422 protein-coding genes, 4 tRNA genes, 1 other RNA gene, 14 pseudogenes and 4 riboswitches (1 of these 445 only partly in view) are annotated in these 461,373 nt (G+C 63.5%); of the genes and pseudogenes, 290 read left to right on the forward strand and 151 right to left on the reverse strand.

The features are described from left to right. Positions 1–616: the 5' portion of a peptide-methionine (S)-S-oxide reductase MsrA gene (msrA, locus tag ACP8LP_RS02860; protein ID WP_016667128.1), read on the reverse strand. It extends 17 nt beyond the left edge of the window; 616 of the gene's 633 nt are visible here — the first part of the coding sequence; it begins with the start codon at positions 614–616; its stop codon lies beyond the left edge, outside the window. 147 nt (positions 617–763) lie between these two features. On the opposite strand from msrA, the gene ACP8LP_RS02865 reads away from it, so the two are divergent. From ACP8LP_RS02865 to ACP8LP_RS02890, 6 genes are all read left to right on the forward strand, one after another. Further along, entirely contained in the window at positions 764–2,383 is a 1,620-nt protein-coding gene (locus ACP8LP_RS02865) for a sodium-dependent transporter (RefSeq protein WP_063279724.1), read from the forward strand. After that, complete coding sequence (locus tag ACP8LP_RS02870) at positions 2,380–2,484, forward strand: methionine/alanine import family NSS transporter small subunit (RefSeq protein ID WP_016667130.1); 105 nt, start codon at positions 2,380–2,382, stop codon at positions 2,482–2,484. The genes ACP8LP_RS02865 and ACP8LP_RS02870 overlap by 4 nt, the downstream gene beginning before the upstream one ends. A gap of 322 nt (positions 2,485–2,806) precedes the next feature. After that, complete coding sequence (locus ACP8LP_RS02875) at positions 2,807–3,181, forward strand: hypothetical protein (protein ID WP_016667131.1); 375 nt, start codon at positions 2,807–2,809, stop codon at positions 3,179–3,181. Positions 3,182–3,524: 343 nt separating this feature from the next. After that, on the forward strand, positions 3,525–4,832 hold the full coding sequence (locus tag ACP8LP_RS02880; protein WP_004812041.1) for an ISL3 family transposase: 1,308 nt from the start codon (positions 3,525–3,527) through the stop codon (positions 4,830–4,832). A gap of 237 nt (positions 4,833–5,069) precedes the next feature. After that, the gene (locus ACP8LP_RS02885) at positions 5,070–6,164 is read left to right on the forward strand and encodes an FtsK/SpoIIIE domain-containing protein (RefSeq protein ID WP_479929186.1); all 1,095 of its coding nucleotides are present in this window, start codon (positions 5,070–5,072) and stop codon (positions 6,162–6,164) included. 245 nt (positions 6,165–6,409) lie between these two features. Then, entirely contained in the window at positions 6,410–7,291 is an 882-nt protein-coding gene (locus ACP8LP_RS02890; protein ID WP_252919578.1) for a P-loop NTPase family protein, read from the forward strand. On the opposite strand, the gene ACP8LP_RS02895 is transcribed toward ACP8LP_RS02890, so the two are convergent. Together ACP8LP_RS02895 and ACP8LP_RS02900 are read right to left on the reverse strand one after the other, a co-directional pair. After that, entirely contained in the window at positions 7,273–8,466 is a 1,194-nt protein-coding gene (locus tag ACP8LP_RS02895; RefSeq protein WP_083940463.1) for a tyrosine-type recombinase/integrase, read from the reverse strand. The genes ACP8LP_RS02890 and ACP8LP_RS02895 overlap by 19 nt on opposite strands. A gap of 139 nt (positions 8,467–8,605) precedes the next feature. Beyond that, the gene (locus ACP8LP_RS02900; RefSeq protein WP_063279723.1) at positions 8,606–9,289 is read right to left on the reverse strand and encodes a uracil-DNA glycosylase; all 684 of its coding nucleotides are present in this window, start codon (positions 9,287–9,289) and stop codon (positions 8,606–8,608) included. A 101-nt stretch (positions 9,290–9,390) separates the two neighbouring features. On the opposite strand from ACP8LP_RS02900, the gene ACP8LP_RS02905 reads away from it, so the two are divergent. Both ACP8LP_RS02905 and ACP8LP_RS02910 read left to right on the forward strand, forming a co-directional pair. After that, positions 9,391–10,623 (forward strand): AI-2E family transporter, encoded by a 1,233-nt coding sequence (locus ACP8LP_RS02905; RefSeq protein WP_171023520.1) that lies wholly within the window; start codon positions 9,391–9,393, stop codon positions 10,621–10,623. A gap of 27 nt (positions 10,624–10,650) precedes the next feature. Further along, positions 10,651–11,637: a hypothetical protein gene (locus ACP8LP_RS02910; protein WP_063279722.1), complete on the forward strand. Its 987-nt coding sequence runs from the start codon at positions 10,651–10,653 to the stop codon at positions 11,635–11,637. Between the two features lie 70 nt (positions 11,638–11,707). On the opposite strand, the gene greA is transcribed toward ACP8LP_RS02910, so the two are convergent. Then, positions 11,708–12,214 carry a transcription elongation factor GreA gene (gene greA / locus ACP8LP_RS02915; protein ID WP_063279721.1) on the reverse strand — a complete coding sequence of 169 codons (507 nt, stop codon included), beginning with the start codon at positions 12,212–12,214 and terminating at the stop codon, positions 11,708–11,710. Positions 12,215–12,234: 20 nt separating this feature from the next. Beyond that, entirely contained in the window at positions 12,235–12,672 is a 438-nt protein-coding gene (locus ACP8LP_RS02920) for a DUF4307 domain-containing protein (RefSeq protein WP_063279720.1), read from the reverse strand. 26 nt (positions 12,673–12,698) lie between these two features. Here ACP8LP_RS02920 and ACP8LP_RS02925 point away from each other — a divergent pair, with 26 nt between their 5' ends. Together ACP8LP_RS02925 and ACP8LP_RS02930 are read left to right on the forward strand one after the other, a co-directional pair. Beyond that, entirely contained in the window at positions 12,699–12,908 is a 210-nt protein-coding gene (locus ACP8LP_RS02925) for a hypothetical protein (protein WP_063279719.1), read from the forward strand. A 57-nt stretch (positions 12,909–12,965) separates the two neighbouring features. Further along, complete coding sequence (locus ACP8LP_RS02930) at positions 12,966–14,981, forward strand: thioredoxin domain-containing protein (RefSeq protein WP_484483267.1); 2,016 nt, start codon at positions 12,966–12,968, stop codon at positions 14,979–14,981. Between the two features lie 18 nt (positions 14,982–14,999). On the opposite strand, the gene uppS is transcribed toward ACP8LP_RS02930, so the two are convergent. After that, a complete protein-coding gene (gene uppS / locus ACP8LP_RS02935) occupies positions 15,000–15,821 on the reverse strand; it encodes a polyprenyl diphosphate synthase (RefSeq protein ID WP_016667142.1) in 822 nt (273 codons plus the stop codon). Positions 15,822–15,970: 149 nt separating this feature from the next. Here uppS and trhA point away from each other — a divergent pair, with 149 nt between their 5' ends. The 3 genes from trhA to ACP8LP_RS02950 all read left to right on the forward strand — a co-directional run bounded on the left by trhA (position 15,971) and on the right by ACP8LP_RS02950 (position 18,729). Further along, positions 15,971–16,639, forward strand: a complete 669-nt coding sequence (gene trhA / locus ACP8LP_RS02940) for a PAQR family membrane homeostasis protein TrhA (RefSeq protein ID WP_063279717.1) — start codon at positions 15,971–15,973, stop codon at positions 16,637–16,639. A 116-nt stretch (positions 16,640–16,755) separates the two neighbouring features. Continuing rightward, positions 16,756–18,135 carry an RNA 5'-3' helicase PhoH2 gene (gene phoH2 / locus ACP8LP_RS02945; protein WP_021108787.1) on the forward strand — a complete coding sequence of 460 codons (1,380 nt, stop codon included), beginning with the start codon at positions 16,756–16,758 and terminating at the stop codon, positions 18,133–18,135. A 78-nt stretch (positions 18,136–18,213) separates the two neighbouring features. Next, the gene (locus ACP8LP_RS02950; protein WP_065673712.1) at positions 18,214–18,729 is read left to right on the forward strand and encodes a DUF4245 domain-containing protein; all 516 of its coding nucleotides are present in this window, start codon (positions 18,214–18,216) and stop codon (positions 18,727–18,729) included. Between the two features lie 6 nt (positions 18,730–18,735). Here the strand turns inward: ACP8LP_RS02950 and ACP8LP_RS02955 are convergent, their stop codons facing one another. From ACP8LP_RS02955 to ACP8LP_RS02965, 3 genes are all read right to left on the reverse strand, one after another. Continuing rightward, positions 18,736–18,987 carry an exodeoxyribonuclease VII small subunit gene (locus ACP8LP_RS02955; protein ID WP_016667146.1) on the reverse strand — a complete coding sequence of 84 codons (252 nt, stop codon included), beginning with the start codon at positions 18,985–18,987 and terminating at the stop codon, positions 18,736–18,738. Continuing rightward, a complete protein-coding gene (gene xseA / locus ACP8LP_RS02960) occupies positions 18,984–20,231 on the reverse strand; it encodes an exodeoxyribonuclease VII large subunit (RefSeq protein ID WP_252908577.1) in 1,248 nt (415 codons plus the stop codon). Before xseA ends, ACP8LP_RS02955 begins: the two co-directional genes overlap by 4 nt. A gap of 236 nt (positions 20,232–20,467) precedes the next feature. Next, complete coding sequence (locus ACP8LP_RS02965) at positions 20,468–21,526, reverse strand: YncE family protein (protein ID WP_484483268.1); 1,059 nt, start codon at positions 21,524–21,526, stop codon at positions 20,468–20,470. A gap of 155 nt (positions 21,527–21,681) precedes the next feature. Between ACP8LP_RS02965 and ACP8LP_RS02970 the strand changes: the two genes are divergently transcribed. Continuing rightward, positions 21,682–22,653, forward strand: coding sequence for a 4-hydroxy-3-methylbut-2-enyl diphosphate reductase (locus ACP8LP_RS02970; RefSeq protein WP_065673705.1), 972 nt, complete (start codon positions 21,682–21,684; stop codon positions 22,651–22,653). Here the strand turns inward: ACP8LP_RS02970 and ACP8LP_RS02975 are convergent. Further along, positions 22,597–23,883: a DNA recombination protein RmuC gene (locus ACP8LP_RS02975; protein ID WP_484483269.1), complete on the reverse strand. Its 1,287-nt coding sequence runs from the start codon at positions 23,881–23,883 to the stop codon at positions 22,597–22,599. The genes ACP8LP_RS02970 and ACP8LP_RS02975 overlap by 57 nt on opposite strands. A gap of 78 nt (positions 23,884–23,961) precedes the next feature. On the opposite strand from ACP8LP_RS02975, the gene ACP8LP_RS02980 reads away from it, so the two are divergent. Both ACP8LP_RS02980 and ychF read left to right on the forward strand, forming a co-directional pair. Continuing rightward, a complete protein-coding gene (locus ACP8LP_RS02980) occupies positions 23,962–25,242 on the forward strand; it encodes a M18 family aminopeptidase (protein WP_484483270.1) in 1,281 nt (426 codons plus the stop codon). Between the two features lie 54 nt (positions 25,243–25,296). Then, complete coding sequence (ychF, locus tag ACP8LP_RS02985; protein WP_484483271.1) at positions 25,297–26,367, forward strand: redox-regulated ATPase YchF; 1,071 nt, start codon at positions 25,297–25,299, stop codon at positions 26,365–26,367. 400 nt (positions 26,368–26,767) lie between these two features. Here the strand turns inward: ychF and ACP8LP_RS02990 are convergent, their stop codons facing one another. Further along, positions 26,768–27,250: a hypothetical protein gene (locus ACP8LP_RS02990; RefSeq protein WP_484483272.1), complete on the reverse strand. Its 483-nt coding sequence runs from the start codon at positions 27,248–27,250 to the stop codon at positions 26,768–26,770. Between the two features lie 27 nt (positions 27,251–27,277). Next, a complete protein-coding gene (locus ACP8LP_RS02995) occupies positions 27,278–28,057 on the reverse strand; it encodes a hypothetical protein (protein WP_484483273.1) in 780 nt (259 codons plus the stop codon). Between the two features lie 250 nt (positions 28,058–28,307). Between ACP8LP_RS02995 and ACP8LP_RS03000 the strand changes: the two genes are divergently transcribed. The 4 genes from ACP8LP_RS03000 to ACP8LP_RS03015 all read left to right on the forward strand — a co-directional run bounded on the left by ACP8LP_RS03000 (position 28,308) and on the right by ACP8LP_RS03015 (position 31,024). Then, positions 28,308–29,252, forward strand: coding sequence for a class I SAM-dependent methyltransferase (locus ACP8LP_RS03000; RefSeq protein ID WP_316088122.1), 945 nt, complete (start codon positions 28,308–28,310; stop codon positions 29,250–29,252). Positions 29,253–29,282: 30 nt separating this feature from the next. Further along, a complete protein-coding gene (locus tag ACP8LP_RS03005) occupies positions 29,283–29,474 on the forward strand; it encodes a hypothetical protein (protein WP_042842861.1) in 192 nt (63 codons plus the stop codon). Beyond that, positions 29,474–30,382 carry a phosphotransferase enzyme family protein gene (locus ACP8LP_RS03010; RefSeq protein WP_002549314.1) on the forward strand — a complete coding sequence of 303 codons (909 nt, stop codon included), beginning with the start codon at positions 29,474–29,476 and terminating at the stop codon, positions 30,380–30,382. Before ACP8LP_RS03005 ends, ACP8LP_RS03010 begins: the two co-directional genes overlap by 1 nt. A 555-nt stretch (positions 30,383–30,937) precedes the next feature. Next, positions 30,938–31,024, forward strand: a complete 87-nt coding sequence (locus tag ACP8LP_RS03015; protein ID WP_368431041.1) for a HepT-like ribonuclease domain-containing protein — start codon at positions 30,938–30,940, stop codon at positions 31,022–31,024. Here ACP8LP_RS03015 and ACP8LP_RS03020 read toward each other — a convergent pair. Next, positions 31,013–32,290 carry an ATP-binding protein gene (locus ACP8LP_RS03020; protein ID WP_484483354.1) on the reverse strand — a complete coding sequence of 426 codons (1,278 nt, stop codon included), beginning with the start codon at positions 32,288–32,290 and terminating at the stop codon, positions 31,013–31,015. The genes ACP8LP_RS03015 and ACP8LP_RS03020 overlap by 12 nt on opposite strands. A gap of 194 nt (positions 32,291–32,484) precedes the next feature. Between ACP8LP_RS03020 and ACP8LP_RS03025 the strand changes: the two are divergent. Then, positions 32,485–32,610: pseudogene (locus ACP8LP_RS03025) on the forward strand (hypothetical protein); the annotation flags it as partial. 260 nt (positions 32,611–32,870) lie between these two features. On the opposite strand, the gene ACP8LP_RS03030 reads toward ACP8LP_RS03025, so the two are convergent. Continuing rightward, positions 32,871–33,494: an ASCH domain-containing protein gene (locus tag ACP8LP_RS03030; RefSeq protein ID WP_316088132.1), complete on the reverse strand. Its 624-nt coding sequence runs from the start codon at positions 33,492–33,494 to the stop codon at positions 32,871–32,873. Between the two features lie 303 nt (positions 33,495–33,797). Here ACP8LP_RS03030 and ACP8LP_RS03035 point away from each other — a divergent pair, with 303 nt between their 5' ends. Then, positions 33,798–35,072, forward strand: a complete 1,275-nt coding sequence (locus ACP8LP_RS03035; RefSeq protein WP_484483274.1) for an ATP-binding protein — start codon at positions 33,798–33,800, stop codon at positions 35,070–35,072. A 913-nt stretch (positions 35,073–35,985) separates the two neighbouring features. On the opposite strand, the gene ACP8LP_RS03040 is transcribed toward ACP8LP_RS03035, so the two are convergent. Then, a complete protein-coding gene (locus ACP8LP_RS03040; RefSeq protein ID WP_221268287.1) occupies positions 35,986–37,287 on the reverse strand; it encodes an ISL3 family transposase in 1,302 nt (433 codons plus the stop codon). A gap of 876 nt (positions 37,288–38,163) precedes the next feature. Here ACP8LP_RS03040 and ACP8LP_RS03045 point away from each other — a divergent pair. Together ACP8LP_RS03045 and ACP8LP_RS03050 are read left to right on the forward strand one after the other, a co-directional pair. Next, positions 38,164–38,679 (forward strand): hypothetical protein, encoded by a 516-nt coding sequence (locus tag ACP8LP_RS03045; protein WP_484483275.1) that lies wholly within the window; start codon positions 38,164–38,166, stop codon positions 38,677–38,679. Beyond that, the gene (locus tag ACP8LP_RS03050; RefSeq protein WP_484483276.1) at positions 38,648–38,944 is read left to right on the forward strand and encodes a hypothetical protein; all 297 of its coding nucleotides are present in this window, start codon (positions 38,648–38,650) and stop codon (positions 38,942–38,944) included. The genes ACP8LP_RS03045 and ACP8LP_RS03050 overlap by 32 nt, the downstream gene beginning before the upstream one ends. Positions 38,945–38,968: 24 nt before the next feature. Here the strand turns inward: ACP8LP_RS03050 and ACP8LP_RS03055 are convergent. Then, a pseudogene (locus ACP8LP_RS03055) lies at positions 38,969–39,229 on the reverse strand (integrase core domain-containing protein); the annotation flags it as partial. A gap of 56 nt (positions 39,230–39,285) precedes the next feature. On the opposite strand from ACP8LP_RS03055, the gene ACP8LP_RS03060 reads away from it, so the two are divergent. Beyond that, positions 39,286–39,483, forward strand: coding sequence for a CopG family transcriptional regulator (locus ACP8LP_RS03060; protein ID WP_270237516.1), 198 nt, complete (start codon positions 39,286–39,288; stop codon positions 39,481–39,483). Then, complete coding sequence (locus ACP8LP_RS03065; RefSeq protein ID WP_270237513.1) at positions 39,480–39,860, forward strand: type II toxin-antitoxin system death-on-curing family toxin; 381 nt, start codon at positions 39,480–39,482, stop codon at positions 39,858–39,860. The genes ACP8LP_RS03060 and ACP8LP_RS03065 overlap by 4 nt, the downstream gene beginning before the upstream one ends. Here the strand turns inward: ACP8LP_RS03065 and ACP8LP_RS03070 are convergent. Together ACP8LP_RS03070 and ACP8LP_RS03075 are read right to left on the reverse strand one after the other, a co-directional pair. Beyond that, positions 39,852–40,361 (reverse strand): class I SAM-dependent methyltransferase, encoded by a 510-nt coding sequence (locus tag ACP8LP_RS03070; protein WP_484483277.1) that lies wholly within the window; start codon positions 40,359–40,361, stop codon positions 39,852–39,854. The genes ACP8LP_RS03065 and ACP8LP_RS03070 overlap by 9 nt on opposite strands. A 120-nt stretch (positions 40,362–40,481) precedes the next feature. Continuing rightward, positions 40,482–40,688, reverse strand: coding sequence for a cold-shock protein (locus tag ACP8LP_RS03075; RefSeq protein ID WP_004811983.1), 207 nt, complete (start codon positions 40,686–40,688; stop codon positions 40,482–40,484). A gap of 230 nt (positions 40,689–40,918) precedes the next feature. Between ACP8LP_RS03075 and ACP8LP_RS03080 the strand changes: the two genes are divergently transcribed. Both ACP8LP_RS03080 and ACP8LP_RS03085 read left to right on the forward strand, forming a co-directional pair. Further along, positions 40,919–41,305: a class I SAM-dependent methyltransferase gene (locus ACP8LP_RS03080; RefSeq protein WP_484483278.1), complete on the forward strand. Its 387-nt coding sequence runs from the start codon at positions 40,919–40,921 to the stop codon at positions 41,303–41,305. A gap of 701 nt (positions 41,306–42,006) precedes the next feature. Then, the gene (locus tag ACP8LP_RS03085) at positions 42,007–42,501 is read left to right on the forward strand and encodes an HNH endonuclease (RefSeq protein WP_484483279.1); all 495 of its coding nucleotides are present in this window, start codon (positions 42,007–42,009) and stop codon (positions 42,499–42,501) included. Between the two features lie 723 nt (positions 42,502–43,224). Here ACP8LP_RS03085 and ACP8LP_RS03090 read toward each other — a convergent pair. From ACP8LP_RS03090 to ACP8LP_RS03105, 4 genes are all read right to left on the reverse strand, one after another. Next, a complete protein-coding gene (locus tag ACP8LP_RS03090) occupies positions 43,225–44,616 on the reverse strand; it encodes an ATP-binding protein (RefSeq protein WP_484483280.1) in 1,392 nt (463 codons plus the stop codon). A 324-nt stretch (positions 44,617–44,940) separates the two neighbouring features. Then, positions 44,941–45,099, reverse strand: a complete 159-nt coding sequence (locus tag ACP8LP_RS03095) for a DUF8821 family protein (protein WP_490292931.1) — start codon at positions 45,097–45,099, stop codon at positions 44,941–44,943. Positions 45,100–45,164: 65 nt separating this feature from the next. Next, positions 45,165–46,355 (reverse strand): MFS transporter, encoded by a 1,191-nt coding sequence (locus ACP8LP_RS03100; RefSeq protein WP_484483355.1) that lies wholly within the window; start codon positions 46,353–46,355, stop codon positions 45,165–45,167. Between the two features lie 414 nt (positions 46,356–46,769). Beyond that, a complete protein-coding gene (locus ACP8LP_RS03105) occupies positions 46,770–47,456 on the reverse strand; it encodes an HAD-IA family hydrolase (RefSeq protein WP_484483281.1) in 687 nt (228 codons plus the stop codon). Between the two features lie 26 nt (positions 47,457–47,482). Here ACP8LP_RS03105 and ACP8LP_RS03110 point away from each other — a divergent pair, with 26 nt between their 5' ends. The 6 genes from ACP8LP_RS03110 (at position 47,483) to ACP8LP_RS03135 (ending at position 53,105) form a co-directional block, all read left to right on the forward strand. Beyond that, positions 47,483–48,145 (forward strand): peptidyl-tRNA hydrolase, encoded by a 663-nt coding sequence (locus ACP8LP_RS03110; RefSeq protein ID WP_065674155.1) that lies wholly within the window; start codon positions 47,483–47,485, stop codon positions 48,143–48,145. A 23-nt stretch (positions 48,146–48,168) separates the two neighbouring features. Further along, positions 48,169–48,687, forward strand: coding sequence for a glycine cleavage system transcriptional repressor (locus ACP8LP_RS03115; protein ID WP_065674154.1), 519 nt, complete (start codon positions 48,169–48,171; stop codon positions 48,685–48,687). A 24-nt stretch (positions 48,688–48,711) separates the two neighbouring features. Continuing rightward, on the forward strand, positions 48,712–49,680 hold the full coding sequence (locus ACP8LP_RS03120; protein WP_279186738.1) for an aldo/keto reductase: 969 nt from the start codon (positions 48,712–48,714) through the stop codon (positions 49,678–49,680). Positions 49,681–49,731: 51 nt separating this feature from the next. Continuing rightward, positions 49,732–50,235, forward strand: a complete 504-nt coding sequence (tpx, locus tag ACP8LP_RS03125) for a thiol peroxidase (RefSeq protein ID WP_004811970.1) — start codon at positions 49,732–49,734, stop codon at positions 50,233–50,235. A 156-nt stretch (positions 50,236–50,391) separates the two neighbouring features. Next, positions 50,392–51,816: an amino acid permease gene (locus ACP8LP_RS03130; RefSeq protein ID WP_484483282.1), complete on the forward strand. Its 1,425-nt coding sequence runs from the start codon at positions 50,392–50,394 to the stop codon at positions 51,814–51,816. 53 nt (positions 51,817–51,869) lie between these two features. Further along, entirely contained in the window at positions 51,870–53,105 is a 1,236-nt protein-coding gene (locus ACP8LP_RS03135) for an alpha-amylase family protein (RefSeq protein WP_484483283.1), read from the forward strand. A gap of 3 nt (positions 53,106–53,108) precedes the next feature. Here the strand turns inward: ACP8LP_RS03135 and ACP8LP_RS03140 are convergent, their stop codons facing one another. Further along, a complete protein-coding gene (locus ACP8LP_RS03140; RefSeq protein WP_004811967.1) occupies positions 53,109–54,275 on the reverse strand; it encodes a nucleotide sugar dehydrogenase in 1,167 nt (388 codons plus the stop codon). Positions 54,276–54,341: 66 nt separating this feature from the next. Continuing rightward, complete coding sequence (locus ACP8LP_RS03145; RefSeq protein WP_279186759.1) at positions 54,342–55,622, reverse strand: tyrosine-protein kinase domain-containing protein; 1,281 nt, start codon at positions 55,620–55,622, stop codon at positions 54,342–54,344. On the opposite strand from ACP8LP_RS03145, the pseudogene ACP8LP_RS03150 reads away from it, so the two are divergent. Beyond that, a pseudogene (locus tag ACP8LP_RS03150) lies at positions 55,588–55,869 on the forward strand (transposase family protein); the annotation flags it as partial. The gene ACP8LP_RS03145 and the pseudogene ACP8LP_RS03150 sit on opposite strands and share 35 nt — an antisense overlap. 73 nt (positions 55,870–55,942) lie before the next feature. Next, positions 55,943–56,593, forward strand: a pseudogene (locus ACP8LP_RS03155) (ISAs1 family transposase). Positions 56,594–56,707: 114 nt separating this feature from the next. Here the strand turns inward: ACP8LP_RS03155 and ACP8LP_RS03160 are convergent. Beyond that, positions 56,708–57,190 (reverse strand): UDP-phosphate galactose phosphotransferase, encoded by a 483-nt coding sequence (locus ACP8LP_RS03160; RefSeq protein ID WP_279186732.1) that lies wholly within the window; start codon positions 57,188–57,190, stop codon positions 56,708–56,710. Positions 57,191–57,410: 220 nt separating this feature from the next. Between ACP8LP_RS03160 and ACP8LP_RS03165 the strand changes: the two genes are divergently transcribed. From ACP8LP_RS03165 to ACP8LP_RS03185, 5 genes are all read left to right on the forward strand, one after another. After that, the gene (locus tag ACP8LP_RS03165) at positions 57,411–58,373 is read left to right on the forward strand and encodes an alpha/beta fold hydrolase (RefSeq protein ID WP_015583103.1); all 963 of its coding nucleotides are present in this window, start codon (positions 57,411–57,413) and stop codon (positions 58,371–58,373) included. A gap of 70 nt (positions 58,374–58,443) precedes the next feature. Continuing rightward, positions 58,444–58,695, forward strand: a riboswitch (cobalamin riboswitch). A gap of 80 nt (positions 58,696–58,775) precedes the next feature. Then, positions 58,776–60,686 (forward strand): methylmalonyl-CoA mutase small subunit, encoded by a 1,911-nt coding sequence (mutA, locus tag ACP8LP_RS03170; protein ID WP_138237581.1) that lies wholly within the window; start codon positions 58,776–58,778, stop codon positions 60,684–60,686. Continuing rightward, complete coding sequence (gene scpA, locus ACP8LP_RS03175; RefSeq protein WP_015583100.1) at positions 60,683–62,872, forward strand: methylmalonyl-CoA mutase; 2,190 nt, start codon at positions 60,683–60,685, stop codon at positions 62,870–62,872. Before mutA ends, scpA begins: the two co-directional genes overlap by 4 nt. 148 nt (positions 62,873–63,020) lie before the next feature. Beyond that, positions 63,021–64,067 (forward strand): methylmalonyl Co-A mutase-associated GTPase MeaB, encoded by a 1,047-nt coding sequence (gene meaB / locus ACP8LP_RS03180; RefSeq protein WP_036976521.1) that lies wholly within the window; start codon positions 63,021–63,023, stop codon positions 64,065–64,067. Between the two features lie 213 nt (positions 64,068–64,280). Continuing rightward, the gene (locus ACP8LP_RS03185) at positions 64,281–65,762 is read left to right on the forward strand and encodes a S8 family peptidase (protein ID WP_016667188.1); all 1,482 of its coding nucleotides are present in this window, start codon (positions 64,281–64,283) and stop codon (positions 65,760–65,762) included. A gap of 74 nt (positions 65,763–65,836) precedes the next feature. Here the strand turns inward: ACP8LP_RS03185 and ACP8LP_RS03190 are convergent, their stop codons facing one another. The 4 genes from ACP8LP_RS03190 to ACP8LP_RS03205 form a co-directional block, all read right to left on the reverse strand. After that, positions 65,837–66,052 carry an RNA-binding S4 domain-containing protein gene (locus tag ACP8LP_RS03190; protein WP_016667189.1) on the reverse strand — a complete coding sequence of 72 codons (216 nt, stop codon included), beginning with the start codon at positions 66,050–66,052 and terminating at the stop codon, positions 65,837–65,839. A gap of 45 nt (positions 66,053–66,097) precedes the next feature. Further along, positions 66,098–66,859 (reverse strand): amino acid ABC transporter ATP-binding protein, encoded by a 762-nt coding sequence (locus ACP8LP_RS03195; RefSeq protein WP_036976522.1) that lies wholly within the window; start codon positions 66,857–66,859, stop codon positions 66,098–66,100. A gap of 35 nt (positions 66,860–66,894) precedes the next feature. Then, positions 66,895–67,617: an amino acid ABC transporter permease gene (locus tag ACP8LP_RS03200; protein WP_196768493.1), complete on the reverse strand. Its 723-nt coding sequence runs from the start codon at positions 67,615–67,617 to the stop codon at positions 66,895–66,897. Positions 67,618–67,865: 248 nt separating this feature from the next. Next, on the reverse strand, positions 67,866–68,792 hold the full coding sequence (locus tag ACP8LP_RS03205) for an ABC transporter substrate-binding protein (protein ID WP_202711893.1): 927 nt from the start codon (positions 68,790–68,792) through the stop codon (positions 67,866–67,868). Between the two features lie 719 nt (positions 68,793–69,511). On the opposite strand from ACP8LP_RS03205, the gene ACP8LP_RS03210 reads away from it, so the two are divergent. Both ACP8LP_RS03210 and ACP8LP_RS03215 read left to right on the forward strand, forming a co-directional pair. Further along, a complete protein-coding gene (locus ACP8LP_RS03210; protein ID WP_171023495.1) occupies positions 69,512–70,195 on the forward strand; it encodes an ABC transporter ATP-binding protein in 684 nt (227 codons plus the stop codon). Between the two features lie 68 nt (positions 70,196–70,263). Further along, complete coding sequence (locus ACP8LP_RS03215; RefSeq protein WP_036975814.1) at positions 70,264–72,366, forward strand: ABC transporter permease family protein; 2,103 nt, start codon at positions 70,264–70,266, stop codon at positions 72,364–72,366. Positions 72,367–72,578: 212 nt separating this feature from the next. Here ACP8LP_RS03215 and ACP8LP_RS03220 read toward each other — a convergent pair whose 3' ends face one another. The 5 genes from ACP8LP_RS03220 to ACP8LP_RS03240 all read right to left on the reverse strand — a co-directional run bounded on the left by ACP8LP_RS03220 (position 72,579) and on the right by ACP8LP_RS03240 (position 77,638). Continuing rightward, entirely contained in the window at positions 72,579–73,565 is a 987-nt protein-coding gene (locus tag ACP8LP_RS03220) for an esterase-like activity of phytase family protein (protein WP_016667194.1), read from the reverse strand. Positions 73,566–73,694: 129 nt separating this feature from the next. Next, the gene (locus ACP8LP_RS03225; RefSeq protein ID WP_063279564.1) at positions 73,695–74,549 is read right to left on the reverse strand and encodes a metal ABC transporter permease; all 855 of its coding nucleotides are present in this window, start codon (positions 74,547–74,549) and stop codon (positions 73,695–73,697) included. 1 nt (position 74,550) lies between these two features. Beyond that, positions 74,551–75,405, reverse strand: coding sequence for a metal ABC transporter ATP-binding protein (locus tag ACP8LP_RS03230; RefSeq protein ID WP_063279565.1), 855 nt, complete (start codon positions 75,403–75,405; stop codon positions 74,551–74,553). 5 nt (positions 75,406–75,410) lie between these two features. After that, positions 75,411–76,346 (reverse strand): metal ABC transporter solute-binding protein, Zn/Mn family, encoded by a 936-nt coding sequence (locus ACP8LP_RS03235; RefSeq protein ID WP_063279566.1) that lies wholly within the window; start codon positions 76,344–76,346, stop codon positions 75,411–75,413. A 242-nt stretch (positions 76,347–76,588) separates the two neighbouring features. After that, positions 76,589–77,638, reverse strand: coding sequence for an alcohol dehydrogenase catalytic domain-containing protein (locus ACP8LP_RS03240; RefSeq protein WP_484483284.1), 1,050 nt, complete (start codon positions 77,636–77,638; stop codon positions 76,589–76,591). A 128-nt stretch (positions 77,639–77,766) separates the two neighbouring features. Here ACP8LP_RS03240 and ACP8LP_RS03245 point away from each other — a divergent pair, with 128 nt between their 5' ends. Further along, the gene (locus tag ACP8LP_RS03245) at positions 77,767–79,461 is read left to right on the forward strand and encodes a dihydroxyacetone kinase family protein (protein ID WP_063279568.1); all 1,695 of its coding nucleotides are present in this window, start codon (positions 77,767–77,769) and stop codon (positions 79,459–79,461) included. A 30-nt stretch (positions 79,462–79,491) separates the two neighbouring features. Here the strand turns inward: ACP8LP_RS03245 and ACP8LP_RS03250 are convergent, their stop codons facing one another. Further along, the gene (locus tag ACP8LP_RS03250) at positions 79,492–79,995 is read right to left on the reverse strand and encodes a phosphoribosyltransferase (protein WP_063279569.1); all 504 of its coding nucleotides are present in this window, start codon (positions 79,993–79,995) and stop codon (positions 79,492–79,494) included. Positions 79,996–80,080: 85 nt separating this feature from the next. On the opposite strand from ACP8LP_RS03250, the gene ACP8LP_RS03255 reads away from it, so the two are divergent. Then, positions 80,081–80,539 carry a hypothetical protein gene (locus ACP8LP_RS03255; RefSeq protein WP_221268873.1) on the forward strand — a complete coding sequence of 153 codons (459 nt, stop codon included), beginning with the start codon at positions 80,081–80,083 and terminating at the stop codon, positions 80,537–80,539. A 13-nt stretch (positions 80,540–80,552) separates the two neighbouring features. Here the strand turns inward: ACP8LP_RS03255 and ACP8LP_RS03260 are convergent, their stop codons facing one another. Next, positions 80,553–81,050, reverse strand: a complete 498-nt coding sequence (locus ACP8LP_RS03260) for a GNAT family N-acetyltransferase (protein WP_016667202.1) — start codon at positions 81,048–81,050, stop codon at positions 80,553–80,555. Here ACP8LP_RS03260 and ACP8LP_RS03265 point away from each other — a divergent pair. The 5 genes from ACP8LP_RS03265 (at position 81,049) to dapC (ending at position 85,897) form a co-directional block, all read left to right on the forward strand. Next, positions 81,049–81,174, forward strand: coding sequence for a hypothetical protein (locus ACP8LP_RS03265; RefSeq protein WP_256998432.1), 126 nt, complete (start codon positions 81,049–81,051; stop codon positions 81,172–81,174). The genes ACP8LP_RS03260 and ACP8LP_RS03265 overlap by 2 nt on opposite strands. A gap of 178 nt (positions 81,175–81,352) precedes the next feature. Then, entirely contained in the window at positions 81,353–82,897 is a 1,545-nt protein-coding gene (locus tag ACP8LP_RS03270; RefSeq protein WP_063279575.1) for a Re/Si-specific NAD(P)(+) transhydrogenase subunit alpha, read from the forward strand. Between the two features lie 3 nt (positions 82,898–82,900). Further along, a complete protein-coding gene (locus tag ACP8LP_RS03275) occupies positions 82,901–84,322 on the forward strand; it encodes an NAD(P)(+) transhydrogenase (Re/Si-specific) subunit beta (RefSeq protein WP_063279571.1) in 1,422 nt (473 codons plus the stop codon). Positions 84,323–84,470: 148 nt separating this feature from the next. After that, positions 84,471–84,791: a ferredoxin gene (gene fdxA / locus ACP8LP_RS03280; protein ID WP_016667205.1), complete on the forward strand. Its 321-nt coding sequence runs from the start codon at positions 84,471–84,473 to the stop codon at positions 84,789–84,791. Further along, the gene (gene dapC, locus ACP8LP_RS03285) at positions 84,788–85,897 is read left to right on the forward strand and encodes a succinyldiaminopimelate transaminase (RefSeq protein WP_016667206.1); all 1,110 of its coding nucleotides are present in this window, start codon (positions 84,788–84,790) and stop codon (positions 85,895–85,897) included. The genes fdxA and dapC overlap by 4 nt, the downstream gene beginning before the upstream one ends. A 3-nt stretch (positions 85,898–85,900) precedes the next feature. On the opposite strand, the gene ACP8LP_RS03290 is transcribed toward dapC, so the two are convergent. Together ACP8LP_RS03290 and dapD are read right to left on the reverse strand one after the other, a co-directional pair. After that, positions 85,901–86,848: a hypothetical protein gene (locus tag ACP8LP_RS03290; protein WP_016667207.1), complete on the reverse strand. Its 948-nt coding sequence runs from the start codon at positions 86,846–86,848 to the stop codon at positions 85,901–85,903. Between the two features lies 1 nt (position 86,849). Next, positions 86,850–87,812, reverse strand: a complete 963-nt coding sequence (gene dapD / locus ACP8LP_RS03295; RefSeq protein ID WP_016667208.1) for a 2,3,4,5-tetrahydropyridine-2,6-dicarboxylate N-succinyltransferase — start codon at positions 87,810–87,812, stop codon at positions 86,850–86,852. 103 nt (positions 87,813–87,915) lie between these two features. Between dapD and ACP8LP_RS03300 the strand changes: the two genes are divergently transcribed. The 5 genes from ACP8LP_RS03300 to ACP8LP_RS03320 are packed head-to-tail and all read left to right on the forward strand — an operon-like array spanning position 87,916 to position 91,445. Beyond that, the gene (locus ACP8LP_RS03300) at positions 87,916–89,016 is read left to right on the forward strand and encodes an FtsX-like permease family protein (protein WP_334353399.1); all 1,101 of its coding nucleotides are present in this window, start codon (positions 87,916–87,918) and stop codon (positions 89,014–89,016) included. Continuing rightward, on the forward strand, positions 89,013–89,789 hold the full coding sequence (locus ACP8LP_RS03305) for an ABC transporter ATP-binding protein (protein ID WP_484483285.1): 777 nt from the start codon (positions 89,013–89,015) through the stop codon (positions 89,787–89,789). Before ACP8LP_RS03300 ends, ACP8LP_RS03305 begins: the two co-directional genes overlap by 4 nt. A gap of 45 nt (positions 89,790–89,834) precedes the next feature. After that, the gene (dapE, locus tag ACP8LP_RS03310) at positions 89,835–90,932 is read left to right on the forward strand and encodes a succinyl-diaminopimelate desuccinylase (RefSeq protein WP_016667212.1); all 1,098 of its coding nucleotides are present in this window, start codon (positions 89,835–89,837) and stop codon (positions 90,930–90,932) included. After that, a complete protein-coding gene (locus ACP8LP_RS03315; protein ID WP_021108724.1) occupies positions 90,932–91,237 on the forward strand; it encodes a DivIVA domain-containing protein in 306 nt (101 codons plus the stop codon). Before dapE ends, ACP8LP_RS03315 begins: the two co-directional genes overlap by 1 nt. Before the next feature lie 40 nt (positions 91,238–91,277). Further along, positions 91,278–91,445, forward strand: a complete 168-nt coding sequence (locus tag ACP8LP_RS03320; protein ID WP_021108723.1) for a DUF3117 domain-containing protein — start codon at positions 91,278–91,280, stop codon at positions 91,443–91,445. 69 nt (positions 91,446–91,514) lie between these two features. Here the strand turns inward: ACP8LP_RS03320 and glgA are convergent, their stop codons facing one another. Next, a complete protein-coding gene (gene glgA / locus ACP8LP_RS03325) occupies positions 91,515–92,702 on the reverse strand; it encodes a glycogen synthase (RefSeq protein ID WP_016667215.1) in 1,188 nt (395 codons plus the stop codon). 142 nt (positions 92,703–92,844) lie between these two features. Between glgA and glgC the strand changes: the two genes are divergently transcribed. Continuing rightward, positions 92,845–94,071: a glucose-1-phosphate adenylyltransferase gene (gene glgC, locus ACP8LP_RS03330; protein WP_016667216.1), complete on the forward strand. Its 1,227-nt coding sequence runs from the start codon at positions 92,845–92,847 to the stop codon at positions 94,069–94,071. Between the two features lie 76 nt (positions 94,072–94,147). Here the strand turns inward: glgC and ACP8LP_RS03335 are convergent, their stop codons facing one another. Then, the gene (locus ACP8LP_RS03335; protein WP_016667217.1) at positions 94,148–94,801 is read right to left on the reverse strand and encodes an O-methyltransferase; all 654 of its coding nucleotides are present in this window, start codon (positions 94,799–94,801) and stop codon (positions 94,148–94,150) included. 69 nt (positions 94,802–94,870) lie between these two features. Here ACP8LP_RS03335 and dapA point away from each other — a divergent pair, with 69 nt between their 5' ends. Next, on the forward strand, positions 94,871–95,752 hold the full coding sequence (dapA, locus tag ACP8LP_RS03340) for a 4-hydroxy-tetrahydrodipicolinate synthase (protein ID WP_016667218.1): 882 nt from the start codon (positions 94,871–94,873) through the stop codon (positions 95,750–95,752). Between the two features lie 50 nt (positions 95,753–95,802). Next, a complete protein-coding gene (locus ACP8LP_RS03345) occupies positions 95,803–96,216 on the forward strand; it encodes a sec-independent translocase (RefSeq protein ID WP_016667219.1) in 414 nt (137 codons plus the stop codon). Between the two features lie 77 nt (positions 96,217–96,293). On the opposite strand, the gene ACP8LP_RS03350 is transcribed toward ACP8LP_RS03345, so the two are convergent. The 3 genes from ACP8LP_RS03350 to ACP8LP_RS03360 all read right to left on the reverse strand — a co-directional run bounded on the left by ACP8LP_RS03350 (position 96,294) and on the right by ACP8LP_RS03360 (position 99,293). Further along, entirely contained in the window at positions 96,294–97,448 is a 1,155-nt protein-coding gene (locus ACP8LP_RS03350; protein WP_036975823.1) for an Mrp/NBP35 family ATP-binding protein, read from the reverse strand. 62 nt (positions 97,449–97,510) lie between these two features. After that, positions 97,511–98,035 (reverse strand): DUF1003 domain-containing protein, encoded by a 525-nt coding sequence (locus tag ACP8LP_RS03355; RefSeq protein WP_016667221.1) that lies wholly within the window; start codon positions 98,033–98,035, stop codon positions 97,511–97,513. Next, entirely contained in the window at positions 98,028–99,293 is a 1,266-nt protein-coding gene (locus tag ACP8LP_RS03360) for a magnesium transporter MgtE N-terminal domain-containing protein (RefSeq protein WP_083940468.1), read from the reverse strand. The genes ACP8LP_RS03355 and ACP8LP_RS03360 overlap by 8 nt, the downstream gene beginning before the upstream one ends. A 107-nt stretch (positions 99,294–99,400) precedes the next feature. Here ACP8LP_RS03360 and ACP8LP_RS03365 point away from each other — a divergent pair, with 107 nt between their 5' ends. Both ACP8LP_RS03365 and ACP8LP_RS03370 read left to right on the forward strand, forming a co-directional pair. Beyond that, positions 99,401–99,907 carry a YflT domain-containing protein gene (locus ACP8LP_RS03365; protein WP_171023497.1) on the forward strand — a complete coding sequence of 169 codons (507 nt, stop codon included), beginning with the start codon at positions 99,401–99,403 and terminating at the stop codon, positions 99,905–99,907. Positions 99,908–100,016: 109 nt separating this feature from the next. Then, complete coding sequence (locus ACP8LP_RS03370; RefSeq protein WP_016667224.1) at positions 100,017–100,889, forward strand: COX15/CtaA family protein; 873 nt, start codon at positions 100,017–100,019, stop codon at positions 100,887–100,889. A gap of 51 nt (positions 100,890–100,940) precedes the next feature. Here ACP8LP_RS03370 and ACP8LP_RS03375 read toward each other — a convergent pair whose 3' ends face one another. Together ACP8LP_RS03375 and ACP8LP_RS03380 are read right to left on the reverse strand one after the other, a co-directional pair. Continuing rightward, positions 100,941–102,437, reverse strand: a complete 1,497-nt coding sequence (locus tag ACP8LP_RS03375) for an aminopeptidase P family protein (protein ID WP_016667225.1) — start codon at positions 102,435–102,437, stop codon at positions 100,941–100,943. A gap of 5 nt (positions 102,438–102,442) precedes the next feature. Then, on the reverse strand, positions 102,443–102,649 hold the full coding sequence (locus ACP8LP_RS03380) for an ASCH domain-containing protein (protein ID WP_138237588.1): 207 nt from the start codon (positions 102,647–102,649) through the stop codon (positions 102,443–102,445). Between the two features lie 194 nt (positions 102,650–102,843). Between ACP8LP_RS03380 and ACP8LP_RS03385 the strand changes: the two genes are divergently transcribed. From ACP8LP_RS03385 to ACP8LP_RS03415, 7 genes are all read left to right on the forward strand, one after another. Beyond that, positions 102,844–103,581, forward strand: coding sequence for a zinc ribbon domain-containing protein (locus ACP8LP_RS03385; protein ID WP_016667227.1), 738 nt, complete (start codon positions 102,844–102,846; stop codon positions 103,579–103,581). A 60-nt stretch (positions 103,582–103,641) separates the two neighbouring features. Beyond that, positions 103,642–104,023, forward strand: an RNA gene (gene rnpB / locus ACP8LP_RS03390) — RNase P RNA component class A. A 16-nt stretch (positions 104,024–104,039) separates the two neighbouring features. Further along, positions 104,040–104,240, forward strand: a complete 201-nt coding sequence (locus ACP8LP_RS03395) for a hypothetical protein (protein ID WP_036975826.1) — start codon at positions 104,040–104,042, stop codon at positions 104,238–104,240. A gap of 34 nt (positions 104,241–104,274) precedes the next feature. Beyond that, positions 104,275–104,460, forward strand: a riboswitch (cobalamin riboswitch). A gap of 41 nt (positions 104,461–104,501) precedes the next feature. Continuing rightward, entirely contained in the window at positions 104,502–105,515 is a 1,014-nt protein-coding gene (locus ACP8LP_RS03400) for an ABC transporter substrate-binding protein (protein WP_368275966.1), read from the forward strand. Continuing rightward, positions 105,512–106,546 carry a FecCD family ABC transporter permease gene (locus tag ACP8LP_RS03405; protein ID WP_065674123.1) on the forward strand — a complete coding sequence of 345 codons (1,035 nt, stop codon included), beginning with the start codon at positions 105,512–105,514 and terminating at the stop codon, positions 106,544–106,546. Before ACP8LP_RS03400 ends, ACP8LP_RS03405 begins: the two co-directional genes overlap by 4 nt. Beyond that, the gene (locus ACP8LP_RS03410) at positions 106,543–107,337 is read left to right on the forward strand and encodes an ABC transporter ATP-binding protein (protein WP_016667231.1); all 795 of its coding nucleotides are present in this window, start codon (positions 106,543–106,545) and stop codon (positions 107,335–107,337) included. Before ACP8LP_RS03405 ends, ACP8LP_RS03410 begins: the two co-directional genes overlap by 4 nt. Then, positions 107,334–107,966: a (2Fe-2S) ferredoxin domain-containing protein gene (locus tag ACP8LP_RS03415; RefSeq protein ID WP_021105973.1), complete on the forward strand. Its 633-nt coding sequence runs from the start codon at positions 107,334–107,336 to the stop codon at positions 107,964–107,966. Before ACP8LP_RS03410 ends, ACP8LP_RS03415 begins: the two co-directional genes overlap by 4 nt. A gap of 22 nt (positions 107,967–107,988) precedes the next feature. Here ACP8LP_RS03415 and ACP8LP_RS03420 read toward each other — a convergent pair whose 3' ends face one another. Both ACP8LP_RS03420 and ACP8LP_RS03425 read right to left on the reverse strand, forming a co-directional pair. Continuing rightward, the gene (locus tag ACP8LP_RS03420) at positions 107,989–108,204 is read right to left on the reverse strand and encodes a CstA-like transporter-associated (seleno)protein (protein ID WP_021105974.1); all 216 of its coding nucleotides are present in this window, start codon (positions 108,202–108,204) and stop codon (positions 107,989–107,991) included. Continuing rightward, a pseudogene (locus ACP8LP_RS03425) lies at positions 108,201–109,370 on the reverse strand (carbon starvation CstA family protein); the annotation flags it as partial. The gene ACP8LP_RS03420 and the pseudogene ACP8LP_RS03425, both read right to left, overlap by 4 nt. Between ACP8LP_RS03425 and ACP8LP_RS03430 the strand changes: the two are divergent. Continuing rightward, on the forward strand, positions 109,297–109,677 hold the full coding sequence (locus tag ACP8LP_RS03430; protein WP_138237589.1) for a hypothetical protein: 381 nt from the start codon (positions 109,297–109,299) through the stop codon (positions 109,675–109,677). The pseudogene ACP8LP_RS03425 and the gene ACP8LP_RS03430 overlap by 74 nt on opposite strands. Positions 109,678–109,712: 35 nt before the next feature. Beyond that, positions 109,713–111,497, forward strand: coding sequence for a dipeptide ABC transporter ATP-binding protein (locus ACP8LP_RS03435; RefSeq protein WP_036975832.1), 1,785 nt, complete (start codon positions 109,713–109,715; stop codon positions 111,495–111,497). 6 nt (positions 111,498–111,503) lie between these two features. Here the strand turns inward: ACP8LP_RS03435 and map are convergent, their stop codons facing one another. The 3 genes from map to ACP8LP_RS03450 all read right to left on the reverse strand — a co-directional run bounded on the left by map (position 111,504) and on the right by ACP8LP_RS03450 (position 114,533). After that, positions 111,504–112,244 (reverse strand): type I methionyl aminopeptidase, encoded by a 741-nt coding sequence (map, locus tag ACP8LP_RS03440; protein WP_260320470.1) that lies wholly within the window; start codon positions 112,242–112,244, stop codon positions 111,504–111,506. A 190-nt stretch (positions 112,245–112,434) separates the two neighbouring features. Beyond that, positions 112,435–113,145, reverse strand: a complete 711-nt coding sequence (locus ACP8LP_RS03445; RefSeq protein ID WP_016667237.1) for an ABC transporter ATP-binding protein — start codon at positions 113,143–113,145, stop codon at positions 112,435–112,437. Further along, positions 113,145–114,533 (reverse strand): FtsX-like permease family protein, encoded by a 1,389-nt coding sequence (locus ACP8LP_RS03450; protein WP_138237591.1) that lies wholly within the window; start codon positions 114,531–114,533, stop codon positions 113,145–113,147. The genes ACP8LP_RS03445 and ACP8LP_RS03450 overlap by 1 nt, the downstream gene beginning before the upstream one ends. A gap of 83 nt (positions 114,534–114,616) precedes the next feature. Between ACP8LP_RS03450 and ACP8LP_RS03455 the strand changes: the two genes are divergently transcribed. Then, positions 114,617–114,811 (forward strand): hypothetical protein, encoded by a 195-nt coding sequence (locus ACP8LP_RS03455; protein ID WP_004811898.1) that lies wholly within the window; start codon positions 114,617–114,619, stop codon positions 114,809–114,811. Between the two features lie 4 nt (positions 114,812–114,815). On the opposite strand, the gene ACP8LP_RS03460 is transcribed toward ACP8LP_RS03455, so the two are convergent. Continuing rightward, positions 114,816–115,217, reverse strand: coding sequence for a hypothetical protein (locus tag ACP8LP_RS03460; protein WP_036910431.1), 402 nt, complete (start codon positions 115,215–115,217; stop codon positions 114,816–114,818). A gap of 396 nt (positions 115,218–115,613) precedes the next feature. Then, positions 115,614–115,685 (reverse strand): annotated as a pseudogene (locus ACP8LP_RS03465) (hypothetical protein); the annotation flags it as partial. Positions 115,686–115,789: 104 nt separating this feature from the next. On the opposite strand from ACP8LP_RS03465, the gene glnA (ACP8LP_RS03470) reads away from it, so the two are divergent. Next, positions 115,790–117,091 carry a type I glutamate--ammonia ligase gene (gene glnA / locus ACP8LP_RS03470; protein ID WP_036902328.1) on the forward strand — a complete coding sequence of 434 codons (1,302 nt, stop codon included), beginning with the start codon at positions 115,790–115,792 and terminating at the stop codon, positions 117,089–117,091. Between the two features lie 122 nt (positions 117,092–117,213). On the opposite strand, the gene ACP8LP_RS03475 is transcribed toward glnA (ACP8LP_RS03470), so the two are convergent. Beyond that, the gene (locus tag ACP8LP_RS03475; RefSeq protein ID WP_021108704.1) at positions 117,214–118,017 is read right to left on the reverse strand and encodes a sterol carrier family protein; all 804 of its coding nucleotides are present in this window, start codon (positions 118,015–118,017) and stop codon (positions 117,214–117,216) included. Positions 118,018–118,146: 129 nt separating this feature from the next. Between ACP8LP_RS03475 and ACP8LP_RS03480 the strand changes: the two genes are divergently transcribed. Beyond that, entirely contained in the window at positions 118,147–121,098 is a 2,952-nt protein-coding gene (locus tag ACP8LP_RS03480; protein WP_484483286.1) for a bifunctional [glutamine synthetase] adenylyltransferase/[glutamine synthetase]-adenylyl-L-tyrosine phosphorylase, read from the forward strand. Here the strand turns inward: ACP8LP_RS03480 and ACP8LP_RS03485 are convergent, their stop codons facing one another. Both ACP8LP_RS03485 and ACP8LP_RS03490 read right to left on the reverse strand, forming a co-directional pair. Continuing rightward, positions 121,099–122,325: a threonine/serine exporter family protein gene (locus tag ACP8LP_RS03485; protein WP_036976525.1), complete on the reverse strand. Its 1,227-nt coding sequence runs from the start codon at positions 122,323–122,325 to the stop codon at positions 121,099–121,101. A gap of 99 nt (positions 122,326–122,424) precedes the next feature. After that, positions 122,425–123,606 (reverse strand): Nif3-like dinuclear metal center hexameric protein, encoded by a 1,182-nt coding sequence (locus ACP8LP_RS03490; RefSeq protein ID WP_036975839.1) that lies wholly within the window; start codon positions 123,604–123,606, stop codon positions 122,425–122,427. Between the two features lie 22 nt (positions 123,607–123,628). Between ACP8LP_RS03490 and ACP8LP_RS03495 the strand changes: the two genes are divergently transcribed. The 3 genes from ACP8LP_RS03495 (at position 123,629) to ACP8LP_RS03505 (ending at position 126,019) form a co-directional block, all read left to right on the forward strand. After that, entirely contained in the window at positions 123,629–124,255 is a 627-nt protein-coding gene (locus tag ACP8LP_RS03495; protein ID WP_252932906.1) for a hypothetical protein, read from the forward strand. Between the two features lie 64 nt (positions 124,256–124,319). Next, entirely contained in the window at positions 124,320–125,369 is a 1,050-nt protein-coding gene (locus tag ACP8LP_RS03500) for a YdcF family protein (protein WP_252906123.1), read from the forward strand. Positions 125,370–125,611: 242 nt separating this feature from the next. Next, the gene (locus tag ACP8LP_RS03505) at positions 125,612–126,019 is read left to right on the forward strand and encodes a hypothetical protein (protein ID WP_016667246.1); all 408 of its coding nucleotides are present in this window, start codon (positions 125,612–125,614) and stop codon (positions 126,017–126,019) included. A gap of 114 nt (positions 126,020–126,133) precedes the next feature. On the opposite strand, the gene glnA (ACP8LP_RS03510) is transcribed toward ACP8LP_RS03505, so the two are convergent. Further along, complete coding sequence (gene glnA / locus ACP8LP_RS03510) at positions 126,134–127,555, reverse strand: type I glutamate--ammonia ligase (RefSeq protein ID WP_016667247.1); 1,422 nt, start codon at positions 127,553–127,555, stop codon at positions 126,134–126,136. A gap of 112 nt (positions 127,556–127,667) precedes the next feature. Here glnA (ACP8LP_RS03510) and ACP8LP_RS03515 point away from each other — a divergent pair, with 112 nt between their 5' ends. Genes ACP8LP_RS03515 through ACP8LP_RS03525 form a run of 3 tightly spaced genes read left to right on the forward strand, consistent with a single transcriptional unit; the run spans position 127,668 to position 129,840 of the window. After that, positions 127,668–128,090, forward strand: a complete 423-nt coding sequence (locus ACP8LP_RS03515; protein ID WP_016667248.1) for an RDD family protein — start codon at positions 127,668–127,670, stop codon at positions 128,088–128,090. Between the two features lie 5 nt (positions 128,091–128,095). Next, positions 128,096–129,208 carry a glycosyltransferase gene (locus ACP8LP_RS03520; RefSeq protein WP_036975842.1) on the forward strand — a complete coding sequence of 371 codons (1,113 nt, stop codon included), beginning with the start codon at positions 128,096–128,098 and terminating at the stop codon, positions 129,206–129,208. 23 nt (positions 129,209–129,231) lie between these two features. Beyond that, a complete protein-coding gene (locus tag ACP8LP_RS03525) occupies positions 129,232–129,840 on the forward strand; it encodes a DedA family protein (RefSeq protein WP_016667250.1) in 609 nt (202 codons plus the stop codon). 70 nt (positions 129,841–129,910) lie between these two features. Here ACP8LP_RS03525 and ACP8LP_RS03530 read toward each other — a convergent pair whose 3' ends face one another. Then, positions 129,911–131,299, reverse strand: coding sequence for a PTS transporter subunit EIIC (locus ACP8LP_RS03530; protein ID WP_016667251.1), 1,389 nt, complete (start codon positions 131,297–131,299; stop codon positions 129,911–129,913). A gap of 214 nt (positions 131,300–131,513) precedes the next feature. Between ACP8LP_RS03530 and ACP8LP_RS03535 the strand changes: the two genes are divergently transcribed. The 4 genes from ACP8LP_RS03535 (at position 131,514) to ACP8LP_RS03550 (ending at position 133,313) form a co-directional block, all read left to right on the forward strand. Next, a complete protein-coding gene (locus ACP8LP_RS03535) occupies positions 131,514–132,239 on the forward strand; it encodes a GntR family transcriptional regulator (protein WP_016667252.1) in 726 nt (241 codons plus the stop codon). Next, the gene (locus tag ACP8LP_RS03540; protein WP_016667253.1) at positions 132,236–132,484 is read left to right on the forward strand and encodes a PTS sugar transporter subunit IIB; all 249 of its coding nucleotides are present in this window, start codon (positions 132,236–132,238) and stop codon (positions 132,482–132,484) included. Before ACP8LP_RS03535 ends, ACP8LP_RS03540 begins: the two co-directional genes overlap by 4 nt. Before the next feature lie 146 nt (positions 132,485–132,630). Beyond that, positions 132,631–132,861, forward strand: coding sequence for a PTS sugar transporter subunit IIB (locus ACP8LP_RS03545; protein ID WP_004811882.1), 231 nt, complete (start codon positions 132,631–132,633; stop codon positions 132,859–132,861). Then, positions 132,861–133,313: a PTS sugar transporter subunit IIA gene (locus tag ACP8LP_RS03550; RefSeq protein WP_016667254.1), complete on the forward strand. Its 453-nt coding sequence runs from the start codon at positions 132,861–132,863 to the stop codon at positions 133,311–133,313. Before ACP8LP_RS03545 ends, ACP8LP_RS03550 begins: the two co-directional genes overlap by 1 nt. Here ACP8LP_RS03550 and ACP8LP_RS03555 read toward each other — a convergent pair. From ACP8LP_RS03555 to ACP8LP_RS03595, 9 genes are all read right to left on the reverse strand, one after another. Then, positions 133,292–134,416: a glycosyltransferase 87 family protein gene (locus ACP8LP_RS03555; protein ID WP_237726280.1), complete on the reverse strand. Its 1,125-nt coding sequence runs from the start codon at positions 134,414–134,416 to the stop codon at positions 133,292–133,294. The two genes, ACP8LP_RS03550 and ACP8LP_RS03555, sit on opposite strands and share 22 nt — an antisense overlap. 104 nt (positions 134,417–134,520) lie before the next feature. Then, on the reverse strand, positions 134,521–136,323 hold the full coding sequence (locus ACP8LP_RS03560) for an ABC-F family ATP-binding cassette domain-containing protein (RefSeq protein WP_016667256.1): 1,803 nt from the start codon (positions 136,321–136,323) through the stop codon (positions 134,521–134,523). Between the two features lie 7 nt (positions 136,324–136,330). Next, positions 136,331–137,101 carry a DUF4191 domain-containing protein gene (locus ACP8LP_RS03565; RefSeq protein WP_016667257.1) on the reverse strand — a complete coding sequence of 257 codons (771 nt, stop codon included), beginning with the start codon at positions 137,099–137,101 and terminating at the stop codon, positions 136,331–136,333. Between the two features lie 145 nt (positions 137,102–137,246). After that, entirely contained in the window at positions 137,247–138,239 is a 993-nt protein-coding gene (gene lipA / locus ACP8LP_RS03570; protein WP_036975847.1) for a lipoyl synthase, read from the reverse strand. A gap of 10 nt (positions 138,240–138,249) precedes the next feature. Next, positions 138,250–140,493 carry a heavy metal translocating P-type ATPase gene (locus ACP8LP_RS03575; protein WP_016667259.1) on the reverse strand — a complete coding sequence of 748 codons (2,244 nt, stop codon included), beginning with the start codon at positions 140,491–140,493 and terminating at the stop codon, positions 138,250–138,252. Continuing rightward, positions 140,490–142,424: a cytochrome c oxidase assembly protein gene (locus tag ACP8LP_RS03580; RefSeq protein ID WP_036975849.1), complete on the reverse strand. Its 1,935-nt coding sequence runs from the start codon at positions 142,422–142,424 to the stop codon at positions 140,490–140,492. Before ACP8LP_RS03580 ends, ACP8LP_RS03575 begins: the two co-directional genes overlap by 4 nt. Positions 142,425–142,473: 49 nt before the next feature. After that, on the reverse strand, positions 142,474–143,238 hold the full coding sequence (lipB, locus tag ACP8LP_RS03585; protein ID WP_171048596.1) for a lipoyl(octanoyl) transferase LipB: 765 nt from the start codon (positions 143,236–143,238) through the stop codon (positions 142,474–142,476). Between the two features lie 160 nt (positions 143,239–143,398). Further along, positions 143,399–145,138, reverse strand: coding sequence for a 2-oxoglutarate dehydrogenase, E2 component, dihydrolipoamide succinyltransferase (sucB, locus tag ACP8LP_RS03590; protein ID WP_202711725.1), 1,740 nt, complete (start codon positions 145,136–145,138; stop codon positions 143,399–143,401). 159 nt (positions 145,139–145,297) lie between these two features. After that, positions 145,298–146,824 (reverse strand): leucyl aminopeptidase, encoded by a 1,527-nt coding sequence (locus ACP8LP_RS03595; protein WP_036975852.1) that lies wholly within the window; start codon positions 146,822–146,824, stop codon positions 145,298–145,300. Here ACP8LP_RS03595 and ACP8LP_RS03600 point away from each other — a divergent pair. After that, positions 146,784–147,328 (forward strand): annotated as a pseudogene (locus ACP8LP_RS03600) (hypothetical protein). The gene ACP8LP_RS03595 and the pseudogene ACP8LP_RS03600 overlap by 41 nt on opposite strands. Here ACP8LP_RS03600 and ACP8LP_RS03605 read toward each other — a convergent pair. Together ACP8LP_RS03605 and ACP8LP_RS03610 are read right to left on the reverse strand one after the other, a co-directional pair. After that, positions 147,298–147,516 carry a hypothetical protein gene (locus ACP8LP_RS03605; protein ID WP_016667265.1) on the reverse strand — a complete coding sequence of 73 codons (219 nt, stop codon included), beginning with the start codon at positions 147,514–147,516 and terminating at the stop codon, positions 147,298–147,300. The pseudogene ACP8LP_RS03600 and the gene ACP8LP_RS03605 sit on opposite strands and share 31 nt — an antisense overlap. 79 nt (positions 147,517–147,595) lie before the next feature. Next, entirely contained in the window at positions 147,596–148,360 is a 765-nt protein-coding gene (locus ACP8LP_RS03610; RefSeq protein ID WP_016667266.1) for a DUF3043 domain-containing protein, read from the reverse strand. Between the two features lie 200 nt (positions 148,361–148,560). Here ACP8LP_RS03610 and ACP8LP_RS03615 point away from each other — a divergent pair, with 200 nt between their 5' ends. From ACP8LP_RS03615 to ACP8LP_RS03640, 6 genes are all read left to right on the forward strand, one after another. Further along, a complete protein-coding gene (locus ACP8LP_RS03615) occupies positions 148,561–149,364 on the forward strand; it encodes a PspA/IM30 family protein (protein ID WP_036975854.1) in 804 nt (267 codons plus the stop codon). After that, positions 149,361–149,651 carry a PspA-associated protein PspAA gene (gene pspAA, locus ACP8LP_RS03620; RefSeq protein WP_004811866.1) on the forward strand — a complete coding sequence of 97 codons (291 nt, stop codon included), beginning with the start codon at positions 149,361–149,363 and terminating at the stop codon, positions 149,649–149,651. Before ACP8LP_RS03615 ends, pspAA begins: the two co-directional genes overlap by 4 nt. A 172-nt stretch (positions 149,652–149,823) precedes the next feature. Further along, entirely contained in the window at positions 149,824–150,177 is a 354-nt protein-coding gene (gene erpA, locus ACP8LP_RS03625) for an iron-sulfur cluster insertion protein ErpA (RefSeq protein ID WP_004811865.1), read from the forward strand. Between the two features lie 180 nt (positions 150,178–150,357). Next, positions 150,358–151,266, forward strand: a complete 909-nt coding sequence (gene ctaC / locus ACP8LP_RS03630; protein ID WP_428991951.1) for an aa3-type cytochrome oxidase subunit II — start codon at positions 150,358–150,360, stop codon at positions 151,264–151,266. After that, positions 151,263–152,984, forward strand: a complete 1,722-nt coding sequence (gene ctaD, locus ACP8LP_RS03635) for an aa3-type cytochrome oxidase subunit I (protein ID WP_016667269.1) — start codon at positions 151,263–151,265, stop codon at positions 152,982–152,984. Before ctaC ends, ctaD begins: the two co-directional genes overlap by 4 nt. Further along, on the forward strand, positions 152,984–153,379 hold the full coding sequence (locus ACP8LP_RS03640; RefSeq protein ID WP_004811862.1) for a cytochrome c oxidase subunit 4: 396 nt from the start codon (positions 152,984–152,986) through the stop codon (positions 153,377–153,379). The genes ctaD and ACP8LP_RS03640 overlap by 1 nt, the downstream gene beginning before the upstream one ends. 97 nt (positions 153,380–153,476) lie before the next feature. Here ACP8LP_RS03640 and ACP8LP_RS03645 read toward each other — a convergent pair whose 3' ends face one another. After that, complete coding sequence (locus ACP8LP_RS03645; RefSeq protein WP_016667270.1) at positions 153,477–154,133, reverse strand: NAD(P)H-binding protein; 657 nt, start codon at positions 154,131–154,133, stop codon at positions 153,477–153,479. Between the two features lie 64 nt (positions 154,134–154,197). Beyond that, positions 154,198–155,682, reverse strand: a complete 1,485-nt coding sequence (locus ACP8LP_RS03650; protein ID WP_051128970.1) for a GuaB1 family IMP dehydrogenase-related protein — start codon at positions 155,680–155,682, stop codon at positions 154,198–154,200. Positions 155,683–155,722: 40 nt separating this feature from the next. On the opposite strand from ACP8LP_RS03650, the gene ACP8LP_RS03655 reads away from it, so the two are divergent. Then, the gene (locus tag ACP8LP_RS03655; RefSeq protein ID WP_016667272.1) at positions 155,723–156,040 is read left to right on the forward strand and encodes an MGMT family protein; all 318 of its coding nucleotides are present in this window, start codon (positions 155,723–155,725) and stop codon (positions 156,038–156,040) included. Positions 156,041–156,085: 45 nt separating this feature from the next. Here the strand turns inward: ACP8LP_RS03655 and qcrB are convergent, their stop codons facing one another. The 4 genes from qcrB to ctaE are packed head-to-tail and all read right to left on the reverse strand — an operon-like array spanning position 156,086 to position 160,343. Further along, positions 156,086–157,765, reverse strand: coding sequence for a cytochrome bc1 complex cytochrome b subunit (qcrB, locus tag ACP8LP_RS03660; RefSeq protein ID WP_016667273.1), 1,680 nt, complete (start codon positions 157,763–157,765; stop codon positions 156,086–156,088). Next, positions 157,765–158,847 (reverse strand): cytochrome bc1 complex Rieske iron-sulfur subunit, encoded by a 1,083-nt coding sequence (gene qcrA / locus ACP8LP_RS03665; protein WP_036975857.1) that lies wholly within the window; start codon positions 158,845–158,847, stop codon positions 157,765–157,767. Before qcrA ends, qcrB begins: the two co-directional genes overlap by 1 nt. Next, positions 158,814–159,617 (reverse strand): cytochrome bc1 complex diheme cytochrome c subunit, encoded by an 804-nt coding sequence (gene qcrC / locus ACP8LP_RS03670; protein WP_016667275.1) that lies wholly within the window; start codon positions 159,615–159,617, stop codon positions 158,814–158,816. The genes qcrA and qcrC overlap by 34 nt, the downstream gene beginning before the upstream one ends. Positions 159,618–159,647: 30 nt before the next feature. Beyond that, positions 159,648–160,343: an aa3-type cytochrome oxidase subunit III gene (gene ctaE, locus ACP8LP_RS03675; protein WP_428991950.1), complete on the reverse strand. Its 696-nt coding sequence runs from the start codon at positions 160,341–160,343 to the stop codon at positions 159,648–159,650. Positions 160,344–160,596: 253 nt separating this feature from the next. Between ctaE and ACP8LP_RS03680 the strand changes: the two genes are divergently transcribed. Both ACP8LP_RS03680 and trpD read left to right on the forward strand, forming a co-directional pair. After that, complete coding sequence (locus tag ACP8LP_RS03680; RefSeq protein WP_016667277.1) at positions 160,597–161,040, forward strand: response regulator transcription factor; 444 nt, start codon at positions 160,597–160,599, stop codon at positions 161,038–161,040. Between the two features lie 14 nt (positions 161,041–161,054). Continuing rightward, positions 161,055–162,107, forward strand: a complete 1,053-nt coding sequence (trpD, locus tag ACP8LP_RS03685; protein ID WP_016667278.1) for an anthranilate phosphoribosyltransferase — start codon at positions 161,055–161,057, stop codon at positions 162,105–162,107. Here trpD and ACP8LP_RS03690 read toward each other — a convergent pair. The 3 genes from ACP8LP_RS03690 to ACP8LP_RS03700 all read right to left on the reverse strand — a co-directional run bounded on the left by ACP8LP_RS03690 (position 162,094) and on the right by ACP8LP_RS03700 (position 164,699). Then, positions 162,094–162,804: an A24 family peptidase gene (locus tag ACP8LP_RS03690; RefSeq protein WP_334353493.1), complete on the reverse strand. Its 711-nt coding sequence runs from the start codon at positions 162,802–162,804 to the stop codon at positions 162,094–162,096. The two genes, trpD and ACP8LP_RS03690, sit on opposite strands and share 14 nt — an antisense overlap. Before the next feature lie 9 nt (positions 162,805–162,813). Then, entirely contained in the window at positions 162,814–163,293 is a 480-nt protein-coding gene (locus tag ACP8LP_RS03695) for a hypothetical protein (protein ID WP_016667280.1), read from the reverse strand. 263 nt (positions 163,294–163,556) lie between these two features. Continuing rightward, a complete protein-coding gene (locus tag ACP8LP_RS03700; RefSeq protein WP_016667281.1) occupies positions 163,557–164,699 on the reverse strand; it encodes a sunset domain-containing protein in 1,143 nt (380 codons plus the stop codon). A 183-nt stretch (positions 164,700–164,882) separates the two neighbouring features. Between ACP8LP_RS03700 and ACP8LP_RS03705 the strand changes: the two genes are divergently transcribed. Together ACP8LP_RS03705 and ACP8LP_RS03710 are read left to right on the forward strand one after the other, a co-directional pair. Next, positions 164,883–165,395 (forward strand): peptidylprolyl isomerase, encoded by a 513-nt coding sequence (locus tag ACP8LP_RS03705; RefSeq protein ID WP_016667282.1) that lies wholly within the window; start codon positions 164,883–164,885, stop codon positions 165,393–165,395. 198 nt (positions 165,396–165,593) lie between these two features. After that, entirely contained in the window at positions 165,594–166,172 is a 579-nt protein-coding gene (locus ACP8LP_RS03710) for a rhomboid family intramembrane serine protease (protein ID WP_036910428.1), read from the forward strand. Here the strand turns inward: ACP8LP_RS03710 and ACP8LP_RS03715 are convergent. Then, positions 166,092–167,852, reverse strand: a complete 1,761-nt coding sequence (locus tag ACP8LP_RS03715) for a DEDD exonuclease domain-containing protein (RefSeq protein ID WP_021108674.1) — start codon at positions 167,850–167,852, stop codon at positions 166,092–166,094. The genes ACP8LP_RS03710 and ACP8LP_RS03715 overlap by 81 nt on opposite strands. A 311-nt stretch (positions 167,853–168,163) precedes the next feature. Here ACP8LP_RS03715 and ACP8LP_RS03720 point away from each other — a divergent pair, with 311 nt between their 5' ends. Together ACP8LP_RS03720 and ACP8LP_RS03725 are read left to right on the forward strand one after the other, a co-directional pair. Next, the gene (locus ACP8LP_RS03720; RefSeq protein ID WP_016667285.1) at positions 168,164–169,273 is read left to right on the forward strand and encodes a C40 family peptidase; all 1,110 of its coding nucleotides are present in this window, start codon (positions 168,164–168,166) and stop codon (positions 169,271–169,273) included. Between the two features lie 6 nt (positions 169,274–169,279). Next, positions 169,280–170,350: an ROK family glucokinase gene (locus ACP8LP_RS03725; protein WP_036975861.1), complete on the forward strand. Its 1,071-nt coding sequence runs from the start codon at positions 169,280–169,282 to the stop codon at positions 170,348–170,350. Positions 170,351–170,354: 4 nt separating this feature from the next. On the opposite strand, the gene ACP8LP_RS03730 is transcribed toward ACP8LP_RS03725, so the two are convergent. Continuing rightward, positions 170,355–170,762 (reverse strand): hypothetical protein, encoded by a 408-nt coding sequence (locus tag ACP8LP_RS03730; RefSeq protein ID WP_016667287.1) that lies wholly within the window; start codon positions 170,760–170,762, stop codon positions 170,355–170,357. Positions 170,763–170,822: 60 nt separating this feature from the next. Here ACP8LP_RS03730 and ACP8LP_RS03735 point away from each other — a divergent pair, with 60 nt between their 5' ends. The 4 genes from ACP8LP_RS03735 to ACP8LP_RS03750 all read left to right on the forward strand — a co-directional run bounded on the left by ACP8LP_RS03735 (position 170,823) and on the right by ACP8LP_RS03750 (position 174,510). After that, positions 170,823–171,578 (forward strand): lysophospholipid acyltransferase family protein, encoded by a 756-nt coding sequence (locus ACP8LP_RS03735; protein WP_016667288.1) that lies wholly within the window; start codon positions 170,823–170,825, stop codon positions 171,576–171,578. 151 nt (positions 171,579–171,729) lie between these two features. After that, positions 171,730–172,302 (forward strand): 1-acyl-sn-glycerol-3-phosphate acyltransferase, encoded by a 573-nt coding sequence (locus tag ACP8LP_RS03740; RefSeq protein WP_171023513.1) that lies wholly within the window; start codon positions 171,730–171,732, stop codon positions 172,300–172,302. Between the two features lie 63 nt (positions 172,303–172,365). After that, entirely contained in the window at positions 172,366–173,784 is a 1,419-nt protein-coding gene (locus ACP8LP_RS03745; RefSeq protein WP_177166470.1) for a class II 3-deoxy-7-phosphoheptulonate synthase, read from the forward strand. 78 nt (positions 173,785–173,862) lie between these two features. Beyond that, a complete protein-coding gene (locus ACP8LP_RS03750) occupies positions 173,863–174,510 on the forward strand; it encodes an MBL fold metallo-hydrolase (RefSeq protein ID WP_016667291.1) in 648 nt (215 codons plus the stop codon). Positions 174,511–174,522: 12 nt separating this feature from the next. Here the strand turns inward: ACP8LP_RS03750 and ACP8LP_RS03755 are convergent, their stop codons facing one another. Together ACP8LP_RS03755 and ACP8LP_RS03760 are read right to left on the reverse strand one after the other, a co-directional pair. Beyond that, positions 174,523–175,482: a DMT family transporter gene (locus tag ACP8LP_RS03755; protein WP_261795789.1), complete on the reverse strand. Its 960-nt coding sequence runs from the start codon at positions 175,480–175,482 to the stop codon at positions 174,523–174,525. 49 nt (positions 175,483–175,531) lie between these two features. After that, positions 175,532–176,956, reverse strand: a complete 1,425-nt coding sequence (locus ACP8LP_RS03760) for a protein kinase domain-containing protein (RefSeq protein WP_484483287.1) — start codon at positions 176,954–176,956, stop codon at positions 175,532–175,534. A gap of 119 nt (positions 176,957–177,075) precedes the next feature. Between ACP8LP_RS03760 and ACP8LP_RS03765 the strand changes: the two genes are divergently transcribed. Together ACP8LP_RS03765 and ACP8LP_RS03770 are read left to right on the forward strand one after the other, a co-directional pair. Beyond that, a complete protein-coding gene (locus tag ACP8LP_RS03765) occupies positions 177,076–177,516 on the forward strand; it encodes a guanyl-specific ribonuclease (protein ID WP_016667294.1) in 441 nt (146 codons plus the stop codon). Next, positions 177,513–177,911 (forward strand): barstar family protein, encoded by a 399-nt coding sequence (locus ACP8LP_RS03770; protein ID WP_016667295.1) that lies wholly within the window; start codon positions 177,513–177,515, stop codon positions 177,909–177,911. Before ACP8LP_RS03765 ends, ACP8LP_RS03770 begins: the two co-directional genes overlap by 4 nt. A 10-nt stretch (positions 177,912–177,921) precedes the next feature. On the opposite strand, the gene ACP8LP_RS03775 is transcribed toward ACP8LP_RS03770, so the two are convergent. Beyond that, the gene (locus ACP8LP_RS03775) at positions 177,922–179,019 is read right to left on the reverse strand and encodes a polyprenyl synthetase family protein (RefSeq protein WP_016667296.1); all 1,098 of its coding nucleotides are present in this window, start codon (positions 179,017–179,019) and stop codon (positions 177,922–177,924) included. A 91-nt stretch (positions 179,020–179,110) separates the two neighbouring features. Between ACP8LP_RS03775 and metF the strand changes: the two genes are divergently transcribed. Beyond that, complete coding sequence (metF, locus tag ACP8LP_RS03780; protein ID WP_016667297.1) at positions 179,111–180,049, forward strand: methylenetetrahydrofolate reductase [NAD(P)H]; 939 nt, start codon at positions 179,111–179,113, stop codon at positions 180,047–180,049. Here the strand turns inward: metF and ACP8LP_RS03785 are convergent. Together ACP8LP_RS03785 and ACP8LP_RS03790 are read right to left on the reverse strand one after the other, a co-directional pair. After that, positions 179,946–182,171, reverse strand: a complete 2,226-nt coding sequence (locus ACP8LP_RS03785; protein WP_177166469.1) for a HelD family protein — start codon at positions 182,169–182,171, stop codon at positions 179,946–179,948. The two genes, metF and ACP8LP_RS03785, sit on opposite strands and share 104 nt — an antisense overlap. 83 nt (positions 182,172–182,254) lie before the next feature. Next, positions 182,255–183,421 (reverse strand): hypothetical protein, encoded by a 1,167-nt coding sequence (locus ACP8LP_RS03790; RefSeq protein ID WP_016667299.1) that lies wholly within the window; start codon positions 183,419–183,421, stop codon positions 182,255–182,257. A gap of 50 nt (positions 183,422–183,471) precedes the next feature. Here ACP8LP_RS03790 and ACP8LP_RS03795 point away from each other — a divergent pair, with 50 nt between their 5' ends. Both ACP8LP_RS03795 and ACP8LP_RS03800 read left to right on the forward strand, forming a co-directional pair. Beyond that, complete coding sequence (locus ACP8LP_RS03795; RefSeq protein WP_036975869.1) at positions 183,472–184,200, forward strand: alpha/beta fold hydrolase; 729 nt, start codon at positions 183,472–183,474, stop codon at positions 184,198–184,200. Positions 184,201–184,320: 120 nt separating this feature from the next. Beyond that, entirely contained in the window at positions 184,321–184,779 is a 459-nt protein-coding gene (locus tag ACP8LP_RS03800; RefSeq protein ID WP_484483288.1) for an Hsp20/alpha crystallin family protein, read from the forward strand. A gap of 73 nt (positions 184,780–184,852) precedes the next feature. Here the strand turns inward: ACP8LP_RS03800 and ACP8LP_RS03805 are convergent, their stop codons facing one another. Both ACP8LP_RS03805 and ACP8LP_RS03810 read right to left on the reverse strand, forming a co-directional pair. Next, entirely contained in the window at positions 184,853–186,223 is a 1,371-nt protein-coding gene (locus ACP8LP_RS03805; protein ID WP_016667301.1) for a GntT/GntP/DsdX family permease, read from the reverse strand. Positions 186,224–186,254: 31 nt separating this feature from the next. Beyond that, complete coding sequence (locus tag ACP8LP_RS03810; RefSeq protein ID WP_171023428.1) at positions 186,255–186,779, reverse strand: gluconokinase; 525 nt, start codon at positions 186,777–186,779, stop codon at positions 186,255–186,257. A gap of 157 nt (positions 186,780–186,936) precedes the next feature. Here ACP8LP_RS03810 and ACP8LP_RS03815 point away from each other — a divergent pair, with 157 nt between their 5' ends. Continuing rightward, a complete protein-coding gene (locus ACP8LP_RS03815; RefSeq protein WP_036910308.1) occupies positions 186,937–187,626 on the forward strand; it encodes a FadR/GntR family transcriptional regulator in 690 nt (229 codons plus the stop codon). A 218-nt stretch (positions 187,627–187,844) separates the two neighbouring features. Here ACP8LP_RS03815 and ACP8LP_RS03820 read toward each other — a convergent pair whose 3' ends face one another. Together ACP8LP_RS03820 and ACP8LP_RS03825 are read right to left on the reverse strand one after the other, a co-directional pair. Further along, positions 187,845–188,144 carry a hypothetical protein gene (locus ACP8LP_RS03820; RefSeq protein ID WP_016667304.1) on the reverse strand — a complete coding sequence of 100 codons (300 nt, stop codon included), beginning with the start codon at positions 188,142–188,144 and terminating at the stop codon, positions 187,845–187,847. Beyond that, positions 188,141–190,054 (reverse strand): recombinase family protein, encoded by a 1,914-nt coding sequence (locus ACP8LP_RS03825; RefSeq protein ID WP_334353389.1) that lies wholly within the window; start codon positions 190,052–190,054, stop codon positions 188,141–188,143. The genes ACP8LP_RS03820 and ACP8LP_RS03825 overlap by 4 nt, the downstream gene beginning before the upstream one ends. 278 nt (positions 190,055–190,332) lie before the next feature. Here ACP8LP_RS03825 and cmtR point away from each other — a divergent pair, with 278 nt between their 5' ends. The 3 genes and pseudogenes from cmtR to ACP8LP_RS03840 form a co-directional block, all read left to right on the forward strand. Next, positions 190,333–190,692, forward strand: coding sequence for a Cd(II)/Pb(II)-sensing metalloregulatory transcriptional regulator CmtR (gene cmtR, locus ACP8LP_RS03830; RefSeq protein WP_021108652.1), 360 nt, complete (start codon positions 190,333–190,335; stop codon positions 190,690–190,692). After that, positions 190,689–191,291, forward strand: a complete 603-nt coding sequence (locus tag ACP8LP_RS03835; protein ID WP_016667307.1) for a cadmium resistance transporter — start codon at positions 190,689–190,691, stop codon at positions 191,289–191,291. The genes cmtR and ACP8LP_RS03835 overlap by 4 nt, the downstream gene beginning before the upstream one ends. Before the next feature lie 151 nt (positions 191,292–191,442). Continuing rightward, a pseudogene (locus tag ACP8LP_RS03840) lies at positions 191,443–191,828 on the forward strand (FadR/GntR family transcriptional regulator); the annotation flags it as partial. Between the two features lie 110 nt (positions 191,829–191,938). Here ACP8LP_RS03840 and gcvP read toward each other — a convergent pair. Genes gcvP through gcvT form a run of 3 tightly spaced genes read right to left on the reverse strand, consistent with a single transcriptional unit; the run spans position 191,939 to position 196,460 of the window. Next, complete coding sequence (gene gcvP, locus ACP8LP_RS03845; protein WP_016667309.1) at positions 191,939–194,929, reverse strand: aminomethyl-transferring glycine dehydrogenase; 2,991 nt, start codon at positions 194,927–194,929, stop codon at positions 191,939–191,941. Further along, on the reverse strand, positions 194,929–195,300 hold the full coding sequence (gene gcvH, locus ACP8LP_RS03850) for a glycine cleavage system protein GcvH (protein WP_016667310.1): 372 nt from the start codon (positions 195,298–195,300) through the stop codon (positions 194,929–194,931). The genes gcvP and gcvH overlap by 1 nt, the downstream gene beginning before the upstream one ends. A gap of 44 nt (positions 195,301–195,344) precedes the next feature. Continuing rightward, the gene (gcvT, locus tag ACP8LP_RS03855) at positions 195,345–196,460 is read right to left on the reverse strand and encodes a glycine cleavage system aminomethyltransferase GcvT (RefSeq protein ID WP_484483289.1); all 1,116 of its coding nucleotides are present in this window, start codon (positions 196,458–196,460) and stop codon (positions 195,345–195,347) included. Between the two features lie 125 nt (positions 196,461–196,585). On the opposite strand from gcvT, the gene ACP8LP_RS03860 reads away from it, so the two are divergent. Continuing rightward, positions 196,586–197,017: a DUF3040 domain-containing protein gene (locus ACP8LP_RS03860; RefSeq protein WP_016667312.1), complete on the forward strand. Its 432-nt coding sequence runs from the start codon at positions 196,586–196,588 to the stop codon at positions 197,015–197,017. A 26-nt stretch (positions 197,018–197,043) separates the two neighbouring features. Here the strand turns inward: ACP8LP_RS03860 and ACP8LP_RS03865 are convergent. The 3 genes and pseudogenes from ACP8LP_RS03865 to ACP8LP_RS03875 all read right to left on the reverse strand — a co-directional run bounded on the left by ACP8LP_RS03865 (position 197,044) and on the right by ACP8LP_RS03875 (position 201,527). Continuing rightward, a pseudogene (locus ACP8LP_RS03865) lies at positions 197,044–199,264 on the reverse strand (transglutaminase TgpA family protein). After that, positions 199,261–200,487 carry a DUF58 domain-containing protein gene (locus ACP8LP_RS03870; protein WP_016667314.1) on the reverse strand — a complete coding sequence of 409 codons (1,227 nt, stop codon included), beginning with the start codon at positions 200,485–200,487 and terminating at the stop codon, positions 199,261–199,263. Before ACP8LP_RS03870 ends, ACP8LP_RS03865 begins: the two are co-directional and overlap by 4 nt. Then, entirely contained in the window at positions 200,484–201,527 is a 1,044-nt protein-coding gene (locus ACP8LP_RS03875) for an AAA family ATPase (protein ID WP_016667315.1), read from the reverse strand. Before ACP8LP_RS03875 ends, ACP8LP_RS03870 begins: the two co-directional genes overlap by 4 nt. A 279-nt stretch (positions 201,528–201,806) precedes the next feature. On the opposite strand from ACP8LP_RS03875, the gene mraZ reads away from it, so the two are divergent. The 24 genes from mraZ (at position 201,807) to ACP8LP_RS03995 (ending at position 225,626) form a co-directional block, all read left to right on the forward strand. Beyond that, positions 201,807–202,235 carry a division/cell wall cluster transcriptional repressor MraZ gene (gene mraZ, locus ACP8LP_RS03880; protein ID WP_015583001.1) on the forward strand — a complete coding sequence of 143 codons (429 nt, stop codon included), beginning with the start codon at positions 201,807–201,809 and terminating at the stop codon, positions 202,233–202,235. 142 nt (positions 202,236–202,377) lie between these two features. Then, complete coding sequence (gene rsmH / locus ACP8LP_RS03885; protein WP_036975872.1) at positions 202,378–203,391, forward strand: 16S rRNA (cytosine(1402)-N(4))-methyltransferase RsmH; 1,014 nt, start codon at positions 202,378–202,380, stop codon at positions 203,389–203,391. 107 nt (positions 203,392–203,498) lie between these two features. Beyond that, positions 203,499–203,852, forward strand: a complete 354-nt coding sequence (gene ftsL / locus ACP8LP_RS03890) for a cell division protein FtsL (RefSeq protein WP_036976532.1) — start codon at positions 203,499–203,501, stop codon at positions 203,850–203,852. A gap of 137 nt (positions 203,853–203,989) precedes the next feature. Then, positions 203,990–205,777, forward strand: a complete 1,788-nt coding sequence (locus ACP8LP_RS03895; protein ID WP_016667317.1) for a peptidoglycan D,D-transpeptidase FtsI family protein — start codon at positions 203,990–203,992, stop codon at positions 205,775–205,777. After that, the gene (locus tag ACP8LP_RS03900) at positions 205,774–207,363 is read left to right on the forward strand and encodes a UDP-N-acetylmuramoyl-L-alanyl-D-glutamate--2,6-diaminopimelate ligase (protein ID WP_016667318.1); all 1,590 of its coding nucleotides are present in this window, start codon (positions 205,774–205,776) and stop codon (positions 207,361–207,363) included. Before ACP8LP_RS03895 ends, ACP8LP_RS03900 begins: the two co-directional genes overlap by 4 nt. Beyond that, positions 207,360–208,817 carry a UDP-N-acetylmuramoyl-tripeptide--D-alanyl-D-alanine ligase gene (locus ACP8LP_RS03905; RefSeq protein ID WP_016667319.1) on the forward strand — a complete coding sequence of 486 codons (1,458 nt, stop codon included), beginning with the start codon at positions 207,360–207,362 and terminating at the stop codon, positions 208,815–208,817. Before ACP8LP_RS03900 ends, ACP8LP_RS03905 begins: the two co-directional genes overlap by 4 nt. Beyond that, positions 208,814–209,884 (forward strand): phospho-N-acetylmuramoyl-pentapeptide-transferase, encoded by a 1,071-nt coding sequence (gene mraY, locus ACP8LP_RS03910; RefSeq protein WP_016667320.1) that lies wholly within the window; start codon positions 208,814–208,816, stop codon positions 209,882–209,884. Before ACP8LP_RS03905 ends, mraY begins: the two co-directional genes overlap by 4 nt. Beyond that, entirely contained in the window at positions 209,866–211,362 is a 1,497-nt protein-coding gene (gene murD, locus ACP8LP_RS03915) for a UDP-N-acetylmuramoyl-L-alanine--D-glutamate ligase (protein WP_063279999.1), read from the forward strand. Before mraY ends, murD begins: the two co-directional genes overlap by 19 nt. A gap of 115 nt (positions 211,363–211,477) precedes the next feature. Continuing rightward, on the forward strand, positions 211,478–212,653 hold the full coding sequence (ftsW, locus tag ACP8LP_RS03920; protein WP_171048592.1) for a putative lipid II flippase FtsW: 1,176 nt from the start codon (positions 211,478–211,480) through the stop codon (positions 212,651–212,653). A 36-nt stretch (positions 212,654–212,689) separates the two neighbouring features. Beyond that, complete coding sequence (gene murG / locus ACP8LP_RS03925) at positions 212,690–213,793, forward strand: undecaprenyldiphospho-muramoylpentapeptide beta-N-acetylglucosaminyltransferase (protein WP_015582992.1); 1,104 nt, start codon at positions 212,690–212,692, stop codon at positions 213,791–213,793. A 31-nt stretch (positions 213,794–213,824) separates the two neighbouring features. Further along, positions 213,825–215,240, forward strand: a complete 1,416-nt coding sequence (gene murC, locus ACP8LP_RS03930; protein WP_063279997.1) for a UDP-N-acetylmuramate--L-alanine ligase — start codon at positions 213,825–213,827, stop codon at positions 215,238–215,240. After that, positions 215,240–215,953, forward strand: a complete 714-nt coding sequence (locus ACP8LP_RS03935) for a cell division protein FtsQ/DivIB (protein ID WP_063279996.1) — start codon at positions 215,240–215,242, stop codon at positions 215,951–215,953. The genes murC and ACP8LP_RS03935 overlap by 1 nt, the downstream gene beginning before the upstream one ends. Positions 215,954–216,074: 121 nt before the next feature. Beyond that, entirely contained in the window at positions 216,075–217,328 is a 1,254-nt protein-coding gene (gene ftsZ, locus ACP8LP_RS03940; protein WP_004811797.1) for a cell division protein FtsZ, read from the forward strand. A 1-nt stretch (position 217,329) separates the two neighbouring features. Continuing rightward, a complete protein-coding gene (locus ACP8LP_RS03945; RefSeq protein ID WP_016667324.1) occupies positions 217,330–218,115 on the forward strand; it encodes a purine nucleoside phosphorylase YfiH/LACC1 family protein in 786 nt (261 codons plus the stop codon). 127 nt (positions 218,116–218,242) lie between these two features. Beyond that, the gene (locus ACP8LP_RS03950; RefSeq protein WP_015582987.1) at positions 218,243–218,758 is read left to right on the forward strand and encodes a cell division protein SepF; all 516 of its coding nucleotides are present in this window, start codon (positions 218,243–218,245) and stop codon (positions 218,756–218,758) included. A gap of 11 nt (positions 218,759–218,769) precedes the next feature. Beyond that, on the forward strand, positions 218,770–219,060 hold the full coding sequence (locus ACP8LP_RS03955; RefSeq protein WP_016667325.1) for a YggT family protein: 291 nt from the start codon (positions 218,770–218,772) through the stop codon (positions 219,058–219,060). A gap of 151 nt (positions 219,061–219,211) precedes the next feature. Then, positions 219,212–220,303 (forward strand): DivIVA domain-containing protein, encoded by a 1,092-nt coding sequence (locus tag ACP8LP_RS03960; protein ID WP_016667326.1) that lies wholly within the window; start codon positions 219,212–219,214, stop codon positions 220,301–220,303. 158 nt (positions 220,304–220,461) lie between these two features. Next, positions 220,462–220,941, forward strand: coding sequence for a TraR/DksA family transcriptional regulator (locus ACP8LP_RS03965; protein WP_004811792.1), 480 nt, complete (start codon positions 220,462–220,464; stop codon positions 220,939–220,941). A gap of 59 nt (positions 220,942–221,000) precedes the next feature. Further along, on the forward strand, positions 221,001–221,507 hold the full coding sequence (locus tag ACP8LP_RS03970) for a signal peptidase II (protein WP_063279995.1): 507 nt from the start codon (positions 221,001–221,003) through the stop codon (positions 221,505–221,507). Beyond that, positions 221,504–222,424, forward strand: coding sequence for an RluA family pseudouridine synthase (locus ACP8LP_RS03975; protein ID WP_252908386.1), 921 nt, complete (start codon positions 221,504–221,506; stop codon positions 222,422–222,424). The genes ACP8LP_RS03970 and ACP8LP_RS03975 overlap by 4 nt, the downstream gene beginning before the upstream one ends. 175 nt (positions 222,425–222,599) lie before the next feature. Further along, positions 222,600–223,976, forward strand: coding sequence for a pyruvate kinase (pyk, locus tag ACP8LP_RS03980; RefSeq protein ID WP_036975879.1), 1,377 nt, complete (start codon positions 222,600–222,602; stop codon positions 223,974–223,976). Positions 223,977–224,111: 135 nt separating this feature from the next. After that, a riboswitch (Fluoride riboswitch) is annotated at positions 224,112–224,182 on the forward strand. Positions 224,183–224,275: 93 nt separating this feature from the next. After that, positions 224,276–224,836: a universal stress protein gene (locus ACP8LP_RS03985; protein WP_016667330.1), complete on the forward strand. Its 561-nt coding sequence runs from the start codon at positions 224,276–224,278 to the stop codon at positions 224,834–224,836. Further along, positions 224,827–225,258 carry a fluoride efflux transporter FluC gene (locus ACP8LP_RS03990; protein WP_016667331.1) on the forward strand — a complete coding sequence of 144 codons (432 nt, stop codon included), beginning with the start codon at positions 224,827–224,829 and terminating at the stop codon, positions 225,256–225,258. Before ACP8LP_RS03985 ends, ACP8LP_RS03990 begins: the two co-directional genes overlap by 10 nt. After that, positions 225,255–225,626 carry a fluoride efflux transporter FluC gene (locus tag ACP8LP_RS03995; protein WP_016667332.1) on the forward strand — a complete coding sequence of 124 codons (372 nt, stop codon included), beginning with the start codon at positions 225,255–225,257 and terminating at the stop codon, positions 225,624–225,626. The genes ACP8LP_RS03990 and ACP8LP_RS03995 overlap by 4 nt, the downstream gene beginning before the upstream one ends. Positions 225,627–225,634: 8 nt before the next feature. Here the strand turns inward: ACP8LP_RS03995 and ACP8LP_RS04000 are convergent. Next, positions 225,635–225,717, reverse strand: a tRNA-Leu gene (locus ACP8LP_RS04000). A gap of 175 nt (positions 225,718–225,892) precedes the next feature. Here ACP8LP_RS04000 and ACP8LP_RS04005 point away from each other — a divergent pair. Beyond that, a complete protein-coding gene (locus tag ACP8LP_RS04005; RefSeq protein WP_036975884.1) occupies positions 225,893–226,540 on the forward strand; it encodes an ANTAR domain-containing response regulator in 648 nt (215 codons plus the stop codon). 19 nt (positions 226,541–226,559) lie between these two features. On the opposite strand, the gene ACP8LP_RS04010 is transcribed toward ACP8LP_RS04005, so the two are convergent. Beyond that, entirely contained in the window at positions 226,560–226,973 is a 414-nt protein-coding gene (locus ACP8LP_RS04010) for a PaaI family thioesterase (protein ID WP_004811783.1), read from the reverse strand. Positions 226,974–227,044: 71 nt separating this feature from the next. On the opposite strand from ACP8LP_RS04010, the gene polA reads away from it, so the two are divergent. After that, positions 227,045–229,723, forward strand: coding sequence for a DNA polymerase I (gene polA, locus ACP8LP_RS04015; RefSeq protein ID WP_036975887.1), 2,679 nt, complete (start codon positions 227,045–227,047; stop codon positions 229,721–229,723). A 370-nt stretch (positions 229,724–230,093) separates the two neighbouring features. Here the strand turns inward: polA and ACP8LP_RS04020 are convergent, their stop codons facing one another. Further along, positions 230,094–230,855, reverse strand: coding sequence for a class F sortase (locus ACP8LP_RS04020; RefSeq protein WP_016667335.1), 762 nt, complete (start codon positions 230,853–230,855; stop codon positions 230,094–230,096). Positions 230,856–231,168: 313 nt separating this feature from the next. On the opposite strand from ACP8LP_RS04020, the gene rpsA reads away from it, so the two are divergent. Next, on the forward strand, positions 231,169–232,665 hold the full coding sequence (gene rpsA / locus ACP8LP_RS04025) for a 30S ribosomal protein S1 (RefSeq protein WP_004811777.1): 1,497 nt from the start codon (positions 231,169–231,171) through the stop codon (positions 232,663–232,665). 118 nt (positions 232,666–232,783) lie between these two features. On the opposite strand, the gene ACP8LP_RS04030 is transcribed toward rpsA, so the two are convergent. Continuing rightward, on the reverse strand, positions 232,784–232,957 hold the full coding sequence (locus ACP8LP_RS04030) for a hypothetical protein (RefSeq protein ID WP_016667336.1): 174 nt from the start codon (positions 232,955–232,957) through the stop codon (positions 232,784–232,786). A 374-nt stretch (positions 232,958–233,331) separates the two neighbouring features. Here ACP8LP_RS04030 and ACP8LP_RS04035 point away from each other — a divergent pair, with 374 nt between their 5' ends. From ACP8LP_RS04035 to ACP8LP_RS04090, 12 genes are all read left to right on the forward strand, one after another. Further along, the gene (locus ACP8LP_RS04035) at positions 233,332–234,744 is read left to right on the forward strand and encodes an HtaA domain-containing protein (protein WP_016667337.1); all 1,413 of its coding nucleotides are present in this window, start codon (positions 233,332–233,334) and stop codon (positions 234,742–234,744) included. 262 nt (positions 234,745–235,006) lie between these two features. Then, on the forward strand, positions 235,007–235,906 hold the full coding sequence (locus ACP8LP_RS04040) for a heme/hemin ABC transporter substrate-binding protein (protein ID WP_147612095.1): 900 nt from the start codon (positions 235,007–235,009) through the stop codon (positions 235,904–235,906). Next, entirely contained in the window at positions 235,903–236,949 is a 1,047-nt protein-coding gene (locus tag ACP8LP_RS04045) for a FecCD family ABC transporter permease (RefSeq protein WP_016667339.1), read from the forward strand. Before ACP8LP_RS04040 ends, ACP8LP_RS04045 begins: the two co-directional genes overlap by 4 nt. After that, entirely contained in the window at positions 236,949–237,755 is an 807-nt protein-coding gene (locus ACP8LP_RS04050) for a heme ABC transporter ATP-binding protein (protein WP_063279992.1), read from the forward strand. The genes ACP8LP_RS04045 and ACP8LP_RS04050 overlap by 1 nt, the downstream gene beginning before the upstream one ends. After that, complete coding sequence (locus tag ACP8LP_RS04055; RefSeq protein ID WP_484483356.1) at positions 237,755–239,440, forward strand: ABC transporter ATP-binding protein/permease; 1,686 nt, start codon at positions 237,755–237,757, stop codon at positions 239,438–239,440. Before ACP8LP_RS04050 ends, ACP8LP_RS04055 begins: the two co-directional genes overlap by 1 nt. Further along, the gene (locus ACP8LP_RS04060) at positions 239,437–241,110 is read left to right on the forward strand and encodes an amino acid ABC transporter ATP-binding/permease protein (RefSeq protein ID WP_252908388.1); all 1,674 of its coding nucleotides are present in this window, start codon (positions 239,437–239,439) and stop codon (positions 241,108–241,110) included. Before ACP8LP_RS04055 ends, ACP8LP_RS04060 begins: the two co-directional genes overlap by 4 nt. A gap of 38 nt (positions 241,111–241,148) precedes the next feature. Continuing rightward, positions 241,149–241,640: a hypothetical protein gene (locus ACP8LP_RS04065; RefSeq protein WP_016667343.1), complete on the forward strand. Its 492-nt coding sequence runs from the start codon at positions 241,149–241,151 to the stop codon at positions 241,638–241,640. Further along, a complete protein-coding gene (gene coaE / locus ACP8LP_RS04070; protein ID WP_016667344.1) occupies positions 241,640–242,266 on the forward strand; it encodes a dephospho-CoA kinase in 627 nt (208 codons plus the stop codon). Before ACP8LP_RS04065 ends, coaE begins: the two co-directional genes overlap by 1 nt. A 58-nt stretch (positions 242,267–242,324) precedes the next feature. Beyond that, positions 242,325–243,335, forward strand: a complete 1,011-nt coding sequence (locus tag ACP8LP_RS04075) for a YeiH family protein (RefSeq protein WP_036975893.1) — start codon at positions 242,325–242,327, stop codon at positions 243,333–243,335. 63 nt (positions 243,336–243,398) lie between these two features. Then, positions 243,399–245,504, forward strand: coding sequence for an excinuclease ABC subunit UvrB (uvrB, locus tag ACP8LP_RS04080; RefSeq protein ID WP_016667346.1), 2,106 nt, complete (start codon positions 243,399–243,401; stop codon positions 245,502–245,504). Between the two features lie 205 nt (positions 245,505–245,709). Then, positions 245,710–246,702 carry a TerC family protein gene (locus tag ACP8LP_RS04085; RefSeq protein ID WP_016667347.1) on the forward strand — a complete coding sequence of 331 codons (993 nt, stop codon included), beginning with the start codon at positions 245,710–245,712 and terminating at the stop codon, positions 246,700–246,702. Between the two features lie 228 nt (positions 246,703–246,930). Then, positions 246,931–247,296, forward strand: coding sequence for a hypothetical protein (locus ACP8LP_RS04090; protein ID WP_016667348.1), 366 nt, complete (start codon positions 246,931–246,933; stop codon positions 247,294–247,296). A gap of 11 nt (positions 247,297–247,307) precedes the next feature. On the opposite strand, the gene ACP8LP_RS04095 is transcribed toward ACP8LP_RS04090, so the two are convergent. Both ACP8LP_RS04095 and ACP8LP_RS04100 read right to left on the reverse strand, forming a co-directional pair. Beyond that, positions 247,308–247,964 (reverse strand): MBL fold metallo-hydrolase, encoded by a 657-nt coding sequence (locus ACP8LP_RS04095; RefSeq protein ID WP_063279990.1) that lies wholly within the window; start codon positions 247,962–247,964, stop codon positions 247,308–247,310. Between the two features lie 46 nt (positions 247,965–248,010). Then, a complete protein-coding gene (locus tag ACP8LP_RS04100) occupies positions 248,011–248,754 on the reverse strand; it encodes a maleylpyruvate isomerase family mycothiol-dependent enzyme (RefSeq protein WP_417033804.1) in 744 nt (247 codons plus the stop codon). Positions 248,755–248,908: 154 nt separating this feature from the next. Between ACP8LP_RS04100 and uvrA the strand changes: the two genes are divergently transcribed. Then, complete coding sequence (gene uvrA, locus ACP8LP_RS04105) at positions 248,909–251,854, forward strand: excinuclease ABC subunit UvrA (RefSeq protein ID WP_063280005.1); 2,946 nt, start codon at positions 248,909–248,911, stop codon at positions 251,852–251,854. 5 nt (positions 251,855–251,859) lie between these two features. On the opposite strand, the gene ACP8LP_RS04110 is transcribed toward uvrA, so the two are convergent. Continuing rightward, complete coding sequence (locus ACP8LP_RS04110; protein ID WP_016667352.1) at positions 251,860–252,267, reverse strand: Rieske (2Fe-2S) protein; 408 nt, start codon at positions 252,265–252,267, stop codon at positions 251,860–251,862. A gap of 16 nt (positions 252,268–252,283) precedes the next feature. After that, positions 252,284–253,030 carry a histidine phosphatase family protein gene (locus ACP8LP_RS04115; RefSeq protein WP_016667353.1) on the reverse strand — a complete coding sequence of 249 codons (747 nt, stop codon included), beginning with the start codon at positions 253,028–253,030 and terminating at the stop codon, positions 252,284–252,286. A 104-nt stretch (positions 253,031–253,134) separates the two neighbouring features. Here ACP8LP_RS04115 and uvrC point away from each other — a divergent pair, with 104 nt between their 5' ends. The 34 genes and pseudogenes from uvrC to ACP8LP_RS04285 all read left to right on the forward strand — a co-directional run bounded on the left by uvrC (position 253,135) and on the right by ACP8LP_RS04285 (position 288,397). Continuing rightward, positions 253,135–255,174 (forward strand): excinuclease ABC subunit UvrC, encoded by a 2,040-nt coding sequence (uvrC, locus tag ACP8LP_RS04120; RefSeq protein WP_484483290.1) that lies wholly within the window; start codon positions 253,135–253,137, stop codon positions 255,172–255,174. Continuing rightward, a complete protein-coding gene (gene rapZ, locus ACP8LP_RS04125; RefSeq protein ID WP_016667355.1) occupies positions 255,171–256,046 on the forward strand; it encodes an RNase adapter RapZ in 876 nt (291 codons plus the stop codon). The genes uvrC and rapZ overlap by 4 nt, the downstream gene beginning before the upstream one ends. Then, positions 256,043–257,011 carry a gluconeogenesis factor YvcK family protein gene (locus ACP8LP_RS04130; protein ID WP_036975897.1) on the forward strand — a complete coding sequence of 323 codons (969 nt, stop codon included), beginning with the start codon at positions 256,043–256,045 and terminating at the stop codon, positions 257,009–257,011. Before rapZ ends, ACP8LP_RS04130 begins: the two co-directional genes overlap by 4 nt. A gap of 57 nt (positions 257,012–257,068) precedes the next feature. Beyond that, entirely contained in the window at positions 257,069–258,058 is a 990-nt protein-coding gene (gene whiA, locus ACP8LP_RS04135; RefSeq protein WP_063279987.1) for a DNA-binding protein WhiA, read from the forward strand. A 222-nt stretch (positions 258,059–258,280) separates the two neighbouring features. Next, positions 258,281–259,288: a type I glyceraldehyde-3-phosphate dehydrogenase gene (gene gap / locus ACP8LP_RS04140; protein ID WP_016667358.1), complete on the forward strand. Its 1,008-nt coding sequence runs from the start codon at positions 258,281–258,283 to the stop codon at positions 259,286–259,288. A gap of 122 nt (positions 259,289–259,410) precedes the next feature. Further along, positions 259,411–260,619 (forward strand): phosphoglycerate kinase, encoded by a 1,209-nt coding sequence (locus ACP8LP_RS04145; protein ID WP_063279986.1) that lies wholly within the window; start codon positions 259,411–259,413, stop codon positions 260,617–260,619. Further along, positions 260,619–261,398 (forward strand): triose-phosphate isomerase, encoded by a 780-nt coding sequence (gene tpiA, locus ACP8LP_RS04150; protein WP_063279985.1) that lies wholly within the window; start codon positions 260,619–260,621, stop codon positions 261,396–261,398. Before ACP8LP_RS04145 ends, tpiA begins: the two co-directional genes overlap by 1 nt. A gap of 159 nt (positions 261,399–261,557) precedes the next feature. Next, positions 261,558–261,800, forward strand: coding sequence for a preprotein translocase subunit SecG (gene secG, locus ACP8LP_RS04155; RefSeq protein WP_016667361.1), 243 nt, complete (start codon positions 261,558–261,560; stop codon positions 261,798–261,800). A 116-nt stretch (positions 261,801–261,916) separates the two neighbouring features. Next, the gene (locus ACP8LP_RS04160; RefSeq protein ID WP_016667362.1) at positions 261,917–262,273 is read left to right on the forward strand and encodes an RNA polymerase-binding protein RbpA; all 357 of its coding nucleotides are present in this window, start codon (positions 261,917–261,919) and stop codon (positions 262,271–262,273) included. Next, entirely contained in the window at positions 262,270–263,727 is a 1,458-nt protein-coding gene (locus ACP8LP_RS04165) for a bifunctional folylpolyglutamate synthase/dihydrofolate synthase (protein WP_063279984.1), read from the forward strand. Before ACP8LP_RS04160 ends, ACP8LP_RS04165 begins: the two co-directional genes overlap by 4 nt. Next, a complete protein-coding gene (locus tag ACP8LP_RS04170; protein ID WP_063279983.1) occupies positions 263,724–264,110 on the forward strand; it encodes a DUF4233 domain-containing protein in 387 nt (128 codons plus the stop codon). The genes ACP8LP_RS04165 and ACP8LP_RS04170 overlap by 4 nt, the downstream gene beginning before the upstream one ends. A gap of 32 nt (positions 264,111–264,142) precedes the next feature. Next, positions 264,143–264,559, forward strand: coding sequence for a nucleoside-diphosphate kinase (gene ndk, locus ACP8LP_RS04175; RefSeq protein ID WP_004811748.1), 417 nt, complete (start codon positions 264,143–264,145; stop codon positions 264,557–264,559). Positions 264,560–264,602: 43 nt separating this feature from the next. Further along, on the forward strand, positions 264,603–266,555 hold the full coding sequence (locus ACP8LP_RS04180; RefSeq protein WP_484483291.1) for a TIGR03960 family B12-binding radical SAM protein: 1,953 nt from the start codon (positions 264,603–264,605) through the stop codon (positions 266,553–266,555). 2 nt (positions 266,556–266,557) lie between these two features. After that, positions 266,558–267,298 carry a TIGR03936 family radical SAM-associated protein gene (locus ACP8LP_RS04185; RefSeq protein ID WP_484483292.1) on the forward strand — a complete coding sequence of 247 codons (741 nt, stop codon included), beginning with the start codon at positions 266,558–266,560 and terminating at the stop codon, positions 267,296–267,298. A gap of 602 nt (positions 267,299–267,900) precedes the next feature. Then, a complete protein-coding gene (locus ACP8LP_RS04190) occupies positions 267,901–270,408 on the forward strand; it encodes an Rne/Rng family ribonuclease (RefSeq protein ID WP_334338638.1) in 2,508 nt (835 codons plus the stop codon). A 159-nt stretch (positions 270,409–270,567) separates the two neighbouring features. Next, positions 270,568–270,876 (forward strand): 50S ribosomal protein L21, encoded by a 309-nt coding sequence (gene rplU / locus ACP8LP_RS04195; protein ID WP_002515641.1) that lies wholly within the window; start codon positions 270,568–270,570, stop codon positions 270,874–270,876. 11 nt (positions 270,877–270,887) lie between these two features. After that, entirely contained in the window at positions 270,888–271,157 is a 270-nt protein-coding gene (gene rpmA / locus ACP8LP_RS04200) for a 50S ribosomal protein L27 (protein ID WP_004811744.1), read from the forward strand. Positions 271,158–271,356: 199 nt separating this feature from the next. After that, positions 271,357–272,043 carry a hypothetical protein gene (locus ACP8LP_RS04205; protein ID WP_063280004.1) on the forward strand — a complete coding sequence of 229 codons (687 nt, stop codon included), beginning with the start codon at positions 271,357–271,359 and terminating at the stop codon, positions 272,041–272,043. Between the two features lie 100 nt (positions 272,044–272,143). After that, on the forward strand, positions 272,144–272,755 hold the full coding sequence (locus ACP8LP_RS04210; RefSeq protein WP_063279979.1) for a TetR/AcrR family transcriptional regulator: 612 nt from the start codon (positions 272,144–272,146) through the stop codon (positions 272,753–272,755). Between the two features lie 74 nt (positions 272,756–272,829). Continuing rightward, a complete protein-coding gene (locus ACP8LP_RS04215; protein WP_063279978.1) occupies positions 272,830–274,620 on the forward strand; it encodes an MDR family MFS transporter in 1,791 nt (596 codons plus the stop codon). Positions 274,621–274,722: 102 nt separating this feature from the next. Then, positions 274,723–276,240, forward strand: a complete 1,518-nt coding sequence (gene obgE, locus ACP8LP_RS04220; protein WP_063279977.1) for a GTPase ObgE — start codon at positions 274,723–274,725, stop codon at positions 276,238–276,240. After that, positions 276,233–277,366 carry a glutamate 5-kinase gene (proB, locus tag ACP8LP_RS04225; protein ID WP_016667373.1) on the forward strand — a complete coding sequence of 378 codons (1,134 nt, stop codon included), beginning with the start codon at positions 276,233–276,235 and terminating at the stop codon, positions 277,364–277,366. The genes obgE and proB overlap by 8 nt, the downstream gene beginning before the upstream one ends. 52 nt (positions 277,367–277,418) lie before the next feature. After that, positions 277,419–278,666 (forward strand): glutamate-5-semialdehyde dehydrogenase, encoded by a 1,248-nt coding sequence (locus ACP8LP_RS04230; RefSeq protein ID WP_063279976.1) that lies wholly within the window; start codon positions 277,419–277,421, stop codon positions 278,664–278,666. Positions 278,667–278,725: 59 nt separating this feature from the next. Then, entirely contained in the window at positions 278,726–278,848 is a 123-nt protein-coding gene (locus ACP8LP_RS04235) for a hypothetical protein (RefSeq protein ID WP_004811737.1), read from the forward strand. Further along, entirely contained in the window at positions 278,848–279,513 is a 666-nt protein-coding gene (nadD, locus tag ACP8LP_RS04240; RefSeq protein WP_063279975.1) for a nicotinate-nucleotide adenylyltransferase, read from the forward strand. Before ACP8LP_RS04235 ends, nadD begins: the two co-directional genes overlap by 1 nt. After that, positions 279,510–279,896, forward strand: a complete 387-nt coding sequence (rsfS, locus tag ACP8LP_RS04245; protein ID WP_016667376.1) for a ribosome silencing factor — start codon at positions 279,510–279,512, stop codon at positions 279,894–279,896. The genes nadD and rsfS overlap by 4 nt, the downstream gene beginning before the upstream one ends. Beyond that, positions 279,893–280,525: a histidine phosphatase family protein gene (locus ACP8LP_RS04250; protein ID WP_016667377.1), complete on the forward strand. Its 633-nt coding sequence runs from the start codon at positions 279,893–279,895 to the stop codon at positions 280,523–280,525. Before rsfS ends, ACP8LP_RS04250 begins: the two co-directional genes overlap by 4 nt. A gap of 433 nt (positions 280,526–280,958) precedes the next feature. Further along, a pseudogene (locus ACP8LP_RS04255) lies at positions 280,959–281,192 on the forward strand (ATP-binding protein); the annotation flags it as partial. Positions 281,193–281,423: 231 nt separating this feature from the next. Further along, positions 281,424–282,131 carry a DUF6803 family protein gene (locus ACP8LP_RS04260; protein ID WP_063279974.1) on the forward strand — a complete coding sequence of 236 codons (708 nt, stop codon included), beginning with the start codon at positions 281,424–281,426 and terminating at the stop codon, positions 282,129–282,131. Positions 282,132–282,162: 31 nt separating this feature from the next. After that, a complete protein-coding gene (locus ACP8LP_RS04265; protein WP_016667380.1) occupies positions 282,163–282,858 on the forward strand; it encodes a response regulator transcription factor in 696 nt (231 codons plus the stop codon). Positions 282,859–282,941: 83 nt separating this feature from the next. Next, the gene (locus tag ACP8LP_RS04270) at positions 282,942–283,997 is read left to right on the forward strand and encodes a HAMP domain-containing sensor histidine kinase (RefSeq protein WP_063280003.1); all 1,056 of its coding nucleotides are present in this window, start codon (positions 282,942–282,944) and stop codon (positions 283,995–283,997) included. A 35-nt stretch (positions 283,998–284,032) separates the two neighbouring features. Beyond that, positions 284,033–285,511: a multicopper oxidase family protein gene (locus ACP8LP_RS04275; protein WP_484483293.1), complete on the forward strand. Its 1,479-nt coding sequence runs from the start codon at positions 284,033–284,035 to the stop codon at positions 285,509–285,511. 175 nt (positions 285,512–285,686) lie between these two features. Next, positions 285,687–285,992, forward strand: coding sequence for a hypothetical protein (locus ACP8LP_RS04280; protein WP_016667383.1), 306 nt, complete (start codon positions 285,687–285,689; stop codon positions 285,990–285,992). A 68-nt stretch (positions 285,993–286,060) separates the two neighbouring features. Beyond that, positions 286,061–288,397 carry a copper-transporting P-type ATPase gene (locus tag ACP8LP_RS04285; protein ID WP_016667384.1) on the forward strand — a complete coding sequence of 779 codons (2,337 nt, stop codon included), beginning with the start codon at positions 286,061–286,063 and terminating at the stop codon, positions 288,395–288,397. A gap of 492 nt (positions 288,398–288,889) precedes the next feature. Here the strand turns inward: ACP8LP_RS04285 and ACP8LP_RS04290 are convergent. The 5 genes and pseudogenes from ACP8LP_RS04290 to ACP8LP_RS04310 form a co-directional block, all read right to left on the reverse strand. Further along, a tRNA-Ala gene (locus ACP8LP_RS04290) sits at positions 288,890–288,962 on the reverse strand. A 69-nt stretch (positions 288,963–289,031) separates the two neighbouring features. After that, a tRNA-Ala gene (locus ACP8LP_RS04295) sits at positions 289,032–289,107 on the reverse strand. 219 nt (positions 289,108–289,326) lie between these two features. Further along, complete coding sequence (locus ACP8LP_RS04300; protein WP_252908307.1) at positions 289,327–290,535, reverse strand: N-acetylmuramoyl-L-alanine amidase; 1,209 nt, start codon at positions 290,533–290,535, stop codon at positions 289,327–289,329. 287 nt (positions 290,536–290,822) lie between these two features. After that, positions 290,823–291,823: pseudogene (locus ACP8LP_RS04305) on the reverse strand (nitronate monooxygenase). Positions 291,824–291,991: 168 nt separating this feature from the next. Then, positions 291,992–292,936, reverse strand: coding sequence for a sugar-binding transcriptional regulator (locus ACP8LP_RS04310; protein ID WP_036976543.1), 945 nt, complete (start codon positions 292,934–292,936; stop codon positions 291,992–291,994). Between the two features lie 180 nt (positions 292,937–293,116). On the opposite strand from ACP8LP_RS04310, the gene ACP8LP_RS04315 reads away from it, so the two are divergent. The 6 genes from ACP8LP_RS04315 (at position 293,117) to ACP8LP_RS04340 (ending at position 298,752) form a co-directional block, all read left to right on the forward strand. Next, positions 293,117–294,109, forward strand: coding sequence for a phosphotriesterase family protein (locus tag ACP8LP_RS04315; RefSeq protein ID WP_063280038.1), 993 nt, complete (start codon positions 293,117–293,119; stop codon positions 294,107–294,109). Between the two features lie 5 nt (positions 294,110–294,114). Continuing rightward, complete coding sequence (locus tag ACP8LP_RS04320) at positions 294,115–294,768, forward strand: 3-keto-L-gulonate-6-phosphate decarboxylase UlaD (RefSeq protein ID WP_036976545.1); 654 nt, start codon at positions 294,115–294,117, stop codon at positions 294,766–294,768. After that, complete coding sequence (locus tag ACP8LP_RS04325; protein WP_016667391.1) at positions 294,765–295,652, forward strand: L-ribulose-5-phosphate 3-epimerase; 888 nt, start codon at positions 294,765–294,767, stop codon at positions 295,650–295,652. The genes ACP8LP_RS04320 and ACP8LP_RS04325 overlap by 4 nt, the downstream gene beginning before the upstream one ends. A gap of 91 nt (positions 295,653–295,743) precedes the next feature. Further along, a complete protein-coding gene (locus tag ACP8LP_RS04330; RefSeq protein WP_484483294.1) occupies positions 295,744–296,412 on the forward strand; it encodes an L-ribulose-5-phosphate 4-epimerase in 669 nt (222 codons plus the stop codon). After that, positions 296,409–297,359 carry a sugar kinase gene (locus ACP8LP_RS04335; protein WP_016667393.1) on the forward strand — a complete coding sequence of 317 codons (951 nt, stop codon included), beginning with the start codon at positions 296,409–296,411 and terminating at the stop codon, positions 297,357–297,359. Before ACP8LP_RS04330 ends, ACP8LP_RS04335 begins: the two co-directional genes overlap by 4 nt. A 34-nt stretch (positions 297,360–297,393) precedes the next feature. Then, the gene (locus ACP8LP_RS04340; protein ID WP_063280037.1) at positions 297,394–298,752 is read left to right on the forward strand and encodes an MFS transporter; all 1,359 of its coding nucleotides are present in this window, start codon (positions 297,394–297,396) and stop codon (positions 298,750–298,752) included. A 4-nt stretch (positions 298,753–298,756) separates the two neighbouring features. On the opposite strand, the gene ACP8LP_RS04345 is transcribed toward ACP8LP_RS04340, so the two are convergent. After that, entirely contained in the window at positions 298,757–300,124 is a 1,368-nt protein-coding gene (locus ACP8LP_RS04345; RefSeq protein WP_279186682.1) for a serine hydrolase domain-containing protein, read from the reverse strand. Positions 300,125–300,234: 110 nt separating this feature from the next. Further along, a riboswitch (TPP riboswitch) is annotated at positions 300,235–300,343 on the forward strand. Here ACP8LP_RS04345 and thiM point away from each other — a divergent pair. The 4 genes from thiM (at position 300,312) to ACP8LP_RS04365 (ending at position 304,594) form a co-directional block, all read left to right on the forward strand. Then, the gene (gene thiM / locus ACP8LP_RS04350; protein WP_252908306.1) at positions 300,312–301,145 is read left to right on the forward strand and encodes a hydroxyethylthiazole kinase; all 834 of its coding nucleotides are present in this window, start codon (positions 300,312–300,314) and stop codon (positions 301,143–301,145) included. Its footprint overlaps the riboswitch before it by 32 nt. Continuing rightward, on the forward strand, positions 301,132–301,779 hold the full coding sequence (gene thiE / locus ACP8LP_RS04355; protein WP_016667397.1) for a thiamine phosphate synthase: 648 nt from the start codon (positions 301,132–301,134) through the stop codon (positions 301,777–301,779). The genes thiM and thiE overlap by 14 nt, the downstream gene beginning before the upstream one ends. A 98-nt stretch (positions 301,780–301,877) precedes the next feature. Continuing rightward, on the forward strand, positions 301,878–302,846 hold the full coding sequence (locus ACP8LP_RS04360) for an L-lactate dehydrogenase (protein WP_016667398.1): 969 nt from the start codon (positions 301,878–301,880) through the stop codon (positions 302,844–302,846). Positions 302,847–302,887: 41 nt separating this feature from the next. Then, positions 302,888–304,594, forward strand: coding sequence for an NAD-dependent malic enzyme (locus ACP8LP_RS04365; RefSeq protein ID WP_063280034.1), 1,707 nt, complete (start codon positions 302,888–302,890; stop codon positions 304,592–304,594). 109 nt (positions 304,595–304,703) lie between these two features. Here ACP8LP_RS04365 and ACP8LP_RS04370 read toward each other — a convergent pair whose 3' ends face one another. Next, positions 304,704–304,946 (reverse strand): hypothetical protein, encoded by a 243-nt coding sequence (locus ACP8LP_RS04370; RefSeq protein WP_036976547.1) that lies wholly within the window; start codon positions 304,944–304,946, stop codon positions 304,704–304,706. Between ACP8LP_RS04370 and ACP8LP_RS04375 the strand changes: the two are divergent. Further along, positions 304,939–305,229: pseudogene (locus tag ACP8LP_RS04375) on the forward strand (hypothetical protein); the annotation flags it as partial. The gene ACP8LP_RS04370 and the pseudogene ACP8LP_RS04375 overlap by 8 nt on opposite strands. A gap of 171 nt (positions 305,230–305,400) precedes the next feature. After that, positions 305,401–306,405: a DUF4192 domain-containing protein gene (locus tag ACP8LP_RS04380; protein WP_004811716.1), complete on the forward strand. Its 1,005-nt coding sequence runs from the start codon at positions 305,401–305,403 to the stop codon at positions 306,403–306,405. 19 nt (positions 306,406–306,424) lie between these two features. On the opposite strand, the gene ACP8LP_RS04385 is transcribed toward ACP8LP_RS04380, so the two are convergent. Further along, positions 306,425–307,252 carry a VIT1/CCC1 transporter family protein gene (locus ACP8LP_RS04385; RefSeq protein ID WP_004811715.1) on the reverse strand — a complete coding sequence of 276 codons (828 nt, stop codon included), beginning with the start codon at positions 307,250–307,252 and terminating at the stop codon, positions 306,425–306,427. Positions 307,253–307,394: 142 nt separating this feature from the next. Between ACP8LP_RS04385 and leuS the strand changes: the two genes are divergently transcribed. The 5 genes from leuS (at position 307,395) to holA (ending at position 316,098) form a co-directional block, all read left to right on the forward strand. Beyond that, positions 307,395–309,875 carry a leucine--tRNA ligase gene (gene leuS / locus ACP8LP_RS04390; RefSeq protein WP_004811714.1) on the forward strand — a complete coding sequence of 827 codons (2,481 nt, stop codon included), beginning with the start codon at positions 307,395–307,397 and terminating at the stop codon, positions 309,873–309,875. Between the two features lie 152 nt (positions 309,876–310,027). After that, complete coding sequence (locus tag ACP8LP_RS04395) at positions 310,028–310,882, forward strand: helix-hairpin-helix domain-containing protein (RefSeq protein WP_004811713.1); 855 nt, start codon at positions 310,028–310,030, stop codon at positions 310,880–310,882. Positions 310,883–310,922: 40 nt separating this feature from the next. Continuing rightward, entirely contained in the window at positions 310,923–313,205 is a 2,283-nt protein-coding gene (locus ACP8LP_RS04400; protein ID WP_036980163.1) for a ComEC/Rec2 family competence protein, read from the forward strand. 113 nt (positions 313,206–313,318) lie between these two features. Continuing rightward, the gene (locus tag ACP8LP_RS04405; protein WP_465249489.1) at positions 313,319–315,067 is read left to right on the forward strand and encodes a DEAD/DEAH box helicase; all 1,749 of its coding nucleotides are present in this window, start codon (positions 313,319–313,321) and stop codon (positions 315,065–315,067) included. 32 nt (positions 315,068–315,099) lie between these two features. Then, positions 315,100–316,098, forward strand: coding sequence for a DNA polymerase III subunit delta (gene holA / locus ACP8LP_RS04410; RefSeq protein WP_036975919.1), 999 nt, complete (start codon positions 315,100–315,102; stop codon positions 316,096–316,098). 186 nt (positions 316,099–316,284) lie between these two features. Here holA and rpsT read toward each other — a convergent pair whose 3' ends face one another. Both rpsT and ACP8LP_RS04420 read right to left on the reverse strand, forming a co-directional pair. Further along, positions 316,285–316,551, reverse strand: a complete 267-nt coding sequence (gene rpsT, locus ACP8LP_RS04415) for a 30S ribosomal protein S20 (protein WP_004811708.1) — start codon at positions 316,549–316,551, stop codon at positions 316,285–316,287. Positions 316,552–316,696: 145 nt separating this feature from the next. Continuing rightward, complete coding sequence (locus ACP8LP_RS04420; RefSeq protein ID WP_252908304.1) at positions 316,697–318,610, reverse strand: alpha-amylase family protein; 1,914 nt, start codon at positions 318,608–318,610, stop codon at positions 316,697–316,699. A gap of 175 nt (positions 318,611–318,785) precedes the next feature. Between ACP8LP_RS04420 and lepA the strand changes: the two genes are divergently transcribed. Genes lepA through menD form a run of 3 tightly spaced genes read left to right on the forward strand, consistent with a single transcriptional unit; the run spans position 318,786 to position 323,247 of the window. Next, positions 318,786–320,633 carry a translation elongation factor 4 gene (lepA, locus tag ACP8LP_RS04425; protein WP_004811705.1) on the forward strand — a complete coding sequence of 616 codons (1,848 nt, stop codon included), beginning with the start codon at positions 318,786–318,788 and terminating at the stop codon, positions 320,631–320,633. Continuing rightward, positions 320,630–321,640, forward strand: a complete 1,011-nt coding sequence (locus ACP8LP_RS04430; RefSeq protein ID WP_004811703.1) for an o-succinylbenzoate synthase — start codon at positions 320,630–320,632, stop codon at positions 321,638–321,640. Before lepA ends, ACP8LP_RS04430 begins: the two co-directional genes overlap by 4 nt. Then, positions 321,637–323,247: a 2-succinyl-5-enolpyruvyl-6-hydroxy-3-cyclohexene-1-carboxylic-acid synthase gene (gene menD / locus ACP8LP_RS04435; protein WP_484483295.1), complete on the forward strand. Its 1,611-nt coding sequence runs from the start codon at positions 321,637–321,639 to the stop codon at positions 323,245–323,247. The genes ACP8LP_RS04430 and menD overlap by 4 nt, the downstream gene beginning before the upstream one ends. Here menD and ACP8LP_RS04440 read toward each other — a convergent pair. Continuing rightward, positions 323,184–324,491, reverse strand: coding sequence for an ISL3 family transposase (locus ACP8LP_RS04440; protein WP_484483067.1), 1,308 nt, complete (start codon positions 324,489–324,491; stop codon positions 323,184–323,186). The genes menD and ACP8LP_RS04440 overlap by 64 nt on opposite strands. A 111-nt stretch (positions 324,492–324,602) precedes the next feature. Here ACP8LP_RS04440 and ACP8LP_RS04445 point away from each other — a divergent pair. From ACP8LP_RS04445 to gdhA, 8 genes and pseudogenes are all read left to right on the forward strand, one after another. Then, positions 324,603–327,320: pseudogene (locus ACP8LP_RS04445) on the forward strand (endo-beta-N-acetylglucosaminidase); the annotation flags it as partial. A gap of 325 nt (positions 327,321–327,645) precedes the next feature. Further along, complete coding sequence (gene rpsB / locus ACP8LP_RS04450; RefSeq protein ID WP_016665751.1) at positions 327,646–328,494, forward strand: 30S ribosomal protein S2; 849 nt, start codon at positions 327,646–327,648, stop codon at positions 328,492–328,494. A 35-nt stretch (positions 328,495–328,529) separates the two neighbouring features. After that, positions 328,530–329,342, forward strand: coding sequence for a translation elongation factor Ts (tsf, locus tag ACP8LP_RS04455; protein WP_063279299.1), 813 nt, complete (start codon positions 328,530–328,532; stop codon positions 329,340–329,342). Between the two features lie 232 nt (positions 329,343–329,574). Beyond that, entirely contained in the window at positions 329,575–330,291 is a 717-nt protein-coding gene (gene pyrH / locus ACP8LP_RS04460; RefSeq protein WP_036975349.1) for a UMP kinase, read from the forward strand. Positions 330,292–330,324: 33 nt separating this feature from the next. Further along, positions 330,325–330,879 carry a ribosome recycling factor gene (frr, locus tag ACP8LP_RS04465; protein WP_334353356.1) on the forward strand — a complete coding sequence of 185 codons (555 nt, stop codon included), beginning with the start codon at positions 330,325–330,327 and terminating at the stop codon, positions 330,877–330,879. An 11-nt stretch (positions 330,880–330,890) separates the two neighbouring features. Next, on the forward strand, positions 330,891–331,754 hold the full coding sequence (locus tag ACP8LP_RS04470; protein ID WP_063279302.1) for a phosphatidate cytidylyltransferase: 864 nt from the start codon (positions 330,891–330,893) through the stop codon (positions 331,752–331,754). Positions 331,755–331,815: 61 nt separating this feature from the next. Further along, positions 331,816–333,069 (forward strand): dual-specificity RNA methyltransferase RlmN, encoded by a 1,254-nt coding sequence (gene rlmN, locus ACP8LP_RS04475; RefSeq protein WP_051128978.1) that lies wholly within the window; start codon positions 331,816–331,818, stop codon positions 333,067–333,069. 86 nt (positions 333,070–333,155) lie between these two features. After that, a complete protein-coding gene (gdhA, locus tag ACP8LP_RS04480) occupies positions 333,156–334,493 on the forward strand; it encodes an NADP-specific glutamate dehydrogenase (RefSeq protein WP_016665745.1) in 1,338 nt (445 codons plus the stop codon). Between the two features lie 158 nt (positions 334,494–334,651). Here gdhA and ACP8LP_RS04485 read toward each other — a convergent pair whose 3' ends face one another. Beyond that, positions 334,652–336,022, reverse strand: a complete 1,371-nt coding sequence (locus tag ACP8LP_RS04485; RefSeq protein ID WP_334353354.1) for a serine hydrolase domain-containing protein — start codon at positions 336,020–336,022, stop codon at positions 334,652–334,654. A gap of 98 nt (positions 336,023–336,120) precedes the next feature. On the opposite strand from ACP8LP_RS04485, the gene dxr reads away from it, so the two are divergent. The 5 genes from dxr (at position 336,121) to ACP8LP_RS04510 (ending at position 343,526) form a co-directional block, all read left to right on the forward strand. Further along, the gene (gene dxr / locus ACP8LP_RS04490) at positions 336,121–337,344 is read left to right on the forward strand and encodes a 1-deoxy-D-xylulose-5-phosphate reductoisomerase (protein ID WP_117188555.1); all 1,224 of its coding nucleotides are present in this window, start codon (positions 336,121–336,123) and stop codon (positions 337,342–337,344) included. Continuing rightward, complete coding sequence (locus ACP8LP_RS04495; RefSeq protein WP_334353352.1) at positions 337,341–338,618, forward strand: M50 family metallopeptidase; 1,278 nt, start codon at positions 337,341–337,343, stop codon at positions 338,616–338,618. The genes dxr and ACP8LP_RS04495 overlap by 4 nt, the downstream gene beginning before the upstream one ends. Before the next feature lie 156 nt (positions 338,619–338,774). After that, positions 338,775–341,417: an ExeM/NucH family extracellular endonuclease gene (locus ACP8LP_RS04500; protein WP_484483296.1), complete on the forward strand. Its 2,643-nt coding sequence runs from the start codon at positions 338,775–338,777 to the stop codon at positions 341,415–341,417. An 86-nt stretch (positions 341,418–341,503) separates the two neighbouring features. Further along, the gene (ispG, locus tag ACP8LP_RS04505) at positions 341,504–342,685 is read left to right on the forward strand and encodes a flavodoxin-dependent (E)-4-hydroxy-3-methylbut-2-enyl-diphosphate synthase (protein WP_036975348.1); all 1,182 of its coding nucleotides are present in this window, start codon (positions 341,504–341,506) and stop codon (positions 342,683–342,685) included. Between the two features lies 1 nt (position 342,686). After that, the gene (locus ACP8LP_RS04510) at positions 342,687–343,526 is read left to right on the forward strand and encodes a GNAT family N-acetyltransferase (RefSeq protein WP_016665739.1); all 840 of its coding nucleotides are present in this window, start codon (positions 342,687–342,689) and stop codon (positions 343,524–343,526) included. A 535-nt stretch (positions 343,527–344,061) separates the two neighbouring features. Here ACP8LP_RS04510 and ACP8LP_RS04515 read toward each other — a convergent pair. The 5 genes from ACP8LP_RS04515 to ACP8LP_RS04535 are packed head-to-tail and all read right to left on the reverse strand — an operon-like array spanning position 344,062 to position 352,298. Continuing rightward, positions 344,062–344,919: an anchored repeat-type ABC transporter permease subunit gene (locus ACP8LP_RS04515; RefSeq protein ID WP_015582435.1), complete on the reverse strand. Its 858-nt coding sequence runs from the start codon at positions 344,917–344,919 to the stop codon at positions 344,062–344,064. Between the two features lie 13 nt (positions 344,920–344,932). Further along, positions 344,933–345,706: an anchored repeat-type ABC transporter ATP-binding subunit gene (locus ACP8LP_RS04520; RefSeq protein WP_484483297.1), complete on the reverse strand. Its 774-nt coding sequence runs from the start codon at positions 345,704–345,706 to the stop codon at positions 344,933–344,935. Continuing rightward, entirely contained in the window at positions 345,699–346,778 is a 1,080-nt protein-coding gene (locus tag ACP8LP_RS04525) for a choice-of-anchor M domain-containing protein (RefSeq protein WP_063279308.1), read from the reverse strand. The genes ACP8LP_RS04520 and ACP8LP_RS04525 overlap by 8 nt, the downstream gene beginning before the upstream one ends. Before the next feature lie 19 nt (positions 346,779–346,797). Next, positions 346,798–348,324: an anchored repeat ABC transporter, substrate-binding protein gene (locus ACP8LP_RS04530; protein ID WP_279186593.1), complete on the reverse strand. Its 1,527-nt coding sequence runs from the start codon at positions 348,322–348,324 to the stop codon at positions 346,798–346,800. Beyond that, a complete protein-coding gene (locus ACP8LP_RS04535; RefSeq protein ID WP_484483298.1) occupies positions 348,321–352,298 on the reverse strand; it encodes a TIGR03773 family transporter-associated surface protein in 3,978 nt (1,325 codons plus the stop codon). Before ACP8LP_RS04535 ends, ACP8LP_RS04530 begins: the two co-directional genes overlap by 4 nt. Positions 352,299–352,686: 388 nt before the next feature. Between ACP8LP_RS04535 and ACP8LP_RS04540 the strand changes: the two genes are divergently transcribed. The 3 genes from ACP8LP_RS04540 to ACP8LP_RS04550 all read left to right on the forward strand — a co-directional run bounded on the left by ACP8LP_RS04540 (position 352,687) and on the right by ACP8LP_RS04550 (position 357,201). Further along, on the forward strand, positions 352,687–354,432 hold the full coding sequence (locus ACP8LP_RS04540) for a proline--tRNA ligase (RefSeq protein ID WP_279186605.1): 1,746 nt from the start codon (positions 352,687–352,689) through the stop codon (positions 354,430–354,432). A gap of 162 nt (positions 354,433–354,594) precedes the next feature. Further along, entirely contained in the window at positions 354,595–356,346 is a 1,752-nt protein-coding gene (locus ACP8LP_RS04545; RefSeq protein ID WP_279186591.1) for a TIGR03767 family metallophosphoesterase, read from the forward strand. A gap of 87 nt (positions 356,347–356,433) precedes the next feature. Continuing rightward, the gene (locus tag ACP8LP_RS04550) at positions 356,434–357,201 is read left to right on the forward strand and encodes a sulfite exporter TauE/SafE family protein (RefSeq protein ID WP_016665732.1); all 768 of its coding nucleotides are present in this window, start codon (positions 356,434–356,436) and stop codon (positions 357,199–357,201) included. A gap of 31 nt (positions 357,202–357,232) precedes the next feature. Here the strand turns inward: ACP8LP_RS04550 and ACP8LP_RS04555 are convergent, their stop codons facing one another. After that, complete coding sequence (locus ACP8LP_RS04555; RefSeq protein WP_252932883.1) at positions 357,233–358,177, reverse strand: DUF4439 domain-containing protein; 945 nt, start codon at positions 358,175–358,177, stop codon at positions 357,233–357,235. A 144-nt stretch (positions 358,178–358,321) separates the two neighbouring features. Between ACP8LP_RS04555 and rimP the strand changes: the two genes are divergently transcribed. The 25 genes from rimP (at position 358,322) to ACP8LP_RS04680 (ending at position 392,034) form a co-directional block, all read left to right on the forward strand. Next, positions 358,322–358,858 carry a ribosome maturation factor RimP gene (gene rimP / locus ACP8LP_RS04560; RefSeq protein ID WP_065674222.1) on the forward strand — a complete coding sequence of 179 codons (537 nt, stop codon included), beginning with the start codon at positions 358,322–358,324 and terminating at the stop codon, positions 358,856–358,858. Between the two features lies 1 nt (position 358,859). Further along, on the forward strand, positions 358,860–359,831 hold the full coding sequence (gene nusA / locus ACP8LP_RS04565) for a transcription termination factor NusA (RefSeq protein WP_252932878.1): 972 nt from the start codon (positions 358,860–358,862) through the stop codon (positions 359,829–359,831). Positions 359,832–359,920: 89 nt separating this feature from the next. Beyond that, positions 359,921–360,157 carry a YlxR family protein gene (locus ACP8LP_RS04570; RefSeq protein WP_252932877.1) on the forward strand — a complete coding sequence of 79 codons (237 nt, stop codon included), beginning with the start codon at positions 359,921–359,923 and terminating at the stop codon, positions 360,155–360,157. 231 nt (positions 360,158–360,388) lie between these two features. Next, positions 360,389–363,289, forward strand: a complete 2,901-nt coding sequence (infB, locus tag ACP8LP_RS04575) for a translation initiation factor IF-2 (RefSeq protein WP_334338785.1) — start codon at positions 360,389–360,391, stop codon at positions 363,287–363,289. A gap of 684 nt (positions 363,290–363,973) precedes the next feature. Then, positions 363,974–364,756: an ABC transporter ATP-binding protein gene (locus ACP8LP_RS04580; RefSeq protein ID WP_417033874.1), complete on the forward strand. Its 783-nt coding sequence runs from the start codon at positions 363,974–363,976 to the stop codon at positions 364,754–364,756. Next, positions 364,753–365,925, forward strand: a complete 1,173-nt coding sequence (locus ACP8LP_RS04585) for a conjugal transfer protein TraL (RefSeq protein WP_334338788.1) — start codon at positions 364,753–364,755, stop codon at positions 365,923–365,925. The genes ACP8LP_RS04580 and ACP8LP_RS04585 overlap by 4 nt, the downstream gene beginning before the upstream one ends. Further along, on the forward strand, positions 365,922–366,533 hold the full coding sequence (locus tag ACP8LP_RS04590) for a hypothetical protein (protein WP_334338789.1): 612 nt from the start codon (positions 365,922–365,924) through the stop codon (positions 366,531–366,533). The genes ACP8LP_RS04585 and ACP8LP_RS04590 overlap by 4 nt, the downstream gene beginning before the upstream one ends. Before the next feature lie 80 nt (positions 366,534–366,613). Next, positions 366,614–367,051: a 30S ribosome-binding factor RbfA gene (gene rbfA / locus ACP8LP_RS04595; RefSeq protein ID WP_270236672.1), complete on the forward strand. Its 438-nt coding sequence runs from the start codon at positions 366,614–366,616 to the stop codon at positions 367,049–367,051. A 34-nt stretch (positions 367,052–367,085) separates the two neighbouring features. Beyond that, entirely contained in the window at positions 367,086–367,982 is an 897-nt protein-coding gene (gene truB / locus ACP8LP_RS04600) for a tRNA pseudouridine(55) synthase TruB (RefSeq protein ID WP_334338791.1), read from the forward strand. A 338-nt stretch (positions 367,983–368,320) separates the two neighbouring features. Then, the gene (locus ACP8LP_RS04605; protein WP_036975338.1) at positions 368,321–369,664 is read left to right on the forward strand and encodes a quaternary amine ABC transporter ATP-binding protein; all 1,344 of its coding nucleotides are present in this window, start codon (positions 368,321–368,323) and stop codon (positions 369,662–369,664) included. A 5-nt stretch (positions 369,665–369,669) separates the two neighbouring features. Then, a complete protein-coding gene (locus ACP8LP_RS04610; protein ID WP_334338793.1) occupies positions 369,670–370,536 on the forward strand; it encodes an ABC transporter permease in 867 nt (288 codons plus the stop codon). Positions 370,537–370,618: 82 nt separating this feature from the next. Beyond that, positions 370,619–371,626, forward strand: a complete 1,008-nt coding sequence (locus ACP8LP_RS04615; RefSeq protein WP_016665718.1) for a glycine betaine ABC transporter substrate-binding protein — start codon at positions 370,619–370,621, stop codon at positions 371,624–371,626. A gap of 73 nt (positions 371,627–371,699) precedes the next feature. Beyond that, the gene (locus ACP8LP_RS04620; RefSeq protein ID WP_371258438.1) at positions 371,700–372,668 is read left to right on the forward strand and encodes a bifunctional riboflavin kinase/FAD synthetase; all 969 of its coding nucleotides are present in this window, start codon (positions 371,700–371,702) and stop codon (positions 372,666–372,668) included. 494 nt (positions 372,669–373,162) lie between these two features. After that, complete coding sequence (gene rpsO / locus ACP8LP_RS04625; RefSeq protein WP_002514283.1) at positions 373,163–373,426, forward strand: 30S ribosomal protein S15; 264 nt, start codon at positions 373,163–373,165, stop codon at positions 373,424–373,426. Positions 373,427–373,753: 327 nt separating this feature from the next. Beyond that, positions 373,754–375,961, forward strand: coding sequence for a polyribonucleotide nucleotidyltransferase (locus tag ACP8LP_RS04630; protein WP_484483300.1), 2,208 nt, complete (start codon positions 373,754–373,756; stop codon positions 375,959–375,961). A gap of 179 nt (positions 375,962–376,140) precedes the next feature. Continuing rightward, the gene (dapB, locus tag ACP8LP_RS04635; protein WP_004808670.1) at positions 376,141–376,881 is read left to right on the forward strand and encodes a 4-hydroxy-tetrahydrodipicolinate reductase; all 741 of its coding nucleotides are present in this window, start codon (positions 376,141–376,143) and stop codon (positions 376,879–376,881) included. Between the two features lie 16 nt (positions 376,882–376,897). Beyond that, positions 376,898–377,713, forward strand: coding sequence for a DUF2993 domain-containing protein (locus tag ACP8LP_RS04640; protein WP_036975331.1), 816 nt, complete (start codon positions 376,898–376,900; stop codon positions 377,711–377,713). 107 nt (positions 377,714–377,820) lie between these two features. Beyond that, positions 377,821–379,560: a pyruvate dehydrogenase gene (locus ACP8LP_RS04645; protein ID WP_484483301.1), complete on the forward strand. Its 1,740-nt coding sequence runs from the start codon at positions 377,821–377,823 to the stop codon at positions 379,558–379,560. 120 nt (positions 379,561–379,680) lie between these two features. After that, positions 379,681–380,835, forward strand: coding sequence for a glycosyltransferase (locus tag ACP8LP_RS04650; protein WP_083940434.1), 1,155 nt, complete (start codon positions 379,681–379,683; stop codon positions 380,833–380,835). Continuing rightward, a complete protein-coding gene (locus tag ACP8LP_RS04655; RefSeq protein WP_016665712.1) occupies positions 380,832–381,482 on the forward strand; it encodes a lysophospholipid acyltransferase family protein in 651 nt (216 codons plus the stop codon). The genes ACP8LP_RS04650 and ACP8LP_RS04655 overlap by 4 nt, the downstream gene beginning before the upstream one ends. Positions 381,483–381,492: 10 nt before the next feature. Continuing rightward, positions 381,493–383,184, forward strand: coding sequence for a ribonuclease J (locus ACP8LP_RS04660; protein ID WP_334353346.1), 1,692 nt, complete (start codon positions 381,493–381,495; stop codon positions 383,182–383,184). A gap of 103 nt (positions 383,185–383,287) precedes the next feature. After that, positions 383,288–388,162, forward strand: a complete 4,875-nt coding sequence (locus tag ACP8LP_RS04665) for a DEAD/DEAH box helicase (protein WP_484483302.1) — start codon at positions 383,288–383,290, stop codon at positions 388,160–388,162. Positions 388,163–388,369: 207 nt separating this feature from the next. After that, on the forward strand, positions 388,370–389,287 hold the full coding sequence (locus tag ACP8LP_RS04670) for an Abi family protein (RefSeq protein ID WP_334353343.1): 918 nt from the start codon (positions 388,370–388,372) through the stop codon (positions 389,285–389,287). Positions 389,288–389,537: 250 nt separating this feature from the next. Further along, complete coding sequence (gene rpmB / locus ACP8LP_RS04675; RefSeq protein WP_016665706.1) at positions 389,538–389,723, forward strand: 50S ribosomal protein L28; 186 nt, start codon at positions 389,538–389,540, stop codon at positions 389,721–389,723. A gap of 91 nt (positions 389,724–389,814) precedes the next feature. After that, on the forward strand, positions 389,815–392,034 hold the full coding sequence (locus tag ACP8LP_RS04680) for an ATP-dependent DNA helicase RecG (RefSeq protein WP_484483357.1): 2,220 nt from the start codon (positions 389,815–389,817) through the stop codon (positions 392,032–392,034). Positions 392,035–392,097: 63 nt separating this feature from the next. Here the strand turns inward: ACP8LP_RS04680 and ACP8LP_RS04685 are convergent, their stop codons facing one another. Then, complete coding sequence (locus ACP8LP_RS04685; protein ID WP_004808626.1) at positions 392,098–392,520, reverse strand: pyridoxamine 5'-phosphate oxidase family protein; 423 nt, start codon at positions 392,518–392,520, stop codon at positions 392,098–392,100. A 167-nt stretch (positions 392,521–392,687) separates the two neighbouring features. Between ACP8LP_RS04685 and rsmD the strand changes: the two genes are divergently transcribed. Together rsmD and coaD are read left to right on the forward strand one after the other, a co-directional pair. After that, positions 392,688–393,281, forward strand: a complete 594-nt coding sequence (gene rsmD / locus ACP8LP_RS04690; RefSeq protein WP_081302736.1) for a 16S rRNA (guanine(966)-N(2))-methyltransferase RsmD — start codon at positions 392,688–392,690, stop codon at positions 393,279–393,281. After that, on the forward strand, positions 393,278–393,754 hold the full coding sequence (gene coaD / locus ACP8LP_RS04695; protein WP_016665703.1) for a pantetheine-phosphate adenylyltransferase: 477 nt from the start codon (positions 393,278–393,280) through the stop codon (positions 393,752–393,754). The genes rsmD and coaD overlap by 4 nt, the downstream gene beginning before the upstream one ends. A gap of 67 nt (positions 393,755–393,821) precedes the next feature. Here the strand turns inward: coaD and ACP8LP_RS04700 are convergent, their stop codons facing one another. The 3 genes from ACP8LP_RS04700 to ACP8LP_RS04710 all read right to left on the reverse strand — a co-directional run bounded on the left by ACP8LP_RS04700 (position 393,822) and on the right by ACP8LP_RS04710 (position 400,535). Further along, the gene (locus ACP8LP_RS04700; protein WP_016665702.1) at positions 393,822–395,048 is read right to left on the reverse strand and encodes a glycoside hydrolase 5 family protein; all 1,227 of its coding nucleotides are present in this window, start codon (positions 395,046–395,048) and stop codon (positions 393,822–393,824) included. Continuing rightward, complete coding sequence (locus ACP8LP_RS04705) at positions 395,045–398,128, reverse strand: alpha-mannosidase (protein WP_016665701.1); 3,084 nt, start codon at positions 398,126–398,128, stop codon at positions 395,045–395,047. Before ACP8LP_RS04705 ends, ACP8LP_RS04700 begins: the two co-directional genes overlap by 4 nt. Before the next feature lie 70 nt (positions 398,129–398,198). Then, a complete protein-coding gene (locus ACP8LP_RS04710; RefSeq protein ID WP_063279609.1) occupies positions 398,199–400,535 on the reverse strand; it encodes a TIM-barrel domain-containing protein in 2,337 nt (778 codons plus the stop codon). 209 nt (positions 400,536–400,744) lie between these two features. On the opposite strand from ACP8LP_RS04710, the gene ACP8LP_RS04715 reads away from it, so the two are divergent. Continuing rightward, positions 400,745–401,752: a LacI family DNA-binding transcriptional regulator gene (locus ACP8LP_RS04715; protein ID WP_016665699.1), complete on the forward strand. Its 1,008-nt coding sequence runs from the start codon at positions 400,745–400,747 to the stop codon at positions 401,750–401,752. 94 nt (positions 401,753–401,846) lie between these two features. Here the strand turns inward: ACP8LP_RS04715 and ACP8LP_RS04720 are convergent, their stop codons facing one another. From ACP8LP_RS04720 to ACP8LP_RS04730, 3 genes are all read right to left on the reverse strand, one after another. Then, positions 401,847–402,743, reverse strand: a complete 897-nt coding sequence (locus tag ACP8LP_RS04720) for a carbohydrate ABC transporter permease (RefSeq protein ID WP_063279608.1) — start codon at positions 402,741–402,743, stop codon at positions 401,847–401,849. Beyond that, positions 402,740–403,696, reverse strand: coding sequence for a carbohydrate ABC transporter permease (locus tag ACP8LP_RS04725; protein ID WP_016665697.1), 957 nt, complete (start codon positions 403,694–403,696; stop codon positions 402,740–402,742). The genes ACP8LP_RS04720 and ACP8LP_RS04725 overlap by 4 nt, the downstream gene beginning before the upstream one ends. An 82-nt stretch (positions 403,697–403,778) precedes the next feature. After that, positions 403,779–405,089, reverse strand: a complete 1,311-nt coding sequence (locus tag ACP8LP_RS04730) for an ABC transporter substrate-binding protein (RefSeq protein ID WP_063279607.1) — start codon at positions 405,087–405,089, stop codon at positions 403,779–403,781. A gap of 212 nt (positions 405,090–405,301) precedes the next feature. Here ACP8LP_RS04730 and ACP8LP_RS04735 point away from each other — a divergent pair, with 212 nt between their 5' ends. From ACP8LP_RS04735 to ACP8LP_RS04775, 9 genes are all read left to right on the forward strand, one after another. Further along, positions 405,302–405,862 carry a YceD family protein gene (locus ACP8LP_RS04735; protein WP_016665695.1) on the forward strand — a complete coding sequence of 187 codons (561 nt, stop codon included), beginning with the start codon at positions 405,302–405,304 and terminating at the stop codon, positions 405,860–405,862. 63 nt (positions 405,863–405,925) lie between these two features. Further along, complete coding sequence (gene rpmF / locus ACP8LP_RS04740; RefSeq protein ID WP_015582493.1) at positions 405,926–406,117, forward strand: 50S ribosomal protein L32; 192 nt, start codon at positions 405,926–405,928, stop codon at positions 406,115–406,117. Positions 406,118–406,127: 10 nt separating this feature from the next. Next, positions 406,128–406,865 (forward strand): ribonuclease III, encoded by a 738-nt coding sequence (gene rnc / locus ACP8LP_RS04745; RefSeq protein ID WP_171048532.1) that lies wholly within the window; start codon positions 406,128–406,130, stop codon positions 406,863–406,865. Beyond that, positions 406,858–407,700, forward strand: a complete 843-nt coding sequence (mutM, locus tag ACP8LP_RS04750) for a bifunctional DNA-formamidopyrimidine glycosylase/DNA-(apurinic or apyrimidinic site) lyase (RefSeq protein WP_016665693.1) — start codon at positions 406,858–406,860, stop codon at positions 407,698–407,700. The genes rnc and mutM overlap by 8 nt, the downstream gene beginning before the upstream one ends. A gap of 82 nt (positions 407,701–407,782) precedes the next feature. Further along, complete coding sequence (locus ACP8LP_RS04755; RefSeq protein ID WP_252906188.1) at positions 407,783–408,406, forward strand: hypothetical protein; 624 nt, start codon at positions 407,783–407,785, stop codon at positions 408,404–408,406. Continuing rightward, entirely contained in the window at positions 408,315–408,794 is a 480-nt protein-coding gene (locus ACP8LP_RS04760; protein WP_252906185.1) for an antirestriction protein ArdA, read from the forward strand. Before ACP8LP_RS04755 ends, ACP8LP_RS04760 begins: the two co-directional genes overlap by 92 nt. Before the next feature lie 15 nt (positions 408,795–408,809). Next, entirely contained in the window at positions 408,810–409,118 is a 309-nt protein-coding gene (locus tag ACP8LP_RS04765; RefSeq protein WP_016665690.1) for a hypothetical protein, read from the forward strand. Positions 409,119–409,362: 244 nt separating this feature from the next. Then, positions 409,363–410,589: an IS110 family RNA-guided transposase gene (locus ACP8LP_RS04770; RefSeq protein ID WP_484483171.1), complete on the forward strand. Its 1,227-nt coding sequence runs from the start codon at positions 409,363–409,365 to the stop codon at positions 410,587–410,589. A 31-nt stretch (positions 410,590–410,620) separates the two neighbouring features. Then, positions 410,621–410,878, forward strand: a complete 258-nt coding sequence (locus ACP8LP_RS04775; protein ID WP_016665688.1) for a hypothetical protein — start codon at positions 410,621–410,623, stop codon at positions 410,876–410,878. 96 nt (positions 410,879–410,974) lie between these two features. Here ACP8LP_RS04775 and ACP8LP_RS04780 read toward each other — a convergent pair whose 3' ends face one another. The 12 genes from ACP8LP_RS04780 to ACP8LP_RS04835 form a co-directional block, all read right to left on the reverse strand. Next, on the reverse strand, positions 410,975–413,077 hold the full coding sequence (locus tag ACP8LP_RS04780; protein WP_016665687.1) for a relaxase/mobilization nuclease domain-containing protein: 2,103 nt from the start codon (positions 413,075–413,077) through the stop codon (positions 410,975–410,977). Between the two features lie 11 nt (positions 413,078–413,088). Continuing rightward, positions 413,089–413,550: a type II toxin-antitoxin system TacA family antitoxin gene (locus ACP8LP_RS04785; protein ID WP_147612061.1), complete on the reverse strand. Its 462-nt coding sequence runs from the start codon at positions 413,548–413,550 to the stop codon at positions 413,089–413,091. A gap of 249 nt (positions 413,551–413,799) precedes the next feature. Next, positions 413,800–414,057, reverse strand: a complete 258-nt coding sequence (locus ACP8LP_RS04790; RefSeq protein WP_016665685.1) for a hypothetical protein — start codon at positions 414,055–414,057, stop codon at positions 413,800–413,802. A 211-nt stretch (positions 414,058–414,268) separates the two neighbouring features. After that, positions 414,269–414,766: a type II toxin-antitoxin system VapC family toxin gene (locus ACP8LP_RS04795; protein ID WP_016665684.1), complete on the reverse strand. Its 498-nt coding sequence runs from the start codon at positions 414,764–414,766 to the stop codon at positions 414,269–414,271. Continuing rightward, positions 414,753–415,496, reverse strand: a complete 744-nt coding sequence (locus tag ACP8LP_RS04800) for a hypothetical protein (protein ID WP_016665683.1) — start codon at positions 415,494–415,496, stop codon at positions 414,753–414,755. The genes ACP8LP_RS04795 and ACP8LP_RS04800 overlap by 14 nt, the downstream gene beginning before the upstream one ends. A 56-nt stretch (positions 415,497–415,552) precedes the next feature. After that, positions 415,553–416,731, reverse strand: coding sequence for an HNH endonuclease family protein (locus ACP8LP_RS04805; protein ID WP_016665682.1), 1,179 nt, complete (start codon positions 416,729–416,731; stop codon positions 415,553–415,555). Between the two features lie 2 nt (positions 416,732–416,733). After that, on the reverse strand, positions 416,734–417,939 hold the full coding sequence (locus ACP8LP_RS04810; protein WP_016665681.1) for an adenine-specific methyltransferase EcoRI family protein: 1,206 nt from the start codon (positions 417,937–417,939) through the stop codon (positions 416,734–416,736). Positions 417,940–417,973: 34 nt separating this feature from the next. Beyond that, complete coding sequence (locus ACP8LP_RS04815; RefSeq protein WP_016665680.1) at positions 417,974–418,588, reverse strand: recombinase family protein; 615 nt, start codon at positions 418,586–418,588, stop codon at positions 417,974–417,976. A gap of 252 nt (positions 418,589–418,840) precedes the next feature. Further along, positions 418,841–419,644 (reverse strand): DUF3800 domain-containing protein, encoded by an 804-nt coding sequence (locus ACP8LP_RS04820; protein WP_147612060.1) that lies wholly within the window; start codon positions 419,642–419,644, stop codon positions 418,841–418,843. A gap of 579 nt (positions 419,645–420,223) precedes the next feature. Next, complete coding sequence (locus ACP8LP_RS04825) at positions 420,224–421,825, reverse strand: DNA primase family protein (protein ID WP_016665678.1); 1,602 nt, start codon at positions 421,823–421,825, stop codon at positions 420,224–420,226. A 3-nt stretch (positions 421,826–421,828) separates the two neighbouring features. Continuing rightward, the gene (locus ACP8LP_RS04830) at positions 421,829–422,158 is read right to left on the reverse strand and encodes a hypothetical protein (RefSeq protein WP_016665677.1); all 330 of its coding nucleotides are present in this window, start codon (positions 422,156–422,158) and stop codon (positions 421,829–421,831) included. A 168-nt stretch (positions 422,159–422,326) separates the two neighbouring features. Next, positions 422,327–423,790, reverse strand: a complete 1,464-nt coding sequence (locus ACP8LP_RS04835; protein WP_016665676.1) for a recombinase family protein — start codon at positions 423,788–423,790, stop codon at positions 422,327–422,329. A 42-nt stretch (positions 423,791–423,832) separates the two neighbouring features. On the opposite strand from ACP8LP_RS04835, the pseudogene ACP8LP_RS04840 reads away from it, so the two are divergent. Next, positions 423,833–423,970, forward strand: a pseudogene (locus ACP8LP_RS04840) (zinc finger domain-containing protein); the annotation flags it as partial. A 27-nt stretch (positions 423,971–423,997) separates the two neighbouring features. Here the strand turns inward: ACP8LP_RS04840 and ACP8LP_RS04845 are convergent. Beyond that, positions 423,998–424,573 (reverse strand): phosphotransferase, encoded by a 576-nt coding sequence (locus ACP8LP_RS04845; RefSeq protein WP_016665675.1) that lies wholly within the window; start codon positions 424,571–424,573, stop codon positions 423,998–424,000. Between the two features lie 442 nt (positions 424,574–425,015). Here ACP8LP_RS04845 and ACP8LP_RS04850 point away from each other — a divergent pair, with 442 nt between their 5' ends. From ACP8LP_RS04850 to dprA, 21 genes are all read left to right on the forward strand, one after another. Further along, positions 425,016–425,129 carry a zinc finger domain-containing protein gene (locus tag ACP8LP_RS04850; RefSeq protein ID WP_147612099.1) on the forward strand — a complete coding sequence of 38 codons (114 nt, stop codon included), beginning with the start codon at positions 425,016–425,018 and terminating at the stop codon, positions 425,127–425,129. Between the two features lie 343 nt (positions 425,130–425,472). Beyond that, positions 425,473–426,105, forward strand: coding sequence for a GtrA family protein (locus ACP8LP_RS04855; protein ID WP_016665674.1), 633 nt, complete (start codon positions 425,473–425,475; stop codon positions 426,103–426,105). 63 nt (positions 426,106–426,168) lie between these two features. After that, positions 426,169–426,336: a hypothetical protein gene (locus ACP8LP_RS04860; protein ID WP_016665673.1), complete on the forward strand. Its 168-nt coding sequence runs from the start codon at positions 426,169–426,171 to the stop codon at positions 426,334–426,336. A 50-nt stretch (positions 426,337–426,386) separates the two neighbouring features. Continuing rightward, positions 426,387–427,574: a signal recognition particle-docking protein FtsY gene (ftsY, locus tag ACP8LP_RS04865; protein ID WP_016665672.1), complete on the forward strand. Its 1,188-nt coding sequence runs from the start codon at positions 426,387–426,389 to the stop codon at positions 427,572–427,574. Positions 427,575–427,620: 46 nt separating this feature from the next. Further along, on the forward strand, positions 427,621–428,763 hold the full coding sequence (locus ACP8LP_RS04870; RefSeq protein ID WP_279186526.1) for an alpha/beta hydrolase: 1,143 nt from the start codon (positions 427,621–427,623) through the stop codon (positions 428,761–428,763). Between the two features lie 75 nt (positions 428,764–428,838). After that, entirely contained in the window at positions 428,839–430,425 is a 1,587-nt protein-coding gene (gene ffh, locus ACP8LP_RS04875; RefSeq protein WP_334353516.1) for a signal recognition particle protein, read from the forward strand. Positions 430,426–430,500: 75 nt separating this feature from the next. Beyond that, the gene (locus ACP8LP_RS04880; protein ID WP_016665669.1) at positions 430,501–431,664 is read left to right on the forward strand and encodes an amidohydrolase family protein; all 1,164 of its coding nucleotides are present in this window, start codon (positions 430,501–430,503) and stop codon (positions 431,662–431,664) included. 204 nt (positions 431,665–431,868) lie between these two features. Further along, a complete protein-coding gene (gene rpsP / locus ACP8LP_RS04885) occupies positions 431,869–432,312 on the forward strand; it encodes a 30S ribosomal protein S16 (RefSeq protein WP_016665668.1) in 444 nt (147 codons plus the stop codon). A gap of 2 nt (positions 432,313–432,314) precedes the next feature. Further along, the gene (locus ACP8LP_RS04890; RefSeq protein ID WP_334353518.1) at positions 432,315–432,593 is read left to right on the forward strand and encodes an RNA-binding protein; all 279 of its coding nucleotides are present in this window, start codon (positions 432,315–432,317) and stop codon (positions 432,591–432,593) included. Positions 432,594–432,732: 139 nt separating this feature from the next. Further along, entirely contained in the window at positions 432,733–433,272 is a 540-nt protein-coding gene (rimM, locus tag ACP8LP_RS04895) for a ribosome maturation factor RimM (RefSeq protein ID WP_334353519.1), read from the forward strand. A 2-nt stretch (positions 433,273–433,274) separates the two neighbouring features. Beyond that, entirely contained in the window at positions 433,275–433,973 is a 699-nt protein-coding gene (trmD, locus tag ACP8LP_RS04900) for a tRNA (guanosine(37)-N1)-methyltransferase TrmD (protein ID WP_016665666.1), read from the forward strand. A gap of 202 nt (positions 433,974–434,175) precedes the next feature. Then, entirely contained in the window at positions 434,176–434,856 is a 681-nt protein-coding gene (locus ACP8LP_RS04905; protein WP_081302734.1) for a succinate dehydrogenase cytochrome b subunit, read from the forward strand. Next, complete coding sequence (locus tag ACP8LP_RS04910; protein WP_004808575.1) at positions 434,856–436,883, forward strand: fumarate reductase/succinate dehydrogenase flavoprotein subunit; 2,028 nt, start codon at positions 434,856–434,858, stop codon at positions 436,881–436,883. Before ACP8LP_RS04905 ends, ACP8LP_RS04910 begins: the two co-directional genes overlap by 1 nt. Further along, positions 436,880–437,653, forward strand: coding sequence for a succinate dehydrogenase/fumarate reductase iron-sulfur subunit (locus tag ACP8LP_RS04915; protein ID WP_004808573.1), 774 nt, complete (start codon positions 436,880–436,882; stop codon positions 437,651–437,653). The genes ACP8LP_RS04910 and ACP8LP_RS04915 overlap by 4 nt, the downstream gene beginning before the upstream one ends. A 244-nt stretch (positions 437,654–437,897) precedes the next feature. Next, entirely contained in the window at positions 437,898–438,251 is a 354-nt protein-coding gene (gene rplS / locus ACP8LP_RS04920) for a 50S ribosomal protein L19 (protein ID WP_004808571.1), read from the forward strand. 176 nt (positions 438,252–438,427) lie between these two features. Continuing rightward, complete coding sequence (lepB, locus tag ACP8LP_RS04925) at positions 438,428–439,249, forward strand: signal peptidase I (protein WP_334353521.1); 822 nt, start codon at positions 438,428–438,430, stop codon at positions 439,247–439,249. Between the two features lie 16 nt (positions 439,250–439,265). Then, a complete protein-coding gene (locus tag ACP8LP_RS04930; RefSeq protein ID WP_016665662.1) occupies positions 439,266–439,913 on the forward strand; it encodes a ribonuclease HII in 648 nt (215 codons plus the stop codon). Further along, positions 439,910–440,221 carry a DUF2469 domain-containing protein gene (locus ACP8LP_RS04935; RefSeq protein WP_004808565.1) on the forward strand — a complete coding sequence of 104 codons (312 nt, stop codon included), beginning with the start codon at positions 439,910–439,912 and terminating at the stop codon, positions 440,219–440,221. The genes ACP8LP_RS04930 and ACP8LP_RS04935 overlap by 4 nt, the downstream gene beginning before the upstream one ends. Positions 440,222–440,332: 111 nt before the next feature. After that, a complete protein-coding gene (locus tag ACP8LP_RS04940; protein WP_016665660.1) occupies positions 440,333–440,755 on the forward strand; it encodes a YraN family protein in 423 nt (140 codons plus the stop codon). Next, positions 440,752–442,275, forward strand: coding sequence for a YifB family Mg chelatase-like AAA ATPase (locus ACP8LP_RS04945; RefSeq protein ID WP_465249492.1), 1,524 nt, complete (start codon positions 440,752–440,754; stop codon positions 442,273–442,275). The genes ACP8LP_RS04940 and ACP8LP_RS04945 overlap by 4 nt, the downstream gene beginning before the upstream one ends. Then, positions 442,272–443,411, forward strand: coding sequence for a DNA-processing protein DprA (dprA, locus tag ACP8LP_RS04950; RefSeq protein WP_063279750.1), 1,140 nt, complete (start codon positions 442,272–442,274; stop codon positions 443,409–443,411). The genes ACP8LP_RS04945 and dprA overlap by 4 nt, the downstream gene beginning before the upstream one ends. On the opposite strand, the gene ACP8LP_RS04955 is transcribed toward dprA, so the two are convergent. From ACP8LP_RS04955 to ACP8LP_RS04965, 3 genes are all read right to left on the reverse strand, one after another. Further along, entirely contained in the window at positions 443,386–443,907 is a 522-nt protein-coding gene (locus ACP8LP_RS04955; protein WP_252908524.1) for a methylated-DNA--[protein]-cysteine S-methyltransferase, read from the reverse strand. The two genes, dprA and ACP8LP_RS04955, sit on opposite strands and share 26 nt — an antisense overlap. A gap of 49 nt (positions 443,908–443,956) precedes the next feature. After that, complete coding sequence (locus tag ACP8LP_RS04960) at positions 443,957–444,172, reverse strand: CsbD family protein (RefSeq protein WP_004808547.1); 216 nt, start codon at positions 444,170–444,172, stop codon at positions 443,957–443,959. A gap of 275 nt (positions 444,173–444,447) precedes the next feature. Further along, the gene (locus tag ACP8LP_RS04965) at positions 444,448–445,578 is read right to left on the reverse strand and encodes an alpha/beta fold hydrolase (RefSeq protein WP_016665656.1); all 1,131 of its coding nucleotides are present in this window, start codon (positions 445,576–445,578) and stop codon (positions 444,448–444,450) included. 473 nt (positions 445,579–446,051) lie between these two features. Between ACP8LP_RS04965 and ACP8LP_RS04970 the strand changes: the two genes are divergently transcribed. Both ACP8LP_RS04970 and ACP8LP_RS04975 read left to right on the forward strand, forming a co-directional pair. Then, on the forward strand, positions 446,052–446,408 hold the full coding sequence (locus tag ACP8LP_RS04970; RefSeq protein ID WP_334353522.1) for a hypothetical protein: 357 nt from the start codon (positions 446,052–446,054) through the stop codon (positions 446,406–446,408). A gap of 61 nt (positions 446,409–446,469) precedes the next feature. Then, positions 446,470–446,619: a hypothetical protein gene (locus tag ACP8LP_RS04975; protein WP_334353523.1), complete on the forward strand. Its 150-nt coding sequence runs from the start codon at positions 446,470–446,472 to the stop codon at positions 446,617–446,619. Positions 446,620–446,631: 12 nt separating this feature from the next. On the opposite strand, the gene ACP8LP_RS04980 is transcribed toward ACP8LP_RS04975, so the two are convergent. From ACP8LP_RS04980 to ACP8LP_RS05005, 6 genes are all read right to left on the reverse strand, one after another. Then, positions 446,632–447,657: a plasmid recombination protein gene (locus ACP8LP_RS04980; protein ID WP_334353524.1), complete on the reverse strand. Its 1,026-nt coding sequence runs from the start codon at positions 447,655–447,657 to the stop codon at positions 446,632–446,634. Further along, a complete protein-coding gene (locus ACP8LP_RS04985; protein ID WP_334353525.1) occupies positions 447,635–447,898 on the reverse strand; it encodes a hypothetical protein in 264 nt (87 codons plus the stop codon). The genes ACP8LP_RS04980 and ACP8LP_RS04985 overlap by 23 nt, the downstream gene beginning before the upstream one ends. 293 nt (positions 447,899–448,191) lie before the next feature. Continuing rightward, on the reverse strand, positions 448,192–449,706 hold the full coding sequence (locus ACP8LP_RS04990) for a Rep family protein (protein ID WP_334353526.1): 1,515 nt from the start codon (positions 449,704–449,706) through the stop codon (positions 448,192–448,194). A 265-nt stretch (positions 449,707–449,971) separates the two neighbouring features. Next, positions 449,972–450,172 carry a helix-turn-helix domain-containing protein gene (locus tag ACP8LP_RS04995; RefSeq protein WP_334353530.1) on the reverse strand — a complete coding sequence of 67 codons (201 nt, stop codon included), beginning with the start codon at positions 450,170–450,172 and terminating at the stop codon, positions 449,972–449,974. A 171-nt stretch (positions 450,173–450,343) separates the two neighbouring features. Continuing rightward, the gene (locus ACP8LP_RS05000) at positions 450,344–451,501 is read right to left on the reverse strand and encodes a tyrosine-type recombinase/integrase (protein ID WP_334353529.1); all 1,158 of its coding nucleotides are present in this window, start codon (positions 451,499–451,501) and stop codon (positions 450,344–450,346) included. Between the two features lie 167 nt (positions 451,502–451,668). Then, positions 451,669–451,754 (reverse strand) — tRNA-Leu (locus ACP8LP_RS05005). Positions 451,755–451,893: 139 nt separating this feature from the next. Here ACP8LP_RS05005 and ACP8LP_RS05010 point away from each other — a divergent pair. After that, on the forward strand, positions 451,894–453,258 hold the full coding sequence (locus tag ACP8LP_RS05010) for a M20/M25/M40 family metallo-hydrolase (protein ID WP_065674189.1): 1,365 nt from the start codon (positions 451,894–451,896) through the stop codon (positions 453,256–453,258). 2 nt (positions 453,259–453,260) lie between these two features. Beyond that, entirely contained in the window at positions 453,261–454,559 is a 1,299-nt protein-coding gene (locus ACP8LP_RS05015; protein ID WP_016665654.1) for a citrate synthase, read from the forward strand. A 24-nt stretch (positions 454,560–454,583) separates the two neighbouring features. On the opposite strand, the gene ACP8LP_RS05020 is transcribed toward ACP8LP_RS05015, so the two are convergent. After that, complete coding sequence (locus tag ACP8LP_RS05020; protein ID WP_016665653.1) at positions 454,584–455,555, reverse strand: aldo/keto reductase; 972 nt, start codon at positions 455,553–455,555, stop codon at positions 454,584–454,586. Between the two features lie 94 nt (positions 455,556–455,649). On the opposite strand from ACP8LP_RS05020, the gene ACP8LP_RS05025 reads away from it, so the two are divergent. The 6 genes from ACP8LP_RS05025 to hisG all read left to right on the forward strand — a co-directional run bounded on the left by ACP8LP_RS05025 (position 455,650) and on the right by hisG (position 459,750). Further along, positions 455,650–456,303 (forward strand): histidine phosphatase family protein, encoded by a 654-nt coding sequence (locus ACP8LP_RS05025; RefSeq protein WP_016665652.1) that lies wholly within the window; start codon positions 455,650–455,652, stop codon positions 456,301–456,303. Between the two features lie 53 nt (positions 456,304–456,356). Further along, the gene (locus ACP8LP_RS05030) at positions 456,357–456,938 is read left to right on the forward strand and encodes a DUF3090 domain-containing protein (protein WP_016665651.1); all 582 of its coding nucleotides are present in this window, start codon (positions 456,357–456,359) and stop codon (positions 456,936–456,938) included. Next, positions 456,896–457,735, forward strand: a complete 840-nt coding sequence (locus ACP8LP_RS05035; protein ID WP_016665650.1) for an SCO1664 family protein — start codon at positions 456,896–456,898, stop codon at positions 457,733–457,735. Before ACP8LP_RS05030 ends, ACP8LP_RS05035 begins: the two co-directional genes overlap by 43 nt. A gap of 72 nt (positions 457,736–457,807) precedes the next feature. Then, entirely contained in the window at positions 457,808–458,473 is a 666-nt protein-coding gene (pnuC, locus tag ACP8LP_RS05040) for a nicotinamide riboside transporter PnuC (protein WP_016665649.1), read from the forward strand. A gap of 84 nt (positions 458,474–458,557) precedes the next feature. Continuing rightward, the gene (locus tag ACP8LP_RS05045) at positions 458,558–458,824 is read left to right on the forward strand and encodes a phosphoribosyl-ATP diphosphatase (RefSeq protein ID WP_036976055.1); all 267 of its coding nucleotides are present in this window, start codon (positions 458,558–458,560) and stop codon (positions 458,822–458,824) included. A gap of 71 nt (positions 458,825–458,895) precedes the next feature. Further along, entirely contained in the window at positions 458,896–459,750 is an 855-nt protein-coding gene (gene hisG / locus ACP8LP_RS05050) for an ATP phosphoribosyltransferase (protein ID WP_016665647.1), read from the forward strand. A gap of 94 nt (positions 459,751–459,844) precedes the next feature. Here hisG and ACP8LP_RS05055 read toward each other — a convergent pair whose 3' ends face one another. Next, positions 459,845–460,444 (reverse strand): hypothetical protein, encoded by a 600-nt coding sequence (locus tag ACP8LP_RS05055; protein WP_016665646.1) that lies wholly within the window; start codon positions 460,442–460,444, stop codon positions 459,845–459,847. 97 nt (positions 460,445–460,541) lie between these two features. On the opposite strand from ACP8LP_RS05055, the gene ACP8LP_RS05060 reads away from it, so the two are divergent. After that, a complete protein-coding gene (locus tag ACP8LP_RS05060; RefSeq protein WP_051128939.1) occupies positions 460,542–461,018 on the forward strand; it encodes an SseB family protein in 477 nt (158 codons plus the stop codon). The last annotated feature ends 355 nt before the right edge of the window (positions 461,019–461,373 follow it).

Raw genomic sequence — 461,373 nt, forward strand, 5'->3', positions numbered from 1 at the left:
ACACCCCGGTTGCGTGGACAGGGCAGTAGCCGAAGGGATTGTCCTCGAGGTACTGCTGATGCTCGGCCTCAGCTAGGAAGAACTCCACGCCGTTGGCCATCGAGATCGTCGTCGTGATCTCCCCGTACCCGGCATCGAGCAGGTTGGCCTGGAAGGACCCCCTGAGGGTGGTGGCCGTCATGAACTGCTCGGTGGTGGTGCACCAGATCGCCGAGCGGTACTGGGTACCGACGTCGTTGCCCTGACGCATCCCCTGGGTTGGGTCGTGGTTCTCCATGAAGAGGGTGAGGATCTCCTCGGTGGAGATTCTGGTCGGGTCGTAGGTGACCCGGACGGTTTCGGCGTGCCCAGTGCGTCCGGTACACACCTCCCGGTAGGTGGGGTTGGGAGTGAAACCGCCCATGTAACCAACGGCGGTTTGCAGCACCCCGTCATAGTTCCAGAACAGCTTCTCGGCTCCCCAGAAACACCCCATGGCCAGGTAAATCGTCTCGGAGCCGGGGAAGGAGCGGTCGAGCCGGTCCCCAGTTACGCGGTGGAAGAACGGCATTTCCAATACTGGGGTTCGGCCTCCGGGCAACGCGTTGTCGGGTGAGACCATCTCGTTCTTGTTCATGCGTCCCTTTCCTCACGACGTCGACACGGGTGTAACGGACATCGGCTCGGATCAATTCCTGTCATCTCAATGTGTGGTCCATGATCTGGTCCCACCTCATCACCATGTGAGACTGGGGGTCAAAGTTCACCGGTGGAAAGGATCAACATGTCTGACCCCGCGCAGCCTGGCGCGACCGTTACAGGTGACGGAAACACCATTGGAAAGCCCCAGCGGCGTGAGAGTTTCACCGGTCGGGGAGCCTTCCTCATCGCTGCGATTGGTTCCGCCGTCGGGCTGGGAAATATCTGGAGGTTCCCCTACGTCGCCTACAGCAATGGTGGCGGAGCCTTCATCGTGCCTTACCTGATCGCCCTGCTCACCGCCGGTATCCCGCTGCTCTTCCTCGACTATGCCGTCGGACACAAGTTCCGTGGCTCGCCGCCCATGGCCTTGCGTCGTCTCAACAAGCACACGGAGGCTATCGGATGGTGGCAGACCCTCATCTGTTGGGTGATCGTCATCTACTACGCCGCCATCATCGCCTGGGCCATTCGCTATGTCGGATTCTCGGTGACGAAGGCTTGGGGGGACGACCCCGAGGGATTCCTTACAGGCAGCTTCCTGCACGTGGCCAGCAACGTTGACGTCGAATTCCACTTCGTGCCCGGAGTCTTCTGGCCGTTGCTGATCCTGTGGCTCGTCGTGTTGGCCATCATGGCCACCGGCGTCGAGAAGGGCATCACCCGCGCCTCGTGGGTCTTCATGCCGATGCTCGCGGTGATGTTCATCGCACTGGTCATCGTCGCCCTCACCCTGGACGGCGCATCGACTGGCCTTGACGCCCTGTTCACCCCGGCGTGGAATGCGTTGGGGAACTACCAGGTGTGGATGGCCGCCTACGGCCAGATCTTCTTCTCCCTGTCAGTGGGATTCGGCATCATGGTGACCTATGCCTCCTACCTCAAGCCGAAGTCTGACCTGACAGGTTCCGGCCTGGTCGTCGGGTTCGCCAACTCCTCATTCGAGATCCTGGCCGGCCTCGGCGTCTTCGCCGCCCTGGGCTTCATGGCAACTGCTTCCGGCAAGCCGGTGAGCGAGGTCGCTGGCTCGGGTATCGGCCTGGCCTTCATCGCCTTCCCGCAGATCATCAGCCAGGCGGGTGCTGTCGGACCGATCATGGGCGTGCTCTTCTTCGTCTCCCTGGTCTTCGCAGGAATCACGTCGATGATCAGCCTGCTGGAGGTCGTCATCGCAGCCTTCCGCGAGAAGACCGGTATGCACCGAGTTGCCGCAACCTGGGTCGTCGGTGGAGTGACGGCCGTCGCGTCGATCATCCTCTTCCCGACGACGACTGGCCTCAACCTGCTCGACGTCACCGACCATTTCATCAACAACATCGGCATCGTCGGCGTCGCCCTGCTGGCCTGCCTCGTCATCACCTGGGCACTGCGCAAGCTCCCGGTGCTGCGCGACCACCTCAACGAGTACTCCTCGTTCAAGGTCAACAAGGCGTGGATGGCCCTGGTCGGCGTCGTTGCCCCGCTGGTCCTGCTAGGCCTGTGGATCACCGAGATCGTCACCGTCTCCAGCAAGGGCTACGGCGGAATGCCCGGCAATTTCGTCGGAATCTTCGGATGGGGAATGTCGATCCTCGTCGTCGTGCTGGCAATCGTGCTGTCCCTCATCCCGTGGCCGAACCGCTCGGCCATTCACCATGAGCTCACTCACGAGGAAGAGCTCGCCCGGGCGAATGCCCAGGCATCCCAGGAAGGAGCGCTGTCATGAGTGGATCCGCCATCGTCATGATGATCATCGCCATGGTCACGGTGTGGGGCGGATTGGCCGCATCGGCCTTCTCCCTGTTCCGTCATCCCGAGCAGGTTTGACCTTATCGAACCTTAAAGCTTGTTCTGACGCGGTTTTAGCGTCTCATAGGTAGAGTTAGGCGTCTGATTAGGCGTAGGCTCTCTTCCTTCCTTCAAGGTCCCTGGGGGACCGTTTCGAGCTTGCTCGGGCGTTCGGGGTCTGGGGCCAGCCGTCTTTGCGGCCCCGGATGTTGATATTGGTTTCAAGTTGCCTTGGCGCGTTTTCAATCCTTCCCGCGCTGAGGCAGCTTTTTCTTTGTTGAGACAAAGTCATTAGAAAGATATTCCGATATTGCTTTTAGACCCTGAAACACAGAGTCGAAATATAAAGGAAGGAAATAAAATGAAAATCATAACTGATGGAAACAAGCTCTCTCAATATGTAGAGCTGATCTCTTTGACTGGCTTGGAGGCTGCTTCGATGACCCCCAAGGAGAAAAAGGACAAGGATGGCAAAACCGTTGGGATGAAAACACGGATTGACGGCAAGCCGTTGTATAGTCTCAGTGGTGTGAAAGTTCTGACGAAGGATTTCGAGACCAAAGCGTTCAGAGAAGAGCGAAATACTTATGTGTCGGTCGTGGAACCTCAAGATGTTGAGCCGTTGAAAAAGTATCGCCTTGAAGGGCTGATTGTTGTGGAGTCTTTCTCCGGTAGGGATGGTCTCCTGACAACTATTCACGCGGACAAGATTATACCGCTCGGAGAAAACAAGTAAGAGATAGTAAACATTTGGGGGGCGTGGGTCGCTGAAGGTCTGCGCCTCCCCATCATTGTATATGGAAGGATTGAACATGATAACGTTAAACAGATATGAACACGTCGAAGAGTCTCACCCTGAGAAAAAGACTCTAATGGAAACATTCTTCTGGGCTCTTGGCTGGATGCTTAGCAGGATTATTTGGCTGACTATAGCGGCTCTTCAGGATTGAGGGTGTAGTTGTGGCTGGACTGTGTGAGAGTCTGCTGTAGTTGCCCTGTGGGGCTGGGGTGCGTGGAGGGAGGACCCTGCGCGAGGATCGGAGTGTCTAGATCTGTCCTCGTGAATCGCAAGGTCCTCCATGAACCACGCTACCTTCGGCGCTCCTGACCTGACCACATTTGCCCGTCTCGATGAACTCGGTCTGGAGGTCACCGGTCAGCTGATCAGTGCCGAGGAGGCGGTCCTGGCCTGCCGGGTCGTCGAGACCGACGAGTGGTGCCACCGGTGCGGATGCCAGGGGATCCCTCGTGACACGGTGGTCAGGCGCCTGGCCCATACTCCTTTCGGGCACCGGCCCACGATCCTGGCTGTGCGGGTGCGCCGGTACCGGTGCACCGGCTGCGGGCGGGTATGGCGCCAGGACACCAGTGCTGCCGCCCAGGCGAGGGCGAAACTGTCGCGGGGTGGGCTGGCCTGGGCACTGGAGGGCCTGGTACTCGATCATCTGCCGGTCTCGAGGATCGCCGCATCCCTGGGCGTGGACTGGACCACCGCCAATGATGCGGTGCTGGCCGAGGGCACCCGTCGGCTCATCGACGACCCGCACCGCTTCGACGGCGTGGAGGTCATCGGGGTCGACGAGCACGTGTGGCGCCACACCAGAGACGGCGACAAGTACGTCACCGTGATCATCGACCTGACACCGCTACGCGACGGCACCGGGGCCTCCCGGCTGCTCGACATGGTGGCGGGCCGCTCCAAGAAGGTCTTCAAAACCTGGCTGGCCGGCCGCGACCAGGCCTGGCGCGACCGCATCGAGGTGGTGGCCATGGACGGGTTCACCGGCTTCAAGACCGCAGCCGCCGAGGAACTGCCAGCCGCGGTCGAGGTGATGGACCCCTTCCACGTCGTCCAGCTCGCCGGCGACCAGCTCGATGTCACCCGCCAACGCGTCCAGCAGGACACCACGGGCCATCGGGGCCGCAGGGGCGACCCCCTGTTCGGGGTCAGGCTGACCCTGCACACGGGCCGGGACCTGCTCACCGACCGGCAGGCCGCCCGCCTCGACGCTGTGCTCGCCGATGACGCCCACGCCCCGGTCCAGGTGACCTGGGCCGTCTACCAGGAGGTCGTGGCCGCCTACCGCGCCGAAAACCGTGCCGAGGGTCGGGCGATCATGGCTCATCTGATCGACGCGATCGCCACCAAAGTCCCCGCCGCACTGCCCGAAGTGGCCACCCTGGGCCACACCTTGAAGAAACGGGCCGCCGACATCCTGACCTACTTCGACCACCCGGGGACCTCGAACGGCCCTAGTGAGGCCATCAACGGCAGACTCGAACACCTCCGCGGCATCGCCCTGGGCTTCCGGAACCTCACCCACTACATCACCAGATCCCTCCTGGAGACCGGAGGATTCAGACCCCGACTACACCCTGGATCCTGAAGAGCCACTATAGCTTTCGTTCGAACATTCTGGAGTTCGCTTCTCTATCTAACAGTGGCAATTTTCTTGACGACGAACTTTCGCTATGGATGGATACCAGCTTTACTCATCTTAGTCGCGCCAATGATGATTCCACAGACTCGCGCTTACTCATTTCTTATAAGAGACTGGCGGAGATGGATGACTCGCAGAACAGCAATGAGGGAGATAACACAGGGAAACGCGTTAATTCGGAAGATGGGTCTCGTCAACGCTTCTGACGATACAATTTACGGGGTTGGACTTGAAACTAAAGACACCGAGAGCATTCTCCATTACAATGAAACCATTGATGGATTGCCTCCTGAGCGACTTGTAGACGCTTGCCGATCATTCCAATCAGAGTTAAACGCAAAGCGCGTTAGAACGATTCCTATGGGCTCTGGAAAGATGGAAATCCACTTTATCCAGGAAGACCCTTTGGATGAAGCACTTCCCATCTTTGAGCCTTCGCCGCTTAATTTAAACACCATGAGTGTAGATGTGGGACGCGACGCAGATGGTGAAACCTTCAAGGTGAAGCTGAAGAACGCTTCTGGTTTACTGTTAGGTGGTTTGCCGGGTGGTGGAAAGACTGCTGCCGCTTCGACGTTCGTCTTGCCTCTCGCACTGGCAAAAGAAGATGTTGATATGATGATCATCGACGGTAAAGGTGGCGCAGATTGGAGCGCTTACGAGAGCCTGGTCTCAAAGTTCATTTCCGAGTCAAGTTCGTTTGGGTCTGTCAGAGATGAGTTAGTCAACGCTGTTCAGGAGATGAACGAGCGGATTAAGTCTAACGCCGATGTTCTTGGGCACTCAAACTTTTGGAGTGTAAGCCCGGAAAGACGGCGACAAGCTGGGGTTAAACTCAAGCTGATTGTGATTGACGAATGTCAAGCGTTGTTTGATATGACAGGAGTCAACGACAAAGAAGAAAAGGCCCTGAGGAATGAGATCATCCGAGCTTGTATCGACCTGATCAAGCGTGGTCGAAGCGCTGGATTCTTTACAATCTTCATCACCCAGAAGCCTACGGCTGATTCGTTGCCAACTGCGATTAGGGACAACTGTGCTCTAAAAATCTCATTGAGGGTTTCTACGCCTGAGACGGAGAAAGCAATTCTCGGTAGTTCACCTGAGGATGCTATCGATGTTCCACGAGCAACGAACATCCCTTTGAGTCGTCCAGGCGGGGCTGTCGCGGAGTCTGAGAACGGCGTTAGAACAGAATTTAGGTTCTACTTCTTCGACGAAAACGACATTAAGAACTATTTGAACCAGATGAATTATCAACGTCGCAACGGCATGTGAATTTTAAGATTGCGGAGAGGGCAAGCTGAGCGACGCGTTAGCGGCGCGAAGCGATAAGCCCTCTCCGTAGAATATATCTTAAAAGATGGGCCCCCCTTAGTATTACAGGGGGGCTTGTGACTTGTGATTTTTGGGAAAAAAGTTCGCTATAATGCCGATTGTAGGTCGATGAAAATTTGTGACTTTTTAGATTTTGTGACTTTTGAGGTGTGATTTTTATGGGAAACGAACGGTCAAGGAATTGGATGCTGACCATCAAGGCTGATGACTTTACTCGTGAAGAGGTAGAGGAAAAGCTGAAAAAGTATGACTACCTGGGACAGCTTGAATGTGGGGAAGAGTCGGGCTATCTTCATTGGCAAGTTCTTATTGAGAACAAAACCGCTATCAAGTTTGAGACGCTGAAGAACAAGTTCAGGACTGCTCACTGTGAAGTGGCTAAGAACCTTTCTGCCTGCCGGAAGTATGTGTCTAAGGAAGAGACGCGCGTTCCGGGTGAAGAGCTGTTGCGTGGTGGTAAGTTTGTTAACTGGGAGCCCGAAACCAAGGAAGTGTTAGGAGACGCTGTGAGCGACCTTCGCCATGCGATTCTGTTTGAAGATAAGTCAGCAGATGAGTTGATACTTTCTGATGGGCGCTATCGTCCATACGTCGCTTACGCCAAAGAGCTGGAGAGGATTAGAGATGCGTCTAAGTTTGGGTTATCCCCCAGAACGTCGGTGAATGTTCGCTATCTCTACGGCGCTCCGGGCGTAGGGAAGACCTGGGGTGTCTACGACGAGTTCGGCTATCCGGATGTGTATTCCCCTGGGACCTACATTCATCCGTGGGATGAGTATCAATCTCAACGTGTTCTATTGTTGGATGAGTTCGATGGACAGATTGAGTTTGAGCTGCTGCTCAAGGTCTTGGATATCTACCCGTTAACTCTCCCGTGTCGTTATCAAAACAAGTATGCGGCGTGGGATACTGTGATTATGGTTAGCAACAATCCGTTGGAAAGTCTGCCTTATCGAGATCGGGTGTCTGCGTCAAAGTGGGCGGCGCTCCTTCGACGGATCAATGTCTATGAAGAGATGGTGTCTCGTGGGGTGTGTGAATCCCGCCTTCAAAAGACCTCGCTGTAAGCGTTCATGGCGTCTTTCTGCGCTTGTTTGCTGATTGTCGTGTAGTAGTGAGTCATCGCTTCAGATCGGTGTCCAAGGATGGTTTGGGCGATCTGTGGTGATACGCCTTGAGATGCCAACAGGGATGCTGTGATTTTCCGGTTAGAGTGTGGTCTCCAGGTGTCGGTCTCGTGGAGTTTCCTGCCGTCTTTAGTCATGTAGGCTTCCAAGGTTTCATGCCATATCTTGTTATATGCGGCATAGGTGATAGTTTTGCCGTCTTTCGTTAGGAAGACAAGATTTTGCGCCCATTCTTCTTGGGCTTCGATCTTCTTGTCTCGTTGGAGCTTAAAAGCTGCTATCCAATCTTTTGGAAGGATCAGCGTTCGAGGTTGTTTTGTTTTTGTGTCAGGTTGGATGAAGTAAGTTCCATCGGTGCGCCTGATGAGCTGCTGTTTAATTTCGAGTTGAGTCATCCGCTGATGAAAGCAATCCCACGTAATCCCGAGTGTTTCTGCTCTACGGAGCCCAAGAAACATCGCGAAGATGAGTGGATAATTTTCGTGATAAGGACAATCGGGATTTTTAAGCCATCTGATGAGATAACGGGCGATGGTTGCGCGTTTGTCAGCGTGAGCGATGTCTTCTTCATTGACTTTTGACCGCGCTTTAGGCGTTGAAACACTGTTCATGGGATTAGTCTTTAGGACTTCATTTTTCACGGCGTGATTAAGAAGCGCTCTAAGTGTCTTGTGAACAGCTTCCACAGCGCTTGGTCCTGCTTGGACGAGTTCCGGGTTGCGAAGAAGCGTCTTCAGTGTATCGGGCGTTAGCTGTTCCAGTGGAGTGCTTCCTATCTGAGGACTTGCCCACTTGCGATAGCGTCTTCTATGCCCTTCGGCGGTTTGAGGTTTGATGCTGTAGGCGTCTAAAGACTGCTCTAACCAACGATCTAAGTATTGGTCGGTAGTTATACCGCCTCGCCGTCTGTTCGGCCTTCTATCTGCCTCTAAACGCTTCTGAAGGTTGTTCCTGAGTCGCTGGTTCGCTTGTCGTGGAGTGCGTCCTCGCCCTCTAACTTGTATGCGCTTTCCCTCGCCATCTTTCAAGATTTGTTCAGCGATCCAGTAGTCATAGGTGTGTTCAGTGCCGTTGCTGGACGTGATCGTCTCGCTGCGCTGGTAGAGACTTGCCATGCTGTCAGTATATTAGGCGTCTGATTAGGCGTCAATCGTGTTCGTATCTGTCTCTTTAGGGCGCGGTTTACCGCGCTTTTGACTCTCTCGGTCATTCCGAGCAGGACTGACATACAGCCGGCATGAGGGGCCGGCCCGATCAGTGGGAGGACAGGTCCCAGTCGATCGGGTCGGCCCCCTGCTGTACCAGCAAGTCGTTGGTGCGGCTGAAGGGTCGGGACCCGAAGAAGCCGTATCGGGCTGACATGGGTGAGGGGTGTGAGGACTTGACGATCGGAACCCCGCCCAGCATGGGCTCCAGGGATTGCGCGTCGCGGCCCCACAGAATGGCCACCAGCGGGCCGCCACGTGCCACGAGGGCTTCGATGGCGGTCTGGGTGACCTCCTCCCATCCCTTGCCGCGATGTGAGGCGGGTCGACCAGGCTGGACGGTGAGGCACCTGTTGAGGAGCAACACCCCCTGCTCGAACCAGCCGGTGAGATCGCCATGTTCACAAGGGGAAATTCCCAGGTCGGACTGCAATTCGGCGTAGATGTTCTGCAAGGACCGGGGCAACGGACGCACGTCGCGCTCCACCGAGAAACTCAGGCCCACGGGGTGGCCTGGGGTGGGGTAGGGGTCCTGACCGACGATGAGCACTCGAACATCCGCCATGGGACGGGAAAAAGCGCGCAGAATGCGATCCCCGTGAGGCAGGAACCCTCGTCCGGCAGCTGTCTCGGCTCGCAGGAAGTCCCCCATCTCATGGATGCGTGGCTCCACCTCCGCCAATGCCTCTGCCCAGTCGGGGGCGGTCAGTTCGGCAAGAGGACGAGCTACCACGGTGACCTCCAAATGGATACATACGGATGACGTGCTAGACGCTACCCTGTGAACACGCGTTCCGGGGCCTCGGCCCCGCCCCACAATTCCGGAAGGAAGCCATGAAGCTATTCGGCTCGGGCACGAAGACCACAGATTCGACACCGGTTCCCTCGCGTGCCGACGCCGACGGTGAGGCGATCGACACCGCTCCTGACCAGGTGGTCGCATCAACTCCCCAGCCCATCACGGCGACGGTCGCTCCCGCCGAAGACGTTCCCAGCGGTGTCCGTACTGCGGCTGGATGGTGCTGGCGGCTCATCGTCATCGCAGCCTTCATCTACGGGCTCTACCAGGTGCTTCACGCTGCGTCCGAGGTGTCAGTGCCCGTCGCGGTGGCCCTCATGCTGACGGCAGCCATGTGGCCGCTGGCTAACTGGTTGTCGCGTCATCACATCCACCGTGGCATCGCCTCGGGAATCTGCCTGCTGCTGCTCATCATCCTGGTTGGCGGCGTATTCACCCTCGTCGGCGCCCAGATCGCGATGCAGTGGCGGGAACTGGGCAACCAGGCGGTTGCCAGTTTCAAGCAGGCGCTGGCGTGGCTGGCCAACAGTCCTTTGCACACCGACAAGGCCCAACTCAATGACCTCATGCACAAGGCCGAGGCTGCCATGGCCGGATCCCAGGGACGCATTGCCTCGACCGCAGCTGCCGCTGGAACCCAGATCGGTCGTTTCGCAGCGGGGCTCGTCCTGGCCCTCTTCGCCACTTTCTTCTTCGTGTACGAGGGAGACAAACTGGCTGAGAAGTCGGCGGTCCTCATCCCACGTGAGCATCGCGCCAAAATCCTTGACGCTGCCAAGCGCGGCTGGGTCGCCCTGGTGGCCTATGTTCGAGCCGCCGTCATTGTCGCCTTCGTGGACGGCCTGGGAGCCGGCATCGGCGCGGCCATCATTGGCTCATCCATGTCGGTCGCGATCGGTGCCCTGACCTTCATCCTCGCGTTCGTGCCGATCGTCGGCGCGCTGACGGCCGGCGTCGTCGCGGTTGGTGTGGTGCTGGTAACCCTGGGCTTCTTCAAGGCCGTCATCATGCTGATCGTCTTCGTCGCCGTCATGCAGATCGAAGGACACGTCCTGCAACCCTTCCTGCTAGGTAAGGCAGTCTCGATCCACCCGCTCATCGTGCTGGTCGGTATCGCTGTCGGCGCCATCATCTCCGGTATCGTGGGCGCCCTGTTCGCCATCCCGATCGTCGCTTTCGGCGTCGCCTTCATCAAGGCCCTGAGCCCCGAGACCCCGACAGAGGAGGTTCCTCCAAGTCAGGACGACCTCGCTGCCGAACACGCGTGAGTTGGGGCCACCCGTAAAGTTGATGTCATGAGCGCTGATATCACCGCCATCCTCGAGGACCTTGCTGCCGGGAGGATCGACACCGCCGAGGCCAACCGCCGTATCGCTGATGCACGGGGGCAGGAGCAGCCCGCACCCGGGAGCCAGAGCGGCCCTGCCGAAGGGGCCGGCCCCCGCCGGGGGGCATCCGAGGACGAGACTTCCGGGGGCGACAAGGGCCCTCTGTCCGGCTTCGCCATCCCTCCAGAAGCCAAGGAGGGGCTCCGCTCGGCCTGGCGCGTGGTGTCCGGGGTGGCAGAGAGTGTCGGTGAGACAGTCGCCTCGACGATGTCGCCCGGACCGCGTCGCGCCAGCGGCGAGAGCGAACCGCAGAAGCACGTCGACGTCGCGAGCGATCTGGATCGCGTCCGTCTGAACTGCACTGGACGTCGCATCCGTCTCATCGGGGACCGCTCGGTCTCCGGCCTGCAGATCGAGGGCAAGCACACCCGCAGGCGCGTCGGAGGAGTCGTTGAGGTCGGTATTGACGGTCACCTCGCCCCTGATCTGGGGGTCCTCAAGAGGTTTCGACCCCCGGCCGACATGGACGGGGTCAAGGATCTTGGTCTGGGTCGGGAAGTGACGGTTCGTGTGCATCCCGATCTGCCCGTTGACATCGAGCTGTCAGGTGGCTCGTTGCGTGCCACTGGCGTGGAGCACCTCGGGAGGGTGCGTGTCACCGCTGGCGTCACTGAGATCGAAGGCGTCCACCAGCTGGAGGACGGTCTCTTCCAGGCCGGAAATGGCACCATCACCGGATGCATCGACAGCGGTCGCTCCCAGATCCGCGTCGAGTCGGGCAATCTGCTGGTCAAGCTGGCCAAAGGATCTAACGTCTCGGTTCGTGGCAAGGCCCAGACCGGCATGATCTCCTGGCCCGAAGGTGGAGATGTCGACGAGTACGTCATGGGTGACGGGGCGGCCCGTCTTGGCCTCACCTGCTTGGTTGGGAGGATCGCAGTTCGCGCGATGTGAGCCTGCGGCAAAATGTGATGAGGGCGGGGTGCCATGGCACCCCGCCCTCATCACATTTTGTGAAAGCGTGTCACTCCTGGAACGGCTCGACATTAAGGATCGTCACCTTGATCGTCTTGCCGTTGGGAGCCTTGTACTCGGTTGATTCTCCCTTGGAATGGCCCAGAACGGCACCACCAAGGGGGGACTGCGGGGAGTAGACGGAGATGTCGACGGAATCGTCGAGCCCCATCACCTGCCGCGATCCCAGCAGGAAGGTGTCAGTGTCGGACTTGTCGTCGAAGTAGCAGACGGTCACCTTGGAACCGGGCACGACCTCGTCCGGAGTGGACGGGGCTTCGCCCACCTCGGCGTTACGCAGCATCTGCTCCAACTGACGGATGCGGGCCTCGGCCTGTCCCTGCTCCTCCCGGGCAGCGTGGTAGCCGCCGTTCTCGGAAAGGTCGCCTTCGGAACGGGCGTCGGCAATCTTGGTGGAAATGATGGTGCGGCCCTCACCCTTGAGGTACGCGAGCTCTTGGGTGAGCTTGTCGAAGGCCTCTTGGGTCAGCCACACAGTGTCTTGGGACTCAGGCATTTGTTCATCCTACCGCGTTGTCACCCGATGGGCCCGCACTTCTCCAGCTCAGCGGTGACAGCACGCGAGAAGGTCTTGACACTGGTGTGGATCGTCTCGTCCTTTGACGAGCTTGCCGGGAACGTCACCGTCGTCTCCCCGACGCGCACGTGGTCAGCACCGGTGGCGACCAGGACGCAGGAACCCTTGACGGAGGGGTCGGGGCGATGCAGGTTGATCGTGACGTTGACGCGGGTGTCGGATATCGCTTGGTATCCGTGCAAGCTCGCCCGGATCGGCTGCTCGGCATGATGGAGTCCTGCCCACACCGTCCATCCGACGAGGACGGCAGCCAGCACCAGGATGAGGATCACCCACGGGGTTCGACACTGTTTGGGGTAGCGTTTCGCGATGCGTTCGCGGTCCGCATCAGTGAGGACGGGATCCTGGCTGCTGGTCGGGGTTGGCACGTGACCCATTGTGCCCTAGGGCGTAGGCTGTCAGCATGACAGTTCTTGCAGCCCAGCTTGTGAGCACCGGCCTCGCCAACTTCCTGTGCTGCCTAGCACTTGCTGTCTTCGGTGTCGTCGCGTGGATCAGCATCCGACGCAACATCCGTGGCATCGACTTCGACGAGGTGCCCTGCGGTCCTGCCCTCAAGGAGAGCCACCAGGAGGATGCCAAGGGGTCCACGACGGATTTGACGGAGCACTGACGTTCCGCCCAGGGGCCACTTGGCTCAGTACGGGGTTGTGCTCGTAGGCTGACCACCATGCCCAACCACCTTGGTGAGTCCACCAGCCCATATCTGCTCCAACACGCCGCGAACCCCGTCGACTGGTTCCCGTGGGGAGAGGAAGCATTCGCCGAAGCACGGCGTCGCGACGTGCCGGTCATGGTCTCGGTGGGCTACTCGAGCTGCCACTGGTGCCACGTCATGGCCTTCGAGTCCTTCTCCGATCCAGAAGTGGCTGAGGTCGTCAACGCCAATGTCGTGGCCGTCAAGGTCGATCGCGAGGAGCGTCCAGAGGTTGACGCCGCGCTGATGCAGGTGACCTTGGCGATGACTGGCCAGGGTGGCTGGCCCAACACCGTCTTCCTGACTCCTGACGGCAAGCCCTTCTTCGCCGGCACCTATTTCCCGTCGGTGCGCCGGGGTGGTCAGCCCGCCTTCGTGGAGCTGGTCGAGGCCCTCGGCGGTGCATGGCGAGAGCGTCGCGATGAGGTGGTGTCCTCGGCCGAGGCCATCGTCGAGCATCTGCGTCCCATCGAGAAGGTCCCTGACACCCCGCGTCCGGTCGCCGGTGAGCTCATTGACGCCGTGGGAGCGGACTACGACATCGTGCATGGCGGCTTCGGAGGACCGACGAAGTTCCCGAACGCCACCCTGCTGGACGCCCTGTTGGTCAAGGGAGACCCGACCAGCCTCGACATGGCGCAGAACACGTGTGAGCACCTGGTGCGCGGCGGCATCTTCGACCAGGTCGGTGGCGGGTTCCACCGGTACTCCACGGATTCCCAGTGGGTGGTGCCCCACTCCGAGAAGATGCTTTACGACAATGCCCTGCTGTTGGGGACGATGGCTCGGTGCTGGCGTCGTACCGCCGATCACGACCCGGATCGTCGAGATCTCTACTCCCATGCCGCCCGTCGCACGGTGTCCTGGCTCAACCGGGAGATGCAGCTGCCGAACGGCCTGTACGCCGCCGGTCTTGATGCCGATTCCGACGACGCAGCCGGCCACACCCGGGAGGGGATCTACTACCTGTGGAACCAGGATCTCATCACGGACGCCCTGGGATCCGAGGAGACCGAGTGGCTGCGTCCACTGGTGCATCTGGAGCCCTTCGACGAGAACGGTCTGGGTACCCTCCAGCTGCGCGGACGGGTCGAGTGGGAGCGCATCAACGCCGACATGGACACCCTGCTGGAGGCTCGTGGTCGTCGTAGCGCTCCTGCTCGCGACGAGAAGGCCATCACGGCGTGGAACGCCATGCTCATCGACGGGCTCGTCGAGGCCGGAATGATCCTGCGCGAGTGGTCCTGGGTCAGGCAGGCTCGCGATCTGGCCCAGGCGCTGTGGACGGCCCATTGGAGTGACGGTGACCTGCTGCGCACCTCCTTCCACGATCGTCCGGGAGCCCCGGCGGTCTGCGAGGACTACGCGTGGGTTGGCCTATCCTTCGCCGGTCTGGCCGGTGCTACGGGGGAGTCGGTGTGGTGTGACCGTGCTGTCGACGTGCTTGACCAGGCGGTGACGCGGTTTGGTGCTCCCGATGGGAGCTTCCTGGACGCCGAAGAGTCGGACCTGCTGACGGTGACGGCCCACACCCTGACCGACGATGCCTGTCCCAGCGCAACGGCCTCCATGGTGATGGCCCTGCGTCGGGTGGGGCTCATGGCTGAGCGTGACGACTTCGTCAGCCGCGCGGACGAGGCTTCCGCCGCCTTGCTGCCGGTGGTGGCGTCTACTCCGCGCTTCGCGGGGTGGGCACTGGCCGACTTCCTCATCGCCGATGAGGCCCGTCGGGGTCTCAAGCCGGCTGGTGTCGTCATCGCTGACACTCAGGAGGAGCCCACGGATCTGGCCGCAGCAGCGTGGCGCATGGCTCCGGCCGGGTCGGCCATCATGCGTCGAGTTGGTGAGGGATCCGGGTTCGGTACATGGTTCGAGGATCGCGCCCCGCGCGATGGTCAGCCGATGTGTTGGGTGTGCCGTGGCACGGTGTGCTTCGAGCCGGTGACCGAATACCTGGAGCTCAAGGACCCGCTCTGGCGGCGAGCTTGAGATCGTGCACCCGGTAGGTCAGCGGCCGTAGCGTCGCTCCCGCTGGGTGAAGGAGCGGAGGGCCCGCAGGAAGTCGACCTTGCGGAAGTCGGGCCACAATGCCTCGCAGAAGTAGAACTCGGAGTGGGCACTCTGCCACATGAGGAAGCCCGACAGTCGCTGCTCGCCCGAGGTGCGGATGATGAGATCCGGATCGGGTTGGCCGCGGGTGTAGAGGTGGTCCTCGATCTGGTCGATCTCGAGGGTCTCCGCTAGATCGGCCAGGCTGGTGCCCTTCTCGGCCTCCTCGGCAAGTAGTGAGCGGACGGCGTCGCGCAGCTCGTGACGACCGCCATAGGCCACCGCGACGTTGATGTGCATGCCGACGTGGTCGGCCGAGTTGCGACCGGCGCGGCAGAGGGACTCGGCCATCTCGGCGGGTAGCAGATCGAGGTCTCCGACGGCCTGGACCCGCCAGCGTGGATTCTCTGCCAGGGAGCCGACGAGGGACTCGATGACCTTGAGGAGGGGTCCAAGTTCGCCGGTTTCCGCGCGTTGCAGGTTGTCGGTCGACAGCACCCACAGTGTGATGATCGGGATACCGACGGCGTCGCACCAGGCGCAGAACTCTCGGAGGCGATCCGCGCCCGCCTCGTAACCGGCCACCAAGGGCTGTCCAGGTGCGTTGAGACGAGCCCAACGGCGGTTGCCGTCAGCCAGCACGGCGACGTGCTGGGGCAGACGACTGCGATCGAGCTGGTCTAGCAGTCGCGCTTCGTAGGTGGTGTACAGCAGTCCGGACGGGTGCATGCGGTCGAGGGTCTCACTGACCTTCGACAGACGGTTGTCCAGGCTGCTCATGGGTCCAGATTAGTCAGTGCTCGGTACAAACGGTCCGCAATTCACGCGGTGAGGCCGAGATCGAGTCGTGGGCAGACCTCGTTGGCAGGGTAGGGTGGCGGCAGAACCTACCGAACCGTAGGTTTTGTCGAGGAGGAGGACCGCAGGCTATGTCGCGTCAAGGCAACAGCGGCGAGAATCGTGGCACGGTGCTCCCCAAACCGAGGTTGCGCGGATGGGTTCACACCGTCATGGCACCGCTGATCTTGCTGGCCGGGGTTGGCCTCATGGTCGTCACACCGACGTGGGGGAACCGGTTCGCCGTCGCGATCTGGATGCTCACCGGGTTGGAGCTCTTTGGCAATTCGGCGATCTATCACCGGGTGCCGTGGGGTGAGAAGATCAAGGACGTCCTGCGACGCATCGACCACGCCAACATCGCGGTGTTCATCGCTGGCACGTACACCCCGCTGGCCGTCTCGCTGACGACGGGTGCCTCCAGGGTAATCCTGTTGTCGATCATCTGGGCCTGCGCCCTGCTCGGGGTGGCCTTCCGGTTCGTGTGGAATGGCGTGCCCAGGTGGGCCTCGACGATCCTCTACGTCTTCATGGGATGGACAGCCTTGTGGTGGCTGCCGCAGTTCTGGCGCGTGGGAGGGCCAGCAGTCGTCATCCTGATCCTCGTCGGAGGGGTGTTCTACACCGTCGGAGCAGTCGCCTACGCCCGTCAGAAGCCCAATCCGTCACCCACCTGGTTCGGCTTCCACGAGGTCTTCCACAGCTGCACTGCGGTGGCCGCGATCTGTCATGCGGTTGCCATCGGTCTTGCCGTCATCTGACCGGCTGGTGAACTCTGGACGAATGGCCGAATCGCACACTCCGGTTCCACCTGTCGGGCTCTAGGTTTGATGTCAGAGGGGCCGCTTCCGACGCCTCGACGACGTTTCCTTCCTCGATGCGACCTCTCATGTCACGGGAGGTTTTCGTGTCCGTCCGTCCAGAAGGCTCCGAGCGAGCCCACAGCCCGATTCCGGCGGCACCTGAGGGGAGGCGGACCTACGTCATCGACACATCGGTGCTGTTGTCGGATCCTCGTGCCCTGCTCAACTTCGCCGAGCATCACGTGGTGGTGCCGATCGTCGTCATCACCGAGTTGGAGGGTAAACGCCACCACCCGGAATTGGGACATTTCGCCCGCGCAGCGTTGCGCATCCTCGACAAGTTGCGACTCGACAACGGTGGCCTCGTCGGGCCGGTGCCGGTCAACGATGAGGGAGGCGAACTGCTCGTTGAGCTCAACCACTCCGACCCGAATTGCTTGCCCGACGGCTTCCGTCTCGGTGACAACGACACCCGGATCCTGGCGGTTGCCCAGAACTACCGGCTGGCCGGGCACTCCGTCGTCCTGGTGACGAAGGACCTGCCGTTGCGGGTCAAGGCCTCGGCCATCGGTCTGGAAGCAGAGGAATACCGGCACGAACTCGTCCCGGACAGCGGATGGACCGGCATGGTCAATCTCGAGGTCCCCGACGAGATGATCTCGGCCCTCTACGAGGAGGGACACGTCGTCGACTCGATCTTCGACGAGATCCCGGTGCACGCCGGACTCGTGCTGGACGGCCCGAACGGCAGTGCTCTGGCCCGACGGATGCCGGACGCCTCGGCTCGGCTCATCCCCAATGACCAGGAGGCGTTCGGGATCCGTGGTCGCTCGGCTGAGCAGCGGGTTGCCCTCGACATGCTGCTGGACCCTCAGGTCGGCATCGTCTCCATGGGAGGGCATGCCGGTACCGGAAAGTCGGCGTTGGCGTTGTGCGCAGGGCTTGAGGCGGTGCTGGAGCGACAACTCCACAAGAAGGTCATGGTCTTCCGGCCGTTGTATGCCGTCGGTGGCCAGGATCTGGGCTACCTGCCCGGTGACGAGGGGGAGAAGATGGCCCCGTGGGGTCAGGCGGTTCTGGACACCCTCACCAGCGTGACGAACAATTACGTCATCGAGGAGGTCATGTCGCGTGGCATGTTGGAGATCCTGCCGCTGACGCACATCCGCGGCCGTTCCCTCCATGACGCCTTCGTCATCGTCGACGAGGCCCAGTCCCTGGAACGTAACGTGCTGCTGACGGTGCTCTCGCGGATCGGGCAGAACTCGCGGGTGGTGCTCACCCACGACGTCGCCCAGCGGGACAACCTTCGGGTAGGTCGTTATGACGGTGTGGCAGCGGTCATCGAGAGGCTGCGAGGACACGATCTGTTCGGCCACGTGACCCTCACCAGGTCGGAGCGTTCGCCCGTCGCCGCGCTGGTGACTAGCCTGATGGAGGACATGGTCGGTTGATCAGCTGAGGCGACGCCGCGCGACGCATCTGCAACAATCTGGAGCGTGGCACCCAATCCCAGAGCCGGCATCAAGGACATGTTCCTGTCCTTGGCTGTCATCCTCGTCCCCGTGTTGCTCATCGTGTGGTTCTTCACCAGGACCCCTGACGAGCCGAACATCCAGAAGATTGACTGGAAGCCCGTGGCGACGTCGGCGCGCACCCATGCCGGGTACCCGGTGCTGGCTCCCAAGGAGGTGCCCGAGGACTGGCGGCCCACCAAGGCGAGGTATGCCAACAAAGGGGATCGATGGGTGGGAAACACCATCTCCGCGGGGAACAGGTGGGAACTGGGATTCCTCACCAGCGAGAACATCTACCTGGCCGTGAACCAGTCTGACGAGCCTGCCAAGGCTTACATCGCCTCGGTGACGAGATCAGCCACCGAGGATGGAAAGGTCAAGGCGGGTCAGTACACCTGGACGAAGATGGTCAGCCCGGATGGCCGTACCCGTGCCCTGGTGACGAAGGTCGGTTCCTCGGCGGCTGTCATCGTCGCGGATGCTGACTATCAGGTTCTCACTGACTACGCGGGGATGCTGAAGACGCTCTGACCCCCGTCAGGCCCGGGAGTCCTCGGCCTCAGAGCGTGCCGCTTCGATACGGGCGCGAGCCCCGTCGAGCCAGGTCTGGCAGATGTCGGCGAGCTTCTCGCCACGTTCCCACAGCTTCATGGTCTCGGCCAGGGAGATGCCGCCGGACTCCAGTCGGGTGACGATGCCAATCAGTTCGTCGCGGGCAGCTTCGTATGGGATCTCGGGCTCCTCGGAGGTGGGCTTCTCGGGTGCCGACTCGGACTTCTTCTCGCTCATGAATCCTCCTGGGACGGTGGTTGGTTGGGGGTACGTCGGTCGAGGGAATCGACGGTGACGCCGAGGGTGCCGTCGGACAGGTAGACCGACAGATTCGCTCCCTGATCGGTGTCATCGACGGAGGCGATGGAGTCGCCCTCGGAGTCGGCAAGGATGGCGTAGCCGCGATCCAAGGTGGCCTTGGGAGACATGGCGCGCACCCTCTCGAGCATGTGATCGACGTCGCGGCTCTCGGCGTCCAGGGCTCGATTGGTCGCGAGGCGAAGACGCTGCAGGGCCGAGTCGAGTTTCTCGGCGGCGATGTCGAGGGTGGCCGTGGGATTAACCATCACCGGTCGGGACCGCACCTGGGTGAGATGAGCCGTCTCGACGTCGACAAACCTCGTGACGGCTTGGCGAAGTCGGGTTCCGGCCATCTCGATGGCCTGGGACTCCTCCGCGGCGTCCGGGACGATGAGCTTGCCGGCATCTGTCGGTGTGGAGGCTCGTAGGTCGGCGACGAGGTCGAGGATGGGGTTGTCGCGCTCGTGGCCGATGGCCGAGACGACCGGAGTCTTGGTGGCGTAGACCGCTCGTACCAGGGCCTCGTCGCTGAAGGGGAGGAGGTCCTCCAGGGAACCGCCGCCGCGGGCGATGACGATGACGTCGACGGCGGGGTCGGCGTCGAGCTTGGCCAGGGCCGCAATGACCTGCTGGGCTGCCGTGGGGCCTTGGACCAAGGTGTTGCGCACCACGAAACGGGCGGCAGGCCAGCGAAGGGTGGCATGTCGTTGAACATCTCGTTCGGCGTCCGAGCCGGCTCCCGTGATGAGGCCAATACTGCGTGGCAGGACAGGGATGGGCTTGTGAAGGGTGACGTCGAAGAGCCCCTCGGCCTCCAGCAGACGTTTGCGTCTCTCCAGCTGAGCGAGCAGCTGGCCCTCGCCGGTGGGAGTGATCTCGGAGAGCTCGAAGGAGAGTCGGCCGCTGCGTGACCAGACCGTCGGGCGGATGAGGGCGGTGACCGTCATGCCCGACTCGACGGGCCCAGCGGCGTCGAGGACTCGTCGATGACAGGTCGCGGTGGCAGAGATCTCCTCGGTGGGATCGCGCAGGGTGAGGAACTGAGTGGGACCGGAACGACGGGTGACCTCGATGACCTGGGCCTGGACCCAAATGGCCCCGCAGCGTTCCACCCACCCCTTGACGGCGTTGACGACCCACGCCAGGGAGCGAGGGTTGTCAACGGTGTTCGGCTCTGCCATGGGCGACACGCTATCCGAGGACAGCGACAGTCTGCAGGGAGTGGACCGGGCGCGAGGTGTCCTCTCGACCCCGCGGCGAAGAGGCGACACAGGTATGACGGGAATCGCATACGGCATCGTGTCTTGAGGGCTTCTGGGGCTGATGACATGGTGATCCACCCGTCACAAAGTCCGGGCCGTCTCCCATGGTGGCAGACGGCCCGGACTACGTGCGTAGATGGGATCAACTCATCTGATCAGGCTCCGGTGCGCGGCAGAGCGTGGCCTCCGCCGTTGTTCCCACCGCTGCTGGCAGAAGGAGCGGCCGTGGTCGGGACAGGGGCACCAGGCTTGGGAGTCGGGGTAGGCGTCGGCTTCGGCGAAGGCTTCGGAGCGCAGGGGTCGATGCCCTTGGCAGGGTCGAACCTCTCGTCGTCACCGTCCGGGGTCCACACCGGGAATCCCCGGGAGTCCTTCGAGTAGCTGCCCACCTCGTCGAGGTCGACGTCTCCGGGCTTGACCTCCTCACCCTCGTCGTCGTCGTCATCGTCGTCATAGATCGGAGGGCCGGACTGGATGACGGAGTGCTTGGGCTGGGACTTCGTGATGTCGACCTCGGCGACGTCCGACCCGCCCTGGGAGGAGACGAAGGCCTTGGTGGAATCCTTGGAGAGGGTGACCCAGACCGGACGGTGGCCGATGTGGGTGGTCTGCACCTTGTTGGTGGCCAGGTCGATGACCGAGACCGCATCGGCAAGCTGGTCTGCCACGACGAGGCGCTTGCTGTCCTTCGTGACGGCCAGGCCGGCTGGGTAGAGGTTAACCTTCTTTCGCTTCGGGCTGATGACCGGCATCTGGATGGCCGTGGTCTCCACGAGCTTGCCGCAGTCGAAGTGGTACGTGCGGATCTTGTGGTTGCCGGCGGCACTGGCGAACAGGTGTTTGCCGTCAGGGCTGAAGACCAGGCCCATGTACAGGCTCTCGGGAGACTTGTAGGGGATGGTCTGTACGACCTTGCCAGAAGCAGTTTCAACGACCTGCAAGGACTGGGTTCCCTGGCCGTTGTTGCTGATGACGAGGTACTTGCCATCGGGGGAGAGGACCTCGTTGAGGGGGAGGTCACCGAGGGTGGTGAGCTGACCGGCTGGGGTCAGAAGCTGACCGACGGTGGTGCGGCCGGTGGATCCCGAGGTGGGGCCGGCCTTCTCGTCGCTCGGGGCCGCGTTGGCCGGGGGTGAAGGTGACGGTCGTTGCGATTGCGGTGAGGAGGACGCACGCCGAGGCGACGCCACGACGCAGTCTTGTGGATGCGGCATCACTCATGGTTCAGAACTGAGGAAGTCGAAGTGGCAGATGACGGCCGTGAATGTGCACCTTCGAAGAATTATGGGTGAACGTGGCTACGGTGAGTCCTCGATGGGCGAACTCGAGGAGATTCGCCAGATGATGGCGTACCCGTAGACTCGGAGCCATGGCTGTTTCGGGGGCTGACACTGACAAGAGGCTGTTTCTCGCCGCACCGCGCGGTTACTGCGCTGGCGTTGATCGCGCGGTCGTGACCGTCGAGAAGGCGTTGGAGGCCTACGGCGCGCCGGTGTACGTGCGCAAGCAGATCGTGCACAACCGTCACGTCGTGGAGACCCTGGAGGAGCGCGGTGCCATCTTCGTCGACGAGCTCGACGAGGTGCCCGATGACGCCTTGGTGGTCTTCTCGGCCCACGGCGTCTCCCCCCAAGTCAAGAACGAAGCGGCCAATCGTGGTCTGCGGACCATTGATGCCACCTGCCCGCTGGTGACGAAGGTGCATCACGAGGCCAAGAGGTTCGCCAACGACGACACCCAGATCCTGCTCATCGGCCACGCCGGCCACGAGGAGGTCGAGGGGACGACGGGTGAGGCTCCCGAGAACATCACTCTTGTGCAGACCCCCGAGGACGTCGATGGTCTGCAGCTGGACCCTGATCGTCCGGTGGCGTGGCTGTCCCAGACGACCCTGAGCGTTGACGAGACGGTGGAGACCGTCGACCGGATCCGTCAGCTGCACCCACAGCTCATCAATCCGCCGTCCGACGACATCTGCTACGCCACCCAGAACCGTCAGCATGCCGTCAAGCAGATGGCTCCCAAGTGCGACCTCGTCATCGTGGTGGGGTCGAAGAACTCGTCGAACACCGGCCGCCTGGTCGAGGTCGCCCTCGAGTCGGGGGCCAAGGCGTCCTACCGCGTCGACAATGCCGGTGAGATCGAGGAATCCTGGCTCGACGGGGTCGACAGCATCGGTGTCACCTCGGGTGCGTCGGTGCCGGAGACCCTCGTTCAGGGTGTGCTCGACCTGCTCACCTCGAAGGGTTGGCCGCAGGCCGAGGAGGAGACCCTCATCGAGGAGTCACTGTCCTTCGCCCTGCCTCCGCAGCTGCGCAAGCGTCGCACGGCCGCCAACTGAGGTAGGGGAGTCGTCCTCGCCCTGATGCTCCGTCAGTTCCGGCGCTGTGAGGGGGCGTGCTGTCTCCTCGATCGGCGCAGGTGAGGAAATGTCCTCGTCGGTGACCCCGAGATCCTCGAACCGCCGGGCCTGGACGAGAACCCTTGTCTCCATGCCACCCAACAGGGTGTTGTATGCGCGCACCGTCGAGTTGAGGGATCGTCCCATCTTGTCGAGATTTCCGGCCAGGGTTCCGAGTCTCTTGTGCAGGTCGCGTCCCAGCGCGGCGACCTCCGCCGCGGACTGTGTGACGGCTTCCTGACGCCATGCCAGGGCGACCGTTCTCAGCATCGGGATGAGAACTGACGGGCTGGCGAGCACGATTCCACGACGGTTGGCGTACTCGTGCAGATCAGGCATTTCCTGCAGGGCGGCCTGGAGGAAGGCATCGGACGGCAGGAAGCACACCACGAACTCCGGGGAGTCCAGGTCTGTGCGCCAGTACCCCTTGGCCGACAACTGGTCGATGTGGGTTCGCACGTGGCGGGCGAACCGCGCCATCTGGGCGTCGTACTCCTCGGGATCCTCGCACTCGGCGGCGTCGAGGAAGGCCGCCAATGGAGTTTTGGCGTCGATGTGGATGCACCGATCACCCGAGAGCCTCACCGTCATGTCGGGACGCTGAGGAGTGCCCTGGGCGGTCGTTGTCTGCTGGGTCTGAAAATCGCAGTGTTCCAGCATTCCGGCCACCTCGGCGGTGCGCTGCAACTGCATCTCGCCCCAGGCGCCGCGCACCTGCGGTTTGCGTAGGGCGGTGACGAGGCTGGCGGTCTCCTTGCGCAGGTTCTCCCCGGCGTTGCTCACCCCGGCGACCTGCTCGCGGAGACTCGCCGTCATGGCTGTGCGTTCTTGTTCCACCTCGGCCAGCCGCCGGTCCAGCCGTTCCAAGGCAAGGGAGACGGGGGCGAGCAGGCGTTGGGCGTCACTCATCGTCCGTTGCGCCGCCCGGGTGGAGCGTTCGTCCTGATCGGCCATGGATTGGGCGGACAGCGCCCGGAACTGTGTGGCCAGGGCGTCACGGTCGGCGGTGACCTTCTCGGCAGCCTCCAGACGCTCGGTGGCAACCTGCGCCGTCGTGGTGGCTTCGGCGACCCGCTGGGAGGCCCTCAACTGGGCGATGAGCCAACCGATACCCACTCCGATGGCCAGACCGATGACCAGACCAATGAGCCCGACAACGATGTTCGTCATGGCACGAGGGTCGCAGCCGCCTCCGACATGGTTGACGACGGTCGTGTTCCACCGTGGAGAACAACGGATGATGGTTGAATGGTCGCCATGGTTGACACCGCGACTTCGGATCACATCCGCGACATCATCTCCTTCGTGGAGGCGTCTCCCACGTCGTATCATGCGGCCGCCGAGCTGGCGCGACGGCTTGACGGGGCCGGGTTCCAGAAGCTTGAGGAGACCGAGTCGTGGTCGTCGGTCGAGGGACGTTGCTACGTGGTCCGTGACGGAGCGGTCATTGCCTGGGTCACCCCGGAGAAGGTCACTGACAAGGTTGGCGTCAGGATCGTCGGCTCCCACACCGACTCCCCGTCCTTCAAGCTCAAGCCGAATGCCACCGTCACCAATCAGGACTGGCAGCAGGTCGGCATGGAGGTCTACGGCGGTGGTCTGCTGAACTCCTGGCTCGACCGCGACCTCGGCTTGTCCGGCCGTCTCGTCACCAAGGACGGCCAGGTGCGTCTCGTGCGCACCGGCCCGATCCTGCGCATCAGCCAGTTGGCCCCGCACCTGGATCGCACCGTCAACGATGACCTCACGTTGGATCGTCAGCGTCACCTCATGCCGATCCTGTCGGTGGGTCGCCCCGACCTCGATGTCGAGGACCTGCTGTGTGAGGAGGCTGGCATTAAGCGTTCCGACCTCGCCTTCCACGACGTCTTCGCCCACCTGACCCAGTCCCCGGCCGTCATCGGGCCTTACGGGGAGTTTCTGGCCAGCCAGCGCATGGACAACCTGTCCTCGGTGCACTCCTCGGTGGCCGCCTTCGTCGACGTCACGCCCGCTTACGACGTGGCGCTCATGGCGTGTTTCGATCATGAGGAGGTCGGCTCGTCGACTCGATCCGGCGCCTGCGGACCCTTCCTCGAGGACGTCCTGGTGCGGATTGCTGAGGGTCTTGGCATGACGGGCGCGGCTTACCGGGCGATGATCGCGAGGTCGTCGTGCGTGTCCTCGGATGCCGGCCACGGCGTGCATCCCAATTACGTCGAGAAGTTCGATCCGGCCAACCATCCGCTGCTCAACGAGGGTCCGCTGCTCAAGATCAATGCCAACCAGCGGTACGCCACTGATGGTGTCGGCGGGGCGCTGTGGAAGCGTGCTTGTGTGACGGCTGGTGTTCCGACTCAGGAGTTTGTGTCGAACAATTCGGTGCCGTGTGGCTCGACGATTGGGCCGCTGACGGCGACGAGGCTCGGCATGCTGACGGTTGACGTCGGCGTTCCGCTGATGTCGATGCACTCCACCCGCGAGCTCGCCGGCGTCAAGGACCTGGAGTACATCACGGCTGCCCTGGCGGCATACTGGCAGGGAGCCTGAGGCCAGCGGTGTCGCCGTCGCCCCTGTCGGAGGCGGCGACTACCATGGCTCGACGTGGCACTTACGATTGGAATCGTCGGTCTTCCCAACGCCGGCAAGTCGACCCTGTTCAACGCGCTGACCAAGAATGACGTCCTGGCGGCGAACTATCCCTTTGCGACCATTGAGCCGAATGTCGGCGTGGTCGGGGTTCCGGACAAGCGTCTGGATGTGCTGACGGAGATGTTCCACTCCGCCAAGACCATTCCCGCGACGGTGTCCTTCGTCGACATCGCTGGAATCGTCAAGGGCGCCAGCAAGGGCGAGGGGATGGGTAACGAGTTCCTCTCCAACATTCGTGAGGCCGACGCCATCTGCCAGGTGACGAGGTGTTTCGACGACGACGTCACCCACGTCAATGGTCACGTGGATCCTTCCGACGACATCGAGACCATCACCACCGAGCTGGTGCTTGCCGACCTGCAGACGATGGAGAAGCAGCTGCCCAAGCTGCAGAAAGAAGCCGCGATCAAGAAGGAGTCGCGCCCCAAGGCCGAGGCGTGGGAGCAGGCCAAGAAGGTGCTCGAGGAAGGCAGGACGATCTTCTCGGCCGGGCTTGATCCCGAGCCGCTGCACGATCTGTTCCTGTTGACGACAAAGCCCTTCATCTACGTCTTCAACTGCGATCAGGATCAGCTGGGTGACGCCGATTTCCAGGCCAAGATGGAGGAGCTGGTTGCTCCCGCTGAGGCGATCTTCCTGGACGCCGAGTTCGAGGCCGAGCTGGCCGAGATGGAGCCCGACGATGCCGCCGAGTTCCTCGCCGACGCCGGTATCGAGGAGCCCGGTCTGGACAAGCTCGCCCGTGTCGGTTTCGACACCCTCGGTCTGCAGACCTTCCTGACTGCTGGGGACAAGGAGTCCCGAGCATGGACGATCCGCAAGGGTGACACTGCTCCCGAGGCTGCCGGCGTCATCCACACCGACTTTCAGAAGGGGTTCATCAAGGCCCAGGTGGTGTCCTTCGACGACCTCGTCGAGTTCGGTGGAGAGAAGGAGGCCCAGGCCGCTGGAAAGTTGCGCCTGGAAGGCAAGGACTACGTTATGCGGGATGGTGACGTAGTGGAGTTTAGGTTTAATGTGTAGCTGGCCGTGCTTGGATAGATCGGAATAAGATTCGTGTTTCTTGTTGAACTCCGTCATTGCTGTAATTGACAAGGGGCGTTGGGGGTGACCGTCAGGACCCCATACCCCTATGCATTCATCGAGTCTATGGGCCAAGTCGGTGTTACCGGATGCAATGCGTTATTGAGTCCTTCTTTGCACTGTTGTTGTAGAAGTCCCGGACATTGCCGACTCGGCCATCAGAGACGAACCCCCGGGAGAGAATCAGCAGACGGATTGTGCGGACTCTTCGCTGTCGCAGGCAAGCGTATCTGGGAATTTGGCCCCGGTCGGATTCGAGTCCATCGTGGGCCACAGGTTCGTGGAAGCGGCGTGAGAGGGATTTCCCTATAAGTGCATAAGTCTCGTCCAGGGGAGTGCATTAGGGCTTGATGAACCGGCTCAGGATTGCATTAATGCCGCGCGGATTCCGCGAGCGATTAACCTCCTCATCGCAGAGCACAAGCTTTGCGTAGAGCTCAGCGAGATCCCAGAGGCAGCGGCGGCTCTTCCGTTGCAGCTCCTCTATCTTGTTCTCTATCGTGGACTGTTCGAGGTTGGTCTGCGGCACGTCGACGGTGGAGCTGTCATCCTCGGTGGTGCCGCTCTTCGTGTATGCCAATGTGCTGACCAGCGAGTCAAGGTCCTCACGCTGCTTCCTATAACGTTCCTCGTCGTAGCGCGAGACGGCTCGCCAGGGGTTGGTGCGAGGAGACTGCGGGTGGCAGTCTAGTAACAAGGCCCGGCTGTGCCCACCGGCCTGGCGAACAAACGGCAACAGCGACTCCACCTGAGATGAAGCTTTCTGTAGACTACTGAGCTCGGCCAATGTGGTCTCGCGCTGCTCGCAGAGCTCCGCCCACATGTCTCTATTCACCACGGGTCGGAATCCCTATGATCGGCGGAATTGGGATGACTGGAACGAAGTGTTCGCGTTGACGTGATTGACGCTTTTGATCTGACCGTCATACATGAGGTGTCTATCCCTGAGATCGGCCACGAGGTCGTCGTAGAAGATGCGATCATGTCGAGCTACGGTATGAGCGAGCCTAGCTACCTGATTGGCCGCCATCGCGGCTCGTGGCCCCATTGTGGCAAGGGTGTTCTCTGCGGCAACGGCGGCGTCGAACATGCTCTTATGTCGGGCTCGCCGCTTCGTGGAAAACGCATAGGCGGTAATCAGACCCAGGACGGTGGCGATCAGGCCGATGGCGGTGGGAGCCGTGGCCGGGTCCCACATCCGGGTCCAGTTACGGAAAGTGTCGACAGATGCGGTAAACCAGTGCGGACGAAGCGTCCATGCTGTGCCCACCAGAACGTAAAGGCCAAAGAAGCTTGAGACGGCTGCCCGGAGCATGTTAAAGAGGAAGACGGCGAGTCGCCCTACGATGATCACTGTAGTGGTGAAGTACCTCGACGTTCGGCGCTGTGGCAGCTTATCGGCACCAGGCAGCTCTGTGCGGTCGGAACTGTCTGAATACGCGTAGCGCACACCCGTTCGTGAGGCCAAGGAGTACAGCCGGCTTGTTGACCGTCGTACCTGCACGGCGAGATCGAGCATGTCATCAACGGTGCCGCGTTCGGCGCGCTTCCGGAGGAGGTTGTTCCAATGCCATTCAATGGACGTCAGCGCCCAATGAATAGCGAAAGCGCATATTGCGTAGGCAGACACGAGGGCCACCAGACAGAACCCCGCCAGCACGATGAAGGAATAGGGACTGGACGCGTCCCAAGAGGAACTAGGTCCCATGCCCTCCTGCGACCTGAACATGGTTCCCCAAATCCAGCGGATGGGGGTGAATAGGATGTCGAGGATCCTCGCCATGAGTTCACAGCCTAGCGTGTGAGTCCACCATCCTGACGCGGCACTGTGAAACGTTCCAGGTTGGTTTGAAGCCGGCATGACAGTCTCACGAGGGTAGATGTTTAATGCATTTGATCGGCGCGACCGTTTCGACCTGGTCACTGTGGTGGCGGCGTTTTATCACCTCCAGGACTTTTGCGAGGCGCTGGAGCGACTGCGCGGTTTGGTCGCCACCGGCGGCACGTTGGCGACCCTCGGTGTGGCGCACAGCTCTACACCAGAGGATTTGGCGTATGACGCCGTCAGGTCCATCCAACATCGGTACTACGCGAGGCTCCGCGGGTATGCGGAGGATTCAGCACCGAAGAAGTTCGACGAGTCGATGACGTATCGGCAAGCGCGCCGCCGGGGTAGGACTGTCTTGCCGGGCCGTTCCTTCCCGCGGCTTCCGTTTATTTCGGTACCTCGTCGTATGGAGCGGCTCCTGAAGCCGGTGTGGTGCGTCCAGACGACCCTCTACGGTGACGTGGTGGAGTCCCCTGTTGACTCATGCCAAGAGGGCTGCGCCAGCGTATGCTTACGCTACGCCGACCCTGCGGACGGTGAGGTGGTCAGGGAACTCGCTGCCCGCGGCTTCGCCCGTTTTCCCTCCATGCGGTCGTGCTCGATTGAGGTGTCCTGGTCCAGCTTCGATGACTATCTCCAGAGCGTCCCCTCGCGCCGTCGTGTGCGCATCCATCGTGAGCGGCGCGCCGTGGAGGAATCAGGCCTAGTGATCATGGAGGAGCCTCTCACCGAGGAGCTCGCGCGTGAGTCCGAGGTTCTCAAGGGCAACATCGACGCGAAGTACCACGGAGAGGAGGCCCGTCAGCCTCTGACAGAGATCTCGTACAGCCTAATGCTGGCGCGCGAGTGCCCTGATAAGACGTTCGCGGTGACGGCGCGTGACGCGGATGGCACGCTGCGTGGGCAGCGTCGTGGCCATGTATGCGGGCGAAACCCTGGTCTCGGCGATGTGGGGCGGCGACTACGAGGCGTTTGGCAAACTGCCGCTCTATTATGAGATCTGTTACTCCGCATCTTGGAATACGCTATGGCGCATGGCTTGAAGAGGGTGGAGGTGGGGCCGACGGCCTATGGGGCCAAAATGCTGCGCGGCTACCGGCCAATCCGCAGTGATGCCTTCGTCCTCGTCTTGGACGATGCTGCCCGTGCAAAGGTCGCCGAGGCACTCGTTGAGGTCGATGTCGATGCGCTGTGGGAACGCTGCCGCGAGGAGATGTGATGGCCGATAGTGATAAGCAGGCTCGGGCCGTCTTAGTCAACTGGGGGATCGAGGCCGAGCTTAGGCGAGAGTTGAGCGGTCTCAACAAAGATACGTGGCAAGTGGGTGAAGACGCCTGGCTGGCGGCGGACGTCGACAGCATTCAGCCTGCGTGGGAAACGGTGGAGGCCGTCCTCCGGCGACCCGAGCTGAGCTCGTTCGATGTGCCTCGCATCGTGCCGACCCGCTGCGGTGAGCGGTGGATCCGCTACGAGGGGCGCCTATGGCGCTTGACGGAATCAGTGCACGGGCGCGCGCCCTCGCCGGAATCCCACGAGGACCTCGCTTCCGTGGCAGTTGCCTTGGCCCGGCTGCACCGTGCGATGGCGCCCCTCCCGGAGAGGTTCGGCTCACACACGATCTCCACTGCGGAGTACGCCCAGCAAGCCCGCGCACTTCTTAGGAGGGAGGTGCTTCCGTACACCGAGGAGGAGTCCGCGCAGATTATCTCGGGTCTCGACCTCTGGGGCGCGGCGACATTGCGCCGGGAGCCTCGGCAACTGATTCACGGAGATCCATCCTATCCCAACCTACGGCTGGATCGCGAGGGTTGCCTCACCGGACTGATCGACTGGGAGTCAGTGCGGTGGGATTCGGTTTTACACGATCTCGCGGTCGTGGGGCAGACGATTCTCTATCGGTCGGGCTGGACAGACACCTGTGCAGGGCTTGCCGCCTTGCTCGAGCTTTATGCGGAAGCTGGCGGACAGGTGTTCTCTCTCGACGATCTCCTTCTGTCGATTCTCGGGATCAAGTTCGAGAGCGTTGTCCACCACGGACAGAAACTCCTGACTGGGACAGGCAATACCGATCTGGTTCGTTCCCAAGCCAGCAAGATTCACATCGTGTGCGAATTGCTCAAGCATTAGTAGCCACGCCGGCGCGGGCCATTCGAGAGGACGAGGACCATGCCCATGGAGTCTGTTGACAAAGAGGCGGCGCTGGTGACATCCGGCAATTTCAGCGAGGATCGTGCTGGCTTCGCCCATGGCGGTCCTGCTGACCAGGTGTCTCGATCTGGCTCGTCGTCGGGGACAGTCCACCTGGGGCGGTTGCAGCGCGCACACTCATAATTCTGTTTTATTAACTGTAGACGAAACCGTCTACAGTCGTCGTTCATTCTGCACCGGTGACGCTGAGTCGTGCTGGGTCATCCATCCTCGCCCAACTGCGGCACGTCGGTTTCGCGCTGCTATTCCCTGGTTGATGCGATGTTGGGGGGCGTGGCTATTGCCGTGAGCATCGACCGGGGTGCGATAAGCGGCGCCGCGAGACATTACGGCGTCGCGGAATTGGCGCTGGCTTAGGCGGAGACCATCTATGTTGCCGATGTCTAGAGCCCACTTGTGGGACGTGCTGGACTGACTTCGTCATACTGATCCGGAGACTGCTGCCGGGTGCCAGATGTCGACCGCAGCATCGGGATGCGGAACATCATCGCTCACGACTATGGCGTACTCGACCATGTCATTGTGTGGCGAGGGCTTAAACATGAGTGTCTACGGGGCTAGCAACGCCAGGGGCACGACGCCAATTCCATCGGCGCGTCGATATGCGTGGGGTCCCGTGTTGACGATGACAGCATCCAGCATCCGATCCCCAGTCCTCTCCTTCAACCAGCGAAGGTGCTTGCCGTCAGCGTCCTCGATAGTCGCCGCCAGTTTGACCTCAACGGCCAGGAAGCGGCCATCCGGCCGAACCACAATCAGGTCAACCTCATGATCCCCGTTGCGGGTGCGTAAGTGAAATACCTCACCTTCGGCGGCTTGCGCCGGAACCCGGAGACAAAGAGTGGCCAAAGACTCGAACAATGGGCCAAGCAGCCCTCCTGTCGCCGATGCCAACGGCTTGCCCTCACCATCAAGCAGCGCAGCAGCAGTCAGCCCGAGAAGCCGGACGGCGAGCGCAGGATCGGCAAGATGATGTTTGGGACTGGCCCCTAGCCGCTTCATGAGGCTGCCAGTCGGACTCCACGCGGGGACCGGGTCCAACAGCCACAACGACGCCAAGGCGTCACGATAGCTGTTGGCAGTGGACCGGGCTGGCTTCTCACTCTCACCAGGTGTAGCCGCGTCCAGAATCTGGGAGTAGCTGGCGGTCGATGCCGTGGCAGCGGCATAGGCACGCAGCCAGGCCATCATTGCTTCTGGCCGTCGTACCGCCAGTCCCTGATCTGCGACGTCCCGGTCCACGGCATTGCGGAGGTAGGACTCCAGCTGGAACCGCAACGCACGAGATCCAAGGCCTCGTAGGCCAGGGAAACCGGAGGAGCAGATCTCCTTGACGTAGTCGGTCAAGGCGAAGGTGGTATCCCCGACCAAACGCACTTCCCCACCAGACAGGAGCCCAGCAAGGCTGACAGTTGGCTCCACCACTCCGCGTTCAGAAAGCGTCATGGGCCGCATCCGCAACCTTCCGATCCTTCCTGCGCCCGAATGCGCCGTGGCATCGCGTTGGAGGGAAGCGCTGCCTGCTAGCAGGAAACGCCCGCCGTGAGGATCCTCATCAGCAGCATGCCGCACCACATCCCACACGGCGGGCACTTTCTGCCACTCATCCAATAGAACGGGTTCAGAGCGGCGCAGGATGATCGATGGATCAGCTGCAACGGGTTCCGCCTCGGCACGACGATCAAGCTGGACCACAGTGCGTACTCTCTGGCGCGCGGTCGTGGTCTTGCCTACCGCCTTAGGGCCATCCAAGGCGAGAGCGGGAATCTCGCCGAACAGCTCATCCAGCTCTCCATCGACGATACGACGGGTGTAGTCCATGCCCATGACCCTACCAGTACTATTGCCTGAATCAGTCACTTAGCCGAGTTAATATCAGTCAAATAGCACACTCTAGATCGGTCACTCAGCAGCAATCCTGCCGATCAGACCGCAGGCAGAACCACCGCCAAAGGCGCCGCTGTACTTTTGCCCATGCAAGCGTTCGCGTAGATGCGCACCTGTGATCCCAAAGGCAAGGAGTCGGGCGTGCGCTCATGGACCATGGCATCGAGGCCTTGCGGAAATTAGGCGTGCGCTATCTGGAGATCGGGGCGGGCGGACATGGTTCGCGCCGCTGCGCTGAGGCTCTACGAGCCATACGCTGAAGCAGATCCCCGTGGCCGTGTGCTTCGGCAGGATCTGATGCCGGCGGGGGTAAGCAATGCCCCCGACTTGCCATCCGAATACCCAGAAGCAGTAGCAGAACTGCATGTTAAACCGGAAGTCGGTCGAGTCCGCTTCAACAACTAACCTCTGGGGTTGGAATCGTATTCTGCGGTGTCGCTCAATTCGAAAGTCACGACGTCGATGTTGTCTTCCATTTCCAGGCCGGGGTAGTGCATATCGAGGGCTTGGTGTAGCTCGGTCAATGAGGCGAGCCGTCCCGTTGTGCTTGTTCCTCAGTGAGGTCGCAACGGCGTGTGGCAAGCACGGAGGTGACTGTCGCGTCGATGGTGCTGGTCTCGCCACTCTCTTTCTCGAAGACGAGCTGCGCTGGTCCAGGTCGGAAGGGGTCGTCGACGCGGATGGTCTGGCGCTTGGACCCATCTCTGATGGCCGGCTCGTAACCTTCCCACATGAAGATCTTTTGTGGGAGTTCCCTGGCGCGCCAGTCGTAGGCGTGGGGAAGAAGCTCCGAGACAGTTGCTGCTTCGAGGCCGTTGCTGACACGGATGACGCATTGGATGGCAGGGGCGGTGTCGAACAATACCTGACGACATTTTCCGCACGGAGAAATCACCTGGCCTGTCGGGCCGTAGACCGCGACGATAGCGTCGATGGGGTCTTCTGGGCACGTGGCTGCGTGGTTGGCAAGGGCGGAGATCTCGCCGCATGGGCCGCCGAGGAAGTGGAAGGCGTTTAAGCCAAGCACGGTCTGGCCCGATCTGGTCAGCAATGCTGCAGCGACTGTGTGGTTGTTGTCATCGTTGCACTGCTTTGCATAGGCAGTGGCCGTCTCTACGAGCTGTCGGAGTGCGGCGGTGATCATGTCCCAACGGTATCAATCGGGGTGCAAGCCACACCGAAGCCGGAGAATGCGTAGCCACGGGCTTGCGCCTTGGATGTCGGGTATGCGCCGGCATTCGATCGAGCTCTGTTTCAACGTGAAAGCCCCTTGGTCAGAGCCTTGCGTGGACGAAAGTGATCAGCCGCTCTTCATTCTCGCGGACACAGTAGGGCATCCGTTCGGTCTGCTTGTGTGGTGATAGTCGGAGGTTCAGTCCGCAAGTTCGTCAAGTCCATGCGCTCATGTTTGTAAGGTTTGAAGGCTCGCGTCTGCTAAGTCGAGGGCATGGAGCTGGATGGATTTGTTCCCCGTCGCATCAGCGATCTTCTTGCTGAGCAGATGCGGATCGAGCCGGTGATCGCCCTGCATGGCCCGCGGTCGGTGGGGAAGTCGACGGTGCTGCGCGGCTTCGCCGAGGCGGTTAGCGGTTCGGTGATCGACCTCGACGACGTTGAGGTGCGTGAGGCGGTCCAAGGCAACCTGGCGGCCACAGCGAGAGTCGGAGCTCCAGTGTGCATCGACGAGTATCAGCGAGTCCCGGATGTGCTTGATGCGCTCAAAGCGCGGTTGAATCGTGAGGGGAGCCTTCCAGGGACGGCTGTCGTCACGGGCTCCACGCGCCAGGATGCTCTGCCGTCGACATCGCAGGCGCTGACTGGACGACTTCACTCGCTAGTCATCTGGCCGCTCTCGCAGGGGGAGCTTGGGGGAGCGCGAGACAACCTGCTCGAGGTGCTCTCGGGCGATGTCGGTGCTGTTGTCCAGGCTGTTCCGGCGTCAGCCACGGCGCGGTCGGAGTATGTCGATCGCGTGTGCTCCGGGGGAATGCCCCTGGCGCTGCGTCGGTCCGGAGCAGCGCGGAGTCGGTGGTTCGACGACTTTGTTCGGGCTTCTGTCGAGCGGGATGCCGTCGAGCTCAGCAAGATTCGTGAGCGTCAGGCCCTTGCAGATCTCTTGGGGTACGTGGCGGGGCAGACCGGCCAGCTGCTCAACGTGACAGCGGCGGCCGAGAAGATCGGCGTCAGTCGCCCAACCGCAGAGGCTCACGTCCGGCTCCTCGAGGACCTATTCCTGATTGTGCGTCTCCCGGCCTGGGGGAAGACTCTCCGCTCCAGGATGAATGCCAAGCCCAAGGTCCACGTCGTCGATTCCGGTCTGGCTACCCGCCTGCTCCGGCTCACTCCGGACCGGCTCACCGGAATCGACCCGACCTCGCTCACGGATTTCGGACACTTGCTGGAGACATTCGTCGTCGGGGAGTTACGCAAGCAGGCGTCGTGGCTCGATGAGCCTGTCACGCTGGGACATTGGCGGACGAGCGACGGTGCGGAGGTTGATCTGGTGATCGAGTACGACGACGGTCGGGTTGTCGCGTTTGAGATCAAGGCCAGTGAGCGTGCCCCTGGCAAGGACTTCCGAGGTCTGGCCCAACTTCGTGACTTGCTGGGGGCAAGGTTCATTGGCGGCATTGTGCTGACCACCGGTAGCCGCTCATACACCTACGAGGACCGGTTGCACGTGATGCCCGTCGACCGGCTCTGGATGCCAGTGCCGTCCTGAATGGATGTGTAAATGGTTTTGCGTGCCGGAACTTGGTCGAGTTTAGATTCAACGTCTGATAGTGGGCCTCAGTCGGCCCACTGCCTAGAATCATTTTCGCCTCTTGAGGGCCCGTTTTCTGGTCGTGCGTCGTCCCTCCGGGGGTAAGAACCTTCGCTCGCGTGTGAGCGCGAAGCCAGAGGTTCACGTTGTTAAATCAGGGTTGACCGCTCGTTTACTCCGGCTCCCTTCCCCCCGGAGACATCCACCGGCATTGACCCGACGTCACTCATCGACTTCGGGCATCTACTCGAAACCTTCGTCGTTGGGGAGTTGCGCAAGCAGGCCTCCTGGTTGGAGGAGCCTGTCACGTTCGGGCACTGGCGCACGAGTGGTTCGTACGAATGGACTGGATGTTAGAGCATGGAACAATAATTGTTCCATGCATATTGGGACGCTAGTTGCCCTCTTAGTTGTCTGTGTAGTCGTCCGGATCGCGATGATGAAGTTGAAAGCTGCGTTCGCTCGTGACCACCTTCGAAGCCTCGCGGCCACGAAAGAGATCAGCATTGTGTCTGCGGCACTCGCCGTAGCGACCATGGTTATCCATCGCTCCGAGGTCTGTGTTGGCGGTCTATCCCGTGGCGCTCATTGCTATGAGCACGGCGTATGTAACGTGCAGACTCCTCCAGGGAGCCGAGCGCCAGGGCTCCACAACAGTGCGCGCGTACGTCCGATATCGCTGCGATAGGACATGGCAAGAGACAAAGTCCAAGGCCAAACGGTTCTTCACACTTGCCGCGCCTTGCGGGTGGCGGGAAGTTCATATCACGGCCGACAGCTTCGACAATGTTGTCTCTATTCCCACAATGATCTGGATCGTAGGGGTGATATACATCGCAATCGTTGTTGTCGTATTAGTGGCTCTTCCCAATCATCGGTGGAAGGCGGGTCTGAAACCGCCGGTGTCGAGTATTGCCCTTCGGATGTAGTTGGTCAGGTTACGGAACCCGAGAGCGGTCCCGCGGAGGTGCTCGAGCCGTCCGTTGATCGCTTCGGTAGGGCCGTTGCTGGTGCCGGGATGATCGAAGAACGCCAGGACGTCGCTGCGGCGCTTGTTGAGCGTCCTGCCAAGTCTTGCCAACTCGGGCAGAGCCTTGGGGACCCCGTGGGCCAGCGACTCGATGATGCGGGCGAGCGAGGCCTTCCCGGCTGTGGCGTCCTTGCTCCGGTAAGCCGAGACCAGCTGCTGATAGACGCTCCATGTCACCTCGACGCCGACGTGATCATCGCAGGCGAACAGGTCCTCGAGTCGCTCGATCTGTCGTGGTCGGAGCAGATCCAAGCCGGTATGGAGTAGCCGCCGGGCCTGATAGAGCGCATCATGGTTGCGGCCGCGATGCCCATGGACTTCCTGCTGGACCCGCTGTCGGGTCGCGTCCAAAGCGTCTGCGGCGAGCTTGACGACATGGAAAGGGTCCATGACCGTGACCGCATCAGGGATCGCCTCAGCGGCCGCGGTCTTGAACCCAGTAAAGCCGTCCATCGCCACGATCTCGACTCCTTGACGGAAGTCTTGGGACTGCTGATCGAGCCAAGTCCTGAACACTGCCTTGGAGCGCCCGGGAATCATCGCGAGCAGCCGGGACGAACCGCTGCCATCGCGGACCGGTGTGAGGTCGATGATGACCGTGACGTACTTGTCGCCCAGCCGAGTGTGGCGCCAGACATGCTCATCAACACCCAGGACTTCGATCCCGTTCAGACGGCCAGGATGCTCAATGAGCAACTGCTGCCCGGCGTCGAGGATCGCGGTGTTCGCGGTGTCCCAAGCGACCCCGAGCGCCGCCGCTATCCGCGAGATAGAGAGCCGATCCACCACCAGTGCTTCCAGCCCCCAGCAGACCGCGGCACGAGTCATCTTGGCTCGCGGCCCAGCAGCCAACTCCAGGTCGTGACGCCAACAGCAACCACACCCGCGACAGCGATACCTGGGCAGGCGAACCAGCAGCATCGTGGGGCGCCAACCCAACGGAATATGCGCCAACCAACGGTCCACGACCCCATGCCGAACACCCCGACATCCGCAGCGATGGCACCAACTGTCGTCGCTAATCGGGACACACTCAATCACAGCACGACCAGCCTCGAGACGGAGCCCGATCGCCTCCAAGCCGAGGTCGGCCAAGCCGAGGAAGGTAGTCAGATCCGGACGACAGAAGGTAGCGTTGAACACATCGAGGCTCTCGGTATGGACGGGGTAGGAACCTCCATCATCGAGGGCCTCGACCCCTGCCTACAACCTCACCACCCACCGTTCACTGGGATGAGCCGTATTAGTCGGGATGTTTGTGAGTATCACTGGTGCGAATGATGGCATCGTATCGGCGGTGCTCTCTGCTGCAATCAGCTACAACATGTTGGCGATCAGCTGTCTTCTCACCGTCTCAGCATTCATCTGCATCGCGCTCTTATTCCTCCTCCGGCGGACCAAATTCCTGCAGTTGCGTTTGGGGGTCGGCTCGTGTGTGCGTCGCATCGCCACGTGGATTGGATACGGTGGAGCAGTCGGTGCCGTTATGGCCTCGCTCGTGCCTCTCGCGGGGCTTGTAATGCCGATCCTCACACAGCCGGCAAAGAGCGCCGCAGTACTTAACGCGATCACGCCACGCTCGATGCTGGATTATCCTGCCGCCGGGGCTGTCGCAGGCTATACGTTCGGTCTTATCGTCGCGATGGCGTCCTTGTTTCCAGATTCCACGAACAGTTGGCTTCGGCGCCTCCTATGTCCAGGACGGTTCGTCGCCGTTCTCGTCGTCGTTCTCGTCGGATTGAGCCATTTTGGGCGGCCCCCGTGGGCTCCTGCGACCAGTTGTTGACGCCGCCGCTCGGCGATCTGGGGTCAGCCAGACATTCTGCCCCAGCGCCGCACCGACGGATATCGCTTCGGGAAGTATTGACGCGAAGGCATGGGTTATCACGGCGATGGACCAATGCGGCGGCGGACTTCTCATCTCGCCCACAGTCATTGGATGGATCGTTGGCGTAATAGCTCTCTTGGTCGGCGTCAGCCTGTTCGTCAGCAACATTTGCGGTCGGGCACCTGGGGCGCGTGGCATCAGTTCGGGAAATCGGCGACGGCAATCTCAACCTCGTCTTCCTGCTAAAATATGAAGACGGGTGGGGTCTTTACATCAAGCTAGCGCTGCCATACGTCCGGATGACGGGCGAGGGGCGGCCTATGACTCCCGACCGGGCACGCCATGAGGTCGAATCTCTCCAGACACATGGGGCCTTGGTTCCCGATCTGGTACCCAAGGTCTACTTCTATGATCCTATGCGCTACATCTTTGTCATCGAAGATATGTTCGATCACGAAGTATGGCGCGGGGCGCTCAACAAGTCCGAGGCCCACGATGGAGTAGCTGCAGAGGTCGGGCTCCATATAAATCTCTGCCCGCTCGGTCTGGTGGTTCGTGTCAGTGGAACGATCTGCACCACATTGGGTCTGCTGCGTAGCACATCGTCATTGATTCTTGCGGGTAATCACGGCTCGGACTTGAGGCGGCTGACGATAACGTGTGGGTATGAGGTCGATGGAAGTAACCGTCGCCGCCACGGAGCGTGAGGTGCATCAGGCGGCTGTTGCGTTGTGGCCGTTCGTGCAGTCGGGGCAGGTCGGTTTTCCTCTGGCCGGGAAGAAGTCGCGCGAGGGTTTGGAGACGGTGTGGAGCTCGCATCCAGAACGCGAAGGTGACGAGTTGTACATCGTTCGGTGCGGTCCTGTGATCATGGGGGCGTGTGGCTTCTTTCTGTCCGATGCGAAGAACACTCAGACGGTGTGCGGCCCTGTCGCCGTCAACAGTCACGAGGCGGTGTATGCGCAGCTCTGAATCGCCCCCGGTGAGTCCGGGGACTCAGTGGTGTGACAGTTCCAGCTCCTCGTGGGGCTGGCTGTGGCCAGCGTAGTAGGCCTGTTCCAGCTCGGCGGGCGCGATGTCGCCGCAGTACTTATACAGGCGTCGGTGGTTGAACCAGTCGACCCATTCCGCGGTGGCGAACTCGACCTCATCAACGCCCTTCCACAGCGCTCGGGGCCCGATCAGCTCAGTCTTGAACAACCCGTTGATCGTCTCCGCCACAGCGTTGTCATAGCTCGACCCGACCGACCCGACCGAGGCAGCGGTCTTCCAGCCTAATGGTGATACCACTCTGGTATCATCATCTCGTGGCCATGACGTTGCGGTTGACAGAAGAGGACGAGCGGATTCTCACGCGTCTTGCCGAGGATGACGGGATCAGTCGTCAGGAGGCGACGATTCGCGCGATCCATGAGGTGGCGGCGCGGAGGGGGCACACGAAGGATGTGGCTGACGCCTCGGCGAGGGCACGGGCTCGGTATGCCGATGTCCTTGATCGGCTGGGTCGATGACCGTTTTTCTCACGGTTGAGGACCTTATGGCCTTGGTTGAAGACTTGGGGGTTGGTCCCGTACGTGATGTTGGTTTGCTTGAGTCTGCGGCGGCGCGTCCACGCACCTCGCTGTGGGGCGGTGATGCCTATCCAACACTGGGGTCCAAGGCTGCGGCTCTCCTGGACTCTCTGGTGAACAATCATGCGCTGGTGGACGGCAACAAGCGGTTGGGATGGTTGGCGACGGTGGTGTTCTTGGACCTCAATGGCTGGTGGGTGGAAGCTCCGGACGACGATGCATACAACCTCGTCATCGCCGTGGCGAGTGGTAGGGCTGATCTGGATGAGGCTGCTGCGTCGCTTCGGTCGTGGTGCGTTGATCCCAAATCACGTTAGTTCTGCCCGGAAGCCGGTGGAATTCCGCTTCATCGTGTAATTGAGTTTCGTTTCACGTTTAGATGGGGTCTGAGCTGGGCTTGGGACCTCTGACCTGCTTGTAGTGAGTATGTCAACGGTGGTGGCTGATCCTGACGCCAACTGAACCTGTCCGCCCTTGCCCTGTGAATATGAGATTGGGACCGGAGGCGTCGGGTGGTCGTGGAAGTCGGCGCTGCGGTCCGTCAGATCGATGGCGAGGTAGGCGCCGCCCGAGCGGAGCATTGTGCGCACGCTGGTCATGAGGTGCTCGAGGTCGGCGACGTGCTGCATCGTCATGCGGGTGATCATCAGGTCGTACGCGGGGCTGGGGCGAACCCAGCGCCGGCCACGATCTCCAGGACTTCGTGGATGGCTGAGGGGGTCCCCGCCCATGATGGCCACGGCCGCGCGTAGGTCCTCCCCGCGTCGACCTGGCTTGTCGTCCTGGGTGCGGGCGCGCTCGTCGAGCTCGCTGGTCACAGGGAGTGCGTCGGCCGCTGGTCGGGCGCGAGGTCCCGGCGGTTGGTGATCTGCTTGCCGAAGGAAAAGCACGAGGCCGCTGCCCCGAAGGGCAGCGGCCTCGCCTAAGATCACGTGATATTAGCGGTTCAAGGTGATGTTGGACGCCTGCGGGCCCTTGGGGCCCTGCTCCACGTCGTACTCAACCTGGTCGCCCTCGTCCAGCGAGCGGTAGCCCGAGGAGTTGATAGCGGAGAAGTGAGCGAAGACGTCGGCGGAGCCGTCGTCGGGCTGGATGAAGCCGTAGCCCTTGTCAGCGTTGAACCACTTAACGGTGCCGGTTGCCATGTTGCAATCCTTCGATTTGTGGAGCGACCGCTTTTCGGCCGCTTCCGGATGTTGCTCTTCACACTTGCCAGAAGGAACTGCTCGGATCCGTGAGAAACCCGTCTTGCGTAATGCAAACCAACCCTACTGTCGAACAATGGCTTCAGTCTACATGCTCTGGGGCCGCCCGCTGACCACGGGGCCAAGAAATTGGCTGTGTATTTGGTTCTCAGGTCTATGAAGATGGCTGTATGGCTCAGGAAGAAGACTTTGACGCCAAACCTCGCGCCTTCTACGCGAACTGCTCCGATGCGGGCTGGCTGCGGGGTCGCCACACCGCCGGGCTGCTGGAATTGGAGGCGACGCGACGCTACCTGAGCTTCATTCCGCCCGAGGCCCGAGTCTTGGACATCGGCGGCGCCACGAGTGTTTATGCCAGTTGGTTGGCGGCGCGCGGTCTCGATGTCATCTTCGTCGATCCGGTACCCGAGCAGGTGGACATGGTCGCGTCGCCGCTGCAGATGATGGGGCACATGCGCGAACTCGACCGCACGGGTGAGATTCGAGAGCGTCTCACCGAGTTGTCGGCGCACATGATGACGGGTCTTCTTAGGCAGCCCCGGCGTCGCCGGCTGTAAGTCGATGCGCCTTATCCCGGTCGCCGTGCGCGATGTTCTACTGAGGATCTTGGCCTACTGCGACAGGAGAAGTCATTCCTTGTCGTGGCGGAGTTCTGCTTTTCGTCCCGATTTGGCCCTCGGAAGGTCGCTGGAGCGCGGCCACGGCGCTGCCGTCAACATGCTCAGCAGCGGTGCACGGTAGCCTCGTGGTGGGATGCTCACATTTTCCCGTGACGGTTCGTTCGGCGGGTCATGGCAGTGACGCTGATGGCCTCGTCGTTATGTACCGGGAGGCGCTTCTGTCCGCGGGATACAGCGTCGACTCGCTTCCGCCATCTTCTAGTGGGACTGGCCGGCCACGAGCTGCAAGTCGTGAGGCTTTCGAGATCTTTGCTGCCCTGACAGGAGCTCCTGACGTGCTCGCGGTGCTTGAGCTGTTCGCGAGTCAGTCTGGCCTGAGGGAACGGGATGACTTCTCGGTGTCCTGCCTGCCTGGCAATGGGCGAGCTCCCAAAGGGAAGTGTCGGGCCTCGGCAGTTTCAGTGGGCTGGGTCGAGGTGCTGGTGGTTGAGTTGGACCGGTCTCATGGTGGACTCGCGCAGGTGTTAGTGTGGGGCGAGCCAAACGAGGACATCACTTGGGCCGCGGAGTTGGCTGGTGTCTCCATCCAGTCGTCCAGACTGGATGGAGGCGGGATAGCTCTGGGGCTGCCTGGAGCGATGGCGCTCAAACTCCTATCGGATGACAAGGTGGCGCAGCTTGTTTCACGTCGGATCTCCGCAATTCGCGACCGACGTCGGCGATCGCGTCGACTGGACTGGCACAACTCTTGGCTGTGGGCGTTTCTCGATGCCTGCGTGGCAAGTCCGCGGTCAGGTTGTTCAGTCGATGACTGGGATGTCTCCCGCAGTGATTCTCTAGTTCTCGCTCACCAGCGCAATAGCCAGAGTGATTTCAGGCGACGCCTTCTTGAATCCGGTCCTGTGGAGTGCGCCATCTGTGGCCTGGACCTGCCGGAACTGTTGGAGGCCGCTCACCTCGTGCCCCATGCGCGAGGGGGCAGGGCAAGTCGGGAGAACGGTCGACTCCTGTGTGCAAACCACCATCGGGCCTACGACGCAGGGCTCTACCGATGGACAGGGGAAGAGTTCGAGTGGGCCAGCGCGGGCGAAGAGCCAAATCTCGGCGGACCCAGACCCTCAAGTCACGGATGATGTCAATCGGCTACGGAGCATGGTGGAGTTCAGGTTCAACATTTAGTTTCCACTCCTTCTGGCTGTGAGTGAGACTCCAGAATCTGGAGTCTCACCATTACTTCAGCCGATAGCGGGTGAACTTGGGTCCTTGCTTTCCATCCATCATGACGATGCCTTCTGTGAGGTGCTGTGCGAGGGCATAGCGAACTTGACCGATCGTCAGGTAGGTCACGGTGACAAGCTCGTGGATGGTCAACGGACCGGTGTCCCCTGCGCGGCATCAATCGCCTGGCGAACGGCCTCGTTCTCCCGCTCCACCAGCCTACCCGGCGACCGCAGATGAATCCTTGCCACAGGTCTGGATGTGCCTGGGATGGTGGTCGCGTCTGAGGTATGTTGCCGTTGGATTGGTCATCGTCTCCTGCAGGCGACATTGACGCGTTGTGACCAGGTGGGTGGAGACTCAGCACCATCAACGCCCGGAACCGAGCTTCTCCTCACTTTGCACGAGGAGCTTGAATTCGCGGGGCATGATCGGGGTCGATGTTTGCTTGGGTCGCCTTCGATGGCGACCTTGGCGTCCTGTTGCGCGGGAGTTGTGAGCGAGGGGAGCCTGTGGATCAAAGGCGCGCAGGCTGAAATCGGCTACGGAGCTCAGTTGAGTTCCGCTTCGACGTGGGCCGTGTCGCACGGTACTGGTACGTCTACTGGTACATCTACTGGAACATTTGTTGCAGTAGTTCAGAGGAGGCGCCAGGAGGCACGAGGGTCGCGATCGGATTTCCCGTCCCAGCGGACGAGCCCAGCTTCCGCAAGTGACTCGAGGGCTCGTTTGGCTGTGGGGCGTGCGACGCCAACTAGCTCGGCGACCTGCCCAGTTCCCAGTGGGCGATTCTGTAACCGTAGTACATCGAGGACGCCGCGGGCGCTCTTCGTCAGTCCTTCGAGCACCCTAGGGTCTATCGCGTCGGAGGCTTTGAGCGTCAGTGTGACTGTGGAGGCGCTCTGACGATAGATTGGATCGGCCAGGCCACGAAGATTCATCTCGCGGAAAATGCGTTTGATTCCTTCGCCCAGCTCTCGTGTGATGCCCATGTCCGCGCAGACTCGCGCAATGCGCGGATTTCGCGCGTATCGGGAGATGGTCAACGGCGAGGAAGGATCCGCCAGGCCGGGGAATCGACCGGGGGACGTGATCTCGATCCGATGTGGGAAGATCTCCACTCGGATGTGATCGCCCATCATGCTGTAAGACCGGTGGACGACGGCATTCACGATGCCTTCCAGCCATGCGTCGCGCGGGATGATGGGCACACGTTCGAAGCGTCCGCGCTCCGTCAGTTGCTGCGGTGCTGGAGTGAGTCGGTCGACGGTATCAGAGGCTTGGAATATCTGCTGGGGGAGCGGTCCTTCGATGCGAATATCCTCGAGGAGGGTCATCTCCGACCCGACCCCTCGCTCATCGTCGTCATACTTGAGGACTCGAATGTAGGCGCTGGGAAAGACCCGCTGCGGGCGAGCATCGAACAGCAAGGTGGCGGCGGCTGTCACGTGCTCGCGGTGGTCGAGGAGGTCGCGAGCATGCAGCATCTCAACGTTGCCGGATGAGCCGATAGCATCTCGATAGGAGCTCATCAGTGTCTCGTCAAGATCGTTGATGGTGAGATCGACGGGGGTCGCCTCGAACGTCTGGCTGCCCCGGTTGTAGGCAAGTTCCTGTTGTTCGGCGAGGGACAATCGGCGCGACTCGTCACCGATGCGCAGGTAACAGTCCCCTGATTTAGTCGTGTGCATGGTGTCACCGGGGTCGATATGGACGATGAGGACGGCCTTGTCATCCACATCCAAGCGAGTGATCCGTGCTCGCACTGGGGGCAGGGTGAAGTCGATGGGCGCCTGGCGGATCGCGTTCTCCGCTCTCTGGGAAACTCCATCGACCTGACCGTTGCTCAGCCCGATCGCCAGGGTGCCGCCCTCGGCGTTGGCGAAGGCCACCAAGGGGCGTGCTAAGTCCTTGGCCGCTACACGCCCAGACTTGCGATCGAACCACTGGTCCTCGTCAAGGGAGAGGAGCGAGGTCACCGCCTGGGTGGCAGGCAAGGCCAGAGCCGCGTCGACATCTATCGAACTCACGCTGCTACTGTAACAATTTTTCAGTAAGTTCCAGTTGAAGCTCCCGGATCGCGGGCGAATCGGACGCAAGTGCTACGCAGACTGCAATCATCTACTCAAAATGGTCGAACTTGGACTTAAAGTTTGATCGCCTCCGGTTGTACGTAAGGGACGTGGAGCCATGCCAGGCTCGTGGTTCTTGATCGCGACCGGACGTAGATCTTGCGGCCGAGCGGGTCAATCATCATCCCTGTGTCGATGGGTTCTGCGGTCCCCATACGTGAGGCTCCGTCTTGCCGATGCCCCTCACACGTATGTCTGGGATGCGAACCAACAGAACTAACATCAGTAGAGGTAATCGTCTTTGACGACGGCGTAGCCACCAAGAATAGTCTCGGCACGTTGTGAGCCCTGGCGCGCGAACCTGAATGACGACAATTCTTCGGGTTGGTCCATTCCGTCGCACGTTTTCGATCCCGCACCGCGTTCGCCACCCCCCGCCACCGTTCACAGCCCGTTGACGGCCACGAGTGCCTCAAGAAGGTGCACGCCGGATCGCCTCCCAACGGCTAGTGTGCCGGGGACCACTCGCTGTCTGCCCCGGTGCGCGCGAGTCGTGCAACTTGTTCGGACATCACGAGACCGACGAGGACGAGGACAATGAGATAGAGCGGCAGCACCCACAGCCCAGTACCGGCCGAAATCGCTCCGAACAGCGGGGGAGCGAGCGTCGTCCCGACGTACGCCGCGGCCATCTGGATGCCGATGATCGCCTGTGAGTTTCGCGCACCGAACGTGGTCGGAGTGGAGTGAATGATTGCAGGGTAAATCGGTGCTGATCCAAGACCTGCGACGACGAGACCTGCCAGTGCGACCCACGCCGGTACTGCGGGTATTCCCACGAGGATGACGCCAACCCCCACGGTGATGAAACCGCCGCGCACGAGCATCCGGTCGCCGATGTGTTCGGCGAAGAACCCGGCCAGGAATCTGCCGGTGGTGATCCCCAGCACGAAGAGGGATGCGAATGCGGCGGCCGTTGCGCCATCGGTTCCCCGTACAGATACCAGGTAGGACGCCGCCCACAGCATCGAGGTGCTTTCGACGGCGCAGTAGGCGAAAAAGGCGCCCAAAACGGCAGGGACGCCCGGAGTCGCCAACGCTGTGCGTATGGGCACGTGGTCGTGGAGTCGTGATGAGCCACCGTCGCGGGTCTCCCGTGCCTTGCTCCACAGCGGAAGACTGACGATGAGGATGGCCGTCAGGATGGCTTGTAGGGTCCCGACGGTGCGATAAGCTGACGGCCACCCGTCTCCGGCAGCCAGGGCATGGCTCATGATGAACGGGCTAATCGACGCCCCAAGGCCCCAAAAACCGTGCAGCCAGTTCATGTGTCGGGCGGTGTAATACAGGGCGGCATAGTTGTTGAGTGCGGCGTCGACCGCTCCGGCTCCCAGTCCATACGGCAAAGCCCACAGACACAATACCCAAAATTGCGTCGAAAACGAAAATCCGAACAGTGCAGCCGCTGTGACGGCCACACTTGTCGCGGTCACTCGTCCTGGTCCAAAACGCTCGGTGAGTCGATCAGACATCAGGCTCGAGATGATGGTTCCAACCGCGATGATGAAGGTGATGAACCCAGCAAATGACACCGGGACGCCGAGGCTCTGGTGCATGGCTGGCCATCCTGCGCCGACGAGAGAGTCGGGCAGACCCAAGCTGATAAAAGCCAGGTAGATGATTGCCAGTAGGAGCATGTGCACGGTGAAACCTTTCGGCAGGTCTCAGGAACGTGTGGGCACTGCGCGGCTTTCGGATCCCATTTTGACCTGACCACGCCGTCTCATGATTTCGTATGGAGGGGGCTTAGTCAAGCTGAGCTGAAAGATCGTTGAGGAAAGCTTTTTCCTGGGCGAGCTTGTGTGATGAGGCCCGCTTCTTCTAGGCGACGTACTAGGGGAGTCAGGGTGCCGTTGTCGAGACATCGCCACAGATGCAGAACCGACGACACTCGCCGCCTCGATGTCGTCTTCTACCCGGACGGCGCTCGGTACAGCCAGGGCCTTGGCAGCCAGTGCTACGTCGTTACCGATAAGACGCTGGTCATGGGGGCAGAACCCGGCTTCATCCGCGGTGACGACACGTCGTCTGCCTGATCTGTCGCCCGCTCCTCACAGCCGATCCAGCAACTCCGTCAGTGTCGTAATGGTGCCTGAATGGCGTGTACCGGACAACAGGACCCCCTCAATTCCGGCTGCTTTCGCCGCTTCGACGTCGATGCCCCGGTCACCAACGGCAATGACCTCGGACGGATCCAGCCCATGACGCTCCATGAGTACCAGATTCATCTGGGGGTCAGGTTTGCGTGCGAAACCATCAGGGGCGCACACGAGGTCGTCCACCTGCACTCCCAGGGCGTGGAAGAGGTTCTCGGCGCTGGCGCGATCACGATGGGTGGCGACGAGGTTGAGGCCACCGCCGCGCCGCACGGCCGCCATGACCTCTGCTGCTCCAGCCATCAGCGGGGCGGGATCGTGCGCCCACTTCTTCTTCAACAAGGTGTAGGCATCGTCGAGCAGCTCGGAAGAGACGTCATACTGTTCGGCTAAGACCTCGATGGCGTGGGCTATCGACTCCGACCTCAGGTGCGCGACCTCGTAGAGCTGCTGCTCGGTCGGTTCGGGCCACACGACCTCTGCGAGTGTCTGGTCGACCTCCGGGTATGTGTCGACCAGCGTTCCGCCCATGTCCCAGATAATGCTCCGCACGTCTTCGAGTCTTGCAGATGTGCTGCGGTGACAACGACCATCCTCGCGTCTCGTCGGGGCAGGCGGGTAGCCTGCCCCGAGTGACCACACCCGACCGCGAACCTGACCCTTGGGCTATGCAGCTGGTATTGCTTCGTGACAAACGTTTTCCGGCGCGCGAAGTGGATGCCTGCGAGGCGGCTGCCCGCGCCGTCGTCTCCCTCCTTGACGATCCTCGGACGGCACCAGGGGGCCCGTGGCACGACGCCGTCCAGCAATGGTCGGACAAGCGCATCCGTAAGATCGTCCGGCGAGCTTCTGGGAAGAGATGGGACGACGTCCAGGCCCTCGACGGCGTCACCGTCAGTCAGTATCCACCGGCCGATGCCGCTCCCGGAACCGGGCCGGCGATGGTTCGGGCCTTCGTTCCGGCCCCTGTCCATCCGCAGCCCAGACAGATCGACAAGCTGCAGGTCTCCGGCACGAATCTGCCCGCAGACGGCCAGTCCGCCACCTCGGATTCCGTCGTCACCATCGAGATCAATCCCCGCACCACCATGACGACCGGCAAGGCCTGTGCCCAGTGCGGTCATGCCGCCCAGCTCGCCCACGAGGCTATGAGCACCGGCACTGACGATGACCGACGAGCGCTGGAGAACTGGCGTCGAGACGGCTTCCGTGTTCGCGTCGTCACCCCGACTGTCGCGCACTGGGATGCCGACATCGCTCGAGTGAGGGTCGTCGATGCCGGGTTCACGGAATTCGACGGCCCCACCGCGACCACCCGGGCACGGTGGTGACCCGGGTCACGTAGACTCGTGCCATGTCTCAGCTCTTGCTCACCGCGGTCGGCGCGGATCGCGCCGGACTCGTCTCCGACCTGTCCGGAATCATTGCCAGTCACGGCGCGAACTGGCTTGACAGTCGCATGGCACGGCTTGCCGGTGCCTTCGCCGGAATCGTCCTCGTCGGCATCGAGGACTTCAAGGTCGAGGCTCTCAAGGACGACCTCGGAACCCTCGAGGCCAAGGGGCTGCGGGTCACCGTCACCGACACGACCGCACAGGATGACGAGGACGAGGCCGTCCTCGTGGTCCACCTCGTGGGCCACGACCATCCCGGCATCATCCACAAGGTGACGGTCACCATGGCCCGTCTCGGTGTCACCATCGATGACTTGTCCACCGGCCTGCGCGAGGCTCCGATGGGCGACGGCATCCTCTTCGAGGCCGAGGTGCAGTGCCGGATCACGAACGCGACGACCCTTGAGGATCTACGCTCGGAACTGGAATCCATTGCCACCGAGATCATGGTCGACATCGATCTGGTCGACCGTTCCTGATCCCGGGGCCGACGAGGAGGCCTTATGACGCGCATCCCCGGCACCGATCTGGACATCAGGCCGCTGGTGTTGGGAGCCAATACCTTCGGCTGGACTGCCGACGAGCACGACTCCCACGCCATCCTGGACGCCTTCCTCGGCGGCGGGGGCTCGCTGGTCGACACCGCTGACGGCTATTCCCACTGGGCCGAGGGGAATGTGGGCGGTGAATCAGAGACGATCATCGGATCATGGCTCGAGAAAGGCGGCCATCGCGACGACATCCTCATCGCGACGAAGGTGGCCACCCACCCCGAGTTCAGGGGGCTGTCCGCTGAGAACATCTCGGCTGCTGTCGATGCCTCCCTGGTGAGGCTCCACACCGACCACATCGATCTCTACTACGCCCATTACGACGACGACAACCAGCAGATCGAGGACATGGCCGTAGCTTTCGACAAGCTCGTCAAGGCTGGCAAGGTGCGTTGGGTCGGTCTGTCGAACTTCTCGGTGACCCGGGAGCAGAAGTGGCTCGAGGTGGCCGAGCACGAGGGGCTGGCGAGTCCGATCGCCCTGCAGCCTCAGTACAACCTGCTGCACCGCGCCGACGTCGAGGATCCCCAGGGGTACGGCCAGCTGGCCAGTGAGTACAACCTGGCCCTCTTCCCGTACTTCTCGCTGGCATCGGGCTTTCTGACCGGCAAGTACGCCACCCGTGACGACCTCCACGGTGTTGCCAGGGAATCGATGATGGCTGCGTACCTGCCTGACGACGAGCACGAAAAGGCGGCCTTCACGGTTCTCGACCAGCTGAGGGAGATCGCCGGTGACCACGGCGTCGAGGTGACGTCGGTCTCGTTGGCGTGGCTGATGGCCAAGGGTGTCACTGCACCGATCGCCTCGGCGCGCACCGTGGATCAACTCGGTCCGTTGCTCGCCGCCACCGATCTGACCTTGTCCCATGACGAGGTGTGTGCTTTGGACGCGGCGTCGGAGCTGTTCACTCGCGACTGAAAGCCGACCAGATCCTCGTGGTTGGAGGCTGAAGCCGCATAAAGTGTGAATATGGCCACTACTGCTTTCAAGGGACAAACCGTCAACACCGTCGCCGACCTGCCCCAGGTTGGATCCGATCTTCCGTCATTCACCCTCGTCAAGACCGATCTGTCGGAGCTGACCAGCGACGAGCTCAAGGGTGAGAAGCTCGTCCTCAACATCTTCCCGAGCCTCGACACGGGTGTCTGCGCCAAGAGCGTGCGTACCTTCAACGAGAAGGCTGCCGGACTCGACGACACCACCGTGCTGTGTGTTTCCCGTGACCTTCCCTTCGCTCAGGCTCGTTTCTGCGGCGCCGAGGGCATCGAGAATGTCGTCGTCGCCTCGGCCTTCCGCTCCCACTTTGGCAAGGACCTCGGCGTCACCCTCGCCGACGGACCGATGCAGCACCTGCTGGCCCGCGCCGTCATCGTCGTGGACGCCGAGGGCAAGGTGACCTACACCCAGCTGGTCGACGAGATCACCACCGAGCCCGACTACGATGCTGCTCTCGAGGCCGTCAAGAAGGCCTGATTCAAGCGCATTCCAGGGGCGTTCCGACGACATGCCGGGGCGCCCCTGCCTTCTGCCCTGGTTGCCATACGGGGTATGGGCGAGGAGGTGTCCTGGAACGGTAGAGTGACCAAAACCGCGTCCAGAAGGGCGGGGCGCTCCTATCTGAGGACCACCATGGACGGCGAATTGAAGCGTGGGCTCTCCTCGCGCCACATGAACATGATCGCGATCGGCGGGGCTATCGGGACCGGCCTCTTCGTGGCATCCGGCGCCACCATCTCCCAGGCCGGACCGGGCGGAGCCCTGGTGGCCTACCTGGCCATGGGACTCATGGTCTTCCTGCTCATGCAGTCCCTGGGGGAGATGAGTTCCTATCTCCCGGTACCGGGAGCCTTCGAGACCTACGCGACTAGATTCGTCTCCCCGTCCTTCGGCTTCGCGCTGGGCTGGAATTATTGGTTCAACTGGGCCATCACGGTGGCCGCTGAGCTCGCTGCCGCCTCGATCGTCATGGCCTACTGGTGGCCAAGTGTGCCGTCATGGATGTGGTCAGCCGGTTTCCTGGCCCTGCTGTTCCTGCTGAACGTGTTGTCCGCGCGGGCCTATGGCGAGGGAGAGTTCTGGTTCGCCATCATCAAGGTAGCTGCAGTCCTCGTCTTCCTGGTCCTTGGCATCCTCATGATCGCCGGAATCATGGGTCATTCCCCTGGAGTCTCCAACTGGCGCCATGGTGACGCCCCCTTCGTCAACGGGTTCGGCGGCATCATGACGGTCTTCCTCATCGCCGGATTCTCCTTCCAGGGCACCGAGCTCATCGGTATCGCGGCGGGGGAGTCAAAGGATCCGGGCACGGCCGTTCCGAGGGCCACCAAGCAGATCTTCTGGCGCATCATGATCTTCTACATCGGCGCCATCGCCGTCATCGGACTGCTGCTGCCCTACACCGACCCGAACCTGCTCGCCGGCGAGGTGACGGACGTCGCCGTCAGTCCCTTCACCCTGGTATTGAAGCGAGCCGGAGTCGCCGCGGCCGCAGCCGTCATGAACGCCGTCATCCTCACCTCGGTGCTCTCAGCCGGCAACTCAGGTCTCTACGCATCCACCCGGATGCTCTACGCCTTGGCCCGAGAGGGCAAGGCCCCCAGCGTCCTGGGCACCACCAACAAACGCGGCGTTCCGGTGCCGGCCCTCATCGTCACCACCCTCGTCGGTGCGGCCTGCTTCGCCACCTCCTTGGTCGGGTCAGGCCAGGCCTACACCTGGCTGGTCAACATCTCGGGACTGTGTGGATTCATTGCGTGGATCGGCATCGCGGTGTGCCACATCCAGTTCCGACGCGCCTTCCTTGCTCAAGGACACGATCTGTCCGAGCTGCCGTATCGGGGGCGCTGGTACCCGGCCGGGCCCATCGTCGCCGGAGTGCTGTGCGTCATCGTCACCCTGGGGCAGGGGCGTGACGCGGTCCTCAGTGGTGACGTCACCGGGATGGTTGTCGCGTACATCACCATTCCGGTCTTCCTGGCGCTGTGGTTGGGACACAAACTCGTCACCAGAGCACCTCGTGCAGACCTTTCCACCGCAGACCTCGACCACGACTGACATGATGGAAGGGTTGTAGTCGAACGGCTGTGGCAACGGCGAACGGAGGCATCATGGCTCGACGTCCCGGATGGGTTGATCACCTCATCGGTTGGCACGTCTATCCCTTGGGATTCGTGGGGGCTCCGATGCAACGTGAATCCGACGAGGTGAGCCATCGTCTCGGGCATCTGGAGGCCTGGCTCGACCACGCGGTGTCCCTCGGATGTTCTGGCCTGGCACTGGGGCCGATCTTCGCCTCGGTCAGTCACGGTTACGACACCTTGGACTACTTCGCCGTCGATCCTCGCCTCGGCGACGACACCGACTTCGACCACCTTGTCCATGCCGCTCACTCCCGTGGCCTTTCGGTACTGCTTGACGGGGTGTTCAACCACGTCTCGAGTCGTAACCAGGTCGTGCAGGATGCCCTGGCGGCCGGGCCGGAGACCGATGCCGGACGGATGGTCCGCTGGCGTGACGGTCAGCTCGACGTCTTCGAGGGCCACGGTGACCTCGTCTCCCTCAACCATGACGACCCCGCCGTTCGTGACCTCGTCACCCGGGTCATGAACCACTGGTCCGACTGCGGTGTCGACGGTTGGCGACTCGACGCCGCCTACTCCGTCAATCCGGAGTTCTGGGCTGCGGTCCTGCCTTTGGTGCGTGCGGAGCACCCCGACGTGTGGGTCTTCGGCGAGGTCATCCACGGCGATTATGCAGGAATCGTCAAGGCCTCCGGTATGGACTCGGTGACCCAGTACGAACTGTGGAAGGCAATCTGGTCGTCCATCGAATCCCGTAATTTCTTCGAGCTCGATCACGCCTTGGGGCGTCACAACGAGTTCTCCGATGCCTTCACCCCGATGACCTTCGTCGGCAACCACGACGTCACCCGCATCGCCTCGAAGGTGGGGCAGGATGGTGCGATGGTCGCGACCGCGGTGCTGGCCACCATTGGCGGCGTCCCGCTCATCTACTACGGGGATGAGTTGGCATATCGCGGGATCAAGGAGGAGAGGTTCGGGGGCGATGACGACATCCGTCCGGTGTTCCCGGCCAGCCCGGCGGAGCTGTCCAACCTGGGCGCCGAAACTCTGCGTACTCACCAGGATCTGCTCGGTCTACGGCGACGTCACCCCTGGCTCGTCGACGCCCGTACCGAGTCCCTCGACCTGACCAACGAGCGCTATGTCTACCGCAGTGGTGTCCCCGGGGTGGAGCCCCTCATCGTCGAGCTCGACGTGCGCGACGGATGCTCGGCCCTCATCCGCGAGGCCGGTCAGGTCATCTGGTCCAGCCGGACCTGAGACTCAGTCGCCGCCGAAGAGGTCTCGGGTGTAGACCTTCTCGGCGACGTCAGCCAGCTCGGGGGACATCCGATTGGCGATGATGACGTCGCAGTCAGCCTTGAAGGAGTCAAGGTCTCTGGTGACCTTCGAGCGGAAGAACTCATCCCCCTCGAAGGTTGGCTCGTAGACGATGACCTCGATGCCTTTGGCCTTGATGCGCTTCATGACCCCTTGGATCGAGGAGGAGCGGAAGTTGTCCGAGCCGGCCTTCATGACCAGCCGGAAGATACCCACTCGCTTCGGATTCCTGGCGATGATGTCGGAGGCGATGAAGTCCTTGCGCACCGTGTTGGAGTCGACGATGGCTTGGATGAGGGTCTGGGGGACATCCTGGTAGTTGGCCAGTAGCTGACGGGTGTCCTTGGGCAGACAGTAACCGCCGTAACCGAAGGACGGGTTGTTGTAGTGGTTGCCGATGCGCGGATCCAGGCACACCCCGTCGATGACCTGACGGGTGGACAGCCCACGCTGGGAGGCGTAGGTGTCGAGCTCGTTGAAGAAGGAGACCCGCATCGCCAGGTAGGTGTTGGCGAACAGCTTGATGGCCTCTGCCTCGGTGGCCCCGACGAAGAGTACGGGGATGTCGGTGTCGACGGCCCCGGCAGTCATGAGGTCGGCGAAGAGGTGGGCCTTGGCCGAGTCCGACCCGACGACGATCCGTGACGGATGGACGTTGTCGTAGAGAGCCTTGCCCTCGCGGAGGAACTCGGGGGAGAAGATGACGTCGAGTCCGGGGCGCTCCTTGCGAACCCCCTCGACGAATCCCACCGGAATTGTCGACTTGATGACGATCGTCGCCTCGGGGGCGAGTTCCTGTACCAGGTCGAGGACTCCGTCGACGCTCGAGGTGTCGAAATAATTCTGGTCAGGGTCATAGTTCGTCGGGGTGGCGATGATGACGAAGTCCGCACCCCGGTACGCGTCCTGCGGATCAGTGGTGGCACGCAGGTCCAAGTCGTGGTGAGCCAGGTACTCCGCGATCAGGGGATCGACGATCGTCGTCTGTCCGTTGTTGACCATCGAGACGCGTTCGGCGTCGATGTCGACTGCAACGACACGGTTGTGCTGGGCGAGCAACACTGCATTGGCCATGCCGACATAGCCCAGTCCTGCGACGGCGATTTTCACGGGCACTCCCAGGTAGCTGTGTGCGACGGCGTGAATGCTGGCCGTCGCACATGGACCACCATCATCTTAGACGTGTGCGTTGTGGTGTTTGGAGGTTGCCCGTCGAGGAATGCTCTTACTCCCTGACGTCTCCTGTTTCTGGGGTGTCGGCTGTGAAGCTGTGGCGGGTGATGACGAGTAGTCGCTGTCGTATTTCGTGTATCCGTAGCCGTACGCCGATTCGCCGTATCGCAGATGTGACAGTTTTGAGGAGTCGGCACGGTTCAGGACGATGCCCGAGACCATGCCTCCTGCGTTCTCGATGGAGGAAACTGCGCTTTTAACCTGGTCGACGGTCGTGTGTCCGACCTGGGCCACAACGATGATGGTGTCTGCCAACCGGGAGAGAATCACGGAGTCAGTGACGGGCAGCACTGGCGGGGCATCCACGATGACGACGTGGTCTTGTGCCAAGAACGACAGCAGTTCGGACATGTGCTCCGAACCCAGCAGTTCGGAGGGGTTCGGAGGAGTGTCAGTACAGGGCAAAACACTCAGACCAGTTGTCGGTGTAGTTCGCAGTGCCTGGTCCAGAGGCGCCGCTCCGATGAGGACTTCTGGAAGCCCCAGACCGTCGTCAAGATCGAAGTTTTTCTGCGCCTTTGGCCGTCGTAGATCAGCATCGATGAGGATGACGTCGTCTCCTGCGAGGGCCATCACCTTGGCTAGATTCCCCGCCACTGATGACTTTCCCTCACCCATTACTGACGACGTAACAAGAATGACTTTCGACGTGCTGTCAATCATGGCATAGCGAAGATTCGTGCGAAGCTTCCGGATGGCCTCAGCAGCCTTGAAATCATCGGTCAAGTCAGTCGAAAGGGTTTCGATGGTCGACGACGTGGGGATAGTAGCGAGAATGGGTTTTTCGATACGGTCAGTAATGTCGTCTGTGGTGTGAATGCGGCGATCAGCGAGGTGTCGGATGAGAGCTATGGCGTAACCCAGGATGATTCCTGCCAAGAGGCCCGCGATAATGTACTTCGCTGGCGAGGGTGCCTTCTTCGCCTGGGAAAGATCAGCAGGGGTCATCATGACCACCTGTACTGGAGAGTTCTTTCCCTCGAGGCTTTTCACCTGCTTGGATGATTCGGAGATGACGGAATTAGCGATATTTCTGGCTATGGTGGTGGCAGGGTCCCGGAAAAGTCGGTAGGAGTGTGCTGTGACTAGGGGTTGAGTCGGGTCCAGCGTGTTAGATGGGTGGGCGAGGCCGTCCCGGATGGGATGGAAGTAGCCATGCAATCTACCGATCCCGAGGACCCCGCCCGCGATGCCATCTTCCCCCACCACGCCGCCCAGGATCATTCCTGACACGCCCCTACCTGATGCCCGACTGGCCGATCATCTGTCCAGGGTCCCCGACCCCCGCCAGGCCCGAGGCAAGCGTTACCCCGTGCCGGGGGTGCTTCTGGTCGCGGTCTCGGCGGCGATGGCCGGCTGCCGGGGCTTCACCGCCACCGGCGAGTGGGCAGCCAGACTCACCGACAAGAACCTGAACGAATTCGCGCTGAGATCGGCCCCCGGCGAATCCACCCTGCGGAAACTCGTCGCCCGCATCACCGCCGCCCTGGACGGGCACCTGTGTCTGTACGCCTGGACCCGCACCACCCTCGCCGGCGCGCCACGTGATCGCCGTAGACGGGAAAACGCTACCGGGCTCCCGCTCGGCCACCGAGCGGGCCCGCCACCTGGTCGCCGGCCTCGACCACATGTCGGGGACGGTGATGGCCCCACCGGAGGTCGAGGCCAAGTCCACCGAGATACCGGCGCTGCCCGCCGTGATCAAGGCGCTGGGCGAGCGCGCGGCCGGTGCAGTCATCACCGCCGACGCCCTCCATACCCAGACCGTTAGTGCTACCGCGATCCTCGCCGCCGGTGTCGACTACGTGTTCACCGTCAAATCCAACCAGCCCACCCTGCACAAGAACCTGGCCGGTCAGCCGTAGAAGAAGGTCCCCGCCGGCCACGTCGACGTGGAGAAGGCCCATGGCCGCCTCACCCGGCGCACCCTGAAAGTCCTCCAGGCCCCCACCGGCCTGGGATTCCCCGGCGCCGCGCAGATCGTCCACCGGCGCTGGGTGGCCACCCGGGCCGGGAAGAAGACCACCGAGATCGTCTACCTCATCACCTCGGTCACGCTACCTGAAGGCTCTGCGGCCCGGATCGCGGCCTGGACCCGCGGCCACTGGGGTGTAGAGAACCGGCTCCACTGGGTCCGAGACGTCACGCTCGACGAGGATCGTAGCCAGATCCGCACCGCATCGGCCCCCACGTGATGGCCACGATCAGGAATCTGGCCATCAGCATCCACCACCTAGCCGGGGCCACGAACATCGCGAGAGCCACCCGGCAAGCCGCCTGGGACCCACCCGCCACCTGCACACTCCTCCTCACACTCTGACCACACCACCACTACAGAAAGAAAGCACGACTCTTCCGGGGCCCTGGACGAGGAACAAGGATCGGGAGACCGACAGCTTGAACAGATAACTGAAAATTGCCAGAGAACCGAAGGCCCACAGAGTCCCCCGCGCCACGAGCTGATACTCCTGTAATCCCGAACTCAACAGCCGGATTCGATGGCTGTCGTTGGCTGAAAGAATGAGGAGCCGCACCAGGCCGAAGACCACGGCCAATGCCGAATAGGTGATGTGCCGGGTGCCGGCAATCGTCTGGCTGTCTGGGCTTGGCCAACGGATATATATCGTTGTGATGAGCGCTACGGCTATCGCCAGCGCGTCAGAGAGGGTAAGTCCGAAACGTATGCGCGTCGGCCAGTGAAGGCGTCCGGCGGCCTTGCGGGCAACTTCGGTACTGATGGCGGTGCCTTTCGAACGTGAGAGCACTCTCAAGCTGAAGTCATTCCGAAGCATTCATATCATGAAAGTGACAGTCCCTGCCGGGGCGCGACCATCGCGGATGCTTGGCGGGTTGATCGCCTCTACGGCAAGGCACAATGCAGTGTCAGACTCGTCCGGGCGACGGGTGAGCGCTCCGGTACGTTCTCTCGCGGCCAGGCTGTGTGATAGCCGCGATGAAGACGTCGGTATGGTTGAGACGGTTTTGTCCGGGGTGAGCTGTCTGGGAGGAACTATGGACACCATCACCATCACCGCTGATGACGGAGCCGACGTCGACGTCCTTGTCTGGCGTCCCGAGGCTGCGTCGGGGCGCCCCATCAAGGGCTTGGTGCAGTTCTGCCACGGTATGGCCGAGTACGCGGCTCGCTATGACGAGGTCGCCCGGGTGCTTGCAGCCGACGGCTGGCTCGTCGTGGCGAACGACCACCGTGGCCACGGGCCGCGTGCTGCTGCCATAGGAGAACTCGGAACCACGTCTGATCGTGGCTACCACCAGCTGCTCGACGACCTGTCCGCCGTCGCTGACCACTTCATGGCCAAGCTGGAGGGGAAGCCGTGGTTCCTCGTCGGACACTCGATGGGGTCGTTCCTTGCCCGTGTCCTGGCCGTTCGTCGGGGACGCGAGATGGCCGGCCTGGTCATCATCGGCACCGGCTCCTCCCTGGGGCCGTTGAGCACTGTCGCCACCGGGCTGGCCCAGGCCCAGGTGCTCATGGTGGGGGAGGACTCCCGCAGCCCGCTGCTCAACACGCTGTCCTTTGGGTCCTTCAACCGAGCCTTCCTGCCGGCCCGCACCGACTATGACTGGTTGTCCCGAGACGCTCACGTCGTGGACGCCTACAACGACGACCCGCTGTGCGGTTTCGTCTGCACCGCAGCCTTCTACCGCGAACTCGTCCGACTCATCGAACTCGCCAACTCCACCGAGATCTTCCGAGCGACTCCACCGGCACTGCCCATTCTGCTGATGTCGGGCGCCAAGGACCCGGTGGGGGACTCCGGCAGGGGAGTGCGCCAGGTCGCGCGTCAGTTGCGCGACTCGGGCTCGCGTGAGGTGGACCTCGTTCTCTACCCCGGGGCGCGCCACGAGATCCTCAATGAGGTGAACCGTCGACATGTCCACGCCCACCTGCGCGACTGGATTGATGCCGTCGCTGCCCGGCCCCGGACCTTGCAGGTTCGGAAAGCACGGTGAAAGGCCGCTCACGTTCGTTTCGCACAATCGTGCACATGCACCCCCGCTGCGTGAAGGCGATTGTGCGCAGCCTAGTATCGTAGGTGCTGGTGCCGAGGAATCCCATCCGGGGTTTCAAGGCGGTAAGAGGGAATCCGGTGAAACTCCGGAACTGCCCCGCAGCGGTGAGTGGGAACGACATCACCATCGTCGCCCATCTGGTTCTCGGACCGGGTGGACGTCGATCAAGCACTGGGCTTCGGTCTGGGAAGCGGTGACGTAGGACTCGTCGGCAGACGAGGTGCCCATGAGTCCGAATACCTGCCAGAGCGTGTGGTGCACTCCGCGTGTGCCACAGCGTCCGAGGTCTCGAGGGCCGGCCGAGGTCGTCCAACCATCCACAGCGGAGCAGGAGTCTGACGAATGACTGATCCTGACAACCTCGCATCCAAGCCCGTCGAGGACAGGATGCCCGAGGAGTTGAGCCTGGCCGGGGACTTCCCGAAGGTCACCCACGAACAGTGGGAGGACGCGGTCCTCAAAGTCTTGAACCGGGGTCGCCCCGAGGGCAAGGAACTCAACATCGAGCAGGGAATGAAGCGCCTCGAGCCGACCACGGTCGACGGCATCCAGATCGAGCCGATGTACCGGCGTCAGGATGCCTCCGAGAAGCTCGGCGCTCCGGGCGTACCGCCCTTTACCCGCGGCACGACGATCCGTGACGGTAGCATGGACGCGTGGGACGTCCGAGCCCTTCACGAGGATCCCGACGTCGAGTTCACCAAGAAGGCCGTCATCGCTGACCTCGAGCGTGGCGTGACGTCCCTGTGGCTGCGGGTCGGTGCCGACGCCATCAACCCCGAGGACATTGCCGGCGATCTCAAGGACGTGCTGCTGGACCTGGCCAAGGTCGAGGTCTCCAGCCGCGACGACCAGGAGGCTGCCGCCGAGGCCCTCCTCAAGGTCTACGCCGATTCCAAGATCGAGCCCGACAAACTGTCGTTCAACCTCGGTCTGGATCCGATCGGTTTCGCCGCCCTCAACGGTGGCACCCCGGATCTGTCCGGCATGGGCGAGTGGGTCAGGAAGATCGAGAAGTACAAGAACTCCCGCGCCTTCGTCGTTGACGCCACGATCTACCACAACGCTGGTGCCGGCGACGTGCACGAGCTCGCCTGGGCCATCGCCACCGGCGTCGAGTACGTCCGCGCTCTCATGGAGCAGGGACTGACCGCCGAGCAGGCGTTCGACGCCATCAACTTCCGGGTGTCCGCCACCCACGACCAGTTCCTGACCATCTGCCGTCTACGCGCCCTGCGCACCCTGTGGAACCGCGTCGGTGAGGTCTTCGAGGTGCCGGCCGCCAAGCGTGGTGCCCGCCAGGAGGCCGTCACCAGCTGGCGTGAGCTGACCCGTGACGATCCCTACGTCAACATCCTGCGAGGCACCATCTCGACCTTCGGTGCTGCTGTCGGTGGTGCCGAGGCCGTCACGACCCTGCCCTTCGATGCCGCCATCGGCCTGCCGAAGAGCGACTTCTCGCGTCGTATCGCCCGCAACACTGGCATCATCCTCGCCGAGGAGTCCAACATCGGTCGCGCCAATGACCCGGCTGGTGGCTCTTTCTACGTTGAGGCTCTGACTAAGAAGCTGGAAGAAGCCGCTTGGGTCGAGTTCCAGGCCGTCGAGGCTGCCGGTGGCATGGCCGCCGCACTGACCGGCGACCACGTCCGCACCGAGCTCGACAAGCTGAATGCCGAGCGCGCCAAGCGTCTGGCGACCCGCAAGCAGCCGATCACGGCCGTCAGCGAGTTCCCGCTGCTCGACGCCAAGACGGTCGAGACCAAGCCGTACCCCGAAACTGCCGAGCGCAACGGGCTGGAGTGGCGCCGCGACGCCGAGATCTTCGAGGCCCTCGTTGATCGTTCCGCCACCTGCTCCGAGCGTCCGAAGGTTTTCCTGGCTTGCCTGGGAACCCGTCGTGACTTCGGTCCTCGCGAGGGATTCTCCGCCCCGGTGTGGCACATCGCCGGCATGGAGACCCCGGAGTGCGAGGGAGGCACCACTGAAGAGGTCGTCAAGGCCTTCAAGGAGTCCGGTGCCGAGGTCGCTGACCTGTGTTCGAACGCCAAGACCTACGCGGCCCAGGGCCTCGAGGTCGCCAAGGCCCTCAAGGAGGCTGGCGCCAAGCTGGTCTACCTGTCGGGTGCCTTCAAGGAATTTGGTGATGACGCTGCCGAGGCCGAGAAGGTCGTCGACGGGCGCATCTACCTCGGAATGGACGTCGTTGACGTCCTGACCACCACTCTGGACACGTTGGGAGTTGCCAAGTGACCACCCTGCCTCGTTTCGATTCCATCAACCTCGGAGACTCTCCGGTCCCCGCGGACGCACAGGAGCAGTTCGCCAAGCTGGCCGCCGCCGCTGGTGAGCAGGAGCCCTGGACCACTCCGGAGCAGATTCCGGTCGGTCACCTGTACTCCGAGGACGTCTACGCCGACATGGACTGGCTGGACACCTACGCCGGTCTGCCGCCCTTCACCCACGGCCCGTACGCCACCATGTACGCCTTCCGTCCGTGGACGATTCGTCAGTACGCCGGATTCTCCACCGCCAAGGAGTCCAACGCGTTCTACCGCCGTAACCTGGCCGCTGGTCAGAAGGGTCTGTCGGTCGCCTTCGACCTGCCGACCCACCGTGGTTACGACTCCGACAACCCGCGTGTTCCCGGTGACGTCGGCATGGCCGGTGTGGCCGTGGACTCCATCCTGGACATGCGTGAGCTCTTCGCGGGTATTCCGCTGGACCGCATGTCGGTGTCCATGACGATGAACGGCGCCGTGTTGCCGATTCTCGCCCTGTACGTTGTGACCGCCGAGGAGCAGGGTGCCAAGCCCGAGCAGCTCGCCGGAACGATCCAGAACGACATCCTCAAGGAGTTCATGGTTCGTAACACGTACATCTACCCGCCGCTGCCCTCGATGCGGATCATCTCCGACATCTTTGCCTTCACCAGCGCGAACATGCCGAAGTGGAACTCCATCTCCATCTCCGGCTACCACATGCAGGAGGCCGGCGCGACCGCCGACATCGAGATGGCCTACACCCTGGCCGACGGAGTCGACTACATCCGCGCTGGCGAGTCGGTGGGCCTGAAGGTCGACCAGTTCGCACCGCGTCTGTCCTTCTTCTGGGCCATTGGCACCAACTTCTTCATGGAGGTCGCCAAGATGCGCGCGGCTCGCATGCTGTGGGCCAAGCTCGTCAACCAGTTCGGACCTAAGAACCCGAAGTCCATGAGCCTGCGTACCCACTCGCAGACCTCTGGCTGGTCGCTGACCGCTCAGGACGTGTACAACAACGTCATCCGTACCTGTGTGGAGGCCATGGGAGCCACCCAGGGACACACCCAGTCCCTGCACACCAACTCCCTCGACGAGGCCATCGCCCTGCCGACAGACTTCTCCGCTCGTATCGCTCGAAACACCCAGCTGTTCATCCAGCAGGAGTCGGGCACCTGCCGCGTCATCGATCCCTGGAGCGGTTCCGCCTACGTCGAGAAGCTCACCCTCGAGCTGGCTCGCAAGGCCTGGGCCCACATCCAGGAGGTCGAGAAGGCCGGCGGTATGGCCAAGGCCATCGAGAAGGGCATCCCGAAGATGCGTATCGAGGAGGCCGCTGCCCGTACCCAGGCCCGTATCGACTCCGGTCGTCAGCCCCTCATCGGCGTCAACAAGTACCGTCTCGATGAGGAAGAGGATCTCGAGGTCCTCAAGGTCGACAACACCCAGGTGCTCAAGGAACAGAAGGCCAAGCTCGAGCAGCTTCGCGCCAACCGTGACGAGGAGGCCTGCCAGGCTGCTCTGGAGAAGCTCACCTGGGCTGCTGCCAACCCGGACCCGAGCGATCCCGACCGCAACCTGCTCAAGCTGTGCATCGACGCCGGTCGCGCCAACGCCTCCGTCGGCGAGATGTCCGACGCAATGGAGAAGGTCTTCGGGCGCTACACCGCTCAGATCCGTACCATTGAGGGCGTGTACAGCAAGGCAGCCGGTAGCACCGAGTCGACCAAGAAGGTCCACGACCTCATCAAGAAGTTCGAGGAGAAGGAAGGCCGTCGTCCTCGCATCATGATCGCGAAGATGGGTCAGGATGGTCACGACCGTGGCCAGAAGGTCGTCGCGACCGCCTACGCGGACCTCGGCATGGACGTCGACGTCGGCCCGCTGTTCCAGACCCCTGAGGAGACCGCTCGACAGGCTGTCGAGGGCGACGTCCACGTCGTCGGTGTCTCCTCGTTGGCCGCCGGACACCTCACCCTGGTGCCGGCCCTGCGCAAGGAACTGGACAAGCTTGGCCGCTCCGACATCATGATCGTTGTTGGTGGCGTCATCCCGACCCAGGACTTCCAGGAGCTCAAGGATGACGGCGCAGCCGCCATCTACCCGCCTGGCACCGTCATCCCGGACGCTGCCATCGAGCTGATGGAGAAGCTCCTCGCCGCTCACAGCGACGACTGAGACTGGATCGGTCCACGAGACTGAAGGATTGGCCCCTGGAACCCCGCGAGGTTCCAGGGGCCACCGTCATACGGACCTGAAAGCCACTGGGTATGAGCCCTCCGCCATGAACGTTGTCCGTGGGCGGTACGGTAGACGTACCCACCCGATGAAGGAAATGGTGATCATGCCGATCGACGTCCCCGAACTGGTTGAGCAAGTCCTGGCCGGGAGCCGCCAGCACATTGCCAAAGCGCTGACTCTGGTGGAGTCGAGCAAACCGGCACATCGCGAGAAGGCACGCGAGATGTTGCGCCTGCTGGCTCCTCACACTGGTGACGCCATCCGTGTCGGTATCTCGGGTGTTCCTGGCGCCGGTAAGTCGACCTTCATCAATGCCATGGGCACCAAGCTCATCGACGAGTTCAACTACAAGGTTGCCGTCCTGGCCGTCGACCCTTCCTCGACCCGCACCGGCGGTTCGATCCTCGGTGACCGCACCCGCATGGGGGATCTGTGCAACCGTGACGAGGCATTCGTGCGCCCGTCACCCTCCGGCGGTCACCTGGGTGGCGTCGCCCGGGCCACGCGTGAGGCCATGATCGTCATGGAGGCGGCTGGTTACAACGTGGTCCTCGTCGAGACCGTCGGTGTCGGACAGTCCGAGGTCGCCGTGGCAGGCATGGTCGACACTTTCCTCATGCTCTCCGTCGCGGGTACCGGCGACCAGCTGCAGGGCATCAAGAAGGGCATCCTGGAACTGGCGGACGTCGTTGCGGTTAACAAGGCCGATGGCGACAATGCCGGCAACGCGCGTGTCTCCGCTCGTGACCTGTCCATCGCCATGAAGCTCGTCTCCTCCGATGCCGACAAGCGGCGTGTTCCGGTGCTGACCTGCTCCTCGTACACCAAGGAGGGGCTCGACGACGTCTGGCAGGCCATCGTCGACCACCGCGCGTACCTCGAGGCGGACGGCTCCTTGCAGGCCCGCCGTATCGAGCAGCAGCGTGAGTGGCTGTGGAACATGGTCCGCAACGAGATCCTCGAGTCCTTGGACACCGATCCCTCCGTCCAGCAGGTCGCAGAGCAGATCGAGGCAGGACTGGGTACCGAGGCCACCAACGCCTTGGAAGGCGCCGAGCAGATCCTGCGCGCCTTTGCCCGTGCCGTCCCCAATCTGCCGTGGGCGCAGGGGGAGATGGCCAGCACTTCGTGATTTTAGGTCGCCTCAGAATTGACCGGCCGGGGGTGTCAAGCGCTCCCGGCCTTGTCGTGCCCGGGTTGACGGTCCACACCAGGCTGAAGTTAAGACGACTCTGTTTCAAGAAGATTTCTCAGTCATCATGTGAGAGTTTCCAGGTCATGGCCGGGAAGTGACCCCTTGCCACCTTAGGTTCATTCCACCTTCAACGAACCGAGAGGAATGGACATGGCATCACGTCGTACGTCAACCTTGCTGCTCTGTGCAATCACTGGCGCATCCCTTGCCGCGGCCGCTGCCCCCAGCAACGCCGCTCCTGGCTTCACCACCTCACCGCTGCGCACTTCCGCATCCGCGCAGACCACCAGCGGATTCGTCGTCCATCTCAAGGACGACTCGACTTCCGCTCAGGGCATGTCCCGGGCAGCTCGTACCAGCTCCGCCATGCGGGCGAGCTCGACCTCCCTGCGTGGAGCCGTCGATCACGCCGCCAAGGCCCGTGGCGCCCACGTCACGGCATCCCTGGCCCGAGCCAACGACTCGATGTCGATCCGCGTCTCAAAGGGACTCGACTCCAAGGCCGCCAAGGCTTTCATCTCGGAGATTGAGCGCAACCCTGAGGTGGAATCCGTCGAGCCGATCCTCCACATGTCGATCAACGAGCAGACCGGCAAGAAGGTTCGCACCACTGCAGCGGCGTCCGCCCCGAACGACGAGTACTGGAACCGTCAGTGGGGCCTGAACTCCGAGAAGGGCATCGATGCCCCGGGAGCGTGGTCGACCAGCACCGGTTCCGGCGTGACGGTGGCTGTCATCGACTCCGGCATCACCCAGCATCCTGACCTGGCTGGCAAGATCCTGCCGGGTTACGACTTCATCTCTGACGGTCGCATTGCGGGTGACGGAGACGGCCGAGACAACGATCCTTCCGACGAAGGCGACTGGACCCTCGCCGGTCAGTGCGGACCCCGCGCCCGCGACTCGTCCTGGCACGGCAGCCACGTGGCCGGTGTCATTGGAGCTGCGACGAACAACGGCATGGGCATCGCTGGTGCCGCTCCTGACGCCCAGATCCTGCCCGTCCGCGCCCTGGGCCACTGCGGTGGCACTGACGTCGACATCGCCGACGCCATCACCTGGGCCTCCGGCGGTTACGTTCCGGGACTTCCTACCAACAGCCACCCCGCCCAGGTCATCAACATGAGCCTTGGTGGCCGTTCCAACTACTGCCCGACGAGCTACCAGCGAGCCATTGACAACGCCAGGTCTCGTGGTGCCACGATCGTTGTCGCCGCTGGTAACGAGTCGATGGATGCCAGCCGTTCGACCCCCGGTAACTGCCGTGGCGTCGTCGTCGTGGGTGCGACCGGCCAGACTGGTTCCCAGTCCTACTTCTCGAACTACGGTTCGACCGTTGATGTCTCCGCTCCCGGCGGTGACGACCGCACCGGTGACCTGATCCTGTCGACGGTCAACAGTGGTAGGAGAACGCCGCAGTCCCCGGCCTACGGCTACATGGAGGGCACCTCTCAGGCCACCCCGCACGTGGCTGCGATCGCCGCCCTCATGCTGTCCACCAACCCGAACCTCACCCCGTCTCAGGTTGAGTCGATCCTCAAGCAGTCGGTGAAGCCGGCTCGCTGCTATTCAGGATGTGGGACCGGCATCGTCGATGCCCGCAAGGCTGTTCAGACAGCCAGATACGCCTGATCCTCAGCGTCCACTGAGAACAGAACGTGGCCCGGACCATGTGGTCCGGGCCACGTGTCGTGTTGGGGGCGTGATCACCAGGGAACGTCAGGCTCAGTGAGATCGACGGTCTCGGTGACGGTCTGGCCGCTGCTGGTCACGCCCACCTCGTCGCCGGGGTGAAGCTGGCGTCCGCGTCGAGTCTCGACCTCGCCGTTGACGCTGACCTGCCCCGACGCGATGAGTTCGCGAGCCTGACCGCCAGTGTCGGCGAGGTTGGCGAACTTGAGGTACTGGCCGAGCCTGATCATCTGGTCGTCATGCACACCTTCAGTCTGTCACCCGGACCCGACACCTCACAGCACCGAGTTGATGAATCCCTGCAGCCGCTCCGACTTCGGGTGATTGATGACGTCATCGGGAGAACCGGCCTCGACGACGACGCCGCCGTCCATGAAGACGACGTGGTCGGCGACCTCGCGGGCAAATCCCATCTCGTGGGTGACGACGATCATCGTCATGCCCTCGCGGGCGAGGTCCTTGAGGACACTGAGCACCTCCCCGACGAGCTCGGGGTCAAGGGCTGAGGTTGGCTCGTCGAAGAGCATGAGTTCGGGTTTCATGGCCATCGCACGTGCGATGGCGACGCGCTGCTGCTGGCCGCCGGAAAGTTCGGCGGGGTAGTGGTCGGCGCGGTCAGCCATGCCGACCCGCTCCAACAAGGACATGGCCAGCGGCTTGACTTCTTCCTTGGACAAGCCCGACACCTTGATCGGCGCTTCCATGACGTTGCCCAGGGCGGTCATGTGAGGAAAGAGATTGAACCGTTGGAAGACCATGCCGACTCGTGCCCGCTGGGCGGCGATTTCCTTGTCGGAAAGCCGCTTGAGGCGTCCGTCCGGCAAGGGATCATGCTCGTAGCCCACGCGCTCGCCGCCGACCCAGACCTCTCCGGCCTCGAAGGTCTCCAGCTGGTTGATGCAGCGCAGCAGCGTGGATTTCCCGGAGCCGGAGGGACCGAGGAGGACACACACCTCACCCGGGGCGACGTCGAGGTCGATCCCCTTGAGGATGTGCAGGGGGCCGAACTCCTTGTGCAATCCCGTGATGCGCACCATCGGCTCGATGCGTGCAGACTCTGCTGCGGATGTGGTCACTGCTCGACCTCCAGGGCGATGTTCTTGTGCGTGGTGCCGGCTGCCTGGATGGCGGCCTGGCGTCGCAGTCGCTTCGACGAGGACTTCCCGTTGAAGCCACGTCCGAAGTACTGCTCGAGGAAATGTTGCCCGATCATGAGGACACTCGTCATGACGAGGTACCAGAAGGCGGCGACGATGAGTAGCGGGATCGGCGCGTAGATACGGTTCGCGATGGCGTTTGTGGCGTACTGCAGGTCGAGGGTGAAGGGCACGGCCAACACCAGGGAGGTGGTTTTGAGCATGCCGATGGTCTCGTTGCCCAGCGGCGGAATGATCACCCTCATGGCCTGGGGAATGATCACCCGGCGCATGATGAGGGAGGGCTTCATGCCCAGTGCCTTGGCGGCCTCGGTCTGGCCGGCGTCGACGGATTCCAGTCCGGAGCGGATGATCTCGGCCAGATAGGCGCCCTCGTTGAGGCCCAGGCCGATGATGGCGGCGGCCAGCGCGGTGACGACCTTCTCGGTCTCGACGCTGGCCAGCGTCGGTCCGCCGAAAGGCACCCCGATGGACAGGGTGGGGTAGAGCACGGCGAGCAGTCCCCAGAACACCAACTGGGTGTACACCGGGACGCCACGGAAGACGAAGATGTACGCCCAGGAGACGCCGCGTAGCACAGGATTGCTCGACTGCCTCATGATGGCCATGAGGAGGGCTACCGCGGTTCCGAGGATCATTGCCGCAAAGGTCAGCAGGATCGTGTAGCCGATGCCGGTGATGATCTTGACGTCACGCAGGTACAGCCACACCACCGGCCACTGATAGTTCGGGTTCGTGACGAGCCCCTGGACGAAGATCAGTACCAAGAGGGCGACGATGACGGCAGCGATCCAGGTGCCCGGATGTGCGACGTCGCGGGCTCGGATGCGATTGGGGATGTCGGCGTGGTGGTTGGCCACCTTAGATGCCTTTCAGTTGGTTGTGATCACGACTCGGGATTGACCTTGGAGGTCTCGATGAGACCGTCCTCGGTGCCCCACGAGGTCAGCAGCTTCTTCATGGTCCCGTCGTCGATGAGCTTCTGGGTTGCGGCCTGGATGGCCTTGGACAGTCCGCCGTCATTCTTGGCGGTGACGACGCCAAACATGGATGCATCGGTGATGTTGCCGAGGGCTTCGAGCTTGGATGTCTGCTTGATGGCGTACCCGGTAATCACTGAGTCGGCGTAGAGGACGTCTGCCTTGCCCCCGGCGACATTCGTGGTGGCGTCTGACTGGGAGGCGTAGGACAGCAGGTCAATCGGCTTCTTGCCGGCCTTGGTGCACGCCTTTGACTTCTGCTGGGCAGCGGTCTCCTGGGCGGTGCCGGTCTGAACGGCCACGGAGTGACCACACAGGTCGTCAGGGGAGATCTTCTTGGGGTTGCCCTTCGGGACGGCCATCGAGAATCCGGCCTTGAAGTAGGAGGTCATGGTGACCTGCTTCTGCCGCTCCGCGGTGATGGTGAAGGAGGAGACGCTGACGTCGTACTTGGATCCGATGGCAGGGATGAGGCTGGGGAAGGCCGCATTGGCGGTCGTCACCTTGAGTCCCATGAGCTTGCCGACGGCGGTGATGTAGTCGACGTCGTAGCCGACCACCTTCGAGCCGTCAGTGTCGATGAACTCAGCCGGAGCATAGTTGGCTGCTGCGCCGTTGCGAAGGGTGCCGGATTTCTTGATGTCGTCAGGGGCCATCGCGGCGATCGTGGGATCAGTCTTGATGGAGTCGATGAGCTGGGCATTCGACGGGGCGTCGGATTTGCTGGAATCCGCCGTGGGGGACGCGGACTCCTCAGAGGCATAGGTGCAGCCGCTCACCGCTAGAGCGACGACGGCCAGTGAAGTGCCGGCGGCGTGACGCAGAGATTTCATGTGACGTTCCTTCGCAGGTGTGGTGTCGGTCAACACCGCATGATACATAATTATGCATACCAGAGCATAAGTTCAAGTCGAGGGGGTAGTGGCGCTAGAAGCGAGAGGCCATCTGTAGATGGGGTTCTCTGGGGCCAGTTGTACGAATGGACAATGTGCTGCAGACGAAGGAATTCAATATCGAAGAACTTGTTTGTGTTATGAGAGTTGTAATGATATGCGTTGAATATAGTGAGTAGTCGAATCAAGAGTGTGTGTGGAATTGACAACGGAGGGACTGTGGTGAAGCGACTTGCAGGTGTCGTCGGGGTTACTGTGGTATTGACATTCGGAATGGCTGTTGGTGCGTTTGCTTCCACTAGTGGGAATATAGGGATCGATACGGGACAAAATGTCAGTTTTCATGGTCGATACACCTACGGAGTGACACATCGGGGTTGGGTTGGCAAGGCTGTGAGGGTCACCGGAACCTTGGCGTCAACTGGTTCTAACTCAGGCCATGTCAATGCTCGCCAGCAAGGGTACTCGTGGAGGAGAATCGGGCACGTAAACATTGGCGGCAAGGTGGGTGTCAATTCTGATGTGAGCCCTGGGGATACTCTGCGTGCAGCAGATCTTCGTGTCCAGGTGTGCGCCGAACATTGGTATCGTGACCACTGCGTCGAAAGACTGTACCGCGAGTGATGACCGCGCTCTGGCGCCCATGGATCGGACACCTGATGGTTAATCGATGTTCATTGGCTTGTCATGGCTTGTTCATGCAGTTCCCCCATTCGAGTCGACCCGCAGTGGACGATGTCTCGCTGGTCATGTCTCCGGAATCGGTGAACGTGGTCGTCGGTGCTTCTGGTTCGGGCAAGTCGACATTGTTAATGTGTCTTGCCGGTTTGGAGGCGCCGACCAAAGGGCGGGTCGTACATGGGGATGTCGATGTGTACGGGCTGGATGACAGACAACGTGCGGCGTGGCGGTTGCGAACGATCGGCTTGGTGTTTCAGAACTCTGGGCTGGTTCCCGAGCTCACGTTGCGTGACAACATTGCCCTGCCTCTTGAGCTCCTTGGCACTGGGCGTCGGGACGCACTGAGGCGCGCCGACCGCCTTGCCGAGATCCTTGACCTCGGTGAGAGCAGCAAGCGACGGCCCAGCGAAGTGTCAGGAGGCCAGGCGCAGCGTGCTGCCGTGGGGCGTGCCCTCGCCCACCATCCGACGGTCGTTCTGGCCGACGAACCTACTGGAGCCTTGGACACTACGAACCGCCATGCCGTGATCGGTCTGCTGGATGATCTGGTTCGCGCTGAAGGTTCCACTTTGGTGATGGTTACCCATGATGAGCACACGTTGCCGGAAAATGCCCGGATCATTCGCCTGGCCGATGGACGGATCGTGGGAGGCGCGGCGTGAAAGGCTTGCGTCTGGCGTTGCGATTGAGCCGTGGAGCGAGCCGTCATGAGCTGATTCGATCAGTGGTGATGGTTGTGGGTGTGGCCCTGGCAACACTGGGGTTAGCGGTGGGTATCACCCTGCCCCGCGTCACCGTCCAGCAGCAGGAGGTACGTGATGCGCGGACCCCTATCCTTGCTCCGGGTAGGCCGGCAAGCGGGCATGCCGGTTTCAAGGTGCAGGAATTACAGGTCGACGGCACGCCCTGGACGAGTTTCGTGGTGAACCACCCCGCTGACTGGCTGCCTCCGGGGCTGAAGCACTGGCCCCAACCGGGTCACACCATCGTTTCCCCGCGTCTGAAGTCGCTGATGGACGCCGGGGTCGTGAAAGTTTCCAGCTTAGGCACGGTCGATCCGGTGGTGGTGGATCGGGCTGCCTTGGCTTCACCCGATGAGTTGTTCTCGGTTACGACCACCCCCGATCAGGCTGGTTGCCGCGAGCTGAAGGGCTTCGGCTTGACCGGGATAGATGATTCTGGGGTGTCGTCACGTACTGCGTGGATCGAGGTGATCGGACTGGTTGGGCTGCCGGCAGCCATGTTGTTGTGGACGTCGCTGAGTCTGTCGGCCGCCTCGCGTCGCGACCGGTTCACGACGTTGGTGCGCATGGGATGCGACCCCGACTGGTGTGGCCAGGTCTTCGCCGCCGAGGTTTCCGGGACCGCTGGCCTGGGTGCTCTGCTCGGATTGGCGTTGTTCGTTCCCGTTCAAAACGTCCTCGGAACCAGCGGGGTGCTCGGGCTAACCTGGTGGCCTTGGCAGGCGAGGCTGAGATGGCCGGCGTGGCTGGCTATCGTCGTCATCATGGTGATCGTGAGTGGTCGGTTAGCCCGTCGCACCCTGCGAAGGTTGCTGGCTTCACGCCGCCCCCCGCGCTGCTGCGCCCGGCTTGGGACGGTGCGTCATCTGCTCGGGATCGTTGGTCTTCTCCTCGTCGTGGCTGCGATCGGTCTGGAAGGCTGGATTTGCCTGATGATGGCGTTCGCTCACGACGGCCAGCGCCTGGGGGACCGAGGCGCTGGATACATCATGGGTGGGGCTGTGCTTGGAACTCTCGGCGCCGTCATGTCAGCCCACCTCGTCATCGTGTGGTGCGCCGGTCGTGAGCAGCTGAGACTGCCCACTCGTCTCGGTTTGGCCCTGGCCCGGGCCCACTATCCGGATTCCGCTGCGATGGTGGTCGCATTGACGATCATGGTCGGCCTGGCCGGATTTGGATCGGGATTCCTCATTTCTGGTACCCACGACACCGAGGGGGATCCCCGCCATGTCCTCGTCCAGGTCCCTTTCACCGATCGGACCGCCACCGAACAGCAAGCCCTCCGGCGCATCACCCGGCCCCGACGCATGATCTACATGACCACCGATGGCCATACCCTTGTTGCCGCATCCTGCGCCGACTTGGCCGCCTTCGATCCCGATCCGCAACCCTGTCCAAGGATGCCGGCAATGAGGCGAGACGCGCCATCGACATGGACCTTTGGTTTCGACAAACACACTACGGCCCGTACCATCAAGCCCGTCAGCTACCTACCCGCCACCTACGGTGATGACGCTCTCCTCGCTCGCAGCGACCCGAGGCTGGCAGGCCTCACTCCAGACTTCTTGGAGTTCACCGCAGACTCCACAACTGGCGATCTTGATCGGCTAGTGGATCAACTCCACGCCGCCGCGCCGTCCTATGCGGCCCATGCCGGGGCTGAAAACCCCGACACCCTACAGGCGTTTATCCAACAGCATGGAATCGTGCGTAGCGGCCTGGCGGCCGGATTCCTGCTGATCCTGGTGGCATGTACTGTCGCGTTTGTCGAACTGCGATGGGGAATGCGACATACCATTGCTGCTCAACAAGCCGTGGGTACCCCCGCCCATATCCTGCGAAGGTCCTTCTTGGTGCAGATGATCGTCACGATCCTGCCGGCCCAGTCGATGTCACTGGTGGTTGGAGTTCTGGCTGGTTGGGCGATCAATGCCGCGATCGGATCGACCGACGCGAATCAATCCTTCGACCTTTCCATTGCGGCGCTACCCGTCGCCATGTGGGCAGTCAGTGTGCTCGCCATCACAGTCACTGCTCTTGCGACCGGTGCGCCCCGTTTTCGGTTGTCGGTTTTGAGGGATAGTACGTAGACAAAGGAGTGATAGCCATCCGGCTGGCTGCTCAAACCGCCATCGATGCTCCGGCAACCTTCGTCTGGTACGCCATCGTTCAGACGCCGGTGTGCGGCAAGCCGTGACCGTTGTTGTCAACCGGGGCTGAGGTGCTCGGAGCAACAGCCGTTGAAGCCGAGAAGAATCCCTCAAGGGACTCGCCGTTGATGAACAGGCCACCCTTGGCGGCGTCATAGGTCGCCCCCCGGGACCGACTTCGCGTCGTTGACAGTGGTCGCCTTCGACAGGTCAATCTTGTACAGGCGCTTGAAGGTGTCCTTGCCCGGGTCGCCGTCACGTTCGTCAACGAGCAGGGTGTGGTTTCCCAGGGCGGTGATCTCTGAGACGGAGGTCTTGGCCTGGCTCAGGTGCAGCTGGTACAGGTACTGCCCAGTGGTCCTGCCGCTCGCGACGTCGATGGTGACGATGCGCACGAAGGGGACCTTCTTGGAGCTGCCGGACAAATCCGGGGTCTCCAGGGCCGACTGCATGGTTCCGACCAGGGTCTTGCCGTCGGGGGTCAGGGTGAGGCCTTCCATGCCACGATTCGGGGTGCGGAAGGCCAGCTCGCGAGGGAGGGTGCCGTCGAAGGGTTTGAGACGGGAGATCTCGCGTCCCTGGGCATCGAAATGAACGACATAGGGGCCGTACTCGTCGGAGACCCAGAAGCTGCCGTCTGGGGCGACGACGAGACCTTCGGAGTCGATGCCGGCCTTCGAAGGGGCGATCGTCCTGCCGTTGATGTCGACGATCGTCTCCCCGGTGGAGGCCTCCGGATTGACGGCACCGTTCATCGGTGTGCCGTCCTTGGTCACCAGACCAATCCTCTTGACGAGGTCCATGTGGCCGTTGACCAGACGGAACTTGGCGATCGAGGGCTGGAACTTGACCGGCTCGATCTTCTCGTTGTCGGCATCGGAGTCAGTGTTCGGGCCGCGGTCGGTCAGGCCGTAGTAGACGTCGTCAGGATCGCCGTTGCGATGGGCAAAGGCTGAACCGAATCCGCTGTCGGTGATCTTGACGCCATTCGGCGCAGTGGACAGGACCGGAGCGCCTCCGGTGTACACCTCGATGGCGTCCGTGGTCGGTTCGGCGGAAGCAACCCCTGGTGCCAGCGGGCAGGTCAGGGCAGCGGCACAGGCGGTGGCGGCCAGACCTCGGGTCAGGTGGCGATGCATGAATCATCCTCTCAACGGCGGACCGCACCAGTTCACAGTGCCCAGTTGACATCGCGGTGACGTCGAGATGACAGCACAACGTCCTGTCGACAACAGTCGTCGACAGGACGTTGTGCGAGAAATGACGGTTCAGGAGACCCGACGGCTCCAACCGCGGCGCTGACGAATCGCGCCGAGGACAAGGCACACCAGATAGATGAGGAAGCTCACCGTCGTCACGTAGGGGCTGATCGGCAAGCCGGGCCCCAGGGACAGCAGGATGCCGCCCACAGCGGAGACCGTCGCGAAGATGATCGACAGCAGGGACATGGCCAGCGGATGTGCCGTCACCTTGGCGGCGGAAGCTGTCGGAGTGATGAGCAGGCTCAGCACCAGCAGGGCACCGACGAGCTGTACTGCCATAGCGGTGGTCAGACCGAGCAACAGCATGAAGACAATTGAGAGGAAGCGCATCGGAACCCCGCGAGCCTTGGCCGCCTCGGGATCCACTGACGCGAAGAACAGCGGTCTCCATATGATGCCCAGACACACCGCGACGAAGATCGAGACGACGACCAGCGTGCTCAGCTCGGTGGTGTCGACGGCGACGATCTGTCCGGTCAGCAGGCCGAACTTGTTGGACGATCTTCCCTTGTAAAGGCTCAGGAAGAGCACACCGATGCCCATGCCAAAGGGCAGCATGATGCCGATGGAGGCGTTGCGCTCGGCAGCTTTCACGCCCAACAGACCCAGGATGAGGGCAGCCACCAGAGACCCGACGACGGCCCCTCTGGTGACCGATGCACCGAAGAACAGGGCCACTGCGGCACCCGCGAAGGAGAGCTCCGAGGTGCCGTGAATCGCGAAGGCCAGGTCGCGGGCATGGATCATCGGTCCGATGAGACCTGCCAGAACCCCGAGGATGATTCCGGCGATGATCGAGCCGTGGACTAGGGGAACGAGCTGGCTGAAGCTGTCGAAGTTGATGATGGTGGAGAAATCCATGTCAGACCATCTCCTCGCCCTCGGCGATCTGCGGGCCGTGCAGATGCGACGGTCTCTCGTCGTCTGCCAGCACGATGATCCGGTCGTCATGACGGAAGACCTCGACGGGGGACCCGTAGAGATCGGTGAGGACCTCAGAACGCAGCACCTCGTCGGGGGTGCCGACACGAACTTTGCCGCCAGCGACGTACACCACCCGATCGACATAGGGCAGAACCGGGTTGATCTCGTGGGTGACGAAGAGCACCCCGAGATTTCGGGTCCGACGTGCAGTGTCGATGAGCTTGGTGACCTCCTGCTGGTGGCGCAGGTCAAGGCTGGACAACGGCTCATCGCACAGCAACAACTCTGGGTCGGTGACGAGGGCTTGGGCGATGCGCAGACGCTGCTGCTCACCACCGGAGGTCATCGTCAGCGGGGCGTCGGCGAAGGCGGTGGCACCCACAGAGGCGATGGCCTCGTCAATGCGCCGACGTCGGGAGCGGCTGAACAAGCCGAATCCCCACTTGTGACCGTCGATCCCCATGCCCACCAGATCGCGGCCGCGAATCGGGGCCGTCGTCTCCAAGGAGCGTTGCTGCGGGATGTAACCGATGTGGGTCGAGCCACGACGCACCGGACGGCCGGCCACCATGGCGGTGCCGGCCGTCAGCGGAGTCTGCCCGAGCAGGACCCTCAGCAGGGTGGTCTTTCCCACCCCGTTGGGTCCCAGAACGGCGATGAACTCGCCGGGTTCCACGACGAGATCGAGCCCCGACCACAGCACCCGGTCCCCGAAGGCGACCTTGGCGCCGGTGAGTCTGGCAGGCTCGATCCTCGTGGTCGCCCCGGAGATGTCAGAGCGATGTGATGTCATGAGTGTCAGGCCAGGCCATTGTCAATGTCGGTGATGGCCTTGTCGATGAAATCCTGGTAGGTGTCGACACCCTTCGGGAAGGTCTCCCACACGCCGACCTGCTTGATCCCGGCGCCCTTGGCAGCCTTCTGCAGCTCCTTGGTGACGGCGTCACTGGTCTGGCCGTTGACGAGGAGGATGGAGGCCTTCTTGGCAGCAATCAGCTTGGTGGTCTCGTGGACGACCTTGGTCGACGGGCCGGCCTCGGTCTCGGACTGCTCGACGAACTCCTCAGGCGTGATGTTCTTGACCTTCATGTCGTCGAGCAGGTAGCCAACCACCGGCTCGGTGGCGACGGCGGTGCTGTTCGCGTGCTTCTCGCCAACCTTGGCAGCGCGAGCCTTGAGGTCGTCCAGATTGGACTCGAAGTCCTTGAGGTTGGACTCGAAGGTGGCCTTGTTGTCAGGCGAAGCCTTGACCAGGTCGGACTTGACGACCTTGGCAACCTTGCGGGCGCTGTCGATCGAGAAGAAGACATGCTCGTTGAACTCGTCCTGGCCGGGTTCCTTGAGCCCGGAGGTTTCGACGGCGTCGACGACGGTGGCCTTGGAGCCGGTGCTCTTGACGAGCTTGGAGGCCCAGTCGTCATAGCCACCACCATTGGCGATGGCGATCTTGGCCTTGGAGAAAGCGAGCTTGTCCTTGGCGGTGGCCTCGTAGTCGTGCGGGTCCTGATCCGGGCTGTTGATGACGGAGTGGACGTTGACCTTGTCTCCGCCGATGGCCTCGGCGACCGAGCCCCAGACGTTGGTCGAGGCGACGATGTCAACCTTGTCCGTCGCAGCGGCATTGGAGGAAGCGCCTGAAGCCGCGCTCGAGCCCGAATCAGAGTTGCCGGAGCAACCAGCCATGCCCAAGGCGCAGGCGCTGATGGTTGCAATGGCCAGAAGACGACGATGCATGTGGTGTTCCCTTTCCAGTACGCAAGTGAGAACCATTGTCGTCTTCATATGACAGATCAACAAGGCAGGGTGACCAAAGAAATAGCCAATCCACAGCCTCAACGGAGGGCAGAAAGCGCCTCAGGGCTGGAACCCCTTCCTGTGTGAGCAGCCAGCTCCGGTGACGGCTCGCCGATTCGATAACCCTGGCGCCAGCCTCTCTCTGGAGGGCCTCTCCCGGTGAAACTGTGAGGTGATGCGGCTCAGCGACGGGGGTCGATGGCGATCTTCACCCCCGCATGGCCGCGCACCGCGTCGACGGCGTCGGTCCACTGGGAGAGCCCGAAGGTGTGGGTGACGATCGGGGCCTCGTCGATGTCCCCGCGTCCCAACATCTCGACGGCGCGGTGGACGTCGGCGCGACGAGCATTCGATCCTCCCGAGACCGTGAGCTCCTGGTAGTGCACGGTGTTGGGGGTGATCGTCGCCGTTGATCCCTTGGGGAAGCCGGCGAACCAGCTCACCCGCCCGCCCGGGGCGGCAAGGTCAAGGGACTGCTCGGCCAGTTCATTGCGTCCGATGGCGACGATGACGAGGTCGGCACCGAAACCATCAGTGCGCTCGGCAACGACCTCGACGAGGTGATCGGGTGAGGTGGTGACGGCCCCCATGGCCGCCGCACGGTCGCGTCGGTCAGCGTGCTTCTCGCACAGGATGACCTGTCCCGCTCCGCATGCCAGGTTGAGCTGGGTGTGAAGCAGACCAATCGCCCCGCCACCGATGATGACGACCGTCTCCCCAGGGTTGACCCCACCATGTCGACGGTGCCCGTTGAGAACACAAGAGAGGGGTTCGGCCAGAGCCAGCCGGTTGGCCGGCATCTCGGAGGCGACCGGGATGACGTTGCCGCGAGCGACGGCTCGGGCCGGCACACACAGCCAGGGAGCCAGCCCGCCGTCGATCCCGTAGCCGATGAGTTCGCAGTGACTGCACAGGTGCTCGCGTCCGGCCAGGCAGGCCCGACAGGTGCCACAGGAGACGACGATGGAGACGGTGGCCTGCTGTCCGACGGTCAGCCCCTCGACCCCCTCGCCGAGGGAGGCGATCCGTCCGGCGATCTCGTGTCCGAGAGTGACCCCAGGGCGCACCCCGGTGGTTTTTTCACCGGAGATGATGCGGAGGTCGGTACCGCAAATCGTCGTCGCCTCGACGGCCAGGACGACCTCGCCGCGGCCCGGCGTGGGAATGGGTTTTTCGGCAAGGTGAACGTCTCCGGGGCCATTGAGGACCACGGCCGGCATGGTGTGCGTCATGTGATCTCCTTCGACGTCTCCAGTGTCCCATTTTTTCTGCACGCTGGGCACGCTGGGAACACACCAATTATCATGGAGCGTGGGAAAACCACCATCAACGATGATGAAATGACAGGAGAGTCCCAGCCATGACCCGACTCGTGAACAACCCTGATGATTTTCCGTCCCAGGCCGTCGCCGGGCTCGCCAGCGCCTTCCCGAACCACCTGAGGCCGGTGTTCGGTGGCGTGGTTCGTGCTGCCCGCACCGATCGCAAGGTCGCCCTCGTCGTCGGTGGCGGCTCAGGTCACTACCCGGCCTTCGCTGGCTGGGTCGGCCCGGGATTTGCCGACGGTGCCGTCTGCGGCAACATCTTCTCCTCTCCCTCAGCCTCCCAGGCTTACTCGGTCTGCAAGGCGGCGGATCGGGGAGCGGGAGTCCTCATCGGTTTCGGCAACTACGCCGGTGACGTCCTGCACTTCGGGCAGGCGGCGGAACGGTTGCGCAGCGAAGGCATCGACACCCGTTGCCTGCTCGTCACCGACGACATCGCCTCGGCAGGCCCCGAGGATCACCTCAAGCGTCGTGGCATCGCCGGCGACCTCCCGGTCTTCAAGGTGACAGCGGCTGCCTGTGAGGAAGGTCGTGACATCGACGAGGTCGTCAAGGTCTTTGATCGTGTCAACGATCGCACCCGGTCCTTCGGGGTGGCCTTCGCCGGGTGCACCCTGCCGGGAGCTGACGAGCCACTGTTCCGTGTCGCGCCTGGTCAGATGGGTGTCGGCATGGGTATCCACGGGGAGCCAGGTATCCATGACGAGGCTCTCGGTACGGCCGACGAGGTCGCCGCCATGCTCGTCGATGGGCTGCTGGCCGACCGCCCGGACAATCCGGGGACCCGGGTCGTCCCGATCGTCAACGGACTTGGCTCCACCAAGTACGAGGAACTCTTCGTGCTGTGGAACGACATCAGTCGTCGTCTCGAGGAGGCGGGGCTGACGATCGTCGACCCGCAGGTGGGGGAGTTCGTCACCAGCCTCGACATGGCAGGTGTTTCTCTGACTCTGGTGTGGCTCGACGAGGTCATTGAACCGCTGTGGTTGGCGGCCTGCGACACCCCTGCTTACCGTCGTGGCGCGGTTGGTCAGGTCGACCTCGACACCACACCGTTGTCCCAGGAGGCTGAGCACGTCTCGGTCGCGGCCCCGGGGTCGCAAGCCTCCCAGGAGCTTGCCGACGTCGTCATCAAGGGATTGGAAGCAGTGGCGACCACCCTGTCGGAGCGGGCCAATGAGCTGGGCCGGCTCGACTCGGTGGCCGGTGACGGTGACCACGGCATCGGCATGACGCGTGGATCCCAGGCCGCTCTCGCCGAGGCCAAGCGGGTCAGGGGAGATGGGGCCGGCGCGGCAACCACCCTCAACGCCGCTGGCTCGGCCTGGTCCGAGCATGCCGGTGGCACCTCGGGTGCGCTGTGGGGAGCGGTGCTGACCGCCTTCGGTGCGGTGCTGGGTGACGAGGACCCGGCCAGTGACGAGGCCATTCGTCAGGCTGCTCGTGCTGCCCTCGACGCCGTCACCAGGCTGGGCGGGGCGAAGCTCGGGGACAAGACCATGGTCGATGCGATGGATCCCTTCGTGACGACGTTGGAGTCGTCACCGGATCCACTGTCGCAGGCGTGGACGTCAGCGTGTGATGCCGCTGACAAGGGGGCTCAGGCGACCTCCGAGGTGACTGCCAAGGTCGGTCGGGCGCGCCCGCTTGGTGAGAAGTCCTTGGGCACGCCCGACCCCGGAGCGGTGTCCTTCCACGACGTGGTCGTCGCGGTGGGGTCGGTGCTGTGACTCAGCGCTGACCGACGGGAGGCTTCGCACTCAGCGTTGACCAACGGGAGGCTTCGCGCTCCACGGGAACACGATCCACTTGTCAGTGGCCTTCCAGACGAAGTCCGGACTGATGACAGTGGTGGGCTTGGCGTAGAGCACCGCCGAGCGAACGTCGGCACCGAATCCGCGCAGCAGCTTGAGCACGAGTGCCAGAGTGCGGCCGGAATCGGCGACGTCGTCGACGACGAGGATTCGCTTGCCACGGATGGAATCAGTGTCGAGCATCGGGGCCAGCAGCACCGGATCAGGCAGGGTCTCCTCGACATCGGTGTAGAACTCGACGTTGATGGCATCGGTGAGCTTGACGCCAAGGGAGTAGGTGAGGGCTCCGCCCGGGATCATGCCTCCGCGAGCTACCGCGATCACGATCTCGGGATCGAAGTCCGAATTGTGGATCTGGGTGGCGAGTTCGTCGGTGGCGTCACCGAAGGTTTTCCAGGTGAGGATTTCCTTGCTCTCAAGGTCACTGGCGTCAGCATGGTAGGCGGTCATGGGGCAACACTACCGACCCCATGAACCGCATATAGGGTATGTTCAAGGACAGGCTGAAGGTACGGGCGCGACCGGAGGAGTCGTCATGACTGAGCTCAACGCACAGGAACACGATGAGAGGCCGAGCTGGACGGGGCGAGCGGTCCTGACAGGAATCGGATTCTTCGTGGCCGCCTGTCTGGTGGCCTGGCTTCGGATTGAGCAGTACTCCCAGGCGATGGCCATCATCGGATCGGCTCTCTACACCCTCCTGATGTGGTTCTCGGCGGGCTCGTTCGTCCTTGCCATCTATGAGGCGCGACGGCCGCGGCTGGCCCTGGGGGGCCGATCGCTGCGGGTCCCGATCATCGTTGGTCTGACCTGTCTTGTCGGCGGTTTCATCGCCCAGACCATCAAGGTTCAGTTGGTCGAGCACAGTGAGGCGACTCAGGTGACGGTGGCCTCCGAGATCCTCGCCAACGTCATCCTTCTTCTTCAGGAGTTCGGAGTCATCTGCCTGGCGGTGAGCCTGGTGGTGGCATGCATCCGCTCCCGTGACCGTTGACGGATGGTTCTGATCACCCCAACACGAATTGCATGATGATCGCCGTGCGCCAACTGTCCATCTTGTGCGCGATGTGAGGCAGTCGACCCACCTCGGTGAATCCCATGGCAGAGTGAAAGCCGATGCTGCCGACGTTGTCAGAGTCGATGACCGACACCAGGCTGTGCAGACCGTCGCGGCGAGCCTGCCGCATGAGTTCGGTCATGAGTTTGCGTCCGACCCCTCGACCGCGAGCAGGGGCGTCCAACCAGATGGATACCTCCGCGGTGACGTCGTATCCCTCACCGTCTCGGAAGTGATGATAGGTCGCGTATCCGCCGAAGAGCCCGTCGACCTCTGCCACCAGGACCGGTCTGCCATCGTCGACCAGGTCGCGCCACCAGGTGCGTCGGTCGGATACCTGTGAGTGGCTCACGGTGTACGAGGACGGGGTGCCCACTGCGTGGTCATTGTGGACACGCGTTGCTGCCGGCAGATCCTGTTCTTGCATCGCTCGGATGATGACGTCCATGACCGGAACAGTAACGAGCCTTGAGCGGGATTCCCGTTGGCTGTTTGCCCAGTGGGACGCCGCCATGAAGGTCACCGGCGTGTCCGCGCTCTCGGTGATTGATGACAACCAGGAACGAGGTTGAAGGATGGCTGAGAAAACACCGCCGCAAGGCCCGCGGCAAGGGAACTGGGGCCAGTTTCACGACGGGGTGGGATGTTACCGCGGGTAGTGTCCCGTTTTTCTCATGGATGTGGGTAGATGTGAGGAAACGTGCAACCCCGGTGTCGTGGTCAGGGACGTTTGGCCGTAAAGTCACCATCATGATCATCGGAATCCCACGGGAGTCACTCCCGGGTGAGAATCGGGTCGCCGCGACTCCGACGACTGTTCCCGCCCTACTCAAACTCGGCTACGAGGTGGTCGTCGAGTCCGGAGCTGGCGATCACGCCGCTCTGCCTGACCACGCGTACGAAGAGGCCGGAGCCAGGATCGTCGGACCGGGGGAGGCGTGGAAGGCCGACCTCGTGCTGGCCGTCAATGAACCCACCGACGACCAGATCGCCCTCATGTGCTCCGGCACTGTCCTCGTCACTTTCCTTCATCCGCGTCAGGATCTTGCCCTTACCGAGAAGCTGGCTGCCGCCGGCATCACCGGCCTGAGTATGGACATGGTTCCGCGTATCTCGCGTGCTCAGTCCATGGATGCTCTGTCCTCGATGGCCAACATCTCGGGTTACCGGGCTGTCGTGGAGGCTGCATTCGCGTACGGTCGAACCTTTGGCGGCCAGGTCACGGCTGCTGGCAAGGTTGCGCCGGCCAAGGTCTTCGTCATCGGTACCGGTGTCGCCGGCCTGGCCGCGCTGGGTGCCGCCAACTCGATGGGGGCCGAGGTCTACGCCACCGACGTCCGTCCGGAGACCGCCGAGCAGGTGCAGTCGATGGGTGCCACCTTCCTGCACGTGCGCACCGGTGACTCCGATCAGGGCGTCAGCTCCGATGGCTACGCCAAGGAGGCCAGCGACGATTACAACGCCCGCGCTGCTGAGCTCTACATGGAGCAGGCGGGTAAGGATGACGTCATCATCACCACGGCTGCCATCCCGGGCAAGCCGTCCCCGAAGCTCATCACCGCCGAGATGGTCGCTGCCATGAAGCCCGGCAGCGTCATCGTCGACCTCGCTGCCCTGGGTGGTGGCAACTGTGAGCTCACCCGTCCAGGTGAGTCCTACGTCACCGACAACGGCGTGACGATCATCGGCTACACCGACCTGCCATCCCGTCTGCCGGGTCAGGCCAGTCAGCTCTACGGCACCAACCTCGTCAACCTGCTGAAGTTGGCGACCCCCGAGAAGAACGGAGAGCTCGTCCTCAACTTCGACGACGAGGTTATCCGCACCATGACGGTGTGCCACGAGAGCCAGGTGGCGTTCCCGCCGCCACCGGTCCAGGTCGCTGCTGCTCCCCAGCCGGTCGCCAAGGCCGAAACCGAGACCCCGGTTGTCCCCGAGAAGAATCCGCGTCCGTGGCCCCAGACCTTCGGCATCGTCGCTGTGCTGTCGATCGCGCTCATCACCCTGCTGACCTTCTCCCCGACGGAGTTCGTCGCCCTCTTCGGCACCTTCGCGATCGCTGTGGTCGTCGGCTACTACGTGGTGTGGAACGTCACCCACGCCCTCCACACCCCGCTGATGAGTGTCACCAACGCCATCAGCGGCATCATCATCGTCGGTGCCATCACCCAGCTCGGCAGTGAATCGTGGGGTATCCGGATCGTCGCCGCGTTGACTGTGCTCATCGCCAGTATCAACATCTTCGGCGGTTTCACGGTCACCCAGCGCATGCTCAAGATGTTCAGGAAGGCCTGATCCATGACGTCAACACTTCTCATTGCCCCGATGGCCGGGTCGTTGGTGAACTTCGTCAACGCCTCCTTCATCATCTCGGGCCTGCTGTTCATCTTCGCCCTCGCTGGTCTGTCCAAGTTCGAGACCTCGAAGAAGGGCAACGCATACGGCATCCTCGGCATGGTCATCGCGATCATCGCGACGATCGTCGCCCTGGTGAAGCTGCCGGGATACTCCCCGGTGTCCATGGTCCTCCTCTTCATCCCGATGCTCATCGGTGGTGCCTTCGGTGTGTGGAAGGCCCTCAAGGTCGAGATGACGGGAATGCCTGAGCTTATCGCTCAGCTGCACTCCTTCGTCGGTCTTGCTGCCGTCCTCATCGGTTTCAACGCCTTCGCCGAGGAGGGGACCGGTGCCAGCACCTTCCAGCTCTCCGAGATCTGGATTGGCATCTTCATCGGTGCCCTGACCTTCACCGGGTCCCTGGTGGCCTGGGGCAAGCTGTCGGGCAAGGTTCCCTCGAAGCCGCTGACCCTGCCCGGGCGCAACTGGATCAACCTCGGCCTGCTGGTCGTCATCATCGGCTGCGGCATCTGGTTCTCCAACGTTTCCGGAGGCATCGCCTGGCTGCCGCTGGTCCTCCTGACGCTGGCCTCCCTGTTCCTCGGTTTCCACCTGGTTGCCGCCATCGGTGGCGCTGACATGCCGGTCGTCATCTCGATGCTGAACAGCTACTCCGGTTGGGCGGCTGCCTTCTCCGGATTCAGCCTCCACATCCCGGTGCTCATCGTCACGGGTGCCCTGGTGGGCTTCTCTGGCGCCATCCTGTCCTACATCATGTGCCAGGCCATGAACCGCTCCTTCGTGTCGGTCATCCTGGGCGGCTTCGGCGATGCCCCGGCCGTTGAGGGTGACGGCCCGGACGGTGAGATCACCGAGATCAAGGCTGATGAGCTGGCCTCCCAGCTGTCCGACGCCTCCTCGGTCATCATCGCTCCCGGATACGGCATGGCGGTGGCCCAGGCCCAGTACCCGGTGGCCGAGCTGGCCAAGAAGCTGCGCGACAAGGGAGTGGACGTCAGGTTCGCGATCCACCCGGTCGCCGGTCGTCTGCCCGGCCACATGAACGTGCTGCTCGCCGAGGCCCATGTGCCTTACGACATCGTCATGGAGATGGACGAGATCAACGACGACTTCGCTGACGCCGACATCGTCCTGGTCATCGGAGCCAACGACACCGTCAACCCGTCCGCCATGGATCCCGGTACCCCGATCTCGGGCATGCCGGTTCTCCATGTGTGGGAGGGCCATGAGGTCGTCGTCTTCAAGCGGTCCATGAAGCCCGGTTACGCCGGCGTCGAGAACCCGCTGTTCTTCGCCGACAACACCCGGATGCTCTTCGGTGATGCCAAGGCCAGTGTTGACGCCCTGGTCACCGCTCTCTGAGGCACGCTGACAACCTGATTCCGACGCCCATGATCGTCCGACGGTCATGGGCGTCGGTGCATCCCCGAAGACGGATGTCATGGCGCGGCACTATGATGACGGTGAATGTCTATCAGGCCCCTTGTCAGGGCCGGAACAAGGAGAAGACGTGACCTACGTCATCGGTCTGCCCTGCGTGGACGTCAAGGATCGTGCCTGCGTCGAGGAGTGCCCCGTCGACTGCATCTACGAGGGTGAGCGCAGCCTCTACATCCATCCTGAGGAGTGCGTCGACTGCGGTGCATGTGAGCCCGTCTGCCCCGTCGAGGCCATCTACTACGAGGATGACCTGCCCGGCGATCAGGAGAAGTTCCTCGACATCAACGCCGAGTTCTTCGACGAGCTGGGTTCCCCGGGTGGTGCTGCCCGCCTCGGCCCGACCCACAAGGACCACCCGGCCGTCGAGGCCCTGCCCCCGCAGGGCGAATGAGTCGCCGTATCGTCTCAGCCAGTCTGCCCATCTTCCCGTGGGACACCATCGCTGACGCCAAGGCCAAGGCACAGGCCCACCCAGGTGGCATCGTCGACCTGTCGGTGGGCACCCCGGTTGACCCGACTCCCCAGGTCGTCACCGAGGCCCTGACGGCGTTCAGCGACGCCCACGGTTACCCGCAGGTGTGGGGGACCCCTGCCCTGCGAGCCGGCATCCTGGACCATATGAAGCAGGTCTGGGGCGCGCCGGCGCATCTCGACGAGAACAGTGTCCTGCCGGTCATCGGGACTAAGGAATTGGTGGCGTCGTTGCCAAGCCAGCTTGGCCTGGGCCCGGACTCGATGATCGTCATTCCGGCCTGCGCCTACCCGACTTACCGCGTTGGTGCCCAGCTTGCCAGAGCCACCGTGCAGGCCGTCGACGAGCCCGATGAGGTCGAGGGCACCCCCGATCTCATCTGGATCAATTCGCCGGCCAACCCGTCGGGTCGCATCCTCGACCTCGACGAGATGAAGGCTTGGGTTGAACTGGCTCGCCGCACCGGAGCCGTGCTGGCCTCCGATGAGTGCTACGGCGAGTTCGTCTGGGAGGGGAAGTCCATCTCCGTCCTCGACGAAAGGGTCAACAGTGGTGACGTCACCGGTCTGCTTGCCTGTCTGTCGATGTCCAAGCGCTCGAACATGGCTGGATATCGTGCGGGCTTCGTCGTCGGTGACGCCGACCTCACCCGTGAGTTGCTCACCTTGCGCAAGCACTCCGGTCTCATGATTCCGGCCCCGGTCGCCGAGGCCATGCAGGCTGCTCTGTCGGACCGATCCCATGTGTTGGAACAGGCAAAGCGCTACCAGCTGCGCCGTGACGTCCTCAAGCCTGCCCTCGAACAGGCTGGTTTCCGGATCGACCACTCCGAGGGATCTCTCTACTTGTGGGCGACTCATGAGGAGGACTGCCGAGCAACCCTGGACAGGTTGGCTGATCTGGGCATTCTCTGTTCACCAGGGGACTTCTACGTCGACGGTGGCTCCGACCACGTCCGCATTGGGCTGACGGCCACTGACGAGAGGGTCAACACCGCGGCCGAGAGGCTGTCCGAGTCTCACTGAGAGTCAGCTGCGGGCGGTGACGGTGCCGGTGACTCGGCCCGTCCCGCTGACAGCAGGGCTCGATGACGGGCCGGATGCTGCACTCCATGAGGCGTGGTGATCGGGGTCAGCACTCCAACTCGTCGTCGCGACGGTGGCGCGATCGATCGGCCCCAGATTCGTGCTCGCCATCGTCAAGGCCACCGCTGCCCGGGTTGAGACCAGGTCCCTGGCGGCGAAGGTCGCCGTCGCCCCCGTGGTCTGGATGGCGATCTTGTCGGCCATCCCCTTGCGCACCGTCTGAATGAGCTTGTCAATCGTGGTCGTCTCGGAGGACCTGTTGACACAGGACAAGGCCGAGGGGGAGTGGCCAGTCAGCGCTGATGCCCATGCCTTGGCTAGCGGCTCGTGCTTGCGGTAGGCCTCCGGGTATCCGGAGCGCTGCACCTGCTGGGCGGCGTCATTGATGCTGATGTCCTTCCAATTTCCGAACTTCACCAGCTCCTCATAGAACTTCCCGGAGGAGTACCACGGGTCCATGATCTGCTTGGAAGTTCCCCATCCCTGGGAGGGACGCTGCTGGAAGAGTCCCAAGGAGTCACGATCGCCATAGTCGATGTTGCGCAGCTTCGACTCCTGCATGGCGGTCGCCAGGGCGACGGTGGCTGCATGGGCCGACAGGCCGCGTCGAATCGACTCGGCAGTGATGATGGCGGCGTTCTGGGACTGTTCCAGGTCAAGGTCGTAGGACTGGCCGGACGCTGTCACCCGGCAGCCCTCCGGCTCGACGGTGTCGAACGGGTCGACGGTCTTCCACACCTTGTAGCCTCCCCAGCCCAGCCCCGCCAAGATCGCCAACACCACGACGAGGGCAGCTATCGACCTGGCGGGATTGGTGGAACGGCGCCTGCGTCGACCCTGGGGTCGTCGCGTGGTGGCAGGGCGGGCCCGGCGGGATGAGGACTTCGTCATGTCAGTTCTGGTGCAAATCCGTGTTGAGCTCGATCTTGTGGTGGCCACGTTCGAGAGCCTTGACGACACCGGTCGTCGAGTCGCGGATGTAGAGGATGTCGTCGGCGCCGGACAGCTCCGAGGCCTTGACGACCTTGCCGTCGGGCAGGGTCACCTTGGTGCCGGCAGTGACATAGAGGCCCGCCTCGACGACGCAGTTGTCGCCCAGGGAGATCCCAATTCCGGCCTCGGCGCCCAGCAAGCAGCCCTCTCCGATCGTCACCTGCTCCTTGCCGCCTCCTGACAGGGTCCCCATGATGGAGGCGCCGCCGCCGATGTCGGTACCGTCGCCGACGACGACACCCTGGCTGATGCGTCCCTCGACCATGGAGTGCCCCAAGGTGCCAGCATTGAAGTTGACGAACCCCTCGTGCATGACGGTGGTTCCCTCGGCCAGATGGGCTCCCAGACGGACGCGATCGGCGTCACCAATGCGCACCCCGGTGGGAATAACGAAGTCGACCATGCGCGGGAACTTGTCGACGAGCAGGACGGTGAAGGGGGCATGGGCGATGCGCGCCTCCATTCGTGCCTTCTCCAGATCGGCCATCCGGATCGGGCCGATGGTCGTCCACGCGTTGTTGGGCAGCACACCGAAGATGCCGTCGAGGTTGATGGTGCGGGGCTGAGCCATGCGCGATGACAGCAGGTGCAGACGCAGGTAGGCGTCGGGGACGTCACCTGGTGCCTCGTCGAGATTGATGACGGTGCGCACCACCTCGGTGTGCACGTTGCGAATGGCGTCACGACCGGCTTCGGTGACTCGGTACAGGTCGTCAAGGACCTCGGATTCACCAGGGGCGCCCAGTTTGGGCTCGGGGTACCAGGTGTCCAGGACATCGCCGTCCTCATGGACGGTGGCCAATCCCCAACCCCAGGCCTGACGGTCGGTCGGGGCGGTTTGTGAAGTCGTCGTCTGCGTCATGACCACGAGTCTAGTTGCAGGTTGGCACGACCTAACGGTGTCGGTGCCGTCCACTAGGTCGGTGCCGTCCACTCGATTGAAGGGTCGTGGAAAGGTGCCGCCCATGTTTCTGGCCCTCCGAGAGATTCGTCATCAGCGTGGACGATTCGCCCTCATCGTTGCCGTCATCGCGCTGATTGCGTACCTGGCTTTCTTCCTGGCATCTCTGGCGACCGGACTCGCCCACTCCTACCGCTCAGCCATCGACGACTGGGACGCCACGTCGGTGGCTCTCACGGACGATTCCAATGAGTCGGTGACGGCCTCGCGCCTGTCGAAGGACCAGGTCGAGGTGGCGACCACGGACAATGATGTTGAGCCCCTGGTCGTCTCGGGGGTGGTGCTCAAGGCTGCCGATTCATCCCAGTCGGGTCGGGCGAAGGTGAGTGCTTTCGCCTTCGGTATTGATCGATCCGGGTTCCTGGCCCCTGACAAGGTTGGCGGTGGTATCACCGAGGGACGCAGCATTGAGCACCCGGACTCCGAGATCGTCGTGGATGACACCGTCGCCCGTGAAGGCTGGCAGGTGGGGGACAAGCTGCAACTCAACTCCAATTCCCACACCTGGACGATCGTCGGTTTCACCCACGATCAGACCTTCCAGGCCACCCCGGTGATCTTTGTCGACGAGAAGGCTCTTGCGAAGGAACCACCGACGGATGCGCCGGTGGCCGTCAATGCCGTCGTGAGTCGGATCGGCTGGAGTCCGTCACAGGCTCGCGACCTCGGCAAGGCCGAATTGACGACGCTGTCGAGTGACGACTTCGTCAAGACCCTCGCCGGGTACGACGCCCAAGTCCTCACCTTCGGCCTCATGATCGGCGCACTTGTCATCATTGTCTCTTTCGCACTTGGGATCTTCGTCTACGTCCTCACCTTGCAGAAGAGAGCGGCCCTCGGGATCCTCAAGGCCCGCGGGGTGCCGACGAGCTGCCTCGTCCGTTCCGGGGCGATCCAGACCCTGCTCCTGGCCCTCGTCGGATTGGCGGTCGGCCTGGCCCTGACCCTCCTGACGGGTACTGTCCTGCCGGACAAGGTGCCCTTCCAGTTCACCTGGTGGCTTTACGGAATAACCACGGCAGTATTCGCCCTGTTCTCCGTGATCGGTGGTTTGTTGTCGGTCAAGGTCATCTCCGGCATCGATCCCGTGGAGGCGATTTCATGACAAGTCCAGTACTGCGTCTCGACGGGGTCTCCAAACAGTTCAACGACGGGGACGAGACGATCCAGGCCCTTGCCGAGACCGACCTCTCGCTCAACCGAGGCGAATTCGTCGGAATCCTCGGGCCTTCCGGGTCCGGGAAATCCACCCTGCTGACGATTATGGGTGGCCTGCGTACGCCAAGCACCGGAGAGGTGATCATTGACGACCAACCCTTCTCCGCCCTGCCCGAGAAGAAACGGTCTCGGATGAGGTTCGCCAAGCTGGGTTTCGTCCTGCAGGCCTCCGGACTGGTGCCTTTCCTCACCGTCGGTGACCAGTTCGTGCTCCATGGCAAGGTGGATCATTTCCCGCTGGATCGCGCGCGTCGGGACGAGTTGCTGGAGTCCCTCAAGATCCCCCATTACGTCGACGCCTATCCCGGTGACCTGTCGGGAGGTGAACGTCAGCGGGTGGCTATTGCCACGGCCCTGCATCACGACCCGGAGATCGTGCTGGCCGATGAACCGACGGCGTCCCTGGACACCGAGAAGGCCTTCGACGTGGCCGAGATCCTTGCTGATCAGACTCATTCCCGCGGTAAATGCACCGTCATGGTGACCCATGACGAGCGTCTCGTCGATCACTGCGACCGGGTACTGAGGATGGCCGACGGGGTGCTGACCGAGATCACAAACCACGAGCCGAAGAGAGATGTCTCCGGTCCGGGCCTGTCCGAGGTGGGGACAGGCCCCTTGCTGCGGGCAGCTGCCAAGTCCCTGTGGAACCGGCATTGAGGTGGTCGAGAGCCTGGTGCCAGACGGTTCAGTACAGTGAAGATCATGCAACTCGACCTCGCTGGTGACCTCCATGACCTGTTTCGCGACATCGTGGACATTCGCTCCGAAAGTCTCCATGAGGATCAGCTCGCTGACACCGTCGAGGAATCCCTGCGAGGTTGTGACCATCTGACGGTCACGAGGATCGGAAACTCGATCGTGGCGGCCACCAACCTGGGCCGGGATTCCCGTGTCCTCGTCGCTGGTCACCTGGACACCGTTCCGGTGGCTGACAATCTCCCCAGCCACGTCGAGACCCGCGACGACGGTGACTACCTGGTCGGCAGGGGAACCTGCGACATGAAGGGGGGAGTGGCCGTCGCACTGCATCTGGCAGCGACCCTGGCCGCGCCCAGTCGCGACATCACCTGGGTGTTCTACGAAGCGGAGGAGATCGCCGCCGAACACAACGGGCTGCTCAAGGTGCGATCTCACGACGAGAGCTTGCTCGACTGCGACCTGGCCATCCTCATGGAGCCCACCGATGCCATCATCGAGGGAGGCTGTCAGGGGACGATGAGGTTCACCCTGACGACCGAGGGGCAGGCTGCCCATTCCGCCCGATCCTGGGCTGGTCACAATGCCATTCATGACCTATTGCCGATCCTCCAGATCCTGCAGGACTGGCAGGCTGACGGCGACCACCTCGTCGAGGTCGATGGGCTGACTTATCATGAAGGACTCAACGCGACGATGGTGCAGGGTGGACTGGCCGGCAACGTCGTCCCCCCAACTGCCACGGTCCAGATCAACTACCGGTTCGCCCCTGACAAGACCGCTCAGCAGGCCGAACAGATGATGCGCACCATGTTCGCCGACTGGACGATGGAGATCCTCGATCTGTCCTCCCCGGCGCGGCCGGGCCTCGACAAGCCGCTGGCTCGGTCCTTCGCCCGATCGGTCGGAACGACCCCGATGCCGAAATACGGCTGGACGGACGTGGCTCGGTTCTTCGAGATGGGACGTCCAGCCCTCAATTTCGGGCCTGGCGACGCGATGTACGCCCACAAGGCCGATGAGTGTTGCAAGTTGTCCAGCCTCGACGATTGCGCCCGAGCGCTGGAGTCGTGGCTTCGTGAGCGTTCGGAAGGAGATCACTGATGGTGTGGGCGTTGTGTGGGCTTGTCATCGTCATCATCGGACTGGCGGTGCTGGCAGCTTCTGGCAAGTTTGGGCAGGTGCCGGCGGTCGTCGATGATCGTCCGGTCCCTGACCTGCCCGAGGGCGATCTGAGCGCCGATGACCTGCGTTCGGCCCACTTCGCGGTGGTGCCGAGAGGCTATTCCATGCGCCAGGTGGATCAGCTGCTCGACCGTATGGCAGCCCAGTTGGAGGCAGCCCCAAAGGAGGGTTTCGCGGACACTGCGGAGCACGCCCCTAACGGAAAGGGCCTGGATACGGAATAATGGGGGTTGCACCACTGCCCAGTGATTGAGGAAGAGTGACATGGCAGCTATGAAGCCCCGTACCGGAGACGGTCCCATGGAGGTCACGAAGGAGGGCCGTGGCATCATCATGCGCGTTCCAGTCGAAGGTGGCGGTCGGCTAGTTGTTGAACTCAACGCTGACGAAGCCCAGGAACTGCTCGAGTGCCTCCAGAGTGTCGTTGGCTGACGCAGACGGCTGAGAGACGGTCGTGCCCGGCTCCGAGGAGCTGGGCACGACTGCATTCATACGGATCTCTCAGGCGTTGTGACGATTGATGGCAGTCTTGTAGACCTCAACGGTCTGCTCGGCGATCCGTGCCCAGGAGAACTCATCGATGCAGCGTTGACGACCAGCGGTTCCGAAAGCCTTGGCGCGCTCCGGATCGCGGGTGAGGTTGTTGATCGCTGCGGCGAAGGCCGACTCGAAGCCGGCCACCTGCTCGGGGGTCGAAGAGTCGGTCGGGACCCCACTGACCAGATGGCCAGTCGTCCCGTCGACGACGACCTCCGGAATGCCACCGGCTCGGGAGGCGACCACCGGGGTGGCGCAGGCCATGGCCTCGAGATTGACGATGCCCAGCGGCTCGTAGACCGAGGGGCACGCGAAGACCGTGGCGGCCGAGAGCACCTGACGGACCGACGGACGCGGCAGCATCTCCTGGACCCAGATGACCGGGGCCTTGCGGGAAGCCCGCACCTCGTCGAAAGCTGTCTTGAACTCCTCACCGATCTCGGGGGTGTCCGGCGCTCCTGCCAGCAGGACGAGCTGAGTGTCGGGATCGAGTTCGGCAGCGGCGCGCACCAGATGAATCAGACCCTTCTGACGGGTGATGCGTCCCACGAAGACCACCGATGGACGCTCCGGATCCATGCCGATCTCGCGGCAGACGTCGGTCTCGGTGACGGGGTGGAACTCTTCGGTGTCCACACCGTTGCGCACCACGTGTACCTTGTCCGGGTCGAGTTCCGGGTAGGCGCGCAGCACGTCCTTCCGCATACCATCTGAGACCGCGATGATGGCGTCGGCGGCGTCGTAGGCCGTCTTCTCGGCCCACGAGGACAGCCGGTATCCGCCACCGAGCTGCTCGGCCTTCCACGGCCTGTCGGGTTCCAGGGAATGGGCGCTGATGACATGCGGGACGTCATGGAAGACGCCGGCCAGTAGACCAGCGAGATTGGCGTACCAGGTGTGGGAATGGACGAGATCGATCCCGTCAGGGATCGCATTGACCATGGACAGGTCAGCTCCGAAGGCCCGCAGCGCGCCGTTGGCGCCCTCCGGGTAGTTCTCGGCATGGGCGGTGGCTCCCTCGCGTGGCTCTCCCATGCACTGCACATCGACGTCGATGAGGTTGCGGAGATGGGGGACGAGTTGCGCGACGTGGACGCCGGCGCCTCCGTAGATGGTAGGAGGGTATTCGCGGGTCATGACGGACACGTACATGGCTTGATCGTCCCACAAAGACGGCGCCGACAGGTCAATAGGGTGGCCTTGTTGTCAACGAATCAGAAACTCTCCACGACAGTGCCCGTTTGGGGTCGTAATCATCGCCCCTCAGGGGCTCGGTGGCGGTAGATTGAGGGCCATGGCAAAGACGCGTCCCAAGGTTCTGTCCATCGTCCTCGCTGGCGGCGAGGGCAAACGCCTCATGCCCCTCACGATGGACCGTGCCAAACCAGCCGTTCCGTTCGGCGGTACCTATCGGCTCATCGACTTCGTGCTGTCGAACTTGGCGAACTCGGGCCTCACCCAGATCGCGGTGCTGACCCAGTACAAGTCGCACTCCCTCGACCGTCACATCTCCATCACATGGAGGATGTCGACGATGCTGGGGTCGTACGTGACCCCGGTCCCGGCCCAGCAGCGTCTCGGGCCCCGTTGGTACCAGGGTAGCGCCGACGCCATCTACCAGTCCCTCAACCTCATCAACGACCAGAACCCCGATTACGTCGTGGTGTTTGGTGCCGACAACATCTACCGGATGGACGTCGACGCCATGCTGCAGTACCACATCGATTCCGGTCTGGGATGCACCGTCGCCGGGATCCGGGTGCCTCGCAAGGAGGCCTCTGCCTTCGGAATCATCGATGCCGACGAGAACCACAGGATCACCGAGTTCCTTGAGAAGCCCGCTGATCCGCCTGGCCTGCCGGATTCCCCGGACGAGTCCTTCGCCTCCATGGGTAATTACATCTTCAGCCGCGAGGCTCTGGTACAGGCCTTGCACGACGACTCTCACACTGCCGATTCGCGCCATGACATGGGCGGCGACATCATCCCCAGGTTCGTCAACGCCTCCGATGCCCAGGTCTACGACTTCCGCGACAACGAGGTTCCGGGCAACACCGACAAGGACGCTGATTACTGGCGAGACGTGGGCACCATCGATGCCTACCACGACGCACACATGGACCTGGTGTCGGTCGAGCCGGAGTTCAACCTGTACAACCCTGACTGGCCCATCTGGACCATGCAGGAACAGGCTCCTGGCGCCAAGTTCGTGATGCGTGGCTCCTGCGATGACACCCTGGTCTCGGCCGGGTGCATCATCTCCGGAACTGACATTTACCGCACGGTGCTGGGTCCGCGCGCCCGCATCGAGAGGTGGGCTCGTGTCGACGAGTCGATCGTCATGAACAACGTGACAATCGGGTCCAACGCCACCGTCCACCGCGCCATCCTTGACAAGAACGTCGTCGTTCCCGACGGGGCCCAGGTGGGCGTCGACCACGACCACGACCGCGCTCGCGGATTCACCGTCTCTCCAGGCGGTGTGACGGTGGTCGGCAAGGGCATCACCGTCCCCTACTGATCGGACGATTCACAGGACGCACGACGAAGCGGCTCCCCGGATCATCGGGGAGCCGCTTCGTCGTGGCTGATCGGGATCAGCCCTTCGTCGCCAGCAGCAGACCGTCGCCCACCGGCAGTAGGACGGGGGTGAACTCCTCGGTCTCCAGCACCGAGTCGAGGGTCTCGCGGATGATGAGGGTGTCGTCGTCTTCGTTGTCAGGGTCCGCGACGTGGTTGTTGGCCAGTGCGGCATTGGCGATGACGACTCCGCCCCGACGCAGCAGACGCAGTGCTTGGGAGACGTACTCGACGTACTCCAGCCGGTCACCGTTGATGAGGACCATGTCGTAGGCGTCGTCGCGCAGCTTGGGCAGCACGTCCAGTGGGGTGCCGGTGATGAGGCGCACCCGGTTGGAGCGGATTCGTGCCAGGGAGAGGACCTTGCGGGCGGCAGCCTGACGCTCGGCATCGGGATCGATGCTGGTCAGCACGCCTTTGTCGGTCATGCCCTCCAACAGGGCTAGGGCGGAGACGCCCGCGTCAGTACCGACGGTGACGACGTTGCTGGCCTGCATGGTGCGTGCCAGGAAGGTCAGCAGGGCAGTGGCGCCGTTGCCGAGCACCTCCCACTGATCGGCACGTGCGGCCTCGCGGGCCTCCTGCAGGGCCGGCGAGGGGGCGACGAAGCCGTCGGCGTACTCCCATGACCGGGCGTCTGGGGCTTGATGTCTGGGCTGTGCTGGACTCACACGGACAGCCTAGCCCGCCGAGGGCATCTCGTGGCTACCATGGGCACCAGGTATACAAGGAGGTCTCGCATGTCTGCTCCCGTTTTCGGCCGTTTGCTCACGGCCATGGTGACTCCGATGGCGTCCGAAGGGGTGGTCGACCTGCGTCGGGCCGGCGAATTGGCGCACAGACTCGTCGATGAGCAGCGCAATGACGGCATCGTCGTCAATGGCACGACCGGCGAGTCCCCGACGACCACTGATGCCGAGAAGGTTGACATGGTCAGGGCCGCCGTCGATGCCGTCGGGTCGGACGCTGCGATCGTTGCCGGTGTCGGGACCAATGACACCGCCCACACCGTTGAGCTGGCCCGTCAGGCTGCCGATGCCGGCGCGGACGGACTGTTGGTCGTCACCCCGTACTACTCCAAGCCCTCTCAAGCTGGCTTGATCGAGCACTTCACCACCGTCGCCGACGCCACCGATCTGCCGATCATGCTCTACGACATTCCCGGTCGCAGCGGAACCCCGATCGAGACGAAGACCCTCATCGAGCTGGCCGACCATCCCAACATCGTGGCCGTCAAGGACGCCAAGGGGCAGGTCGTCGAGTCGGCAACGGTGATGGCCAACACCACCCTGGCCTATTACTCCGGCGATGACGCCATCACACCGGCCCTGTTGTCGGTCGGTGGGGTCGGACTCATCGGGACGTCGACCCACTTCACCGGCAGGCGAATGCATGAGGTCATCGACGCTTACGTCGAAGGGCGGATTGACGAGGCCCTGGCGATCTACCGCGAAATCCTGCCGGTTCTCACCGGAGTCTTTGCCGCCCAGGGTGTCGCCATGGTCAAGGCCGGGCTGGCGCACCAAGGATTTGACGTCGGCGGGGTTCGTCTTCCCCAGACCATGCCGACGCCCGAGCACACCGAGCCCTTCTTCGATCTACTGGATCGTACTCAGCTGTGATAACCCTGCAGTGACATGGGGAGGCCGAATTCCGGGGTAGCATATGGGGCATGTCCACAGCAGGTCCAGCGGAAATCGCGGTACTCATCATCATTGCTGTGCTCATGTTTGGGCCTGACAAGTTGCCCGAGATGGCCCGCAAGGCGGCGCGCGTCTATCACTACCTCAAGAACATCGCGAACAACACGAGGGATCAGCTCCGCAGCGAGCTGGGACCGCAGTTCGCTGATCTCGACTACCAGGACCTCAAGCCGCAGAACTTCGTGCGGAAGTACGTTCTCGATGGTCTGCAGGATGACATTGACGAGATCAAGTCTGACCTGTCCGACGTTCGATCCGACCTCGACCTGGGCCTGGCAGACATCCGCAACTCGGAAGGGTTGCCGGAGGCGCCGTCGGAATCGGGCCCGGAGTCAGTGCACGACTCCAGCCAGCCGGTGCCCTTCGACACCGAGGCGACCTGATTCGCCTCGCAGATGATCCAGAGAAGAACTGGTCCCCGGTCAGTACTGACCGGGGACCAGTTCTTCGTAATGGTTGATCAGACTGGGGAGACTCCCAGGTTCATCCCGGCCAGTCCGCGCGGGCGGGAGTCGATGGTGCTCGCCAGTGCGTGGATGGCCTTGGCAGCCGGGGACTCCGGGTGGGCGAGGACGATGGGGTCCCCCTCGTCGCCGCCGCTGCGCAGATCGGCGTCCAGCGGAATCTGGCCCAGCAGCGGGATCTCGGTGCCCAGACGCTCCGACAGGGCATCAGCAGCCTTCTGGCCACCGCCAGTGCCGAAGAGGTCGACGCGGAAGGTCTCGCCCGACTTCGGGGCGGTGACCTCCAGCCACGACATGTTCTCGACGACGCCCATGACACGCTGCTGCATGATCCCGGCCATCGTTCCGGCACGCTCGGCGACCTCGGAGGCAGCCTGCTGCGGGGTGGTGACGACGAGGACCTCGGCGTTGGGCAGCTTCTGGCCCAGGCTCATGGCGATGTCGCCGGTGCCGGGCGGAAGGTCGATGAGGAGGTAGTCGAGGTCGCCCCAGTGGACGTCAGCCAGCAGCTGGGTGAGAGCACGGTCGAGGATCGGGCCGCGCCAGGCGATGACGTCGGACTTGTTGGGCTTCATCATGCCGATGCTGATCGACTTGATTCCCAGACCAGGGACCGGCAACAGCATGTCATCGAGGGGAGTGGGGTGGGCGTCACCCAGGCCGAGCATGTCAGGTACTGAGTGGCCATAGATGTCAGCGTCCAGCAGGCCGACCTCGCGACCCAACTGAGCCAGGGCCAGAGCCAGGTTGACGGTCACCGAGGACTTGCCGACGCCACCCTTGCCGGAGGACACCGCGATGACCTTGGTGGTATTTCCGGGCTGGGCGAAGGGGATGACGCGTTCGGGGACGCCGCCGCGCAGCTGCACCTTGAGGGCATCACGCTGCTCGTCAGTCATGGTGCCGAGCTCGACGGAAACGCTGGTGACCCCATCGACACCGCGGACGGCCTCGGTCACCTGCTCGCGCAACTCAGTCTTGAGGGGGCATCCGGACACGGTCAGCAGGACGCGGACGAAGGCGCGTCCCTGATCATCAACGGTGATCTCATCAACCATGTTGAGATCGGTGATGGGGCGTTTGATCTCGGGGTCATTGACGTGCGTGAGAGCTTCGGCAACGGCCTCGACCAACGGGTTATCGGTGCTCATGCTGACTTGTCTACACACCGTTGGGCCCCTCGGACAACTCGCCGATCGCGAACCGACTCCGATCAGCGCGATCCGGAGGGCGCCGGAGAGGCCTCAATCTCCTCCAGAAGGGAGCGCAATTCGTCCCGCAGCTCGGAGCGCAGGTAGTCACGGGTCGCCAGTTCACCCATCTGCATCCGGATGGAGGCGACCTCCCTGGCCAGGAACTCCATGTCAGCACGGGACTGGGCGGCCACTCGGCGGTCCTCGGCCATCGACACCCGGTCACGGTCCTCCTGGCGGTTCTGGGCCAGCAGGATGAGGGGAGCCGAGTAGGAGGCCTGGGTGGAGAAGAACAGGTTGAGCAGGATGAACGGGTACGGGTCGAAGCGCAGCTTGTAGATCGCGACGAGGTTCCAGATGATCCAGGCGAGAACGACGACCGTCATGTACGCGAGGAATTTCGCGGTTCCCATGAACCTGGCGGTGGCCTCGGCGAACTGGCCGAACTTTTCGGAGTCCAGCTGCACCTTGGGGCGTCTGGCCTTGCGCGATCCCGGGATGTCGAGGCGATCGGCGTCGTGGATCCTCTGATCGCCGTCAGCCATGGTTCACCTCCAGAAGCTCGCCGTCCATCTGGTCGCCCCGCCAGTCGGCGGGCAGCAGGTGGTCGAGTAGGTCGTCAACGGCCACTGCCCCGACGAGCTGGTTCGTCTCATTGACGACCGGGACCACGACGAGGTTGTAGGTGGCGAAATAGCGGCTCACCGCACCCACCGGGGCGTCCGTGCGCATGGGTTCGAGATCAGTGTCGATGATGGCCGAGACCATCGTCGAGGGCGGTTCGCGCAGCAGACGCTGGACGTGCACCGCTCCCAGATATCGGCCGGTCGGGGTCTCGGTGGGAGGACGACACACGAAGACCATGGAGGCCTCGGCAGGGGTGATGTCCTCGTTGCGGACCAGGGCCAGCGCGTCGGCGACGGTGGCATCGGGGGCGACGATGACGGGCTCCGGGGTCATCATGGCGCCGGCAGTGAACTCGGTATAGGCCATCAGGGAGCGGACATCCGCGGCGTCGTCAGGCTCCATGCGGGCCAGCAACTGATGGGCGGTGGTGTCCGGCAACTCCTTGATGAGGTCCGCGGCGTCGTCGGGGTCCATCTCCTCGAGGATGTCGGCGGCGCGGTCAGGATCGAGGACGGTGATGAGGGAGACCTGCTCGCCCTTCGGCAGCTCCTCGATGGCGTTGGCGAGTTGGTCGTCGTCAAGGGCCATGGCCACCTCGGCGCGACGATGGGGATTCATGTCGTGCAACTCGCGGGCCATGTCGGCCGGTTTCATTTCGTGCATCTCGGCGATGGTGCGCTCGGTGGACTGTCGGGAGGCCAGCACCAGGGAGGGTACTTCGCGCCAGTCGACGATGGTCGGGTTGCTGGGGGTCTTGCGGATGAATCGGCCCCGTCCGGACTCGGCCAGGGCCACCTCGTTGATCTCCCACTCGCGGCTGCGCACCGGGGCCATCGAGACGTCCATCACCCACACCTGCTTGCCGTCGCGGGTGAAGGTACGGTCGAAGAGGTCCTCGACGACGAGGGTCTCGGAGACGCGGCGGGAGAACACCTGGGTGTTGACGGTTCCCGAGATCATGATCTGCACCGCGTCGATGGCGTGCACCCGGACCATGGGCACGAATATCCGCCGACGTGCGAAGAGCTCGACGACGAGGCCGCGCACGAGCGGGGCGCGGCCAGGGGTACGCATCTGGACGACGACGTCCTTGACCTTGCCGACCTGATCGCCGTTGGCATCCATGACGGGAAGGCCACGAATCCGGGAGATGAATACCGACTGGGACCTGTTCACCTCGCACAATCTACCCGGAGGGCCAGTAACGATGCGTGACCTGACGACTGGGGACTGTCGCTGGCTGTCCGTACACTGTGGTCCAGATCAAGGAGGTAGTTGTGACGATGAGTGTGATGCCGGGCAGGGCAAGTGCCATGTTCACTCTTGAATACCCGCAGTCGGTCGTTGTGGTCGACGATTACGAGACGGCCCAGAAGATTGTCGATGAGCTGTCCGACAAGGAGTTCCCGGTCGAGAACTTGTGCATCGTCGGAACTGACCTTAAGACGATGGAGCGAGTCACCGGTCGTCGTACCTGGGGTTCGGTGCTCGGCCAGGGGGCCGTCTCCGGACTTGGCATGGGCCTGCTGGTCGGCCTCATGATGATGTTCTTCACCACCGGCGAGGCCATTTTCGTGGTGTTGCTGACGGGTCTTCTCGTGGGCGTCATCATCGGGATGATCACGGCTGCCATCACGTATGCGATGTCGGGTGGGGAGCGCGACTTCAACTCTGTCCAGCAGGTTGTCGCCACCCATTACGAGGTGCTGGCCGAGCACAAGGTGGCTGCCAAGGCTCGTGAGATGGTTGCCGAGATGCCCTTCATGAGGGCCAAGGCTTTCCAGGGCTGATCCTCTCCGGGTAGACCCGCCGACAAGTCCGGGCGGTGGTGGTGGCAGGATCGTGGCCGTTCGAGCCTAGGTCCATGACTGACGGCAATCACCACCAGCGAGGATTTTCATGACCAACACCGTCGCCACCAGAAACGCCGTGCCGAAAGGGGTGACGATCCTCTTCGGGATCACCGCCGTCGTCATCACTGTCACTCTGGCTCTGGGATCAACGGTGTGTGCCACCGATGCGTCGGCATCCTGCCCGAACTGGCCCGGCTGTTATGTCGGACGCCTGACTCCGATGGATGCGACCCAGCCATGGGTGGAGTTCATCCACCGCGTCATCTCGGCCTCGGTCGGCATCTTCGCGGTCGCGAGCGTCATTGTCGGAATCGTGTATCGGCGGGTCGACAGGTTGCTCGTCGCCCTGCCGATCGTCGCCCTGCTGGGCGCACTGACCTCCGGGATCTTCGGCATGATGACGATCAAGTGGGGGATCAACGCCGTCGAGGCGTCCTTCGACCTGCTGGCCGCCATCATCTCGATGGGTGCGATGTGGCGGGCCTTCTTCGTCTCCCGCAGGCCGCGCTCCCCGTGGATCTGGAATGGGCGAACCAAGCTCGGCGTCGGTGCCGTGGTCTTCCTCGTCGTCGGTCACTTCTTCGCCGTCCAGGTTGCTGGCCCCGGGTCGCTCACCCGTTGCATGGGCTGGGCCATGTTCGTGCGCGGCGCCGGCGATGGACCGTTGGCCGGTTGGGTGGCTCAGCAGGCCATTGGGGGCATCGGGATGATCCTGGCCATCGTCTTCCTGCTGGCTCGCTGGGGGCGTCGCAATGGTTGGGACATCCTGTGCGCCGTGCTCATCGTCATCGAGATCGTCGCCGGGATCCTCATCGCCGTCAATGGGTCGAACCACGGTCTGGGAACCCTGCACGCCATCCCGGCCGTCCTCATCCTGTGCCTCACCATGACGGCGACGATGCGCAGCGCTAGGGGCTGAAAACCCCGGCGCTGCGCATCGGCAGTGCTTGTGACCAGCGGGTGCTGATGATCAGTGGGAGGTGCGTCCCCAGATGTCGGCCATCCAGGCCTCGACCTCGTCGATCTGACGTGGGCAGTCCTTGGACAGCCACTCGGGTTCACCGTCAGTGATGTACAGGTCGTCCTCGATGCGGACACCGATGCCACGGAACTCCTCGGGGACCAAGAGGTCTGTCTCCTTGAAGTAGATGCCCGGCTCGTCGGAGACGCACATGCCCTTCTTGAGCGGTCCGGAGTAGTCCTGACGACGTGCCTGGTTACAGTCGTGGACATCCATGCCGAGATGGTGGGAGGTGCCGTGGACCATCCAACGACGGTGCTGGCCGCCCTCCGGGGAGAGGCACTCCTCGACGCTGACTGGCAGGATGCCCCACTCGTGGAGGTACTCGCAGATGACGCGGATGGCCGCCTGGTGGATCTCCGCGTGGTCGTGTCCGACCTTGGCGACGGCAGCGGCGGCGTCCTGGGCCTCCAGGACGGCCTGGTAGACCCGACGTTGGGCCGGGGAGAACGTGCCCGAGATCGGCAGGGTACGCGTGATGTCGGCGGTGTAGAGGGAATCGACCTCGACACCGGCATCGATGAGGATGAGCTCCCCGGGACGCAGGTCCCCGTCGTTGCGCACCCAGTGCAGGGTGTTGGCGTGGTCACCGGCGGCACAAATCGAGCCGTAGCCGACCTCATTACCGAGGTGACGGGCGACCCGTCCGAAGGTGCCCTCCATCCAGCGCTCACCGCGTCCCTTGCGCACGGCCTCCGGGATCTCGGCGATCATGGACTCGAAGCCGACCTTGGACTTGAGGCAGGCGTCGCGCAGCTGCTCGACCTCCCAGTCGTCCTTGCAGAAACGCGCGGCTGAGGAAAACTCGTAGAGCTCCTCGTCGGCCTCCTCGGAGCCCTCGGGGCGTAGGGAGTCGACGGTCGCGGTGACGTTCTCATCGGCGTCACGGATGACACGAACCGTCACGTCGCCGGCTGCCAAGGCACTGTTGAGCTGAGAGATGTCGCGGCAGGTGAGCCCCGTCATGGCCGACATCTCCTCCAAGGACTCACGCTTGCCGACCCACATCTCGCCGTAGGTCGGGTCGGCGTAGAACTCTCGGTCCGTGCGCGGGGCACGCGGCTTGAAGTACAGCACGTCTCGGGTCTCGGCGGTGGTGTCGACGACGAGCACCGCATTGGGTTCTCGGTCGGTGCCTAGGCCCGAGTAGTAGGCGAAGGCGGTATTGGGACGGAAGGGGTAGTCGCAGTCGTTGTTGCGGCGCATGAGATGCCCAGCCGGAATGACGAGTCGGTCCCCGTCGAAGCGGGCGGCCAGGGCGTCACGGTGAGCAGTCGCCGAGGGCACGGAGCCCAGCGGCTCAGGAAGCTCGTCGGGGTAGGGGGCCCAGTCCGTGGGGATGAACTCGACGAAGGCCTTGGAGAACGGGGTCTGACGCTTGGGGACCTTCTGCTCCTCGGCCTGCTTCATCTGTTCGTTCAGATCTGACGACCTCGTCTCGGTCATATGTGTCAGGACCTCCGTTGGTTGATGGTGTGACTCCCAGTGTAGGTGCCGATGACATGGAAGTACTGGCAGACGACGACTGGCTCGTCAGTGGTGTCCTTGAGGGGAACGAGGTCGATGTCGGTGTGTTCGATGACGCACACCCGTCTGCCGTCAGAGTCGACAACCACCTGCCGGTCGCCGACGGACGGCATCCCCCGAAGCGGTCGCATTCCCCCTGAGACATGAGGTGGTGATCCCACCGGAAAGGATGGCCGCCACGAGACGGTCCCGCATCGGACCGGGGAAACCAATTCGCCGTCAGGCAGGGTGCCGTCCCCGCGCATCCCCCTACCTACGGGAGGTAGGCTGAACCCCACATGTCAACAGGGCCTGCTCAACGGGGCCAGAAACGCAGGAGGTCAGCGTGAAAGCCGCGGCACAGGATCAGTGGAAGCTTCTCGATCTTGCACGGACTGACCGTCTGATCGCCCGTGCCCAGCACCGTCGTCAGACCCTGCCCGAGCTGGCCGAGCTCAAGGACCTCGCGGTCCAGCGCAGGACCCTTGCCGAGGAGGTCGTCGCCAAGTCGACCGCGCTGTCGGACGCCAAGATGGAACAGGAGCGCATCGAGGGCGACCTCGAGCCGGCCCGTGCCCGCATGGAGCGCAATCAGAAGACCGTCGATTCCGGTTCCGTCACCGACCACAAGGCCTTGAAGGGTCTGACCGAGGAGATCGAGCATCTCGGGCGACGCATCAGCCTGCTGGAGGACGCCGAGCTCGATGCCATGCAGGCCGTCGAGGACGCCGAAGCCGCTCACTCCGACGCGGATCGTCGTCGTATCGAGCTGGATGGCCACATCCGCACCGTCCTCGCGTCTCGCGATGCCGGTCTCAAGGGGATCGACGACGAGCTGGTCGAGTTGTGCCGGTCTCGCGAGACCCAGGCGGGTGGTGTCCCGGTTGATCTCCTCAAGCTCTACGAGATGCTGCGCGAGCGCACCGGGATGGGGTGTGCCAAGCTCGTCCACGGGGTGTGTGAGGGATGTGGCATTGCTGCGAATCCGGCTGACCTGCGCACCTATGTCGCAGCCGCCGAGGACGACGTCGTGCGTTGCGAGGAGTGCGACCGGATTCTGGTGCGCACCGAGGAGTCTCTCTGAGAATTGCGCCGTTGCCCGTGTGGCGACGATGCGGCAATGACCGTAGAATCGACGGTCGGACGAGCCATCCGGGTGATCGCGGCAGTCTTGAGCTGTCGAGGAAAGTCCGGGCTCCACAGAGCAGGGTGGTGGGTAACGCCCACCCGGGGTGACCCGCGGGACAGTGCCACAGAAAACAAACTGCCGGCTTTCGGGCCGGTGAGGGTGAAACGGCGGGGTAAGGGCCCACCGCGTCATCGGTGACGGTGACGGCACGGCAAACCCCACTCGGAGCAAGGCCAAGAAGACCACGAGGTCGCGGACGTGTTCGAGGGCTGCTCGCCTGAGCGTCCGGGTAGGCTGCGCAGCCGGAAGGCTGGAGGATGCCAGTAATGGCGTTCACAGATGGATGATCACCGGCCCTGAGGGGCCACAGAACCCGGCTTACAGGATGGCTCGTCCCTTCTATCATCGGGTCCATGAAGTTCGGAATTCGTACTCCCAGCCTGTCCAGAACCATCTCGGCCAGGACGCGTGGTCGAGTCACGAGGACTGTCAGGCGCACCCTCATTCCCGGTTATGGCCGTAAGGGAATGGGTTGGCTGCGAGATCCACGTCGAGCCGCCTACAACAAGGTTTACCGGAAGACGACGATGCGTTTCGGTGACCTGTTCAAGTGAGGTAACTCCTTGGAGGAGGGCATACGAAGCGGATGCTAACATGCTCACGTCAGGTTGCTGGTGACCCCACCAGCGCTGGAATCCGGTGAGAAGCCGGAGCTGACGCGCAGCGGTATGACTGATCTGCCCCGGCGAACGCCACTGGTGCCATGAGCACTGGGAAGGAGCCGGGAACGGAGACGAGGTCGAGCCCGAAGACCACCTGACGCCGTCCTGTCGGTACCCGGTCGCGCACGCCGAACACAGAAAGCTGGCTTACTCATGCCCGTCATCCCGTCATCCCTTCGCCGCGTCCTCGTGGCATCGGTGCTTCCCGCCGTCCTGCTCGCCGGCTGTGCCGGTGCCCCCAAGGACTCCGCGTCATCGTCGTCTTCCTCGGTCTCAGCGTCGGCTTCTGGTCCGATCACCATCACCAACTGCGGACAGCAGGTCACCCTCGACAAGCCCGCCACGAGGGCAGTGACCCTCAATCAGGGAGCCACTGAGGACGTGCTGGCCATCGGCGGGGAGTCCAAACTCGTCGGCACCGCCTACCTTGACAGTGAGATCCCGGCGAAGTGGAAGAAGGCCTATGACTCGGTCAAGGTGCTCTCCAAGGAGTACCCGTCCAAGGAGACCTTCCTGGCCGCCAAGCCTGATCTGGCGCTGTCCTCGTATTCCAGCGCTTTTACGGACAAGGCCGTCGGCACGCGTGATGAGCTGAAGAAACAGGGAATTGCCACCTACATCAGCCCCTTCGGTTGCCCCAAGGGCACGCCCTCGGCCGAAACCACCTGGGAAAACGTCTGGAAGGAAATGACCGAGGTGGGGACTCTCATCGGCGTCAAGAATGCGGCTGACAAGGCCATTTCCAAGCAGCGAGATGCCCTCAAGGAGGTCACCGGGAACAAGCACGGCACCGGGACGTCGATCGTCTGGTTCGACTCGGGAGACAAGACTCCGTTCATTGGCGCCGGACATGGCGGACCCCAGCTCCTCATGGACGCTGTCGGTGCCAAGAACCTCTTTGCCCATCTCGACGGCGGTTGGGCAGACGGCTCCTGGGAGAAGATTGTCGCATCCAACCCTGAGGTCATCGTGGTCGCCGATGCCAGTTGGTCCACGGCGACGTCGAAGATCGACTATATGAGGAAGGACCCCGTCCTCAGCCAGATGAAGGCCGTCAAGGAGAACAAATTCGTCACCGTGCCGTTCTCCCAGAGCACCCCTGGTGCCGAACTCGTGGACGGTGCGAAGACCCTCAATGACGGTCTGGCGAAGATCACCGGCAAGTGAGTCGTCAGCGTAGTTGGCTGATCACCGGCATCCTCGCCATGGCCTTGGTCGGCAGTGTCCTCGTGGTGCTCGGGACCGGGGCGGTACACGTTCCTGTCCATGATGTCGCGAGGGTGGTGGCCCGGCGATTCCGTCTCATCGAGGGCGCCGACGTCACGGTTCTCGATGATCAGATCGTGTGGCAGCTGCGGGCTCCGCGCGTCATCGGATCGATGGCCGTCGGCGCTTTGCTGGCGATGTGCGGCGCGGTACTGCAGACCCTGACCGGTAATGACCTGGCCGATCCCTATCTGCTCGGCATCTCCAGTGGGGCCTCGGTGGGTGCGGTCTTCATCCTCATCATCGGAATCTCCAGCACTCTGGGGCAGTCCGTCCTCATGACACTGGCCTCCTTCGGCGGGGCGGTCGGGGCCCTGGTCATGGTGCTGGCCATGGCCACTGGCAAGTCCGGGGAGTTACCCGCCAGCCGGACCATCCTGGCCGGGGTGGCCGTCGGACAGTTGTGCGGCGCGGCGGTGTCCATGATGATCATGGTGTGTGGTGAGTCGAACGCAGCTCGATCAGCCCTGTCGTGGACCCTCGGGTCGTTCACCGGTGTGAGATGGGGATCGACGATCACCCTGGCCGTCGCCACCGTTCCGGCCCTCATCGCCGGGATGGCATTGTGCCACACCCTTGACGCCTTCGCCTTCGGTGACGTCAGCGCGATGTCCCTGGGAGTACCGGTCAACACCGTGCGCTGGATGATCATGGTTGGCACCGCCCTGCTGACCGCTCTCAGCGTGGCCTTCGTCGGCCCCATCGGATTCGTCGGGCTGACGGTCCCACACATCGTGAGGTTCTGGACCGGGCCGCGACACGCCCGGCTGCTACCGGTGTCGGCCCTCGTCGGGGCCCTGCTCATGGTGTGGTCCGACACCGCAGCGAGGTGCTTGCGCCCTGACACCGAGATTCCCGTCGGGGTCATCACTGCGGCCGTCGGAGCCCCGGTGCTGGTCGTCCTGCTGCGTCGACAGGCGTCTCGATCATGAGTGCCGGGACAGCAGCAACGTTGCGAGCTGAGGATCTTGGTTGGACGGTCGACGGGACGACGATCTTGTCCGGGGTCGACGTGGAGATTCGGCCAAAGGTCATGACGATGGTCATCGGGCTGAACGGATCCGGGAAGACGACCCTGTTGCACCTGCTGGCCGGGTTGCGGAAGCCCAGCGCGGGGCGGGTGTGGTTGGGGGAGCGTGATCTCTCCGGGATCGGGGCCAAGGAGCGCTCCCGGGTGATGGCCCTTCTCGAGCAGAGTCCTTCGGCTCACGTGGAACTGACGGTGCGTGACGTCGTCCAGCTCGGACGCATTCCCCATCTGGGAGGCTGGGGGATCGGCAATCTCAGTCGCCGAAGAGGGCGTGACGGAGATGCCGTCGAGAACGCGATGGCGTCAACCGGAGTTGCTGATCTTGCTGACCGGGCATGGTCGTCCCTCTCGGGAGGGGAGAGGCAGCGTGTTCAGTTGGCCCGAGCTCTCGCCCAGGATCCTGAGATCCTGCTCCTGGACGAACCCACGAATCATCTCGACCTGCGTCACCAGATTGACCTGTTGGAGAGAGTGCGTGGTCTTGGTCTGACAACGGTGACCGTCATCCATGATCTTGACCTGGCCGCCGCCTACGCGGATGACCTCGTCGTGCTGGACTCGGGCCGGATGGTCGCAGCAGGGTCGGCCTCCGAGGTACTGACTCCTGACCTCGTCCGTGAACATTTCGGAGTCGACGGCGAGGTTTGGTCAGATTTCAGACGTGGATTCACCTGGCGGGGATTGCAGCCATGACGACGCGCATCGCGGTCTCGCTGCGCTGGGAGGATTCCTCTGACGCGGTCAGCGCAGAAGCAGTGGCCCGTCACGTGGATGCCGACCGGAACGCATGTCTGCAGGGTCCTGGACCGGCGCTCGTAGATGTCCTCGACGCCGCTGACGACGACCGGGTCGAGCTCGTCGGATGGAGTTGCGATGACGGACCGGTGCCGCTGTCCTGGCTTCGTCGCGTCGCCGGCCAGTGGGTCCGTGTCCATGAGAACGGACCCACCGTCGTCGTGCATGTCGGGGTTGTACGTCCCGACCAGGAGTTTGCCGGCGAGTGGCGAACCGTGACCGGGGCCGAAGCGCCGTTGCACAACCCTGCCTGGCGGGAATTCCCCTCCTTCCGACACCATCTGCTCACCTGTCGAGGACCTCGCTGCAGCGCAGTCGGCGCCGCCGACCTGCATGCACGCCTGCAGGCGAAGCTGGCCCAGTCACACGCCTTGGACACAGAGGTTCTCGTCACGGTGACGGGGTGCATGTATCCGTGCAACCACGCCCCACTCATCGTGGTCTGGCCGGACGGCAAGTGCATTCAGTTGACCGAGGACAACCTTGACCGCATCGTGTCAGAACTGACCGGGCCTTCCCGTCAGTGACGGGAAGGCCCGGTGGTAAGGATCAGCAGCATCGTGCCTGGGGGTTGCGGTCCTGACGGTCGCACTGGTCGCGCCAGAACGCCTTCTCCGGCATCGGCTCATGACCCGTGCGTCGACACCACTCGAGGTAGTTGTCGTAGGCGTCAGCTTCCGTGACCCCGCGCACCCACCACCGCAGTGACGACCACCATCGTCGCCACAGTGGATCGGTGGGCAGATGCCGTGGTGCGGCGCTCACGCGTGTTCCTTGTGAACGTGCTCCAGGTCAAGCTCGCGATGGGTCTCGTAGAACTCGTCCCACTCGGCCTGAAGATCTTTCTCGGCCTTGCTGGCGACGAGGCCACTGGGGGCGAAGAGGTGCGACGGCTTGGCCGGATCCTCGGTGTTGATGATGTTGTGGCCTCGCAGCGCCTGAACGGTGCGGATGCAGGCCGCGATCATGACGATGAGGGCACAGACGACGAAGATGATCGACATCGTCCCCTGAATAGCGGTGTTGCCGACGACGGTGCGCATCTCGTCGATGTCCTTGGCCTGGCCCAGCGAGGTCTTGCCAGCGGCGATGGCCCGCTTGTACGTCATGTGGTTGGCCCAGTAACCGATCTTCGGGTCGGGGGAGAAGATCTTCAGCCAGGATCCGTACACCGTGATGACGGCGGTGAAGAGCATCGGCACGAAGATGATGAGCAACCGCCATTTGTGACCAGCTCGGGCGAAGACCACCAGGCAGATCGACAGGGCGACGGCCGCCAACAACTGGTTCGCGATGCCGAACAGCGGGAAGAGGGTGTTGATGCCGCCCAGCGGGTCATTGACACCCATGAGCAGAATCGATCCCCAACCGGCAACCATGATCGCGGTGGTGAGCCAGGATCCGACCTTCCAGGAGTGGTCCGTGAGGCGGGGCCAGAAGTTGCCCAGGGCGTCCGAGAGCATGAACCGGGCGACGCGAGTTCCCGCGTCGACCGAGGTGAGGATGAACAGCGCCTCGAACATGATCGCGAAGTGGTACCAGAAGCTCATCATGGCCTGACCACCGAAGAGCTGATGCATGATCGTCGCGAGGCCCACGGCGAGGGTTGGTGCGCCACCGGTACGGCTGATGATTGACGTCTCGCCGACAAGTTTGGCCGTCGTCGTCAGGGCGTTGGCGTCGGTGTGCACACCGGACAAACCGAGTGAGTTGACGTAGGCCACTGCGCTCTGGACGGTGCTGCCCGTCGCCCCGGCGGGGGAGTTCATGGCGAAGTAGATGCCACGGTCCACTGACAGGGCAGCAACCAGAGCCATGATCGCGACGAAGGATTCCATGAGCATGCCGCCGTAACCGATGAGGCGGGCCTGGGACTCCTTCTCGATGAGTTTCGGGGTGGTGCCCGAGGAGATTGTCGCGTGGAATCCCGACTATCCGTCGGCCAATGCCAATTTGCAGCCGCTTTTTGCCTCCAGTGAGATCGGATCAGGCGGCTTCAACCTTGGCCGCTACCACAATGCCGAGGTGGATCGGATGCTCGCCGAAGCGGCCGCCCTACCGATGGATGAGGCCAAGGAGAAATGGGCGAACATTGATCGACGCATCGCCCAGGACGTTCCCGTCGTTCCGTTGGTGTTCCGGCGCAATGCCTTCCTGCACGGATCAGGTGTGAGTGGTTTCTTCGTCGATCCCTTCCCGGCTTACCTGAACTACCTCGTCGTGGGAGTGCAGAAGTGAGGGGCCAACCCCGACGGAAAGACGCTCCTACCCGGGTGACCGCACAGCAGGATCGGCGGCTAGACGCAGTCCTGAGCCTGCGAGATGTCACGGTGAGATTCTCCGGGTCGCCGGTGGCGGCCTCGGAGGGAGTCGATCTGGACCTGGTGTCTGGACGAGTACTGGCTTTGGTGGGCGAGTCGGGATCGGGGAAATCCGTGACAGCCCTGGGCAGCCTCGGCTTGCTGCCCCAGGCCGCCACGGTCACGGGATCGGTTCTCCTGAGCCGAGATGAACCGGGCAGAAACGCCGGCGAGGCAGCCGTGGAACTGGTTGGGGCTGATAGGTCGGTGCTCGAGGGTGTGCGAGGTCGGTTGGTCGGCACCATCTTTCAGGAGCCCTCCAGTGCGCTTGACCCTCTTCTGACCATCGGCGCTCAGATCCGTGAAGTCATCAGGACCCACTCTGACGAGGATCGGTCGCGTTCTCGAATTCGCGACCGAGTACATAAGCTCCTGGGCCGCGTCGGGCTGCCGGACGTAGAGCGGATCGCTGCCTCCTACCCGCATCAGCTGTCCGGAGGCCAGTTGCAGCGAGCATGCATGGCCCTGGCCTTGGCATGCAATCCGAGGGTGATCATCGCTGACGAGCCCACCACGGCCCTTGATGTCACAGTGCAGGCCGGGATCCTCGACCTCCTGCGTCAGCTGACCGATGAAGGCATGGCGGTGCTGCTCATCACGCATGACATGGCCGTCGTGGCCGACATCGCCGACGAGGTTGCCGTCATGAGAAAAGGCCACATCATCGAGCGGGGCAGTGTCGACGCGATCTTCAACGATCCGCAACACTCCTACACCCGCCAGCTCCTCGACGCCGTTCCCCAACTCGATGCGCTACGAGAACTCCATGATCCGCAAACCAATCCCGACGGGGCGAGCGCCGCTAGGTCTGAAACCAGTGATGAGCCGGGAACCGTTGAGGTCGTCGGCCCGGCGATCCCTGACGCGACGAGCCGAGAGCTGGACCCACCACTAGTTGAGGTTACCGACCTCGACGTCGTCCACCGTGCGCGACGACGCAAGTCTGTGCACGCGGTCCGCGGCGTGAGTCTGGCCATCGCGCCGGGGGAGGTTCTGGGACTCGTGGGGGAGTCCGGGTCGGGAAAATCCACGATCGCTGGCACCCTCACAGGGTTGGTGCCGGTGACCTCCGGGTCGGTGCGAGTGGCTGGGGTCGAGGTCGCCGGGGCCTCTCGGCGTGCGATGCTCCCCGTCCGGCGTAACACCGGAGTCGTGTATCAGAATCCGGCCTCGGCCCTTAATCCCAGGCGCACTGTCGGTGCGTCAATTGCTGAACCCTTGATGCTGCATTCCCCCCTCGACTCGTCGCGGAGGCGCGCCCGGGTGCGTCAACTCCTCGAGCAGGTGGAGCTGCCGGAATCGATGGCTGATCGGTACCCACATCAAATGAGCGGTGGTCAGCGTCAGCGGGTTGCTATCGCTCGTGCCCTGGCCCTGGACCCCCGGCTGGTGGTTGCCGATGAACCTACCAGCGCGCTCGATGTGTCGGTGCAGGCCAAGGTGCTCAGGCTCCTGACGGGTCTGCAAGCTGAACTGGGGTTTGCGTGCTTGTTCGTCTCGCATGATCTTGCGGTCATCGAGCAGATTGCAGCCCGAACAGTGGTGCTCAGCAAAGGTCGCATCGTCGAGGAAGGACCGACGACGGAGGTGCTTTCGCATCCGCGGGAGGAATACACCCGTGCTCTGGTGAGTGCCGTTCCCATTCCTGACCCGGCGATACAGCGAACCCGCCGAGCCCGGGTGGTCGTTCAACGGTGAGGCCTGTCAGTCCAGGGTCGTGATGATGCGCGCCCCGCCCTTCTCGATGACGAGGGTTTGCTCGAACTGGGCACACCGTGAACCATCGTTGGTGAGGACCGTCCAGCCGTCGTCCCACTGATGATTGGACTGGTCACCGAGAGTGAGCATCGGCTCGATGGTCAGCGTCATGCCCTCCTCGAGGGTGACGTCGTAACGCGGCTCGTCGTAATGGAAGACGACAAGGCCGGAGTGGAAGGCACTGTGGACCCCGTGCCCGGTGTAGTCGCGCACCACGCCGTACCCGAATCGCTTGGCGTAGTTCTCGATGATGCGTCCGATAATGGAGATCGAACGACCAGGCTTGACGGCCTTGATGGCCCGGTTCATGGACTCCTCGGTGCGCTTGATGAGGTCGAGGGACTCCTGATCGACGTTGCCGCACGGGAAGGTGTAGCAATTGTCGCCGTGCACGCCGTTCTTGTAGGCGGTGACGTCGATTTTGACGATGTCGCCGTCCTCCAGCGGGCGAGCGTCCGGGATGCCGTGGCAGATGACCTCGTTGACGCTGGTGCAGCAGGACTTGGGGTAGTTGCGGTAGTCGAGGGTCGACGGGTAGGCGCCGTGATCGCACATGTACTCGTGAGCGATGCGGTCGAGCTCGTCGGTGGTGACTCCAGGTGCCACAGCCTTGCCGGCCTCGTGCATGGCGCCGCACGCGATCCGACCGGCTTCCTCCATGGCGGCAATCGTCTCGGGAGTCTGCACGTGGGAACCGTCGTAGGTCTCCGGGACGTCTCCCAAACCGACATAGGGAGGGCGAGCAATGCTGCCGGGAACGTGGCGACGAGGGCTCTGGGGATACGGCTTGATGGCACTCACGTCGGCCTAGTCTAGGTCGTCAGTGTCAAGGCGCCGGATTGGTTCACGTGCGTGTGCCGATGTGCAACGGTCCGGATCAGTGCATGGTCTCGAAGAGTTCCTCGGCGGTCGGGTGGGTCAGGACCCGGTCATGACGACCATTCGCGAGAATGATGACGCGATCTGCGGTGGCTGCGATGTCCAGATCATGGGTGATCATGACCAAAGAGGTGCTGTCGGTCACGGTCTCGCGAAGCAGATCGAGGACGGTCTCCCGAGAGGCGACGTCGAGAGACCCGGTCGGCTCGTCAGCGAAGAGCACTTGGGGAGCCCGGACCAGGGACCGCGCTATCGCCACCCGTTGACGCTGTCCGCCGGACAGGTGGTTCGGGTACTTGTCGGCGCAGGCGGCCAGCCCGACGGTCTCCAGGGCGTGCATGACATCACGTCGGCGCGGCCTCATCCCTGCCAGTCGCGCAGGCAGGCGGACGTTGTCACGGACGTTGAGGGAACTGATGAGGTTGAGGTCCTGGAAGATAACCCCGACGTGATCGCGTCGTATCCGTGCGAGTTCAGAACGACTAGCCGGACCGAGGTCGTTGCCGGCCAGGGTGATACTCCCGCCATCGGCGGCGAGGAGACCGCACAAGCAATACAGCAGCGTCGACTTGCCTGCCCCCGAGGACCCGACGATGGCAACGAACTCGCCAGGATCAACCTCGAGATCGACCCCCTTGAGCACTTCGATCCGCTGGGATCCTTTTCCAAAACCTTTGCGTACCCCGACAGCACTGATCAACGGCGACATCAACGGCCTCCCATGACGATGGTGATGGGGTCCTTCCGCATGCCACTGCGGGTGACGACGAGAAGGAGGATCAAGGTGAGGGTGAACCCAAAGCCGACCACTGCACAGGCCGACCACCCAGGTGGCGTGGCCCTGACATCGGGGACCGGTCCTGCCGACAGCGCAGCCGCCATGGCCAGGTCGTTGACCGTGACAATGGTATAGGAACACACCAGGCAGACGGCTGCGTACACCAAGGCCTCCAGGACGGTCTTGGCGCGTACCAGACCCGGCGTCGATCCTGACACCAGCAACAGGGCATTGTCCTCGCGGCGGTGTGATGAAGTGGCCAGCACGATGGCGGACGCGCACACGCAGGCGACAATGACCGGACCCCCCAGCAACAAGGCCATCTGGCGTGGCGGGGCCGACACCGATCCGGATCCGGGGGCGCGGGCTGCCATCACCGTCGTCACCAGGTGGATCCAGCTCGTCATCATTCCGATCGCGGCTGCTGCCAGACTGATGGGCATGACGAGGGCTTGGGTCAATCGCGGCCTGGCCGCTGCCTCACGGCTCGCCAGGAATCCGGGGGTGCCGCCGAGGCCAATGGCTCTGATGAGCGCGACAAGGCCACGGACGACCGGCCCGCAGATCATTGCGAAAACCAGACAGACGAGGAGCCCCATCCCCGGATACGCGGAGAGGACTCCGACGAGGTCGTCTGCGTCGGTGACTGGACTGACGTGGCCAATCGTGAAGTACAGGGTCACGGTTCCCGCGATGAGAAGCACTGTGACGACCACGAAGAGGACGCGGGAATGACGCGGTGAGGACTGTGTCGTCTCCGATGGGCGGACTGCAGTGACGACGTCAGCCCGTGCGATCTGTCGCGCCGAGCCCAGACCAGACATCAGACTGACGACGGCCGTCGTCGCGACTCCCGTGATCATCGCCACGACGGGAATCGGATGGGTCAGCACATCACTGCGAGGCAGCCCGCTGGTGGCCACGAAGTCGGCGTACCACGGCCACACGGCCTCCGAGACAAGCGCACCAAGCAGTGCGGATAGGGCCGTGACGAGGAGGATCTCGACAATGAGGATCAAGCGTGCAGTCCGTGGCAGCACACCGACGATCTGCCACAAGGCGACGTCACGTCGTTGCAGGCGCACACAGGTGCCCACGACCAGTCGGAAGGAGGCAAATCCGGTCAACACCGTGAATCCCAGGGCCACCCCGCCCATGGACGCGTAGGCCTGCTGCGCGTCGCCGCCGGCAGCCACCCCGGCGACTATTAAACCGATGCTCAGGGTGACCACCACCATGAGCACGACCGAGGCGACAATGAGGGAGAGCCAGGAGGATGCGCCCCGAATGACGGAGTTGACGGCGATCTTGAGAGTCATGGTTCAGGGTTTCACAGCGCGGATGGAAAAACGGGACGATCACTGACATCTAGGATGTGAGTCACGATACTGGAGGGGATCACATGGCTGACAAGACCGAATACTTCTGGTGTCTCAAACACCACACCGTCGAGACTGCCGATGACTGCAAGGCGGCCGATCACCTTGGCCCGTACCCGTCTCCTCAGTCAGCGGCGGAGGCTCTTGACACGGTGGCCGCGCGCAACGACTTCTGGGAGAACGATCCTCGTTTCAATGACGAGGAGGACGACGACTGAGCCGTCAGTCCACCTTGAGGGATTCGCGCGCGTGGTCGACGAGGGCCTGACGTGCTGAGTCCCCGATCGTGGCGGAGTTGAAGTACATCCCGAGGAAATCCGTCTGCCCGGTGTTGACCACGACGACGTCGACGACGTCGCCACGCACCTTCGGCAGGTTGGGCAGCGTCACGTAGATCTCGCTGCGCTTCCACCAGGCAGGATGCCCGTCAACGGTGAGGGCCTCCGAGCGAATCTCCTTCTCGCCGGTGTAGCCCATGTAGTAGTCGGAGCTGGCGAAGCAGGACATCATCATCGATGCCGCGGTCTGCGGATCGGAGAATCCTTCCGCGACCGGCAGACCACCCACTCCTGACACACTCATCCACCCGGGGTAGACGTCGTCAATCTGAGCCGACTGACCCATCACCCACGGCAAGGTGAGGTTCTGGCGGCGCCAGTTGGGAATGGATTCCACCGAGACGCCACCGCCATGCAACCGGTCGTCAGCGGTGTCCAGGTTGCCGGGACGCTGGCCTTGCGGGCACCTGACGGCCGATGAACTGGCCGACGGGGTGCTCGATTTCTCGTTCCAGGCAGAGACGGTCGGCGAGGAGGAGTTGAGATCGGGTTCCGCGTGGTGATCGGATGCGGTGCGCTGGCGCAGGCCGAGAGCAGCGATGACGGCGACGATGAGCACCACGGCGATGATCGCCCACACCCATCCGGAACCGTGGCCGCCGTTGTTGCCACGAGGACCCTTTCCGCCTCGCTGTGGAGAAGGCTCTGGGGAGGTGGCGGTACGGTCCGTCCAGCGCTCGCCGTCGAACCAGCGATAGCGGTCCGGTGTGTCGTCGGGATCTGGATACCACCCTGCCTGAGGACCCGAAGCCATGTCGGCAGTCTACCGAGGTGATCCAGGGCGCTTGTTACTCACTCGAAACACGCGCCATGCACACTGGAAGGGTGAGCAGGCAGACTGATTTTGTCCTGCGTTCCATGGAGGAACGCAATATTCGTTTCGTGAGGCTGTGGTTCACCGACGTCCTGGGATCACTCAAGTCCGTCGCGATCGCCCCCGCTGAGGTCGAGGGTGCTTTTGCCGAAGGCGTCGGTTTCGACGGTTCGGCTATTGAGGGTTACGCCCGCGTCTACGAGGCAGACATGGTGGCCCATCCTGACCCGGCCACCTTCCAGGTGCTGCCGTGGCGCTCGGGCACCGGCACCGCTCGGATGTTCTGCGATATCACCAATCCCGACGGCACGGCCTCGGCAGCAGATCCGCGTCACGTCCTCAAGAAGACGATGGCCCGGGCCGCTGACATGGGGTTCACCTTCTACGTGCATCCGGAGATCGAGTTCTACCTGCTCAAGGAGGAACACCAGCCCGGTGGAGCACCTGTCTCCCTCGACAATGGCGGCTATTTCGACCACACCACCCTGGGGGCGGGTACCGATTTCCGTCGTGACGCCATCAACGTCTTGGAGCAGATGGGTATCTCGGTGGAGTTCAGCCACCACGAGGCCGCTCCCGGCCAGCACGAGATCGACCTGCGTTACGCCGATGCGTTGACGATGGCCGACAACATCATGACCTTCCGCGTGGTCATTCGGGAGATCGCCTCCCTCAAGGGCATCAAAGCCACCTTCATGCCCAAGCCCTTCACCAACCACGCCGGATCGGGAATGCACGCCCACGTCTCCCTGTTCGAGGGCGACACCAATGCCTTCTACGACGTGGCTGACGAGTTCCGCATGTCGCCGGTGGCCAAGCACTTCGTGGCGGGCCTGCTTCACCACGCTCCGGAGATCACCGCCGTCACGAATCAGTGGGTGAACTCGTATCGACGGCTCTCGGGCGGGGGGGAGGCCCCCAACTACATCTGCTGGGGTCGCAACAACCGCTCGGCCCTCGTCCGGATACCGATGTACAAGCCGGACAAGGCCTCGTCAGCTCGGGTGGAACTGCGTTCCATCGACTCGGCTGCCAACCCGTACCTGGCCTACTCTTTGGTGCTGGCCGCTGGTCTGGACGGCATCGAGAAGGAGCTGCCGCTGCCCGAGGAGGCCTCCGACGACGTGTGGCAGCTGTCGGCCCGGGAACGTCACGCTCTCGGTATCAAACGCCTGCCGCAGAGCCTGGGTGCCGCCATCCGGTGCATGGAGGAGTCGGAGTTGGTGGCCGAGACCCTCGGTGAGCACGTCTACGACTTCTTCCTGCGCAACAAGCGGGCGGAGTTCGAGGAATACAACCGGCAGGTCAGCCAGTTCGAGTTGGATCGTTACCTTCCCCATCTGTGAGCGGTTGACCGGTCAAGTCCCCGAGGCCACTGGTGCAAGCTAACTGTGTCAAAGCACCATCGCTGCCTTGCCGGGGACACAAGGGGTCGAGCCCGATGATCGTGGTGATCGGGTCCAGCCGATCAGTCCTCGGCGAGGATCTCGCGGAGGGCTCCGGCCATGTCCACCACGGGCAGAAGGTTGGCGACGTCGTCGACGTGGGATCCAGACGCCTGGACCCATCCCGCCTCGCGCATCTCCTCCCAGGAGGAGAAGCCGGTGGCCAGCTGCAGGAAGGTGACGGGATCCATCTCGGCCACATTGGGCGGGGTGCCACGGTGATGGCTGGGTCCTGACTCGGTGGCTGCCAGCTGGACTGCACATGCGGGCGGCACCCGCAGTTCGATGGTGCGTCCGCCATGGGCATCGTCAAGGATGGCCGATAGTGTCCGGCAGCTCTCAGTGATGGCTGGCGACGGAACGTCGACGCCGTCGTGGAGACCCATGGCCACCATGGCGAGCAGGGTTGCCCGAAGGTGATCAGTCATGCGAACCGGACCGATGAGGGATTCCACCGTCGCCGAGGGGCCAGGAGTGGCCAGCAGGACCGACTCGACCTCGCTGAGGAGACGCTGCGCCTGGCTGGCCAGACGGGTGGCAGTGTCATCGGCGATGACCTCGTGGCCGATCGCCGCCAGGGTCCCGGTCGCCTTGCTGCGCTCATCGATCACCCTGGCGAGGGTCATCGGCCTGATCGTCGTCGGGGCGGTGACGGTCTGCAGGGTGTCGGTGAGGATGACCATGAGGTGGGCGATGTGGTGGCGTCCCCACAACCGTGTATCGGCCGACCCGAGGGTGGTGCTCCTGGCCGGGGGCAGCAACGAGCGAGCGGTGGCCCCCCATGTCGTCGCCAACCGCCTCACGCCGCGTTCTGCGCGTGCCGCCATAATCGTCACCTCAAGAACACTAGGGGAAACTAGTTGCTGGGACCGTACACCCATTCGACACCGACGTGACGACTGAGCAACACGTCGGTGGCCCTCGTCGGCTAATGTGCCGTCGAGGGGGTGGTCACAGTGGATCGCAAGTCGAGCGTCACGGTGGACCTACTGCGGCTGGGAGTGATGGACACTGAAGCGGCCCTGGCCCACCATCAGCGGATTGCAGAGACGATCGGGGCTGACCCAAGCAGACTGGCCGGGTGGGAACATCACCTGGAAATGTCGTGTGACCCTGATCTGGCCCTCGACACCTTGGCAGATCTCTCACAGAGATCCCCACAGCTTGTCGTCGGCCTCCTTGATGACGACGACTCGGCATGCCGGCTCGTTCGGCTCCTGGGCGCCTCCAGCGAGCTGGGCCGTCACCTCGTCGCCCATCCCGACGACCTGGCCGAGATCGCCCACGATCCCGTGCGTCGCAGCCGTGACGAGATTCGCAACGACCTGCTCGAGGTCGTCGGAGCTCATGAGGATGGTGAGTTCCTGGTGGCCGAGAGGCCCACCGGCCCGGCAGCGGATCGGCTGAGGCTGGCCAATCGGCGTCATCTGGTGCGGATCGCTTCCCGAGATGTCGGCGCGGACGATCCGACCGAGGTCGTCGAGGACATCGCGGGAGAACTGGCAGACCTTGCCGACGCCGTCGTCGCCGCTGCCCTGGCCCTGACCCGCGCAGACTGTCCGGATCATGCCGACGCACGGCTCGCCGTCATCGCAATGGGAAAGTGCGGGGCTCAGGAACTCAACTACATCTCTGACGTCGACGTCGTCCATGTTGCCGAGCCGGCCCGGGAGGACGTTTCAGCGGCTCGGGCTGTCGACATTGCCACGAAATTGGCAGCCTCGGTGGCGCGGATCTGTTCGGCCCACTCCGGGGCAGGGTCCATCTGGCAGGTCGACGCTGCGCTGCGTCCTGAGGGCAATGCCGGACCCCTGGTGCGAACCATGGACTCGATGCGCACCTACTACGAGAAGTGGGCGAAGAACTGGGAGTTCCAGGCCCTCCTTAAGGCTCGTCCGATGGCCGGCGACCTTGATTTGGGGCAGAGATTTGTCGAGATGGTCTCACCCATGGTGTGGCAGGTGGGAGAGGCGGAGGGCTTCGTCCCGGAAACCCGCGCTATGCGAACCCGGGTCGTCTGCCACATCGCCACCAAGGAGAAGGGCCGTGAGATCAAGCTGGGTGCCGGGGGGTTGCGAGACGTCGAATTCACCGCCCAGTTGCTGCAACTGGTTCACGGACGCCAGGACGAGTCGCTGCGGGTACGAGCCACTCTGCCGGCCCTGCGCGCGTTGGCCGCTGGCGGTTATATCTCCCGAGGTGCGGCCGAACGTCTCGAGGAGGCGTACCGACTGCAACGAGTGATGGAACATCGGGTGCAGATGTTCCGGTTGCGTCGTACCCACCTCCTTCCCGACGACGAGCCAGGCTTGCGCAGGCTGGCACGGGCAGTGGGTCTGCACACCCCCGACGAGGTGCGAGGTGTGTGGACGGCGACCTCGAAGGCCGTCCTGCGGGCTCATGGCCAAGTGTTCTACTCGCCCGTGGTCGAGGCTGTGGCTCGCATCCCCACCGAGGATCTGCGGATGGGTCCGGAGGCGGCCAAGGTTCGGCTCGGGGCGCTGGGATTCCACGACGAGGCCGCCGGCCTGCGTCACATCGAGGCCCTCACCAGCGGCACCAGCCGAGCAGTGCGTATCCAGACCGCTCTCATGCCGGCCATGCTCGCCTGGCTGGCCGACGGCCCCAGCCCCGACAATGGTTTACTGGCCTTCCGCCAGGTCTCCGAGGCGTTGGGGGAGTCTCCCTGGTACCTGCGCGCGATGCGTGACGAGGGGGCCATGGCCCAGCGGCTGGCAACGGTGCTGTCGACGTCGAGATATGCCGTCGACGTCCTCACCCGAGCCCCCGAGACCGTCCAGGTCCTCGTCGACGACGACCTGACTCCGCTGGACCGCGACGACCTCACCCGCCAGATGAACGCCGTCGCCAGGAGGCACCGCGACGTCGAGGAGGCGGTCGGGGCGATCCGTGCGGTGCGGCGTCGTGAACTGTTTCGGATCCTCGTCGCGAACATCCTCAATGTCACCGGCACGTTGCGCATCGGCCGGGCCCTCACCGACCTGACGGGAGCGACGATCGACGCTGCGCTGTCCGCAGTGTCGCGCGGGGTTGAGGACGCCCCGCCAATTGGCATCGTCGCGATGGGACGATGGGGCGGCCAGGAGCTGTCCTACGGTTCTGACGCCGACTGTCTCTTCGTCGTCGGTGACGGACCAGGTGCCGGGGAGAAGGCATTGCGCATCGTCACCAAGCTGCGGAATCTGCTCGGCAGGAACGGTGCCGATCCCGCGCTGATCTTGGATGCCGACCTGCGTCCGGAAGGGCGATCGGGCCCGATGGTGCGCAGCCTGGAGAGTTATCGCAAGTACTACGGGAAATGGTCGAGCACCTGGGAGTCCCAGGCCCTCTTGCGGGCGAACCACGGGGCCGGTGATCGAGACCTGACGACCGCGCTGCTCGAGTGCGTCGACAACCTGCGCTACCCGGCCGACGGCCTGACGGCCGGTCAGTTGGCCGAGATTCGCAAACTCAAGGCACGAATGGAGTCCGAGCGGATTCCGCGCGGTGTCGATCCCCGGCGTCATCTCAAGCTCGGGCCCGGAGGCCTGTCCGACATCGAATGGACTGCCCAGGTCATTCAGTTGCAGCATGCCGGCAAGGAGCCTGCTCTGCGCACGACCTCGACGATCGAGGCTCTCGACGCTGCCCTGGCAGCCGGTCACGTCGACGAGGAACAGCACCAGGAGCTGCGCGATTCCTGGTTAGCTGCCAGCCGGCTGCGCAATGTGATCATGGTGGTGCGGGGCCGTCCCAGTGACGTCATACCCTCCGACTCAATTGATCTCGACGTCATTGCCCGGGCCCTCGGGATGGGTCGTGGGGCATCTGAGCAGTTGATTGAGGACCATCTGCGGCACGGGCGACGTGCCTCCAAGGTGGTCGATGCCGTCTTCTGGAACCAGTGATCAGTCCTTCTCGGAGAACTTGAAGGCGTGTGGGCTGGGAATGGGGAGGTTGTGTGCCCACGCCGGGTCGGTGCACATCCGGGCCACCGCCAATCCGCAGGCGATGAGGACCAGGGTGAGAACGGCGTCGGCACCGAAGGTCAGCGCCTTCGCCATGTCCTGGGCGTTGAGCCAGTACACAGTGCGGTACATGGAGGCACCGGGCACCATGATGACGCAGGCGGGGACCGTCAGGGTGATGCGGGGCAGCTTAGTCCTGACCGACAACGGGCTGGCCAGGAATCCGATCGCGAGGCCGCCGACCCCGGCTGCCAACTGCGCTGGCAGGTTGGCACCAACCAGGGCCAGGCGGCAGAGATTTCCCACCACTCCCAGAGCGACTGCCCATGCCAGCATCCGCGGCGACGAGTTGAATATGACGGCGAATCCGGCGACCCCACATGCCGTCGCTGCGGCGTAAGCCAGCCACGCCCAGGGATTCGGCAGCACCGTCTGCGCGGGCAGTGGTAACAGCCCGGTAGCAACCGAGAACACCCAGGCCGACAACGTCGCGGCAAGGATGAGACCAATCGAGTACATTGCGCGGCTCAGACCCGCCGTGAAGTCCATCCGGACCATGTCGAGGATGGAGGTAATCATCGGAAAACCAGGTACCAGGAAGAGCAGAGAGGCCACGTATCCGGGGCCGTGGATCGTGTGAAGCCCAGTGTTCGTGAGGAGGTCGGCGACCACCAGGTAGATGAGACAGGCCGCTGCAGATGCGAGCGCCGCGACACCGAACTGGTTGAGCCAGCGACGGTTGAGTCGACCACGTACGAACTGGCCGGCACTTGCCGCCAGCAGCACGACGAGTGAGTCGGCCAGCGAGAACTTGTTGAGGATGGCGAATCCGGCGCAGGCAAAACCACCGGCGAGAATGGTCTGCCATTCCTTCCACTGTGGGCGGACGGTCCGGGAGATGTTGTCGAGTCTGGCCTCGACATCGCGGCCTGTCATCCCCTCGGGAAGGTTGTGGGCAAGCTCCTCGAGAGCGGATATCCGAGAGGAGTCGACGCGCACTCGGTACACCTCCCGGGCCACGGTGCGGAAGTTGTCGCCCCGGTGCGCGGTGACCGTGATCTCGGTGAGACCGACGGTGGCGTCGAGGCGGTCCATACCGAGGGCATCCCCTGTGTCCGTCATGGCCCTCTTCACCCGATAGGACCCGGTACCCGACGACAGCAGCATTGATCCCAGACGGATGACCGCCTCGGTGTCGTTGACGAATTCGTGGTCGTGGCGCAGGTCGTCGTCGGAATTCACGGAATCAGTGCTTGTCACGTCCTGCTATTGTGCCACTGCAGCTCCGAGGGTCCACGGGTCGGTTCGGATGCCCAGATCTCGGCAGGGCAGACCGAGTTCCTCGTGAAGTCGGTGGGCCACGTCAGCACACCAGGGTGATTCGGATGCCCAGTGAGCCGTGTCGACGAGGGCTGGTCCGCCGGCCCGAAGATGCTCGTCGGCAGGATGATGGCGCAGGTCACTGGTGAGGTAGACGTCGGCATTGCTGGCTGCTGCGGCATCCAGCAGGGAATCTCCTGCTCCGGAGCACAGCGCGACGGTGTTGACCGGTTGGTCCGGGTCGCCAGCAGCCCGCACTCCCCAGACGGTACGGGGGAGTCGTTCGGAGACTCGCCGGGTGAAGGACCGCAGTGTCATCGGTTCGTCGAGATGGCCGACACGACCGATACCCGGGGTGGTGGGGCCGGGGCGCGCCCCCGAGTCAATGGTCGTCACGTCGTAGGCGGGCACCTCGTAGGGATGGGCGGCGACGAGAGCCGACCGCACCGCGGAGCGTGCCCAGGACGGGGCGACGACGTGAATGCGCGCTTCCTCAACGGTCTCCACCTCATGGGCTGTGCCGATGGTGGGATGGGAGCCATCGAGAGGTCGGAACTGGCCGCGCCCGACGGTCTCGAAACTACACTTGTCGTAACCGTCGAACCGCCCGGCCCCGGCATCGAAGAGGGCATTGCGAAGCGCCTCCGAGGAGCCGAGGGGCACCTGGACTCCCCACAGATCCACGGCTTGGGTGACGGGTTCGAGGGGACGCTCGACGACGACGTCCAGGAGCCTCGCGAGGACGTCATTGACACCACCGACCGCGGCGTCGGCATTGGTGTGGGCACTCATGAGGGCAATGCGATGACGGATGAGCTGGTGAATGATGCGTCCCTTGGCGGTGTCGGCTGCCACCGAGCTGACCCCACGCATGAGAAGTGGGTGGTGGACGACGAGCATGTCCGCGTGTGCTGCGATCGCGGCGTCGACGACGTCGTCGGTGGCTTCCAGAGCGCACACGATGTGATTGACGGTGTCATCAGGGTCACCGCACACCAGACCCGGGGCATCCCACGACTCCGCCAGGGAGGGCGGGTACCACTCATCGAGGATGTCGCGGACCCGACCGACGGTGACGAGGTCGTCGGCGGGTGAGGGGATGGCGGTGTGGGATGTATCAGCTGCCATGGGTTCACGGTAGCTTGAGGGTATGACCGTTCGCCGACCAGTGATGATGTTTGTGTGCCTGGCTGCCGCCGTGGCCGCAGCAGGGTGCGCCGAGAAGACTCCGACCGTCGCCGACATGGCGAACCAGCCCGGGGCGACTCCGATCGTCAATTCCGTTCCGCCCCAGCCGGTGCGGCCGAGACCGTCAAAAGGTGCTTCTGGTGCCAGTACTCCGGCCATGCCGACGTGCAAGGGGTCGACCCCGGTCCTCGAGATGTCTTCGATGAAGACAGGGGACGCGGGTAACTCTGTCGAGCTGATCGTCCGGAACTGCACCGAGAAACCGTTGACCCTGCCTGCCGTGCCGACGATCAAGGTGACGTCCGCAGGCTCGCCCGTCAAGGTCGCATGGGAATTGCGCGGTGTCGTCCCGGGAGAATTGCTTAGCGGAATGGGGCGCAAGGTCACCTTGTCATGGCCTGGACAAGGTGGTTGTGGTTCCCACAGCCAGGTGATGTCGGTTGAGATTGCCGGCGGGGTCGTGAGCGGCGAAGGATGCTTCATCCCCACGGTGAAGCGATCGGCCACGCCGAAGCCCGGGGAAGCCGAGAATCCCGAACAGCTGGAATCTCCCCAACCAGTGCACGGATCGGTCGTCTGGTCAGGATGATGCCTTTCCTCTGCCACCGCAATGACGCGGCGGGCACGATACCTCGACGCTCAAGGGATGAAGGATGATCATCGGTCTGGCCGTATGCGTGGCGATCTTCGCCTGCTATGCCTGGTTGTTGGAACGACGCCCCGGCGCCTGGACGAATGGAATCGTGTTGGCTGTCGGCCTTGGGCTGGCGGGACTCACTGCTGTCGGAATTGTTGCAGGTACCGTCCCCGTCCTGGGTCTGGGTGTTGTCATAACCCTTGTGGTTCTTGCCGCCATCGGAACTGCCGTTGTGCCATTCGTGCTCATTGCCAACGGCATTGAGATGCGGCGTAAGGAGGGTGGATCCCTTTCCAACGTCCTGTCTGGTCTCCTCGGTGTGGGGCTACTGGTACTCATGGTGTGGTGTGTGAAGGGGCTTTTCTCCCCGTTTGAACCATGGGCTGTGGTGGGTATTTCGCTGACAATGGTTTTGGGATGGCTGTCTTTTGGTTTTCTCGGATACCTGGCGTCGGTTCTGGCTGTCCATCGTGCCAAGCCACTGCCGGGAGAGCATCAGATCATCGTCCTCGGGTCTGCTCTCGTCCATGGAAAGGTCCCCAGACTGCTGGCCAACAGGCTGGATCGCAGTATTGACCAGTGGCGTACCGACGACGCCGCCGGATTTCACTCCGTGATTATTCCTTCCGGTGGAAAAGGGGAGGACGAGCCCCGTGCCGAGGGAGAGGCCATGGCCAATTATCTCATCGAGCATGGTATTCCTGGCGAATGCATTGTTGTGGAGGACAAGGCAGCAAATACGGACGAAAACATTTCATTGAGTCGAGAGCTCATGCCAGCCGAGGTGGCTTCGACGTCAGTGCGTCGCACGATTGCGTCACGTCAGAGCCACAATCCCCCCGTGGTCGTTGCGACGAGCTCCTATCACGCTGTGCGTGCGGCTGAGTTGTGTCGTCGTCAAGGCGTGCGAGCTCGGGTCCTCGGGGCCCCGACGGCCACCTACTTCTTGCCCAGCGCGATGCTGCGAGAGTACATCGCGCTGTTGATGTCACGGCCATGGATCAACGGCATTATGATGATTCTCGTGGCGGCCTTCTGGCCGATCGTGGCAGGGGTGTTCGGATGAAGGTCTGTCGTGTGCTTGCGGTGGCGGTTGCAGCCACGGCTGTGGCATCGGGGTGCTCACGACCGATCCCGGCGGTCCCCGAGGCTGTCGTACCGACCTCGTCGATGACCTCGACGCCGAAGTATTCCCCCCATCCTCGACCTCACACCAGTCGACCTCAGCCCAGCACATCCCCACAATGGGTGACCAGCGTTGGCGGCGGTGGGGGCGCGCTGACGTGTCGGCAGGGCGAGAAAGTGGCAATGGGGTTTGACGACGTCGGGGCGGCGCTGGGAGCACGAGTGACCCGGCTCATGATCCGTAACTGCGGCACGTCGACGATGAGCCTGCCCGCCATGCCGAAACTTCAACAGGCCACCGAGACAGGAGAGTTCGTGCCGGTGGCGTGGAAGCTTGGTGACTCCAAGTCCATACCGAGACGGCTGGCTCCCGGAAAGGTCTCGGGCTGGGAACTGTCCTGGCATAGCAATGGTGACTGTGAGCACCGCGGAGCACGACGGCTCGTCGCAACGGTAGGGACGACGACGGCCATCCTCGAGGGCTGTCTGGACCTGGGCGACGTCCACGCACTGACAGATGAATCCTCGACTGGGCCGAATGGTTCTGACGCCATCCCGATCCCTCAGGGGACCGTGCGGTTTCTGGACTGAAAAGAACCGCGCCCCACGATTCGCACGCTCTTCGTGTATCGGGCCCAATTCTCCACGACGTGACGAGGGGACGACCGAAGTCGTCCCCTCGTCACGGGATCACGTCAGGTCGACTCAGATGTCGTAGTACAGGTCGAACTCGTAGGGATGCGGACGCTGCTGCAGGGCAGCCAGGTCGCCACGCTTGAGCTCAATCCAGGTCTCGATGAGGTCCGGGGTGAACACGTCACCGGCAAGCAGGAACTCATGGTCGGCCTCGAGATTGTCGAGGACGGCACCAAGGCTGCCCGGGACCTGATCCATGACAGCGTGCTCTTCCGGAGGCAGCTCGTAGATGTCCTTGTCGACCGGGGCCGGCGGCTCGATCTTGTTCTGAATGCCGTCCAGACCCGCGAGCAGCAGGGCGGCGAAGGCCATGTACGGGTTGGCCGAGGGGTCAGGGCAGCGGAACTCGACACGCTTGGCCTTCGGGTTCGGGCCGGTGATCGGGATACGCATGCAGGCGGAGCGGTTGCGCTGCGAGTACACCAGGTTGACCGGGGCCTCGAAGCCCGGAACGAGACGGTGGTAGGAGTTGGCCGACGGGTTGGTGAAGGCCAGCAGCGACGGGGCGTGCTTGAGGATGCCGCCGATGTAGTAACGAGCCATGTCGGACAGCTGTGCGTAGCCGGACTCGTCAAAGAAGAGAGGATCGCCGTTCTTCCACAGCGAGGAGTGGACGTGCATGCCCGAACCGTTGTCACCAAAGATCGGTTTCGGCATGAAGGTCGCCGTCTTGCCGTGCTGCCAGGCAACATTCTTGACGATGTACTTGAACTTCATGACGTCATCAGCTGCGCGGGACAGGGTGTTGAAGCGCCAGTTGATCTCGGCCTGGCCAGCGGTGCCGACCTCGTGGTGGGCCCGCTCGACCTTCATGTCGAGGCCCTCCATGATGGTGACGATCTCGTCACGCAGATCACCGAAGTGGTCGGTGGGGGCCACCGGGAAGTAACCGCCCTTGTACTTCACCTTGTAACCACGGTTGCCGCCGTCCTCAGTGCGTCCGGTGTTCCAGGCACCAGCCTCGGAGTCGATGGAGTAGTACGAGGTGTTCTGGCGAGTGTCGAAGCGAATGTCGTCGAAGACGTAGAACTCGGCCTCGGGGGCGAAGAAGGCAGTGTCGCCGATGCCGGTGGAAGCGAGGTACGCCTCGGCCTTGAGCGCGATGTTGCGCGGGTCGCGACTGTAGGCCTCCTTGGTGATCGGGTCGTGGACGTTGAAGTTCACGATGAGCGTCTTGCGCTCGCGGAACGGGTCGATCCAGGCGGTCGTCGGGTCAGGTAGCAGGGCCATGTCCGACTCGTTGATCTTCTGGAAGCCCCGGATGGAGGATCCGTCGAAGGCCAGACCGTTCTCGTACTGGTCCTTGTCGAACTCTCGGGCGGGGACGGTGAAGTGCTGCATGACACCGATGAGGTCGCAGAAGCGGACATCGATCATCTCGATGCCTTCCTTCTTGACATAGGCGAGCAGGTCGTCGGGACCTTCGAACATCTTTCCTCCATCAACACGGCTGGTGATGTGTTCACGGTAGTTCGTGCGGGTTGCTCAGCCGTCACCGTTGTGTTTCGAGCGTGTAACAGGTGCTACCGGTAGGATCCCCAGGGTGAGTGGAACCGAGGCAGCGCCAGGCACCTCGATCGGGCTGCCTCCGGAAGGGCGCGGATCGCTGGCGAGTTGGGGCAAGCGCATTGGTGCTCTCATCATTGACTGGGGAGCATCCATGGTGCTGGCCAGTGCCATCGTCGGGCCGACAGTGATCCGCGGTGGAGGCTGGAAGATGTGGATGCCGATGGCGGTCTTCTTCGTCGAGTCGGTTCTCTTCACCGCGATGGCAGGCGGATCCTTCGGCCAGATCGTCGCCCGAGTGGCCGTGGTCCGACTCGATGGCCTCGGCCCCATCGGATGGTGGCGAGCAGCCGCCCGCACAGCGATGAAGTGCCTCGTCATCCCGGCCCTCGTCATCGGTGCAGAAAGGCGAGGTCTCGACGATCTCGTGCTGGGCACCGTCGTCGTCAATCGCAAGTGAGAGATATGCGCGTCATGGTTTTGGCTCGGGGGACCCCGAGCCCGGAAGCTCCGCTACGTGGGATCTTCGAGTACGACCAGGCGGTGGCGCTGCGACAACAGGCCCATGAGGTGGTACTGGCCGTCCTCGACGCACGTTCGGCCCGGCACTGGCGGAAGTTCGGAACTCGTGTCGAGCACGCCGTGGAACGCGATGACGGCATCACGGTGGTGAGACTGGATGTCCCGGTGGGGGCCGTTTCCGCGCGGACTGATCATCGTGTTCACGCCTGGGCTGCGCGACGACTTCATCGAACCGTGACCTCCGAGTGGGGAACCCCCGACGTCATCCATGCTCATTTTGCGCGATTCGCGGCCGCTGCGACCCGTGCTGAGTGTCCGGAGCCACTGGTGTGGACCGAGCATGACTCCCACCTGGCGAATCCTGATCGGCGCCTGACCGAGGACATCTCGGTTGCCGGAGACAGGGCCGACGCGGTCGTCAGTGTCTCCCAGGGGCTGAGTTCGCGGCTGGCAGGGCATGGGATCACCTCGACGGTGATTCCCAACATCGTCGACGTCGATCTCTTTGACCGTCCTGCCCGTCGTCATGAGGGAACGGTGGTGGTCAGCGTCGCCACTCTCAACCCAGGCAAGGGAATGGTCGAGCTGGCCCATGCCGTCGAGCAGGTGCCCGGAGTTCAGCTGCGCATCATCGGGGACGGACCACAACGGAGGCCGTTGGAGACCATCGCTGCCAATAACCCGAATATCGTTCTGCTGGGTACCCAGCCGCGCGAGCGCATCGCGGAAGAACTCGCTGGTGCCGACGCCTTCGCCCTGGCCTCCCACTCCGAGACCTTCGGGGTGGTCTGCGCCGAAGCGTTGGCGTCAGGCCTACCAGTTCTGACGACGGCGTGTGGTGGTCCGCAGGAGTTCATCGACGACAGCAACGGCATGGTCGTCCCGGTGGGGGACGTCGACGCGTTGGCAGATGGCCTGCAACAGGTGCTTGGTCGGTCGTGGGACCGAGCGGCGATCGCATGGCAGGCCCGCTCCCGATTTGCGGCCGGGCCCGTCGTCGATCAATTGGAGGCGGTCTACCGACAGGCGATCTCCAGCCATGTGACGACCGGTTGAGCCTGGGTGGAAGACTGGCAGGTATGGATCTGACCGCATGGATGGCGAGCGTCAACGGCGTCATCGCGGCCAATGCCTCCCACCCCTGGGTCGTTGCGGCGTTGGGGGGACTGTGCGTCATCGATGGGTTCTTCCCACCCGTCCCCAGCGAATCCCTCGTCGTCGCCCTGGCAGCAGTAGGACACCCGCCGTGGTGGCTCATCATCCCGGTGGCGGCCTTCGGCGCACTGTGTGGGGACAACATCGCATACTGGATTGGGCATCAGCTCGGCCACACCAAGCTTTTCACCGGTGGACCGAAACGGCAGAGGACCGTCGCCTGGGCCACTCACCAGTTGCTGGTGCGCGGGCCGCTGTGCATCCTGGTCGCCCGGTACATTCCTGGCGGACGTGTCATCGTCAACGCCATGGCGGGGGCCACTCGCTTTTCCTATCGCGTCTTCCTCCCCGTCGACGCGTTGGCCGGGGTCCTGTGGGCTGGATATGCCACTGGGATTGGTGCCGGCGCGGCAAGTTTCCTAGGCAACAACCACATCCTCGCCGCGACGGTCGGGATCATCGGTGCAATTGTCATCGGCGTCATCCTGGACCAGGTTCTGCGACGAGTGGTGCCCGCTCCGCAGAACGACTGAGGGCAATTGCGGACGACGCCCCCGGCTTGCTTGTGCCGGGGGCGTCGTCACGAGGTGGGGAGGGGTGGGATCAGGCCCGGCCCTCCTTCTGGGCGTTCTCCTTGCCGGTGGACTTGTTGGCGGCGAGCTGAGCCTCGTCGAAGACGCTGGCCCCGGCGTTGGACTCGTCCCCCTCCTCCTCGCGGCCGGGGGTGCGCAGATTCCACTTCGTGATGACGAATCGGAACACCACGTAGTAGATGACGGCATAGACGAGACCTATGAGGATGAGCAGCAGGACCTTTCCTGCACCGCCGGACAGTTCAGCAGCTCGTCCGAAGTTGATGATGTAGTCGGTCAGACCGGCCGAGAATCCGAACCCGTCCTTGATGCCCAGGGCGTTGCACAGGGCCAGGGAGGAACCGGTGAGCAGGGCGTGCACGAGGTACAGCGGGAAGGCCACGTAGGCGAAGGCGTACTCGAGGGGCTCGGTGATACCGGTGAGGAAGGCGGTCAGGCCGACCGAGAGCATGACGCCACCGGTGATCTTCTTACGCTCCGGCTTGGCGGTGTGGTAAATGGCCAGGGCAGCACCGGGCAGGGCAAACATCATGATAGGGAAGAAGCCGGTCATGAAGGAGCCAGTCCAGGCATTGGTGCCGGCCGTGCCGCTGAAGAAGCAGGTGATGTCGCCGTGCAGGGTCTCGCCAGCAGCGTTGGTGCAGTTACCGAGCTGGAACCACGGCAAGGAGTTGAGTAGGTGGTGCAGGCCGAAGGGGATGAGCAGACGGTTGATGGTGCCGAAGACGAATCCGGTGGCCGGGTTCGACCCGTGGGCCATGATGAATCCGCCGACCTGCTTGTTGAACAGCCAGTCGAAGGCAGGGTAGATGAGGGCCATGACCACACCGGCGACCACCGAGGCCGCAGCGGTGACGATCGGCACGAAGCGACGTCCACCGAAGAAGGCCAGGTAGGTCGGCAGCTTGGTGCGGCGGTACTTCTCGTACATCTTGGCAGCGATGATGCCGATGACGATGCCGCCGAGGACGCCGTAGTTGATGACTCCGGTGTCCTTGGCGAAGTACGGGGCCAGTGCGTGCAGGACGCCACCCTGGGTCTTGACCGAGGTCCCCGCTCCGGTGAAGGTCAGGTAGCCGATAAGGGCTGCCAGAGCAGTGGAACCGTCGGCCTTCTTGGCGTATCCGACGGCCACACCGAGAGCGAAGATGAGGGGCAGGTTGTCGAAGATCGCGCCACCGGCGCCGGCGAGTACGTCAGCGACTGGCTGCATCCAGGATGCGTGCTTGGCCACGCCGTCCGCGCCCAGCACGTCGGCCGCTCCGAATCGCATGAGCAGGGCCGCGACCGGCAGGGATGCGATGGGCAGCATGAGGGAGCGTCCGATGCGTTGCATCTGGGAGAACCCGGGTATCTGCCGTTTCTTCTTCGTGCTGGTGGCAACAGCGTCCTTCGCCATGGAGTTCCTCCGCAGTGAGTTCTCATGTCCGACGCCTTCGCCCACGTCGGTTCGGCATCAGGTGGTCCGTGGGGTGGTATGGACCACTTGCGGAAGTATAGGCCACCGGTACTGCCATCACAAGAGGGTGCGCAGAATGTGTGAACGTGAACATTCCGGTCGGGGTTGATCCCCCAACCGGTGGTCAGCCCTGCACCCGGGGCATAATTCACGCATGAAGTACGTGACCGTGCGGGACTACCTCGTCGAGCTCATCGACACCGGTCTGTCGGTCGGGGATGTCGTTCCCAGTGAGCGTGAGCTTGCCGAGCGTTTCGGAGTCTCGCGGATGACGGTCCGCCAGGCGGTGGACTCGCTAGTCAGTAGCGGACGGCTGGAACGTCGCCGGGGGAGCGGGACCTACGTCCGGGCTCCGAAGGTTGATGTCCAGTCACGGATCTCGTCCTTCAGCGAGGAGATGCGTCAACGCGGGATGATTCCCGATACTCGGGTGCTGCGTGGGGAGGAACTGCCGGCAACCCCAGACGTGGCTGTCTGGCTGGGGATTGAGCCTGGTGAATCCGTCCACTTCATCTATCGGGTGCGGCTGGCCGACGGAGTTCCGATGGCAGTCGAAAGAACCTGGATCTCCACGCGAGTGATGCCGGATCTGCTGGCGAATGGCGTACCTACGAGCATTTACGGGGCTTTGGCTGACGCTGGACTGGTCCCCACCTGGGGAGAGGATGCTATCGAGGCCGTCAGTGGGGATGCGGTGATCTGCGAACTGTTGCACCTCCCGGTGGGATCTCCCCTGCTGGCCATCAACCGTCGTACCTATGCCGACGATCTTGCTGTCTCCTATTCCCGGTCCTGGTACCGGGGAGACCGTTACAAACTGTGGGTGCCGATCTCCGGGCCACGCAGGACCCTGTATCCACCTCGAGGAGGTGCGCGATGAAGCGTGTTGAACACATCTTGGCGGCGTTGGGGGGAGTCGACAACGTGGTGTCGATCGAGCCGTGCGTGACTCGCCTGCGCTGCCAGGTCCGAAACTGCGAGCAGGTTGACGAGCAGGCTCTGCGTCGCGCTGGCGTCCACGGTGTGACGATTCAGGGACAAAGCGTGCAGGTGATCGTCGGACCTGATGCTGACTTGCTCGCCTCCGACCTGGAGGATCTGTGGGGAGAGGATCACGAGACCTGACCGCCTCTTGACCCTGACCGTCTCTTGACACCGGGCGGCCCGATGGAGTTCAGTGTTAGTTGTCTGGACCACTTGGAAGGTGGGCCAGTATTTGTTCGAGGATCCTCCATGGCGGAGTCCATCTCGAACCAGGACAAGGAGACATCATGAGCAAGGCAGAACAGATCTTGGCGGCCCTCGGTGGTGACGACAACATCGACGACCTTGAGGCCTGCATCACCCGGCTGCGCGTCGAGGTTGACGACCCCGACCTCGTCGACGAGGCCGCCCTCAAGGCAGCCGGTGCATTCGGCGTCGTACAGCAGGGAACTTCCGTACAGGTGGTCGTTGGCCCCGAGGCCGACACCCTCGCCGAGGACATCGAGGACCTGCGCTGATGACTTCAATCGTTTCCCCCCTCAACGGCACCCTGATGACGTTGTCCGAGGTCCCTGATCCGGTGTTTGCACAGGGTCTGGTGGGCCCCGGTGTCGCCCTGCAGCCCACCGGAGACGGCGATGTCACCGCCGTGGCCCCGGTGGCGGGACGCATCGTCAAGCTGCACCCGCATGCCTTCGTCCTTCAGGCGGACGGTTTCGGGGTGCTGGTGCATCTGGGCATCGACACCGTCCAGCTGGAGGGGGAGGGATTCACCCTCCACACCGAGGAGGGGGCAGAGGTTTCCGTCGGGGACGAGCTCATCACGTGGAACCCTGCCCGTATTGTCGAAGGCGGTCGCAGTGCGGTCTGCCCGATCATCATCCTCGACACGACTCATGACAAGCTCGGTGATGTCGCCGCTGCCGGCACGTCGGTGAACAGCGGTGATCAGTTGTTCACGGTGGCGTGATTGAGCGTTGTGGGTATGGGGCGGGCCGGAGACGGTCCGCCCGCCTCATGTCGTGTGACTGATGCATGGTTGTTCCGGGCCAAGGCGAGGAGAGACCCGATACCAAGGATCTCGTAAGGGTCGGTGAGGACTTTCTGCCACCACGGCGCAGCAATTTCTAGGTCATTACCCGCTGGGAACCACCAGACCATCCATGTCAGGGCGGCGAAGGCCCAGAGGAAGGCGAGAATGTGCCGGTCGCGGCGTCGGTCTGCCAGCCCTGCGACGATGAGTAGAGGTGCCCACACCCAGTGATGAGACCATGACACCGGGCTCACCAGACACCCGCAGAGTCCGGCACACAGCAGGGACCACACCTGGTCAGCATCCCCCTGCTGCCACAGTCGACGTGAGGAAATCCCAGCGAACAGGCAACAGACGGCGACGAGAACGAGCCAGATCAGCGTGAGGTCTCCCAGCCCCAGCCGCAACAACATCCCCGAGAGGGATTGGTTGCCGGCCCAGGTGAGCCCGCCCAGCCGCTTTGGGGTGATCATGTAATGGGTCCAGTACTGCCACGACGCCGTGGGTGCGATGGCGAAGCCGAGAGCAATCGTTGCCACTCCGGTGCCAGCGGCTCGCAAGGCTGCCTTGAACTGGCCGGTGACGAGGTACCAGAGTGCGAAGATGCCGGGAGTGAGCTTGAACCCGGTGGCCACACCAACTCCGACACCGCGCCACTTTCGGGGAAGAACGAAGACGTCAAGGACGACCAGGAGAGCCAGCTGAAGATTGACCTGGCCGCAGGCAAAGCTTTTGCCGATCGGTTCGCTGGCCACCAGGATCACGGCGACGACAGCCGTCAGGACGCCCGAAGGTCGACGTCCGCAGCGGCGCCACACCACGTCGATCATGATGACGAGAGCAGTCGCGCTGACAGCATGGTGAAGGATCGTCGCGGCGCGGAACGGCAGGAGGGTCAGCGGGATGAGGGCGATCGCGGCGAAGGGCGGATAGGTGAATCCCAGACCGCTGACCGAGGTGGCGGTGTACAGCGTCTCCGGGGCGTGCAGCATCGCTCGCACACAGTCCCGGTAGATCCTGAGGTCGATCGGGGTGGGAATGATGAGCACCCACGCCACCGTGATGACGAGGGTAGCAATCGTCGGCCACAGCACGGCCAAGGATCTGCGGGGCCGGGAGACGTTGGTGTCATCGTCGTGCAGCGTCACGGATTCTCCACGATGTCGGCGGCCTCCAGCCATTGCTCCTCGAGGTCGGACATCCGTTCGTCGAGGTCATTGGCCTTCATCTGCAAATCGGCGAGGGCCTGGTAATCGTCGGCCTTGGCAGCCATCTCCTCGTGCAATGAGGCGAGTTCGTCGCGGACCTTGCCCATCTGGCGGTCAATCCGGTCCATGTCCCTGCGAGCCTGACGCAGGGCCGCAGTGTTGACCTTCTTCCGGGACCCCTCGGTGCCCACCCGACTCGACTTCGACGGACCGGTCTCACGATTGCGACGGTGCTCCAGGTACTGAGAAATGCCTCCTGGCAGCAGGGCAACCGTGCCGTCTCCCACGAGGGCCCAGACCACGTCGCAGACCCGCTCCAGGAACCACCGGTCGTGCGAGACGACGATCAACGTCCCCGGCCAGGAGTCGAGGTAGTCCTCGAGCAGGCGCAAGGTGTCGATGTCGAGGTCGTTGGTCGGCTCGTCTAGCAGCAACACGTTCGGCTCGTCCATGAGGAGGCGCAACAGCTGCAGACGACGACGCTCCCCACCGGAAAGGTCGCCGACACGGGTGACGAGCTTCTGCCCGGTGAACCCGAATCCTTCCAGCAGGTCCGCGGCGGAGGCGTCCCGGCCGGTGGCCAGTTTCGTCCTGGCCTTGACGTCGTTGACCGACTCCAGCACCGTCATCGTCGTGTCGAGGTCGTCAACCTCCTGACGCAGATGGGCAAGTCGCAGGGTCTTTCCCTGCTTGACGCGGCCCGAGTCGGGTTGCCGGGATCCATCAAAGAGATTGAGCAGGGTCGTCTTGCCAGCACCATTGACGCCGACCAGACCGATCCGGTCACCTGGGCCGATTGACCATGTCACCTTGTCGAGCAGGGTGCGCTCACCCAGCTCGTCGGAGGTCACGGTGACGGTGACGTCTTTGAGATCGAGCACGTCCTTGCCCAGCCGGGTAGCGGAGAAGCGCGCCAACTCCAACTTGTCGCGGGGCTCGGGGACATTGGTGATGAGGGCGTTCGCGGCCTCGACGCGGTAACGAGGCTTGGAGCTGCGGGCGGGGGCACCGCGACGCAACCATGCCAACTCCTTGCGCGCCAGGTTTTGACGCTTGGCCTCGTTGCTGGCAGCGATGCGGGCGCGTTCCACCCGGGCGAGGGTGTAGGCGGAGTATCCGCCCTCATAAGCCTCGACGGTGGCGTCGTGAACCTCCCAGATGTCGGTGCAGATCTCGTCGAGGAACCAGCGGTCGTGGGAGACGACGAGCATTGCGACGCCACGTTCCTGGAGGTGGCGGAGGTGGCCTGCCAACCAAGCGACGGCCTCCACGTCGAGGTGGTTGGTGGGCTCGTCGAGGACGAGCAGGTCATGGTCTGCCAGCATGATTGAGACCAAGGCAGCGCGTCGCCGTTCACCACCGGACAAGTCGGTCATGGGGCGATCGAGGTCGATGTCGGAGAGCATGTCCTCGACGATGGGGCGAGCTTCGCGATCCGCCGCCCAAACATGATCGGGACGGCCACCGACGACGAGGTCACGGACAGTCTCGTCACCCGTGGGGGTCTCCGCCTGGGCGAGTACCCCGATGGAAACCCCATTGGTGCGCGTCACGACCCCGGAATCGGGCTCCAACGAGCCCGTGAGAAGGGCCAGGAGGGTCGATTTTCCGTCCCCGTTGCGACCCACGACACCGATGACATCTCCCGTTGAGAGTCCCAGGGACACCTCTGAGAGGACCGTCCGGGTGCCCCAGGACTTCGAGATCCGATCGGCGTTGACGAGGTTTGTGCCGGTCAACGGAGGCTCAGCGTCCTCGCATGGCGGCGCGGGCGCCCTTCATGGAGCTGGGCATCGGGCCCTTGGGCAGCGGCACCTTCGGACGCATCGCGTCGAGGGCCTTGAGGCGGTTGATGACCTCGTCCACCTGGGCGGTGTTGAGAGCCTTGGGAAGCTTCTTGATGTGCTTGTCGAGGTCCTCCAGCGGAACCTCACCCTTGCCGTCGCCCATGATGATGGAGGTCACCGGAGTGCCATAGGCGACCTGCTCATGACGTTTGGTCTCGGTGGCCAGCAGATTGCGCAGACCGTTGCCGTGTCCCTCGCCGATGAGGACAATTCCGGCCGGTCCGACGGCGCGGTGCACGACGTCCTGTTGGCGGGTGAAGGCAATCGCCGGCGTGGAGGTCCACTTCTTCTTGTCGAGCAGGGAGAGAGCGACCTCGGCCGATCCGGTCTGGCCCTTGAACCGGGCGTACATGGAATGCTTGGCGCGCCACTGGAACACCCACATGGCGGCAGCAGCACCGGCAAAGATGCCGACGATGAGCCATGCCCACCACAGATCGGTCAGGATGAGACCGAGGACGGTGAACACCACGACGCCCAGGACGAAGGCGCCAATGACCCACCAGAGGAGCCGGGGATCAACCTGGCGAGTTAGCTTGAAGGTCTCGACGAGCTGCTTGCCGGTGCTCCAGTCCTTGGGATTGTCGGAGTTCTTGCGACGCTCCTTCTCGGCCTTGGCCTGGGCCTTCTGCTTGGCGGCGAGTTCCTTGGCTGCCTGGCTCTTGGGCATTGACACGCTCCCGACGACGTTAATGGACGGACTTCGCGGCATTCTACCGGTTTCGCGACGGTGGCCCTACTTTGGCGTGGTTTCGCTGTATGTACCTCGGGGCGCCGCTGGAATCCTCCTCGTCAGGCTGATCAGGTGTCTCTGATTATTCCTTGGTCGCGAATGGAGCCGGCTTCTCCCCGTCTCGGTACCCGGTGACGATGGTGACCGGCTTCTCCCCGCGAGCCTCCATGGCCTGACGGTAGAGACGTCCGGCGCGGTAGGAGGAGCGCACCAGCGGGCCACTCATGACACCGACGAATCCGATCTCGCGGGCCTCCTCGGCCAGCTCGTCGAACTCCTGCGGGGTCACCCAGCGGTCGATGGGGTGCAGGTAGGCATTCGGCCGAAGGTACTGGGTAATCGTCAGCAGGTCGGTGTTGGAATCATGCAGGGCCTGCATGGCCTCCGAGATCTCCTCACGAGTCTCTCCCATGCCGAGGATGAGGTTCGACTTGGTGATGAGTCCCGCCTCGTGGGCCGAGTTGAGGACGGCCAGCGAACGGTCGTAGCGGAATCCGGGGCGGATGCGCTTGAAGATGCGGGGGACCGTCTCGAGGTTGTGCCCGAAGACTTCCGGGCGTGCCTCGAAGACGACGTCGAGGAGATCCTGCTTGCCGGAGAAGTCCTGAGCCAGCATCTCGACGCCGACTCCCGGATTCACCTGGTGGATCTGGCGGATGGTCTCAGCGCACAGCCAGGCTCCCTCGTCCTCGAGGTCGTCACGGCAGACCGAGGTGACGGTGGCATAGCGCAGTCCCATCTGCTTGACGGACTCGGCGACGCGGCGGGGCTCGTCCCGGTCGTATTCCTCCGGCTTGGCCGATTCGATCTGGCAGAAGTCGCACCGACGAGTGCAGTGGTCACCGCCGATGAGGAAGGTGGCCTCGCGATCCTCCCAGCACTCGAAGATGTTGGGGCAACCAGCCTCTTGGCACACCGTGTGAAGATCACCGTCGATCATTCGGCGTCGCATGTCACGGTACTCAGGGCCCATCGTGGCCCGGGTGCGGATCCAGCGGGGTTTGTCCTCGATGGGGGTCTGGGAGTTCTTGACCTCGACTCGGAGGAGCTTTCTACCGTCTGCTTCGACACTCACGTCGGTCAGTTTAACTGTGTGCACCGACGTTGCGAAGTCTCAGTGAATGGGTGACGACGAAGAGGCTCGACAAGCTCATGGCTAGCCCGGATATCAGTGGGTTGAGGAGCCCGGCGGCTGCGATCGGGATAGCTGCGATGTTGTAGACGAAGGCCCATGCGAGGTTGCCACGGATGGTGCGCAGGGTGCGTCGTGACAGCCCGATGGCGTCTGGGACGACCCCAAGATGGTGACGCACACAGATGATGTCTGCGCTGCGCATCGCGATGTCGGTGCCGGTGACCATCGCCAGGCCGAGATCAGAGCTGGCCAGGGCCGCGGCGTCGTTGATGCCGTCACCGACCATGGCGACGACGCGACCCCCGCCCCGTAGTTCGTCGATGACCTTGGCCTTCTCGGTGGGCAGGACGTCTGCGAGCACCTCGTCGGTACCGAGTTGGGAAGCGACGGCGTCCGCAGCGGCCTTCGAATCACCGGTGAGGAGGACGGTTCGCAGCCCCATACCCTTGAGCTGAGCGATGACCGCAGGAACCTCGGGCTTGACGGTGTCGGAAATGACGAGTGCTGCCGAGGCCCGGCCATCGATCGCGACGAGAATAGTGGAACGGCCAGTACTGGCGGCCTGATCGACGGTGTCGGTGAGCTCGCCGGGAATGGTGATGCCGGCCTCGGTGAGGAAGGCGGGATTGCCGACCATGACGTCGTGCCCATCGACCTCGCCCTCAGAGCCACGACCGGCGACGGCGAGCGGGCTGGAGCACTCCGGAATCGTGCCCTCGACAGCGGCGACGATGGCCTTGGCCACCGGGTGGGTGGAGTGCTGATCCAGGGCGGCAGCGTAGCGGTGGGCTCGGTCGATGTCCTGTCCGTCGGCGGCGATCCGTTCGGTCAGGGTCATGTCGCCGGTGGTGACGGTACCGGTCTTGTCGAGGACGATGGTGTCGATGCGTCCTGACGCCTCCAGCGCTTCCGGACCCTTGATGAGGATTCCCAGTTGACCGCCGCGTCCCACCCCGACCATGAGCGCGGTGGGGGTGGCCAGACCCAGGGCGCAGGGACAGGCGATGACGAGCACGGAGAGAGCCGCTGACAAGGCATGACGGATTCCTGCCCCGGCGATCCACCATCCGAAAAAGGTGAGGACAACCACGGCCAGCACGGCCGGCACGAAGATCTCGACGACCTTGTCGACCAGACGCTGGACGTTGGCTTTGCGGGCCTGTGCCTCCTCGGCCATGACCGCCATCTGGGCGAGTTGGCTGTGGGCTCCCACGCCGGTGGCCCGCGCCACGATGCGTCCGGTGAGGTTCATCGTTCCGCCCAGAACCGTCGATCCGACGGTGGTGTCGACCGGCATCGGCTCGCCAGTCATCATCGAGGTGTCAACACTCGACGCCCCTTCGACGATCTCCCCGTCGGCGGCGAGGGTTTCACCAGCCAGGGTGACGAAGAGGTCACCCTTGTGCAACTTCTCGATGGGCACGAGGGTCTCGACCCCGTCGCGCAACACGCGCGCATTTCTGGCCGCCAACTGGCCCAGGGCCGTCAGCACCGAGCGAGCTGACCTCTTGGCCCGGGCCTCGAAATAGCGCCCGGCCAGTAGGAAACAGGTCACCCCGGCAGCGACGTCGAGGTAGAGGGTGTCGGCGCCAGCAGGGGTGATGCCGTAGCCCAGCCAGTATCCCTCCTCGTCCTGGGCGCCGATGAGGATGGAGACGAAGGACCACCCGAAGGAGGACAACACGCCCAGTGAGACCAGGGTGTCCATGGAGGTCATGCCATGGCGCAGGTTTGACCACGTCGCCTTGTGGAAGGGCCACGCCGACCAGAACACCACCGGCAGGGAGAGCACGACGAGCAGCCAGTCCCAGGCGGGGAAGCGCAGCTGTGGCTCGAGGGCCAGTACCAACCCGATGTCCATGAGGGGCAGGGTCAGCAGGACGGCGACGATGAGACGGCGTCGCAGCATCGTGATGCGTCGCTCTGCCTCGACGGCCAGATCGACGTCAGACAGCGGAGCGGCGGTGTAGCCGACATCCTTGACGGCCGCGATGGCGTCCTCGACGTCGATACCAGTAACCGTCGCCCGCTCGGAAGCGAAGTTGACGCTTGCATGTACGCCGTCAATACGGGCCAGGCGCTTTTCGATGGTGTTGGCGCACGCCGCGCAGGTCATCCCGCCGATCTGGAGCTGGACCGGTGGATGGAGGACCGGCTCGTCGTCACCCTGCTCATCGGTTGTCACCGCGGTCATGGCCGGTTCTCCGGGTCCTGCGGCTTGATCTCCTGGCCAGCCATCCGAGCCAACATGTCATTGTAGGCGGCGAGGGACTCGTCGAGGCTGGCATCCTCGGAGGCGTCGACCCGGCGCTGGTCACGCCGATCGGAGACGAACCACTGCACGCACAAGGCGATGAGCACCAGGGCCATCGGAATCTCGCCGGTTGCCCAGGTGATCTGGCCGCCGAGGTTCTGGTCGTCGCGCAGATTGGTCACCCACGGGATCGACAGGGCCTGATAGAAGTCCTTGCCAATGATCTGGTGGGCATTCATCGTGATGACGGCGAAGAAGGAGTGGAAGGGCATCGCAGTGATGACGAAGCCCAGCCGACCGATGTGAGGCAGGGAGGCGGGCAGGTCGTCCAGGCCGATGACGTACTCGAAGAGCATGAACCCGGCCATGAGGAAGTGCAGCAACATCCACTGGTGTCCCCAGTGGTAGCGCATCAGGTAGCCGAAGATCGGGGTGAAGTACACTACGTAGAAGCTGGCGATGAAGACAATCCATGCTGCGAATGGGCCGAATAGGATCTTGGTGGGACGCCATTCCAGAGCAGCCATGAGGCAGTCGTGGGGGCCGTCGTCGATGCCATCGCCGGTACGGAAGACCTCCCTCATGAGAGTTACCGGCGCTCCCAGCACCAACAAGGCGGGAACCAACATGTTGAAGGTCATGTGGACCAACATGTGCCAGCTGAACTGCATCGAGGAGTACTCCCACAGGCCAACGCTGGCCAGGTAGATCACGACGACCCATGCCCCGATCCAAGACCCGATGCGAGCGCCGGACCATTTTTCGCCGCGGTGCTTGATGATGCTCACCGCGAAGAGGTATCCCGCAATTCCCAGGATCGACAGGGTCCAGAAACCGATGTTGGGACGGCCCGGGGCCAGCAGGACACCAGTGGTGGGCGCCGGTGGCAGTTCGTAACCGAGGTAGTTGACGGCGGGGGTCTGCCCGATGAGGTAGCGCGGGGGCACCAGCTGGCTGCTGGCTCCCAGGACGGTCAGGACGATGGTGACCATCCCGAGACGAAGCCACCCACGTACCCGAGACCGAGGCAACCAGCTGAGGACCACCCAGACCGTTGATGCGATCACCAGGACGACCCGGGCCACCCCCCATCGGTCCGACAGCCAGGAATGCCCGGCCTGACCCTGCCAGGTGACGGCGATTCCGCCGGCAAGGGTGATGATGGCCCCGACGCGTTCCTGCCAGGACACCCGACAGGTGACAGCGGGGTCGGGCCCATCGAGGACCTCGACGAGAACACACGCCGCTGCAATCGTCATACCGATGGCGGCAAGAGCCCCGGAGTCGGTGGCGAAGTCGTGGTTGAGACCCACCGAGATGGCTCCGGTCACCGGTATCGGCAGGGCAGCCAGAACCGTCACCAACGTCGCCATGACGAGGCCACCAAGGTGCGTGGCGAGCAGGGCGAGTAGTGCCACCACCAGGCCCAGCACGGCGACGACGAGCCAGGCCGTCACAGAGGGGGTCGAGGTGATGTAGGTCGGCAGGTCGACGGTGGCCTGTTCGAAGGTCAGACCGGCGGAGTCGGCGGACTCCAGCGGGATCATGAGCAGGGCCAGCAACGCCCACATCTGGGCTGCCAGCCAGGCCCGGCGTCCGCGGGTACGGGTGGGATCGACGACATCCCGGTGGGGAGAGCAGAGGGTGGCGCGAATGAGTTCGGCCAGGGTCCACACCAGAGCTGCCCAGAACAGGGTCCCGACGACGGCATGGAGGACGCTGGTGAGGACGTCCGGATTCTCCCTACCCAACAGACGAGGCTCCAGGGGCCGGAGCCGACCGATCACGGCGGCGATGACGGTCATGACGAGACCCGTGACCGCCAGCAGCGGTCCAGTGGCGCGGGCACGGGTGGGATGCGTCACCAACATCTCCTTTGGGGTGGGGTAGGGGGAACTGTAGCCGGGATGACGGACAGATTCACGACATCGGGTGGAGGAACGCCGGGTGCCCCCGCCGCGGGATGTCCGGGCTCATCTCGTAGGGCTGGAAGGACATCATCTCGGTGAGGATGGGCTCGAGCCTGTCCGCCACCTCTAGCATGGACGGCACCTCAGCGTCGGGGCCATGCAGGCGTCGCAGTTCGCGTCCCATGCTGGTGACGTCAGCATCGGAGATACCACAGGGAATGATGTTGTCGAACCCTGCGGTGTCGGGGTCGATGTTGAGGGCGAATCCGTGCATCGCCGTCTGACGAGAGACCCGGATACCGATGGCGCAGACCTTGCGCTCCGGTCCGACGCCGTCGGAGGGGAACCAGACTCCGGTGCGTCCGGGGACGCGACCGGCCTTCAACCCGTATTCGGCGACGAGGCGGATGATCGACTCCTCGACGCGACGTACGTAGTCCACGACACCGATGCCGCGCTGCAGGAAGACAATGGGGTATCCGACCAGCTGTCCCGGACCGTGCCAGGTGATCTCACCGCCACGGTCCACTGGGACGACAGGGGTGCCATCGAAGGGGTAGGCCTCGGGACGGGTCCGTCGCCCGGCGGTGTAGACGGGGTCGTGCTCGACGTAGATGACCGTGTTGGGACGCTGATGGCTGGAGACCTCGGCGTGGACCTCACGCTGGTGGGCCCAGCACTCGTTGTACTCGGTGCGTACCGGGGGGTTGTCTGCGATGCCCAGATATTCGAATTCCAAGCCAGCGGGATGGTCCACCCATCCCTTCGGGGCCACCCCGGCAACGACCTGGGGCGTGGTGGGCTGTGGGGTCGCCTGGGCTTCGTCGCGATCGCAGGAGTGATTCTGGGCGTCTGTCACGCTGACCCATGGTAGTCCGGACACGCGACGGGGTCCGGTGTGGAATTCCACACCGGACCCCGTCATGAGGTTCGAATCAGAACTCTCCGGCGAAGTCACCCTCCTCCAGGCGGGCCTTGATGCCCGACAGGAAGCGGGCCGCCACGGCACCGTCGATGAGGCGGTGATCGTAGGACAGCGACAGGTACATCATGTCGCGAATGGCGATGGTGTCCTCACCGAACTCGTTGGTGACGACGACCGGGCGCTTCACCAGGGCGCCAGTGCCGAGGATGGCGACCTCGGGCTGATTGACGATCGGGGTGTCGAAGAGAGCACCGGCCGAACCGTAGTTGGTGATGGTGAAGGTGCCACCGGCCAGCTCATCGGGAGTGACCTTGTTGTCACGGGTGCGAGCAGCGAGGTCGCCGATCTGGTGAGCCAGGCCAGCGATGTTGAGGTCGCCGGCGTTCTTGATGACCGGAACCAGCAGGCCACGCGGGGTGTCGACGGCGATGCCGATGTTCTCGGAGGCGCCGTAGGTGATCGTCCCGGCCTCGGTGTCAATGTTCGCGTTGAACTTCGGGTTGGCCTTGAGAGCCTCGACGACAGCCTTAGTGACGAACGGCAGGTAGGACAGGCCGACTCCCTCGCGAGCCTTGAAGGCGGCCTTCTCGGCCTTGCGGATACGGGAGATGGCGGTCATGTCCACCTCGACGGTGGCAGTGAGCTGGGCGGACACCTGCAGGGACTCCACCATGCGGGAGGCGATGACCTTGCGAAGGCGGCTCATCTTCTCGGTGGTGCCACGCAGGGCGGCAGCCTCCGGAGAGACTTCCTGAGAGGCCTTGCGAGCCGAACCAGCGGGCTTCGGGGAGACCGGAGCCGGAGTGGCGGAGGGAGCCGGAGCGGGGGCCGGGGTCTCCTCGGACTTGGCAGCGGCCAGCACGTCCTGCTTGCGGATGCGACCACCGACACCGGTTCCGGTGATGGTGGACAGGTCCACGTTATTCTCCTTGGCCAGCTTGCGGACCAGCGGGGTGACGTAGACGTCGGAGGACGGGTTGGTGGCGCGCGGGGCGACCTCGTTGGTGCCAGTCGGCATCGGGGCCTCAGGGGGCTTCGGGGCAGCCGGGGCGGGGGCCGGGGCCTTCTCGGCCTTGCTCTTCACCGGCTCGGGCTCGGCCTTCTCGGCGGGCTCAGCCTTGGGCTCGGTGGGCTCAGGAGCCGACTCGGCGGTGGAGGGGTCGCCGATGATGGCCAGCACGGCGCCGACCTCGGCGTCTTCGTCCTCGGGGACCTTGATCTCGAGCAGGGTGCCGGAGGCGGGGGAGGGGACTTCGGTGTCGACCTTGTCGGTGGACACCTCGAGTAGGGGCTCGTCAGCCTCGACGGTGTCTCCGACGGCCTTGAGCCAGCGGGACACGGTGCCTTCGGTGACGGACTCGCCCAGGGCCGGCAGGGTGACCTCAGCACCCTTGGCCGTACCACCAGTAGCCGGAGCAGGCTTCTCCCCGGCGGGGGGTTCGGGCTCAGGCTCCGGCTCGGGGGTCTCGTCATTTCCGCTGGGGGCCTCAGTTGGGGCGGAACCGGACTCGGAGGGGTCGCCGATGATGGCCAGCACGGCGCCGACCTCGGCGTCTTCGTCCTCGGGGACCTTGATCTCGAGCAGGGTGCCGGAGGCGGGGGAGGGGACTTCGGTGTCGACCTTGTCGGTGGACACCTCGAGTAGGGGCTCGTCAGCCTCGACGGTGTCTCCGACGGCCTTGAGCCAGCGGGACACGGTGCCTTCGGTGACGGACTCGCCCAGGGCGGGAAGAGTGACTTCGGTCGACATGTGTTGGAGCTCCTTTGCAAGCCGCGACGGATTCGTTGCAAGCCTAGCCGGACTATGGGCAAATGTGCAGTTGGTCCCATTTCTGAAGTCAGAAAAATCTCATCCGAACGTGGCGGAGGGAAGGGCCCGTGGACCCTGCCCTCCTGACGATCGAGTTGATCAGTCAGCCAGATTGGCGGCGAGCTGTACCAAGGTGCGCACCCCGAATCCAGTTCCCTGGATCGGGGTGTAGTCGTGCGGCGTGGCGTTGTTGTAGGCCGGGCCGGCGATGTCGAGATGGGCCCAGTCGATTCCAGGGGTCACGAAGCTCTGCAGGAAGGCGGCGGCGAGCATCGCCCCACCCTCGCGACCACCGGAGGACTTGACGTCGGCGACGTCAGAGTGCAGGTGCTCGCGGACCTCGTCCGTGATGGGAAGTTCCCAGAAGTCCTCGCCGGCGGCCTCGGAGGCGTCCAGCAGGGTGTCGGCAGCCTGTGCGCCGGAGGTCATGACTCCGGCAGTGTGGTTGCCGAGGGCGACCATGCAGGCGCCGGTGAGGGTGGAGATGTCGACGAGGTAGTCCGGTTCGTCCTCACAGGCACGAGCCAGGCCGTCAGCCATGACGATGCGGCCCTCGGCGTCGGAGTTGCCGTTCTCGACGGTCTTGCCGCCATACATGGTGACCACGTCGGAAGGGCGCCATGCCGATCCGGACGGCATGTTCTCAGCCATGCAGCCGTAGGCGATGACGCGGACGTTGAGGCCCAGACGCGCGACCGCGCCCACGGTGGCGAGCACCGCGGCAGCACCACCCATGTCGCACTTCATGGTGTACATGCCGGCAGCGGTCTTGATGTCGAGGCCGCCGGAGTCGAAGGTGATGCCCTTGCCCACCAGGGCCAGGGTGGTGGTGGCGCCCTCCGGGGCGTACTCGACGCGGACCAGACGCGGGGAACGGGCCGAGCCGCCGCCGACGGCCAGGATGCCCCCGAATCCGCCACGGACGAGAGCCTTCTCGTCGAGAACCTCGACGTTGACGTCCTTGAGGTCCTTGCACCACGACTGCGCCGAGGCGGCGAAGGCCTTCGGGTAGAGCAGGTTGGCCGGGGCATCCACCCAGTCACGAGCGGTGTAGACGGCATCGGCGAGGATCCGGGCCTTGTCGAGCTCGGGCTTGGCGCCACGAGCATTGGAGACGATGGTCACCGTGGAGACCTCAGGGACATCCGGGTTCGCGGTGACGACAGGCACCTTGTAACAACCGAGCAGGGCACCCTCGGCAGCGATACGAACCTGCTCAGCGGAGCCGGTTCCCATGTCGACGGCGACCTTGAGGCTGGTTCCGTGCGACAGGGCCGCGGCAGCACGGGCGCCGGCGCCGGCAGCCTTGCGTAGGGCCTCGCCGTCAAATCCTTCAGCTCCGCAGCCGACCAAGACGAGGCTGTTCCCGGACCAGGGCAGCACCGCGGTGGACCCAAGCTCCGTCGAGCCGCCAGCGCGAATGGCAACCTCGGCCAGCGAAGCGCCGAAGGTCTCCTCGGCCTCCTTCACAGCTCGCGGTGCAAGCCCCTGGACGACGCGGCCCTGGGAGCTCTCGACCAGACCGGCAATCACGACGTCGGCGCCGTTGGCATTGCGGGAGACCTTGAGATCGGGACGCGGACGGATGGGTAGCTCGGTGCTCTTGGCCACGAGGATTCCTCTCATTCGGGGGTCGGTTCAGGATGGGCCCGGTCAGACTCGGGCCGACGCCTCGTCTGAAGCCTAGTCGAGGTGCGTCGAGCGCGGGACGGTGCGGTACGAATGACACGCCGTTATGGTGTGCTCGTGAACTCAACCACCCCGGCCAGCCAGGACACGGCGCCTTCTCGTCGTGCCAGCCATCCCACGTTGCGGATGGCCTTGGACATCGTCACCGTCATGGCCGGAATTGGCCTGCTTGTGTGGGGCATCGTCGTGATGGCCTCGCCGACGATCTCGTGTCGTGGCGTCGAGATGCATCCGGGAGACACCTGCCACAAGGCCACCTACACCGCCACCCGCACGGACACGGTGCAGACATACGAGCAACGACGTCAGTCCATTGCCCAGTCTCGCCCCACGGTCACAGGTCTTGGGGTTGCAGTAACGGCTTTCGGGGTCGTGATGAGCTGGCAGACCGTCAAGGCCCGTCGCTGGGATCACTCCTCGGACAGCCCCATCGGGCCGTAGACGACGTCCTCGTCCTGCACGAGGGTGACCTCGTCGACACCGGCATCCTGCAGTTCGGGCCAGGTCTCGGAAAGCCATGCCTCGGCTTCCTCCTGAGATTCGAACTGCTGGCCAGCACCGATCTCGCCGAGGTGTTCAGCTCCCTTGACGGTGACGCGAGACTGTTTGAAAACCCACGAGTAACTCATACCTACAAGACAACCACGCCCGTGCCACGGAAGGGACACGGACGTGGCAACGACGCAGAGTTTGGTCTGGAGATCAGTGTCAGTCGATCTTCTCACCACGCTCGATGCGCGGTTCCGGGTTGCGCCACCGGCGCACGGTCATCGCCCGGTTGTTGAGGTACGCCCACAGACCGCGCAGAGGAGCATTGGGGTAGCGGGCACGGATACCCTTCTTGGCCCCATGCCACAGTCGCCAGGAGTCGACCAGCCACAACAGCATGACCATCAGCATGCCCAAGGACATGGCGTTGATGGCGCCGACCGCGGTGGGGGCGATGAAGAGCATGGCCAACCAAATCACCATGACAGCCAGGAAGATCGGCATGATGAACTCGCTGAACGTCCAGCGCGAGTCGACGTAATCGCGGATGTAACCGCGCTCGGGTCGTCGTTCGGCAGCCTCCATGGCGGCGGCCTGACGCTCTCGCTTGGCCAGACGCTCGCGCTTTCGGGCTTCCTTCTTGCTCAGGGTCGGGTTGAGGCGCTCACGGCGGGCAGCCTCGGCCTTGGCGCGGGTCGGGGTCGGACCCTTCTTCGCGATGTGGCGGGGCTTGGGCTGTGCCGCGGGCGTTGACTGCGCAGCTGCGCGGTGTTCCTTGGCGGCGCCGTTGCCCTTGTTAGCGTGACGCCTCTTCTCGGGCTGCTTCTCCTGTCCGGTGTTCGCCGCATCAGAGGTGGGCCTTGGAGCAGCGGTGGCCGAGGACGGGGAGGACTCGGTGCTGGACACCGGCTCTGCCGTGACGGTCGCGTCCGTCGATTCGGCCTTCTTGCTGTCTCCCTGCTCGTAGGGGCGGAACAGTCCCACGATCCATCCTCATTTTGTGTCGTACTCGTGCCCGCGGTGGCCAGTTCCAGCCGGGGCGCCCCTGTCTGGGCTGAGAAGATTGTACGGGTATTGCTCTGGGTTGTTGTTGCGCGGTCCCGTACTCTGATGGTCAGGCAACCGCAATGCTGACGACTTCCCGGAGTCATCAAGCACCGAAGGGGAAGGATACGACTCCACCTATGGCTGGCATATTTGCACGACTTTCGACGGTTTTCCGTTCCAAGGCGAACAAGGCCCTCGACAAGGTTGAGGACCCGCGCGAAACCCTCGACTACTCCTACCAGCGTCAGCTCGACATGTTGCAAAAGGTGCGCAGGGGCGTTGCCGACGTCGCCACGAGCCGCAAGCGAGTCGAGTTGCAGATGAACCAGCTGCAGGCCGACGTCGACAAGATGCAGAATGCGGCTGCTCGCGCCCTCGAACAGGGCCGCGAGGATCTGGCTCGCGAGGCACTGACCCGCAAGGCCACCCTGCAGGCCCAGCTCAACGACCTGCAGACTCAGCACGCCACCTTGCAGGCTGAGGAGGAGAAGCTCATCCGCGGTTCCCAGCGTCTCCAGGCTCGTGTGGATGCCTTCCGCACGAGGAAGGAGACCGTCAAGGCCACCTACTCGGCGGCTGAGGCTCAGACTCGTATCAATGAGGCCTTCACCGGTCTGAACGAGGAGATGGGCGACATCGGCATGGCGATCACGCGTGCCGAGGACAAGACCATGGAGCTTCAGGCCCGTGCAGGAGCCGTTGACGAACTCATGGCCAGTGGAGCCATCGAGGATCCCACCCGTAGCTATGGCGACGACATCACTCGCGAGCTCGACAACCTTGCCAGTGACCATTCCATCGACGCCGAGCTGTCCGCCCTCAAGGCACAGCTGGATACCGGCCACGACAATTCCACTCCGGAGCTCGAGTCCGGTTCCGGTACGGGGATGAACCCGGAAACCGGATCGCGTGCTGTGCGACGTCAGGAGGGCCAGTCATGATCATTCGTATCGTTGGTGAGGGCCAGTGGCAGGTGCCCGACACCGAGATGAACCATCTCAACCGTATCGATTCCCGCGTCGAGCACGCTATCGAGACCACCTCGCAGAGTGAGCTCACCGAGGCCCTCTCTGAGCTGGTGACGACCGTCCGCACGATAGGTACCCCGATCGCCGACGACAACATTGTCGACTCGGACCTCATCGTCCCCGACGTCTCGGCGACGATCGAGGAGGTCTCGGTCTGGCTCTCCGAAAACCCTGCCGGAGACGGTCTCATCCCCGGCTGACAGAGGTGAAGCATCCCTGTTCCGCTGCGCGCTTAATCGGCACAGTTCGATGTCGACGGTGCGCTGCGGATACAGTTGACGACGCGACGGGACGACATACCCGCCCGATCCACCAGGATCGAACACCCGGGTCATCCCCCGGGACCGTCCATCACACGTTCTTGGAGTCCATATGACCGACACCGTCAACGCCCCCACCACCGATGGAATCGTCCTCACCGATGCCGCTGCGGCCAAGGTGAAGTCCTTGCTCGATCAGGAGGGACGCGACGACCTCGCCTTGCGTCTGGCCGTGCAACCCGGCGGTTGCTCGGGTCTGCGTTACCAGCTCTTCTTCGACGAGCGCCACCTCGACGGTGACGTCGTCAAGACCTACGGCGGGGTCAATGTGGTCACCGACCGAATGAGCGCTCCCTACCTCGCCGGTGCCACGATCGACTTCATGGACACCATCGAGAAGCAGGGTTTCACCATCGACAACCCCAACGCGACCAGCACTTGCGCTTGTGGGGATTCCTTCCACTGAGCCGATTCTGACTACCGGGATCACTTCCCCGACAGACCTTCTGGGGTCATTGAGGCGTTTCGTCCGTCCGACTGGGCGGACGAGGCGCCTCGTTTTCGCTATTGTTCGGTGTGACAGACACAACAGTCACCTGTCCCCGCCGTCGGGTCGGGGCGGGCTTGCAATGTGGAAGGGTGAGCCGTGGGACGCAGACTCAGCTGGCGACACGACCTAGACCGGGACGTGCCCCGAAGTGGCAGCGGTGTTGCCGGGAAGGTCGGTGGTGCCTGTGCGGCGACGGTTGCGGTACTGGCACTGAGCGGCTGCGGCGACACCGGACCTGGGCGTGCAGCTCGTCTCGGTCTCGTTGATCCGGCGTCCGACCGTGCCGCGCACATGGGAAGCATGTGGATCGGTGCATGGGTCGCGGCGCTCGTCATCGGCGTGTTCGTGTGGGGCCTCATCGGATACGCAGCCTTCAAGTTCCGTCGTAAGGACGGAGATCCGGTGATTCCACGGCAGTCGCGGTACCACCTTCCGCTTGAGGTGCTGTACACCATCGTTCCGTTCCTCGTCATCGGCGTGCTGTTCTTCTACACCGTCCGTACTGAGAACAAGGTGCTCGAGAAGGATCCCGAGCCTCAGCACGTCGTCAACGTCGTCGGACAGAAGTGGTCCTGGACGTTCAACTACATGGAACAGAAGAACCCGGATGTCGGCGGTGCCGTCACCCATGAGGTGGGCACCATCGAGAAGATCCCGGATCTTTACCTTCCCGTCAATGAGTCGGTGCGCTTCCACCTCAATTCCGCCGATGTCATCCACTCCTTCTGGGTGCCGGCCTTCTACTTCAAGATGGACGTCATCCCAGGTCATCCCAACCAGTTCGACCTCACCCCGACGAAGATCGGCGTTTACGACGGCAAGTGCGCAGAGTTGTGTGGTACCTACCACGCCAACATGATCTTCAAGGTGCACGTGGTGTCGGTCGAGGACTACAACAAGCACCTCCGGCAGCTCAAGGCTCAGGGCGACACCGGTGAGGTCAAGCCTCCGAACTCCGTCGCCGCCCTCACCACCGCCGAATCGAAGGAGGGGGAGAAGAAGTGACCAGCGTATCTATCGCCCAGCGAACCGCGGTGCGTCCTGCGGTGACACGCGAGGAGCGTCGCAAGACGAGCTTCGGCGCTCTCGTCTGGGATTACATGACGACCACCGACCACAAGAAGATCGGACGGCTGTACTTCGGCACGTCGCTGTTCTTCTTCGCTTTCGGTGGCATCCTCGCCCTGCTCATCCGAGCCGAGCTGGCCTATCCCGGCATGCAGTTCATGCACCAGGAGACCTTCAACCAGCTCTTCACGATGCACGGCACGATCATGCTGTTGATGTTCGCCACCCCGCTGTTCTCCGGGTTCGCGAACTTCTTCATGCCTCTCCAGATCGGTGCCCCCGACGTTGCCTTCCCTCGTATCAACCAGTTCGCGTACTGGCTATACCTCTTCGGCTCGTTGATGGCCTGTGGCGGCTTCATCACCCCCGGCGGCGCTGCCAGCTTCGGTTGGTTCGCCTACGCCCCGCTCTCGGACGCCATCAACTCCCCGGGAGTCGGCGGTGATCTGTGGGTTATGGGCCTGTACCTGCTGGGCCTGTCATCCATCCTGGGTGCCGTCAACTTCGTGACGACGATCATCCTTATGCGTACTCCGGGTATGACGATGTTCCGGATGCCGATCTTCTCCTGGAACATTCTCATCACCTCGATCATGATCCTGGTCGTCTTCCCGGTGCTGTCCGCCGGTCTGCTCGTCCTCGAGGCTGACCGAGCTCTGGGAGCCCACATCTTCGATGCCGCGAATGGCGGACCGATCCTGTGGCAGCACCTCTTCTGGTTCTTCGGACACCCTGAGGTTTACGTCATCGCCCTGCCGTTCTTCGGCATCATCACCGAGGTCCTCCCGGTCTTCAGTCGCAAGCCGGTGTTCGGTTATGTCGGTCTGGTGTTCGCCACCCTGGCCATCGGCGGTCTGTCGGTGTCCGTGTGGGCCCACCACATGTTCGTGACCGGTGCGGTCTCCCTGCCGTTCTTCTCCTTCATGACCTTCACCATCGCCGTTCCTACGGGCGTGAAGTTCTTCAACTGGATCGGCACGATGTGGGGCGGGTCGTTGAGTTTCGACACACCGATGCTCTTCGCCATCGGCTTCCTGACGACCTTCCTCTTCGGTGGTCTGACCGGCGTCATGCTCGCCAGCCCGCCGATGGACTTCAACGTCTCAGACACTTACTTCGTGGTGGCCCACTTCCACTACGTGCTGTTCGGCACCGTGGTGTTCGCGATGTTCGCCGGCTTCTACTACTGGTGGCCGAAGATCACCGGGCACATGCTCAACGAGACCTGGGGCAAGATTCACTTCTGGACCCTCTTCGTCGGATTCCACACCACCTTCCTCGTCCAGCACTGGCTCGGTGTCGAGGGCATGCAGCGTCGTATCGCCGACTATGGCTCCTGGGAGGGCTTCACCCTCCTGAACCAGGTGTCGACCTTCGGTGCCTTCCTGCTGGCCATCTCGATGCTGCCGTTCGCCTGGAACGTCTGGATCACCCGTCATGACCCGAACATCGAGGTCGATGATCCGTGGGGTTGGGGCCGTACCCTCGAGTGGGCCACCTCGTGTCCGCCGCCTGCCCACAACTTCACCAAGATGATTCGCGTTCGTTCCACTTCCCCGGCCTTTGACATCAACCATCCGGAGGCCGCCCTGGCTCCCGAGACCGAGGAAGCTAACCCGCGTGAACTCGTCCACTCCGGCAAGGAGGATGCCTGATGAAACCGGAACGTTGGGTCTTTGGCGGGCTTGGTCTGTTCTACCTCGTCGTCACCCCGATCTACTGGTTCACCGCCCATGAGGTCGCCGGCACCTGGGTGCTGGGGCTGTCGGGGGCCATGGCCCTGATGGTGTTCTTCTACGTCCAGGTCGTCGCCAAGAAGATCAACCCGCGTCCCTCCGATGAGAAGGATGCTGAGGTGATCGACGGAGCTGGACCAGTGGGATTCTTCCCGCCGCAGAGCATCTGGCCCTTCTGGTGTGCTCTTGTCGTGGCAATCATGTGCCTCGGTCCGGTCTTCGGGTGGTGGATCTCGCTGCTCGGTCTGGGCATCGGCATCTGGGCTGCTTCGGGTTGGGCATTCGAGTACTACCGCGGGGACTACCAGCACTGACCGCGTCTCACCGACAATGTGAAGGCCGGGACCGTCATGATGACGGTCCCGGCCTTTTCTGTTTTTTCGTCGGAGGATACTGCTGCGTGGTCCTGGCTCAGATGGCCTCTGCAATGTGCTGAGAACCGTCACGGAAGCGAATGAACCGGCCAACCGTGGTCTCGTCATCCAGACAAGCCAGAGCCGCCTGAGCGACGGCCTCACGGGACACAGTGGCGTCCTTGTAGTCCTCGCCCTCCTCCAACACATGGATGCCGGTGGCGGGATCGTGGCTGAGGGTCACCGGGCCGAGGATCGTCCATTGAACCGTCGAGCGCATGGTGTGGCGGTCGGCATCGGCCTTTGCGTCGGCATAGGGGAAGAAGTCGTTGTCGGAGGGGACACCGTGGTCGGGGCTTCCGCACCACGAGATGAGCACGAACCGCGGTCCGTGGGGGGAACGCGCAATGGCGTCGACGAGGTGCTTGCAGGCATCGCGATCGACGGCGTAGGTGTCCTCGGGGCTGCCCTTACCACCGGCCCCGGCCGACCACACCACGGCGTCATGGCTGTTGACGAGGTCGTCCCACTGGGAAGGCCGCAAGGAGGTCGCATCAGCGACGATGGGATTGCCGCCCCACTTGACGACGTCAGCAGCCTGGTCCTCACGCCGGATGACGGAATCGACGTGGCGTCCCTTCTCGGTGGCGTGCTGAGTGAAGTGCTTGGCCACGTGCCCGTGGCCACCAATGATGAGGATTCGATCTGCTGTCATGTCCCTCACCCTAGAACCGACCGAGGTCGGCAAGGGTGAGTGACGTGGACAGTTCGCCAGCAGCTCAGGTCCAACTGCGCTGCAGAGGACGTCCCTCCTCGTACCCCGAGGGGGACTGCACGCCGATGACGGCCTTCTCGTGGAACTCCTCGAGGTTGGCTGCGCCGGCGTAGGTGCAGGAGGATCGCACTCCGGAGGTGATGAAGTCGACGAGGTCCTCAACTCCAGGACGCTGGGGATCCAGGTACATCTTCGACTGGGAGATCCCTTCCTCGAACAGGGCAGCGCGGGCCCTCTCGAAGGCGCTGCGCTGGCGGGTGCGGTGACGCACTGCCCGGGCCGAGGCCATTCCGAAGGACTCCTTGTACAGGAGGCCATCGTGATCGACGAGCATAGCTCCGGTGGACTCGTGGGTGCCGGCGAACCACGAGCCGATCATGACCGATCCGGCTCCGGCCGCCAGGGCGAGGGCGACGTCACGGGGGTGACGGACGCCTCCATCAGCCCAGATGGCCCCGTCGGCCTCGGCTGCTGCCTCAGCGCACTCCAGAACCGCGGAGAACTGAGGACGCCCGACGCCGGTCTGCATACGGGTGGTGCACATGGCGCCCGGCCCAACACCGACCTTGATGATGTCCGCCCCGGCCTCCAGCAGGTCCAGGGTGCCGCGCCGGGTGACGATGTTGCCAGCCACGATAGGGATACGGCGTCCGGTTTTCTCCTGGAAGGCGGTGCGAACCTCGTCTGCCACGCCAATGGCCCGGATCATGGGGTCCTGGTGGCCGTGAGCGGTGTCCATGACGAGGACGTCGGAACCGGAGTCCAGAGCGCTACGAGCGCGACCGGCGACGTCGCCGTTGATGCCGATGGCAGTGCCGATCATGAGGTGACCGTCGGGATCGACGGCAGGGCGGTAGATCTCGGTGCGCAGCGCGCCACGGGACGTCATGATGCCGACGAGGACGCCGGTCTCGTCGACGGCCACAGCGACCTTCTGGTGACGCTCTGCGAGGGCCTGGAAGACGTCGTCCGGACTGGCGTCAGGGCCGACCAGGGTGAGGTCGGTGGTCATGACCTCATGGCACTGGGCGAAGCGGTCGACGCCCTCCGCCTCGGCAGGGGAGACCAGTCCGACCGGGCGATGGTCCTCGATGACGAGGACGACGCCGTGGGCGCGCTTGTTGAGCAGACTCATGGCCTCGCCGACGGTCGTCGTGGGATTGACGGTGACCGGGGTGTCGAAGCGGGTGTGGGCACCCTTGACCCGACGTATGGACCTCGCGACGAAGTCAGCGGGGATGTCCTGGGGCAGGATGGCGATGCCGCCGCGGCGGGCGATCGTCTCGGCCATCCGTCGTCCGGAGATCGCGGTCATGTTGGCCACGACGAGGGGCAGGGGAGTGCCTAGCCCGTCGGTCGACGTCAGATCGACATTCATCCGAGATCCGACCGAGGAACGGTTCGGGGCCATGAAGACGTCGTTGTACGTCAGGTCGTAGTTCGGCTGCTCGTTGAGAAAACGCACGTCCCTATTCTCCCACGTCGTCATTCTCCAGTCATGTCCTGACGGGTCGCGGCACACTGGTGTCGTGAGCTCGATCATCGATGACGTATTGGCCGCGGTGGAAGCCCTGCCGCCGAGAACGGTGGTGTCCTACTCCGACCTTGCCGAGCTCGTCGGAACCTCCCCACGACGGGTCGGCACGATCATGGCCGGTCACGGTCATGAGGTGGAATGGTGGCGAGTCACCAATGTGCGTGGGACCTTGCCCGATCACCTCATGGAAGAGGCTCGCCGTCACTGGGACGACGAAGGGTTGGGTGGAGGAGTCGATATGCTGCGCGCCCATGCCCCCGATCCGCAGGAGTGGGAGCTCAACTGGCAGAGATTGCGCATCCAGGCATGACGAAGACCCCTCGGTCGAGGGGCCTTCGTACAGGTTCAGAAGGGATCAGTTGGTGATCTCGGCATTGCCCGCGGAGTGACCGGAACCGATCTCGGTGTGGTGGCGAGCGGCCTCCAACTCCTCACGGGTGACCTTGGGAACGTTGTCACCGAGGAACCACTTCATCCAGCGAGCGCGCTTCTTACTGACGCGACGGCCACGGTCGTCAATGGAACCAGCGGTGAGGACTGGGTAGGTCTTCTGCTGGGTAAGGGTCCAGGCCTCCTCCTCGCTCACCGGCACGTGAGCCTCGTGGAAGGCGCCCTCGGGCTCGCGGATGATCTCACCCGAGGGCGACCCGTGCAGCAGGCGCTGACGGTCAGCACGCTGCAGGGACACGCAGATCCGCTTGGTGATCTGGTAGGTGATGATCGGGACGATGAAGATCGCACCACGCATGAAGTACGTGATCGAGTTCAGCGACAGGTGGAAGTGGGTGGCGATGATGTCGTTAGCACCCGACAACCAGAACATGGCGTAGCAGCTCATGGCAGCGACACCGAGGGCGGTACGCGTCGGGACGTTGCGCGGACGGTCGAGCAGGTGATGCTCCGACTCGTCACCGGTGATCCACTTCTCGACGAAGGGCCATGTCACCAAGAGGGTGAACAACACACCCATGAGGCACACACCGGGCAGGAAGATGTTCCAGCTCCAAGTGGTGTGACCGATGTGCCACTCCCAGTTCGGTGTGATACGGACAGCACCCTCGAGCCAACCCATGTACCAGTCAGGCTGGGATCCAGCGGTGACCTCGCCCGGGTTGTAGGGGCCGAACTTCCAGACCGGGTTGATCTGCATGAAGGTGCCCATGAGGGTCAGGACGCCGAAGACCACGAAGAAGAAGCCACCGGCCTTGGCGGCATACACCGGGAACAGCGGGTAGCCCACGACGTTCTTCTCCGTCCGTCCGGGGCCCGGGTACTGGGTGTGCTTGTGGTACACGACCAGGGCGAGGTGCGCGGCCACCAGGCCCAGCAGCAGGGCCGGGATCAACAGGATGTGCACCATGTAGAGACGGGGCACGATCGCGGTGCCGGGGAACTCGCCGTTGAAGACGAAGAACTCAACCCACGTGCCCACCAGCGGGATGGCACGCATCAGACCGTCGGCGAAGCGGAGACCGGTGCCCGAGAGCAGGTCGTCAGGCAGCGAGTATCCGGCGAAGCCCTCAACCATGGCCAGCATGAAGAGCCCCAGGCCGATCAGCCAGTTGATCTCACGAGGCTTGCGGAAGGCACCCGTGAAGAAGATGCGCAGCATGTGGACGGTGGCTGCTGCCACGAAGAGGATGGCTGCCCAGTGGTGGATCTGGCGGACCAGTAGGCCACCACGCACCTCGAAGGAGAGGTCCAGGGTGGAGGCGAACGCCTCCGACATGGGCGTTCCCTTGAGCAACTGGTACGGACCGTTGTAGTCGACCTCGGCCATCGACGGCTTGAACCAGATGGTGAGGAAGACACCCGTGAGCAGTAGGACGACGAAGGAGTAGAGAGCAATCTCGCCCAGCAGGAAGGACCAGTGGTCAGGGAAGACCTTGCGCAGGTTCTCCTTGCCCATTTTGGCAAGACCCAAACGGTCGTCGTGCCAGTTGACGATCCGCATCCCGCGGCCCGAGGGCTTGTCGTCAGCCGTCGCAGTGCGCAGGGTGGGTGATTCCTCGGCGATGCCAGTTGGCCGGGCCATCAGTTGTCACCCTTCTTGTAGTCGTGACGAGAATCTCGTTCGAAGTAGGACGGGCCCACCGGAACGGTGAAGTCGCTGCGAGCGACCAGGTAACCCTTGTCGTCGACGGTGATGGGCAGCTGCGGCAGCGAGCGTCCGGCAGGACCGAAGACGACGACACCGGAGTCACCGAGATCGAAGGTCGACTGGTGGCAGGGGCACAGCAGATGGTGGGTCTGCTGCTCCCACAGGTTGACGGGGCAACCGACGTGGGTGCAGATCTTGGAATAGGACAGGATGCCGCCGACCTGCCAGTCCTTGCGGGACTCGGGGATCTTGATGGAATCAGGATCCATCCTGACGATGAGGATGGCGGCTTTGGCCTTCTGACGCTGGAACTCAGCGCCCTCGAGATCCTTGAGGTTCTCGGGCTCCGCGTTGACCAGCTGGCCGATCTCGAGGTCGGAGGCCTTGATCGGCTGGAAGGTGATGTCGTTGACGAGTCGGACGCCCTCGGCCCAGATGGTGCGCTCGATGGTGGCGCGACGCATTCCGGGGCCGGGCTTCGGGCCGAGGTCAGCAAGGGTGACGATGGCCGGGACAGCCATGATGCCGATGGCACCACCAAGGGCGCTGCCGATGAGCTTGCGTCGGGAGAGCCCGGACTGCTCGGCGCCGATGCGCCACTGCTTGGCGAACTCCTCGCGATCAGCGGTATCGGAATTGACCGGGTGCCGCTCCTGAACGATCTCCTCGTCGCCCATGACCTGCTTGGCCCAGTGGATGCAGGCGATGCCGATGAACAGCACCGCGAGGCCGGCACACAGACCCAGCGCGAAGGTCGAGGCGTTCATGTGGAGCGGCCCGATCTCGATGGTGGAGTCGCGGGGGATCGCGAAGTAGAAGACGACGAAGGCGATGGCGAGAACGGGGACCAGTCCCAGCAGGGTGATCACCTGGAGGTAGGCCCGGTTTCCGGCCTTCGGATTGGCGTCGGTGTACCGCTCGACGTGGGGCTCGACGCCCGGGTTCTCGACCGGCAGGTCGTTGCGTTCGGTGTACTTGTCGCTCACTTCGCGCGAGCCCCCTTCCGTGCCAGCCATCCGGCGACCAGGACGAGGCCGCCAATGCCGATGATCCAACCGAACAAGCCCTCAGTGACCGGGCCGATGCCGCCGAGGGCGAATCCGCCGTTGTTGGGCTCAGAATGTGCGGTCTGGAGGTAGCCAATGATCTCTCGGGCGTCCTGGTCGGTGATGACCGACTTGGAGAACACCGGCATCTGCTGCGGGCCGGTGCGCATGGCCTCGTAGATGTGCTTGTCGGACGTCTTCATAAGGGAAGGCGCGTAGGCACCTTCCGGGAGCGCTCCACCGCGTCCCTCGATGTTGTGGCAGGCTGAGCAGTTGGTCTTGAACAGCTCAGCGCCCCGAGCCAGTTCCCCAGCACTCAATCCCGAGGTGTTGAGGGTCTGGGAGGAGGGGACCTCCGGGCCGGGGGTCAGAGAGGCGACGTAGGCGCCGACCGAAGCGATTTCCTTATCGGTGAACTTCGTGCTCTTGGAAGGGGCCTGAGCCTCGGGACGAGCCATCGGCATGCGGCCGGTGCCCATCTGGAAGTCGACGGCAGCCGCGCCGACACCGGCCAAGGACGGACCCTGGGTGGTTCCCTCGCCGTTGAGGCCATGACAGGAGGAGCAGTTCTGCTGGAAGATCTCCTTGCCCTGGGCCGTCTGGGTCGACGCATTGGCGTCAGCCTGCCCAGAAGCCGCGGGGCTCACGAAGGCGTACACACACCCCACCAGCACCAAGGCCAGGAGCAGCAGCACGGGTTTGGCTGCCCGGCTGTGCCGTTTCGTGGAGAGGAATCTCATCACCACAGTCACCTTTCTCGGGTTGGGGGGTCAGCGCACGATGTAGATCACCGAGAACAGGATGATCCACACGACGTCAACGAAGTGCCAGTAGTAGGAAACGACCATTGCCGTGACCGCCTGCTCGTGGGTGAACCGACGAGCCATGTAGGTGCGGGCAAGGGTGAACAGGAACAGGACCAGGCCGCCGGTCACGTGCAGGCCGTGGAAGCCGGTTGCCAGGAAGAAGGCCGAGAAGTAGACGCTCGAGGAGATGGTGTGACCCTCGCCGATGAGGGTGATGTACTCCGCGACCTGTCCAGCGATGAACACCGCGCCCATGATGAAGGTCAGGGTGTACCACTCGCGCATGCCCCAGGAGGTGATGGCGCCGAGGCCCTTGGTCCGCTTGACCTGGCCATGCTCCGCGGCGTGAACACCCATCTGACAGGTCACCGACGACAGCACCAGGATGAGGGTGTTGATGGCGGCGGCACCGACGGCCAGGTGACCGGATTCGGTCTGCCAGAGGGTCTGCTGCCCAGCCGTTGCCAAGTCGCTCGTCGTCTGGCGAATCATGAAGTAGGCCGCGAAGAGAGCGGCGAAGAACATGAGCTCGCTCGCCAGCCACACCCAGACACCCATGGGTAGGGCATTGGGACGACCCGCCGGCGCGTTGAGCCGCGTCGGCGCGATCGGATGGATGGCGCCCGTCGGTCGTTGTGAAGTCTGCGCTGAAGTGGCCACGGCCTCATTATGGCCGGAAATGTGTCATTGGTCATGTCGTTTCGCCGTTCCAGTTCGATCCGAGGTTGATTCTCTGGGGCCAGATGGCAAAATGCAGCGCTTTGTCCGAAGGTGTGATACCGGTCGTCTCAGTAGTCAGAATGGTCTCAGACCCAATGAGGCGCCGTAGGCTGTAGCATCACTCGTGTTGCATCCGGCCTGCTGGTGGCCGGCAGCTCAGTCAGTCCCACACAGTCGAGGGAAAGGGCCGCTCATGGGTGACAAGCACGGGGAGCCGTCGGGGGCTCTCAAGATTCTCGTTTACTCCGATGATCGCACTGTTCGTGAGCAGATGAAGGTCGCGTTGAGCGGGACGATCGCCTCGGACCTTCCGCGTGCCGAGGTCATTGAGACAGCTACCCAGGCCTCGGTCGTCGATGCCGTGAGCAGCGGTCACTATGACGTTCTGGTTGCTGACGGCGAATCGACTCCGTACGGCGGGATGGGGGTGTGCCATCAGCTCAAGGATGAGGTTGAGGATTGCCCCCCGGTCGTCCTCCTGGTGGCTCGCATCGCCGATGCGTGGTTGGCGTCCTGGTCCCGTGCTGACGCCGTCGCCACCCATCCTGTCGATCCGGTGGCCCTGCCCCAGACGGTGGCGTCAGTGGTTCGTGTTTCCCGTGGCGAGACTGCGAAGCCTGCCGCACAGACCATCTGACTCGAAGGAGTTTCATGTCCGAGGATCGCATCGACGAGTTCACCTGGGCTGACCTGCTGACCGATCTCGTTGCGAGGCGCGACATGGATCGTGGCACCGCTGCCGCGGCGATGGAGAGGGTCCTATCCGGAGAACTGACTCCAGTACAGGTTGCGGGCTTCGCAGTGGCACTGCGGGCCAAGGGTGAAACCGCCGATGAGATCGCAGGCATGGCGGAGGGGATGATTTCCCAGGCCACACCGGTGGAATTGGATCGCGATGCCGTTGACATCGTCGGTACCGGTGGCGACCGCGCCAATACTGTCAACATCTCGACGATGGCGGCCCTCGTTGCCGCTGGCGCCGGGGTCAAGGTCGTCAAGCACGGCAATCGCGCCGCCAGCTCTGCCTGCGGAACGGCAGACTGCTTGGAGGCTCTCGGCGTTGGAGTCGACATTGATCCGGAGCGCCAGGCGGATGTTCTTGACGAGGTGGGCCTGGCCTTCCTCTTCGCCCCGCGCTACCACGCTTCCTTGCGTCACGCCGCTCCGGCCCGCAAGGAGCTCGGCATCCAGACCACCTTCAACCTCCTCGGCCCGCTGACGAACCCGGCCCGCCCGCATGCTGCGGCGATCGGTATCGCAGATGGTGCCATGGCTCCGCTGGTCGCCGACGCCTTGGCGGCGCGAGGTACTCGCGGACTGGTCTTCCATGGCGAGGATGGTCTCGATGAGCTGACGACCACGACGACGTCGCAGGTCTGGGTTATCTCCGACGGCAAGGTTGTCGAGACCGAGATTGATCCGGCCGCCTTGGGCTTGACTCCGGCTGCTCCGGCTGACCTGGTGGGTGGGGATCCGCAGTTCAACGCTGGAGTCGTTCGCAAGGTCTTGGCGGGGGAGCACGGCCCGGTGCGCGACATCGTCTTGCTGAACGCGGCGGCAGCCTTGCTGGCCCATGACGGGCCGACGATCGACGAGGAGCTCGTCCCGCAGCTGGCTCAGGAGCTGGAACGTGCTGTCCAGTCCATTGATTCCGGGGCTGCCAGTGGTCGCCTCGATCGCTGGATCGCTGTTACCTCAGACTGATTGCAAGCGCTACCCACGGCCCGGCCCACAAGGCCGGGCCGTATGCAAATGCTGATCCCCATGGTGAGGGTCGGCATCGGCGGATGAGTGTCGTCAAGATCGCCATTACCGCTCCCAGCACGGTTGAGGCAAGCAAAGTCGTCATGCCAGCCTGGAAGACGTCTGGGTGAGGGGCAAGGGCGCCCGTGGTCGCACCGAGAAACCCCGTCCCGGCTGACAGCCTGACGTCCCCATACCCAAGGGAGGAGCTCAGCCGCCACATCAGCCAGAAGAAACCTGTTGATACTGCTGCCACGGCAACGCATCCGGCCAGGGCTGGTAAGTGCGGTGGTCCCGTGATAGCCATACCTGCGACGAGTGCGACTGCTGATTCGGCGACACATCGACGCCACAACTTCACCGGCAGGAAAGTGGTTGCTTGATCGACGGCTGCCAGGGTCGCGACCGATCCGGACCAGACCCACCAGGGTCCCCAACTCCACCGTGGAGCAAGGGTTGAGGAAAATCCACATACCGCGGCTGTTGCGATGACGATAAGGGTCCGGGCCGGTGTGGCCAGGGAGTCATATCGCGGTTTGATGGCCAGGATCTCGTCACCCACCACCTCGACAGTTGGTTCTGCCAGCCGGGGGACGGTGATGAGAAGATGCCACAGCGCGAGCCCGCAGGAGATTGCAATCCCGATGACGGCCCACATGAGGATGGCTCACAAGGATGTGATGGGCTCGGGGGTGGCGATCAGGCCACGGGCCTCGCATGCCGCTCGACCCCGAAGTCGCGTCATCTCGGTGCACATGTCTTCCTCTCCGTCGAGGAGGGCCTGAGCCTGGGGGATCGTCACGTCGAGCATGGCGGCGATGTCCTCGACGTCACAACCAGTTTTCCGAAGGGCGAGAGCCCTGGTCCGGGTACTTCCGGCTGGTACGACCCTTTCGCGTGCTGCCTCGACATCATCGACACTGACCGTGAGGATACGCATGGCATCGATGACGCGAATCCGTTGCAGGGGCCGGTCACCCTGCCCGGCGAGCCGTCGGACGGTCTGGCTGGGGACGTGCGCGAGGAGGGCGATGACTCGCCATGGGATGCGACATTCATGAACGAGGGAACGGACGTGAAGGGAGAAATAGCGGGCGTCGACCCATGCTGTCGACGCTGCCGAGGACTGTAGATCGGGTCCAATCATGTGACAGGCCTTTCTGTCGTGGTGTGCCCCGAGGGACGTTGAACACTCATCTAATGGGCATAAGTGCCACCACAGAAGCCCAATGTGACATCAAAACTATGTTGTTACATGACTGTTACATTGCGGGCCATGCAACGACACTGGATTACACAAATGGGAATCGGGTACGTGAGTGGAGCCGTTTCACCTCCGCGAAACGTTCGATACACACGACGACGGGGCCCGTCGAGTGACGAGCCCCGTCGAAATCGTGGAATGAGAACTCAGCGCTGGGCCTTGGTAAACCCGGCAGCCTGGGCGGCCTCCTCAGTGGCGAACCACACGTCGGCGATGGTGCGGTCGTAACCGCCCGAACCGGGGACATGGTACTTCATCGAGCGGTCATTGCCCTTGATGACGTAGCCTTCCGGCGGGTTCTCACCGACGTACGAGGTGGCCTTAGGCTCCTCGTCCTTCTTGCTCTCCTCGGGAGCCTTGGTGGCGCCGTCCTTGGTGGTCGTCTCAGAGCGAGCGCCCTCGTCGACGAAGATGGTGGTCTCAGCGGTCGTCTCGGGAGCAGCGGCTGCGGGACCACCCTCGTCAGCCATGGCGGCGACGGGGTCGGCCGGAACTGACTTGTCCTTCTTCTTCGGCTCGGGCTTGGCAACCGGCTTGGAACCGTGGCTGGCCTCAGCCTTCTCGGCAGACTTGTCCTGAGACTTCTCCTCGGCCTTGGTGGCCGGCTTCGGAGCGGGCTTGTCAGCCATCTCCTCCTTGTCTCCTGGAGTCCAGGAGTAGGTGACCTTGGGCTCATGGGCAGTCCAGCCATCGTCGGAGGAGCTCATGAAGCGCCGGCTGGCGACGACGGCAGCAGCTGAGATTCCGCCGAGAATGGCGAGGGTGCCGAGCACCTTGCCGAACTTGCCGCGGCGCTTGGCCTTCTTGACCGACTTCGTCTCGATGCCAGCCTTGGCGGCCAGCTCAGTCGACTCGCCCTTGAGGGCGGAGACGGCGGCCTGTCCGCGACGGGTGGCCTCCTCGACGGCGGGCAGGGCAGTGACCTTCTCGGCACGCTCCTCGAGTCCGGGAAGGATGTCCTTCTGGAAGGTGTCATAAGCCTGGTGGAGAGTCGGGACAACCTTCTCCTGGGCGTACTCCTTCGAGACGTCAAGGGCCTTCTTGCCAGCCTCGACGGCCTGGTCGGAAATGGGTCCGAGCTTCTCCGAGATGGGGCCAATCTTGTCCGAGAGCTGGTCGGTCAGCGGCCCGAGCTTGTCATTGACCTGCGAGGCCAGCGGAGCAGCCTTGTCCTGGGCGGCTGTGAGGTATGCGGCGGCGATCTCCAGCGCCTGTGCACGCTGCTCCTTGAGCGTGCTGGGGCTGCTTGCGGCGGCGGTCTTGCGGGAAGCCTTCTTCTTGCAGGACACGGTTCCTCCAATTCGTATGGGATAAAGCTCGTGATCGAGCACTCCCCACGGTATCCATCAAATGGCCCTCAGACCAGGGAACCGCAGTTCCTGATGTTCACCGGAGAGTCAATTCCGGTCAGTCCAGTGTGAGACTCAGTAGTCTGGGATCGACCACATCGTTTCTCATAGGAAGGCAGGCAGGTGGCCTCTACCGCGACTCTGCACACCAACCACGGCGACATCGTCCTCAATCTCTTTGCCGATCAGGCTCCCAAGACCGTCGAGAATTTCGTCGGCCTGGCTGGCGGCACCAAGGAGTACGTCGACCCGCACACTGGTCAGCCGACCACTGGCAAGTTCTACGACGGCTTGACCTTCCACCGTGTCATCGACGGGTTCATGATCCAGGGCGGTTGCCCCCTCGGTACCGGAACTGGCGGCCCCGGCTACCAGTTCGCTGACGAGTTCCACCCCGAGCTCGTCTTCTCCAAGCCCTACTTGCTGGCCATGGCCAATGCAGGGCCGGGCACCAACGGTTCCCAGTTTTTCATCACCGTCGCCCCGACCCCGCACCTGAACCGTCGTCACACCATCTTCGGTGAGGTTGCGAACGAGGAGTCCCGCAAGGTCGTTGACGAGATCGCTCAGGTTCGTACTGGCCGTATGGATCGTCCGGTCGAGCCGGTCGTCATCGAGAGCGTCGAGCTGTCCTGACGCCTAGTGCCCTGGTCCCCGCGGGCTTGTTCGCGAGAACCAGGGTGCCTGCCCCGAGGTGGCCGCACCTCGGGGCATTTCCACCACTGTCGCCTTTCCCCGTCATCGACGGCTTTGGACCGGAGGAGATTCATGCCTGACCGATGGAGTGAGCACCCCGTCCGCCCCGCCCCGGCACTGTGTCCGGCGTCGCTGGCCCTGGCCGTCGTGACCGTGCTGGTGGCTATTGCGGCACAATTCACCCCCTTGTCGTCGATGTTGGCCTCTGGAGCCGTGAAGGCCTATGACTTCCAGATCTGGCGGCCGCTGGTCTTCTCCTTGACGACGTCGTCCATCTTCGGTGCCGTCCTGAGCGGTTTGGTCCTGGTGCTCATCGGCCATCAGATCGAGCCGATGACCGGTTCGGTGCAGTTCGCCTTCCTGTACCTGCTGTGTGGGGTTGGTGGATCGACGGCGATCAGCCTTGCGGGGGCGCCGTACTGCTTCGAAGGATCCCTGTGTGGCTTGTTTGGCTTGATGGCGGCATCGGCGGTCGTCAAGTACGTCCAGAAACAGGACGTTCGCGCGGACGTTGTGTTGCTGACGATGTTCATCATCTGGGCCATCGTGATTGGGTCGTACACCTGGATCGCCGATATCGGCGCAGTTGTCGTTGGAGCGGTGTCTGGCTGGGCATGGCTGCAGACCCGGTGGTCCTCACACCGTCGCCAGCTCGGGGCGGGATTGGCAATCCTCGCGGTCTGTCTCGCCGCCCTCGTCGTCACCTGGGTGGTGTGAGGCGGCTACTCGCACGGCGAGTTCTTCCGTGGCCATCCAACAGTGGGCTGGCCATGACCATTCCCCGGTGATGTCAACGAGCCGGACCCCAGGCTCTTCAAACCACGATGCAACCAACTCGGCTTCCTCGACGGTGCATGCCGGTAGACCTGCTGGGGGAGGGGCGACGCTCTCCGCCGTTGCGCAAATCGCATCGATGGTGGGCATGGGGTCGGCTCCTGTGCGGCATCGTCCTGCTCCAACCAGTCGGCCATGTCGGACGACGTGAATCTCCCAGAAAGCGGCTTCCCGCCGGGCCGCCACAATCTGGGGACAGGACGCCAAGGACGCCAACCGGGCACGTCGTCGGGTGGCCCTCAGTACTTCTCGGGCGTCCTCGGTGTATTCCGCGGCCTCCTCGAAGCGCTCGGCGTCGGACAGGTGGGCGATTCGTTCCGCAAGCCGATCTGTGAGATCACGGACGTCCGAGGTCATGGCCGTGCGAGTGCGGTCGACGATTGCTGAGTAGTCCGTGGCAGGATTCAGGCAAGGGGCTGAGCACCGTCCCATCTCCGCCAACGGGCACCCGTCAGGATGACGTGACAGTGATCCGCTGCACTGTCGAAGGCCAAACGCTTCAGCGAGGACGATGGCGGCGCGAGTTGCCGCTCGACGACTCGTGAATGGTCCCCACGGCGGCTGTGAGTCGCGATGGGCCTGTTGCACCACAGAGGGGCGGGGATGAGCTTCGTCAGTGAGGGTGACCCACCACACCGACCCTTGGCGACGCGAACGACGGTTGTACCGCGGCTGGTGGGCGTCAATGAGACGTAGCTCTCGCACTCCCGCCTCAAGACGAGTCGAGCATTCTCGGGCTTGCACCCCTGTTGCGACCCGGACCATCTCGTCCATCCGGCGCCGCGTCTCGGAGGCTGTGAAGTACTGCGACACCCGTCGTCGAATATTGACCGACGTGCCCACGTAAAGCACCTCGGGCGGGGAGGGTGCTGGTTTGTCGAGGCAGAACCAGTACACGCCAGGTCCTTCCGGGAGGCCCTTGGCCCACACCCGGCGGCGTCGCCGAACTCGGGGGACCCGGTGAGTCATCTCCAGCAGGTCTTCTAAGGTGGTGACGCCGAGGTTTCCCACTCGTTCGATGAGACCGTGCAGGACGTCGACAGTCGCACGAGCATCAGCCAGTGCGCGATGAGACGGCGTCGTCGTGGTCCGAAACAACTGGGACAGGGTGCCCAACTTGTAGTTGCGAATCTCGTCACGGGGGAGCACGGAGCGAGCCAGCGCGAGGGTGTCCACGACAGCAGGGTTTTCCCACGAGTAGTCGTGCTCGGCATAGGCCCGCTTGAGGAAGCTGACGTCGAAGCGGGCGTTGTGGGCCACCAGCACCGTACCCCGACTGAACTCTGACCAACTTGGCAGGACGGCGTCCAGTGGTGGTGCAGGCCGGACCATGGCGTCCGTGATACCGGTGAGGACCTGGACGGAAGCCGGAATTGGTCCGGACGGGCGGACGAGGGTCTGGAACTCACCCTCGACGTGACCTCCGCACACCTTGATCGCCCCGATCTCGGTGATCTGGGCATTGTCGCCAGTGCCGGTGGTCTCGAGGTCGACGACGCAGAAGGTGACGTCGGGTAGAGGAGTGCCCAGATCGTCGAAGGAGGGCTGGAGAGGTGCGGTCATGATCGGGACGGTAGACACTCCCTGTGACAGGATGTGTTGCACATGGGCGAGACCGATGGAGAACAGCCGTGTCAGAGCCGTGGCGCGCCCGGATATCGGCGATGGACGCGCACTGGTGTGAGCGTTTTCCCCGAGGAGTTGCCCAGCCCCTGAGGACCACATAAGATTCTCTCAGTCGGCAGGGATGGTCCGGGCTCGACGGCCAAATCACAGTTGGACGGATGATTCGGTCCCACCGCGTCATGATGCGGTCGGACTGGTCAGGTGATGGTGAAGGGTAGACAGTGGAGCGCAGATTTGGAGCTTCTCAGATGAGTGGTGGCACCTCTCGACGTGGACGGGGCGTCGCAGTAGCTGCGATGACGGGAGCGATCATCCTCGGCACGGTGGGATCGGTTGAGCTTGGGGCTCAGGCTGCTCCTGACCCCATCGATCAGGCGAAGGTCCGCCTGGCTCAGCTCGACGAGCAGACCGCCAAGGTGCAGGAGGACTACACCAAGGCCCAGGCTGCTCTCGACAAGACTCAGAAGGATCTCAATCGTTCGCAGAAGGACCTCGGTGCGCAGTCTGCCAAGGTGGCGACTATGCGCAAGGCCCTCGGTCGTGTTGCTCTGAGCGACTACCAGAGCGGCCGCGGTGTCTCGACGACCACCCAGCTCGTGACCAGTAGTGACTCCGGCCAGTTCCTGTCCAAGCTGGCAACCGTCCAGAACGTCACCGATCGCACCACTGAACAGTTCCAGGACTTTCAGGCTCAGCAGGCCCGGTTGGCTTCCCTGGAGTCGCAGGCCCAGACTGACCGAGCCACCATCAAGGCTCAGCGTGACCAGCAGGCCAAGCTGCTGGCTGACGCCAAGAAGAAGGAGCAGGAGGCCAAGGAGGTCGTCGAGCGCCTCTCCGCACAGCAGCGTGCCGAGCTCGAGCGTCGCCAGGCTGCGGACGCGGCTGCTTCGACCGCCAACGTCGTGTCCCGGACTGCGGGACGTTCTGCTGCCTCGTCAGCTCGGCAGACCGCTCAGAACGCGAAGGGTGATCAGGTCTCGATCCCTGCTCCTTCGGAAAGTGTCTCTTCCCGTGCTCAGGCCGCTCTCAGTTTCGCGATGGCCCAGCTCGGCAAGCCTTACATCTGGGGCGGAACTGGACCGTCCGGGTATGACTGCTCCGGTCTCATGATGGTCGCGTGGGGCAAGGCTGGCGTCGGTCTTCCGCGAACCGCAGCCGCTCAGTACGCGGCAGGTCGCCCAGTGGCGACGTCCGACTTGCAACCGGGTGACCTCGTCTTCTTCTACCCGGGCATCACCCACGTCGGCATGTACATTGGTGGCGGCAAGTTCGTTCACGCATCCAGCCCGCGAACCGGCATCAAGATCTCCGTCCTGGCGGGACAGACCTCGTACCAGGGTGCGCGCCGCTTCGGCTGACCTTCCTTGCTTAGCGTCGGTATAGACATCGGCGGCACGAAAGTTGCCGCTGGTGTCGTGGATGAAAATGGCCAGATCGTTCGGCGTATCCAGTGCCCGACTCCTTCTCGTAGTCCGGAGGCCGTCGAGGACGCGATCGTCGAATCAGTTCGCGAGTTGTCTTACGACCTCCCGATTTGCGCGGTCGGTATCGGGGCTGCGGGGTGGATAGACACCGAGCAGGCGCTCGTGCGATTTTCCCCGCACCTGGCATGGCGTAACGAGCCGCTGCGGGATCGTCTTTCCGAGCGCATCACCGTCCCCGTTCTCGTCGACAATGACGCCAACGCAGCCGCCTGGGCCGAGTTCCGGTTCGGAGCTGGCAAGGGATCGCGTGTCATGGTGTGTCTCACCCTGGGAACCGGCATCGGTGGGGCGCTGGTCATCAATGGGCGGATGTTCCGTGGTCGTTATGGCATGGCCGGTGAATTCGGCCATATGACGGTTGTTCCAGACGGTCACTGGTGCCCGTGCGGCAACCGTGGCTGCTGGGAGCAGTACGCGTCCGGAAACTCTCTCGTGAGGGATGCTCGCGCCCTCCTGGCGGAAGGAGCTCCCGGGGTCCAGGATCTGTTGTCCTATGTCACCGATCGTGATCCTGATAACCTCGTCGGCCCTGATGTCACCCGCGCGGCCGTGGACGGCGACCGGTTGGCCATCGAACTCATTGCAGACATCGGTATCTGGCTGGGCCGTGGCATGGCCAACCTTGCCGCCGCCCTCGACCCTGATCTCTTCGTCGTTGGCGGGGGCGTCAGTACTGCCGGGGACCTGCTGCTCGAGCCCGCCCGCACGGTGTATGCCCGCACCCTCACCGGTCGAGGTTTCCGGCCCATGGCTGACATCCAGAAGGCTCATTTCGGCAACGACGCAGGGTTGATCGGTGCTGCCGATCTCGCCCGTCACTCCATCAATGAGCCTCCGGGCCTGGCGCGCGGTTTCTGGCCGCGCCGACGTACTGCCGTCCGCAAACCACGTCGCACACTGCGTCAAAGTCTCACTGAGACCCTTACCGGGCCCGTCGTCCGGGACAGATGAGCGGCTACAGCCGAGAATGATTGCCCCACGGGCCGGCGTCGTCGCGTTCCCGCCGGGTGATGGCCTGCCAGATGAGCAGAATCGCTCCGGCTCCTCCTGACGTCATCGCCAGAATGAGCGCTGTTCCGGGGATGTTGATCCCTCCCATCGACAGCAACACCGTGACGATGCAGATCGCCACCAGGATGAGTCCGACCTTTGTGACCGGGCTCGTCGGAGATGGTGATCCGACGGGTGATGGCTCATCAATCTCGTCGGGATCGGGTGCCGGCTCGAGGGGAATGGGAGCCGGGGCACGCCGTGCCGGTCGGTCATGGGGAGGAGGGCGACCCGGGGCGGTGACAACCTCTCCGAATTCGCGACCAATGAGCTCCTCGAATGCGGCATCGACATCGTTGTCGTCGCTGTCCATCATCCCTCCGCCCGTCAGGGAACTCGAGGTGCCGCTAGGCTTGGTCGCCGAGGAGGCCCCATGTGGTACGAGTTCTTCAAGTATGCGCTCTTCGGACCAGGAGTGCGAGCCCTGTGGCACCCCCGTGTCATCGGTGAGGAAAACATACCCGCCGAGGGTGGGGTGATCCTGGCCTGTAACCACATTGCGGCCCTGGACCCCATTATCGTGGCGTCCATGATTGATCGGAAACTCACCTATCCGGCCAAGAAGGAGCTTTTCGCCGGGGATCGTGGATTCTGGTCGAAGGTGGTCGCGTGGTTCCTGCGCGCGGTTGATCAGGTGCCGCTGGATCGCTCGGGTGGCCGCACCAGCGTCAACGCCATGGGGCCGGTGGAACGCCGACTCGCCGAGGGCGGCCTGGTCGGCATCTTCCCGGAAGGAACTCGCTCGCCTGATGGCCGACTCTATAAGGGTAAGACGGGTGTTGCCCGGATGACCCTGGGCTCGGGAGCTCCGGTCGTGCCGGTGGGTATCAGCGGTACCACGGTGAGGCGCAAGGTTCTCGGCATCCCGTTGCTGGAGCACCCGACCATCGTCTTCGGTAAGCCCATGCACTTCGACGTGCTGGCTGATCGCACCGAGGAGACTGCGGTACTGCGGTGGGTCACCGATGAGGTGATGGGAGCGATCAGCGATCTCACCGGCCAGGGATATGTCGACGTGTATGGCTTCCGGGTGAAGCACGGCAATCTCCGGGGCAAGGATGTCTCGAAGTTCGTCAAACCCCGACCAGGTGGAAAGCCCGTTCCGCCGCCCCGCGTGGCGAAGGCCTGATGGTATGAATTGGTTGCGTCGATCCCATGGCGAGGTGACAGGCCAACCGTTGCCCGCTCAACCAGTGATCGTTGCGGTTCATCTGCGTCGTCGCGGAGATCTGGTGACGGCCGAGCAGTGCCTGTCAGGAGCGAAACGCAAGGTCTACCGGATGTCCGGACGTCGGTCCAGGGGCGAGCAATGCCATGGCGAGGCACGAGAACACCTGTCTCAGGGTTGCGTCGTCGTCATGGCACCTGAGGGGGTGCACAGTTGGGCAGGGCAGATCCATCGGGTTGACGTCGAGGTTGCCCGGTTGGCGCTTGCTGCCGGGGCCCTCGTCGTGCCAGCTCAGGTCACCGACGGAGGGCTTGTCCTCGGTGATCCTGTCGACCTGTCTCGCCATGCCGCCACGCCGCACTCCCACGCGGTCCTGAGAGCGGCTGCCGACGACATCGCTCTGGCTCTGTGTGATCTCACGGGACTGACCTACCAGGACCATCCGGCGGTGAGGGGAGATCTTCGGCCGCGCCCACTCATCTGGATCTCACGTATGCGCAAGCTGAGGCGGGATCGCAAGAGGCGCCGTCAGGCCGAGGAGGAACAGTTGAGCCAGGAGAACGCCCGCGACGCCGAGGAGCTTGCCCGCGAGGAGGAGAAGGCCCGACTGGCTGCTCAGCTTCAGGCCCGCAAGGCCTCGCTGGCTGATCGGTTGGCAGAACACGGCATTCACCCGGGCCGGTGAGAGCCGGGTCGAGCACGGGCCTGAGTGAGACCCTCACTGTGCGGAACGGAAGCAATGATGGCGGTGAGGGGAAGTAGACTCCCGGCCATGTCCCAGAGCGTTCCCAGTCTTGAGGCCCTTAACGCCCTGCCCCGGGTCCAGCAACCGAGTTACCCCGATCCCCAGGCGACTGGCGAGGTGATCGAACAGCTTCGCGCTCTGCCTCCACTGGTGTTCGCAGGGGAGTGCGATGACCTTCGCGCCCATCTGGCAGCGGTTGCCAATCGCGAGGCCTTCCTACTGCAAGGTGGCGACTGCGCGGAGACCTTCGCCGGCGTCAATGCCGCCAATATCAAAGGAAAACTCCGTGTGCTGCTGTCCATGGCAGTCGTCATGACCTATGCCGGTCAGCTCCCGGTGGTCAAGGTTGGCCGGATCGCCGGGCAGTACGCCAAGCCGCGCTCCAAGAACATCGAGACCCGACGCGGCCTCACGCTGCCCAGCTACCGGGGTGACGCCGTCAATGGGTTTGAGTTCACCCCGGATGCACGCGTGCACGATCCCAAACGTCTGGTCGGGGTGTACAACGCGTCAGCAGCGACCCTGAACCTGGTGCGGGCGTTTGCCACCGGTGGCTTCGCCGACCTGCGTGGCATCCATGCGTGGAATGCCGACTTCGTGCGTAACTCCAACGTCGAGGCCCGGTACGAGGCGTTGGCATCGGAGATTGAGCGGGCACTGGTCTTCATGATGGCCTGTGGAGTCGAGGACGATCAGCTCTCCACCGTCGACTTCTACGCCAGCCACGAGGCCCTGTTGCTCGACTACGAGCACGCCATGACGAGGATCGACTCACGCTCCCAGCTGCCCTACGACTGCTCGGGTCACCTGCTGTGGATCGGCGAGCGGACCCGTCAGCTCGACGGCGCCCATGTCGAGTTCCTGCGTCATGTACGCAACCCATTGGGGGTCAAGCTCGGCCCGACGACGACAGGGGAGGATGCCGTCGCCATCGCAGACTCTCTTGACCCGGACCACGAGCCCGGACGTCTCACCTTCATCACCCGGATGGGCAGCAAGGCAGTACGCACCAACCTGCCAAAGGTCATCGAGGCGGTCGAGGCCACCGGCCGCAAGGTGGTGTGGAGCTGTGACCCGATGCACGGCAACACCTTCGAGACCGACAACGGTTACAAGACGCGGTCGTTCGCTGATGTCTGCGACGAGGTCAATGGCTTCTTCGACGTCCACGAAGAGCTGGGCACCTGGCCAGGGGGCGTGCACATCGAGTTGACCGGTGACGACGTCACGGAGTGTCTGGGCGGCATCGACATGCTCGCCGAGGCTGACCTGGCAAATCGGTACGAAACTGCGTGCGACCCGCGTCTGAACCGAAACCAGTCCTTGGAACTGGCGTTCATGATTGCCGAGAGGCTGGCTGACGGTCGTCTCAAGCGCAATGCCGTCAGCCCGCTGGCGAGGTTCCGCGGCATCGATCTGTGATGAGTCAGGTGGGCGAGTTCAGCGGCGAATGTCGCTGAACTGGTTGCCGTCGGCTGGTGGCGGCGGAACACTAGAGACATGAGAATCACGCATCTGGGGCACTCCTGCATCCTCGTCGAAGCAGCCGGGCAGCGGATCCTCGTCGACCCTGGCAACTTCAGCCAGGCTTGGCACGGGCTGACCGGCCTGGACGCCATCCTCGTCACCCATCGACACCCCGATCACGTTGATCCTGATCACGTTGGTGCTCTGGTCGACGCCAACTCCGGGGCCGTCGTCCGTGCTGAGGAGGGTGCGTGCCACGAGGTCCCTGCCCTTGACGCCGATCCCATCTCTCCAGGTGACGTGTTGCAGCTCGGTGAGGTAAGGATCGAGGCTGTGGGTGGTCATCACGCGATCATCCATCGGGATCTCGAGCCGATCGGCAACGTCGGGTACCTCATCGGTGAGGGACTCGGCACGATCCTCTTCCATCCCGGTGACGAGCTGGACGAGACTCCGCGAGGAGTCGACGTCCTGGCTTGCCCAGCCCATGGTCCATGGGCGGCTATGAAGGAGACCCTCGACTTCGCAAGGTCTGTGGGGGCCCGTCATGGATTCCTCATCCATGACGGCTTGCTCAACGAGCGAGGCTGGCAGCTGTCCTTCGATCGTCACCAGGAGATGGTCCCGACCATCTTCCACGATCTACGCGGTGGCCACCCCTGGGAAGTTCCCGAGGACTGACTTTTAAAGGATTTAGAGCATTCGGTCCATGCCGAACCTCGGAGCCCAGGCCGGATTGACCTGGGACGCCGGAGGCTCGGTGTGGTGCTGAGGTGCACCGCGACGACGACGAGGCGGGCGGACGGCGAGGACCATGGCGGCCAGGATGGCGATACCGCCGATCGTGATACGACCGGTGAGGGTCTCGCCGCCGAGACCGATGGCGAAGATGGCTCCCCACAGCGGCTCGGTGCACATGATGACGGCGGCACGGGTGGACTCGACGCGGGCTTGGCCCCAACTCTGCATAAAGGTCGTCAGGGTGCCGCAGATGACGGCGAGGTAGGCCAGGGCGAGCCAATCCTCCATGTGGGTGGGAGCACTCAGGCCACCGGGCAAGGCCGCAATGGTACAGACGACGGCGACGGTGATGGTCTGGTAGAGGCCCAACGACGCGACATTGGACGGGTTGGCGAAACGTCCGGTCGCCACGATGTGGCCGGCGTAGGCCAGGGCGGACGCCAGGGTCAACAGCTGGCCGACACCACCGAACCCGCTCCCGATGGAGGACGGGTCAAGGGCCAGCACCCCCATACCGACGGTCGCCAGGGCAACAGCTCCCCACACGGCATTGGGCGCCTTCCTGCGGAAGATGACGGCTGCCAGCAGCGGGGTGAAGACGACGTACAGGCTGGCGATGAATCCGTTCGTCGCGGCCTCGGTGCTGCTCAGCCCGATGGACTGGAGCAGCTGTCCGGCAGCGAAGAGGACGCCGAGGATGGCTCCCTTAGTGATGGTGCGCATGTCCGTACGCCAAGCCTTGGGAAAGAGGATCCCGAAGGCGGCCGCAGCGAGGGCAAAGCGACAGGCGAGCAGGTTTTCCGGGCTCATGTGGGCGTAGACGCCCTTCATGACGACCAGGGTCGATCCCCAGAGAGCAGCCATGAGAAGAAGTGCGGGCACAGCAAGGCGCGAAGAACGAAAACCAACCACGAATCAGATGATACGCGGGAGAATCTTCGCTCTGCAACCCAAAATGACGTCAAATATTTCGTGAGACGGTGTGCACTCCGGATGATTCGTTGTGAACGGCTGTTCGCACGACCGGATTTGCTCCTGGAAGGCCGCTCGCGGAGTACTGGGAGGACGCGAAGTGGAAAACCAGATATGCGCACAGCACCGCCACTAGGACGATGAAGACGGTCGCGATGACCCCACGACGACGGCGATGGACGGCATCCTGCGCCAATCGGGAGTGGAGGGTTGGCTGGTTTGTTGGTCGATGTGCAGGACGCGGTCGACCACGGTTGACGGGTGCGGCGGGCCGGCTTGGTCGGGGAGCGGGGTGCCGATCCATCGGTGACGATGGAGAATCCGGTGTCGAGACGGGAGTGTGCGGGGACACCGGTGTGGCGTTGCTGCGTGACCACGGTGGTACCGACGCCGTCCCGGGGTGAATCGGCTCACCACGACGGCGGGTGGAACGATCAGTGGATCCTTGGGGAGCATGTGCCACGGGATCGGTGATGACGACACTGGGCCGGGATGCGCGTGCCTGCAGGGCGGCCAGAGCCGGGTCGTCACTTCGCCCCGTCGAGAGGGCGTGGCGAACACGACGCATCAGGTCGAGAAGGGCTCGTCCATCGGAAGGACGCTTGGCTGGGTCGCGCGATGTGCATGCCCGCACCAAGCCGTCGAGGTAGCCCGGAATGAGCCAGGCGATGTCTCGCTCAGCACGGGTGCCATTGGCCAGGTACTGGGAGGGAGCGGGCACGTCCTTGTTGACGTGCGCCCATGCCACCTGAATGGGGGAGTCCCCGGTATGGGGTTTGTGTCCGGTGAGCATCTCGAAGAGCACGATACCGGCGGAGTAGATGTCCGAGCGCTCGTCGGAACTGCCTCGTGTCACCCTTTCAGGAGGAATGTAGGACACCGTCCCGATCAGCTGCCCGGAGGTCGCGGACATCGTCTGGTTGCCGACGGCACGTGCCAGACCGAAGTCAGCGACCTTGATCTGGCCGCGGTCGGAGATGAGGACGTTCTCGGGCTTGACGTCGCGATGCACCAGCCCGTCCTCATGGGCGCTGGCCAGGGCAGACACCACCGGCTCGAGGAGATCAAGGGCCCGCCCCGGGGTGAGGGGCGCCTCCTGGGTGATGATGTGGCGCAAGGTGCACCCAGGCACGTATTCCATGACGATGAACGGGCGATCCCCATCCATCCCCTGGTCGAAGACCGACACCACATGGGGGTTGACGAGCCGCGCTGCCGCTTTGGCCTCGGAGTCGAATCGTTCCGCAAGTTCCGCGTCGAGTCCCTCGTGCATGACCTTGACCGCGACGATGCGAGGAAGGCACAAATCCTGGGCTCGATAAACGGTTGCCATCCCGCCACGAGCGATTTTGGACACGATCTCGTAGCGACCCTCGAGGATGTGACCCACCAAGGGGTCAGTGCTCATGGTCATGCTCACGATTACGCCTCACGCACGGTCGGGGAAGAAGGGGGTGCGGCCCACCTCGAAGTGTATGCGCAGTCCCCATGAGGGAATTGGAGGGTGACCCGGCGAGTCCTTAGGCTGAACTTATGACTGTCGCGCATTGGCTTCGTTCCCGCCGCTGGTCCGTCTGGCTCGTCGCTCTGCTGTCTGCCGTAGTCATGGGCTGTTCTGCCCCCTCCAGTCCAGCTTCGAGTTCCACGCCAACCTCTTCGCGGGCGACCATCTCGGCGACCGCACGGCCCTCTGACGGCCTTCCCACCATCAGGGAGGACCAGCTCCCATCGGAAGCTCAGCACACCCTTAATCTCATCGATGCCGGCGGACCGTTCCCATTCCGACGTGACGGCATCGTCTATCACAACAACAGCGGGGCGTTGCCCCATCACGAGGATGGGTGGTATCGCGAGTACACCGTCGTCACCCCGGGAGTCAGCGGTCGCGGCCCGCGTCGCATCGTCTGTGGCTCTGACGCGGCATGCTTCTGGACCGCCGACCACTACTCAACGTTCCGGAGGATCGTCCGATGACAACCGAGAATGACGTCCAGGCAGGTTCACAGGCCGGAGGCCCCGTTGGGTCCGGGATCGTACTCGTCGACCCGGCAAGTGCTTCTGATCCATCCGAGGTTGCACGAGTATGGCGCAACGCGGGATGGCGAATCTTCCACATGGCCGGAGGGGCAGACCTTGATGCCGTCCTGACGGGCTTCGGGAACACCCTGTCCTTTCCGAATTGGTACGGCCACAACCTTGACGCGTTGCGTGACTGCCTGGCTGATGTCGAGGGCGACACCGCCGTGTTGTGGACGGGCTGGCAGCCCTTCCAGCGCGACAATCCCCAGGACTGGGGACGGTTGGTCGACGTCATCGGGCAGCGTCTCGACGAGGACGAGCTCGACGGCTTTGCCCTCCTGCTGAGCTGAGACAGTTACCTCAGAAGCGACGCTCGACGCACTGGCGTGCCAGCTCGCGCAGAGCGGTCCTACCTGCCTCGGCCATCTCAGCGCCATCCAGTGCTGCCACAGCGCGTCGGTGGCACTCGTCGATGGTGGACTCGACGGCATCCTTGGCCCCGCTGCTCTCAATGATGTGGCGGGCCGTGGCGACGTCGGAGTCGTCGAGGTCGGGGCGACCGAGGAATCCTTCCAATCGGGCGGCGTCCTTGGCGTCAGCCTGGTTGAGGGCATGGGCGACGAGTACTGTGCGCTTGCCTTCTCGCAGATCGTCCCCGGCCGGCTTGCCGGTGAGCACGGCGTCACCAAAGATGCCGAGCAGGTCATCGCGGTACTGGAAGGCCCGCCCGATGGGGGAGCCGAAATCGGCCATCGTCTGCTGGAGGCGATCTGAACCTCCTGCCAGGGCCACCCCGATCTGGCAAGGACGCACCACGGTGTAAGAGGCACACTTGTACCCTACGACCCGGCCGACGAGATCAAGGGCTGACTCGGAGTCCGACCCTGCCATTCCTGACTGGGAGGTGACGTCGAGGACCTGGCCGCAGGTGACCTCGGTGCGCATGGCGTCCAGGAGAGGCGTGGCGGCAGCGAGCTTGCTGGCCTCCAGGGATGCAGAGGTGAACATCTGGGCTGACCACATCAGCAGCAGGTCACCGAGCAGGATGGCGATGTCGAACCCGAATTGCTCGGAGGGGCCGTCACCCTTGGCCTCGGCATGAGCAGCCTCGAAGCGACGATGAACCGACGGGAGACCGCGCCGGGTGTCGGAGTGGTCCATGAGGTCGTCATGCACCAGGGCCGACACGTGCAGCAGCTCGAGGCTGGCGGCGGCCTGCAGCAGCCCGCTCGGTTCCGCGGGCTGTCCTGCGGCAGCCACATGGCCCCAGTAGCAGAAGGCGGGACGAAGCCTCTTGCCGCCACCGGTGTAGTCGCGGGCAGCGTCAAGGACAGGGGACAGCTCGGCACCGATCGCGTCGACAACTCCCTTCTCGCCATCGAGGAAGGTGGCGATCCTCGCACTCACAGACTCTCGGAAATCGGCGCTGACCGGAGCGGACGGGTCAAAGGGGAACATGAAGCCAGCATAGGGCGGTCTGATGGCTGCAGACGAGTCCGCAGGCTGGACAGGAGGCTCATCGGATGGACGCGCCGCCTAGCCTGACGCCATGCAGACCCAGAAGCCGACCATTGCCGACCTGCTGGCCGCGGGGGATCGCCCCCTACACTCGTTCGAGTTCATGCCGCCGCGCAGCGAGGACGATGTCTATCGGCTCTGGAGTGCCACCGACGCTCTCGTCCCGATGGCTCCTGACTTCATCTCGGTGACCTATGGGGCAAACGGGTCACGACGTGATCGCACCCTCCGCTGCACCCAGCACATGGTCTCGACGGGGTTGCGAACCGTCGGTCACCTCACCTGTGTCGTCCAGTCGGTGTCCGACCTCGAGCAGATGGTCGCTGACTATGCCGAGTCGGGGGTCAACCACATCCTTGCCGTCCGAGGAGACATGCCCGGTGGGGCCGGGCAGCCCTGGGTCGCCCATCCCGAGGGTCTGCCCAACGCCACCGAGCTCGTCCGGCTCGTCAAGCGGGTTCACCCCGAGGCATGCGTGGGAGTCGGGGCCTTCCCGGACGGTCATCCGGAGTCCGCCGACATCGACCTCGACGCGCGCATCCTCGTCGATAAGGCCGAGGCGGGGGCATCCTTCGCCATCACCCAGCTGTTCTTCCTCCCCTCCCACTACCAGCGACTCGTGGATCGGGTGCGCGCAATGGGCTGTGACATCCCGATCATCCCGGGAATCATGCCGATCACCTCGTACGGCCAAATCCGTCGATTCGCCGAATTGTCCGGCACCGACGTCCCGGCCGAGCTAGTGGCCAGGATCGAGGCCGTCAAGGAGGACAAGGCAGCCGTGCGGCGCATTGGTCTGGAGGCCGCCGTCGACATGTGCTGTGAGCTCCTCGACAGCGGCGCTCCCGGTCTGCACTACTACACGCTTAACAGGTCTCGTGCGACCACAGAGCTTCGGACCATGCTCGCCCGGCGTCGGCCGCAGCTGGCTGGTCTGCCTGCAGATTTCGAGGCGACTCCGGCTGCCTGAGCCCGACGACTGCCAGACGCTGGGTCGGACGGGTGAGGGCGACATAGAGCACCCGGACGCCGCTCGTGGGGTTCCCCGTCTCGGAGACGATGCGTTCCGGATCGACGACGACTGCGCCGTCATACTCGAGTCCCTTGGCCTGCATCGTCGTCACCGGGATGATGCGCGGATCCGTGGCGAGGTCGCCAGCCTGGTCGACCAGGCTCGCCGGGCAGACCAGACCAATCGTCCCGTCAACCTCCTGAAGCATCTCGTCGAGCTGGGAGCGCGCTTCGGCCCACAGGGCATCGGTACGCACCACGGTTGGCTGCACCCCCACCGAGCGCACCGCCTGAGGAAGGTCGGCATCGGGCTGGACGGTGACGACGACCTCCGCGGCAAGGTCGAAGACCTCCGCCGGGGATCGGTAGTTCTTCGTCAGCGTGAAGGTTCGTGAGGGAGCATTGCCCACCAGTTCGTCGAGGGCAGACCGGGTCTGCTCCGGGTGGGGGAAGGCCGACTGGGCCGGATCCCCGACGATCGTCCAGGAGGCTTGCGGGCCACGTCGCCCAATCATTCGCCACTGCATCGGCGAGATGTCCTGGGCCTCGTCGACGAGGACGTGGGCGTAGGTGTCTCGCGGCTCGTCCTCATCGATCTGACGAGCATCATGGAGGCGGTCGCTCAGGGTGACGAGCTCCTCGGCGTCCCCGCCCTCGATGAAGACTGGGTCCTCCGCATCAGGCTCGGGCGGAACTGGACCCAGCAGAGCGGCCAGTTCATCCAGCAGGGCCATGTCTGCCACCGACCAGTCACGGCGTCCACGCCGGTCCACCTCGGTGGGGATGGAGTTGACGACGAGCTGACAGGTCTCGTCATCCCAGTCCGGAGCAACCGCCTTGACGACCGCCGGGTCAGCCAGCCGGGCCAGGACGTCCGTGGCCGACAGGGTCGGCCACCAGGCATTGAGGAACATTCGCCAGGACGCCTGGGAGGAGACCAGGTCGTCGAATTGCTCCTTGCTCAGGTCATGGGCGGAGCTGACGTCTTCAGGAAGGATGTTCCACAGCTGATCCTTGAGCGAGGCCTCAACAGCTTCGCGACCGTCGTTGTATCGGTTGCGTTTGAGGATGTGATGGCGGGTGGCGGCCAGGGCGTGAGAACCCAGGGTGAGCACCTCACCCTTGACTGTGACTCGAAGGCGCATCGAATCCGGTTCGGCCGACATCGGTAGGTTGACCAGCCGGGTGAGCACATCGACCATGTCAAGGCTGCCCTTGATGTTGGCCGTGCGGGGCTCGTCGAGGCGATCGGAGGAGAACCTCAGGATGTCAGAGGGTACCTGGCCGACGGAGCGGAGGGTGACGGAGTCCTCGCCGAGACTGGGGAGCACCCGCTCGATGTAACTCATGAAGACCGAGGACGGTCCGATGACGAGCACCCCGCCGTTCTCCAGCCGAGCTCGATGGGAGTACAGCAGGAAGGCGGCACGATGCAGGGCGACGACCGTCTTGCCGGTTCCAGGCCCGCCCATGATCGTCGTCACGCCCTGGTAAGGGGCGCGAATGGCCTCATCCTGTTCTGCCTGGATGGTCGAGACGATGGAGTGCATCTGGGTGTCGCGAGCCCGTGAGAGGGCGGCCATGAGGGCTCCCTCCCCGACGATCGGCAGGTCGGCCTGCGAGGTGGAGTCCAGTAGGTCGTCTTCGATGCCAAGGACCTTGTCGTCCCGGCAGCGCAGCACACGACGACGGATCACACCCATCGGATCGGACGGGGTGGCGCGATAAAAGGGCTCGGCGGCGCGGGCGCGCCAGTCGATGACGAGGGGCTCGTAATCAGCGTCACGCACGCCGATACGCCCAATGTGACGCACCTCGTCATCGTCAGCGAGGTCAAGTCGACCGAAGACCAAACCCTCGTGTTCGGCATCGAGGATTGCCAACCTCTTGGCCGCGTTGTATGAGAAGGCATCGCGTTCGAACATCGCCGTACCGTCCTCTTCGCGGACCCAACTGGTGCGATCGGAGCGGTACATGTCCTGGCCAGCCGTGGCCAGCATGCGAGCCTTGTCCTCGTCGATCTCCAGTTGAGCGCGGACCCGGTCGACATGGGCCTGTTCCTTGGCGATCTCAGCTTTCACAACGCGAGGATCAGTGGTCGAAGTGCCGTGTTCGGTCAAAGTCGTCCTTCACGAGAGTCTGCCTCGGACTCGGTGTCGCGGGGCTAACGGGCAAGTTTACGCGCGGAGGCCCCATTGGTGGAACCACGCCCTCGCCGCGGACGACCCGCCGCACCGATGGCCTTGTTGGTGGGGCGAATGTCCTCTCCGGTGAGACGTTCGTGGGTGAGATAGGCCGCCAGAGCCCCGGTCAACAGTTGCGCCCAGGGTTCCGGGCCGCCATGGGAGGCGGGGGAGGCGGGCAGGGTTGGAACTGATCCGTGCAGATTCCATGCCATGGGGGGACGATCCCGCCACGCCGACCACACAGTGCCCATACCAGGGTCGGCGACCGGGTGGGTGTGGTCGTGGCGGATCCGGTGCGTCTGGGTGCCGTCCCACCAGGTCCATGTCTCGACGAGTCCCTCGGGCCGCCACTCCATCCTGTGATCCATGTTGTCGTGAGCGGGCCGCTCGTCATTGGTGGTGACGGTGACGGTGGGGGATGACCAGGGACGAGGTGCGCGACGCCACCAGGAACGGCGAGGGGGTGGGGGGATGGTGTCGATGATGGCGTCCGGGGTCGGTGTCGGGGCCGAATCGATCTTCACTCCGCGTCTGATCAGCCTCTGGTCGAGGAGGTCCAACAAGGGCTGAAGGTCGGTGGGACCCTGGGGGCCGACGAGATTCCAGCATCCGAAGACGCGCATGACGGCGAGCTGGGTCTCATCTGCGGACAGTTCGGCAAGAGGCGAGCACAGATCGACATGGATGGGCTCCGGGAGAGGGGTGGGTCTTGAGGTCACTGCGTCCTCGACTCCGTTGCGACGGCGAGCTTGCCAGACGTCATCGGCGTGGTCGAGGACCTCACGCCATTTGTTCGCCATGCACTCGCCGTAACGGTCCCGGACGGTGTGGATCTGCGCCCCCCGTTCCGTCGGCATCATCACCGTCTCATCTCCTGCCAGGACGTGGCGATCAGGTTCTTCGACCAGATCAATGCCGATCCCAGCCAGTTCTGCCTCCATCGCGCGTCCGGATTTTGCGAAGAGGTCCCGCCATGCGGAGGGCAACTCCAGGGTGGCGCCAATCTCGGGCGCCAATGGACGTTCGGCGTCAGCTCGCCACCGCGGTGAGGAGGTGACGACGGTGACGTCGTGTCCGACCCGGGCCAATCTCAAGGCGGCGGCCAGAGCCACGAGTCCGTCCCCGGGGATGTGAACCGTTCCCATGTGCTTGTGCCTCCTGTGGTTGTGGGGTCGAAATACCGGCCGCAGGTATCGTGCCAGAGGTGAACACGGATCTTCCTGTCGTCGCTGTCCATGGAATCACCAGTTCGCCAACCACCTGGGGCGGGTTGGTGCTGGCATTCAATGTCGAGAGAGTTCCCGTCCATCAGTTGTCTCTGCTGGGCCATGGGCCCATCGATACTCGTCGGGGAGTGGGGACTGACTATCCTCTCGAGACCTTCGCGACCGACATCATCGAGCAGATGGATGCCCGCAAGATCGAAAGGTGTGCCCTGGTTGGCCACTCCTTGGGGGCCTTGGTGGCGTCAATGGTTGCCCAACGTCAGCCTGAACGATTCGATCGCGTGCTGCTGGAGGACATGCCGGTGCTGCGACGGGTTCGACAGGATCCTCCGCCCATGAGGAGATACGCAGACGCTCTGATCATGGAGGTGGCGGCTCTGGCTGGACGCAAGAAGTTCGATCCCAAGATGGTGTGGAAGGTCAGCCGCGAATTACTCAAACCCAATCCGCAGTGGTGGAACGGATGTGCCCGAATGGCGATGCCGGTTCTCATCATCGGGGGAGGGAAGTCGTCATACCTGCGTCAGGACAGGCTGCGGGACGTGGCGAAGGCTCTACCGGATGCCAGTTTGACCACCATTGAGGGAGGCCACCGCACCCACATCACCAAGGGGGACGAGTTCTGCGACGTCGCAGTTCCCTTCCTCACTAACGGTCGACACATCAATCGAAGGCACAACGGAGTTCAGGACATGTGAGCCTTGAGCGAACTACACGCAACCCTCTTGTTGAGTCGGGGTGACTCATGGTTAAACTTGAGTCATCGCGACTCAGACTGAGTCGATGCAGGAAACTGCTGAATCCACAGGAGTGTTGACATGGCTCGTACCTTTGACCCGTTCCGTGAGATGGATCGTCTGCTCTCCGACGCCACCAGGACGCCGGCGGCCGTGGCGGTTCCCATGGATCTTTACCGAGACGGCGACAACTACATGGTGGCTGTGGACCTTCCGGGAGTGGACCCGGCGTCCATTGACATCGACGTCGACGATCGCACCTTGACCATCCGCGCCGAGCGCGCCGCCAAGGTGTCCCAGGAGGTGCAGTGGCTCTCCCGAGAGCGCGCCATGGGCACCTTCGCCCGCCAGCTCACCCTTGGGCATGGATTGGCCACGGATCAGATCACGGCCGAGTACACCGATGGTGTGCTGACCTTGACGATCCCGGTCGCCGAAGCTGCCAAGCCGCGCAAGGTGGAGGTCAAGCATGGATCGACCACCATCGACGCCGCGGTCGACCAGGCTCAGGTCGGCTCGGGTGATCATCAGGAGCAGTGAGTCCTCGAGGACTGACACGACGGCCGGTTCCCGCGTTGGGGACCGGCCGCCGTGTGTCATCGGGCAGGTGTGGTCAGATGATGACGGAGACCAGCAGTACGAGCAGCAGGCCACAGACCGACAGCACCGTCTCCATGAGGGACCAGCTCTTGATGTTCTCGCCCACGGAGATGCCGAAGTACTCCTTGATGAGCCAGAAGCCGGCGTCATTGACGTGGGAGAAGAAGACCGAACCACAGCCAATGGCGAGCACCAGCAGGGCGGCCTGGGTGGGCGGCAACGTGGCAGCCACGGGCTCCAGGATGCCCGCGGCGGTGACCGTCGCGACTGTTGCTGAACCGGTGGCCAACCGAATGACGACAGCCACCAACCAGGCCATCAGCAGCGGGGAGACGGAGGATCCGGTGATGCCATTGGCCAGTAGCTTGGCGATGCCGGTGTCGACGAGGATCTGCTTGAAACCGCCGCCGGCAGCGACGATGAGAAGGATGCCAGCGATCGGGGGGAGGGAGGCCCCGATGCAGTCGCTGATGGCCTCCTTGTCCATTCCCGAGGTCTTGCCCAGGGTGAAGATCGCCAGCAGGGTCGTCAGCAGCAGGGCGAACATCGGCTGGCCGAGGAAGTCCAGGACGTTACGGATGACGGTGCCCTTCGCGGCGAAGATGTCGGCGAGGGCCTTACCCATCATGAGAATGACGGGCAGCAGGACCGTCATGAGGGTGACCGAGAATTTCGGGTGACTGGGGGCGATGCCGGACCGCCCGTTTTCGTCAGAATTGAGGAAGAGGTCAGGGGCGTCGACGGGTACCCAGCGGGCAGCCAAGCGAGAGAAGAGCGGACCGGCGACGATGATCGTCGGGATCGCGATGAGGACGCCCAGACCCAGAGTCACTCCGAGGTCAGCCTTCAGCAGGCCGATGGCAGCCAACGGGCCAGGGTGCGGCGGAACCAGGGCGTGCATCGTCGACAGGCCGGCCAGGGCCGGGATGGCGACCCTCATGAGGGGCAACTTGGACCGGCGAGTCACCAGCAGGATGACGGGGACGAGCAGCACCAAGCCAATCTCGAAGAACATCGGCAGGCCAATGACGGCGCCGATGAGGGCCATCGCCCACGGCAGGGTGGCTGGGGATGCCTTGGACACCAGCGTGTCGACGATTTCGTCGGCGCCGCCGGAATCGGCGAGCAACTTGCCGATGATCGCGCCGAGGGCGATGAGGACGCCGACTGACGCCACCGTCGATCCCACACCCGTGGAGTAGGACTCCAGCATTTCCGTGAGGGAGAGCTGGGCGATGGCTCCGACAGTCAGCGCACCGATCGTCAGGGAGAGGAAGGGGTGGAGCTTGAACTTGGTGATGAGGGCGATGATGATGGCAAAGCCGATGATGGCTGCCGCGATCAACTGGCCGGTGCCGGCCGTTGTCTCGAGGATGACGGGCATTGACTCCTCCTTGAGTCCGGGGGTAGTGATGTCAGTCGAGGTTGGCCAGCCAGGCGGCTGCCTCGTTGGTGAGTTCTTCTCGGGAAGCGTCGAAATTGAGCGTGATGCCGGCCTCGTCGGCGGCGAGGGGTTCGAGGGTGGCGTACTGGGAGTCAACGAGGCTGGCTGGCATGAAGTGGCCGGCCCGAGCCTTCACCCGTTCAATGACGACCTCCCGATCGCCTGCCAAGTGGACGAATACGAGGTCGAGGCAGGCTTGCCTCAGCTGATCGCGGTAGATGCGCTTGAGAGCCGAGCACGCCACGACAGCGCCGTCACTACTGCGCTCTGCCAGCCAGGCGGCGATATTTGCCAACCAGGGGCGCCGATCGTCGTCGCTGAGGGGGTGTCCAGAAGCCATCTTGTCGATGTTGGCCTGGGGGTGGAGATCGTCGCCGTCCATGAATTCCACGTCCAGGCGTGTGGCGAGCATGGCTCCGATGTCCGTCTTGCCAGCTCCAGCCACACCCATGACAACGATTGGTGGCACGCGGTGGCGCGATTGGATGACGCTCATGAAGGTCCCCTCGGAAGTCTCGGTCATCGTTGACGGCATCGAGTGTACGCGTTGAGATCAGATCTGTACAGGGAATTAGGGTTTGAAATCACATCCCGAAAAGAGGGTCATGACGTCGTTGTGTGCCAGGTGTGCGCGGGTTGGTATCGCTAGGGTTGTGGCCATGTCAGATTCCTCTATGGCCATCACGGTCTCGAACGTCATCGGGGCTCGGATCGTCAGTGGCCACGCCGCTCCTGGAACAGCCATGAGGCTCGAGGAACTTGACGCAGAATTCGGAGTTTCCAGGTCTGTCACCCGAGAAGCGGTCAAGCTTCTCGAGGCCCTTCACATGGTGCGTGCCCGGCGACGGGTTGGCATTGTCGTCACGGATGAATCAGAGTGGGACGTCAGTTCCCCCGCCGTCATTGAGTGGTTCCTGGCTGGTCCCAGAAGGGACGAGGAGATCACCTGGATCAGTGAGCTGAGGTCGGCCGTCGAGCCGCTGGCGGCCGAGTTGGCCGCCAAGCGCGCCACCCGAGACGAATCGGCGACGATGTCTCTGGCCGTCACTGGGATGATCGCGGCCGCCGCTGATGGTGATCTTGACGAGTATCTGCACTGCGACATAGGTTTTCACACCGCCCTACTTCAGGCTTCTCACAATCCGCTCGTCGCTTCTCACGTCAAGATTGTCGCCGCCGTCCTGAAAGGACGTACTCACCTCATGCCCTTCGAGCCCAAGCAAGAGGCGATTGGATTCCATCGCAGCATTGCGGATGCGGTGGCCGCCCGTGATCCAGGGGCTGCTGCGGACGCCATGAGGGAGATCGTCACGGAGGCTCACCAGGCAATGAGTTCGCAGTGATCACTGCCTCTAAAAACCTCAAAGGATCCCAGGAAAGGCACAGCTCGAAGAAATCCCGCGTCGGCGGGGTGTAAATATCCTATGTGTGTAAATATCCTATGTGTGTAAACATCTTATTAGGGGAGGAAAACCGTTGTTACGCGGCACTGTCGATACCAATTGGTGAGCTTTCCCAAGGGGAATCGGGCCGTGTTGGGAGACATGCGTTATCGCTCCTTTCATGCCTCAGGAATTCCTCGCTTCATCGGTCGCGAGCCGCTTGGGCGCACGCTGGGGGTGTAGAGCACGGTGCGGCTCCGGTTCAAGGCGGCGTAGATCTTGGCGTCGTTGTCGGAGCGCGGCCCCCAGTAGGTCAGCAGGTCGTGAGCCTTCTCGTAGTGTGCGTAGCGGCGCGCGGAGAGTGTCTCTCCTACGCCGGCTGATCCGAAGCACAAACCGATGGTGTGCCCGCGGCGCACGGCGCCGGCGAACTCGGTGAAGCGGCGGTGCTCCTTGGTGACGATGAAGCGCTGGCTCACCTGAAGTCCTCCTTGTAGATCTTCAACGCCGACCTCGGCGCCGGAGTCGGTGCTTCGGTGATCCGTGGTGTCTCGGTAGGTGCGACCACAAGGGCGATGCGTTCGTTGATGCCGGCTCGCAGCGCGCGGCGGCGGCCGTTGCGCGCGGCCTGGATCTCCTTGAGGCTGACCTTCTGGTCGTGGTGTTCTTGGTTGACGGCCTTGCAGACGAATTCGGCGTGATCGAAGACGCGGATTTCGGTGATGTCGCGGGGGTCGTAGCGGATCACGACCGAGCGTCCGACGTAGCCGGCCAGAGTTGGCGAGACGTAGCGCAGGCCCTGGAAGCGGATGCCATCGCGGCGCACGACGCGGGTCTTGGCGACGGTCAACAGCAGTCTGTCGAGGTCTTCCAGGGTCTTGGGCATTCGGGGCAGCCAGCCATCGGCAATCCACGCGCTGCGCGGGGAGGTTCCGAGCTCGCTGTGCGTGCGGTCGTTGTAGGTGGCCACGAACGCGTCCAGGGCGCTATCGAGGGCGGCCAGGGACAGTTTCGGTGTCGGCCAGGGGTGCCCTTCGGTGATGTGTCCGGGCAGGGTGGCGAGTAGCTCGGTGTTGATGGTGCCGAAGAACCGCTCGATCTTGCCCCGTCCCTGGGGTCGGGCGACGGTGGAGTGGATCAGTCGGATGTGGAGGTCGATGGCGGTGTGGGCGAGCTGGTCACTGGTGAAGTCGCTGCCGTGGTCGACGTAGAGCACGTCGGGCAGGCCGCACATCGGCCAGGCCGGGTCGGTCTTGTGCCAGATCGCTTGGCGCAGCGCCAGGACGGTGTTCATCGCCGACGGTGCGCCCAGGAAGACTGTGTAGCCGCAGACCGCCCGGGAGCAGTCGTCGAGGATCGTTGTCAGCCATGGCCGTGCGGGCTTGCCGTCGGTGCCCACCACCAGGATGTCGAGCATGGTGTGATCGGATTGCCACATCGCGTTGGGCAGCTCTGCTTGCCGGCGGAGTACCAGCTCGTGCTTGTCGCGGTAGGACGCTGCGCCCTCCAGGGCGAGGGTGACCATGCCGGGATCCAGGGTCCGCACGATGTCCCACACCACGGAGTAGGAGGGGACCGGCCACCTCCGGGCGGCGCAGATGCCGGTGACTTTGCGGTGGATGGTGGCGATGGCCGGCCGCGGCTTGCTCAGTGCCAGGCCCTGGATCAGGTGGACGAGGTCGGGCGGAAGGCGGCGGGAGCCGGTGTCCGCTCGTGAGGCTGTCTCCAGTCCGGCGTAGCCGTCGGCGCGGTAGCGGGCGTGCCAGCGCTCCAGGGCCCGCAGCCCTACATCGGTCTCGCGAGCTAAGCGCGCGAGGGGCACCTGGTCCTCGACGTGGAGCCTGAGGATTCGCCACCGCGCTCGAGCGTCCACGACGCACCTACTGCAAGGCGTTCTCGCGCCCGCGCTCGGCGCGCTGAAGGGCGCGGTAGACCGTGGAGCGACCCACGCTGAACAGTCCAGCCAGCTCGCCCCCGGTGTGCTCGTCGGCAGCATGTAGCTGGAGGAGGTGAGCTTCTTGCCGGGGGTGAGTTTCGGTGACTTCCCGCGCAGCCGGCCCTTGGCCTTGGCGACCTTCATCCCCTCGCGGGTGCGGGCACGGATGAGGTCGGCTTCGAACTCGGCGACCATCGCCAGCACGTTGAACAACAGTTTCCCCATCGGGTCGGTTGGGTCGTACACCGATCCGGCGATGCTCAGCTTCACTTCCCGCGCCGCGAGGTCGTCGGCGATCTGGTGGGCACCACGGACTGAACGCGCCAGCCGATCGAGCTTGGTGACCACGAACGTATCGCCGTCCCGACAGGCAGCCAGCGCCTGCCGCAGGCCCTCACGGTCGGCGTTGCGGCCCGTGAGCCCGTGCGACGTAGATGCGCTTGGGATCGACACCGAACGCCGCGAGTCCGTTACGCTGCGCGGTCAGGTCCTACTCGTCGGTGGAGACTCGGGCATAGCCGACCTTCAAGGGGGACATGCTCCCCAGCGTGTCATATAGCCTCCCTTCACCGGACAGTTCACCGGACGGGTCTTACGGGACAGCCCGCCAGGCGTGCCGTCGTTTCTCTCGATAAGTAGCGGTGGTGTCCGGTGAGGGCTCCCCTTACGGGCATGCGATCTGGGCTGACGCCTGTGACCGAGTGTTCAGTGCGCGTTGTATAGTTCAGTCCATGCTGACTATTGCTTCGCGTCTCGACGTGATGAACCGCCTGGGTCGTGCACTGGCCGACCCCACTCGATCCCGGATCATCTTGACCCTGCTCGACCATCCCGCTTACCCGGCGGAACTGGCCCGAGATCTGGACCTGACACGCCCGAACGTGTCCAACCACCTGGCATGCCTGCGCGATTGCGGGATCGTCGTCTCCGAGCCCGAGGGTCGTCGGACACGATATGAGATCGCCGATTCGCACCTGGCGCAGGCGCTGACGGCACTGGTCGATGCCACCCTGGCAGTGGACGAAGACGCCCCGTGCATCGATCTCGCCTGCTCGCTTCCCGGATGCGACGCAGCTGGGGAGAGCGCATGATCCTCACCTCGGTCTTGCAGGCGATGGGCCTGTTCGCAGCGACCAACATCGACGACATCATCGTGCTCTCCCTCTTCTTCGCGCGAGGGGCAGGCCAGCGCGGCACTACCGCCCGCATTCTGGCCGGCCAGTATCTCGGATTCGCCGGCATCCTCGGTGCCGCGGTCCTGGTGACCATCGGTGCCGGAGCATTCCTGCCCTCGGCAGCCATCCCGTACTTCGGTCTCATCCCCCTGGGCCTCGGCCTCTGGGCCGCATGGCAGGCCTGGCACGGAGACGGTGACGACGATGACGACGAGGCCAAGGTTGCCGGCAAGAAGGTCGGCATGTGGACAGTCGCAGGCGTCACCCTTGCCAACGGCGGCGACAACATCGGCGTCTACACCCCTGTCTTCTTCAGCGTGGAACCTCTCGCAGTAGTCGCCTACTGCATCGTCTTCCTCGCGCTCGTCGCGGTCCTGGTGGCCCTGGCAAAGTTCGTCGCCACCCGCCCCCCGATCGCCGAAGTGCTCGAACGCTGGGAGCACATCCTTTTCCCCATCGTTCTCATCGGCCTCGGCATCGTGATCCTCGTCAGCGGCGGAGCCTTCGGACTCTGACGTAGCGGCAGCGATCCAAACGGCCCCGACCGGGCGCACCCCTCTCGGTTCAGACCGCGACACCTACCTGCAGCCAGTCCTGCGTGATCGCGGCAACAAGACCGCCACGGAGCGCTGCAAAAACCCCGCCACCAAGCGAACGAAGCCACATATTGCGCTGGAACCCACTGCGGCTCGACTCGCTGCCGAGCGTGCTGACGGGGCCGACCTCAAGTTGTTGCAGGACGCCGTGTCCGGCATGACAGAGGCCATTCGTAATGGTGATTCCAAGGGCCTCGCCCATCACGACCATGTTTTCCACCGTGGCCTTCTCGCGGCGACTCGCAATCCGTTGTATGTCGCTCACGTCCCGATGATGCTCAGGTACCTTGCTGAGCAGTACGAGGACCGAGAGCTGACCGAGGAGGATCGCGCCAACCTGGTCCAGCATCGTGACATTCTCGATGCCATCACGATGAGCGATCTCGCGCTGCCGAGCGTGCCACCCGCGCCCTCGTCCTGGGGAGTGGCAGGGTCATCTCGCAGGCAGCTTTCTGACCCACCCCGAGCCGCGAGGCTGCTCCGCACCCTGACGAGCAACTGGCCGGGGCCCGATCCACATGGATCGGGCCCCGGCCAGTTGTGATTCTGATCGGTCCTCCGACGAATCAGTCCTCAAATGCCTCGGGAGGCGGACAGGTGCACACCAGGTGGCGGTCTCCGTAGGTGTTGTCGACTCGGCCCACCGGAGGCCAGTACTTGGCCTGGATCCGGGTGAAGGCGCTGACGTCCAGCCCGCGTTCCTGATCGCGCTGCACGCCCAGACGCATGCCGGGATAGCAGCCCAACTCGCGAGAGTAAGGATGGTTCCACTCGACGGCCACTAGGCGGGCGGCCGGATGCGGAGCATTGACGAGCGGGTTGTCGTCGGCAGGCCAGTGACCTGATTGCACCATTCGAGCCTCCTCCACAATCGCTAGCATCGCGTCGCAGAAGCGGTCCAGCTCGGCGAGGTCCTCCGACTCGGTCGGCTCGACCATGAGGGTTCCGGCAACCGGGAAGCTCATCGTCGGGGCGTGGAAACCGTAGTCGATGAGACGCTTGGCGACGTCGTCAACGGTGATACCCGTCTCGGCCGTCAGCGGGCGCAGATCGAGGATGCACTCATGAGCCACGTAACCGTTCTGGCCGGTGTAGAGGACCGGGATCTTGTCCTGAACACGATGCGCGATGTAGTTGGCGTTGAGGACTGCCACCTCCGTCGCGAACTGCAGGCCCTCGAGACCCATGAGTCGCAGGTACGCCCAGGAGATGGGCAGAACTGACACCGATCCATAGGGGGCTGCGGACACCGCGTGACCGTCATGGGTCACCGACCCTCCGCCATTGAGTGGGTGCTCGTTGCGCGGGTTGAGCGGGTGACCTGGCAGGAACGGAGCCAGGTGTGCCTTGGCCGCCACCGGACCAACACCAGGACCGCCGCCACCATGGGGGATGGCGAAGGTCTTGTGCAGGTTGAGGTGACTCACGTCGCCGCCGATGCGGCCGAACTGTCCCCATCCGACCAGGGCGTTGAAGTTCGCCCCGTCGATGTAGACCTGTCCGCCGGCCTGGTGGACCATGTCACAGACCTGACGCACACCGTCCTCGTAGACGCCGTGGGTCGACGGGTAGGTGATCATGATCGCGGCGACGCGACCCTCGTTCTCGGCGATCTTGGCAGCCAGGTCGTCCCGGTCGATGGTGCCATCGTCATTGGACTTGACGACGACGACCTTGAGACCGGCCAGAGCCGCCGACGCAGCGTTGGTGCCGTGTGCCGAGGCCGGGACGAGGCACACATTGCGTTCGGTGTCCCCGCGGGACAGGTGATAGCCACGAATAGCTGCCAGACCGGTGTACTCACCCTGGGAACCCGCGTTGGGCTGCAGGGAGACGGTGTCGTAGCCGGTGAGTTCGGCGAGCCAGATCTCCAGGTCACGGATGAGTCGCAGGCTTCCGGCCTGGTCCTCCACCGGAGCGAACGGATGCATCTGGCCGAATGCCGGCCAGGTCATGGCATCCATCTCGGCTGCCGCGTTGAGCTTCATGGTGCACGAGCCGAGCGGAATCATGCCACGGTCCAGGCCGTAGTCACGATCTGCCAACCTCTTGAGGTAACGCATCATGGCGGTCTCGGTGTGGTAGCTCGAGAATACCGGGTGAGTCATGAAGTCGGTCGTGCGGCGCAGATCCTCCGGCCAGATGTCGTCCGTCGGTGACTCGAGGCTGTCGCTGTCGCCGCCCAACAGTTGGGCGAGCTCGCGCAGCTCGTCAGGAGTGACCGTCTCGTCCACGGCGATCTGGACGGTGTCTTCGTCGACGAAATCGAGGGTGTATCCGCCTTCACGTGCTCTGTTCCACAGCTTCTTGGCACCACCCTTGGCGGTGATGCGGATGGTGTCGAAGAACAGCTCGTCTGAGAGGTCGAGGCCCCCGGCACGCAGGGCCGAGGCGAGCTGCTGAGCGCGATCTCGTACCTGCGTGGCGATCCGGGTGAGTCCCTTCGGACCGTGCCAGATGGCGAAGGCGGCAGCGACGACGGCAAGGAGCACCTGGGCAGTACAGATGTTGCTGGTGGCCTTGTCGCGCCTGATGTGCTGCTCGCGAGTCTGGAGGGCCAGACGGTAGGCAGGATTGCCGTCGGCATCCGTGGAAACACCCACCAGACGTCCGGGGATCTGACGCTCCAGGCCAGTGCGCACCGACATGAATGCCGCGTGCGGTCCGCCATTGCCCATCGGAACTCCGAAGCGCTGCGAGGAACCAACGGCGACGTCTGCGCCGAGTTCTCCGGGAGGAGTCATGAGGGTCAGGGCCAGTACGTCGCACTCGGCGATGGCGATACCGCCAGCCTGATGGACGGCCTCGAAAACCTCGGAGGGGTTCCACAGTGCACCAGTGCTGTCCGGGTAGGGGGCCAGCACGCCGAAACAGCCAGCCTCGACCTCGGGTCGCCAGGATTCCGGGTTGCGCAGGTCCGTCTCGACGACCTCAATGCCCGCCGCCTCAGCATGTCCGAGGACGACGTCTCGAACCTGGTCGAAGACGTGGGTGTGGACGAGGAAACGGTTGGACTTCACCTTGCGGGACGCGCGGCGGGCCAACAGCATTCCCTCGGAGGCTGCAGTGGCCTCGTCGAGCAAAGAGGAGTTCGCCAGAGCCAGACCGGTGAGATCTGTGATGAGCTGCTGGTAGATCGTCAGGACCTCGAGACGACCCTGGGAGATTTCCGGCTGGTATGGGGTGTAGGCGGTGTACCAGGAGGGGTTCTCCAGGATGTTTCGACGGATGACCGGCGGGGTCAGGGTTCCGTAGTAGCCACGTCCGATGAGGGCGCGGGTGACACGGTTACCCTTTGCGATGTCAACGAGCTCGGCCCGGGCGGTTGCCTCATCGGCGGTGGGCGGCAGGCTCGGGGTGTGGACGGAGGAGCCATTCCTGTCGGAGTTGAGGACGGAAGCCGGGATGGCGTCGCGAACGATCTGTTCGCAGCTGGTCACACCGACCGTCTCGGCGATGTGACGCAGGTCGTCGACAACGGATCCGACGTGGCGGCTCGAGAAGGGACGCGGCCCCTCGAGGCCGCGTCGATCCCCAGCGTGGTCTGTCATCGTCATCACTTGGTGGTGAGCTTGAGGTAGGCGTCGCGGTCCATGAGGTCATCGGCGAGCTGTCCGTCGGAGACCTTGAACAGCCATCCTTGGCCGAAGGGGTCAGAGTTGACGAGTTCGGGCGACTCGGAAATGGCCTCGTTGACCTCGGAGACGGTACCGGACACCGGGCTGAAGAGGTCTGATACCGATTTGGTGGACTCGACCTCGCCGATGGCCGATCCGGCCTGGACCTCGTTGCCGGCCTCGGGAATGTCGACGAAGACGACGTCGCCCAAGGCCTCGGCGGCGTAGTCGGTGATGCCGACGGTTACGGTGTCGCCGTCAACGGCGACCCACTCGTGCTCGGCGGAGTACTTGAGATCGGACAGTTCCATGTCTGCTCCTAAAGGGTTGTCTGGGGGCGGGTTGGTGGACGGTGTCAGGAACGCTTGTAGAAGGGCAGCTCGACGACGGTGACGTCGAGGGCCTTGCCTCGCACGTCGACGCTGAGCGAAGTGCCAACCGCGGCGACACCGGGATCTACGAAAGCCATTGCGATCGGGTGGCCCAGGGTGGGGGAGAGGATGCCGGAGGTGATGGACCCGACCTCCTTGCCCTCATTCATGACGGCGTAGCCAGCGCGCGCCGCGCGCCGTCCCTCGCCAGCCAGACCGACGAGAACACGGTCATCAGTCGTCTCGCGGTTCTCGAGGGCAGAGCGACCGACGAAGTCACCCTCCTTCTTGAAGTTGACGACTCGCCCAAGGCCGGCCTGGGAGGGATGGATGTCGGTTCCCAGCTCATGCCCGTAGAGGGGCATGCCGGCTTCCAGACGCAGGGTGTCGCGACAGGCGAGCCCACACGGGGTGAGGTCATCGCCGCCGGCCTCCATGAGAAGATTCCAGAGGTGTTCGGCGGCCTCGGCCGGTACATAGAGCTCGTAACCGTCCTCACCGGTGTATCCAGTACGGGCGACGAGCGTGGGGGAGCCGTCGAGCTGTCCGGTCAGGCAGCGGTAGTACTTGACGTCGCGGACCTCGTCGGAATCGAGGGTGGTGGCGGCCTTCGCCAGGGCCGCCAGCACGATCTCGACGGCCTTGGGTCCCTGCACTGCGACGAGGGCCGTCTGAGCTGACTCGTCGGAGACGGTGACGTCGAAGCTGGCACACCTCTTGGAGAACTCGGTCAGATCGGTTTCGGTGTTGGCAGCGTTGGCAACGACGAGATAATCACCGTCAGGCAGGTGGTAGGTCACGAGATCATCGACGACGCCCCCGTCCTCGGCGAGCATGAGGGAGTATTTCGCGCGGCCCTCCGCGACGGCTGAGAGTTTGCCTGCCAGGGCGTAGTCGAGAGCTGCCCCGGTATCGGGCCCGGAGACCCTGATCTCGCCCATGTGAGACAGGTCGAAGATGCCGGCATTCTTGCGGACGGCGTGGTGTTCAGCCAGGTCTGAGGAGTACCGCACGGGCATGTCCCAGCCCGCGAAATCGGTGAAGGATGCTCCGAGACTCTCGTATACGGCCGCCAGTGGTGTACGTCGAAGCGTGGTCATGCTTGGAAGTATGGCATGACGCGGGACCGCGTGCTTGCCCGCAGCCAGAACTGAGGAAGTAGACTTGGTGACGTACGACGGAGTTCACCCCGCAAGCTCCGTGGCAGGTCAGGTAGGAGTTCGAGATGCCCTTGTCAGCAGAGGAGCAGCGGCGCCTTGCCGAGCTCGAGGAATATCTGTCCACCGACGATCCTGACTTTGCCCGATCGTTCTCGCGGAAGGCCTCGGCGACCCGTCGTCCCCATCCCGCCGGGGATGCCCTGGAGCAGCGGCGGAGACGGCATCGTCAAGCCCGTCGCCGTCAGATCCTCCTTGGCTCAGGCATGATGGTGCTGGGTCTGGCAGGGGTCGTCGGCGGGGTCGTGATGAGCAGTGGCCTCCTCGCCGTCGTCGGTTTCGTGATCATGGCCGTTGCGGTCGGAATGCTGCTGTCCACGGGCCAAGGCACGATGCCGGGCAGCAATGGAATTCGGCCGCGTGGTGGGGGCCGTGAGAGCAATCCGGACTCCTTCACCGCTCGGATGGAGGAGAGGTGGCGTCGACGTCAGTCGCGATGAGACACGGTCGTCAGCCGTGGTGATTCTCACCTCATGAAGAGGGATGTCGGCATCCAGACAGCCAACCAGTGTGGTTTGGGGGTGTGCATCTTTCCGAGCCAGTCCTTGGCCGTCATGAGGTCGGAAGCCATCGAGTCGTAACGACCTTCCCTGCCCGACCAGCGGTCCCTTTCCTCGGCCAAGGCCAGCCGATTCACCGCCTGCGCAGTGGACTCGTCCATGTCCTGGGTCAAGGCGGTCGCCTGGTGACGAGGCGTGCCATCGGGCCAGGGCAATCCATGGTCAATCCACAGTCCGCGTAGCTCCTGCCAGGTGTCGGCTGCCGACCCGCTCAAGATTCTGGCGCCGCGAGATGAGGATGCGGGTGAGCATCGGCACGACGAGCAGGAGCAGGACGATCAGCGCTCCGAGGAGGAGCGGCCAGTTAACGCCGCCGTGTTCAGTGCTGTTGACGGGAATCGGGCTGCTCGACGCTGTCGGGGTGCCGGACGCCGTGGGAGGCGGCGTCGATGACGTCGATGCGGATGACTGGGCCGAGGGAATCGGGCTGGCCGACGGGGTCGGAGTGGGAGACTGTGTGGCTGCGGCCTTACGGGTCCAGGCCGGTGCCAGGGCCACCGCGGCAGTCGGCTCGAACCTCACCCATCCGTAGTCCTGGAAGTACAGTTCCGGCCACGCGTGCATCTGGTTGGCACGCACCTTCCAGCTGTCGCCCTTGTGACTCCCGGGGAGGAATCCGATGGAAACCCGTGATGGAATCCCCTCGATGCGGGCCATGAGAGCCATCGACGCGGCGAAGTGAATGCAGTATCCCCGGTGGGTCCGCAGCAAGAAGGTCTCGAGCACCTGGAAGCCATTACCCTCGGGGGCGTTGATGTCGTAATGGAACCGGGAGTCGTCACGTAACCAGTTCTGGACGGCGATGGCCTTGGCCACCGGGGCGGTCTTCCCCCTGACGATTCGGTGTGTCAGCTCCTTGATGTCAGTAGGCGCTGCGTCCGGGACATCGGTGTAGACCGTGCCGTCAGGAATGCCGGCCTTCGCCTCGTCGAAGGTCGCTGGATCAGGGTCCGGCTCCTGGGCGGAGATGCTGTACTGCATGTCGTCAGTCGCGTGGTCGCGATCGGCAGAGGTCGAGACGATCGTCAGACTGTCGGGGTCCCAGGCCCAGGTCTGGTCGACGTCAGCATCGATCGGACCGTAAGGAGCCGGAAGGTACTGCGATGAGAAGCCGTTGACGGTGACGTCGACGGTGCGGGTCTGCGAATGACCGGTCAGTCCCGGAACCTTTCCGGGAGCAGAGTGCTCCAGGTTGACCGGGACGAGTCCCCACCCTCGATCCGTCATCTTGGGCAGAGAGGTCATGCGCAGGTACTCGCCGTCACGACTGTTGGTGATGTAGTCGATCACCGACGCCGTTGACTTGTTGTGGAGGTTTCGGCGCAGATCGATGGTGGGATCACTCATGTGCACCGGGGCCGAGGAGGCTCCTGACGGGCGAGCCAGGTCGACGTGGCCCCACACCGGGGCGATGGTCGCGAGAACCGTCGCGAGGGCGATGGTGATGGCTCCGACGATGACCGCTGACGGTCCGGTCAGTCGGCCGCCGTCGCGCAGTGCGTGATCGACGGCGAGGATGAGGAGCCAGCTGGCTGCGACCAAGGTGAAACTCCACCACGGGGCATCGCTGGTGGCTGTCAGGACAGCGGGGAGGTGTGTTGCCAACAGCGGGGCGAGGGACCAGCCCGGGCTCTCCAAGGTGATGGTGAGCAGATCCGTCACGACGGTGAGGACGCCGACCACTGTCGTCACCAACCAGATGACGCCGATCGACGGGGGCAGCGGGCCGTCGGTTGTCTGGATGAGGGTGATGGTGTCTCGGTAGAGATGCAGGAAGTTGAACGGGAAACTGCCTGACGAACCGGCAGTGGATGCGCAGATTCCTCCCATCACGGCGGCGATGACGAGGACGAGGACGGCTTGTACGCCTTGCACCTCGGCGTGGTCCCAACGATGACGTCGGCACAGCAGGGCTACGGCTTCGATGACGACGATGATGGCCGTCGGTCCGACCCAGTACCAGGGGTCGGCGGTGAGATCCGACAGCGACAGGGTTGCCAGAATCATGGCTAGCGCGACCGCAAGATGGATCGCCACCCCGTGGGAGTACTCGGGTGGCTGCTCGACCGGTCCGAGGAATTCCGAGAGCCGGGATTCAGGCTGGGCAGCGCGACGTGGATTGCTCATGAGATAGCCGTCCTCCCGTCGTGGAGCAGCTGGCGCCATGCTGTCTCGACGGAGGTGCGGGAATTGACGGGGACAACCGTCCACCCGGCGTCGGACAGCTCGGTCAGGGCTCGTTCGTGTTCCGCGGCCTGCTCGACGGTTCCTCGGAACCGCCGGGCCGTGAAGGTGTCGGCGTCGAGGACAAGAGCGAGTCCAGCAACGCGGTCTCGTCTCAGGTCCACGAGATCTGCGACGTCAGCCGATTCCAGCCTGCCGAGGATCGCGATGGCTGGGCCGTCAATTCCGCGGCAGGATTCGACCGCCTCATCAAGAGTGATGTCAGGACGTAGCGGTTCGTCGACGAGTGCCTCGAGGAGATCACCGGTGAGAGGACCGGACGAATCGCAGACGTGAGTGACGTATCCGTCCGTCTTGAGCCGAGCGGCTATGGACGCCACTGAGTTGACGGCCCACTCGAAGGAGGCGTTGGGGCCGGCGCCGGCGTGGTGATGAGCACGGGAGTCCAGCACGACCACCACCGACGGATTCCAGGCCTGTTCCTCACGACGAACCATGAGGTCGCCGCGGTGTGCCGTGGATCGCCAGTGGATACGTCGCACCGAGTCCCCGGTGTGCCAATCGCGCACCATGGCGTCGTCGGGACCACGCCTACCGGCATTGACGGCGGAGGATCTGGCGGCGAAGCCCTGGCTACCGAGCTCTCCAGAAGTGCCCAGATCGACGATTCTCGGTGTCACGACGACTTCCGCTGTCTCCCCGAGGTCGGAGTGGCGACAGGCCATGCCGAAGGGGTCGACGGTACGCATCATGACGGGCCCGATGGTGAATCGGCCACGAGTGGTGGGCACGACGGGCGTCTGAATCATTCCGGCTGACCACCGAGCCTGGCCCAGGGCAGCGGGCAGAGTGTCAGTGAATCGTGCCGCTCCCAGCGGCAATCCTCCACGACGCTCCACCGTCACCGTCTCGACGGCCTCGGACCCCAACGGTATCTGCACCGGAGCCAGACTCCGCGCGGTTCGGACCCGTGGACAAAACCATGCCACGACAGCAATGGCGACCAAGAGCAGCAGGATGAGGAGTATGCCGATCCGGGCCAGGTCCCGTTGATCAATACTCAAGCCGATGACCGCCAGGACGATGCCGACGATTCCGACGGCACGACCCCGTGCGGTGAGAATCCCCCAGCGGCGAGGGGAGTTCGACGTCGACGGGAAATTCATCGGTCCTGATGGGTTCGCTCGGGCAACGGCACCTGACGCATGATTGAGTTGACGAGGGACTCGGCTGCCCGAGCAGTGTCGTGGCTCGCAACCCCGCTGCGTCCTGAGAGCACCAGACGGTGAGCCAGGACCAGGGCGGCGAGGGCCTGGACGTCGTCAGGAATGACGTAGTCACGACCATTCATGGCAGCGCGAGCGCGACAGGCCCGAACCAGGTGGAGGGCCGCGCGTGGAGACGCCCCCAACCGAATGGACTCGTGACTGCGGGTCGCAGCGACAATGTCCAGGACGTACTCATGGATGTCGGTTGCCACGTGGACTCCGAGAACAGCCGAGATGAGACCCCGAACCGTCACGGCGTCGGTGACCGGGGTGACCTCGTCGAGAGGTGAGGCTGCACCGTGGTGTTCGAGCATGGCGAGCTCGGCGGGGCGAGTCGGGTAGCCCATGGTGATGCGGGCCATGAAGCGGTCTCGCTGAGCCTCCGGCAGGCGGTAGGTGCCCTCCATCTCGAGGGGGTTCTGGGTGGCCACCACCATGAAGGGGGCGTCAAGGACGTGAGTCTGACCATCCGCCGAGACCTGACGCTCGGCCATCGCCTCGAGGAGAGCGGACTGGGTCTTGGGGGAGGCCCGGTTGATCTCGTCACCGACGACGATGTTGGCGAAGATTCCGCCGGGTTTGAAGACGAACTCCCTCTTCTCCTGGTCATAGATGCTGACGCCGGTGATGTCGGAGGGCAGCAGGTCCGGAGTGAACTGGATGCGGTGCACGGTGCAGTCAATGGCGCGGCCGAGCGCACGGGCAAGCATCGTCTTGCCGACGCCGGGTACGTCCTCCACCAGGAGATGGCCTTGGGCGAGCAGCACCACGAGGGCGGTGTCGATGCGTCCGTCCTTGCCCTCGATGACCCCGGCCACAGCCGAGCGGATGGCATTCGTGACGGCCACCACGTCGTCAATCGTCGCTGTTGGGGCTGCGACGTCGCCGAGGGGTTGGGCATGGGCCGGATGGACCGGCTGCGGTTCTTCGTGGCTCAACGGAATCCTCCTTGCGTGCACGGCAGTGACCGGAGCCCATGCTATCCGGGCCTTCTGACGGTGATGCCCCTCTCGCTGTCGCGGTCCTCTGAACAGGGGCGAACGACCTTCTCGGACTCACATTGACATTTCTGACACCCACTTCACCGCGTCATCACGCGGTGGGAGTGGTGGGAAGTGGAGGTCGAGGAGTCGGGATGGTGACTTTGTGGAGCATTGTGGAGTATGGTGGAGGCAAGTGGAGGAGATCGCCCCGATCGTGGAGCAAGGAGGTGCCCGGTGTTCCTGGGTACGCACACTCCAAAGCTCGACGAAAAAGGCCGCTTCTTCCTACCGGCGAAGTTCCGCGACGAGTTGGACGACGGGTTGGTCATCACCAGAGGCCAGGACAGGTGTCTGGCGATCTACCCGACCGAAACCTTCGTGGAGACGACCCGGGAGATCGCCAAGGGTTCGGTGAGTGTCAAGAAGGTTCGTGACTACCAGCGCATGTTGGCAGCCGGTGCCAGCGACACCACTCCGGACAAGCAAGGGCGGGTCATGATTCCGTCGATGCTGAGGCGCTATGCCGGTCTCGACAAGGAGATCGTCGTGGTGGGTGCGATCACCCGTGTCGAGGTGTGGGACGCCACCGAGTGGGAGAAGTACTCCGAAGCCCAGGAGGAGATCTTCGCCGACATGAACGAGGAGGTCTTCGCCGAACAGTGATCGCGTGATCCGCGGCTCCGGTCCGACCGGGCCCCCTGACACAACTTCCCCTGTGCCAGGTGGTTCAGCCGGAACGGAACCCCGGACCACGGGTCGTCGACACCGGTCGAAGACGTTGCTGGCAGACCATGCCGGGGAGGGGATGCTCATGGCGACCGATGCCATTGCCGGCGATGCCGTTCACATCCCTGTCATGCGCACCCGCATTCTCGACCTTCTCTCCCCAGCCCTCGAGGGCGAGAACCCCGTTCACCTTGATGGCACCCTTGGTATGGGGGGTCACGCCGAAGCTGTTCTGAAACAGTTTCCTCACGTGCGGCTCGTCGGTATCGACCGGGATAAGCAGGCCCTGGCCATGGCGGGTGCGCGACTCGAGCCGTTCGGGGATCGCGTCCATCTCGTCCATGCCGTCCATGACGAGCTCCCCGAAGTCCTCGATGACCTTGGGTTGGGGCACGTGGATTCGGTGCTGCTCGATCTGGGGCTGTCCTCCCTACAGATCGACGAGGTGGGCCGCGGGTTCTCATACTCCGTCGACTCCCGGCTGGACATGCGCATGGACCAGTCCGGTGGACGTACTGCCGCCGAGATCGTCAACGCGGCCGCCCCAGGCGACCTGGCGCGGATCCTGCGCGAGTACGGCGAGGAGAAGTTCGCCGATCGCATCGTGCGGGCCATCGTCGCAGAGCGGGATCGTCAACCCATTGAGACCTCCGGACGCCTCGTCGACATCATCACCGAGGCGATCCCCGCCGCTGTTCGGCACAAGCGTTCGGGGCATCCCGCCAAGCGCACCTTTCAGGCACTGCGTATTGCCGTCAACCGCGAGATGGAGACCCTTCCAGCGGTACTTCCCCGAGCACTCGACCGGCTCGCCGTCGGCGGCCGGATGGCAGTTCTCGCTTACCACTCACTGGAGGATCGGCCAGTCAAGGAAGTCTTCCGGGACGCTTGCGCCGACACCGCGCCAGCGGGTCTGCCGATGGTCCCGGAGTCAATGGCAGCCAAGTTCAGCCCTGTCACTCGAGGAGCTGAACGTCCTGACGCCGACGAGGTGTCCACGAATCCACGATCCGCGTCAGCACGGTTGCGGGTCATTGAGCGGGTCCGTCCTGGATCCGTTAGTTCTCAGCATGCGACGAAGGAGAGCCGATGAGCGCCGAACCAGCACCGCGTCCCCACCCGGCCAAGGTTGCCGCAGCGCGTACCGCCCCGTTACGTCCGGTGCTGCGAGCCCTGCCACGGCGGGTTCAGCAGCAGAGGATGGGACGGCTCGGCTTCGCCATCCTCATCGTCGTCATGCTGGCTGCCGGGTTGGCCGGTCTCCTGGTGCTCAACACCACAATCCAGGCACAGTCCATGCAGATTGCCCAGGAGACGCGCAATCTCAACGTCCTGCAGCACCAGCAGGCCGTGCTCGGGGCTGAGGTCGACCACTTGCGAGGACCGCAGAACCTGCAGGAAGAGGCCAAGAAGCTCGGCATGAGGCCGAATCCCTACGGCTCTTACATCGACCTGCGCACTGGCAAGGTGATGGGAACCCAGACGAGGGTTGACGGCAAGGAAGCACCAGGACTCATCGGTGAAACGGCCAAGCCAGAGCTGGGTCAGCCGTGAGCGATTCCCGGCGTTCCACGGATCCGACCCGGCGTCCCGGTTCCGCCCGACCGCCTGCGTCCGGGCGTGGATCCGTGCCATTGCGCCCCGGTTACCGTCCGGGTCGTCCTGCGTCGAGCGCGAGGCCAGCCCCACGGATGGCCTCCCAACGAGGCCGTCTGACGATCATCATGGCGGCATTCCTCGTGCTCGCGATCGGTCTGGCCAGCCGCGCTCTGCAGTTGCAGGCCATTGAGGCTCCTGCGTACGCGGCCTCGGCGGCCGCGCGGATGAAATACACATACGACCTGCAGCCCGACCGCGGACGGCTCACTGATCGCAATGGCACCGTCATGGCGCAGACTCAGCCGGCCGTGTTGGTATTCGTCGACCCTCGCATGATCTCGCGCAATGGCGTTGACGAGCGGGTCACCATGAGTCGTACCCAGCGGGAGAAAGCCGCTGCAGCCCCCAAGGCGATTGCCAAGATCCTGGCCAAGCACCTCGGCGGACGTCCGGAGGATTACCGCAAGGCTCTCACGGCCACCGACTCCAAGGGCAATCTCAGCCGCTACTCGGTGGTGCGTCACCACGTCGACAGCTACACCTTCGACCTCATCAAGAAGGACATGAAGGAGGGGGAATGGTACGGGATCTTCAGCTCGAATGACCCGATCCGCACCTATCCCTCCGGGAAGGTGGCGTCCAATGTCGTCGGATTCGTCAATGCCGAGGGCAAGGGCGCTGGCGGCTTCGAGCACAGCCACGACAAGGCCTTGGCAGGTGTGCCCGGAAAGGAGTCCTACGAAGCTTCGACGTGGGGACGCATCCCGCTGGGATCCAACACCCTCGTTCCTGCCGTCAATGGCACCAGTTACGCCCTGACCCTTGACGCACAGCTACAGCTCATGGCCCAGCAGGCACTGGGCACGGCCATCAAGAACGCCAAGGCCAAGAGTGGCGAGATCATCATGATGGACGTGACGAATGGCGAGGTACTCGCCATGGTGTCGATGCCCACCTTCGACTCGAACAAGCCGGGGAAGGCCAAGGAGAGCCAGACCCGCAATCGGACCATCCAGGATGCCTACGAGCCGGGGTCGGTCCAGAAGGTACTGACGATGGCCGCCCTCACCGACCAGGGAGTCCTCACTCCCGATACCCACATCGTCGTTCCTCCGGCCTTGTCCTCCGGGGGCGGCAAGATCACGGATGCCGAGCCCCACGGCACCGAGCACCTGACCGCTCGCGGTGTTTTCGTGCACTCCTCGAACATCGGGACGACCCTCTTCGCCCGAAACCTCGACAAGGGGACCATGGCCTCCTACCTCAAGTCCTTCGGCCTAGGGGCACCTACCGGGATCGGTCTTCCCGGCGAGGCCCACGGCCAGATTCCCAAACCGGACATGCCCGACTACACCCGTGACCAGGTGGCCTTTGGCCAGGGGTTGTCGGTGACCGCGATCCAGGAGGCTGCTGCGGTGGCTGGCATCGTCAACGGTGGTGTATACCACTCCCCGACGATCATCAAATCAGCTGTCGACGGTCACGGTGAACCTGCTGAGATCCCCGACACGACGACCCGCCGAGTGATCTCCCAGCAGGCTTCCGAGCAGGTCCGCGACATGATGGAGAACGTCGTCTCGACGACCAAGGGCCGACCGATCCCGGATTACCGAATGGGGGGAAAGACGGGTACTGCGCAGCGTGTTGACCCGCAATGCCACTGCTATCGCGGTTACATCTCCTCATTTATCGCCGTCGCTCCCATCGAGAAGCCGCGTATTCTCACCTATGTCGTCATCAACCAGCCCACCAACGGACACACAGGTACGGAGGTGGCGCAGCCGGCGGCGCGGCAACTGATGTCCGTCGCCCTGCCGCGCTACGGTGTGCAACCGTCCACCGACAAAGCGCGCAAGGAACCCTTGGAGTACCAGCCGTGAGCCCTGAACCCACTCCCACCCCCACATCACCTGCAGACACCGCCCTGCGGCCTTCGGAGGTGAATTCCATTGCGTGGGGTGATCTGGTGGCCGAGCTCGACGGGTGTCGGGCCGATGAGAACGGTCCTGCGATCAGCGGGATCACCCTGGACTCCCGTCAGGTACGTCACGGCGACTTGTACGTCGGTCTGCACGGTCTCCACGCCCATGGGGCTCGATTCGCTGGCTCGGCAGCACAGTCCGGTGCGGTGGCAGTCCTCACTGACGACGAGGGTGCGACCCTCGCTGCGGATGCCGGTGTGCCGATCATCGTCGTCCCGGATGCCCGGGCTGCGATGGCGGTCGCGGCTGCCAAGATCTTCGGCCATCCCGCTGATGCCATGACGATGTTCGGTGTCACTGGTACCAATGGCAAGACGACGACGGCCTTCCTGGTGGAGGCAGGTCTGCGAGCTGCTGGACGCCACGTCGGGACGATCGGGACGATTGGGTTCCAGCTCGACGGTGTCGAGTTGCCGAGCGCTCGTACCACAGTGACGACCCCGGAAGCTCCGGATCTCCAAGGTCTCTTCGGTGCCATGGCTGAGAGGGGAGCGACCGACGTCGTCATGGAGGTCTCCTCCCACGCCCTCGCCCTGCAACGGGTCGACGGCACCCGTTTCGATGTCGCTGCCTTCACCAACCTCGGTCGCGATCATCTTGACTTCCACAAGACCCTCGATGATTACTTCGAGGCCAAGGCTCGTCTGTTCACCTCGAACCTGGCCCGGCTCGGCGTCATCAACGTTGACGACCCGCGTGGACGTCAACTCGTCGAGAGGATGCAGGCCAGTGGCGTCACGGCCGTGACGACGTCGATCCACGAACCCTCCGACTATCAGGTGACGTCGTGGCATCCGGGACCGCACGGGGCCGTCCTCGAGGTCACGACCCCGTCGGGGGAGCGCACTCTCAAATTGTCCCTGCCCGGTGAGTTCAACGTCCGCAACGCGGTCATGGCCCTGGCAATGCTGGAAGCCGCAGGGCTCTCCTTCGACGAGGTTGCGCACGGATTGTCGTCTGCTCAGGTGCCAGGTCGGATGGAGCGCGTCGACCTCGGCCCTGACTCACCGACCGCTCTGGTCGACTTCGCGCACACTCCGCAGGCGATTGCCTCCGCCCTTGATGCGGCACGGTCCTCGGTCGACGGGGGGCGTCTCATCGCCGTCCTGGGCGCTGGGGGAGACCGTGACGCCGCCAAGCGTGGCCCCATGGGTGATGTTGCGGCTGAGAGGGCCGACGTCGTCATCATCACCGACGACAACCCACGTACTGAGGATCCGGCAACGATCCGCGCAGCGGTGTTGGAGGGTGCCCACGAGGCCGCCGAGGACGGTGTCATCGTCGTCGATGGCGGACGCCGTCGTGAGGCGATCAACGAGGCCTTGAGAATGGCCGAGGTCGGAGACGTCATCTGCGTGCTCGGCAAGGGGCACGAGACCGGACAACATGTTGGCGGCGAGGTGCTGCCATTCGACGATCGTGAGGTCATCCGAGCTGAATGGCGCACCATGGCTCGGCAGGCCGAGGAGGATCAGACACGATGAGAGTTGTCGACATTGCCACCCTTTCCCCATGGGTCGGGGCCGAACCGGTTGACGGCTCTGCACAGGTGGGCCCCGACGTCGTCATCGACACCCGTGAGGTGACTCCGGGGGCTCTCTTCGTCGCTCTGCCTGGCGCCCGGGCGGACGGACACGACTTCACGAAGGCTGCTCAGGAAGCTGGCGCGGCTGCCGTGATGGGTACGCGCGCCACCGACGCCCAGTTGCCGCACCTCATCGTTGACGACGGCCAGGCCGGACTGTCTCGATTGGCCCGTCACGTCGTGGGCACCGAGCGATGCCGTGGTCTGCGGACCATTGCTCTCACTGGGTCCAGCGGCAAGACGAGCACCAAGGACATGCTGGCCCAGGTTCTCGAGGCCTTTGGCCCGACGGTGGCTCCGGTGGGGTCGTTCAACAATGAGATCGGCGTGCCCCTAACGGCATGCCGCGTCAACGAGGAGACCGCATTCCTCGTCTCCGAGATGGGGGCTCGCGGACTCGGCCACATTTCGTGGCTGACCTCCATCGTCACCCCCGACGTCGCCATGGTCCTCAACATCGGGACCGCCCACCTGGGCGAGTTCGGATCCCGTGAGGTCATCGCCCAGGCCAAGGGCGAAATCGTCGAGGCTCTCAGCTCTGACGGCTGGGCTGTCCTCAATGCTGCCGATGAACTGGTGGCTGGGATGGCCCCGCGGACCAGTGGCCACATCGCATGGTTCAGCCCTGATGCCGATCACCGGCGCCCGGATGCCGAGGTCGAGGTGTGGGCGGAGTCGATCACTTCTGACGATCTGGATCGTCACTCCTTCACCCTGGGTGTTCGCAGGGGCGAGTCGACCTGGACCAGTCGGGTCCGGTTGACGACGATGGGGGCCCACCAGGTCGCCAATGCTGTTGCCGCCACTGCTGCAGCGCTGGCAGCTCTGGAGCTCAATGGCGCTGTCGACGGGGACACTGTCGGTCACATTGCCGAGGCCTTGAGCAAGGCTGTGTCGCGGTCTGCCATGAGGATGCAGTTGCGTGAGCGAGCTGATGGCCTGGTGCTGGTTGAGGACTGTTACAACGCCAACCCTGACTCGATGGCTGCTTCCTTGAAAGCCATGGGTCACGTCCTCGCGACTCGCCGGGCCGCTGATCCCCAAACCCGTGGCATCGCTGTGCTTGGCGACATGCTTGAGCTCGGCAAGGATTCCCCTGAACTCAATGCCGAATCAGGTCGACGTGCTGCTCAGGTCGGGTTTGACGTCGTCATCGCGGTCGGTGACGAGGCCGAGAACATTGCTGCCGGCGCGTGCGCAGAAGGCGCACATGTGTTCGTCACCACCGTGGAAGAGGCTGCTGAGTCGCTAAGTTGGACCTCGCACGATGTCGTTCTCCTCAAAGCATCCCGAGGCCTGGCGCTGGAACGGGTGGGGCGCGCTGTGTTCGAGGATAGGGAGGCTCAGGCGTGAAGAACATCCTGCTCGCCGGCGCGGTGTCGATGATCGGCACCCTTGTCGGCACGCGATGGTTCATCCACTGGCTCGCCGCAAGAGGATACGGCCAGTTCATTCGCGACGACGGCCCGACCACCCACAAGACGAAGAAGGGCACCCCGACCATGGGCGGTGCCGTCATCATTGTGTCGGTCCTGTTAGCCTACATCGTCGCGCATCTGGTGACCTGGACCCACCCGACTCTCTCAGCCGTAATGGTCCTCTGGCTCTTCGCCGGTCTGGGATTCATCGGATTCCTCGATGACTGGACGAAGATCTCCAAACAGCGCTCATTGGGCCTCAAACCCAGGGGAAAACTGCTTGGACAGGCGTTTGTTGCCGTCACCTTCGCCATCGGAGTGATGTACTTCCCGGATACCCACGGAGTCACTCCGGGGTCCTCGGCGATCTCATTCCTGCGCGACATCTCCTGGCTTCATCTGCCTGTCTGGTTGGGCATCATCTGGGTGATCCTGCTCATTGCTGGTAGTTCCAATGCGGTGAACCTCACCGACGGCCTGGACGGGTTGGCGACGGGGGCCACCACCATGGTCTTCGGTGCCTACACCTTGCTGAGCATCTGGCAGTTCAACCAGTGGTGTTCGCGTCCGACTACTGCCGGCAACCATTGCTACGCAGTGCGTGATCCGCACGACATCGCCGTGGTGGCCATTGCCATCGCAGGAGCCTGTTTCGGTTTCCTGTGGTGGAATGCGAAGCCGGCCAAGATCTTCCTTGGTGACACCGGGTCCCTGGCTCTCGGTGGCGCTGTTGCGGGTATGGCTGTCGTCAGCCGTACCGAATTGCTGTTGGTCATCATCGGCGCACTGTTCGTCATCGAGACGATCTCGGTGATGCTCCAGGTGAGTGTGTTCAAACTCACCGGTGGAAAACGAGTTTTCAAGATGGCCCCGTTGCATCACCACTTCGAGTTGAAGGGGTGGGCTGAGGTGACCGTGGTCATCAGGTTCTGGATCATTTGCGGTCTGGCCGTGTCGGCCGGCCTGGGAATCTTCTACGCAGAATGGGTGGCAGGACAGTGACGTTCTCCGGAAAGGTTGATCTGAGCTCGGCCGACCGGCTGTTCGACTGGTCGGGAGTACACGTCGTCGTCGCCGGTCTGGGTACTTCTGGTTACGCCGCTGCCGACGCCCTGCTCGAGCTCGATGCCACGGTGCTCGTGCTCGACGACTCCGACGACGATGGTCATCGCGACAAAGGCGGGCTGCTCGAGGTGCTCGGTGCCGAGGTGCGACTGGGGGCCGGGGCGGCAGCTGAACTTCCTGAGGGCACCGACCTCGTCATCGTGTCCCCGGGGTGGCGTCCGACCCAGTCCTTGGTGGCCAGTGCTCTACTCCAGGGGATTCCAGTCTGGGGAGAGCCAGAACTGGCCTGGCGTCTCATGCATCCGGACCGCGTCGTCCCGTGGCTTGCCATCACTGGCACCAATGGCAAGACGACGACCACCCAGATGACCGAGTCGATTCTCAACGCGGCGGGGTTGCGAGCCTGCGCCGTCGGTAACATCGGTCGGCCCATCCTGGAGGCGATGGCCGACGAGATCGACTACGACGTCTTCGCCGTGGAGCTTTCCAGCTTCCAGCTGCACTGGTCGAATTCCCTCTCCCTGCACTCGGCTGCCGTCCTGAATCTGCAGCAGGATCATTTGGAGTGGTATGCTCACGAGGATGACCCCTTCGCTTCCTATGCGGCTGACAAGGCTCGGATCTATCACCAGGTGACGAATTCCTGCGTCTACAATGTCGCCGACCCCGCGACCGAGCACATGGTCGAGGAGGCAGATGTCGTCGAGGGAGCTCGCGCCATCGGCTTCACTACCGGAATCCCCGGCCCCTCCATGATCGGTGTCGTCGATGATCTCGTCGTCGACCGTGCCTTCGTCGACCAGCGGGCGACCTCCGCCATGGAGCTGGCCCACCTTGATGACGTCCGTCCTTTCGCCCCACACAATGTCGAGAACGCCTTGGCGGCAGCTGCCCTGACTCGCTCCTTCGGCGTGCCGGCCCGCGCCGTGGGTCAGGGTCTGCGCGACCTCCACCTTGGTGGGCACCGCATCGAGACCGTCCATAAAGCTGGTGGCATCACCTGGGTCGACGACTCCAAGGCCACCAACCCTCACGCTGCGAACTCCTCGATGCGCGCCTTCGAGCACATCGTGTGGATCGCCGGAGGCCAGGCCAAGGGCACCAACTTTGACGACCTGGTCACCACCCACGCCGAGAAGCTGCGCGGAGCCATCGTGCTGGGAACCGACCGTGACGTCGTCGCCAAGTCCTTGGCCGAGCACGCCCCGCATGTCCCCGTCGTCGTCATCGATGACATGTCGCGAGAATGCATGGCCAAGGCAGTTCGCGAGGCGGCCGAGATGGCCCGTCCCGGCGACACCGTCTTGATGGCTCCGGGGTGCGCGAGCCTCGACATTTGGCCTGGATATGCTGCCCGCGGTGACGACTTCGTCAGCGCGGCACGACAGATTGACGGGCCGGATGCTGATGGCTGAGAAGTCGGTCGACACCCGGACTCCTCGGCAGATGAATGGAGCCCGACGCCGGACCCCCGCCAGCTGGCTGACACACTTCCTGCGACTCGACAGCGGTGACGGATCCTCAGGTGGCTTGCTGACTCAACCCTTCCTGGATTACTACGTCATCCTCGCCACCACCGTGCTGCTGTGCGGCATCGGAGCGTTGATGGGGTTGTCCTCGTCCTCGGTGTACTCCCAGTCGCTCGGACGCGGGCCCTACCACTTCGCCATTCGCCAGATCCTCTTCCTCGTCGTCGGAGCGATTGCCTCAGCGGTGGTGTCCCGGTTGTCGGAAGCGCATCTGCGCCAACTCGGCGGGCTGACCTACGCCGTCGTCTGCCTGATGCTCGTAATGGTGCTGACCCCCCTGGGATCGGACGCTGGCAAGGGGAACCAGTCGTGGCTGGCTCTCGGCCCGGTCAGCCTGCAGCCCTCGGAGTTCGCGAAGTTCGCGCTGGTCCTCATCGGGGCCAGCTACATGGCGTCGCGTCGAGACGAGATGGCGACGTCCAAAGGTGTGGGCATTTATCTTGCGCTGTATGGGGTCATCGGGTTGCTGGTCGTCGCTCAGGGAGACCTTGGGACGACGATGATCATCGGACTCATCATGTTGGCGCAGATGTGGGGATTCGGCGTGCCGAAACGTTATTTGGGCGCTCTCATCGGTCTGGGCCTGCTGGCGATCCTGATGCTCATCGCGATCACTCCCTACCGAGCTCAGCGCGTGCTGTCCTTCCTGCATCCTGACAATGGCGCGACGACCTCCCAGCAGCCGCTCTCGGCGATCTACGCCCTGGCGACCGGTGGCTGGTGGGGGGTCGGCATCGGTGCGTCCCGTCAGAAGTGGGGAGGACTCTACGACGGTGCGCAGAACGACTTCGTCTTCGCCGTCCTCGGTGAGGAGATGGGTCTGCTCGGCACCCTCGGCGTCATCCTGCTGTTTACCCTGCTCGTGTGGGCAGGAGTGAGGACGGCGATGCGCCAGGACTCTCTCTTCCGTCGTTCGGCCGCATCGACGGCCACCGCATGGATTGCGGCCCAGGCGATCATCAACATGTCTGTCTCACTGAATCTGTTGCCGGTCGTCGGCGTGCCGCTTCCTTTCATCTCTATCGGTGGATCGGCCTTGGTGTCGGTGTTGTTGGCGGTCGGCATCATCTTGGCGTGTGCCCGTACCGAGCCAGACGCTCGGCGCAGTACTGAGGCTTCCCGACGCACTGAGCCCGCCCGTGTGACGAGTGTCGTCGACGGAGGTAATCGTGGCTGATCTCGACGCCATATCCCATTCCCCCGAGGAGTACCCATGGTGAACGTTGTTCTGGCTGGCGGAGGAACGGCTGGCCACACATCTCCCCTTATTGCCACCGCGAAGGCTCTGCAGGAGCGTGGCGTCACGGTCTCCTGCATCGGGACGCCGAAGGGTCTTGAGGGACGAGTGATCCCCGAGGCCGGTCTCGAGCTCGACATGATTCCTCCGGTGCCGCTGCCGCGCACGGTGAACGCGGATCTGTTCAAGGTTCCTGGTCGGTTGGCCGGAGCGGTACGGAAGGCAGGTGCGGTGCTCAAGCAGCGCAGGGCTGATGTGGTCGTCGGCTTCGGCGGTTACGTCTCGTTGCCTGCATACCTGGCTGCCAGGAAAGCCAGGATCCCCGTCGTCATTCACGAGCAGAACGCTGTTCCCGGGCTGGCGAACAAGATCGCCGCGCGGTTTGCGGTTTTCGTCGGTACGGCGTTCCCCGACACCCCGTTGCCGAAGGGCACCTTCGTCGGTATGCCGCTGCGCACGCAGATCACTGACCTGGCAGACTCCAGCGACGCGGATCGAGCCGGGCGTTGTGCCCGCGCTCGCGCCGATCTGGGACTGGACACCGACCGTCCCACCCTGCTTGTCTCCGGAGGATCTCAGGGAGCGGTCGCCATCAATGACGCCGTCGTCGCAGCACGTGACACCCTCCTTGCCGACGGTGTGCAAATCCTCCACGTCGTGGGCCCGAAGAACATCAAGGGCAACACCAAGATCGTTGATGAAACGACGGGAGCTGCCTGGCTGCCGGTCGGATATGTTGACGACATGGCCAGTGCGTACGCGGCTGCCGACCTGATGGTGGCTCGTTCCGGAGCTGGAACAGTGGTGGAGACCGCGACCGTCGGCCTGCCGACGATCTACGTTCCATTGCCACACGGCAATGGCGAACAGGCGCGCAATGCCACCTCGGCCGTTGACGCCGGGGCTGGTGTCGTCGTCACGAACGCGGAACTGGATGCCCAGCGGCTCCTCGCCGAGACCGCGCGCATCCATGACGCCGATGCGCTGGCCAGAATGTCAGCTGCCGGACGGGGACTCATGCCTGCCCATGCCGCTGAGGAGATGGCGGCACGGGTGATCTCGGCCACCAATTCGAAGTGATCGACCCGACGACTGTTCGAGGAGAAAACTCATGTCATTGCGGGAACCTGTCGAGCTGCTCGGCCCCAGCACCATTGGGCCGGTTCACTTCATCGCCATCGGCGGAGCCGGAATGAGCGGTGTGGCGCGGATCTACCACGACATGGGAGTGGACGTTCGCGGCTCCGACCAGGTCGATTCAGCCAACCTGCGTGATCTGGCAGCTGCTGGGGTCCAGACCTGGGTGGGCCATGACCCTGCCCATCTGGCCGGGGCTCGCACGGTCGTGGTCTCCTCGGCGATCCGTCCTGACAATCCGGAGCTGGTGGAGGCCAATCGTCTCGGCCTGCGCGTCTGGCACCGCTCGGCCGCTCTGGCTGCCCTCATGTTGGGTCGTGAGGGTGTCTCGATCGCCGGTACCCATGGCAAGACGACGACCACCGGAATGGTCGCCACCATGCTCGATCATGCCGGAGCTGAGCCGTCCTACGTCATCGGTTCACCGCTGGCATCCACCGGAGAGTCGGCCCACCTGGGTGGGGGGGAGGTCTTCGTCGTCGAGGCTGACGAGTCCGACGGCTCCTTCCTGCAGTACCCCAGCCAGATCGTCGTCGTCACCAATGTGGAAGCTGACCACCTCGACAACTGGGGCACCCCGCAGGCCTACTTCGATGGCTTCATCTCGATGGCAACCCGCCCCGAGGTGCGCTATGTCGTCACCAATGTCGATGATCCGGGGGCGGCCGAGCTGGCGGTTCGCCTGGAGAGCACCGGAACGGTCAAGGTGGTCACCTACGGTGAGTCGGAGCAGGCAGAGGTCCAGCTCGTCGACCTCGACCTGGAGGGCACGACGGCCTCGGCCACCCTCGTCCACGGGTCCACCCGGGGTCGCATCGAACTCCAGGTTCCCGGCCGCTACAACGTCTCCAACGCTGCTGCCGCCTACTGCGTCGGCTCCCTGTTGGGGATTGACCATGACGAACTCCTGACGGGAATTGGCGCCTTCACAGGTACCCTGCGGCGCTTCCAGCTGGTGGGATGCGTCGGTGACGTGGCAGTCTTCGACGATTACGCCCACCATCCGACCGAGCTGCGCGCCACTCTCGGGGCTGCTCGCCGCGCAGTGACCGGACAGGGGAGGGTCATCGCCTGTTTCCAGCCTCATCTGTTCTCCCGTACCCGGGACTTCGCCGGGGAGTTCGGCCAGGCCCTCACCCTGGCTGACCGCGTCATCGTTTCTGACGTGTACCCCGCCCGGGAGGACCCGATTCCTGGGGTCACGGGCGAGATGGTGCACGATGCGGTCATCGCGGCAGGTGGTGATTCCCGCTACGTTCCTGACAAGCAGGACCTCCCGGAGGCTCTTGCCGAAGAGGTGCGGCCCGGCGACCTCGTCATCACCCTGGGAGCTGGAGACGTCACCTTGGTGGGTCCAGTCCTGGTGGGATTGCTGGAGGACAAGTCCTGATGCCGGTTTCCGACATCAACGTTGCCATCGAGTTGCGACGCCGACGCCGCCGACGTCGCAACCAGATCATCGCAGGAATCGTCGCTGCGGTGGTGGTCCTCATCCTGGTGGCGATCTGGGTGGTGCGCAGTTCCTCCGTGTTCAGCGTCGACACCGTCGAGGTTCACGGAACGCATCTGGGCACGGTCTCCCAGGTCGAGCAGGCCGCCAAGGTGCAGAAAGGCCAACCCCTGGCGCGGGTCAACACTGACGAGGTCGTTGCTCGCGTCACCTCGATGGACATCGTCCACCAGGCTGAGGTGTACCGGAAGTGGCCTCACACCCTCGTCATCGACGTCACCGAGTTGAAGGTCTCGTATCAGGTGAAGACTCCTGGGGGATACCTGTGGATTGATCCCACCGGGGCGATCTTCAACCGGACGGCCAAGCCGACCCCGAAGGTGGTGTGGGCCACGACGTCGTCGGGCAATCGTGCCCTGCTGCGCGACGTCGCAACCGTGGCTGATTCCTTCCCCGTCGAGCTGAGGCGACAGGTCGACCACGTCGAGGCCAAGTCTCGTGACGCCATCGTCGTGGTGTTGTCCGGTAAGCGGACGGTGGTGTGGGGATCGGCGGATCAGTCCGAGCTCAAGGGCAAGGTCACCGCCGCGATGCTCAATGTCAAGGCAACCCGTTTCGACGTCTCATCCCCGGAGCATCCGACCTCTCGGTGAGCAGTCTCAAGCCGGGGTTGAGGGTCGAGGTCAAGGTGGCCTACGGCGTTGGACACCCCTCTGACGTGCTCATACCCTTGCCCTAGACCGGTCCGTCAGACAAGAGTGAGGCAGAACTCCAGTGGCTATTCCATCCCAGAACTACCTCGCCGTGATCAAGGTCGTGGGGGTAGGCGGTGGCGGTTGCAATGCCGTGAACCGCATGATCGAGGCGGGGCTCAAGGGAGTCGAGTTCCTCGCCGTCAACACCGATGCCCAGGCCCTCCTCACGAGCGATGCCGACGTCAAGCTCGACATCGGCAGGGACCTCACCCGAGGACTGGGTGCAGGTGCGGACCCTGACAAGGGACGTCAGGCTGCCGAGGATCACGCTGACGAGATCGAGGAGTCCCTCAAGGGCGCCGACATGGTCTTCGTCACCGCCGGTGAGGGCGGTGGGACTGGCACAGGTGCTGCTCCCGTCGTCGCCAAGATTGCTCGTTCCCTCGGGGCCCTGACCATTGGTGTCGTGACCCGCCCGTTCTCCTTCGAGGGCCACCGCCGTTCGTCCCAGGCCGAGTCCGGTATCGGCAATCTGCGCGACGAGGTCGACACCCTCATCGTCATTCCCAACGACAAGTTGTTGGATATGACGGACCAGCAGATCGCCATCCTGGACGCCTTCAAACAGGCCGACCAAGTGCTGATGCAAGGTGTTTCCGGCATTACCGACCTCATCACGACGCCGGGTCAGATCAACTTGGACTTCGCCGACGTCAAATCGGTCATGTCGAATGCCGGATCCGCCCTCATGGGTATTGGTCGTGCATCTGGAGAGGACCGTGCACGGGCAGCCGCAGAGATGGCCATCTCGTCCCCGCTGCTCGAGGTGTCCATCGACGGTGCTCGCGGCGTGCTGCTGTCCATCGCCGGTGGCTCCGACCTCGGTCTGTTCGAGGTCGCCAGCGCGGCCAATCTCATCGAGGCCGCCGCCCACGACGAGGCCAACATCATCTTCGGCACGATCATCGACGATGCCCTCGGCGATGAGGTGCGCGTCACGGTCATCGCGGCCGGGTTCGAGAATGGCCAGCCCACCAGCACCAAGCAACCTGGCATCAGCCAGCGTCCGGCCTCCCGTCCGGCAATGAGCAATCGTTCCTCGGCAGGAGTCTTTGGTACCGGGGCAGCCCCGTCCGGATCTGCCTCCAGCGCGAACCGTCAGGGCAGCGGCAACCAGCAGCCGACCCCGATTCGTCCGCAGACCCAGGGCAGCCCGTTCGGTCATCGTCCCTCCCAGCCGGAGCAGTTGAACCAGCCGGTTCAGCAGCAGGACGAGCGTCCGCAGGTCGATGAGCCCGAGGATGATCTGGACATCCCCGACTTCTTGAAGTGACGTGCTGAGATTCGTCATCGACCCCGACGCCAACAATGGCGTTGGGGTCGCCTTCACGGATCGCGTCGATCCTGCCGGTCGGGGCCTGGGTGGCCACGGTTTCGACGGGTTCAATCTCGGACGCACTGACGAGGATCCCGCCGTTCTCGAGCACCTGGAGGCGCTGCGTGCCCGCCTCGGCCTTGGGCCGGTGATGGTCTGTCATCAGGTGCACGGCAAGGCCGTGTGGCGAGTCGGGGCTGGCGACGTCGAGGGGTGGACTCCGCAACGCTATCTCGGAGACCGCGTCGCAGGCCAGCGGAAACTCCCCGTCGCTGATGCCATGGTCACCGTCCTCCCCGGGGTCGCACTGGCCATTCGGGTCGCCGATTGCATGCCCGTCGTGCTGGCTGACCCGAAAACTGGTGTCATTGGGGTTGCTCACGCCGGTCGAGTGGGATTCCTGGCGGGGGTCCTTCCGGCCACCGTCAGCGCCATGCGAGACATGGGAGCCACTGACCTGCTGGCATGGGTGGGGCCTCATATTTGCGGCAACTGTTATGAGGTCCCCGCTGACATGGCAGAGCAGGTGTGGGCCGAGTACCCGGCAACCCGGGCCGTGACTCGTCGAGGGACTCCGGCCCTTGATCTGGGTGCCGGAGCCCTGGTCCAGCTGGAGTCCCTGGGTGTGGCAGCAGTCGGGCTTGACCCCTGTACCTTTGAGGGACAAGATCTGTTCTCCCACCGGAGGGATCACGGTGCGGGACGTCTTGTCGGCCTGGTGTGGAGGACTTCCAACCCTCGGTGAGGACGGATCTCGCCGGTCCATGATGTGTCAGCAGTTCGCGTGTCTCGTCAAACCGTGGCAATATCCGTGGCAGGCTTGAATGGTGAGATCCCCGTCTTGGGGACGCACCCACGAGAAGGAGCTCCAGATGGCAGGAATCGGCAGGAAGATCGCCTCGTACGTCGGCATTGTCGACGATCGTCGCTACGACGAGGAGGATCTTCCGGACGAGGAGCTCACCACGGAGGTCTACTCCGACGACGGGTACGAGCCATCTTCGGAGGTGACCCAGTTGCATCATCACGACTCCACCGGGCAGCGCGGCAGGGAACACAAGGCGGTCCAGCAGCGTCGCCCGGAGCTCGACGAGCCGAGCATCGCCGACATCAACCGCATCCTGACCGTCCATCCGCGCAATTACAACGAGGCTCGGACGATTGGCGAGCAGTTCCGTGACGGCATTCCCGTCATCATGAACCTCACCGAGATGGACGACGCCGACGCCAAGCGCCTGGTCGATTTCGCTGCCGGTCTCATCTTCGGTCTGCGCGGAACCATCGAGCGGGTGACGAGCAAGGTCTTCCTGCTGTGCCCGCGCAATGTTAATGTCACCCCGGAGGACAAGGCCCGCATCGCCAGTGGCGGGTTCTTCAACCAGTCCTGACGGAGTCAGCCATGATCCTGGCCGGGACTATTCTCACGTGGCTCATTCAGATTTACACGGTGTTGCTCATCGTGCGGATGCTCATGTCTTGGGTGCCGTTGCTGGTGCGCGATTTCGAGCCGCACGGCGCATTGGCAGTGGTGTTTGAGATCGTCTACACGATCACGGATCCGCCGATCAAGTTCTTTGATCGACTTGTGCCGCCGGTGAGGTTCGGCAATGTTGGATTCTCGGTTGGGTTCATCATCGTTTTCGTCCTGCTGGCTGTCCTTCAGAAGCTGGTTGTCGCCGTCTTCTGGTGAGGGAGTATTGGCCATACCCCGAAGGTGAGGTTGAGCCTCCCGAGTGACGCGAGCGGCGCGGTGGAGTAACCTTGTCAGCATCTCGTGTCCACCCCGGACCATACGGTCCGCCTCACGGGTCCTGACTGTTCCCGACATCTTGGAGTGCACAATGACGCTGACCCTCGAAGAGGTGCGCAAGGTTCGTTTCCCGATGGTCAAACGCCCCGGCGAGGGCTACCGCGCCATTGAAGTCGATGATTTCGTCGACAAGGTTGAAGCGGCGTTCATGACCCTCACCGACGAGAATGAGCGTCTCAAGGCCCAGGTCGAGGCCCTTAGGCCCGGCGACCAGGGTGAGCAGAAGGCCGATCAGGAGCTCGTCGACGAGAACGAGCACCTCCGTGCCCAGATCGAGGAGCTGCGCTCCCAACAGAATGATCGTCCGGCGGTTGATTCCGGTGAGGTCGATCGTGCCAAGGCCGCCCAGCAGGAGGCCGAGAACCGCGCCCACCAGATCGAGCAGGAGAAGGCTTCCCTGCAGTCCGAGATCGAGGAGCTGCGTCGGGCCACCCAGCGCCCGGGTCAGGGCATCGACCCGGCCGAGGTTGCTCGCCTGCGCAGCGAGAACGAGCGTCTTGGCGCCCAGCTGCGTGATGCCCAGGCCCTTGCCGCCCGTAGCCGTACTTCCTCGGTCGCCCAGCAGCAGTCGGCGACCACCGAGGATGGCGTCCAGAAGCTTGTCGTGACCACCAGCGCCGAGGCCTCTCCGGCCGTGGTCCGCATGGTTGAGCTGGCCCTCGCCGACGCCGAGCGTGTCGTCCACGAGGCTGAGGAGGAGGCCGGTCGCAAGGTTCAGGCTGCCGAGACCAAGGCTCACGAGCTCACCGTCGATGCCCAGACCCGTGCCGAGCGCATCGAGTCCAGCGCCCGCGTCAATGCCGAGAAGATGACCTCGGACGCCAAGAGCGACGCTGACAAGGTCAATGCCGATGCCCAGACCCGCCGCACCGAGCTCTTCCGCGAGCTCGAGGCCGAGCGTGACACCTTGGCAGGCAATGTCGACCACCTGCGCTCCTTCGAGGCGAGCTACCGCGATGCCCTCACCTCCCACCTGCGTGCTCAGGCTGACAACCTGGAGAATGGCGTCTTCGAGCCCGCCGAGCTGCCCGAGCTGCTCAAGTCGGAGAACCGCGTTGCTCCGGGTGATTCCTCCACCCCGCGTCTCGACGCTCTCATTGGCCGCGGCCAGCAGCAGAACTGACACGACACACTTTCCAAGACGCCGTGCCCCGGTCACATGACAGGGGCACGGCGTCGTTCATCTGGTGGCCAACCTCGGAGCCGGCGACGAGGATGACGGGTGAGTGGCATGGGTGTAATGTCTGCCCACAGTTCATGCACCCCCACGTAGGTGATGACATGAGCGGCACACACCACCAAGCCGGGGACGATCCCCGCATGACGATGGAGAGTTCCATGTCAGATCACGATGCCGAGGCCATCGCCGCCTCCCTGCCGGTGCGCGACGGCGATGAGCCATGGACGGCCGATGAGGTTCGCGAGATCATCGACGCCCTGGAGTCGGATGTTCACAGGATGGGTACCGCCCTTGCCAAGGCCGAGAATGACCTTGCCGATCTCATGAAGCAGGGCAACGACGGTGCCGGCATGGACACCATCGACGTTGGTTCCTCCCAGTTCGAGCGTGACCAAGAGATCTCCGTTACCCGCAACGCCCGTGCCGTCTACGACCAGTCGAAGCTCGCTCTCCAGCTGCTCGACGAGGGTACCTGGGGTACCTGCGAGTCCTGTGGCAAGGCCGTTGGAAAGGCTCGTCTGCAGGCCTTCCCGCGAGCCACCATGTGCGTCAAGTGCAAGCAGCGCGAAGAGCGCCGGTGATCTCTCCCACTGATCCGACTGCGCTGACAGGAGCGCAGCTCAGGCGTTGGCGTCTGGTGATGGTCGTCATCGCGGTGGCTGGCTATGGCCTTGACCAATGGACCAAGGCGAAGGCCGTCGCTCATCTTGACCCCGACGATCCGCCGAGCTGGTTTGGCGGTTTCTTCACGCTGCGGTTGTTGCGTAATCCGGGTGCTGCCTTTTCCATGGGATCGACGGCGACCGTCCTCATCAGCGTCTTTGCCATCGCGATGCTCATCGTCGTGTGTGCGTGGGGGGTCCCGAAGGCTCGTCATCGTTGGTCCCTCATCGCCTGCGGAATGCTCATTGCTGGTATCTGCGGCAACCTCACCGATCGCATCTTCCGGGAGCCTGGGCCATTGCGTGGCCATGTCGTCGACTTCATCAGCCTGCCGCATTTCGCGGTCTTCAACGTCGCAGACATCTTCATCACCTGTACGGCGATCCTCGTCGTGCTGGTGTCGATCTTCGGCCGCCACGACGGTGAAGGCCATGCGACGGATGACAATGTACGAGGGGAGCGCGACGAAAAGGAGGAGATGTGAGCGTCCTGCTGGTACCTGATGGTCTTGACGGAGAGAGGGTTGATGTCGCTGCTGCTCGGATGAGCGGGGTGTCGCGATCCCGGATTGCCGATCTCATCGAGGAAGGGTTGGTCATCCTGGACGGGCAGAAGGTGTCCCGGGCGTCTGTTCGCGTCGCCATGGGACAGATGCTCGACATCGATCTGTCGGATCCCGTCGCCACCCCGTCGATCACCCCTCAGATCGTCGAGGGGATGAGAATCGTTCACGATGACTCTGACATCGTCGTCGTTGACAAGCCGGCTGGTGTGGCCGCTCACCCGTCTCTGGGTTGGGATGGTCCCAGCGTCATCGAGCATCTGGCGGCCGCTGGATTCGCGATCTCCACGAGTGGGGCGCCGGAGCGTCAGGGTATCGTGCAGCGCCTCGACGTCGGAACCTCCGGTCTTATGGTGGTCGCCAAAAGTGAGCACGCCTACACCTTGTTGAAGCAGGCCTTTCGGGACCGAACCGTTGACAAGGTGTATCTCGCCCTTGTCCAGGGACATCCCGATCCGTTCACGGGAACGATCGATGCCCCCATCGGTCGTGATCATCGTCACGACTGGAAGATGGCGATCGTCGACGGCGGGCGTCACTCCGTCACTCACTACGAGACGATCGAGGCCTTCCGTCACGCGACCCTGCTCAAGGTGCATCTCGAGACCGGTCGAACCCACCAGATCCGGGTGCACATGGCAGCCGTCAAACATCCCTGCTGTGGAGATCCGCTTTACGGGTGTGATCCGGTGCTGGCCAAGGAACTGGGGCTGGAGCGGCAGTGGTTGCATGCCGCGGAACTGTCATTCACCCATCCAGGACGTGGCGAATGGGTGACGTTCCGCTCGGACCCGTCCGAGGATCTTCAGCACGCGCTGGATGTGGTGAGGCAAGCCTGAACAGTCGCTCAGTCGGCTGTGGTCATCCGTGCATCATGGATGAACGTCTGGTGTACATCCGGCGCTGAGAGGCTCGTTGAGTCGGGTTCCCGCGATGTCGGGCGGTATCGTGAGGGGTGTGCGTAGAGCTAAGATTGTGAACACCCTTGGACCTGCTGTGTCCAGCCATGACGCCATGAAGGAGCTCATGGAAGCTGGCATGAACATCGCCCGCCTCAACATGAGCCACGGCGAATACTCCGAGCACCAGGAGCGTCTTGACCTGGTTCGCTCGGTTTCGAAGGAGCTCGGACTCAACGTGGCAGCCCTGGCCGACCTGCAGGGCCCGAAGATCCGTACCGGCCTGTTCGAGAAGGCCGAGGGAGAGTCGAACGGCAAGATCGACCTCGAGATTGGTGACAAGTTCACCATCACCACCGATGACATCATGGGCAACCAGGAGCGCGTCTCCACCACCTTCAAGGGACTGCCCGAGGACTGCAAGGCTGGTGACGTCATCCTCATCGACGACGGCAAGACCGTCCTGCAGGTTGACTCCGTCAGCGGCAACGACGTCAACTGCCACTGCACCGTCGCCGGCCCGGTCGGTGACCACAAGGGCATCAACCTTCCCGGTGTCGCCGTGTCCATCCCGGCCCTGACCGAGAAGGACGAGGAGAACCTGCGCTGGGCACTCAAGGCCGGCATCGATCTCGTCGCCCTGTCCTTTGTCCGTCACGGTTCCGACATCGACCGCGTCCACGAGATCATGGATGAGGAGGGACGCACCGTCCCGGTCATCGCCAAGCTCGAGAAGCCGCAGGCCATCGAGAACCTCGACGAGATCATCGACGCCTTCGACGCAGTCATGGTTGCCCGTGGCGACATGGCCGTTGAGTGCCCGCTCGAGGAGGTCCCGCTGATCCAGAAGCAGATCATCGAGAAAGCTCGTCTGCAGGCCAAGCCCGCCATCGTGGCCACCCAGATGCTCGAGTCGATGATCCACGCTCCCCGTCCGACTCGCGCTGAGGCCGCCGACGTGGCCAACGCCATCCTGGACGGTGCCGACGGCGTCATGACCTCCGCTGAGACCAGCGTTGGCGACTTCCCGGGCGAGACCGTTCGCACCATGGCCAAGATCGTGGAGTCCACCGAGGCTCACGGCCTGGACAAGATCGCCAAGATCGACTGGGACCCGCACACCACCGGCGGCATCATGTCGAAGGCTGCTGCCGAGATCGCCGAACGTGCCGAGGCCAAGTTCATCGTGGCCTTCACCAAGTCCGGTGACACCGCTCGCCGTATCGCCCGTCTGCGTCCGAGCACCCCGCTCATCGTCTTCACCCCTGATGAGACCACCACCAAGGATCTCGCCTGGGTGTGGGGTGCCCACGCCGTCGTCACCCCGGTCTTCAAGACCGCTGAGGAGCTGTACCGCTGGGTCAACGCCTACCTGCGTGACAAGGGCTTCGTGCCGGTCGGCGACCGCGTCGTCGTGCTGTCCGGCTCCCCGATGGACATCCCCGGCAAGACCAACGATCTGCGCATCCTTCGCATCAAGGAGGACGACTGATCGCGGTTGAACCTCGATTGTCGCGACGTCCCTCACCCCTTCTGGGGCGGGGGACGTCGCCCTTTTCAGGACGGGGAGAGCGACTTCGTCCGCACCTCGGAAGGATTCGACGAGGTGGGGGACGGGGCTGGTAAAGTCCGTGACGGCGATGGATCCCGCCTGGCCGATGCCGAACTGCCGATCTGGCTGATGGTTCCTGCCCCGTCATGCGTGGGTGGGAGTCTGCCCTCGCACCAATGAATGAGCGAGATGACGATGGATCCCGTGCAGTCGCGTGGCCTCCAATGCGGAGGATGGTCATGAGTGGACACATGGCGGCGAAAGATGGCGCAGTGCCTCAGCCGCACCCCTCCCGAATGGTCGAGTTCCGCGGTCACCCCATCGTCGTCGCGGTGGTTCCGGGGCAATCGAGTCTGGTGGCCCTGACGGCTGCCTCACTGGCCCGTGCAACCAAGGCCTCCCAAATTGTCTTCGCCCACGTTGATCAGCGGCGCTGTGTCGTCGAGGAGAACACAGATGGGTCGGTGGTGTCCGTACCCATCGACCCGGACGCCATGGATGGTGACGCTGAGATCCTCCGTCAGCGTCTGACTGAGGAAATCTCGACAGCCTTGGGAGACTGCGATGTCCCGTGGTGGCTGGAATACCTTGCTGGTCGGCCAGATCGTGCCTTGACCCACCTCGCTCGAGCCATTGACGCCGCGGCCTTCGTCGTGGGAGCCAGAACGCATCGCCGGCGTCGGGTCCAGGAATTCGTGAGTGGATCGATTGCGACCAATCTGTCCCACCATCAGCACCGTCCGGTACTTGTGGTGCCCACCGCCGTCGTCGACTGGAAGGATTCCTCGCCATGGCAGTGAGATCGGGATTTCTCGATCGTCGTCCGGTACTGGTGGGGTTGGTCTTCCTGGGGGGATGCCTGGGCACCCTCATACGAGCCGAAATAGCCCACGCCTGGCCGGCTCCTGCCGACGGTGTGCCCTGGGCGACCCTGGTGACCAATCTCGTCGGGGCCTTCGTGCTCGCGACCCTGCTCGAAGTTCTCGTCCATGCCGGCCCTGACGAGGGGATTCGCCGAGCGGTTCGGCTCTGCCTTGGCACCGGTCTGCTTGGCGGGTTCACGACCTATTCCACCCTCGCAGTGGAGTCCGGGCAGCGTGTCATGTCTGGGTACTGGCTGTTGGGCATTGCCTACCTCTTGACGAGTGTCGCGGCAGGTGCCTTCCTGGCCTGGGCCATGATCACCACGGTGCGTGCTGCAGTTCGCAGGAGGTCGTCATGACGATGCTGTGGATCTGCCTGGCTGGTGGCCTTGGTGCGGTCACGAGGTTCTTGCTTGACTCGCGCGTCAACTCTCGTTTCCCGGCCCCAGTGCCGGTGGGAACCCTCGTCATCAATGTGCTGGGATCCCTGCTGTTGGGATTCATCATCGCGGTGGCTCTCAACCATGTGGGATTCTCACAGAGTCTCAAGGGTCCGCTGGGAACCGGATTCTGCGGTGGCTTCACGACTTTCAGCACGGCGTCAGTGGAGACCTCGCGCACCGCGTCCAGCCGTGGGATGAGCGTGGGAGCTCTGCACTGTCTGGGGATGGCCATTGCGGGAGCGCTGGCAGCGATCCTGGGCCTGTCCCTGGGATCACTGGTGTAAGCCGACGGTGCCCGAGAGGGGAGTCGAACCCCTACGCCCGCAAGGACAGCGCATTTTGAGTGCGCCGCGTCTACCATTCCGCCACTCGGGCCGGCTCGCCTATTGTGCCACAGTTGCGCCGGTATGCCGATTTTGCGGCCACTGGGTGTTGCCGCTGATCGACCATTCGGTCGTCACTGAGGGAAATGCCGTTACGATCGGGCACGCCTGCAGGTGCGTCAAGGCCTGTCAACCATTAGGATTGAATCGAGTTGTCAACGATCGACATGCAAGGAACCACCGTGAGTAAGCCACAGGACCCCACCCGGTCAACCTCTGATTCGGGGGTGGAGAAGGAACATCCACGCGTCGTGGTGGCCGAGGACGAGGCTCTCATCCGCCTTGATCTCGTCGAGCTTCTCGAGGAGCATGGTTACGAGATCGTCGGCCAGGCCAGTGACGGCGAAGAGGCTGTCCGTCTCGCCAATGAGCTCGAACCTGACTTGGTCGTCATGGACGTCAAGATGCCGAAGATGGACGGCATCACCGCAGCCGACAAGATCGCCGAGGACCGCATCTGTGCGGTCGTCATGCTGACCGCCTTCTCCCAGCGCGACCTCATCAAACGTGCCAAGGAGGCCGGTGCGATGGCCTACGTCGTCAAGCCCTTCGATGCCTCGGACGTCATTCCGGCCATCGAGATCGCCATGGCCCGCTTTGCCGAGATCCGCGGCGTGGAGGACGAGGTCATGGACCTGGAGGAGCGTCTGGAATCGCGCAAGATCGTCGACCAAGCCAAGGGCATCCTGCAGACCAGCCTTGATCTCACCGAGCCGGAGGCCTTCCGGTGGATCCAGAAGACCGCCATGGACCTGCGCAAGTCGATGCGCGAGGTGGCTCAGGGAGTCATTGACCACGCCGAGAATGAGAAGTGATCTCGGCGCAGCCCCATTCTCAGATGACCTGACAGGTCATCCTTCCAACAGCACAGATACGGCCCTCATCGTCGACAATCTCGACGGTGTGGGTCGTTGTGTGTCTGCCCAGATGCACCGCCGTCGCGGTCGCGATGACCTGATGGCCGTGGGGTGGGCGCAGATGCGATACCGAGAGTTCAGTACCGACGGCAGAATGCTCGAAGGTGCGCGCGTGGGCCATGGCAGCCAGGGAGCCGGCTGTCTCCACGAGGACGCCAGAGCCGCCGCCGTGCCACAGACCCATGGGCTGGGTGTTGCCGTCGAGCGGTGCGGTGACGACACAGCGGGTGGGAGAGATCTCACGTACCTTGACGCCGAGTTTGTCGTCAAGGGGGCTGACGAGCTCGGCCAGCCACTCGGGAAGCGGATGTTCAGGGATGGAATAGCTCACAGGTGAAGCATGCCACCGTTTGCCATGTCGATCCCTCAAGACTGTCCGCGGTGTCCTCTAAAGTCGAGGGCATGAGCGAGACGACGCAGCCCACCCTCATGGTCCTCGATGGGCATTCCATGGCCTTCCGGGCTTTCTATGCCTTGCCGGTGGAGAACTTCATCACCTCGACGGGTCAGCACACCAATGCGGTGCACGGTTTTGTCGCCATGCTCATCAACCTGCTGCGTAACGAGAAGCCCACGCACATCGCGGTGGCGTGGGACCTTGCCGGTGGTACCTTCCGAACCACTGAGTACTCCGAGTACAAGGCGGGACGAGCCGCCACTCCGCCGGAATTCCCCGGCCAGATCGACCTCATCAAGGAGGTCCTCGACGCCCTCCACATCGTTCATCTGTCCAAGGAGAACTACGAGGCCGATGACATTCTCGCCACCTTGTCCACCCGGGCGACCGCTGAGGGGTTCAAGTCCTTGCTCGTCTCAGGGGACCGGGACGCCATGCAGCTCGTCAATGACCAGGTGACGGTGCTCTATCCGCGCAAGGGTGTCTCGGACCTCGCCCGCATGACACCGGAAGGCGTCGAGGAGAAGTATCTCGTGCCCCCCGCTCGTTACCCCGAGCTGGCGGCCTTGGTGGGGGAGAGCGCTGACCATCTTCCCGGCGTTCCCGGGGTTGGCCCCAAGACGGCTGTGAAGTGGCTCAACGCCTATGACGGTCTGGAGAACCTCATTCGTGAGGCTGACACCGTCAGGGGCAAGGCGGGCCAATCCTTCCGTGACCATCTCGACGACGTCATTCGTAACCGCAAACTCAACGCCCTGGTCCGTGACCTCGACCTTGACGTTACCCTGGCCGACCTTGCTCGTCAGGCCTGGGATCCCAAGGCCACCCGCGCGGTCTTCGACACCCTCGAGTTCCGTACCCTGTGGGATCGTGTGCGTGTGCTGGCATCCGAGTCGGATGCCGATGAGGTCGTCGAGATCGACGAGACCCTTGACGTCTCCGGCGCGGCGCTCGAGCCGGGCACCTTGGGAGACTGGCTCTCCACGGTGGAAGGCCGGATCGGTGTTGACGTCACGGGCACCTGGGGCAGTGGGGCCGGTGACGTGGAGGCCGTGGCGTTGGGAGCCGGAGACGGCACTGCGGTGTGGTTCGACACAGCTGATCTCGGCCCGGGTGACGAGAAGGCCTTTGCACAATGGCTCGCAGACGAGGCCCATGCGAAGGCGATGCATTCGGCCAAGGGCCCGGTGGAGGCGTTGGCCGAGCGCGGCTGGGAGGTCAATGGGCTCACCTGCGACACCGAGCTTGCCTCGTACCTGCTGCACCCGGATCGCCGCACTCACAAGTTCGACGACGCGGTGCGCACCCACCTCAACGTCACCTTGGGTGAGGAGGAGGACCAGTCCGACCAAGGGATGCTCGACTTCGGGGACGACCGGTCCGCTGAAACCATGGAGGGGGCGGTGGCGGTCACCAAGCTGGCCGACGTCATGGAGAAGGAGGTCGAGGCTCGCGGCGGGTCCGAGCTGCTCCACGACGTCGAGATGAGGGTGCAGCGGTGCCTCATCTCGATGGAGCGGGCCGGTATCGCCGTCGACACCGACGTTCTGGAAGGGCTGCGATCCGAATTCGACGAGCGTGTCACTCGCGCCCAGGAGGCTGCCTGGGAGGCGGCTGGTGAGAAGATCAATCTGTCCTCTCCCAAGCAGTTGCAGGGGATACTCTTCGACAAGCTCGACATGCCGAAGACCCGGCGCACCAAGTCCGGATACACCACCGACGCCGATGCGCTGGCTGGTCTGTACGAGAAGACCGAGCATCCCTTCCTGGCCCATCTGCTGGAGCATCGCGATGCCATCAAGTTGCGTCAGACCGTCGACGGACTGCTCAAGGAAGTTCGTGACGACGGCCGGGTCCACACCACTTACATGCAGACGATCGCCGCGACCGGACGCCTGTCGAGCAAGGATCCGAACCTGCAGAACATTCCCATGCGCACCGAGGAGGGACGACGCATTCGGGAAGGATTCGTCGTCGGTGAGGGGTATGAGTCCCTCATGAGTGCCGACTATTCCCAGATTGAGATGCGGATCATGGCTCATGTCTCGGGGGATCAGTCCCTCATCGACGCCTTCCGGTCTGGGCAGGATTTCCATACGGTGACGGCCTCGCACGTCTTCGGAGTGGCTCCTGAGGATGTCAGTGTCGCCCAACGTTCCAAGATCAAGGCCATGAACTACGGTCTGGCCTACGGTCTGAGCGCCTATGGGCTGTCCAACCAGCTCAAGGTGAGCGTCGGCGAGGCCAAGGAACTCATGGCTGATTACTTCAGCATCTTCGGGAAGGTCCATGAATATCTCGAGGAGGTCGTCGACCAGGCCCGTCATCAGGGATACACCGAGACCCTGCTGGGACGCCGTCGCTACCTTCCCGACCTCACCTCGACCAATCGCCAGCGTCGCGAGATGGCGGAACGCGCCGCCCTCAACGCACCCATCCAGGGATCGGCCGCAGATCTCATCAAGCTCGCCATGCTCGCCACCGACGAGAAACTTGACGAGGCTGGTCTGACGAGTCGCGTCCTGCTGCAGGTCCATGACGAGCTTATCCTCGAGGTCGCCAATGGCGAGGAGAAGAGGGTCCGCGAGATCGTCACCGACGCGATGGTCCACGCCATGGAATTGTCAGTGCCGCTGACGGTGTCGATTGGCGTCGGACGGTCGTGGTTCGACGCTGCGCACTGAGCCCGGCCAGTGAGACAACAGGGCGCATCGACTGGAGCACTCCTCCTCCCGTCATCAATGGTGACGGTCACTCGATGTCGAACCAGGCTGGGGCGAAGCGTTCGTTCCGGACGGGAAGGTCGTAGGCGCAGCCGGGCCAGATGGCGGTAATTGCCCGTGCGGGTGTCGACGTATCAGGCCGAGCCGCCGTCGGAGGTCTACACCGTGTTGCAGGGGCCACTCGCGCAGCAGTCATTTCACGTCTTGTCGGCCTCAGCCGTCGGATCCACCGACTTCTCACCCGTCGCATGACGGTAGAGGTCAGACCCGTACTGATGCTCCACGAACGGGCCATGACCCGCCCCGGGGTGGCCTCAGATGAGGTTGACGATCACGCGACCGGGTCGGCGTAGAACAGCACCCGTGACTCATGACCCTTGCCCTTGACATAGTCCCAGCACACGACAATGACTGCCTGGGCCGGACCGTTGTCATCGTAGAGGATCGTCGAGTTGGGGTCATAGTCCTTGACCCACACCTTCACGTTGTGGGTGTACCTATAGCAGACCGTATTCCCGGACGTGTCAGAGAACCGGATGATGTCTCCCGGCTTGATGCCGTTGTCCCTGCTGTACATCCTGTTCCCCAGCGCCTCTCCAACATGGAAGGTGTGCGAGGTAAGAACGACGTTGCCCCTGTTGGAACCGACCTTGGGACCTTGGTTGAACCAGGCCATCGAGGAAGGATCGTCGCGCGGGGGCGCCCCTGCTGCTCCGGCGCTGTCGAGGCCGCGCGAGAGAACCTTGGCGGAGACGTTCAGGTGGTCGATCGAGTACTTGACCGGCACGATGGGCCTCGGGTTCTTCATGCAACCGGCCGGGACGGGGCCCTTCTTCTTGGCGGACGCCGCTGGCGCGGCTGACGTCGATGCAGATGTCGCCGAACCAGGACCACCAGCAGAGTCGTCGCCGTTATCGCGTTGGACGATGACAGCGGCGATGGCGGCGACAACAAGAGCGATGACAACCGCGAGAGCAACAATTCGCCAACGTGGGCTGCCTGACTGTGTGCTGTCGCCGGCATGGGTGGCTGAGCTGCGCGACGACGTCGACTCGGTGGGTGGTTCACCGTGTCGGGGAGACTGATCAGTCATAACTGTGATGTCCTCCAAGGCTTACGAGGGATTCAGTCTCGGGATGTGGTACCCGAATGGGGAAGGATCCGAGAAGGTGGATCCAGAGGCAGATTACCTCGTTGCGGGACAAACCTCGTATCGAACTGGAGGTTGTATCGACCGTGTGTGCCGCGAACTGGGGAAGGACGGTTGACCCTCCTGTGCTGGGGTATTACGCTTGCTGCTGCGTTGTGGTCTGTGCGATCTCGGACGGGAGTAGATCGTGCTCGATCACCAAGGTCGGGGCTGCGGCGCGTTTCAAACCACCTGACATCAATCGGAGTCCTACTACATGACCTCCTCCACTGAGGCCTCCACCTCGAACCCGGTCGACATCGACCAGCAGAATGCCGCCAACACCGCCGATGGATCCGTGGCGGTTGACGACCTTGGCAGCCCGGAGGCCTTCCTGGCCGCTGTGGACGCCACCATCAAGTACTTTAACGACGGCGACATCGTTTCTGGCACCGTCGTCAAGGTGGACCGCGACGAGGTTCTCCTTGACATCGGTTACAAGACCGAGGGCGTCATCCCGTCCAAGGAGTTGTCGATCAAGCATGACGTGGACCCCTTCGAGGTCGTCAACGTCGGTGACGAGATCGAGGCCCTCGTCCAGCAGAAGGAGGACAAGGAGGGTCGCCTCATCCTGTCCAAGAAGCGCGCTCAGTATGAGCGCGCCTGGGGCACGATCGAGCAGATCAAGGAAGAGGATGGCGTCGTCACCGGTACCGTCATCGAGGTCGTCAAGGGTGGTCTGATCGTCGACATCGGCCTGCGTGGCTTCCTTCCCGCATCCCTCGTCGAGATGCGCCGCGTCCGCGATCTCCAGCCCTACGTCGGCCAGGAGATCGAGGCCAAGATCATCGAGCTCGACAAGAACCGCAACAACGTTGTGCTGTCTCGTCGTGCCTGGCTCGAGCAGACCCAGTCCGAGGTTCGCCAGAACTTCCTGCACCAGCTGCAGAAGGGGCAGATCCGCAAGGGCGTCGTCTCCTCGATCGTCAACTTCGGTGCCTTCGTCGACCTCGGTGGGGTGGACGGCCTGGTTCACGTCTCCGAGCTGTCCTGGAAGCACATCGACCACCCGAGCGAGGTCGTCGAGGTCGGTCAGCCCGTCACCGTTGAGGTGTTGGACGTCGACATGGATCGCGAGCGCGTCTCGCTGTCCCTCAAGGCGACCCAGGAAGATCCGTGGCAGGCCTTCGCCCGTCTGCACCAGATTGGCCAGATCGTTCCCGGTAAGGTCACCAAGCTCGTTCCGTTCGGTGCCTTCGTCCGCGTCGAGGATGGTATCGAGGGCTTGGTCCACGTCTCCGAGCTGGCTGAGCGCCACGTCGAGATCCCGGAGCAGGTCGTCAGCGTCAACGACGATGTCATGGTCAAGATCATCGACATCGACCTCGATCGTCGCCGCATCTCGCTGTCCCTCAAGCAGGCCAACGAGGGCATCGACGTCGAGTCCGACGAGTTCGACCCGTCGCTCTACGGCATGACCGCCTCTTACGACGAGGACGGCAACTACATCTACCCCGAGGGCTTCGATCCGGAGACCAACGACTGGAAGCCGGGCTACGACGAGCAGCGCATCGCCTGGGAGCAGCAGTACGCCGAGGCCCAGGCTCGCTGGGAGGCTCATCGCAAGCAGGTCATCGATGCCGAGCAGGCCGAGCAGGAGGCCGCCCTCAACGACGGTGGAGCCCAGTCGTCCTACACCAGTGGCCCGGCCGAGGGCTCGCTGGCTTCTGACGAGGCCCTGCAGGCTCTCCGCGACAAGCTGACCCACAACTGATTGGTCAGTTGTTGACCCATCGCAACGTCGAGGGGCCCCGCCATCGTGGCGGGGCCCCTCGTGTTTCATCAGCTGGCCGGGCCGAGGCGGGCCCTGATAGGTCGGGGCAGCCACGGTCTTACTTGGTCGCGGCCTCCTCGAGAGTCTTGCCGTAGCGCTTCTCGAACCAGGGGGTGATGGCCTTATTCTCCCCCTCGGTGACCTTGGTGACCATGTCCCAGCGCCCCATCTTCTTGAGCTTCGCGGTGATGTCGTGGTGGACGGCGACGATGACGATTCGTGGGAACCGCATCCAGCCAGCGCAGCGACGGCTGCTGTCATCAGGACGACGCGGCGCGAAATCTGAACCATGGTACTCACCCTTGCCTCGAGAGTGTGTGACGCCCGTCGACCAGGTCGGGCTTGTCACGGGGGAGTGACACACCGTTGCGGGACAGCTCCGGATTCTCACCGGTATTCGTCGTCGAAGGGACGGTTGCGTGGCAACAGTCGGGAGTTTAGCAAGGCTGAAGAGGGTGCCCCTTACCATGGGCCCTTTCCACAAAGTCTCCTTCTGCTCACATGGCTGCGACCAGCATTTTCACCCTTGCACACAATACTTAGCTGAGGCTAACCGTTTGGAACGGCTCAAGGTGAGCCGAATCGATCAGCAAAGGGGGACGCCTCATGACCACATCGGCCATGCGCAGACTTGTCGCCAGCGTGCTCGGGGCCATGCTGACCCTGGCTGGCGCTCTTGTCGCTCCGGCAGCGTGGGCGACCGACGGTCCGACTGTGACCGTCTCACAAGCATCCCGGGATGGCGGCAAGGTCACCATCACCGGAAAGGGATTCGCGACCAAAGGGACCGGCGTGTACGTTGCCGTCGCGCCCGCGTCGGTCAAGCAGTTCTACGGTAATTCGGACAAATTCGTCGGGTACGACCCGAACAAGCCCATGACGGAGTCCACCTCCACGATCTGGGTCCACCCGCCGGCGATGAAGGACGTGGGTTCCAAGTTCACCCAGGGCGCGCCTATGGCCGCGGATGGTTCGTTCACCATCAAGATGTACGTTCCTGCCTTTGAGAAGGACAAGGGCTACGTCGTTCTGACCAGCAAGGCTCATGGCGTCGGGATGCGCGACAAGTCCGATGACACTCGTACCCCGGTGACCTACCAGGCCGCCCCGGTTCCTCCGGCGCCAAAGCCATCGATCGCTCCGTCGACCCCGGTCAAGCCCAGCACCCCGTCCAAGTCCAGCAAGCCCGTCGAGCCCAGCATGCCGGCCAAGCCCAGTGTTTCTGCCAAGCCGTCCCCCACTCTCAAGTCCGCACCGGTGAAGCCGGTTGTCACCACCCCGGCCCCCCACCGCACCATCACCAGGAAGGTCTGCACCAACGGCCGGTCCAAGGTCACCGCCGGTTCCCTCAGGTGGGGTCTGCGCACCTCCTTCACCAGCTACCTGCGTGGCCCGATCGCCAATGGTTCCTGGAAGCTGTCGGACGGCGCCGACTGGAACGGTTCGGCCTTCACCTTCCCGCTGCGCAGCGGGTCATTCGATCCCGCCACCAAGTCGGGCACTCTCAACTACTCCGGGACCGTCCACATGACTGGTCACAACGGCATCCTGGACATGACGATCTCCAACCCCACCCTGGTCATCAAGGGGTCGACGGGTCACGTGTACATGACCGTCAAGTCCTCCTCGATGGATGGGAGGAAGACCGACTACGGGCGAGTTGACTTTGCCACCTTCTCCACTTCCACCTCTGGAAATGTCAAGATCAATGGCTCCTCGGTCAAGCTCACGGCCCAGGGTGCCAAGGCGTTTGCCGGGTTCTACAAGGCTGGTGAGCCGATGGATTCGTTGTCGTCGAGTGTCACCCTCCCGGCCGAGAAGGTCTGCCACGATGTCACCATCGATGCCGTCACCGGCAAGGTCATCAGCGGCGGTCCTGGATCCGGTCGTGGGCTGCCCGCCACCGGTGCCCTCGGACCGTCGACCGCTCGCGGCGACCTCGCTGCTGCTAGCAGCTTGGCCTTTATCGTCGTCATCTCGACGGTGGCTGCGTGCCGACGCCGCTACGCCGAGCGCTGATCCAGCCAACCTGACTCATGGGGGTGGGGTCGCCCGACCTCACCCCCCCAACCATCCTCCCGAAAGGTCGTTGCATGATCCGGATGCGCCGTCGAGTTGCCGGAGCCGGCCTCGTACTCGCGATGTTGGTTGCCGGGTGTGGCTCCTCGGCCACGCAGTCAGAAACATCGCCCCACTCCGTTGCCCCCACAACGTCCCCGCCCCCGACGCACTCGGCGACTCCGTCCACTGTGACCCTCGCAACCTTCGCGGCCTCACTGAGGTGCCGGACCTGTCGGACCCAAAGCCGGTCGACGGGTCTTTCGGCCAGAAGCTGCCAGTCACGGTCACCGACGTCGAGAACAACACGGTGACGGTCACCGACACCTCTCGGATCCTGGCCCTCGACCTCTACGGCACCCTCTCCCGTACCCTCATCGGACTGGGCATGGGGGACAAGATCGTCGGGCGCACCGTCTCGTCGACCGAGAAACAATTGCACGATCTTCCCGTCGTCACCGAGAACGGCCACACCCTCAACGTCGAGGCCATCGCCGCCCTCAAACCGACCTTCGTCATTGCCGACCGCAGCGTCGGTCCCCGTGAAGCCCTTGATCAGCTTCGCAAGTCCGGGATCCCGGTCGTCCTCGTCGACCCCCATCGCAGCGTCGACAAGACCGCTGACCTCATCCGTACGGTTGCGAAAGCAGTCGGCAAGCCCGCCGCCGGTGAAGCCTTGGTGAAGCGTGCCCGGGATGAGATCGACGCAGCCAAGGAGGAAATAACTCAGTGGGCCCCGAAGACGCCGATGAAGATCGCCTTCCTCTACGTGCGCGGCACCGCTGGGATCTTCTTCATCCTCGGCTCGCAGGACGGGGCCAGTGAGCTCATCCATGGCGTGGGAGGCGACGATGTCGCCGGAGACAAGGGCATCAAGAGCGTCGCCCCCGCGAATGCGGAGTCCCTCGTCTCCCTCAATCCGGATGCCATCTTCGTCATGAAAAACGGGTTGACGTCCACCGGTGGCATGAAGGGTCTGCTGGCGAGAGCTGGGGTGGCCAACACCACTGCGGGCAGGAACCATCGCGTCATCGCCATCCCGGACGGTATCTCCTTGTCCTTTGGACCGCAGACCGGTGAGGTGCTGACCTCGGTCGCCAAGGCACTGTACGGGGTCAAATGAGTGCTCTCGTCCAACCTGCGACTGCACGAACGGGAGTTGCCCGACGAGCGCGAACCCGAGTCGTCACCTTCATCATCCTGGTTGTCATCGTGTGCTGCCTCGTGCTGCTCTCGGCGATGGTCGGGCAGTACCGAGTCGAGGCCACTGATGTTGTCAGAGGAGTTTTTGGCGGCTCATTGGCTGACCCCCTGGCGGAGTCCGTGTTGTGGCAGATCCGGTTCCCCCGCATTGTCCTGGGCCTTCTGGTGGGAGCCAGCCTCGCGGTGGCTGGAACCGTCATGCAGGCGCTGTTCTCCAACCCGCTCGCTGAACCCGGCATCATCGGGGTCTCCTCGGGGGCTGCTGTGGGGGCATCGATCATGATCGTGGTGGCTCCCACCTTCCTGGCCGGATTCGGGGTTTCCACGGCTGCCTTTCTCTCGGGGCTGCTGGCTGCTAGCGCCGTCTACGTCATGGCGCGATCCGGACGACGGACAGAATCGACCACACTCGTGCTGACCGGCATCGCGGTGACGGCGGTCTGTTCGGCGATCACCTCGGTGTCAACCTATGTCGCCCCGACGACCGCACGAGACCAGATCGTCTTCTGGCAGATGGGTTCCCTCAACGGGGCCACCTGGAATCAGGTGGCGACGATCGGGACGGTGGCCGCCGTCGGCATCGTCTGGGCCGTGTTCATTGCCGCCAGGCTCGACACTTTGGCCCTGGGGGAGAGGGCTGCCGGGCACCTCGGTATCAACGTCAATCGGCTGAGGCTGTCCTCGATCGCGCTCACCGCCCTGCTCACCTCTGCGGCGGTGGCCTATGCCGGGGTCATCGCATTCGTCGGCCTCATCGTGCCTCATGTGCTTCGGCTGGTCATCGGGCCAGCGAACACATGGCTCATCCCGGCCTCCATGCTGGGTGGGTGCTTGCTGGTGACCCTGTCGGACGTCGCAGCTCGCACCCTTGTCCCCTACGCCGATCTTCCCATCGGCATCTTCACGGCCATCGTGGGTGGGCCGACCTTCTTCATCCTGTTGCGACGAGGGGGAGCGTCGTGATGACTCGTGCCCGTGGCGTTTCCTTTCGGTACGGGGAGCGGACAATCCTGGACGGAGTCGATCTTGACGTCCGCGCCGGAGAATTCGTCGGCTTGCTCGGGCCCAACGGGGCCGGCAAGACGACTCTGCTGAGCGTGCTGTGCGGAGACCTCGACGGTTGGCAGGGAACCGTTGAACTCGACAGGGTTCCGCTGCAGGATATCGCGCGACCCGACCTGGCCCTCCGCCGCTCCGTGATGCCCCAGTTCAGCGAGTTCCCGTTCTCCTACCTGGTTCACGACATCGTCATGATGGGTCGTTCCCCGCATCCACGCGGCCCAGAGGACGCCATTCTCGTCGAGGCCGCGATGGAGCGCACCGAAGTCACTGGGTTGGCGGACCGAGAGGTCACCGCTCTGTCCGGGGGAGAACTCTCCCGGGTGACCCTTGCCCGGGTATTGGCCCAGGACACCCCCTGTGTGTTTCTCGACGAGCCCACTGCTGCTCTCGACATCTGTCATCAGGAACGCACCATGGAGATATGCCAGGAATTGGCTGCAGCGGGATGCGCAGTGGTTGCGGTGATGCATGACGTCGGATTGGCTGCGGCCTGCTGCGATCGCATTGCCCTGCTTTCCGCAGGAAAACTCGTGGCCGTCGGCGATCCCGAGGAGGTTATCACGGAGGGTAACCTCACTTCCGTGTACGGATGGCCCATCGACGTCATCACGTTGTCGACCGGGGATCTCGTCGTTCTGCCCAGACGTCCCTGGAACCCCACCCGCGACGAGGGAAGGACACCATGCCCAGAGATGCAACATCGGTGATGTCGCCCCGATCACCCCACCGGGCTCGACAAGTTGCTGCGGTGCACCTTCTCGAAGTTGCTGCCACGGCACTCGTCCTCGTCGCCGTGGGGCAGGCCGTCGGTGGTCGCCTTGAGGGGTTCGTCCTCGGCCCCGGGTGGTACTGGGCGATGGGAGTCGGCGGCGGCGTCGCTGCCGTAGCCGCAGGTGCAGCCATGGGGATGTCAGGTCGTCATGCCCGCGCCGAGGAGGCTGCCCTGCATCCCCGAGTACTCGACGTCCTCTATCGACGATCCCTCTCCACTCCACCTGCTCCGGATGAAGGTGACAGGGTCGTCATCCTGGCTGGTGACAACGCCGAGCGGGTGAGTGAGTACCGCCAGGTGTTCCGTCCCGACATGATCGCGGCGCTGACCACCCCCGTCCTCGTGTGCCTCGGGATCCTCATTGGTCTGGACTGGCTCACCGGACTTGTCCTGCTGGTGATGTGCCCGCTCATTCCAACCTTGATCAAGGGATTCCTCAAGCTCTTCCGCAAGAGGTCCTCGGAATCCCGGCGGGAACGAGCACGCCTGACTGCTCGCTACCTGGACGCCATCTCGAACCTCGTCCTCATAAGGATGCTGGGAGCCGGCCAGCGAGTCGAGGATGATCTGCGACAGCGAGGGGAGGTCAACCGCGGAACGATCATGAAGCTCTTGGCCGGAAACCAGGTCGTCATCATCGTCGTGGACGGCCTGTTCTCCCTCCTCTTCATCGTCATGTCGGCAGACATGGCCATGACGCGGTGGCAGAACGGCCACATCACGGCGAGCTCGGCCATCACCATCGTGCTGCTCTCGGTTCTGTTGTTGGAGCCGCTGCACCAGGTGGCGGCCTTCTTCTACATCGGCATGGGCGGCAAGGCGTCGGAGAAGGCCATTAGCAGGTGGTTCGACGAGGCTCCGCAGACCGCAGCGTCGCGTGGTTCGGTCACCAGCACAGGTGACGGTTCGGGAGCCATGTCGCTTCGCGACGTCACCGTCTGCTATGGGGACTCGCAGATCCTGCACAGCGTTGATCTCGTCATCCCGCACGGATCACGCACCGCGATCGTCGGGCGGTCAGGGGCTGGCAAGTCAACCCTCCTCGGGGTCATGACAGGGACGCTGCCCCCGCACTGTGGTCAGGTCGTCGTTGACGGCCTTGACGCCGAGATGGCTGAGGCCGGCGCCATCCGTGGAGCAAGTGCATCGGTCAACCAGCGGACCTGGTTGTTTGCCGGCACGATCGCCGACAACCTCGCTGTCGCTAATCCGCATGCCACCGCCGAGCAAATGTGGGAAGCGCTGAGACGCGCGGACATCGCCGACGATGTGGCGTCAATGCCTCGTGAATTGAATTCTGATGTCGGTGAACAGGGTTGCCTGCTCTCGGGCGGCCAGGCCCAGCGCATCTCGCTGGCTCGGGCCTTCCTGTCCGGGCGGAAGATCCTCCTGCTCGACGAGCCCACCTCCCACGTGGACATGGATTCCGAACAGCGCATCATCGACGCCATCTCCAGGATTGGTGACGACACCACGGTCGTCATGGTCACCCATCGACGCCGTCTCCTGGATTTGGCCCGTGACGTCTACCGGGTCACGGACGGCACCCTCGTGCCAGTCGGCGCCGACGGGGTGACCGGTGAGGACCTTGACAGAGTCGAGAGCGAGGACCGAGTATGACCGAACCGTCGACACACGAGGTCGTGACGTGGCTCACCGGAATCACACGTCCGGTTCATCCTCCTCTCTACTTCTCGGCCGTCATGAGGATCGTCCACCTGGTTGCCGACATGGGGCTGTTCGCAGTGGCGGCCGGCGGAATGGTTGCCGTCGTCACTTCCGGATGGTCGGTGTGGGCCTGGCTGGGATGGTTGGTCGCGCTGGCCCTGGTGCAGGCCGTGACCTTCTACCTGGAGCAGTTCAGCGGTCATTACGTGGCCTTCAAGGCCCTCGAGGTGTTGCGAACGCACGCCTTCTCCCAGCTGTGGCCCAAGGCTCCGGCCGTCGTCAGCCATTCGCGCACCGGTGACGTTCTCGCCAGTCTCACCCGAGACGTCGACCGCATCGAGGTCGTCTACGCGCACACCTTTGCTCCCGTCGTGGCGGCTTTCCTGGCCCCTCTCATCGCTGTCGTTACAGGCGGAGCACTCTACGGATGGTCGGTGGTGGCCACACCTGCCGTCGTGCTGGTGGCTCTCATTGCAGTCCTACTCGTCGTCGGGACGAGATCGAGTCTGGATGCCACCCACGAGGTCCTCGGACTGAGACGCGAGCTCGCGGCTCACGTCACGGATTCCGTCTTCGGCGCAGCTGAAGTGGTGGGATACGGTCGCCAGCAGGACCGGATGGCCGAGATGGCTCATCTTGACGGGCAGATCGCGGAAGGATCGGCCAAGGCCCGTCGATACGTCGCCGTCCGACGGGCTGCGTGCGTGGCGGCGGCAATGGGGATCGTCGTCTCGGTGACCCTGATGGCGATCCACGAGGGGATCGGCGCTGTGGGGGTGTGCGCTCTGGCCGCCGCTGGTCTGAGGATTGTCGAGGGACCGCGCGGGATTGAGGACGCCGTCGGGTATCTCGACCATTCCCTGGCGGCGGCGCGACGATTGTGGCAGATCAGCCACTCGCCCATGGAGGTCGTGGATGGACCACGAGAACTGTGCTTGGACCATGCTCCGACAGTCGAATGGCGCGACGTCACCTTCTCCTACCGCGAGGCCGATGGAACAGTTTTGGCTCCTGCTCTTGAAGACGTGAGCCTCAGCGTTCCTGCAGGTGGGCACATCGTCGTGACCGGGGCGTCCGGTTCAGGCAAGACGACCTTGGTGAATCTGCTGCTGCGCCATCACGACCCTGACTCCGGACAGATCCTCCTCGACGGTGAGCCGGTCTCGTCGTTCACCTTGGACTCCCTGCGTCGCACCATGGCGGTGGTGTCCCAGCGCGTGGAGCTGCTCAACGCCTCGATCGCGGACAACCTACGACTGGCCGTTCCCAATGCCAGCGACGATGACTTGTGGCAGGTGCTTGGGGAAGTCGGACTGGCCGAGGAGGTGCGAGGGATGGACCGCGGTCTGGGCACCGTCATCGGCCCACGAGGAACGAGACTGTCGGGAGGTCAAGCCCAGCGACTGACGGTGGCACGGGCCATCCTGCAGCAGCCTCGCATCCTCGTGTTGGACGAGTTCACCGCATCCCTTGATCCACGTCTGGCGGCAGAGATCCGAACCAATCTTGCACGGTGCCTGCCGGCAGTGACGGTGGTGGAGATCAGTCATGGCCAGGATCATGACGGTGAGGTCGTCGTCATGGACAGAGGACACCTGGTTGAACCGGCGACGATGGGGTGACGCGCCCTTATGCTGGTGCCACGACTGATGGAGGTGCCATGGGAGCTGCGCGAGGTGCCACGGCAGCCCTGATCCTGATCACTGCCGCCGCGATGGCCGGCTGTGCCCATTCGGACGAGGGGCCCAGTTCCGACGAGGCTGTCAGGCCGGCGGCCACCCAGGCGAGTTCCGACGTCTCCAACCTCGGGGTGGGATGCGATGCTGCGCTGGCCAACCGGATGGTCAAACCCGCCACGGTTGCCGCTGTGACAGGGTGGAAGGGCAAGACCGTCACGGTGTGCCTCATGGACTCCGACGGGAAGGTCAACGAGTCCATGCAACAGACCTTCAACGGTGACGACGACATCAAGGACGTCATCTGGGGCAATGCCGAGACCGCCCAGGACCGACCTGCCACCTGTCACCCGAAGAAGGATCAGTGGACCATGATCATCGACCAGTCGGGCAAGGCGTGGCGTCTGACCCCGTTGGACTGCGTCACGACCCCCGGCGGGTCGTTGACCCCGTCTGAGGAGAAGACGTCATCCTGATGCCACGTCGAGACGAAGAATCCCGCATCATTCGGGTTGGCTTGACGGGCGGAATTGCCAGCGGCAAGTCGACGGTGGCCCAGCTGTTGGCCGCACACGGCGCCGTGGTCATCGATTACGACCAGCTCTCCCGTGACGTCGTGGCAGTCGGATCCGAGGGGCTTCGTCAGGTCGTCGACATCTTCGGCGAGAAGGTGCTGCACGACGATGGTTCCCTGAACCGTGCTGTGCTGGGGTCCATCGTCTTTGCTGATCCCGCTGCCCGACGGCGTCTGGAAGACATCATCCACCCGCTGGTCGAGGAGGCTGCGCGACGAGTCGATGACCGAGCCCGTGGCGCAGGTGGTCAGGTCGTCGTGGTCCACGACATTCCCTTGCTCGTGGAAACTGGCAGGGCTGACGAGTTCGACACGGTTGTCGTCACCGATGTGGACCCTGCCGAGCAGGTGCGACGTGTCGTCGAGAGGGACGGGGGCCGCGAGGAGGACGCCTGGGCCAGGATTCGTGCCCAGGCTTCCCGGCAGGAGCGTCTCGAGGTTGCCGACATCGTCATTGACACCGCCCGTCCGCTTGAAGACCTTCCCGGCGAGGTCGATCGGGCCTGGGATCGCATACTCGGGAAGTGAAGAATTATGCCAGGGGGCGGTCGTTCCCTTCAGAATTGGTCGTGGTACAACATGCGCCGTGCCACAATCTGTGTCGAAACTTTTGCCCGGTTTGGGGCTGATGGCCATTGCGGCCGCAATGTCATACGGGATCAGTCACTTTGTTCCCCTGCTGTCCAGCATGCTCATCGCCATCATCCTCGGGGTGATTGCGCGTAATACCAAGTTGATCCATCCGTCAGCCGAACCTGGAGTGGCCTTCACCAACAAGGTCGTCCTGCGTACTGGTGTCGTCCTGCTCGGTCTGCGACTGTCGATACCGACGGTGATGTCGTTGGGGTGGGCTCCGATCGTCGTCATCCTCGTCACCTTGACGGTGACTTGGTTCGCCACCACCTACATCGGCCGTGCGATGAAACTGTCCGGGCCGACCCGTATCCTCACCGCCACCGGTACCGGCATCTGTGGTGCCGCAGCAGTGGCCGGTATGTCGGCTGTCGTCCGCCCCGACCTCAAGGGCGAGGAAGGACGCGGTCAGGTCGACGATGCTGCGGCCACCGCAGTGGCATCGGTGACCGTCTTCGGCACCGTGGCACTTCTGCTCCTGCCCTGGTTGGCCGGCGTCATGGGGCTGACCCCGCGTCAGACTGGCGTGTGGCTCGGGGCGTCCATCCACGAGGTTGGTCAGGTGGTCGCTGCGGGCAATATCGCCCATGTCACTGACGTCGCCGTGGTGACCAAGCTTGGTCGCGTCGTGTTGCTGGCTCCCCTCATTGCCCTGGTGGGTCTGTCTCAGAAGCGCAGTGCACAGCGTCACACCGGGACGAAGATGGGGCCGATCATCCCGCACTTCGTTGCGGGGTTTCTCATCATGGTCGTCATCCGGTCGATCTTCGATCTGCCCTCCTGGCTGGTCGGAGGGGTCAATGAGATCGCCACGATCTTGTTGACGGCCGCCATGGCTGCGATGGGTGCCGGTGTCCGCATCAAGACCATCGCATCGACTGGTGGACAGGCCATCGGGCTGGGCGCCATCTCAGCGGTTGTTGCTGCTGGTGTCTCCCTGCTTGCTGTCGTTACCCTGGTCTGAGTTCCCACCGGGCTGAATCTCGGGGGTGCCGCATCCGGGCGGCGTCGAACTAGGGTTGTCCCCATGCGTCCCGTCACCGACATCACTCGCCGTGTTGCGCCCTTCCATGTCGTCAGTGAGTTCGACCCCTCTGGCGACCAGCCGCAGGCCATTGCGGAGCTGGAGAAGAGGGTCAAGAACGGTGAGCAGGACGTCGTCCTGCTTGGTGCCACTGGTACTGGTAAGACGGCCACGGTGGCGTGGCTGGCGGAGAAGTTGCAGCGGCCGATGCTCGTCATGCAGCCCAACAAGACCCTGGCGGCCCAGTTCGCCCAGGAGCTGCGTACCTTCTTCCCGGACAATGCCGTCGAGTACTTCGTCTCGTACTACGACTATTACCAACCCGAGGCGTACATCCCTCAGACGGACACTTTCATCGAGAAGGACTCCAGTCTCAACGAGGAGGTCGAGAGGCTGCGTCACTCCGCGACGAATTCGCTGCTGACCCGGCGAGACGTCATCGTCGTGGCGACCGTCTCGGCCATCTACGGTCTGGGTACTCCGCAGGAGTATGTCGACCGGATGATCCCGTTGGAGGTCGGGCAGGAATGGGATCGTGACGAGCTGCTGCGTGACCTCGTCACCAACCAGTACGTCCGCAATGACATCTCGGGGGAGCGGGGCACCTTCCGAGTGCGCGGAGATACCCTGGAGATCTTCCCGGTCTACGAGGAGAACGCCCTGCGCGTGGAGTTCTTCGGAGACGAGATCGAGGCCCTCACGACCATGCACCCTCTTACCGGCGAGGTCGTCAGCGAGGACGAGCAGGTCTACGTCTTCCCGGCGACCCACTACGTTGCTGGACCGGAGCGCATGGAGAGGGCGATCGCGTCCATCCAGAAGGAGTTGGGGGAACGCCTCGCCGTCTTGGAGCGGGACGGGAAACTGCTGGAGGCCCAGCGACTCCGGATGCGCACCACCTACGACGTCGAGATGATGCAGCAGGTCGGCGCCTGTGCCGGTATCGAGAACTATTCGCGTCACATTGACGGACGCGCTCCCGGCTCGGCCCCGAACTGTCTGCTCGACTATTTCCCCGAGGACTTCGTGCTCGTCATCGACGAGTCCCATGTCACCGTTCCGCAGATCGGAGGCATGTACGAGGGCGACATGAGCCGTAAGCGCACCCTCGTGGAGCATGGCTTCCGACTGCCCAGCGCGATGGACAACCGCCCTCTCAAATTCGACGAGTTCACCCAGAGGATCGGCCAGACCGTCTACCTGTCGGCCACGCCCGGAGCCTACGAGACCGAGCGGGCCAATGGCGTCGTCCAGCAGATCATCCGCCCGACGGGACTGGTCGACCCTGAGATCATTGTCAAGCCCACTCGCGGCCAGATCGACGACCTCATGGCCGAGATTCGCACCCGAGTGGATCGCGGTGATCGTGTCCTGGTGACGACCCTGACCAAGAAGATGGCCGAGGATCTCACCGACTACCTCATGGAACACGGCATACGCACCCGGTACCTGCACTCGGAGATCGACACCCTCAAGCGCATCGAACTGCTCAAGGAACTGCGCATGGGAGAGTTCGACGTCCTCGTCGGCATCAACCTGTTGCGAGAGGGGCTCGATCTTCCGGAGGTGTCCCTGGTGGCCATTCTGGATGCGGACAAGGAAGGGTTCCTTCGCTCGGAACGCTCCCTCATCCAGACCGTCGGCCGTGCCGCTCGAAACGTCAACGGTCAGGTCATCATGTACGCCGACCAGATCACCGACTCGATGCGGGTCGCCATTGACGAGACGAATCGTCGTCGCGAGATCCAGATGGCCTACAACAAGGAGCATGGCATCGACCCGCAACCGCTTCGCAAGAAGATCGGCGACATCACCGAGATGCTGGCCCGCGAGGAGGCAGACACCGACGCTCTCGTCGAGAAGTTCAACTATGGCAAGGGCCATCGCGGCTACAACTCGATGATCACCGACGAGCAGCGGGCGGCCCAGGGCAAGCGCCTGGACGCCTCGAAGATGGCCGAGGAAGATCTCGGCAACCTCATCGTCGAGCTCACCGAAGAGATGCGCTCTGCTGCTGGTGAACTCAAGTTCGAAGTGGCGGCTCGTCTTCGCGACGAGATTGCGGACCTGAAGAAGGAATTGCGCCAGATGGTGGAGGCGAATCGCTAGTTCCCGCACTGTTTTCGACTCGCGTCGGATGATGCGGGTGTGAGAGGATGAAAACCCCTGGAGGGGAGTACTCCTGAGAAGAGTGTGGTCGTCATCACGATCGTGTCATCACGGTCCGGCTGCACAGCCCCGGTAAAACGGCACCTGCCGCGCCGGTGCGGACGAGACCTCCGGACCTTCTCTCTATTCCCTCGGAGGCCCGGTTTTGCACGTTCACGCGTATGTCTGGATCATCACCATCCTTGTGATGGGGGCCTTGCTCTTCTTGGACGTCATGGTCCTGGGGCGAAAGCCTCACGTCCCCTCCACCAAGGAATGTGCCACCTTCGTCGGTGTGTTCGTCGGCCTGGCAGTGTTGTTCGGCTTGGGCGTCTGGATTCTGCAAGGGCATTCCGCAGGCGGTCAGTTCTTCGCGGTGTGGTTGACCGAGTACAGCTTGTCGATCGACAACCTGTTCATCTTCCTCATCCTCATGGAGAAGTTCGACGTTCCACGGAAGCTGCAGCAATTTGCTCTGCTGGTGGGTATCATCGTCGCCCTGGTCTTCCGAGGTGTCTTCATTGCTCTGGGACAGGCGATCCTGGAAGCTTGGGCTTGGGTGTTCTTCATCTTCGGTGCTTTCCTGCTGTACTCGGCGATCGACCAGGTGCGTGAGTACCGTCACCGGGATGACGAGGATGAGGTCACCGGCGAGAACGGCCGTTTGTTGGCGTGGCTCAAGCGCACGGTTCCGACCACCGGTGACTACCGCGGTACCAGATTCTTCGTTCGTGAGAACGGCAAGATCCTGGCCACCTCGATGTTCACAGTCTGTGTCGCCCTCGGCATGACTGACCTGCTCTTCGCCCTGGACTCCATCCCAGCCTCCTACGGTCTGACGAGCGAGGGCTACCTCATCTTCACCGCCAACGTCTTTGCCCTCATGGGCCTGCGCCAGCTGTACTTCCTCATCGGAAGCCTGCTCGAGCGCCTGGTGTACCTGTCACTGGGCCTGGCGGTCATCCTGGGCTTCATCGCCCTCAAGCTCATTGGCCACGCCATGCACCACTATGGCCTGGATCAGGCGTGGTTGGGCATCAGCACGGAGATCTCGATCGGTGTGTCCCTGATCACCATCGTCGCGACCTTGGTCCTCACCACCGTCGCGAGCATCATCAAGAGCACGAGAGACGACGCAAAGACCAAGATCGAAGCCTGATCTCGGCAGGACATGAGCGGTTGGGATCACCAGCCGCGTTCCCGCCACTGGCGGAGATGAGCAGGGATGCCGCGGCGCTGTCTCGTGGTTCAGGGCAGGGGAGTGCCGAGTGGTGCCATGATGAGATGTCCTTCTGCGCGGATCTGCTCGACCGCTACGACGTACCGTGGAGGGGTCGAGGTCGAGCTCACTTGGACAGGTCCTTGACGAAGAGGAAGAGGAGGGGAAATGCGAGTCTCGTTCCCATGGGATTCGGACGTATGGGCACCCACGGTGAAAGTGGCCCAGCAAGCTGAGAAGGCCCAGCTGATGACGGTGCTGATCCAGGTGGCGCCGGCTGTCGCCCTGGAGCAGGCCTGGGCGGAGTTGTCGCGCGACCACGCGAGCGAAGAGGAGTACATACTGGACGGGGGAGCGTCCCTGCTTCGGCGCGGCGATGGGCTGGTCGAAGCGTGCAGTGGTGGTGAGGACGTGCTGAGTTCGCTGTCGTGGATACTGAACCAGACGCTCGAAGGCGCCGTCCACCATGCCGACGCAAACGCAACCCTGACCGTGGTCGGCGAAGCGCCCGATCGTAGGCATGTGGACCTCTAGAACGACTTCCGTCACCAGCCCCGCTCGCGCCACTCGCCCAGATGGGGCCGCTCTGCACCCAGCGTCGTCGGCAGCCCATGTCCCGGCCAGATGACCGTCTCATCGTTGTAGACCCCGAAGACCTTCTTCTCCAGGTCCGCCATCAGCGTGGCGAACTGGGTGTCATTTTGTACCCGTCCAGGGCCACCGGGGAAGAGGGAATCTCCCGTGAGGATGTGGTCACTCGGGTTGCCGCGCAGTCGGAGGGCGATGGATCCGCGGGTATGACCCACCAGGCCGATGACGTCGAGTTCGATGTCGCCGAGGCGGAAGACATCCCCGTCCCACACCGTGCGGCAGGTCACGCCGGTGCTGGCCTCGATGGCCTCGGCGTCGGGTTTGCCGCACCAGGGCTGGGCGCCCGTCGCAGCAATGACGTCAGCGAGAGCTCCGGTGTGGTCGGAGTGACGGTGGGTCGTGATGACGGCGCCGACCTCGTCGTCGCCGACGAGGGCCTTGAGCCGACCGGGTTCCGCTGCCGCGTCGACGAGGATGGCAGGACCGGCCTCGGGACGAATGAGATAGGCGTTGTTGTCCATCGGGCCCACCGACACCTTGATGAGGTCAATATCCTCGTTGACCCTGATGAGCTCAGCCCCAGGTACCGGACCGACGTGGTGGAGCGTCATGACGATTCCTTCCTGGGACGAGCGGGCGATCCGCTGGGCGTCCCCGTCAGATGAGCATGGGGACGGCGAGCTGGTCGGCCCCGGCGAGACGCTCGGTCCCACCTCTGCCTGACAACCATCCTGCCAGCGCACCGTCAGGCCCATGAACCGTCGTAGCGAATCCAACCCCGCCGATACGATCAGTCAGCCCGGAATCGGACACGATACGCATGGCCGGGACTTCTGGACGGTCCCGTAGCCGGAAACACACCCACTCCAACAAGGTACGGGATGCGACCACAGGGAGGTCGTCGACGGTCATTCCAAGATCGAGGTCGACGTGATGGAGCGCGATCTCGGCAAGCCGCAGGGCAGGCGGGTCGGTGGCGTCGACACGGATGTCGTCAGTGAGCCAAACCGCAGTGCCTGGTTCCATGCCTTCCAGAGAATCGAAGGTGGCATTGAGGGAGCCTGCCGTGGTGTCCAAATCGATCTGCAACTCCACCCCGGTGCGTTCCGAACCGCGCTCGATGTCGCGGTCGCGGACCTCGTCAGAGGGATACAGGCGGGGCACCTCACGGCCAGCGACAACGGCCCTCGTCACTGTTTCCAGGGCTTCGGCATTGCGGGCTATATGGGTCGCAATGTGCGCGCGGGTCCATCCAGCCAGGCGACTGGGGGCCTGCCACTCCTCATCCGACAAGCCCATGGTGGCCCCGAGAAGTCGCTGGGTGGCCTCCCGTTTGGCAGTGCGGATTTCGGGTAGGGGAGCGCTCGGACACAGACCTGGAGGTCGTGTGGCTGCGCTCATGTCGTCCAACCTACTTGCACTTCAAGGAAGTTGCCAGATCAATGGCCACCGGATGGGTCTGCTGGGCCCAGGCCCACAGTGCCTCAGGAGGCTCGTCCGTGTTCCGTTCTGCCGACCGCGCAGAGCCACAGAACTGTCTTCTATGGCCTCTACCATGAAGCCTGTGAGTGACCACATCATCGTCCGCGGTGCCCGAGAGCACAATTTGCGCAACGTCAGCCTGGATCTTCCCCGGGACGCCATGATTGTGTTCACCGGCCTGTCAGGATCGGGGAAGTCCTCCCTTGCCTTCGACACCATCTTCGCTGAGGGCCAGCGTCGTTACGTGGAATCCTTGTCCTCCTACGCCCGCCAGTTCCTCGGACAGATGGACAAGCCAGACGTCGACTTCATCGAGGGTCTCAGCCCCGCCGTCTCCATCGACCAGAAGTCCACATCCCGCAACCCACGTTCGACGGTCGGCACGATCACGGAGATCCATGACTACCTGCGTCTGCTCTGGGCCCGTATCGGCAAGCCCCACTGCCCGGTGTGTGGGGAGCTCATCAACCGTCAGACCCCTCAGCAGATCGTCGATCGGTTGATGGCCCTGGACGAGGGCACGAAGTTCCAGGTGCTGGCGCCGGTCGTCCGTGGCCGCAAGGGCGAGTACATCGAACTCTTCCGGCAGCTGACGACTGACGGTTTCACCCGTGTGCGCGTTGATGGTGAGGTCCATCGACTCGGTGAGGTGCCGCCCCTGGACAAGAAACGCAAGCATGACGTCGACGTTGTCGTCGACCGGATCGCGGTCAAACCGTCGGCCAAGCAGCGTCTGACGGAGTCCGTGGAGACCGCCCTCGGTCTGGCCCACGGGATCGTGGGTATCGACTTCGTCGATCGGGACCCTTCCGACCCGCATCGCGAACGTCGATTCTCCGAGACGATGGCCTGCCCCAACCAGCATGACATCGACATCGATGAGCTGGAACCTCGCCAGTTCTCCTTCAACGGCCCCTGGGGAGCGTGCCCGACGTGTTCGGGTTTGGGGGCAACCCTCGAGGTCGATCCCGAACTCGTGGTTCCCGACTCAGGGCTGAGTCTGCTCGAGGGAGCCATTGCGCCGTGGTCAGGGCCGCGAGTGGCCAACCACTACCAGCACGTCTTTGCGGGTCTGGGGGAGAGCCACGGTTTTGACGCGGCCCTGCCCTGGTCAGAACTTCCCGCGAAGGCGCGCAAGCTGGTGATGCATGGCGAGGGCGATCCGGTGATGGTCTCGTACCGCAACCGGTTCGGCCGAGTGCGCACCTACTCGCAGAATTACGAGGGAGTGCTGCACTACGTGCGTCGTCGCTACGACGAGGCCGAGACCGACGCCGCCCGCTCCCGGTGGGGACAGTACCTGCGCGAGGTGCCATGTCGTGACTGCCATGGCAAGCGACTCAAGCCGACGAGCTTGGCCGTGACGGTTGGCGATCGCAACATCGCCGAGGTCTCCGACATGTCCATCGGGGATGCCTCGCAATTCCTCAATGCCCTGACGCTGACGGAGCGTGAGGCGACCATTGCCGAGCGGGTCATCAAGGAGGTGCGAGCTCGGCTGCGGTTCCTTGTCGATGTCGGTCTGGACTACCTGACCTTGTCCCGGTCAGCCGGATCGCTGTCGGGCGGTGAGGCTCAGCGCATCCGACTGGCCACTCAGATTGGTTCGGGACTGGTCGGTGTGCTCTACGTCCTCGACGAGCCCTCCATCGGCTTGCACCAGCGCGACAACCGCCGTCTCATCGACACCCTTGTCAGGCTGCGGGATCTCGGGAACACGCTCATCGTCGTCGAGCATGACGAGGACACCATTCGCGTCGCCGACTGGGTTGTCGATGTCGGCCCGGGAGCCGGCGAGCACGGCGGAGAGGTCGTCGTCTCGGGAACCGTCGACGATCTGCTGGACAGCGAGAGGTCGCTGACGGGTGCCTACCTGTCGGGCAAGAGGTCCATCCCGTTGCCGGCGAGCCGACGTCCCCGAACCGGACGGCAGTTGGTCGTCAAGGGCGCTCGTGAGAACAATTTGCAGAACGTGGATGTCACCTTCCCGTTGGGCCAGCTCGTCGTTGTCACGGGAGTGAGTGGTTCTGGCAAGTCGACTCTGGTTAACCAGATTCTCTACACCTCGTTGGCACACCGGATTCACGGAGCTCGGGCGGTCCCTGGCAAGCACGAGACGATGACCGGCGTCGAGGAGATCGACAAGGTCATTCATGTCGACCAGTCCCCGATCGGTCGGACGCCGAGGTCGAACCCGGCAACGTACACCGGGGTCTTCGACAAGATTCGTGCCCTCTTCGCCCAGACCCCCGAGGCCAAGGTGCGCGGCTACCAGCAGGGCCGGTTCTCCTTCAACATCAAGGGGGGACGCTGTGAGAACTGCCAGGGTGAAGGCACCATCAAGATCGAGATGAACTTCCTTCCTGACGTCTACGTGCCGTGTGAGGTCTGCCACGGGGCCCGGTACAACCGCGAGACCTTGGAGGTCCACTACAAGGGTAAGACGATCGCCGAGGTGCTCGACATGCCCATCGAGGAGGCGTGCACCTTCTTCGAGCCGATCTCCTCGATCCATCGTCACCTCAAGACCCTCGTCGAGGTGGGGCTGGGTTACGTCCGGCTGGGGCAGCCGGCAACGACACTGTCGGGCGGAGAGGCACAACGCGTCAAACTGGCCTCAGAACTGCAGAAGCGTTCTACTGGCAAGACGCTGTACGTGCTCGACGAACCCACGACGGGCCTGCACTTCGAAGACATTCGCAAGCTCTTGCTGGTGCTGGGGCGGCTTGTTGATCAGGGAAACTCGGTTCTCGTCATCGAGCACAACCTTGACGTCATCAAGACCGCTGACTGGATCATCGACATGGGTCCCGAAGGTGGTAACGGTGGCGGCTCGGTCGTCGCGGAGGGGACTCCCGAGCAGGTGGCCGCCGTCGACGGCTCCTACACAGGGCAGTTCCTCGCCGAGATCCTGGCCGGGCGGGAAGTCCCGGTTGGTGACGAGCCGGCCCTCATCGAGGAGCCGGCTGAGGCCAAGAAGAAGGGTGGGAGGAAGACCTCGCGGAAGAAGACCCGCTGAGCGGTTCAGGAACCGCTGACGCTCAAGGTGCCGCCCTTCTCGGTCACCTTGGCCTTGCCCAGGCCAGCAGCAGCGGGGCCCTTGGTGACATGACCGTCAGTGATGTCGAACTCCGAACCGTGGCAGGGGCACAGCAGGGAGCCGTCACGGACCTCGTCGACCTGGCATCCAGCGTGTGGGCACACCCGCACGAAGCCCTTGTAAGTGCCCTTGGTGGGCTGGGTGACGACGAAGTTCGTGCCGTCGATCACGGTTCCGCCGCCCACCGGGACATCAGCGGCCTTGATCGTTGCAGGGCCGGTGTGGACGTCGTTGGAGTTCTGATAGGTGTTGCAACCGGTGACCGACCCGGCAGTGGCCAGGGCAGCGACGCCGCCAGCGGTACGCAGGATCTCGCGTCGAGTGGGGGACATGGTCTCTCCTTCGTGTTCAGCGGGTGCCGGGGTTGCCTGTGGAGGCGGCGACGGCGCCGTGAACCATACCTGCCTCGATGAGGTGATCCACCCGATTGATCCAATGAACCTCATACCCATTCGGGTGAAGCTCGATCATCGAGGTGGCGGTGTTCTGCAGGCCGACCCAGTGGGGTTCACTGCCGATGGGGTAATTGCGCAGATCAGCGGCAAGTCGTGGGGCAATGAGGTGCAGCAGGAGCATCGATCCGATGGCGCCATGGGCCACCAGGGCAATGCAATCGTCGTCATCGTGTGCCTCCCGCACCCATTCGGCGATACGACCGGCACGATCTGCCGCCTCTGCGGCAGTTTCGATGCGGGCCTCGCGCCACCCCTCCTCGGTAATCGTCTCCGGGAAGACGGCGCGATCGGTGATGGCAGACAGGGCCGACAGCGGTGACCCGGGGTGACCGGTCTCGACTCCGTCAACAATCTCAACCGGACCGGGGCGTTCGAAGATGAGGTCGCTGACGGTGATGGGCATGTCGAGGGCTTCGGCGACCGGGGCTGCCGTCTGAATGGTGCGCATCATGGGGGAGGAATACAGCTTGGTCGGTCGCGGAGAGACTGACCCGATCCATGTCCCCAGGGCCTCAGCCTGATGTCGTCCCAATTCGGTGAGTTCGGGGTCAGGCTTGCGCCCTTGACGGTATGCCTCGACGGACTTTGCCGCATTGGCATTGTTTTCGGACTGGCCGTGGCGAATGAGGAGAAGATGCACGTGGCCAGCCTACCGGTGAAGCTGCTGGAGCATTTCCCGCCCGCAGGACGGGGGCGTTCGGACCGAGAGAGGAACCACGTCGTCATGGCCCCTAGGCTTGCCCCATGGCCGATCCGTCCAGTTACCGTCCTGCCCCGGGGACCATCCCCACTCAACCAGGGGTCTATCGATTCAGTGACGAGCACGGGCAGGTCATCTACGTCGGCAAGGCCAAGAACCTGCGTAACCGGCTCAACTCCTACTTCCAGGACATCTCGGCCCTCCACCCGCGTACTCAACGGATGGTCACTACGGCTGCCCACGTGCAATGGACGGTGGTGCAGAACGAGGTCGAGTCCCTCCAGCTCGAATACACCTGGATCAAGGAATTTGATCCGCGGTTCAACGTCATGTACCGCGACGACAAGTCCTACCCGTGGCTGTGTTTCACCTGGACAGACGAGTATCCGCGCGTCTTCGTCGGTCGCGGTGCTCATCACAAGGGGTGGCGCTACTACGGACCGTTCGGCCAGGCGTGGGCAATCCGGGACACCGTCGAGACCTTGCTGCGGGTCTTCCCGATGAGGTCCTGCTCGACCGGCGTCTTCAATCGGGCGAAGAACCAGGGGCGTCCATGTTTGCTCGGCTACATCGGCAAGTGCTCGGCGCCGTGCGTCGGTCGGATCACCCCGGAGGCCCACCGCGAGATCGCCGATGAGTTCTGTGACTTCATGGCGGGCCGGACGACGAAGATCGTCAAACGGCTTGAGGCCGAGATGGCGGAGGCCTCCGAGAACCTGGAATTCGAACGTGCCGCCGTCATCCGCGACTCCCTGGGAGCCCTGTCAAAGACTCTGGAGCGCAATGCCGTCGTCCTCGGTGACGGGACTGACGCCGACGTCATCTCGATGGCCGTCGACCCGCTGGAGGTGGGCGTCAAGATCTTCCACGTTCGCGGCGGTCGCATCCGTGGTGAGCGAGGCTGGGTGGCAGACCGTGCCGACGACGCCGCCGAGGCCGAGCTCATGGAGACCTTCCTCACCCAGCTCTACGGCATCAATTCCAGTGACGGTCAGGTTCGTGATGACGGTCATGGCAATGCCGTCCCGCCACTGGTGCTCGTCTCTACCAATCCCGCGAATCCCGACGTCATGTCCACGATCCTCAGCTCCGAACGCGGCTCCCACGTCGAGATCCGTGTTCCCCGTCGAGGTGACAAGGCGACCCTCATGGACACCGTCACCCGCAACGCCCAGGAAACCCTCGCCCAGCACAAACTGAAGCGAGCCTCCGACCTGGCCACTCGAACCCGAGCCCTGGAGGAGATCCAGGAGGCCCTCGGTCTGGACCGCGCCCCGCTGCGGATGGAGTCCTACGACATCTCCCACATCCAGGGAACCAACGTCGTCGGGTCGATGGTCGTCTTCGAGGACGGCATGCCGCGCAAGTCCGAGTATCGGCGATTCATCATCAAGGGATTCGAGGGGTCCGACGACTTCGCCGCCATGCACGAGGTGCTGTCGCGCCGGCTGCGTCGCCTTGTCGAGGACCGCGACGCCATGGCCAAGGCCCAAACCCCTGACGGTGACGTCGGCTCCCTCATCGACCCCACCACTGGCGCTCCTCGCAAGTTCGCCTACGCTCCGCATCTCATCGTCGTCGACGGCGGCGCACCTCAGGTACACGCCGCCCAGGAAGTGCTCGAGGAGTTCGGCCTCGAGGATGAGATCGCACTGTGCGGGCTGGCGAAACGCCTGGAGGAGGTGTGGCTCCCCGACGAGGAGTGGCCGGTCATCCTGCCGCGCACCTCCGAGGGGCTCTACCTACTACAGCGTCTTCGTGACGAGGCTCACCGGTTCGCCATCACCTTTCACCGGTCCAAGCGATCCAAGGCAATGGTGGAGTCCGTACTCGACGGGGTGTCCGGACTGGGGGAGACCCGTCGCAAGGCCCTCGTCTCTCACTTCGGATCAGTGCGAGCGCTGCGCAAGGCCACCGTCGGGGACATCGCCGAGGTCCCTGGTTTTGGCCCCAAACTGGCCGGAGAGGTCGTTGCGGCACTGTCCAAGGACAAGCCCGGTGAGGCGATCAACACGGCGACCGGCGAGGTTGCTGACGCTGACGGACTGGCTGATGCCGATAACAGCACTACCCTTGAACCGTGAGCACCGAACAGACGACCAGGACCCCGCGAGTTGTCATCATCTCCGGCATCTCCGGTGCTGGCCGTCGTACCGCGGCCCATGCCATGGAGGACCTGGGCTGGTACGTCGTCGACAACCTGCCCCCGGTGATGTTGGGGGCGCTTGTCGACGAGATCGGCGCTAATGACATCGATCGTCTGGCAGTCGTCCTCGACGTTCGAAGTCGGATCATGTTCGACACCCTGGGAGTGGCCGTCGCCGCCCTCGACGAGCGCGGCATCGACCCCGCCATCGTCTTCCTGGAAGCCTCCGACGAGACCATCGTGCGTCGTCAGGAGTCCAGCCGTCGTCCCATGCCGCTCCAACAAGGAGGTCATCTCCTCGACGCAGTGGCCCTCGAGCGTCGCATGCTCTCCGACCTGCGTGCCGAGGCTGACCTCGTCATCGACACCACCTCCATCACCGCTCGACAGCTCGCCCAACGTATCGACCACGCCTTCGCCGAGGGGATCGACGAGGGCCTGGCCTTCCAGGTGATGTCCTTCGGATTCAAGCGTGGGGTCCCGATCGACGCCGACCTCGTCTTCGACGTGCGTTTCCTGCCGAACCCGTACTGGGTCCCTGAGCTTCGTCCCAAGACGGGTCTGTCCTCCGACGTCGCCTCCTATGTCATGGCCCAGGCCGGCGCGACCGAGTTCATCGATCGAGTCGAGGAACTCCTGGCTGGCATGGCACCGGGGTATCTTCGTGAGGGCAAGAAGCAGGTCACGGTGGCCGTTGGCTGCACCGGCGGGAAACATCGCAGTACCGCCATTTCCGAGGAATTGTCCGCTCGTCTGGCGGATCGGGGGCACCGCACCGCCGTCCTGCACCGAGATCTTGGGAAGGAATGACGATGGTGTCAACCCCCTCGAAGTTGCCGATTGTCACGGCCTTCGGCGGTGGACACGGGCTGGCCGTGTCGCTGCGTGCCTTGCGGCGGCTCACAGACCGGCTCACTGCTGTGGTCACCGTCGCCGACAACGGTGGCTCTTCCGGTCGGCTGCGCGAGGAATTCGACATCCTGCCGCCGGGAGACCTGCGTCGTGCTCTTGCCGCGCTGTGTGCTGATGATCACCTCGGACGTACTTGGGCCGAGGTGCTGCAGGCGCGCTTCAACGGCATCGGTGAGCTCGCCGGTCACGCCATCGGTAACCTGCTCATCGCGGGCCTGTGGCAGGAGCTTGGCGACCCTGTGTCCGGCCTGGACATGGTCGGTCAGCTCCTTGACGTTCGGGGTCGCGTCCTGCCGATGTCCCTGACCCCGCTTGACATCAGCGCCCAAGTGGTCGGCCTGGACCCGAATCAGCCGGACGAGGAGTACACCCTCACCGGGCAGGCCACGGTCGCCAAGACCCGGGCCGAGGTGCTCAAGGTGAGGCTGGAGCCCTCCGAACCCGAGGCCTGCCCTCAGGCGTTGGAGGCGATTCGCGAGTCCGACAACCTCGTACTGGGGCCTGGATCGTGGTTCACCTCGGTCATGCCGCATCTCCTGGTGCCTGAGATCGTCGACGCGATCCTTGAGTCGAAGGCGCGGAAGATCCTCACCCTCAATGTGTCGGGAGCTGATGAAACGGACGGATTCAGCCCCGCGCGACATCTTGAGGTCATCGCCGAGCACGAGCCACGTATGCGTTTCGACGTCGTCCTCGTCGATCGCGGGTTTGCTGGTCAGGATCCCCATCTGGAGTCGTTTGCGCACAATCTGGGAGCTGAAATCGTCGTCGACGATTTGGCAATGCGCGATGGATCGGCTCGGCATGACCCACTGCGGTTGGCGTCGGCATACGCCAACATCATGGGCGTCCAGCCTCGCTGATTGTCGCCTAAGATCACCCTGTCACCCTTTGTATTCCTTTCCGGAGGCTAGAACCACATGTCGCTCACCCTGCAGGTGAAGAACGAACTCGCGACGGTGCCGGTGCAGAAGCTGTGCTGCCGCCGTTCCGAGATCGCCACCACCCTTCGCTTCGCAGGTGGCATCCATTTAGTGCAGCATCGCCACATCACGATCGAGGCCGAGGTCGACACCGGGGGTGCGGCGCGACGACTTCGTCAATCCATCCAGGAGGTCTTCGGTTTCGACACCGACCTCGTCGTCGTCAATGGCACTGGTTTGCACTCGAACACCCGGTACCTGGTGCGGATGGTGCGCGGCGGCGCTGATCTGGCTCGTCTGACGGGTCTGCTCGATCGTCGCGGTCGCCCGGTGCGTGGCCTTCCGGTTCCGGTCGTCGGTGGCGGACGGTGCTGCCAGGCTGCCGCGTGGCGTGGCGCCTTCCTGGCCCGTGGTTCCCTGACCGAACCTGGACGTTCCATGGCCATGGAGATCACCGCTCCCGGTGAGGAGGCCGCAATGGCCCTGGTGGGTGCAGCTCGCCGTCTGGAGATCCCGGCCAAGCAGCGGCAGTCCCGACGCATCGACCGCGTGACGATCCGGGACGGTGACGCCATTTCCGCCATGCTGACGCGAATGGGCGCCCACGAATCGGTGCTGGTCTGGGAGGATCGTCGTCTCCGCCGTGAGGTGAGGGCGTCGGCGAATCGTCTTGCCAATTTTGACGATGCCAACCTGCGTCGTTCCGCCAGAGCTGCTGTCACTGCCAGTGCCAGGGTGGAACGCGCGCTGGAAATCCTCGGGGATTCCGTTCCGGAACATCTCCAGGCCGCTGGCCAACTTCGCCTTGAGCACAGAAATGCCAGCTTGGAAGAATTGGGTAAGTTGCACGAACCTCCGTTGACGAAGGATGCCATTGCCGGACGGATTCGTCGTCTGTTGGCCCTGGCCGACAAGACGGCCCGTAACAGCGGCGAGCCCACCACGGTGGAGAGTCTTCCTCCCGAGATGCGCGACGACCGCGCCTGATCACCATCCCGGCGTCTACAACCGGCCCTTGGTTCTTCCCACCAGGGGAGGGATTCACGCAACCGCATGGTCATTTGTGCGTCGACCTGATCGATGCTCGTGATCGTTCGCCCGTGACATTGCCTTAAAACGGGGCCAGGGCTTTGTTCATTGTCCTTGGTCGCTATGCTTAGAGATGTCCGAGTGCTGAACGCACAAACCTCATCTGGAGGAGATTCCTTAATGACCGTCAAGGTTGGTATCAACGGGTTTGGCCGTATTGGCCGTAACTTCTTCCGCGCCCTCGCCGAGCAGGGTGCTGACCTCGAGGTCGTGGCCGTCAACGACCTCACCGACACCAAGACCCTGGCCCACCTCCTGAAGTACGACTCCATCATGGGTCGTTTCTCCGGTGAGGTCAGCTACGACGATGACTCCATCACCGTTGACGGCAAGACCATCAAGGTCCTTGCCGAGCGCAACCCCGCTGACCTCCCTTGGAAGGAGCTCGGCGCTGAGATCGTTGTCGAGTCCACCGGACTCTTCACCGATGGTGAGAAGGCTAAGGCCCACATCGAGGCTGGCGCCAAGAAGGTCATCATCTCCGCTCCCGGCAAGAACGTCGACGGCACCTTCGTCATGGGCGTCAACAGCGACGACTACGACACCGAGAAGCACAACGTCATCTCGAACGCTTCGTGCACCACCAACTGCCTCGCCCCGCTGGCCAAGGTCCTCAACGACGCCTTCGGCATCGAGCGTGGCATCATGACCACCGTTCACGCCTACACCGGTGACCAGCGCCTGCAAGACGCCCCCCACAAGGATCTGCGTCGCGCCCGCGCTGCTGCCCTCAACATGATCCCCACCAAGACCGGCGCCGCCCAGGCCGTGGCCCTGGTCCTGCCGGAGCTCAAGGGCAAGTTCGACGGCCTCGCCGTCCGCGTCCCGACTCCGACCGGCTCCCTGACCGACCTGACCTTCCAGACCTCCAAGGAGACCACCGTCGAGGAGGTCCAGGCTGCCGTCAAGAAGGCTGCTGAGGGTCCGTTGAAGGGCATCCTGGCCTACACCGAGGATCCGATCGTGTCGAAGGACATCGAGGGCGACCCGCACTCCTCGATCTTCGACGCCACCGAGACCAAGGTCATCGGTAACCTCGTCAAGGTCCTCTCTTGGTATGACAACGAGTGGGGCTACTCCAACCGTCTGGTTGACCTCACCAAGCTCGTTGCCAGCAAGCTTGCCTGATCTCACCATCGTGAGCTGATGACGGCCCCGTGCCCATGCGGGCGCGGGGCCGTCATCCGTACCCGGGCCACGACGCTCGTGAAACGTCGTTCACGACCATCGCCTTAAGAAAGGGCTTCCACATGAAATCTGTTGAGGATCTCGGAGACCTGCGCGGCAAGCGCGTCGTCATCCGTTGCGACTTCAACGTCCCGCTCGACGGGGACAAGATCACCGATGACGGCCGCATCAAGGCCGCCCTGCCCACCCTGACCCAGCTGCACGAGGCCGGCGCGCGCACCACTGTGCTCGCCCACCTCGGTCGTCCCAAGGGTGCCGTCGACCCCAAGTACTCCCTGGCCCCGGTCGCCAAGCGTCTGGGCGAGCTCATGAACCTCGACGTCAAGCTCGCTGAGGACGTCGTCGGCCCGTCCGCCACCAAGACCTCCGAGTCCCTCGCCGACGGCGAGATCGCTCTGGTCGAGAACGTCCGCTTCGAGAAGGGCGAGACCAGCAAGGATGAGGCTGAGCGCACCGAGCTCGCTAAGAAGTACGCCTCCTTCGGTGAGTTCTACGTCTCCAACGGTTTCGGTGTCGTGCACCGCAAGCAGGCTTCCGTCTACGACGTCGCCAAGCTGCTGCCGAGCGCTGCCGGCTCCCTGGTCGCCAAGGAGGTCGAGGTCCTCGAGGGCCTGACCGCCGACCCGAAGCGTCCGTTCGTCGTCGTCCTCGGTGGTGCCAAGGTCGCCGACAAGCTCGCCGTGATCGACAACCTGCTCAAGGTTGCCGACACCCTTGTCGTCGGTGGCGGCATGTTGTTCACCTTCCTCAAGACACAGGGCCTGGAGGTCGGCAAGTCGCTGGTCGACGATGACTCCGTCGAGGCCTGCAAGAAGTACCTCGAGGCCGCCAAGGCCGCTGGCAAGCAGATCCTGCTGCCGACCGACGTCCGCGTCGCCTCTGACGTCGACTTCGATGCCCACACCGTCGGCCAGGTCGACGTCGTGCCCGTCGACGCCATTCCGGCCGATAAGATGGGCCTCGACGTCGGCCCGGAGACCGAGAAGGCCTACGCCGAGGCCATCAAGGGCGCCAAGTCGGTGTTCTGGAATGGCCCGATGGGCGTCTTCGAGATCAAGGGCCTCGAGCTCGGCACCAAGGCCGTTGCCCAGGCTCTCACCGAGGTCGACGGCCTTTCGGTGGTTGGCGGTGGAGACTCCGCCTCCGCCGTTCGCGCCCTCGGCTTCGCCGACGACCAGTTCGGTCACATTTCCACCGGTGGTGGCGCCTCCCTCGAGCTCATGGAGGGCAAGGAGCTGCCCGGAATCGCAGTCCTCAAGGAGAACAACTGATGTCTCGTACCCCGATCATGGCCGGCAACTGGAAGATGAATCTCGACCACGTTGCCGCCACCTCCCTCGTCCAGGATCTCGGTGAGGCCCTCAAGGCTGCCGGATACGACTCCTCCAAGTCCGAGGCCGTCGTCATCCCGCCATTCACCGACATCCGCTCCGTGGCCACCATCATCGACGGTGACAAGCTGCCGATCGCCTATGGCGCCCAGGACATCTCCGCTCACGACGACGGCGCCTACACCGGTGAGGTGTCCGGCACCATGCTGTCGAAGCTGGGCTGCTCCTACGTCGTCGTTGGTCACTCCGAGCGTCGCGAGTACCACAACGAGCCCGACGAGCTGGTCAACGTCAAGGCCAAGAAGGCCATCGAGAATGGCATGACTCCGATCATCTGCTGTGGCGAGGACCTCGAGGTCCGCAAGGCCGGCAAGCACGTCGAGCATACTGTCGGCCAGATCAAGGCTGACCTCGACGGCATCTCCGCCGAGCAGGTCGCCAAGCTCGTCATCGCCTACGAGCCCATCTGGGCCATCGGCACCGGCGAGACCGCCACCGCTGACGACGCCCAGGAGGTCTGCCAGGCCATCCGCGAGGCCGTCAAGGAGCTCTACGACGCCCCGACCGCCGAGGCCGTGCGCATCCAGTACGGCGGCTCGGTCAAGCCGGCCAACGTCGCCGAGATCATGGCCAAGCCTGATGTTGACGGCGCCCTGGTGGGCGGCGCTTCGCTCAAGGCTGGCGACTTCTCCAAGATCGTGACCTTCTACGAGGCCTGATCCGCGACAAGTTCAACGACGACCCCCGCACCACTCGGTGCGGGGGTCGTTTCGTCCCTGCGTTGATGTGTATGCACACTTCGCGCATGGTTTCGGGGCTCGATGTGGGGATCTGGCGGCTCGTGAGTTACCCTGTACGACGTGATTTCGGCTCCCCTCATGACCTGGCCCGTGCTGACGATGTCGATCATCCTGTGCGTGCTGAGCGTCATCCTCACCCTCTTCGTCCTCCTCCACAAGAGCAAGGGCGGCGGCCTCTCCGACCTCTTCGGTGGAGGTGTGTCGACCTCCATGGGTGGAACCTCCGTGGCTGAGCGGAATCTTGACCGTCTGACGGTCGTCATTGGCCTGCTATGGCTGGCCTCCATCATCGTCCTGCTGGTGCTCTACAGCCATTCCTGAGCCGGAATCGGGCGGCAGTCTGCCGCGCAGGAGCACAAGGGAGGGCTGATCCCTTCCGACCCCCAATGATGCTGCCCCCCAGGCAGTATTGTGACCCCCTCGAGGAGAGTGAACGAATGTCAGGTGGAAGCGCCATCCGTGGAAGTCGCGTCGGTGCCGGCCCCATGGGAGAGGCAGAGCGCGGCGAGGCTGCCCCCCGCGAGTACGTCTCCTACTTCTGCGCCAACCACCACGTGATCCGCCCGGCCTTCTCGGCCGAGGCAGAGGTCCCCGACACCTGGGATTGCCCGAAGTGCGGTCTGCCGGCCAACCGTGATCAGGCCAATCCTCCTGCTCCGCCGAAGATCGTGCCTTACAAGACCCATCTGGCTTATGTGAAGGAGCGCCGCAGCGAGGCCGAGGCCGCTGCCATCCTCGCCGAGGCGCTGGAGAACCTGCGTCAGCGTCGCCGTGATGGCGAGGTCATCTATTGAGCAGCCATGACCAGCTCGTGGCAGAGCTGACCGCTCGTTGGCCAGAGCACCGCATCGGTCCCGGCCTTGACCGGGAACGTGCCCTTCTCGACCTGCTGGGCAACCCACAGCAGGCCTGCCCTGTCATCCAGATTGCCGGCACCAACGGCAAGGGATCGACGGCCATCATGATCGACTCGCTGCTGCGGTCCGCCGGTCTGCGGGTGGGACGTTACTGCTCCCCACATCTGGTCGACGTCACCGAGCGCATCTGCATCGACGGTCGTCCCGTCAGCCGCGAGCTGTTCGACGAGACCTGGCGTCAGATCGAGCCGATGGTGGCCATGGTCGACGGTCAGCACATCGACGGCATCCAGATGACCTTCTTCGAGGTCGTAACGGCCATGGCCTTCGCGGCTTTTGCGGATGCCCCGGTGGACGTCGCTGTGGTCGAGGTCGGTCTGGGAGGACGCTGGGATGCCACCAACGTTGCCGACGCAACTGTTGCGGTCGTCACCCCTGTCGCCATGGACCACATGCACATCCTTGGCAACACCATCGATAAAATTGCCGCTGAGAAGGCGGGAATCATCAAACCAGGTTGCACTCCGGTCATTGCTGGCCAGGAGCCGGAAGCCGCGCCGATCTTGCTTGCCCAGTGCACCGACGCCGGCGTCAAGCCGCTGCTGGAGGGCCCGGACTGGGGCCTGTTGGACCGCCGCAGTGCCCTCGGCGGCCAGGTGCTGCGTGTTCAGACTGCTTCCGGGCCGCTGGGGGAGTTGTTCCTTCCGCTCTTCGGTGAACACATGGCTCACAACGCTGCCCAGGCTGTTGCGGCGACCGAGGCTCTCACCGGGCCGCTCAAGCCCGCCATCATCGAGCAGGGTTTGGCTGCTGTGGAGGCTCCAGCTCGTCTCGAGGTCGTCCGACGGTCTCCGCTCGTCATCCTCGACACTTTCCACAATCCCCACGGAGCGACGTCGGCGATGGCCGGGATGCGCGAGTCCTTCGAGACCGAGCCCCTCATCGCTGTCGTGGCGGCAATGGCCGACAAGGACATCGACGGGGTGCTGTCGGTGCTGTCGGACTCGGTGAGCCACGTCATCGTCACCTCGATGCCGGGCCTGCCGCGTGCCTTGAGTGTTGACGACTTGGCGGAGAAGGCCTCGGCCCATTGGGATGACGACCACCTTACCCGGATTGCGGACGTCCCCGAGGCCCTTGAGGAAGCCTTCCGCATCGCAGATGCGTCCGGGCCAGGGGCCGGTGTCCTCATCGCCGGATCGGTCGTGCTGGCGGGTCGTGCCAGGGCGATCCTGCGTCCCGACGGCACCATGCTTGACGCTCCGCAGACCGCCATCGTCGAGACCCCGGACCTGTCCCAGGAACAGATCGAGGCGATGGAGGGTCAGCGCCTCGACCCACTGCCTGACGATGACATGGTCACCGACATGAATGACGACGGAGGTTGGTGACGATGGCCGCGCAGCCCGGGATCGCAAGAGGAAGCTTCCTCACACTGCCCGCGGGCAACCCGATGACGAAGGTCGTGGTGAGTTTCCTGGCCTTTGAGGTCATCGTCTTCGGCCTGACGATCCCGGGCATGATCTTGGTCTCCGGCATCAGTGTGGCCATGTCAGTTGTCCTGGGATGTATCGGCATGGGCGCCTCGATCCTCTGCGCTGTTGGCGTCCCCCGCACGTGGGGATACCTGCTTGCATGGGCCCTGCAGATCTTTGGAATCCTGCTGGGGCTGGCCACCCCGATGATGTACGCCGTCGGGATCGTCTTCGCCGCGATTTGGGTGTCCATTATCGTGCTGGGTAGGCGCATTGACGGAAACCCCGAGGTCCGCTGAGGTCGCGATCCGCGCTGCGATAAGTTGGGGCCATGACTGACACGGAACGTACCCTGGTCCTGCTGAAGCCGGACGCCGTTGAGCGTCATCTCATTGGCGAGATCATCAGCAGGTACGAGGCCAAGGGTCTTATCGTGCGCGCAATGGAGCTGCGGACGATTGATGTTGATACTGCATCCAATCATTACGCCGAGCACGTCGGACGCGACTACTACCCGCCGCTGGAGGAGTTCATCACCTCCGGGCCGCTGGTCGCCCTGGTGCTCGAGGGACGCAAGGCCATCCAGGTCGTTCGCGCCATGAATGGCAAGACTGACTGCGCCGAGGCAGCTCCAGGAACAATTCGTGGCGATTACGGCACGCTCAAGAACCGCAACCTCGTCCACGCCTCTGACTGCCCGGAATCCGCCGAGCGCGAGATCGGCATCTGGTTCCCCGATCTGGTGTGATCTGGTTCCGTGATCCGGCCCGAACCGCTTACCATGACCGTTCGTGAGTACCCAGGATCTCCTCGGTAGGATTGAACCGCTGCTGGCCCGAGTCAACAAACCCATCCAGTACGTGGGTGGGGAGCACAACAGCATCGTCAAGGATTGGCAGGACGCTGACGTCCGCTGGGTCCTGATGTACCCCGACGCGTACGAGGTTGGCCAGCCCAATCAGGGCGTGGCCATCCTCTACGAGGTGCTCAATGAACGTGACTGGATCCTGGCTGAGCGCACCTACTCGGTGTGGCCGGACATGGAGAAGCAGATGAGGGCTGCTGGGATTCCTCAGTTCACCCTTGACGGGCACCGGCCGGTGCGCGATTTCGACGTCATGTCGGTCTCACTGTCGACGGAGTTGGGCTACACCAACATGCTCAATGCCATCAGTCTGGCCGGTATCCCCGTCCATCAGGTTGATCGCACCGATGACGACCCCATCGTCCTCATCGGCGGTCACGCCGCCTTCAATCCCGAACCCGTCGCCGACTTCATCGACGCCGCCGTCCTGGGGGACGGTGAGGAGGCCTCCCTGGAGATCTCCGAGATCATCCGGGGCTGGAAGGAGGAAGGCCGACCGGGCGGACGCGAAGGTCTGCTGGTGAGGCTTGCCGAGACCGGCGGGGTCTACGTACCTTCCTTCTACGACGTCGAATACCTCGACGACGGAACGATCGGTCGAGTTGCCCCTAATCGTCCGGAGGCACCGTTCACCGTCTCCAAACACACCGTCATGGACCTTGACGAGTGGCAGTATCCGAAGAAGCTCATCGTCCCGGTCGCCGAGACCGTCCACGAGCGCTACTCGGTGGAGATCTTCCGCGGCTGCACCCGTGGCTGCCGGTTCTGCCAGGCGGGCATGATCACCCGTCCGGTGCGCGAGCGATCCATCGACACGATCGCTCAGATGGTCGATAACGGCCTGCAGGCCACCGGTCTGGAAGAGGTCGGTCTGTTGAGCCTGTCGAGCGCCGACCACTCGGAGATTTCTGACATCACCAAGGGGCTTGCGGATCGCTACGAGGGGACGAATGTGTCCCTGTCCCTGCCGAGCACTCGCGTGGACGCCTTCAACATCGATCTTGCCAACGAGTTGAGCCGCAACGGTCGTCGTTCCGGTCTCACCTTCGCTCCCGAGGGAGGCTCGGAGCGGATGCGCCAGGTCATCAACAAGCAGGTGACCGAGGACGACCTCATCCGCACCGTTGCCACCGCATTCGGCAATGGTTGGCGTCAGGTGAAGCTGTACTTCATGTGCGGTCTGCCCACCGAGACCGACGAGGATGTGCTGGGAATCCACGACATGGCCTCCCACGTCATCGAGGCCGGTCGTGCTGCGGCCGGACGCAAGGACATTCGGTGCACGATCTCCATCGGCGGATTCGTGCCCAAACCTCACACCCCCTTCCAGTGGGCCGCCCAGGCATCTGCCGACGAGGTCGACCACCGCCTGTCCGTGCTACGAGATTCCATTCGCGCTGACCGCCAGTTCGGTCGGTCCATCGGCATGCGCTACCACGACGGGCGCCCCGGCATCATCGAGGGGCTGCTCTCGCGCGGTGACCGACGGGTCGGCAAGGTCATCGAGGCCGTCTGGCGTGACGGGGGAGTCTTCGACGGTTGGAACGAGTACTTCTCCTACGACCGGTGGGTGGCATGCTGTGAGCAGGAGCTCGAGCCGCTCGGTGTCTCCCTGGACTGGTTCACCACTCGTGAGCGTGATTACGAGGAAGTGCTGCCCTGGGACCATCTTGACTCCGGACTTGACCGCGACTGGTTGTGGGACGACTGGCAGGACGCCCTAGACGGCGAAGCCGTCGACGACTGCCGCTGGAACCCCTGCTACGACTGTGGGGTGTGCCCGCAGATGGGTACCGAGATCCAGGTGGGTCCGTCAGGGCATTCGCTCATCCCGCTGACCCCGGTCAACCCTGACCTCGCGCCGGCGAAGGAGGCCTGACGATGTCGAAGCGCGCCCAGAAGCAGCCCGAGCAGCAGGCCCCGCCGAAGCAGAGGTTGAGGATGCGGTACGCCAAGCGCGGCACCGTCAGGTTCACCTCCCATCGTGACTTCGCCCGCGCCTTCGAGCGAGCTCTCAACCGGGCCCACATTCCGATGGCGTACTCGTCGGGATTCAGCCCGCACCCGCGTATCTCCTACGCCAACGCCTCGGCTACCGGGGCGGCCTCGGAGGCCGAGTACCTCGAGGTGGCGTTGGCCGAGATCTGCGACCCGGACAAGGTCCTGACGGTCCTTGGCGCCGAAATGCCACCCGGCATGGAGGTGCTGGAAGTCGTCGAGACTGATCGCACCCCCTTCACCGAACTGTTGACGGCGTCGGCCTGGCTCATCGCGCCCGCTGGTGAGGTTGCGGAACTGGCCGAGGCCGTGGAAGCCGTCATGACAGCCGAGACCGTCGAGGTGGAGCGGATGACGAAGTCCGGTATGCGCACCTTCGACGTCCGTGCAGCTCTCATCGGTCTGGACGTCTCGGACGGGAAGCTGCGGCTCATGCTGCGTCACGTCACTCCGTTGGTTCGGCCGGATGACGTACTGCGTGCGTTGGCCGAGAAATGCCCGGCGCTGGACGTTGACGCCGCGCGGGCAACGCGACTGGCTCAGGGCGCCTGTGACGAGGATGCCAGCGGGGTTTCGACGGTCCTGGCCGACCCGTTTTCCAGGGCTGCCGTAACGGTGTGGTGACGTCGTCGTCACCTGGCATCGACCCCTGTGACGTGACATACTGGGACTCAGGTGAACGGGGTGCCACCCCACTCGACGGTTCTTACCGCGACGCCGAGAGGCGACCGCGGGGGACTCGAGGGCTCACCGAAAGCTTTTGCCCCATGCCGGGGATGACGCCGTCAGTTCAGCGCGAGGCGTTTGCACACGTCTGCGGAAGGATTTTCGCAGGGCCGTACCCGGGTGGGCACTGACCGTGCCGAAAGGCCAAGGAGAGCACAATGCTCGACGAGACTGACAACACCACATTGAATTCTGACGAGAATTCCACCGCTGAGATTCCCGCTTCTCGACGCCGTCGGGCCGCATCGCGTCCTGCCGGGGCTCCTGCCCAAGGCGAGACCGCGAGCGCCTCGGTGACGATCACCGCTGCCGGTACCGGCGGCTCCGTCATCACCTCCGACGCCGAGGCATCCGACCTTCCTCGCCCTCCGATGGGACGCCGTCGCAAGGCCGCCAAGGCTGAGACCCTCAAGGTCGAGGAATCCAGGAAGACCGAAACCCCGAAGACTGAGGACCCCAAGGCTGCCGAGACGAAGACCGAGGACACGATGTCCGAGGAGATGACGACCGGGGCCGAGAAGCCGCGTCGCACCCGTACCCGCCGCAATGGCGACTCCGCTGCCAAGTCGACCCGGACGAGGACCAGGAGCACCCGCGCGGCCGCCGAGAACGAGTCCCCGTCCGAGGTTGACAACACCGAGTCCGCCACTGAGACGAACGAGGATTCCGGGACCCGCACCACCCGTCGTGGCGCATCTGAGACCGCTCCGTCCGTCGAGACCGAGCGTGGAACCTCCCAGCGTCGTCGCGCCACTCGCCGTCGTTCCTCCCGGGCTTCTGACAAGTCCGAGGAAAATACCGAGGGCAAGGCGACCATCACGGATGCCAAGGATGACAAGAGTGCCAAGAACAAGGGATCTGACGACGATCCCATCAATGCCGCGTTGACCAAGGCCAAGGCCCAGGCCCGTAGTCACAAGGTTGAGGGAACCCTGGCCAATCCCTTCGGGCTCAAGGACGGTGAGGAGCGCTCGGCCAGCGACATCCTCGACTCCTTGGCCGTCGAGATCGGAGGGGGAGAGGCCGCGGTGCCGAAGAAGCGTCGCCGTCGCGCCACTCGTCCGTCCGAGGCTGGCAATCACGCTGAGGAGACCGCCGAGAAGACCGAGGAGGCAGCCGAGGTCGAGCCTGAGAAGGGCAAGGGCGAGGCCAAGGACCGAAAGGGCTCTAGCGAGAAGAACGAGAAGTCGGACGAGAAGACTGCTGATTCCGTCGAGGAGGAGACGACCTCCGAGTCCGAGGACACCACCTCCGAGGAGGAAGGCCAGAACCGTCGTCGCCGTCGTCGGGGTGGACGTCGTCGTCGGCGCAGCGAGGACACCGGGGACAACACTTCGGCGGGCGAGTCGGACGACGATGACGACTCGGGGAACAGCTCTGAGAATGGCTCGGAGTCCCGGAATTCGGATACCACCCGTCGTCGTCGCCGTCGTCGCCGCCGCCGTGGTGAGGACATCAGCGGTTCTGACGACGATCCCAGCGAGGTCGTCATCAAAGTTCGTGAGCCGCGCTCGCGTCAGTCGGTGGCTGACGAGGTCACCGGCATCGAGGGCTCGACTCGTATGGAGGCCAAGAAGCAGCGTCGTCGTGAGGGGCGTGCCGCCGGTCGCCGACGCAGCGCGGTCATCACCGACGCCGAATTCCTGGCTCGCCGCGAATCGGTGGACCGCAAGATGGTCGTCCGTCAGTCCGACGAGTACTCGCAGTTGGCGGTGCTGGAGGACGGCGTCCTCGTCGAGCACTACGTCGACCGTGCCTCGGCCGCGTCCTCGATCGGCAGCATCTACCTGGGCAAGGTCCAGAACGTCCTGCCCTCGATGGAGGCCGCGTTCATCGACATCGGCCGTGGTCGCAACGCCGTGCTCTACGCCGGCGAGGTCGACTGGGCCAAGTACGGCAAGGAGGGTGAGGACAAGCGCATCGAGCATGCCCTGAAGTCGGGAGACCAGGTCCTGGTGCAGGTCACCAAGGACCCGGTGGGTGCCAAGGGTGCTCGTCTGACCAGTCACATATCGGTGCCTGGACGCTTCGTCGTCTACTCGCCCGGCGGTCATCTCTCGGGAATCTCCCGCAAGTTGGCCGACTCCGAGCGCAAGCGCCTCAAGAAGATCGTCGAGAACAACATCCCGTCGGATGCCTCCGTCATCGTGCGCACTGCCGCAGAGGGGGCCACCGAGGAGGATCTCGTCCGCGACATCAACCGTCTCAAGGCTCAGTGGGAGGTCATCGAGCGCAAGGCCAGCACCAGCAAGGCGCCGCTCATGCTGTACTCGGAGCCGGACTTGACGGTGCGCATCATCCGTGACCTGTTCACCGCAGACTTCTCCGAGCTCGTCATCGCCGGCAACGGTGGCTCGGACGACGCTTACGACACCATCAAGGCCTATGTCGATCACGTCGCCCCGGAGATGGCCTCGCGCCTGACTCACTGGGAGGACGCCGATAAGGATCCCTTCGCTGAGCACCGCATCGACGAGCAGGTCGCCAAGGCCCTGGAGCGCAAGGTCTACCTGCCCTCGGGTGGGTCGCTGGTCATCGACCGCACCGAGGCCATGACGGTCATCGACGTCAACACCGGCAAGTTCACCGGATCTGCCGGCAACCTCGAGGCCACCGTCACCGCCAACAACCTGGAGGCGGCCGAGGAGATCGTCCGTCAGCTGCGGCTACGCGACATCGGCGGAATCATCGTCGTCGACTTCATCGACATGGTGTTGCCGACCAACCGTGAGCTCCTGGTCCGTCGCCTCACCGAGTGCCTGGGACGGGATCGCACCCGCCACCAGGTTGCCGAGGTGACGTCGCTGGGTCTGGTCCAGATGACCCGCAAGAAGATCGGCACCGGCCTGGCTGAGGCCTTCACTGAGGAGTGTGAGGCCTGTGGTGGCCGTGGCTACCACCGCTTCGACAAGCCGGTGGATTCCCAGGCCCCGGCCGATGGTGGTGAGCGTTCCAAGGGCCGTGGACGCGGTCGCAACGGCTCCTCTGGCAAGTCCCATTCCAAGTGAGGATGGGCCCGGATAAGGGCGGTGGACGGTCGTTTTGACCGTCCACCACAGGAAATGTAAAATGGGCAGCCGGTCCGGCGCGAGTCGTCGGTCAGGTTTGTCCGGGGCCGTTGGTTCCGGCCCCCGGAAATGTACGACAAGAACGAGAGTAGGTCAGGCGTGTACGCGATCGTGCGTAGTGGCGGCCGCCAGCACAAGGTGGCAGTGGGTGACGTCGTCGAGATCGACAAGGTCGCCGACGAGGCGGGCAGCAGCATCGAGCTGACCCCGCTCCTCGTGGTTGATGGCGAGTCCGTCACCTCCGACAAGGACGCGCTCGGAAAGGTCAAGGTCACCGCTGAGGTTCTCGGCGAGACCAAGGGCCCGAAGATCCGCATCCTCAAGTACAAGAACAAGACCGGCTACAAGAAGCGCCAGGGGCACCGTCAGAAGTACACCCAGGTCAAGGTCACCGGAATCGAAGGCTGAGGTAGACAGACATGGCACACAAGAAGGGCGCGTCCTCTTCGCGCAACGGTCGTGACTCCAACGCTCAGCGTCTCGGCGTGAAGCGTTTCGGCGGTCAACTCGTCAACGCTGGCGAGATCATCGTGCGTCAGCGCGGCACTCACTTCCACCCCGGTGACGGGGTTGGCCGCGGTGGCGACGACACCCTCTTCGCCCTGCGTGACGGCAATGTCGAGTTCGGCACCCGTCGTGGCCGCAAGATCGTCAACGTGAACCCCGTGGAGGTCCCGGTCGAGGCCTGAGTCCCCACGACACAGATGTTGATCGGCCCCCGCCCTTGAGGTGGGGGCCGATCTGCGTCTGGGGGATCGATCTGAGCGGAATCGGGAATTCGGTACCTGAGCATTTGTGTGCCCGCGACTTGGCGGAACCTGAGAATTATGCCGGGGATTGCGACTGTCGTCGGATCCTCGCAGCGACCGTGGTCGCCACTGTGCCGCGATCGCTGGAAGTGACGAAATGGCGACCTACTCTCAAAACTTGGTCGTTATCGACCCTGTGACGATGGGAGATCAGAGAACCGTGGGTAATCGGATATTCAGCGAGGACGAGAGGTGGCTGTACCGGATCGAGCCGGGGTCGGACGCGCCGACCTTGGTGTCGACGGGGTCGATGCCCAGGATTACCGCGCCGCTGGCACCGATTCGTTCCTCTCGGCCCGCCGCAGCTGAGTCTCACAACCCTCGGGCTGCCCAAGCGGCACCCGCGCAGAAGGCCGAGCCCCGTCACCGGTGGCCTCGACCCTATGAGGTGGCGGCTGGTGCCTGCGCCTCGGCCGTTGCGACCGGAGTCGTGGGAGGCCTGGGAATCGGCGGGACGATGATCGGCGCTGCCGTCACCAGCCTCGTCATCGCTCTGGGCGGTGCCTTCTTCACCAGATGGTTCTCCCGGACCCACGACAATGTCTCGGGAGCTCGTCAACGTCGAGGGATGTGGACTCGCATGGTCACAGTGGCCCTCGTCGTGAGTGTGTTCACGGTTGTCGTCGGGGTGCTGTGGTTGGCGCCATCGGTCGGTCAGGAAGCCGGATCCTGGGTGCATCGGGCCACCGGCTCGCTCGAGCAGTGGCGGGAGTCAGCCCAACGTGCCTGGCCCTATCTCAAAGCTGCCTGGCACGCCTTCCGGTGAACCTTCTCACGCCATCGTTCACCGAGGGCGTGACCCTTTGTGTACTGAGTGCAGGTTCTGCACTTGATGCAGACACTGCACTCAGTGCAAAATTGTGAGTGTGACTTCACCAACAGCAATCCGCACTCAGGGCGTCATTCGCCGTGCTGCAATGGAATTGGCGGTCGAGAAGCCGGTGGACGAGGTCACAGTCGACGACATTGCCGAGCGTGCTGGGGTGTCGCGACGAACCGTGTTCAACCACTTCCCGTCCAAGTACGACGTCTATCTGCCTCCGGTGGTCGCCCACTCGGAGGAGGCCCTCGAGACCTTCGCGACGGACACCTCGACGTCACTGGCCGATGCCATTCGCACCCTGCTCGATGCCAGGTGGCGAAGCTTCGACGTCGACCTCGACGATCTGCGAGAGCTCATGAGAATCAGCAGGGAGAGCACCGAGCTTCGGATGGCCCTCAAGGAGTCCGTTGACTGTCAACGCGCTGCCCTCATGGCGGCAGCTGCTCGCCGAATCGGCCGCTCCGAGGACTCTCTGGAAGTCCTTGCCCTCGTGGGCACCATCCAGGCGATGGAGCGCTCAGTCTTCCAAGCGGCCATGGTCCGTCCTGGGGCCAGTTCTGCCGAGGTGGTCGGCACCTTTGACCGGGTCGTCGATGTCTGGGTCAGGCTGTCCGCGGAATTGGCCGGCGATCAGGTGTCGGTCTTGACGCCGTGAGCAGCGAGCTGACTCGTCACAACCTGCGCGACAACGCGCCCCGCACTTCCCATCCAACATCAGAAAGCTGTAACATGTCTGCAACTGCTGCCGATCCTGAGGCTGCCAAGTTCAAACCAGACCGCCGATTCTGGGTTGTCTATCTCTGCCTCATGATGGTGATGTTCCTGTCCTCCCTGGACCAGACGATCGTCGCCACCGCTCTGCCGACCATTGTCGGTGACCTGTCCGGCGTCGAGCACATGGCGTGGGTCATCACCGCGTACACCCTGGCCATCACCGTCGGTATGCCGCTGTATGGCCGTCTCTCCGACCTCATCGGTCGTAAGGCCCTCTACCTCATCGCCATTGGTCTGTTCCTGCTGGGGTCTGCCCTGTGCGGCACCGCCGGCACCATGATCACCTTCATTTTCTTCCGCTTCATCCAGGGCCTGGGTGGCGGTGGCCTCATGATCTTGTCCCAGGCCATCACCGGCGACCTCATCCCACCGCGCGTTCGTGCCGCCTACATGGCGCCGATGGGCGCGATGTTCGGTGTGTCCTCGGTGCTCGGCCCGCTGCTGGGCGGCTGGCTCACCGACTCGATCTCCTGGCGCTGGGTGTTCTGGATCAATCTGCCGCTGGGTGTCGTGGCCTGGGTGGCCTGCCTCTTCGCCCTCAAGCTACCCAAGCATGAGCTGACGACGAAGATTGACTGGCTAGGTCTGACCCTTATGGACGTCGGCGCCGTGGCCATCGTGCTGGTGGCCACCTGGGGCGGTTCCCAGTACCACTGGCTGTCCTGGCAGATCATCGGCCTGGGCGTCGTCGCGGTCGTGGCGTGGGCTGTGCTGCCCGTCGTCGAGTGTCGGGTCGAGGATCCGGTGCTGCCGCTGGAGCTGTTCCACAACCGCACCTTCGTCGTCTCGACGATCATCGGAATGCTCGCCATGGGCGCCATGTTCGGTGTGCTGGCCTATCTGCCGACCTACATGCAGATGACCTACGGCTACTCGGCCACGGTGTCTGGTCTACTGCTCATCCCCATGACGATCGGTATTCTGTTGGCCTCGACGGTGACTGGCCTGTTGACCTCCCGGATAGGTCGTTACCGCATCTTCATCATCATCGGCCCGATCGTCGCTGCCGGTGGCATGACGCTGATGTCGACCCTGAACCAGGACTCCCCGGTCTGGCGGATCATGGGCGACACCTTCGTCCTCGGTCTGGGCATGGGTATGTTCTTTCAGCTGCTCGTCATGGCGGTCCAGAACGACGTCCGCCCAACCCTGCTGGGAACGGCCACCAGCCACAACAACTTCTTCCGTCAGATCGGTGTGTGCCTGGGCTCTTCTCTTATCGGCGTGGCCTTCACCACCCGCCTGACCAATCGTGTCACGGACCTGTTCACCTCCCTGGCCACCAGCAAGGATCCGACCGTTCTCAAGGCGCTGGGCTCGATGAGCTCGCACAGCCACGCCGCAGCCTCGCTGACCCCGGGTGCCGTCAATCAGATGCCTGACGCCATTCGGGACGGTATCGTCCAGGCCTACGTCAACTCCCTGACCCCGCTGTTCCTGTGGATGGCCCCGATGGTTGCTGTAGCAGGTCTGCTGGCCTTCCTCCTCAAGGACGTGCCGCTGTCCCACCACACTGGTATCCAGATGCGCGCCGCGTCTGAGTCCAGGGAGAGAACTTCTCAGGAGACTTTGGCAGCCTCCGGTGACGCCGTGGAGATTCCTTCCCAGGACGCCCGCGCTGAGGCTCCGGACGGCTCGGAGAGGGACGAGCCCTCCGGTACGCCACGGCATACCGCAGATGCCGTGAAGGTTGAAGGAGCTCCGCCGCGTCGAGCTGCTGGACCGGAACGACCAGCACAGGCCTGACAGTTCGGGACGCGCCACCTGGAAGGGGTGGCGCGTCCCGGCGTCTAGACTTGTGATCCACCCTGGGCCAGACGGCCCGACCCCATCTTCGAGGAGCAGAACATGGCCATCCCGTCCTTCGTCGACCGCGCGACGCTGACCGCCGTGGCGGGCAAGGGGGGACACGGCTGCGCCTCCGTCAGACGTGAGAAGTTCAAGCCGTTGGGCGGCCCCGATGGTGGCAACGGCGGTCATGGCGGGTCGGTCATTCTGCGCGTCGACCCCCAGGTGACGACCCTGGTCGACTATCACTGGCAGTCCACTCGCAAGGCCACCAACGGAGAGCCCGGACGCGGTGACAACCAAGCCGGGGCCAACGGCTCCGACATCGTCCTGGGTGTTCCCGAGGGCACGGTCGTCTCCGACGCCGACACCGGCGAGCCACTGGGAGACCTCGTCGGAGCGGGATCCGAGCTCGTCGTCGCGGCCGGTGGTCGTGGTGGTCTCGGCAATGCCGCGCTGGCCAACTCGGCGCGCAAGGCCCCCGGCTTCGCCTTGCTCGGTGAGGCCGGGGAGGAGCGCAAGGTCCTGCTCGAGCTCAAGGTCGTCGCCGACATCGGCCTGGTGGGATTCCCCTCGGCCGGAAAGTCCAGCCTCATCGCGGCGATCTCGCGAGCCAAGCCGAAAATTGCCGATTATCCCTTCACCACCCTGGTGCCGAATCTTGGCGTGGTCGTCGCAGGGGAGACGACCTACACCGTCGCGGACGTGCCCGGCCTCATCCCGGGAGCCTCGCTGGGCAAGGGTCTTGGCTTCGACTTCCTGCGCCACATCGAGCGCTGCCGGGCCATCGTCCACGTCATCGACTGCGCCACCTACGAGCCGGGTCGCGACCCTGTCACCGACCTCGACGTCATCGAGGGGGAGCTTGCTGCCCATGGTGGCCTGGAGGATCGTCCACGTCTGGTGGTGCTCAACAAAGTTGACGTCCCAGACGCCGCTGACCTGGCCGACATCGTCTTCGACGATGTCGGCAAGCGTGGCTGGGCGGTCTTCCGTGTCTCGACGAAGTCCGGAGAGGGGCTCAACTCCCTCAAGTTCGCCATGGCCGATCTGGTCGAGAAGGCTCGCGAGGACGAGCCCGAACCCGAGCCGGAGCGGATCGTCATCCGGCCCAGGCCCAAGGAGGAGGGCCCGGCCTTCTCCATCAAGCGTCAGGGCGACGGTGAGGGCGGTTTCTTGTGGCGTGTGACCGGTGACAAGCCGGCTCGTTGGGTCGCTCAGACTGACTTCAACAACCCGGAGGCCGTCGGCTACCTGTCGGATCGCCTCAACCGCCTGGGCGTCGAGGAGGAGCTGCTGGCCATGGGGGCCATTGCCGGTGACGCCGTCGCCGTCGGTGGTGAGGACGCCGTCATCTTCGACTTCGCCCCGCAGATCGAGTCGGGTGCCGAGCTGTTGTCCCGCCGCGGTGAGGACCAGCGTCTGGAGACCGAGCGTCCCTCGGCCACCCGTCGTCGCGAGATGGATCGCGAATATCACCGCGCCCGTGAGGAATACGGCCAGGTAGGCCGCGATCCACGGGGTGAGTCGTGGCGTGCCCGCGTCGCCGAGGATGAGCGGTTCGAGAGCCGTGACTGATCAACGTCGAGTCATTTCCGCGGCCACCACTGTGGTGGTCAAGATCGGATCATCCTCGTTGACCCTGCCCGGCGGCGGGATCGATGTTCGCCGTGTCGACGAGCTGGTCGACGTGCTTAGCGAGGTCGTCGCGGACGGCAAGCGGGTCGTCCTGGTGAGCTCAGGAGCCATCGCCACCGGGTTCCCAGCGATGGGAATGACCCACCGCCCACGGAGCGTGGCCGGCAAGCAGGCGGCAGCCTCGGTCGGGCAGGGAATCCTGCTGGCCCACTACACGTCACGTTTTGCCAGCCACGGGTTGCGGGTCGGACAGGTACTGCTGACCGTCAATGACCTGGTCCGCCCCACCTCCTATCGAAATGCCTGGTCGACCCTGGACACCCTGCTCGAGCTGGGAGTCGTGCCAATCGTCAACGAGAACGACACCGTTGCCACCGGGGAGATCAAGTTCGGCGACAACGACCGACTCGCTGCCCTGGTGGCTGAGTTGGTGCGCGCTCAGGCCCTCGTGCTGCTGTCTGACGTCGACGCCCTTTACACCGCTCATCCGGATTCCCCGGACGCCCGTCGTCTGGATGTCGTCGAGGACATTGACGCGCTGGAGATCGACACCCACAAGGCCGGATCCGGGGTCGGTACCGGGGGCATGACGACGAAGCTGGAGGCCGCCCGAATGGCCACCAGCGCGGGGGTCCCTGTGGTGCTCGCATCGGCTTCGGACGCCCGTGGCGTCCTGGGTGGGGCAGCCGTGGGCACCTACTTCCGACCGATGGCGACGCGGCGGTCCCGGCGTCTGCTGTGGCTGGCCGACGCCGCTACCCCGCAGGGCCAGATCGTCATCGACGAGGGGGCCGTCGAGGCCCTCACCACACGCCATTCGTCGTTGTTGGCGGTGGGTGTCACTCGGGTTCACGGGGATTTCCAGGCGGGTGATCCGGTGACGATCCTAGCCCCGGACGGTCGGCTCGTCGGGCGCGGCATCGCTCAGTTCTCCCATGACGAGGTGCGCGTGATGAGAGGACGTTCGAGCGCCTGGCTGGCCGCGGAAATGGGCCCGGCGGCGTCCCGGGAGATCATCCATCGCGACGCCATGGTGTTGAGCCGTCGTCGAACTACCAAGAAGTGACTCACCGTCGCTGTGGTCACCATGGTGGTGTTGCCCACCTGACGAATACCATGTGGCCATGAGCTCGCGAGTCATCGAACAGGCCAAGGCTGCCCGATCTGCTGCCACGGTGTTGCGTCGGCTGCGTCGCATCGACAAGGACGACCTGCTGATGGCCATGGCCGCCGGGTTGCGCAAGAACGTCGACGACATCCTGGCCGCCAACCGTGCCGATGTCGATCGTGGCCGTGAGGACGGGATGGACGAGGCCATTGTCGACCGTCTCACCCTCACCCCGGAACGGGTCGAGGGAATGGCCGTCGGCCTGGAAGGGGTCGCTCGGCTCGACGACCCCGTCGGTGAGGTCGTGCGTGGCTGGCACACCCCGCTGGGAGTCAAGGTGGAGCAGGTCCGGGTGCCGATCGGCGTCATCGGGATCATCTACGAGGCTCGTCCCAATGTCACCTCTGACGCCGCCGGTATCTGCCTCAAGTCCGGCAACGCTTGCCTGTTGCGAGGATCGTCCTCGGCTCTGGAGTCCAACCGTGCCGTCATCGCGGCGATGCGCTCCCGGTTGCCCGAGGAAATCCGTGAGGCGGTGCAGCTCGTCGAGGGTGGCCATGAGGTCACCGACGAGCTCATGGCTGCCCGTGGGGACGTCGACCTGCTCATTCCGCGTGGTGGGGCCGGGCTCATCAACGCCGTCGTCTCCGGGGCCGAGGTGCCCGTCATCCAGACCGGAACCGGCAACTGCCACCTCGTCATCGACGCTAGTGCCGATGTGGAGATGGCGATCAGCATCGCCGTCAATGCCAAGACGCAGCGTCCCAGTGTGTGCAATGCCATCGAGACGGTGCTGGTGCATCGGGGAATTGCGGACACCGCAGTGCCGCTGCTGGTGGACGCCATGAGCGATCGCGGAGTGACGGTGCATGGCGATGAGGACAGTATTCGGCTGGATCCCCGCATCGTGCCGGCCAAGCCCGATGAGTACGACGACGAGTACCTGTCCCTGGACCTCGCGCTGCACATCGTCGACGACCTGGAGGAGGCCGTCGACCACATCGCCAAGCACGGTTCGGGCCACTCGGAGACGATCGTCACAAGGTCGATGACCTCCCAGGAGTTCTTCACCTCCAGCGTCGATGCCGCGGCGGTGCTGGTGAACTGCTCCAGCCGGTTCGTCGATGGCGGGGAGTTCGGATTTGGTGCCGAGATCGGTATTTCCACCCAGAAGCTCCATGCCCGCGGACCGATGGGTCTGTGGGAGATGACGACGACGACCTACGTCTTGCAGGGAGACGGTCAGACCCGTCCGTGAGGCCGTCCTTGACCGTTCAACGGTCGTTCTGGGGTGGTTGTGGGATAGGCTGAGACGCCATGAGCATGGTTCCTCTTCTCATGGAGTCCTCGGCCCTCGTCGTCGGTATCCTGACGCTGCTGGTGCTGCTGATTGCACTTGGCATCGTTCGTGGTATCGGCAAGGGTCGGCCGCATTCCTGATGCCGAGTGTTGAGCTGGGGCTGGCGCGGGTCCACAACGGACGCCGTTACCAGCTCGGGGTGATGGGCGGTACCTTCGACCCCATTCATCATGGCCACCTCGTCGCAGCCTCTGAGGTTGCGGCCAGGTTCGACCTCGACGAGGTCGTCTTCGTGCCCACTGGCGTGCCCTGGCAGAAGAAGGGACGCAAGGTTTCGCAGGCCGAGGACCGTTACCTCATGACGGTCATCGCGACGGCGTCGAACCCGTCATTCTCGGTGTCACGGGTCGACATCGATCGTCCGGGGGACACGTACACCGTCGACACCCTCAAGGATCTGCGACGAGAGCGAGGCAGTGATGTCGATCTGTTCTTCATTACCGGTGCCGACGCGCTGAGTCACATCCTCACGTGGCGTGGCGCTGAGGAACTGTTCGACCTCGCACACTTCATTGGGGTGTCGCGTCCTGGGGTGCCGCTGGGAGCCAAGGACATCTCCCATCTGCCGGCTGAGAAGGTCACTCTTCTCGAGGTGCCGGCTATGGCCATTTCGTCAACCGACTGCCGTCAGCGGGTCGGGGAGGACATGCCGATCTGGTACCTCGTGCCGGATGGCATCGTGCAGTACATCAACAAGCGCGGTCTCTATCACGACAACATCAACATCAATCCGGAGGATCATTGAGCGCCACCGAACAGGCCATCGAGCTCGCCCGTGTGGCGGCACACGCCGCCCTTGACAAGAAGGGCTTCGACATCGTCGCCCTTGACGTCTCGGAGCACCTCGCCATCACTGACATCTTCGTCATCATCTCTGCGGCCAGCGAGCGTCAGGTGTCGGCCGTGGTCGACGCCATCGACCAGACCATGCATGAGCACGAGGCTCATCGCGCCCGCCGCGAGGGAGAGCGGGAGAACCGTTGGGTGTTGCTCGACTACGTCGACATCGTGGTGCACGTACAGCATCAGGAGGAACGCGAACTGTACTCCCTGGAAAGGCTGTGGAAGGACTGCCCGGCCGTCGACCTGCAGCTGCCTGAGGAGCAGCTCGACTGGGACCAGATGTGACGACGCGGATCGTCCTGGTTCGGCACGGCGAGACCGAGTTCAACGCCGACGGACGGCTCCAGGGGCAGTTGGACATTCCGCTGTCCTCGGTGGGGATTGCCCAGGCCGAGGCCGTTGCGCCCGTCATTGCCGGGATGGATCCGGTGGCGATCGTGTCATCGCCGTTGGTGCGTGCCAGGGTGACGGCCGAGACGATCGGGCGTGCTACCGGTCTCGAGGTCGGTTTCGATGACCGGCTCAAAGAGGTCGACGTAGGTCAGTGGGCGGGGGAGACCGTGCCCGATCTACATCGCAACGACCCCCATTACACGCGCCTGATGGCCTCTGGCGAGGATTTCCGGCGCTCTGACGGCGAGACGACCGCCGAGGTTGCCGAGAGGGTGACGGCGGCGGTCAGGGATGCCGTGGACGAGCAGAAGAACCAGACGGTGTGCCTGGTGGCCCATGGATTTGCTCTGCGGGCTGCCGTGGTGTGGCTGCTTGGCGGTGGGTATCCGGAGTTCCTTCGGTTCGGTGGGCTGGGGAATTGCTCGTGGACCGTGCTGGATCGAATTGGATCCGGCGAGGCCGACCGACGCGGAATGGACGATCGGTGGAGGTTGCGGACATATAACGCGACCGTACTGTGACTTGGCGATGCTGGTGTACTGATCGGACACGTTGATTCGCGTCCGCCAAGAGACCTCGTCCCACGGGCGCTACTACAAGTTGTACTTGTGGCACTGCCTGGGAGGTCATCGTGGACATGGAACACATGCCCCGACCGGACAAGTGCCCTGCAATGTCAAGGTCGGCCCGACGCTGAGCTTCCCCTCTCGCGATTCATCAACGTCCCCAGTCAGTACAACGTGAGCAACGCTGGGCATGAGAGCGAGGATGGTGGGCTTGGTCCTGCAGCATGGCTTTCGCTTGGAATAGTCGACTTGAGCGTCATGCCTCCGGCGACTGCGATCCGGTCAGCCACACCTGGAAACTCTCGGTCAGACACTGCTTGAGTAGGCGGACATCCGGTTGGGTTGAGGTGGCCGGCCAGGCAAGCAGTCCCTCGAGCCCCACAGCGACATGGAGCTCGACCGGCGCGGCGCCGAGCTGTTGTTCCAGGTCCTTACAGAGCGGGAGGAGAAGAACGCCATCGCGATCGCGTCCAACCAGTCCTTCTCCGCCTGGACCGACACCTTCACTGACCCCAGGCCCTGTGCAGCGATCGTCGACCGCCTCACCTACAACGCCACCATCATCGAGACCGGAACCAACTCCTATCGCCTCGCCCACACGCGAGCTCGCCAGACTCTGTGAGTCGACGGGTCATGGCGTGGCCATCGAGAGCAGTGCACGGCAGAGAGGCGGCCGAACCGAGTGCCGGTCGACTTCTGGTGGGTTTCTGTGCCACTGCGGGTACTGCACAGGTCCGGGGCATCGATGGTCCGGACGGGGAGGTGGGTGACAGCCGGTGTTCGCGGTGGATCTTGATCATTTCTTCACACTGTCTTGCTCGTGGCTCGTCATGCCGCCTGGAGGCTTGTCGTCATGACGACGAATGAATCCTCATCCCTGGCTCGTGGGTCCCTCGCATTCCTGGGAATTGTCAGCGTGGCCGTGGTCGGGCTGGCCCTGGCCGTGCCCGACCTGACTGCTGGCTCGGGCATGGCTGGCATGGCGATGACCCACTACATGGAACTTCTCGCGGTGCGGCAACCGTGGAACCTGCTGTTGTTCATGGCCCTCCCGGTCATCCTGGCCGAGACCTTGGCGATCACGGAACTGGTCATGCTGCTGGGGCGCCGCAATGACCGGCCCGCAGCCCCGTGGGTGGCGAGGCTCAGTCGGGCTGCTGGCCTGCTCGCCGGTCCCGTGTGGGTCTTCATCGGGACGCACCTGATGGTCCACGCGGTGGTGCCCTTGACCATGAATGGGGGATGGCGCGGCCCGGCTGATGTCATCGCGGTCCTCAGCTACCTGGTCGGTGGCCTGCCCATGCTCGTGATCAGTCTCCTCGAGGCGGGGGTCCTGGGCCGCAGTAGTGAGAACCGTCTGCGGATGCACGTGGCGATGGTGGCGGCCTTCCTCGTGGTGGCCCACGTGGCGATGATCTTCGGGATGGTCGATCCGGCAGTCCTGGGAGGTGACACGTCGTCGAGCGTCATGACCCATGACATGGGTAGCATGTCCGGCGTGAACCACGACATGGGCAGCATGAACCACAACATGTCCCCGTCCTCGCAACCGACGAGGTGACGCCTGCCGGGTCTCGTGGTGAGATGGAGCCATGAGCGATGTGGCGCGCACTTCGGTGCTGGTGGTCGACGACGAACCGGTGCTGGCCGGCACGGTGAAGAACTACCTGGAACGGGCCGGCATGGCCGCAGACACCTGTGCAGACGGGAACGAGGCGGTTTCGCGGATCCGGGAGGAGCAGCCGGATGTCGTCATCCTCGACCTCGGCCTTCCGGGCCTCGACGGAGTGGAGGTCTGTCGCAAGGTGCGCACCTTCAGCGACTGCTACGTCCTGATGCTGACCGCGCGAGCTGACGAGGTGGACATGCTCATCGGGTTGTCCGTGGGCGCGGATGACTACCTCACCAAGCCCTTCAGCCCGCGCGAACTCGTGGCACGCGTCCAGGTGATGCTGCGTCGCCCGAGATCCACGGCTTCGGCATCCGTCGCCCGCAGGATCGGGGAACTGGTGGTGCATCCCGACTCGCGCGAAGCTCTCATGGATGGTGTGGCGGTGGACCTGACACGCACCGAGTTCGACCTGCTGAAGGCGCTGTCCGCGCATCCCGGACGTGTGTTGAGCCGGCGTCAGCTCACGGACATGGTCTGGGGCGAGGACTGGGTCGGCGACGACCATCTGGTCGATGTCCACGTGGCACACCTTCGCAAGAAGCTGGGTGAGGAGGCCGCCGATCCCCGCTACGTGCTGACTGTGCGGGGCGTGGGCTACCGGATGGGCCGAGGCTGATGGGAGGACGGCCATCAAAGTTGTGGCCCGGGTTGTCGTGGGGTCGACGGCTGGTGTGGACCCAGTTCGCCGTCCTGGTCACCATGAGCGTCACGCTGGTCCTGACCGCCCTTGAGATGGGCCCGCCGTTGTTCAAGAAGCACATGGCCGAGGCCGGGCACACCCAGCCCATGGTGCTGGACCATGCCGAGCGTGCCTTCCATGACGCCGGTGCGGCCTCCCTGGGATTGGGACTTGCCGCCGCGATGATGATCGCGGCGGTGACGTCATGGGTGCTGAACCGCAGCTTCATCCGAGGGCTGGATGCCCTGGCCGAGGGGGCTGAGAGGGTCGCGCACGGCAACTACGACGACCCCGTGCGCATGCCGCCACTGGGGCGCGAACTCGAATCCGTGGCCCATGAGTTCAACCGGATGGCGGCCCAGATCGCGGCCACGGAGGCCACCCGACGACGCATGTTGACCGATCTTGGCCATGAGCTGCGAACGCCCCTGTCCGTGACGAGGGTGACGCTTGAGAGCCTCCAGGACGGAGTCGCCGTGTATGGGCCGGAGGTTCTTGAGGTCCTCCAACGCCAGAACGAGCGCATCACGGCGCTGGCGGCCGACATCTCCGAGGTCTCCAGGGCAGAGGAGGGGCGGATCCCCTTGGAACTACGGCTGACCCGCATCGATGACCTGGTGGAATCGGCGGTCACCTCGTGTGCGAAAGCCTGTGCCGAGGCAGGTATCCAGCTGGTGACCCGTGGCAACTGCCCCGTGGAGGTGGATGTCGACCCTGCACGCATCGGCCAGGTCCTGGACAACCTGCTGCGCAACGCCGTCCAGCACACGCCGCGCGGGGGTGAGGTATGTGTGACGAGCTGGTCTGACACGGACTCGGTGTCCATCCAGGTCAGCGACACCGGCGCAGGCATACCCGCCGGTGAGGTGTCCCACGTTTTCGAACGCTTCTTCCACCAAGGATCACGCAGGGTCCGTGACGTCGACGGCGGAACCGGAGTCGGCCTGACCATCGCCAGAGCCGTCGCCCGGGCACATGGGGGCGACGTGCTGGCGGCCAGTCCGGGGGTGGGCTGCGGTGCGTCGTTCACCCTGGTGCTGCCACGAAGTCTTGATCGAATCTCCACACTTCCCTGACCCGGTCACAATGCGGGGCGGGAAGAGTCGTGGGCATGAACACGATCACTCGCCGACAGGCCTTGCTCGCCGGCCTCGGCCTGGCATCCACCAGCGCCCTGGCTGCATGCGGCGCCAAGCAGCCCTCCCCGGCCAGCACCACCCCGGCCACATGGGCCATCCCGACCCAGACACCACTCGCCACCCCGGCCGGGGCGACGACCGTCACCCACATCCTGACCCCGCGCCCTGTCACCTTGGACCTGGGCGGTGTCCTGGCCAAGACCTGGGCCTACACCGACGAACTCGACGGGAACGTCCTGCGCGGCAAGGCGGGCGACCTGTTCCGGGTCACGGTCGACAACCAGCTCCCCACAGCCACCTCGGTGCACTGGCACGGCATTGCCCTGCGCAACGCCTCCGACGGTGTGCCTGGTGTCACTCAGGACCCCATCGCCGCCAAGAGTGCCTTCACCTACGAGTTCGTCGCACCCCATGCCGGAACCTACTTCTTCCATCCCCACAGCGGAGTCCAGATCGACCGGGGGCTGTACGCTCCCCTCGTGCTGGACGACCCACGCGATCCGGGCGACCACGACGCGGAATGGGTCCTGGTCCTGGATGACTGGACCGATGGGGTTGGCAAGTCACCGGATGCGATCTTCGCCGACTTCAAGGCCAACAGCGGCCCCCTGTCCCAAGGAATGAACCACGACATGGGAGGCATGGACCACGGCAGTTCCCCCTTGGGTGATGCCGGAGACGTGAGCTACCCGCACTACGTCGTCAACGGCCGGATCCCGGCCGCACCGCGCACCCTCACGGCACGCCCCGGGGACAAGGTCCGGCTACGGCTCATCAATGCCGGAGCCGACACGATCTTCAAGGTCGGCCTGTCCGGGCACCGATTCACCATCACCCACGCCGACGGTTTCGCCGTGCAGCCGGTCGAGGCGACGGCCATCTACCTCGCCATGGGAGAAAGGATCGACGCCACCGTCACCGTCGGCGACGGCGTCTTCGTGCTGCAGGCCGCCCCCGAGGGCAAGACCGGTACTCCCGCCCGCGCCATCGTCAAGACCGGCGCCGGCAGCATTCCGCCGGCCACCACCCGAATCCCCGAACTCGGAGGAAAGGCTGTCCTGGGCACCGCCCTGCGCGCCGCCGACGCAGCCAAGCTGCCCGACAAGGAACCGGAGCAGACCCTCGAGGTCCAGCTCAACGGCCAGATGAAGCCCTACGCCTGGGGCATCAACGGCAAGAAGTTCGGTGAGGACACACCCCTGTCGATCAGCCCGGGACAGCGGGTCCGGATGCGGATGACGAACATGACGATGATGGCCCACCCGATGCACATCCACGGCCACACTTGGTCCCTGCCGGGCAGCAACGGACTGCGCAAGGACACCGTGCTGCTGCTGCCCATGCAGACCATCGAGGCCGACCTGCAGGCCGACAACCCCGGAGCCTGGATGCTGCACTGCCACAACATCTACCACGCCGAGATCGGCATGATGACCAGCCTGCGCTACTGACCCCAGCCCACGCCGATGCGGTTCCCGCGTCACCCCGGGAACCGCACCGCCGCATGCCCGCACATGCCTCCGACGTCTTGGTCAAACCTTCATCATTTGCCCCGGTCCAGCTTCATGGACGCTCGACAGTCTGGATGGTGACGGCAGCCAGCCACACACGACGAAGGAGACCACCATGTACACAAGCCCCACCCAGCTCAACCGCAGTGACAGCGACGCTCCCGGCCCCGCCGCCGACCCGGTACTCGAGCCCGTGCAGCACCGGCACGATCCGAAGATGACAGGCCACGGCAAGAGCCACCACTGGATGCACCTGCTGATGTGTGCCCCGATGCTGCTCATCGTGGCCGGATACCTGTGGACAGGTCGTGCCAGCCTCTCCGCAGGCGGCGTCATGGCCGCCGCCATCCCCGCCCTCGGCTGCGTAGTAATAATGTGGCTCATGATGCGGATGATGAACCACGGGGCCGATCACCACTGAGCCAAGAACCTCGCACCACGCGCCCACCAGCACCACAGAGCACCACCACTCAACGGACGAAGAAGACCATGACCAGCCCTACCCCACCCGACAAGCCCATCACGGCTGAAGGGGACTCCTTCACCTGCCCCATGCACCCCGAGGTCACCAGTGACCACCCTGGCCGCTGCCCCAAGTGCGGCATGTTCCTCCAACCGGACGGACAGCCCCCCGCGCCAGCAGCACACCAGCACACCCACCCCGGGCAGCCTGCTGCCCACCAACAGCACGGCGGGCAAAGCGCCCCGCCGCCACAGGCCGACACCGGCCCACGCGATGGCGAATGGACCTGCCCCATGCACCCCGAGATCCGGCAGGATGGGCCGGGCGAGTGCCCGATCTGTGGCATGGCGCTCGAACCGGTCTCGGTGGGCGTCCACGACGGACCCAACCCAGAGCTGGCAGACATGCGCCGCCGTCTCCGCGTGGCAGCCGTGCTCAGCCTGCCCCTGGTGGTGCTGGCGATGGTCCCGGCCCTGGCCGTCGGGGCATGGGTGCCCTGGGTCGAACTCGCGCTGTCCACCCCCGTGGTGTGGTGGGCCGGGTGGCCATTCTTCGCACGTGGCGCCCGATCAGTGGCCAGCCGGCACCTCAACATGTTCACCCTCGTCAGCCTCGGTGCGGGTGCCGCGTGGTTCTACAGTGTGGTCGCCGTCCTGGCCCCGGGGATCTTCCCGGCCATCATGCGTGATGACGGTGGCCGGGTCGGCGTCTACTTCGAGGCCGCCGCCGTGATCATCACCCTGGTGCTGCTGGGGCAGGTACTCGAACTGCGGGCACGCGACCAGACCTCGGGTGCCATCCGCGCCCTGCTGGACCTGTCGCCAGCCACCGCGCACCGCATCAACTCCGACGGAGAAGAAGAGGAAGTGCCATCCGCGGACCTGCAGGTCGGCGACCATTGCCGGGTCCGCCCCGGTGAGAAGATCCCAGCAGACGGCATCGTGGTTGACGGCCACGCCTACGTCGACGAATCCATGATCACCGGCGAGCCGGTACCTGTTGACAAGAACCCCGGCGACCGTGTGATCGGCGGCACCATCACCAGCGGCGGCAGCCTGGTCATCGAGGCCACCGGCCTGGGCGCCGACTCGACCCTGGCCCGCATCGTCGACCTCGTGTCCCAGGCGCAACGTTCCCAAGCCCCCATCCAAGGGCTCGTCGACAAGATCTCCGCTGTGTTCGTGCCGGTCGTGATCGGCATCGCACTGATCACCTTCGCCGTCTGGGCCACGGTCGGGCCACAGCCCCGGCTACCGTTCGCGATCGTTGCTGCAGTGTCCGTGCTCATCATCGCCTGCCCTTGCGCGCTTGGCCTTGCCACACCCATGTCCATCATGGTCGGGGTTGGTCGCGGAGCCCGCGATGGCGTCCTGGTCAAGAACGCCGAAGCACTCGAACGACTGCAGAAGATCGACACCCTGGTGGTCGACAAGACCGGGACCCTGACCCAGGGCCATCCCAGCCTCGTCGACCAGAAGGTCGTCGCCGGCCACCACGCCGAGATCGTGCTGGCCATGGCGGCCGCTGTCGAGTCCGGGTCCGAACATGCCTTGGCCCGCGCGATCGTCGACGCGGCGCGAGAACGCGACGTCACCGTACCGACCGCCACTGCATTCACCGCCCGCCCGGGTGGCGGCGTCCAAGCATTGGTCGACGGTCACCAGGTCATGGTCGGCAGCCCTGCCTTCCTCACGACCCAGCATGCCGACACGACCCCCCTGACCGACGACATCGACGCCTTCCGTCGCCAAGGAGCCACTGCCGTCATCGTGACTGTCGATGGTCAGCCTGCAAGCATCCTGGCCATCGCCGACCCACTCAAGCCCACCACCGCCCAGGCCATCGACGACCTACGTCACCGTGGCATGCGGATCGTGATGCTGACCGGGGACAACGCCACCACCGCCCACGCCATCGCCGACGAGCTCCACATCGACGAGGTGATCGCGGACGTGCTTCCGGATCAGAAGCATGGGCACGTCCAGCGGTTCCAGGAGCAAGGTCACACGGTCGCGATGGCCGGTGACGGCGTCAACGACGCCCCTGCCCTGGCCGGGGCGGACGTTGGCGTCGCCATGGGCACCGGGACCGACGTCGCCATCGAGAGCGCAGACGTGACCCTCCTCGGCGGCGACCTCGCAGCCCTGGTCAAGGCCCGCGACCTGTCCGTCGACACTATGCGCAACATCAAGCAGAACCTGCTGTTCGCATTCATCTACAACGTCATCGGCATTCCGATCGCCGCGGGAGTGCTCTACCCCGCCTTCGGCTGGCTGTTGTCCCCGATGATCGCCGCAGCCGCCATGGCCCTCAGTTCGGTGAGCGTCATCACCAACTCCCTGCGCCTGCGCCGACACCACTGACATGAACTGCCCCCCATAAGCTGCCCGGAGTTCACTCTGGGTTGGCTTCTCGCACCCAACCGGGGCCCAGCCAGACCGACAACCCGGGGCCAAATGAAGTTGACATAGCCAGCCCTGCTCGCAGCGGGACCATCCGGACCGCCGCCGCTTTCTCGTCCGGGGCGTAGCGCCGTATCTGCGGTTTCCCGGGAACCTGCCACTTCGACATGTGCTCGTCCCCGTTTCTAGACCGATGCCTGAACAGGCTTGGATCAGCTCACCGAAGTCCTCGACGACCTCCACCAACAATTGCGAATCAGCCGAACGCCGCATCCTCAACCGCACACTGTTCACCCACATCACCGTCGACGACGAAGAGAACGCCCCACATATCCGCCGAGGCCACCGTCAGCGTCCTCGCCCATACGAGCATCGACGCCCCGGCGCACGTCACCGCAGAAACAAAACTGCCCCACCATCAGGCGGGGCAAGCTTCGATGTTCTTATTTTACGTGGAGCATAGGGGATTCGAACCCCTGACCTCTTCCATGCCATGGAAGCGCGCTACCAACTGCGCCAATGCCCCGCGGGCGACCTCGTCAGGCCTTCGACACGATCCTCCGCTGCGGCGTCCACCACGCCGGAACATCGTGTCTGGTGGAGCATAGGGGATTCGAACCCCTGACCTCTTCCATGCCATGGAAGCGCGCTACCAACTGCGCCAATGCCCCGAAAACAACTCCTCAGGAGGGTCATCCTCTTCGTTCACCCGACCGCCCGGGCGACCAGGCAAACGTTACCGGATCCCACCCATCCTCACCAAATCGGACCAAGGCAGGCCAGTACCTGCGTATGGGTATCGACACACACTCATGCGCAACGCACCCTCACTGCCCCAAGCAGCCGTCCATCACCGCGTCCGTCCCTCTGCGCGACTCCTACCGCCGACGTCAGCTCTGCACGTCTGTGGCTTTCAGGTAGCCCTGACGGTGTCCCAGGAAGACACATACGTACCGGTCCTTTCCGGTCACATTGACGTGGTCCTTGGGCGGCGGGGCGTCGAACGTCGTGGACCGGTAATAGTCTGTCGCAGGCTGAGAGTCGATGACGACATAGCGCTGACCAGGCTCCAACACGTACGGCAACGCAGCCTCGGGCTGCACCCAGGTGCCGTCCGGATAGGCAGAGGCTTCCGGGTACGCCCGGCCATAACCTGACGTGCGCGAAATCACGGTGATCGTTCGCGCTCCCGGGACAACTCGTGCCACCGGCTGTCGAGCGGGATTGTGGAACCACGCCTTAGCTCCCAGGTACCAGACGGCGACCCACTCGTCGTTCTTCCCTCCAACCTCTGCGACGACATACTCCGCACCCGTGTTCAGCCGGGCGCCGACGTCGGCAGGTTCTGTTGTTGCCGGCTCCGGGCTGATACCGGCATCAACAACCGTCGGGGCATCCGACGACGGGGCTTGCCTCGCCGTCACAAAGTTCACTCCTCTGACGACCTGGCCGTTGTAGGCCTGCGTGTTCATTTCGAAATCAGGCATAATCCTCACGACGTCGCCGCGCTTGGGTCTGGTGCTCACCGTGCCCTCGGTGAGTGGGCGGCCCAACAGCTCAAAGTATCGAGCCCAGTTCCAGAAGGCGCCCGGATCCCAGTGCATCCCCTTGATGTGCTCGGTGTCAATGCCAGGAACCTCGTCATGGCCAATGACGCGACCACGCGTCAGCGGGATCTCATATTTATCGCACAGATAGCGGACTAGCGCTGCACTCGAGCGGTACATCGCGTCCGTATACCAGGATTCTCCCTCGAGAGCCTTACCCTCATGTTCGAGTCCGAGGGCGTGCATGTTGTAGTACCAGTTCCCGGAGTGCCAGCCGATGTCCTTGGGATCGAGGTGTTGCGCAACGTGACCGTCAGAAGATCTCAACGTGTAGTTCCATGCGAGGTAGTTCGGCTTCTCCACGAGTTTGATGGTGTTGTCGTAGGTCTCCTCGGTGTCGTGGATGACGATTCTCGTCAGCGAAGGCGCAGAGGGGCGGCGCGCAAGGTCGTGATTTCCGTACTTCACCGGATCAGATCCGTACTGCTGATACGGGGCAGGTACCCACTCGATGTGGAGGCTGTCCGGCCCGTCAATCGGTGGCCCGGACACCTTATGCTCAGGTAACGCTGTTCGGCTGATAAGCGGGCCAAAGATGGCCATGGCAGTAAACGAACGGCGGCTCATGTCAATCATCGGAATCGTCCTCTCGCCCGGTAAAGATGCTTGTGAACCCACACAAGTACACCACATATGGGGGTCACATCACGGAGGATCACCGCGCAGGAGCGTTACACCCATGCCGGTTAGGTGAGTTGCTCATCGTCGGGGAGTGGGTAGAGCGTGCGGATGATGTTGGCGGCTGGGCCGGTGGGTGCGTTGCGGTAGCCGGTCCCGGCTCAGAGGTGGACCCGGTGGGCGTCGCTGGCTTGGGTGGCAGCTTGTCGCAGTGGACGGGTGAGGTGGTGCACGGCGGGGTATGCGTGGGATGCGGTGGCGTGGTGTTGGGTGATGAAGTCGTTAGTGAGGGCGCGGGCCGGTCGTCCGGTGAACGCGTGGGTGATGGTGGTGTCGTCGAGGGCGGGGTCGGCCAGTGCTGCCCGGTGGATGGCTGAGGTTCCGGCTTCGTCGGTGCGGAGCAGAAGGGTCCCTACCGCAACCGCGATGGCGCCTGCATCGAGTGCTGCTCGTACCGCTTCAGCGTCATCGATGCCGCCGGCGGCGATCACTGGCAAGGGGCTGACCTTGCGCACGCGGCAGACGAGAGTGGGGAGGTCTTCCGGTTGTGGTGTCCGCGTGGGGTCGAAGGTGGCGCTGTGTCCACCGGCTGCGGGGCCTTGGATGATGAGCCCGTCGGCACCGTGTTCGGTTGCGGCGACGGCTTCGTCGGGGGTCGTGACGGTGATCAGTGCCTGTGTGCTGTGCTCGTGGAGGGTGGTGATGATGCCGCGGGGTGGTAGGCCGAAGGTGAAGGACACCACGGGGACGGGATGTGTGGTCAGGAGTGCGATCTTGTCATCCCAGTGGTCGTCATCGGAGATGGGGCAGGGGTCGAGTTGCAGGCCGTAGTGTTCGGCTTCCGGGGTAAGTTCATCGGCATAGGCAGACAAGGCAGCCGGGTCGACGGTGGCGTTGCTCGGCACGAAGATGTTGACGCCGAAGGGAACGTTCTTGGCCTGAAGCTGCTGGATTTCTGCGTGGAGGGCTTCGGCGGTTTGTAGCCGCCGGCGAGAAATGGGAAGCCGCCTGCTTCGGCGACCGCCAGGGCAAGCGCGACAGTGGTGGGTCCACCTGCCATGGGTGCAGCAACGATCGGCCGGGGAGTGGGAATGAGGATAGTCACGAGCGTTTCCTTCCCCTGAGGGGATTCATGCGGTCTCGTGCTGGGGTCGGGTTGCATTGAAGCAAGCAAGTCCAACGATACGAGCAGTGCCAAGTGGATGAGGGCGGCTGCCGGCCTCGGCGACGAGGGGTGCGCCGTCGTTGGTGAGGAAGATGGGGACGTTGTTGATCTCGCGGAGTTCTTGGCAGGTGGGTATTCTGCTTTGCGGGTCCGGTCATACCAACCTCAGCCACGACGATCGAGCACAGCCTTCGCAGTTGCGATGTCGGTTACCAGATCCGTTACCAGATCGCCTCGAAGGATCGCAGCCAAAGCCGGGGCCTTTTCGGCTCCGAAAGCGCTGACGATGACGTGGGTGATTGATGGGATTCGGTCGATCGGTATCGTCATCAACCCTTGGCAGAAGTCCGCATCGACGTGACGGCCCTGAGCATCGATGTGGTGCCCACAGATGTGGCCGACCGCTCCCCGCGACAACAACTCGGCATGAGCCCGTTCGGGCATCACATGATCGAAAATCGGTGCCACCGAATTCACCCCGACCGCGCCCACCCCTGTTACCAAGATGTCGGCGTGGGAGGCCATTGCGATCGTCATTCCAATGGATTTCTCTGCCTTTAAAGCCGCTGCTACTTGCGGATTCGATACCAACACTGGCGCGGGCATCACTCGGTAAGCGCAGCCAAGTCGCTCCGCCAGTTGGCGACACAGTTCGGGGGAGTCAAGGAGTAGATTCCCCCGCGCTGTCCCCCCAATTGCCTGGACCACTGTCGCTTCAGGGTGACGTGTCGGGGTCATGGCGCGCACCACCGAAGCTACTCCACGCCCATTCGACAGCGCGATGACCGAGTCCGGGTGCATATATGTAGTCACGAGATCGGAAGCCATCCGTGATACCTCGTGAGCCGCAGAGTCGTCATCCGACATGGCTACGCGCGCGCACGCTAACCCGAAGGTGCGAGTCAGGTCCTGTTCCAACTCAATTGCTCGTTGTAACGGGTGCTGCACGGTAAACGTGATGATTCCGCGGCGCCGCGCTTCATCGAGCAGGCGTGACACCATTGATCGGGAGTAGCCGATCTCAGCGGCGATCTCGGCCTGAGTTGCTTGTTCCAACCAGTATCGCTTTGCCACGGTCAGTAAGGTCTGGATGTGTTCGCGGTCAGTCATATGAATCTCACAAATGTGAATCTTTGTAATCATAGCCCCGCTGAAACGCGGTGTTGAACCATCGTACTGGCGTTTTAGCGCTTAGTGAATTCACATATGTGAGCTCATGGCCTTGCGAAGGATGTCGGGCTGACGGCTGAATGGTTCTCGTCACACAGTCGTGAGAGAGGAATCACCCCAATGGCCGTCGTTCGTACCATCACTGGCGACGTTTCACCCGACACGCTTGGTGTCGTCAATGCCCACGACCACCTCATCCGTGTTGGCGCCGGTGAGGTCTACATCGATCCTGACCATCTGCTCGACGACGTCGACAAGGCAGCTCAGGAGGCCACCTACTTCGTCGAAGCTTCCAGGAGCTGGGCCGACGGCGCCACGATCGTCGACATGTGCCCCGCATCCTCGGGTCGCGGTGTGCTCAAGACCCTTGAAGTTGTTGAGAAGGTCCCAGGCCTCCAGGTCGTCCAGGCCACCGGATTTCACCAGCAGAAGGTCTACCTGGAATGGCGTCAGAGCTGGGTCAACCAGTACACCGTCAACCAGATTGCCGATCTGCTCATCGCCGACATCGTCGAGGGCATCGACCGCTTCGACTACATGGGCCCCATCGTCGAACGTACCGGGGCCAGAGCCGGCGTCATAAAGTGGGCGACCGCTTACGGCAAAATTACCGAGTGGGAACAGAAATCCGGCAAGGCGGTGGCTATCGCATCTAAGGAGACCGGATGCCCTATTAACACCCATGTGACGGCCGGAACCTGCGGCCCCGAGCAGGCTCGCTACCTCGTCAACCAGGGCGTCGATCCCGCCAAAATTGCAATCGGCCACATGCAGCGTAACTGGGATCCGTGGGTCCACGAGCAGATCTGCAAGCTCGGCTGCTACGTTGAACTCGACGGCACCAACCGTATCAAGTACGTGCCCGACAACACCCGCGTCAACCTCATCAAGACCCTTGGTGAGAAAGGCTACGGCAAGCAGATCCTCCTGGGCACTGATTCCGGTAAAGCCTCGTACCAGAAGGTCTACGGTTCGGTCTCGGGCATTGACTACGATCCGGCCGTCTTCTGCCCGCGTCTGGTTGAGGATGAGGGCTTTGACCGCAGCTACGTCGATGACCTGCTCATCAACAACGCCGCGACCTTCCTTGGCTTCGAGCCCCTGGCCGGGTGACGACGATGACACGACTCCAAGTTGCTCTTGATACCTACGACCTGCCGTCGGCCCTCGCCCCGCTGGCCCAAGTGTCCAACGAGGTTGACGTCATCGAGTGTGGCACCATCCTGGTTCTAGCCGAGGGCATGGATGCGGTGCGTGCCGTTCGGGCGGTCTACCCTGGGAAGGCTATTCTTGCCGACGTTCGCATAGCCGAAGCCGGGGCCAAGATCGCCCGGCTGTGCTTCGAAGCCGGAGCTGACCTCGTCTCCTGTGTCGCCGGGGCATCTCTGACCACCATCGATCAAGTGTGCAAGGTGGCAGAGGAATTCGGTGGCGAAGTTCAGGTCGAGCTCGCCGACGAGTGGTACGACGCTGATCGTGCCCGCCGCTGGCGTGAATTGGGTGTCCAGCACGTCATCGTCAAGCGTTCCCGCGACCGTGAGGCCGCCGGAGACCTCTCCTGGAAGCCCGAGGACCTCGGGCGGGTCGACGAACTCGCTGAGATGGGATTCACGGTCACCGTCACTGGAGGCATCACTCCCAAGGACCTCCCGGTTTTTGCTGAGCATCCAGTCGGCATTGTCATCGCTGGTCGTTCAATCGTCGCCGCCGACGACCCAAGGGCTGCGGCACAGCAGCTACGCTCCACGCTTGACGAGGTGTGGCCGAGATGACTGAGTCGCTGTCGGACGGGGTGGCGCTCGGCATTTACGAGAAAGCTCTTGTTGGCAACCAGCTTGAGACTGCGGACGACTGGCGTCGCTTCTTTACCCAGGTGCCTGAGACCGGCTTCGGTTTCGTTGACCTATCGGTCGACGAAACCGAGGGAAGGGCCGCACGGCTTGAGTGGGGTCAGGACCGCCGTCGTATGGTGCGTCGTTGTGCCGAGGAAACAGAGACCACGATCGGTGGTATCTGCTTGTCAGTGCATAGGCGCATTGGCCCTGGTAGCGCCGACCCCGCGGTGCGTCAACGTGCCCGTGACGTGCTAGCCGAAGGGTTGCACCTTTGCCACGATCTCGGAGCGTCCGTGCTTCAGGTGGCTGGGTACTACTGTTACTACGAGCAGATGAACGATCAGTCTGAGCAGTGGTACACCGATCTTCTGATCGACGCCGTCCCGATGGCTGCCCGTCTCGGCGTCGTGATGGGTATCGAAAACGTTGACGGCACCGACGTCACCTCGATCCGCAAGGCCATGGAGTTCGTCAAGCTCGCTCACTCTCCTTACCTGCAGGTCTACCCCGACATCGGAAACATTGCCGAGCAGCAGCTCGATGCCACGATCGAACTCGAGGCTGGGCGCGGCCACATGGTTGCGATCCACGTGAAGGATGTCCGGCCCGGCGAGCCTCGGCGGGTACCGATGGGAGAGGGGACCGTCGACTGGGACGATGCCTTCGCCATCCTTGCCAAGCAGGGTTGGCGCGGCCGAATGATGATCGAGATGTGGAACGACGATGCCCCCGATTCCAGTGATCGCAGTGTGTCGGCGCGTGAGTTCATCGAGGAACGCCTTCGAACCGCCGGAATCCCGGTTCGTAGGACCCTCGCTTGATTCGAGATCGGTCGGCCCAGCCTGAATCTCGGGCCGACCGACACCAAACCTCCAAAAAATTTCTATACCGCTGTTCAAAGGAGAACGTTCGATGCTCGAAGAGCTCAAGAAAGACGTTTGCGAAGGCAATCTCGACCTGCCCCGACACGGCCTGGTGACCTGGACCTCGGGCAATTTGTCTGCCCGGGACCCCGGGACCGGCTTGGTGATCATCAAGCCTTCCGGGATGCTATACGACGACATGACCCCTGACGACATGGTTGTCGTCGACCTTGACGGAAAGGTTGTCGAGGGAGATCGTGGACCATCTTCGGACACCGCTTCGCACCTGTACGTCTATCGTCGCCATGACGACATCCGCAGCATCATCCACACTCACTCCACTTTCGCCACCGCCTGGGCTGCCACGGGCCAGGACATACCCTGCGCCATGACCGCCGTCGCTGATGAGTTCGGTGGACGAGTCCCGTGCGGAGATTACGCCCAGATTGGCACTGAGCAGATAGGTGAGCAAATTGTACGGTTCATCGATGAGTCCCCAGCCGTACTACTCAAGAAACACGGTGTCTTCACTGTCGGCACTTCCATTGAGAAGGCTGTCAAGGCAGCCGTTATGGTCGAGGACGTCGCCAGGACCTTGACCTTTGCCAAGCTCATCGGCGAGACCTCCCCGCTCCCGCAGTCGGAGATCGACTCCAACCACGACCGATACACCAACCGCTACGGCACCCCAGCTGCGTCCCAGGGAGTGACGGCATGACTTACGACATCTCAACTATCGGTGAGGGACAGATCCGGCTCACCTGCTACAAGGGCGAGCGTCTCGTTAATGCCCAGCAGCTACGGGCCACCGCTGCCTGCTCCGAAGCCAACGTCGCAGGCTTGTTGTCCCAGCTCGGTCGCGACACCTGCTGGACATCTGTTATGCCACAGGGCGATCTCACCGACCGGGTTGTCAACGAGTTTCGTAGTGTCGGTGTCGATGTCTCCCACATCTGTATCAAGCCTGAGGGGCGCGTCGCACTGTACTTCATGGAGCCTGGTGAGTACCCGATGCCAGCACGTGTACTTTACGATCGCGAGCACACCCCTTTTCGTGACGTCCGTGTCGAGGATCTCGATTGGGAGGCCATGCTCGACACGAAATTGGTTTTCGTGACTGGCATCACAGCTGCTCTGACCGAGAACACGGCTGTTGTGGTGAGCCATTTTGTCGAGGAGGCCCACCGTCGTGGAATAGCCGTCGCACTTGACGTCAATTATCGTTCCCTGCTGTGGGAGCCGAGGCGAGCTCGAGAGGTGCTCGAGCCCATTGCTCGCATATCGGATATCGTCTTTTGTTCAGTGCGTGATGGCAGGGCGGTATTTGGAATAGAATCTGACGGAGAACAGGCATGCCACGATCTGCGCGAATTGTTCGGAGCTTCGACGGTCGTGTCCACTGACCAGATCAATGGTGTCTATCTATCCGACGACGAGCGCGGCGACCGCACCTTCCCAGTGGTTCAGGTTCCTGTCGTCGACCGTCCAGGTGCAGGAGACTCCTTCGTTGCAGGAACATTGCACGGGTATCTTGCAGGTGACGTGGTCCAGGGAATCTATTACGGGCAGCGGACATCTGCTTACGCCCTGACTCATTATGGAGACCTTACTCGTGTGAGTCCCAGTGAGCTCAATATTCCTTCGAACACAGACATTCTGCGTTGACAATAGTCGCGGTGCAGGTAGGAGATATAATTACATGTCCACCTCTACAACATCCAAGAAATCAGCATTAGATCTTATAGATTCGCGCCCTTTGACGCGCAATCAGAAGAATCTTGTCGCCCTTGCTATCATCGGAAACATTTCCGAGTTCTTTGACATCTTTCTCATTGGTTTCGTTGTATCCGCCCTCACTAAACCATGGAACCTGACCGGCACTGAGGCGGGCGTCATCCTCGCCTGTTCTGGCTTGGGTACGGTTATCGGTGCCATTATGTGGGGACGTCTGGCAGACAAAATCGGACGCCGTTCGTCATTTTTCTGGTGCGTCCTCATGTTCGTTACATTCACCGTCCTATCAGTGTTCACCCCAGATCATGGCTGGGTTATGCTCGCCATATTGCGTATTGGTGTGGGGATCGGTGTTGGCGGCCTCAATATCACCTCGATTCCGTATGTTCAAGAGTTTGTGCCAGCTAAACAGCGTGGACTTCTTGCTGGATTGGCGTCGGTATTCATACCTCTCGGTCTATTTCTGGGGTCATTCGCGCAAAATGTCTTGGGTGATAATTGGCGTGCCCTCATCGCACTGGGTGCGATTCCCGTCTTCCTGCTTGTGTGGATTCGCTTTGTCCCCGAGTCGCCAAGATTCTTACAGAGTCATGGACGGGAAAATGAAGCTCGTGAGGCTTTGGCGTGGGCGTTGGAGATGCCGGCTGACGACATTGGAGATCTGCCGCCCGTAGAGCACGTCCGAGACGCTTCGTACTCACTTGTCTTCGGCAAGTACCGCAAGAGCCTCCTTATTGTCAGCCTAGGGTCCTTCTGCTTCATTCTGGGGTCATTCACGATTCAGTCGTGGGGTCAGACCCTCCTCAAGACCGGCTTCGGCAAGTCTGCAGAGCAAGTTGGAATCCTGTTTATGTTCGTCTCTCTGGCCGATCTCATCGGGCGCTTCCTGTCAGCATGGCTGGCCGACCGCATCGGTCGGAGGATCACGATGCTGTCATTCGGTCTGGTAGGTGCCGCCGGAACTCTGATCATCGCGCTTTCGGCTCATCTGGGTTGGGGCTGGCAGGTCTTCTTTGCCGGCGTCCTTGTTGCGATGGCCTTCGGCGACGGCGCCTTCGGTATTCTGAACGCCTTCGGCGCCGAGCAATTTCCCAATGAGGCTCGCTCCACCGGTCTCGGACTCGGTTACGGCATCGGTGCGACTGCCAAGGTCATCGGTCCGGCGCTCATGGGACTCATGGTGGGCGGATCTGCGGTCAAACAGAATGTCACCTTGGACGCGGTCTTCCCGGCGTTCATCCTGTTCACCGGGCTGCTCGTCATCGGCGGTGTGACATACATGTTCGCCCGCGAAACTCGCGGCACCTCACTCGACACGATCTGACCTATCAAACGATCCTGACGTCGAGGGCCTGTACCTGACTCAACGGGTTAACCGAAGCCGTGACCTGACGGGTAGCCAGGGGGCCCTCGACACGCCAGATCCAGCGATACGGCGTCATCTCGACGACGTCGATCGTGGCATCCGCGGATTCCCCGGTGGCCTTGACCACGTCCTCGAAATCCTTGCGGCGCTGATCCAACGGACGATCCATGTCCATCGTCGGGCTCCACTCCTGAGCCACCAGATCGTCCGACCAGTTGCGAATGATCTTCTCGACGTCGTCGAGATGCTGCCGGACTTGGGGATTCATCGGCGAAGGATGGACGGCATCACAGGCCTTGCGATCCTTGGCCGCGGAGGGCAGCAGCAGGTCGCCCACCCCGGGAACAACGGTGTCGAGGGCCGTGGAGGTTACGCGGATGGCCGGGTGATACGTCTGATTCGCCAGCACCACGACGCCGACCCCGGAGGACGGATGCCACATCATCGTCGATCCATACCCTGGATACCCGCCACAGTGGTAGACGATGTGTTCCTTCCCCGTGACAGCGACGTGCAGGCCATATCCGTACCCTTCGGTGACTGGGCCGTACGTCGTGAAATACCGCTGCATTTGCTGCATGTCGCGAAAGACCTGGTCCCAACCATGGTCCTCGCTGGTCCACGCGGTGATGAAATGGCTCACCCAGATCCCGACATCCTTGGCGGTGCAGATGAGGCCGCCGATGGGGGAGAAGGTTCCGGAGCCAAGCAAGGGCTGGACGCTGCCATCTCTGCCGAGGCCTGGGGCGAGCTTTCCCTCGGGTACTTGCGTGACGTCGAGGAAGGATTCGGTCATCCCCAACCGACGGATGACGTCTTCCTCGACGACGTCGATGAATGGCCGCTCGGTCGCCAACTCGACGACGCGGCCCAGGATCGCGTAACCGAGGTTGGAATAGGCGTACCCCGTCCCCGTCGCGAAGTTCGTGATGAAGGGTTTACCCAACAGCGCCTCGAACTCCTCGCGTGCCATGGCCTGCTGACGGTCGGCCCACGGATCGTCCGGTGGTAGACCGGTAGACATGGACAACGCGTCACGAATCGTTGCGTTGGCGATGGGCTCCTGAAGCTGCGGAATCCACCTGCCGAGGGTGTCGTCGAGAGCGGGCCGTCGAGAAGCCACGTCGATCAGCCCGTGACAGATCCCAAGGACGCTGGCAGCGGTGAACGACTTCGACATCGACGCGATGCTGTAGACGCGATCGTCGGTGTCGTTACAGCGCACCTCACTGTCGTCAACGGTTGCCCAGGACAACGAGGTTCCACTCCCGGCGGCTTCTGACGACGCAGCATTGAGAACGTCGACGACAGGGCTAAGACGGGGATTCATGGCGGCATTGTGTCACTTGAGACGTGGGTTGGTAGAGCGGATTCGGACACCGCTGGCCCTAGAAGACAGGAGTGCGGCGTTGCCAGCGCGCATCGTGGCAGTAGATTGGACCACAACAACGCGGGAGCCCACCACAAGGGCTGAGAGGGTGTCGTGATGGCACCGACCGTCTGAACCTGTCCGGGTAATGCCGGCGAAGGAAGTGGTTGACATGACTGAATTGTCGAATCTGGTGTCGGAGTCTGTGGAGCGGCTGCGTCGGGACAAGCCGCTGGTGCAGTGCTTGACGAACATCGTGGTTGCCAATTTCACCGCGAATGTGTTGTTGGCTGCGGGGGCGGTTCCCGCTATGGTCGATAACCCCTCAGAATCTGAAGGGTTCGCCTCGGTGGCTGACGGCGTGCTAGTCAATGTTGGTACCCCGTACCGGGAGACCGCTGAGGCCATGGTTGTTGCCGCGCGTGGCGCCGCAGGTAGTGACACGCCGTGGGTGCTCGACCCGGTGGGGGTCGGGATGCCATGGCGTACCCAGGTCGCGCTGGACGCGTTGCACGTCGGCGCTCCAGCCGTCATCCGGGCGAATGCCTCCGAGGTATTGACCTTGGCTGGAACGGGAGCGTCTTCCCGAGGCCCGGAGGCCGGAGATACCGTCGAGGATGCCTTGAGATCCGCCGCTGAGCTCGTGCGCACATACGGCACCGTGGTCGCCATTAGTGGTCCCGTCGATCACATCGTGGACGCTCGCCGGCACGTAACCGTGTCATCGGGGCATGAATGGATGGCGCGAGTGACCGGGGTCGGATGCTCACTAGGGGCTCTGACAGCAGCCTTCGCAGGCGTCCAGAAGGATCACCTCATTGCCGCTACATCCGCAACCGCCATGCTGTGCGTAGCTGCCGAACGAGCAGCAGATCGCAGTGTGGGCCCGGGCGGATTCGCTCAAGCTCTCATCGACGAGCTGTTCCTGGTGTCACCCGACGAAGTCGGCGCGAGAGGAGGGCTTCGCGATGTCACGGCCTGACTTCGATCTTTCGGTGTACCTCGTCACAGACACCGCCCAATGTGGCGGCCCAGACAGGGTCGTCGAGACCGTGCGGCGTGCTATCGCCGGCGGGGTGACTCTGGTCCAATTCCGCGACCACGACCTGCCCGACGACGAATTCGTCACCTTGGGACGGCGGGTGAAGGATGCGTGCAGTGGAGTACCCCTTATCATCGACGACCGGGTGCATCTGGTCGCCGACATCGGAGCCGACGGCGCCCATGTCGGGCAGTCCGACATGCCGGTCGCCCAAGTTCGAGAGATTCTCGGGGACGATCTGCTAATTGGCTTATCCGCGCAGACCTCCGCCCATGTGGAGGCTGCGCTGTCTCATGGCCGTGACGTCGTCGATTACTTGGGTGTTGGGGCTTTGCATGGCACGGGGACTAAACCTGAAGCAGGCGAGCTCGGCCTAGCCGCGATACGCGAAGTCGTCGACGTCAGCCCGTGGCCGGTGTGCATCATTGGCGGCGTCGCTGCCTCTGACGCTCAGGATATAGCCCGGGTGGGTTGCGACGGCCTCAGCGTAGTCTCGGCAATTTGTCGAAGCGCCGATCCCGAGTCCAGTGCTCGGGAACTCGCACAGGCGTGGCGCCGCGCGAAGGGGAGGTGACGTCAGGGCGTGCACAAGCGCCCAGTGCTACTGGCATCTTGTTCAGATGAGCGGCCCTGGTGCGCATGGTACATAATCAGGCACGAGGGCACCCTAAGATGAGCGCCATGAGCACTTCTGACGTCACTCGTCGCGCCTCCAAGATCTCCGTCGTCGGGGCCGGTTCGGTTGGTTCCTCGCTGGCCTACGCCTGCCTCATCCGCGGATCGGCCGACCTCGTTGCCCTATACGACATTGCCAAGGACAAGGTCGAGGCCGAGGTAGCGGACCTCGCCCATGGCACTCAGTTCACCCCCGCCTCAGTGATGGGTGGCGCTGATGTCCACGACACTGCCGACTCTGATGTCGTCTTCATCACTGCCGGGGCCCGTCAGAAGCCGGGCCAGACCCGTCTGGACCTTGCCGGCGTCAATGCCAATATTTTGCGTTCCCTCATGCCGCAGCTGGTCGAGCAGTCCCCGAACGCCCTGTTCGTGCTCGTCACCAACCCCTGTGACGTCCTGACCGTTGTTGCCCAGCAGGCCACCGGGTTGCCGGCTAACCGCGTCTTCTCGACCGGTACCATGCTCGACACCTCGCGGCTGCGCTGGCTCATCCGTCAGTGGGCCAACGTCGAGCAGCGCCATGTACACGTGACCATCGTCGGCGAGCACGGCGACTCGGAGTTCCCGCTGTGGTCGACCGCCAACATCTCCGGTGTGCCGATCCACGACTGGACAGTCGAGGGTGAGCGCGTCTTCACCGAGGACGTGCTGGCTGATCTGGCTCACGAGGCCGCCTTCGCCGCGTACAAGATCATCGAGGGCAAGGGTGCGACGAACTACGCCATCGGTCTGACGGGTGCTCGTCTTGCCGAGTCCCTGCTGCGTCCGGGCCGTTCCGTCCTGCCGCTGTCCAGCGTCATCGAGGATGTCCACGGAGTCTCCGGGGTAGCCCTGTCCATGCCGTGCATCGTCTCGCGTGACGGCATCGAAGGAGTGGTCCCGGTCTCCATGAGCGCAGCGGAAATTGCCTCCCTTGAGGCTTCCGCGGAACGCTTGCGTGACACTTTGTCATCCATCTCGTGACCTGCTGAACATCTGTGCTGACGACCTTCTAGGCTGGGGGTATGTCAGTTCCTTTTCAGTATGCACAGGACAGTGACGGAGAACTTCTCAAGATTGCGGCTCGCGGCCAGGAGGTGTTGACGAACCCCCTGGCCAACCGAGGCACGGCTTTCACCCTCGAGGAGCGCAAGACCCTTGGTCTCACGGGCCTGTTGCCGTCGGGAGTCATGACGATGACCGACCAGCTCAAGCGGGTTTACGCCCAGTACTCGGCGCAGCCGGACGACCTGGCGAAGTACCTGTACCTCAACCACATGCACGACCGTAATGAGGTGCTGTACTTCCGCCTCATCGCCGAGCACATCGAGGAGATGCTGCCCATCGTCTACACCCCGACGATCGGCAAGGCGATTGAGGAATACAACCACTGGTACGACCGTCCGCGCGGTATTTACCTGTCCATCGACGACCCGGAGGACATGGAGCAGGCCCTGGGGCAGTTGGGCCATGGCCCTGACGATGTCGACCTCATCGTGGCCACCGATGCAGAGGGCATCCTTGGCATCGGTGACCAGGGTGTCGGTGGCGTGGCGATCACCGTCGGGAAACTGGCGGTGTACACCGCGGCAGCCGGAATCCACCCGCACCGTGTCCTACCCGTCATCCTCGACGTCGGCACCGACAACATGGAACGCCTCAATGACGACGGCTACCTCGGTGTGCGTCACCCTCGTGTGCGCGGAGAACGCTATGACGCCTTCGTCCAACAGTACGTCGAGACGGCCCACCGGATGTTCCCGCACGCCCTGCTGCACTGGGAGGACTTCGCGGCCGGTAACGCCACCCGAATCCTCAACAAGTACCGGGACGACTACTGCACCTTCAACGACGACATCCAGGGCACCGCGGCCGTGGTCGTCGCCGCCGTGTTGAGTGCCGTCAAGGCGTCCGGCACCCCGCTGAGCAAGCACCGTATCGTCATTCACGGCGCTGGTTCAGCTGGCACCGGCATCGCGAATCTCCTGGTACAGCTCATGGTCAGCCAGGGCCTGGACGAGGAAACTGCGCGTTCCCACTTCTGGGGATTGGGATCCCGGGGTCTGCTGCGGGACGGTCTGCGGCTGCGTGACTTCCAGCAGCCCTTCGCTCGCAGCAAGGAGGAGCTGGAAGGGTGGACCACTGACGCCCCCGACCAGTACACGTTGAGTGACGTCGTGCGTAACGTCCATCCGACGATCCTCATCGGTTGCTCCGCCCAGACGGGGGCCTTCACCGAGGAGATCGTCAAAACGATGTCGGCCCACTGTGATCGTCCGGTGATCATGCCGCTGTCGAACCCGACCCGTAAGGCCGAGGCACTGCCTTCCGACATTCTCAAGTGGACTGAAGGACGCGCCCTGGTGGCCACCGGTTCGCCGTTCAAGCCGGTCATGGTCAACGGTGTGACGTATCAGATCGCTCAGGCCAACAACGCCCTGGTCTTCCCGGGCATCGGTTTGGGAGCCATCGCAGTGCGGGCGTCCCGCGTCACCAAGGGCATGATCGCGGCTGCTGCCGAGGCGGTCGCCATGCACGTCGACAACCGGGTGATGGGAGCCTCGCTGCTGCCGTCCATTAAGACCCTGAGACCGCTGTCGGCGTCGGTGGCCATTGCCGTTGCCCAACAGGCGATGGAGGAAGGTGTGGCGACCGAGGCCACCGATAACCCGGTTGAGAAGGTGTTCTCGGCGATGTGGCAGCCGCGGTACCCACGCGTCGAGGTCATCTGAGCGACGACGCAGACTGATGACAGTGAAGTGACGGGACTGAGCTGATGACATGGGGTCCGGCATCGTGCCGGACCCCATGTCATCTCAGATGGGCATCAGAGGTGGCGAGTCACGCCTTGATCGTCAGAGCTGAGATGGGGGAGGACATCCCCGATCCATGAGTGAACATGACGGTGGCGTCAGCGCGCGGACAGTCAATGGTGACCGTGCCGTGCACCTTATGTCCCGGGGAGATGGTGTCGCCGAGGGTTCCGGTGGGTGGCAGGCTGGCCTCGTGGATGTTAGTCGACTCGTTCTCCATAATGAAGAAGGTGTAGTCGCTCAGGGATCCCCTGGTGACCTCGATGGTCACCGTGAGGGTGACACTTCCGGGACCCCAACTGACGTCGTCGATCGACCATGTTCCCTCGGTCGAGTCGTCCTTGGACGAGAACGGCACCGAGGAGGCCACAGCCGTCACTGACGCCGGAATCGGTGTCGGCGTGGTCGCCGATGACGGCGTCGCCACCGGAGTTGGGATGGGGGACTGGGGGAGATTAGGTTCGCTGGTGACCCGGCGAGCCACCAGAACAAGGGCGATGATGACAGCCACCGCAATGATGGCGGCGATCCAGCCGCGGTGGCGTTTCGGCGGCTGATACTGGCTGATGTCAGGCGGTTGGCTCATGGTGGCTCCACTTTACGTGGTTGGTGGTCGTCGGTGCTGTCCACAGGTTGGCGTTGAGACGAGATGACGCTGCCGGGAGTTGTCCACAGGTCCCCAATTGCTTGGCGGATTTCACGGGGTCGGGACGACAACTGAAGGTATGACAACACTGCATTCGTCCACCACCGATGACCGTGATCCACTGACTGTCAGGACCGTCGACGAGGCGATAACCCTGGCGCCCTACCTGCTCGGCTTCCAACCCAGCGAGAGCCTGCTCCTCATCGTCGCTGACGATGGCGCGACCTGCCAAGGTTTCGTCGCCCGGGTTGATCTCGACGACGTCGAACTGACCCTGGCCATGGACGCCTTCGCATCCCGAGTCGTCTCGTTGGCAGGGCAAGGACGGACGGTGATCCTGGCCTTCACCGAGGACCAAGACCGTGGCGTGGCTGCCTTGGTGTTGGCCATCCGGGCGATGGAAGGCATGAACATTAGTGACGCTGCCTGGACAGATGGTGAGAGCTGGCGCAGTATCTTCGGCGATGAACGGAGCTGCGGGGAGAATCACCCGCACATTCCCGCCCCGGAGATTGCTGCCGAGGCGGTCTATCGGGGGCTCACCGTTCTGCCGAGCCGCACCAACCTGGTCGATCAGCTGTCCGGGCCCGGAAGAACCTGTGACCCAGGTACTCGTCGACTCATCACCAATGCGCGACGACGACTCTCTCGCTGCGGTGATGATGTCGTCGCTGCCAGATGCCGTGCCCTCGTGAGGTCCGGTTCACCGATTGATGATGCCGCCGCCGTTGAAATGGCCGTTGCCGTCCAGCGTCCGGAGGTGGCACGCACCTTGTGGATGACGATGGAACGGGAGCACGCGTCGAGATGGCTGACGGTCTGGAGCCAAGCCGTCGGAATGATCCCTGATCGGTTGGCCCCGGCCCCGCTGGCCCTCTGCGGGCTGGCCGGGTGGCTGAATGGAGACGGGGCGGTGGCGTCAGTGTGCGCCCACCGATGTCAATCCATGGTGGGGGCTGCGGACCTGCCACAAGCCTTGATGGTCATCGTCGACGCCTTCGTGCCGCCCAAGCTATGGGAGATCATGGATCGCGACCCAACGTTGATCGCCCACCCACTCCCGGCGGAGCAGGTGGGCGAATAAGTCACAGCGGCGACGACAGTCAGACCTGCATACCGACGAGGTGACCGATGACATAGGTGATCGTCATGGAACAGATGCCCACGATGATGTTGCGGGCGATGGGGTGGGCCTTGCCACTGCCGCTGGCGATGGCTGACCCCAGACCGGTGAGGAACAGGCCGATCATCGTGGCGGCGATGGTGATGTAGACGCGGGTTGCCGTCGGGGAACACACCATGGCGAGCAACGGGACCAAGGCGCCGACGGTGAAGGCAGCCATCGAGGCGAAGGCCGCGTGCCAGGGGTTGGTGTACTCGTCAGGGTCGATACCCAGTTCGGCCTCGGCGTGGGCTCGCAGCGGATCGTGATCGGTGAGCTCTCGGGCAACCTGACGAGCAGTCTGCTCGGACAGGCCCTTCTCGGCGTAGATCCCGGCGAGTTCCTCGAGCTCCTCGTCAGGGAAGTCACGCAGCTCAGCGGCCTCCTTGGCCATGACGGCCTTCTCGATGTCGCGCTGTGAGCTCACGGAGACATACTCGCCGCCGGCCATGGACAGGGCACCGGCGACAAGCCCAGCCAAGCCGGCGATGAGGAGAGAGGAGCGATCGATGGTGGCGCCGGCGACACCCATGACGATGCCTGCCGTCGAGATGATGCCGTCGTTGGCTCCGAGCACCGCGGCACGCAGCCAGTTGAGTTTGGAGTTGAGGCTTCCCATGCCCTTGTCGGCCTCGTGAGGCTTGCGGGCTGGGGCGGGGGAGTCGGCCGACGTTGCGTCGTCGGCGGGGGCCAGGGCGGACATGGCCGGAACGGAGGCCGTTTCGGTCTTCCCGACTGACCTGTTCGCGCGGTGTGCCGTGGTGCTCATGACACCAACTGTGCTCGTGTTCAACGAGTGTTCACAAGGAAGGACAGGGAATCCTGGCGGTAGGTGTGGGGCAGCTTCGCTAAACTCTGGTCCGTATGTGTCGCGGGTCGGTGAGACCCGTAGTGGATCCGAGAGGTGTGACGTGAGCGACCAGGTGCGCGAGACGACGGGCTACGACGCAGCCGCAGCCCAGGAGAAGTGGTCCAGGTACTGGGAGGAGAACCACACCTTCGCAGCCCTTGACGACGGTTCCAAGGAGCGCCGCTACGTCCTCGACATGTTTGCATACCCCTCCGGTGACCTCCACATGGGTCATGCCGAGGCATTCGCCATCGGCGATGTGCTTGCGCGCTACTGGCGACTGCGCGGGTTCGACGTCCTGCACCCGGTCGGTTGGGACTCCTTCGGTCTGCCGGCCGAGAACGCCGCCATCAAGCACGGCACCCACCCCGCCGAGTGGACCTACAACAACATCGACACTCAGGCAGCCTCCTTCAAGCGTTATGCCGTCTCCTTCGACTGGTCGATGAGGCTGCACACATCCGACGAGGAGTACTACCGCTGGACCCAGTGGCTGTTCAATCGCTTCTTCGAGAAGGGGCTGGCCTACCGCAAGGATTCCTGGGCCAACTGGTGCCCCAATGACCAGACCGTGCTCGCCAACGAGCAGGTCAAGGACGGCTGCTGCGAGCGCTGCGGCGCCGTCGTCACCAAGCGTCAGCTCAACCAGTGGTACTTCCGCATCACCGACTACGCCCAGCGTCTGCTCGACGACATGGGTCAGATCGAGGGCAAGTGGCCCGATCGCGTGCTGTCGATGCAGCGCAACTGGATCGGACGTTCCGAGGGGGCCTACGTCGACTTCACCATCGACGGTCGTGAGGAGCCGGTGCGGGTCTTCACCACTCGCGCCGACACCCTCTATGGAGCGACCTTCATGGTCGTCGCCCCCGACTCCGCCTTGGCCCAGGAGATCGTCTCCGACGAAGCCCGTCCCGACTTCGAGACCTACCTTGGTGAGGTCAAGAAGAAGTCCGAGATCGAGCGTCAGTCCACCGAGTACGAGAAGACCGGTGTGCCTCTCGGTGTCGAGGCGACCAATCCCGTCAACGGGGCCAAGATTCCAGTGTGGGCTGGCGACTATGTGCTGGCTGACTACGGCACCGGTGCCGTCATGGCCGTGCCGGCCCACGATCAGCGTGACCTCGACTTCGCCCGCAAGTACGGCATCGACGTCATCCCTGTCATCGACACCGGCGAGGCCGATCCGCGCGAGTCCGGCATCGCCACCACCGGTGACGGCGCATACCAGAACTCCGGATTCCTCGATGGCATCACCACCAAGACTGAGGCCATCGAGAAGATGTGCGAGTTCCTCGGGGACAAGGGCATCGGCGAGCCGACGATCACCTACCGTCTGCGCGACTGGCTGCTGAGCCGTCAGCGCTTCTGGGGATGTCCGATCCCGATCATTCACTGCGACACCTGTGGCGACGTCCCTGTCCCCGATGACCAGCTGCCGGTCAAGCTGCCCGATCTGCGCGGGGCCGAGCTGGCTCCCAAGGGCAAGTCACCGCTCGCCGGTGAGGAGGCTCGCGAGTGGCGAGAGGTCTCCTGTCCCAGGTGTGGCGAGGACGCCCAGCGTGACACTGACACTATGGACACCTTCGTGGACTCGTCCTGGTACTTCATGCGTTACTGCTCCCCGCACTTCGACCAGGGGCCGTTCGACACCGACGCCGTGCGTCGTTGGATGCCGGTCGCCCAGTACATCGGCGGCGTCGAGCACGCCACCATGCACTTGCTGTACTCGCGGTTCTTCACCAAGGTGTTGCACGACCTCGGCATGCTCGACTTCACCGAGCCCTTCCAGCGGCTCATGAACCAGGGCCAGGTCATCAATGAGGGTCGGGCAATGTCGAAGTCGCTGGGCAACGGTGTTGATCTCGGCAAGCAGATCGACGAGTTCGGCGTCGACGCGGTGCGGACCACCGTCATCTTCGCCGGTCCGCCGGACGAGGACATCGACTGGGCGGACGTCTCCCCAGCTTCGATCCTGAAGTTCCTGCAGCGTGCCTGGCGGGTGGCTTCCGAGGTCACCAGCGACCCCGACGTCGACGTGACCAATGGCGACGTCGGCCTGCGCCGTGTGACTCACCGCAGCATCGCCGACATCACCGAGCTGCTCGACGGCGGCCGGTACAACGTCGTCGTGGCGCGCATTATGGAGCTCGTCAATGCCACCCGCAAGGCCATTGACTCGGGTTGTGGCCCGGTCGACCCGGCGGTGCGCGAGGCCGTCACCTTCACCGCCCAGGCGCTCTCCCTGGTGGCCCCGTATCTGGCCGAGGAGATGTGGGAGATGCTCGGCCTCGAGCCGTCCGTCGCCAACTCTCAGTGGCCGACCGCTGACGAGAAGCTGCTGGTCGCCGAGGAGGTGACCATGGTCGTCCAGGTGACGGGCAAGGTTCGTGCCAAGATCCAGGTGAGCCCTGACATCACCGAGGAGCAGGCCCGTGAGCTGGCCCTGGCTGACTCCAACGTCCAGCGGTTCACCGAGGGCAAGGAGATCGTCAAGGTCATTGCCCGTCTGCCGAAGATGATTTCCATCGTCGCGAAGTGACCCCCTGAAGTCCTCGTGATCATGCCGGTCATGAGCTGACACTCCGACGACGCGGCGGCGAGTCTGTGGAAAACAGACTCGCCGCCGCGTTGCGTTGTCCACAGATTTGAAAAAGGTGGCGGATTCCAGGTCCTGCGACGACAACTGAAGGTATGAGCGATGAGTACCGAGAACGTCTTGAGGACCTCATGGCGCGGCTGCCTGCCCGAAGTACGGGGCCCAGACGCTCTGCCACCCCCGCGGCGGAGGAACCGGCAGAGGATGACGCCCCAAGGCCGACACGGTCAGTGACCCGTGTCCACGCCTCGGCCGTGGGCATCCTGCTCGTCCTGGTGCTGTCAGTGGTGGCCGTCGTCTTGCTGAGATCCAAACCCGCCGAGGTACCTGCTGGGGCAGTGGTCGTCTCGACGGTGCCAGAAGGTGCGACTCTGCCGGGCGCAGCCAGCAGCGATGCGGAGACGCCTGAGGGATCTGCGTCTGCTCCAGCGGCAGTGTTGAGCCCCTCACCAGCTCCCACCGAGAATCAGAGTGTCCAGGTGCACGTGGCGGGGCGGGTGAGGCATCCCGGGGTCTACACGGTGCCTGGCGACGCGAGGGTTGCTGACGCCGTCGAAGCGGCTGGAGGCATGGCGTCAGGAGCTCACCCGGGACGCCTCAACCTTGCCGCTCCGGTCTGTGATGGCTGCCAGATATGGATTCCAGCTCGTGGGGACGGAATGGTGGCCCCGCCTGGTCAGACTGGCAGCGTCACAGCGACTCAGAGAACCGGACCGAGTGATACTGGTGGGGCCGCCGGCGGGCCGTCCGCGGCTGGCGCTCCGATCAATCTCAACACCGCGAGCCAGGGTGAGCTCGAGTCGATCGATGGGGTGGGGCCGGTCATGGCCGGTCGGATCGTGGCGTGGCGGCAGGAACATGGTCGCTTCACCTCGGTCGATCAGTTGCGCGAAATCTCAGGGGTCGGTCCCAAGACCTTCGAGAAGATCAGACCCCATGCCACGGTCTGAGCATGGCCATGGCGAGCAGGCCGTCACACCTGACGTCCGCATGGTTCCGGTCGCCGTGACGGCGTGTGTGGCGGCTGCACTGGGGATCAGTGGTCGGCCTCGGCTCATCCTCGTCGCTGCTGCGGGATGGCTTCTCGCGAGCATGATCGCAGCACGGCGCAAGGGATGGCTCGTGGTCGTCACGGCCCTCGTGGGTCTCAGCGTCCTTGTCACCTCCGGAATGCGCGACCACATCGTCCATGGCATGGGAGTGGCGGAGCTGGCTGACGAGGGGGCCATGGTGACCGTGACAGGTCGGGTGACCGTGGAGCCACGGACCTTTGACGGCAACGGGTCGGGAGGACCGATGGTCATGATCACCCTCGCTGTCAGTCGCGTCGCCACCGAGGACCGGGTCATCAGGCAGTCGACACAGGTCGTCGTCATGGCAACGGGGCTGAGATCGGCCGCAGCCGCGAAGCTGTCCGTCGGGGAACAGATCGAGGTGCGTGGGCTGCTGACCCCGCCACGGGAGGGACGCTCGGAAGCGGCTGTCATGAAGCTGCGCTCACCGCCCAAGGTTGTCGCTCCCGCCGGTCCGCTAGACCGTGCCGTCAATCGCTTTCGCGCCGGCCTGGTGAGGGCGGTGGCAAGGTGCCCTGACGGTCAGCGGGCCATCGTGCCGTCCCTGGTCGTTGGGGATACCGCGGCGGTGTCGGAGGAGATGTCGGAGGACTTCCGCGTCACTGCATTGACCCACCTCATGGCCGTCTCAGGAGCCAACTTGGCGTCCACGACCGCTTTGCTGTGGTGGATCGGAGCGTGGTGCGGCATGAGGAGGCGCGGGTTACGCGTGCTCTCGGTGATCGGGGTCGTCGGTTTCGTCGCGGTGTGTCGAGCAGAGGCATCCGTGGTGCGTGCAGCTGCCATGGGAGCCGTCGCCATGGCGGCGACCGGGGTGTCCTTCGATCGTCGCGGGGGAGTACGGACCTTGGCGGTCGCGGTGGCCGGACTCATGCTCGTCGATCCGTGGCTGGTGCGATCAGTGGGATTCTGGCTGTCCGCCTGCGCCACGGCAGGGATTTTGTGGTGGGCCCGACCCTGGACGACCGCGATGGCGTGGGCGCCGACCTGGTTGGCAGCGGCCGTCACCGTGCCATGGGCCGCCCAGCTTGCGACCCAGCCAGTCGTCACCTGGATGGCAGGGACGGTTTCCACCACCGGTCTGGTCGCCAACCTGGCCGCAGCTCCCTTCGTTCCGCTCGCCTCGGCCCTGGGAATGACGGCTGGACTCGTGGCCTTCATCTGGCCACCGCTGGCCGTGCCGTTGGGACGCCTGGCGGGATGGTGTGTCCAGCCGATCATCTGGATCGCGCACCTGGGAGCCAAGGCTCCGGCTGGCCTGTTGACCTGGCCAGCGGGAGGGACGGCCCTCGTCGTCCTCGGTGGGTTGTGTCTGGGCCTGGCCTTGATCACACCTGCTGTCCTGGCACGGCCATGGTTGACGGTGGTGGCAGGCGTCGCGGTGGTTGCGGCCACTGTCGTCCGCCCTCCTGTCCCTGGCTGGCCGGGGGCGTGGCAGGTGGCCATCTGCGACGTCGGGCAGGGAAGTGCCGCGTTGGTGCGCGCTGGCCCTCGTGCCGCAGTCGTCGTCGACACTGGTCCTGATCCTGACAGGCTGGGCCGGTGCCTCGATGATCTAGACGTCAACCAGGTGCCCATGGTGGTTCTCAGTCACTACCACGGCGACCACATCGACGGGTTGGACGTCATTCGTGATCATGGGCCGACGACGACTGTCGTCGTCTCTCAACTGGCGTCTCCGGAATGGGCAGCCAAGCGGGTGACGCAGGTCGCCACCCAGATGGGAGCACAGGTTCTCGTCGCACACCCGGGCCAGGTCATGACGGTTGGTACGGCGAGTCTCACGCTTTTCGGTGGAATCCACCTGGTCGACGCTGACGAATCGGAGGAGGAACCTGCCGTTGAGAACAATTCCTCCGTCATCGTCAAGGCCACGGTCGAGGGGCTACGAGTTCTCCTTCCAGGAGATGCCGAGCTCGGTGAGCAGCGCCACGTCCTGGCAGATCACGCTGATCTGTCGAGTGACGTCCTCGTGGTTCCCCATCACGGATCTGCTCATCAGGACGACGACTTCTGGGCCGCGACAGGGGCTAGCGTCGCGGTGATTTCGGCAGGTAAGGCCAACCCTTTCGGACATCCCTCTCACAAGGCCATTTCCCTGGCCAAGAAGATGGGGATGCAGGTTCACCGCACTGACGAGGAAAGTACGGTTCTGCTGGCGCGCAGTGGTGGGACCGTCCTGGTGCAGACGCGATCATGACTGATCCCGTGTTCCGCGTCGCAGGGAGATTCGTCGATGTGGAGGTGTCGGACGAGCGCGCTAATCTGAGCGGTCGGTTCACCTGAGGTGAGCCCTCACGGGAAGGAGAGCAGGTGGCGTCACGGTTCACGACCAAAGGGCCTCGCATGCCGATGCGGTTGCGCACATGGCAGCGGGAGGCGCTGGATTCGTACCTGGCTTCCAGCCCACGTGACTGGCTGGTGTGCGCTACCCCTGGCGCCGGCAAGACGACGTTCACCCTGGCCGTCGCGGCTCACCTGTGGCAGGACCACGTCATCAACCGTGTCATCGTCGTCTGCCCGACCGACCATCTGCGCACCCAGTGGATAGGTGCGGCCCGCGGACTCGGCTTTGACCTGCGCGACACCACGAATGCTGAGGCGCTTCCGCTCGACTGCCACGGCTGCGTCGTCACCTACGCCCAGGTCGCCCAGAAACCAACCCTCCACGCAGCCCGGTCTACTAACATGCGCACCCTCGTCATCTTCGACGAGATCCACCACGCCGGCGACGTCATGAGCTGGGGATCTGGCGTCATCGAGGCCTTCTCGGGCGCGGTGCGACGCCTCGGTGTTACCGGAACCCCGTTCCGTTCCGATGAGGCCAGGATCGCTCACGTCCGCTACGAGGAAGTCGGCGACGGCGCCTTCGAGTCGGTGGCCGACTACACCTATGGCTACGGTGACGCCCTGCGTGACGGGGTCGTGCGTCCCGTCACCTTCGCCACCTATACCGGACGATCCACCTGGACCGACGCGCTGGGGGAGACCCACACCGCCATTCTCGGTGACTCCGAACTCACCAAGGCCAACGAGGAAATGGCCTGGCGTACCGCCTTGGACTCAGACGGGGAGTGGATCGCCCATGTCATGGCCGCGGCATGGGCGCGGGTGAACCAGCTGCGCGATTCCGGGACGATCCCGCACGCCAAGGTGCTCATCCCGGCCTCGAATCAGAAGGTGGCCAAGGAATACGCGGAGGTCTGGCGAGAGGTCACGGGCAATGAGCCCTCGGTGATCCTGTCCGAGGATGCGGCCTCGGCCAAGAAACTCACCGCCTACCGTGACGACCCGGACAAGATCTGCGCGGTCTGTGTGCGCCTCATCACCGAGGGGGTCGACGTTCCCGACGCTGCCGTGCTGATCTACTCGACGACGGCCTCGACCCCGCTGTTCTTCGCACAGATGGTGGGGCGTGTGGTTCGTGCGCGCAATCGTCGCGAGCGTGCCACGGTCTTCTTGCCAGTAGTGGGACGTCTGCTCGACATGGCCTCCGAGATGGAGGAGACTCGCGACCACGTCATCGGGCCGCCCGAGGAGCCGGACCTCATCGAGGAGTTCGACACCCGGGAACGCTCCGAGCCTGACCCTGATGCCGGGACCTGGCAGGCCGTCGCCTCTGATGCCATCCTCGGCGAGGTCATCGACACCTACGCTCCCCTCCCATCCGATGGCGGACTCTTCGCCCTCGACGGCCTCTTGAGTCCTGAGCAGGAGCGCGCTCTGCTGGCCCGTGACGAGAAGATCCGCGCCGAGCAGGCCCGGCGCGTCGCCTCGGCTCGCCGTGCCTCCAAGGCGTCGAAGGTAGCGGAGGAGAGGCAGGCCCGACGTGACGACCTCGTCGCCCTGCAGCGCCGTGGTGGCTCAGTGTATGACACCATCAGTGACCCGCGCGAAATGCGCCGAGAGATTCATCGAGCCCTGCTCGACTACTCCCGCCATCACGACCTCACCCCGCAGGCGGGCTGGGGGCAGCTCTACCGAGAGGTGCCGGGCCCCAAGAATGAGTCAGCGCCGATGGATCTGCTGCGCACCCGGTTGGAGTGGCTGCACTCTCACTGATCCTCTGACGAGACAGAACACCACCTGACGCGATCCTGACGGCATCCTCTGGCATCCTTGGGAGAGTGAGTTCGGTCTACGGCACAGCATTGTTGGTCCAGGGGTCGGAGACCCTGTTGTCGGACAGGGCCGTCGATGCTCGGGTGAAAGCCGCCCGACGGGAGGTCCCAGAGGCTGAACTGGTTGAGTTGGAGGGCCGCGAGGTCGACGCGGGCCGGTTCGTGGAAGCCACCGGAGGGTCCCTGTTCAGCGAGGCGACGATCGTCGTCGTCGATTCCATCGCTGATCTCGACAAGGACCTCTTCGACCTGGTCGTCACCACGGCGTCACAACCCTCGGACGACCTGTGCCTCGTCCTCGTCCATCCCGGTGGGATGAAGGGAAAGGGGCTCTTGACCAAGCTCTCCAAGGCGAAGATCGAGACGGTGAAGGTGGAACCCCCCAAGCCTTGGGCCATCCCTGACTTCATCGCCAAGGAGGCTCGTCGAGCCCATCTCGACATGGATCATGACGCCTACGACGCCTTGCACCAAGCCCTTGGCAACGATCTTCGCACTTTGGCCGCGGCCATCGACCAGCTGGCCAGCGATTCACCGGATGGCCGGATCGGGGCCGAGACCGTCAAGACTTATTTCGGTGGCAGGGCGGAGATCTCGGCATTCAATGTTGCCGACGCCAGCCTGGAAGGACGGCTTCCCGATGCCCTGGAAACCTTGCGCTGGGGGTTGTCGACCGGGGTTCAGCCAGCAGCGGTAACGGCCGCGATGGCTCGCGGTCTACGATCCCTGGGACTGTTCCTGGACATGCGCAGCCAGCGGATGGGGGACAAACAGCTGGCTCAGGCGATCGGCGTCTCGCCATGGAAACTCAAGGCCCTCAACAAGCAGGCTCGGTCCTGGAGCAAGGCTGGAGCGGCCAAGGCAATTCGGCTCGTCAGTACCTGCGACGCCGCCGTCAAGGGTGCCGCAGTTGACGCCGATTACGCCCTGGAGTCGATGCTCATCGACGTCGAGAGGGCCCGACAATCCTGAACCAGAGCCCCGGGCCGTATCCTTACCAAGGCTCTGAAGAGTGTCAGGTCCGATGGAGTTCCTGGGTTGGCCGGGCCGCATGATTGGCGGTAGCGTCTTGACATGCTCCACGACAGGAACGTCAAGCGCCTCGACCACCCAGTGGGTCGAGGCGCTCTGTGCATCCCCTGAAGGGGAGAGGAAGACTCAGGCAGCCAGAGAGTTGAGCTTCTTGGAGATGGCCGACTTGCGGTTGGCGGCCTGGTTCTTGTGGATGACGCCCTTCGACACGGCCTTGTCGAGCTGACGGTTGGCGATCTTGGCAGCCTTGGTGGCGACCTCGACGTCTCCGGCCTCAGCGGCGCGACGGAAGTTGCGCACGTAGGTGCGCAGGGCGGACTTGACGGCCTTGTTGCGCTGGCGCGACTTCTCGTTGGTCTTCACGCGCTTCATCTGCGACTTGATGTTCGGCACTGGGCAGCCTCTGATTCCTTGATCGGTGTACGTGGAAAGCGCCAAACAGGCGCGACAGGTCATGTTACCAAATCGACGCCGTACGCCCCAAATCAGCGGGTACCCTCGTGGTCTCACCCCTAGTCGGAGCATTGTGGTGGGCACATCAGGATCCAGGTCGGGCACTCAACCAGAGACACTCGTATGGGGCAAGCCGCAGGTTCATGGGGGTGAGATCGTAGTCGAATCCGCTCAGCAGCTCGGTGACGACGTCGTCGAGTTCCGATCGGAGGGTTTCCATGGGGAACCAGACTTCCTGCTCGCTGACGTTGTACAGCTCGATCATTCGGCCTTCTGGATGCGGTCGGCCCCACATGATGACCTTGCGGCTGGGTGAGGGCAGTACGACCGTCTCCACCGACGCATGGAACTCGGGGCTGCGACGACGGGCATTGATGGCTCGTCTCACCCCGCGCCAGATTCGACCAGGGACGCTGTGAGGCTCGGCCTGAGCCTGCTCCACCAACGACCAGTCCATCACCGGACGATGGACCCATCGGTTATCGTCAGTATGATCAGGGTCGCGCTGCCAGTCGTCGTTGAGCATTCCGACCTCGTCACCCATCCAGATGAGCGGCACGCCGCCGTACCCCAGGATCGCGGTGTGCAACATGACGATGCGGGCGATGGCGGCGTCGATGAGGGCCGGGTCCTCGGCCTCCAGGGCACGTTCCAATCCAGCGAGGCTCGCCAGGGAGCCGCTGATGCGACGGTCTCCGGTCTCCGGGTTGTCCTGGAAGACCAGGCCGCGGGCGAAGGACCCGGGGAAATCCCCAGAGTAGAAGTCTGAGAGGAATTGACGGTGGGCGACGGGGTCCAGCCCGGTGTCGCGGGCGTCAGCGTCGTCGATCGCCCATCCGATGTCGTCGTGACACCGGGCATAGGTGGCCCAGGTTGTCGTCGAGGGCTTGTCGGGGACCCGGCTCAAGGCCGTCTCCATGAGACTGACGTCGCGGGCAGCCAGGGCGCTCCACAGCTGCACCATGAGGCTATTGTGGTACGCCATGTCCGAGAGCCTGCTCCAGTGGCGACCTCGTCCCAGGTACCCGATGAGGTCATTCGGGCCGACGACAGCCTCGGCCTTGAAGGCCACGGCAGGAGCGACGATTCGCATCGCCTGGCGCAGTGACTGGGTGATGTCGTGGACTTGTGGGAGGTTCTGGCAGCCGGTGCCGAGCTTCTTCCAGATGAAGGCGATGGCGTCCAGACGGAAGACCTCGACTCCGCGGTTGGCGAGTTCGCACATGAAGTCGAGGAACTCGCAGAAGACGTCGGGATTGGCCCAGTTGAGGTCCCACTGGAACTCGTTGAAGGTCGTCCAGACCCATCCCTGACAGTCGTCGTTCCAGGTGAAATTGCCACGCGCAAAGTCGGGGAAGACCTCCGGGAGATCCTTCTCCCAGGCATCGACCTCCTCCTGAGTCTTCAGGACGTGGAAGTAGTCACGGTATTTCTGCTGACCAGCACGTGCTCGCTGAGCCCACTCATGCTCGGCCGCCACATGGTTGACGACCAGGTCCACGACCAGGGACATGCCGTGGCTCCTCAGCGTGGTCGTCAGATCGTCGAGATCGTCCATCGTACCCAGATCAGTACGGATCGTGTGATGGTCGGCGACGGCGTAGCCCCCGTCATTGACTCCTTGTCGTGGTTGCAGCAAGGGCATGAGGTGCAGATATCGCACCCCCATCTCGGACAGATGGTCCAGATGATCGTTGATGCCCTTGATGGTGCCCGCAAAACGGTCGGTGTAGGTGGCGTATCCGATCATGGACGGCTTCTGCAGCCAGTCGGGTTCAAGGAGCCGAGCCTCATCGAGACGCTTGAGATCGTCAGGGCGCTTGGCGATCCGGGTCACGAGAATGTCCCGGACTCTCTGCAAGGTTTCGTCGGCGCGATCGCCGTAGACCCTGCTGAGACCGATCCACAGATCGGGGAGATAACGCTCCCAGCGCAGTTCGAAGGATTGCTGGGTGGACGGATCGAGGCTCGCATGTCGGAGGCTGTCGTCGGCGACCATGATTCAAGCCTAATCGGGTGTGGAGCTGACCGTCGGGATTGACGTGTGGTCGACGGGATGAGCGCCGTGATGAGTACTGAGTTGAACCAGGCCGTGAGCACTGGTTGAGCACTGTGTCGCTGGTGCGTGAGAGACTGGAAGTTGAGCCGGGCACCCCCGGCACCATCGTCGAGACATGAGGGAGCAGATGTCCGCGCCTCAGCCTGGCAGCACAGATCCAGCCATCATTCGGAACTTCTGCATCATCGCGCACATTGATCACGGCAAGTCGACCCTGGCCGACCGGATGTTGCAGATCACCGGTGTCCTTGACGAGCGCAGCGCTCGCGCTCAGTACCTGGACCGTATGGACATCGAGCGGGAACGCGGCATCACCATCAAGTCCCAGGCGGTGCGGATGCCGTGGGAGGTCGACGGTGCCACCCACATTCTCAACATGATCGACACCCCGGGGCACGTCGACTTCTCCTACGAGGTCTCGCGGTCCCTGCAGGCTTGTGAGGGGGCGATTCTGCTCGTCGACGCGGCTCAGGGCATCGAGGCCCAGACCCTGGCCAACCTGTACCTGGCCCTGGAGGCCGACCTGGAGATCATCCCAGTTCTCAACAAGATTGACCTTCCGGGCGCCGAACCGGATCGTCACGCCGCTGAGATCGCCGGAATCATTGGATGTGATGAGTCCGAGGTGCTGCGGGTCTCCGCGAAGACCGGTGACGGGGTAGACGACCTGCTCGACACCATCGTCGCTAAGGTGCCTGCTCCCGAAGGAGTGGCCAACGCTCCAGCTCGTGCCCTCATCTTCGACTCGGTCTACGACACCTACCGCGGCGTCGTCACCTATGTTCGCGTCGTCGATGGCGCTTTGCGTTACCGCGAGAAGATCCTCATGATGAGTACCGGGGCAGCCCACGAGGTGCTCGAAATCGGCGTCATCTCCCCGGAGATGGTGCCAGCTGACGGACTGTCCGTCGGCGAGGTCGGTTACCTCATCACTGGCGTTAAGGATGTCCGTCAGTCCCGAGTCGGCGACACCGTCACCAATGCCGCTAAGCCCTCCGAGAAGGATCTCGGCGGGTACCAGCATCCCAAGCCCATGGTGTACTCGGGGCTCTTCCCAATCGATGCCAAGGACTATCCGGAGTTGCGCGACGCCCTCGACAAGCTGCAGCTCAACGACGCAGCCCTGGTCTACGAGCCCGAGACCTCGACCGCCCTGGGATTTGGTTTCCGCGTCGGCTTCCTGGGATTGCTGCACATGGAGATCGTGCGCGAGCGCCTGGAACGCGAGTTCGATCTCGATCTCATCTCCACCGCGCCCTCGGTGGTGCATCACGTCCTCATGGAGGATGGGTCGACCGTCACCGTCACCAACCCGTCGGAGTACCCGACCTCCGGGCGTATCGCCGAGGTGCACGAGCCCATCGTCGATGCCACCATCCTCAGTCCTGCTGAGTACATCGGCACCATCCTCGAGCTGTGCCAGCAGCGTCGTGGGGTCCAGCAGGGACTGGACTACCTCTCCTCGGACCGCGTGGAGATTCGGTACCGACTACCCCTCTCGGAGATCGTCTTCGACTTCTTCGACCAGCTCAAGTCCCGCACGAAGGGCTACGCCTCGCTGGATTACCACGAGGCGGGTGAGCAGGCCGCTGACCTCGTCAAGGTCGACATCCTGCTCAATGGCGATCCGGTCGATGCCCTCAGCTCCATCGTCCACCGCGACAAGTCCTATTCCTATGGCGTCGCGATGGCGGCCAAGCTCAAGGAACTCATCCCGCGCCAGCAGTTCGAGGTGCCGATCCAGGCTGCCATCGGCGCTCGCGTCATCGCCCGAGAGACCATCCGTGCCGTCCGCAAGGACGTGTTGGCCAAGTGTTACGGCGGTGACATCTCCCGAAAGCGCAAGTTGCTCGAGAAGCAGAAGGCCGGTAAGAAACGGATGAAGGTGGTCGGCTCGGTCGAGGTGCCCCAGGAGGCCTTCGTGGCCGCTCTGCGCACCGGCGAGTCGACGGAGAAGAAGTGAGTTCCCGACTGCACGCCCGTCGGCTGCAGGTTCCGCCCCAGCTGGCTGATCGCGGCATCGACCAGGTGATCGCCTTCACCGTGCCGCTGACGGTGAGGTTTCGTGGCATCGAGGTGCGCGAGGGAACCCTGCTGCACGGCCCGGAGGGCTGGGGAGAGTGGTCCCCGTTCTGGGACTACGACCCGGCCGAGTCCGCGTCCTGGTTGCGTGCGGGCATCGAGGGGGCCACTCAACCTGTCCCGGCCGCCCGACGTGACCGCATTCCCGTTAACGTCACCATCCCTGTCGTTGACGCCGATCTCGCCCGGACGATGGCAGCTGAATCGGCCTGCACCACCGCCAAGGTCAAGGTCGCCGATCCCCGCAGCGACTTGTGGGAGGACTGCCGCCGGGTCGCCGCGGTGCGTGAGGCCATGCCAGACGGCCAGATCCGGGTGGACGCCAATGCTGCGTGGGACGTCGAGACGGCAGTGTGGGCCATCACCGAACTCAACGCCGCAGCCGAGGGACTGGAGTACGTCGAGCAGCCTTGCCCCCAGATCGAGGATCTCGCCCAGGTGAGACGCCGGGTCGATGTTCCGGTGGCGGCCGACGAGTCGGTGCGTCGCGCTGACGACCCGGTTGCGGTGGCACGAGCTGGTGCGGCCGACCTCATCATCGTCAAGGCTCAGCCGTTGGCCGGTGTTGTCCGCGCCCTCGAGGTCATCGATGCCGCCGGGTTGCCGGCCGTCGTCTCCTCGGCCCTGGACACCAGCATCGGCATCGGACTGGCCACCCACCTGGCGGCCGCCCTGCCCGAGCTCGACCATGCCTGCGGGTTGGGAACCCTGAGGCTCTTCCGTGGTGACGTCAGTGGCTCACCCCTGATGCCCGTTGACGGCTACCTGACTCCGCAGCGAGGCGTGGTCGACGTCGAGGCCGACGATCCCGACGACGACCTGTGTCCGAGATGGACCGAGCGTCTGGATCTCACCGTGGCCGCCCTGGCCGACTTGGAACGGAGATGACCGTGAACCCCTCCACTGCAGTAGCTCGCCGATTGGTGAGTGCCCTTGTCGGAGCCGGGGTCGAACATGTCGTCTACTGTCCTGGATCCCGCGACGCCCCCATCGGATATGCCTTGGCGGATGCTGAGGCTGCTGGATGGCTGCACGTCCACGTGCGTCTCGACGAACGGTCGGCCGGATTCGTCGCCCTGGGGCTCTCACGAGGCTCGATGATGGAGGGTTTGTGGCGCCCGGCCGTGGTCGTGACGACCTCGGGGACAGCGGTGGCCAACCTGCATCCCGCGGTGTTGGAGGCCGACGCCAGCGGAGTTCCGCTCATCGTGTGCTCTGCCGATCGTCCCCACGAGATGTGGCAGACCGGCGCCAACCAGACCACCACCCAGGAAGGGATTTACGGAACGGCACCGAGGTTCTTCGGCGCCATTCCCGCCGGCTTCCCCGCTGACGACCGTCTCGACGGGCTCGTGCTGCGTGCCGTGACGGCTGCCAGTGGGGCGCTGTCCTCGGACCCCGGGCCGGTCCATCTCAACGTCGGATTCCGTGACCCGCTCGTCCCCGACGAGCCGTGGCATCCGGTGCCCCCCAAGCCCCGAGTCGTGGACAGGATCGTCCGGCCGTCGACCCCGGTCTTCATGCCTCCTCACACCGTCGTCGTCGCCGGTGACGGTGCCGGACGTGACGCCGTCGCCCTGGCCGAGGAAGGATGCTGGCCACTGCTGGCCGAGCCGAGTTCCGGGGCGCGAGTGGGGGAGAACGCCCTCACCGACTACCAAGGAGTGCTCGGTACCAATCTGGCCGACGAGGTCGAGGCCGTCCTCGTCCTCGGACATCCCACCTTGTCACGACCCGTTACACGACTCTTGGCGAACCAGCCCGTCACCGTCGTCGCCGACGGTTCTCGCTGGACCGACGTCGCCGGTGGTGCCCGGGTCGTCCCAGGTCCCATCACGGTGCGCACCGCCAGTCGGGACGAGGCCTGGCTCGCTCGGTGGAAACGCGCCGACCATCCGGTAGCCGCCACTCGCAAGGACGAGATCTGCGCGGCCATCTGGGCCGACGCCTGCCGCGAGGTCGGGCCACTTCTCGTGCTCGGCGCTTCCGCCGTCATCCGCTCCTTCGATCGCTGCGCCGTTCCCGAGCAGCGGGGACCGGTGGCCATCGCCAACCGAGGACTGGCTGGGATTGACGGCACCGCTTCGACAGGTGTCGGCCTGCACCTGGGGCTGGGAATGCCGGTGCGAGTCGTCGTCGGGGACCTTACTGCCGCCCACGACGCGACCGCCCTCCTCAGGGGAGCTGCGGAACGGGACATCGACGTCCAGGTCGTCGTCCTCAATGACGCCGGGGGAGCGATCTTCACCGGTCTGGAGCACGCCGCTGCTCCTCGTCCGGTGTTGGAGAGGTTCTTCCTCACCCCGCAGGAGCTCGATCTGGCAGGGCTGGCGAAGACCGTCGGGGCCCGCTACCAGTGCGTCGAGACCACGGATTTCCTGACTGAATCTGTCCGCGGACGAAGCATCGTCGAGGTGACATTGCCGGCTCTTCACAATCCAGGGTGTAGATCTGGTCTGAACCCGCCGGCCTCGAGCAGTGATCTGGCGATGTAGTGGGTGAGGTTGCGGAAGCCTAGGGCGGTGCCGCGTAGGTGTTCGAGGCGGCCGTTGATCGCTTCGGTGGGTCCGTTGCTGGAACCTTGGTGGTCGAAGAACGCCAGGATGTCGCCCCGGCGCTTGGCCAGGGTGCGGCCGAGCTTGCAGACCTCGACCAGGCTGCTGGGAACAGCGGTGCCGATCGAGTCGATCAGCCGGGTCATGACCTTCTTGCCCTCAGCTCTGGCCTTGGTGCGGTAGGCCGAGATCATGCGCTGGTAGACACCCCAGGTGGCCTCGACCTCAATGTGTCGGTCATCAGCGAACAGGGCATTCAGGCGGCGCTGTTGCTTGTCGGTCAACAGGTCGGCGCCGGTGTGGAGCGTTCTCCTGGCTTGGTAGAGCGGATGGTGCTTGCGACCCCGACTGCCGTGCAGTGAGATCTGGACGCGACGTCGGCAGGTGTCGAGGGCGTCGCCCGCCAGCCGAATCACGTGGAACGGATCCATTACCGTCACCGCCGTGGGGACCTCTTCCGTGGCGGCGGTCTTGAAGCCGGTGAAACCGTCCATCGCCACGATCTTCACTCCGTCTCGCCAGGTCTGGGGTTGTTCCGCGAGCCAGGTCTTGAAGGCCTGCTTGGATCGGCCCTCGACCATCGCCAACAGTCTCGACGGCCCGGTGCCCGTGCTGACCGGGGTCAGGTCGATGACCACGGTGACGTACTTGTCCCCGCGTCGGGTATGACGCCACACGTGCTCATCAACACCGACGACCGTCACCTTGTCGAGTCGGCCGGGCTTGTCGATGAGGAGTCGTTGGCCTTCAGCCAGGACAGCATCATTGGCGGTGTTCCACGCGACTCCCAGTGCGGCCGCGATGCGGGTCATGGACAGGTGGTTGACCACCAGCGCTTCCAGCGCCCACCGCAACGCGCCGTTCGACAAGCAGGAGCGCGGCTGCGCCGCGCCGGTGATGTTCTGCCGCCACACGTGGCCGCATACGGTGCATTGGTAGCGGCGCAGGCGAACGTGGAGGGTGGTGGGGCGCCACCCGAACGGGACATGCGCAAGTTCACGGACGACGCTGTCACGTGGTGTTCCGTGGCAGCCGCAACGATGACACCAGTCATCCGGCTGGACCGGCCGGCAGGCTAGCACCGCCTTGGCAGGGGTGATGTGTTGCCCGGTCACGGCCAGGCCGTGGTCGTCGAGGCGGCAGAACGTGGTCAGATCGGGCGTGGTGAAGGTAGCGTGGTCCATGTCGAGGTCTTCTGGATGGCGAGCGTGAGAACTTCCATCATCAGGGGACCTCGATCCCTGTCACCAACCGGGTGCCACAACCGAACTACACCTCGATCTGTGAAGAGCCCGTTTGCTGAGGCCTTTGATAAAGATCCGAATTCTGAAGGATACATTATTGCCGAGAAGCTGGTTGAAATGGCACGTTACTTCGGTTTCGATGGGTACTTCCTTAATGAGGAAGAGGGTAACCTTCGAGATCCTCGATTCAAGCCTTTCATGAGCTACCTGACGTCCAAAGGTCTCTACACACAGTGGTACACGAATTCTTCGGGTAGCTTCTCGACATCGAAATCCAACTTGCTTGATCATGGCAAGATCATGGATTCAGTGTTCCTAAACTACACGTGGCCAGGCTCTCAGGACCAGTCGGTTGTCGCTGCCAGGGCCAGCGGATATGATCCGCACAAATCACTCTTCTTCGGAGTCGAAGCTAATCAGGCTCGGTTCGACGGGAAACACTCGTCGGCCTCCCGGCTTCCGAGTCTCTACAAATCTGTTGAGGATCACAGTCCGAAGGCATCGGTTGCCCTTTTTACCCCGAGCGATATGTACCAGCGGGGGCTGGCGGACGATGTTAAACCCAAGAATGTCAGTAAGTCCATTCCGCTGTTCCAGCAGGATTCCTATCAATGGATGGTTTCTGAACGTGAAAGGATGTACTTTTCGGGAGTTGCATCTAACCCGCAGGATACCGGGTCACACCCAGGGCATTCCCGGCCTGAGGTTGGCGTCAAGGACTCCTCATCATGGGTTGGGGTGGCCGACTTCACTCCGGCCAGGTCGGTCATTTCGGGGTCACGCTTCCACACTGATTTCAATACCGGTCACGGCATGCAGTGGTACCACGATGGCGAGGTCTCCAACTCGCGTTCATGGACCAACATGGATGCCCAGTCCATCCTGCCGAGTTGGCAGTGGTGGATTGACACCAAAGGTTCCCGACCATCGGTCGATTTCGACTACGGCCCGACCGAACAGCGTAGAAGCGTCGACGGCGTCTCGATGAAGACCCCCTACCAACAAATCGGGGGATGGAGAGGGGGCTCATCCCTCGTCATCCACGGTGACATGAGTCGGCAAACGACATTGAAGCTGTTCAAAACTCGGCTGGCGGTGGGCGGCAACACTACGATGCCACTCACTTTCCGCAAGAGTTCGGCGAGTGGAGGGGCCATGAAGGTTGCCCTCGTCTTCGCTGATCACCCCGGGCAGGTCATCAACCTCGCGGTGCCTCAGAGTGCTGCCCGTGGACAGTGGACTACCTCCACCCTTGACCTCGGGCGGTTCGCAGGGCGAACTATCACCACCATCGGTCTTCAGTTTGACCCGTCGTCTCACTACCAGATGAACATCGGCTCGATATCGGTACGTGACGGTGCCAAGGCGCCCGAGGCTCCCAGCCGGGTAAAACTAGACAAGGTGTACGACGATGGGCAGGCCGTCTTGTCGTGGCAGACCGCACCCTTCGAGGACGTGTCCGAGTATGTGGTGGACGCTACTGGATCCGATGGCAAGACTGTCCACCTGACATCGGGATATACCGATCTGGCCTATGTCAAGAAAGTTCCCGACGCTAGGGGAAGGGTGACTTTTGCGGTGCGTGCTGTCGGTCACGACGGTCAGGTCTCGAAGCCTACGACGGCCGTCTTTGATTACTCGACCCAGCCGCGTCGTATCAAGGTGGCTGAATCTCCCACGGCCTCGAAACTGCTCACGGAGGCGGCCACTCCGGGCAATCTCGATGTGTCGTGGGACCCGAAGGGCCTTGCCGGGACATGCCGTATCCACGTCAGCCTCGTTGATATCGCCCCTGGCGAGATTGACAATCAGCCATATGGCCTGACAGTTCCCTGCTCCACGGGGTCAGCCACGGTGCCGGTGCCTGTGCGCGAGGGATATCCCTACGACCTGACGATTAGCTCGGATAAAGACCAAGGGCTGTCGTATAGGGGGCGGACCCACGATTCGTGGGCTGCCCCGGTGACCCTCAACGACATCGTCATTGACGAGGATCATTCCGGGTTTCACATGCGCAATCTCACCTCGCCCGACTGGTACCAGCTTGACGTGGCATGGCAGGGAATGGACGGTACGTCCTCGCTGATCACCAAGATTCGTCGTGGAGGTTCGGTGCGCGGAGGCTGGGGTGCCAGTCCTACCACTGACGATCCGACAGCTTTTCACCGTTTTCCAGCAGCCGACGGAACTCTCGTGACGACTGTCACCGATTATGCCGGGAACACAACAGTTCAGAGGTTCATGATCAAGGGTTACGGTCTAGTGATACCGACCATCAAGCCATCGTTCACAGTCAGGGGCAAGGGCACCCAGAAAGTCACGGCGGGGCATGAGATTGACCCGGTCACCATGACGGTAAGCGTAGCAGCGCCGTTGTCTTGGCGGACCCGTGGGTCTTTACCCGATGGACTGTTGTGGCGTAGTGACATGTCCGGTGATGGACTGACGCCTCTCAGTGGGACGTTATCGGGCAGCCCGACAGCTACTGGAACACAGAGAATTGTCGTCGAGGCGACCGATGTGTACGGAAATAGTGCTAGCGAGGAGGTCGTCGTGGAGACCGTTGCCGCCCCATCTACGTCGTCTACGGCACCTAAGCCAACAGGCGCGTCTGGTGAGACGTCGAATACTCCAATCGTTACTGCCCCGCGCATTCCAGACACAAACACAACAGGTATGGGTCGCTCGCCGGTCGTGACATCACATTCGCAGTGGCATGAAACCATGCGGAAGGAACGCCCCAGCATGATGCCCCACACCGGCTTCTGACGGCGGGCGCCCTGCTGTCCGCGTAGCGGCAGGGTGATGGCGGTGTTGGATGACGGCGTTGGCGGTGTCGTCGCCCAACACCATTGGTTGCACACAGTCCGCTGTCATGAATTGGCCCAATCTTCGATCAGCGTCATAAACTAGACACGCAGTCCGGACTCTTTCGGGCTGACTTCGCATGCATCGACGTCATCGACACCGGACGCCCACGGTCCTGCCACGGCAGGCGGGCGAACGGTGATGCATCAGGAGGTGACGCAATCCCGCGTCGCCGCACAACCGTTTGGCACACCCGTGGTGTGCCCTGATGAGGAAGGACACGGTCATGGCCGTCGTCACCACTCGCCAGCTCCTCGAGAGCGGCGTTCACTTCGGACACCAGACCCGTCGCTGGAACCCGAAGATGAAGCGTTTCATCTTCACCGAGCGCAACGGCATCTACATCATCGACCTGCACCAGTCGCTGACCTACATCGACAAGGCTTACGCCTTCGTCAAGGAGACTGTCGCCAAGGGGGGCCAGATTCTCTTCGTCGGCACCAAGAAGCAGGCTCAGGAGTCCATCGTCGAGCAGGCCAGCCGCGTTGGCATGCCCTACGTCAACCAGCGTTGGCTCGGCGGAATGCTCACCAACTTCCAGACCATCTCGAAGCGCATCGCCCGACTCAAGGAGCTCGAGGCCATGGACTTCGACAAGGTCTCTGGCTCCGGTCTCACGAAGAAGGAGCTGCTCATGCTCTCCCGTGAGAAGGACAAGCTGGCCAAGGACCTCGGTGGCATCCGCGACATGCCGAAGACTCCTCAGGCCATCTGGGTTGTCGACACCAAGAAGGAGCACCTCGCCATTGACGAGGCTCGCAAGCTCAAGATCCCGGTTGTCGCCATCCTCGACACGAACTGCGACCCGGACGAGGTCGACTACCCGATCCCGGGCAATGACGACGCCATCCGTTCGGTGTCCCTGCTGACCCGCATCATCGCCGACGCCGTCGCCGAGGGCCTCATGGCTCGCTCCTCCGCCAAGTCCGGTGACCAGGCTGCCGAGGCTGAGCCCATGCCTGACTGGGAGCGTGAGCTCCTCCAGGGTGGAGACGCCAAGGCTGAGAACAAGACCGAGGCCGAGGAGCCGAAGGCCGACGCCCCCAAGGCCGACGAGGCCGAGAAGTCCAACTGAAGTTCGCCCACGTCTAGACAGGACTGAGATTACCCATGGCTATCACTGCTGCTGAGGTCAAGAAGCTGCGCGACGCCACCGGCGCCGGCATGATGGACGCCAAGAAGGCACTCACGGAGGCCGACGGCGACTTCGACAAGGCCGTTGACATTCTGCGCGTCTCCGGCGCTGCCAAGGCCGCCAAGCGTTCCGACCGCGAGGCCAGCAACGGCCTGGTCGCCGCTGCCGGTACTTCCCTGGTGCACATCGGTTCCGAGACCGACTTCGTCGCCAAGAACGAGGAGTTCATCGCCACTGCCAAGGAGATTGCCGAGGCCGTCGATAAGGCTGGAGCCGACTCCAAGGACGCCGCCAACGCCGCCACCCTGGCCGACGGCACCACCGTCGCCGACAAGCTCGCTGAGCTCGCCGCCAAGATCGGTGAGAAGATCGAGCTCGCCAACGCCGCCCACGTCGACGGCAACGCTCACGTCTACCTTCACCGTCGTTCCCAGGACCTGCCCCCGCAGGTCGGCGTGATGGTCGAGTACGAGGGTGGCGACAAGGAGGCCGTGCACGGCGTCTGCCTGCAGATCGCCGCCATGAACCCGCGCTGGCTGTCCCGTGACGAGGTCCCCGCCGACGTCGTCGAGCACGAGCGCACTGTCGCCGGCGACATCGCCCGCGAGGAGGGCAAGCCCGAGAAGATCATCGACCGCATCGTCGAAGGTCGTCTCAGCGGCTTCTACAAGGAGAACTGCCTGCTCGACCAGCCGGCCATCTCCGACGACAAGAAGTCCGTCGCCCAGACCCTTGAGGCCGCTGACGTCACCATCAAGCGCTTCGTGCGCTTCTCCGCTGGAGAGTGATTCCTTCCCGGCACGAACCGGGGATGACTGACACGAACGGCCCCACCACGTGGTGGGGCCGTTCGTCGTTCCCAGACTCGAGGGTTCGCTGGAGTTCAGAGATCCCGGGCCACCCATGACGGGATCCCCCGGCAGTGAATGCCGGTCGAGACCACGGTGAACTGCGGCGGTAGCCATCCTCGGGCTAAGCTGAAGTGACGCATCCCGCGTCAATGTCCGCCGACCAGGAGAGATGATGCCAGAGCGCTACAACCGAGTTCTTCTCAAATTGTCCGGAGAGGTTTTCGGAGGGGGAGGAATCGGTGTCGACGCCGATGTCGTGGCCGCCAAGGCCCGCGAGATCGCCGATATCGCCAACAGCGGCGTCCAGGTGGCCGTCGTCGTCGGAGGTGGGAACTTCTTCCGTGGAGCTGAGCTTCAGCAACGCGGCATGCAGCGTGATCGCGCCGATTACATGGGCATGCTCGGCACTGTCATGAACTGCCTCGCCCTTCAGGATTTCTGTGAGAAGGCTGGAGTCGACACCCGCGTCCAGACCGCCATCACCATGGGCCAGGTCGCCGAACCGTACATTCCCCGCAAGGCCGAGCGTCACATGGAGAAGGGACGAGTTGTCATCTTCGGCGCTGGGTCCGGGATGCCGTACTTCTCGACCGACACCGTTGCCGCGCAGCGAGCCCTCGAGATCGGCGCGGATGCCCTACTCATGGGCAAACAGGGAGTGGACGGCGTCTACGACAGCGATCCCAAGACTAACCCGAACGCCCACAAGTTCGATGAACTGACCTACGACGAGTTCCTGTCACGTGACCTCAAGGTCGCCGACGCCACCGCCGTCGCCATGGCCAGGGACAACGATCTGACGATGGTCTTCTTCAACCTCGAGACCCCGGGCAACATCGCCCGTGTCATCAATGGTGAGGAGATCGGCACCACCGTCCATCGCTGAACCATCGAAGACACACCAAGGAAGGACTACACAGTGAGCGACATCATCAAGGACGCCGAGAAGAAGATGGGGTCAGCGATCGACCATGCCCGCGAGGAGTTCGCGGCCATTCGAACCGGACGTGCCAATCCCGCCATGTTCAACAAGATCATGGTCGATTACTACGGCGCCCCCACCCCCCTGCAGCAGCTCGCCAGCTTCCAGGTTCCGGAGGCTCGCACCGTCCTCATCGCCCCGTTCGACAAGAGCTGCGTCAACGAGGTCGAGAAGGCCGTCCGCGACTCGGATCTGGGCGTTAACCCCTCCAATGACGGCAACGTCGTGCGTTGTGTCCTGCCGGCCCTCACCGAGGAACGCCGCAAGGAGTACATCAAGATGGCCAAGGGGAAGGCTGAGGAAGGCCGTATCGCCGTCCGCAACGTCCGTCGCGCAAGCAACGACATCGTCAAGAAGCAGGAGAAGGACAAGGAGATCTCCGAGGACGAGATGACTCGTCTGGAGAAGGAGCTCGATCAGGTCACGCGCAAGTACGTCGAACAGATCGACGAACTCCTGAAGTCCAAGGAGAGCGAGCTCCTCGAGATCTGATCGGATTCGGGATGGACAACTCGCAGCAGAAAGCCACGGCCACACGTACCCCACGTGCCGGCCGTGATCTTCCTGCTGCCATCACCACGGGTGTGGTGCTGTGCGGGGCCGTCATCGGCACCGTCGGGTGGTGGCACTGGGGGTTCGTCCTGCTGATGGCCCTTGCTCTGGTGGCCGGAGCCATCGAGCTTCATCGAGCGATGGCTCGACTGGGCATGGATTCTGCAGTTGTGCCGATCTGTGTCGGCACCGTGGTGATGGTCATCGGGGCCTACGCGGCCTCGACGATGGACCTCCACATCCTGCCCAACACTTTCCTCGTTGCCACCCTCGGGGCGACGACGGTCGCGGCGATGGCATGGCGTCTGCCGCGCGGTTCCGACGGATTCGTCGAGGATGTCGCGGCGAGTCTGTTCACTATCGCCTACCTGCCTCTGCTGGGCTGCTTCGTTCCACTCATGATGGGAGACGACGGAGGCAGTCGTCGCATCGCCACCTGGATCCTCAGCGTCGTCGCCTCCGACACTGGCGGCTATGCCATCGGGGTGCTTTTCGGCAAGCACAAGATGGCTCCGATGATCAGCCCCAAGAAGAGCTGGGAGGGATTCGCCGGATCCGTCATCACGGCGGCCCTCGTCGGATGGGCCTGTCTGGGCGGCCTGCTCTCAGCCCCGGCCTGGGCCGGTTTGCTCCTCGGCGTGGTTCTCGCGTTCACTGGGACTGCGGGAGATCTCGTCGAGTCAATGATCAAGCGCGATGCCGGTATCAAGGACATGTCGAACTTTCTGCCCGGCCACGGCGGAGTGATGGACCGGCTGGACTCGGTGCTGTTCTCAGCACCCTTCGCATGGCTCGTCATGTCCCTGGTGCTGTGACCGAGCTTGTGCCTGTCATCTGATCGCGCCGGGGAACCTCGCAGCCACCGTGAACGGATCCATGGTGGCTGACCTCAATTCTGAGAGGAATGTCGTGACCGACCCTGAACCTGAGCGTCCGAGCCTGTCTCCGTCGGGACTGGTGCTGCCCACCACACCGCTGGCCGAGAAGGAGATTCCGGTTGTGGTGCGTACCCCGAAGCGCACCAAGCCCCCCCGCCACTGGATCGATCTGAGCGTCGAGGAGAGGGTGCAGGCAGTCAAGGATCTCGGTCTGCCGGCCTTCCGCGCACGCCAGATTTCCACCCACGTCTTTGACCGTTGGGAGGTTGACCCCACCGAGTGGACTGACCTGCCCAAGTCAGCCCGTCAGGAAGTCGCCGACGCATGGTTCCCGACCCTGTTGACCCAGGTCTCCCGGCAGTCCTGCGACCGTGGCATGACCGTGAAGACTCTGTGGCGGCTACATGGCGGGGCGCTGGTGGAGTCGGTTCTCATGCATTACCCAGCCACCCATCATTCTGCGGCTCGCACCACCTTGTGCATCTCCTCCCAGGCCGGCTGCGGCATGGCCTGCCCGTTCTGCGCGACCGGGCAGGGCGGTATCCAGCGCAACATGTCCACCGCTGAGATCGTGAGCCAGGTGCTGGCGGCCAACCGTCTCATCGAGGCTGGAGAGGTTCCCGGGGCCAGTGGCCGAGTTCACAACATCGTTTTCATGGGCATGGGCGAGCCGATGGCCAATTACCGTTCGGTGCTCACTGCGATTCGCACCTTGACCGCTGGGGGGCCCGACGGGGTTGGCATGAGTGCCCGGGCCCTGACGGTCTCTACCGTTGGTCTCGTGCCGCGTATCAAGGCGCTGACCGAGGAGGGGATCCCCGTCACCCTGGCCGTCTCCCTGCATGCCCCCGACGATGAGTTGCGTGATGAACTCATCCCGGTCAACCGTCGTTGGAAGGTCGACGAGCTCCTCGATGCCGCCTGGCAGTACGCGGAGAAGACCAAGCGTCGGGTCTCGATCGAGTACGCCCTCATGAAGGACATCAACGACCAGGCTGACCGGGCCGCCGTGCTGGCTCGCCAGATTCGTCGTCGTGGCGACTGGACCTGGGCTCACGTCAACCTCATCCCGCTCAACCCGACCCCGGGTTCGCGCTGGACGGCGTCACGCCCGGAGGATCAGGATGCCTTTGTCGAGATCCTGGAGCGCTGGAAGATTCCGGTCACGGTGCGCGACACCCGAGGCTCCGAAATTGATGGCGCATGTGGTCAGTTGGCTGCTGTGGGGCGCTCGGAAGGTTTGGGCAACTAGTCCATTGGGTGAGCCAGGGGGATGGCTCGGGGCGATGTGGTGCGAAAATCATCCGGAGGATGTCTGCACATGAAGGAGGTCGCTGGATGGATAGCCAGCTCGAGGACGCCTACGAGGCGGTGCTGAAGCGCAATTCGGGGGAGGCCGAGTTCCATCAGGCCGTGCGGGAGATCTTCGAGTCCCTTGGCCCGGTGCTCGAGAAGAACCCGCAGTACGTCGAGGCAGCAGTGCTGTCGCGTATCTGCGAACCGGAGCGTCAGATCATCTTCCGGGTCCCGTGGGTCGATGACAAGGGCAAGGTGCGCATCAACCGTGGTTTCCGTGTCGAGTACTCGTCGGTACTGGGGCCGTACAAGGGCGGACTGCGATTCCACCCCTCGGTGTACCTGGGAACCATCAAGTTCCTCGGTTTCGAGCAGGTCTTCAAGAATGCGCTGACCGGCATGCCGATCGGTGGTGCCAAGGGCGGCTCGGACTTCGATCCGCACGACGCCTCCGAAGGTGAGGTCATGAGGTTTTGCCAGTCGTTCATGACCGAGCTCTACCGCCATCTCGGTGAGCACACCGACGTCCCTGCCGGTGACATCGGCGTCGGTGGCCGTGAGATTGGTTTCCTCTTCGGCCAGTACAAGCGGATCACCAACCGTCACGAGTCCGGGGTTCTCACCGGAAAGGGACTCACCTGGGGTGGTTCCCTGGTGCGCACCGAGGCCACCGGCTACGGCGCGGTCTTCTTCGTCCAGCGCATGCTGGCGACCAATGGAAGGTCCTTGGACGGCCTGCGAGTCACCGTCTCCGGGTCGGGCAACGTCGCCATTTACGCCATCGAGAAGGCCCAGGACCTCGGTGCGACGGTCGTCGCGTGCTCGGACTCCAACGGGTACGTCGTGGACGAGAAGGGGATCGACGTCGCCCTGCTCAAGCAGGTCAAGGAGATCGAGCGGGCACGCATCAGCGAGTACGCCGCTCGCCGCGACTCGGCCACCTTCCACACCGACGGCTCGATCTGGGACACCACGGCTGACGTCGCCCTGCCTTGCGCGACCCAGAACGAGCTCAATGGCCAGGCGGCCGCCACGCTCATCCGGAATGGTGTGGTTGCCGTGGCCGAAGGTGCCAACATGCCATGTACCCCCGAGGCTGTGCACGCCTTCCATGATGCCGGTGTCCTCTTCGCTCCCGGCAAGGCCTCCAACGCTGGTGGCGTGGCCACCTCGGCCCTGGAGATGCAGCAAAATGCCGCGCGCGACTCCTGGGACTTCGACGCCACAGAGGCCCGCCTGCAGCAGATCATGGCTGACATCCATGATCGCTGCATCGAGACCGCTGACGCCTATGGCCACCCAGGCGACTACGTCATGGGTGCCAACATCGCCGGATTCACCAAGGTGGCGGACGCCGTCATCGCGATGGGTGTCGTCTGAGCGAATCCATCGCACCTGGTCCGCCGCCGATGGCAGCGAGATCATGGACGTCAGCAAGGGCGGCACACTCGGTCAGATCGGCCCCTTCCCGAGTCCGGACGGATCCGGTGCCGTCTGCTCCGGCTGCTTGACCCTCTCGATCTCGATGTGGGGCGGGCTCATCGATGCGGCTCCGGGTGGACCAAACCAAACAGACCGCGGGGATTGAGGGGGACACAATCCCACTGGATCGTCGTGGAACCCGGCGACATCCGCACAGTCAGGCCGTGGGGACTGGAGATGACGTCAAGTTTCGCGATGAAGGTCTCGCCCTGCCAACCACCGCTTGCCGCGATGTCGATGGAACCCTCACCGACACGGCAGTGACACGTCAGCCACTCGTCATGACCGACGACGAGGTCGAGAGCGGCGTCGAAGATGCCGAACTGGGGTTGGGTGCAGTGCCAGGACATCGCCCAGCCGTCACCGTCACCGCGAGGGGACACGACAATGTGAGAACCATCGACGATTCCCTGCACCGAGCGCGCCGGGTCGAACTTCCCGGAGACCGTGGGCAGGGTGCGGACAACTTCCTCGGGTTCGGGATCGATCCCCTCCACCAGTGCCGGAACGAGATGATCCCAGACGATCTGCAGAATCGCCTGTTTGTCCCCGGGGCCCTCGCCGACCTCATTGGTCATGACGACGACGGCGTCGACCTCGGGGATGACGAGGGCGAACTGGCCGAAGGCGCCGTCAAGACGGTAGCCGTGGCTCGAGATCCAGGTCTGCCAGCCATAACCCAGTCCCCACTCGGGGCCGGTGAGGCCATCGGATTCGACGTGCTTGACGCGGTGCTGCTCGATCCATTCCCGGGGGAGCAGACGCTTGCCGTCATGGATGCCGTCGTCGAGGAGGAGCTGGGCGAACCGACCCATGTCCTCGGCGTCGATGTGCAGGCCACTGAACCCCAACGGAATGCCATCCATGTCGCCGGCCCAGCTGTGTGGCCCACAGCCCAGCGGTTCCAGTACCTCTCGGGTGATGATGGCGTCGACATCCGCCCCGGTGTGTTGACGCACGATCCGAGAGAGCAGCCAGGTGCCGAGGTTGTTGTAGGCGAAGTCGGCCCCGGGACGTCCGGCAGGTTCGGTCGCCAACCACAGCTGAGCGGTCTCGGTGCTGGGAATTCGCAGTACGCCCAGGGGAGGCTCGGCGAGTTGTTCGGGGGAGTGGCCACTCGCCATCGCCAGGACGTCACGGACCCTGATGGATCTGGCCACCGGGCCGGTCTCACCGGTGCAGGAGGTGGGCAACAGGTCGGCCAGGGTGTCGTCGTACCCGAAGGCGCCACGGTCCACTGCGATGCCGACGGCAGCAGAGGTGAAGGTCTTCGAGCAGGAATAGACGAGGCCGGGTACGTCGGGGCTCCAGGGTGCCCAGCGACGCCGCCCGACGACCTGGCCGTGCTGACGGACGATGAGTCGATGGGGGTGGGCCCCGGCTTCTTCGAGGGCATCGGCGGTGATGTCGAGGACACTGTCGATCATGAATCCACTGTAGGGCCGCTGGCCAGGGTTTTGAGGCGACGATTGAACGGATTCTCCCTCGAATCGGCCCTCTGGAATGGTCGTGACAGACTGGCAGGGTGAAGAAGGTCATCATTCTCGGCTCCACTGGATCGATCGGAACGCAGACCCTGGAGGTCATTGCGTCACGCCGTGACCAGTTCGAGGTCGCCGGCATATCGGCAGGTGGTTCAGACGTTGGCCTGCTGGCCCAGCAGGTACTCGACTTCGCCATTCCCGTGGTGGCGATCGCACGGGAGGATGCAGCCGAGGAACTTATGAGAGCACTGGCTGTCCAGGCCGGGTCACGCGATGTCCCGGTGCCCAATCCTCAGATCCTGGCGGGGCCGGAGGCTTCGACACAGCTGGCCGGGATGCCCGCTGACGTCGTCTGCAATGCCATCACCGGAGCTGCCGGTCTGCGCCCGACCCTGGCAACCCTTGCTGCCGGGACGACCCTGGCCCTGGCCAACAAGGAGTCCCTGGTCATCGGTGGCAGGCTCGTCACTCAGGCGGCCGCTCCCGGACAGATCGTCGCGGTCGACTCGGAGCACTCCGCCTTTGCCCAGTGCCTGCGCGGAGGTGGACGCAATGAGGTGCGCCGTCTCGTCCTGACGGCCTCCGGCGGTCCGTTCCGCGGCCGTGACAGGGAATCCCTGGCTGACGTCACCGCCTCCGACGCCATGAAGCACCCCACCTGGAACATGGGACGCGTCATCACGATTAACTCCTCGACCTTGGTCAACAAGGGCTTGGAGCTGCTCGAGGCCGCCCTGCTCTATGACGTCGACCTCGACGACATCACCGTCGTCGTCCATCCCCAGTCCGTCGTCCACTCCATGGTGGAGTTCTGGGACGGCGCCACCATCGCCCAGGCATCTCCGCCCGACATGAGGCTGCCGATCGCCCTGGGTCTGTCGTGGCCCGATCGCATCCCTGACGCCGCGGCTGGTTGTGACTGGTCGACCGCCACCCAGTGGACTTTCGAGCCGCTGGACAACGAGACCTTCGGGGCCGTCGAACTGGCGCGTTGCTCGGGTAAGGCGTCCGGCACCGCTCCGGCCGTCTTCAATGCCGCCAACGAGTCCTGTGTCGACGCCTTCTGCGAGGGCCGCATCGGATTCCTCGACATTACCGACACTATCGCCGCCGTCCTCGACGAGCACCTGTCCGGTGACGGCAATGGTGTGCCTGGCGCTCGTCACATCGGTGACGAAGCCCTCAGCCTCGACGCCGTGCTGGCGGCCGACTCGTGGGGCCGCCGCCGCGCCGCCGAGCTGTGCGCACGGGGACGCGGCCAGTGACCGTACTGGTCGAGGTGCTGGCGGGGATCCTCTTCTTCGCCCTCATCATCCTTTCGGTTCTGCTGCACGAGTGTGGCCATTTCATCCCGGCCAAGATCTTCGGGGTCAAGGTCACCGAGTTCTTCGCCGGATTCGGGCCCAAGATGTGGTCGGTCGAACGTGGCGAGACCGAGTACGGGTTCAAGTGGATACCGCTCGGCGGCTACGTGCGCCTGGTCGGGATGTATCCGGCCGAGGTGCATCACCGTCATGCCAACAAGCTGACGAAGCTGGCCGACGAGGCTAGGGCAGCCGAGGCTGAGGAGATCACTGACGCGGACCGCGGACGTCTCTTCAGCGACAAACCCGTCTGGCAGCGTCTCATCATCATGAGTGGCGGAATCCTCACCAACCTGCTGCTGGCCTTCCTGTTGTTCTGGGGAGTGTTCGGCATCTACGGTCGGCCCGCCGAGACGACCATGGTGGCCGCGGTGACTCCGTGTGTCCAGATGACCAAGACTCAGGAGTGCTCGTCGGACGACCCGCCGGCCCCGGCGGCGAGAGCCGGGCTGCAGCCGGGGGACCGCATTGTCTCCTTCAACGGCGAACAGGTCGAGTCCTGGTCCCAGTTGCAAGAACTCATCCGTGACAACGGGGACGGGGAAGTCCGTCTGGAGGTGGAGCGGGACGGTCACCCGGTGGCTCTGGAACCGACCCGGACCATTCTCAATGAGATGCCAGACATCAACAACCCTGGCCGCAGCGTCACGGTGGGATATTTGGGATTCAGCCCGACCATGGTGATCGTTCATTCCGGGCCGGGGGACACCGTCTCCCAGATGTGGGTGATGTCGCAGCAGTCGTTGAGTGCCCTGGCCAGACTCCCCGTGCTGACCTGGAATGTCGCCTCTGACATGGTCACCGGCAAGACTCGTGACGTCAATAGCCCGATGAGCATCGTGGGAGCGTCGCGAGTTGCCGGAGACATCGCAGGCAATGGGCAACTGACTTTCGGGGACAAGGTTGCCTCGGGGGCGAGCTTGCTTGGTGGCCTCAATCTCTTCCTCTTCTGGTTCAACGTGGTGCCCCTGCCACCCATGGATGGTGGACACATCGCCGGAGCCATCTACGAGGCGTGCAAACGGCGGATCTTCCGGATTGCTGGCAAGCCTGATCCGGGCCCGGCCGATACCGCGATGATGCTGCCCGTGGCATGGGTCATCGGCGTCCTCATGCTTGTCATGGGGCTTATCCTCGTCGTCGCTGACGTCGTCTCCCCAGTCAAGATCTTCTGACTCTCCGGCAATCCTGTGAATTAGCCGTGAGATGCCGGGTCGTCACGCAATGATGGGGGAAAATTCGGTGAATTGTCGGTGACAACCGTTCCTGCCGTCGTATCTACCGTGGCAAGGTGGCGCGCGAACGTTCCCTGCCACGAGATGGGATTTCTCATGACCACAATGTCCAGACGCGTCCTGGCAGGCCTCTCTGCTCTGTCGTGCGGCGCCGCCGCTGTCGTCGCGGTCCAGCCGGCCCATGCCGATCCGACAGCAGCCAGCCACGTCGTCATCAATGAGGTCTATGGAGGTGGCGGTAACTCCGGTGCCACTTGGACCCACGACTTCGTCGAATTGCTTAACCCCACCTCCACGGACGTCTCCGTCAAGGGGTGGAAGCTGGAATACCTCACTGGCAAGGGCAAGGTGGCCAACACCTGCAGCCTGGCCGGCGTCGTCAAGGCTGGTGGCCACTTCCTGGTCCAGGAGGCCAGGGGAGACGGCGGCAGCAAGGCCCTCCCGACTCCCGACGCCGAGTGCTCGGCATTCATGAGTGCCACCAAGGGTTCGGTACGTATCACTGACGCATCTGGGGCCACCGTTGACCTGGTTGGTTACGGTGCTGCCTCGGTGGCCGAGAAGAAGGCGGCTCCCGCTCCGTCGAACACCACCTCGATCGAGCGTCGTCATGGCGTCGACACCGACGACAACTCGGCGGACTTCGAGGTCGGCGGTCCCACCCCGACGAATTCTGGTTCGGCCCCGGCACCCACCCCGGCGCCCACCCCGACTCCCGTCCCGGACCCGACCGAGACCCCGATTGCCACGATCCAGGGCAATGGCCCGGCCAGCCCACTGGTCGACAAGACCGTCACCACGGTGGGCGTCGTCACCGCTACCTATCCGACCGGCGGATTCAACGGCATCTACATCCAGACCCCGGGATCCGGTGGCACCCCGAAGAAGGCCACGGACGCCTCTGACGGTGTCTTCGTGTACTCGAAGTGGGCCGCCGCCAACGTCAAGGTCGGCGACTGCGTGACCGTCAAGGGCACCGTCATGGAGTACGACGACCTCACCGAGATCGGTGGCAGCACCCGAGTCGACCGCAAGTCCGGTTGCGCCCCTGTCAAGGCCACTGAGCTGACCTCCCTGCCGGCCACTGACGCTGACCGGGAAGCCTACGAAGGCATGCTCGTCAAGCCCACCAGCGGCTACACCGTCACCAACAATTACGGCCTCAATCAGTACGGTCAGATTGGCCTGGCCGATGGCGACAAGCCCCTCTACCAAGGCACCGAGATTGCCCTTCCGGGCAAGGACGCCGAGGCCGTCGAGGCTGCCAACAAGGCCAAGTACATCAACCTTGACGACGGTTCGTCATGGAACTTCATGACGAACGCCGACGCCAAGAACTCCCCGCTGCCGTATCTGTCCCAGGACACCCCGATACGCACTGGCACCCACGTCGACTTCACTTCGCCGGTCATCATGGACCAGCGGTTCGGCTGGAACTTCCAGCCCACCGGTCAGGTCGTCGGCGCGGACTCCAAGCTCTCCCCGATCAAGGCCGGCAACAACCGCCCGACCACCCCGCCGGCCGTCGGCGGCAACGTCAAGCTGGCCAGCTTCAACGTACTGAGCTACTTCACCGACCTGGGCCAGGACGAGCCGAACTGCAAGGCCTATGTTGATCGTGACGGCAACCCGGTCTCGGCAAACTACTGCCTGGTCCGTGGCGCCTACACCCCGAAGGCCTTCGCCGACCAGCAGGCCAAGATTGTCACCGCGATCAACGGTCTGGGGGCCGATGTCGTCTCCCTCGAGGAGGTCGAGAACTCCGCTCAGATCACCTGGCATCCGGGACAGTCCCGCGACGCCTCCCTGGCCAATCTTGTTGCCGCCCTCAACAAGGCCGCCGGTGAGAAGGTATGGGCCTACGTGCCCAGCCCGACCGTCGTTCCGGCGAACGAGGACGTCATCCGCTCGGCCTTCATCTACAAGATCGGCAGGGTCTCCCCAGCGGGTGCATCGCAGATCTTGACCGACCCGGCCTTCGCCAATGCCCGTCAGCCGCTGGCCCAGCGCTTCCAGCCGGAGGGTTCCAGGCGAACCTTCGTGGCGGTCGTCAACCACTTCAAGTCCAAGGGCTCGGGTGAGGACGACGGCACCGGCCAGGGCAAGTCGAACCCCAGCCGCGTCTCCCAGGCCAAGGCTCTGACAGGATGGGTGAACACGACCTTCAAGGATGACCCGGTCTTCATGCTCGGTGACTTCAACGCCTACGCCATGGAAGATCCGATTCGCGCCATCAAGGACGCCGGATTCAGCGAGGTCGTCGAGGAACACGATCCGAGTGCTGCCAGCTACCAGTACTCCGGCCGTGTTGGTTCGCTCGACCACATCTTCACCAATGCCAAGGCCCATGAGCTGGTCTCCGGTGCCGGTATCTGGGACATCAATGGCTCCGAGTCGGTGGCCATGCAGTACTCGCGTCGTAACTACAACGTGACTGACTTCTACACCACCAGCCAGTTCGGCGCCTCGGACCATTCCCCGGCACTGGTCGGCTTCTCGATGCAGGCTCCGTCCCCGACTCCGTCGATGACGCCGACAACTGTCCCGACGACTCCGTCGGTCACCACCCCGTCCCTGACTCCGTCGATGACGCCGACAACTGCCCCGGTGACGACTGTCTCGACGACGACTCCGTCGGTCACCGCGCCAGCATCGGCCACTGCCCCCAGTACGACGGTCGCTCCGGCCCGCGAGTATGTGCCGGGACCCCGCCCCGGTCTGCCTCACACCGGAGTCTGACAAACCCTCGCAGCACCCGCCCGGTCACCACGACAGGGCGGGTGCTCGCTGTCAGCGTCACCACACTGGTGTACGTAGGTGACACAATGGAAACGACAATCCGCGATTTCAGGAGTGACACGTCAATGACCGTGAACCTGGGTATGCCCACCCCTCCCGTTCCGACCCTGGCGCCGCGTCGCAAGACGCACCAGATCAAGGTGGGAGATGTGCTGGTCGGTGGGGATGCACCCATTTCGGTGCAGTCCATGACGACAACCAAGACTCATGACATCGGTGCCACCCTGCAGCAGATCGCCGCCCTGACCGCGGCCGGCTGCGACATCGTCCGCGTCGCCTGCCCGACCGACAAGGACGCCGAGGCGCTGCCGATCATCGCCAAGCAATCCCAGATCCCGGTGATCGCCGACATCCACTTCCAGCCCAAGTACGTCTTCCAAGCGATCGAGGCCGGCTGCGGTGCGGTGCGCGTCAACCCGGGCAACATTCGCAAGTTCGACGACCAGATCGAGGCGATCTGCAAGTCTGCCACCGAGCACGGCACCAGCATCCGCATCGGCGTCAATGCTGGCTCCCTCGACAAGCGTCTGCTCGACAAGTACGGCGCCCCGACTGCCGAGGCCATGGTGGAATCGGCATTGTGGGAGGCGAGCCTCTTCGAGCAGTACGGGTTCCGTGACTTCAAGATCTCGGTCAAGCACCACGACCCCGTTGTCATGATCCGCGCCTATGAACAGCTCGCCGAGAAGTGCGACTACCCGCTGCACCTGGGCGTCACCGAGGCCGGACCCGCCTTCCAGGGCACCATCAAGTCCGCGGTCGCCTTCGGGCACCTGCTCGCCGAGGGCATCGGTGACACCATCCGCGTCTCGCTGTCGGCCGACCCGGTCGAGGAGGTCAAGGTCGGCATCAAGATCCTGGAGTCCCTCAACCTGCGCCCCCGCGGCCTGGAAATCGTCTCCTGCCCCTCCTGCGGACGCTGCCAGGTCGACGTCCTGTCCCTGGCCAACGACGTCACTGACGCTCTCGAGGGAATTGACGCCCCGCTGCGCGTGGCCGTCATGGGATGTGTCGTCAACGGTCTGGGCGAGGGTCGTGAGGCCGATCTCGGTGTTGCTGCCGGCAATGGCAAGGGCAAGATCTTCAAGCACGGCGAGGTCATCCGTACCGTCCCCGAGAGCGAGATCGTCCAGACCCTCGTCGACGAGGCGAACCGGATGGCCGAGACCATGAACGAGACCGGGGAACCGGAAGTCGCGGTCTCCTGACGTGTTCACCAGGATCAGGGTCCTCGACGACACCGACGTTGGTCAGGTCACTGAATTCCTGCAGCAGGACCCGGTGGGAAATCTCTTCCTCTTGTCGCGCATCCAGGCCAACGGCTTGGATCGCGGCAGACTCGGGTGCCCTGTCGTCGGTGTGGTGCATTCCCGAGAATTGCAGGGGGTACTCCATCTGGGCGCCAACGTCGTACCGGTGGCCTCGGACGAGTCAACGATCGAGGAGCTGTCCTCCAGAGTTGGTCCGTGGCGGACGTCCTCGTCCATGATGGGCCGTTCCGGTCCGGTGATGGCTCTGCAACGCATCCTGTCGCAGCGCTACCCGCGCGCCTGGGGGAGACCCCGCGAGGTCCGTGCCAGCCAGCCGTTGTTGGAGTTGCAGGAACCGTCCCGCGTCGCTCCAGATCCCCGTGTCACGGCTGCGACAATGGGTCATTTCCAGGCCTATTTCCAGGCTGCGGTGGCGATGTACACCGAGGAGGTCGGCGTCAGCCCGATCGAAAGCTCCGGCGGGTACATGCGACACATGCGCGCTCTCGTCCAGAAGGGACACTGCTTTGTCATTGTCGATGACGACGGAACCGTGCGATGGAAGTCAGACATCGGCGTCAGCTGGCGGTCGCACTGCCAGATTCAGGGAGTCTGGCTGGATCCGGCGTGGCGGGGCAAGGGCCTTGCGGATGCTGCCATGACTGCCGTAGCACACCTGTGTCAGCGACGCTACGAGTCGGTGTCCCTCTACGTCAATGACTTCAACATCCGAGCCCTGGCGATGTACGACACCGTCGGTTTCCGTCAGGTGGGAGAAATGGCCACCGTGCTCTACTGACGGCCCGCTGTGACCGGGGCATAAAAGCGGATGAACAGGGTCGGCGCTCATGTCGGTGACCTTGCCCCGCGTCGCAGACACCAAGTGAACGCTCTCAACCGCGGGGCCTTCGACACTGTCGTTGGAGATCGGTGTGTGACGATGCCATCGGTGGTGAGTAACCCGGGGCGCATGGTCGCCTACCAAGGACGTACATGGGTGCTTCAGCCGGGCGATTTCCGCTGTCGGGACTTTTGTTCACCTGAACCCATCGATCCCCCGTTTCGCTCAGAGACGCGCTGTCACGCGTGCCGCTGAGCCCGAGACGGAGAAATGGATCCTTCCAATAGGTATGCACGCTCACGGTTCCAGTGGTGCCCCAGATCTTGAATTGTCGACAGTGATGTGTTTTCCGGAGACCGTCGGCTCTGATTCCATGGAACTCCACGGTGCTCCAACAGACCAATCGGAGGTGCCCCCTGCCCGTGGAGTGATCGGCAGCCACATGGTGAGCGGTGTACGGCAGGGGGCGGGATAGGGAGGAAACAGGACTGCCTCAGGCGACCCGGCGCCGCATCCCCCCGAGCAGCCCGCGCGGCGCGAGGACCCAGCACAGGAGAAACACCGCCGTCGCGACGAGGACGATCGTCCCGCCGGCCGGAAGGTCGATCGACCACGACAGGTACAGGCCTACCAGGGCGCTGAGGCCGCCGATCACCGGCGCCAGGACCATCATTCGACCCAACCGATCGGTGAACAGGCGGGCGGTGGCGGCCGGGGTCACCAACAGGGCCAGGACGAGGACGTTGCCGATGACCTGCACAGAGATGACGACGGTCATCGTCACCAGCACGTAGAGCAGCAGGTCGAGGGCGAAGACCGGAAGGTTGGAGGCTCGCGCAGTCTCGCGGTCCAGGCCGACGGTCACCAGCTCCTTGTGGACGGCGCGTTCCAGGAGCAGCACGATGGCCCCGGCCACGCACACGACGACGATGTCGTCGTTAGTGATACCCGTAATGGATCCGAAGAGGAACTGTTGCAGGGAACCCGAGTACCCAGGAGCTCTGGAGATGATGACGATTCCCAACGCGAAGGCTCCCGCAAAGAGGATTCCGATGACGGAGTCCTCCTTGAGGCGTCGGTTTTGGGAGACGATGGCCACCAGGACGGCAGTGACGAGACCGGCCACAGCACCACCGACGAGCAGCGACCCCTGGAGTAGGAAGGCCACCGCTAAACCGGGGAAGACCGAGTGGGCCACCGCGTCGCCGATGAAGGCCATGCCTCTCAGCACGACATGGGAACCGATGACGCCGGCAACCATCGAGCAGACCACGGCAACGAGCAAGGCCTTCGGCAGGAAGACCAGCAGGGGATTGGTGAGATCAGTGAAGAACTCCCATGGAGTGAGCATTGATGGTTCCTTGTCAGATAGGGGTGTGGACGGGTTCAGCAGCCCCGACCATGGTCAGCAGCGGGGAGTTCGCGGTGACCCCGAAGGCCTTCATCCACATCGTCGGATCACGCAGTTCCTCCGGGGTGGAGTCGGCGACGACGGTGCGGTTGATGAGGCACACCCGGTCAGCGGTGGCCATGGCCTGGGCGAGGTCGTGGGTCGTCATGACCAGTGTGGTGCCGTCGGTCGCCAAGCGGCAGAACAGCTCAGTGAGCATCTCTTGGGTCGGCATGTCGACCCCGGTGAACGGCTCGTCCAGAAGCAGCACGGAGGGACGTGTGGCCAGGGCTCGGGCAATGAGAACACGCTGATGCTGACCGCCGGAGAGTTCTCCCACGGTGCGATCTGCCAAGTCCGCCATGTCGGCGATCCGCAGGGCGTCGCGCACCGCGATGTGGTCATCCTTGCCAGGACGACGTAGCCACCCGATGTGGCGGGTTCGTCCGCTCATGACGACGTCGGCGACGCTGATGGGGAAGTCCCAGGCGAATTCGTGACGCTGGGGGACGTAACCGATGTGACGCCATCCCTTGCCGGGAGCGGACCCAGCGACCTCAACACTGCCTTTGGCTGGTTTCACCAAGCCGAGCATGCTGCGCAGAATGGTCGTCTTGCCGGCGCCGTTGGGGCCCAGGAGTGCCAGCAGGTCACCCCTGCTGGCTGACAGGTTGACGTCGTGGAGCACGCGGACGCCGCCCAGGTTGACGGCCATGTCAGTGATCTTGATGGATCCGAGGTCACTCATGCGAACTCGTTCCACTGTCGGAGGTCTTGGCCGATGTTGCGTCGGTGCCCTCGTCCTTCCACACCTCGTCATGCATCTTCCTGGACTTCGAGCGTCCCACCAGAGCAGCGATGATGAGGGCGATGATGACGACTCCGGCGATGATCGCGATGATCATTCCCCACGGGGTGTCATGGTCGGAATCATCAGTGGAGTTGGTGGCAGCTGTTGGCGTGGAGGCCTTCGCAGAGGCCGAGGCAGCGGCGGAGCTGCTTGTTGAGGCCATGCCGGACGCCGAGGAATCCGATGCCGCGGAAGCCTGGGAGGACGCCGAGGCAGAGGCACCCATGGTTCGAGCCTCGTCGGCCGAACCCTTGTCACCGACGACGAACCTCAGCTTGGTCGAGTAGGAGTGCTTGGCGCCCTTGGCGTCGGTGCCGCGGACATCGACGGAGATGGTCTGCGCTCCCGGATCGGAGAACACCCAGTTGGCGTGCACATGGGTGTTGGTCTCCATGTGCACCAACTGCTCTCCGGATTTGGTGGAGTCATACAGCGGTGTCGGGGCGTCGAAACCGTTCTCGATGAACATGTGGGCCTGACCTGGGCCCTCGTGCCCGGTGAAGACGAGTTCGGCGCCACGAGGGAAGTTCTTGACGATCTCCGGGGCCTGGGTGTTCCAACCGAGCCACACGATCTTCTGGTCCTGGGTCTGCGGAATGACATATGCCTTCTTGCCACGCATGTCGCCGAGGAAGGAGTAGGCCTCGTCGTTCGGCACGTCGATACGGGACGCATCGACCACGCGTAGCACGGCGTCATCGGTGTTGCGCCACACCGGCGGGTTGGCGGTGTCGTCGCGGGCCATGAGGGTGAACTTGCCGTCAACGATGCGAGGGCCGACATCGACGTGTCCTCGCCTGATCTCGGCGGGTTCCTTGGCCACCTTCTCGTTGTCTGTCACCGTCTGCTTGAGGGCAGGATCTGGTGGCGGGGTAGGGGAGGCATGGGCTGGCTGCGAGAGTGCGAAACCAGTACTGAGCGCGATGAACATGGCAGACAGGGATGCCAACCGACGGTGTTTCGTAATCATGGATTCCTCCGCAGGAGCCTCATCCCAGGCACTTGGCCAGGGAGTCGGCGTCGAATTTCATGAGGTCGATGTAGTTCGTGACTCGGTCGTCGAAGGTGTCGCCGTAAATGGGGCACACCTGGACACCGTTCTCGGCGGCAATGGCCGCGAGCACTGAGGAGCCACGCAGCACATTGGGTTCCAGGAACACGGCCGGCACCTTGAGGTCGGCGATGGTCTGGTTGAGTTTGCGTCGTTGTGCCATGGACGGCTCGACACCGGGATTGGCGGTCACGAATCCGGCCACGTGCATGCCGTGGGCCTGGGCGAGGTAGCCGTAGGCGTCGTGGCTCGTGATGAGCTGACGCCGCCCCTTGGGAATGCTGGCGATCTTGCGATCGACGTAGTGCGAGGTCTCTTCCAGCCTCGCCAGGTATGTCTTGGCGTTCTCTCGGTAGGGCTGGGCGCCGTCGGGGTCGGCCTTGATGAGAGCGTCACGGATGACCTGCACGTAGGCCTTGGTGTTCTTGATGCTCATCCACAGATGGGGGTCGATCTCACCATGAACGTGCGCGCCGAGAACGGCCTGGGGCAGCTGGTGGATCGAGTCGCCAGGGTGGCCCAGGAATCGGAACGCCGGAGTCGGTGGGATTTCGGTGAGTGCCTTCGGGGGCACCCACACCACCGACTTGTCGGGGCTGAGACGCTTCTGGGTGCGGACGCCACCGCCAGTTGGATCGGACAGGATGATCATCTTGCCCTCGTCGATGTCGGCGGAGAGGTCCGCGTGGCCCTTGTCGACGACCGTCCGATTGGCGAGTTCGGGGATCGTGCGTGGATCAGCTCCGACGACAATCGTCAGGGTCTGGGTGCCGATGGGGGTGTCTCCCTTGGCCGTGGACAGGGTGGCCGCGAAGGTCGCCTTGTAGATACCAGGCTTGCTGAACGCCCACGACATGTGGGTGTGGGCGTCAGCGGGAAGCTCGACGTCATCACGCTCGTCGACGCCGTCAGTCGTCGAGTAGTAGATCTGCGGACGACCAAAGGTGCCGGTGATGTAGGCGGTGAGATCGCCAGGACCGTCGACGGATTTCAATTGGAGATGGACCGAGGACGAACGGTCGGCCCCTTGAGCAGTGCCCTTGCCGATGACCCGCAGGCCCAGCCAGACGGTGTCCAGGTTGGCATTCTCGACGAGCGGGATGACCTCAGCGCCATACTTCTGTGCCTCCTCAGCCAGAGAGACGTTGATCGATCCGGCAGGCAGGGAGGCGTCGATGGTCTTGATGACCGAATGGGGCTCGAGCATGAGGTAGTTCGACAGGGCGACCTTCGAGTACACGACGGTCCGGACATCACGCAGCGACGGCTCGTAGGTGTGGGGGTCGGCGCCGGAGGGCACCATCGAGGTGACGGTGGCACGATCGCCGGCGACGTTGCGCGTCAGGTCAGCGAGGATGGGCGTGGTCGTCACCACGGAAAGCTTGTCGTTCTGGGAAGCGGGCGCGTGGCCGCACCCAGCCAGAAGGCTGAGTGCGGCCACGACGCACACCAGGCGTTTTCTCACCCGCGTCGTCTCCTCGCCACGAGGAGAGCGCCGGTCAGACCGATAACCGCGAGGGCTCCGGCCACCAGACCCTGGTTGGTCTGGGAGGCGATACCGGAATCGCCGAAGGTGCCGTTCTCACCGGAGCGTGGCAGCCCGTTGAGATCGCAGGGCTTGCCATCGGGGGTGCGGCCCACGATGGTGTAAGCCGGCTCGGTGTTCTGGTCGGCGCCGGTGGAGGCCGACACCTTGCCGATGGAGGCGGCGACCGACTTGGCATCGATACCCACTGCGAAGTGGAGGGTCCCGGTGGCGCTGACCTTCTTGCCGGCCTTGGTGGTGGCCGTCTGGGTGACGGTCACGGCGTAGTGGCCGGGGGCGGTGAACACCCAGTTCGGGTGAGCATGGGTGTTGGCCGGGACGGTGTAGCTGGTGGGTCCGCCGACGTTGTCGAAGACCCGCTGGCCCACTCCACCACCGAAGGTGCCGGACATGAACACTGCCATCTTGCCGGGGCCGCTGACCTTGTCCAGGTGCATCTGGACCGGGCCGGTGGTGCCGCTGACGATTGACTCGTGCATGGTGTTGACGCCGAGCCACGGCACGCCGGGAACCTGGGTCGCACCGATGAGCCACACCTTGCTGCCGCCCTTGGCGATGAACTCCATGCCGGCCGGAGCCGTGGTGTTGGCCTTGTCACCGACAGCCATCACGATGCTCGACGGCACAACCCACTTCGCCGGGGCGGAGCGGTCGTCCTTGAGAGCGGAGATGAGCTTGCCGGACTGCAGCTGGACGCCCCAGTCGAAGTGACCCTCGGTGGCGATGGACGCAGGATGGGTGGCAGACTGAGCCGTCTTCTTCACGGCAGCGGCAGCCTTGGTGGGGATCTTCACCGGACGGCAGATCTCCTTCCGGGCGGAGGAGCCGCTGGTGGTAGTTCCCTCGGTCGATCCGTTCGGGTCGGAGTTTCCGCCAACCTCGTTGGTCGGCGTGTTGCCGACAACACCGAGATCATCGAAGGGCTTGTCGGAACCGCCCTTGGTGCTGTTCTTGCCGGGAACCGGGGTGCCGCCCTTGCCGCCGTCACTGGTGGGGCAGGTGTTGGCGGCGGCGATGGCCTTGGAACCGACCACCCAGGTGTAGGTGTGGGTTCCGGTGCTGACGGTCTTGCCATTGCGAACAGCGGTGGCGTCGACCGTCATCTCGTAGCGGCCCGGCTTGGTGAACACCCAGTTGGCGTGCACATGCGAGGGCTCCTTGACGGTGATGGTGCCTGGCAGAGTGGTGGAGCCGCCGTCGAGCAGGGTCTTGGTGCCCGCGAACGAGTTTTGCGTGAACAGATGCACCTTGCCCGGGCCCTTGACGTTGCGGACGTTGATCTTCACCTCGCTGAAGCCATTGCGCTTGACGTCGAAGGTCTCCCATCCCGGCCACAGCAGATCCTGGTTCTGTGTGATGGGCAACAGGTAGCCCTTGGGGGCGCCTGGGTATCCGCTCGGGATGGTGATCAGGGCAGAGTCCTTGACGGCCAACAGGACATTCTTCGGGGTGTGAAGCACACCTTCGCCGGTCACGTCCTCCTTGACCTGCAGGTCGAGACCGTTCTTGGCAGCCGAGCCGACGCGGAAGACGTCGGAGTGGCCGTGGTCAAGAACGAGCTTCTGGTGGCAGGGCTTCTTGCCATTGCTCGGCTTGGAAGCTGGCTTGCGGGCCGGCTTCCGAGTCGGGGTGGCCGGGGAGTTCGGAGTCACCGACGTCTTCGGGGCGACCGAGGGCTTGGAGGCCGGGGGTGGCGTCACTGACGGCGTGGGAGTCGGTTTGCCCCACGGGGCGGGCAGCTCGGTCTTGTCGCCGACGACCCAGGTGTAGGTGTGCGGCTTGCTCCGGAACGCCTTGCCATCCTTCTCGGCCACGGCCTGGACGGTCATGGTGTACACGCCCGGCCTGCTGAACACCCAGTTGGCGTGCTCGTGGGTCGGCTGCTTGACGGTGATGGTGCCCGGCAGGGTGGTGGAGTCACCGTCGAGCAGGGAACGCACGTCACCGAGGGTGCCCTGGGAGAACAGATTGACAGTTCCGGGGCCCTTGACGTCGTTGACGTTGATCTTCACAGTGGTGAAGCCGTTGCGTTTGACGTCGAAGGTTTCCCAGCCCGGCCACAGCAGCCCGGACTTCTGGGTCAGCGGCAGCACGTAGCCCTTGGGGGCACCGGGCAGCCCGGAGGGGATGTCGGTCAGCGCGGAGTCCCGCACCTTGAGCAGCACGTTCTCCGGTTCGCGGAGCACACCCTCACCGGTGACGTCCTCCTTGAGCTTGAGGTCGATACCGCCGTCAGCTGAGGATCCGACTCGGAAGGCATCCAGGTGTCCGCGATCGAGCACGACGTTGTTGCTATCGGTGTGGGAGTTGTCGGGAACTGGATCAGGTTTCGGGGCGGGGTCGGCCGGCCTTCCCCGGTCGGGGGCCGGCGTGCCGTTCAGCACCTCTCCCTTGCCCTGGCAGGCGTTGGCCACCGCGGCGTCACCGACGGCGTACTGCATCGTGAACGGGACGTAGCGATGCTGTTTCCGGCCGTTGGCGTCGGGCTTGCCGTGCACGGTGTAGTAGCCGCTGATCCGGTAGAACCCCGGCTTGGAGAACCACATCTCCATGGGGGTCTTCTCGGCCTTGTTGACGCGCATCACGGTGCGCAGGCTCGACTCGCTGGACGACAGGACGGTCCGGGTCTGGCCATCGGTGGTGTCGACGACGGACACCTGGCCACCCTGCGGCCCTTCGATCGGGTCCCACGTGATGTCGGCCTCGTGGAGGTTCACAAAATCGGTGCCGGTGGTGTCGAGCACCTGGTTCGGCTGGCCGTTCTGCGCGGAGGTGGGGATGCGATGGAACTGCGATCCAGCGGTGAAGGAGCTGTTGAACTCGTCGGTCCCGGCCTGCGGGGCAGCTGCCTTCAGGGAGTCGGGCACGTTGATGACGCCAGCCTCCCCTCCGATCTGCTTGCCGGAGTCGCCCGAGATGACGCTCATCTTCGGGCGAGCGGGCTTCTGCGGGTCATCGGACTTCCAACTGGCCTGCCAGTCTGCCTTCAGGGTGACGGGGCCACTGGCATGGTGCAGGCACCCTGCCGTGTTCACGGTGGGGTTGAAGGCCAGCGGATCGTCGGATCGGGTGTCCTGGCCCTTGGCGATGGGGAACTGCTCGGCCGGGGTGGTGATCTCGTGGGCAGGCTGCGTGGAGCCCTTGTCGAGGCCCACCTGCTCGTCGGAACCGACCAACCACGAGACGACGGTGGGGTCGGACTCGATGGTCTTCCCGTCGCGAGTCTCCACGGCTGCCTGCCACGTGAGGTTGTAGCGGCCAGGTTGGGAGAAGGTCCAACTGGTGTGGGTGTGGCTGCCGGGGTGCACGACCTGCCGACGGTGATCGGTGCTAGTCGAGGAGAACAGGTGTGAGACGCCGAGGGGATTGACGGTGAAGGCGTTGAACTCGCCGGGGCCGTCGACGTCGACCAGGTTCAGGTGCAGCGTCTCAGGTTTGATGCGATCCATGAGTTCGTCGGGGAAGCTGTGACCGGCGCCAAATGCGGCTGCCACCGGGGCCCACTTGTCGCTCTCCCTCTGCGGGGCGGTCCACACGATGTCGCCGGGCTCACCGAGGAAACTGAATCGGGGGTCGTCGGGAACCTTGAGGCGAGACGTCTCCTGGCCGTTCGCGTCGGCGTCCGGCCCGAGGCGGATGTAGACGTCCTTGGCCTCCTTGAGCTCACTCTCGTTCCACAGGATCTTGATGGTTGGTCTGCCGCTCGCCTGGTCCCACTCCACGTGGGCGACGTCGGCGTGGCCATTGTGCAGGAGCTCGCGATCCGGTGCTGACGCGTTCGCCAGTGACGGGTTGACCGTCAGGAACGTCAGCAGGATGGCGAGGAGCGATGCTAACCGTTTCACGGTGGCCTCCATTGTCTTCTTGTGATTCACGGTCTTCTTGTGATTCACGGCTGACTATATAATGGGAACAATTCTCAGTTCAATGGGGAGGGGTAGGTGCCCCGCTGTGGTGATGGGTCGGGGTTCGGCGGTGCGCGGCGTGAGGAGTGTGGGCCACCCCCGTGAATGGCCACGCCCCGCTGTTGTGGTGGGTCGGGGTCTGACGATGCGAATCGGCCCCACGGGGTGCGCCGGATGGCGCTTGCAGCGGATTGGTCAGAGTCGATCCACACGTCGGGTGCGACCTCCTGAGAGTCCGGCTACAGGTAGACAGTGCGTTGGCGAAATCGGCCACCGTCCTTCTTGCCGCTAGGATTCAACGTGGTCGTGGCCGGTCACGTCGAAGGGCGGCGGAGGGTCGAGCGCGGCCGGGAAGGTACACGTCGTGTTGACGCGCATGTCACAGCTCTTCGTCCGAACCCTGCGAGAGGATCCGGCCGACGCCGAGGTCCCCAGCCATCGTTGGCTGGTGCGGGCCGGGTACATCCGTCGGGTTGCTCCCGGCATCTACTCATGGCTGCCACTGGGTCTCCGGGTGATGCGCAAGATCGAGGCCATCTGCCGCGAGGAGATGGCTGGAATTGGAGCTCAGGAGGTGTGCTTCCCCGCACTCCTCGCCTCCGATCCTTACAAGGAGACTGGCCGCTGGGTTGAGTACGGCGACAACCTCTTCCGTCTCAAGGATCGCAAGGGGGTGGAGATGTTGCTGGGCCCGACCCACGAGGAGATGTTCACCCTCATGGTCAAGGACCTGTATTCCTCGTACAAGGACCTGCCACTGTGTCTCTACCAGATCCAGAACAAGTACCGAGACGAGGCTCGTCCGCGCGCTGGCATCCTGCGTGGCCGCGAGTTCGTCATGATGGACGCTTACTCCTTCGACGTCGCCCCGGCGGGTCTCGACGAGGCCTACCAGGCCCAGCGCGACGCCTACATTCGCATCTTCAACCGTCTCGGTCTCGACTATGCCATCGTCAAGGCGATGTCCGGTCCGATGGGTGGTTCCCGCTCCGAGGAGTTCCTGGCTATTGCCGCCAATGGTGAGGACACCTTCGTGCGTTCTCCCGGTGGCTATGCAGCCAATGTCGAGGCGGTTCGGATGACTGCCCCGGACCCGCTGTCGATCGAGGGGCTGCCGGATGCGGAGGTCGTCGACACTCCCGAGGTTCCCACCATCGAGTCCCTGGTCCGTATGGCCAACGAGGTGCGTCCTCGCGAGGATCGTCCTTGGACCGGGGCTGACACCCTCAAGAACGTCGTCTTCATGGTGACCCATCCTGACGGCAAGCGTGAGCCGCTGGCCATCGGTCTGCCAGGGGATCGCGAGGTCGACGAGAAGCGGCTCGAGGCCGCCCTCGAGCCGGCCGTGGCTGAGCCCTTCACGGAAGAGGACTTCGCTGCCAATCCACAGTTGGTCAAGGGGTACATCGGCCCGGGATCCCTGGGCGAGGAGAACTCCTCGAAGGTGCGCTATCTCGTCGATCCCCGTGTCGTCACCGGCACGTCCTGGATCACCGGCGCCGACCAGACGGATCGTCACGTCTTCAACATGGTGGCAGGACGAGACTTCACCCCCGACGGAGTCATCGACGTCGCCGAGATCCGCGAGGGCGATCCCGCTCCCGACGGTAGCGGTGAGCTGCACCTGTCCCGCGGTATCGAGATCGGCCATATCTTCCAGCTCGGCAAGAAGTACGCCGACGCCCTTGGTCTCAAGGTGCTCGACCAGAATGGCAAGCTCGTGACCGTCACCATGGGTTCCTATGGTCTGGGTGTTTCGCGCGCGGTGGCCGCCATCGCCGAGAGCACCTGTGACGACAAGGGTCTGGCCTGGCCTCGCGAGGTCGCTCCCTTCGACGTCCAGGTGCTCGCCACCGGCAAGGGCTCGGAGATCCTCGAGGAGGCGACCAGGATTGCCAGTGAGTTGGCCGAGGCCGGACTCGATGTGCTCCTGGACGACCGTAAGGCGTCCCCGGGCGTGAAATTCGCCGACAGTGAGATCCTCGGTATGCCGACCTCGGTGGTCGTCGGTCGGGGGCTCAAGGACGGGCTCGTTGAAGTTCGCGATCGTGCCACGGGTGAGAATCGTGAGGTCAGTGTGGCCGAGGCCGTATCCGCCGTCCTTGAGGAAGTGCGCGGCTGAGCGCTGATCCGGAGGTGATCGTTTAACCAGCCGACATCCGCACGTGGCTGTATCGTCGTCAACTGTTCTCGAAATCTGGCGCGCAAGTGACCCAATGCCCCTCTGACAATGGGTTTCGTACGTCGGGCCGAACGGCCCCTCGACCTTGCGAAAGGTAAATGGATGCCAGAGGACGAAGACAAATTAACCAGAATTGACGACAACGCGGCCAGGAACACGTTGGGACGACGGAGCTTTCTCGGCGGTATGACCCTGGTTGCTGCGGCAGCGGTGACCGGCACCGCCCCGGCATTGGCTCATGCGTCGAAGCGTCTCCATTCCACGGCCGGGACCACCCTCGAGCAGGTGGGCCTGCGGGATCCGGGCAACGGATACCGCAGACTCAAGGCACAGCGCGGGTACCCGCTCGTTGTGCGCGAGGAACTTGCCAGGGGCAAGAGCGGGCGTGACGACCGACGCCACGGCTTGGCGTCGGTCGTTCAGCTCACTGACCTGCACGTGACCGATGTGCAGTCGCCGATGCGGGTCGAGTTCCTGCACCTGCTAGCTGGCCCGGCCTTTCGCCCGCACGAGGCCTTGGGTCCACTTGCCACGGCCTCCCTGGTGCGTCGCGTCAATTCCCTCCGGGGCGGTCCGGCCACCGGACGGGCTTTCGACGCTCTCGTCAGCACGGGTGACAACACCGACAACCATGAGCACGTCGAACTCGACTGGTACCTCACCTTGTTGGCCGGGGGCACGATCGTCCCGAATACTGGTGCCCGTGATCGCTGGGAGAGTGTGCAAACCTTCGGGGATCCGCTGTTTTACAATCCTGAAGCGCATCACGGCGACATGTACAAACGTGCCGGCTTTCCCCAGGTGGACGGCTACTTCCGTCGCGTCATGGCCCCGGTGTCGTCCGCGGGTGTGAAGATCCCGTGGTACGCGGTGTTCGGAAACCACGACGACTCAGTCCAAGGCACGCTGCCTGCTGATTGGGAGTTTCTGAAGGCGATGTACACCAGCGATCGAAAGATCACCGGTTTCGCCAGTGACAGGGACGCCAAGGCGTACGTTCAGGCTGCCCAAGGCGGCGGACCGATCGCGCTGTCCAATGATGCCGTCTCGCTGACTCGGCGGGTCACCGCGGATGAGCGGCGCGTGCCCTTCACTCCTTTTGAGTTCATCAAGGCTCACTTGCGTGAGGATGTTGATGGTGCAGGTCCGCATGGTCACGGTTTCAGCGAAAATGACCTCAACGCGGTACGCGGTTATTACACCTTCCCGATCGCAGAAGGCGTGACCGGTATCAGCCTGGACTCCACCAACCGGGCCGGCTACACCAATGGTTCCATCGACGACCGTCAGTGGAAGTGGTTGAAGTCCGTGCTGCGTGCCGGTAGCAGCGTGTACTACGACGATCTGGGTGTGCGGCAGCATCACGAGGCCAGCGACACCATGTTCGTCCTTTTCAGCCACCATGACTCGAAGACGATGAACAACCCCGTCCTCCCCGGTGACGGCACTGGTATTCGTCATCTCGGCCCTGAACTGGTGTCCCTGCTCTCGCACTACCCGAATGTGGTCGCGTGGGTCAACGGTCATGTGCATGCCAACAACATCACCGCTCACCGGCACGCTCTCGACGCCCGCCGTAGCTGGTGGGAGATCAACACGGCGTCGCACGTCGACTTTCCCCAGATGGCCCGTGTTATCGAGCTTGCTGACAATCACGACGGTACCGTGAGCATCTTCACGACCTTAATCGAGTCCAATGCCCCTTATCAGGCCGACTACGACACCACGGACCCGGATGGTCTGGCCAGTCTGTACCGAGAGTTCGGGGCAAACGACATCCATACGATGGCACGTAGGCTTGGTACATCGGTCGATCACAACACGGAGTTGCTACTGGCACATCCGTGGGCCTGAGGCACCTCCAGACCGAGAAGATGTCGGGCCCCGCCCTTTTCAGGAGGCGGGGCCCCTAAGTGTTGGTGTCATACGGAAGGTTGACACGTGACGTCGTGGGTCTTTGCTGGTCTTGTCCTCGCCGCCTTCATGGCAGGGTGGGTCAACGCCGTCGTGGGTGGGGGCGGACTCATCATGCTGCCGTCCTTGTTGGTTGGTTTGCCGACCGAGACGCCGGTGGCGACGATCGTCGGGACGAATAAGACGGCCCAAGTCGTCGGGAACCTCACCGCTGGAGTGGGGTACTTGCGCAAGCAGCGCCCGGACTGGCGGATGTTCCTCTCAGCGGCCGGCATGGCCGTCATCGGCGCGGTGATCGGTGCTCGGATCGTCACTTACATGTCCCGAGCGGTCTACACTCCTATCCTGCTCATCGTCCTCGTGGTCATAGGGATTTACACCTGGAGACGACCAGCCCTGGGCGTGGGCTCGCACGGAGAGGGCGGGAAACACCCCGTTCTGGTTCCGATCATCGGCCTCTTCCTGGGGTGTTACGACGGAGCCATCGGACCGGGGGTCGGGACTTTCTGGGTACTCACCTATGTCGCCGTGGGCGGTTATTCCTTCCTCAAGGCCTCCGGGATGGCCAAGATCTGCAACACGGTGACGAACCTCGTCACGATCACGACGCTGGCCATTCACGGTCATGTCTGGTGGCACGTCGCCTGGCCGCTCGTCATCGCCAACGTCGTTGGTGGATTCATCGGAGCTCGGACCGCTATGAAACATGGCAATGGTTTCGTCCGGACGATGTTCCTCATCATCACCAGCGTGCTGGCAGTACGGATGCTGGTTCAGTTGATCTGGGGAATCTGAGTCGTGTTGCCGCCGGGGCGCGGCTTCCTGCTCACACCCAGCCGGGCCAGGTCGTCACCCCAGTGCCCAGATGGGCGAGGACCTCAGTCTGGCTGGCCATCGCAGCGACGGCGTGCGGACGTGCTGGCGCCGGGCTCGCGGCTGTCACTCGACCCCAGCCAGACAGCACATTGTCTTCCAGGTCGGACCACAGTGAACGGGTCGCTGCCGCATTGACAGGGGTCGTCGGCATGGGGTAGCCAGGCAGATCAGGGGTCGGGGTGGCAGAGGCCTCGCGGATTCCCTGGCGGACCTCGGCGCGCTGGGCGATGACCCGGTCGCGTCGCCGCCATCCCCAGGCGCGAAGCGGGTCGCCCTCGGCAAGGCGACCAATGCCCCATTCCAGGCCTGCCACGAGGGCATTGAGATGGGTCAGGAGCGCCTGCTGGGCATTGACGAGAGGTTCCTGTCCGACGGAGACCGGGACAACCTTGGGCGTGGGACGTGGAGCGGGGGCGTCGGGGTCGAAAGCTGAGCAGAACACCGAGAGACTGGCCCACACCAGGGATTCCGAGGGGTCACCTGCGGCTCGGCAATTCGACAGATATTGGGTAGCGGCAGCCTTTTCGTGACGCTGCAGCAAGGCAACTGGCGATCCCTGTCCGGCGGTCAACGGTGAAGGTGAGACCGAGGGGGATGGAGAGCCCGTGTTTCCGGAGAAGGGGTCAGTCTGGCTCAGCACCTGACAATGCCGATGATGGGCAGCAGCGACGCGCTGGTACATCACCCTCCGGCCGCCACCGACGGTACTCGCGGCTTTCGTCGCCAACTGCGCCAGAAGGGCTTCCTGGGACACGGCATCGCGACGTTGTGGGGCTGCGCTGGCAATGGTTGAGCGCACCGGGGTCGTTCTCTTGCCGGACTCATGATCGCAACCTGCCAGCCCGATGGCGACGAGACTGGCTCCACTGGCAAGAAGGGTTCTCCGAGCGATCATGTGCTCACCCTATCGATACTGAAGCTGTACCTCCGACCTGACGCCGGGGATCACCCAGGCGGGGAGGCGATGATGTCCAGGTGACAGGACTGAGCGGCTAGACTCGGTGCGGACAATTTGCAACGACAACAGGATGAGACACAGATGAATGCAGAGAGGCTCACCAGCCTGCTGGAACCGGTCGTGTCCCAGCTCGGGCTCGAACTCGATCGCGTCGAGGCCGTGCCTGCCGGACGACGTCGCCTGGTACGAGTGACGGTCGACGGGGATGGCCCTGACGGCCACGGACCCAGCCTTGACGAGATCTCCGAGGCCACTGCCGAGATTTCCCGCTGCCTCGATGATGCCGATGCCATGGGGGAGTCGCCGTACACCCTCGAGGTGTCTTCGCGTGGTGTCTCCACTCCGTTGACCCAGCCACGTCACTACCGACGCAACGTCGGACGCTTGGTGCGGTTCACCCTCAACCCAGCCGAGGGGCAGAAATCCGGGGAGACCTTCGACGGCCGCATCATCGCGGCCACGGAGGAGAAGGTCACCCTCGAGGTCGAGGCAGAGAACTCGAAGCCTCACAAGCCCCTGTACACCACCCGCGAGGTCCAGCTGGCTGACGTGGCGAAGGCCATCGTGCAGGTGGAGCTCAATCGTCGCGACGCACAGGCGTCGGAGGAGGAGAACTGAGATGGACATCGACCTGTCGACCCTGCGCATGATTGAGCGGGACAAGGACATCCCGCTCGATTACCTGCTGACGACTTTGGAGGATGCTCTCCTCAACGCCTACGACAAGACGGATGCTCCCGTGAAGGGGGCCAAGGTCCAGCTCGACCGCAAGACCGGGAATGTCGCCGTCATGATCCCGGAGAAGGACGAGGAGGGGGAGATCGTCGGCTGGTACGACGGCACCCCCGATGACTTCGGGCGCGTGGCTGCCTCGACGGCTCGCCAGGTGATCTTCCAGCGTCTGCGCGAGGCCGAGGATGAGCAGAAGTACGGCCATTTCGCGGCGGTCGAGGGTGACGTCATCACTGGCGTGGTCCAGCAGTCCTACCGCGACACCCGCACGGTTCGCGTCGACCTGGGTGCCCTCGAGGGCATCATGCCCCCGGCTGAGCAGGTTCCAGGGGAGGACTACTCGCATGGCCGTCGTATTCGTGTCTACGTCGTGGCAGTGCGCAAGGAGGTCCGTGGCCCGCAGGTGATCGTCTCACGCACCCACCCGAACCTGGTGCGCAAGCTCTTCGCCATGGAGGTGCCGGAGATCGAACAGGGTGTCGTCGAGATCAAGGCCCTGGCTCGTGAGGCCGGTCACCGCTCCAAGATCGCCGTCGTTTCGCACAATCCTGACGTCTCGGCCAAGGGTGCCTGCATCGGACCGATGGGTCAGCGAGTGCGCGCCGTCATGCATGAGTTGGGCGAGGAGAAGATCGACATCATCGACTGGTCGGAGGATCCCGCCGAGTTCGTGGGCGCGGCTCTTTCGCCTGCCAAGGTGGCGTTGGTGACGGTCATCGATCCCAAGGCCAAGGCTGCCAGGGCCATCGTCCCGGACTACCAGCTCTCCCTGGCCATTGGACGTGAAGGTCAGAATGCCCGTCTGGCAGCTCGCCTCACGGGATGGCGTATTGACATCCGTCCTGACAACCAGGTCTGAGACCGCTTGAAGTAGCCGACGACGCCCGACCTTCCCCGTGAAGGTTGGGTGTCGTGCTTTTGTTTCTCCATCTGGCCTAGGGTTGACGGGTGACCAGACGACCCCAACGCACCTGCGTCGGATGCCGACGCGTCGACGATCTAGCCCACATGAGGCGTTATGTGCTGATTGACGGGGTCGTCGTGGCAGACCTGACTGGCAGTGCAGTTGGAAGGGGAGCTCACGTCCATCCTGACGATGAGTGCTGGAAGCGCGCCGTGTCCGGGGGATTCGCGCGATCCTTTCGTCGGCGGGTGACCGTCGACGAGATTGATGGGGGCAAGTGACCAACGCGGTGAATTGGGCTCAACAGGACAGTTTCGGTAAAGTTGTTCCTGCATGTCCGCCGGGAGGTCCGGCGGCCTCACCGAATCGTGTCCCTGGACGGTCGGTCATTCTGGCTCGAAGGGACTGAATAGGAAGTGGGCACAAGCTCATGAACACTCGATGAGTTCGCACCAATGAGGATTCACAACAACTAGGCCCAGGTCCACCGCGGCCGGGCCCGAAGGAGAGTAGTGGCCAAGGTCCGCGTCTATGAGCTCGCGAAGGAGCTCGGACTGTCAAGCAAGCAGCTTCTGGGGAAGCTCAACGACATGGGCGAGTTCGTCCGTTCGGCTTCCTCAACCATTGAGGCACCAGTTGTGCGGCGACTGCGTGACCAGATCGGTTCGGCTGAACCGACTGGCGATGCCAAGCCCGCGAAGCCTGCGGCTCGCAAGTCGCAGGCAGCATCCAAGGGGAAGTCCAAGGAGACTCCGTCGGCCAAGCCGACTCCCGGTCCCAAGCCGGGCCCCGCGCCGAAGCCGGCGCCTGGTCCCCGTCCCGGTTCTAGCGGAGGCCCGAAGCCTGGGCGCAGCTCTGCAGCTCGCACCAGTGCGACTCCGCGTCCGGGTCTCATGAAGTCTTCCGGTGGCTCCAAGAAGCAGGAGACCCCGGCACCGAAGAGCGACGCCAAGCCGGCTCCCAAGCCTGGTCAGAACGCCGCCAAGCCCCATGCACCGACCCCCGGCCCCAAGCCTGGTGGGTCGGCCAAGCCTGCCACCCCGAAGCCGGGTGCCCGTCCGGGCCCGCGCCCGGGGGGATCCGGCGGGCTGCCGTCGGGTGCTCGCCCCGGTCCGCGTCCGGGTGCTGGTCGTCGTACCGGAACCCCGCGTCCCGGGAACAACCCGTTCGCCTCCAGCCAGGGAATGGGCCAGTCCCGTCATCGCCCTGAGGGCGGACGGCGCTCCGGTGGAGCTCCTCGTCCAGGTCAGGGTGAGCGTATGCCGCGTCCGGGCGGCAGCCAGGGATCGCGTGGCGGTTCCGGTATGCCTCGTCCGAACCCGGCCATGATGCCGAAGCACCAGTCCTCTCAGATTGGTCAGGCAAGTACTGGTCGTGGTGGACGCGGCGGTGGCCGGGGCCGTGGTGGATTCCGTGGCGGCGGTTTCGGCGGTGGCTTTGGCGGAGGATCTCGCGGTCCTGTCGGCGGTGGTCGCGGTGGTCGCGGTGGTCGCGGCACCCAGGGTGCCTTTGGCCGTGGTGGTTCCCGTCGTGGTCGCAAGTCCCGCAAGCAGCGCAGGCAAGAGTTCGACGAGATGCAGGCACCGCTGGTCGGCGGTGTGCGCGTCCGCAAGGGCAATGGTGAGACCATCCGACTGCGTCGTGGTGCCTCGCTGACCGATCTCGCCGAGAAGGTCAATGCCGAGCCGGCGCAGCTCGTGCAGGTGCTGTTCAACCTTGGCGAGATGGTGACTGCCACCCAGTCGGTGTCCGACGACACCCTGGAGATCCTGGGCGGCGAGCTCAACTATGACATTCAGGTCGTGTCCCCGGAGGACGAGGATCGCGAGCTGCTGGAGTCCTTCGACCTCGAGTTCGGCGAGAACGAGGGCGATGAGGAGGATCTCGTCGCACGTCCACCGGTCGTCACCGTCATGGGCCACGTCGACCACGGCAAGACGAAGCTGCTGGATGCCCTGCGTCACACTCATGTGGTGGAGGGCGAGGCCGGTGGCATCACCCAGGCCATCGGTGCTTACCAGGTCGAAACCGAGGTCGACGACGTCGAGCGCGCCATCACCTTCATCGACACCCCGGGTCACGAGGCCTTCACGGCCATGCGTGCTCGTGGCGCCAAGTCCACCGACATCGCGGTGCTGGTTGTCGCTGCTGATGACGGCGTCATGCCGCAGACCGTCGAGGCGTTGAACCACGCCAAAGCTGCCGATGTGCCGATCGTCGTGGCCGTCAACAAGATCGACAAGCCGGAATCCGATCCGGACAAGGTGCGCGGACAGCTCACCGAGTACGGTCTGATTCCTGAGGAGTACGGCGGTGACACGATGTTCGTCAACGTCTCCGCTCGTACCCACGAGGGTCTTGACGACCTCCTCGAGGCCATCGTCCTGACCGCTGACGCGGCGCTGGACCTGCGTGCCAACCCGGACATGGCTGCTCAGGGCGTTGCCATCGAGGCCCACCTTGACAAGGGTCGTGGCCCGGTGGCCACCGCCCTCATCCAGCGTGGAACCCTGCACATCGGCGATTCCATCGTCGCCGGGTCTGCCTACGGACGTGTGCGCGCCATGATCAATGATCAGGGTGAGAGCGTCGACGAGGCTGCGCCGGCCGCCCCGGTGCAGGTGCTCGGCCTCACCTCGGTGCCGGGCGCCGGCGATAACTTCCTGGTCGTCGACGATGACCGGATGGCTCGCCAGATCGCCGAGAAGCGCGAGGCCCGGATGCGTGCTGCCCAGCAGGCCAAGTCGTCGCGTCGCAAGACCCTCGATCAGCTGTTTGAGCAGCTCGAGAAGGGCGAGACCGAGGAGCTGCTGCTCATCCTCAAGGGTGACGGCGCCGGCTCGGTCGAGGCCTTGGAGGACGCCCTGGCCAAGATCGACGTGGGCGACGAGGTCGACCTGCGCGTCATCGACCGTGGTGTCGGTGCCATCACCGAGACCAACGTCTCGCTGGCTGCCGCCTCCAACGCCGTCATCGTGGGCTTCAACGTTCGCCCGACCGCTCATGCCCAGCGCATGGCCGACGAGGAGAACGTCGACATCCGGTACTACTCGGTCATCTATGACGCCATCGACGAGATCGAGGCCGCCTTGCGAGGCATGCTCAAGCCGATCTACGAGGAGAAGGCAATGGGCACCGCGGAGATCCGTCAGATCTTCCGCTCCTCGAAGGTTGGAACGATTGCGGGCTGCATGATCACCGACGGCATCATCCGTCGTCATGCCAAGGCCCGTCTCGTCCGCGACGGCGTGGTGATCCAGGAGACCGAGATCAACACGCTGCAGCGCGAGAAGGATGCCGTCACCGAGGTGCGCGAGGGTTACGAGTGTGGTCTGACTCTGACCAACTACTCCGACATTCGTGTCGGCGACGAGGTCCAGTGCTACGAGATGGTGGAGAAGCCTCGCGACTGAGCTTGGTCACTGTCCTGAACGGGGCGTCCACGTGGAAGTGTGGTCGCCCCGTTCGTGTGTTCCCCGATTGCTCGACCTGTTGTCACCCGAATATATTATTATTCCCTGCTCGTCCAGTAAGAGAGCAGTGTTGCTCGCTTGCTCAATGGTTTGGACAAATAGTTGATGAAGGCACAAGAAGATTCGCACTGTACTTTTGTTGATATCCGCGGTGTCTATTTTTGCTTGTGTTCTGCCCGCCAAGACTTGCAGACACTGTCAGGGCGACTCCTATGACAACGTGGAGAGTCTGTCTATCACGGGAGGATCGGCGAAAGCACCAGGAAAAACCCGAGGATATAAGCAAGCCCTCATGTCATCGGGTGGCATCTGGCATTCGAAGGCTGAATACATCTTCAGTGTCTCAAGACACAAGAAATCCGACAGGGGGCGGTTACGGCAAAGTTGACGCATCCGTCCTTTATGACAAATGCCAGCCCATGTGGGGTGGAAACTGTATTCCACAAGTCGTAGGGGCGGGGCATCAGGCAGCACCGGTCGTTTGCTTGACGGAATATCCAAGGTATATATTGCGGATTCTACGATCGATGTTGTTCGTGATGAAAGAGGCGGTTGGCAATGTTCTTCCAAGATGTGTCCCGACCGAGTGCCTCGACCTGATCCGTGTAGCGATGGGTTGAATTGATGAGTGCTGACACGATTGAACTTGACCAGGTGGTCGTCCGATACCGGTCCGGGTGGCAACTGGGGCCGGTGTCGGCGACCTTTCCGGTGGGGGTGAGTGCCCTTGTCGGCCCCAATGGTTCGGGTAAGACGACGATGCTTGCTGTGCTCACCGGAATCAAACGACCGAGGGCCGGGACGCTACGTCGTGACGGGCAACCCGTGAGGAGACGACGGGAGGGCTCTGGGTACCGGGCCCACATCGGGTACGTTCCGCAGGAATGCACCTGGTCACCGTCGTGGCCGGTCGAAGACTTTCTCGCCTTCTGTGCGCGCATGTATCGAGTACCGTCCACGCAGGTCAGGCACAGGTGCCAAGGCGTCATGTCCGATCTGAACGTCGGTCAATTCGCCCACCAGCCCATCGGTACTCTGTCGGGCGGTCAAAAGCGTCGGGTCTTCCTCGCGGCGGCACTGGTTCACGACCCCGAGGTGCTCATTCTTGATGAGCCGACCGTGGGCCTGGATCCGGGGGAGCGGATCTCGTTTCGCCGCCACGTCGTCGAGCAGGCGGCCTCACGGGTCGTCGTGCTGTCCACCCATCTCATGGATGACGTCGCCTTGTCCGCAGACCAAGTGCATCTGGTCGATGGGGGGCACATTACCTGGAGCGGCACGCTGCCCGAATTGATGGCTGCAGCAGGAGAATCTGATTCACAGGACCACGTGTCAGTGGCTGAGCAAGGCTACCTGCACCTGATGCAAGGTCGCGCAGAATCCGAGCTCCTTGAGGGGGACCGATGAAAGCCTGTCTTCGGCAGGCCGTCTGGTCTGGGCTGGGGCTTGCCGTGTTGTGGGTCGCCACGAGCGTTGGCCTGATGCACATGTATCCCCGCGTGTGGAAGTCCTTCGCCTTGACGACGGGGAGTGTCTCGGTGGACACGGTCATCCTGTCTCCAGTGTGCTGCGGAGTCGGGGTGGCGTACGGCGCCCGTCTTCGCCGCGCCGGGGTCACGCGTACATCCCGAGCCTGGCCGCGCAGCGCCACCGCCGCCATCGTCACCACCTGGCTGGTGGGTGTCGGAGCCGTTCTGCTCCTGGCTGTGGGGGTAACGACGGCAATCCTCGCATTGGTGGCTTCTGGTGACGCCGATCCGCGACTCGTGATGGGTTCGGTCCTCACCGCCATGGCCGCCACGGCATTCCTGGCCTTGGGGGCCGTCCTTGGAGTGGCGGCTGGTTCCTATCTGCTCGCCGCTGTCGCTGCCATCGCGGTTTACTTGGTGGCGGGGGCCGTTCCTGAGGTCTATGACCTGCTCATTGGATGGTCTGGTCCTGCGGCCATCGACGGCGCCCCTTCGCATCTCACCTGGCACGCCATCGCGTTGTGGGCTGGACTCGATTGTGCCGTCATCGTCGTCTCCTTGGTGCTCGTGGCCGTGATCACGACACCCGGTGGTGGGCCTTGGTGGCGGTGGCTCACGGCGACGATTCTGGTGGCAGTGGTCATCGTTGACGCCGCAGCGACGATTCGGTTGGAGGAGGTGTGGGAATCCACGGATGATTGGCGGTGTCGTGAGGTCGGCAAGCACGGATCCATGGCATGCGTCTCCGGTGACATGTCCTGGCGGCTGGAGGAATACGCAACGGCTATGGGCCGCGTCGATGACCTGTTGATGGCCAGCGGGGTCCAAAGACGCATTGTCTACGCTCCCGAGGGAGGGCCAGGGAAGGCCGGTTACCTGCCGGTGCGGACGCACGTGTCGACCTCCTCCACAGCGAGAGAATGGGCCGGGGATCTCAACGCACCCCTGCTGGGTGACAACCTGTTGGGAGTCGAGGATTCCACGTCCTCACAGTGTGACGGGACGGTCGAAATCCTTGACGACGCACTGGTGTCGGTCATGGACGGTCAACCCCTCGCCCCGGACTCGCTGCGATCCATGGTGGCACAGGTGAGGGCTTGTCCATGACGGGTCGGCTCTCCTGCTTCGGATGGTTCCTGCGCAGCCGCGGTCTGGTGGCCGTAGTGGCCTATCTGACGGTGGGAATGGTCTGTGCCCATCACCTTGGCGGCGACCTCGTCACCGTCCCGTTTGCCGGCAGCAGGTCGGTTGATGTGGGGCTGGGGCCTTCGAGCCTGAGTGGAATCCTCGCCTCCGTATTGTTCTCCTCCCCGGACCCACAACGGGAACAGGCCTTCCCCGACCGTCCCATTCGCACCATGAGAGTGGTCTGGGCCGTCATCGTGCTCGTCTGGCCAGTGGCATGGGCTGTCCTGTTCAACGGTGACCAAGCTATTTCTCAGTGGTGGGTGCTGTGGTTTGCGCGCAACCATGTCCTGCTGGTGGGACTGGCGATGGTCGCCAGCGTCGTGCTGTCGGTGGCCTGGGCGTGGCTGCCGGGAACGATCTTCGTCCTGTCGTGCTGGATCCTGGGTACCAAGGATTCCGCGGCGACTCCCTACTGGTGGGCGCTGCTGAACCAGAGCCCTCTGGACCCCCTGAGTCTGGCAGTCTCAGCCGTGCTGGTCGTCGTCGGGATGGTGCTGCAGTGGCGTACCCCCGGACCCCCGCGTTGACACTGGCTGTCGCGTGCGTCGGTGGGGACGGTGTGCAAAAATGGTTGATCCGCTCAGGACACCGATGGCGAGGAGAGATCATGAACACACCGAATCCGCGTGTCGCCAAGTTAGCCGATCAGATCCGAGTCGTGGTGGCCGAGACCCTTGAGCGTCGTGTCAAGGATCCCCGCCTGGGCTTCGTGACGATCACCGATGTGCGTCTGACCGGGGACTCCCGTGACGCCACTTTGTTCTGGACCGCGATGGGTACCGACAAGGAGATCGCCGGAACGGAAGCGGCACTTGAGTCGGCGAAGGGGATGCTGCGTTCCACCGTCGGCAAGAGACTCAAGCTGCGCTACGCCCCGACCCTGACCTTCGTGCGTGATGCCACTCCTGAGACCGCCAAGTCGATCGAGGACGCCTTGGCACGAGCTGCCGCTTCTGATGCCGAGATCGCTCGACGCTCCCAAGGTGCCATGCCTGCCGGTGAGGCTGATCCCTACCGTCATAGCGACGAGGACGAGGCCGAGTGACGATCATGGCGTCGGCATGTTTCGGGGTTGGCCAATGAAGGCCAATCCCGACGTCCCCTCTGGCGTCCTCGTCGTCGACAAGCCCTCCGGAGTGACCTCCCACCAGGTCGTCGGGCGGGTGCGTCGCCTCATGGGCACCCGCAAGGTTGGCCATGCCGGAACCCTGGACCCGATGGCCACCGGAGTTCTGATCATCGGGATCAATCGCGCCACCCGACTCCTCGGCCATCTGTCCCTGCACGACAAGGACTACACCGCCACGGTGAGGCTGGGAGTGAGTACCGTCACCGACGATGCCGAGGGGGATGCCACCGGCATCACCGACGCATCCGGGATCGATGATGAGGCCATCATTGCCGCGATGGCACGCCAAACCGGTGAGATCCAGCAGGTTCCCACCGCCGTCAGCGCAATCAAGATCAACGGTCAGCGCGCTTACGCCAAGGTGCGTGCCGGGGAAGACGTTGTCCTGAAGCCACGCGGGGTGACCGTCTCCCGATTCGAGGCCACTGAGATACGACGCCATGAGGAGGTGATCGACGTTGGCGTCGAGGTCACCTGTTCTTCCGGCACCTATGTGAGGGCCCTGGCCCGTGACGTGGGTGCCGATCTTGGAGTGGGGGGTCACCTCACTGCATTGCGGCGAACCCGGATCGGACCTTTCGACCTCACCGCGGCTTGCCCTGACATCTTTGCCGATGATGCGGTCGCCCCGACCCCGATGACGATGGCTGAGGCTGCCGAGCTGAGCTTCCCCGTCGTCGAGGTCACTGATGACCAGGAAGCTGCCATTCGGGTCGGACGACGTCTGGATCTGACCGTTCCCGCTGACGTGACTGCGATGGTCGCCCGAACCGGAGAGATGCTGGCCCTTTATCGGCCAGATGGCGAGAAAGAAGAACGGAGTCGCGCAATCTGCGTGCTGGTTTGACCACAGCACAGTCACAGGTGCGTGTGAGCCTGTCAGGATGCGGTCAGACTGACACTATCATGTGGCGTGACATATCCCACATGAGTTTGAATTATTTGGTGTTCATGCTGCTGAAGCAGCATATTACCAAGTATTCATTGAAATTAATTTAGTCGCGGTGATAATACCTTCTGGTTGCAGTTGTAAATATGACGTGATAACTTCAAATAGCTATTTTGTGCTGGGGGAGACGTGATTTTTAGGCGGCTCACGGCACCGTGACGCGAAGTCGTGGTGTCCTCGTGATCCGCATGAGTTGTTTTCAACTAGCCCTTTTGACTCCATCGCCCATGTGAAAGGTGCCGTACGACGTGGATTTGGTTCGAGCATCCCATCTGTACAAGGTTTTCGGTAAACACGAACGAGAAGTGATCGAAAGACTCAAAGCAGGGGAGTCTCGAGAAGATCTTGCCTCTCTCGGTACGGCGGCTGTCATCGACGTCAGCTTGGAGGTCGCCAAGGGAGAGACTTTCGTCGTCATGGGCCTCTCAGGGTCCGGAAAGTCCACCCTCATCCGGATGATCAACGGGTTGTGGGCGCCCTCCGAGGGTACCGTCGAGGTGGCCGGAAAAGTTGTCTCTGACATGAACGACTCCCAATTGCGGGAGCTTCGTCGCGACCATGTGTCGATGGTGTTCCAGCATTTCGCCCTTCTTCCTCACCTGACTGTTCGCGAGAACGCGGCCTACGGGCTGAAGTTGCAGGGCAAGCTCAAGCCGAAGGACCGTTTGGAGAAAGCCAACGAGTGGCTGCACACCGTGGGGCTCAAGGGATGGGGAGACAAGTATCCCCACCAGCTGTCCGGCGGTATGCAGCAGCGCGTCGGTTTGGCTCGGGCTCTCGCTGCGGAGACTGACATCCTGCTCATGGACGAGGCCTTCTCCGCTCTTGACCCACTCATCCGTCGTGAGATGCAGGACCAGCTCCTCGAGCTGCAAAGCACCCTCAATAAGACGATCATCTTCATCACCCACGACCTCAACGAGGCCATGTACCTCGGCGATCACATCGCGGTCATGCGCAATGGTCGTGTCGCCCAGATCGGCACCTCTGACGAGATCCTCACCCAACCGGCCGACGACTACGTCGCTGACTTCGTCCAGGATGTCGACCGCAGCCGAGTGCTCACGGCATCGGCGGTCATGCGCCCGACAGAGGCCATCGTCTCCAAGTCGGCAGATCCTCGCCAGGTCCAGCGCATCATGGACCAACACGACTGGGCGGGCGTCTTCGTCGTTGACGAGCACCGCCGTCTGCTCGGCATGGTCGGGGACCAAGAGGTCATCGAGGCTGCTCGTCGTGGCGATCGCAGCATTGCTGGAGTCGTCGAGACCGGCGGCATCCTCACTGTTCGCACGGACACCCCATTGTCCGATCTTTTCGCCCCGTCCAAGGACGCACGAGTGCCCCTGGCCGTCGTCGACGAGGACTTCCACCTCATGGGAGTCATTTCCCGAGTCGCTCTGCTCGACTCCATGTCGAGGTCCCAGGACAAGGTGTCCGAGGGATCCGTGATGTCCCTGGAGGACACCGGGAAGCTACCTGTCATCAAGGGCGTCGGAGACCCCGTTGGTCTTCCACCAGCTGACCAGACGATGACCGCGACGGTTGCGTCCACTCCGACCATCGAGAAGGAGGCCTGATCGAGATGGGCTTCAATTTCGTCAACCCCCGTATTCCGTTGGGAAGCTGGATCGAGACCTTCTTCGACTGGTTCCAGCACGCCTTTGACTGGCTCATCACCTTCACCAACGTCGTCATCGGCGGTATGTACGACGGGCTCAACCTCGTCCTGTCCAAGCCGCTGTATCTGGTCATGCTGGTCGTCTTCGCCGCCATCGGCTGGGCCTGTGCGAACTGGAAGGTGGCAGTGTTCGCCCTCATTGGGTTCTACCTGGTCCGGGCCATGGATCAGTGGAGCAACACCATGCAAACCTTGTCCCTGGTCGTGGTAGCCGTGATTCTGGCCCTCATCCTGGCGATCCCGTTGGGTATCTGGGCTGCCAAGTCGAAGAGATTCTCGGCCATCATCAAGCCGATTCTCGACTTCATGCAGACGATGCCGTCGCTGGCGTACCTGGTCCCGGTCATCGTCCTCTTCGGAATCGGCCAAGTTCCCGGTGCCATCGCGACGATCATCTTCGCCCTGCCGCCTGGTGTGCGCTTCACCGAGTTGGGTATTCGCGGCGTCGACACCGAGACGGTGGAGGCCGGCGCAGCCTTCGGTGCCAGTCCGCGTCACATCCTGTGGCGTATCCAGATGCCGTTGGCCATGCCGACGGTGATGGCCGGCGTCAACCAGGTCATCATGCTGGCCCTGTCCATGGTCGTGCTGTCGGGCATGGTTGGTGCCGGTGGTCTTGGCGGTGACGTCGTCGCAGCCCTGTCCCAGGTCGACATCGGTCTGGGCATGGAGGCTGGACTGGCAGTGGTGATCGTGGCCGTCTACCTGGACCGCATCACCAATGGACTGGCCAATCGCACCTCGCTCGCCCGGGCACAGCGCGCCAACTGATCACAACAGGGCAGCTGAACCCAATAGGACGACTGAGTCCCATGCAGAACATGAACACGAGGTAACAATGAGGAGTACAAGTATGGTTCGACGCAAGGTCATCGCCGTGGCCTCCATCCTGACGATGGGTGCCCTGACCCTGTCTGGATGCGATGCCTCCAACAGCGGAAACGGAGAGTCCGGCAGCTCTGACACGGGCTCCGACAACGTCAACACGAAGTGGGCCGACTGCACCCCGGGTACCGGATCCAAAGACACCACGTCCATGAAGACCGATGATGACAACAAGATCACCATCGGTGCCTTCAACGGTTGGGATGAGTCCTTTGCCACTGCCGGAATCATCAAGAACGTCCTGGAGAAGGACGGTTACAAGGTGACGATCAAGGGATTCGACGCCGGCCCGGGCTATGCCGGACTCGTTGCTGGTGACATCGACCTCATCACGGACGGCTGGCTTCCCCTTACTCACGCCGACTACGTCAAGCGCTACGGCGACAAGATGGAGAATCTTGGCTGCTGGTATGACAACGCCAAACTCACCATCGCCGTCAACAAGGACTCCAAGGCGCGCACCATTGGCGACCTCAAGACCATGGGGGATAAGTACGACAACACCCTGTACGGCATCGAGGCAGGTGCCGGGCTGACGAAGGCCACCAAGGATTCCGCCATTCCGAAGTACGGCTTGAAGAACATCAACTTCAAGATCTCGTCGACCCCGGCGATGCTGGCTCAGCTCAAGAAGTCCACCGACGCCGGTCAGGACATCGCGGTGACCTTGTGGCGTCCGCACTGGGCCTATGGGGCCTTCCCGGTTCGCGATCTCAAGGATCCCAAGAAGGCCATGGGCGAGGCTGAGGTGCTATACAGCTTCAGCCGTCCTGGATTCGCGAAGGATCATCCCAAGGCCGCGCAGCTGGTGCGCAACATGGTCTTCGACGACAACACCCTCTCGAGCCTCGAGAACACCATGTTCTCCGCGGAGAACTACGCAGGCAAGAACCAGGAGAAGGCCGTGGCGGAGTGGACCTCGCACAATAAGGCGTGGGTCGACAAGCTCAAGTCCGGCGAACTCGCCGAGAGCTGATCGGCAGGACGGGCCGCCCAGGTGGGCGGCCCGGTTCGTATCCTGACGCGGTGGGACGCCTGCCAATTCCGCGATGACGACGCCCAGTGATGATTTTCGGATTCGGGCCATGGGCGGTTGTCCCCATAGACTGCCGGGCGTGTCTGTTCCCGAGGAATCGTCAACCGTCGTCATCGGAAACTTCGATGGTGTGCACCGTGGCCACCAGGCCCTTGTTCGGCAGGCCAAGAGGCTTGATCCGGACGGTTACGTCGTCGTCGTCACCTTCTGGCCTCATCCGCTGACCGTCCTGGCCCCTGACCAGGCCCCGGCTCTGCTGTGCCCGCTGGAGCGACGCATTGACTGGTTGAAGGAGGCCGGTGCCAGCGAGGTGCGCGTGGTCAATTTCACTCCGGAGATCGCGAATTGGTCCCCAGCGGCCTTTGTCGAGCGAATGATCAGCCCTCTGCAACCCGAGCATGTCTTGGTGGGCCAGAACTTCCGCTTCGGACGTCACGCCGTGGGCACTCCGCAGGCCCTGTCGGAGATTGGCTGTGGTCGCTTTGAGGTTCATGCCATGGATCTCGTCGCCATTTCCGGTGTCACGGTGTCGTCGACCCGGGCTCGCGAGGTGGTGGCAGCCGGCGATGTCGCCGAGGCCGCCGAGTTGCTCGGACGCCCCTTCGAGGTCGGTGGGGTCGTCGTCATGGGGGACCAGCGCGGACGCGAGCTGGGATTCCCGACGGCCAATCTCGTCCTGCCGGAAGGGCGTGCCGTTCCGGCTGACGGGGTGTATGCCGGATGGTTGGAGCCTGGTAGCGGTCCGGACGCCGGTCGCCGACTTCCCTCTGCGATCTCGGTGGGGACCAACCCGACCTTCGACGGTGTCGAGCGTCGAGTCGAGACCTACGTCATCGATCGCGATGATCTCGAGCTCTATGGAGTCGACGTCAAGGTCACCTTTGCCGAGCGACTGCGTGGGCAGATCAAGTTCGACGGTATCGAGCCGCTGATCTCGCAGATGACCGACGACGTCGACGCGGCACGGCAAATCCTGGCCTGAGGCTGGCAATCACGTCCGGCAGTTCGGGGGCGGTGCGGTGTGAACGCCGCGGGAATACCCGGTAGGTCATGTTGTCGCTGACCATGTATCGAAAGGTAGTTTAGGCGTGGCCAGTTGCCGATCCCTGGTCGCGAGTCATCCCCGCGTCACCGCTGTCGTTGTTGCCGCTCTCGGTATCCTGTCCCTGTGCCTCAGTGGAGTTGTGACGGGCCACCTCGCCTCGTTCACTCCCCATGGCTGTCGGTGGGTACATCGTCATGACCATCAGTGCCGCGATCTTCGAGGAGGTGCTGTGCCGCGGAACCTTCGTCAGGTCGGATACACCTTCTGCATGGGGGTGCCCGGCTGCTGTCCGGCACATGCGAATTCGCACTCGACGGGGAAGAGCTGATATTCTCACCCAGTTGCCGTCAGATCGGCCGCGGCCTTGGAAGAGTCCCCTGCAGTAAGAGCGTCGGGGACGCCGCGCAGCGGACAGGAAGGAACCCACCGAGATGGATGCTGCCGAGAAGAAGAAGATCATCGAAGAGTACGCGACCCACCCCGGAGACACCGGTTCCCCGGACGTCCAGGTCGCCATCCTCACCAAGCGCATCGCTGAGCTCACCGAGCACCTGAAGGTCCACAAGGGTGACCACCACTCCCGTCGTGGCCTGATGCTCATGGTTGGCCAGCGTCGTCGTCTTCTCAACTACATCGCGAAGAACGACATCGAGCACTACCGCGAGCTCATCGCTCGTCTCGGCCTGCGTCGCTGAGCGTCGCGGATCACACGAATTGACGGGGTGTCCCTTCGGGGCGCCCCGTTTTCATGTCCGGAGTCATACGGTCATGCCGTGAAGCGGGTACCCACGTCCTGAACGCCTGGAAACCAGGATTCGTGGGATTGACCACAGATGCCCTAAACTGAAAGCCACAATCAGAATTACTGTAACCGTCGACTGCCTCCCCATGACACATGGGTCCTCGGTAGTGGTCACCGGGGCACGGTCCCGGCGGCTTCGATCGAAGACCGGTGTGGGTTTACAAGAGGCGCCTTCTGGACCGCCAGCGGGCGGCGGTCGGCCCTGCGAAAGGACATCCCTGTGGAGGGACCCGGACTCGAATTCACCGAGGCCATCATCGACAATGGAAAATTTGGCAAGCACGTCGTCCGCTTCGAGGCGGGACTGCTGGCTCAGCAGGCGGATGGATCCGCCGCCGTCTACCTCGATGGTGACACCATGCTGCTGTCGGCCACCACGGCTGCCAAGACTCCCCGCGATTCCATCGACTTCTTCCCGCTGACGGTTGACGTCGAGGAGCGCATGTACGCTGCCGGACGTATCCCCGGCTCCTTCTTCCGTCGTGAGGGACGCCCGTCTGAGGGCGCCATCCTCGCCTGCCGTCTCATCGACCGCCCGCTACGCCCCTCCTTCGTCAAGGGTCTGCGCAACGAGGTCCAGGTCGTCGTGACCGTCATGGCCCTCAATCCGGCCGTTTACTACGACGTCGTCGCCATCAATGCCGCCTCGATGTCCACCCAGCTCGCTGGTCTGCCGTTCTCCGGCCCGATCGGTGGCGTCCGGATGGCTCTCATCGACGACCAGTGGGTGTGCTTCCCATCCGTCGAGCAGCGCAAGGAGTCGGCCTTCGACATGGTCGTCGCCGGCCGAGTGCTCGCCGACGGTGACGTCGCCATCATGATGGTCGAGGCCGAGTCCACCCCGGCCACCTGGGACCTCGTCCGTGGCGGACGCACGGCTCCGACCGAGGAGGTCGTCGCCACCGGTCTGGAGGCCGCCAAGCCCTTCATCAAGGTGCTGTGCGACGCCCAGGTCGCCCTGGCCGCCAAGCTGCCCAAGGAAACCTACGACTTCCCGGTCTTCAAGGACTACGAGGACGACGTCTACGCCGCCGTCGAGGAGAAGGCTGCCGACGAGCTCTCCCGCATCGAGCAGATCGCTGCCAAGCTGGAGCGTCAGGAGGCTGAGTCCGAGCTCAAGACCCGCATCAAGGCCGAGCTCGCCGAGACCTTCCCGGAGCGGGAGGCCGAGATCTCCGGCGCCTTCAAGGCCGTCATGAAGAAGATTGTCCGCAAGCGCGTCCTCGACGAGGGTGTGCGTATCGACGGTCGCGGGCCCCGTGACATCCGTGCCCTATCGGCCGAGGTCGGCGTCATCCCGCGTGTTCACGGTTCTGCCCTCTTCCAGCGCGGCGAGACCCAGATCCTCGGTGTGTCGACCCTCAACATGCTCGACATGGAGCAGAAGCTCGACACCCTCTCCCCGGAGACCACGCGTCGCTACATGCACAACTACAACATGCCGCCGTACTCCACCGGTGAGACCGGTCGTGTTGGCTCCCCGAAGCGCCGCGAGATCGGCCACGGCAACCTCGCCGAGCGCGCCCTCATCCCGGTCCTGCCGACCCGTGAGGAGTTCCCCTACGCCATCCGTGAGGTGTCCGAGGCCATCGGCTCGAACGGTTCCACCTCGATGGGTTCGGTCTGCGCCTCGACCCTCGCCCTGCTCAACGCCGGTGTGCCGTTGCGCGCCTCGGTCGCTGGCATCGCTATGGGCCTCATGAGCGAGACCGACGAGGGCGGCAAGACCAAGTACCTCGCCCTCACCGACATCCTGGGTGCTGAGGACGCTCTTGGCGACATGGACTTCAAGGTCGCCGGTACCAGCGAGTTCGTCACCGCCCTGCAGCTGGACACCAAGCTCGACGGCATCCCCGCCGACGTGCTGGCCGGTGCCCTCAAACAGGCCAAGGAGGCTCGCACCGCCATCCTCGAGGTCATGAACGACGCCATCGACTCTCCTGACGAGATGGCTCCGACCGCGCCTCGCATCATCACCGTGCACATCCCGGTCGACAAGATCGGTGAGGTCATCGGCCCCAAGGGCAAGATGATCAACCAGATCCAGGATGACACCGGTGCCAATATCTCCATCGAGGATGACGGCACCATCTTCATCGGTGCCGACAACGGCGATTCCGCCGACGCTGCCCGAACGATGATCAACTCCATCGCCAACCCGCAGATGCCAGAGGTCGGTGAGCGTTACCTGGGCACCGTGGTCAAGACGACGAGCTTCGGTGCCTTCGTCTCCCTGCTGCCTGGCAAGGACGGCCTGCTGCACATCTCCAAGATGCGTGACCTCAACGAGGGTAAGCGCGTCGAGGCCGTCGAGGACGTGCTGTCGGTCGGTCAGAAGATCGAGGTTGAGATCGCTGAGGTCGACGACCGGGGCAAGTTCTCCCTGGTCCTGGCCTCCCACGAGGAGGACGACGACACCGAGGAGTGAGTCATCAATCCTGGAGTCGTTGATCCTGTGAGGGACTGACATCAGCGGGATGTCCTGGCACTTTCGCCAGGGCATCCCGTTCGTTGTGCGCGGATGGATCATTCCTCGGGAACGTCAGAGCATCTGGGTAGTCTGGATGCGGCGCCGGGCAGGTGCCGTCGTCAGGAAGGAAGGTCCAGATGATCAAGGTTGCCGTATTCGGAGCCAAGGGACGTATGGGAGCTTCGGTGTGCCAGGCCGTCGAGGAAGCCGAGGACACCGAGCTCGTGGCCGCCATCGACAGTGGCGATGACCGTTCAGCCGCTGAGGGAGCCGACGTCGTCGTCGATTTCACCACCCCCGACGCCGTCATGGACAACCTCGCCTGGGCCATCGACCACGAGATCAACACCGTCGTCGGCACCACGGGTTTTGACGAAGACCGCTACCAGACCTTGCGCGACCAGCTCGCCGACCATCCCAACACCGGCTGCCTGGTCGCCCCGAATTTCTCCATCGGTGCCGTGCTCATGATGCACTTCGCCGAGGAGGCTGCGAAGTTCTACGAGTCGGTCGAGGTCATCGAGCTGCACCACCCCAACAAGGTCGACGCCCCTTCCGGCACCGCCCGCACCACCGCCGGCAAGATCGCGGCTGCCCGGCAGAAGGTCGGCATGGGAGAGGTCCCTGACGCCACTCAGAGCCAGCTCGACGGGGCTCGCGGAGCCGTCGTTGACGGGGTCCACGTCCACGGTGTCCGCCTGCGCGGCCTCGTCGCCCATCAGGAAGTGCTCTTCGGAGCCGAGGGGGAGACCCTGACCATCCGCCATGACTCGATGGACCGCGTCTCCTTCATGTCGGGCGTTCTCACCGGCGTGCGCGGTGTCCTTGATCGTCCGGGTCTGACCATCGGCATCGAAGGGTTGCTCGGACTTGAATGAGCGTCCTGATTTCTCGATGACGCCATCTGAGCCGACTCAGGTGCTACCGCCCAGGCCTCAGATTGATACCGGGGCGGTGGTGACGGTCGAACGTGATCGTCGTCACCACCGCCTCATCAAGTGGCTCGTCGCCGTCGTCATCATTGCCTTGGTCGCGGTCGCGGCGGTGATCACCGATCAAACCTTCCGAGCGAGAAGTGAGAAGGCCATCGCGGCCAATATTGCGGAGTCAGTCGGGGCGGACGAGTCGAGCGTCGGTGTCACGATCCGCAATCGCCCCTTCCTTGGGGTCTTGCTGACCGACGAGCTCCAGGGACTTGACGCGACCATACCAACGGCGACCGTCGCTCGAGACGAGACGACGGTGACCTTCCATGACGTGAACATCCACGCCAATGGGATCCGTCATGCCCGTGAGGAATCCCGGATGGTCGCCGAGACGATGTCTGCAACTGGTCGGGTCGACTGGCCCGAGCTGTCTCGGCTGGCAGGCGGCAAGATCACGTACAACGATGACGCCGGTGCGAACCGCAAGGTGACCATTGTGCGCGACATGTCGGTTCTGGGAGCCCGAGTGGGTGTCAGTATCTCAGCCGTTCCTGGCGTCGAGACCACATCGCGGCGGGTGACGTTGACGAGCCCATCGGCGAGCTTGGACGGCATTCCGATTCCGGACATCCTGCTCAAGTCCGTTCTGGAAGGCATCACAGATCGATTCACCCTCCCCGATTTGGGTAATCTGCATTACGAATCCCTCAAGGCGACGCCGAAGGGATTGGAGTTTTCCCTTGTCGGGACCGAGGTGAAACTATCCGACCTCACCGGAAAGTGATCAGCTTGGCGCGAATGATGAGGTGAGGCTAGGCCAATAAGTCGTATTCTGGTCAGTGGCCGCTCGGCCGCCCACCACATGTCGACAGTTCCGTGGAGGTCCCTTTCATGAATGTTGCCGAACAACTCGTCCAACAGCTCCTCGATGCGGGGGTGCGGCGGATCTACGGCATCGTCGGTGACTCCCTGAACCCCGTCGTTGACGCAGTTCGCAAGACCGGCGGTTCTGTCAAGGGCGGTATCGACTGGGTCCACGTTCGTCATGAGGAGGCTGCGGCCTTCGCCGCTGCTGCCGAGGCAACTCTGACCGGCGAGCTGGCTGTCTGCGCAGGTTCCTGTGGTCCGGGCAACCTGCACCTCGTCAATGGTCTGTTCGACGCATACCGTTCCCAGGTCCCGGTTCTGGCCATCGCCTCCCACATCCCCAGCGTCCAGATCGGCATGAGCTACTTCCAGGAGACCCACCCGGATCGCCTCTTCGTGGAATGCTCTGACTACTGCGAGCTGGTCTCGACCCCCGAGCAGGCACCTCGCGTCGTCAACTCGGCCATTCGCCATGCTGTCGCGGGCAGCACCGTCTCGGTCGTGACCCTCCCGGGCGACATCACCGACAAGAAGGCTGCCGCTCCGTCGCCGGTCTTCGTCCCGAGCCGTCGTCCCTCCACCGAGCCGAACCCGGAGGACGTCCGTCAGCTCGTCAAGCTTCTCAATGACGTCAAGAAGGTCGCCATCTTCGCCGGTGCCGGCGTCGAGGGTGCTCATGACGAGGTCTTGGCCCTGGCTGACAAGCTCAAGGCCCCGATCGGTCACTCCCTGCGCGGCAAGGACTTCATCCAGTACGACAACCCCTTCGACGTCGGCATGACCGGTCTGCTGGGTTACGGTGCGGCAGCCGAGGGCATGAATGATGCCGACGTGCTGATCCTGTTGGGAACCGATTTCCCCTACAACCAGTTCCTACCTGGCACCCTCACGGTTCAGGTTGAGAACCGCCCGGAGAAGTTGGGCCGTCGTACCGACGTCTCCTTCCCGATCCACGCCGACGTCAAGGCCCTGTGCAATGCTGTCACCCCGCTGCTCAAGCAGCATGATGACAAGTTCCTCAAGGCCACCATCAAGCGTCACGCCAAGATTATGAAGGCTCCGGTCGGCTCGTACACCCGCAATGTCGAGCACATGAAGCCGATCCACCCTGAGTACGTCGCTCACCTGCTCAACGAGCTGGCTGACCGCGACGCGATCTTCACTGCTGACACCGGCATGTGCAATGTGTGGACGGCTCGTTACATCGATCCGTTGGGTACCCGTCGTCTCATCGGATCCTTCCTGCACGGATCGATGGCCAACGCTCTGCCGCATGCCATCGGCGCCCAGGCATCTCACCCTGGCCGACAGGTCATTTCAGTGTCCGGCGACGGCGGCCTCTCGATGCTCCTTGGCGAGCTCGTCACGGCCCGCATGCTCAACCTGCCGATCAAGGTGGTTGTCTTCAACAACTCCACCCTCGGCATGGTCAAGCTGGAGATGCTGGTCAATGGGTTGCCCGACTTCGGGACTGACGTCCACGACGTGAACTATGCCGGGGTCGCCAAGGCGATCGGGTATCACTCCGAGCGGGTTGATGATCCGCGCAATATTCGTCGTGCTCTTCGTGATGCCCTCGACTTCGACGGGCCGGCCCTCGTCGAGGTGCTCACTGATCCCAACGCCCTGTCCCTGCCGCCGGAGATCAAGGGTGAGCAGATGATTGGGTTCGCCACCGCCATGAGCAAGATCGTGCTAAACCGTGGTGCCGGTGAGGCCGTCTCGATGGCCACCTCGAACATGCGTAACATCCCAAGATTCTGAGAGATCACGTTTTGGGGTCCGTCCGACGAGGACGGGCCCCACAGGCATTTTCGGACCAGGATCACGGGACCGAGGTTGGATGGCGTCAATGCAGGCAATGAACAGCGGTGGTGCTGCCGCATGAGGATCCTTCTTGTGGTCGACGCCCTCCAACCAGGAAATGGGACGACGGCCTCGACCCTTCGTTTTTCCCACGCATTGCGTGACCAGGGTCACGAGGTGCGTTTACTCAGCGTCGAGTCGACCCCGGTGCCCAGCACTCGCGGGATCCCCGTGGTCGGCGTGCCCGTCCTCTACCTGCCGCTCATCACCCACCTGGCTGACCTTCAGAACGTCGATCTCGCGCGCCCAGTCAGGGCCATTGTCTCCTCAGCGGTGGCCGAGGCTGACCTCGTGCATGTCGTCATGCCGTCGCTATTGGGGGCTTGTGCCAAACACGTGGCGCAGCATGCCGGTGTTCCCGTCACCGCGGGTTTCCACATCCAGCCTGAGAACATCACCTACAACGTGCACCTGGCCAACGCTCGACGCCTTGCCGACCGCATTTATCGCATGTTGTGGCTGGCGTTCTACCACGATGTGTCCCACATCCATGCCCCCAGTGAATTCATCGCCGAGCAGTTGCGCAGACACGGTTACGACCAGCACCTTCACGTCATCTCGAATGGGGTGCCGCCAGAGTTTCGGCCCGGCCCGCCACGAGAGACGTGGGCTCTGGACAGCTCTGGCCCTGCCACCGTCATGACTGTCGGCAGGCTCTCACCGGAGAAGAGGATCGAGGTCCTCGTCGACGCCATTGCCCGGTCTCGACATCGCGATCGGATCCGTCTGGTGGTCGCCGGTCGAGGGCCGCAGCGAGAATGGTTGCAGAGGCGAGCCGAACGCACTGGGGTTGACACCTGCTTCGTCAGCCACGACCGTCCGGAGGACCTCATCGCTGAACTGCGAGCCGCCGACCTTTACGTTCACCCCGCAGACGTCGAGATCGAGTCCTTGGCTGCCCTGGAGGCGTCCTCGGTCGGGTTACCCTGCCTCATCGTCGACAGCCCGCTGTCGGCCACTAGCCAGTTCTGTCGTGTCCCCGAGCACGGTCTGTGCCCGCCGCGCGATCCGGAGAGGATGGCGGCTGACATCGATTGGTGGCTGGAGCACCCGAAGGAGCGTGAGGCCGCGGGCAAGGCCCAGGCACACTGTGGCCAGGAGTACGCCCTGGACAGATCGGCTCGGTTGCTGGTCGAGATGTTTGACGCCGCCATCTCGGGGCCGACCGGATGAAGAAGCTCCAGCGACTGGCTTATCTGACGATTGTCGGCCCAGCTGCGGTGATTCTCACCGGGATGACCTTCGCTTTTCGCCGGCGAGGACACCACCATCTGGAGCCAGGGACGATCGTCGTCAGCAACCACGTCCACGATTTCGACTGTCTGGCCCTGGTGCGGGTGTTCTGGCCGACCGGTCTGAGGTTCAACTCGCAACCTTCCAACTTCGACATCCCGGTGGCAGGGCTCATCCTGCGAGCCTTCGGAACGATTCCGGTTGACGTTTCTGACGTACGAGGTTTCTTCTCGGCCAATGCGCAGGCGCTGGCTGACGGTGACTGCGTCGTCATCTATCCAGAGGGAGACATCACCTGTTACGAGATCTCCGCAGGGACCTTCCGTCCAGGGGCCTTTGCCCTCGCGGTGCGCACCGGTGCCCCGGTGGTGCCAGTGGCACTGGTGCGGTCCGGGCGGAAGCTCGGAGTCAAGTGGCGGCGTCCGCAGCTGGAGGCCAAGGTGGGGCCGCCGATGTATGCCGATGAGACCCTGCCACGACGCCAGGCCAGGGAGGAATTGCGCCAACGAGCTGAGAACTTCGTCTCTCAGGCCCTTGATGAAGCGGTCAGGACACATCGGGGCGAAGCTGTCGGAGTTTCCCGATAGGCTTCACGCCGTGGCTAATACTGGATTGACGACACCCCCGGACCTGCAACCGGACGTTCTGCGCATCATTCCCCTCGGCGGCCTGGGAGATGTCGGACGCAACATGTCGTGCTACGAAATCAATGGGGAGATCCTTCTCATTGACTGTGGGGTGCTCTTCCCCGAGGACGACCATCCGGGAGTTGACCTGCTCCTGCCGCACCTGGACTACCTCGACGACGACAAACTGTCGCGGGTCACGGCCCTGTTGCTGACCCACGGCCACGAGGACCACATCGGTGCGGTGCCGTTCCTGCTCAAGCGTCGTCCGGACATCCCGGTCTACGGATCCAAGCTCACCCTTGCCCTGGTGGAGGCCAAGCTCAAGGAGCACCGCATCCGCAACTACGACCTGCGCGTGGTGCGTGAGGGCGACGCCGCCGAGATCGGCGAGGAGTTCGACGTCGAGTTCGTCGCCGTCAACCACTCCATCCCCGACGCGCTGGCCGTCTACGTCAAGACCGACGCCGGGTCGATCCTCAACACCGGCGACTTCAAGATGGACCAGCTGCCCATCGACGGGCGGATCACCGACCTGCGGGCCTTCGCCCGGCTCGGTGAGGAGGGTGTCGACGTCTTCATGGTCGACTCCACCAACGCCGAGGTGCCCGGGTTCGTGCGTTCCGAGCGTGACCTCGCCCCGGCCATCGAGCAGACCTTCGACCAGGCCACCCAGAAACTCATCGTTGCCACCTTCGCCTCACACGTCCACCGCGTCCAGCAGGCGGTCGACGCCGCCGTGCGGCACGGTCGCAAGATCTGCTACGTCGGGCGTTCCATGGTGCGCAACATGGCGATCGCCCGCGACCTGGGCTACCTCAAGGTGCCCGACGACTCACTCATCGAATTGCGTGATCTCGACAAGTACCCCGACGACAAGGTCGCCATCATCTGCACCGGTTCCCAGGGCGAGCCGCTGTCGGCCCTGGCCCGCATCGCCCACGGTGAGCACCGGGACATCTCGGTGGGGGAGGGTGACGTCGTGCTCATGGCGAGCTCGCTCATCCCCGGTAACGAGAACGCCGTCACCCGCGTCATCAATGGTCTCATGAGCTGCGGTGCCACGGTGGTGCACAAGGGCAATGCGCTGGTTCACGTCTCCGGGCACGCTGCCCAGGGCGAGCTGCTCTACGCCTACAATGTCGTGCGACCGCGCGCCGTCATGCCGATCCACGGCGAGAACCGGCATCTCACGGCGAATTCCCGTATCGCGGTGTCCACCGGTGTGCAGCCCGAGGACGCCATCGTCGTCACCGATGGCGGCGTCGTCGACCTGGACGATGGCCGGGCCAGCGTCGTCGGCAAGGTGGATGCTTCCTACATTCTCGTCGAGGGAACCGGGGTGAGCGAACTCACCCCCGATGCCCTGGCCGATCGCAAGATTCTCGGTGAGGAGGGGTTCATCTCGGTGTCGGCCGCCATCAACCCCAAGAGCGCGAGCATCGTGTCGGGGCCAGACATCAAGGCTAAGGGATTCGCCGAGGACGATCGTGGCTACGACGAGATCCGCGACCGACTCGTGAGCGAGTTGCAGTCGGCGATGCGCGGCGGCATGAGCGACCAGCACAAACTCCAGCAGGTTGCCCGACGCACCATCGGGCGCTGGGTGGCGCAGACCTACCGACGTCGCCCCATGATCGTGCCGACCATCATCGTCGTGTGAGGGTAATTTGGACTCTTGGGTGAACCGAACGATGGTCCCGGACAGTGGTGCACTAGGCTGACAACGCCTCACCCAGGTGAGGCGTCCCACTCCAAGGAGAATCGTGGCCAAGCGCACCAGCATCCATGACGTCATCGAACGATTCCGCGCGGAACCATCCTCGACCGAGCGCGGAACGCAGTTCGAGGAACTCATGGTGTCGTACTTCGAGACCGACCCCACGCTGGCCTCCGAGTACGACGAGGTGACGACCTGGCCTCGGTGGGAGCACAACGAGCACACCCACGACTCGGGCATCGACTTGGTGGCCCACAACCGACACACCGGACGCTGGACCGCGATCCAGTGCAAGTTCTACGATCGCGGGCACTACCTGCAGAAACAGGACATCGACTCGTTCTTCACGGCGTCGGGCAAGGCCTGGGACCAGATCTGGTTCGACAATCGCATCATCATCTCGACCACCGATCACTGGTCGAGGAATGCCGAGAAGGCGCTGGAGCATCAGTCCGTGCCCGTGCAGCGCATTGGCCTGGCCGAGATCGCCGAGTCGCCGATCGACTGGATGTTCACGCCGGAGTCGCTCTCCTACGAGCCCCGCAAGGCCGTCCGCTATGGGCTGCGTCCGCACCAGAAGGAGGCACTGGAGAAGATCCAGGAGGGGTTCCAGAACCATGACCGGGGCAAGTGGATCTCGGCGTGCGGGACGGGCAAGACGTTCACCTCGCTCAAGCTTGCCGAGCGGCGGTGTGCCGACAACGACGGCCACCTCAAGGTGCTCTTCCTGGCTCCCAGCATCGCATTGGTGAGTCAGACTCTGCGGGAGTGGATGGCGCAGTCCCAGACGAGGATCCGCCCGATGGTCGTGTGCTCCGACACCAAGGCGTCCCGCAAGACCGAGGACATCACGACCTACGACATCCCGCTGCCGACGACCGATGCCGCCCGGCTTGCCGAGCAGATGAAGGCGTCGGGTCGGCGCGGCAAGCAGATGACCGTCGTCTTCTCCACCTACCAGTCCATTGACGTCGTCGCTCGGGCTCAGCGGGAGTCCAGGGAGCAGTTCGACCTCATCCTGTGTGACGAGGCGCATCGCACTACCGGCGTCACACTTCCCGGCGGTGCCGACGAGTCGGCCTTCGTCAAGGTGCACGACAACGACTACCTGCCTGCCACCAAACGGTTGTACATGACGGCGACACCGCGCATCTACGGCGAGGAGTCCAAGCGCAAGGCAGCCGACCACTCGGCAGTCGTCGCGTCGATGGACGACGAGACGGTGTACGGCCCGCAGTTTCACCGGCTGGGGTTCGGTGAGGCCGTCGAGCGCAACCTGCTCACCGACTACAAGGTCATGATCCTGTGCGTCGACAACGAGTCGGTCTCCGGTGGGTTGCAGTCGGCGCTGGCCGACGAGGACCATGAGCTCTCCCTCGATGACGCTGCCAAGATCGTGGGCTGCTGGAATGGTCTGGCCAAACGCACCGCAGACATGGATTTCGGCCCGGACCCGGTGCCAATGAGACGGGCGGTGGCCTTCGCGCAGAACATCAAGGCGTCCAAGGCCTTCGCCCAGACCTTTCCGGCGGTCGTCGAAGATCTTCACACCGATCCGGACATGCCCGATCTCGAGGTCGCGGTGCATCACGTCGACGGCACGATGAATGCGCTCACCCGTGAGGACGAACTGTCCTGGCTCAAGTCACCGGGTGTCGAGGAGAGCGAGTGCCGCATCCTGTCCAACGCGCGCTGCCTGTCGGAGGGTGTGGACGTGCCGGCCCTCGATGCAGTGCTCTTCCTGTCGCCGCGCAACTCGCTGGTCGACGTCGTGCAGTCGGTGGGCCGGGTGATGCGCAAGGCTCCGGGCAAGGAGTTCGGCTACATCATCCTGCCGGTGGCGATCGATGCGAGCGAGTCACCCGATGAGGCCATGCGCAACAACAAGCGCTTCAAGGTGGTCTGGGACGTGCTCAATGCCTTGCGCTCCCACGACGACCGGTTCAAGGCGATGGTCAACTCGATCGATCTGGACAAGTCGACCAAGGGTCGGATCGGGATCGAGGTCTTCGGTAGCGACGGTGCCTCCGAGGAGCGCTCCGAGAAGGCGCAGCAGGCCCTGGGACAGCAGTTCCCGTTGTTCAGCACGCAGCTCAAGGACGCGATCCTGGCGCGCATCGTCAAGAAGGTGGGCGAGCGTGAGTACTGGGAGAACTGGGCCGATGACGTCGTGCACATCCACACCAATCAGGTGACCCGCATCACGAGTCTGTTGACGCGTGCTCGAGCCGAGGACGACGAACTTGCCGACGCCTTCCGCGCCTTTCACGAGGGATTGCGCGCCAACATCAATGAGTCGATCAGCGAGGCCGACGCGATTGACATGCTGAGTCAACACCTCATCACCCAACCAGTGTTCGAGGCGTTGTTCCCCACCGGTTCGTTCGCCCGGAACAATCCGGTCTCGGCCACCATGCAGACCATGATTGGCCTGCTGGAGGATGCCGGCTTGCAGGCGGAGACCGCCGCCCTGGAATCCTTCTATGCCTCGGTACGCCGCAGCGCCCAGGGTGTGACGACCACAGCCGGTCGACAGACCGTCATCCACCGGCTCTACGAGCAGTTCTTCCGGAAGGCCTTCCCCAAGCAGTCCAGTTCCCTGGGGGTGGTCTACACGCCGGTGGAGATCGTCGACTTCATCCTGCGCAGCGCCGACGACGTGTGCCGTGCGCAGTTCGGCTACGGTCTCACCGACACCGACGTGCACGTGCAGGATCCGTTCACCGGCACCGGGACGTTCATCGTGCGGCTGCTCGAATCGGGGATCATCCGGCCCGAGGACCTGGCGCGCAAGTATGACCGGGAGCTGTGGGCCAACGAGATCATGCTGCTGGCCTACTACATTGCGTGCGTCAACATCGAGACGACGTACCAGGCCCTCACCCAGGCCCGGGTGGACGAGATCGCGGACCAGCAGTTCGCCTCGCGCCCAGCGGCTGAAACCGGGCCGGGAGGTGAGATCCCCAGCACCGAGGGCGAGCAGTCCGAGGGGCGGGCTTCGCAGGAGGCTCCGAGCGCCCGGTACACGCCCTTCCCGGGTGCCACGCTCACCGACACCTTCCAGATCACCGAGAAGGGGGATCGGGCCGACACCTCGTTGATTCCGGCGAACAATGAGCGCATCGAGCGGCAGTTGGCGGCCCCGATCCAGGTGATCGTCGGCAACCCGCCGTACTCGGCCGGCCAGTCCAGTGCCAATGACGACAACGCGAACCTGCACTATCCGACCCTGGACGCCCGGATCGGGCAGACCTACGCCGCTCGTTCCACGGCCACGAACAAGAACAGCCTCTACGACTCCTACATTCGCGCCTTCCGGTGGGCGAGCGATCGAGTCGGTGAGCAGGGAGTGGTGGCCTTCGTCTCCAACAATGGTTGGGTGGACGGCAACACCGCCGACGGCATCCGCAAGACCTTGGTGGACGAGTTCACCCAGATCTGGGTGTACAACCTGCGCGGCAATCAGCGTACGGCAGGGGAGACGTCTCGTCGGGAGGGCGGCAAGGTCTTCGGATCTGGTGCCCGGACCGGGGTGGCGGTCCTCATCGCCGCCAAACAGCCCGGTGTCGCGGGATGCCAGCTGCACTACCACGGTGTGCCCGACTACCAGTCGCGTGAGGAGAAGCTCGCCGACATTGACGAGGCCACCTTGGCGTCGGTGCCGTGGCGCTCGATCACCCCGAACGAGGCCGGTGACTGGATCAACCAGCGCAATGCCATCTTCGACACGTTCCCTGCACTGTCCGATGACCCGGTTGCTCACTTCGCCAGCCACAGCCGCGGTGTGGAAACCACCCGAGATGCATGGTGCTACAACTTCAGCCGGAGCAAGGTCGAGTCGAACATGCGTCGCATGATCGACTTCTACAATGAGCAAGCCTTGTCGAATGATGGTAACGATGCATCACTCAGCAGTGATCCATCCAAGATCAGTTGGAGTCGGAACATTCGCCGCCGAGCAGTAGCCGGGCATACCGAGCGATTTGTTCCCGAGCATGTGCAGGATGAAGCGGTCTATCGGCCATTTTGCAAGAACGCCCTTTACTTTGATCCTGTTTTTAACTCTGTCCCAGGAAAAAATTCCAGTTATTTCCCGACGTCGCAGCATGAGAATGTGGGGTTTGGGGCTATCGAATCTGGTGCTCGATCGCCATTCAGCGTCTTGATGCAAAATGCGTTGCCCGACAGCAAAACCTATGTAGACGCTGCCCAGTTCTTCCCTCGCTGGACCTACGAGAAGGTCTCTGCAGACGATGGGCTCTTTGCGGCCTCGCCCGGGGAGGTCGACGAGTACGGCTACCGTCGCGTCGACAACATCACCGATGAGATCCTCGCCGTCTACCGGGAGAAGTTCGGGCCGCAGGTGAGCAAGGACGACATCTTCCACTACGTCTACGGGGTGCTGCACTCCCAGCAGTACCGGGAGGTGTTCGCCGCCGATCTCAAGCGGATGCTGCCGCGCATCCCGCTGGCTGCCTCATCGGCTGACTTCCAGGCGTTCGTCGATGCCGGCCGCGCACTTGCCGATCTGCACGTCAACTACGAGACGGTCGATCCCTACCCGCTCCACGAGTCCACGCATCCGCTCGATGTCGACGAGTGGGAGCTGTATCGCGTCACCAAGATGCGGTGGGAGGACAAGACCACTCGGAAGGCCATCATCTACAACGGCTACCTCACGCTGAGTGACATTCCCGCTGCCGTGCACGAGTATCGGCTCGGCTCCCGCTCCGGTCTCGAATGGCTCATCGATCGCTACCAGGTGAAAACCGACAAGGCCTCCGGCATCGTCAACGACCCCAACGACTGGTGCCGCGAGCACGACGACCCCCGATACATCGTCGACCTCGTCAAGCGGATCACCCGGGTGTCGGTTGAGACGATGGACATCGTCCGATCGCTGCCGGAGCTGCCCATCTAATCGGATCGTGGTACCTCATTGCCGGGTCCCCAGATACCGGTAGGCCTATGCTTACACCGTCGGCCGGGGGACGTGGGCGATGTCGTCGGCCTTGTTGCTCAGCTTGTCCTGGATGTTGTACAGTTGGCACCAACATGACCGGTTCCGCTGCCCGCTTCGGTGGGAGTCCAGGGCCGGTCCTCGTTTTTCGGAAAGGCAATCCCGCGGGTGGCTCAGGCCAAGCAGTTCAAAACCTACACAGAGCAGGTCGAGCTGTTGCGTGGGCGCGGGATGCGCATCGATGATCAGGATCGAGCCGAGCACCTCTTGGCACGGCTCAACTACTACCGATTGTCGGGGTATTGGTATCCGATGCGCCGCTTCACCGATGACAAGGGTGCAGTCGGTGATGAATTCGTAGCTGGTGCATCGTTGGACTTGGTGGTTGATCTCTACAAGTTTGATGAACGATTACGTCACAGCGTGTTCATTGAGCTGGACCGGGTGGAGACGGCTGTTCGCGCCATGCTTGGCTACGAGCTGGGACGTATCGACCCATTGATCTACTTGGATCCGAAACGCCTGGGTGTGCAGGCTAAGTCTCGTGGAAGAGATGGTTGCGGCGTACACGAAGCTTGGTTGAGGAAGTACTGGGCTACCTTCCGAGCCTCCAAGGAGGACTTTGTCGCTCATCACAAGAAGAAGTACGGCAAGGCAATGCCTGTTTGGGCCGCAGTTGAGATCATGGATTGGGGTATGCTTTCCCACCTGTACAGAATGTCGCCCAACATCGTTCGTAACCGCATTGCTCGCCAGTGTGCACTGAGTGCCCCGCAGCTGGAATCATGGTTGAAATCGTTGAACATCGTGCGTAACTATGCAGCTCATCATGCTCGAATGTTCAACCGTGTCTATGACATCAAACCCAAATTGAATGATGATCAGCGGTTGGCTCCAGTTGCTGGGAAAATGAATCGTGCTTTCGGCCAACTCACGCTGATCCAATATCTGCATCGTCAACTCGATCTTTCCCGAGGGGAGCGTTTGCCGACTCTTTTTGAGAGCTATCCAGACAACGATATCGTTCCATTGTTTCGGACGGGTGCACCCGAGGATTGGGCGGGTCTCGATCTGTGGACATGCTAGCCCCGGCCGTGCATGGCAGGCGTACCTGTGGTCATCAGTACCCAGCGTTGCTCCAAGTGTCAATCATGCATGATGGACATCGTCCGGTCGCTGCCAGAGTTGCCCATCACATCGGATTTGGGTTCTGGCCGCTCGACCATGTAGGCTTGTCCAGTTCCCAAGGGAACCCCTTGAGCTCCCCAGGAACCCTCGAACCCATCGATTGTGTGGGCGTCCGCGTGACGCCGACCCCGAACAAGGAGATCTCCCAGTGGCTGCTGTCTGTGACGTCTGCGCCAAGCGCCCCGGTTTCGGACACAACGTCCCCTGGTCGAAGAAGAAGACCAATCGCCGGTGGAGCCCGAACATCCAGCGCGTCCGTGTCGTCGAGAACGGCACGCACAAGCGCATGAACGTGTGCACGTCGTGCCTCAAGGCTGGCCGAGTCAGCCGCTGAGCACTGCGTTCGACGTTGGAACCCGCCGTAAGGCGGGTTCTTTGTCGTTGTGGGTGTCATTGCCTGTCGGTACGGTGACACTGTGAATGCAGTGACCAGGTGGCACACCCGCACCCAGCAGGAACTTCACCGCCCTCTGGCAGAGGCGGTGGGGGCCAAGACGGCCAAAGCATTCGCCGCGATGCACGTCGAGACCGTCGGCGAGGCACTCGGCCACCTTCCACGTCGCTACCTCACCGGTACCGAAACCACGGATGTGTCCCACCTCGTCGCTGACACTGAAGTCGCCTTGGTGGCCGACGTCGTCGGAGTCGAGGTCCACACCAACAAGACCGTGACAGGTCGAGAGAGGCGACCGCGTCAACGTCTGGAAGTCATGCTGTCCGACGGCAACGCACGCCTGCCGGTGACCTTCTTCGGCAAACCCCACATCGTGTCCTACTGGCAGCGCATTTTTTCTGCCCACACTCACGGCATCTTCGTCGGCAAGGTGGGGGAGTTCCGCGGGAACCCGCAGCTCGTCCACCCCGACTTCGTCATGATCGACCGCAACGGCAAGGTCGTGGCAGGCCGTGAGGAGGGCAAGGTGATGGCTGCCCAGGTGCAACGCCACGGCTTGCTTGGCCTCTACCCGCAGACCTCGAAGTTGCGCACCTGGGAGATCGCCTCGGTGGAGTCGATGCTGCTCGAGTCCACCCCCGAACTTGAGGACACCCTGCCCGAATGGCTGCGTCAGGAGGCTGATCTGCCGAGCCTGTGGCAGGCCTACCACGCTATTCACCACCCGCATTCGGTGGAGGAAGCCAATCGCGGTGCCGAACGACTGGTGTGGGAGGAGGCCATCGCCACCCAGGTGACGATGGCGGTGCGTCGACGTAATGCCGACAGTCACGACGCGCCGGTGTGTCGACGTCGTGATGACGGCCTGCTGGCGGCCTTCGAATCGAGGCTTCCGTTCGCCCCGACGGCAGGCCAGGACGAGATCAGCCAGGCCATCGACGCTGACCTGTCTTCCGATCACCCCATGCACCGACTGCTGCAGGGGGAGGTGGGTTCCGGCAAGACCTTCGTGGCCTTGAGAGCGATGCTCCAAGTCGTCGACGCCGGGTACCAGGCCGTTCTGCTGGCACCCACCGAGGTTCTCGCCCAGCAACATTACGCCACGATCACCGGGATGATGGGCGAGTTGGCCGCGGGCGGTGGCCTCGACGCTCCAGAGAACTCCACCGGAGTTGCCCTGCTCACGGGTTCGATGAGGACGGCTGGAACTCGAACCGCCTTGGCCGACATCGCCTCGGGAGCGGCCGGAATTGTCATCGGAACCCATGCCCTGTTGTCGGGCAAGGTCATCTACAACAACATCGGTCTGGTCGTCGTTGACGAGCAGCACCGCTTCGGCGTCGAGCAGCGCAGTGTCTTGACGACTGGTGATGGTGCTCGACCTCACGAGCTCGTTCTCACGGCAACGCCGATTCCTCGCACGGTTGCCATGACGGTCTTCGGTGATCTCGAGGTGTCGACCTTGCGAGAACTGCCGTCAGGACGTGCCGACATCCAAACCACTGTGGTTGATCTGCCAGCCCACCGCTCGTGGCTCACCCGCGCCTGGGAGCGCATCCGAGAGGAGTGCGAGGCCGGGCATCAGGTCTTCGTGGTGTGTCCTCGTATCAGCAGCGATGACATTGACGACGTCGAGGGCGGCCGTCCGCCGACGGCTGCGGTCGAGGAGCTTGCTCCTCAGCTGGCCTCCGGTCCGCTCGCAGGACTGCGCATCGACTCCCTCCATTCTCGGCTGGACGCCGATGAGAAGAAGGCCGTCATGGATCGCTTCGCTGACGGCGAGTCCCAGGTCCTCATCTCCACCACGGTCATCGAGGTCGGCGTCGACGTCCCCAACGCCACCATGATGGTCATCATGGATGCCGATCACTTCGGCGTCTCCCAGTTGCACCAGTTGCGCGGACGTATCGGGCGAGGAAAGCTGCCGGGCCTGTGCCTTCTGGTGACGACGGCCCTGCCCGGAACGATGGCCCGTGAGCGGCTTGCCGCAGTGGCATCATCCCGTGACGGCTTTGAGCTGGCCGAATTGGACCTGGCTCAGCGTCACGAGGGCAATGTGCTCGGATCCTCCCAGTCGGGGTATTCCTCGCCGCTGCGGTTGTTGCGGGTGCTCGACCACGCCGAGATCGTCACTGCGTCCAAGGATCTCGCCGAACGGTGGGTGCGAGAGGAGCCCGAGGATCCCCGGCTGCTCGACGTTGTCACCGCGACGGAGATGCTGGCTGAGGGCGATCTCATGGAACAGGGATGAGCTGCCCAGGCGTGACGAAGGTCCGGAACGTTGACGACGATCCGGACCTTCATGAGTGGTCTGTCAGTTGTCCTTGGGCTCCGGACCGAAGGCGAAGGTACGGCCGGTGATCTGATCGGCCTGGACACGCACGTAATTGCGCTTCACGGTCGGCACCCACGGCAGCAGGGGCATCTTGTCGCACAGCGCGAGCTCGGCCTCGTCGGTGATGACCTCGGCGCTGCCGCGCACGACGACCGACCAGCCGGTCTCCTCGGTCCAACCGTCGGCCTCGAAGGCCACACGGTTGTTGGTGACGATGTCCTCAAGCTTGCTTCCAGCGGCGGTGCGGAAGACGATGCTCTGCCCGTCGACGACATAGTTGACGGGGAATACCTCGGGCTGGTCATTGACGCTGGTGGCCAGGCGGCCGACCTCAGCCGTGTCAAGGTAGCCCCAGCAGCTGTCCTCCGGGACCTCGGTGATCGGGTTCTCCTCATTGATCATGGGGCCATTCTTCCTGAACACGGCCCACTTCGGGAGCCGACCGGCACAAAGTTGCCGATGGTGGTGAGGATGGCTCGCCACATGACCATGTCGAGGGGTTTAGGAGTGGATGCAATGGGTACGGCGACGATGCGGGCGTGATCGGGCGAAACCGCTAGCCTGGAGGGGTGAGCAGGATTATCTCGGGTCGTGCTGGCGGACAGCGTCTGACCACTCCGTCAGGGCGGCTCACACGTCCTACGACCGATCGGGTGCGCGAGGCTGTCTTCTCTGCGTTGGCAGCCTGGAACGGAACGTCTGATGAGGCTCCCGAGGACCAGCTGGCCGGGCAAGCCTTCTGCGACCTGTTCGCTGGGTCCGGAGCAGTTGCCCTCGAGGCTGCCAGTCGCGGTGCATCGACGGTCGTTGCCGTCGACCGGGACCGCTCGGCGTGTCATGTCATGAAGGAGAACGCCCGGACCACGCGCTTGCGGATTCAGGTGGTCGCCCAGACGGTATCGACATTTCTCTCCGACAACCGGCAGACCTTTGACGTCGTCTGGTTCGACCCGCCCTACGACTTGGCCGACGACGTCATGGATGGCCTCATCGACGCTACCATTCAGAACGCCCTGGCCCATGACGGACTGATCGTGGTGGAGAGGTCGCGCCGCAGCCGACCGCCTCACGTCCCGGAAGGGTTTGAGTCGTGGAACTCTCGTTACGGTGAAACCGTCGTCTACTATGCCCAGCGCAACCACGAGCCCATGGAGCAGCAGTGAAAGCAGTTTTTTCAGGATCCTTTGACCCCATCACCCTCGGCCACATCGACATCGTGACGCGAGCCGCCGAGCTTGTTGACGAGGTCGTCGTCGGGGTGGCGGTCAACTCGGCCAAGAATGGCATTTTCTCCATGGAGGAGCGGGTGGCCTTCGTCAGGGATGCCGTCGCTGACATCCCGGGTGTCGAGGTCGCCCTCGTCGACGGGTTGCTCGTCGACTTCTGCACCGAGCAAGGGGCTGACGCGATCATTCGTGGCCTGCGCTTTGGTGGGGATTTTGACTACGAGCTCCAGATGGCCCACCTCAACAAGGCCATGAGCGGGATCGAGACAATCCTGCTGCCGGCTGGGCGCGAATTCGGGACGATCAGCTCCTCCATGATTCGTTCGGCGGCATGCAATGGGGGCAATGTCTCAGAGTTCGTGCCAGCTATCGTCGATGCCGCGCTGCGAGAGAGGTTCCCGCGCTCCTGACGACCGGGGATTCTTGGGCCATGGTCCAGGCCTCCGAGTGTCGAGCATGAGGTCGCAGTCACACAGGTCAGCGGGCTAGAGCACCGGCGAGGGCCTCTCGGCCTGTGAGCCCATGGGTGGGATGAAAGACGAGCCTGGGTGCTCGTCCGGTCTGTATGGCTTCATCAACCCATCGGGCGAAGAGATCGCCCATGGGGAAAGACACCGACCGTCCCGCCCCGGTGGCCCAGTCCGCGCTGAATTCCAGCGGCTCATCGGCCTGTTCCTGGGGCTGAGCGTTATGCAAATCGGGCAGCACGTCCGACATGGCCAGGGCTTCCGGCTTTGGCTTGCCGTCGTTGGTGAACAGGCCGAGCGAATACTCCAGCTTCGGGAAATCCAACAGCTGGTCTGACACGTCGTGGGAGCACCACCATGTCACCGCCTCCAGACTCGGGGTGGTGGCCACCGAGGCCAGGGACGACGTGACGAAGTCCGCTGCCCGGTCGTCGGGAACATGGCTGCGAGGCGCACCAATTTCCTGCAGCCAGAGTGGACGGTGGGGATCGGGACTCCAGGCCCGGGCCAGTTCGAGCAGATAGCGCGGGAACCATGTGAGGGCGGGATGTCCCTCCCCGAAGTGCGGTCCGACCTGCGCGAACACCCAGGAATGGATGGTCGTCGATGAGCCCAGGGTGACGGCGTGACGCGGGGTGAAGGGATGATCGTCAACGAACCAGAGGTCGTCGTCGAACCCGAACCAGAACCGTCCGTCCGGCCACTGGTCCCGCATGGTCCCGAGCATCGTCTCCAACCACGTCTGGGCCTCATCTACGGTGCACCCGCTGCGCGTCGGATGATGGTGCCCCGGGGCCAGAGCAGCGTACTGCGGGAACTCGTTGCCCACCGTCATACCGGTGACGTTCGGCTCTTCCCGCAGGCGTGTTGCCAGTTGGCTGATGAGTTCGGTCTGGCCAGCCTTGACGAGCGGATCGGTGAAGAGATTTGACTCGTGCCATGTGACCACCCAGGAGGGCAGGAAATCATAACTCGACAGATGGCCGTTGAGGGCGTCGACGGTGACCTCAAGGTCGAATTCGCCAGCTGCGCGCACGACGGAGACGACGTCATCGAGGGCGCGGGGACGCACCAGACCGCGATTGGGCTGCAACAACGGCCACAGTGGGAAGATTCGTACGTGATCGAGGCCCAGTCGTGCAATTGCTTCGAAATCGCGTCGTGCCGCATCGATATCGAGGTCAAGCCAGCTGTGGAACCATCCCTGTGACGGTGTGTGATTGACGCCAATCCTCATCGGTTGCGTCCCAACCTCAAGGTCGCAACCTGGAAGGGGCGCATGGACAGACCGATGGTGTCGTCAGCAAGGCCAGCGGTGATGACTGACGGACCGACCTGGGCGTGCGGGTTGCCCTCAAGGGGGTCCTCGAGCAGGTCGGACTCAACGGCGGACGTGGCATCAAAGCCCACCGTCATCGTGGTGTGAACATGACGCCCGTAGGGCTCGTATAGCCGGACGATGACGTCACCAGAGCCATCCTCAGCCAATTTGACGGCCTCTACCGCAATGCCTTCGACGCTGACCAGCGGATCGACCGGCGATCCCTGACGACGACGCACGCACAGGTTGGCGGCATACCCGTCACGCACGGCGTCGGTGAGATCGGCTCCGACGTGCAAAGTGTGGAAGAAGTCATGCTCTCCCTCGTCGGCGCGCGGGTCGGGGTATCGGGCTCCCTTAAGAAGGGAGGCGCGGGCCACCGACCATGTGCCGCCGTTGTCCTTGGGATGGCGGGACACATTCCACCCATAGGTGCCGGAATTGGCGATGGCGACGCCGAATCCGGGCTCGGAGATGTACACCCAGCGATGGGCATGAACCTCGAAGCGGAAGGCATCCCACGAGGTGTTGGTGTGGGTGGGACGGGTGATGTGACCCATCTCGATCTCGTAGTCGGCGTGATCGGTGTGGACGTCCACCGGCCAGGACAGTTTGAGCAGACTGTCTCGTTCGTGCCAGTCGACATGGGTGCGCACCTTGACGCGCGGATCTCCCGGATTCACGGTCAGCGACTGGGTAGCGCGGGAATCCCCGAACGTCCTTGTGACGCTGATGGTCACGGAATCACCGTTGCGAGACATGGTGGCCCTGCCATCATCCAGGTCGGTGACGTTGTTGGCGTAGAAGGGATCGATGTCCCACGCGTCCCACATGTTCGGGAAGTCAGGGTGAATCTGAAGAAGATTGCCACGCTGACCAGCCGGGATGGCATCGCGACCGGAAGCAGGGTCGACGAGGTGGGTGATGAGGCCGTGCTCGTCAACGGTAAGACGCAGCAGGCCATTGTCGACGACGAATCCGTCAGCCGCATCCTCAGCCTGAACCCCGTGGGCAATTGTCGGAGCAACTCCGGCCCCCATGGCCACGGTGGAAGCCCACGGACGAGTCATCGGAGAAGAATCGAAGACGACCTGCTCGTCACCCTCTCCGGCTAGCAGCTCCTGGGCATGGTGAATGAGCTCGGTGAGTTCGTCAGAGATGCGCCGGTGATCGGCGACGACCTCGCGATACACCCACGCGATCGCCGATCCAGGCAGGATGTCGTGGAACTGGTAGAGACAGATGGTCCGCCAGATCTCGGCCAACCGCTCACCGGGGTAGTCCATCAGGCCGCGTACGGCTGCGGTGGCGCACCACAGCTCGGCGTCGCGCAGCAGGTGCTCATTGCGACGGTTGCCCTTCTTGACCTCGTACTGGCTGGTGAATGTGCCGCGGTGCAGCTCGAGATAGAGCTCCCCAACCCAGGCGCCCGGATCCTCGTGCTCGGCCTCGGCGCGGCTGAAGAACGTGGCCGGAGGCTCGATGGCCAGCTTGGGGGATCCGTCAAGATCGGCGACACGACGGGCCTGGGCGAGCATCTCGCGAGTGGGACCACCGCCGCCATCTCCATAGCCGAAGGGCACCAAGGAGGAATTGGCGCGGCCCTTGTCCTGGAAGTTGGACCGGGCGTGTTCGAGGTCACGAGCCGAGAGGTCAGAACCGTAGGTGTCAGCCGGCGGGAAATGGGTGAAGATGCGGGTGCCGTCGATTCCCTCCCACCAGAAGGAGTGGTGGGGAAACTTGTCGACCTGGTTCCACGAGATCTTCTGGGTCAGGAACCACTGGGCGCCAGCCAGTTTGGCCAGCTGCGGTAGGGCTCCCGAGTAACCGAAGGAATCAGGCAGCCACACCTCGGGGCAGTGGTGGCCGAACTTCTCCATGAAGTACCGCTGCCCGTACAGCAGCTGACGGCACATCGCCTCACCACCAGGCAGGTTGGCGTCAGACTCCACCCACATGCCTCCAACCGGGATGATCCGGCCGTCGGCGACTGCCTTCTGCAATCTGGCGAAGAGGTCAGGATGGTCCTCCTCCAGCCAGGCCGAGTGCTGAGCAGCAGGGAAGGCGAAGAGATGGGTGGGGTCGTTCTCGATGAGATTGAGCTGGTTGGAGATGGTTCGAGCGACCTTGCGTCGGGTCTCGCGCAGCGGCCACAACCAGGCGGAGTCAATGTGGGCATGGCCGATGGCCGTCATCGTCTGGGCAGAGTCGTGGGCAGGACGAGCGAGGACTGGGGCTAACTCGGCGCGAGCAGCTGATGCTGTGGAGGCAACGTCGAAGAGATCGATTCTGTCCATGGAACGATCCAGAGCACGACGGATCTCCCACCGGCGCTCAGAATCCTCCGGTAGCTGGGCAGCCAAACCGGACAAGGTCATGATGTCAGCGATGAGTTCGCGGATCTCGTCGTGGACGACGACGAGATCAGCTCGCTTGAGGGTGTAGTAGGCGTCAGTCGAGGCAGTGAGTTTGTCCCCATCCTCGGTTGGCTGGAAGGGAGGCTGGGCCAACAGGATCGGGTTGGAGGCAGCCTCGACGTAGATGTCGATGTGACCTTCCGTGTCGATCTCGACGGGAATCCACGTGTTTCGCGGATTGAGAGCCTTGATGACCGACCCGTCCGGACGCACCACGAGGCCCTCGGACTGGAACCCGGGGGAGTCCCAGACGCCCCCGAGGTCGACGATCATCTCGAGATGATCGTCGCGATGTTCCGGCGGAACGGTGGCCATGAGATGGAGCCAGGTCGTTCCCCATGGCGGGCCCCACTTGTCTCCCACCCGGAACGGCTCATAGCTCAGCGACAGCCCCTCGCTGATCGAGATGGGCTCTCCCTGGCCGCGGACTCCGGGGCGACTGTTCGGTCCCTCGGTGGTGTCAGTGACGGGAGCCCACTCGACGTCGAGTGGGCACACCGTGGTGGTCTCGGCGGGGCGAATCTTCTCAGCGAGATGACGGCGCACCCGACCGTCAAGAATGGGGGCGTGATCATGCATGGGGAGTCCCTGGCGGTTGCGACATTGACAACGGATAATTTCAGAATTGAAGTGTAGTGACTAATACGGTTTAGTCAACTCGCTCGGAAGGAAGTGCCCAGACGATCTCCAACAGGGCGTTGCGAAGAGGTTCGGACGCATCCTCGTCCAGCAGCATTGCGGTGAGGTCGAGGGGAGGACGGCCGCTTCGCAACAGGTCTGCCAAGCGAGTTTTTGTGGTGAATTCGATCTGAGCATCATCGATGAGCGTGATGGCTCTCGTCATGAGGTCATCGGCGCAGTCTGACGAGACCGAGATGGTGGTTTCGACGACCTCGTCCAGACGATGCTGCCCGAGATCAATCGTGACGGGACGCCCTCCTGTGTGGACGCTCACGCGCCATCGCCGCATCACAGCTGTGTGTGGACCTTCGCATGGACCGATTCGCAGCCGTCCATCGGAGTCGAGGTCGAGAGGGGTCGTCCGCAGGCTGTCGTCGTCCTCAAGCAAGTCAAAGTGGCCGGCAGCGCCCGGGACGACGACCAAGGTGAGATCGGTCGTCACATCCTCCCTGGCCAGCGGGTCGGTGGCAGTCGGAATGATGGTTCCAGGCTTGGCAAGGACAGGAACCTCGTCGATAGTGCGAGACATGGTGACGAAACGCTGTGGCGAGTAGGTGAGCCCAGTGAGGAGGTCGACCCACCGAAGACCATCACTGAGAGGGGGTAACCAAGTACGCGTGGTCGCGAGTCCCGTGACGGGGTCGCGTTTGCTGGTGACCGGCCGCACCAAGAGCTGGCTGCCGAACCAGTACTCATTGCGATCGACATAGGACTCCTCCCACTCCGGGTGAGTCCAGTAGGTAGGTCGGATGAGAGGGCACAGGTCGCGATGGCCCGACAAATTCTCGCTGTGCAGATACGGGATGAGACGGTGACGCATTCGTAGGCACTGCGTCATGACCATCTCGGTTTCTGCGCAGTAGTGCCACGGCTCCTTGGACCCGAACTCGTTCTTGGTCGAGTGCAGTCGATTGATGGGGGAGAGCACCCCGAATTGCGCCCATCGAGCCATGAGCTCGTCATCGCGGGCCCCGAAGATGTGCCCACCGATGTCATGGCTCCACCAGCCGTAACCGATATTGGAGGCGGTGGCCGTGAACTCGGGCTGGAAGTCCAGAGTCTCCCAGGAGATGACGGAATCGCCCGAGAAACCAATGGGGTAACGGTGAGACCCAGGTCCCGCGTAACGCGAGAAGGTCAGCGGGCTGCGACGGCCATCCGGGCGGGGGCGTCCCGAGTCGATGTGGTGAACGTGGTTGAGCATCCACAGTGGGTCCAGTCCGGGTACCGAGCAGGTCTGTCCTTGCTGCCAGTCCACCCACCACAGATCGACTCCCTCGTCCTCCATGGGATGAAGGACGTCATCGACGTACACCGTGGCAAAGTGTGGATCGGCAATGTCAAAGGGGATGGGATCGCCCGAGTCCGGATCGACTCCCATGTCAGTGGCGACCTGTCGGTAACACTCTTCATGACGACGGATGCCATCGGCCGGGTGCAGATTGAGGCAGGTCCGTAATCCCCGCTGGTGAAGACCGGCAAGGAAGGCACGAGGGTCGGGGAAGAGTTCTCGATTCCATGTGTATCCAGTCCAGCCATGTCCCAGAACTGGGTCGATGTCGGTGAGGTGCCAGTCCATGTCAATGACGGCCACCGACAGCGGGATTCCGTCCGCCTCGAATCGATCCATGAGGGCCTCGTACTCGTCGGCGCTGTAGGCGTGGTAGCGAGACCACCAGTTGCCCAGGGCCCATCGCGGAATAACCGGTTGCGGTCCGGTGATGCGGTAGAAATCGGCGGCTGCAGCAGCGTAGTCATGGCCGTGGAGGAAGAGATAGACATCCTTGCCACCGGAATCAGCTGGGTTGTATCGACGTACCGGTTGAGGCCATCGGGTGGATCCATCATCTTCCAGTGCGAGTGAATGAGAATCATCGAGGACGGCCCATCCCTGCGCACTCGCCACACCTGCGCCCATGTCACAACGGCCGTCGACGTAGTCGAGAGTGCGAGCGGTCCCGCCCAAATTGGTGGGGATTCCGAATGGGGTTTGCGAGAGTGGGTCATCGCCCCAGTGCCACACGGCGTGGTAATTGCCGACGCTCGTTATCGATGCGTGCAGCCCTTCCGGGGAAAACTCCATGCCGTTGTAGCGAAGCTCGTAATACCGGTTTCGAATGACGATATGGCCATTCTCCTCATCAATGGTGTTGGTGACCTCGTGGGGCGTGCGGTCCGCGACCACCTGTGTCGGTCGGTCCTCGAAGGGCTCCGTAGGGTCGTCGCGCCACTCACAGCGAATGAGTCGATCGGTGATGAGGGTTATGCGGTAGTGATCTGTGGCAAGACAGGTTGTCTGAGGCATGGCGTCTCCCAGCGTTGGGGACTCCCACCCTAATAGCCAATGAACCGCTCTGGAAGTCATCGTGAAGGCATCGCTGAAACGTTTTACCTATTCTCCGGTTTGGCCCTAGGATGATGCTGCGCGGGTGAAGGCCATGTGCTCCAGGGCGAGGATGCCTTGTGGCCTGCGCCCATCAGGGCATTCATGCTTCCGGAAGGGACCGTGGCTTCATGGGCAGGACGACGATCAAGGACATCGCCAGAGTCGCCGGTGTGTCGCCGGGCGCGGTGTCCTTTGCCCTCAATGACAGGCCTGGAGTTTCTGAGGCTACCCGAGCTCGTATCAAGGCTGTGGCCAAGGACATGGGATGGCGTCCGAACGTCGCCGCAAAGGCGTTGTCGGTCAACCGAGCCGGTGCCGTCGGTCTCGTCATCGCCCGTGACGATCGCAGTTTCGCCGGGGAAAGGTTCTTCCTGCACCTCATCGCGGGGATGGAGGAGGTTCTCACTCCTGCTCGAACCGCCCTGGTGTTGCAGCTGGTGGGCTCTCCTGAGGAGGAGTGTGAGGTCCATCGACAGTGGTGGGCTCAGCATCGTGTCGACGGTGTCGTCCTGGTCGACCCGGCCCGCAATGACCCGCGGTGGTCCCTCATGTCGGAGATCAACATGCCGTGCACCGTCGTCGGAGCCACGGAGGACACCCCGTTGCCCGGCATCCATATCGATGACGCCACTGCTGCGCGGAGCATTGTCAACCATTTGGCCGACCAAGGGCATCGTCGCATTGCCTATATCGGCGGTGACCCGACCCTCGAGCACAGCATGGTCCGACGCCAGGTCTTCGCCCAGGAGGCGGAGAGTCGCGGAGTGGTCGTCATCGAGGCAGCGGCCAGCGACTACTCCGAGCAGTCCGGAATTCAGGAGACCAGCGCTCTTCTTTCCAGGCCTGACCGTCCCACCGCCATCGTCTATGACAATGAAGTATTGACTCTGGGGGGTATCACCTCCCTGACGCAGCACCGGTTGCGGATTCCTGCGGACGTCTCCGTCGTGTCCTTCGAGGATTCCCCGACATGTCGAGTGATACCGCCCGGAATCACCGCTCTGCGTCGTGATCCGTCAATTCTGGGTAGGGACGCCGTTGCGATGTTGATGAGCATCATTGATGGTCAGGACGTGGAGGACATCACCGAGCAGCCGCCTGAACTTGTCGTCCGGGGTTCCACAGGGCAGCTTTGAACGTCTGGCTGCCCCGGGAGATTGGAATGGGCCAACGACAAGACGGTCGGAACCCTTCTGGTTCTGACCGTCTCCTGATTTGGGTGTAGGTCGCTCAGCCTTTCACGCCGCCGCTCTCCACGCCACGGAAGAAGACCTTCTGCATCGAGGCGAAGACGACGATGATCGGTATGAGGGCGATGATCGTTCCGGCTGCGACCTCACGCGGGTCGGTCGACATCGTTGAACTGAGGTACTGCATGCCGACGGTCAGGGTGTACTTGTCAGGATCGTTGAGGACGACCAATGGCCACAGGAAGTCGTCCCAGGCCCCGATGAAGGAGAACACGGCAACCACCGAGGCCATCCCCTTGATGTTGGGCCAGACCACGTGCCGGATCTTGTCCCATGTGTTGGCTCCGTCAACGGTCGCCGCATCGAGGACCGACGGAGGGACTGCCCGACAGGCGGTGGCCATGAGGAGAACGTTGATGGCACCGACGACACCGGGGATGGCGACGCCGGCCAGGGTGTTCGCCAGGCCCATGCCCTTGATGACGAGGTACTGGCTGGTCAGCGTGACCTCACCGGGAAGTAGGAGGACCGACAGCAGGATGCCCATGACGACCTTCTTGCCGCGGAATTTCATGCAGGTCAGCGCGTAACCGGCCAGGGAGGCCAGCACGACGTTGCCGATCACGCAGACAGCGGCGACGATGACCGAATGCCAGGCGTAACTGAAGATCGGGACGACATGGGCAACGCGACGGTAGGCGTCGACGCTGAAGTCTTGGGGGATGAGATGGGGCGGGAAGGAGTAGACGTCCTCGCTGACGCCTTTGAGGGAGGTGGACAGCTGCCACAGGAAGGGGCCGACCGAGATGATGACGACGAAGATCAGCAGGATGTACCGCCCGATGAGTCCGGCAAGGGTAGGGCGGGTCGGGTCGAATGCCCGCCGGCTACGCCACGGCTTCTGCTTGGCAGGACGAGTTGCGCTGGAGGTGCTCATGCCATCGTCTCCTTCGTGGCGGCCTGGACGGCTGCTGCCCGGCGGGCACGGCGGCCAGCCTGCTTGGGCTTGTGGCCAGACCGCAGGTCCTTGTTGTTCGCCCAACCGATGGTTGCTAGCGGAATGAGGGTGAGGAAGAACAGCACGACTGACAGGGCCGACGCATAGCCGAGCTGTCCGGACAGACCGGTACCAACCTGTTTGATGATCATGACGAGACTGGAGTCCTCACCGCCTGGGCCACCAGTTCCATTCGTGAGGACGTAGAGCTCGGAGAAGATCCTCATCCCGGACACCGCAATGAGAGCGATGATGAGAACCATGGCCGGCCTGATCCCGGGGATGGTGACGTTGCGGAACCGCTGGAAGCTGCTTGCGCCATCGAGGGCGGCGGCTTCATGGAGGTCATGGTCGACGTTTCCGAGGGCCGCGAGGTAGACGATCATGTAGTACCCGAGGCCCTTCCACACCGTCAGCAGGATCGCGCAGCCCAACAACTTCCACCGATCGACGAGGAAGGGGATGGAGCTGTTCGCGACACCCATCCACTGCAGGGACTGGTTGATGAGACCACGGGAGTCGAACATCCAGCTCCAGATGAGGGCCACGACGACGACCGAGGCAATCACCGGGAAGTACGCCACAGTACGGAAGAACGAGATCCCGGGGATCTTCTTCTCGACGAGCAAGGCCAACAGCAACGGCAGGATCGTCAACAGTGGGATGCACACGATGACGTAGATGAAGGTTGTCGCCATGGCATTCCAGAACATGTCGTCGTGCCACAGCTCGACGTAGTTGTCGAAGCCGATGAACTCCCCGCCGACGAGGGGCCGGGTGTTCGTGAAGGACAGAATGATCGTGTTGATGAAGGGGTAGAGGGCGAACACGACGGTCCACACGACTGCCGGAGCCACCAACAACCACGGGGTGTACCAGCGGTGGGAGTTCATGGGCGCAGATCCTTGGCGGGGTAGGGGCGTTGTCAGCGGGGAGGTGAGCCGGCCCCGCATGGGGAGCGGGGCCGGCTGAGGATCACTTCGCGATGTGGTCGTTGCAGTACTTGACGGCGTTGTCGAGGGCGTCCTTGGCCTTGATGTCACCACGCATGGCCGAGGAAATCTGCTGGCCGACGTAGGTCTTCATGGCGTCGGTGTAAGCCATCGGCTCGCCGATCTGCGCATCCTTCATTTCCTCCGAGAGGGCCTCGGCAGCCTTCTTCATCTGTGGATCATCGATGACCGAGGTGAAGGACTCCGGGTTCTCGTTGGCCTCCTTGGTGCCGGGCAGGAAGCCCTGGGCCAGCTTGACGAACTCGACCTGGTTCGCGTTGTTGGTGACGTACTTGGCGAAAGCCAGCGCCAAGTTCGGGTTCTTGGAATCGTTCGAGACGCAAATGCCCTGGACGAAAAGAGGTGGAACGCCGATGCGCTTCGTCATCGCGACGTGAGGAGCGAGCTTCGGGGCGTCCTTCTTGAGGTCGATCGGGAAGGAGGCCGAGCCGGTGGTCCAGGCAACCTTGCCCTGGATGAAGAGCTTTGAGTTGCCCAGGTAGTTGTTCTGCAACACCTCCGGCGGCATGGCCTTCTTGGCATAGAGCTCGACGTACTTCTCGATGATCTTGACAGCCTTGTCGGTGTTGAAGGTGAACTTGCCGTCCTTGAAGACCTCGACGTCCTGGGCTGCGAGATCGCCGAGGGTTGGAGCGGTGGAGATGAGGGGCATCTTGCCGCCGGACTTCTCGGCCATGGTGATGGCTTGCTCGTAGAGCTCGTCAAGGGTGGTCGGCAGCTTCTTGGGATCGAGACCGTACTTCTCGAAGGCCTGGGTGTTCCACCAGTTGAGGTCGGTGCCGAGGTACCACGGGTAGCCGTAGACCCCGTCGTGACCATCGAAGGTGTAAGCATCGATGCCGCCCTTGGTGTATGTGTCGATGGTCTTGGTATCGGCCTTCTTGAGGTCCATGACCTTGTTGGCCTTGAGGAGCTGCCATGCGAAGTTCGGGGGCATGTTGACGACGTCGGGCAGTTGACCGGCGGTGGCCTGCTGCTGGACCTTCTCCTCGTAGCCCTCACCCGGCTGGTCAATCCACTTGATGGTCGTGCCGGGATGCTCCTTCTCGAAGGATTTGACGAGCTTCTCGAAGTACGGGGTGAATTTCTCGTTCTTGAGCGACCAGGTCTGGAACTGGATGCTGCCCTCGAGCTTGGCGGAGGAGTCGATGGATGTCTGGCTCGACGGCTTATCTCCCGATCCGCTCATGCCGCATGCGCTGGCAGCTAGGACAGTTGCCAGTGCGGCCGTACCACCGAGAAGTTGACGTCGGCCGATGGTGAGGTTTGCCATGTTCTCTACTTCTTCCTTGAAGGGGGTCCAGCGGGATCCGATTCCAGCGTCGGTGTCGAACCCCAGTGAACTAATACGCTTTAGTTCAGAGTGCCTGAAACGGCGTGCACAGTCAAGCTGACACACAGTTTTGGTCTGGCGTCGATCTCCGTTGTACAGTGGCCAGTCGGTCATGACCTCGTCGTGTTCCACCGGTCGAAGGGATCTTTGCGATGAATACCATCCATCGCCACCCCGACGCACACTCGGATCTCGTCATCGAGACCCATTCGCTGCGTCGGCAGGTGGGTCAGATGACCCGGATTCAACGGACGGTGCCCGCTCCGGCGGATCTCGGTGTCGACATGATCGGCGTTCCCGAGAACTCCCCTCTCGATCTCGACCTTCGGTTGGAATCGGTGGGTGAAGGAGTTCTGGTCACCGGGGCCGTCGAAGCCACCCTGAAGGGGGAGTGCTCTCGCTGTCTGGATCCCATCGAGGAGGATCTCGTCCTTGACATCCAGGAGCTGTACTTCTACCCGGACAAGGAGGCTGAGGAGGACGCCAGTCGGGTCAGTGCCGAGGAAACGATCGACCTTGACCCTGTCGTCCGTGCTGCGGTGGTGCTGAACCTGGCGTTCAGCCCGCTGTGCCGCGACGACTGTGAGGGACTTTGTCCAGACTGCGGCGCCAACCTCAACGATGACCCGGACCATGACCATCCGGATCGGATCGATCCACGCTGGGCGGCTCTGCAAGGGCTTGTCAGCGAGGATGATTCGGACAAGTCCTGAACGTTCCCTAACGGCGTCCGTGTCATACGGATGCCACATCTGAAGCACACCAAGGAGAAGATCGTGGCCGTCCCGAAGCGGAAGATGTCCCGCAGCAACACCCGGCACCGTCGTTCGCAATGGAAGACGGTTGCTACCAATCTCGTCACCTGCGCCAACCCGGCATGCGGTGAGAAGCACCTGCCCCACACCGCATGTCCCGCGTGCGGCGAGTACGGCCCGCGTGGTGATCGCCGCCAGGTTGCCGAGGTCTGAGATCAGCACCGTGAGCGCACGAAAGGACCAGAACGTCAGTTCACCCGAGTACGGGGAGTGGCCTTTCCTGGGTCTTCTCAAGGAGTTGGGGATCAGATGTGACCCCCAACTCCTTGATCTCGCGCTCACGCATCGCTCCTATGCCTTTGAGAACGGTGGGATTCCCACCAACGAGAGGCTGGAGTTCCTCGGTGACGCCGTCCTCGAGGTCGGCGTTACCGATTACCTCTACCGCGCCTTCCCGGACAAACCGGAAGGTCAGCTCGCCAAACTGAGGTCAGCCGTCGTGAGCACGGTGTCCTTGGGACGGTTGGCCCGTCGCCTCGGCATCGGGCCGCGTATCAAGCTGGGCAAGGGCGAGGAACGTACCGGCGGCCACGACAAGACGTCGATCCTGGCCGACACCACCGAGGCCCTGTTGGGTGCCGTCGAGCTGTCCTCGGGGTTGCCGGACGCCCTGCGCCTCGTCCATCATCTCTTCGATCCCCTCGTTGACGAGGCGGATCGATCCGGAGCCGGTACCGACTGGAAGACAGTTCTCCAGGAGTACTGCTCTGAGCAAGGGCTTGAGGCTCCGCGATACGACATCGTCGGATCTGGCCCGGACCACAATCGCCGCTACCGTGCCAGGGCAGAAGTGGGTGGAAAGCTGCACGCTGCCTACACCGGCCACAACAAGAAGGAGGCCGAGCAGGGAGCGGCCCAGCTTGCGGTTGCCGCACTGATCCCTCCCCGCACCGGTGCCTGAGCTTCCTGAGGTCGAGACAGTACGAGCCGGACTCGAGAGTCTCGTCATCCCCTCCGCCGTCGAGCGGGTCGACGTCGTCGATGTCCGCGGGTTGCGCCCAACCGGTGGTTCGGAAGAAGCCAGAGTCTTCGAGGCGACTCTGACTGGTCGCCAGTTCACCGCCATCAATCGCCGGGGCAAGTACCTGTGGTTCGTCCTCGACGACGGCACGGCGATGCTGGCCCACCTGGGGATGAGCGGACAGTTCCGTGTCGTCGACAGGGAAGCCCCACGGCATCGCCATACCCGTGTTGTCATTGGCCTTGGTGACGACCGTGACCTACGTTTTCTGGATCAGCGCACCTTTGGCGGACTTACTCTCGCCCCGCTGATTGACGGTGTGCCCGGGCCGGTCGCCCACATTGCCCCTGATCCCTTCGAGGATTCCTTTGACGTCGATGAGGTTGCGCGACGACTGCGCGCACGCAGGTCGACCGTCAAGCGCAGCCTGCTCGACCAGACACTGGTATCCGGTGTCGGCAACATTTATGTCGACGAAATCCTGTGGCGGGCTCGTCGTCACCCGGAGACCCCGTGCTCGCGCCTCAGCCAGCGCAAGGCTGTGGAGTTGTTGGAGACAGCGCGTGAGGTGATGTCCGAGGCGATTACCCAGGGTGGGACATCCTTTGATGCCCTGTACGTCGATGTCAATGGTGAGTCGGGATACTTCGACAGATTGTTACGTTCATATGGTCGAACTGGTGAGCCGTGCGACCGATGCGGGACCCCCATCGTGCGCGAGAAGTTCATGAACCGTAGCTCCTTCCGTTGTCCGAGGTGCCAACGCCTTCGGTGATGCGGCAGTAGCCGCGCCAGCGCGGCCGGGAGCAATCTCGACGGCCAAGAGGAGCAGTTCCTCGGCCGCGAGAGGAGCTCCCGTGAACACCACGCCTACCAAGACCGACATCGTCGGCCTGATTGCCTGCCTGCCGTTCGAGCTTGGCGGCACCCCGCCCAGCGCCACCCTCGTGGTGGCCGGACTTGATGGGCAAGGCCGACTGGTCGCCAGCGCCACCCTTCCACTCCTTGATGCCCTGGCTGGCGCACCGGGCTTTGTGGCTGACGGTCTGCGCGCCCAAGGGGCCATGGCCGCCGTAGTCATCGCCTATCACGAGGCGACCGTGGATGCCGTGGCGCAGGTCGCCACGCACATGGGCCTTGCCCTCAACCATCGTGGCCTCGACGTCGTCGGTGTCGCCCAGGTGGGCTTTGCCACTGACTCCTGGCGCCGCATGTCCGGCTGGGCCGACGACGATGGCACGCCCACGTCGGGCCGGTACTCCGAGCTCGCGGATCACCCGGCGCAGGCTCAGCTGAGGGCCCAGGACGAGGGGTGGGCCGATGACCACCACGACGATGCCGCTGAAGATCTGGCCGGGGTGCTTGGCCTGCTACAACTCCGGACGCCTGGTGGGTGCCTGGATCGACGCCAGCGAAGCAGGCGAACTCACGATTGCGAAGCTGCACGAGCTGGCTGGTGTGCCCCAGCGAGCCGACTGTGAGGAGATCTGGTGCCTTGACGGGGACGGCCCGTGGCCGGATTTCCACGAGATGGGCTTGGCAGAGGCTCAGGAGTGGGCTGACGCGTACGCGGAGGTCGAGCCGTGGTTGTGGCCAGCTTTGAGCGCCTGGATGGCCAGCGGGGCGTATGTGGCCGCTGGCCATGGCTCAGTGCCGGTGCCCAGCGACTTCATCGACCATCTGCATGGCGAGTTCGACAGCTGGGGTGACTTCGTCGACCACTGGCTGACCGAGACCGACTATTTCGACCACTGGCCAGATACAGCCAAGACCTACTTCGACCACGAGAAGTTCGGCCGGGACCTGGCCTACGACTTCACCACCGTGTCCTCGCCGTCGGGCGGGGTCTATGTTTTCAGCAAGCCATGACAGGAGGATGAACCCATGCTCATCGTCGCTGGCTACCCTGATCCCCACTACGACCCCGACGCGCCGGAGTCGGCGGTCCGCGCCTTCTTCAACAAGATCGTCCAAGGACTCTGCCCGACCCCGTGGATGATGGCTCACCCACACCACAGGGTGAGCCTGTACCAGGCCAAGAAGCAGGGCCGCTACGACGAGATCTTCGCCGAGATGGGCGTCGCGCGGATGACGCCGCTGGCCCGACGGGTGTTCCTCGATCTCCTCACTGACACCGACCGGCTCGACCAAGCCATCCAGCGTTTCCCGAACGTCGAACCCCTCAAGGAGTAGCCCTTGCCCCGTTACCTTGCTGGTGACCCCGTAAGGAGGGGTCACGGTCGCCGGGCCCGGCATGACTTGCTGCCCCTGTCTCATGAATGATCCGGGGGGTGTTGTCACCGGGCTTGGTGGCGCCAGCCGACCGCTGATAGGGACACGGCCTGCTTCAAAGGTCTCTTCGTAACGTGGGTGCCGGCAGCTGACGCATCACCACCCGGGCGACCGTTCATCTCGGGATGGAAGGATGGCGGTTGTCATGAATCAGGACAGCGGCTTCGACATCTGGTGCGGGCTGGACGTTGGCAAGACCGGCCACCACGCCTGCGCATTGGATGCTGCTGGCCGGAAGGTCTTCGACAAGCCCCTGCCCCAGGACCAGAAGCGCCTCGAGGAACTCTTCGACAAGCTCCAGACCCATGGCCGGGTCCTGGTGATCGTTGACCAGCCGAACACAATCGGAGCACTACCCATCGCGGTCGCCCGGTCCATGGGAATCCAGGTCGCCTACCTGCCCGGGCTGGCCATGCGCCGCGCAGCAGACCTCTACCCGGGCAACGCCAAGACCGACGCCCGCGACGCGTTCGTCATCGCCGACACCGCGAGGACCATGCCCCACACCCTGCGCCGGGCCGACGCCGGCGAGGAAACCCTCGCGGAGCTGAAGGTGTTGGTCGGGTTCGACGAGGACCTCGCCGCCGAAGCGACCCGGCTGTCGAACCGCATCCGAGGATTGCTCACCCAGATCCACCCGGCCCTGGAACGCGTTGTCGGACCCCGGTTGACCACCAAGCAAGGCCTCGCGGTGATCGAGCAGCTCGGCGGGCCCCAGGCCATGGCCGCTGCGTCGAAGTCCAAGCTGCTGCGGGTCATCAGCAAGGCCTACCCGCGCGGCGCCCAAGAGTTCGCCGATGCCATCACCACCGCCCTGGCCGAGCAGACCGTCATCGTTGCCGGAACCGCCGCAGCCGAGCAGGTCCTGCCCCAACTCGCTGCATCGCTGCGCCAGACGCTGGACCAGCGACACGCACTCGCGGCGCAGATCGAACAGGTTGTTGATGCTCACCCTCTTGCCGAGGTCCTGACCTCGATGCCAGGCGTCGGGGTCAGGACCGCAGCACGGATCCTGCTCGACGTCGGCGACGCCTCCCAATTCCCCACCGCCGGACACCTCGCCGCCTACGCCGGACTCGCCCCAGTCACCCGACGATCCGGAACCAGCATCCGCGGCGAGTTTCCCGCCCGCTCTGGCAACAAACACCTCAAACGAGCCCTGTTCCTGTCCGCCTTCGCCGCACTGCGCTCAGACCCCACCTCCAAGGCCTACTACGACCGCAAACGAGCCCAGGGCAAGAAGCACAACGCCGCCCTCATCTGCTTGTCACGCCGACGCTGTGATGTCCTGTTCGCCATGCTCAAGAACCGGGAGCCCTACCGGGCCCCCACCCCAACGCGAGAGCCATCACCCCTGCCCCTCGCCGCTTGACGGGGAACATAGGGACACCCCCATCGACCTCATGCCCCGCGTCCAGATCGAACGAAACCTCACCATCAGCCTGCTGATGCAGCTCGACCACCAGGTCGACCCCGCCGCCGTCGCGGCCAAGCTGCCGCCCTACGAGCTCGCCGACAGCCTTGAGGGGCGTGCCGTCGACTCCGTCGCCCGCGTGATGGCCGCGATCGGCCTCACCACAGAGCACGACGACGGGAAGGTCCTCAACGGCGAGCTCATCGCCTGGTTCGCCGACCACGATGAAGAGGTCGACGAGGCCTGATTGACGTGCCCCGGCCGGACGAGGACGACGACTGACGAGCAAGGGCTCCTCGAGGACATGCGTCCTCGGGGAGCCCTTCTCTTTTGGTCTGCCCGGTCAGTTGTCGACCTGGCGGTCGTGCTGGGCCTGCGCCAGGGCTTCGTCGAGGGCAACCTGGCCACGCTGGACATAGGCCTCTCGGTCGGCAGCAGAGAGCTTCGCGACCTCCGGGTGAGCGGCCTTCCAGGTCGCCAGGGCCTCGTCGACATCTTCGTAGCAGCCAGCGGCCAACTCGCGCTCCAGCCGTGCCCTCTGCTGGTTGGCCACGTTGCGCTTGACCTCGGTCTGGTCGAACTCTTCGCTGTGCTGTTTGCCGTCGGCGCGCAGCCCATCGAGTTCCTTCTTGAGGTCACGGCCGGCCTCAAACGCCATCGACCGTGCCCTCTTCTTGGTTTCGCGCAGCGTCAGCTGGGCACGCACGGCGGGGTGGAGATGCGACCCCAGCGAGCCCAGCACCCTGCGGCCGACGCCCTTCGGCACGTGAGCCTCGACCGGACGTTCGCCGCGCGCCAGACGTGACCGGGTCTCCTCGTCGAACGAAGCAAGGCCGTCGATGAGCTGCTGGCGCTTCGGGTCGGCCTTCTTGAACTTCAGCTTCCGCAGCGACGACACGTAGGGCTTCTGCTGGTCAACCCGATCCTGGCCACAGGCGGCCACAGACGGGCCGGAAGTGGGCGTGATCGGAGCATCAGCGGCAACCACGGCCCCCACGTCTGCACGATGAGGCCTGTCCGTCGCCCACCCGTGGCCGTCCGTGGTCGGCAGTGGGCCAGGAGTGACCACGTTTGGGCTGAGGTCGGTCGCGGCCAGAGCGGGAGCGCCGGCCACGACCTCCTCGGTCGGAGCGGGAGCGGAGACCGGGGGAGGCACCGGAGTGTGTTCCACGGGTTCCGTGGAGGGCATGGCGGGAGCGGGAGCGGACGCCTGCCCGCCGACCGGAGCGGGAGCGGAGGTCGGGGTGGCTGTCATGTCCCGCTGATGAGCCTTGACGTAGCCGAGAGCGGCAGCAGCGGCCATGACCTCGTCGTCGGTGATGTCGTCGAAGTAGTCCTTGGCCAGATCCTCGAACGTGGCGTGGTCATCGGCTTGCCATTGCTGGAACCGATCGGGATCCACTGCGCGGACATGGCTGAACATGCCCTCCCAGACGGCATCGTCGTTGGGCAGACCCATCGCCTCAGCCCGCTCACGGGCCAGCTCGTCCCAGCTGGTCTCGGGAACGTCGCAAGCGTCCTGCATGGCCTGGACCGGCGGCGCCATGGCAACAGTTGTGTGGGGCCCGGCCAGATGACGCTGGCAGATGTCATGCCAGCCCTTGTCAGTGAAGTCCGCCGAGATCGACGACGCCTTCGCGCGACGGACCCGCTGCTTCTTGCCCGGATCGCGCCGAGGGGTGATGTCGTCGATCATCTTGTAGGTCACACCGACCTCTTCGGTGACCTCGCCGGTCTTCTTGTCGATGACCTCACGGATCTGGACGTCCCGCACGATGCCGTAGTCGGCAAGGTTAGCCACGAACGCGGCATCAAGTTCGGCCTCGTCTGTGGCACCACTCGCCAGCGCATCAACCTGGCACTGATGGAGCCGGTCGCCCAGGACCCGCTTGAAGGTGCCCTCGTCGAGCTTGGCGGCGCGCTCGGGCCACGACAGGGCCTTGTCATCGAAGGAAATGGTCGGCAGCCCCTCCTCGCGCATGAGGTCGTTCTCAGCTGCGCGGACGAACTTGGGAAGCCGATGACTGGTGAGTGCACGACCAGTCACTTCGTCCTGGTTGATCACGATGATGTGGTTGTGCAGGCACTGGCCGCAGCCGTCGGCATGGGTGACGACCCAGACATCGGCGTTGGGATGCATCTTCTTGGCCAGGCGATAGCCCAGCTCGTTCACCCGACGACGGTCGTCGAGGTTCTTGACGTCGAACAGGTCAGCCGGGAACGACTGCACGTAGGAGAACGCCGCGATCTTGCGACGGGTGCGACGGGGGAGCGCTTCGGCCTTGGCGACGAACTCGGCGATGGAGTCCGCGTCGCAGTACGACACGGCCAGGCGGTTCGTGCCGCGCGCGAGGTGCTCGGCCCGCAACGAGCCGTTGCCGTAGACAAGGTAGTAGGCGAGGTCGCGCACGCCGACGCCGACGGTCGAGATGCTCACGTAGCCCATGGCGCACCTCCTCAGTGACCGGGATGACCCAGTGCGCGCAGCACCTCGCCGCACCTGGTGATGACGGCCGCCAGCACCGGCGCGAGCTTGTCGCTGTCGGCATCGCTGCTCACGGTGACGACCCTGTCGGCGTTGACGTGACGAGCGATCTGGTTGAGGTTCACGTAGGCGCGCTTGGTCTCCACTGACGCCTCCTTGATGCCCACCGTGCCGGTGGGCGTGCTGGCTGCGCCAGCACCCTCGCCACCTGCGGTGGCGGTCTCGGGCCGACCCGGCAGACCCGCCTGCGGCGTGCTGCCGCCACCTAGGACGCGCTCAGCCTCTTCGAGGCCCGCACCTCGGAGGAAGCCCGAGACGGACAGCCCCCGCTTCGCGGCGGCTGCGGTGAGCATGTCGTACTCGGCTTCGCCGGTACGAACGCTCACCACGCGGCCCCGGCTGGGCCGCTTGATACCCGGGCGCACGTCACTCATGAGACTAATGTACGCGCACGGAGAAACACATGCAAGTATGCACTTCGCCATACGGTCCTCGCTGCGCTCGCCCCTCCTGACTTCGTGCCCCTTGCCATGGGGCTACCGCCCCCTGGACCCCGGCCGCCAGCTGCGCTGGCATCACGAGCTGCCGCTCGTGACCAACTGGCCGACTGGCTTCGCCGTCGTCCCCAGACAGAACGAGGGGCCCACACCTACCGGTGCGGACCCCTCCTGGACGTCGCCGCGTCACTGCTGCGCGTGCTGCTGCGTCGGCTGCTGGGCAGCCTCCTTGCGACGACGCGACCGGCGCGCCTTCGCCTCGGCGTCACGCTGGTCGAACTCGCGCTGCGCACGATGACGCAGCTTCTCGTAGACCTCGTGGTCAAGCTCATTGAGTAGCACCACGACGCGTGCGTCGATATCGAGCTCGCGCTGCTTGCGCTTGGCCTCCGCGGCCGCCAGGGCGGCCTTGGCCGCCTTGATCTCATCATCCATGTAGCCCATGTCGGCCACTCTCCTTCTGGGCGGCCACGCTCGGGCCGATCCCCCAGCAGGACGACCCTGCCAACGTCAACGCCGACCGGGAGGTCGGCGGCCAGGAGATCTTCGGCGTCATCGAGACATCCGCCCCGCGTCATCCTTTGCCCGAAGCCCGCGGTGATGGAGATAACACCATTGTCGCATGGCGCTGAGCCGACCGGGAGGTCGGTGACTATCAGTCCTCGGCGTCGAAGAGATTCGGCTGCTGCGGAACCCCACGCGACATCCAGGGCAGCTGCTCGGCAGACATGGCGTGGATGTCCCAGACCTGCACCCCGTCAGCCTCGGACGGGAACTTGCGGTCTTTGGTCACGAACCACGTGCAACGGTTCTTGACGGCTGAGGCCAGATGGATCGAGTCCATGCCCTTGAGCCCATGAGCCAGACGGAGCTGTGCGGCGCACGCGGCCACCGGCTGCGTGACATCCACGACCTCGACGTCGCGGGAGCGCAACTTCGCAAGGACCGCATCCATCTTCGGCTGCCAGGCCTCACCAGGACCGGCAGGCTTGTAGACCTCAGCAAAGATGAAGGCCGACACGACGAGGTCGGCATCACCCGCGTCGATGAGGTCGAACAGCGACTGCATGACGGCGGCTTCGGGCTCGCCCTTGATCCATGCCAGGAACGCGCACGAGTCCAGCAGGACGCGAGGATGGTCAGTCTTCGCCACGGACAGCCTCCAGGTACTCGTTGACGCTCAGCCCGTTGGTGATCTCCGGGATGGAGCCGAACAGCTCCCGCCAGCTGGGCACGGGGCCGTCGACGACGTGCACGGTCTCGGCGGTGACGTGGTACACCCGACCGTCGGCGTCCTGACGCATCATGCCGTCGATCTGCACGTCATGGAGCAGGGCGTCGCGCATCTGCTCAGCGATGCTGCTGGGGAAGCCGATGCGGACCACGCGGCCACCGGAGAACGGCTTGACGGACGCACGGTTGCCGCGCGTGACATTGACGCCGGTCAACTTGCCGCGCACGCACCCGTACATCTCGCGGTGCCACGGCGTCTGCTGCGCTAGGGCGTCCTTGAGCCTGCCGTCGAGCCAGACGACGTTGCCTTCGCGCTCGATCTTGGTGTGTTCGTCGACCGTGCGGACCAGGTCCTGGGCACGGCTCACGGCCTCGGGCGTCCAGTCATCGGGAACGGCCGCTCCGTTCTGGACTAGACGCAGGCCCCGTACGGCCGACGCTGCGGCGCGGCGACCGTCGTCTGGCTGGTCCCCGGCTGCCTCGATGGCGGCCACGGCAGAACCGAGGCGGAGGTCGGCGACCTCCCACTCAACGTTGGGGGAGTCACTCAGCGCGTCTAGCAGAGCGATCAGATGCTGGCCAGCCTCGAAGAAGCGTGCAGCGTCGGCAGCACGTCCCTCGTCGACGGTCAGGACGATGTCGTGGGCCATGGCACACCTCCTCTCGGCACAATCATCGCAGGCACCGTCGGCGCTCCGCGGGAGGCCTACCGATTACCCTTCGCCCGGTTATGGGGGATGCAAAGCATCTCGCAGTTGCTGGCGTCGGTCGCGCCGCCCTTCGACCATGCCGTGACGTGGTCGGCGTCCATCTCCTTGAGCGTCCAGATCTTCGCCTGGTTGGCGCCGTGGCCGATGGCGCAGTAGGAGCAGTTCGAGACGCCCGCCGCCTGCGCAGCCTTGGTCTGCTTGGCGTAGACGGCCTTCTTCGTCGTGTCGTCGAAGACCCTGACGTTGAGCAGCTTGGTATCGGTCTCGCCACCCAGGACGAACTCCCAGATGCCCTTGTTGTCGTTGACCTGAAGATCGCCCAGCAGGTCCTCGACGCGCTCGGCAACCTTGGCGGCGTTGTAGGGCTTGGCGTGGTAGGTCTCGTACAGCCGGCCCCACTCCAGGCCGCGCATGGCCTTGTCGGGCACGCCGACGAACACCGAGTCGATCCAGTCGATGACGCTGGTGAAGTACGTCTGGAGCTCGTTGATGGTGGTGTCATGGCGGTGCTGGCCCATGTAGCCGGTGATGGTCGTGCCCCTAGCCGCAGCGACCCACTCCAGCGCCACGCGGAGCACCTCCTGGCGCTTGGGGTCGCCCTTGACGTATGCCGCCCACTTCTGCTGCATCGCGTTCTGGCTGTTCGAGAACACCGCTTTGGCGGCCGTGACGAACGGGCCAGAGTAGATCGCGTTGTCGAGCTCCTGCTGGTTCAGCGGCACCCCAGCGATGTTGATGGTCTGGAACCACTCCTTGATCTCGGACTCAGTGCCGGAGCAGACATAGACCAGCAGCTCGGTCGCCATGATCTTTTCCTGCTGGTCCTTCGGCAGCGAGGAGAACGTCTTCTCCTTGCCGCCCTGCATGATGGCGAACTTGCCGGTGACGAACCGGCCGATGGAGGTGATGCGCTGCTGGCCGTCGAGGATCTCGTAGCGCGGCGACGCGGTCGCGCCGGTGTCGACGAAGTAGATCAGACCCAGCGGGTAGCCCTTGAGGATGGACTCGATGACCGCGACGTCGCGCTTGCCGTCGTTGTAGATGTAGTTGCGCTGGAACTCCGGCTGGATGACCAGCTCCCCGGCCAGGCCGTATAGGCCCTTGCCCTCCAGCTCGCTGTAGTGAAACCCCTCGGTGATCTTGGCCACCGTGAACTTGTTGAGCTCTGCCTTCATGGTCAGTCCTTCTTCGGAGCGGGGTTGCGGTGACGGATGAGGATGCGGGCATAACGCTGGACGTAGACCTCACCATCAACCAGATAGTAAGTCTCGTCGCTCGGCGGCTCCGGCAGCCGGATGGCGGGACCATCGTTTAGTTTGCCCACCTGTGATGTAGCACCCGTCTTCTTTGCCACCTGAGTCTGTGTCGGGTAGACCCGAGACTTCAGACCTCGGGCATCATCCCAAGTCTTGGTGATGCCAAGAATCTCGAACTGCTCAGGGTTGTACCGATCAAGGAAGGTGATGGGGACGCCCATCAGGCCAGGCTCGTCGCTCGGGATTGCGTCGGTGAACCCGACCTCAATCGCGTCGTAATTGTCATATCGCGGATAACCGATGCCACGTACTTCCTTGTGCTTGCTGTACTTCACGTTCTCCACAGTGCTCATGAGCACCATTGGCTCATGGCGGCGGCCATGGTCAATGTTGGTGAACCAGCGCACCCCCTTGACCCGGATGTACTTGGTGCCATCGTCGTCAACTCGGAACCCTGCTGCCTGAAGTGGGTAACTATCCGGGACCCGGAACTCACGATCCCCACTAGTGATGGAGGGGCCGAACCACAACTTGTTGTCCCTGATGAGAGGAAAGACCTCCTTGTAGGTGATCGCATTGACGTTCCCGATGATGGAGAACTGCACGCCGCCCTCGATCAGCCAGGCGACGAACTCCCGGAACAGCGAGAAGGGCCCGTTGGTGATGACCATGTCGGCCTCATCACGCAGCGCGGTGACCTCAGGAGAACGGAAGTCCCCGTCGCCGTCGAGGTAGCGCCACGTCAGGTCGTCGATGTCGACCCGGCCGTCGCCGGTGAGGTCGTCGTCCTCCAGGATGAATACGCGGCCGTGAGGCACCGAGCCGTCGTCGGCCGGGTCCGGCACGTCGAACAGCGTCGGCGGCTCGTAGCCGGTCGGCGCGTTGTCGTCGTAGCCGTAGCTGGTGGAGATGAGCTTCTTGATGCCGAATTCAGTGAAATGCAGCGCAAAGTACTTGGTGAAGTTCGACCACTCGGGGTCATCGCACGGCAGCAAGATCGTCTTGCCACGGAAGACGTCGGGGTCATACTCCAGGTAGGCGTTCATCTCGCGCTCGATGTCCACCCAAGATGTGTAGAAGGCGTCCTTCTTGGCCTTCTTGGCCGCCCCCAGATCCGTGTTCGCCATGGTCACTCTCCTCCAAGTCCAACCGTATCGGTGGTCACTTACAATCCTTCGGCTCGGCCGGCGCGTACCGCCCAGTGCCCGCCAGGGCCGCGTACAGCGTCGTGCGCGCCACGCCCAGGTCTCGGGCCACCCTGGCCTTCGACACGCCCTCTTCGACGCGCTGGCGCGCCTGGGCGATCTGGTCGGGCGTCAGCTTCGGCCCGCGGTCGTACTTGCCCGCCGCCTTCGCGATGGCAATGCCTTCGGCCTGGCGCTCCCGGATCATGCGCCGCTCCAGCTCGGCCACGGCCGCAAAGATCGTCAGGACGAACCCGCCGCTGGGGGTGTCGGTGCTGAGCTCCGGCATGTCGACGAAGCTGACCTTGACGCCGTGGTCGCCCAGGTCGCGCACCAGCGTCAACAGGTCAATGGTGTCGCGGGCCAGCCGGTCCGGTGACTTCACACGGACGACGTCGCCGGACCGGACGTACTCCAGCATCGCCTTGAGCTGCGCCCGGCCGTCGACGTCCTTGCCCGACGCTGTGTCCGTGAAGAGCTTGTCGACGTCACCGAGGGCTTCGAGCTGGCGGGCGAGATTCTGGTCGGTCGACGACACGCGGGCGTAGCCGACGACCTGGCCGACGGCCCGGGTCCGCTTCTTCTCCGCCATGTTCAAAAACCTCTCAAGGCGTCTCGTCGTTTCTGTTCAACTAGAGTCTACCCCAACCCTGCCGAACGCACTATCACCTGCGTGATCTTGGTGTCCACCAGGTACACCCTGGTGGACAGCGCGTGAATGAAAAGCAACCGCCCCATGGCTGGTGCCATGGGGCGGTGCGGTAAGTATGGAACATGTGGCGGTATGGGATCCGCGTTCAGACTGGGTGATGGGTCTGAGACCCGGCCCAGTGGATGCTAGCTGTTAGCCTGCGGCTATGGCCTCGGCATCTGGCTCAATAGTACACGCCGCACGGATCTCCCGCAATGACCTCTCATGACTGGTCTGGATGTGGAGCAGGTCAGTGTTGCAGTCGGCGAAGTGGCTCGACCCGACGGCCGTTGCGATCTCCCGCGCCAGGAGGGCCTTGGGTGTCTGCGATGACAAGAACCCCTCAAGGCCGAGTTCCTCTGTTTTCTTTCGGGCGTAGAAGATAGAGCTGGCCAAGAGATCTGCTACCTGCAGCCCCGCACAGGTCCGGGAGTCTAAGCTCACTGCGGCCACGAGCCGCTTGTTCCCGAATCGCGTGTTCATCTGGGACATCAAATTGTCGCCATACGAAACCCCCTGCGGCACGTCGATGTGGTCAAGAAGTGCCACGGCCGCCTCTCTCCGGGTTACCAGTCCACGAAGTAACCGATCCGTGGCGAATAGGTGCCCTTGCCACTGGGGCCGGCTGCTCCAGGGATCGAAGTGCCGCTTGTCGAGGACGAAGGCGCCGAAGGTGCAGCCGCACGCCACCACCTCTCGGAACACCTCAGCGAGGATGGGCTCGGAGTGCTTCGTGACGTTCTTGAACTTCAGTTCCTCTGCCTTGGTGAACCGGTGCTTGTCTCGGATCGCCTTGACCGTCCGGGATACCTGGTCGGGATCAGAAGTGCGGACTGCGGCCGTGACGAAGAAGTCGCCGGAAGTCCCCTTGCTGCCCGCCTCGTCCACGAAGTACACCACTCCCTGCGTGTCGACAGGAAGGGTGATTCGGGGAGAGTCCGGCATGAGTTGCTCCATGGTTCAACGAGGTTGGCTTACGTAGGACGGGATCATATCGCCGAGTCCCGTTCGCCCTCCGATGGACATGGGCAGATGGAGAGGCCGTGCCGCCGCCGCCAGGTCCGGGCCAGACGCGGACGCCGGGACGCGCAGCCCGGCCTGGCGGCCGGGGCGGCTTGCCCGTCGGGCCCTGCGGGCCCTCCGGCCTACGCCCCGCCCGGCAGGAGCACAGGGATGGGGGGGAGCCGAGGGGCTGGTGGGGGAGAGCTGCGGTGGGTAGCGGGTCTTCCTCATCAACCCATGCGCCCCACCCTGACTGTGCACCGCGCCGGGCGAAGCCCGGCCAAGGCCGGGAGTCGACGGCCGGGCGCAGCCCGGCCAGTCGACCTCCCCGTATCCCACTCCCCATCCCTCAAGGTCACGCCAGGGGAGGGGTATCGGAGGGCTGGAGTGCAGTTTGTGCAGTTTTGAACCTAAAGTCTCCTGAATCGCGCGCGCGTGAGGATGTTATGGACCTAAACTGCACAAACTGCACATTCTGCGTAAAATCCCTAGTCAGAGCGATATGGTCCGGCCCATATCGGTGAGTTGGAAGCGTCAGCCGTGGTACTCGATCGGCGCGATCGGTGCCTTCGACGCTGCCGCCGTCGGTAGCGGCGTCACGCTGTTAGCGAGTTGTTGGGCCTTCTGCGGAGTGAGCCGGTTTCGCGGATCGCACCAGACGAGACCCTTGCGGATCATGCCCCGCGCAGCCTTGACCGAGCCGTAGCCGAGACGGTCGAGTCCCTCACCGAACTTCTTGCGCCCGAGCATCTGGTCGGGGTGCACGCCCTCAGCCTGCGCCCACGCCTCATACCGGCTGTGCAGCTCAGCGGTGGTGTCGCCGCCGCTGCCGACCTCCTCGCACTCCTCATCGACGAACCGGCGCACGTCGTCTTGGGACTGTGCGTACTGTGTCGTCGCCACCAGCACAGCCTGCGGCTCGTCGAGGCCTCGCTCCCAGTACTGCTGCAGGCCCGCTACGAGCAGAGCCAGCACTGCCTCGGGGTTGGCCTGGATCTTCTGCTTCAGCTGAGGGTCGCGATCCTCCTTGGGGATCACCACGTCGAACTGAGCCACCAGGGCTCGCTCCCAGACTGCCGGATCGTCCGGCGGAAGCTTCGGCAGGTAGTTCGACACGTAAAGAAGTGTGTGGCTCGGCGTGAACTCGAAGAAGTTCTGGTTGAGGAACCTCGCCTTGATCGGATCGCCGCCGGTGAGGCGCTTCATCAGCGCCGGTGCGAACCGTGCTCCCTCCTCGGTCTCCGACAGCACAGCCAGACGCACGCCGCGCAGATCGGCCAGCGAAGGGCTCGGCCCGTTGGCATTGGACTTCGCCCGCTCCAGCAGGCCCTCGGCGCCGGTGGTGGCATAGTCGCCCATCGCGTCCATGACGCACTCGTAGAGCACACCCTTGCCATTGCGGCCCGCTCCGGTGGCGAAGACCAGCTTGTGCTCCAGCACCTCGCCGACCAGGGCATGGCCCAGGTAGCGCATGAGGAACTCGCGCACGTCGACGTCGGGCAGCGACGTGTCCAGGTACTTCTGCCACACGGACGAGGTGGCCATGGGGTCGTAGGCGGCGCGGGTGACCTTCGTGTGGTACTCCGCCGGATCGTGCGGCCGCAGCTCGAAGGTGCGCAGGTCGAGGATGCCGTTGGCGCAGTTGAGCGAGTACGGGTCGGCGTCGAGCTCGTCGATGCCCACGGCGATTCCGGGCATGGCCGCAGCGATCGTCAGCACGCTCTTGAGGCCGCTGGCCTTCTGCACGCCCTGCAGCGTGCGGAGCATCGCCTTGTCGCCGAGGGCGTCCGGCGCGAGTCGCCGCACCGTCTTCAGCACCGCACGCGTGGCCTTCTTGTCCTTGACGTCGGGAGCCCACCGGCGACCGTCCCAGGCGTACCAGCCCGCCTCGCCCACGTGGATGAGCTTGCCGAGGTTGTCGGCGGCGAACTCCATGGCGACCCAAGCGTGCTCATCGTGCTTCGCACCGGTGGCGCGCAGCTCTGCGGCCAGGTCCTCGCGATCGAACACGTGTTCGACATCCGCTTCCGACGGCGCCTCAGGGCTGGTAAACTCAGAGGTGTCCAGACTAGGGGCATCAGAGATCTCTTCGTTGGCCGCCCGATTCGCCGTCGGGCGGCTTTCGTTTGCACTCATGATCTATGCCACCTCCTCGGCCGAGGAGCCAGCCAGCGCGGCGGCGATGCGCGCCTTGCGCGCGGGGGAGAACCGGGGAGCCATGCGGATGAACTCTTCCAGCAGCCGCTCCTGCTCACTCTCCGCAGTCACGACCTTCGGCGCCACCAAGGCGTCGAGGTCCTCGGGCCGGAAGTGCCAGCGGCGGTTCTTCTTCTGGACCCCGTGCAACTTGCCCGAGCGGGCGAGCTTGCGCAGGTAGTCCTTGTCGTAGGTCGTGCGCTCAGAGGCGGCGGCCAAATCTTCGGTGTACGGATCGTCGTGGACGACAGAGGCAACAGGCGTTGCATTCATGATCGGAAAACCTCATGTGAGATCCTCCGGTACCCTGCCTGTCATTCGGCCTTGTTCACCGGCTCCTATCGGGGGCTCAATCACGCCAGCTTTCACCTCGTCTCGCGACGATGCTTGTCTGGACCCCGGGGGCTGCTACCCATTATAGCCGAACTTTGCCGCATTCAACTACATCAGCATCTCGATCTTGATGTCGGGGTCGTCGACCTGGCGGGGGAGGTGCTCCACCTTCTTGGAGCGTCGCCCCGGCAGCACTGTCAGCGTCAGGATCTTCCTGATGACGACTCGCTTGTGCTGCATGTCCAGGCTGGCCCACGTGGCGTGGATGTCATCGGCCTCGACGAGGACCTGCCCCACGCTCTGTGGCCCTGGCGACAGCAGGGCGTCGATCTCGTTGATCCGTCCGATGAGGCGTGGCGCCTCCTGCCGGACCTGATCGGCCGGCAGGACACCGTCGGCCACGAGACCCGCCAGCGCCTCGTAGCGCGTTTGGAGGGCCACCCGCTCGACCCGGAGCTCCTCGCGCGCCAGGCCGTCGTCGCCCAGAGTGAACATGTTCGCGGCGTCGGGTTCCTGGAGCCGACGCAGCACAATGCGCTCCACCAGGTCGTCGATCGGCTGGGCCTTGCGGCTGAGGTGGTTGCCCTTGAGACACTTGTAGATCCGGACCGGGTCCGCCTTGGTAACCTCGCCCGACTTCTTCATCCGTGCCTTGGGGTAGAAGGTCGAGTGGTACATGTGCGTACCGTCGCCGCACGCGCCGCAGAGCAGGAGGCCCGACATGAGATGCCGTGGCTCGGTGCCCCAGTTGCGACGGCGCGACGGATCGCGCAGCTTCGCCTGAACGGCATCGAAGACGTCAGCCGACACGATGGGCTCCCACGTCCCCCGGTAGGTCTCCTCTGTCAGTGGCCCGCTGATCTTGCGCCTGTCGGGATCGGGCTCCCACTTCGTGATCACACCCTTGTACCGGGCGTTCGTGAGCAGTGACCGGATGTTCGCATTGCCCCACGGCACGCCCCGACTAGACGTGAAGCCCTTGGCGTTCAGGTCCCGGCAGACCTGGGCCAGCGTGACGCCTGCCAGGTAGTCGACGAAGGCCTTCTTGACAGCCTCGGCCTCGTCGTCGATCTGTGTGACGCCGTCCTCGTCGTAGCCGAGGATCTTGACTCGTGTCACCGGCAGGCCCTTGCGGCGCCGCGTCTCGTTCGCGCCGATGGCGCGCTCGGACTTACGTCGGATCTCGAAGCGCGCGACGGCTGCCAGCATCGTCGCTCGGAACTCGCCGTCGGCCGTGGTGAGGTCGATCTCGCCGTCGACCGTCGCCACCTTCGCACCGAGGTCGATCAACTTGACCAGGTCCTGGAGTGTGCGCAAGAGGCGATCGAGGTCGCGGGCGACGATCACGTCGAACTTGCCCTTGCCGACGTCGCCGAGGAGTCTTGCCCAGTCAGTGTTACCGCCGCGGCCCTTCGTGGCCGATACGCCCTCGTCGATGTATTCGGGGCCATACATCCAGCCGCGGGCCTCGCAGAGGGCCTTGATCCTGCGGCGCTGGGTCTCCAGCGTGAGGGACTCGTCATCAGTGTCGTCGGACTTCGAGACACGCAGGTAGGCAGCAGCAACGGTCATGTCCGGAACTCTACGGCATGTGAGCGTGAGAAAGTCATGTAGTCGGGGTACTTCGACCGCTCGCTGGATGCTTACGGACGGGAGGGGCTCCCGTGCAAGCGTTGCGGGACGCCGATGGTGCGGGAGCACTTCATGAATCGCAGCTCGTTCCGCTGCCCGAGATGCCAGCAGTTGCGTTGACCTCGGTGAGCGCGGGGCGACCGTGTTCTACCCGAGGGTGTGGGCAAGTTGCAGGACGCGTTCAAACTCTGGCTGCGAGGCAACATCAGCGAGTTTCGTCGTTCGCCGGATGTGTGTAGCGAGGACGAGGGACAACTCGGCGATTTCGCCGAGCGCAATGTCTCGGTCGAAGCGCGCTCGGTCGAGAGTTGTTCCCGGCATAGAGCGGATGATCTCGAAGTATTGGGTGAGAAACTCTTCGCGAGCGTCTGTCGTCTGAACGTAGTAGCCACCTTCAGGCTTGCCAAAAGCAACGAATCGTGCGGGATCGCCGAAGTACGGGCTGATGTCAGCATGACCGAAATCGATGATTGTGGCGTCATGCCCATCCCAGAGCACATTCATCGGAAGCAGATCGTTCTCGCACAACGTCGATGGTGCGCTCGCCGCGCGATCAGCCCGTTCGGTGAGGGCTAAGGACAGCGAGGGGAGATGTTTTGCGACCAGAGCGAATTTCTCGGCTCTGGTTCCGTTGACGTTCGTGGCGGGGACTCTGACCAAAACCGTGCATGGAGGCGTGCCAAACCCTTCCCTGCGGCGGTTGCAGTTTCCCTGCGCAGACACTGGAGATCCTCGCCGCCTCGCTCCTCGAACGCATGCCACGTGTGGCCGTCTACAACCGCGGTTCCGAGCAACTGAGGCACAGGCAGATCGGGCTGCCCGTCAAGCCATCGCTCGTAGACGACGCCTTGGCCATCGTCGAGTTTGACCGCTAGCCGCGGGTTTCCTGCGGCGAGGTAGACGTTGTACTCTTTCTCAAAGCCCAGATCGATGTACTTTCCCAGCAATTGTCGGTCGCTCAGTTCGAGGGCATTCAGTACTGGCTCCAACTCGCTTCGATCGCAGGATCGTATCGACATCCCTCTTGTCGTCACGATTCAGAGGCTACTGACTTCTGAATCGTGACAACGCTGGATTCCGATGATGTCCGGCACAGATCAGTACGCGTCGACGACCTCAGCGTCACAAAGTCGTGAAGTCGGGTTACTTCGATCGGACCCTTGACGTGTACGGAAGCCAGGGCAAGGAGTGTCGATGTTGCGGCACCGTCATCGTTCGGGAGTCCTTCGCGAACAGGTCGTCGCACCGGTGCTCCCGGTGTCAGCGCTCGCGTCGGTGACCCGGTCATGTCCGTTCCCAGACCTCGACAGGTCTTGGTACGACGACGAACACTGGGCGAGGTCGCGGCGCGTCGAGGTGGGGAGGCCACGCCGGTGATCTGGCGGTGACCTTGGCACGAAGGTGCTCCATCTCGTAATCGAGCTGTTCAGAGGTTACGGTGAGTGGCCTTCATGGCGCTGGATCGGATGTGATCCTCGTACGGCCAAAGCAGTAGCCGCGCTCAGTGACTTCGTCGGTCAGGCCTGTCAGGATCAAGCCTCCACAATCGCACGTGTTGTCTTCGCTTTCGGGTGTTGCTGATGGGCACACCCATTTCTTGGCCCCTCCTTGTCGGGCATATCATGTCGCGGGTGATCATTGACCCATCTGTACCTGCGAGACGACGCATCAAGAAGCGTCACTTCATCGAGTTCTTGAAATTCGGAATCGTGGGTGGCTCCGGATTCGTGGTCAATATCGTCGTTGCCATCATCATGAACAAGTTGAATGGTGGCACCGAGCATGCCCAGGACATCCTGTTTAACTTGGCGGGTACACGATGGAACTTCCGTTTCACCAGCCTCGTCTGGTTGGTGGGTTTTGTGGTGGCAAACGTCACGAACTTCCAGCTCAACCGATCCTGGACCTTCAAGCGGGAGCGCCGCCGCGGCTGGTGGCGTGAGTTCTGGCCCTTCTTCGCCGTGGGGTCCGTGGCAGCGATCATCGGCATGTTCATCAAGATTCTGTTCACCAATCCAACCTCCCCGATCTACCTCCCCGAGCCGTGGTTCCACGAGAGCAAGGGATTCCACTCTCGTGAGTACTGGTCGCAGATCTTCGCCATCATCGTGACCATGCCCATCAATTTCGTCGTCAACAAGTTGTGGACGTTCCGCGCAGTCAAGCACTCTGGTGAGGTTCCCATGGTGGGTCCCGCTGTTTCTCCGGAGAATCTTGACGCGGACGACTCGTCCGAGGTGCGTGAGCACGTCTGAGAGACGCCTCGCATCAGGTACCCTGAATTTTCGGTACCCCGTTGACGGAAAGGTCGTGCTCGGATGGTCGTTTTCATCATCGCGATGATTCTTATCCTGGCAGTCGCGCTGGGCGTCTGTGCCGTGGTGATGTTTGGGTTGCGCCATCCTGGTGACGATCCCGATGCGAGTTTCTGGCGTCATGCTGCCACCCGGGTCGGGGAGGATCTCAGTGGTGTCCGACGCCGTTGAGGCGTTGCGAATCCTTGGTGCCGTGATGTGAGCGGCTAGTATCGGCGGACGTGGACCTGACTTACCTGATTTGGATCATTCTCGGCATCCTCGTCCTCGTGACGGTGGTTGCCGCCGTCACCGCTGGGATCTCACGGCGTAAGGCGCTTCGCGAGGGTTCCAAGCCTGCGGAGGTTGAGCCGACCCCGACCAAGGAACCCGAGGCCACTGGTGAGGAGAAGCCTGAGGCTGGTGCGACCGCGGCCCCTGCTCCTGCGACCGAGCCTGAGGCACCGTCCGAACCCAGGGTTGAGACTCCGGAGGCTGCGGGCTCGCGGATGGCACGACTCCGTCGCCGTCTGGCCAACAGCAACAACGCCTTGGCCCGTGGTCTGGCAGAGCTCCTGAGCGCCGACAAGCTCGACGACGACACCTGGGATGACTTCGAAACCACCCTCATCACCTCTGATCTTGGCGTGGGCCCGACCACGGAACTGGTCGAGAAGCTGCGCTCGGAACTGGCGATTGACGGCGTCTCCGACCCGGCCCGGGCCCGCGGGATCTTGCACCACGAGCTGGTCGAATTTGTCGGACCAGACATGGATCGGTCCATCAACCTCGATCATGCGGAGGGTAAGCCGGCAGTCGTCCTCATGGTCGGAGTCAATGGCACGGGCAAGACGACGACCTGCGGCAAATTGGCCCGCGTCCTGGTCGCAGAGGGCAAGACGGTCCTCCTCGGTGCCGCAGACACCTTCCGCGCCGCAGCTGGGGAGCAACTGGAAACCTGGGGGGAGCGCGTCGGCGTGCGCACCGTTCGCAAGGACGAAGGGGCTGATCCCGCCTCGGTCGCCTACGAAGCTGTTCAGGCCGGTATCGACGAAGGCGTTGACGTCGTGCTCGTCGACACTGCTGGCCGTCTTCACACCAAGGCCGGTCTCATGGACGAGCTGGGCAAGGTCAAGCGCGTCATCGAGAAGCTCGCCCCCGTCAGCGAGGTCCTACTCGTTCTCGATGCGACCACCGGCCAGAACGGTCTCACCCAGGCTCGTATCTTCTCCGAGGTCGTCGACGTCTCCGGCATCGTGCTGTCCAAGCTCGATGGCTCTGCTAAGGGCGGCATCGTCGTACAGGTGCAGCGCGAGCTGGGCGTTCCGGTCAAGCTCATCGGACTAGGCGAGGGCCCTGACGACCTGGCCCCCTTTGATGCAGAGGACTTCGTCACCGGTCTCATGGGCGATGAGCCTGCTGGCCATTGACGAGGAATCCTCTGGTGACCGGTGCGTTGTTGTCGTCTGTTGCCGCATGATGGTCAGTATTCTCAGCCCTGAGCTGTGCGCTGTTGTCCTCATCGCGGCCGTCGCGCTACCGCTGGCCTTCGCCACATGGCATGCTGTGCGGGGCACGGGCAGTTGGTGGCGCAAAGCCTTGCGTGGGCTGGGTCATTTCGTGGTGATCCTGGTGGCCCAGGCGCTGTTGATCGTGGGGTCTTTCCTCCACATCAATCGTGAATACGGGTTCTTCACCAGTTGGTCAGACCTGCTCGGCGAGGCCGAGCCGGCAGGTCCGGTCCACGATCTTGTCCCGATCCGCCGTACCAAGGTCAAGGACATCCCTGTCAGCAAGGACAATCCGCATCCCAACGGGCAGCTGGTGGGGTTGACGATGCCTGGCACGGACCCTCAGTACTCTCACGTCCCGGTGTGGTTGCCACCGCAGTACTTCGAGAAGTCGGAGCAGGGCACCCGTTTTCCGGTGCTGTATTACAACGGGGGAGTCAACGACACTGGTGACCATGGCAACGTCTCCATGGACCTCATCACACCCGCTCGGGAATTGGTCAAGAGACAGAAAATCAATCCGTTCGTCATCGTCTTCCTGCCCGGTCGAATTCGTAATGACATTGACAGCGAGTGCGTTGACGTCGGCCCGGTCTACCACGAGTCGTGGATCATGAAGACCGTCATGCCCCAAATCGAGTCGCATTACCGTGTGGGTCACGAGCGGGGATCCCGTTTCATCAGTGGGTGGAGCTCCGGCGGATACTGCTCGGCTAACCTCACCACTAAGTACCCGAAGACTTTCAATGCTGGATTCGGAATCGGTGGGTACTATCACCCCACTTTCGAAGGGGCGATTCTCAGCAGCGTCACTCAGCCGCTAATTGACGATAACTCAGTGGTGCGTAGGGTGAAGGAGAAGAAGGTCGACCGCAGCGTGCGATTCCTGTCTGTTCTCAATCGCAGCGACGTGCAGAGTTGGGGTCCGGGGCGAGAACCCGCGATCATTGACGGCCAGGTTGGACCTGACGGTGGACAGTTCCATCGACTCGCCAAGGGCCACCAGCAGTTCACCTTCATCGTGCTGCACGGAGGGGGGCACCGCAACACCGTGTACATGCCCTACGTCCAGCAGTGTCTGGAATGGCTGGGCCAGTTTGGTCTGTGACCTCGCTCTGAATCATCATGTCAGACCGGGACGGTAAACTGTCCCGGTAAGGAACTAGCGCGCTGAAGGACAACCGTGTTCGACACTCTCCAGGACCGCCTCGCATCCACTTTCAAAGGACTGCGTGGCAAGGGGCGTCTCACCGATGCCGACATCGACGCCACGACTCGCCAGATCCGCATCGCCCTCCTCGAGGCCGACGTCAACCTGAAGGTCGTCAAGGAATTCGTTGCGGCAGTCAAGGAACGCTGTCACGATGAGGAATTGTCGAAGGCGCTCAACCCTACTCAGCAGATCGTCAAGATCGTCAATGAGGAGCTCGTCGAGATCCTTGGCGGCCAGACCCGCACCGTCCGGTTCGCGAAGACCCCACCCACCGTCGTCATGCTCGCTGGACTTCAGGGTGCCGGTAAGACGACCCTGGCGGGCAAGCTTGCTCGGTGGTTCAAGGAAGAGGGGCACTCGCCGCTGCTGGCCGCCTGTGACCTGCAGCGTCCCAACGCGGTCACCCAGTTGCAGGTCGTCGGTGAGCGGGCTGGTGTGCATGTCTTCGCTCCTGAGCCCGGCAACGGTGTCGGCGATCCCATCCAGGTGGCTCGTGACGCCGTCGTCGAGGCCCAACGCAAGCTCTATGACGTCGTCATCATCGACACCGCCGGACGCTTGGGTGTCGATGCCGAGATGATGGCCCAGGCTGCCGGCATCAAGGCGGCCACCAACCCTGACGAGACGCTGTTCGTCGTCGACGCCATGATCGGTCAGGACGCGGTCAACACCGCGGTGGCCTTCCAGGAAGGGGTCGGCTTCGACGGGGTCGTCCTCACCAAGCTCGACGGCGACGCCCGTGGCGGTGCCGCCCTGTCCATCGCCCGGGTCGTCGGCAAGCCGATCATGTTCGCCTCCTCCGGTGAGGGGCTCAAGGACTTCGACGTCTTCCATCCCGACCGGATGGCCTCACGCATCCTCGACATGGGAGACATGCTCACCCTCATCGAGCAGGCTGAGAAGGCCTTCGACCAGGAACAGTCTCAAGCCGCTGCGGCCAAACTCATGGCCGGCAAGGGGGAATTCGGCCTCGACGACTTCCTCGGACTCATGCGCCAGATGCGTCGTATGGGGCCGATGTCCAAGATCATGGGCATGTTGCCTGGCGTCGGTCAGATGAAGGATCAGATCGAGAACATTGACGAGCGGGAGATCGACCGTATCGAGGCCATCATTTGTGCCATGACCCCGGCAGAGCGTGCCGACGTCTCGGTCCTCAACGGTTCGCGTCGCGCCCGTATCGCGAAGGGCTCCGGCGTCGAGGTCCGCGACGTCAACAACCTCGTCAACCGCTTCGTCGATGCCCGCAAGATGATGAGCCAGATGGGCCAGATGATGGGTCCGGGCGCTGGCCGCATGATGGGGTCGATGGCCAAACGCGGCTCCAAGCAGTCCAAGAAGAAGCAGAAGAACCGCAAGGGTTCTGGTAACCCAGCGAAGCGCGCGGCCCAGGCCCGTCAGGCAGCCGAGAAGCCGCATCACAACAGCGGCGAGGCATTCGGTGTTCCCGGTCAGCAGCAGCCGAGCCAGGAAGATCTGCAGAAGGCGATGAGCGAGTTCAAGATGCCGCCGTCGATGCAGCAGATGTTCGACCAGACCAACAAGGGTCCGCGCTGATCTGACGTTGGCAATGCCTCACGAGGTCGTGGGTTTGACGTTTCGTCTTCCGCGGCCTCGTGCCACGATGAGGGCATGGATGAAGACACCCAGCCGCTGTTCCACACTCATACCCATGACGGGTGGACGCACACTCACGTAGCTCCTGAGGCCCAGACTGCTCCTGCCGAGGATCTTCGGATCCGGGGAGTTGTCCTGCCCGACGTGGAGGAGCGTGAGCTATGGGTGCACGACGGCGTTCTTGTCGAGGGTCCACTGCCAGGTGCTCGCACCCTCGCCGACGGTTGTTGGATCATCCCGGGCTTGGTTGACGCTCACAACCACATCGGGCTGGACGGCCATGGTGCCGTCGACAAGGAGACGGCTGAGGAACAGGCTCGCACCGAGACGAGGACCGGCACCCTCCTCATTCGCGACGCTGGGTCCCCGAGTGACACCCATTGGATTGATGATCGCGACGACCTGCCTCGAGTCATCCGCGCCGGACGTCACATCGCTCGTCCCAAGCGCTACATCCGCAACTACGCAGCCGAGGTCGACCCGGAAGACCTCGTCGCCGAGGTGGATCGTCAGGCTCGCACAGGTGACGGCTGGGTCAAGCTCGTCGGTGACTGGATCGACCGTGCTGAGGGGGACCTGGCGCCGCTGTGGCCGGCTGACATCGCGAAGGAAGCAATCGATCGTGCTCATGAGCTCGGTGCCCGTGTCACGGCCCACTGCTTCTCCGAGGAGGCTCCGGCCCAGCTCGTCGACGCAGGCATCGACTGCATCGAGCACGGCACCGGCCTGACTGACGAGACCATCGCCACCATGGCTGAGCGCGGGGTCGGACTCGTTCCGACCCTGGTCAACATCGAGACCTTCCCGTCCATCGCAGCCCAGGCCGACGCCAAGTTCCCTACCTACGCAGCCCACATGCGTCATCTGCATGCTCACCGGATGGAAACCATCGGCAAGGCCGTCGATGCCGGGGTTCCGATCTACGCAGGTACTGACGCCGGCGGCACCATCGAACACGGTCTGATCGCCTCGGAGGTGCGGTTGTTGGCCGCAGTTGGAGGAGCGGAGATGGCATTGGGGGCAGCATCCTGGCGAGCTCGGGCCTGGTTGGGCGGCGAGCAACTGGGGATTGGGGACTCCGCCGACCTTCTCGTCCTCGATCGCGACCCGAGGGTGGACGTCAGAGTCCTGGAGTCTCCCATGCACATCCTGCTGAGGGGGCGAGTCGTCATTCGGTGACGGGTAGCCGGAGGAGGGGCTCGGACTCGCGTCGACGCTCTGGATGTGGCACAATACCGAGAGCTTCTGTCCGTTCGGTGCCCTCTCTAGCCGGCGGACGGTTCCATCCGAGTTCGGTTACGGTGTCCCCACATCGCAATCCGCGCTCACCCGTAACTTCCCGGGTTTGATCCCGGGCGTCTCACTACAGGAGATACCACACACGTGGCTACCAAGATTCGTCTGAAGCGTCTCGGCAAGATCCGCACCCCGCACTACCGTGTCGTCGTCATGGATTCGCGCACCAAGCGCGACGGTCGTGCCATCGAGGAGATCGGCCAGTACCACCCGAAGAACGACCCCTCGGTCATCGAGATCGACTCCGAGCGCGTCCAGTACTGGCTCGGCGTCGGCGCCCAGCCGACCGAGGCCGTCGTCGCCCTGCTCAAGCGCACCGGTGACTGGCAGAAGTTCACCGGTGACACCTCGGCGTCTGGTGTGACCCCGCAGGCTGAGCGTTCCAACAAGGATGACCTGTTCAACGCCGCTCTGGCCGAGGCTGATGAGGCCCCGCGCGAGGCCATCACTAAGAAGGCTGAGGAGCCCGCTGCCGAGGATGCTGCTGAGTCGGCCGCCGAGGAGAAGTCCGACGAGAAGGCTGAGGCCTGATCGTGCTCGCTGACGCCCTGGAACACCTCGTTTCCGGCATCGTCGCCAATCCCGACGATGTCCGGGTTCGGGAGAAGGACCTGCGACGCGGCCGGATGCTCGAGGTGCGTGTCAACCCCTCCGACATCGGCAAGGTCATCGGTCGTCAGGGCCGTACGGCCTCCTCGCTGCGCACGGTCATCGATGCCCTGGCCGGTGATGAGCAGATCAGGATCGACTTCGTCGACGTCGATCGCCGTGGTTCGGGACGCTGTTCCGAGCACCGTGGCCGTCGTCACTGAGCCGCCAATTCTCTGATACGCCAGTCAATTGGCAATATGGGCCGTGGTCCCGCTTAGGTGGGGCTGCGGCCCATTTGTCGTGTTCGACACTTTTGTCCAGCCGCAGACGCGGCAGTACCCATGAGCTTCAGGAGTCACAGTGGAACAGCAGGCAACAGTGGAAGTTGTCGTCGGTCGGGTGGGACGTGCCCATGGTCTGCGGGGAGACGTCGTCGTCGAGGTTCGTACCGACGAGCCCGACGAGAGGTTCGACGTTGGTGCGACAGTTTGCATCGAAGGCACGCGGCGGGAGTTGACAGTTGCCAGATCACGATGGGCCAAGGGCAGCCTGATCGTCGCCTTCAAGGAGGTCGCCGATCGGAATGGCGCCGAGGAGCTGCGAGGTTCGGTGTTGGTGGCTGACGTCGAGGCCGATGAGGAGCCAGCTGATCCAGAAGAGTTCTGGGACCGTCAGTTGCGGGGACTAGCAGTGGTTGACGAGTCCGGTCAGGCACGGGGAACCGTCAAGGACATTCTCCACCTGCCGGCCCAGGATGTGCTCGCCATCGATGTCGACGGCGACGAACATCTGGTGCCGTTCGTTCGCCAGCTCGTTCCCACCGCTGACGTCGCTGCCGGTCAGATCGTTGTCGCCAGTATCCCTGGACTTCTTGACGACGATGCCGAGGAGGCGAGGTAACGATGAGGCTGGACTACCTGTCGATCTTCCCCGGATACTTCGACGTTCTCGACATCTCCCTGTTGGGAAAGGCTGTCGACAATGGTTTGGTCGAGGTCCACGCCCATGACCTGCGCGACTGGACCCACGATCGTCATCGCACTGTCGATGACACCCCGTGCGGCGGTGGCGCCGGCATGGTCATGAAGCCTGATCCCTGGGGCGAGGCCTTCGACGGGATCATTGGTATTGAACCCGATCCGTCGGTCCACGTGATCTTCCCGACTCCCTCCGGAATTCCGTTCACACAGTCCGCTGCCCAGGAGCTGTCGACGGTTGAGCGGGTCGTCTTCTGTTGCGGACGCTACGAGGGCATCGATCACCGGGTCATCGACTACGCGCGAACCATGTGGACCGTCCATGAACTGAGTCTGGGCGACTACGTCCTCAACGGGGGAGAGGTCGCTGCCCTGGCCATCACCGAAGCTGTCGTCCGTCTGATTCCCGGATTCATGGGTAACCCGGAGTCCCTCGCGGAGGAGTCGTTCTCGCCGGGCCAGGAACGACTGTTGGAGTACCCGCTGTTCACTCGACCAGTGTCATGGCGAGGGATGGATGTCCCTGAGGTCCTCATGAGTGGGCACCACGGTCGTATCGCCGAATGGAGACGAGAGGAGTCGTTGTTGCTCACTCGTGATCGTCGTCCGGACTTGACTGATTAAGACTCAGGGAGACAACGTATTCGAAGTCGCCAATACCCTAAATTCGAACCAAAAATGTTGCGTTAATATTGACTAAAACACGTAGTCATAGCGCAGTTGTAAGGAGATTTTGAAAACACTGGGGGCCGTGAGGCAAAGGGGCTGTTGATTGGATAGTCTTTGCTCCGTGGCGACTACAACACTTACTACTCATCAGAGAGCAGTGCGATCAACTGTCGCGGCGAAGGCCCTCATGGCCGTCACCGGCATCATCTTGGTCCTCTTCCTGCTCATGCACATGTTCGGCAACTTGAAGTTGCTCGGTAGCAACGAGGAGTTCAACGACTACGCCAGCTACCTCCGTACGATTCTTAACCCGATCCTTCCGGGTGAGTCGTTCCTGTGGATCTTCCGAATCTTCATGTTGCTGGCGATTGTGCTGCACATTTGGTCGGCGATCCGCGTCACCAAGCAGCGTCGCATCGGTACTGGTGGCGCTGGTCGTTACTCCGTGAAGAAGAACCTCTCCCCGGAGAACACCTACGCGGCCCGCACGATGTACTGGGGCGGTTGGATCATCTTCGCGTTCCTCATCCTTCACCTGCTGCAGTTCACCATCAGCCCTGATCTGTTCAACAACCCGCCGACCGACGCGGCTGGGCGTGCAGGCATGGTGCTCACAGCCTTCAGTCACTGGTGGTTCGTGCTCATCTACCTCATCGCCATCATCGCGGTGTGCATGCACGTTTCCCATGGTTTCTGGAGCGCCTTCGCGACCCTCGGTGTCAACGTCTCTGGTACCGCTCGCGCTGTGCTGCGCGTGTGCTCCTGGATCGTCGCCATCGTGATCCTCGTGGGCTTCATGGTTCCTCCCTTCCTGATCCTGTTCGGGGTGATCTCCTGATGACTGCAACAGCTACGTCGAACAACAACGCCGCTCTGGCCGACCAGTACTGGACGACCGGCGACGAGATTCATGACACGAAGGCCAACCACGACCTTCCGATCGAGAAGATCTGGACTGATCGTCAGTTCACCTCTCGTCTGGTCAACCCGGCCAACCGCCGCAAGATGACCGTCATCATCGTCGGCACCGGCCTGGCCGGTGGCTCCGCTGCTGCCACCCTTGGTGAGGCTGGTTACCGCGTCGAGAACTTCTGTTACCAGGACTCTCCGCGTCGTGCCCATTCCATCGCTGCCCAGGGTGGCATCAACGCTGCGAAGAACTACAAGAACGACGGTGACTCCATCTACCGCCTGTTCTACGACACCGTGAAGGGCGGCGACTACCGCTCCCGCGAGACGAACGTCTACCGTCTGGCCGCGGTCAGCGCGAACATCATCGACCAGTGCGTCGCCCAGGGTGTTCCGTTCGCCCGTGAGTACGGTGGCCTGCTCGACAACCGTTCCTTCGGTGGCGTCCAGGTGCAGCGCACCTTCTACGCTCGTGGACAGACGGGTCAGCAGCTGCTGATCGGCGCCTACCAGGCCCTCGAGCGTCAGGTCCATGCCGGAACCGTCCACATGCACACCCGTCACGAGATGGTCGAGCTCATCGTTGCCGATGGTCGTGCCCGCGGCATCGTGACCCGTGACATGGTCACCGGCAAGATCGAGGAGTGGTTCGGCGACGCTGTCGTCCTGGCCACCGGTGGTTACGGCAACGTCTTCTTCCTGTCGACAAACGCCATGGGCTGCAACGTCACCGCCTCGTGGCGTGCCCATCGCAAGGGTGCCTACTTCGGCAACCCGTGCTACACGCAGATCCACCCGACCTGCATCCCGGTGCACGGCGAGAACCAGTCGAAGCTGACCCTGATGTCGGAGTCGCTGCGCAACGACGGTCGTATCTGGGTGCCGAAGCGCGCCGAGGACTGCGAGAAGGATCCGCGTGACATCCCCGAAGAAGATCGCGACTACTACTTGGAGCGCATCTACCCGTCCTTCGGCAACCTGGTTCCTCGTGACATCGCCTCCCGTCAGGCCAAGTACCGCTGTGACGAGGGTCGCGGCGTTGGCCCGAAGGTCCGTGAGGTCGATGCCGACGGCACCGAGCACATGCGCTCCCGTGGTGTCTACCTCGACTTCTCCGAGGCCATTGAGCGCATGGGCAAGGATGCTGTCGAGAAGAAGTACGGCAACCTCTTCGACATGTATCAGCGGATCACCGATGAGAACCCGTACGAGGTTCCGATGCGGATCTACCCCGCTGTGCACTACACCATGGGTGGCCTGTGGGTCGACTACGACCTGCAGTCGACCATCCCGGGCCTGTTCGTCTGTGGCGAGGCCAACTTCTCCGATCACGGTGCCAACCGACTCGGTGCTTCGGCCCTGATGCAGGGTCTGGCTGATGGTTACTGGGTGCTGCCCAACACCATCACCGACTACCTGGCCGACTCCCCGAAGTTCGGCAAGGTGGACGAGAAGCACCCGGCCGCCGTCGAGGCCCGTCAGGCCGTCGAGAGCCGCATCAACAAGCTCTTGACGATCAACGGAACCCGCACCGTCGACTCGATCCACAAGGAACTCGGCCACATCATGTGGGAGTACTGCGGCATGGAGCGCAACGAGGCCGGCCTCGTCAAGGCCATCGGTCTCATCCGCAACCTGCGCAACGAGTTCTGGACCAACGTCAAGGTCACCGGCGTCAACGAGGAGCTCAACCAGACCCTCGAGCGTGCCGGACGTCTCGTTGACTTCCTGGAGCTCGGTGAGCTGATGTGCATCGATGCTCTGCATCGTCGCGAGTCCTGTGGCGGTCACTTCCGCGCCGAGTCTCAGACCGAGGAGGGCGAGGCCCTGCGTCACGACGATCAGTACCAGTACGTCGCTGCCTGGGAGTGGACCGGTGAGGGCCACAAGCCGACCCTGCACAAGGAGCCGCTGGTCTACAAGTCCATCCAGGTCAAGCAGAGGAGCTACAAGTGAAGATCAACCTGCGAATCTGGCGCCAGCGCAACACCCAGGATCAGGGCCGTCTCGTCGAGTACACCCTGGACGGTGTCTCCGGTGACATGTCCTTCCTCGAGATGCTGGACATGCTCAACGAGAACCTCACCGCTCAAGGTGAGGAGCCCGTGGCCTTCGACTCGGACTGCCGCGAGGGCATCTGTGGCCAGTGTGGCGTCGTCATCAACGGCGTGCCGCACGGTGGCATGGGCGTCGCCCAGCCGGTGCGTACCACCACCTGTCAGCTGCACATGCGCTCCTTCGCTGATGGCTCGACCATCACGATTGAGCCCTGGAAGTCCGGTGCCTTCCCGATCCTGCGGGACCTCATCGTGGACCGCTCGGCCCTCGACCGCGTCATCCAGGCTGGCGGCTACATCTCCGTGAACACCGGTGCTGCCCCGGATGCCCATGCTGTCCAGGTCAACAAGAAGCGCTCTGACCGCTCCTTCGATGCCGCTACCTGCATCGGCTGTGGTGCTTGTGTGGCTGCCTGCCCGAACGGCTCCTCGATGTTGTTCACCTCGGCGAAGATCACCCACCTTGCCATGCTTCCGCAGGGACAGCCGGAGCGGATGCGTCGTGTCAAGGCCATGGCTGCCCAGAACGACGCCGAGGGATTTGGTGGCTGCACCAACATTGGTGAGTGCGCCTCGGTGTGCCCGAAGGGCATCCCGCTGGAGTCCATCAGCCAGCTCAACCGCGACCTCATCGCCTCGCTGTTCAAGCATGACGGCAAGGATGACTGAGTTCTGACCCATGTGGTCGACCACACGGGCCCCGACACCATCTGGTGCCGGGGCCCCGTCGGTTCCATGGAGTTGACGGGGCCAGCCTCGTGGTATGCAATTTGGTGTCAGCCCTTTGAGTGTGGAAAAATGTCCTGCTGTTGTCCGTGTCCGGCTCCTGCCACAGGGGGATCGTCCGGAGCGCGGGGACCACATCTTTTGAACACGAGCACCAGGTGACCTGTGGCACCGGCGAGGAAACACCATGAGCAACATCATCGACGAGATCGACAAGGCCTCGATGCGCGACGACATTCCCGAGTTCCGCCCTGGCGACTCGGTGAAGGTCCACGTCAAGGTCGTCGAGGGCAGCCGCACCCGTGTGCAGGTCTTCGCCGGAACCGTCATCTCGCGTACCGGTGGTGGCGTCCAGGAGTCCTTCACCGTCCGCAAGCTGAGCTTCGGAACGGGTGTCGAGCGTACCTTCCCACTGCACTCCCCGATCATTGAGAAGATCGAGGTTGATCGCCACGGTGCCGTCCGTCGCGCCAAGCTGTACTACCTGCGCGGTCTGCGCGGCAAGGCTGCCAAGATCAAGGAGAAGGGCGCAGCTCGCTGACGTCGTCCTCACAGTAACGGGGTTTCGCTTGTGCGGGGCCCCGTTTTCGTGTGTCTTATGAGGTCTGGGTTGATCGACGCTCGACGAGGTGACCAGAGTGTGTTCTGGACGTTGGTTACACTGCAGGTTGGCACCTGCCGGGACGTTCCCGGGAGGTAAGAGGGAGAGGTATCGCCGTGGCGTATGACTACGAGGCGCGAAGGACTGCCGATGGCGACACCGATGGCCCGCAGGCTGCAGGAGCCACGACTGGGTCGCAACGACCGAGCGCATGGCAGCGGTTCCGATCCGGAATGATGGAAATCGTCCTCATCATTGTCGGAGCTCTCGTCATCTCGGCCATCCTGCGAGCCTTCGTGGGACAGATGTTCGTCATTCCCTCCAGATCCATGCAGAACACCCTGCAGGTCGGTGATCGCGTGGTGGCCGTCAAGGCAGCGGACTTTCATCGTGGTGACGTCGTCGTGTTCAAGGACACCGAGCACTGGCTTCCCGCAGCCCAAGATCGTCGCTCTGTCGCGGGCAAAGTGCTGGAGTTCGTGGGTCTGCTGCCCAACACGAGCTCCAACTACCTCATCAAACGCGTTATCGGAATGCCCGGCGACACCGTTGCCTGCTGCAACCTCAAGGGTCAGGTGACCGTCAACGGGAAAGCCCTTGACGAGCGTTCCTACCTGTACTCGGAGAACGGTCAGATGGTCGAGCCGTCGACGATGAAGTTCCGGGTCACCGTTCCCAAGGACCGGATGTTCGTGATGGGGGATCACCGCAACGCGTCGGGAGATTCTCGCTACCACATCCAGGACCTCGATCCTGACGGGTACACGGGTGCTCCCGGGTTCGTTCCTCTCGACAACGTCGTCGGGCCGGCAAAGGCCATTCTCATGCCTCTTAACCGTATTGACGGGCTGGGGACCCCTGACACATTCAAGGGCATTCCCGACCGGTCTGGCTCAGCCCCTGACAAGGCGCGCATCTGCGTCGGCGACGAGTGCTAGCCCCGGTGACGACGCCATGGCCGTGACGGTGCGCGTCGGGCCTGGTCCGATGGGCCATGAAAGGGCCCTGACGAGAGCAGGTCTGGGTCCGGTCGCCGGGTGTGACGAGGCCGGCAGGGGAGCCTGTGCCGGGCCTTTGGTGGCCGCTGCCGTGATCCTCGATGATCGCAGGTCATCACGGATCGAGGGGCTCGCCGATTCCAAGACCTTGTCTGTCGTCAAACGAGAGCGACTGTTCGACATCATCATGGACAAAGCGTTGGCCGTGTCATGGGTCCGTGTGGAGGCCGACGAGTGCGACCGGTTGGGTATGCAAGAAGCCGACATCAGCGGGCTGAGACGCGCCGTTGCACGGTTGGATGTCGAGCCAGGGTACGTGCTGTCAGACGGGTTCCCCGTGGATGGACTGACCGTTCCGGACCTGGGAATGTGGAAGGCTGACGCAGTGTGTGCCTGCGTGGCAGCGGCGTCGATCGTGGCGAAAGTGGCCAGGGACCGCATCATGATTGCCATGGACGAGGAGATTCCTGGTTATGACTTCGCGGTGCACAAGGGATATTCGACGGCCTTGCACCAACGACGTCTGGAGGAGCTGGGGCCGTCACCCCAGCATCGGATGAGCTATGGCAACGTGCAACGAGCGGCTAGGCTGCATTCATCATGAGTGCCGAGGATCTGGAACAGTACGAGAACCGCATGGAGCTTGAGCTCTACCGCGAGTACAAGGACGTCGTCGGCATCTTCAAATATGCCGTTGAGACCGAGAGACGGTTCTACCTGTGCAACGTCGTTGACCTCAAGGTACGTACCGAGGGCGGTGACGTCTACTACGAGGTGTCCATGGCGGACGCTTGGGTGTGGGACATGTATCGGCCGTCCAGGTTCGTCAAGAGCGCCAAGATCCTTACCTTCCGCGATGTGTCGATCGAGGAGATCGTGCATCCCGACTTCGATGAGGTTCCCTCCACGTAAGTGGCTGCATCGTCTGGGGACAACTCGTGGTGTTCATGGCAGGCCAGATTGGTCTGTGGATAACTGAATGATCAGCATTCCTGCGACGACAACTGTTGTCGGAGGTGGTGCATGATGACACCCAAGCCGTTGTCGGCAGAACTGACGACCCCTCGCGGAGCAGCCTTGCGTGGGCGTCGTGGCGGCAGACCCGCGTTCGGTGCGTGGGGCGAGGACATTGCCGCCCAGTACGTGGATTCCCTCGGGTGGACGATCGTCGCCCGAAACTGGGCGTGCCAAGTGGGGGAGATCGACCTCATTGCGCAAGATGACCGGACGATCGTCTTCATCGAGGTCAAGACGCGGTCCGGCACTGGATTCGGTGATCCCCTGGAATCCATCACGACGACGAAGATCCGTAAGCTTCACGAGCTCGCGTTGGCCTGGTTGGTCGACCAGGAGAAAGGAATGCACTCGGTACGGATCGACGCCATCGGGGTCATGGTGCGCCCCGGCGAACAGCCGACGATTACGCATGTACGGGGCATCCAGTGACCGGGGCAAGCGCATGGTCGGTTTCCCTGATGGGGTTGGAAGGCTGCTTGGTCGAGGTGGAGACGGCCATATCGTCGGGGCTGCCGCGTACGGTACTCGTCGGCCTTCCGGACATGGCCCTGCACGAGGCTCGGGATCGGTGTCGGGCTGCGGTTGGTGCCACCGGCATGTCCTGGCCGAGCAACGTTCTGACGATCAACCTCACCCCGGCCGGCTTGCCGAAGGCCGGGACTCACTTCGATCTCGCCATTGCCGCTGCGACCCTGGCTGCGGACGGAAAGATCCCGCAGACCCTGCTCGGGTCGACGGTTCTCATGGGGGAACTGGGGCTAGACGGGCGGGTACGACCAGTGCGTGGGGTACTTCCGGCATTGTTGGCGGCTCGCGAGGCCGGGTTCGAGTGTGCCGTGGTGCCGTCCGGCCAGTATGCCGAGGCCCGGTTAGTGCAGGGGGTGACGATCTGGCCGGTCGGTCATCTCCGTGACGTCGTCGAGGTCCTGCACGGCCGTCCGGTACTGGCGACTGAGGAACCCATGACTGACGCCGCCGATGCTGATCCAAGTCTGGTAGATCTGGCAGAGGTGATCGGCCAACACGAAGCACGCCGCGCCCTCGAAGTGGCGGCAGCCGGACGCCACCACATCCTCCTTCGCGGCGCACCTGGCTGTGGGAAGTCGATGCTGGCACGACGGCTGCCCGGGATCCTTCCCCGCCTGGATCACCGGGACGCCCTCGAGGTGACGGCTCTGCACTCCTTGGCAGGCCGGGGGAGCGGGCGTCTCATGACCAGGCCGCCGTTGGCACAGCCACACCATTCCGTGTCGATGGCTGCCATGGTCGGCGGAGGAGCACGGATTGCCCAGCCAGGTGCCATCTCCCTGGCGCACCGCGGCGTTCTCTTTCTCGACGAGGCCCCGGAATTTGCCCCCAAGGTCCTCGATTCGCTGCGTGGGCCTTTGGAGACGGGGGAGATCATCATCGGCCGTTCTCAGGCCCACACGACGTTCCCAGCTCGGTTTCAGCTCGTTATGGCACTCAACCCGTGCCCGTGTGGGATGGCTGACGACCCGTCCGGTCGGTGTACCTGCACTCCACAACAGGTCCAACGATATTCGGGTCGGCTCTCCGGCCCGATCCTCGACCGAGTCGACGTGACGGTACGCATGCGCCCGCTGACCTCGGCGCACCTGCTTGACGCCTCAACGTTGCCCGCAGGGGAATCCAGCGCCGTCGTGCACGACCGGGTGGCAGAAGCCCGGCTGAGGGCTGCGCGTCGCTGGGAAGGGAGGCCATGGAAATGCAATGCCGAGGTGCCGGGGAAGGTGCTTCGCCAGAAGCTCCCGGCCAATGATGCCACTCGCATCATCGAAGACGCCCTGACGACCGGTCGGCTGACAGCCCGAGGCGTGGATAAGGTGCTGCGAATCGCATGGACCGTGGCCGATTTGGAGGGCAAGGACGAGGTGGACAAGGCATGTGTTGCTGAGGCCATGGGGATGAGACGAGGACGATTGCTATGACATGGGACAACGAGAGGGTGGCGCGAGCTGCCCTGACAACAGTTGTCCAGCCTGGGGACAGCGTCACGGCGCGGCGATTGCTGGACATGACGGCCGAAGAGATCTGGCACCGCCTGCTGACCGATGTGGACGAGAGATGGTACGAGCGAGCCAGAGGGACGGATGTCGACCAGGTGGTGGCCCGGTCGGAGAAAGCCATGATGAGGTTCCTCATCCCCGGAGATGAGGAGTGGCCCGTTGGGCTCGATGACCTCTCGTGGGTGGGGAAGTCAGGAATGGGTGGGGTTCCCATCGGGTTGTGGGTTCTTGGCCCGACACGCGTCAATGAGGCGTCTGAGCGGTCGGTTGCCATCGTCGGCTGCCGAGCTGCGACGAGCTATGGCCAGGATGTCGCGATGGAGATGGCCCACCATCTTGCTCAGGGACACAGCGACGGGACCGGTCGTCAGGTCATAGTCTCCGGTGGCGCATTCGGGATCGACGTCGCTGCACATCGAGGCGCCTTGTGCGTCGACGAGACGACGATCGGAGTCCTGGCATGTGGGCTTGACGTCTTGTACCCGAGGGGAAATGCCGCGGTGCTGGAACGCATTGCCGAAACGGGCGCCCTGGTCTCGGAAATGCCACCAGGCCGGCATCCAACGCGTCCGGGGTTCTTGGCCAGAAATCGTCTCATTGCTGCGCTGACGACAGGGACCGTCATTGTCGAGGCAGGGTGGCGATCGGGAGCGATCAACACCGTCTCATGGGCGAATGCTCTGGGCCGGGCAGTCATGGCTGTCCCCGGTCCCGTGACCTCGAGCAGGTCAACCGGTACGAACAAGCTCATCCGTGACGGTGAGGCGATCTTGGTGCGCGATGCCGAGGATGTCCGCGGGATCGTCGGAGAACTTGCTCCTGAACCCGAAAGACCGGAAGGTCGCAGTCTTCCCACGGATGTCCTGGATGCCACGGAACTGGCCGTGCACGAGGCGCTCCCGGCTCATGGATCTTGTGGGATGGACGAGTTGTCTGCGTCGGCGGGAGTGTCTGTGGCTCAGTGCTCAGCCGCATTGACGGTACTCGAGCAGCTGGGCATGGCGGCATGTTGCCTGGATGGTACGTGGTCGGTCACATTGGCCGGCAACCGGAGGTGATGGCACCATGACGGATTTCCATGTCCAACAGGAAACGCTTGATGGTTCGGCCGCCAAGGTAACCCCCGAGCTTGCCATCACTACGCAGGATCCGGTGACAAGGGATGACGATCGGCAATGGATTCGTGGCACAGGCGTTGCCGACCGCTCGGGAGGCCTGTGGACGCCCGATGAGGGTGGCTAAGTCGCGATAGCTGATGGTCTGGGCGTAGGGAATCGTGAGTAGCCCGTTGATGACGGCTCGTTGGAAGGCTGTCGCTCCCGATAGGTCGAGGGGGAGACTGAAAGCAGTTCGGGAGCCGGAGAGGTACTCGCTGAACTGGTGGGCGGCGTCGTCGAGGATTCCCTCGCAGATGTGGTGTTGCTCGGACGATTCGCGGACGGTCGATGGCGCTGGTGCCTCGCCGAACGTGACCTGAGCCAGTCCTTGCGGGGTCGCGGCGAGCGTCAACACCCCGATGGAGTTGTCGAGGTAACGCCGCGCCGTGATCGTCATGAGGACATGGTAAAGGGCCGGGCTCCTCATGTGCCCGGCCCGTCAGTTGTCAGTCCTTCAGCTTGTCGGTAGCAGCCTGGACGTCGTGCTTGAGGTCAGTCGCCTTGTCCTTGGCGTCATCCACCTTCTGGTCCACCTTGCCGCTGGCCTTCTGATCGGCGCCCTCGCCCTGGAGATCGGCGTTGTCAGTCACATCTCCGATCTTCTCCTTGGCAGCACCGACGAGCTCGTCGCTCTTGCTTTTGATCTTGTCGCTGAGGCCCACGAGTGGCTCCTTTCGTCAGTCCCACGACCGCTGATCAGGCCGGGGCGTATTTGTATTTTATCGGGTGACCCAAGTCTGACCAGTGGTTCGTGTTGTACGGGTGATCTGGGCTCACGAACACGGTTGTTCATGATCCAGAATAGGGCGGAGAGGGGCCTGAGAACTGAAGCATGCGAACTGGTGTGAGTTCGTGTCGCATGCCGGTACAACGAGGGCTGCGTCTCCCGCGATGTGTGGGAGACGCAGCCCTCATCAGAAAGTAGGCCGGATCAAGTTCACTTGTTGTGGGCGTCAATCCAGTCGACAGCAGTCTTGATGACCTGGTCCTTGGTGGGCTCGTTGAAGATCTCGTGCATGAGGCCATGCCACTGGATGATCTTCTTGTCCTTCGAATTAATGGCGTTGTACCAGTTCACGTCGAAGTAGCTCGGCACGAGGCCATCGTTCTCACCGTGCATGATGAGGGTGGGAGAGTCGAACTCATGGGCATTCATGATGTTGTAGACCTCGCCGACACCGAGCTGCTCGACCAGACCGAGACGCATGTAGTGGTTGTACAGCGGGTCACGTTGCCAGTGGTCGATGCGGACATCGGGATCGGAGCACAGACCGTAAGCCGGGTAGCCGGGGAGGATGACGCCGGCAGAGAGCGGACCAGATGGCATCCGGATGCTCTTGGGATCCTTGACGGCAGCCTTGGCGAGCTGGCCGTTGAACGCCGTCAGGTGAGACATCGGGAGAATCTGGCTGATCTGTGGGAGGGCATGGCGGGCGAAGAAGTTGAGATTGTCGGGGGTCACGGTGGTGACGCCCTCGGTGTTCGGCCCGTCAACGCTGGCGAACGTACCGCCACCGGAGGAGACGATGCCGTCGACAGTGCCCGGGTACATGATTCCGTAGGACTGAACGGCGATGCCGCCCATCGAGTGGCCGAGGAGGAAGACCTTCTGGTCGGCGTTCTCCTCGTGCGCGGTCTGGACGACTTGGTGAATGTCGGACTCGATGTTCCACCAGTCATCGAACTGGCCACGCGGAATGGCGTTGTTGACGTACGGGGCGGCGCTACGGCCGTGACCACGATTGTCGAAACGGTAGACGCTGTAGCCGGCCTTGGTGAGGCTCTTGGTCAGGTACTCGTAGTTGGAGGAATTCTCCATGAGACCGTGGACCAGAACGACGGCGCCCTTGGCGTTGGGGACGATGTCCTTGCGGTAGAAGAGCTTGGTCCCAAGCTTGTCAGTAGTCTTGAAGTAGCCGGTCTCCTTCTTCACCTGGTCGGTCGCCGGGGAGGCGGCAGGCTGAGAACCACCTTCAGGAGCAGCCATGGCTGGGGTCGCAATGGTGACGCCAGTCACTGCCATGGTGCCGGCAATCGTCAGTGCGCTGAGTTTGCGTGGGAATGACATCAAGATGCTCCTTTGCGTCGTGCGTGCCCGTCTCATCCTTGAGCGACGGCCACCTCGGATGTCCAGGACAATATGAGCCGAGGGTTCGTGATGGTGGTCTGAACGGCAGAGGTGGTCTTTCGTGCACAGGCGGAAACTCGGCTGAAGGAATCTGTCCACATCCATGAAAGGTGGACTGAAGTGAACCTTTCATGTGCACTCACGGCGAGAAATATCACAGATGGCGACGCGAGGGCCGGTTGCTCCTCAAGGGGGGCGGGCACGCGAATGGGGTGAAAAGTGGACCCCGTCTGACTCGTTCAGTTAGACGGGGTTTGTTGTGTCCGAGAGAGGACTTGAAGAGTTCGCGCCGTGGGCTACGAACTCTTGTATATCAGGCGATCCGGCGATCTGAGGAGCCACAAACTGCGCGTCGTGCCCGAGACGTGCCCACGCCTGCTCTGGACTGCGCCCCGCCGTCGTAGCATCTCCTCATGGGAAATCTGGGGCGCTATCAGGAGATCGTCGAACTCGCCAAGAGGTCCGGCGGTGTGGACGCCATGATCGAGATGATCAAGAAGGGTGCCGTCGAGGACGCTGCGCCAAAGCTGGTGGCAGGTGGGCTTGCCGCAGGCGCGGTGATTGGTGCCGGAGCGGTCAAGGGCTATGGCTGGGTGAAGGGGAAGCTCACAGATCGTCGAGTCGCCGTGAAGAATGGCGAGAACGCTGAGAGGCACCTTTGCGCCGTCGTTGAGCACACCGAGACCGAGCCTATGGGCGACGCGACCCCGGGCATCGCTCCAGACGAAGAACTCTGCGAGGAGGGCGAAGGCGATGCCGACCGGACCTAGACATTACGTGATTCGCCGGGAGAACGGACCCGGCTCCCGCTGGGACGAACCCTGCCGCTGCATGATCGGACACGACCATGACCCCGACGGCTACAGCGTGTGGGAGAGCGACCTCGCACGTTGGGATCGCGAGGAAGGCCGTGGTGGTGCAGACCCCAACTGCCCGGCTTGTGGCGGTGCAGGGGCCTGCGCCCTCTGCGGCGACGACTGACAACATCCGGGGTCACTCCTTCGGCGGGACCTTGGCGGCCATGGAGCGGCTGTTCGCCGTCGGGAGCGACGGCGACGAGGGACGCGGGGACGACGAAGACCGCTGGCCGCCGAACAGCGACGGCGCGGGCCTGGACGAGCCGCCGCCGAGCTGGGGCCCGTCCTCGGCGTGCTGGCGCTCCTGCTCGGCCAGGGCGTTCGCCTTGGCCTCGAACTGGGCCTGCTTGGCCTTGCGGCGTCGCCACCCGTCGAAGTTCGCCCGGGCCGTCGCCCCGTTCGACTGCGGTGTGTCCATCCACGTGAGCACGTCCGCCAAACGGGCCCGCTCGGCCCCTGCGGCCTTCTCTGCCTGCTCGGCCCGTGCCCGGGCCTCAGCGGCCCTCTGGCGGTCGCTGGCGGCCTCCTGGGCGTCTTCCTGGGTCTTCGCCTCCCGTGCTGCGACGTTGGCCTTGCGGGCGTCGATGGTGGCCGCCGCCGTCTCCAGCGTGGCGGCCCACTCCTCAACTTCCTGCTCGCGCTCGCGCAGGTCGTCGGCGCGCCGGGCGAACTCGTCGCCGGAGAGGTGTTCCTTCGACCTCGCCGAGGGCTTCATGTTGACCGGAATGCCGGTCGCGGCGACCGCCTCACGGAAGCGCTGGCCCTGCTTGGTGAGCACCGACGGCGACGACCAGAAGAGCTTCTGGGTCAGCCGTCCGTCGTCGGTGACCGGGACGACGGCGAACTGCCACTGGGGCGTCGTCTCGTCCATGTGGAGGCACGCCACGAGCAGGTCGTCGCCATACTCGTCGTATGCCTGCTGGAGCATGGCGTCGTAGGCAGCGCGGGCCTCCTCGTTCAGGCCGTTCTCGCGCCAGTCGGGGTTGTTCTCGGCGAACCACTCCGGCGACAGGTTGGCGACGTGGCCGCGCATGATCACCGCGCCGTCGCGGGGCGGCTTCTTGACGCGCGCCAGGCGCTCGTCGAGACGGCCCAGCACCTCGTCCACCGACGACGGACGACGCCAGCCGCCCGAGCCGTCAGGGACGACCGTCTCGTTCATGTGCGTGCGCGTCGGGTCGATGTTCTTGTTGCTGTGCTCCCGCTGCTTCGGGGGGCCGTTCGGTGAACGGCTCCTGCGCGGCGAGCGCGGCGTCCCGACGGGCAGACCAGTCGGCCATCAGCTGGCCGTACTGGCTGCCGTCGAGGTCGCGCGCGATGTGATGGAGGAAGCCCGCTGCGTGGCCACCTCCGCCCTTGACCTTGTGGCTGACGTCACTGGTCACGCGGTAGCTGTCACTCATCGTTCTTCCTCCATCACGTAGACTGCTGGTAGTTCGGTTCTCCCGTTGGTGAGGGGAAACCGGTAGGTGTAGCCCCATACACCTGCGGTCGCTGCGCTCCCTCCGGTTGGGGCCCTGCGGGGCTCCCGGCTGCGCCGGATCACTGCCCGCCTTCGGCGTGCTGCTAGCCCTCGCTGTGCTCGGGCTCTTGGGTCTGCGCGAGGCGACGACGGTCGGCCTTGGCGCGCTCGGCGACGGCCTTCTCGATGGCGTTCAGATCGGTGCTCATGATGTGTTCCTTTCGTGGGGTTGGATCAGCCGCTGTAGGTCTGCGGCTGGAGGTTGAACTTTGCCGCCGTCGGCGCCGGCTCGGGAGCGGCGGCGAGGGCCGCGCGCGTGGGTGTGCCGGACGCCACCAGCTCGGCCCTGGTGGACCCCTGGGCGACGACGAGCTGAACGTCAGGGGAGCGCTCGGCGACCTCTGCGACCACGACGCCCACCACCTCGTCGTGGGTCAGGTCGACCAGGGTCGCGGCGTCGTCGAGGCCGTAGGAGACCGCGACCGCCTCCGACGGCCGGTTGGGCACTGCGATGCGCCGCTGCTCCGGTGCGGGCAGGAGCGCCAGCGGGCCGACGGAGTAGCGCGGCACCCCGTCCACCTTCTCGGCGTGCGCCAGGAGGGAGAGGCGACGGACGAGCTGGTCGAGGGAGTCCGTCGTGGACCGCTTGCCCGGGACGAAGAACCCGAACTCGACCGGATCGACCGAGACGGCGACGAGCACCACGCGCGGCGCCGCGTCGCCCTTGTTCCGGTAGCGGGCCGAGATGGGACCGGCCTCGCGCGGCCCCAGCAGGGTCAGCAGGTCGGCCCACTCCATGACCCGCGTCGAGGGCTCGTTCATCAAGAACACCTGCTGGCCCGCGTAGTCGTCGGGGCCGTTCCTCGCCGTGGCCCGGAAGACCGACCAACCGAGCCGGGCCGCGAGCTCCTGGGCCACCGACTCCGCCGCCCAGGTCTTGCCCTGGTCGCTGGCCCCGGTGAACCAGACGACCGTCTTCTGGAACTCCCCGGCGCGCAGCTTGCGGACCTCCGCGAGCATGTCGCGGCGGTTGCGGACCGAGAACGCCAGATCGACCTTCGCCTGGTTGCGGGTGTAGATGTCGGTCAGCGTCTTGTCGGCCAGGATTTCGAGCTCGTCGAGCTCGTCGTCGAGGACGCGCTGGACCACGATGTCGCCGAGCTCGGCCCACTCCTTGGCCGGGATCGCGACCTGACGGGCCATGACGGCCCGTCGGGCCCAGGCCCGACGGTTCGCCTTCTCCACCTCGGCGGAGTCCAGCCCGCGCAGCGTCGCCACGTCGGAGACGGCGTACTGGAACTTGTCGGGGTCCTTCGCGTGGATCAGGTACGACAGCGCGTTCTCGATCCGCCCGCCGCGACCCGGCGCCCTGACGATGGACTTCGACCACCCCAGCGCCTGGTCGAGCTCGACGCACTGGAGCTTGCCCGCGACGTGCTGGCCGGGTCCGCCCTGCTGGAGGACCGCGTGGATGTGGTCGTCCTTGCGGGCACCGTCGGCGAGGGTGTCGCGGTCGTGCTTGACGATCCAGAAGCCGGTCACCTCGGAGCCCGCCGCCTCGCAACGACGGATCGCCTCGGCACCGATCGCCTGCAGGTCTCCCGACAGGATCAGCCCGGTGTCCCAGCCAGGCCAGAACTCGGGCTTCAGCTGGTTGGTGAAGGTGACGTAGGCCGGGGGCTTGCGCCCGCTGGGACCGCTCTGCTTCGCCGCCGCAGCCGCGTCCGACCGCTTCGTGTCCTCAGCCACGGAGACCACCCCCTAGACGCGCGCGTCCGGGGCGGTCGGGATGGCGTCGACGAGACCAGGCCGGAGCAGGCCGAAACGGGCTCCGACAAGGGGTTTCGTTGGGGTGCGGGGGCCATCGGCAAGCTTGTGGCCCCCGCACGTAGTAATCAGCGCGCGCCATTTGCTGCTCTTGCGGCGAAACTCTTGGGGTGCCTCACCCACGGTGCCCAGGGGGAGCACAGGCAGGACGGGGCGGGGGCGGTTGTGGGGGTCGTGGAGGCGTTCATCAGGAGACCACCGGCACCATGAGGGCGTCGAGGTCGGCGATCTTGAAGAAGATGCGCCCGGTGCCTCCGACGCGGTAGGCGGTCAGCTTGCCCTCGGCGACGCGGCGACGGATCGTGTCGTCGGAGACGCCGAGGTAGCGGGCGGCGTCGGGGAGGGAGGCGAACCCGGGAGCGAGTTCGCGAACGAGGGTGGCGTCCATGAGCGGTGGACCTTTCGGACGAACGAACGGGGTCGTCGTCCGAGGCACCATCTCGGGCAGTGCAATCGGGTACCGGGCCTGGTGAAGCCCACCCAGAGGAGTCCGCTAGGCCGACTGGCTCAGCAAGACTTACGCAGCCAGTCTAGCGGACTCCTGAAATCCGCCGCAACTCTAGGCAGAGGCTGCCCGGATCGCAGCGTCGAGCTTATCGGCTCGCTCACGGTCGCGGGCGTCGGTGCCCACTTGATAGACCATGGCCATCTGCGCCGTGGTGTGCCCGAGCAGCCGCATCAGCTCCGCGAGCGTGGCGCCCTGCTGGGCGGCGACCGTGGCAGCGGTCCGGCGCAGGTCGTGGATGCGCAGGCCGTCGCGCCCGATGGCATCGCGCCCCTTGGCGTGCGCCTCGTATAGCACCGAGTCGGGCATCGGAGACCGTCCGTCGGTGGCCGGGAAGATCAGCCCCTCCCGGCCCGTCAGTGGAGCAGCAGCGAGGTGCTGGCGCAGCGGCTCCACCAGCACCGACGGCAGGGCCACGTCGCGGCGGGCCGCCTTCGTCTTCAGCGGCCCGACCCGCCACAGCGTCTTCGTCCTCGAACCCACCGGAGCCTTGACCTTCGTGACGCCCTGGCGGACCCGCAGGACCCGGGCGTCCAGGTCCACGTCGCAGCGGCGCAGCCCCCGGACCTCGCCAGAGCGGAGCCCGCACCAAACAGCGACCGCCAGCGCCGCCCGGTAGCGCTCGGGGACGGCCGCGACGTAGGCCAGCACCTCCGCGACGGTCAGCGCCTGGCCCGTGCGCGCCGGGTCCGGCTTGCCCGCCCCGCGAACGCGGCAGGGGTTGCGGTCCAGGAGCTCGTCCTCGACCGCCTCGGCGAGGACGCTCTTCAGCAAGTCGTAGCAGCGGCCGTTCTGCGTCGGCGTCTTGGGCGGCATGGCCTCCCACCACCGGGACACGAGGTCCGGCGTGAGGTCGCCGAGCGCCACGCCGGCCAGGTCGCCGCCACGCAGGCGCCAGTCCTTCCGATACAGGTCGGCGGTCGTCGGGCTGATCGGCTTCCGGGCACGCGAGGCACGCCGGGCGACCACGCGCTCGACGTACTCGCCGACGGTGACCCCCTTGGCTGCCTGGGAGGCCTGTGCGGCCCTCTGGGCGGCCTCCCGGCTCTGGAGACTGGTCCAGGTGCCCAGCTCGACCAGGCGGCGCTCCTCGGCCTCCCAGGCCCGGGCGCGGGCCTTCGTCGAGAACGTGGTCGGGGCCGGGTAGGAGATCCCGTCGGGGCCGGTGAACCGGGCCTGGTAGCGGCCAGGGGGGAGCTTGCGAACGCTCATGGGGGTCCTTTCCTCGGAGGTCGACGGACACGTGCCTCTCACGTGCCTCTCACGTGCCCGCTTCGTGCCCGCGGATGCGTCTCCGTGCGGCATTTTTGCGACTTCCCCCGAGAACGACGAATGGGCCGTGACTAGGGATTTCCCTAGTCACGACCCATGGTCGAACGTGTCCGAGAGAGGACTTGAACCTCCACAGCCTTAATCGGCCACTAGCACCTCAAGCTAGCGCGTCTACCAATTCCGCCACCCGGACTCGGGTCTCCGGTTCTTCGCTCATGCGTCGTACCGGACAGTCACGGGACTTTAGTAGAAGTTCGCGCCACGATGCAAATCGGCGTCCATCGAGTGTCCCTGATGACGGTGGAAACCCCGGTCGGTGACACAATCGCTGCATGTCAGATCTCTTCAGCATGCCTCTCGAAGACCTTGTCGACGGGCCGAACAGTCCGCAGACCGAGGTGGTCGACATCTGCTCGCGCATGATTCAGATCGACTCGCAGAATTTTGGTCCACAAGACGCTCGTGGCGAGGTCGACATGTGTCGCTACGTCTCCGAGCTCCTGGAAGAGATCGGGGTGGACGTCTCGATCTACGAATCCGAGCCCAGCCGAGCCACCCTGGTCGCTGAGTGGGCACCCGAAGGCACCGACATGAGTCGTCCCGCCTTGTTGCTTCACGGCCACAGCGACACCGTGCCCTTCGAAGCCGAGGACTGGGCCCATCACCCGTTGTCCGGCGAGGTTCACGACAACTGCATGTGGGGCAGGGGAGCCATCGACATGAAAGGTTTCCTCGCGATGGTGCTCTCAGCCATCCGAGCCCGTCATCGTCGTGGTGAGGTGCCGTCGCGTCCGATTCGCTTCATTATGTTCGCTGACGAGGAGGCATCCGGCACGCTCGGATCCACCTGGCTGGGTGCCAACCATCCGGAGATCTTCGACGGCGTCACCGAGGCCATCAGCGAGGTGGGTGGGTTCTCCCTGACGACTCCTGGGGGCAAGCGGGTCTACGTCGTCCAGTCGGCCGAAAAGGGCCTGTGGTGGTTCCGAATGAGTGCCACCGGCAGAGCCGGCCATGGCTCCATGCGCAACCCGGACAACGCGGTCAGCCACTTGTTGGAAGCCCTGTCGCGCATTGATTCCCATCAGTGGCCCGACCTGGGCCACCCCGTGCAGGAGGAGTTCCTCGCCAAGGTTTCCGAGATGTGGGGTCTGACGATCGACCGGGATGACCTTGAGTCGTGCCTCGCACCGATTGGGCCGCTGTCCCGCATGGTTGCCGCGTGCTGCTCCCACAACGTCACCACGACGGTGCTGTCGGCCGGGTACAAGGTCAACGTCGTGCCGACTCGGGCCAGCGCCGAGATTGACGCCCGCTTCATTCCCGGGTCTGAGGAGGAGATGATCTCGACGATCAAGTCCTTGGCTGGTCCCGGGATCGATTTCGAGACGATCTCCCTCAAACCTGCCGCGGCAGCACCCTTCGAAGGGTCAGCTGTCGACGCCATCCGGCATGCCATTGACGCCGAGGATCCGGGAGCGGTCGTGCTGCCCTACCTCAACTCGGCAGGAACCGACGCCAAGGGGTTCGCCGTCCTCCCGGACGGCCGTCGCATCAACTGCTACGGCTGCACCCCATTGCGGCTTCCTGCTGACTTCGACTTCATCAGTCTGTTCCACGGCGTCGACGAGAGAGTCCCGGTGGGCTCCCTCGTCTTCGGCGCCAAAGTCGTCGATCACATCCTGCAGGAGGCCTGACGATGAGTCAGAAACCAAGCCAGCGCGGCACCGCAACCCTCATTCTCGACGGCCAGGAGTACTCCCTCCCCGTCCTCATCGGCACCACCGGCGACAGGGTCATCGACATCTCGGATCTTCGTCAGATGACCGGCGGCGTGACGACCTTCGACCCTGCATTCGCCAACACCGCCTCGTGTCGGTCGGCCATCTCCTGGATTGACGGTGAGGAGGGAGCGCTCACCTATCGGGGTCTGCCAATCGAGACCTTTGCCGAGGAGAAGGTCTCCTTCGTGGAGACGGCATGGTTGCTCATTTTCGGCGAGCTGCCGACTGAGGCGCAGCGTGACGACTTCCGGAACCGGTTGACCGAGTACTCTGCTTTGCACCGGTCGATGGATCTGCACTTCAATGCCTTCCCTCCCAACGGCCACCCCATGGCGATCATGTCGTCGATGATCAATGCGATGAGTACCCATGACCGCCCGCGCATCACTGATGAGGAATCCTTCACCGATGCCGCCGCCAAGCTGATGTCCAAGGTGAGGACAATCGCGGCAGCCTCGTACAAGGCGTCGATCGGGGAGCCGGCGATCTACCCGCGCTACGACCTCAAGTACGTCGAGAACTTCATGCACATGATGTTCTCCCTGCCGTACCGCGACTACGAGCCTGACCCGATTGCCGCGAGGGCCCTCAACCTCTTCTTCGTCCTCCACGCCGAACATGGCCAGAACTGTTCGACATCGACGGTGCGGATGGTGGGGTCATCCGGTGCCAACCTCTTCACCTCGTGTTCGGCAGGGGTGTGTGCACTGTGGGGGGACCGTCACGGTGGTGCCAACGTCAACGCGGTACGGGCTCTGCAGCGTATCCATGACTCGGGACTCTCCTCGCGCCAGTACCTGGCAAAGGCCAAGGACTCGGGGGAGAGGATTTCTGGCTTCGGGCACCGCGTCTACCGCAACTGGGATCCCAGGGCGAAGATTCTCCGCGGTGTTGTCGGTCCGTTGCTGGATACCATGCACAAGCCGGACCCACTGCTCGACGTCGCCATGGAACTCGAGGAGGCCGTCCTGGCTGACGACTACTTCGTCGAGCGCAGGCTCTACCCGAACGTGGACTTCTACTCCGGAATCGTACTGAGGGCCCTGGGGATTCCGCTCAACATGTTCACCGTCATGTTCGCCATTGGCCGTATGGCCGGCTGGATTGCGCACTGGAAGGAGGTCGCCGAGGACCCAATGACGAGGATCTCCAGGCCGCGTGAGCTCTACGACGGTCCGGTCTCCACGCCGTGGGTTCCTCGTAGTGAGCGCTGAGATCAGGCGCGGTGCGACGACCCCTCAGGACTCCTCGGGACGGGCCAGGTTCGGCCCGCCCGTGATGTCGTCGAGGGCCGAGGTGATCTCCGGGGGCAGCACGACGTCGTCGACGCCGAGCAGTTCCTCGAGCTGTGTCGTCGTTCGTGGCCCGACGAGGGCTGATGACACCACGGGGGCGTCACGCACCCATGCCAGAGCCATCTGTGCAGTTGTCGCTCCCAGTCCGTCGGCCGCCTTCGAGATGGCATTGACGACAGCTTGGGACTTGGGCGTCAGATAGGGCTGCACGAACCAGGAGAGACGGTCAGAACCGCCACGAGAATCCTTGGGCGTACCGTTGCGGTAACGACCGGCCAGCACGCCACGTCCCAAGGATGACCACGCCAACAGTCCCATGCCGTGGTGTTGGGCAGAGGGAACGACCTCGATTTCGGCGCGACGAGCCAACAGGGAGTACTCGACCTGATTGCTCACCAGCGGAGTTCGCGTTCCGGTCGTCTGCTGCCATGTGGCCGCCGTTGCCGCCTGCCAGCCGACGAAGTTGGACACGCCGACATAGCGGGCCATACCTGAATGCACAGCATGGTCGAGGGCGGCGCAGGTCTCCTCGACGGGGGCATCTCCCCAGGCATGCACCTGCCACAGGTCGACGTGGTCGGTGTGGAGGCGACGCAGAGATCCCTCCAGGTCGCGCAACAGAGCGGTTCTAGAGGTGTCGACAACCCGTTTCTTCCCCTCGACGACGAACCCAGCCTTCGTGGCGATGACGAGGTCATCTCGGCTGATGTCAGTGTGAATGAGCTTCCCGATGAGCTGTTCGGCGAAGCCACCACCGTATGCGGGGGCGGTATCGACCAGGTTTCCGCCGGCATCGACGAAACGGCGCACCATGGAGCGAGCCTCACGAGCGTCGGTCTGGCCGCCCCAGGTCAGGGAACCCAGACCAATGGCAGACACCTTGAGGCCGCTGGCCCCGACGGTTCTTAAGCGCATGTGTGCGTCCTCCTCGTTCAGATCACCCTAACGGAGCACCCTCAAGCCGGCCTTGAGGCAAGGTGCCAGGACTGGGGCGCAATACAGTGACGCCATGGCGCGACTTCTGCTCATTCGACACGGGCGTACTGAGGCCAATGCGAAGGGAATCCTCGCTGGTCGTTCGAACCATCCCCTCGACGAGGTCGGTACCCGAGACGCGAAGGCCCTGGCATCTCAACTGACAGATGTGGAACCTGACCTCGTCGTCACCTCCCCCGTTACCCGAGCACGGCAAACAGCCGCAATCATCACCGAAGGCGCGGGGTGGACCTGCCCGATACGCGTGAACGACGCCATCGCCGAGTGCGATTACGGAGCGTGGGCGGGACAATCCTTGTCGAGTCTCAGCAGCGAGCCGGAATGGCACACGGTAGTCGACAATCCGCCCGCGGCTGCCTTCCCAGGCGGCGAAACCATGACTGACATGTTCCTGCGAACGGCTCAGGCAGCCCGCAGAATCGCTGACGAGGTGCGGGATGGCGAGGCGGTCGTGGTCAGTCACGGCGACCCGTTGCGCGCCATCGTCGCCGACCTGGTGGGCCTGCCACATCGGCTCTTCCAATCCTTGGTCATCAGCCCGGCCAGCATGACGGTACTCGTCCAGGACGGCACGACGTGGCGTCTCCAAACCCTCAATTGGCGCCCTGACAAACCTCTGGGTGCAGGATCGAGCGCGGGCCGCCATCTCGGCGGTGACACCCAGTGAGACGGTGCCCAGCCTGTGCGCATCGGAGTGGGCCGAGTGGCTAGGGTGGAGGCATGACTCGTCGCACCTTCCGATTCGAACGGCCCGATCGGGTCGTGGTCGGCACCGTTGGTCGCCCGGGTGCACGGGTCTTCCACCTTCAGGTTCGGGAAGGCTCTCGCCTGGTGACGGTGCAATGCGAGAAGGCTCAGATCAGCCAGCTTGCGCTTCAGATGGACAGGATTCTGGACGGCTTGGCCGCCCATGCCGCCGACGTCCTTGTCCCACCGGCCATCGAGGCCCCTGATGACCTCGCCCCGCTGGACGCACCCCTTGATGGGGAATTTACGGTTGGCACCATGGCGATGGCCTTTGACGACCCGAGCAAGCGCATCGAAATCGAGATGTATGCCGTCAGCGATGACGAGTTGATGATCAACGATCCCGCGATGCTGTTGACCACACTTCCGGAAGCGGCACCAGATTCCCTCGAAATCCTCATGACGACCTCCCAGGCTCGCCAATTCGTCGCTCGTTGCAATGTCATTGTGGCGTCGGGACGCCAATACTGCCCGTACTGTGCCCAGCAAATCCTTTCGGCAGGGGGCCACCTGTGTCCCCGGTCAAATGGCTACCGCAGGCCGCTGGTGTGGTGAGTTCGACGAACCCCTGGGACCTGCCACAAGCACCTCGACCCCGAGCTCCATGGCGGATCGATGGCGCCCTGCCCGATTCCAGTAATGGCGCTCTCCTGGTGCGCGATGCGGGCGACCGGTTGTGGGTGTACAAACCGGTTGCCCGCGAGCGACGTCTCCATGATTTCCCTGCCGGGACTCTTGCCGGACGTGAGGTTGCGTCCTACCTGCTGTCCCAACTCATGGGTATTGCGCTGGTGCCGTTGACCGTCTTCATCGAGGACGGCCCACGGGGGGCCGGTTCGATGCAGCGATGGATTGACGACGACCTGGAGAATCCGTTGGTGGTGGCAGACACCATCGAACGTCTCCCGGGACACTGGCACGGATTCATGCTGGGCATCGACGAGGACGACTACGAGATCGGGCTCGCCCACTCTCCGCATCCTGCGCTGCGTGCTCTGGCCCTCTTCGACGCCGTCGCCAACAACGCCGACCGCAAGGGCGGTCACATCCTGCTCGGCCCCGATCCGGACCTGGACGGGACGGCCCATGTCTGGGCGGTGGACAATGGCCTGGCCTTTCACACTGCGCCCAAGTTGCGCACGGTGTTGTGGGGATGGGCAGGCCAACCCCTGGAACCGGTCGAGGAGATGATGCTCGACCAGGTTGTCGCTGTGCCTGATGACATCTTCGATGAGTTCATCAACATGGCCGAGGTCGAGGCGTTACGGCAACGAGCCGCAGACCTCCTCGAGTTCGGTGCATTCCCGGGGCCGAGCGGACTGCGTCCAGCCCTGCCGTGGCCACCCATGTGACGGGGTGAAGTCCACCCGGGATCATCTGCGAGAATGAGCCGACCACCCTCCTGCAGTCGGAAAGGTGTAACTGTGTCCAATGTCCTCACGTCCCTGCTCAATGCTCAACTCGATGTGGGCCTGGGCAAGCCGATTCTGTGGCGCGAGGTCATCGGGAACCTGTTTGGACTGGCATCGGCCCTCGGAGGCGCCCGTCGTCGGGTCTGGGCCTGGCCGGTCGGCATCGTCGGGAACGTCATCCTGTTCACCGTCTTCCTGGGCGGGGTGTTCCACACTCCTCAGGACCTCAACCTGTGGGGTCAGGCTGGCCGCCAGATCTTCTTCCTCGCGACCAGCGCCTATGGCTGGGTGGTGTGGGCTGCCACCCGACGCAACAATGGCGCCTCCCAGGTGGCCGTCCATCCCAGGTGGGCCACTCGTCGGGAACGCATCCTCAGCCTGACAGCCTCTCTCGCCATGCTCATCGTCTTCTACTTCGTTCTCAAGGCCCTCGGTTCTTGGGGCCCATTGTCGGACTCCTGGATCCTCACCGGATCGATCCTTGCCACGTGGGGGATGGCACGCGGCTGGAATGAGTTCTGGTTCGTGTGGATCGCCGTGGACATCGTTGGCGTCCCGTTGCTGGCGACCGCGCAGTACTACCCGAGTGCCCTGATGTATGTCTTTTACGGAGCCTTCTGCCTCTACGGCTTCCTGACGTGGTGGCGAGCTCAGCACGCAGGAGAGACTGCGACCTGATCGGATGCCGGGCCCGGTACCGTGCATGGTCCGTCACGTGGTCCCAAGCTTGGTCATGCCACCGCAGTCGGTAGCCTGGCCACTGTGAGCAAGACATTCGAGGAACTCTTCGCCGAGCTGTCCACCAAGGCACAGACCCGCCCTGCAGGGTCGGGAACCGTCGAGGAGCTTGACCGCGGAGTGCATGCCATCGGCAAGAAGATTGTGGAGGAAGCCTCTGAGGTCTGGATGGCCGCCGAGTACGAAGGTAACGAGAGGCTGGCCGAGGAAATCAGCCAGGAGATTTATCACCTGCAGGTCATGATGATCAAGCAAGGGCTGACCCTCGACGACGTCTACGAGCATCTGTGAATTCCCCCGGTCGGGTTGTGCCTGGCCAGCATCGTCATTTTCCCGATTTCTCAATCTCCCGAGGAGAGTTCATGTCAGACCTGCTGCGCGTAGCAGTACCGAACAAGGGTGCCCTGTCGGAAGCCACGTCCTCCCTGTTGACTGAGGCCGGTTACCGTCAACGTTCCGATCGTAAGGACCTCACCTTGGTCGACGAGGCCAACGGGGTGGAGTTTTTCTACCTGCGGCCGCGTGACATTGCGGTGTATGTCGGTGAGGGAACCCTCGACATCGGTATCACCGGCCGCGACCTGCTGCTGGATTCCGGTGCGGATGCTGCTGAGATCAAGGGTCTCGGTTTTGGTCACTCTAGGTTCCGTTTCGCGGCACCCAAGAGTCCTGAGAACACCGTGGAGGGGCTGGCCGGTAAGCGCATCGCGACGTCATACCCGGGCCTGCTCGGATCCTTCCTGACCACGCGCGGTATCGACGCTCACCTCATCCACCTGGACGGTGCCGTCGAGTCCTCGATCCGACTCGGGGTGGCTGACGCCATCGCTGATGTCGTCGAGACCGGAACCACCCTGCGCAAGGCTGGTCTTGAGGTCTTCGGAGACGTCATCCTGGAGTCCGAAGCCGTGCTCATCCAGCGGCGGGACTTCACCGGTGGCACGACCTTCGACCACTTCATACGACGCATTGATGGTGTCCAGGTGGCCCGTGGCTACGTCATGGTCGACTACGACGTGCCGGCCGAGGCTCTCAGTGCCGTCACCGAGCTGACCCCTGGCCTGGAAGCCCCCACCGTCTCGCCGCTGGCGAAGAATGGCTGGTATGCCGTGCGCGTCATGGTTCCCCGTGGGGCCGTGCAGGGGCTCATGGACGAACTGTGGGACGCCGGTGCCCGTGCCATCCTGTCGACGGAGTTGTCCGCCTGCCGGCTGTGATCGCCACGATGACTTTCCACCGTCACTGAAAAATGCCGTGGGCACCGATCCGATGATCGGAGCCCACGGCATTGCTGTGTGTCTCGGGGAATGATCACTCGATCCCGCGCTTGCGCAGGATGGCCTCGAGTTCGGCGTCCTCGTCCTTCTCGGCGGCCGAGATCTTGGGGGCCGCCTTGTTGGAGCTGGAAGCTGGCTTGGAGGAGCTGGAAGGCGAGGTCGGAACGGGGGTATCGGCCGGCGTCTTCGGGGCATCGGCGGTTCGACCACGCGTCACCGGGGTCGTTCTCCGGGACGTATTCTGAGTGGATGCGGATTCCGGGGATGCATCCTTCGTTCGGGCCTGCTTGCGCGCGGCGTGGCCCTGACGACGCTGACGTCCGGTCTCGCGGTCAACCGGGGACATGAAACCGGCGACGAACCAGGTCACCAGGCCAATGGCAATGACGATGACGCCGATCCAGATGGTTGTCGTCATGACAGTACCGGCGAACCAGTCCACGACGAGGTGGATTGCTCGGACCAACAGACGCATCAGTCCGGTCAGGACCAGGCCGGTCGGAATGAGGGCCAGACCCAATCCGCGCAGCAGGGCTCGGGAGGAGCGGCGCGAGAGCCACCCTGACAGGGCCCACAACAGCGGAAGGACAACCAGAAGGATGGTGACGACGGCAACGACGGTCGTTTCGCTCATACCTCAACTGTTTCACACGGTGGTGACATTTGTGCGTCGTGGCTATGGGCATGGTCGGCAGGCAAGAGTGTCATGGCGGTCAGCTAGTGTTCGGCAGGTGTCTGCTCCACTATCTCCTCCCAGCGGCGGCGACAGGGGAGACGCCGAGCCCCGGGTGCGCGCTGCCCTCGCTGCCTGCTTGGCCGACGATCCCGACACGTATCGCAACGCCTACCTCGAGGCGGTCTCCACCTTGTGCGCGGGAGCTCGTCTCTTCATGCCAGTCATGGCGGACGAGGCCGGTGAGATCGCCGCGGTCAAACTCACCAACGAGCAGGGGAGTACTGCCCTGCTGGCCTTCACCGGTATCGACTCCCTGATGGCATGGGACTCCCGAGCTCGACCGGTTCCCGGTCTATTACCGGATCTGGCCGCCACGGTCACCGAGGTCCAGGCTGATGCCCTTCTCATCGACGTCGCGGGTCCGGCTCCACTCGTCCTGGGGCCAGATGTCCTCGGCCCGATCGAGCAGGGCGGAAAACTCGTGAAGTTCGCGGACGGCTGGGGCTGGGTGCGCAGGGAGGACCTCTCCTGACGCAGGGTCATGGTGTCTGGAGTTGCTTCGGAGGATGGTTCCTTCCCCCCCCCGATTTGGGGTGTCGACGTCTGATGCCGTAGCATCTCCAGAGCGATCAGTACAGAGCTGGTCACGTGGAAGAGGGGGCCTGACCTCCCCACCTGGGCGGATTCCGTTCGCCGGGTTGTCAACAACGAGCCTCAGGGTGCCATCCCAGGGGTTTGTTGGGGTGTTTCATGCACCCGTACGAGTCAGGCCTTCGTATGTCCGCGAGGGCCTTTTCTTGTACCCGGATCGCGGAGGCGTAGACACGTCCCCATAGTGAACAGACATCCGGGAGGACCCCATCAGTACTGAACCCCGCATCAACGAG

The sequence above is a fragment of the Cutibacterium sp. LaCa_89 genome (assembly GCF_058177555.1).

Bases quoted from the DNA above. Each gene is read 5' to 3' on its own strand.
- ACP8LP_RS03225 (WP_063279564.1), bottom strand. From the start codon at position 74,549: ATGGATTTCTCCACCATCATCAACTTCGACAGCTTCAGCCAGCTCGTT.
- rpsA (WP_004811777.1), top strand. From the start codon at position 231,169: ATGACCTCCTCCACTGAGGCCTCCACCTCGAACCCGGTCGACATCGAC.
- murG (WP_015582992.1), top strand. From the start codon at position 212,690: ATGGTGAACGTTGTTCTGGCTGGCGGAGGAACGGCTGGCCACACATCT.
- ACP8LP_RS04655 (WP_016665712.1), top strand. From the start codon at position 380,832: ATGAAGAAGCTCCAGCGACTGGCTTATCTGACGATTGTCGGCCCAGCT.
- ACP8LP_RS03355 (WP_016667221.1), bottom strand. From the start codon at position 98,035: ATGGCTGACGGCGATCAGAGGATCCACGACGCCGATCGCCTCGACATC.
- ACP8LP_RS03775 (WP_016667296.1), bottom strand. From the start codon at position 179,019: ATGTTCCCCTTTGACCCGTCCGCTCCGGTCAGCGCCGATTTCCGAGAG.
- ACP8LP_RS03130 (WP_484483282.1), top strand. From the start codon at position 50,392: ATGGACGGCGAATTGAAGCGTGGGCTCTCCTCGCGCCACATGAACATG.
- ACP8LP_RS03320 (WP_021108723.1), top strand. From the start codon at position 91,278: ATGGCAGCTATGAAGCCCCGTACCGGAGACGGTCCCATGGAGGTCACG.
- rbfA (WP_270236672.1), top strand. From the start codon at position 366,614: ATGAACACACCGAATCCGCGTGTCGCCAAGTTAGCCGATCAGATCCGA.
- ACP8LP_RS02980 (WP_484483270.1), top strand. From the start codon at position 23,962: ATGGTCGCCATGGTTGACACCGCGACTTCGGATCACATCCGCGACATC.
- ACP8LP_RS04880 (WP_016665669.1), top strand. From the start codon at position 430,501: ATGGATGAAGACACCCAGCCGCTGTTCCACACTCATACCCATGACGGG.
- gcvH (WP_016667310.1), bottom strand. From the start codon at position 195,300: ATGGAACTGTCCGATCTCAAGTACTCCGCCGAGCACGAGTGGGTCGCC.
- ACP8LP_RS04650 (WP_083940434.1), top strand. From the start codon at position 379,681: ATGAGGATCCTTCTTGTGGTCGACGCCCTCCAACCAGGAAATGGGACG.
- ACP8LP_RS04785 (WP_147612061.1), bottom strand. From the start codon at position 413,550: ATGAGTGACGTGCGCCCGGGTATCAAGCGGCCCAGCCGGGGCCGCGTG.
- ACP8LP_RS03995 (WP_016667332.1), top strand. From the start codon at position 225,255: ATGACGATGCTGTGGATCTGCCTGGCTGGTGGCCTTGGTGCGGTCACG.
- trhA (WP_063279717.1), top strand. From the start codon at position 15,971: ATGTCGCGTCAAGGCAACAGCGGCGAGAATCGTGGCACGGTGCTCCCC.
- ACP8LP_RS04710 (WP_063279609.1), bottom strand. From the start codon at position 400,535: ATGCCTCAGACAACCTGTCTTGCCACAGATCACTACCGCATAACCCTC.
- ACP8LP_RS04870 (WP_279186526.1), top strand. From the start codon at position 427,621: ATGATGGTCAGTATTCTCAGCCCTGAGCTGTGCGCTGTTGTCCTCATC.
- ACP8LP_RS03210 (WP_171023495.1), top strand. From the start codon at position 69,512: ATGGTTAATCGATGTTCATTGGCTTGTCATGGCTTGTTCATGCAGTTC.
- ACP8LP_RS04800 (WP_016665683.1), bottom strand. From the start codon at position 415,496: ATGGCCCACGACATCGTCCTGACCGTCGACGAGGGACGTGCTGCCGAC.
- ACP8LP_RS03450 (WP_138237591.1), bottom strand. From the start codon at position 114,533: ATGACTCTCAAGATCGCCGTCAACTCCGTCATTCGGGGCGCATCCTCC.
- metF (WP_016667297.1), top strand. From the start codon at position 179,111: ATGCAGACCCAGAAGCCGACCATTGCCGACCTGCTGGCCGCGGGGGAT.
- ACP8LP_RS04060 (WP_252908388.1), top strand. From the start codon at position 239,437: ATGACCGAACCGTCGACACACGAGGTCGTGACGTGGCTCACCGGAATC.
- dapC (WP_016667206.1), top strand. From the start codon at position 84,788: ATGAGTCGCCGTATCGTCTCAGCCAGTCTGCCCATCTTCCCGTGGGAC.
- ACP8LP_RS04970 (WP_334353522.1), top strand. From the start codon at position 446,052: ATGGGAAATCTGGGGCGCTATCAGGAGATCGTCGAACTCGCCAAGAGG.
- ACP8LP_RS04160 (WP_016667362.1), top strand. From the start codon at position 261,917: ATGTCAGGTGGAAGCGCCATCCGTGGAAGTCGCGTCGGTGCCGGCCCC.
- ACP8LP_RS04735 (WP_016665695.1), top strand. From the start codon at position 405,302: ATGAATACCATCCATCGCCACCCCGACGCACACTCGGATCTCGTCATC.
- ACP8LP_RS04810 (WP_016665681.1), bottom strand. From the start codon at position 417,939: ATGGCGAACACGGATCTGGGGGCGGCCAAGAAGGCCAAGAAGGACGCC.
- ACP8LP_RS03300 (WP_334353399.1), top strand. From the start codon at position 87,916: ATGTTTCTGGCCCTCCGAGAGATTCGTCATCAGCGTGGACGATTCGCC.
- trpD (WP_016667278.1), top strand. From the start codon at position 161,055: ATGTCCGAGGATCGCATCGACGAGTTCACCTGGGCTGACCTGCTGACC.
- ACP8LP_RS04830 (WP_016665677.1), bottom strand. From the start codon at position 422,158: ATGAATGCAACGCCTGTTGCCTCTGTCGTCCACGACGATCCGTACACC.
- ACP8LP_RS04330 (WP_484483294.1), top strand. From the start codon at position 295,744: ATGCTCGAAGAGCTCAAGAAAGACGTTTGCGAAGGCAATCTCGACCTG.
- ACP8LP_RS03260 (WP_016667202.1), bottom strand. From the start codon at position 81,050: ATGGACGTCATCATCCGAGCGATGCAAGAACAGGATCTGCCGGCAGCA.
- thiE (WP_016667397.1), top strand. From the start codon at position 301,132: ATGTCACGGCCTGACTTCGATCTTTCGGTGTACCTCGTCACAGACACC.
- ACP8LP_RS03375 (WP_016667225.1), bottom strand. From the start codon at position 102,437: ATGACCGAGACGAGGTCGTCAGATCTGAACGAACAGATGAAGCAGGCC.
- thiM (WP_252908306.1), top strand. From the start codon at position 300,312: ATGCCGGCGAAGGAAGTGGTTGACATGACTGAATTGTCGAATCTGGTG.
- ACP8LP_RS03650 (WP_051128970.1), bottom strand. From the start codon at position 155,682: ATGACGACGTGGGAGAATAGGGACGTGCGTTTTCTCAACGAGCAGCCG.
- glnA (WP_016667247.1), bottom strand. From the start codon at position 127,555: ATGTTCGAAGGTCCCGACGACCTGCTCGCCTATGTCAAGAAGGAAGGC.
- ACP8LP_RS03050 (WP_484483276.1), top strand. From the start codon at position 38,648: ATGGAAGTAACCGTCGCCGCCACGGAGCGTGAGGTGCATCAGGCGGCT.
- ACP8LP_RS04395 (WP_004811713.1), top strand. From the start codon at position 310,028: ATGAGCGATGAGTACCGAGAACGTCTTGAGGACCTCATGGCGCGGCTG.
- ACP8LP_RS05025 (WP_016665652.1), top strand. From the start codon at position 455,650: ATGGCGCGACTTCTGCTCATTCGACACGGGCGTACTGAGGCCAATGCG.
- rpmA (WP_004811744.1), top strand. From the start codon at position 270,888: ATGGCACACAAGAAGGGCGCGTCCTCTTCGCGCAACGGTCGTGACTCC.
- ACP8LP_RS02875 (WP_016667131.1), top strand. From the start codon at position 2,807: ATGAAAATCATAACTGATGGAAACAAGCTCTCTCAATATGTAGAGCTG.
- ACP8LP_RS04855 (WP_016665674.1), top strand. From the start codon at position 425,473: ATGTCGCGGGTGATCATTGACCCATCTGTACCTGCGAGACGACGCATC.
- uvrB (WP_016667346.1), top strand. From the start codon at position 243,399: ATGCGTCCCGTCACCGACATCACTCGCCGTGTTGCGCCCTTCCATGTC.
- ACP8LP_RS03990 (WP_016667331.1), top strand. From the start codon at position 224,827: ATGGCAGTGAGATCGGGATTTCTCGATCGTCGTCCGGTACTGGTGGGG.
- ACP8LP_RS05020 (WP_016665653.1), bottom strand. From the start codon at position 455,555: ATGCGCTTAAGAACCGTCGGGGCCAGCGGCCTCAAGGTGTCTGCCATT.
- ACP8LP_RS04525 (WP_063279308.1), bottom strand. From the start codon at position 346,778: ATGATTACGAAACACCGTCGGTTGGCATCCCTGTCTGCCATGTTCATC.
- ACP8LP_RS05030 (WP_016665651.1), top strand. From the start codon at position 456,357: ATGACTCGTCGCACCTTCCGATTCGAACGGCCCGATCGGGTCGTGGTC.
- uppS (WP_016667142.1), bottom strand. From the start codon at position 15,821: ATGAGCAGCCTGGACAACCGTCTGTCGAAGGTCAGTGAGACCCTCGAC.
- rimP (WP_065674222.1), top strand. From the start codon at position 358,322: ATGAATGCAGAGAGGCTCACCAGCCTGCTGGAACCGGTCGTGTCCCAG.
- ACP8LP_RS03250 (WP_063279569.1), bottom strand. From the start codon at position 79,995: ATGACCGCCTACCATGCTGACGCCAGTGACCTTGAGAGCAAGGAAATC.
- cmtR (WP_021108652.1), top strand. From the start codon at position 190,333: ATGCTGACTATTGCTTCGCGTCTCGACGTGATGAACCGCCTGGGTCGT.
- ACP8LP_RS03595 (WP_036975852.1), bottom strand. From the start codon at position 146,824: ATGAGAGGAATCCTCGTGGCCAAGAGCACCGAGCTACCCATCCGTCCG.
- erpA (WP_004811865.1), top strand. From the start codon at position 149,824: ATGACCGACACCGTCAACGCCCCCACCACCGATGGAATCGTCCTCACC.
- ACP8LP_RS05000 (WP_334353529.1), bottom strand. From the start codon at position 451,501: ATGAGCGTTCGCAAGCTCCCCCCTGGCCGCTACCAGGCCCGGTTCACC.
- ACP8LP_RS04090 (WP_016667348.1), top strand. From the start codon at position 246,931: ATGCGAGTCTCGTTCCCATGGGATTCGGACGTATGGGCACCCACGGTG.
- ACP8LP_RS03085 (WP_484483279.1), top strand. From the start codon at position 42,007: ATGGCGCTCAAACTCCTATCGGATGACAAGGTGGCGCAGCTTGTTTCA.
- ACP8LP_RS03690 (WP_334353493.1), bottom strand. From the start codon at position 162,804: ATGTGGGCCGTCATCGGGATTGCAATCTCCTGCGGGCTCGCGCTGTGG.
- ACP8LP_RS03255 (WP_221268873.1), top strand. From the start codon at position 80,081: ATGACTGAGCTCAACGCACAGGAACACGATGAGAGGCCGAGCTGGACG.
- lepA (WP_004811705.1), top strand. From the start codon at position 318,786: ATGAGGGAGCAGATGTCCGCGCCTCAGCCTGGCAGCACAGATCCAGCC.
- ACP8LP_RS04975 (WP_334353523.1), top strand. From the start codon at position 446,470: ATGATCGGACACGACCATGACCCCGACGGCTACAGCGTGTGGGAGAGC.
- ACP8LP_RS02865 (WP_063279724.1), top strand. From the start codon at position 764: ATGTCTGACCCCGCGCAGCCTGGCGCGACCGTTACAGGTGACGGAAAC.
- ACP8LP_RS03000 (WP_316088122.1), top strand. From the start codon at position 28,308: ATGTTTAATGCATTTGATCGGCGCGACCGTTTCGACCTGGTCACTGTG.
- ACP8LP_RS05015 (WP_016665654.1), top strand. From the start codon at position 453,261: ATGAGTCAGAAACCAAGCCAGCGCGGCACCGCAACCCTCATTCTCGAC.
- ACP8LP_RS04860 (WP_016665673.1), top strand. From the start codon at position 426,169: ATGGTCGTTTTCATCATCGCGATGATTCTTATCCTGGCAGTCGCGCTG.
- ispG (WP_036975348.1), top strand. From the start codon at position 341,504: ATGGAAACGACAATCCGCGATTTCAGGAGTGACACGTCAATGACCGTG.
- ACP8LP_RS03860 (WP_016667312.1), top strand. From the start codon at position 196,586: ATGCCCTTGTCAGCAGAGGAGCAGCGGCGCCTTGCCGAGCTCGAGGAA.
- polA (WP_036975887.1), top strand. From the start codon at position 227,045: ATGAGCGAGACGACGCAGCCCACCCTCATGGTCCTCGATGGGCATTCC.
- ACP8LP_RS03015 (WP_368431041.1), top strand. From the start codon at position 30,938: ATGCGGAACATCATCGCTCACGACTATGGCGTACTCGACCATGTCATT.
- ACP8LP_RS02970 (WP_065673705.1), top strand. From the start codon at position 21,682: ATGGCTGTTTCGGGGGCTGACACTGACAAGAGGCTGTTTCTCGCCGCA.
- ACP8LP_RS03810 (WP_171023428.1), bottom strand. From the start codon at position 186,779: ATGAGCGTCATCCAATCGCGCCACCGCGTGCCACCAATCGTTGTCATG.
- tpiA (WP_063279985.1), top strand. From the start codon at position 260,619: ATGTCTCGTACCCCGATCATGGCCGGCAACTGGAAGATGAATCTCGAC.
- uvrC (WP_484483290.1), top strand. From the start codon at position 253,135: ATGGCCGATCCGTCCAGTTACCGTCCTGCCCCGGGGACCATCCCCACT.
- ACP8LP_RS04020 (WP_016667335.1), bottom strand. From the start codon at position 230,855: ATGACTGATCAGTCTCCCCGACACGGTGAACCACCCACCGAGTCGACG.
- mutA (WP_138237581.1), top strand. From the start codon at position 58,776: ATGACTGATCCTGACAACCTCGCATCCAAGCCCGTCGAGGACAGGATG.
- uvrA (WP_063280005.1), top strand. From the start codon at position 248,909: ATGAAGCCTGTGAGTGACCACATCATCGTCCGCGGTGCCCGAGAGCAC.
- ACP8LP_RS03565 (WP_016667257.1), bottom strand. From the start codon at position 137,101: ATGCCCAAGAGCCAGGCAGCCAAGGAACTCGCCGCCAAGCAGAAGGCC.
- ACP8LP_RS02905 (WP_171023520.1), top strand. From the start codon at position 9,391: ATGAAGCTATTCGGCTCGGGCACGAAGACCACAGATTCGACACCGGTT.
- ACP8LP_RS03235 (WP_063279566.1), bottom strand. From the start codon at position 76,346: ATGCATCGTCGTCTTCTGGCCATTGCAACCATCAGCGCCTGCGCCTTG.
- ACP8LP_RS03350 (WP_036975823.1), bottom strand. From the start codon at position 97,448: ATGAGCACCGATAACCCGTTGGTCGAGGCCGTTGCCGAAGCTCTCACG.
- ACP8LP_RS03530 (WP_016667251.1), bottom strand. From the start codon at position 131,299: ATGGCGAAGGACGCTGTTGCCACCAGCACGAAGAAGAAACGGCAGATA.
- ACP8LP_RS03960 (WP_016667326.1), top strand. From the start codon at position 219,212: ATGACGCTGACCCTCGAAGAGGTGCGCAAGGTTCGTTTCCCGATGGTC.
- ACP8LP_RS03430 (WP_138237589.1), top strand. From the start codon at position 109,297: ATGAGGCGGGCCTGGGACTCCTTCTCGATGAGTTTCGGGGTGGTGCCC.
- pyk (WP_036975879.1), top strand. From the start codon at position 222,600: ATGAAGGAGCTCATGGAAGCTGGCATGAACATCGCCCGCCTCAACATG.
- qcrB (WP_016667273.1), bottom strand. From the start codon at position 157,765: ATGGCCCGGCCAACTGGCATCGCCGAGGAATCACCCACCCTGCGCACT.
- ACP8LP_RS03800 (WP_484483288.1), top strand. From the start codon at position 184,321: ATGGCTCGTACCTTTGACCCGTTCCGTGAGATGGATCGTCTGCTCTCC.
- ACP8LP_RS04825 (WP_016665678.1), bottom strand. From the start codon at position 421,825: ATGAGTGCAAACGAAAGCCGCCCGACGGCGAATCGGGCGGCCAACGAA.
- ACP8LP_RS03490 (WP_036975839.1), bottom strand. From the start codon at position 123,606: ATGGCAGCTGATACATCCCACACCGCCATCCCCTCACCCGCCGACGAC.
- ACP8LP_RS02890 (WP_252919578.1), top strand. From the start codon at position 6,410: ATGCTGACCATCAAGGCTGATGACTTTACTCGTGAAGAGGTAGAGGAA.
- coaE (WP_016667344.1), top strand. From the start codon at position 241,640: ATGCCACGTCGAGACGAAGAATCCCGCATCATTCGGGTTGGCTTGACG.
- dapE (WP_016667212.1), top strand. From the start codon at position 89,835: ATGCAACTCGACCTCGCTGGTGACCTCCATGACCTGTTTCGCGACATC.
- ACP8LP_RS03010 (WP_002549314.1), top strand. From the start codon at position 29,474: ATGGCCGATAGTGATAAGCAGGCTCGGGCCGTCTTAGTCAACTGGGGG.
- ACP8LP_RS03550 (WP_016667254.1), top strand. From the start codon at position 132,861: ATGACTTCAATCGTTTCCCCCCTCAACGGCACCCTGATGACGTTGTCC.
- ACP8LP_RS04820 (WP_147612060.1), bottom strand. From the start codon at position 419,644: ATGGAGCAACTCATGCCGGACTCTCCCCGAATCACCCTTCCTGTCGAC.
- ACP8LP_RS03870 (WP_016667314.1), bottom strand. From the start codon at position 200,487: ATGAATTTCCCGTCGACGTCGAACTCCCCTCGCCGCTGGGGGATTCTC.
- ACP8LP_RS03100 (WP_484483355.1), bottom strand. From the start codon at position 46,355: ATGCTCCTACTGGCAATCATCTACCTGGCTTTTATCAGCTTGGGTCTG.
- ACP8LP_RS04765 (WP_016665690.1), top strand. From the start codon at position 408,810: ATGCTCATCGTCGCTGGCTACCCTGATCCCCACTACGACCCCGACGCG.
- ACP8LP_RS03145 (WP_279186759.1), bottom strand. From the start codon at position 55,622: ATGATCCTGGGCGGCGTGGTGGGGGAAGATGGCATCGCGGGCGGGGTC.
- ACP8LP_RS03020 (WP_484483354.1), bottom strand. From the start codon at position 32,290: ATGGGCATGGACTACACCCGTCGTATCGTCGATGGAGAGCTGGATGAG.
- ACP8LP_RS03275 (WP_063279571.1), top strand. From the start codon at position 82,901: ATGACGTCAACACTTCTCATTGCCCCGATGGCCGGGTCGTTGGTGAAC.
- dapD (WP_016667208.1), bottom strand. From the start codon at position 87,812: ATGACGCAGACGACGACTTCACAAACCGCCCCGACCGACCGTCAGGCC.
- ACP8LP_RS03060 (WP_270237516.1), top strand. From the start codon at position 39,286: ATGACGTTGCGGTTGACAGAAGAGGACGAGCGGATTCTCACGCGTCTT.
- ACP8LP_RS04095 (WP_063279990.1), bottom strand. From the start codon at position 247,964: ATGACGCTCCACCACGTCGGTCCGGTACCTGGGGCTGAGCTCATCAGG.
- ACP8LP_RS04030 (WP_016667336.1), bottom strand. From the start codon at position 232,957: ATGCGGTTCCCACGAATCGTCATCGTCGCCGTCCACCACGACATCACC.
- glnA (WP_036902328.1), top strand. From the start codon at position 115,790: ATGGAGGAACGCAATATTCGTTTCGTGAGGCTGTGGTTCACCGACGTC.
- ACP8LP_RS04190 (WP_334338638.1), top strand. From the start codon at position 267,901: ATGACGACCGGGGCCGAGAAGCCGCGTCGCACCCGTACCCGCCGCAAT.
- qcrC (WP_016667275.1), bottom strand. From the start codon at position 159,617: ATGAGATTCCTCTCCACGAAACGGCACAGCCGGGCAGCCAAACCCGTG.
- ACP8LP_RS03065 (WP_270237513.1), top strand. From the start codon at position 39,480: ATGACCGTTTTTCTCACGGTTGAGGACCTTATGGCCTTGGTTGAAGAC.
- qcrA (WP_036975857.1), bottom strand. From the start codon at position 158,847: ATGGCTGGCACGGAAGGGGGCTCGCGCGAAGTGAGCGACAAGTACACC.
- ACP8LP_RS04645 (WP_484483301.1), top strand. From the start codon at position 377,821: ATGAATGTTGCCGAACAACTCGTCCAACAGCTCCTCGATGCGGGGGTG.
- ACP8LP_RS03540 (WP_016667253.1), top strand. From the start codon at position 132,236: ATGAAGCGTGTTGAACACATCTTGGCGGCGTTGGGGGGAGTCGACAAC.
- ACP8LP_RS04555 (WP_252932883.1), bottom strand. From the start codon at position 358,177: ATGATCGCTCGGAGAACCCTTCTTGCCAGTGGAGCCAGTCTCGTCGCC.
- ACP8LP_RS04310 (WP_036976543.1), bottom strand. From the start codon at position 292,936: ATGACTGACCGCGAACACATCCAGACCTTACTGACCGTGGCAAAGCGA.
- ACP8LP_RS03765 (WP_016667294.1), top strand. From the start codon at position 177,076: ATGACTGTCGCGCATTGGCTTCGTTCCCGCCGCTGGTCCGTCTGGCTC.
- ACP8LP_RS04485 (WP_334353354.1), bottom strand. From the start codon at position 336,022: ATGATCGACAGTGTCCTCGACATCACCGCCGATGCCCTCGAAGAAGCC.
- ACP8LP_RS04940 (WP_016665660.1), top strand. From the start codon at position 440,333: ATGATGACACCCAAGCCGTTGTCGGCAGAACTGACGACCCCTCGCGGA.
- ACP8LP_RS02880 (WP_004812041.1), top strand. From the start codon at position 3,525: ATGAACCACGCTACCTTCGGCGCTCCTGACCTGACCACATTTGCCCGT.
- ACP8LP_RS03185 (WP_016667188.1), top strand. From the start codon at position 64,281: ATGGCATCACGTCGTACGTCAACCTTGCTGCTCTGTGCAATCACTGGC.
- ACP8LP_RS02990 (WP_484483272.1), bottom strand. From the start codon at position 27,250: ATGTGGGCGGAGCTCTGCGAGCAGCGCGAGACCACATTGGCCGAGCTC.
- ACP8LP_RS04365 (WP_063280034.1), top strand. From the start codon at position 302,888: ATGTCAGTTCCTTTTCAGTATGCACAGGACAGTGACGGAGAACTTCTC.
- truB (WP_334338791.1), top strand. From the start codon at position 367,086: ATGAAGGCCAATCCCGACGTCCCCTCTGGCGTCCTCGTCGTCGACAAG.
- ACP8LP_RS03835 (WP_016667307.1), top strand. From the start codon at position 190,689: ATGATCCTCACCTCGGTCTTGCAGGCGATGGGCCTGTTCGCAGCGACC.
- ACP8LP_RS04585 (WP_334338788.1), top strand. From the start codon at position 364,753: ATGAAAGCCTGTCTTCGGCAGGCCGTCTGGTCTGGGCTGGGGCTTGCC.
- ACP8LP_RS03075 (WP_004811983.1), bottom strand. From the start codon at position 40,688: ATGGCAACCGGCACCGTTAAGTGGTTCAACGCTGACAAGGGCTACGGC.
- ACP8LP_RS04985 (WP_334353525.1), bottom strand. From the start codon at position 447,898: ATGAGTGACAGCTACCGCGTGACCAGTGACGTCAGCCACAAGGTCAAG.
- glgC (WP_016667216.1), top strand. From the start codon at position 92,845: ATGGCAAAGACGCGTCCCAAGGTTCTGTCCATCGTCCTCGCTGGCGGC.
- tsf (WP_063279299.1), top strand. From the start codon at position 328,530: ATGGCTATCACTGCTGCTGAGGTCAAGAAGCTGCGCGACGCCACCGGC.
- xseA (WP_252908577.1), bottom strand. From the start codon at position 20,231: ATGGCAGAGCCGAACACCGTTGACAACCCTCGCTCCCTGGCGTGGGTC.
- trmD (WP_016665666.1), top strand. From the start codon at position 433,275: ATGAGGCTGGACTACCTGTCGATCTTCCCCGGATACTTCGACGTTCTC.
- ACP8LP_RS03965 (WP_004811792.1), top strand. From the start codon at position 220,462: ATGAGCGGCACACACCACCAAGCCGGGGACGATCCCCGCATGACGATG.
- ACP8LP_RS04770 (WP_484483171.1), top strand. From the start codon at position 409,363: ATGAATCAGGACAGCGGCTTCGACATCTGGTGCGGGCTGGACGTTGGC.
- ACP8LP_RS04500 (WP_484483296.1), top strand. From the start codon at position 338,775: ATGACCACAATGTCCAGACGCGTCCTGGCAGGCCTCTCTGCTCTGTCG.
- ACP8LP_RS03605 (WP_016667265.1), bottom strand. From the start codon at position 147,516: ATGAGTTACTCGTGGGTTTTCAAACAGTCTCGCGTCACCGTCAAGGGA.
- secG (WP_016667361.1), top strand. From the start codon at position 261,558: ATGACCTGGCCCGTGCTGACGATGTCGATCATCCTGTGCGTGCTGAGC.
- ACP8LP_RS04685 (WP_004808626.1), bottom strand. From the start codon at position 392,520: ATGATCAATGAGGAGAACCCGATCACCGAGGTCCCGGAGGACAGCTGC.
- obgE (WP_063279977.1), top strand. From the start codon at position 274,723: ATGGCCATCCCGTCCTTCGTCGACCGCGCGACGCTGACCGCCGTGGCG.
- ACP8LP_RS03230 (WP_063279565.1), bottom strand. From the start codon at position 75,405: ATGACATCACATCGCTCTGACATCTCCGGGGCGACCACGAGGATCGAG.
- dapB (WP_004808670.1), top strand. From the start codon at position 376,141: ATGATCAAGGTTGCCGTATTCGGAGCCAAGGGACGTATGGGAGCTTCG.
- ACP8LP_RS02975 (WP_484483269.1), bottom strand. From the start codon at position 23,883: ATGACGAACATCGTTGTCGGGCTCATTGGTCTGGTCATCGGTCTGGCC.
- ACP8LP_RS03415 (WP_021105973.1), top strand. From the start codon at position 107,334: ATGACGACGCGCATCGCGGTCTCGCTGCGCTGGGAGGATTCCTCTGAC.
- ACP8LP_RS04590 (WP_334338789.1), top strand. From the start codon at position 365,922: ATGACGGGTCGGCTCTCCTGCTTCGGATGGTTCCTGCGCAGCCGCGGT.
- ACP8LP_RS04325 (WP_016667391.1), top strand. From the start codon at position 294,765: ATGACTGAGTCGCTGTCGGACGGGGTGGCGCTCGGCATTTACGAGAAA.
- ACP8LP_RS03805 (WP_016667301.1), bottom strand. From the start codon at position 186,223: ATGCCCGTCATCCTCGAGACAACGGCCGGCACCGGCCAGTTGATCGCG.
- ACP8LP_RS02965 (WP_484483268.1), bottom strand. From the start codon at position 21,526: ATGCCGCATCCACAAGACTGCGTCGTGGCGTCGCCTCGGCGTGCGTCC.
- ACP8LP_RS03240 (WP_484483284.1), bottom strand. From the start codon at position 77,638: ATGACGCACACCATGCCGGCCGTGGTCCTCAATGGCCCCGGAGACGTT.
- ACP8LP_RS03315 (WP_021108724.1), top strand. From the start codon at position 90,932: ATGGTGTGGGCGTTGTGTGGGCTTGTCATCGTCATCATCGGACTGGCG.
- ACP8LP_RS03485 (WP_036976525.1), bottom strand. From the start codon at position 122,325: ATGCTGCTGTCGTCGGGTACCGGGTCCTATCGGGTGAAGAGGGCCATG.
- ACP8LP_RS03715 (WP_021108674.1), bottom strand. From the start codon at position 167,852: ATGACCGCACCTCTCCAGCCCTCCTTCGACGATCTGGGCACTCCTCTA.
- ACP8LP_RS04130 (WP_036975897.1), top strand. From the start codon at position 256,043: ATGACGATGGTGTCAACCCCCTCGAAGTTGCCGATTGTCACGGCCTTC.
- ACP8LP_RS02910 (WP_063279722.1), top strand. From the start codon at position 10,651: ATGAGCGCTGATATCACCGCCATCCTCGAGGACCTTGCTGCCGGGAGG.
- ACP8LP_RS03525 (WP_016667250.1), top strand. From the start codon at position 129,232: ATGGATCTGACCGCATGGATGGCGAGCGTCAACGGCGTCATCGCGGCC.
- ACP8LP_RS03365 (WP_171023497.1), top strand. From the start codon at position 99,401: ATGAGTGTGATGCCGGGCAGGGCAAGTGCCATGTTCACTCTTGAATAC.
- ACP8LP_RS03680 (WP_016667277.1), top strand. From the start codon at position 160,597: ATGGGTGACAAGCACGGGGAGCCGTCGGGGGCTCTCAAGATTCTCGTT.
- ACP8LP_RS03370 (WP_016667224.1), top strand. From the start codon at position 100,017: ATGACCAACACCGTCGCCACCAGAAACGCCGTGCCGAAAGGGGTGACG.
- ACP8LP_RS03495 (WP_252932906.1), top strand. From the start codon at position 123,629: ATGACCGTTCGCCGACCAGTGATGATGTTTGTGTGCCTGGCTGCCGCC.
- ACP8LP_RS04285 (WP_016667384.1), top strand. From the start codon at position 286,061: ATGACCAGCCCTACCCCACCCGACAAGCCCATCACGGCTGAAGGGGAC.
- ACP8LP_RS03740 (WP_171023513.1), top strand. From the start codon at position 171,730: ATGTCCGGACGTCGGTCCAGGGGCGAGCAATGCCATGGCGAGGCACGA.
- ACP8LP_RS03695 (WP_016667280.1), bottom strand. From the start codon at position 163,293: ATGATTGGACCCGATCTACAGTCCTCGGCAGCGTCGACAGCATGGGTC.
- nusA (WP_252932878.1), top strand. From the start codon at position 358,860: ATGGACATCGACCTGTCGACCCTGCGCATGATTGAGCGGGACAAGGAC.
- ACP8LP_RS04035 (WP_016667337.1), top strand. From the start codon at position 233,332: ATGACCACATCGGCCATGCGCAGACTTGTCGCCAGCGTGCTCGGGGCC.
- ACP8LP_RS02885 (WP_479929186.1), top strand. From the start codon at position 5,070: ATGGGTCTCGTCAACGCTTCTGACGATACAATTTACGGGGTTGGACTT.
- ACP8LP_RS04360 (WP_016667398.1), top strand. From the start codon at position 301,878: ATGAGCGCCATGAGCACTTCTGACGTCACTCGTCGCGCCTCCAAGATC.
- ACP8LP_RS03770 (WP_016667295.1), top strand. From the start codon at position 177,513: ATGACAACCGAGAATGACGTCCAGGCAGGTTCACAGGCCGGAGGCCCC.
- ACP8LP_RS04470 (WP_063279302.1), top strand. From the start codon at position 330,891: ATGGACAACTCGCAGCAGAAAGCCACGGCCACACGTACCCCACGTGCC.
- meaB (WP_036976521.1), top strand. From the start codon at position 63,021: ATGAAGGAAATGGTGATCATGCCGATCGACGTCCCCGAACTGGTTGAG.
- ACP8LP_RS03935 (WP_063279996.1), top strand. From the start codon at position 215,240: ATGCCGGTTTCCGACATCAACGTTGCCATCGAGTTGCGACGCCGACGC.
- ACP8LP_RS03160 (WP_279186732.1), bottom strand. From the start codon at position 57,190: ATGCTTCGGAATGACTTCAGCTTGAGAGTGCTCTCACGTTCGAAAGGC.
- ACP8LP_RS04720 (WP_063279608.1), bottom strand. From the start codon at position 402,743: ATGAGCACCTCCAGCGCAACTCGTCCTGCCAAGCAGAAGCCGTGGCGT.
- ACP8LP_RS04100 (WP_417033804.1), bottom strand. From the start codon at position 248,754: ATGAGCGCAGCCACACGACCTCCAGGTCTGTGTCCGAGCGCTCCCCTA.
- ACP8LP_RS04380 (WP_004811716.1), top strand. From the start codon at position 305,401: ATGACAACACTGCATTCGTCCACCACCGATGACCGTGATCCACTGACT.
- ACP8LP_RS04545 (WP_279186591.1), top strand. From the start codon at position 354,595: ATGCCAGAGGACGAAGACAAATTAACCAGAATTGACGACAACGCGGCC.
- ACP8LP_RS03535 (WP_016667252.1), top strand. From the start codon at position 131,514: ATGAAGTACGTGACCGTGCGGGACTACCTCGTCGAGCTCATCGACACC.
- ACP8LP_RS03245 (WP_063279568.1), top strand. From the start codon at position 77,767: ATGACCCGACTCGTGAACAACCCTGATGATTTTCCGTCCCAGGCCGTC.
- ACP8LP_RS02930 (WP_484483267.1), top strand. From the start codon at position 12,966: ATGCCCAACCACCTTGGTGAGTCCACCAGCCCATATCTGCTCCAACAC.
- ACP8LP_RS04440 (WP_484483067.1), bottom strand. From the start codon at position 324,491: ATGGACCACGCTACCTTCACCACGCCCGATCTGACCACGTTCTGCCGC.
- ACP8LP_RS03475 (WP_021108704.1), bottom strand. From the start codon at position 118,017: ATGGCGGCACGCGCAGAACGCGGCGTGAGGCGGTTGGCGACGACATGG.
- ACP8LP_RS04955 (WP_252908524.1), bottom strand. From the start codon at position 443,907: ATGACGATCACGGCGCGGCGTTACCTCGACAACTCCATCGGGGTGTTG.
- ACP8LP_RS03205 (WP_202711893.1), bottom strand. From the start codon at position 68,792: ATGAAATCTCTGCGTCACGCCGCCGGCACTTCACTGGCCGTCGTCGCT.
- dapA (WP_016667218.1), top strand. From the start codon at position 94,871: ATGTCTGCTCCCGTTTTCGGCCGTTTGCTCACGGCCATGGTGACTCCG.
- ACP8LP_RS02955 (WP_016667146.1), bottom strand. From the start codon at position 18,987: ATGAGCGAGAAGAAGTCCGAGTCGGCACCCGAGAAGCCCACCTCCGAG.
- ACP8LP_RS03115 (WP_065674154.1), top strand. From the start codon at position 48,169: ATGTCTCAGCTCTTGCTCACCGCGGTCGGCGCGGATCGCGCCGGACTC.
- gap (WP_016667358.1), top strand. From the start codon at position 258,281: ATGACCGTCAAGGTTGGTATCAACGGGTTTGGCCGTATTGGCCGTAAC.
- ACP8LP_RS03895 (WP_016667317.1), top strand. From the start codon at position 203,990: ATGGCCTCCCAACGAGGCCGTCTGACGATCATCATGGCGGCATTCCTC.
- ACP8LP_RS03215 (WP_036975814.1), top strand. From the start codon at position 70,264: ATGGTTGTGGGTGTGGCCCTGGCAACACTGGGGTTAGCGGTGGGTATC.
- ACP8LP_RS04110 (WP_016667352.1), bottom strand. From the start codon at position 252,267: ATGTCCCCCACTCGACGCGAGATCCTGCGTACCGCTGGCGGCGTCGCT.
- ACP8LP_RS03730 (WP_016667287.1), bottom strand. From the start codon at position 170,762: ATGGACAGCGACGACAACGATGTCGATGCCGCATTCGAGGAGCTCATT.
- ACP8LP_RS03950 (WP_015582987.1), top strand. From the start codon at position 218,243: ATGGCAGGAATCGGCAGGAAGATCGCCTCGTACGTCGGCATTGTCGAC.
- ACP8LP_RS03750 (WP_016667291.1), top strand. From the start codon at position 173,863: ATGAGAATCACGCATCTGGGGCACTCCTGCATCCTCGTCGAAGCAGCC.
- ACP8LP_RS04730 (WP_063279607.1), bottom strand. From the start codon at position 405,089: ATGGCAAACCTCACCATCGGCCGACGTCAACTTCTCGGTGGTACGGCC.
- rsmH (WP_036975872.1), top strand. From the start codon at position 202,378: ATGCTCATGGCGACCGATGCCATTGCCGGCGATGCCGTTCACATCCCT.
- phoH2 (WP_021108787.1), top strand. From the start codon at position 16,756: ATGCGACCTCTCATGTCACGGGAGGTTTTCGTGTCCGTCCGTCCAGAA.
- ACP8LP_RS03615 (WP_036975854.1), top strand. From the start codon at position 148,561: ATGGCTGGCATATTTGCACGACTTTCGACGGTTTTCCGTTCCAAGGCG.
- ACP8LP_RS03760 (WP_484483287.1), bottom strand. From the start codon at position 176,956: ATGACCATGAGCACTGACCCCTTGGTGGGTCACATCCTCGAGGGTCGC.
- ACP8LP_RS03460 (WP_036910431.1), bottom strand. From the start codon at position 115,217: ATGGGTCAGTCGGCTCAGATTGACGACGTCTACCCCGGGTGGATGAGT.
- ACP8LP_RS04930 (WP_016665662.1), top strand. From the start codon at position 439,266: ATGGCCGTGACGGTGCGCGTCGGGCCTGGTCCGATGGGCCATGAAAGG.
- ACP8LP_RS04235 (WP_004811737.1), top strand. From the start codon at position 278,726: ATGAGCATGGTTCCTCTTCTCATGGAGTCCTCGGCCCTCGTCGTCGGT.
- gcvT (WP_484483289.1), bottom strand. From the start codon at position 196,460: ATGACCACGCTTCGACGTACACCACTGGCGGCCGTATACGAGAGTCTC.
- ACP8LP_RS04400 (WP_036980163.1), top strand. From the start codon at position 310,923: ATGGTTCCGGTCGCCGTGACGGCGTGTGTGGCGGCTGCACTGGGGATC.
- ACP8LP_RS03270 (WP_063279575.1), top strand. From the start codon at position 81,353: ATGATCATCGGAATCCCACGGGAGTCACTCCCGGGTGAGAATCGGGTC.
- ACP8LP_RS04620 (WP_371258438.1), top strand. From the start codon at position 371,700: ATGACGACGCCCAGTGATGATTTTCGGATTCGGGCCATGGGCGGTTGT.
- ACP8LP_RS04815 (WP_016665680.1), bottom strand. From the start codon at position 418,588: ATGGCGGAGAAGAAGCGGACCCGGGCCGTCGGCCAGGTCGTCGGCTAC.
- ACP8LP_RS05055 (WP_016665646.1), bottom strand. From the start codon at position 460,444: ATGAGCGAAACGACCGTCGTTGCCGTCGTCACCATCCTTCTGGTTGTC.
- ACP8LP_RS05010 (WP_065674189.1), top strand. From the start codon at position 451,894: ATGTCAGATCTCTTCAGCATGCCTCTCGAAGACCTTGTCGACGGGCCG.
- ACP8LP_RS04790 (WP_016665685.1), bottom strand. From the start codon at position 414,057: ATGGGCTACATGGATGATGAGATCAAGGCGGCCAAGGCCGCCCTGGCG.
- ACP8LP_RS03135 (WP_484483283.1), top strand. From the start codon at position 51,870: ATGGCTCGACGTCCCGGATGGGTTGATCACCTCATCGGTTGGCACGTC.
- dprA (WP_063279750.1), top strand. From the start codon at position 442,272: ATGACATGGGACAACGAGAGGGTGGCGCGAGCTGCCCTGACAACAGTT.
- ACP8LP_RS03640 (WP_004811862.1), top strand. From the start codon at position 152,984: ATGAAACCGGAACGTTGGGTCTTTGGCGGGCTTGGTCTGTTCTACCTC.
- ACP8LP_RS03905 (WP_016667319.1), top strand. From the start codon at position 207,360: ATGAGAGTTGTCGACATTGCCACCCTTTCCCCATGGGTCGGGGCCGAA.
- ACP8LP_RS04935 (WP_004808565.1), top strand. From the start codon at position 439,910: ATGAGTGCCGAGGATCTGGAACAGTACGAGAACCGCATGGAGCTTGAG.
- ACP8LP_RS03165 (WP_015583103.1), top strand. From the start codon at position 57,411: ATGGACACCATCACCATCACCGCTGATGACGGAGCCGACGTCGACGTC.
- ACP8LP_RS04835 (WP_016665676.1), bottom strand. From the start codon at position 423,790: ATGACCGTTGCTGCTGCCTACCTGCGTGTCTCGAAGTCCGACGACACT.
- gcvP (WP_016667309.1), bottom strand. From the start codon at position 194,929: ATGACGATGACAGACCACGCTGGGGATCGACGCGGCCTCGAGGGGCCG.
- ACP8LP_RS04610 (WP_334338793.1), top strand. From the start codon at position 369,670: ATGGGCTTCAATTTCGTCAACCCCCGTATTCCGTTGGGAAGCTGGATC.
- rpsB (WP_016665751.1), top strand. From the start codon at position 327,646: ATGGCCGTCGTCACCACTCGCCAGCTCCTCGAGAGCGGCGTTCACTTC.
- ACP8LP_RS02870 (WP_016667130.1), top strand. From the start codon at position 2,380: ATGAGTGGATCCGCCATCGTCATGATGATCATCGCCATGGTCACGGTG.
- ACP8LP_RS03080 (WP_484483278.1), top strand. From the start codon at position 40,919: ATGGCTCAGGAAGAAGACTTTGACGCCAAACCTCGCGCCTTCTACGCG.
- ACP8LP_RS04055 (WP_484483356.1), top strand. From the start codon at position 237,755: ATGTCGCCCCGATCACCCCACCGGGCTCGACAAGTTGCTGCGGTGCAC.
- ACP8LP_RS03735 (WP_016667288.1), top strand. From the start codon at position 170,823: ATGTGGTACGAGTTCTTCAAGTATGCGCTCTTCGGACCAGGAGTGCGA.
- ACP8LP_RS04780 (WP_016665687.1), bottom strand. From the start codon at position 413,077: ATGGGCTACGTGAGCATCTCGACCGTCGGCGTCGGCGTGCGCGACCTC.
- ACP8LP_RS04615 (WP_016665718.1), top strand. From the start codon at position 370,619: ATGGTTCGACGCAAGGTCATCGCCGTGGCCTCCATCCTGACGATGGGT.
- ACP8LP_RS04045 (WP_016667339.1), top strand. From the start codon at position 235,903: ATGAGTGCTCTCGTCCAACCTGCGACTGCACGAACGGGAGTTGCCCGA.
- ACP8LP_RS03120 (WP_279186738.1), top strand. From the start codon at position 48,712: ATGACGCGCATCCCCGGCACCGATCTGGACATCAGGCCGCTGGTGTTG.
- ACP8LP_RS03455 (WP_004811898.1), top strand. From the start codon at position 114,617: ATGGCTGACAAGACCGAATACTTCTGGTGTCTCAAACACCACACCGTC.
- ACP8LP_RS03110 (WP_065674155.1), top strand. From the start codon at position 47,483: ATGCAGCTGGTATTGCTTCGTGACAAACGTTTTCCGGCGCGCGAAGTG.
- ACP8LP_RS03395 (WP_036975826.1), top strand. From the start codon at position 104,040: ATGAAGTTCGGAATTCGTACTCCCAGCCTGTCCAGAACCATCTCGGCC.
- ACP8LP_RS03005 (WP_042842861.1), top strand. From the start codon at position 29,283: ATGGCGCATGGCTTGAAGAGGGTGGAGGTGGGGCCGACGGCCTATGGG.
- ACP8LP_RS03985 (WP_016667330.1), top strand. From the start codon at position 224,276: ATGAGTGGACACATGGCGGCGAAAGATGGCGCAGTGCCTCAGCCGCAC.
- ACP8LP_RS04280 (WP_016667383.1), top strand. From the start codon at position 285,687: ATGTACACAAGCCCCACCCAGCTCAACCGCAGTGACAGCGACGCTCCC.
- ACP8LP_RS03520 (WP_036975842.1), top strand. From the start codon at position 128,096: ATGCGCGTCATGGTTTTGGCTCGGGGGACCCCGAGCCCGGAAGCTCCG.
- ACP8LP_RS04315 (WP_063280038.1), top strand. From the start codon at position 293,117: ATGGCCGTCGTTCGTACCATCACTGGCGACGTTTCACCCGACACGCTT.
- ACP8LP_RS04050 (WP_063279992.1), top strand. From the start codon at position 236,949: ATGACTCGTGCCCGTGGCGTTTCCTTTCGGTACGGGGAGCGGACAATC.
- ACP8LP_RS04705 (WP_016665701.1), bottom strand. From the start codon at position 398,128: ATGCATGATCACGCCCCCATTCTTGACGGTCGGGTGCGCCGTCATCTC.
- ACP8LP_RS03505 (WP_016667246.1), top strand. From the start codon at position 125,612: ATGGGGTTTGACGACGTCGGGGCGGCGCTGGGAGCACGAGTGACCCGG.
- ACP8LP_RS04265 (WP_016667380.1), top strand. From the start codon at position 282,163: ATGAGCGATGTGGCGCGCACTTCGGTGCTGGTGGTCGACGACGAACCG.
- ACP8LP_RS03400 (WP_368275966.1), top strand. From the start codon at position 104,502: ATGCCCGTCATCCCGTCATCCCTTCGCCGCGTCCTCGTGGCATCGGTG.
- ACP8LP_RS03290 (WP_016667207.1), bottom strand. From the start codon at position 86,848: ATGACGAAGTCCTCATCCCGCCGGGCCCGCCCTGCCACCACGCGACGA.
- ACP8LP_RS03035 (WP_484483274.1), top strand. From the start codon at position 33,798: ATGGAGCTGGATGGATTTGTTCCCCGTCGCATCAGCGATCTTCTTGCT.
- sucB (WP_202711725.1), bottom strand. From the start codon at position 145,138: ATGTCGACCGAAGTCACTCTTCCCGCCCTGGGCGAGTCCGTCACCGAA.
- murC (WP_063279997.1), top strand. From the start codon at position 213,825: ATGTCATTGCGGGAACCTGTCGAGCTGCTCGGCCCCAGCACCATTGGG.
- ACP8LP_RS04420 (WP_252908304.1), bottom strand. From the start codon at position 318,610: ATGGTCGCCGACGACAGCCTCCGACATGCGAGCCTCGATCCGTCCACC.
- ACP8LP_RS04725 (WP_016665697.1), bottom strand. From the start codon at position 403,696: ATGAACTCCCACCGCTGGTACACCCCGTGGTTGTTGGTGGCTCCGGCA.
- ACP8LP_RS03380 (WP_138237588.1), bottom strand. From the start codon at position 102,649: ATGCGACCGCTTCGGGGGATGCCGTCCGTCGGCGACCGGCAGGTGGTT.
- ACP8LP_RS03955 (WP_016667325.1), top strand. From the start codon at position 218,770: ATGATCCTGGCCGGGACTATTCTCACGTGGCTCATTCAGATTTACACG.
- ACP8LP_RS02950 (WP_065673712.1), top strand. From the start codon at position 18,214: ATGTTCCTGTCCTTGGCTGTCATCCTCGTCCCCGTGTTGCTCATCGTG.
- ACP8LP_RS03970 (WP_063279995.1), top strand. From the start codon at position 221,001: ATGGTCGTCATCGCGGTGGCTGGCTATGGCCTTGACCAATGGACCAAG.
- tpx (WP_004811970.1), top strand. From the start codon at position 49,732: ATGGCCACTACTGCTTTCAAGGGACAAACCGTCAACACCGTCGCCGAC.
- greA (WP_063279721.1), bottom strand. From the start codon at position 12,214: ATGCCTGAGTCCCAAGACACTGTGTGGCTGACCCAAGAGGCCTTCGAC.
- ACP8LP_RS02920 (WP_063279720.1), bottom strand. From the start codon at position 12,672: ATGGGTCACGTGCCAACCCCGACCAGCAGCCAGGATCCCGTCCTCACT.
- pyrH (WP_036975349.1), top strand. From the start codon at position 329,575: ATGATGCCAGAGCGCTACAACCGAGTTCTTCTCAAATTGTCCGGAGAG.
- ACP8LP_RS04385 (WP_004811715.1), bottom strand. From the start codon at position 307,252: ATGAGCACCACGGCACACCGCGCGAACAGGTCAGTCGGGAAGACCGAA.
- ACP8LP_RS04320 (WP_036976545.1), top strand. From the start codon at position 294,115: ATGACACGACTCCAAGTTGCTCTTGATACCTACGACCTGCCGTCGGCC.
- ACP8LP_RS02895 (WP_083940463.1), bottom strand. From the start codon at position 8,466: ATGGCAAGTCTCTACCAGCGCAGCGAGACGATCACGTCCAGCAACGGC.
- ACP8LP_RS03200 (WP_196768493.1), bottom strand. From the start codon at position 67,617: ATGATCCTCGGAACCGCGGTAGCCCTCCTCATGGCCATCATGAGGCAG.
- ACP8LP_RS04700 (WP_016665702.1), bottom strand. From the start codon at position 395,048: ATGAGGATTGGCGTCAATCACACACCGTCACAGGGATGGTTCCACAGC.
- ACP8LP_RS03790 (WP_016667299.1), bottom strand. From the start codon at position 183,421: ATGGGAACGGTTCACATCCCCGGGGACGGACTCGTGGCTCTGGCCGCC.
- rlmN (WP_051128978.1), top strand. From the start codon at position 331,816: ATGGTGGCTGACCTCAATTCTGAGAGGAATGTCGTGACCGACCCTGAA.
- ACP8LP_RS03445 (WP_016667237.1), bottom strand. From the start codon at position 113,145: ATGTCGCCGTTGATCAGTGCTGTCGGGGTACGCAAAGGTTTTGGAAAA.
- ACP8LP_RS04995 (WP_334353530.1), bottom strand. From the start codon at position 450,172: ATGGACGCCACCCTCGTTCGCGAACTCGCTCCCGGGTTCGCCTCCCTC.
- ACP8LP_RS03645 (WP_016667270.1), bottom strand. From the start codon at position 154,133: ATGACAGCAGATCGAATCCTCATCATTGGTGGCCACGGGCACGTGGCC.
- ACP8LP_RS02925 (WP_063279719.1), top strand. From the start codon at position 12,699: ATGACAGTTCTTGCAGCCCAGCTTGTGAGCACCGGCCTCGCCAACTTC.
- ACP8LP_RS03190 (WP_016667189.1), bottom strand. From the start codon at position 66,052: ATGATCAGGCTCGGCCAGTACCTCAAGTTCGCCAACCTCGCCGACACT.
- ACP8LP_RS04275 (WP_484483293.1), top strand. From the start codon at position 284,033: ATGAACACGATCACTCGCCGACAGGCCTTGCTCGCCGGCCTCGGCCTG.
- ACP8LP_RS04345 (WP_279186682.1), bottom strand. From the start codon at position 300,124: ATGAATCCCCGTCTTAGCCCTGTCGTCGACGTTCTCAATGCTGCGTCG.
- ACP8LP_RS03580 (WP_036975849.1), bottom strand. From the start codon at position 142,424: ATGTTGGTGACGCATCCCACCCGTGCCCGCGCCACTGGACCGCTGCTG.
- ACP8LP_RS04580 (WP_417033874.1), top strand. From the start codon at position 363,974: ATGAGTGCTGACACGATTGAACTTGACCAGGTGGTCGTCCGATACCGG.
- ACP8LP_RS03410 (WP_016667231.1), top strand. From the start codon at position 106,543: ATGAGTGCCGGGACAGCAGCAACGTTGCGAGCTGAGGATCTTGGTTGG.
- ACP8LP_RS04005 (WP_036975884.1), top strand. From the start codon at position 225,893: ATGCAAGGAACCACCGTGAGTAAGCCACAGGACCCCACCCGGTCAACC.
- ACP8LP_RS04640 (WP_036975331.1), top strand. From the start codon at position 376,898: ATGACGCCATCTGAGCCGACTCAGGTGCTACCGCCCAGGCCTCAGATT.
- menD (WP_484483295.1), top strand. From the start codon at position 321,637: ATGACCGTGAACCCCTCCACTGCAGTAGCTCGCCGATTGGTGAGTGCC.
- ACP8LP_RS03545 (WP_004811882.1), top strand. From the start codon at position 132,631: ATGAGCAAGGCAGAACAGATCTTGGCGGCCCTCGGTGGTGACGACAAC.
- ACP8LP_RS04065 (WP_016667343.1), top strand. From the start codon at position 241,149: ATGGGAGCTGCGCGAGGTGCCACGGCAGCCCTGATCCTGATCACTGCC.
- ACP8LP_RS04185 (WP_484483292.1), top strand. From the start codon at position 266,558: ATGTCGAAGCGCGCCCAGAAGCAGCCCGAGCAGCAGGCCCCGCCGAAG.
- ACP8LP_RS03345 (WP_016667219.1), top strand. From the start codon at position 95,803: ATGTCCACAGCAGGTCCAGCGGAAATCGCGGTACTCATCATCATTGCT.
- ACP8LP_RS04260 (WP_063279974.1), top strand. From the start codon at position 281,424: ATGACGACGAATGAATCCTCATCCCTGGCTCGTGGGTCCCTCGCATTC.
- murD (WP_063279999.1), top strand. From the start codon at position 209,866: ATGGGTGGCAGGACAGTGACGTTCTCCGGAAAGGTTGATCTGAGCTCG.
- ACP8LP_RS04910 (WP_004808575.1), top strand. From the start codon at position 434,856: ATGACTGCAACAGCTACGTCGAACAACAACGCCGCTCTGGCCGACCAG.
- ftsL (WP_036976532.1), top strand. From the start codon at position 203,499: ATGGGACGGCTCGGCTTCGCCATCCTCATCGTCGTCATGCTGGCTGCC.
- ACP8LP_RS04540 (WP_279186605.1), top strand. From the start codon at position 352,687: ATGTCACAGCTCTTCGTCCGAACCCTGCGAGAGGATCCGGCCGACGCC.
- ACP8LP_RS04965 (WP_016665656.1), bottom strand. From the start codon at position 445,578: ATGTCATTCCCACGCAAACTCAGCGCACTGACGATTGCCGGCACCATG.
- pspAA (WP_004811866.1), top strand. From the start codon at position 149,361: ATGATCATTCGTATCGTTGGTGAGGGCCAGTGGCAGGTGCCCGACACC.
- ACP8LP_RS04270 (WP_063280003.1), top strand. From the start codon at position 282,942: ATGAGCGTCACGCTGGTCCTGACCGCCCTTGAGATGGGCCCGCCGTTG.
- ACP8LP_RS04145 (WP_063279986.1), top strand. From the start codon at position 259,411: ATGAAATCTGTTGAGGATCTCGGAGACCTGCGCGGCAAGCGCGTCGTC.
- ACP8LP_RS03500 (WP_252906123.1), top strand. From the start codon at position 124,320: ATGATCATCGGTCTGGCCGTATGCGTGGCGATCTTCGCCTGCTATGCC.
- ndk (WP_004811748.1), top strand. From the start codon at position 264,143: ATGACTGACACGGAACGTACCCTGGTCCTGCTGAAGCCGGACGCCGTT.
- ACP8LP_RS04980 (WP_334353524.1), bottom strand. From the start codon at position 447,657: ATGAACGAGACGGTCGTCCCTGACGGCTCGGGCGGCTGGCGTCGTCCG.
- ACP8LP_RS04805 (WP_016665682.1), bottom strand. From the start codon at position 416,731: ATGAAGGCAGAGCTCAACAAGTTCACGGTGGCCAAGATCACCGAGGGG.
- ACP8LP_RS03305 (WP_484483285.1), top strand. From the start codon at position 89,013: ATGACAAGTCCAGTACTGCGTCTCGACGGGGTCTCCAAACAGTTCAAC.
- ACP8LP_RS03195 (WP_036976522.1), bottom strand. From the start codon at position 66,859: ATGGTGCGCATCACGGGATTGCACAAGGAGTTCGGCCCCCTGCACATC.
- ACP8LP_RS04340 (WP_063280037.1), top strand. From the start codon at position 297,394: ATGTCCACCTCTACAACATCCAAGAAATCAGCATTAGATCTTATAGAT.
- rpsO (WP_002514283.1), top strand. From the start codon at position 373,163: ATGGATGCTGCCGAGAAGAAGAAGATCATCGAAGAGTACGCGACCCAC.
- ACP8LP_RS03030 (WP_316088132.1), bottom strand. From the start codon at position 33,494: ATGATCACCGCCGCACTCCGACAGCTCGTAGAGACGGCCACTGCCTAT.
- rplS (WP_004808571.1), top strand. From the start codon at position 437,898: ATGAGCAACATCATCGACGAGATCGACAAGGCCTCGATGCGCGACGAC.
- nadD (WP_063279975.1), top strand. From the start codon at position 278,848: ATGCCGAGTGTTGAGCTGGGGCTGGCGCGGGTCCACAACGGACGCCGT.
- whiA (WP_063279987.1), top strand. From the start codon at position 257,069: ATGTCGCTCACCCTGCAGGTGAAGAACGAACTCGCGACGGTGCCGGTG.
- gdhA (WP_016665745.1), top strand. From the start codon at position 333,156: ATGGATAGCCAGCTCGAGGACGCCTACGAGGCGGTGCTGAAGCGCAAT.
- ACP8LP_RS03575 (WP_016667259.1), bottom strand. From the start codon at position 140,493: ATGACCGCGGTGACAACCGATGAGCAGGGTGACGACGAGCCGGTCCTC.
- ACP8LP_RS04775 (WP_016665688.1), top strand. From the start codon at position 410,621: ATGCCCCGCGTCCAGATCGAACGAAACCTCACCATCAGCCTGCTGATG.
- glgA (WP_016667215.1), bottom strand. From the start codon at position 92,702: ATGTACGTGTCCGTCATGACCCGCGAATACCCTCCTACCATCTACGGA.
- ACP8LP_RS04215 (WP_063279978.1), top strand. From the start codon at position 272,830: ATGTCTGCAACTGCTGCCGATCCTGAGGCTGCCAAGTTCAAACCAGAC.
- ACP8LP_RS04335 (WP_016667393.1), top strand. From the start codon at position 296,409: ATGACTTACGACATCTCAACTATCGGTGAGGGACAGATCCGGCTCACC.
- ACP8LP_RS03720 (WP_016667285.1), top strand. From the start codon at position 168,164: ATGAGTGGTGGCACCTCTCGACGTGGACGGGGCGTCGCAGTAGCTGCG.
- hisG (WP_016665647.1), top strand. From the start codon at position 458,896: ATGTCAGACCTGCTGCGCGTAGCAGTACCGAACAAGGGTGCCCTGTCG.
- ACP8LP_RS04520 (WP_484483297.1), bottom strand. From the start codon at position 345,706: ATGAGTGACCTCGGATCCATCAAGATCACTGACATGGCCGTCAACCTG.
- ACP8LP_RS03265 (WP_256998432.1), top strand. From the start codon at position 81,049: ATGACCGGAACAGTAACGAGCCTTGAGCGGGATTCCCGTTGGCTGTTT.
- ACP8LP_RS04515 (WP_015582435.1), bottom strand. From the start codon at position 344,919: ATGCTCACTCCATGGGAGTTCTTCACTGATCTCACCAATCCCCTGCTG.
- ACP8LP_RS03220 (WP_016667194.1), bottom strand. From the start codon at position 73,565: ATGCATCGCCACCTGACCCGAGGTCTGGCCGCCACCGCCTGTGCCGCT.
- ACP8LP_RS04715 (WP_016665699.1), top strand. From the start codon at position 400,745: ATGGGCAGGACGACGATCAAGGACATCGCCAGAGTCGCCGGTGTGTCG.